General features: G+C 73.5%; 349 protein-coding genes, 2 tRNA genes, 9 pseudogenes and 1 riboswitch (1 of these 361 only partly in view). Of the genes and pseudogenes, 195 read left to right on the top strand and 165 right to left on the bottom strand.

The window, feature by feature from the left end; translation table 11 throughout:
* Positions 1 to 234: 234 nt before the first annotated feature.
* Positions 235 to 690 carry a hypothetical protein gene (locus tag IG86_RS0114115; RefSeq protein ID WP_030897046.1) on the bottom strand — a complete coding sequence of 152 codons (456 nt, stop codon included), beginning with the start codon at positions 688 to 690 and terminating at the stop codon, positions 235 to 237.
* 342 nt (positions 691 to 1,032) lie between these two features.
* Here IG86_RS0114115 and IG86_RS0114110 point away from each other — a divergent pair, with 342 nt between their 5' ends.
* The 5 genes from IG86_RS0114110 (at position 1,033) to IG86_RS0114090 (ending at position 9,215) form a co-directional block, all read left to right on the top strand.
* Positions 1,033 to 2,445, top strand: coding sequence for a family 2B encapsulin nanocompartment shell protein (locus tag IG86_RS0114110; protein WP_030820399.1), 1,413 nt, complete (start codon positions 1,033 to 1,035; stop codon positions 2,443 to 2,445).
* Between the two features lie 92 nt (positions 2,446 to 2,537).
* Positions 2,538 to 3,911, top strand: a complete 1,374-nt coding sequence (locus tag IG86_RS0114105) for a family 2 encapsulin nanocompartment cargo protein terpene cyclase (protein WP_030820397.1) — start codon at positions 2,538 to 2,540, stop codon at positions 3,909 to 3,911.
* Positions 3,912 to 3,925: 14 nt separating this feature from the next.
* Positions 3,926 to 4,810: a geranyl diphosphate 2-C-methyltransferase gene (locus tag IG86_RS0114100; protein ID WP_030820395.1), complete on the top strand. Its 885-nt coding sequence runs from the start codon at positions 3,926 to 3,928 to the stop codon at positions 4,808 to 4,810.
* Positions 4,811 to 4,926: 116 nt separating this feature from the next.
* Positions 4,927 to 5,868: an NAD-dependent epimerase/dehydratase family protein gene (locus IG86_RS0114095; protein ID WP_030897044.1), complete on the top strand. Its 942-nt coding sequence runs from the start codon at positions 4,927 to 4,929 to the stop codon at positions 5,866 to 5,868.
* Positions 5,869 to 5,927: 59 nt separating this feature from the next.
* Positions 5,928 to 9,215 carry an aminotransferase class I/II-fold pyridoxal phosphate-dependent enzyme gene (locus IG86_RS0114090; protein ID WP_037942443.1) on the top strand — a complete coding sequence of 1,096 codons (3,288 nt, stop codon included), beginning with the start codon at positions 5,928 to 5,930 and terminating at the stop codon, positions 9,213 to 9,215.
* A gap of 11 nt (positions 9,216 to 9,226) precedes the next feature.
* Here the strand turns inward: IG86_RS0114090 and IG86_RS0114085 are convergent, their stop codons facing one another.
* The 9 genes from IG86_RS0114085 to IG86_RS0114045 form a co-directional block, all read right to left on the bottom strand.
* Positions 9,227 to 9,805: a toxin gene (locus tag IG86_RS0114085; protein WP_030820389.1), complete on the bottom strand. Its 579-nt coding sequence runs from the start codon at positions 9,803 to 9,805 to the stop codon at positions 9,227 to 9,229.
* Positions 9,802 to 10,254: a helix-turn-helix domain-containing protein gene (locus IG86_RS0114080; protein ID WP_030662092.1), complete on the bottom strand. Its 453-nt coding sequence runs from the start codon at positions 10,252 to 10,254 to the stop codon at positions 9,802 to 9,804. Before IG86_RS0114080 ends, IG86_RS0114085 begins: the two co-directional genes overlap by 4 nt.
* A gap of 300 nt (positions 10,255 to 10,554) precedes the next feature.
* Positions 10,555 to 11,730 (bottom strand): MAB_1171c family putative transporter, encoded by a 1,176-nt coding sequence (locus IG86_RS0114075; RefSeq protein WP_030897040.1) that lies wholly within the window; start codon positions 11,728 to 11,730, stop codon positions 10,555 to 10,557.
* A 1-nt stretch (position 11,731) separates the two neighbouring features.
* Positions 11,732 to 12,460, bottom strand: a complete 729-nt coding sequence (locus IG86_RS0114070) for a TetR-like C-terminal domain-containing protein (protein ID WP_030897038.1) — start codon at positions 12,458 to 12,460, stop codon at positions 11,732 to 11,734.
* A gap of 149 nt (positions 12,461 to 12,609) precedes the next feature.
* Positions 12,610 to 15,162, bottom strand: a complete 2,553-nt coding sequence (locus tag IG86_RS0114065; protein ID WP_234350647.1) for a galactose oxidase family protein — start codon at positions 15,160 to 15,162, stop codon at positions 12,610 to 12,612.
* Positions 15,163 to 15,287: 125 nt separating this feature from the next.
* Entirely contained in the window at positions 15,288 to 16,940 is a 1,653-nt protein-coding gene (locus tag IG86_RS0114060; protein WP_030897034.1) for a carboxylesterase/lipase family protein, read from the bottom strand.
* A 107-nt stretch (positions 16,941 to 17,047) separates the two neighbouring features.
* A complete protein-coding gene (locus tag IG86_RS0114055) occupies positions 17,048 to 19,432 on the bottom strand; it encodes an ATP-binding cassette domain-containing protein (protein WP_030897032.1) in 2,385 nt (794 codons plus the stop codon).
* Positions 19,433 to 19,527: 95 nt separating this feature from the next.
* Complete coding sequence (locus tag IG86_RS0114050; protein WP_030662072.1) at positions 19,528 to 19,941, bottom strand: VOC family protein; 414 nt, start codon at positions 19,939 to 19,941, stop codon at positions 19,528 to 19,530.
* 10 nt (positions 19,942 to 19,951) lie between these two features.
* Positions 19,952 to 20,404, bottom strand: coding sequence for a helix-turn-helix domain-containing protein (locus tag IG86_RS0114045; RefSeq protein WP_030897030.1), 453 nt, complete (start codon positions 20,402 to 20,404; stop codon positions 19,952 to 19,954).
* 242 nt (positions 20,405 to 20,646) lie between these two features.
* Here IG86_RS0114045 and IG86_RS0114040 point away from each other — a divergent pair, with 242 nt between their 5' ends.
* The 3 genes from IG86_RS0114040 to IG86_RS0114030 are packed head-to-tail and all read left to right on the top strand — an operon-like array spanning position 20,647 to position 25,163.
* Positions 20,647 to 21,468, top strand: a complete 822-nt coding sequence (locus IG86_RS0114040) for an FAD binding domain-containing protein (protein ID WP_030820375.1) — start codon at positions 20,647 to 20,649, stop codon at positions 21,466 to 21,468.
* A gap of 1 nt (position 21,469) precedes the next feature.
* The gene (locus tag IG86_RS0114035) at positions 21,470 to 24,187 is read left to right on the top strand and encodes a molybdopterin-dependent oxidoreductase (RefSeq protein ID WP_030820373.1); all 2,718 of its coding nucleotides are present in this window, start codon (positions 21,470 to 21,472) and stop codon (positions 24,185 to 24,187) included.
* Positions 24,188 to 24,191: 4 nt separating this feature from the next.
* Positions 24,192 to 25,163, top strand: a complete 972-nt coding sequence (locus IG86_RS0114030; protein WP_030820371.1) for an antibiotic biosynthesis monooxygenase — start codon at positions 24,192 to 24,194, stop codon at positions 25,161 to 25,163.
* A 36-nt stretch (positions 25,164 to 25,199) separates the two neighbouring features.
* On the opposite strand, the gene IG86_RS0114025 is transcribed toward IG86_RS0114030, so the two are convergent.
* The 3 genes from IG86_RS0114025 to IG86_RS0114015 form a co-directional block, all read right to left on the bottom strand.
* Complete coding sequence (locus tag IG86_RS0114025; RefSeq protein ID WP_030897028.1) at positions 25,200 to 26,294, bottom strand: carboxylate-amine ligase; 1,095 nt, start codon at positions 26,292 to 26,294, stop codon at positions 25,200 to 25,202.
* A 98-nt stretch (positions 26,295 to 26,392) separates the two neighbouring features.
* The gene (locus IG86_RS0114020; RefSeq protein WP_030897026.1) at positions 26,393 to 26,641 is read right to left on the bottom strand and encodes a hypothetical protein; all 249 of its coding nucleotides are present in this window, start codon (positions 26,639 to 26,641) and stop codon (positions 26,393 to 26,395) included.
* A gap of 28 nt (positions 26,642 to 26,669) precedes the next feature.
* Positions 26,670 to 26,993: a hypothetical protein gene (locus IG86_RS0114015; protein ID WP_030820365.1), complete on the bottom strand. Its 324-nt coding sequence runs from the start codon at positions 26,991 to 26,993 to the stop codon at positions 26,670 to 26,672.
* A 163-nt stretch (positions 26,994 to 27,156) separates the two neighbouring features.
* Here IG86_RS0114015 and IG86_RS0114010 point away from each other — a divergent pair, with 163 nt between their 5' ends.
* Positions 27,157 to 27,399, top strand: coding sequence for a DUF6213 family protein (locus IG86_RS0114010; protein WP_045321909.1), 243 nt, complete (start codon positions 27,157 to 27,159; stop codon positions 27,397 to 27,399).
* Between the two features lie 20 nt (positions 27,400 to 27,419).
* Here the strand turns inward: IG86_RS0114010 and IG86_RS42255 are convergent, their stop codons facing one another.
* Positions 27,420 to 27,848, bottom strand: a complete 429-nt coding sequence (locus IG86_RS42255) for a DUF5133 domain-containing protein (protein ID WP_051785160.1) — start codon at positions 27,846 to 27,848, stop codon at positions 27,420 to 27,422.
* 336 nt (positions 27,849 to 28,184) lie between these two features.
* Here IG86_RS42255 and IG86_RS39930 point away from each other — a divergent pair, with 336 nt between their 5' ends.
* The 5 genes from IG86_RS39930 (at position 28,185) to IG86_RS0113980 (ending at position 33,450) form a co-directional block, all read left to right on the top strand.
* Positions 28,185 to 28,679 (top strand): hypothetical protein, encoded by a 495-nt coding sequence (locus IG86_RS39930; protein WP_244305845.1) that lies wholly within the window; start codon positions 28,185 to 28,187, stop codon positions 28,677 to 28,679.
* A 139-nt stretch (positions 28,680 to 28,818) separates the two neighbouring features.
* Positions 28,819 to 30,978 (top strand): CHAT domain-containing protein, encoded by a 2,160-nt coding sequence (locus tag IG86_RS0113995; protein ID WP_030820357.1) that lies wholly within the window; start codon positions 28,819 to 28,821, stop codon positions 30,976 to 30,978.
* A gap of 11 nt (positions 30,979 to 30,989) precedes the next feature.
* Positions 30,990 to 32,408 carry an alpha/beta hydrolase gene (locus tag IG86_RS0113990; protein ID WP_234316237.1) on the top strand — a complete coding sequence of 473 codons (1,419 nt, stop codon included), beginning with the start codon at positions 30,990 to 30,992 and terminating at the stop codon, positions 32,406 to 32,408.
* A 43-nt stretch (positions 32,409 to 32,451) separates the two neighbouring features.
* Complete coding sequence (locus IG86_RS0113985) at positions 32,452 to 32,955, top strand: GNAT family N-acetyltransferase (RefSeq protein ID WP_030820353.1); 504 nt, start codon at positions 32,452 to 32,454, stop codon at positions 32,953 to 32,955.
* Between the two features lie 69 nt (positions 32,956 to 33,024).
* Positions 33,025 to 33,450, top strand: a complete 426-nt coding sequence (locus IG86_RS0113980) for a secondary thiamine-phosphate synthase enzyme YjbQ (protein ID WP_030820351.1) — start codon at positions 33,025 to 33,027, stop codon at positions 33,448 to 33,450.
* Between the two features lie 19 nt (positions 33,451 to 33,469).
* Here the strand turns inward: IG86_RS0113980 and IG86_RS0113975 are convergent, their stop codons facing one another.
* Positions 33,470 to 33,928: a hypothetical protein gene (locus tag IG86_RS0113975; protein WP_030897021.1), complete on the bottom strand. Its 459-nt coding sequence runs from the start codon at positions 33,926 to 33,928 to the stop codon at positions 33,470 to 33,472.
* Between the two features lie 241 nt (positions 33,929 to 34,169).
* On the opposite strand from IG86_RS0113975, the gene IG86_RS0113970 reads away from it, so the two are divergent.
* The 7 genes from IG86_RS0113970 to IG86_RS0113940 all read left to right on the top strand — a co-directional run bounded on the left by IG86_RS0113970 (position 34,170) and on the right by IG86_RS0113940 (position 41,062).
* A complete protein-coding gene (locus IG86_RS0113970) occupies positions 34,170 to 35,093 on the top strand; it encodes a YhjD/YihY/BrkB family envelope integrity protein (protein WP_063761521.1) in 924 nt (307 codons plus the stop codon).
* Positions 35,094 to 35,134: 41 nt separating this feature from the next.
* Positions 35,135 to 37,816 (top strand): winged helix-turn-helix domain-containing protein, encoded by a 2,682-nt coding sequence (locus tag IG86_RS0113965; protein WP_051785158.1) that lies wholly within the window; start codon positions 35,135 to 35,137, stop codon positions 37,814 to 37,816.
* A 114-nt stretch (positions 37,817 to 37,930) separates the two neighbouring features.
* Complete coding sequence (locus IG86_RS0113960; protein ID WP_030662027.1) at positions 37,931 to 38,128, top strand: hypothetical protein; 198 nt, start codon at positions 37,931 to 37,933, stop codon at positions 38,126 to 38,128.
* A gap of 124 nt (positions 38,129 to 38,252) precedes the next feature.
* Complete coding sequence (locus IG86_RS0113955) at positions 38,253 to 38,711, top strand: DUF7144 family membrane protein (RefSeq protein ID WP_030662024.1); 459 nt, start codon at positions 38,253 to 38,255, stop codon at positions 38,709 to 38,711.
* A gap of 140 nt (positions 38,712 to 38,851) precedes the next feature.
* Entirely contained in the window at positions 38,852 to 39,463 is a 612-nt protein-coding gene (locus IG86_RS0113950) for a hypothetical protein (RefSeq protein WP_030820344.1), read from the top strand.
* A 98-nt stretch (positions 39,464 to 39,561) separates the two neighbouring features.
* A complete protein-coding gene (locus IG86_RS0113945) occupies positions 39,562 to 40,578 on the top strand; it encodes a hydroxyacid dehydrogenase (RefSeq protein ID WP_030897015.1) in 1,017 nt (338 codons plus the stop codon).
* 244 nt (positions 40,579 to 40,822) lie between these two features.
* The gene (locus IG86_RS0113940; RefSeq protein WP_030820342.1) at positions 40,823 to 41,062 is read left to right on the top strand and encodes a chaplin; all 240 of its coding nucleotides are present in this window, start codon (positions 40,823 to 40,825) and stop codon (positions 41,060 to 41,062) included.
* Positions 41,063 to 41,128: 66 nt separating this feature from the next.
* On the opposite strand, the gene IG86_RS0113935 is transcribed toward IG86_RS0113940, so the two are convergent.
* The gene (locus IG86_RS0113935; RefSeq protein WP_030897014.1) at positions 41,129 to 41,875 is read right to left on the bottom strand and encodes a carbonic anhydrase; all 747 of its coding nucleotides are present in this window, start codon (positions 41,873 to 41,875) and stop codon (positions 41,129 to 41,131) included.
* Positions 41,876 to 42,227: 352 nt separating this feature from the next.
* Between IG86_RS0113935 and IG86_RS39925 the strand changes: the two genes are divergently transcribed.
* A complete protein-coding gene (locus IG86_RS39925) occupies positions 42,228 to 42,875 on the top strand; it encodes a hypothetical protein (protein ID WP_051785157.1) in 648 nt (215 codons plus the stop codon).
* A gap of 47 nt (positions 42,876 to 42,922) precedes the next feature.
* On the opposite strand, the gene IG86_RS0113925 is transcribed toward IG86_RS39925, so the two are convergent.
* Complete coding sequence (locus tag IG86_RS0113925) at positions 42,923 to 44,407, bottom strand: glycoside hydrolase family 18 protein (protein ID WP_030897013.1); 1,485 nt, start codon at positions 44,405 to 44,407, stop codon at positions 42,923 to 42,925.
* 134 nt (positions 44,408 to 44,541) lie between these two features.
* Positions 44,542 to 44,892: an alpha-amylase gene (locus tag IG86_RS0113920; RefSeq protein WP_107056232.1), complete on the bottom strand. Its 351-nt coding sequence runs from the start codon at positions 44,890 to 44,892 to the stop codon at positions 44,542 to 44,544.
* 212 nt (positions 44,893 to 45,104) lie between these two features.
* On the opposite strand from IG86_RS0113920, the gene IG86_RS0113915 reads away from it, so the two are divergent.
* The 3 genes from IG86_RS0113915 (at position 45,105) to IG86_RS39920 (ending at position 47,869) form a co-directional block, all read left to right on the top strand.
* Positions 45,105 to 45,758 (top strand): CatB-related O-acetyltransferase, encoded by a 654-nt coding sequence (locus IG86_RS0113915; RefSeq protein ID WP_030897011.1) that lies wholly within the window; start codon positions 45,105 to 45,107, stop codon positions 45,756 to 45,758.
* Positions 45,759 to 45,816: 58 nt separating this feature from the next.
* Complete coding sequence (locus IG86_RS0113910; protein ID WP_030820333.1) at positions 45,817 to 46,092, top strand: hypothetical protein; 276 nt, start codon at positions 45,817 to 45,819, stop codon at positions 46,090 to 46,092.
* Between the two features lie 139 nt (positions 46,093 to 46,231).
* Complete coding sequence (locus IG86_RS39920) at positions 46,232 to 47,869, top strand: serine/threonine-protein kinase (RefSeq protein WP_051785155.1); 1,638 nt, start codon at positions 46,232 to 46,234, stop codon at positions 47,867 to 47,869.
* A 45-nt stretch (positions 47,870 to 47,914) separates the two neighbouring features.
* Here IG86_RS39920 and IG86_RS0113900 read toward each other — a convergent pair whose 3' ends face one another.
* From IG86_RS0113900 to IG86_RS0113890, 3 genes are all read right to left on the bottom strand, one after another.
* Complete coding sequence (locus IG86_RS0113900) at positions 47,915 to 48,286, bottom strand: VOC family protein (RefSeq protein WP_030661991.1); 372 nt, start codon at positions 48,284 to 48,286, stop codon at positions 47,915 to 47,917.
* Between the two features lie 38 nt (positions 48,287 to 48,324).
* Positions 48,325 to 49,428: a PP2C family protein-serine/threonine phosphatase gene (locus IG86_RS0113895; protein WP_051785154.1), complete on the bottom strand. Its 1,104-nt coding sequence runs from the start codon at positions 49,426 to 49,428 to the stop codon at positions 48,325 to 48,327.
* A gap of 199 nt (positions 49,429 to 49,627) precedes the next feature.
* Complete coding sequence (locus IG86_RS0113890) at positions 49,628 to 50,419, bottom strand: LysR substrate-binding domain-containing protein (RefSeq protein WP_030820326.1); 792 nt, start codon at positions 50,417 to 50,419, stop codon at positions 49,628 to 49,630.
* Between the two features lie 58 nt (positions 50,420 to 50,477).
* Here IG86_RS0113890 and IG86_RS0113885 point away from each other — a divergent pair, with 58 nt between their 5' ends.
* Positions 50,478 to 50,882 carry a DUF5997 family protein gene (locus IG86_RS0113885; RefSeq protein WP_030661982.1) on the top strand — a complete coding sequence of 135 codons (405 nt, stop codon included), beginning with the start codon at positions 50,478 to 50,480 and terminating at the stop codon, positions 50,880 to 50,882.
* A 113-nt stretch (positions 50,883 to 50,995) separates the two neighbouring features.
* Here the strand turns inward: IG86_RS0113885 and IG86_RS0113880 are convergent, their stop codons facing one another.
* Together IG86_RS0113880 and IG86_RS0113875 are read right to left on the bottom strand one after the other, a co-directional pair.
* Entirely contained in the window at positions 50,996 to 51,571 is a 576-nt protein-coding gene (locus IG86_RS0113880; protein WP_030820324.1) for a YdeI/OmpD-associated family protein, read from the bottom strand.
* Positions 51,572 to 51,671: 100 nt separating this feature from the next.
* On the bottom strand, positions 51,672 to 52,127 hold the full coding sequence (locus tag IG86_RS0113875; protein WP_030897004.1) for a DoxX family protein: 456 nt from the start codon (positions 52,125 to 52,127) through the stop codon (positions 51,672 to 51,674).
* Positions 52,128 to 52,622: 495 nt separating this feature from the next.
* Here IG86_RS0113875 and IG86_RS0113870 point away from each other — a divergent pair, with 495 nt between their 5' ends.
* From IG86_RS0113870 to IG86_RS0113845, 5 genes are all read left to right on the top strand, one after another.
* Positions 52,623 to 53,576 carry a tellurite resistance/C4-dicarboxylate transporter family protein gene (locus IG86_RS0113870; protein WP_037942356.1) on the top strand — a complete coding sequence of 318 codons (954 nt, stop codon included), beginning with the start codon at positions 52,623 to 52,625 and terminating at the stop codon, positions 53,574 to 53,576.
* Between the two features lie 102 nt (positions 53,577 to 53,678).
* Complete coding sequence (locus IG86_RS0113865; protein WP_030897001.1) at positions 53,679 to 54,113, top strand: VOC family protein; 435 nt, start codon at positions 53,679 to 53,681, stop codon at positions 54,111 to 54,113.
* 97 nt (positions 54,114 to 54,210) lie between these two features.
* On the top strand, positions 54,211 to 54,897 hold the full coding sequence (locus IG86_RS0113860) for a Rossmann-fold NAD(P)-binding domain-containing protein (RefSeq protein ID WP_030820316.1): 687 nt from the start codon (positions 54,211 to 54,213) through the stop codon (positions 54,895 to 54,897).
* Between the two features lie 57 nt (positions 54,898 to 54,954).
* On the top strand, positions 54,955 to 57,294 hold the full coding sequence (locus IG86_RS44325) for a phosphatase domain-containing protein (RefSeq protein ID WP_234349212.1): 2,340 nt from the start codon (positions 54,955 to 54,957) through the stop codon (positions 57,292 to 57,294).
* Positions 57,295 to 57,315: 21 nt separating this feature from the next.
* The gene (locus IG86_RS0113845) at positions 57,316 to 57,684 is read left to right on the top strand and encodes a PIN domain-containing protein (RefSeq protein WP_385871722.1); all 369 of its coding nucleotides are present in this window, start codon (positions 57,316 to 57,318) and stop codon (positions 57,682 to 57,684) included.
* 7 nt (positions 57,685 to 57,691) lie between these two features.
* Here IG86_RS0113845 and IG86_RS38705 read toward each other — a convergent pair whose 3' ends face one another.
* The gene (locus tag IG86_RS38705) at positions 57,692 to 58,162 is read right to left on the bottom strand and encodes an SH3 domain-containing protein (protein WP_037847819.1); all 471 of its coding nucleotides are present in this window, start codon (positions 58,160 to 58,162) and stop codon (positions 57,692 to 57,694) included.
* A gap of 580 nt (positions 58,163 to 58,742) precedes the next feature.
* Here IG86_RS38705 and IG86_RS0113830 point away from each other — a divergent pair.
* Positions 58,743 to 59,117 carry a YbjQ family protein gene (locus IG86_RS0113830; RefSeq protein ID WP_030820312.1) on the top strand — a complete coding sequence of 125 codons (375 nt, stop codon included), beginning with the start codon at positions 58,743 to 58,745 and terminating at the stop codon, positions 59,115 to 59,117.
* A gap of 46 nt (positions 59,118 to 59,163) precedes the next feature.
* Positions 59,164 to 59,793, top strand: coding sequence for a class I SAM-dependent methyltransferase (locus IG86_RS0113825; RefSeq protein ID WP_030897000.1), 630 nt, complete (start codon positions 59,164 to 59,166; stop codon positions 59,791 to 59,793).
* Positions 59,794 to 60,013: 220 nt separating this feature from the next.
* Here IG86_RS0113825 and IG86_RS0113820 read toward each other — a convergent pair whose 3' ends face one another.
* Both IG86_RS0113820 and IG86_RS0113815 read right to left on the bottom strand, forming a co-directional pair.
* On the bottom strand, positions 60,014 to 60,400 hold the full coding sequence (locus IG86_RS0113820; protein ID WP_030896999.1) for a hypothetical protein: 387 nt from the start codon (positions 60,398 to 60,400) through the stop codon (positions 60,014 to 60,016).
* A 247-nt stretch (positions 60,401 to 60,647) separates the two neighbouring features.
* Positions 60,648 to 61,286: a hypothetical protein gene (locus tag IG86_RS0113815; protein WP_030896998.1), complete on the bottom strand. Its 639-nt coding sequence runs from the start codon at positions 61,284 to 61,286 to the stop codon at positions 60,648 to 60,650.
* 240 nt (positions 61,287 to 61,526) lie between these two features.
* On the opposite strand from IG86_RS0113815, the gene IG86_RS41170 reads away from it, so the two are divergent.
* Genes IG86_RS41170 through IG86_RS42965 form a run of 3 tightly spaced genes read left to right on the top strand, consistent with a single transcriptional unit; the run spans position 61,527 to position 63,258 of the window.
* Positions 61,527 to 61,988, top strand: a complete 462-nt coding sequence (locus tag IG86_RS41170) for an LPXTG cell wall anchor domain-containing protein (RefSeq protein WP_030820307.1) — start codon at positions 61,527 to 61,529, stop codon at positions 61,986 to 61,988.
* An 8-nt stretch (positions 61,989 to 61,996) separates the two neighbouring features.
* Positions 61,997 to 62,692: an RNA polymerase sigma factor gene (locus IG86_RS41165; RefSeq protein ID WP_244305843.1), complete on the top strand. Its 696-nt coding sequence runs from the start codon at positions 61,997 to 61,999 to the stop codon at positions 62,690 to 62,692.
* Positions 62,689 to 63,258 carry a phospholipase D-like domain-containing protein gene (locus IG86_RS42965; RefSeq protein ID WP_157854822.1) on the top strand — a complete coding sequence of 190 codons (570 nt, stop codon included), beginning with the start codon at positions 62,689 to 62,691 and terminating at the stop codon, positions 63,256 to 63,258. Before IG86_RS41165 ends, IG86_RS42965 begins: the two co-directional genes overlap by 4 nt.
* Before the next feature lie 212 nt (positions 63,259 to 63,470).
* Here the strand turns inward: IG86_RS42965 and IG86_RS0113795 are convergent, their stop codons facing one another.
* Positions 63,471 to 63,926, bottom strand: a complete 456-nt coding sequence (locus IG86_RS0113795; protein ID WP_030820304.1) for a MarR family winged helix-turn-helix transcriptional regulator — start codon at positions 63,924 to 63,926, stop codon at positions 63,471 to 63,473.
* A gap of 184 nt (positions 63,927 to 64,110) precedes the next feature.
* Between IG86_RS0113795 and IG86_RS0113790 the strand changes: the two genes are divergently transcribed.
* Genes IG86_RS0113790 through IG86_RS0113780 form a run of 3 tightly spaced genes read left to right on the top strand, consistent with a single transcriptional unit; the run spans position 64,111 to position 67,506 of the window.
* A complete protein-coding gene (locus tag IG86_RS0113790; RefSeq protein ID WP_030896995.1) occupies positions 64,111 to 65,343 on the top strand; it encodes an MFS transporter in 1,233 nt (410 codons plus the stop codon).
* Between the two features lie 43 nt (positions 65,344 to 65,386).
* On the top strand, positions 65,387 to 65,824 hold the full coding sequence (locus tag IG86_RS0113785) for a GlcG/HbpS family heme-binding protein (RefSeq protein WP_030820300.1): 438 nt from the start codon (positions 65,387 to 65,389) through the stop codon (positions 65,822 to 65,824).
* Positions 65,825 to 65,883: 59 nt separating this feature from the next.
* Positions 65,884 to 67,506 carry a beta-N-acetylhexosaminidase gene (locus IG86_RS0113780; RefSeq protein WP_030820298.1) on the top strand — a complete coding sequence of 541 codons (1,623 nt, stop codon included), beginning with the start codon at positions 65,884 to 65,886 and terminating at the stop codon, positions 67,504 to 67,506.
* A 27-nt stretch (positions 67,507 to 67,533) separates the two neighbouring features.
* Here the strand turns inward: IG86_RS0113780 and IG86_RS0113775 are convergent, their stop codons facing one another.
* On the bottom strand, positions 67,534 to 67,839 hold the full coding sequence (locus IG86_RS0113775) for a DUF3040 domain-containing protein (protein ID WP_030820296.1): 306 nt from the start codon (positions 67,837 to 67,839) through the stop codon (positions 67,534 to 67,536).
* A 114-nt stretch (positions 67,840 to 67,953) separates the two neighbouring features.
* Positions 67,954 to 68,778 (bottom strand): endonuclease I family protein, encoded by an 825-nt coding sequence (locus IG86_RS0113770; protein WP_030820294.1) that lies wholly within the window; start codon positions 68,776 to 68,778, stop codon positions 67,954 to 67,956.
* A gap of 228 nt (positions 68,779 to 69,006) precedes the next feature.
* On the opposite strand from IG86_RS0113770, the gene IG86_RS0113765 reads away from it, so the two are divergent.
* Positions 69,007 to 69,573 carry a DJ-1/PfpI family protein gene (locus IG86_RS0113765; protein WP_030820292.1) on the top strand — a complete coding sequence of 189 codons (567 nt, stop codon included), beginning with the start codon at positions 69,007 to 69,009 and terminating at the stop codon, positions 69,571 to 69,573.
* Positions 69,574 to 69,663: 90 nt separating this feature from the next.
* Here IG86_RS0113765 and IG86_RS0113760 read toward each other — a convergent pair whose 3' ends face one another.
* The gene (locus IG86_RS0113760; protein WP_030820290.1) at positions 69,664 to 70,476 is read right to left on the bottom strand and encodes a glutamate ABC transporter substrate-binding protein; all 813 of its coding nucleotides are present in this window, start codon (positions 70,474 to 70,476) and stop codon (positions 69,664 to 69,666) included.
* A 217-nt stretch (positions 70,477 to 70,693) separates the two neighbouring features.
* Here IG86_RS0113760 and IG86_RS0113755 point away from each other — a divergent pair, with 217 nt between their 5' ends.
* Entirely contained in the window at positions 70,694 to 71,809 is a 1,116-nt protein-coding gene (locus IG86_RS0113755) for a hypothetical protein (protein ID WP_030896993.1), read from the top strand.
* Between the two features lie 125 nt (positions 71,810 to 71,934).
* Entirely contained in the window at positions 71,935 to 72,486 is a 552-nt protein-coding gene (locus IG86_RS0113750; RefSeq protein ID WP_030820287.1) for a TerD family protein, read from the top strand.
* A 151-nt stretch (positions 72,487 to 72,637) separates the two neighbouring features.
* On the opposite strand, the gene IG86_RS0113745 is transcribed toward IG86_RS0113750, so the two are convergent.
* On the bottom strand, positions 72,638 to 73,270 hold the full coding sequence (locus IG86_RS0113745; RefSeq protein WP_045937167.1) for a TetR/AcrR family transcriptional regulator: 633 nt from the start codon (positions 73,268 to 73,270) through the stop codon (positions 72,638 to 72,640).
* Between the two features lie 151 nt (positions 73,271 to 73,421).
* On the opposite strand from IG86_RS0113745, the gene IG86_RS0113740 reads away from it, so the two are divergent.
* From IG86_RS0113740 to IG86_RS0113710, 6 genes are all read left to right on the top strand, one after another.
* Positions 73,422 to 74,324: a phosphatase PAP2 family protein gene (locus tag IG86_RS0113740; protein WP_078848525.1), complete on the top strand. Its 903-nt coding sequence runs from the start codon at positions 73,422 to 73,424 to the stop codon at positions 74,322 to 74,324.
* Positions 74,321 to 75,253, top strand: a complete 933-nt coding sequence (locus IG86_RS0113735; RefSeq protein WP_051785153.1) for a DMT family transporter — start codon at positions 74,321 to 74,323, stop codon at positions 75,251 to 75,253. The genes IG86_RS0113740 and IG86_RS0113735 overlap by 4 nt, the downstream gene beginning before the upstream one ends.
* Positions 75,254 to 75,446: 193 nt before the next feature.
* Positions 75,447 to 75,926, top strand: a complete 480-nt coding sequence (rraA, locus tag IG86_RS0113730; RefSeq protein WP_030896989.1) for a ribonuclease E activity regulator RraA — start codon at positions 75,447 to 75,449, stop codon at positions 75,924 to 75,926.
* Positions 75,927 to 76,118: 192 nt separating this feature from the next.
* Positions 76,119 to 77,741 carry a peptide-N4-asparagine amidase gene (locus IG86_RS0113720; RefSeq protein ID WP_030820276.1) on the top strand — a complete coding sequence of 541 codons (1,623 nt, stop codon included), beginning with the start codon at positions 76,119 to 76,121 and terminating at the stop codon, positions 77,739 to 77,741.
* Between the two features lie 27 nt (positions 77,742 to 77,768).
* Positions 77,769 to 79,484 (top strand): serine/threonine-protein kinase, encoded by a 1,716-nt coding sequence (locus tag IG86_RS0113715; protein ID WP_030896987.1) that lies wholly within the window; start codon positions 77,769 to 77,771, stop codon positions 79,482 to 79,484.
* A gap of 82 nt (positions 79,485 to 79,566) precedes the next feature.
* Entirely contained in the window at positions 79,567 to 80,475 is a 909-nt protein-coding gene (locus tag IG86_RS0113710; RefSeq protein WP_051785152.1) for a phytoene/squalene synthase family protein, read from the top strand.
* On the opposite strand, the gene IG86_RS0113705 is transcribed toward IG86_RS0113710, so the two are convergent.
* Together IG86_RS0113705 and IG86_RS0113700 are read right to left on the bottom strand one after the other, a co-directional pair.
* Positions 80,472 to 81,236, bottom strand: coding sequence for a transglycosylase SLT domain-containing protein (locus IG86_RS0113705; RefSeq protein WP_030896983.1), 765 nt, complete (start codon positions 81,234 to 81,236; stop codon positions 80,472 to 80,474). The genes IG86_RS0113710 and IG86_RS0113705 overlap by 4 nt on opposite strands.
* A gap of 381 nt (positions 81,237 to 81,617) precedes the next feature.
* Complete coding sequence (locus tag IG86_RS0113700; RefSeq protein WP_078905895.1) at positions 81,618 to 82,607, bottom strand: dihydrodipicolinate synthase family protein; 990 nt, start codon at positions 82,605 to 82,607, stop codon at positions 81,618 to 81,620.
* Positions 82,608 to 82,678: 71 nt separating this feature from the next.
* Here IG86_RS0113700 and IG86_RS0113695 point away from each other — a divergent pair, with 71 nt between their 5' ends.
* The 3 genes from IG86_RS0113695 (at position 82,679) to IG86_RS0113685 (ending at position 86,324) form a co-directional block, all read left to right on the top strand.
* Positions 82,679 to 83,644: a LysR family transcriptional regulator gene (locus IG86_RS0113695; RefSeq protein ID WP_030896980.1), complete on the top strand. Its 966-nt coding sequence runs from the start codon at positions 82,679 to 82,681 to the stop codon at positions 83,642 to 83,644.
* A gap of 73 nt (positions 83,645 to 83,717) precedes the next feature.
* Entirely contained in the window at positions 83,718 to 84,803 is a 1,086-nt protein-coding gene (locus IG86_RS0113690) for an S-(hydroxymethyl)mycothiol dehydrogenase (RefSeq protein ID WP_030820264.1), read from the top strand.
* A 210-nt stretch (positions 84,804 to 85,013) separates the two neighbouring features.
* The gene (locus IG86_RS0113685) at positions 85,014 to 86,324 is read left to right on the top strand and encodes an alpha/beta fold hydrolase (RefSeq protein WP_030820262.1); all 1,311 of its coding nucleotides are present in this window, start codon (positions 85,014 to 85,016) and stop codon (positions 86,322 to 86,324) included.
* A 10-nt stretch (positions 86,325 to 86,334) separates the two neighbouring features.
* Here IG86_RS0113685 and IG86_RS0113680 read toward each other — a convergent pair whose 3' ends face one another.
* Positions 86,335 to 87,126, bottom strand: coding sequence for an MBL fold metallo-hydrolase (locus IG86_RS0113680; protein WP_030896977.1), 792 nt, complete (start codon positions 87,124 to 87,126; stop codon positions 86,335 to 86,337).
* A gap of 18 nt (positions 87,127 to 87,144) precedes the next feature.
* Here IG86_RS0113680 and IG86_RS0113675 point away from each other — a divergent pair, with 18 nt between their 5' ends.
* Together IG86_RS0113675 and IG86_RS0113670 are read left to right on the top strand one after the other, a co-directional pair.
* Entirely contained in the window at positions 87,145 to 87,909 is a 765-nt protein-coding gene (locus IG86_RS0113675; protein WP_030820258.1) for a PIG-L deacetylase family protein, read from the top strand.
* A gap of 66 nt (positions 87,910 to 87,975) precedes the next feature.
* Entirely contained in the window at positions 87,976 to 88,809 is an 834-nt protein-coding gene (locus IG86_RS0113670; protein ID WP_030820256.1) for an enoyl-CoA hydratase/isomerase family protein, read from the top strand.
* Positions 88,810 to 88,818: 9 nt separating this feature from the next.
* Here IG86_RS0113670 and IG86_RS0113665 read toward each other — a convergent pair whose 3' ends face one another.
* Together IG86_RS0113665 and IG86_RS0113660 are read right to left on the bottom strand one after the other, a co-directional pair.
* A complete protein-coding gene (locus IG86_RS0113665; protein WP_045937165.1) occupies positions 88,819 to 89,760 on the bottom strand; it encodes an SDR family oxidoreductase in 942 nt (313 codons plus the stop codon).
* 85 nt (positions 89,761 to 89,845) lie between these two features.
* Positions 89,846 to 90,961: a hypothetical protein gene (locus tag IG86_RS0113660; protein ID WP_157854821.1), complete on the bottom strand. Its 1,116-nt coding sequence runs from the start codon at positions 90,959 to 90,961 to the stop codon at positions 89,846 to 89,848.
* Between the two features lie 213 nt (positions 90,962 to 91,174).
* Here IG86_RS0113660 and IG86_RS0113655 point away from each other — a divergent pair, with 213 nt between their 5' ends.
* From IG86_RS0113655 to IG86_RS0113625, 7 genes are read left to right on the top strand one after another with little or no spacing between them, the layout of a single operon-like run.
* Positions 91,175 to 92,149, top strand: a complete 975-nt coding sequence (locus tag IG86_RS0113655; RefSeq protein WP_030896975.1) for an NADPH:quinone oxidoreductase family protein — start codon at positions 91,175 to 91,177, stop codon at positions 92,147 to 92,149.
* The gene (locus IG86_RS0113650; protein ID WP_045937164.1) at positions 92,146 to 93,369 is read left to right on the top strand and encodes an acyl-CoA dehydrogenase family protein; all 1,224 of its coding nucleotides are present in this window, start codon (positions 92,146 to 92,148) and stop codon (positions 93,367 to 93,369) included. Before IG86_RS0113655 ends, IG86_RS0113650 begins: the two co-directional genes overlap by 4 nt.
* Positions 93,366 to 94,490 (top strand): acyl-CoA dehydrogenase family protein, encoded by a 1,125-nt coding sequence (locus tag IG86_RS0113645; RefSeq protein WP_030820246.1) that lies wholly within the window; start codon positions 93,366 to 93,368, stop codon positions 94,488 to 94,490. The genes IG86_RS0113650 and IG86_RS0113645 overlap by 4 nt, the downstream gene beginning before the upstream one ends.
* Before the next feature lie 35 nt (positions 94,491 to 94,525).
* Entirely contained in the window at positions 94,526 to 95,617 is a 1,092-nt protein-coding gene (locus tag IG86_RS0113640; protein WP_051785150.1) for an alpha/beta fold hydrolase, read from the top strand.
* Positions 95,618 to 95,633: 16 nt separating this feature from the next.
* The gene (locus IG86_RS0113635; protein WP_030896972.1) at positions 95,634 to 96,173 is read left to right on the top strand and encodes a GNAT family N-acetyltransferase; all 540 of its coding nucleotides are present in this window, start codon (positions 95,634 to 95,636) and stop codon (positions 96,171 to 96,173) included.
* Positions 96,174 to 96,232: 59 nt separating this feature from the next.
* Positions 96,233 to 96,595: a tyrosinase family oxidase copper chaperone gene (locus IG86_RS0113630; protein WP_030820234.1), complete on the top strand. Its 363-nt coding sequence runs from the start codon at positions 96,233 to 96,235 to the stop codon at positions 96,593 to 96,595.
* A 30-nt stretch (positions 96,596 to 96,625) separates the two neighbouring features.
* On the top strand, positions 96,626 to 97,489 hold the full coding sequence (locus tag IG86_RS0113625) for a tyrosinase family protein (RefSeq protein ID WP_030896969.1): 864 nt from the start codon (positions 96,626 to 96,628) through the stop codon (positions 97,487 to 97,489).
* Positions 97,490 to 97,599: 110 nt separating this feature from the next.
* On the opposite strand, the gene IG86_RS0113620 is transcribed toward IG86_RS0113625, so the two are convergent.
* Entirely contained in the window at positions 97,600 to 97,887 is a 288-nt protein-coding gene (locus tag IG86_RS0113620; RefSeq protein WP_030030914.1) for a chaplin, read from the bottom strand.
* 95 nt (positions 97,888 to 97,982) lie between these two features.
* The gene (locus IG86_RS0113615; RefSeq protein ID WP_030896967.1) at positions 97,983 to 98,276 is read right to left on the bottom strand and encodes a hypothetical protein; all 294 of its coding nucleotides are present in this window, start codon (positions 98,274 to 98,276) and stop codon (positions 97,983 to 97,985) included.
* Between the two features lie 126 nt (positions 98,277 to 98,402).
* On the opposite strand from IG86_RS0113615, the gene IG86_RS0113610 reads away from it, so the two are divergent.
* On the top strand, positions 98,403 to 99,884 hold the full coding sequence (locus IG86_RS0113610) for a carboxylesterase/lipase family protein (RefSeq protein WP_045937163.1): 1,482 nt from the start codon (positions 98,403 to 98,405) through the stop codon (positions 99,882 to 99,884).
* Here the strand turns inward: IG86_RS0113610 and IG86_RS0113605 are convergent.
* Positions 99,862 to 101,160, bottom strand: a complete 1,299-nt coding sequence (locus IG86_RS0113605; protein WP_078905894.1) for an alpha/beta hydrolase-fold protein — start codon at positions 101,158 to 101,160, stop codon at positions 99,862 to 99,864. The two genes, IG86_RS0113610 and IG86_RS0113605, sit on opposite strands and share 23 nt — an antisense overlap.
* Before the next feature lie 266 nt (positions 101,161 to 101,426).
* Here IG86_RS0113605 and IG86_RS0113600 point away from each other — a divergent pair, with 266 nt between their 5' ends.
* Positions 101,427 to 102,455, top strand: a complete 1,029-nt coding sequence (locus IG86_RS0113600; RefSeq protein WP_030896963.1) for a TolB family protein — start codon at positions 101,427 to 101,429, stop codon at positions 102,453 to 102,455.
* Between the two features lie 64 nt (positions 102,456 to 102,519).
* Here IG86_RS0113600 and IG86_RS0113595 read toward each other — a convergent pair whose 3' ends face one another.
* Positions 102,520 to 103,206, bottom strand: a complete 687-nt coding sequence (locus tag IG86_RS0113595; protein ID WP_030820224.1) for a GNAT family N-acetyltransferase — start codon at positions 103,204 to 103,206, stop codon at positions 102,520 to 102,522.
* A 140-nt stretch (positions 103,207 to 103,346) separates the two neighbouring features.
* Here IG86_RS0113595 and IG86_RS0113590 point away from each other — a divergent pair, with 140 nt between their 5' ends.
* The 4 genes from IG86_RS0113590 to IG86_RS0113575 all read left to right on the top strand — a co-directional run bounded on the left by IG86_RS0113590 (position 103,347) and on the right by IG86_RS0113575 (position 106,871).
* Positions 103,347 to 104,147 carry an alpha/beta fold hydrolase gene (locus IG86_RS0113590; protein WP_030820222.1) on the top strand — a complete coding sequence of 267 codons (801 nt, stop codon included), beginning with the start codon at positions 103,347 to 103,349 and terminating at the stop codon, positions 104,145 to 104,147.
* 81 nt (positions 104,148 to 104,228) lie between these two features.
* The gene (locus IG86_RS0113585; RefSeq protein ID WP_030896962.1) at positions 104,229 to 104,639 is read left to right on the top strand and encodes a VOC family protein; all 411 of its coding nucleotides are present in this window, start codon (positions 104,229 to 104,231) and stop codon (positions 104,637 to 104,639) included.
* 78 nt (positions 104,640 to 104,717) lie between these two features.
* Complete coding sequence (locus IG86_RS0113580; RefSeq protein WP_030820218.1) at positions 104,718 to 105,395, top strand: (2Fe-2S)-binding protein; 678 nt, start codon at positions 104,718 to 104,720, stop codon at positions 105,393 to 105,395.
* Between the two features lie 84 nt (positions 105,396 to 105,479).
* Complete coding sequence (locus IG86_RS0113575) at positions 105,480 to 106,871, top strand: alpha/beta hydrolase family protein (RefSeq protein ID WP_030820216.1); 1,392 nt, start codon at positions 105,480 to 105,482, stop codon at positions 106,869 to 106,871.
* 18 nt (positions 106,872 to 106,889) lie between these two features.
* Here IG86_RS0113575 and IG86_RS0113570 read toward each other — a convergent pair whose 3' ends face one another.
* Positions 106,890 to 108,665, bottom strand: coding sequence for a S8 family peptidase (locus IG86_RS0113570; protein WP_030820215.1), 1,776 nt, complete (start codon positions 108,663 to 108,665; stop codon positions 106,890 to 106,892).
* 279 nt (positions 108,666 to 108,944) lie between these two features.
* On the bottom strand, positions 108,945 to 110,345 hold the full coding sequence (locus IG86_RS0113565; protein WP_051785148.1) for a cation:dicarboxylate symporter family transporter: 1,401 nt from the start codon (positions 110,343 to 110,345) through the stop codon (positions 108,945 to 108,947).
* Positions 110,346 to 110,450: 105 nt separating this feature from the next.
* Between IG86_RS0113565 and IG86_RS0113560 the strand changes: the two genes are divergently transcribed.
* Together IG86_RS0113560 and IG86_RS0113555 are read left to right on the top strand one after the other, a co-directional pair.
* Positions 110,451 to 112,079 (top strand): sensor histidine kinase, encoded by a 1,629-nt coding sequence (locus IG86_RS0113560; protein ID WP_030820211.1) that lies wholly within the window; start codon positions 110,451 to 110,453, stop codon positions 112,077 to 112,079.
* Positions 112,076 to 112,777, top strand: coding sequence for a response regulator (locus tag IG86_RS0113555; protein WP_030820209.1), 702 nt, complete (start codon positions 112,076 to 112,078; stop codon positions 112,775 to 112,777). Before IG86_RS0113560 ends, IG86_RS0113555 begins: the two co-directional genes overlap by 4 nt.
* Here the strand turns inward: IG86_RS0113555 and melC2 are convergent.
* The 3 genes from melC2 to IG86_RS0113540 form a co-directional block, all read right to left on the bottom strand.
* Positions 112,735 to 113,580: a tyrosinase MelC2 gene (melC2, locus tag IG86_RS0113550; RefSeq protein ID WP_030896961.1), complete on the bottom strand. Its 846-nt coding sequence runs from the start codon at positions 113,578 to 113,580 to the stop codon at positions 112,735 to 112,737. The two genes, IG86_RS0113555 and melC2, sit on opposite strands and share 43 nt — an antisense overlap.
* Entirely contained in the window at positions 113,577 to 113,966 is a 390-nt protein-coding gene (gene melC1, locus IG86_RS0113545) for an apotyrosinase chaperone MelC1 (protein WP_030820205.1), read from the bottom strand. Before melC1 ends, melC2 begins: the two co-directional genes overlap by 4 nt.
* A gap of 232 nt (positions 113,967 to 114,198) precedes the next feature.
* A complete protein-coding gene (locus IG86_RS0113540) occupies positions 114,199 to 115,416 on the bottom strand; it encodes an erythromycin esterase family protein (protein ID WP_030820203.1) in 1,218 nt (405 codons plus the stop codon).
* Between the two features lie 58 nt (positions 115,417 to 115,474).
* Between IG86_RS0113540 and IG86_RS0113535 the strand changes: the two genes are divergently transcribed.
* The 5 genes from IG86_RS0113535 (at position 115,475) to IG86_RS0113515 (ending at position 120,609) form a co-directional block, all read left to right on the top strand.
* Positions 115,475 to 116,191 (top strand): TioE family transcriptional regulator, encoded by a 717-nt coding sequence (locus tag IG86_RS0113535; RefSeq protein WP_030820201.1) that lies wholly within the window; start codon positions 115,475 to 115,477, stop codon positions 116,189 to 116,191.
* A 97-nt stretch (positions 116,192 to 116,288) separates the two neighbouring features.
* On the top strand, positions 116,289 to 116,960 hold the full coding sequence (locus tag IG86_RS0113530; protein WP_030896960.1) for an ArsR/SmtB family transcription factor: 672 nt from the start codon (positions 116,289 to 116,291) through the stop codon (positions 116,958 to 116,960).
* Entirely contained in the window at positions 116,957 to 118,315 is a 1,359-nt protein-coding gene (locus IG86_RS0113525) for an MFS transporter (protein WP_045937033.1), read from the top strand. Before IG86_RS0113530 ends, IG86_RS0113525 begins: the two co-directional genes overlap by 4 nt.
* 95 nt (positions 118,316 to 118,410) lie before the next feature.
* Positions 118,411 to 119,802: a glutamate decarboxylase gene (gad, locus tag IG86_RS0113520; protein ID WP_045937032.1), complete on the top strand. Its 1,392-nt coding sequence runs from the start codon at positions 118,411 to 118,413 to the stop codon at positions 119,800 to 119,802.
* 9 nt (positions 119,803 to 119,811) lie between these two features.
* Positions 119,812 to 120,609, top strand: coding sequence for a class I SAM-dependent methyltransferase (locus tag IG86_RS0113515; RefSeq protein ID WP_030896959.1), 798 nt, complete (start codon positions 119,812 to 119,814; stop codon positions 120,607 to 120,609).
* 192 nt (positions 120,610 to 120,801) lie between these two features.
* Here IG86_RS0113515 and IG86_RS0113510 read toward each other — a convergent pair whose 3' ends face one another.
* A complete protein-coding gene (locus tag IG86_RS0113510) occupies positions 120,802 to 122,460 on the bottom strand; it encodes a sigma-70 family RNA polymerase sigma factor (protein WP_030896958.1) in 1,659 nt (552 codons plus the stop codon).
* A 124-nt stretch (positions 122,461 to 122,584) separates the two neighbouring features.
* Complete coding sequence (locus IG86_RS0113505; protein ID WP_051785147.1) at positions 122,585 to 123,373, bottom strand: IclR family transcriptional regulator; 789 nt, start codon at positions 123,371 to 123,373, stop codon at positions 122,585 to 122,587.
* 89 nt (positions 123,374 to 123,462) lie between these two features.
* On the opposite strand from IG86_RS0113505, the gene IG86_RS0113500 reads away from it, so the two are divergent.
* Together IG86_RS0113500 and IG86_RS0113495 are read left to right on the top strand one after the other, a co-directional pair.
* On the top strand, positions 123,463 to 124,134 hold the full coding sequence (locus IG86_RS0113500) for a bifunctional 4-hydroxy-2-oxoglutarate aldolase/2-dehydro-3-deoxy-phosphogluconate aldolase (protein ID WP_063761520.1): 672 nt from the start codon (positions 123,463 to 123,465) through the stop codon (positions 124,132 to 124,134).
* Positions 124,131 to 125,171 (top strand): PfkB family carbohydrate kinase, encoded by a 1,041-nt coding sequence (locus tag IG86_RS0113495; RefSeq protein WP_199814479.1) that lies wholly within the window; start codon positions 124,131 to 124,133, stop codon positions 125,169 to 125,171. Before IG86_RS0113500 ends, IG86_RS0113495 begins: the two co-directional genes overlap by 4 nt.
* On the opposite strand, the gene IG86_RS0113490 is transcribed toward IG86_RS0113495, so the two are convergent.
* Both IG86_RS0113490 and IG86_RS0113485 read right to left on the bottom strand, forming a co-directional pair.
* Entirely contained in the window at positions 125,068 to 126,411 is a 1,344-nt protein-coding gene (locus IG86_RS0113490) for a serpin family protein (RefSeq protein WP_063761519.1), read from the bottom strand. The two genes, IG86_RS0113495 and IG86_RS0113490, sit on opposite strands and share 104 nt — an antisense overlap.
* A gap of 65 nt (positions 126,412 to 126,476) precedes the next feature.
* Positions 126,477 to 127,808 (bottom strand): glycoside hydrolase family 18 protein, encoded by a 1,332-nt coding sequence (locus IG86_RS0113485; protein ID WP_030896950.1) that lies wholly within the window; start codon positions 127,806 to 127,808, stop codon positions 126,477 to 126,479.
* Positions 127,809 to 127,967: 159 nt separating this feature from the next.
* Between IG86_RS0113485 and IG86_RS43565 the strand changes: the two genes are divergently transcribed.
* From IG86_RS43565 to IG86_RS38700, 4 genes are all read left to right on the top strand, one after another.
* On the top strand, positions 127,968 to 128,132 hold the full coding sequence (locus IG86_RS43565) for a hypothetical protein (RefSeq protein ID WP_234316218.1): 165 nt from the start codon (positions 127,968 to 127,970) through the stop codon (positions 128,130 to 128,132).
* A 9-nt stretch (positions 128,133 to 128,141) separates the two neighbouring features.
* Complete coding sequence (locus IG86_RS0113475; RefSeq protein ID WP_030820177.1) at positions 128,142 to 128,669, top strand: hypothetical protein; 528 nt, start codon at positions 128,142 to 128,144, stop codon at positions 128,667 to 128,669.
* Between the two features lie 62 nt (positions 128,670 to 128,731).
* Positions 128,732 to 128,808, top strand: a tRNA-Trp gene (locus IG86_RS0113470).
* Positions 128,809 to 128,934: 126 nt separating this feature from the next.
* Entirely contained in the window at positions 128,935 to 129,411 is a 477-nt protein-coding gene (locus IG86_RS38700; RefSeq protein ID WP_037942351.1) for a GNAT family N-acetyltransferase, read from the top strand.
* A gap of 19 nt (positions 129,412 to 129,430) precedes the next feature.
* Here IG86_RS38700 and IG86_RS0113460 read toward each other — a convergent pair whose 3' ends face one another.
* Positions 129,431 to 129,973 (bottom strand): hypothetical protein, encoded by a 543-nt coding sequence (locus IG86_RS0113460; RefSeq protein ID WP_063761518.1) that lies wholly within the window; start codon positions 129,971 to 129,973, stop codon positions 129,431 to 129,433.
* A 55-nt stretch (positions 129,974 to 130,028) separates the two neighbouring features.
* Here IG86_RS0113460 and IG86_RS41160 point away from each other — a divergent pair.
* The 4 genes and pseudogenes from IG86_RS41160 to IG86_RS0113440 all read left to right on the top strand — a co-directional run bounded on the left by IG86_RS41160 (position 130,029) and on the right by IG86_RS0113440 (position 133,650).
* Positions 130,029 to 130,594 (top strand): annotated as a pseudogene (locus IG86_RS41160) (SDR family oxidoreductase).
* A gap of 51 nt (positions 130,595 to 130,645) precedes the next feature.
* A riboswitch (cobalamin riboswitch) is annotated at positions 130,646 to 130,784 on the top strand.
* 42 nt (positions 130,785 to 130,826) lie between these two features.
* On the top strand, positions 130,827 to 131,822 hold the full coding sequence (locus IG86_RS0113450) for an ABC transporter substrate-binding protein (protein WP_030820172.1): 996 nt from the start codon (positions 130,827 to 130,829) through the stop codon (positions 131,820 to 131,822).
* Complete coding sequence (locus tag IG86_RS0113445; protein ID WP_030896947.1) at positions 131,819 to 132,847, top strand: FecCD family ABC transporter permease; 1,029 nt, start codon at positions 131,819 to 131,821, stop codon at positions 132,845 to 132,847. Before IG86_RS0113450 ends, IG86_RS0113445 begins: the two co-directional genes overlap by 4 nt.
* A complete protein-coding gene (locus IG86_RS0113440; RefSeq protein WP_051785143.1) occupies positions 132,844 to 133,650 on the top strand; it encodes an ABC transporter ATP-binding protein in 807 nt (268 codons plus the stop codon). The genes IG86_RS0113445 and IG86_RS0113440 overlap by 4 nt, the downstream gene beginning before the upstream one ends.
* On the opposite strand, the gene IG86_RS0113435 is transcribed toward IG86_RS0113440, so the two are convergent.
* The 3 genes from IG86_RS0113435 to IG86_RS0113425 all read right to left on the bottom strand — a co-directional run bounded on the left by IG86_RS0113435 (position 133,623) and on the right by IG86_RS0113425 (position 137,760).
* Positions 133,623 to 134,027, bottom strand: coding sequence for a VOC family protein (locus IG86_RS0113435; protein ID WP_030820166.1), 405 nt, complete (start codon positions 134,025 to 134,027; stop codon positions 133,623 to 133,625). The two genes, IG86_RS0113440 and IG86_RS0113435, sit on opposite strands and share 28 nt — an antisense overlap.
* 158 nt (positions 134,028 to 134,185) lie before the next feature.
* Positions 134,186 to 135,802, bottom strand: coding sequence for a N,N-dimethylformamidase beta subunit family domain-containing protein (locus IG86_RS0113430; RefSeq protein ID WP_030896943.1), 1,617 nt, complete (start codon positions 135,800 to 135,802; stop codon positions 134,186 to 134,188).
* Between the two features lie 137 nt (positions 135,803 to 135,939).
* On the bottom strand, positions 135,940 to 137,760 hold the full coding sequence (locus IG86_RS0113425; RefSeq protein WP_030820162.1) for an alpha/beta fold hydrolase: 1,821 nt from the start codon (positions 137,758 to 137,760) through the stop codon (positions 135,940 to 135,942).
* Between the two features lie 409 nt (positions 137,761 to 138,169).
* On the opposite strand from IG86_RS0113425, the gene IG86_RS0113420 reads away from it, so the two are divergent.
* Entirely contained in the window at positions 138,170 to 138,958 is a 789-nt protein-coding gene (locus IG86_RS0113420) for a sugar phosphate isomerase/epimerase family protein (protein ID WP_030896942.1), read from the top strand.
* Between the two features lie 107 nt (positions 138,959 to 139,065).
* A complete protein-coding gene (locus IG86_RS0113415; RefSeq protein WP_030896941.1) occupies positions 139,066 to 140,865 on the top strand; it encodes a glycoside hydrolase family 35 protein in 1,800 nt (599 codons plus the stop codon).
* Between the two features lie 23 nt (positions 140,866 to 140,888).
* Here the strand turns inward: IG86_RS0113415 and IG86_RS0113410 are convergent, their stop codons facing one another.
* From IG86_RS0113410 to IG86_RS0113370, 7 genes are all read right to left on the bottom strand, one after another.
* Positions 140,889 to 141,500, bottom strand: a complete 612-nt coding sequence (locus IG86_RS0113410; RefSeq protein WP_030896939.1) for a hypothetical protein — start codon at positions 141,498 to 141,500, stop codon at positions 140,889 to 140,891.
* Between the two features lie 109 nt (positions 141,501 to 141,609).
* Positions 141,610 to 142,059: a hypothetical protein gene (locus IG86_RS44315; protein ID WP_107051843.1), complete on the bottom strand. Its 450-nt coding sequence runs from the start codon at positions 142,057 to 142,059 to the stop codon at positions 141,610 to 141,612.
* A 331-nt stretch (positions 142,060 to 142,390) separates the two neighbouring features.
* Entirely contained in the window at positions 142,391 to 143,293 is a 903-nt protein-coding gene (locus IG86_RS0113400) for a hypothetical protein (protein ID WP_157854820.1), read from the bottom strand.
* Positions 143,294 to 145,266: 1,973 nt separating this feature from the next.
* A complete protein-coding gene (locus IG86_RS0113385; protein WP_030820145.1) occupies positions 145,267 to 145,587 on the bottom strand; it encodes a hypothetical protein in 321 nt (106 codons plus the stop codon).
* A gap of 192 nt (positions 145,588 to 145,779) precedes the next feature.
* Positions 145,780 to 146,016, bottom strand: a complete 237-nt coding sequence (locus tag IG86_RS0113380) for a helix-turn-helix domain-containing protein (protein WP_030820143.1) — start codon at positions 146,014 to 146,016, stop codon at positions 145,780 to 145,782.
* The gene (locus IG86_RS0113375; protein ID WP_030820136.1) at positions 146,016 to 146,501 is read right to left on the bottom strand and encodes a DUF2975 domain-containing protein; all 486 of its coding nucleotides are present in this window, start codon (positions 146,499 to 146,501) and stop codon (positions 146,016 to 146,018) included. The genes IG86_RS0113380 and IG86_RS0113375 overlap by 1 nt, the downstream gene beginning before the upstream one ends.
* Positions 146,502 to 146,666: 165 nt before the next feature.
* Entirely contained in the window at positions 146,667 to 147,116 is a 450-nt protein-coding gene (locus IG86_RS0113370) for an RICIN domain-containing protein (protein WP_030820134.1), read from the bottom strand.
* A 166-nt stretch (positions 147,117 to 147,282) separates the two neighbouring features.
* Here IG86_RS0113370 and IG86_RS0113365 point away from each other — a divergent pair, with 166 nt between their 5' ends.
* The 3 genes from IG86_RS0113365 to IG86_RS0113355 all read left to right on the top strand — a co-directional run bounded on the left by IG86_RS0113365 (position 147,283) and on the right by IG86_RS0113355 (position 155,230).
* Entirely contained in the window at positions 147,283 to 151,188 is a 3,906-nt protein-coding gene (locus IG86_RS0113365) for a WD40 repeat domain-containing protein (protein ID WP_051785142.1), read from the top strand.
* Between the two features lie 46 nt (positions 151,189 to 151,234).
* The gene (locus IG86_RS0113360) at positions 151,235 to 151,744 is read left to right on the top strand and encodes an allene oxide cyclase barrel-like domain-containing protein (RefSeq protein WP_030820130.1); all 510 of its coding nucleotides are present in this window, start codon (positions 151,235 to 151,237) and stop codon (positions 151,742 to 151,744) included.
* A 93-nt stretch (positions 151,745 to 151,837) separates the two neighbouring features.
* Positions 151,838 to 155,230, top strand: a complete 3,393-nt coding sequence (locus tag IG86_RS0113355; protein ID WP_030896933.1) for an ATP-binding protein — start codon at positions 151,838 to 151,840, stop codon at positions 155,228 to 155,230.
* A 197-nt stretch (positions 155,231 to 155,427) separates the two neighbouring features.
* Here the strand turns inward: IG86_RS0113355 and IG86_RS0113350 are convergent, their stop codons facing one another.
* The 4 genes from IG86_RS0113350 to IG86_RS38690 form a co-directional block, all read right to left on the bottom strand.
* On the bottom strand, positions 155,428 to 156,363 hold the full coding sequence (locus IG86_RS0113350; RefSeq protein WP_030896932.1) for a TIGR03619 family F420-dependent LLM class oxidoreductase: 936 nt from the start codon (positions 156,361 to 156,363) through the stop codon (positions 155,428 to 155,430).
* Positions 156,364 to 156,433: 70 nt separating this feature from the next.
* On the bottom strand, positions 156,434 to 157,117 hold the full coding sequence (locus IG86_RS0113345; RefSeq protein WP_037847809.1) for a hemerythrin domain-containing protein: 684 nt from the start codon (positions 157,115 to 157,117) through the stop codon (positions 156,434 to 156,436).
* Between the two features lie 192 nt (positions 157,118 to 157,309).
* On the bottom strand, positions 157,310 to 157,501 hold the full coding sequence (locus IG86_RS0113340; protein ID WP_030896931.1) for a hypothetical protein: 192 nt from the start codon (positions 157,499 to 157,501) through the stop codon (positions 157,310 to 157,312).
* Between the two features lie 166 nt (positions 157,502 to 157,667).
* The gene (locus IG86_RS38690) at positions 157,668 to 158,117 is read right to left on the bottom strand and encodes a PRC-barrel domain-containing protein (RefSeq protein ID WP_030820119.1); all 450 of its coding nucleotides are present in this window, start codon (positions 158,115 to 158,117) and stop codon (positions 157,668 to 157,670) included.
* A 195-nt stretch (positions 158,118 to 158,312) separates the two neighbouring features.
* On the opposite strand from IG86_RS38690, the gene IG86_RS0113330 reads away from it, so the two are divergent.
* Positions 158,313 to 158,570: a hypothetical protein gene (locus IG86_RS0113330; RefSeq protein WP_030820117.1), complete on the top strand. Its 258-nt coding sequence runs from the start codon at positions 158,313 to 158,315 to the stop codon at positions 158,568 to 158,570.
* A gap of 49 nt (positions 158,571 to 158,619) precedes the next feature.
* Here the strand turns inward: IG86_RS0113330 and IG86_RS0113325 are convergent, their stop codons facing one another.
* From IG86_RS0113325 to IG86_RS0113310, 4 genes are all read right to left on the bottom strand, one after another.
* Complete coding sequence (locus IG86_RS0113325) at positions 158,620 to 159,168, bottom strand: DUF1062 domain-containing protein (RefSeq protein ID WP_030896928.1); 549 nt, start codon at positions 159,166 to 159,168, stop codon at positions 158,620 to 158,622.
* Between the two features lie 248 nt (positions 159,169 to 159,416).
* Positions 159,417 to 159,812 carry a TraR/DksA family transcriptional regulator gene (locus IG86_RS0113320; RefSeq protein ID WP_030820113.1) on the bottom strand — a complete coding sequence of 132 codons (396 nt, stop codon included), beginning with the start codon at positions 159,810 to 159,812 and terminating at the stop codon, positions 159,417 to 159,419.
* Between the two features lie 169 nt (positions 159,813 to 159,981).
* Positions 159,982 to 160,977 (bottom strand): UDP-glucose 4-epimerase GalE, encoded by a 996-nt coding sequence (gene galE, locus IG86_RS0113315; protein WP_030820111.1) that lies wholly within the window; start codon positions 160,975 to 160,977, stop codon positions 159,982 to 159,984.
* A gap of 175 nt (positions 160,978 to 161,152) precedes the next feature.
* On the bottom strand, positions 161,153 to 161,431 hold the full coding sequence (locus IG86_RS0113310) for a GlsB/YeaQ/YmgE family stress response membrane protein (protein WP_030820109.1): 279 nt from the start codon (positions 161,429 to 161,431) through the stop codon (positions 161,153 to 161,155).
* Positions 161,432 to 161,656: 225 nt separating this feature from the next.
* On the opposite strand from IG86_RS0113310, the gene IG86_RS0113305 reads away from it, so the two are divergent.
* Positions 161,657 to 162,607 carry an aldo/keto reductase gene (locus IG86_RS0113305; protein WP_030896925.1) on the top strand — a complete coding sequence of 317 codons (951 nt, stop codon included), beginning with the start codon at positions 161,657 to 161,659 and terminating at the stop codon, positions 162,605 to 162,607.
* A gap of 86 nt (positions 162,608 to 162,693) precedes the next feature.
* Here IG86_RS0113305 and IG86_RS0113300 read toward each other — a convergent pair whose 3' ends face one another.
* A complete protein-coding gene (locus IG86_RS0113300) occupies positions 162,694 to 163,566 on the bottom strand; it encodes an ABC transporter permease (RefSeq protein WP_030896922.1) in 873 nt (290 codons plus the stop codon).
* Positions 163,563 to 166,388 (bottom strand): alpha/beta fold hydrolase, encoded by a 2,826-nt coding sequence (locus tag IG86_RS0113295; protein ID WP_030896920.1) that lies wholly within the window; start codon positions 166,386 to 166,388, stop codon positions 163,563 to 163,565. Before IG86_RS0113295 ends, IG86_RS0113300 begins: the two co-directional genes overlap by 4 nt.
* A gap of 186 nt (positions 166,389 to 166,574) precedes the next feature.
* Here IG86_RS0113295 and IG86_RS0113290 point away from each other — a divergent pair, with 186 nt between their 5' ends.
* The 6 genes from IG86_RS0113290 to IG86_RS0113265 all read left to right on the top strand — a co-directional run bounded on the left by IG86_RS0113290 (position 166,575) and on the right by IG86_RS0113265 (position 171,439).
* Positions 166,575 to 168,110 carry an ATP-dependent DNA ligase gene (locus IG86_RS0113290; RefSeq protein WP_030896918.1) on the top strand — a complete coding sequence of 512 codons (1,536 nt, stop codon included), beginning with the start codon at positions 166,575 to 166,577 and terminating at the stop codon, positions 168,108 to 168,110.
* 237 nt (positions 168,111 to 168,347) lie between these two features.
* Positions 168,348 to 168,914 carry an HPP family protein gene (locus IG86_RS0113285; protein ID WP_244305841.1) on the top strand — a complete coding sequence of 189 codons (567 nt, stop codon included), beginning with the start codon at positions 168,348 to 168,350 and terminating at the stop codon, positions 168,912 to 168,914.
* Positions 168,915 to 168,998: 84 nt separating this feature from the next.
* On the top strand, positions 168,999 to 169,631 hold the full coding sequence (locus IG86_RS0113280; protein ID WP_030820100.1) for a helix-turn-helix domain-containing protein: 633 nt from the start codon (positions 168,999 to 169,001) through the stop codon (positions 169,629 to 169,631).
* 14 nt (positions 169,632 to 169,645) lie between these two features.
* Complete coding sequence (locus IG86_RS43560; protein WP_167751146.1) at positions 169,646 to 169,810, top strand: DUF6126 family protein; 165 nt, start codon at positions 169,646 to 169,648, stop codon at positions 169,808 to 169,810.
* A 70-nt stretch (positions 169,811 to 169,880) separates the two neighbouring features.
* Positions 169,881 to 170,963, top strand: a complete 1,083-nt coding sequence (locus IG86_RS0113270) for an NAD(P)H-dependent amine dehydrogenase family protein (protein WP_030896915.1) — start codon at positions 169,881 to 169,883, stop codon at positions 170,961 to 170,963.
* Complete coding sequence (locus IG86_RS0113265) at positions 170,960 to 171,439, top strand: carboxymuconolactone decarboxylase family protein (RefSeq protein WP_030820096.1); 480 nt, start codon at positions 170,960 to 170,962, stop codon at positions 171,437 to 171,439. The genes IG86_RS0113270 and IG86_RS0113265 overlap by 4 nt, the downstream gene beginning before the upstream one ends.
* Before the next feature lie 83 nt (positions 171,440 to 171,522).
* On the opposite strand, the gene IG86_RS0113260 is transcribed toward IG86_RS0113265, so the two are convergent.
* The 3 genes and pseudogenes from IG86_RS0113260 to IG86_RS0113250 all read right to left on the bottom strand — a co-directional run bounded on the left by IG86_RS0113260 (position 171,523) and on the right by IG86_RS0113250 (position 175,247).
* A complete protein-coding gene (locus tag IG86_RS0113260) occupies positions 171,523 to 173,178 on the bottom strand; it encodes a GMC oxidoreductase (RefSeq protein ID WP_030896914.1) in 1,656 nt (551 codons plus the stop codon).
* Between the two features lie 91 nt (positions 173,179 to 173,269).
* Positions 173,270 to 173,733 (bottom strand): annotated as a pseudogene (locus IG86_RS45495) (DUF6629 family protein).
* A gap of 5 nt (positions 173,734 to 173,738) precedes the next feature.
* The gene (locus IG86_RS0113250) at positions 173,739 to 175,247 is read right to left on the bottom strand and encodes an MFS transporter (RefSeq protein WP_030896913.1); all 1,509 of its coding nucleotides are present in this window, start codon (positions 175,245 to 175,247) and stop codon (positions 173,739 to 173,741) included.
* A 212-nt stretch (positions 175,248 to 175,459) separates the two neighbouring features.
* On the opposite strand from IG86_RS0113250, the gene IG86_RS0113245 reads away from it, so the two are divergent.
* The 4 genes from IG86_RS0113245 to IG86_RS0113230 all read left to right on the top strand — a co-directional run bounded on the left by IG86_RS0113245 (position 175,460) and on the right by IG86_RS0113230 (position 182,814).
* Complete coding sequence (locus IG86_RS0113245; protein ID WP_030896911.1) at positions 175,460 to 179,068, top strand: S8 family serine peptidase; 3,609 nt, start codon at positions 175,460 to 175,462, stop codon at positions 179,066 to 179,068.
* Between the two features lie 125 nt (positions 179,069 to 179,193).
* The gene (locus IG86_RS0113240) at positions 179,194 to 180,033 is read left to right on the top strand and encodes a serine hydrolase domain-containing protein (RefSeq protein WP_030896909.1); all 840 of its coding nucleotides are present in this window, start codon (positions 179,194 to 179,196) and stop codon (positions 180,031 to 180,033) included.
* Positions 180,034 to 180,132: 99 nt separating this feature from the next.
* Positions 180,133 to 181,737, top strand: coding sequence for a cytochrome P450 (locus IG86_RS45035; RefSeq protein WP_030896907.1), 1,605 nt, complete (start codon positions 180,133 to 180,135; stop codon positions 181,735 to 181,737).
* Positions 181,738 to 181,851: 114 nt separating this feature from the next.
* Positions 181,852 to 182,814: a hypothetical protein gene (locus IG86_RS0113230; protein WP_051785139.1), complete on the top strand. Its 963-nt coding sequence runs from the start codon at positions 181,852 to 181,854 to the stop codon at positions 182,812 to 182,814.
* Between the two features lie 25 nt (positions 182,815 to 182,839).
* Here the strand turns inward: IG86_RS0113230 and IG86_RS0113225 are convergent, their stop codons facing one another.
* Both IG86_RS0113225 and IG86_RS0113220 read right to left on the bottom strand, forming a co-directional pair.
* Entirely contained in the window at positions 182,840 to 184,231 is a 1,392-nt protein-coding gene (locus IG86_RS0113225; protein ID WP_107056236.1) for a GntT/GntP/DsdX family permease, read from the bottom strand.
* Positions 184,232 to 184,242: 11 nt separating this feature from the next.
* Positions 184,243 to 184,779 (bottom strand): gluconokinase, encoded by a 537-nt coding sequence (locus IG86_RS0113220; protein ID WP_030896902.1) that lies wholly within the window; start codon positions 184,777 to 184,779, stop codon positions 184,243 to 184,245.
* A 131-nt stretch (positions 184,780 to 184,910) separates the two neighbouring features.
* On the opposite strand from IG86_RS0113220, the gene IG86_RS0113215 reads away from it, so the two are divergent.
* Entirely contained in the window at positions 184,911 to 185,633 is a 723-nt protein-coding gene (locus tag IG86_RS0113215; protein ID WP_030896900.1) for a FadR/GntR family transcriptional regulator, read from the top strand.
* Between the two features lie 142 nt (positions 185,634 to 185,775).
* Here IG86_RS0113215 and IG86_RS40535 read toward each other — a convergent pair whose 3' ends face one another.
* Positions 185,776 to 186,528: an ASCH domain-containing protein gene (locus IG86_RS40535; protein ID WP_037942346.1), complete on the bottom strand. Its 753-nt coding sequence runs from the start codon at positions 186,526 to 186,528 to the stop codon at positions 185,776 to 185,778.
* A gap of 118 nt (positions 186,529 to 186,646) precedes the next feature.
* On the opposite strand from IG86_RS40535, the pseudogene IG86_RS45330 reads away from it, so the two are divergent.
* Positions 186,647 to 187,099 (top strand): annotated as a pseudogene (locus IG86_RS45330) (IS630 family transposase); the annotation flags it as partial.
* Between the two features lie 46 nt (positions 187,100 to 187,145).
* On the opposite strand, the gene IG86_RS0113200 reads toward IG86_RS45330, so the two are convergent.
* The 4 genes and pseudogenes from IG86_RS0113200 to IG86_RS0113185 form a co-directional block, all read right to left on the bottom strand.
* Positions 187,146 to 187,715 (bottom strand): histidine phosphatase family protein, encoded by a 570-nt coding sequence (locus tag IG86_RS0113200; RefSeq protein WP_030820069.1) that lies wholly within the window; start codon positions 187,713 to 187,715, stop codon positions 187,146 to 187,148.
* A gap of 131 nt (positions 187,716 to 187,846) precedes the next feature.
* Positions 187,847 to 188,350 (bottom strand): NUDIX hydrolase, encoded by a 504-nt coding sequence (locus IG86_RS0113195; protein ID WP_030896897.1) that lies wholly within the window; start codon positions 188,348 to 188,350, stop codon positions 187,847 to 187,849.
* 275 nt (positions 188,351 to 188,625) lie between these two features.
* A pseudogene (locus IG86_RS44305) lies at positions 188,626 to 189,138 on the bottom strand (transposase); the annotation flags it as partial.
* A gap of 234 nt (positions 189,139 to 189,372) precedes the next feature.
* A complete protein-coding gene (locus tag IG86_RS0113185; protein ID WP_030896895.1) occupies positions 189,373 to 190,302 on the bottom strand; it encodes an AraC family transcriptional regulator in 930 nt (309 codons plus the stop codon).
* A gap of 110 nt (positions 190,303 to 190,412) precedes the next feature.
* Between IG86_RS0113185 and IG86_RS0113180 the strand changes: the two genes are divergently transcribed.
* On the top strand, positions 190,413 to 191,096 hold the full coding sequence (locus tag IG86_RS0113180; protein WP_030896893.1) for an NAD(P)H oxidoreductase: 684 nt from the start codon (positions 190,413 to 190,415) through the stop codon (positions 191,094 to 191,096).
* Positions 191,097 to 191,168: 72 nt separating this feature from the next.
* Here the strand turns inward: IG86_RS0113180 and IG86_RS0113175 are convergent, their stop codons facing one another.
* The 3 genes from IG86_RS0113175 to IG86_RS0113160 all read right to left on the bottom strand — a co-directional run bounded on the left by IG86_RS0113175 (position 191,169) and on the right by IG86_RS0113160 (position 193,533).
* On the bottom strand, positions 191,169 to 191,633 hold the full coding sequence (locus IG86_RS0113175) for a hypothetical protein (RefSeq protein WP_030896891.1): 465 nt from the start codon (positions 191,631 to 191,633) through the stop codon (positions 191,169 to 191,171).
* Positions 191,634 to 192,330: 697 nt separating this feature from the next.
* Positions 192,331 to 192,561 carry a hypothetical protein gene (locus tag IG86_RS0113165; protein ID WP_030820064.1) on the bottom strand — a complete coding sequence of 77 codons (231 nt, stop codon included), beginning with the start codon at positions 192,559 to 192,561 and terminating at the stop codon, positions 192,331 to 192,333.
* A gap of 81 nt (positions 192,562 to 192,642) precedes the next feature.
* A complete protein-coding gene (locus IG86_RS0113160; protein ID WP_037942389.1) occupies positions 192,643 to 193,533 on the bottom strand; it encodes a sigma-70 family RNA polymerase sigma factor in 891 nt (296 codons plus the stop codon).
* A 144-nt stretch (positions 193,534 to 193,677) separates the two neighbouring features.
* On the opposite strand from IG86_RS0113160, the gene IG86_RS0113155 reads away from it, so the two are divergent.
* Entirely contained in the window at positions 193,678 to 194,025 is a 348-nt protein-coding gene (locus IG86_RS0113155; protein WP_030820060.1) for a hypothetical protein, read from the top strand.
* An 89-nt stretch (positions 194,026 to 194,114) separates the two neighbouring features.
* Here the strand turns inward: IG86_RS0113155 and IG86_RS0113150 are convergent, their stop codons facing one another.
* Both IG86_RS0113150 and IG86_RS0113145 read right to left on the bottom strand, forming a co-directional pair.
* Positions 194,115 to 194,501: a VOC family protein gene (locus tag IG86_RS0113150; protein ID WP_030820058.1), complete on the bottom strand. Its 387-nt coding sequence runs from the start codon at positions 194,499 to 194,501 to the stop codon at positions 194,115 to 194,117.
* A 7-nt stretch (positions 194,502 to 194,508) separates the two neighbouring features.
* Complete coding sequence (locus tag IG86_RS0113145; RefSeq protein ID WP_030820055.1) at positions 194,509 to 196,422, bottom strand: ABC transporter ATP-binding protein; 1,914 nt, start codon at positions 196,420 to 196,422, stop codon at positions 194,509 to 194,511.
* A 185-nt stretch (positions 196,423 to 196,607) separates the two neighbouring features.
* Here IG86_RS0113145 and IG86_RS0113140 point away from each other — a divergent pair, with 185 nt between their 5' ends.
* Positions 196,608 to 198,662, top strand: coding sequence for an AMP-binding protein (locus tag IG86_RS0113140; protein ID WP_030820052.1), 2,055 nt, complete (start codon positions 196,608 to 196,610; stop codon positions 198,660 to 198,662).
* Positions 198,663 to 198,690: 28 nt separating this feature from the next.
* On the opposite strand, the gene IG86_RS44300 is transcribed toward IG86_RS0113140, so the two are convergent.
* Positions 198,691 to 200,523, bottom strand: coding sequence for a GNAT family N-acetyltransferase (locus tag IG86_RS44300; protein WP_063761517.1), 1,833 nt, complete (start codon positions 200,521 to 200,523; stop codon positions 198,691 to 198,693).
* A gap of 93 nt (positions 200,524 to 200,616) precedes the next feature.
* On the opposite strand from IG86_RS44300, the gene IG86_RS0113130 reads away from it, so the two are divergent.
* Positions 200,617 to 201,039, top strand: coding sequence for a DUF350 domain-containing protein (locus tag IG86_RS0113130; RefSeq protein WP_030820045.1), 423 nt, complete (start codon positions 200,617 to 200,619; stop codon positions 201,037 to 201,039).
* A 108-nt stretch (positions 201,040 to 201,147) separates the two neighbouring features.
* Here the strand turns inward: IG86_RS0113130 and IG86_RS0113125 are convergent, their stop codons facing one another.
* The 4 genes from IG86_RS0113125 to IG86_RS0113110 form a co-directional block, all read right to left on the bottom strand.
* The gene (locus IG86_RS0113125) at positions 201,148 to 202,377 is read right to left on the bottom strand and encodes an acyltransferase family protein (RefSeq protein ID WP_030820040.1); all 1,230 of its coding nucleotides are present in this window, start codon (positions 202,375 to 202,377) and stop codon (positions 201,148 to 201,150) included.
* Entirely contained in the window at positions 202,374 to 203,462 is a 1,089-nt protein-coding gene (locus tag IG86_RS0113120; protein WP_030820037.1) for an alpha/beta hydrolase, read from the bottom strand. Before IG86_RS0113120 ends, IG86_RS0113125 begins: the two co-directional genes overlap by 4 nt.
* A 152-nt stretch (positions 203,463 to 203,614) precedes the next feature.
* Positions 203,615 to 204,295, bottom strand: a complete 681-nt coding sequence (locus IG86_RS0113115) for a response regulator (protein WP_030820036.1) — start codon at positions 204,293 to 204,295, stop codon at positions 203,615 to 203,617.
* Positions 204,292 to 205,737, bottom strand: a complete 1,446-nt coding sequence (locus tag IG86_RS0113110; RefSeq protein WP_078905889.1) for a sensor histidine kinase — start codon at positions 205,735 to 205,737, stop codon at positions 204,292 to 204,294. Before IG86_RS0113110 ends, IG86_RS0113115 begins: the two co-directional genes overlap by 4 nt.
* Positions 205,738 to 205,820: 83 nt before the next feature.
* Between IG86_RS0113110 and IG86_RS0113105 the strand changes: the two genes are divergently transcribed.
* Both IG86_RS0113105 and IG86_RS42245 read left to right on the top strand, forming a co-directional pair.
* Positions 205,821 to 206,768: an AEC family transporter gene (locus IG86_RS0113105; protein ID WP_030820029.1), complete on the top strand. Its 948-nt coding sequence runs from the start codon at positions 205,821 to 205,823 to the stop codon at positions 206,766 to 206,768.
* Positions 206,769 to 206,869: 101 nt separating this feature from the next.
* Complete coding sequence (locus IG86_RS42245; protein ID WP_051785138.1) at positions 206,870 to 207,262, top strand: hypothetical protein; 393 nt, start codon at positions 206,870 to 206,872, stop codon at positions 207,260 to 207,262.
* On the opposite strand, the gene IG86_RS39885 is transcribed toward IG86_RS42245, so the two are convergent.
* Positions 207,216 to 208,397 (bottom strand): trypsin-like peptidase domain-containing protein, encoded by a 1,182-nt coding sequence (locus IG86_RS39885; RefSeq protein WP_157854818.1) that lies wholly within the window; start codon positions 208,395 to 208,397, stop codon positions 207,216 to 207,218. The genes IG86_RS42245 and IG86_RS39885 overlap by 47 nt on opposite strands.
* 12 nt (positions 208,398 to 208,409) lie before the next feature.
* Entirely contained in the window at positions 208,410 to 209,942 is a 1,533-nt protein-coding gene (locus IG86_RS0113090) for an FAD-binding oxidoreductase (protein ID WP_051785136.1), read from the bottom strand.
* Positions 209,943 to 210,130: 188 nt separating this feature from the next.
* Here IG86_RS0113090 and IG86_RS0113085 point away from each other — a divergent pair, with 188 nt between their 5' ends.
* Positions 210,131 to 211,330 carry a cytochrome P450 family protein gene (locus IG86_RS0113085; protein ID WP_030820020.1) on the top strand — a complete coding sequence of 400 codons (1,200 nt, stop codon included), beginning with the start codon at positions 210,131 to 210,133 and terminating at the stop codon, positions 211,328 to 211,330.
* Here the strand turns inward: IG86_RS0113085 and IG86_RS0113080 are convergent, their stop codons facing one another.
* Complete coding sequence (locus IG86_RS0113080) at positions 211,331 to 211,747, bottom strand: contact-dependent growth inhibition system immunity protein (protein WP_030820018.1); 417 nt, start codon at positions 211,745 to 211,747, stop codon at positions 211,331 to 211,333.
* 37 nt (positions 211,748 to 211,784) lie between these two features.
* A complete protein-coding gene (locus IG86_RS0113075; RefSeq protein WP_030820016.1) occupies positions 211,785 to 212,174 on the bottom strand; it encodes a VOC family protein in 390 nt (129 codons plus the stop codon).
* A gap of 315 nt (positions 212,175 to 212,489) precedes the next feature.
* On the opposite strand from IG86_RS0113075, the gene IG86_RS43925 reads away from it, so the two are divergent.
* Positions 212,490 to 212,711 (top strand): hypothetical protein, encoded by a 222-nt coding sequence (locus IG86_RS43925; RefSeq protein ID WP_051785135.1) that lies wholly within the window; start codon positions 212,490 to 212,492, stop codon positions 212,709 to 212,711.
* Positions 212,712 to 213,056: 345 nt separating this feature from the next.
* Here the strand turns inward: IG86_RS43925 and IG86_RS0113065 are convergent, their stop codons facing one another.
* A complete protein-coding gene (locus IG86_RS0113065; protein ID WP_030820014.1) occupies positions 213,057 to 213,710 on the bottom strand; it encodes a class I SAM-dependent methyltransferase in 654 nt (217 codons plus the stop codon).
* 33 nt (positions 213,711 to 213,743) lie between these two features.
* Positions 213,744 to 215,267 (bottom strand): IucA/IucC family protein, encoded by a 1,524-nt coding sequence (locus IG86_RS0113060; protein WP_030896882.1) that lies wholly within the window; start codon positions 215,265 to 215,267, stop codon positions 213,744 to 213,746.
* Positions 215,268 to 215,374: 107 nt separating this feature from the next.
* Between IG86_RS0113060 and IG86_RS0113055 the strand changes: the two genes are divergently transcribed.
* From IG86_RS0113055 to IG86_RS0113040, 4 genes are all read left to right on the top strand, one after another.
* Complete coding sequence (locus IG86_RS0113055; protein WP_030896881.1) at positions 215,375 to 216,940, top strand: IucA/IucC family protein; 1,566 nt, start codon at positions 215,375 to 215,377, stop codon at positions 216,938 to 216,940.
* Positions 216,941 to 217,084: 144 nt separating this feature from the next.
* On the top strand, positions 217,085 to 217,870 hold the full coding sequence (locus tag IG86_RS39875) for a GntR family transcriptional regulator (protein ID WP_051785134.1): 786 nt from the start codon (positions 217,085 to 217,087) through the stop codon (positions 217,868 to 217,870).
* 251 nt (positions 217,871 to 218,121) lie between these two features.
* Positions 218,122 to 219,183 carry a quaternary amine ABC transporter ATP-binding protein gene (locus IG86_RS0113045; RefSeq protein ID WP_037942341.1) on the top strand — a complete coding sequence of 354 codons (1,062 nt, stop codon included), beginning with the start codon at positions 218,122 to 218,124 and terminating at the stop codon, positions 219,181 to 219,183.
* On the top strand, positions 219,183 to 220,976 hold the full coding sequence (locus IG86_RS0113040) for an ABC transporter permease/substrate binding protein (RefSeq protein WP_030896877.1): 1,794 nt from the start codon (positions 219,183 to 219,185) through the stop codon (positions 220,974 to 220,976). The genes IG86_RS0113045 and IG86_RS0113040 overlap by 1 nt, the downstream gene beginning before the upstream one ends.
* A 97-nt stretch (positions 220,977 to 221,073) precedes the next feature.
* Here the strand turns inward: IG86_RS0113040 and IG86_RS0113035 are convergent, their stop codons facing one another.
* Positions 221,074 to 223,275, bottom strand: a complete 2,202-nt coding sequence (locus tag IG86_RS0113035) for an MMPL family transporter (RefSeq protein ID WP_037847799.1) — start codon at positions 223,273 to 223,275, stop codon at positions 221,074 to 221,076.
* A 272-nt stretch (positions 223,276 to 223,547) separates the two neighbouring features.
* Between IG86_RS0113035 and IG86_RS45030 the strand changes: the two genes are divergently transcribed.
* The 3 genes from IG86_RS45030 to IG86_RS0113020 all read left to right on the top strand — a co-directional run bounded on the left by IG86_RS45030 (position 223,548) and on the right by IG86_RS0113020 (position 225,765).
* A complete protein-coding gene (locus IG86_RS45030) occupies positions 223,548 to 224,717 on the top strand; it encodes a sensor histidine kinase (protein WP_051785133.1) in 1,170 nt (389 codons plus the stop codon).
* Positions 224,714 to 225,385: a response regulator transcription factor gene (locus tag IG86_RS0113025; protein WP_030819997.1), complete on the top strand. Its 672-nt coding sequence runs from the start codon at positions 224,714 to 224,716 to the stop codon at positions 225,383 to 225,385. Before IG86_RS45030 ends, IG86_RS0113025 begins: the two co-directional genes overlap by 4 nt.
* Before the next feature lie 143 nt (positions 225,386 to 225,528).
* The gene (locus IG86_RS0113020) at positions 225,529 to 225,765 is read left to right on the top strand and encodes a hypothetical protein (protein WP_030819995.1); all 237 of its coding nucleotides are present in this window, start codon (positions 225,529 to 225,531) and stop codon (positions 225,763 to 225,765) included.
* Positions 225,766 to 225,788: 23 nt separating this feature from the next.
* Here IG86_RS0113020 and IG86_RS38650 read toward each other — a convergent pair whose 3' ends face one another.
* From IG86_RS38650 to helR, 3 genes are all read right to left on the bottom strand, one after another.
* The gene (locus tag IG86_RS38650) at positions 225,789 to 226,286 is read right to left on the bottom strand and encodes a CAP domain-containing protein (RefSeq protein WP_051785132.1); all 498 of its coding nucleotides are present in this window, start codon (positions 226,284 to 226,286) and stop codon (positions 225,789 to 225,791) included.
* A 123-nt stretch (positions 226,287 to 226,409) separates the two neighbouring features.
* Positions 226,410 to 227,558, bottom strand: coding sequence for an FAD-dependent oxidoreductase (locus tag IG86_RS0113010; protein ID WP_051785131.1), 1,149 nt, complete (start codon positions 227,556 to 227,558; stop codon positions 226,410 to 226,412).
* A 10-nt stretch (positions 227,559 to 227,568) separates the two neighbouring features.
* A complete protein-coding gene (gene helR, locus IG86_RS0113005; protein WP_045936937.1) occupies positions 227,569 to 229,779 on the bottom strand; it encodes an RNA polymerase recycling motor ATPase HelR in 2,211 nt (736 codons plus the stop codon).
* 379 nt (positions 229,780 to 230,158) lie between these two features.
* Here helR and IG86_RS0113000 point away from each other — a divergent pair, with 379 nt between their 5' ends.
* Positions 230,159 to 233,041 (top strand): TIM-barrel domain-containing protein, encoded by a 2,883-nt coding sequence (locus IG86_RS0113000; RefSeq protein WP_078905887.1) that lies wholly within the window; start codon positions 230,159 to 230,161, stop codon positions 233,039 to 233,041.
* Here the strand turns inward: IG86_RS0113000 and IG86_RS0112995 are convergent.
* Complete coding sequence (locus IG86_RS0112995; RefSeq protein WP_030819986.1) at positions 233,038 to 233,574, bottom strand: DUF6817 domain-containing protein; 537 nt, start codon at positions 233,572 to 233,574, stop codon at positions 233,038 to 233,040. The genes IG86_RS0113000 and IG86_RS0112995 overlap by 4 nt on opposite strands.
* Before the next feature lie 183 nt (positions 233,575 to 233,757).
* Here IG86_RS0112995 and IG86_RS0112990 point away from each other — a divergent pair, with 183 nt between their 5' ends.
* The gene (locus IG86_RS0112990) at positions 233,758 to 234,666 is read left to right on the top strand and encodes a LysR family transcriptional regulator (RefSeq protein WP_030896868.1); all 909 of its coding nucleotides are present in this window, start codon (positions 233,758 to 233,760) and stop codon (positions 234,664 to 234,666) included.
* On the opposite strand, the pseudogene IG86_RS41140 reads toward IG86_RS0112990, so the two are convergent.
* Both IG86_RS41140 and IG86_RS0112980 read right to left on the bottom strand, forming a co-directional pair.
* Positions 234,631 to 235,890: pseudogene (locus tag IG86_RS41140) on the bottom strand (MFS transporter); the annotation flags it as partial. The gene IG86_RS0112990 and the pseudogene IG86_RS41140 overlap by 36 nt on opposite strands.
* 38 nt (positions 235,891 to 235,928) lie before the next feature.
* Complete coding sequence (locus IG86_RS0112980; protein ID WP_030819982.1) at positions 235,929 to 236,531, bottom strand: TetR/AcrR family transcriptional regulator; 603 nt, start codon at positions 236,529 to 236,531, stop codon at positions 235,929 to 235,931.
* Positions 236,532 to 236,664: 133 nt separating this feature from the next.
* Here IG86_RS0112980 and IG86_RS0112975 point away from each other — a divergent pair, with 133 nt between their 5' ends.
* The 3 genes from IG86_RS0112975 to IG86_RS0112965 all read left to right on the top strand — a co-directional run bounded on the left by IG86_RS0112975 (position 236,665) and on the right by IG86_RS0112965 (position 239,149).
* Positions 236,665 to 236,910 (top strand): DUF6158 family protein, encoded by a 246-nt coding sequence (locus IG86_RS0112975; RefSeq protein ID WP_030819980.1) that lies wholly within the window; start codon positions 236,665 to 236,667, stop codon positions 236,908 to 236,910.
* A 95-nt stretch (positions 236,911 to 237,005) separates the two neighbouring features.
* Positions 237,006 to 237,587 carry a TetR/AcrR family transcriptional regulator gene (locus IG86_RS0112970; protein ID WP_045936938.1) on the top strand — a complete coding sequence of 194 codons (582 nt, stop codon included), beginning with the start codon at positions 237,006 to 237,008 and terminating at the stop codon, positions 237,585 to 237,587.
* 38 nt (positions 237,588 to 237,625) lie between these two features.
* Positions 237,626 to 239,149: an MFS transporter gene (locus tag IG86_RS0112965; RefSeq protein WP_053631378.1), complete on the top strand. Its 1,524-nt coding sequence runs from the start codon at positions 237,626 to 237,628 to the stop codon at positions 239,147 to 239,149.
* On the opposite strand, the gene IG86_RS0112960 is transcribed toward IG86_RS0112965, so the two are convergent.
* Positions 239,112 to 240,488 (bottom strand): helix-turn-helix domain-containing protein, encoded by a 1,377-nt coding sequence (locus IG86_RS0112960; RefSeq protein WP_045936939.1) that lies wholly within the window; start codon positions 240,486 to 240,488, stop codon positions 239,112 to 239,114. The genes IG86_RS0112965 and IG86_RS0112960 overlap by 38 nt on opposite strands.
* A 140-nt stretch (positions 240,489 to 240,628) precedes the next feature.
* On the opposite strand from IG86_RS0112960, the gene IG86_RS0112955 reads away from it, so the two are divergent.
* A complete protein-coding gene (locus IG86_RS0112955; protein ID WP_078905886.1) occupies positions 240,629 to 242,005 on the top strand; it encodes a M64 family metallopeptidase in 1,377 nt (458 codons plus the stop codon).
* A gap of 402 nt (positions 242,006 to 242,407) precedes the next feature.
* Here IG86_RS0112955 and IG86_RS42960 read toward each other — a convergent pair whose 3' ends face one another.
* The gene (locus IG86_RS42960) at positions 242,408 to 242,686 is read right to left on the bottom strand and encodes a hypothetical protein (protein WP_157854817.1); all 279 of its coding nucleotides are present in this window, start codon (positions 242,684 to 242,686) and stop codon (positions 242,408 to 242,410) included.
* Between the two features lie 112 nt (positions 242,687 to 242,798).
* Between IG86_RS42960 and IG86_RS41135 the strand changes: the two are divergent.
* Positions 242,799 to 243,253 (top strand): annotated as a pseudogene (locus IG86_RS41135) (transposase family protein); the annotation flags it as partial.
* A 33-nt stretch (positions 243,254 to 243,286) separates the two neighbouring features.
* Here the strand turns inward: IG86_RS41135 and IG86_RS0112940 are convergent.
* A complete protein-coding gene (locus IG86_RS0112940) occupies positions 243,287 to 243,865 on the bottom strand; it encodes a TIGR03086 family metal-binding protein (RefSeq protein WP_030896858.1) in 579 nt (192 codons plus the stop codon).
* A gap of 150 nt (positions 243,866 to 244,015) precedes the next feature.
* Here IG86_RS0112940 and IG86_RS39865 point away from each other — a divergent pair, with 150 nt between their 5' ends.
* Positions 244,016 to 244,567, top strand: a complete 552-nt coding sequence (locus tag IG86_RS39865) for a hypothetical protein (protein ID WP_051785128.1) — start codon at positions 244,016 to 244,018, stop codon at positions 244,565 to 244,567.
* A 130-nt stretch (positions 244,568 to 244,697) separates the two neighbouring features.
* Here the strand turns inward: IG86_RS39865 and IG86_RS0112930 are convergent, their stop codons facing one another.
* Both IG86_RS0112930 and IG86_RS0112925 read right to left on the bottom strand, forming a co-directional pair.
* Positions 244,698 to 244,886 (bottom strand): DUF6381 family protein, encoded by a 189-nt coding sequence (locus IG86_RS0112930; RefSeq protein WP_030657858.1) that lies wholly within the window; start codon positions 244,884 to 244,886, stop codon positions 244,698 to 244,700.
* 211 nt (positions 244,887 to 245,097) lie between these two features.
* Positions 245,098 to 245,871, bottom strand: coding sequence for a VOC family protein (locus tag IG86_RS0112925; protein WP_030657856.1), 774 nt, complete (start codon positions 245,869 to 245,871; stop codon positions 245,098 to 245,100).
* A 240-nt stretch (positions 245,872 to 246,111) separates the two neighbouring features.
* Between IG86_RS0112925 and IG86_RS0112920 the strand changes: the two genes are divergently transcribed.
* Positions 246,112 to 247,098: an isopenicillin N synthase family dioxygenase gene (locus IG86_RS0112920; protein WP_030896856.1), complete on the top strand. Its 987-nt coding sequence runs from the start codon at positions 246,112 to 246,114 to the stop codon at positions 247,096 to 247,098.
* A gap of 89 nt (positions 247,099 to 247,187) precedes the next feature.
* Positions 247,188 to 248,348 carry an alpha/beta hydrolase family protein gene (locus IG86_RS0112915; protein ID WP_030896854.1) on the top strand — a complete coding sequence of 387 codons (1,161 nt, stop codon included), beginning with the start codon at positions 247,188 to 247,190 and terminating at the stop codon, positions 248,346 to 248,348.
* Positions 248,349 to 248,362: 14 nt separating this feature from the next.
* On the opposite strand, the gene IG86_RS0112910 is transcribed toward IG86_RS0112915, so the two are convergent.
* Positions 248,363 to 249,628 carry a sulfite oxidase gene (locus IG86_RS0112910; RefSeq protein WP_030896852.1) on the bottom strand — a complete coding sequence of 422 codons (1,266 nt, stop codon included), beginning with the start codon at positions 249,626 to 249,628 and terminating at the stop codon, positions 248,363 to 248,365.
* A gap of 152 nt (positions 249,629 to 249,780) precedes the next feature.
* Between IG86_RS0112910 and IG86_RS0112905 the strand changes: the two genes are divergently transcribed.
* The 3 genes from IG86_RS0112905 (at position 249,781) to IG86_RS0112895 (ending at position 252,262) form a co-directional block, all read left to right on the top strand.
* A complete protein-coding gene (locus IG86_RS0112905) occupies positions 249,781 to 250,314 on the top strand; it encodes a GNAT family N-acetyltransferase (protein ID WP_030819958.1) in 534 nt (177 codons plus the stop codon).
* 215 nt (positions 250,315 to 250,529) lie between these two features.
* Entirely contained in the window at positions 250,530 to 251,147 is a 618-nt protein-coding gene (locus tag IG86_RS0112900; RefSeq protein WP_030896850.1) for an ankyrin repeat domain-containing protein, read from the top strand.
* Positions 251,144 to 252,262 carry a YncE family protein gene (locus IG86_RS0112895; RefSeq protein ID WP_030896847.1) on the top strand — a complete coding sequence of 373 codons (1,119 nt, stop codon included), beginning with the start codon at positions 251,144 to 251,146 and terminating at the stop codon, positions 252,260 to 252,262. Before IG86_RS0112900 ends, IG86_RS0112895 begins: the two co-directional genes overlap by 4 nt.
* Before the next feature lie 85 nt (positions 252,263 to 252,347).
* On the opposite strand, the gene IG86_RS0112890 is transcribed toward IG86_RS0112895, so the two are convergent.
* The 4 genes from IG86_RS0112890 to IG86_RS0112875 all read right to left on the bottom strand — a co-directional run bounded on the left by IG86_RS0112890 (position 252,348) and on the right by IG86_RS0112875 (position 254,836).
* Positions 252,348 to 252,671, bottom strand: a complete 324-nt coding sequence (locus IG86_RS0112890) for a hypothetical protein (RefSeq protein ID WP_030819953.1) — start codon at positions 252,669 to 252,671, stop codon at positions 252,348 to 252,350.
* Positions 252,672 to 252,859: 188 nt separating this feature from the next.
* On the bottom strand, positions 252,860 to 253,768 hold the full coding sequence (locus IG86_RS0112885; RefSeq protein ID WP_051785127.1) for a helix-turn-helix domain-containing protein: 909 nt from the start codon (positions 253,766 to 253,768) through the stop codon (positions 252,860 to 252,862).
* 64 nt (positions 253,769 to 253,832) lie between these two features.
* Positions 253,833 to 254,114 (bottom strand): hypothetical protein, encoded by a 282-nt coding sequence (locus IG86_RS0112880; protein WP_030819950.1) that lies wholly within the window; start codon positions 254,112 to 254,114, stop codon positions 253,833 to 253,835.
* A complete protein-coding gene (locus IG86_RS0112875; RefSeq protein ID WP_051785126.1) occupies positions 254,111 to 254,836 on the bottom strand; it encodes a GmrSD restriction endonuclease domain-containing protein in 726 nt (241 codons plus the stop codon). The genes IG86_RS0112880 and IG86_RS0112875 overlap by 4 nt, the downstream gene beginning before the upstream one ends.
* Positions 254,837 to 255,039: 203 nt before the next feature.
* Here IG86_RS0112875 and IG86_RS0112870 point away from each other — a divergent pair, with 203 nt between their 5' ends.
* From IG86_RS0112870 to IG86_RS0112850, 5 genes are all read left to right on the top strand, one after another.
* Positions 255,040 to 255,912, top strand: a complete 873-nt coding sequence (locus tag IG86_RS0112870) for a DUF4132 domain-containing protein (protein ID WP_030896841.1) — start codon at positions 255,040 to 255,042, stop codon at positions 255,910 to 255,912.
* On the top strand, positions 255,909 to 260,825 hold the full coding sequence (locus IG86_RS0112865; protein ID WP_045936943.1) for a hypothetical protein: 4,917 nt from the start codon (positions 255,909 to 255,911) through the stop codon (positions 260,823 to 260,825). Before IG86_RS0112870 ends, IG86_RS0112865 begins: the two co-directional genes overlap by 4 nt.
* Positions 260,826 to 260,965: 140 nt before the next feature.
* Complete coding sequence (locus IG86_RS0112860) at positions 260,966 to 262,123, top strand: ATP-binding protein (protein WP_030819941.1); 1,158 nt, start codon at positions 260,966 to 260,968, stop codon at positions 262,121 to 262,123.
* Positions 262,120 to 266,358: a DUF5682 family protein gene (locus tag IG86_RS0112855; protein ID WP_030896839.1), complete on the top strand. Its 4,239-nt coding sequence runs from the start codon at positions 262,120 to 262,122 to the stop codon at positions 266,356 to 266,358. Before IG86_RS0112860 ends, IG86_RS0112855 begins: the two co-directional genes overlap by 4 nt.
* The gene (locus IG86_RS0112850; protein ID WP_030896837.1) at positions 266,355 to 268,250 is read left to right on the top strand and encodes an SWIM zinc finger family protein; all 1,896 of its coding nucleotides are present in this window, start codon (positions 266,355 to 266,357) and stop codon (positions 268,248 to 268,250) included. Before IG86_RS0112855 ends, IG86_RS0112850 begins: the two co-directional genes overlap by 4 nt.
* On the opposite strand, the gene IG86_RS0112845 is transcribed toward IG86_RS0112850, so the two are convergent.
* Entirely contained in the window at positions 268,216 to 268,698 is a 483-nt protein-coding gene (locus tag IG86_RS0112845; protein ID WP_030896835.1) for an HAD domain-containing protein, read from the bottom strand. The two genes, IG86_RS0112850 and IG86_RS0112845, sit on opposite strands and share 35 nt — an antisense overlap.
* Positions 268,699 to 268,756: 58 nt before the next feature.
* Here IG86_RS0112845 and IG86_RS0112840 point away from each other — a divergent pair, with 58 nt between their 5' ends.
* The gene (locus IG86_RS0112840; RefSeq protein WP_030896833.1) at positions 268,757 to 269,521 is read left to right on the top strand and encodes an MOSC domain-containing protein; all 765 of its coding nucleotides are present in this window, start codon (positions 268,757 to 268,759) and stop codon (positions 269,519 to 269,521) included.
* Between the two features lie 109 nt (positions 269,522 to 269,630).
* Complete coding sequence (locus tag IG86_RS0112835) at positions 269,631 to 270,326, top strand: hypothetical protein (RefSeq protein WP_157854816.1); 696 nt, start codon at positions 269,631 to 269,633, stop codon at positions 270,324 to 270,326.
* On the opposite strand, the gene IG86_RS0112830 is transcribed toward IG86_RS0112835, so the two are convergent.
* The gene (locus tag IG86_RS0112830) at positions 270,310 to 271,932 is read right to left on the bottom strand and encodes a carboxylesterase/lipase family protein (RefSeq protein WP_063761523.1); all 1,623 of its coding nucleotides are present in this window, start codon (positions 271,930 to 271,932) and stop codon (positions 270,310 to 270,312) included. The genes IG86_RS0112835 and IG86_RS0112830 overlap by 17 nt on opposite strands.
* 173 nt (positions 271,933 to 272,105) lie before the next feature.
* Between IG86_RS0112830 and IG86_RS0112825 the strand changes: the two genes are divergently transcribed.
* Positions 272,106 to 273,134: a hypothetical protein gene (locus IG86_RS0112825; protein WP_051785125.1), complete on the top strand. Its 1,029-nt coding sequence runs from the start codon at positions 272,106 to 272,108 to the stop codon at positions 273,132 to 273,134.
* Between the two features lie 79 nt (positions 273,135 to 273,213).
* Here IG86_RS0112825 and IG86_RS0112820 read toward each other — a convergent pair whose 3' ends face one another.
* The 3 genes from IG86_RS0112820 to IG86_RS0112810 all read right to left on the bottom strand — a co-directional run bounded on the left by IG86_RS0112820 (position 273,214) and on the right by IG86_RS0112810 (position 275,944).
* A complete protein-coding gene (locus IG86_RS0112820) occupies positions 273,214 to 274,239 on the bottom strand; it encodes an NAD(P)/FAD-dependent oxidoreductase (RefSeq protein ID WP_030896825.1) in 1,026 nt (341 codons plus the stop codon).
* Complete coding sequence (locus IG86_RS0112815; RefSeq protein ID WP_051785167.1) at positions 274,236 to 274,790, bottom strand: isoprenylcysteine carboxyl methyltransferase family protein; 555 nt, start codon at positions 274,788 to 274,790, stop codon at positions 274,236 to 274,238. Before IG86_RS0112815 ends, IG86_RS0112820 begins: the two co-directional genes overlap by 4 nt.
* A 95-nt stretch (positions 274,791 to 274,885) precedes the next feature.
* A complete protein-coding gene (locus IG86_RS0112810) occupies positions 274,886 to 275,944 on the bottom strand; it encodes a type III polyketide synthase (RefSeq protein WP_030896823.1) in 1,059 nt (352 codons plus the stop codon).
* A 76-nt stretch (positions 275,945 to 276,020) separates the two neighbouring features.
* Between IG86_RS0112810 and IG86_RS0112805 the strand changes: the two genes are divergently transcribed.
* A complete protein-coding gene (locus IG86_RS0112805; RefSeq protein WP_244305839.1) occupies positions 276,021 to 276,890 on the top strand; it encodes a UbiA family prenyltransferase in 870 nt (289 codons plus the stop codon).
* A gap of 15 nt (positions 276,891 to 276,905) precedes the next feature.
* Here the strand turns inward: IG86_RS0112805 and IG86_RS0112800 are convergent, their stop codons facing one another.
* Both IG86_RS0112800 and IG86_RS0112795 read right to left on the bottom strand, forming a co-directional pair.
* Positions 276,906 to 277,940, bottom strand: a complete 1,035-nt coding sequence (locus IG86_RS0112800; protein WP_030896821.1) for a PHP domain-containing protein — start codon at positions 277,938 to 277,940, stop codon at positions 276,906 to 276,908.
* A 62-nt stretch (positions 277,941 to 278,002) separates the two neighbouring features.
* The gene (locus tag IG86_RS0112795; RefSeq protein ID WP_030819913.1) at positions 278,003 to 278,500 is read right to left on the bottom strand and encodes a MarR family winged helix-turn-helix transcriptional regulator; all 498 of its coding nucleotides are present in this window, start codon (positions 278,498 to 278,500) and stop codon (positions 278,003 to 278,005) included.
* A 131-nt stretch (positions 278,501 to 278,631) separates the two neighbouring features.
* Between IG86_RS0112795 and IG86_RS0112790 the strand changes: the two genes are divergently transcribed.
* Together IG86_RS0112790 and IG86_RS0112785 are read left to right on the top strand one after the other, a co-directional pair.
* Positions 278,632 to 279,042: an organic hydroperoxide resistance protein gene (locus IG86_RS0112790; RefSeq protein ID WP_030819911.1), complete on the top strand. Its 411-nt coding sequence runs from the start codon at positions 278,632 to 278,634 to the stop codon at positions 279,040 to 279,042.
* A 112-nt stretch (positions 279,043 to 279,154) separates the two neighbouring features.
* Positions 279,155 to 280,795 carry an FAD-dependent monooxygenase gene (locus tag IG86_RS0112785; protein ID WP_030896820.1) on the top strand — a complete coding sequence of 547 codons (1,641 nt, stop codon included), beginning with the start codon at positions 279,155 to 279,157 and terminating at the stop codon, positions 280,793 to 280,795.
* A gap of 51 nt (positions 280,796 to 280,846) precedes the next feature.
* Here the strand turns inward: IG86_RS0112785 and IG86_RS0112780 are convergent, their stop codons facing one another.
* The gene (locus IG86_RS0112780) at positions 280,847 to 281,212 is read right to left on the bottom strand and encodes a DUF6204 family protein (RefSeq protein ID WP_030896819.1); all 366 of its coding nucleotides are present in this window, start codon (positions 281,210 to 281,212) and stop codon (positions 280,847 to 280,849) included.
* A gap of 103 nt (positions 281,213 to 281,315) precedes the next feature.
* Here IG86_RS0112780 and IG86_RS0112775 point away from each other — a divergent pair, with 103 nt between their 5' ends.
* From IG86_RS0112775 to IG86_RS0112765, 3 genes are all read left to right on the top strand, one after another.
* Positions 281,316 to 282,596 (top strand): VWA domain-containing protein, encoded by a 1,281-nt coding sequence (locus IG86_RS0112775; RefSeq protein WP_030819906.1) that lies wholly within the window; start codon positions 281,316 to 281,318, stop codon positions 282,594 to 282,596.
* Positions 282,596 to 283,402 carry a hypothetical protein gene (locus IG86_RS0112770; protein ID WP_030896818.1) on the top strand — a complete coding sequence of 269 codons (807 nt, stop codon included), beginning with the start codon at positions 282,596 to 282,598 and terminating at the stop codon, positions 283,400 to 283,402. The genes IG86_RS0112775 and IG86_RS0112770 overlap by 1 nt, the downstream gene beginning before the upstream one ends.
* Positions 283,403 to 283,620: 218 nt before the next feature.
* Complete coding sequence (locus IG86_RS0112765; protein ID WP_063761516.1) at positions 283,621 to 284,871, top strand: S8 family peptidase; 1,251 nt, start codon at positions 283,621 to 283,623, stop codon at positions 284,869 to 284,871.
* 4 nt (positions 284,872 to 284,875) lie between these two features.
* On the opposite strand, the gene IG86_RS44285 is transcribed toward IG86_RS0112765, so the two are convergent.
* Positions 284,876 to 287,425: a D-alanyl-D-alanine carboxypeptidase family protein gene (locus IG86_RS44285; RefSeq protein ID WP_244305837.1), complete on the bottom strand. Its 2,550-nt coding sequence runs from the start codon at positions 287,423 to 287,425 to the stop codon at positions 284,876 to 284,878.
* Positions 287,426 to 287,644: 219 nt separating this feature from the next.
* Here IG86_RS44285 and IG86_RS0112755 point away from each other — a divergent pair, with 219 nt between their 5' ends.
* On the top strand, positions 287,645 to 288,304 hold the full coding sequence (locus IG86_RS0112755; protein ID WP_030819897.1) for a lysophospholipid acyltransferase family protein: 660 nt from the start codon (positions 287,645 to 287,647) through the stop codon (positions 288,302 to 288,304).
* A gap of 7 nt (positions 288,305 to 288,311) precedes the next feature.
* On the opposite strand, the gene IG86_RS42955 is transcribed toward IG86_RS0112755, so the two are convergent.
* Together IG86_RS42955 and IG86_RS0112740 are read right to left on the bottom strand one after the other, a co-directional pair.
* Positions 288,312 to 289,016 (bottom strand): hypothetical protein, encoded by a 705-nt coding sequence (locus tag IG86_RS42955; protein ID WP_157854815.1) that lies wholly within the window; start codon positions 289,014 to 289,016, stop codon positions 288,312 to 288,314.
* 118 nt (positions 289,017 to 289,134) lie between these two features.
* Positions 289,135 to 289,566, bottom strand: a complete 432-nt coding sequence (locus tag IG86_RS0112740) for a GNAT family N-acetyltransferase (RefSeq protein WP_030819894.1) — start codon at positions 289,564 to 289,566, stop codon at positions 289,135 to 289,137.
* Positions 289,567 to 289,708: 142 nt separating this feature from the next.
* Here IG86_RS0112740 and IG86_RS0112735 point away from each other — a divergent pair, with 142 nt between their 5' ends.
* The 4 genes from IG86_RS0112735 to IG86_RS42235 all read left to right on the top strand — a co-directional run bounded on the left by IG86_RS0112735 (position 289,709) and on the right by IG86_RS42235 (position 292,313).
* Complete coding sequence (locus tag IG86_RS0112735; protein ID WP_030819893.1) at positions 289,709 to 290,125, top strand: YciI family protein; 417 nt, start codon at positions 289,709 to 289,711, stop codon at positions 290,123 to 290,125.
* A gap of 48 nt (positions 290,126 to 290,173) precedes the next feature.
* Positions 290,174 to 291,427: an RNA polymerase sigma factor gene (locus IG86_RS0112730; RefSeq protein ID WP_030819892.1), complete on the top strand. Its 1,254-nt coding sequence runs from the start codon at positions 290,174 to 290,176 to the stop codon at positions 291,425 to 291,427.
* A gap of 78 nt (positions 291,428 to 291,505) precedes the next feature.
* Complete coding sequence (locus IG86_RS0112725; protein ID WP_030896812.1) at positions 291,506 to 291,688, top strand: hypothetical protein; 183 nt, start codon at positions 291,506 to 291,508, stop codon at positions 291,686 to 291,688.
* An 82-nt stretch (positions 291,689 to 291,770) separates the two neighbouring features.
* The gene (locus IG86_RS42235) at positions 291,771 to 292,313 is read left to right on the top strand and encodes an SMI1/KNR4 family protein (protein ID WP_030896809.1); all 543 of its coding nucleotides are present in this window, start codon (positions 291,771 to 291,773) and stop codon (positions 292,311 to 292,313) included.
* Between the two features lie 56 nt (positions 292,314 to 292,369).
* On the opposite strand, the pseudogene IG86_RS0112715 reads toward IG86_RS42235, so the two are convergent.
* Positions 292,370 to 293,047: pseudogene (locus tag IG86_RS0112715) on the bottom strand (alpha/beta hydrolase fold domain-containing protein); the annotation flags it as partial.
* Between the two features lie 212 nt (positions 293,048 to 293,259).
* Here IG86_RS0112715 and IG86_RS0112710 point away from each other — a divergent pair.
* Positions 293,260 to 293,826: a hypothetical protein gene (locus IG86_RS0112710; protein WP_157854814.1), complete on the top strand. Its 567-nt coding sequence runs from the start codon at positions 293,260 to 293,262 to the stop codon at positions 293,824 to 293,826.
* A gap of 31 nt (positions 293,827 to 293,857) precedes the next feature.
* On the opposite strand, the gene IG86_RS0112705 is transcribed toward IG86_RS0112710, so the two are convergent.
* Positions 293,858 to 294,148 carry a hypothetical protein gene (locus IG86_RS0112705; RefSeq protein ID WP_030896805.1) on the bottom strand — a complete coding sequence of 97 codons (291 nt, stop codon included), beginning with the start codon at positions 294,146 to 294,148 and terminating at the stop codon, positions 293,858 to 293,860.
* Between the two features lie 76 nt (positions 294,149 to 294,224).
* On the bottom strand, positions 294,225 to 295,733 hold the full coding sequence (locus tag IG86_RS0112700; protein WP_157854813.1) for an AMP-binding protein: 1,509 nt from the start codon (positions 295,731 to 295,733) through the stop codon (positions 294,225 to 294,227).
* Positions 295,734 to 295,851: 118 nt separating this feature from the next.
* Here IG86_RS0112700 and IG86_RS0112695 point away from each other — a divergent pair, with 118 nt between their 5' ends.
* On the top strand, positions 295,852 to 296,589 hold the full coding sequence (locus tag IG86_RS0112695) for a class I SAM-dependent methyltransferase (RefSeq protein ID WP_030819880.1): 738 nt from the start codon (positions 295,852 to 295,854) through the stop codon (positions 296,587 to 296,589).
* Positions 296,590 to 296,693: 104 nt separating this feature from the next.
* Positions 296,694 to 297,066, top strand: a pseudogene (locus IG86_RS44280) (rodlin).
* Between the two features lie 202 nt (positions 297,067 to 297,268).
* Here the strand turns inward: IG86_RS44280 and cynS are convergent.
* The gene (gene cynS, locus IG86_RS0112685) at positions 297,269 to 297,739 is read right to left on the bottom strand and encodes a cyanase (protein ID WP_030896799.1); all 471 of its coding nucleotides are present in this window, start codon (positions 297,737 to 297,739) and stop codon (positions 297,269 to 297,271) included.
* Between the two features lie 46 nt (positions 297,740 to 297,785).
* Positions 297,786 to 298,370: a carbonic anhydrase gene (locus IG86_RS0112680; protein WP_030819876.1), complete on the bottom strand. Its 585-nt coding sequence runs from the start codon at positions 298,368 to 298,370 to the stop codon at positions 297,786 to 297,788.
* Between the two features lie 157 nt (positions 298,371 to 298,527).
* Here IG86_RS0112680 and cynR point away from each other — a divergent pair, with 157 nt between their 5' ends.
* Positions 298,528 to 299,445, top strand: a complete 918-nt coding sequence (gene cynR / locus IG86_RS0112675) for a transcriptional regulator CynR (RefSeq protein ID WP_030819874.1) — start codon at positions 298,528 to 298,530, stop codon at positions 299,443 to 299,445.
* A 78-nt stretch (positions 299,446 to 299,523) separates the two neighbouring features.
* Here the strand turns inward: cynR and IG86_RS0112670 are convergent, their stop codons facing one another.
* The 4 genes and pseudogenes from IG86_RS0112670 to IG86_RS45320 form a co-directional block, all read right to left on the bottom strand.
* Entirely contained in the window at positions 299,524 to 300,186 is a 663-nt protein-coding gene (locus IG86_RS0112670; RefSeq protein ID WP_030896797.1) for a response regulator, read from the bottom strand.
* Entirely contained in the window at positions 300,183 to 300,656 is a 474-nt protein-coding gene (locus IG86_RS43920; protein ID WP_051785123.1) for an ATP-binding protein, read from the bottom strand. The genes IG86_RS0112670 and IG86_RS43920 overlap by 4 nt, the downstream gene beginning before the upstream one ends.
* A gap of 61 nt (positions 300,657 to 300,717) precedes the next feature.
* Positions 300,718 to 300,801 (bottom strand): annotated as a pseudogene (locus IG86_RS45325) (hypothetical protein); the annotation flags it as partial.
* Between the two features lie 12 nt (positions 300,802 to 300,813).
* Entirely contained in the window at positions 300,814 to 301,197 is a 384-nt protein-coding gene (locus tag IG86_RS45320) for a hypothetical protein (RefSeq protein ID WP_338116743.1), read from the bottom strand.
* Positions 301,198 to 301,329: 132 nt separating this feature from the next.
* On the opposite strand from IG86_RS45320, the gene IG86_RS0112660 reads away from it, so the two are divergent.
* From IG86_RS0112660 to IG86_RS0112650, 3 genes are all read left to right on the top strand, one after another.
* Positions 301,330 to 301,692, top strand: coding sequence for a hypothetical protein (locus IG86_RS0112660; protein ID WP_051785121.1), 363 nt, complete (start codon positions 301,330 to 301,332; stop codon positions 301,690 to 301,692).
* 39 nt (positions 301,693 to 301,731) lie between these two features.
* Positions 301,732 to 302,019, top strand: a complete 288-nt coding sequence (locus IG86_RS0112655; RefSeq protein WP_037847789.1) for a hypothetical protein — start codon at positions 301,732 to 301,734, stop codon at positions 302,017 to 302,019.
* A 139-nt stretch (positions 302,020 to 302,158) separates the two neighbouring features.
* The gene (locus IG86_RS0112650) at positions 302,159 to 303,268 is read left to right on the top strand and encodes a serine hydrolase domain-containing protein (protein ID WP_051785120.1); all 1,110 of its coding nucleotides are present in this window, start codon (positions 302,159 to 302,161) and stop codon (positions 303,266 to 303,268) included.
* Positions 303,269 to 303,336: 68 nt separating this feature from the next.
* Here the strand turns inward: IG86_RS0112650 and IG86_RS0112645 are convergent, their stop codons facing one another.
* A complete protein-coding gene (locus tag IG86_RS0112645) occupies positions 303,337 to 306,810 on the bottom strand; it encodes a M28 family peptidase (RefSeq protein ID WP_037942335.1) in 3,474 nt (1,157 codons plus the stop codon).
* Between the two features lie 183 nt (positions 306,811 to 306,993).
* Between IG86_RS0112645 and IG86_RS0112640 the strand changes: the two genes are divergently transcribed.
* Positions 306,994 to 307,953 carry a LysR family transcriptional regulator gene (locus IG86_RS0112640; protein WP_030896794.1) on the top strand — a complete coding sequence of 320 codons (960 nt, stop codon included), beginning with the start codon at positions 306,994 to 306,996 and terminating at the stop codon, positions 307,951 to 307,953.
* Positions 307,954 to 307,982: 29 nt separating this feature from the next.
* Here the strand turns inward: IG86_RS0112640 and IG86_RS0112635 are convergent, their stop codons facing one another.
* From IG86_RS0112635 to IG86_RS0112610, 6 genes are all read right to left on the bottom strand, one after another.
* Positions 307,983 to 308,813: a class I SAM-dependent methyltransferase gene (locus IG86_RS0112635; protein ID WP_030819859.1), complete on the bottom strand. Its 831-nt coding sequence runs from the start codon at positions 308,811 to 308,813 to the stop codon at positions 307,983 to 307,985.
* A 135-nt stretch (positions 308,814 to 308,948) separates the two neighbouring features.
* On the bottom strand, positions 308,949 to 309,179 hold the full coding sequence (locus IG86_RS0112630) for a hypothetical protein (RefSeq protein ID WP_030896792.1): 231 nt from the start codon (positions 309,177 to 309,179) through the stop codon (positions 308,949 to 308,951).
* 92 nt (positions 309,180 to 309,271) lie between these two features.
* Positions 309,272 to 310,507 (bottom strand): mannosyltransferase family protein, encoded by a 1,236-nt coding sequence (locus tag IG86_RS0112625; RefSeq protein WP_078905881.1) that lies wholly within the window; start codon positions 310,505 to 310,507, stop codon positions 309,272 to 309,274.
* A gap of 127 nt (positions 310,508 to 310,634) precedes the next feature.
* The gene (locus IG86_RS39855) at positions 310,635 to 311,093 is read right to left on the bottom strand and encodes a hypothetical protein (RefSeq protein ID WP_051785119.1); all 459 of its coding nucleotides are present in this window, start codon (positions 311,091 to 311,093) and stop codon (positions 310,635 to 310,637) included.
* A complete protein-coding gene (locus IG86_RS0112615; RefSeq protein WP_030657916.1) occupies positions 311,086 to 311,583 on the bottom strand; it encodes a SigE family RNA polymerase sigma factor in 498 nt (165 codons plus the stop codon). Before IG86_RS0112615 ends, IG86_RS39855 begins: the two co-directional genes overlap by 8 nt.
* 290 nt (positions 311,584 to 311,873) lie before the next feature.
* A tRNA-Met gene (locus IG86_RS0112610) sits at positions 311,874 to 311,947 on the bottom strand.
* Positions 311,948 to 312,235: 288 nt separating this feature from the next.
* On the opposite strand from IG86_RS0112610, the gene IG86_RS0112605 reads away from it, so the two are divergent.
* The gene (locus tag IG86_RS0112605; protein ID WP_030036890.1) at positions 312,236 to 312,439 is read left to right on the top strand and encodes a cold-shock protein; all 204 of its coding nucleotides are present in this window, start codon (positions 312,236 to 312,238) and stop codon (positions 312,437 to 312,439) included.
* A 77-nt stretch (positions 312,440 to 312,516) separates the two neighbouring features.
* Here the strand turns inward: IG86_RS0112605 and IG86_RS0112600 are convergent, their stop codons facing one another.
* A complete protein-coding gene (locus IG86_RS0112600) occupies positions 312,517 to 313,884 on the bottom strand; it encodes an MFS transporter (RefSeq protein ID WP_051785118.1) in 1,368 nt (455 codons plus the stop codon).
* Between the two features lie 50 nt (positions 313,885 to 313,934).
* Here IG86_RS0112600 and IG86_RS0112595 point away from each other — a divergent pair, with 50 nt between their 5' ends.
* Together IG86_RS0112595 and IG86_RS0112590 are read left to right on the top strand one after the other, a co-directional pair.
* The gene (locus IG86_RS0112595; protein WP_030819846.1) at positions 313,935 to 314,342 is read left to right on the top strand and encodes a MerR family transcriptional regulator; all 408 of its coding nucleotides are present in this window, start codon (positions 313,935 to 313,937) and stop codon (positions 314,340 to 314,342) included.
* Positions 314,343 to 314,356: 14 nt separating this feature from the next.
* Positions 314,357 to 315,058: a ribonuclease H family protein gene (locus tag IG86_RS0112590; RefSeq protein ID WP_030896784.1), complete on the top strand. Its 702-nt coding sequence runs from the start codon at positions 314,357 to 314,359 to the stop codon at positions 315,056 to 315,058.
* Position 315,059: 1 nt separating this feature from the next.
* Here IG86_RS0112590 and IG86_RS0112585 read toward each other — a convergent pair whose 3' ends face one another.
* Positions 315,060 to 315,986 (bottom strand): SDR family NAD(P)-dependent oxidoreductase, encoded by a 927-nt coding sequence (locus IG86_RS0112585; protein ID WP_030896783.1) that lies wholly within the window; start codon positions 315,984 to 315,986, stop codon positions 315,060 to 315,062.
* Positions 315,987 to 316,111: 125 nt separating this feature from the next.
* Positions 316,112 to 316,879 (bottom strand): LamG domain-containing protein, encoded by a 768-nt coding sequence (locus IG86_RS0112580; protein ID WP_234316310.1) that lies wholly within the window; start codon positions 316,877 to 316,879, stop codon positions 316,112 to 316,114.
* Between the two features lie 203 nt (positions 316,880 to 317,082).
* Here IG86_RS0112580 and IG86_RS0112575 point away from each other — a divergent pair, with 203 nt between their 5' ends.
* From IG86_RS0112575 to IG86_RS0112560, 4 genes are all read left to right on the top strand, one after another.
* Positions 317,083 to 317,490 carry a GNAT family N-acetyltransferase gene (locus IG86_RS0112575; RefSeq protein ID WP_030819838.1) on the top strand — a complete coding sequence of 136 codons (408 nt, stop codon included), beginning with the start codon at positions 317,083 to 317,085 and terminating at the stop codon, positions 317,488 to 317,490.
* A gap of 87 nt (positions 317,491 to 317,577) precedes the next feature.
* On the top strand, positions 317,578 to 318,420 hold the full coding sequence (locus tag IG86_RS0112570) for a hypothetical protein (protein ID WP_157854811.1): 843 nt from the start codon (positions 317,578 to 317,580) through the stop codon (positions 318,418 to 318,420).
* Entirely contained in the window at positions 318,420 to 320,579 is a 2,160-nt protein-coding gene (locus tag IG86_RS0112565) for a bifunctional serine/threonine-protein kinase/ABC transporter substrate-binding protein (RefSeq protein WP_030896779.1), read from the top strand. The genes IG86_RS0112570 and IG86_RS0112565 overlap by 1 nt, the downstream gene beginning before the upstream one ends.
* 6 nt (positions 320,580 to 320,585) lie before the next feature.
* The gene (locus tag IG86_RS0112560) at positions 320,586 to 322,739 is read left to right on the top strand and encodes a bifunctional serine/threonine-protein kinase/ABC transporter substrate-binding protein (RefSeq protein WP_030896777.1); all 2,154 of its coding nucleotides are present in this window, start codon (positions 320,586 to 320,588) and stop codon (positions 322,737 to 322,739) included.
* A 5-nt stretch (positions 322,740 to 322,744) separates the two neighbouring features.
* On the opposite strand, the gene IG86_RS0112555 is transcribed toward IG86_RS0112560, so the two are convergent.
* Entirely contained in the window at positions 322,745 to 323,365 is a 621-nt protein-coding gene (locus IG86_RS0112555) for an L-threonylcarbamoyladenylate synthase (protein ID WP_030819830.1), read from the bottom strand.
* A gap of 186 nt (positions 323,366 to 323,551) precedes the next feature.
* Here IG86_RS0112555 and IG86_RS0112550 point away from each other — a divergent pair, with 186 nt between their 5' ends.
* The 7 genes from IG86_RS0112550 (at position 323,552) to IG86_RS0112520 (ending at position 330,952) form a co-directional block, all read left to right on the top strand.
* On the top strand, positions 323,552 to 325,684 hold the full coding sequence (locus IG86_RS0112550) for a SpoIIE family protein phosphatase (RefSeq protein ID WP_051785116.1): 2,133 nt from the start codon (positions 323,552 to 323,554) through the stop codon (positions 325,682 to 325,684).
* Between the two features lie 43 nt (positions 325,685 to 325,727).
* Positions 325,728 to 326,957, top strand: a complete 1,230-nt coding sequence (locus IG86_RS0112545; protein ID WP_078905880.1) for a serine hydrolase domain-containing protein — start codon at positions 325,728 to 325,730, stop codon at positions 326,955 to 326,957.
* A gap of 35 nt (positions 326,958 to 326,992) precedes the next feature.
* Positions 326,993 to 327,517: a GNAT family N-acetyltransferase gene (locus IG86_RS0112540; protein ID WP_030819823.1), complete on the top strand. Its 525-nt coding sequence runs from the start codon at positions 326,993 to 326,995 to the stop codon at positions 327,515 to 327,517.
* A gap of 61 nt (positions 327,518 to 327,578) precedes the next feature.
* Complete coding sequence (locus IG86_RS0112535) at positions 327,579 to 328,376, top strand: class I SAM-dependent methyltransferase (RefSeq protein ID WP_030896770.1); 798 nt, start codon at positions 327,579 to 327,581, stop codon at positions 328,374 to 328,376.
* On the top strand, positions 328,373 to 329,527 hold the full coding sequence (locus tag IG86_RS0112530; RefSeq protein WP_030896767.1) for a low temperature requirement protein A: 1,155 nt from the start codon (positions 328,373 to 328,375) through the stop codon (positions 329,525 to 329,527). The genes IG86_RS0112535 and IG86_RS0112530 overlap by 4 nt, the downstream gene beginning before the upstream one ends.
* A gap of 37 nt (positions 329,528 to 329,564) precedes the next feature.
* Positions 329,565 to 329,963 (top strand): Cif family virulence factor, encoded by a 399-nt coding sequence (locus tag IG86_RS0112525; protein ID WP_030819816.1) that lies wholly within the window; start codon positions 329,565 to 329,567, stop codon positions 329,961 to 329,963.
* Positions 329,964 to 330,061: 98 nt separating this feature from the next.
* Positions 330,062 to 330,952, top strand: a complete 891-nt coding sequence (locus IG86_RS0112520; protein ID WP_030819814.1) for an aminoglycoside phosphotransferase family protein — start codon at positions 330,062 to 330,064, stop codon at positions 330,950 to 330,952.
* Positions 330,953 to 331,027: 75 nt separating this feature from the next.
* On the opposite strand, the gene IG86_RS0112515 is transcribed toward IG86_RS0112520, so the two are convergent.
* Positions 331,028 to 331,633: a hypothetical protein gene (locus IG86_RS0112515; protein ID WP_037847783.1), complete on the bottom strand. Its 606-nt coding sequence runs from the start codon at positions 331,631 to 331,633 to the stop codon at positions 331,028 to 331,030.
* Between the two features lie 57 nt (positions 331,634 to 331,690).
* On the opposite strand from IG86_RS0112515, the gene IG86_RS0112510 reads away from it, so the two are divergent.
* A complete protein-coding gene (locus tag IG86_RS0112510; protein ID WP_385871578.1) occupies positions 331,691 to 332,545 on the top strand; it encodes an alpha/beta fold hydrolase in 855 nt (284 codons plus the stop codon).
* 168 nt (positions 332,546 to 332,713) lie between these two features.
* On the opposite strand, the gene IG86_RS0112500 is transcribed toward IG86_RS0112510, so the two are convergent.
* The 4 genes from IG86_RS0112500 to IG86_RS0112485 form a co-directional block, all read right to left on the bottom strand.
* Positions 332,714 to 333,898: a cytochrome P450 gene (locus IG86_RS0112500; protein WP_030819807.1), complete on the bottom strand. Its 1,185-nt coding sequence runs from the start codon at positions 333,896 to 333,898 to the stop codon at positions 332,714 to 332,716.
* The gene (locus IG86_RS0112495) at positions 333,888 to 334,595 is read right to left on the bottom strand and encodes a cyclodityrosine synthase (RefSeq protein ID WP_078658634.1); all 708 of its coding nucleotides are present in this window, start codon (positions 334,593 to 334,595) and stop codon (positions 333,888 to 333,890) included. Before IG86_RS0112495 ends, IG86_RS0112500 begins: the two co-directional genes overlap by 11 nt.
* Before the next feature lie 201 nt (positions 334,596 to 334,796).
* Positions 334,797 to 335,759: an endonuclease/exonuclease/phosphatase family protein gene (locus IG86_RS0112490; RefSeq protein WP_030896761.1), complete on the bottom strand. Its 963-nt coding sequence runs from the start codon at positions 335,757 to 335,759 to the stop codon at positions 334,797 to 334,799.
* Between the two features lie 142 nt (positions 335,760 to 335,901).
* Complete coding sequence (locus tag IG86_RS0112485; protein ID WP_030896759.1) at positions 335,902 to 336,774, bottom strand: PhzF family phenazine biosynthesis protein; 873 nt, start codon at positions 336,772 to 336,774, stop codon at positions 335,902 to 335,904.
* Between the two features lie 72 nt (positions 336,775 to 336,846).
* Here IG86_RS0112485 and IG86_RS0112480 point away from each other — a divergent pair, with 72 nt between their 5' ends.
* Complete coding sequence (locus IG86_RS0112480) at positions 336,847 to 337,791, top strand: TAXI family TRAP transporter solute-binding subunit (protein ID WP_030819802.1); 945 nt, start codon at positions 336,847 to 336,849, stop codon at positions 337,789 to 337,791.
* On the opposite strand, the gene IG86_RS0112475 is transcribed toward IG86_RS0112480, so the two are convergent.
* The 3 genes from IG86_RS0112475 to IG86_RS0112465 form a co-directional block, all read right to left on the bottom strand.
* Positions 337,788 to 339,170: a sensor histidine kinase gene (locus IG86_RS0112475; RefSeq protein ID WP_030896758.1), complete on the bottom strand. Its 1,383-nt coding sequence runs from the start codon at positions 339,168 to 339,170 to the stop codon at positions 337,788 to 337,790. The two genes, IG86_RS0112480 and IG86_RS0112475, sit on opposite strands and share 4 nt — an antisense overlap.
* Positions 339,167 to 339,841: a response regulator transcription factor gene (locus IG86_RS0112470; RefSeq protein WP_030819800.1), complete on the bottom strand. Its 675-nt coding sequence runs from the start codon at positions 339,839 to 339,841 to the stop codon at positions 339,167 to 339,169. Before IG86_RS0112470 ends, IG86_RS0112475 begins: the two co-directional genes overlap by 4 nt.
* Before the next feature lie 64 nt (positions 339,842 to 339,905).
* Complete coding sequence (locus IG86_RS0112465; RefSeq protein WP_208864257.1) at positions 339,906 to 341,327, bottom strand: MFS transporter; 1,422 nt, start codon at positions 341,325 to 341,327, stop codon at positions 339,906 to 339,908.
* Between the two features lie 296 nt (positions 341,328 to 341,623).
* On the opposite strand from IG86_RS0112465, the gene IG86_RS0112460 reads away from it, so the two are divergent.
* Both IG86_RS0112460 and IG86_RS0112455 read left to right on the top strand, forming a co-directional pair.
* Positions 341,624 to 342,964: a phytase gene (locus tag IG86_RS0112460; RefSeq protein ID WP_030896754.1), complete on the top strand. Its 1,341-nt coding sequence runs from the start codon at positions 341,624 to 341,626 to the stop codon at positions 342,962 to 342,964.
* Positions 342,965 to 343,040: 76 nt separating this feature from the next.
* On the top strand, positions 343,041 to 343,877 hold the full coding sequence (locus IG86_RS0112455) for a PaaX family transcriptional regulator (RefSeq protein ID WP_030819796.1): 837 nt from the start codon (positions 343,041 to 343,043) through the stop codon (positions 343,875 to 343,877).
* Positions 343,878 to 343,940: 63 nt separating this feature from the next.
* Here the strand turns inward: IG86_RS0112455 and katG are convergent, their stop codons facing one another.
* Positions 343,941 to 346,157, bottom strand: a complete 2,217-nt coding sequence (gene katG / locus IG86_RS0112450; RefSeq protein ID WP_030819795.1) for a catalase/peroxidase HPI — start codon at positions 346,155 to 346,157, stop codon at positions 343,941 to 343,943.
* Between the two features lie 215 nt (positions 346,158 to 346,372).
* Here katG and IG86_RS0112445 point away from each other — a divergent pair, with 215 nt between their 5' ends.
* The 3 genes from IG86_RS0112445 to IG86_RS0112435 all read left to right on the top strand — a co-directional run bounded on the left by IG86_RS0112445 (position 346,373) and on the right by IG86_RS0112435 (position 347,786).
* A complete protein-coding gene (locus IG86_RS0112445; RefSeq protein WP_030819794.1) occupies positions 346,373 to 346,783 on the top strand; it encodes a Fur family transcriptional regulator in 411 nt (136 codons plus the stop codon).
* 176 nt (positions 346,784 to 346,959) lie between these two features.
* Positions 346,960 to 347,328 carry an STAS domain-containing protein gene (locus IG86_RS0112440; protein ID WP_030819793.1) on the top strand — a complete coding sequence of 123 codons (369 nt, stop codon included), beginning with the start codon at positions 346,960 to 346,962 and terminating at the stop codon, positions 347,326 to 347,328.
* A 14-nt stretch (positions 347,329 to 347,342) separates the two neighbouring features.
* Positions 347,343 to 347,786 carry an ATP-binding protein gene (locus IG86_RS0112435; protein ID WP_051785115.1) on the top strand — a complete coding sequence of 148 codons (444 nt, stop codon included), beginning with the start codon at positions 347,343 to 347,345 and terminating at the stop codon, positions 347,784 to 347,786.
* Positions 347,787 to 347,821: 35 nt separating this feature from the next.
* Here IG86_RS0112435 and IG86_RS0112430 read toward each other — a convergent pair whose 3' ends face one another.
* The 4 genes from IG86_RS0112430 to IG86_RS0112415 form a co-directional block, all read right to left on the bottom strand.
* Positions 347,822 to 348,748, bottom strand: coding sequence for a SigB/SigF/SigG family RNA polymerase sigma factor (locus tag IG86_RS0112430; protein ID WP_063761515.1), 927 nt, complete (start codon positions 348,746 to 348,748; stop codon positions 347,822 to 347,824).
* Between the two features lie 108 nt (positions 348,749 to 348,856).
* A complete protein-coding gene (locus IG86_RS0112425) occupies positions 348,857 to 349,588 on the bottom strand; it encodes a metallophosphoesterase family protein (protein ID WP_030819789.1) in 732 nt (243 codons plus the stop codon).
* A complete protein-coding gene (locus tag IG86_RS0112420) occupies positions 349,585 to 349,839 on the bottom strand; it encodes a hypothetical protein (RefSeq protein ID WP_030819786.1) in 255 nt (84 codons plus the stop codon). Before IG86_RS0112420 ends, IG86_RS0112425 begins: the two co-directional genes overlap by 4 nt.
* Positions 349,836 to 350,423, bottom strand: a complete 588-nt coding sequence (locus IG86_RS0112415; protein ID WP_045937271.1) for a nucleotidyltransferase family protein — start codon at positions 350,421 to 350,423, stop codon at positions 349,836 to 349,838. The genes IG86_RS0112420 and IG86_RS0112415 overlap by 4 nt, the downstream gene beginning before the upstream one ends.
* 266 nt (positions 350,424 to 350,689) lie before the next feature.
* Between IG86_RS0112415 and IG86_RS0112410 the strand changes: the two genes are divergently transcribed.
* From IG86_RS0112410 to IG86_RS0112390, 5 genes are all read left to right on the top strand, one after another.
* Positions 350,690 to 351,370 (top strand): HAD family hydrolase, encoded by a 681-nt coding sequence (locus IG86_RS0112410; RefSeq protein ID WP_030819782.1) that lies wholly within the window; start codon positions 350,690 to 350,692, stop codon positions 351,368 to 351,370.
* Between the two features lie 61 nt (positions 351,371 to 351,431).
* Positions 351,432 to 351,914 carry a DUF6328 family protein gene (locus IG86_RS0112405; RefSeq protein ID WP_030819779.1) on the top strand — a complete coding sequence of 161 codons (483 nt, stop codon included), beginning with the start codon at positions 351,432 to 351,434 and terminating at the stop codon, positions 351,912 to 351,914.
* A gap of 194 nt (positions 351,915 to 352,108) precedes the next feature.
* A complete protein-coding gene (locus IG86_RS0112400) occupies positions 352,109 to 356,047 on the top strand; it encodes a Pls/PosA family non-ribosomal peptide synthetase (protein WP_030896751.1) in 3,939 nt (1,312 codons plus the stop codon).
* A 94-nt stretch (positions 356,048 to 356,141) separates the two neighbouring features.
* Positions 356,142 to 357,464 carry a M1 family metallopeptidase gene (locus tag IG86_RS0112395; RefSeq protein ID WP_030819775.1) on the top strand — a complete coding sequence of 441 codons (1,323 nt, stop codon included), beginning with the start codon at positions 356,142 to 356,144 and terminating at the stop codon, positions 357,462 to 357,464.
* Between the two features lie 231 nt (positions 357,465 to 357,695).
* Positions 357,696 to 358,166, top strand: a complete 471-nt coding sequence (locus IG86_RS0112390) for a hypothetical protein (RefSeq protein ID WP_030819772.1) — start codon at positions 357,696 to 357,698, stop codon at positions 358,164 to 358,166.
* Positions 358,167 to 358,212: 46 nt separating this feature from the next.
* On the opposite strand, the gene IG86_RS0112385 is transcribed toward IG86_RS0112390, so the two are convergent.
* Positions 358,213 to 358,716 (bottom strand): LPS-assembly lipoprotein LptE, encoded by a 504-nt coding sequence (locus IG86_RS0112385; protein ID WP_234316307.1) that lies wholly within the window; start codon positions 358,714 to 358,716, stop codon positions 358,213 to 358,215.
* A gap of 193 nt (positions 358,717 to 358,909) precedes the next feature.
* Positions 358,910 to 360,772, bottom strand: a complete 1,863-nt coding sequence (locus IG86_RS0112380) for a protein kinase domain-containing protein (RefSeq protein WP_030896750.1) — start codon at positions 360,770 to 360,772, stop codon at positions 358,910 to 358,912.
* Positions 360,773 to 361,103: 331 nt separating this feature from the next.
* Here IG86_RS0112380 and IG86_RS0112375 point away from each other — a divergent pair, with 331 nt between their 5' ends.
* The 4 genes from IG86_RS0112375 (at position 361,104) to IG86_RS39850 (ending at position 369,635) form a co-directional block, all read left to right on the top strand.
* Positions 361,104 to 362,927, top strand: coding sequence for a VanW family protein (locus tag IG86_RS0112375; protein ID WP_063761514.1), 1,824 nt, complete (start codon positions 361,104 to 361,106; stop codon positions 362,925 to 362,927).
* Between the two features lie 183 nt (positions 362,928 to 363,110).
* Entirely contained in the window at positions 363,111 to 365,744 is a 2,634-nt protein-coding gene (locus IG86_RS0112370) for a SpoIIE family protein phosphatase (RefSeq protein ID WP_385871563.1), read from the top strand.
* Positions 365,745 to 365,961: 217 nt separating this feature from the next.
* Entirely contained in the window at positions 365,962 to 368,478 is a 2,517-nt protein-coding gene (gene fxsT, locus IG86_RS0112365) for an FxSxx-COOH system tetratricopeptide repeat protein (RefSeq protein WP_338116742.1), read from the top strand.
* 158 nt (positions 368,479 to 368,636) lie between these two features.
* On the top strand, positions 368,637 to 369,635 hold the full coding sequence (locus tag IG86_RS39850) for an RNA ligase family protein (protein WP_051785112.1): 999 nt from the start codon (positions 368,637 to 368,639) through the stop codon (positions 369,633 to 369,635).
* A 36-nt stretch (positions 369,636 to 369,671) separates the two neighbouring features.
* Here IG86_RS39850 and IG86_RS0112355 read toward each other — a convergent pair whose 3' ends face one another.
* Entirely contained in the window at positions 369,672 to 371,756 is a 2,085-nt protein-coding gene (locus IG86_RS0112355; protein ID WP_030896744.1) for a SpoIIE family protein phosphatase, read from the bottom strand.
* A 311-nt stretch (positions 371,757 to 372,067) separates the two neighbouring features.
* On the opposite strand from IG86_RS0112355, the gene IG86_RS0112350 reads away from it, so the two are divergent.
* On the top strand, positions 372,068 to 372,421 hold the full coding sequence (locus IG86_RS0112350) for a hypothetical protein (protein WP_030819755.1): 354 nt from the start codon (positions 372,068 to 372,070) through the stop codon (positions 372,419 to 372,421).
* 50 nt (positions 372,422 to 372,471) lie between these two features.
* Here the strand turns inward: IG86_RS0112350 and IG86_RS0112345 are convergent, their stop codons facing one another.
* Both IG86_RS0112345 and IG86_RS0112340 read right to left on the bottom strand, forming a co-directional pair.
* On the bottom strand, positions 372,472 to 373,839 hold the full coding sequence (locus IG86_RS0112345; RefSeq protein ID WP_030896742.1) for a pyridoxal phosphate-dependent decarboxylase family protein: 1,368 nt from the start codon (positions 373,837 to 373,839) through the stop codon (positions 372,472 to 372,474).
* Between the two features lie 120 nt (positions 373,840 to 373,959).
* Entirely contained in the window at positions 373,960 to 374,484 is a 525-nt protein-coding gene (locus IG86_RS0112340) for a flavoprotein (RefSeq protein ID WP_037942331.1), read from the bottom strand.
* Between the two features lie 105 nt (positions 374,485 to 374,589).
* On the opposite strand from IG86_RS0112340, the gene IG86_RS0112335 reads away from it, so the two are divergent.
* Positions 374,590 to 375,426, top strand: a complete 837-nt coding sequence (locus IG86_RS0112335; protein WP_030896737.1) for a hypothetical protein — start codon at positions 374,590 to 374,592, stop codon at positions 375,424 to 375,426.
* A gap of 12 nt (positions 375,427 to 375,438) precedes the next feature.
* On the opposite strand, the gene IG86_RS0112330 is transcribed toward IG86_RS0112335, so the two are convergent.
* Positions 375,439 to 375,873 (bottom strand): hypothetical protein, encoded by a 435-nt coding sequence (locus IG86_RS0112330; protein WP_030819743.1) that lies wholly within the window; start codon positions 375,871 to 375,873, stop codon positions 375,439 to 375,441.
* Positions 375,874 to 375,915: 42 nt separating this feature from the next.
* Here IG86_RS0112330 and IG86_RS0112325 point away from each other — a divergent pair, with 42 nt between their 5' ends.
* The 3 genes from IG86_RS0112325 to IG86_RS0112315 all read left to right on the top strand — a co-directional run bounded on the left by IG86_RS0112325 (position 375,916) and on the right by IG86_RS0112315 (position 378,954).
* Positions 375,916 to 376,608 carry a DUF6882 domain-containing protein gene (locus IG86_RS0112325; RefSeq protein ID WP_324611351.1) on the top strand — a complete coding sequence of 231 codons (693 nt, stop codon included), beginning with the start codon at positions 375,916 to 375,918 and terminating at the stop codon, positions 376,606 to 376,608.
* A 945-nt stretch (positions 376,609 to 377,553) separates the two neighbouring features.
* A complete protein-coding gene (locus IG86_RS0112320) occupies positions 377,554 to 378,198 on the top strand; it encodes a DUF4360 domain-containing protein (RefSeq protein WP_030819737.1) in 645 nt (214 codons plus the stop codon).
* A gap of 48 nt (positions 378,199 to 378,246) precedes the next feature.
* A complete protein-coding gene (locus IG86_RS0112315; RefSeq protein WP_107051841.1) occupies positions 378,247 to 378,954 on the top strand; it encodes a DUF4360 domain-containing protein in 708 nt (235 codons plus the stop codon).
* A gap of 79 nt (positions 378,955 to 379,033) precedes the next feature.
* Here IG86_RS0112315 and IG86_RS39845 read toward each other — a convergent pair whose 3' ends face one another.
* Positions 379,034 to 379,498 (bottom strand): hypothetical protein, encoded by a 465-nt coding sequence (locus IG86_RS39845; protein WP_157854810.1) that lies wholly within the window; start codon positions 379,496 to 379,498, stop codon positions 379,034 to 379,036.
* A 107-nt stretch (positions 379,499 to 379,605) separates the two neighbouring features.
* On the opposite strand from IG86_RS39845, the gene IG86_RS0112305 reads away from it, so the two are divergent.
* From IG86_RS0112305 to IG86_RS0112295, 3 genes are all read left to right on the top strand, one after another.
* Positions 379,606 to 380,157, top strand: a complete 552-nt coding sequence (locus IG86_RS0112305; protein ID WP_030819731.1) for a GNAT family N-acetyltransferase — start codon at positions 379,606 to 379,608, stop codon at positions 380,155 to 380,157.
* Between the two features lie 163 nt (positions 380,158 to 380,320).
* Complete coding sequence (locus IG86_RS0112300) at positions 380,321 to 381,409, top strand: DUF7847 domain-containing protein (protein WP_030896732.1); 1,089 nt, start codon at positions 380,321 to 380,323, stop codon at positions 381,407 to 381,409.
* A 404-nt stretch (positions 381,410 to 381,813) separates the two neighbouring features.
* Positions 381,814 to 383,967 (top strand): discoidin domain-containing protein, encoded by a 2,154-nt coding sequence (locus IG86_RS0112295; RefSeq protein ID WP_030896730.1) that lies wholly within the window; start codon positions 381,814 to 381,816, stop codon positions 383,965 to 383,967.
* An 85-nt stretch (positions 383,968 to 384,052) separates the two neighbouring features.
* On the opposite strand, the gene IG86_RS0112290 is transcribed toward IG86_RS0112295, so the two are convergent.
* A protein-coding gene (locus IG86_RS0112290; protein WP_234316344.1) for a GH1 family beta-glucosidase crosses the window boundary here: on the bottom strand, positions 384,053 to 384,544 show its end. It continues 888 nt past the right edge of the window; the window shows 492 of its 1,380 coding nt (coding positions 889-1,380); the start codon falls outside the window, past its right edge; it ends in the stop codon at positions 384,053 to 384,055.

Here is a 384,544-nt window from a genome sequence, read left to right as displayed (position 1 = left end):
CCGGCCCGTTCCTTTGGGGGCTTCCCGGCTGTCCTCGTATGTCCGTGGCGGGACGGGCGGTCAAGGGTGGAGCGCAGCGACATCGCGAAGCGACGCGACGAAGGAGCGCCCTTGAGGGACCGGCCCGACACGGAGAGACGATGGGACTGACGGGAAACCCCCAAACCATCCCTGTTCCCGCCCCTGCGGTTCCCGCCCCTGCGGTTCCCGCCTCTGCGGTTCCCGCCCCGCCCGTCAGTGCGTCGGGGGAGGGGGGAGGCGGTGTGCCAGCAGGTCGGCCACCTGGTGGGCGGTCTTCTCGCCCGCCCGTTGCCTGATCAGGCCCTCCTTGGCGGCGCCGCGGACGCGGACGGCGGTGGCCTCCGGTCCGGTGCCCGTCAGCGTCACGGTGACCAGGACCGGGTTCATGTTCCCGAACCCGCCGCCGACGAGGGCCCGGACGACTCGCACGCCGCTCGGGGGCTCGGCACCGGCCGTGCGCACCGGGGTCCCCAGGCGCAGGAGGAGGTCGGCCGTGCGGGCGGCGGCCTCGGAGGGCGAGACACCCCCCAGGGTCAGCTCGACCTCGTGCACGTTCTTCTTCAGCCGTCGGGCCGCGAACTTCGCGCCGAACCGGCCGCCGGAGCCACCGCCGAGGGCTCCCACCGCGCCCAGCGCCTCCGCGAGTATCAGATCCTCGTCGTCCGTCACGGCGGTAGCGTACGCCGCCGCCGAGGCCGCCGCCGCTGGGGTCCCGGAACCGGCCGTACCTGCACGGCAATTGACCGTCCGACCCGGCCCTGGCGGAAAGCGCGCGGAGAGCGTGTCCGAAACCGCCGAGAGCATGACCAAACACGCCGCGGCTCAAGATCACTGGTTCGAGGTAATCCCCACCCCTTCCGATGGGTGACCCGGTTCACGGACGGTTACTGTGCTTCCGGATCTAGAGGGATTGCCCGGGTATTCACCCTATTTTTCTTCTTTCACTGGTGACGTGCACAGGCATGCGCTGATCACCGCCCGCACGAAGGACACGAAGGAAAGGCCTGCGCGATGACCGTGGACACCAGCCCAGAGGCCCAGCTGGAGCCGACCCAGCAGATGAGTCTGGGCACGGCGGCCGCCCGCAACCTTGCCACCACGACCAAGTCCGCCCCCCAGATGCAGGAGATCACCTCCCGGTGGCTCCTGAGGACGCTCCCCTGGGTGGAGACCAAGGGCGGCACCTACCGCGTCAACCGCCGCCTGACCTACACCGTCGGCGACGGCCGCATCGAGTTCGTCCAGGACGGGGCCACCGTCCGGGTGATCCCGCGCGAACTCGGCGAACTCGCCATGCTGCGCGGATTCGAGGACGAGCAGGTACTGACCACGCTCGCCGACCGCTGCGTCCAGCGCGACTTCCGCGCCGGTGAGGTGCTGGTCGAGCGGGGTGCCCCCGCCGAGCGCATCCACCTCATCGCGCACGGCCGCGTCAACCAGACCTCCGTCGGCAAGTACGGCGACGAAGTCGCCGTCGCCGTACTGGCCGACGGCGACCGGTTCGGCGAGAACGCGCTGCTGGACGCCGACGCGACCGCCGACTACACGGTCACCGCCGAGACCTCCGGCATCCTGCTCACCCTCTCCCGCGCCGACTTCGCCGCCGTCCTCGACGCGGCACCGAACCTCCGCGCCCACGTCGAGCGGTTCGGCTCGCTCCCGCACCAGCGGCAGAACAAGCACGGCGAAGCCGAGATCGCGATGTCCGCCGGCCACACCGGCGAGGCGGAGCTCCCCGGCACCTTCGTCGACTACGAACTCAAGCCGCGCGAGTACGAACTCTCCATCGCCCAGACCGTACTGCGCGTCCACACGCGCGTCGCCGACCTCTACAACGGGCCGCACAACCAGACCGAGGAACAGCTCAGGCTCACCATCGAGGCGCTGCGCGAGCGCCAGGAGTACGAACTCGTCAACAACCGGGAGTTCGGCCTGCTCCACAACGCCGACTTCAAGCAGCGCATCCAGACCCACTCCGGCCCGCCCACCCCGGACGACATGGACGAACTGCTCTGCCGGCGCCGCGGCACCAAGTTCTTCTTCGCCCACCCCAAGACCATCGCGGCGATCGGGCGCGAGTTCAACGCCCGCGGGCTCTACCCGGACCACGTCGACCTCGGCGGCCAGCAGGTCCCGGCCTGGCGCGGGGTCCCGATCCTCCCCTGCAGCAAGATCCCCATCAGCAAGGAGAACACCAGCTCCATCCTCGCCATGCGCACGGGCGAGGACAACCAGGGCGTCATCGGCCTGCACCAGACCGGGCTGCCCGAGGAGTACGAGCCGGGCCTGTCCGTGCGCTTCATGGGCATCAGCGAGCAGGCGATCATCTCGTACCTGGTCACCACCTACTACTCCGCCGCCATCCTGGTGCCCGACGCGCTCGGCGTGATGGAGAACGTCCAGATCGGCCGTCGGCGCGACTGACGGCCAGGCCGCCGTCAGCCCGGACCCTCCCGGATCCCGGCCGAACGTGCCCGGGATCCGGGACAGCCCACCCCCTCACCTAGGAGCCACGGATGCCCGTTCCCGGGCCTTCCCCTGCGCAGTCGAGCCTGCCTGCCGCCGCGGCCCGCTGCGGGGCCCACGGCCACGGCCGCGGGGCCGACGCCGTCACCGTAGGCAGTCGCGCGCTGCCGACCGGGCCCGCGCTGCCCTTCGGGCCGGCGGCCGCCCGGCCCTCCCACCTCACCCCCGAAGCATCGCCCGTACCGGGCGGAGGACCGGGCGGTGACCTGGTCGCGGAGCCGGCACGGGGGGCCGCCGCCGCGACGGTCACACCGAACCCCGCCCTGGAGCGGATCATGCGCGGCCCCAGTGGCGTGGGCACGGAGGGGCTGTTCTTCTTCACCCCCCACCGCGCGCAGCCCGCCGCCCCGGTACCCGAGGCGCCCGCACCCCCGCCCGCGGCGGAGGGCCGGCCGATCCCCGGCCTCTACCACCACCCGGTCCCGGAGCCCGACCCCGCCCGCGTGGCCGAGGTCAGCCGCCGGATCAAGCGCTGGGCGGTGGACGAGGTGGAGGCGTACCCGCCGGAGTGGGAGGACCAGTTCGACGGCTTCTCCGTCGGGCGCTACATGGTCGCCTGCCACCCGGACGCTCCGACCGTCGACCACCTGATGATCGCCACCAGGCTGATGGTCGCCGAGAACGTGGTCGACGACTGCTACTGCGAGGACCACGGCGGTTCGCCGGTCGGACTGGGCGGAAGGCTTCTGCTGGCGCACACCGCACTCGACCCCGTCCACACGACGGCGGAGTACGAGCCGGCGTGGGCGGAAACGCTCCTCTCGGACGCGCCCCGGCGTTCCTACCGCTCGGCCATGGAGTACTTCACGCGGGCGGCGACCCCGTCGCAGGCCGACCGGTTCCGGCACGACATGGCCCGGCTGCACATGGGGTACCTCGCCGAGGCCGCATGGGCCGAGACGAAGTACGTCCCGGAGGTGTCCGAGTACCTGGCGATGCGCCAGTTCAACAACTTCCGCCCCTGCCCCACCATCACCGACACCGTGGGCGGCTACGAACTCCCGGCCGAGCTGCACGCGATGCCCGCCATGCAACGGGTGATCGCGCTGGCGGGCAACGCCACCACCATCTCCAACGACCTGTACTCCTACACCAAGGAACTCGAAAGCCCCGGCATGCACCTGAACCTGCCGGTGGTCATCGCCGAACGGGAGGGCCTCTCCGACAAGGAGGCCTACCTGAAGGCCGTCGAGGTCCACAACGACCTCATGCACGCCTTCGAGGCCGCGGCCGCGGAACTGGCCGTGTCCTGCCCCGATCCACGCGTGGTGCGCTTCCTCCGGGGCGTGGCCGTCTGGGTCGACGGCAACCACTACTGGCACCAGACCAACACCTACCGCTACAGCCTGCCCGACTTCTGGTAAGGATGGATTTATTCGTGACCAGCACCGATCTCACCGTTGCAGCCCCCACTACGGCCTTCATTCCCGCCCCGGCGACGCCCTACCAGGGCGACATCGCCCGCTACTGGGACCACGAGGCACGGCCGGTGAACCTGCGCCTCGGCGATGTCGACGGCCTGTACCACCACCACTACGGCATCGGTGACATCGACCACGCCGCCCTCGGGGACACCGAGGATAGCGCATACGAGAAGAAGCTGATCGCCGAACTCCACCGCCTGGAGTCCGCGCAGGCGGACGTCCTGCTGAGCCACCTCGGCACCATCGGGCGCGACGACACGCTCGTGGACGCCGGCTGCGGCCGCGGCGGTTCGATGGTCATGGCCCACCAGCGGTTCGGTTGCAAGGTCGAGGGCGTCACCCTGTCGGCCAAGCAGGCCGACTTCGCGAACCAGCGCGCCCGCGAGCTGGGCATCGACGACTCCGTCCGGGCCCGCGTCTGCAACATGCTCAACACGCCGTTCGAGACAGGGCAGGCCGCCGCCTCGTGGAACAACGAGTCGAGCATGTACGTCGATCTGCACGACCTGTTCGCCGAGCACTCCCGCGTCCTCGCGGTCGGCGGCCGCTACGTGACCATCACCGGTTGCTGGAACCCGCGTTACGGCCAGCCTTCGAAGTGGGTCTCCCAGATCAACGCGCACTTCGAGTGCAACATCCACTCCCGCCGCGAATACATGCGCGCCATGGCCGACAACCGTCTCGTGCCGCAGGCCGTCATCGACCTGACCCCCGAGACCCTGCCCTACTGGGAGCTGCGTGCGACGTCGTCCCTGGTCACGGGCATCGAGGAGGCGTTCATCAACTCCTACAAGGACGGCTCCTTCCAGTACGTCCTGATCGCGGCCGACCGCGTCTGACGCCGGGCGGCGGCGGCCGGGCCCGTGCGTACGGGCCCGGCCGCCACACGTCAGAGGTTGTCTTGTACTGGCCAAACTCGTAAGAGATCGATCAGGTCTCGCGCTACTGTGCGCCCGTGAGTCTTCATGTCGTCATGGGTTTCGGGCCCGCGGGCGCCGCCACCGCCCGTTTGCTGGCCGAGCAGGGACATTCCGTACGCGTCGTCACCAGGTCGGGCAGAGACCCGGAACCGGGGATCGAGCACCTCGCGTTCGACGCGACCGACCGGGAGCGGCTGACGGCCGCCGCACGTGGCGCGGCGGCGATCCACCACTGTGCCGCGCCGCCCTACCACCGCTGGGTGCGCGACTGGCCGCCGCTCGTCGCCTCGGCCTCTGCTGCGGCCGAGGCCACCGGGGCCGTACTGGTCATGCTGGGCAACCTCTACGGCTACGGGCCGGTGGACGGACCCTTGACCGAAGGGCTGCCGCTCGCGGCGACCGGCCCCAAGGGCCGCGTACGCGCCGCCGCGTGGGAGCGGGCGCGGACCCTGCACGAGCGGGGCCGCATCAGGGTGGTCGAGGTGCGGGCCAGCGACTTCTTCGGCCCCGGCGTCACCGACGGCGGGCACCTCGCCGGACGGGTCGTGCCGGCGCTGCTGCGCGGCAGGCCGGTCTCCACGCTCGGTGACCCGGACGCCCCGCACAGCTGGACCTACCTCCCCGACGTGGCCGCGGCGATGGCCGAGGTCGCGGGCGAGGAGCGGGCATGGGGACGCCCCTGGCACGTCCCCACTCAACGCCCGCACTCGGTGCGGGAGATGGCCGACCTGCTCGCCGCCGGTGCGGGGACCGGGCCGGCGGTGGTGCGCAGGATCCCGCCGGCGGTATTCGGCCTCGCGGGGCTGTTCTCCCCGCTGATGCGTGAACTGCGGGAGATCCGCTACCAGTTCGACCGTCCCTTCGTCGTCGATTCCAGCGCCTACGAGGCCGCGTTCGCGGTGCGCGCCACCGGTGTCGACGAACAGGTCAAGGCCACGCTCGACTGGTGGCGCGCACACCCGACCACCACGCGATGACCTCCGTGACAGGGGCGCGGTCCCCGGTGGACGTGCGCGGGGCGATAGCGGTCGTGGGCATGGCCTGCCGGTTCCCGGGAGCCCGGAACCCGAACGAGTACTGGCGGCTCCTGACGGCCCCGCGGGCGCAGTTCACCACCGTCCCGGACTCGCGCTGGCGCAGCGCCGCCTTCCTCTCCGACGACTTCCGCGACACGTCGTCCACCTATACCGACACCATGGCGCTGCTCGAGGACGTGGGCCACTTCGACGCCGCGCACTACGGGATACCGCCGCGCCGGGCCGCCGCGATGGACCCCCAGCACCGGCTGCTCATCGACCTCGCCCGTGAGGCGATCCAGGACGCGGGGTGGGAGGCCGACGGCTTCGACCGCGAGGAGACCTCGGTGATCACGGCCCTCACCGAGAGCGGTTACCGCGAACTCAGCACCATGCGGATACGGATGCGCCAGCTGGCCGGCGGCGAGTTCGGCGCCCCTGCGGCGGACCCCGGGTGGCAGGAGACCGTACGCGCGGTGCCCGGCCTGCACGGCACGTCCGTCGCCGGCCTGCTCCTCAACATGGGGCCCAACACGATCAGTTCGGTTTTCGACCTGCACGGCGAGAGCTACGCCCTGGACTCCGCCTGCTCCGGAGGGCTCATGGCCGTCGCCAACGCGGTCCACGCGCTGCGCGCGGGCCGCTCCCGCATCGCGATCGCCGGTGGGGCCCAGCTGATCCTCGCCCCTGACCTGCTGGTGGGGCTGTGCCGGATAGGTGCCATCTCGCGCAGCGGCCGGTGCCTGCCCTTCGGCGCCGAGGCCGACGGCTTTGTACTGGGGGAGGGCGCCGGCGTCCTGGTGCTGCGGCCCCTGGCCGACGCCCGGGCGGCCGGCGACCGCGTCTACGCGGTGATCCGCGGCGTGGGCACGGCCAACGACGGGACCGTGCAGGGCGGACTGCACCCCCGGGCGGGCGGCCAGCTCAGGGCCCTGCGCCGGGCCTACCGCGACGCGGACCTGTCCCCGGGCGCGGTCGGCTACCTGGAGGCGCACGGCACCGGGACCACCGTCGGCGACCCCGTCGAGCTCGCGGTCCTGGCCGAACTGCGCGGTGCGGACGCCGCTCCCGCCCACCTCGGCGCGGTCAAGGCGGTCGTCGGGCACTCGCTCAACTCCGCGGGACTGGCCGGGCTCATCAAGACGGTCCTGGCCGTGCAGCGGGGGGTGATCCCGCCGCAGCCGGAGTTCGGCCTCGCCGGCACCGCCGCCCTCGACGCGGCGAGGCTGACCGTGGCGACGACACCGGTCCCGTGGTCCGGGAACGGCCTGCCCCGCCGTGCGGGCGTGAGTGCCTTCGGATTCGGCGGTACCGGCGTCCACCTGGTCGTGGAGGAGTGCCCCGAGCCGCCCGCGGCGCGGGCACCGGCCGAGGGGCCGTACGAGCTGGTCCTCACCGCCCGGGACCGGCCCGGACTGGCCCGGTACGCCAGGGACGTGGCGCGGACCATCGCCGAGGACGGGCCGCCGCTGGCCCGGGTGGCGGACACCCTGGCCCGTCGCGCGCCCCTGACGGAGCGCCTCGCCCTGGTGGCGCGGGACACCGCCGACGCCGCCGCCCGGCTGACCGCTGCGGCCTCGGCGCTGGAGGCCGGGCAGGCCGGGGAGGCCGAGCCGACGGCCGCCGAAGCCTGCGCGGCGGGACGCACACCGCCGTGCACCCTGCCGCCGAGCCCGCTCGCCCCGCGCCGCCACTGGGTCGTGGACGATGCGGCACGCCAGGGCGCGGAGCCTCCCGCACGCCCCGCGGCGGTGCGCGCGGACGCCGAGCCGACCGCACACCCCGCCCCCGCCGAATTCGCCGCACCCGCCGAGGACGCCGCGTCCCTCGTGCTGGCTGAGGTGTCGCGCACCGGGGTGTTCCCCCTCGCGGACCTCAGCGAGGACATGACGCTCGTGGCCGGCCTCGGGTTCGACTCCCTCATGCTCCAGGAGCTGGCCGTCAACATCGGCAAACGCGCGCCCGGTTTCCGCTCCGAGGACCTGTTCGCGCCCGAACTCACCGTGGGCGGGCTGATAGCGCTGCTCGATCCGCACCGCGCACGGCCCGCCGCCCCCGCCCGGCCGCCGTCCCACGGTGCACGGGCCGCCGAATGGCGCGCCGATGCCGCGAGCGTCGACGAATTCCCGGAGGTCGCCCTTTTCGAGCAACGCCTGCACACGGTCACCGCCGACGGCGCCGCCTTCCCGTACTTCCGCGTCCACGAGGGCACCATCCGCGACACCACCGTCATCGGCGACCGCTCGTACCTCTCCTTCGGCAGCTACAACTACCTGGGAATCTGCGGCCATCCGGCGGTCAACGAAGCCGTCCACCGGGCCGTGGAGCGGTACGGGACCTCGGTCTCCGCGAGCCGCGTCCTCTCGGGCGAGCGGGAACTCACGGTGCGGCTCGAACGCGCCCTGGCCGACTTCCTCGGCGTGGACGACTGCCTCACGCTGGTCAGCGGCCACGCCACCAACGTCACCGCGATCGGGCACCTCGTCGGCGCGGGGGACCTGGTGCTGCACGACGCACTGGCCCACGACAGCATCCTCCAGGGCTGCGCCCTGTCCGGGGCGGCGCGACGTCCGTTCGCCCACAACGACGCCGACGGTCTGGAACACCTGCTGCGCCTCAACCGGGCACGCTTCCGCCGGGTGTTGATCGTCGTCGAGGGCGCGTACAGCATGGACGGCGACCTGGCCGACCTGCCCGCCGTGATCGAGCTGAAGAAGCGGTACGGCGCCCTGCTGATGGTCGACGAGGCGCACAGCATCGGCACCGTGGGCGAACACGGCCGAGGGGTGGGCGAGTTCTTCGGCGTCGACCGGTCCGACGTGGACGTGTGGATGGGCACCCTCTCCAAGTCCTTCGCCAGTTGCGGGGGCTACCTCGGCGGCTCGGCCCGTATGGTCCGCTGGCTGCGGCACACCCTCCCGGGCTTCGTCTACAGCGTGGGACTCACCCCGGCCAACGCGGCCGCGGCCCTGGCCGCCACGGAGCTGATCGCCGCGGAACCCCACCGCGTCCGCGCGCTCAGACGCAACGCCGCACTGTTCCTCCGTCTGGCCGCGGCGGCCGGTCTGGCGACCGGCTCCAGTCGGGACACCCCGATCGTTCCGGTCGTCCTCGGTGACTCGGCGCGCACCCTGCACGTAGCCGACCGGCTGTTCGCCCGCGGGGTGATCGCCGATCCGATCTTCCATCCCGCCGTCGAGGAAGGCCTGTCGAGGCTGCGGTTCTTCCTCACGTGCGAACACCGCGAGGACGACATCCGCCGGGCGGTGGCCGCCGTGGCCGAGGAGGTGGCGGCGTCCGCCGGTTAGGTGTGCCATCGTCAGAACAGCGTTCGTTCGATCCGGCTGAGCATGGCGCTGGTCCCGGGGTCGCCGGTGGTTCCGGCCTCTCCCGAGGGGGAGGCGCCGTCCCGTCCCTCCGAGCCGCCCATCCGCTGGGAGAGCAGGTAGGCGATGATCTCCGCCTCCTGCTCCTGCACGTCGTCGTAGGCCGCGCGCAGGAGCATGTCGCGTACGAGTTCGGGGTCGAGGTTGGGGAAGAGCAGACGGGCGGCCGTCTCGTCCAGCCCGCCGGCCCCGCGATGGCAGCAGATGATGTGACCCAGCTCGTGCAAGATGATGTGCTCCTGATGCGCGCTGGTGGTGTTGGCGTCGTAGAAGATCAGGTCCTCGTCGCGGGCGGCGACCCACATGCCGCACGGATGCGACGAGGGCATCTGCATCGGAACCAGGATGATCGGGCGTCCCCGCGCCTCGCCGAGGTGGCGGCACAGTTCGGCCACGTCGGTCGCTTCCGGCAGGTCGAGTTCGGCGATCCGCTCCGCGCCGGCCTTCCGGAGCTTCTTGAGCTGACTGCGGCGGTCGTGATCCGCCGACCGCTCCTTCCTGGCGCCCCTCATTCGGGGCCGGAGGGGTCGTCGACGGGCGGGAGGCCCTGCAACTGCCGGTACTGGTCCATGATGGCCGTGATGGCCTGGAGGTTCTCCTTCTTCATCCCGGCCGCCCGCATCGCCACGGCGCGGACCCCGGACTGCCGAAGTGCCTCGATGGCGGCGATCTCGCTCAGAACCGACTGGGCGACCTTGTCGTCGAAGAAGTAGGCGACCGAGACGCCGAAGAAGCGGGCGAGGGCGGCGAGGAGGTCGGGGGAGGGATTGGAGCGTTTTCCGGTCCGCAGCTGCGACAGGTACACACCCCCGACCTTGAGTTCGGGGTTGGCCCGTTTCAGTTCATCCGCCACCTCGGCGTTGGTCCAGTGCTTGCCCTTGGGACGAACCGTCTTGAACAGGTCGTCGAGACGCACTGCGAGCAGGGGCCGGTCATCGCCCCCGGTCTCGGTCTCCGTCATGGTGAACCTTCCTCCCGTCACCTCCTCGGTATAGCCCTTGGCTATACGTCACTTTCCCAGAATAGCGGTCAGTTGACAATTGGCCGGGACTCCGCCAACGTTGGGTCTCGCCGATAGCTGTCAGCTAACGCGACTCACGGGGGAAACGGGGTCGGGTTGCTGCGGAAATCGGACTGGCCCGGCCCTCGGGGGATGGGCCGGGCCAGTCCGGGCGGAAGCCACCCGTCCGGCCCGATGGAACACGGGGGAACGGGAGAAGCCCGCCCGGTTTGACGGGGGATGCAAACCGGGCGGGAGCTCTCAACTCGCCTTGCTGAGCTTACTGTAGGCGGCGGCAACCTGGGTGAGCCAGGCGACTTCCGCTACGAAGTTGTCGGTGTCGCGGTCGTCGAAGTCACCCGCGTCCTTGCTGTGGTCGGGGACGATCCCGGTCCGCTTCGCCTTCAGGGCCTGCTTGATCTGCGCCGCTTCGGCGAAGGCCTGGCGCAGCTCCGCGCCCGCCTCCCCGCTCGCCCTCCCGGCCGGGTCCTTGACCAGCGCGCCGGCCGCGTTCGTCTCGCGGTCGATGTAGGGCCTCAAGTCCCGCCATCCGTCCCGGATTTCGACCACACGGCGGTGCAGCCGGTAGTTCAGGTCGGAGACCGATGCCCCCGGCGGCTCCAGCGCGATGTCCGGCGAGGCCTCGTACAGGTCCCGCCAGAGCGGATGCAGCGCCCGGTAGGACCGGTAGCTGCGGGCCCACTCCGTCAGTCGTGAAACGGGCGGTCCCCAGAGGGAGTTGATCAGGCTGAGGGAGAGGATCACGATCCCCGAGGCGCTGAAGACGTTCGAGGCGAGCTTCCACGCGCCGATGTCCACCCCGGCCGCCGCGCTCAGGATGTTGACCGTGCGGGCCGAGCAGTAGAGGAACAGCACCACGGCGGCGACCGACAGCATGCGCAGGGCCTGCCGCAGCGAGGCGTTGTCCGTCATCCGGGCGTACGGGCCGCACTGGCGGTAGATCGTCACGCACGGCACCGCCTGCGACACGATGAAGACCAGCAGGTAGGTCAGGAGCAGCGGCCTGCTGGTCCCGTCGAAGTCCGAGGTCGGCCGGCCGGGGCCGTCCGCGAGGAAGAACAGGGCCGTCAGCAGCACGTCCAGGACGATGCCGGTGATCAGCCAGTACCTGGTCCCGCGAGCCGCCGCCTCGTCCGTCGCCGCCCAGCGCAGCAGGATGATCTGCGCCGCGACGCAGAAGGCGACGGCGGCCAGGTGCATGATGAGGATGGCCAGGTTGCCGACACCCAGGAAGCTCCCGCCGCCCATGGCGACGGCCCCCATGGTGAAGGTGAGGCACTGGAGCAGCAGGGTGGCGATCAGCGCGCGGTAGGCGCCGTCCCGCCAGCTGCGGCGGGCCTGGGAGAGGCGGTAGAAGAGCGCGGCGTAGGAGGAGAGCGCGGCAATCGCGAAGCAGAGGGTCCGGATCGCGTTCACGTCAGTGGTCGCCCTCGGCCAGGGGGACCACGAGCCCGACGGTCTCCGCCGTCACGGCGACGGCGTAGTCGAAGTAGGCGGCCTCGTCCCGGACGCTGTCGTGCGTCCGGCTGAAGACCTGGAACACCAGCAGCCCGATCAGGCTGCTCCACAAGGCGATGCCGCGTTCGACGATGTCCGAGAACGGAGCCGGGGGAGTGCCGCCGAAGAGGTCCAGGGCCTCCGGCCGCAGCAGCGACGGGCCGGGCAACGTCCGTCGGGGCGGCGTCAGTTCGCCGCCCTCCAGTGCCGAGCGCAGAATGCCGGCGAGCACCGCGGGAGTGCGCGAGGCGGGCGGAACGGTGTCCTGCGGGGCGTGGTAGCCCGGCACGGGCGAGCCGTAGATCAGCGTGAACTCGGCGGGGTTGGCGAAAGACCACTGCCGCAGGGCGCGGGCCGCCGCGAGGAGCCGGGCGCCCGCCGGCGCACCGGCGTCCGCCGCGGCCCGGTCGGCCTGCTCCATCGCGGCAGCGGACGCGTCGTAGGCGTCGATGACCAGCGCCGTCAGCAGGTCGTCCCGGTGCGGGAAGACGGCTTCCACATCGGTGACGGCGAGACCGCTGCCGCGGGCCACGAGGTTCAAGGACAGCCCTGCCGCGCCCAGTTCCACCAGTTGCCGGCGGGCGGAGTCCTTGACCACCGCCGACCGGGCCACGTCGTCGTCACTCGATTGCATTGCGGAAACGTTCATGCGCGAACGGTACCCGCGGACGCCCGCACGGGGAGCCGAGTCGCCCGAACACCCGTGCCACCCGCCGTGATCCGGCCACGGCGGGTGGGGGTGTGCGCGGGGACCGGCGGAGGCCGCTCCGGGCCGCGGGCCCGGCCGGGGCCTCCCGGTCAGGAGACGGTGACGAACTGCCCGATGCTCGGCACTCCTTGGGAGTCGAGTGCGAAGAGCATGTACGTCCCCGGCAGCACCACACCGGTGTCGGAGGGGATCGACACCGTGTAGGCGCCCGCTCCCGCGGGAGTGGCGACGAGCGGGACCCGCCGCTGGTCGTTGTCGGTGGAGTGGGTCGCGGCCGCGGCCCGCATCAGGACGAACGACACCACGGACGACTCGGTGCTCACCGTCAGCGACGTGCCGGGAGCCGCCCTCGGGGGCACGCCCCCGGTGATGACCGGCCTCGGCCTGGGCGTCCCGTCCGCGTTGAGCAGGTAGGGCGGCGTGAAGACCGCCCCGTCGGGATGGTTCGTCGCGCAGTCGCCGCACAGGCCGCCGCCACCGGAGAAGATCCGTCCGTCCGGCAGGAGGTTGGCCACACTGTGGTAATTGCGCGGGACGGCCATGGTGGCGAGCGGGGTGAACCTGCCCGTCGCCGGGTCCCAGAGCTCGGGCGTCAGGACCGAAGTGGCGTCGCTGAACGGCACCGGATGGGCCTGGCCGCCGAATACGGCCACCTTGCCGTCCGGCAGGACGACGCTGTTGCTGAACGCGCGGGCGTACTCCATGTCCCCGGTACGGGCCGCCTGGACCTGGCTCCCCGCGATGCCCACGGTGTAGGCGCGCCGCGTGGCGGGGGAGTCCTGGTACGCCGGCGAGCCGCCCAGCGTGACCAGCTTGCCGATGTCGTACGGGACGGCGTTGCCGGTCATGGCGTCCTGGCTGTCGGCCCGGGTGCCGGCGGGCGTGATGGCGCCCTGGCCGCTGGTCGAGATCCAGTTCATCTGCTTGCTCGGGCCCAGCTGCAGGACCTTGCCGCCCGAAGTGGCGTGCAGCCACATGTGGTTGTCGGCGCGGTAGGGGCCGGCCGGATCGGCGGTCAGTGCTTGCGCCGCGGGGACGCCGGGCAGCTTGCGCCACGTACGCGTGTCCGGCGACCAGACCTCGCCGGCCTTGTCGGTGCTCGCGTTCCCGCTCCAGGAGCCGCCGAGGACGAAGGCCTCACCGGTGGAGAGCAGCGTCATGGCCTGGTAGCCGCGGGCGATGTTCATGCTGGTGGTCGCCGACCAGGAGTCGGTGGCCGGGTCGTAGATGCTGGCCTTCTGCGCGTTGCTGCCCCCGGTGACCAGCACCCGGCCGTCGGCCAGCATGGCTATGCCGGGGCAGAACATGTCGTGGCCGGTGTTGTCGATGCGGCGCTGGGTGACCTTGCCCGTCTTCAGGTCCAGGATCGCCGTCTGGGTGTAGCCGTTGCTGCCGCCGAAGCGGTCGACCGCGTACGCCGACCACGCGAGCAGTTTGTCGCCGGGCAGCGCGGCGGTGGCCACGGGCACCAGCGGGAAGCCGATGATCCGGCCCCAGGAGCCGTGCACGGCGGGGCTGGCCGGCCCGCTCAGGCGGATCTCGCCCGCCGAGGTCCACGGCCCGCGGCCGCCGGCCTCGCTGGTCACGGTGAGGCGTACGTACCGGGCGTGCTCGGCACGGGTGAAGGTGGCGGTCTTGGCGGTGTCGTCGTCCCGCCAGGTGCCGGAGGCCACCGCGGCGCCGAAGGCGATGCCGTCGGTGCTGGTCGCGACCGTGTACGCGCCCGCGCGCCCGTTGGGCCCGTCGCCGCGGGGATGGTAGACGAGGGCGGAGACGACCGCGGTGCGGTGCATGTCGATGGTGATGCTGTGCGGCAGCGGAGCGGGGGCGCCGGACCACTTGCTGTGCCAGATGGTGTTGGCGTTGCCGTCGAGGACGTTGGCGGCGCGGCCGTTCTCGCCGGTGGTCTCCTCGTCGCTCGCCGTCGCCGTCCACCCCGACCGGGGCAGGTCCACGGTAGCGGCGGGGGTCCCGGGGTCACCCAGCAGGTCGATCTCGGCGGCGGAGGTCCAGGGTCCGCGGTTGCCGGCCTCGGTCAGCGCCGTCAGCCGCACGAACCGGGCGCCCGTCGGGGCGAAGCCGAGGGTCTTGGCGGTGGCGTCGTCCGCGAGGGTTCCGGTGGCGAGGGGACTGCCCCAGTTCTGGCCGTCCGCGCTGACGTGGATCGCGTACTCGCCGACGCGCCCGTTGGGCCCGTTCGCGCGGGGGCGGTAGACGAGCGCGGAGACGACCGCGGTGCGGTGCATGTCGATGGTGATGCTGTGCGGCAGCGGGGCGGCCGTCGCGGTCCACTTGCTGTGCCAGATGGTGTTGTTGTCACCGTCGAGGACGTTGGCGGCCCGGCCGTTCTCGCCGGTGGTCTCCTCGTCGCTCGCCGTCGCCGTCCATCCGGCCCGGTCGAGAACGGGGGCCGCGGGTTCCATGGCGTTCGCCGGCGCGACGCCGTGGTGCGGTGACTGCACCGCCGCCTGCTGGTCGGTGGGCACGGGCGCGGCCCGCGGTCCCGGTGAGCGGCCGGCCGCGGTGCTCGTGACCGCGAGCCACGGCGTCAGGCCGATCAGCAGGGAGCCCAGGGCGAAGGCTATGAGCAGGTGGGAGCGGCGTAAGAGACGAGAAAGCGCGAGGGAGCGCCTGGACTGCAATCTGACCTCCTGGGGCGAACTGATGTGCCCCGTAGAAGATAGTCAGAGCGGTGACAACTCGTCAGAGAATGGGGAGAGTTGGCGGGATCCCGCGCGGGGCCGCCGGCGGGGGCGCCGGGACGGCATCAGGAAAGGCCCTCCCAGAAGTCGAGGCGGTGCTCCCGCCGGTAGTCGACGGGACCGATCCGCTGCGGCGCCAGGGACTGCGTGTACGGCCGGTCCACGCGGTGCGGCCGCCAGCCCGGCAGGCCGGCCCCCCGCGGCGCACCCGTACGGGCGAACGCCGCCCAGTAGCCGGTCATCGTGGCCGACAGCCGGCGCTGCGCCGGGGTGAAGCGCGGCTCGGCGGCCTCGTCCTCGAACAGGTACGGGACGTCACCGGCGTGGAAGGCCCCGAAGGCGAAGCCGCCCGGCAGCGGGAGGAACATCGGCGCGGCGCGGTCGGCGAACTCATAGGCGTACACGGGCACATGCGGGGCGAGCGCGTCGTGCTGGGCCTGCGTGCCGCGCGCCCACATCCGGTCGGTGACCACCGCGGCCCACGCCAGCGCGGGGGACGCGAAGGCGCCCGGCGGGTACGCGGCCCGCACCCGCGCCGCGGACGCAGCGCCGAACGCCGTGCGCAGCGCGCTGTCGTAGTCCGCCCCGGTGAAGGGCCGGCCGGCCGCGTCGTACGCCATCCCGACGAACGTGCGGTGCTCGTCGCGGGTGGCGCCCGACAGGACGGGCACCCGGTGGAAGCGTCCGGCCCGCAGGGCCGCGGGCGGCAGTTCGGGGAGGGTGGTGTTGCCGTACGCGAACGCCTGGAAGGCGTTCATGACGTACGGCACCTCCAGGATCCTGCGGACGGGCAGGGAGCGCAGGCAGGCGAGGGCGCGCTCCGGGCGGTTCTCACCGCAGCCCAGGGATGAGGTCATCGCCGTGGTGATGTCCTCCATCTCCCGCCCGGTCCGCCAGACGTACCACGGGTATCCCGGAACGCCCGGCCCCATCGCGCCCGCCGGCATGTCCATCGCGCCCTCGCCGCTCGCCATGACCGCCCGGTGGAACAGGCCCGCGGAGGCGGGCGAGGTCAGGTGCCCGGTGATGGCCGACGCCCCGAAGGACACACCCGCGACGGTGACGTTGCCCGGATCGCCGCCGAAGGCCCGCGCGTTCCTCCGTACCCAGGCCAGGGCCGCCCGCTGGTCCTGCAGGCCGAAGGTGCCGGAGCCCTCCAGCCCCGGCAGGGCCAGACCGCCGAAGACGCCGAGCCGGTAGTTGACGGTGACGACCACCAGGCCGCGCGCCGCCAGCCGGCGCCCGTCGAAGAAGGAGCCGCCGCCCACGGAGCCGTCCCCGTGGATCCAGACCAGTACGGGCGCGGCCCGCCGCCGGTCCGCCGCGGGCGGCGTGGTCACGTTCAGGACCAGGCAGTCCTCCTCGGTACTGGAGACGCGTGCGTACGGCGAGGGCACCTGCGGGCACAGCGGTCCCGGCGCGGTCGCGTCCAGCACGCCCTTCCACGGCGCCACGGGACGGGGCGGCGCCCACCGGTGCCGCCCCTCGGGGGCGCCCGCGTAGGGGATGCCCCGGAAGAGGAGGTGCGGGCCCGACCGGACACCGCGCACCGGTCCGGCGTCCGTGCGCACGGTCTCGCCGACCGGCGCCGGTCCCGGCCGCGCTGCGCAGCCCGGCGGCGACGACACCGCGGCGGCCAGCGCCAGGACGCACGCCGCCGCCGCGAGCGGCCGGCGGGCGAGGAACGGGCGGGCAGATCCGCGATGCGTCACCGTCACCCGGCAAGCCTTCCGCGCACCGCCCGGTTCCGCGCGCGGATCCACCGTAGGCGACCTGATCGGACGCGGGCCCCGCGGACGCCGGGGCCGCGGAGACCGCCCGCCGGTCAGGCGCCGACGTACGCGGCGAGGTGCTCCCCGGTGAGGGTCGAACGGTCGGCGACGAGATCGGCGGGCGTGCCCTCGAAGACGATCCGGCCGCCGTCGTGGCCGGCGCCGGGCCCGAGGTCGACGATCCAGTCGGCGTGCGCCATGACCGCCTGGTGGTGCTCGATGACGATGACCGACTTGCCCGAGTCGACGAGCCGGTCGAGCAGGCCGAGCAGCTGTTCGACATCGGCGAGGTGGAGACCCGTGGTCGGCTCGTCGAGGACGTACACACCGCCCTTGTCGGACATGTGCGTGGCCAGCTTCAGCCGCTGCCGCTCGCCGCCGGACAGCGTCGTCAGCGGCTGGCCGAGGCTGACGTAGCCCAGCCCGACATCGGCGAGCCGGTCGAGGATGCGGTGCGCGGCGGGCGTGGCCGCCTCACCGGACCCGAAGAACTCCAGCGCCTCGGTCACCGGCATCGCGAGCACCTCGCTGATGTCACGGCCCCCCAGGTGGTAGTCCAGCACGGACGCCTGGAAGCGCTTCCCCTCACAGTCCTCGCAGGTGGTCGCGACACCGGCCATCATCGCCAGGTCGGTGTAGACCACCCCCGCGCCGTTGCAAGTGGGGCAGGCGCCCTCGGAGTTGGCACTGAACAGCGCCGGCTTCACCCCGTGGACCTTCGCGAAGGCCTTGCGGATCGGGTCGAGCAGACCGGCGTACGTCGCCGGGTTGCTGCGCCGGGACCCGCGGATCGCGCCCTGGTCGATCGACACGACGCCCTCGCCCGCCGGGATCGAACCGTGGATCAGCGAGCTCTTGCCGGAGCCTGCGACTCCGGTGATGACGGTGAGAACGCCCAGCGGGATGTCCACGTCGACGTCACGCAGGTTGTGCTTCGCGGCGCCGCGGATCGGGAGCACGCCGGTCGGCTTGCGCACCGTCGCCTTCAGCGCCGCCCGGTCGTCGAAATGCCGGCCGGTGATGGTGCCGCCCTTGCGCAGCCCGTCGACGGTGCCCTCGAAGCAGACGGTGCCGCCGGCCGTCCCGGCGCCGGGACCGAGGTCGACGACGTGGTCGGCGATCGCGATCGTCTCCGGCTTGTGCTCCACGACGAGCACCGTGTTGCCCTTGTCCCGCAGCCGCATCAGCAGGCCGTTCATGCGCTGGATGTCGTGCGGGTGCAGCCCGGTGGTGGGCTCGTCGAAGACGTACGTGGTGTCGGTGAGCGAGGACCCGAGGTGGCGGATCATCTTCACGCGCTGCGCCTCGCCGCCGGAGAGCGTGCCCGCGGGACGGTCCAGGGAGAGGTAGCCGAGTCCGATCTCGACGAACGATTCGAGGGTGTGGTGGAGCGTGGCGAGCAGCGGTGCCACGGAGGGCTCGTCGAGGGAGTCGACCCAGGCGGCCAGGTCGCTGATCTGCATCGCGCACGCGTCCGCGATGCTGACCTTCCTGATCTTCGAGGACCGGGCCGCCTCGGTGAGCCGGGTGCCGTCGCAGTCGGGACAGGTGGTGAAGGTGACCGCCCGGTCCACGAACTCCCGGATGTGCGGCTGCATCGACTCGCGGTCCTTGGCGAGCATCGACTTCTGGATGCGGGGGATCAGGCCCTCGTAGGTCATGTTGATGCCCGCGATCTTCATCCTGACCGGCTCGCGGTGGAGGAAGTCGTACAGCTCCCTCTTGGTGTACTTGCGGATCGGCTTGTCGGCGTCGTAGAGGCCCGACTCGCTGTAGAGCCGGTAGCTCCAGCCGCCGGGCTTGTAGCCGGGGACGGTGAGGGCGCCGTCGTTCAGGGACTTGGAGTCGTCGTAGAGCTGGGTGAGGTCGAGATCGGTGACCGAGCCCCGGCCCTCGCAGCGCGGGCACATGCCGCCGGTGATGCTGAAGGAGCGGCGTTCCTTCACGGTCTGGCCGCCGCGCTCCACGGTGACCGCGCCCGCTCCGCTGATGGAGGCGACGTTGAAGGAGAACGCCTTGGGCGAGCCGATGTAGGGCTTGCCGAGCCGGCTGAACAGGATGCGCAGCATCGCGTTGGCGTCGGTGGCGGTGCCCACCGTGGAGCGGGGGTCGCCGCCCATCCGCTGCTGGTCGACGATGATCGCGGTGGTCAACCCGTCGAGCACGTCGACCTCGGGCCGCGCCAGCGTCGGCATGAAGCCCTGCACGAAGGCGCTGTACGTCTCGTTGATCAGCCGCTGCGACTCGGCGGCGATCGTGTCGAAGACCAGGGAACTCTTGCCCGAACCGGAGACGCCGGTGAACACCGTAAGCCGGCGCTTGGGGATCTCGATGCTCACGTCCTTGAGGTTGTTCACGCGGGCGCCGTGCACGCGGATCAGGTCGTGGCTGTCGGCAGCGTGCCGGGCGGGGGGCTGCGTGTTCTTCCTCGTGGCCATGCTTGACGTGTCTCCATCCATGGTGCGGGCCTCGGCCGCGGTCACGGGCGCGCCGGGTGGCGCGGCCGTGACCGCGGCCGTCACGGGCGGGGTTCCTACTGCTTGCGGGGCTGGTTGAAACGGAGCATGTTGCCTGCCGGGTCGCGGAAGGCGCAGTCGCGGACACCGTACGGCTGGTCGATCGGCTCCTGCATGACCTCCCCGCCGGCGGCCCGGATGCGCTCGAAGGTGGCGTCGACGTCGTCGGTGGTGAAGATGACGCCGCGCAGCATGCCCTTGGCCAGCAGTTCCGCCATCGCCTGCCGGTCCGCTGCGGGGGCGCCGGGGTCGGCGAGCGGCGGTTCGAGGACGATCTCGACGTCCTGCGAGGGTGAGCCGACGGTCACCCAGCGCATCCCTTCGAACCCGACGTCGTTGCGTACCTCCAGGCCGAGGACGTCGCGGTAGAAGGCGATCGCCTTGTCGTGGTCGTCGACTGCGATGAAGCACTGCGAGAGGTTGATGTTCATGGCTCCGACGCTACGAGGCGCCCGCCGATTCCGCTTCTCCATTCCTGACCGGTTCACGGCGGATCGGCTCACCACCCCTGACCGGGCGCGTCATGAACTTCGCGACGCACGCCGGGATGGCCTCGCCCGCCTCGTGCCGGCGGGCACGGTAGGCGCTGGGGCTCTCGCCGACCAGCTCCGTGAAGCGCGAGCTGAAGGACCCCAGCGACGTGCTCCCGACGGCGAAGCAGACATCGGTCACGCTCATGTCGCCCCGCCGCAGCAGAGCCTTCGCGCGCTCGACGCGCCGCGTCATCAGATAGCTGTACGGGGTCTCCCCGAAGGCGGCGCGGAAGCTGCGCGAGAAGTGCCCGGGGGACATCAGGGCGACCTTCGCGAGCGCCGGAACGTCCAGGGGCTGCGCATAGTCGCGGTCGATCACGTCCCGGGCACGGCGCAGCCTCACCAGGTCTTCCAGGGTCATACGTACCAGCATCGCACGGCACGGTCCGCTCGCCTCGGCATCGGCGGGATCCGGAGATATTCTTGATCCCTGAGATGAATTCCCGGGCCCGCGACTCTTCCCCGAGCCCTTCCCCGAGCGGTTCGACGCAGCGGCCGGGAGTCCCGCCGTCGCCCCGGACGCCGGTGGCGCCGAGCGTTGGCCGGCCGATTTCGGCAGGCGGTCCGTCCGCACGATCGTCATCGTGAGGGAGACCGGTTCCCATGGATCTCAACACCATCACCGAGGTCGTCCGGCAGCCGGGCGGCCGGCCGGGCGCGGACTGGCGCGAGGGCGATGCCTGGCTCGCCGGCGGGACATGGCTGTTCTCCACGGAACAGCCCAGCCTGCGCCGCCTGGTCGACCTGACGGCGCTGCGCTGGGACCCCCTGGTCCCGGACGGCACCGGCCTGGAGATCGGTGCCACGTGCACCGTCCGCGACCTGTACGCCTTCGCGCCACCGGACGACTGGAGGGCCGGCGGACTCCTCGCGGCGAGCTGTGAGGCGTTCCTGTCCTCCTTCAAGGTGTGGAACTCCGCCACCGTCGGCGGCAACATCTGCATGTCCCTGCCCGCCGGTCCGATGATCACCCTGACCGTCGCGCTCGAAGCCGAGTACGAGCTGTGGCCCCCCGACGGCTCCGTGCGCCGCGTCGACGCGCTCGACTTCGTCACGGGCGACCACCAGAACGTCCTCGCGCCCGGGGAGATCCTGCGCCGCGTCCGCATTCCTGGGCGCGCCCTGAAGAAGCACGCCGCGCACCGCCGGTTCACCCTGACCCACCTCGGTCGCTCCACGGTGTTCCTGATCGGCACGCGCACACCGGGGACGGACGACCTGCTCCTCACGGTCACCGCGGGCACCACGCGGCCCGTGCGCCTCGCCTTCGACACCATGCCGGACGCCCGCACCCTCCAGCAGAGCATCGACGCGATCCCCGCCCACCTCTGGTTCGCCGATCCCAACGGCACTCCCGAGCACCGTCACCACCTGACCACGTACTTCGCCGAAGAGATCCGCGGCGAACTCACCGCCGGGGTCTGACATGACGTACACCGTGAACGGCAAGAACTTCGACGAGGTACCGGCACCCGGCCAGTGCCTGCGCACCTTCCTGCGCGGCCTGGGCCACTTCGGCGTCAAGAAGGGCTGCGACGCGGGCGACTGCGGTGCCTGCACGGTATGGGTGGACGGCGATCCGGTGCACAGCTGCATCACCCCGGCCTTCCGGGCGGAGGGCCGCGAGGTGACGACCATCGAAGGCCTCGGATCACCCGGCGGCCTGCACCCCATGCAACGGCAGTTCCGCGACGCCCCCGGCTTCCAGTGCGGCTTCTGCACCGCAGGGATGATCATGACCTCGGCGACCTTCACCGAGTCCCAGAAGGCCGACCTGCCCCGCGCGCTGAAGGGCAACCTCTGCCGCTGCACCGGCTACCGCGGGATCGAGGACGCCGTGAAGGGCGTCGTCGGGATCGAGGACGCCGCGCCGGGCAGGGCCGTCGGTACCAGCGTCGGCGCACCGGCGGCCAACGACGTGGTCACCGGCCGCGCCGAGTTCACGATGGACACCCGCATGGAGGGCATGCTGCACCTGAAGGTGCTGCACTCGCCGCACGCGCACGCCCGCATCGTCTCCGTCGACAAGAGCGCCGCGCTCGCCGTCCCCGGCGTGCACCGCGTCTACACCTGGGAGGACGTGCCGCGCAGGCCCTACACCACCGCCATCCACACCGACCACCTCGTCGACCCGGACGACACCTTCATCCTCGACGACACCGTCCGCTTCGTCGGCCAGCGCGTCGCAGCCGTCCTCGCCGACACCGTCGCGGCCGCCGAGGAAGGCTGCCGGAAGGTCGTCGTCCGGTACGAGCCGCTGCCGGCGGTCTTCGACCCCGAGGCGGCCATGGCCGACGGAGCGCCGCAACTGCACGGCTCCGACGACCCGTTCGTGCGCGACCCCGTCCACAACGTCCTGCTGGAACTCCATTCCCACATCGGCGACGTCGACGCGGGGTTCGCCCGGGCCGACGTGATCCACGAGGGCACGTACTTCTCGCCGCGCGTCCAGCACGCGCACCTCGAGACCCACGGCTCCATCGCCTGGATGGAGGACGGCCGGCTGAACGTCCGCACCAGCTCGCAGTCGCCGTCGATCGCGAAGGTCAAACTCTCCTACCTCTTCGCGCTGCGCCCCGACCAGCTCCGCGTCTTCTGCGTGCGCATGGGCGGCGGCTTCGGCGGCAAGCAGGAGGTCATCTCGGAGGACCTGGCCGCCCTCGCCACCCTGGACACCGGCAGGCCGGTCTGCTTCGAGTACACCCGCGAGGAGGAGTTCACCACGGCCTCCCCGCGGCACCCGATGTCGCTGACGGTCAAGCTGGGCGCGAAGTCCGACGGAACGCTCACCGCCCTCCAGGTCCGCAACGTGTCGAACACGGGCGCCTACGGCAACCACGGCGGCGAGACCCTGTACGCGGGCGGCGCCGCGGTCATGATCTACCGCTGCCCCAACAAGAAGTACGACGCGTACTCCGTCTACACCAACACCATCCCCAGCGGTGCCCTGCGCGGCTACGGCATGACCCAGCCGGCCTTCGCCGTGGAGTCGGCCATGGACGAACTGGCACGCGCCCTGCACATCGACCCCCTCGAACTGCGCCGCCGCAACATCGTGCTGCCCGGTGACCCCCTCGTCGCCATGCACGACGGCCCCGACGACGTGATGTTCACCGAGAACGGGCTCGGCAAGTGCATCGACCTCGTGGACGCCGCCCTGGCCCGTACGGACGACCGGCCGCCCCCGGGACCCGACTGGCTCGTCGGGGTCGGCGTCGCCGCCTCGCTGCACGAGACCGCGCCCCCCACCGACCACGTCTCCGAGGCATGGGTCACCCTCGGCAACGACCTCATCTACGAAGTGGCCGTGGGAACGTCCGAGTTCGGCGAGGGAACGTCCACGGCACACGTCCAGATCGCCGCCACCCAGCTCGGCACCACCCCCTCCCGCATCCGCCTGGTGCAGTCGGACACCGACCGCACGGGCTTCGACACCGGCGCCTTCGCCAGCGCCGGACTCTTCGTCGCCGGCAACGCGGTCCTGCGGGCGGCCAACGCCGTGCGCGACCGGATCCTGGAATTCGCCGCCGCGCAGACCGGCGTACACGTCGTGATGTGCTCGATGGACGACGAAAGCGTCGTCTGTGGAGACCAGCGCATGTCCCTGGCCGAACTCGTGGCCCTCGCCCGCGCGCGCGGCATCCGGTTCACGGCCGCCAGAAAGGCCTACGGCTCGCCCCGGAGCGTCACCTCCAACACGCAGGGATTCCGCATCGCCGTCCACCGGGTGACCGGCGAGATCCGGATCCTGCAGAGCGTCCACGCGGCCGACGCGGGCGCCCTCATCAACCCGGCGCAGGTCCGCGGACAGGTCGAGGGCGGTGTCGCCCAGGGCATCGGCTTCGCGCTGACCGAGAACTACCAGGTCGACGCCGGCGGTGCCATGGTCAACCCGAACCTGCGCAACTACCGCATCCCCACCTACGCCGACGTCCCGCGCACCGAGCTGCTCCTGGTGGACTCCTCCGACTCCGTCGGCCCCATGCGGGCCAAGGGGATGGCGGAATGCTGCATCAACCCCGTGGCCCCGGCACTGGCGAACGCCCTGCACGACGCCACCGGCGTCCGCTTCCGCGCGCTGCCCCTCACCCCGGAGAGGATCTACAGCCGCCTGGGCGAACAGCAGTCCGTACAGAGGGCCTGAGCTCATGTACACCGAGAAGCCCCAGTCCGGCGCGGCGACCGTCATCATCGGCCACAAGGTGTTCCCCGGGCTGGAACGGGAGTACGAGGCATGGCAGGAGGGCGTCAACGCCGCTGCCGCCGGCTACCCGGGGCACCTGGGCGCCGAGATCTCCCCGCCGACGGCCCTGCAGCCCGACTGGGTCGTCGTCTACCGGTTCGACTCGGTCGCGCACCTGCAGGCCTGGCTCAACAGCGCGACCAGACAGAGCCTCCTCGACCTCGCCAGGGGGTACTTCGACGGTCCGGCGACCCAGCAGTACGTCAGCGGCGGCACCCAGCCCGCCGACCCGCTCGTGACCGTCGTGGTCACCCACCGCGTCCACCCCAGCAGCGTCGACGACTTCCTCGACTGGCAGCGCCGCATGACCCTGGAGGAGAGCAGGTTCGAGGGCTTCCGGGGGACGGAGGTCTTCCGCCCGATCGAGGGTCTCCAGGACGAATGGACCACCCTGTACCGCTTCGACAACGCGGCTCACCTCGACGCCTGGCTGACCTCGGACAGGCGGCAGGAGGTGCTCGCCGAAGGCAAGAAGTTCAGCGACTTCGAGCTGCGCACGATCGACAACTCGTTCGGCAGCTGGTTCGCCTTCGAGGAGAACGGCAGGGAGCTGCCGCCGCCCTCGGAGACGAAGACCGCCGTCGCGGTCTGGGTCGGCCTGTACCCGACCGTCGTGCTCCTCACGCTCGCCCTGCACCCGCTGGGCATGCCGCTGTGGCTGGGGCTCCTCGTGGGCAACCTCCTGTCGAGCTTCATCATGAGCTTCGTGACCATGCCCTACTACGTCAACAAGCTGCTCCGGCGGTGGCTGCGGCCCGACCCGGACGAGGCACGCGGCAGGTCCAACATGATCGGACTCGGCATCGTCGCCGCGGCGATGGTCCTCTGGGCCGCCTTCTTCTACGTGATCACCACCCAGATATGGACCCTGCCCTGACCCGGGACCGTGCAGGGCCCCGGTTCGGCCGGACGCTCAGCCGGACGGGGAGTCGCCGACGATCAGGCTCCTGAGGGCCGGCATACCGCCCTCCCGCAGGGCGCGGCGCTGCCGGTCGGCCGGCGTCCCCTCCTGGAGGAGCCGGTGGACGAGGGAAGACACCTCGCGCTCGTCACCCGTCTCCGCCAACCCCGGAGCGACATGCGCGAGCAGGGAGTACAGCACGTCACCGCTGCTGCGGCAGCGCCCGTCGGGATCGACCAGCGTGGAGTTCAGGCCGTGCCGGGCCGCGTGCCAGTTGGCGGCCTGCAACAGCTCCGGCCGGCACAGCACCGGAGCGGCTCCGGCCTTCTCCTCGGCGAGGGCGACCGCGACCAGCGCGCGCACCAGGCCCGCCAGCATCACCGCGTCGTCGGCCCGCAACTGCACGTCCAGGCACCGCACCTCGACGGTCGGGAAGCGGTCGGAGAGCCGCGCCTGCCAGTACAGCTGGCCCCGGTCGGCGATCACCCCGGAAGCGACCAGTGCGTCGATCCGCTGCTCGTAGTCGGCGAGCCCGTCGAAATACGGCGGCGGACCGCTCACCGGCCACCTGCCGAAGACGATCGTGCGCCAGCTCGCGAAGCCGGTGTCCTTGCCGTCCCACAGCGGAGAGTTCGCCGACATGGCCAGCAGCGTGGGGAGCCAGACCCGGATGCGGTTCAGCACCGCGACGCCGGTCTGCGGATCGGGCACGCCCACATGCACGTGCATGCCGTTGATCAGCTGCTCGTCCACCAGCTGCCGGGCCTGGCCCTCCATCCTGAGGTACCGCGGCTTGCGGGTGACCGGCACCGCCGACGTATCCCTGAGCGGCGCCGCCGCGGCCATGGCGACCCGGCAGCCGTGCTCCTCCGCGGCCGACGCGACCGCGTGCCGCAGCCGCAGCAGATGGCCGCCCACCTCCTCCAGCTCCGTGCAGACCGGCGTGGCGACCTCGACCTGCGCCTGGAGCAGCTCGTCCTGCACCTCGCCGTCCTCCGCGAGCGGACCGAGGCCCGCCGCCCTGCGCACGTACTCGGCCCCGGGGACCGGCAGCACCGTCACCGGATCCACCAGGAGGTATTCCTCTTCGACGCCGAATGTGATCACGCCGTGCGGTTACCCCGGGAGCGGCACGATCATCCGCCGAATGCGCCGACCGGCCTAGGCCGCGTCCCGCCGGTCACGGCCGGTACCCGCAAGGCCGCTCAGCGGTCGTCGTGCTCCGGCTCGGCGCGCTCGCCCCGCGGGGGGTGCGGGCGGACCTGTTCCTCCCGGCCGGTGCCCGGCCGCTGCCGCTTCGCGGCATGGGCACCGGCCTCCCCTTCGGCCCCGCCGTCCGAACCGCGCCGGACGGCCTCCTCCGCCTCCCTGCGGGCCTCCCGGTCACCGCTCTCGCCCGGCGCCTGCGACGGCGTGGTCCGCCGCCGGCCGTGGCTCTGCCCGTGTCCTGTCATGGTGTCCTCCTTCGTCGGCGGGCCGGGCTCAGTAGCCCAGCTCCCGCTTCAGCTCGGCCTTGTCCATGGACGACCGGCCATGGAGGTTCTTGCGCCTGGCCTCCTCGTAGAGCTGGTCGTAGGTCGGGCCCTGGGCACCTTTGTGGGAGTGCAGCCCGCCGCGCCTCGCGGACGACATGTCCTCCAGCGACGTCCTGCTCGCCGTCTCGGACTCACCGGCCCGGGCCCGTTCCTTGTTCACGGTCCGAGCGGCGATCTCCTTGGCCCGCTCCGGGCTCTCGCCGCGCTCCTCGGCGCTCTCCTTGATGTGCTCGTACTGGCGTTCCCGCTTGGGGCTGGAACCGCGAGGCATGATCACTCCTCGGCTGGTGTGCGGACGGTCAGGTACCTCCGGCGCCTACCCCCGGCGGGACGCCGCACACGGCCGGCCCCGGCCCGCGGCCCGGGGGCGGGTGGATTGGCCCGCCCCCGACCGGGTAGCCGCCGCGGACAAGGGTTCTCCGGGAGGGCTTGCCATGATCCACGTGTCGATACCGCTGATCCCCGCCACGGACGGCGTACTGCTGATCCCCGCCGACCACGTGACCACCCTGCTGCGCCGCCTCGCGGCGGACTGGGTGGAGTCGGCCGAATCCGGCGAGCTGCGCGGCGACCGGCAGACCGCCGGCGACCTCTCCGGTGTGCTGACGGAGCTCGCCGACCAGATCGACGTCGAGTGCATCGGGTTCGCCTCCGCACTCGACGACGACAACGCCTGAGGGGAGTCCCGCCGGCCCGGTCAGTCCGGTTCCGCCAGATGCAGTTCCGCTGCCATGACGGCCTCGTGGACGGTCGACCGGCCCATCAGCACGCACAGGGTGTAGGCGTCGTCGTCCATGGCGCTGCGGGCCGTCCCGTCGCCCGGGGCCGCAGCGAGTCGCTCCCGCGACGCCCGGAACCGGGCCAGGACCTCCCCGGTCCGGGCCCGGCTGGGCAGCAGCCCCACGCCCCGGACCCCCCGGCCGCCCTCCGGGCCGGGCCGGGGGCCCAGCAGGGCCCCGACCGCCCGGCGCAGCGCCCGGTCCCAGCGGGCCGGAACCGGTTCCCCGTGCGCGCCCGCGACCACCGCGGCCGCGAAGTCCGCCACCGGGACCTGCGCCAGCTCGGCGGCGGCCGCCAGTACCAGCCGTGCCTCACGGGTCCCGCAGGGCGCCAGGGCCATCACCATGCCCGTCGCCCACTCCACCGCCCGCTCGCCACGCAGGACCGGTACATGCCCTTCAGAGGACTGATGAATGCTTTGAGACGTCACCGAACATCCTTTCAACCGAAGGCTGCACGTGCGGTGGGGGGAAGTATGAAAGGTATTCCCGCTCCGGTTGCCTTCCCACACCCGAAGAACGCACCCCGGTCGCCGCCTTCTGGGTTCGGCCGCCCTGTTCCCGGGGCCGGCCGCCCATCGCGCGGCGGCGACCGGGCTGCACCCCCGCGCCGGAAACCCGGCGGCGCGGGACAGCCGCGTGGGAGGTCCGCTGCTGTGGCCGGCCGGCGAGCGGTGGCCGGTGTGCGACGAGCCGCGCTTTCACAGCGGTCCGCTGCTCGCGGTGGCCCAGCTCCGGAACGGGTCACCGAACACGAGCGCGTCGAGGAGCGGGAGGACGCGCGGGAGGAGGCCGCCTGCGAAGCCGCCTGCGAAGCCGCGTACGAGGACGGGTACGAAGCCGCGGACGGCACCGGGGAAGGGGCCCGGACCGTCCCGCCGAGCTACCAGGGCGACCCGTCCGTCGCGCCCGGCTGGAAGGCCGGCGGGCACGCGGCGTGGAACGTCACCGGGCCCGGGAGCACGGACTGTCCCGCCTGCGGCCGCGGAATGCGGCCGCTGCTGACCGTCGACTCCTCCGAGTGGCGCTCCGACAGCGAGAGTTGGCGCTCGCTGCCCGCCGGGGGCGGAGCCGGCGCGAACCGCCCGACCGGGGTGGCCGTGGGCAACTTCGGCAAGCTCAACGTCTTCGCCTGCCCCCAGGACCCCGCCCACCCCCACCGCTTCAGCGTGCAGTGAGGTTGAACGTCGAACGTTCGCCCCGTACTTCGCCCCCGCTTCGTCAGGGCCGGGCGTCGAATCGGTGGGATAATCCTGTGTGGGGAGACCGGCGCGACGCACCGGACTGTGAGGCTCGGGCGACTCGAAGGAGGACGCGATGAGCACCCCCGCCGCTGGCATCGCCGACCTGCTGGAGAACGCACCGACGGCCGCCAACCCGGCCACGCGGCCAACGCCCCCGCCCCCCGAGGAGGCACCGCGCGCCGACGCCCCGTCCCTGCGCATCACGGTGATGTGGGGCGACCTCGCGGAGGTCGCCGCCGACCTGCACGTCACGGGGCACTACCAGTCGGTGGTGCCCGCCGACGCGGAGCTCGCCCTGGACCGTGCGATATCCGTCGGGCCCCGCGGGCTCATCACGGCGCACACCAAGCTCGGCTGGATCGACGCCCAGCTGGGAGAGGTCACGTACTTCCCGTGCGGAGACGGAACGGTGCGGTCCGCCGCCGTCGTCGGCATGGGCCCGATGGGAACGCTGACGGAACGCCGCGCCGGCCAGCTGTACGCCTCCCTGCTCGGCGAAGCCGTCGCACTCGGCCACGTCGGGACCATGGCCACCGTGCTCATCGGATCGGGCACGGGCAACCTCAGCGTGAAACACGCGGCCCGCGCCCTCGTCCGGGGATTCGCCGGGGTCCTCGCCGCGCTGGCGACGTCACCGCCACCGCCCCGCCTCACCGAGGTGCTCCTCGTGGAGGTCGACCGACTGCGCGCCGAGCAGCTCCACCTCGCCCTGACCGAGGCCACCGCGAACCTGCCCCAGCTGAAGATCACCCCGGAGCTGCGCGAGGGCGCGGGCGGCCGGATGTCCAGGCCCTCCGCCGCCGTGTACGCCCTGGCCGCGCTCACGGGGCTCGGCGGACCGGACGACGAGAGCGCCCTGCGCTCCGTACTGAAGGACTTCGACGACAACATCCAGGCGCAGATCCGCGAGCAACTCACCGACCTGGCAACGGTGAAGCGCACCGACCTCTCCCTGACGGTCGGGCGGTCCGCGGAGGCCCCGGACGGCTCCGTGCCGGTCCGGATGTCCGTCCAGTCGGGCGTCGGCGGGCTGCGCTGGGCCGCGCTGACCGGGCGGGCGACCATACCGGAACGGCTCGCCCCCGTGGAGATGGGCCTGCTGCGCGAGCTCGTGGACCGGCTGACGGAGCCGAGCGTCGAGGACGCCCGCGAACTGCCCGACCTGCTCTCCCGGTTCGTGGTCCCGTCGGAGTTCCAGCGGCTGCTCACCGACGACGCCACCGTGCTGCTCGAACTCGACCGGGACACCGCCTCCGTACCGTGGGAGTTCCTCACCGAGATCCGGCAGGCGGGCGCCGAGCGGCGCGACCCGCTGGCGATCCGCACCCAGCTGTCCCGGCAACTGCGCACGCCCTACTCGCGCGTGATGACCGAGGGACTCTCGGACGGGCCGCTGCGCGCCCTGGTGATCGGCGACCCGGGCGACCCGGAGAAGGGCTTCAAGCTGCCGGGCGCCCGCCAGGAGGCCCTCGGCGTCGCCGCCCAGCTCAGGGAACTGGGCGTGGACGTGACCCTGTTCATCGGTGCGACCAACGCCTCCCGAGAGCAGGGCGTCGACCTCGCGCGGCGCCTCGACGTCCTGCGGGTCCTGCTCTGCGGGGGCAACCACATCGTCCACTACTGCGGCCACGGCGACTTCGACTTCTCCGGTACGGGGCGCCGCGCGGGCTGGGTCTTCGCGGACGGCCTGCTGACGTCCCAGGAACTGACCATGCTCGAACAGCCGCCCCTGATCGTCATGGCCAACGCCTGCTACTCGGCCCGCCTCGGCGGCCCGACCGGCCCCGGTACGGGGACCGGGACAGGGACCGGCGGCGGCGCCATCGCGGGCACCGGCGCCCAGCCCGTACCGGCCGCGGTCGCGGACCGGACGCCGTGGGGGAACCCGCAGGCCGCGATGGTGCCGAGCCTCGCCGACGAGTTCCTGCGCGCGGGTGTCGGGCACTACATCGGGGCGGCCTGGCGGATCCCCGACGACCAGGGAGTCACCTTCGCCAGGCAGTTCTACAAGAACCTGTTCCCCGACGGCACCGGCGACGGCCCGCCGACGGTGGGCGGCGCGGTCCGGGCGGCCCGCAAGGCGATCTACCGGCCGGACGCCGGGAGCGAACAGGACCCGGGCACCGTGACGAACGGGCAGCGGCAGAGCGCCTGGGCCGCCTACCAGCACTACGGGGACGCGGCCGAACCGTTCGCCCCGCCCGGCACGTCCGACCGGCCGGGGGGCAGTTAGGAGGTCCGCTCATGGCCAGGATCCCGATGGGTGACGTCGTCGTACTGCTCCCCGGCATCACCGGGAGCGTACTGACCAGGAACGGCAAGGACGTCTGGGCGCCCTCACCGTCCGCCGTACTGGGCGCGCTGGCCAGCCTGGGCGGCTCACTGGACTCCCTCGAACTGCGGGGGGACGACTGGCACGTGGACGACCTCGGCGACGGCGTCGTCGCCGACCGGCTGGTGCCCGACCTGCACACCCTGCCCGGCCTGTGGAAGATCGACGGCTACACGGCGGTCGAGAGGTTCCTGCTGGACCGCTTCGAGCTGGAGAAGGGCAGGAACTACTTCCCGTTCCCCTACGACTGGCGGCGCGACAACCGGGCCGCCGCCCGCAGGCTCGCCGAACGGAGCACCACCTGGCTGCGCGACTGGCGCGAGTCGAGCGGCAACTCCGCGGCCCGGCTCGTCCTGATCGGGCACTCGATGGGCGGACTCGTCGCCCGCTACTTCGTCGAGGCCCTGCAGGGATGGCGGGACACCCGGGCCGTCGTGACCTTCGGCACCCCCTACTACGGCTCCCTCAACGCCGTCGAGTTCCTGTGCAACGGCTTCCAGAAGCGGATCGGCCCGTTCGAACACGACCTCACCCGCCTCCTGCGCTCCCTCACCTCCCTGCACCAGCTCGTGCCCGTCTACAAGTGCGTCTACGGGCCGGACGGCCAGGCCGCGGTCCCCGCCAAGGCCGGACTGCCCGGCTGGCAGCCGCAATGGAGCAGCCACCTCACCGAGTTCTTCGACGAGATGGAGAGAGCCGCCGCCGAGAACCGCAAGAACGCCGCCTGGGAAGCCGACCCGGTGGTCTACCACCCCATCGTCGGCATGGACCAGCCCACCCTGCAGTCGGCCCGGATCACCGACCACAAGGCCGTCACCCTGAGGGCCCGCGACGCCTTCGACGAGGGCGGTGACGGCACCGTCCCCAAGCTGTCCGCCGCGCTCTCCGGCACCGAGGACGCCCGCACCTTCGTCCCGCAGAAACACGGGAGCCTGCAGAACCAGGAGGCGATGCTCGACCACCTGAAGGGCATCCTGCAGTCCCTGCACGACATCCGCATCGACGACCTGCGGTCCGCCGTGACCTCCTGGTTCAGCTACCTCGGCGACGACCTCTACCTCGCCGACGAGCCCTTCGTCTGCGAGATCGGAGCCAACAGCGCCCTGCGTGACAGGGACCTGCCCGAGATCGAGGCCAACCTCTCGGTGACCGACCGGTCCACCGGTCTGAGCGTCCGCAACGTGCCCGTCACCGTCCCCCGGGTGCGCCAGCAGTTCACCCTCGGCCTCCTGCCCCCCGGCACCTACGACCTGCTGATCAGGGCGAAGGCCGACACCGCGCCCCTGTCCGACGTCTTCGTCGTCGCCGACCCGAACGCCACGGAGCCCTGACCCGGCCACCGCTCCGCTCCGCCGGGGATGCCATGCTCCCGTCATGAGCGAGCACATCACGGCGACCGTCGTCCGCAGCCCCGGCCGCCTGGTCCGGGAACCGGACGCACTGGCGGCACTGCTGACCGCATATCACCTGTGCACCGAAGAGGAGAAGGGCAGCCCGGTCACGGACGCGACCCGGCTGCCCCCGCGCTACCGCGCCGAGATCGACGACCCGCGCGCCGCCTTCGCCGACGACACGGTGCTGATCGCCGTCGAGGGAGGCGCTGCGGCGGGCTGCCTCGTGGTGACCGCTCCGGCCGGAGGGAGCGCGGAGATCAAACGGCTGTGGACCGATCCGGCCCGGCGGGGGCGCGGCATCGCCTCCGTACTGCTGCGCGAGGCCGTCGCCCACTGCGCCGACGGCGGTGTCGCCACCGTCCGCCTCTCCGTCTGGAACTGGCGGACCTCCGCGATCGCCCTCTACGAACGGTCGGGCTTCCGGATCTGCGCATCGTGGGACCCGCGCGAGGACCTGGTCTGCATGGAACACCCGGTGGCGTGACGCACCGGCCACCCGCCGGCACCGGCCTGGTTGCGCCGTCGCGGAGCGGGGCGGCGGGAGGATGACGACATGGCCGACACCTTCGTATCGCGCACCATCGACGTGACGACCGGGGACCGGGAGACCGTCCACGACCTGACCTCCGCGTGTGCCGCCTTCCTCGGGGAGGTGGCGCGCGGCCGGAGCGGACTGCTCAACATCTTCACACCGCACGCGACCGCCGGGCTCGCCGTCATCGAAACGGGAGCGGGCAGCGACGACGACCTGCTGACCGCCCTGAAGTCGCTGCTGCCGGCCGACGACCGGTGGCGGCACCGGCACGGCTCCCCGGGCCACGGACGCGACCACGTCCTGCCGGCGATCGTCCCGCCCCACGCGACGCTTCCCGTGATCGACGGCACGCTGGAACTCGGAACCTGGCAGTCCGTCACCTTGGTGGACACCAATCGGGACAACCCCCGCCGTCAGGTCCGGCTCTCCTTCCTCGCCGGCTGACCCGGCCGCCGGGCGGGCGCTACCAGCGCCAGGTGAGGGAACCGCCCTCCGCCACCTCGGACCAGCGTCCGGCGGCGCGGTCGAGCGCCGCGCACGCCAGGGCGACCTGCCGGTCGTCGAGCGGGCTCCGGCCCACGCCCCTGCCCTCCGTGCTCAGCCCGGACCAGACGCGGTAGGCCCAGTTGACGCACAGCTCGGCCCGCATCACCGCGTCGCCGCCGCGCCGCAGGACCTTCATTCCCGACCGGCGGTGGCGGGTCGGTACCACCGGTTCGAACCCCTCGAAGGTCGCGCCCCGCGCCATGGCCCCCCAGAACCCGTCGGTGATCGAGAGCGCGCTCTCGACCGCCGCGTGCACGAGGTCGTGCGGCATGCTCGGACCGGTCGCCTGCCCCGGCAGCCGGACGTCCGGCCCCCGCCGGTCCCGCACCTCGAGATCGTGCCGGTTGTGTGGAAGCTTCCGGAAGATGATCTCCATCGGTCCTTCTCTCGACGCGCCGCCCGGTCCCGCCCGGTCCCGCCCGGTGAGGGTGGCGGCGGGCGGTGGCGGGGGGTCGATCGTAGGCGTGCGGACCCCGCGGCCGCGCGCCCTTTTCCAGCGGGCCCGTTTCCCGCGCGGACAGGCCTCCCGGCATGCCGGAGCTGCCGGGCTGCCCCATCCTGCTCTCATGGAGGGCCACCGCAGCTGACGGGCGCCGTCCGCGGAAGGAGCCGTCACCGTGTCCGGACCGCGCGACAAGCCGCCCCGCTTCACCGTGCCGGGCTGGATGCGCAAGTACACGCCGTTCCTGGGCCGGACCCTCGAACAGTTCGCCCGCGTCAACCTGCTGGACTGCGCGACCCGGCTGGCCGCGCAGGCCTTCCTCGGCGCCATCCCCGCCATCTTCGTCATCGGCGCCCTCGCACCCGACTGGATGCGCAAGCAGCTCGTCTCCACCATCAGCGGGACCCTGGGCCTCACGGGCCCGGCCCTGGACCAGATCCGCTCGGTGGTGCACAACAGCGGCGAAGACACGGCAACCATCGCGAGCACCGGGGCGGTGGGCGTCGTGGTCACGCTGCTGTCCGCCACCGCCTGCAGCCGCGCCCTCCAGCGGACCTGCGAGCGCGCGTGGCACCTGCCGAAGGCGGGCGCCCGGCTCGCGGCCTGGCGCTGGGTCGCCTGGCTGCTGGTCTGGCTGACGGCCCTGCTGTTCCAGGGGCCGATCCAGCAGGCGTTCGGGACCGGCCGGGTCCTCGGAGCGGTCGTCTCGCTCATCAGCGGGACCCTGCTGTGGTGGTGGACCCAGCACCTCCTGCTCGGCGGCCGCGTGGCGTGGCTGCCCCTGCTGCCGGGCGCGGTCCTGGTCGCGGTCGGCGAGAGCGTGGTCAGCTGGGGCTCCCGCTTCTACATGCCCCGCGCCATGAACCACAGCCTCCAGCAGTTCGGCGGCCTCGGACTGGTCTTCGTCATCCTGTCCTGGCTGATCATGTTCTTCGTCGTCGTCACCATGGGCATCTCCCTCGGATACACCCTGGCCCACGAGCCATGGACGGCACGCCGGCTGCACACCCCGGACGACCCGCCGGAGCCGTCCGCCACCGCGCAGCCCGCCCGCACCTCACCCGGTCCGGGTGACCCGAGTGGTGATCACCACCGATGACGGTTTGAGTGGAGGCTGTGGCCCGACCACAGTGCGACCCCATGCTCACGGCCAGATTCACCGCACCGGCCGTGCCGAAGACCCTCGTCCACCGGCCCGAGCTGCTCAGACGCCTGACGGCCGGGGTACGGGGCCCGCTCACCCTGATCAACGGTCCGGCCGGCTCCGGCAAGACGGTGCTCACCGCCCACTGGGCGGCGGCCGGCGGGTGCGCACCACGGGCGCCCCTGTGGCTGACCGTCGAGCCCGACGACGCCCCCGGCGTCTTCTGGGCGTACGTCCTGGAGGCCCTGCACCGGGGCGGGGTGGAGCTGCCCGCCGCCGTCGGCAGACCGACCCGCGCCGAAGGAGTGACCCAGTCGTTCCTGGTGCGCCTGGCGGCGGGCCTGGCCGATTCCGCGCAGCCCGTGGTCCTCGTGCTCGACCAGTTCGACACGGCCCAGCCGCCCGCCATGACCGAGGGCCTGGACTTCGTGCTCCGGCACGCCGCCGGGGGGCTGCGCATCGTACTCACCAGCAGGACGGACTCCCTGCTCCCACTGCACCGCTACCGGGCGGCCGGCGAGATCGCGGAGATCCGGCACGCCGACCTCAGGTTCACCCACGCGGACGCCGAGGCCCTGCTGGGCGAGCACCGGCTGGACATCTCCCAGGCAGGCATCCGGCTGCTGATGCGGCGGACCGAGGGATGGGCCGCCGGGGTGCGGCTGTGCGCCCTCGCGATGCAGCGAAGCCCCGACCCGGAGGCCTTCGTCCGCCAGTTCGCGGCCGACCGCACCACGATCGCCGACTACCTGCTCAAGGAGGTGCTCGACGCGCAGCCCCCGGACACCCAGGACCTGCTGCTGCGCGTCAGCGTCACCGACCGGGTCCACCCCGACCTCGCCGACGCGCTGACCGGCCGCGACGACGCCGCCCGGACACTCGCCGGGCTGGCCCGCGACAACGCGTTCCTGGAACAGGTCGACGCCTCGGCCTGGTACCGGCTGCACCCCCTGTTCGCCGAGGTCCTGCGCGCCCACCTGCGCCAGCGCCACCCCGGCCTGGAGCAGCAGCTGCACGGGCGGGCGGCGCGCTGGCTCGCCGGGACCGGCCGGCTCACGGAGGCCGTGGTCCAGGGGGCCGCCGCCGGCGACTGGCCCTTCGCCGCGGGGCAGCTCGTCGACGACCTCGCGATCGGCCGGCTGTTCACCGGCCTGGAGGCCGAGCAGCTGAACCGGGCCTTCGCGCCCCTGCCGGCCGAGGCGCCGGGCGCGGCACCCGCGCTGGTCGGCGCGGCCGCCCGGCTCGTCGTACAGGACCTCCCCGGATACGAGGACGCGGCGCGGCGCGCGGACTCCCGCCTGAGCCCCGGCTCCGGCGCGGCCGCCCGGCTCAGCCGGGCCTTCCTGGGCGTGCTCGCGGGGCGCACGACCGGCGACCTGGCGGCCACCGAGCGGGCGGCGGCCGACGCCGAACGCGTGCTCGGCGAGCTGCCGCCGCCGCGCGTCGCCGCCCACCCGGAGTTGCGCGCCCTGCTCCTGGCGGCCCTCGGCGCGGTGCGGCTCGGCGCCGGACGGCCCGACGCCGCGGAGAGCGCCCTCGCGGCGGCCGTCGAGGCCTGCGGAGGGCCGGGAACGGAGCCGGGAACGGAGCCGGGAACGGAGCCGGGTACGGATCGGCGAGCCGGCGCGGGCACCGATACGGGAACGCAGTACCCGCTCTGCGACGCGCTCGGCTCGCTGGCCCTCGCCGAGCTGATGAGGGGCCGGCTGCGGCGGGCCGCCGAGCACGCCCGCGCGTCCCTCGCGGTCGCCGAGCAGGCGGCGCTCCCGCCCGAGCGCCGGTCCGGCGCCGGACACCTCGTCCTGGCGGGCGTCGCCGTCGAGCACGACGACCTGCCCGCCGCCCGCTCCCACCTTGACCTGGCCACGGCGATCGCGGCCGCCGGGCCCCGCCCCGATGCCGTGGCCGCGGTCCTGGCCGCCGTCATCGGCGCCCGGATCGCGGCGTACGAGGGCGACGGCGGGGCCGCGCTCGCCGTACTCACCCGCCTGCGCCCGGCAGCCACGGCCACGCCCGCATCCGCGTGGGCGGTGGACGAGCTGGCCGTCGCCGAATCGGCCGCGCACCTGGCGCGCGGTGACGCCGCAGCGGCCCTCCGGGTGCTGGACGCAGCGCCCTGCGGGCGGCCCGAGCACGCCCTGGCCCGGGCCCGCGCCCTCCTGGCGGCCGGCCGCACCGGGCCCGCGGCGCGGGAGCTGGCGGGCCTGCCCGCGGACGACGGCCTCGCGGCACCGGCCCGGCTGGCGGCGTGCCTGCTCAGGGGGCGGCTCGCCGCCGCGCAGGGCGACACCGAGGAGGCCCGGCGCAGGCAGGCCGAGGCCGTGGACCTCGCCCGGCCGGAGGGACTGCGCCTGCCGTTCGCCGAGGGCGGGGCCCGCGTACGCCGGACCCTGCGGGAGGCCCCGCGGCCGGCAGCGCGCCAGGGCCGACCGGCCGACGGACCACCGCCCGCGGTCGCACCGCCCGTGGTGGCACCGCCCGTGGTGGAGTCGCTCAGCGCGCGGGAGACCGAGGTGCTGCGCCAGGCCGCGCGGATGCTGTCCACCGAGGAGATCGCGGCCGAGCTGTACGTGTCGGCCAACACGGTGAAGACCCACCTGAAGAGCATCTACCGCAAGCTCGGCGTCACCCGGCGCAGCGACGCAGTCCACCGGGCCCAGGCCCTCGGCCTGCTGTGAGGCCGCGCGGCGCACTCGCCCGTTACGGGCGATGCCCGAATGCCGGGGCGGGCCGACGATGGCAGGGCACCACCAGCACCTGAAGTCTTCCTACGGAGAGAAGTGAGTGCTCTCATGCGCTACGAGTTCCGCATCTCGGGCGTCGTGCCGGACACACTCGCCGCGAACTTCCCCGAGCTCGACCGGATCCCGGTCCGGGAGCAGACGCTCCTCCTCGGCATCGTGGCGGACGAGGCACACCTGTACGGGCTCCTCACACGCTTCCAGTCCCTGGGCCTGCGGGTGCTCGAAATGCGCCAGGTACCCGCCTGACGCCGCGCCCGCCAACCGACCCGGAAGGGAGGACCACCCGCTTCGGGTGATCACGAGAAGCCGTCGGCCGGACCACACTGCGATGTGTGTCCGGCGCGGTACCGCCAACTGTGAGGTGAGTTCGATGGGCCAGTCGACACCGACCGGGGGAACTTGGAACACCGGCCCCGCGCCGGGCACCACACCGCTGTCCAGCGGTGGCGACGGAACCGGAGGAGCGGTCGGCACGTTCTTCGCCGCGGTCCTCCTCGTCGTGACCGGATGCCTCGCGATCTTCCAGGGCATCGCGGCCATCGCCGAGGACGACGTGTACGCGCGCCTCGGCAGCTACGTCTTCGAATTCGACCTGACGGCGTGGGGCTGGATCCACCTCATCGTCGGACTCGTCGTCGTCCTGACCGGAGTGGGCCTGTTCTTCGGCTCCAACGTGGCCAGGGGCGCGGGCATCGCCCTCGCCAGCCTCAGCATCATCGTCAACTTCCTGTGGCTGCCCTACCAGCCGTGGTGGTCGATCATCATCATCGCGATCGACGTCTTCATCATCTGGTCCCTGTGCACGAGTTGGTCGCAGAAGCCCGCGTGACGTGATGCGGTGACCACGCGAGCACCCGGTCCGATCCCCCGGACCGGGTGCCGCCACGCCCGCTTGCGTGCCCGGACCGGCCCGGAAGCGTACCCGCCCCGCCCCGGGCGCTCCGTGCGTCGGCGACTAGGCTGCGGATCATGGCCTTACGACCTGACGAGTTCTACGACCACGCCCTCGCCGCCGCCGACGCCGAGCGGCGTCTCCCGCTGGCCCGCATGACGGGGTGGGACATCAGCCCCTTCGAGCCCGACGGGCTCCGCGTCGCGCCGCTGCGACCTCCGGTGCTGCCGGAGCCGGCGCGGCACGGCGAGGACCCGTCGGAGTGCGACGCGTGCCGCGGCCGGGACGACGGGATCTGGCTCCACGACCGCTGGCGGCTGACCCGGATCGCGGGCGTCGGCGTACCGCTTGTGCTCATGCTGCATCCGCGCGATCACCACGACCTGGCGGACCTCCCCGACGAGCTGGCGGCCGAACTGGGGGTGCTGACCGCCCACATCGCCCGCCACGTGCAGGCGCTGCCGAACATCGTGCGGGCCCACGTCCACCGGATCGGGGACGGCGGCGCGCATCTGCACGTCTGGTTCTTCGCCCGGCCCGAGGGAATGGCCCAGCTGTACGGGTCGTGGATGGTGGTCTGGGACGACCTCCTGCCGGAGTATCCGGGGGACGTGGCCGAGGCGGACGCGGCGGCCGTGGCGGACGCGTTGGTCGCCTCCTACGGAGGTCGTCGCCCGGCCGGCGGGTAACCGCGGGGCACCTGATCGGCTGTGGTCCGCGGTCCTTGACGGCCTCTTCCCGGCTCGGGGATTCTGGCGGCCTCCTCCCCGCCGCAAGGAGCACCCCCATGTCCCTTCGCCGCCCCCGCACCCTGCTGGCCATGGCCCCCGGGCTCCGCTCCCGTCTGCTGGACGACGCCGCCACCCGCCGGCTCCGCGAAGTGGCCGACGTGGAGCCTGAGTTGATCCTCGACGACTACGCGGAACCCGGCGCGGCGGCGTCGCTGGCGCGGGCGGAGGTCCTGCTCACCTGCTGGGGCGCGCCCGCCGTCGACGCGCGGGCCCTGGCTGCCGCACCCCGCCTCAGGGCCGTCGTCCACGCGGCCGGATCGGTCAAGCAGATCGTCACCGACGCCTGTTGGGAGCGGGGCATCGTGGTGTCCTCCGCCGCGCGGGCCAACTCCCTGCCGGTGGCCGAGTACACCGTCGCCATGGTCCTGCTCTCCAACAAACACGTACTGCGGCTGCGCGAGGACTACCGCGCAGCGCGCGGCCGGCGGCGCGACTGGCACCAGGACCACGGGCACATCGGCAACTACCACCGCCGCGTCGGCATCGTCGGCGCCTCCCGGATCGGTCGCCGCGTCATCGAACTCCTCGCCCCCTACGACCTCGAACTCGCCCTGTACGACCCGTACGTGAGCCAAGAGCAGGCGGCCGGCCTCGGCGCCCGCGCGGTCGGGCTCGACGAACTCTGCCGCACCTGCGACGTCGTCAGCCTGCACGCCCCCGAGCTGCCGGAGACCCGGGCGATGATCGACCGCCGCAGGCTCGCCCTGATGCGCGACGGCGCGACCCTGATCAACACGGCGCGCGGATCCCTGGTCGACGGCTCCGCCCTCACGGCCGAGCTGACCTCCGGCCGGCTCCACGCGGTCATCGACGTCACCGAGCCGGAGGTCCTGCCCGCCGACTCCCCGCTGTACGACCTGCCCAACGTCCTGCTCACGCCGCACATCGCCGGGTCCCTCGGCAACGAACTCCACCGCATGGCCGACTCCGCGATCGAGGAGATCGCCCGCTACGGCGCCGGCCTGCCCTTCGCCCACGCGGTGCGCCGCGAGGACCTCCACCGGACGGCCTGACGCGCGTCCAAGCGGCCCTGGTGACGGGGGAAGTTGAGGAAGGCGGGCCGGCCGTCCGCTCGAACAGGGCCTCGAACCCGCCTTCGCGCGGATACGTCCAAACGGAGGCCGCGCGACACCTCTTCGGGGGAACGGGGCCGTGCGGACTTCGGTCGGCGGTGGTCAGCTGCCGAAGAAGGAGGGGCGGCCCCCCTCGGGGCCGTGCGGTGCTCCGGCACCGCCCTGCACGACAAGGAGATTCCACGTGTCGCGTGTTTGGAAGAGTGCGGGCCTCGCCCTGGTGCTGGGTCTGGCGGTCATCGGCGGTGCGTCCTCGGCCTCCGCGGACTCCGTCGCGGAGGGCTTCGCGGTCGGCTCGCCGGGCATCCTCTCGGGCAACGTCGTCCAGATCCCGATCCACATTCCGATCAACGTCTGCGGGAACAGCATCAACGTGATCGGCGCGCTCAACCCGGCCGCCGGCAACACCTGCGTCAACGTCTGAACGACGTAGCACCGAGCCCGTCCCGGCCGGACCCCCGGCCGGGACGGGCCGTACGCGCGGTCCGGGTCAGGACAGGACGCGTACCTGCTGGTCGCGCAGGTCGTAGCGGGCGGCGACCACGGCCAGTTCACCCGCCGCCACCCTCCCCGCGAGGTCCGGCTCCGCCGCCAGGCGTCCGCGGACGCCGCGCGCGTGCGCGTTGATCGTCGCGTCGACCCGGGCGTCCCCGTGCTGACCCCGCTCTATGGACGGCCGTATCTGATCGGCCAGGTACTGGATGTGGGCGGGCAGCGGCTCGCCCGTCTCGTCCGCGTGGACGGCCGCCGCGACGGCTCCGCAGGACTGGTGGGCCAGTACGAGCACCAGCGGTACGCGCAGTTCCAGCACCCCGTACGCGACGCTCCCGAGCACGGCCTCGTCGAGCACCTCACCCGCGGAGCGCACGGTCAGCAGGTCTCCCAGCCCCTGGTCGAAAACCAGTTCGGGTGGCACGCGCGAGTCGACACAGCCCAGCACGACCGCGAACGGGTGCTGGCCCTGGACGAGCCGGCGGCGCAGCGCGCCGGACTCGTGCGGATGCTCCTGCTGCCGGGTCCGCCAGCGGTGGTTGCCGGCCGCCAGCCGGCGCAGCGCCTGTTCGGGCGTGGTGACGGGCCCGGTGCTCTCGGCATCCCGAGAGGCGGCGGAGGCGGGAGCGGCCGAGCCGAGCGCCAGGCCCGCGCCGACAGCGGCGGCGGTGCCGGCGACGGCGGTGCGCAGCAAGGCCCGTCGACTGCGCGGCAACGCTGCGGGAGTTCGCGGATTCGAAAACATGCGCGGACGGTAACCCGGTTCGTGCGCCGTGGAGTCGGCCCGGCGCGCACAATGGCGCGATCGCTCGGCAGAGGGGCCTGATGGGGCCGGGATCCTCTCACCATGTGGGCCGGGGCGGGTGCTGCTGCTGTCGTAGACCTCGCCCACGAGCCGGAGGAAATGGCGGGAAAGGGGGTGAAGCGGCCCTTCATGAGGGTCCCCGCGGGCGGGTCCGCCCGACCATCGGCAATTCGGCCGACCGGCAGCGGCCGAACGGACGGTGCACGGGATCACGCGGCCGGCGGCGGACCCCCTTCCGGCGCCCCGCCCGCGGCGTGCGAGGCTTGCCCGGCACCCGGAAGGAGATCACACGATGCACACGCCGAGCCGGCCCGAAGACCTCGACCACCCCGAGCAGTTGTGGGCCAGAGCCGCGATCATGGCCATGGTCGACGCCGCCTGCTCCACACGGACGGAGTTCGCCCTCGACGAGGACGGCCTCTGGTGCCACAGCACCGGCGGCGACGGCTGGTGGCGCCTGAGCGTGTTCGACGGGGGACGCGCCGTGTTCTGCGGCCAGGACCCCGACGGCAGCCACACCCACGTGGGCGACGAGCAGATCGACTTCCTCGCGGGCGGGCCCGACTGGCTGCCCTGGGACCTCCTGCGGGACGACGCCGAAGGCAACCTGTTCGGCTTCGTCTACTGGTGGGAGGACGGCGCATGGCACCGCATCCCGTACCCGGAGGAGGTGCGCGAGGACGGGCTGGAGGGGGCCGCGCCCTGGGTCGGCTCGCACGAGGAGTTCCTCGGGCTCACGGCGTCCTCCTTCGACGTTCCCCACGTGCACGAGCGGGCCCTCACCGGGGCCGTCGACCGGTTCGCGGCGCTCGTGCGGGAGGGCAGGGCCGACGCCGACGCGGTGACGGCCCTGCTGACCGTGCCCGGTGCGGAGGGCGGCCCCGCCCCACGTCTCGACGTGGCGCTCGACATCGCCACCCGCGCGGGCATCCTGGCCTGAGCCGGCCCGAGCTGGCCCGAGCCGGCCCGAGCCGGCCGGGGCGTGGGCTACTTGAGGGCGCCGAAGGCCCTGGTGAAGGCCAGCGGCTGCTGGAGGATCGAACTGCAGGTGGCGTCGGCGTGGTTGACGGCTCCGGCGGCGCACTGCTTGTCACGCGTCGAGGACCACATCGCCAGCCGGCCGATCCCCTTCGCCGCCGCGAACTCCACGAGCTGCGTGGCGTCCGCGACGGTGAAGACCTCGCTGGTCACGTCGTTGACACCGATCATCGGCGTGACGGCGACGGCCTTCCACGCCGCCGCGTCGGAGAGCCCGAGCACCCCCTTGATCTGGGCCTGCGTGGCCGTCGCGGCCTGGATCGCGTACTGCCCCATGTCGCCGCTGTACGCGGGACCGTAGTCCATCGCCATGATGTTGACGGCGTCGACGCGGACGCCGTTCTTGCGGGCGTCGGCCAGCAGGGCCACGCCCGGCTGGGTCAGGCCCTCGGGCATCACGGGCAGGGTGAAGGCCACGTCGAGACCCGGGTGGGACTTCTGGAGCTTGGCGATGGCCTGCGCGCGGCGCGCGTTGGCGGCGGTGTCCGGCAGGGCCGCGCCCTCGATGTCGAAGTCGACCTTGGTGAGCCGGTACTGGTCGACGACCTTCCCGTAGGCGGCGGCCAGGTCGTCCACGGTGGAGCAGTTCAGGGCGAGTTCGTGCCCGGCGGCCCCGCCGAAGGACACCCGGACGTCGCCGCCCTTGGCGCGCAGCGCACCGATCTGCGCGGCGACCTTGTCGTTCGCGAGATCGGTGACGCCGCCCCACAGCGGTGCGCAGCTGCCGCCGGAGGTGATGAAGGCGAGGTGGAACTCCTTCACACCGGTCTGGGCGGCGGTGTCGAGCAGGTCGTACGCGGGGTACAGCGAGGTGTCCACGTACGGGGCGAAGCGCGCGCCGCCGCCCGTGGGGGCCGGCGCGGTCGCCGTGGGGGAGGGCGAAGCGGTCCGGGTCGGTGCGGCGGAGGTGGCCGACGCCGTCGGGGCCGTGGTCGGCGCCGCGGTGGCGGTGGGACGGGCGGTGGGGCGCCCGCTCGGCTGGGCCGTCGCGCCCTGGTCCACGGAACACTTCACCCCGTTGATGCGGCAGCCCGTCGGGTCACCGGGGGCGCCGGAGCCGCTCGTCACGAAGCCGACGGTGACGGAGGCGCCGGCCGCCAACTGGCCGTTCCAGCTTGCGGGCTTCACGGTGACGCGCCGGTCGGCGACGGTGTGGGTGCCGTTCCAGAGCGAGTCGATCTTCGTGCCCGCCGGCAGGTCGAACTCCAGCGTCCAGCCCGACTGTGCCTGCCCGGTGCTGTTGGTGATGACGTACTGCCCGGTGTAACCACCGCTCCAGGAGCTGGACTTCGTGTAGACGGCGCCGACGGTACCGGCGTGGGCGGTTCCGGTGAGCGCGAAGGCCGCGCCGCCGATCACCGCCGCCGCCACGATCGCGCCCGTGACCCTGGCCGTACGACTCGTCCTGCGCCGGTGACCGACTGTGCTGCCCATCGCGTGCCTGCCTCTGTGTTACTGGGGAGTTGGGGTTGCGGCAGCACGCTAGCCGCACCGAAACGGACATTCGTTCGTTTCGGTGCGGCCCTGATGAGTCTTAGGTTCCGCTTAAGGAAGGGGAAAGCGGGACATCAGGAAGCGGGCCTGTCGGCGGTCGCCGGGGCGGGGTCGCACGTCCGTAGCCCCGTGACGTAGTTGCCGCCCGTCCCGTAGCCGGAAAACGTCGCCCGGCCGCCGGGTTCGAGGACGCGGCACGGGGCCCACTGGCCGTTCGTGTACTCGACCGTGACGGCCACGGTGTCACCGCAGCCGTTGTGGACGTCGGTGTAGCGCCAGCTCTGGACGTACTCCACGCACGCCGGGGCCGGCGATCCGGTGGCCGCCGCGGCCGACGGGGCGGTGGCCGGGGTCAGCAGGAGACCTGCCGCGGTCATGGCCATGAGGGCGACGGGGCGGACTGTGCGTGTCCTGTGGTTTGCCATGCCCCGAATCCTCGGGCGGCATGACGATGCTTGCAAGTTTCTGCAAGAATTTTCAGCCATGATCTCCTCAAGATGGCCAAAGAGCAGGTCAACCGCCCTTCCAAGGGCTGAAAGAGGAGTCGACGCCGCATCGGGCGATGTGGGGGACGGCCGCGCACGCCCCGGCACAATGGGGGGCATCCGCCACCCGTGCCGGACCGAAAGCGACTGCCATGAACCGCCTTCCTGCGGACCCGACGGTGCTTCACCCGTTCCCCGACCAGCCGCGCGTGGTCCTGCTGAAGCCGCTGGTGACCTCGCCGCTCATCGAGGTCGGGGAGTACTCCTACTACGACGACCCGGAGGATCCGACCGCGTTCGAGACCCGCAACGTGCTCTACCACTACGGGCCGGAGAAACTGATCATCGGTAAGTTCTGTGCGCTGGGCACCGGGGTGCGGTTCATCATGAACGGCGCCAACCACCGCATGGACGGCCCGTCCACGTTCCCCTTTCCCCTCATGGGCGGCTCCTGGGCCGAGCACTTCGACCTGCTCCGGGACCTGCCCGGCAGGGGCGACACCGTCGTCGGCAACGACGTCTGGTTCGGCTACGACACCATGGTCATGCCCGGAGTCCGCATCGGGCACGGCGCGATCATCGCGTCCGGAGCCGTGGTCGTGAACGACGTCCCCGACTACGGCATCGTCGGCGGCAACCCGGCCCGCCTCGTCCGCCGCCGCCATGACGACGACGCCATCGCCCGTCTCCTCGCCCTCGCCTGGTGGGACTGGCCCGCAGAGCACCTCACCGAACACATCCGGGCCCTCATGTCCGGCACCGTCAGCGACCTCGAACAGGTCGCACCGCCTCGTGGTGTGGGGTGATGCGGGCGGCCGTACGGTGGAAGGGGGCACGGAAACGACCGCGGGTGAGGTGTGCGCCATGCGAAGGTCCGTCCGAACCGCCGGGGTCCTCACCGGCCTGGTCCTCACGCTCGGCGGCATCGTCGCCGCCGCCCCGACCGCTCCGGCGGACATCCCGGCCTGCACGCAGACGGCGGCCCAGGCCGGCACGGAGACCACCGAGGCCGTCACCGCCGCGTGCCGCCGCGGCGTGGTCGGCGATCTCCAGGGCTGCGTGTCGGGCCTCACCGAAGCCGGAGTTCCGGGCGGCGCAGCCACCGGCGCCTGCCGCCTGGCCGCCCACGAACCCCGCTGACCGGCTCCCCGGCCGCCGCCAACGGGTCAAGTAGCCATTAGAAACCCGGCGTTGTGGCGTGCGCGCCCTGACAGGGCTGCTGCGGACCTATACTCCACCTCCTCGGTCGGCGGTGCCGCGGGGACAACTCGGGGGAGACATGGCGGAGTACGCGGACACGGCACTGAGCCTGGGTGTCCTGGCCGTGGCCGGTTCGGCGCTGCTGGTGCGGCTGGTGTCGCTGCCGCTGCTGCTGGGGGCCCAGCAGGCCGTGCGCGAGCGCGCAGCAGCGGTGCGGGAAGGACGTACGGGGCCCGTGAGGCGCTCCGCCGCGGCCGTCGGGGAAACGGTCGCGCAGCTCGTGGGCGGTGTCCTCCTGGTGGTGTTGCTACCGGCGCTGCGCGGGTCCGTCCCCGGCTTCGACCTGCTGGCGGAACCGCTCCTCTGGGGGCAGCCCTACGCCCTGGCGATCGAGTTCAGGCTGCCTCTCGACACCGCACGGACCCTGTTCCTCGCGGGCGGGTCCTGCCTGCTGGCGCTCTGGCTCCTCCTGTCGTTCCTGACACAGCGCAATCTGCACGCCGGCGGTGATCCGGCCGCCGGCTGGGCGCCGCCGGCGGTCCGCGTACGGGTGGTCGCGCTCCTCGCCGCCGGGCTGCTGGTCGGTGCGGTTGCCCCCGTCGGCCTGGCCCTCGGGGCCCTCGTCTGCCGGCTCGTCGCCCTCGTGTCCAGTACGCGGGCCCGGCCCCGACCCCAGCCCCGGCCCACCCCGTCGGCCGCGGCGCCCACCCCGTCGGCTCCGCCCGCGCACCCGGTCGCGTACGTACCGACGCAGGCCGACGCGGGCGCCGACGCAGGTGTCGCCGTCGTGACGGAGGCCCCGCAGATCGCGTGCCGGCCCCTGCACCCCGACGAGCCGCGCTCCATCGCCGGGTATCGGCTGCTCGGCCGGATCGGTGCGGGCGGCATGGGCACGGTGTACCTCGCCCGGCGCGAGGGGGCGGCGACCCAGGTGGCCCTGAAGACCATCCACCCCGAACTCCTCGACCACGCCGAGCTGCTGCTCCGTTTCGAACGCGAGGTGGAGGTGCTCTCCATGGTCTCCGGCGCGTACACCGCCAGGGTGCTCGACGCCGGGGTGGACGCCGGACGGCCCTACCTGGCCATGGAACTGCTGGACGGCCGGCCCCTCGACGTCCATCTGCGGGAGCAGGGTCCGATCGGCTCCCCGCAGGCGCTGCGCGCCCTCGCCCTGGCCCTGGCCGTCGCCCTGTCCGGAGTCCACCGGCTGGGCCTGGTCCACCGGGACCTCAAGCCGGCCAACATCATGCTGACCACCGCCGGTCCGCACCTGCTCGACTTCGGGATCGCGGCGCTCGTGGACGGCACCCGGCTGACCCGTGCCGGCGGCGGCCCGGGCACCCTCACCTACATGGCACCGGAACAGTTCGGCGACGAGCGCGTCGGCACGGCCGCCGACGTGTGGGCGTGGGCCTGCTGCGTGGTCTGCGCGGCCCATGGCACCAGCCCGTTCTCGGCGACCAGCACGGGCGCCGTGATCCGCCGGATCGTGGACACCGGACCCGAGCCGGCCGCGCTGGCCGCCGTACGCGCGCTCGACCCGGTCCTCGCCGCAACCGTCGAGCGGGCCCTGACCGCCGATCCGGCGGCGCGCCCGGCCGACGGGGCGGCCCTCGTCGAGCTCCTGACGGCGCGGCAAGGGACGCAGCCCCCGCTGCCCGACCCGCGCGCGGTCCGGGACCAGATCACCCGGGGCTGGCGCACACTCGCCCTCTGACCCGTGACATCGGGGTACGGGCCGGGCCGGTCCCGGCCGGGGGAGTCAGCCGTGGGTCGCGTCGATCACGCAGAACCGGTTGCCCTCGGGGTCCGCCAGCACCACGAAATCGGGGTCCTCCGGGTAGGAGTCCCAGTCCACGTGCCGCGCACCCAGCGCCACCAGGCGTGCCACCTCCGCCGCCTGCTCCGCCGCGTCCGCCGCGTACAGGTCGAGATGGACGCGGGGGCGCTCCTGAACGGGCGTGACGCTGCGCCCGAGCGCCAGTCCGGGTCCGCCGCCGTCGGCCGGGACCAAGACGGTCCAGCCGTCGTCCACCTCACCGTCGCGCGGTACGTAGCCCAGTGCCCCGGCCCAGAATTGCGCGGCCCGCCGCACGTCCGCGGCGCCCATGACGATCGTTCCGATGGTCAGCATGATCCGATTCTGGCAAACGCGGCCCGGCCGGGGCCGCCTCAGGGCTTCGCGGGCCGCTCGACCGCGACCATCGCCGCGTCGTCGCCCAGGGTGTTCCCGGCCGCGTGCGCGAGCAGGTCCCCGCACAGGTGGTCCAGCAGCGCCTGCGGGGGCGTGCCGGTGCTCGCGGCGACCCGTTCCGCGAGGGGATAGAAGGCGCCCGTCCGGTCGCGCGCCTCCAGGACGCCGTCCGTGTACAGCAGGAGCACGTCACCGGGCCCGAAGGGGAAGGTCTGCGCGGTGACCGTGGCCGCCACGAGCCCTGCGAGACCCAGCGGCGGCGCGGACAGGGCGACGTCGAGGCCCACGACCGCGCCGTCGCGGCGCAGGACCAGCGGCGGCGGATGCCCGCAGCTGACCAGGCGCACCACCGGCTCGTCGTCGGGGATCTCCAGCACCGCCGCCGTCACGAAGCTCTCGCCCTCGTCCCCGCCGTCCAGGTCCGCGGAGACCGCGGCCTCCAGGTAGTCCACCAGCCCGGTCAGTTCGGCCTCCTGGTGCGCGGAGGCCCGGAAGGCGCCGAGTACGAGCGCGGCGTCCCCGACCGCCTCCAGGCCCTTGCCGCGGACGTCGCCGATGATGAACCGCGTCCCCGTGGCCGTACGGGCGGCCGCGTACAGGTCGCCGCCGATCTGGGCCTCCGCCGCCGCGGCCAGGTACACCGAGGCGACGCCGAGCGGTCCGATCCGGTCGCGCAGCGGCCGCAGGACCACCTGCTGGGCGGTCTCGGCCACCGTGCGCAGCTGGACCACCTCCTTCTCGTGCACCTCCCGCAGGTGGGCGAAGAAGGTCACGAAGACCGAGATCATGACGAGCGCGATGATCTGGAAGGTGTGGTTCAGGTCGGTCAGGGTGGTGCGCGTCGCCGAGACGATCACCTGGGCCAGCACGGCCACCAGCCCCACGAAGCCCGTCATCCGGGGCCCCGCGAACGAAGCCGTCATGGCCGGTGCGGCGGCCAGGAACGGCCCGAGGTGCACCTCGGGCGGAGCGAGGATGTCGACCACCGTCACGACGGCGATGAGCGCGAACGGGGCCGCCAGCTGCGCGTGGCTCAGCTGCCGGGACCGGTGGTGACGCGTGAGCGACGGCCGGAGATCCATCCCTCCTGCATACACCGGGAGGCGATCGTGATCCCCGAAGCCAGGCCGTCGGTGGACCGGCCGGGCCACCGACGGTTCAGCCCGTTCGCGTCCGCCGGGGGCCGGTGCCGGTGGGCCGGATCAGAGCGCGGTGCCGGGCGCCGCGAGCCCGGACCGGCCGGCATGACGCCCGCCGGGGCCCGGGGGCACGGCCCCGGCCCTAAGGACGCCGCCGGGGCTTGCCGCCCTTGCCGCCCTTGGCTCCGCCGGAGCCACCGCGCGGATTCTTCCCCGCCGTCTTCCCGGACGCGGCCCCGCGCCGGGCGCCGCCGCCCTTGCCCGCACCCGTGGCCTTCTCCGCCGGCTTGCGCTTCGCCTTCGGCTGCGGAGGGGTCTGCGGACGGCCCCGCGTGCTGTTCACGGTGCGGCCGCGGACGATCCCGATGAACTCCTCCACCAGATCCGGCGTGGGTTCCGCCTGCGGCCACGACAGCGCGACCCGCGACGTCGGCGCGTCCGACACCGGCCGGTAGGTGAGGTCCCTGCGGTGGTGCAGACGGGCCAGGGACTGGGGTACGACGAGTACGCCCACGCCCGCCGCCACCAGCTCGATCGCGTCCGCCGTCGTGGCGGGCCGCTCGATCGCGGGCTGCCCCGGCAGCTTCTCCCAGTCCAGGGTGTCGTCGAGGGGCTGCCAGACGACTTCGTCGGCGAGGTCCTCGACCGTGACCTCCTCGGCGGCCGCCACGACGTGGTCCTTGGGGACGACGACCACGGTGGTCTCGGTGTAGAGGGGGATCGCGCTGAGGTCCGTACGGTCGACCGGGAGCCGGACGAAGCCCGCGTCGGCGTCACCGGAGCGCAGTACGCCGAACACCTCGGCGGAAGAGACCTGGGCGAGGGCCAGCGGGACGTCGGGCAGCCGCTCGTTCCAGATCCGCACCCACTTCGCAGGGGTCACGCCGGGGACATAAGCGAGCCGGAACGCATGGGGTACTTCCGAGCCTGTCACCCCGCAAGGTTACCGGGCGTGGTCGGAACCCGTGCACACGCTCGATACCCTTGACCTCATGACGTCGCACCAGAACACCCAGACGATGAAGCCCGCGACCGCGGCGAAGAAGCTGGGCGTGTACCTCGAGGCCACCCCCGCAGAGTTCCAGGAGGGTGTCGTCTCGCGCAGTGAATTGAGTGCGCTCCAGGCCGACCCGCCCCAGTGGCTCCAGGAGCTGCGCCGCAACGGCCCCCACCCCCGCCCGGTGGTCGCCTCCAAGCTGGGCGTCTCCATCGCGGGCCTCGCCCGTGGCGGAGTCACCGAGCCCCTCACCACCGAACAGATCGAGGCACTGAAGCAGGAAGCCCCCGAGTGGCTCCAGCGGGAGCGGGCCACCCAGGCCGATGTCCGCAAGGAAGCGGTGCGGATCAAGGAGCGGAACGCCGAGCGGGCCGAGAAGGCGCGCAACCAGGAGTCCTGACCCGCGGCCCGGACTTCCGTCAGGCCCGGCCCTCCCTCACGGGGAGGGCCGGGCCTGACGTCGTCCTCCGGGTGCGCCGGCCCACCGGCCCATCGGCCCACCGGCCCATCGGCTCATGGCGCAGGGTCGCCCGCCAGCAGGCGCACGGCCCGGTCGAGCCTGGCCCGCCTGGTCTCCGGCGTGAGCGCCTGCAGCAGGGGCAGGGCCACCAGATAGCGCCCGGTCCGGTCCAGCGCCTCGAAGGCCGCCCGGGCCTCGGGGCGCGCTTCGAGCGCCGCTTCGAGGTCTTCCGGCACCCCCGCGGTCCGCTGCGACGCGTAGGCGCCGCCCCAGCGGCCGTCCGCCTGGGCCCGGCGGACCTCGGCCAGCCCGGGCTCACGCATCCGGCCCGCGGCGGTCAGCACGGCGACCTTGTCCACGTTCACCTGCGACCACAGGCTCTTCGCCCGCCGCGGCACGTACTTCTGCAGGTAGTGGAGCTCGTCCAGGGAGCGTCGCTGCCCGGAGATCCAGCCGTAGCAGAGGCCGATGTCGACGAGCTCGTCGTCGGTGACCGACGGGATGCCGGACTTCTTCTTCGCGACCTTGATCCACACCCCCTCCTGGCGCGTGTGGTGCTCGGCGAGCCAGCTCTCGAACGCCCCGGCGTCCGCGAAGCCGACGATCTCCACCCCGTTGAGTTCGTCCATGCGCCACAGGTTATCGGCCGCCCTCCGGGGCCGGTCCGCGTGCCACGGCTGACGCAGAATCGATTCCTCGGGGCCGGTCCCAGAGGTCGGGTACTCGGGATCAGGCGGCCACGGTCTCCGGGCGGGTCTCGTCACGGTGCCCGGAGGCGGCCGAAGCGCGCGACGCGAACAGGGAGTCCAGTGCGAGGGCGCCGGGGCCGGTGAACACCAGCAGCAGGAAGGCCCAGCAGAACATCGCCGAGGCCTCGCCGCCGTTCTGCAGCGGCCAGAGCGCGCCGGGCTGATGCACCGTGAAGTACGCGTACGCCATCGAACCGGAGGCGACGAAGGCGGCCGCCCGGGTGCCCAGGCCGAGCAGGACCAGGGCGCCGGCGACCAGCTGGATGGCGGCCGCGTACCAGCCGGGCCAGGTGCCGGCCGCGACGGTACCGCCGCCGTGGGCGCCGCCGAGGACGCCGAACAGGGAGGCCGCGCCGTGCGAGGCGAAGAGCAGACCCGTGACGATCCGGAACAGGCCGACGGCGTAGGGCTGGGCAGGGGCGAGACGTGCGTTCATGGGGGGAGGCTCCTTCGGTCGGGGACGGGTCCCGAAGTCGTGCCGAACTGCTCGAAGCGCGAGCGAGCCATAGGTTAGGTAGACCTAACAGGTGTGACAAGCGCGAGTTCCGGCCACCCCACCGGACGCTACGCCCGCTCCCGCGGGCCGAGTCGGCGGCGCGCGCGGCCTTCCCCCGCCCGGCCCGCCGGGCTCGGCGGGGCCGGTGCGGCCGGTGCGTGCCGCGCGATGCCGGCGAGAGGGGGGTGAGGGCGAGGAGCCGGGGACGCGGGGCGGGGGAGACGCGGGGGCGGGGAGACGAGGGGACCCGCCGGTCCGTTCCCCTGTGACGGACCGGCAGGTCTTCGTCCCACCCGAGCCTAGGACCGGGCCACAGCCCGGCCTGTGCAGCGCGCGCACGTTCCGTTGATCTTCCGCGCAGGAGGTTTGGACGCCGGTCGGCGCAGTCGGCCCAGTCCGCTGGCGGTCCCCCTGCACGTGAGGTCCGCTGGAGGCGTGAGCATCCTCCCCGGCCCGGGCTGGTGGGCGGGTCTCCCGCCGGCGGCGGGAGCCGCCGTCATGGCCGCGGGCATCCTCTCCGTCGCGCTGCACATGACGGGACACGAGGCCCTGTCGCTGGTCGCCTTCGTCATCGCCGTCGCCCTGTGGCTCGTACTCGCCGTCGACTTCACGGCGCGGCTGCTGGGCGAGCGCGGGCGGTTCCGTGCCGAGGCCGACACCCCGGCGGCCCTGACGGCCGTCGCCGCCACCACCGTCCTCGGCACCCGGCTCTCCCAGTTCGGCTGGCAGACCCCGGCCGCCGCCCTGCTCGCGCTGGCCGCGCTCGTCTGGCCCGGCCTCCTGCTCAACGTCGTGCGGCACTGGCGCGGCCGCATGCCCGGGGGTGCCTTCCTCGGCTGCGTGGCCACGCAGGGTCTTGCCCTCCTGGCGGCGGTGCTCGCCGCCGTCGACCGCCAGGACTGGCTGGCCCGGGCGGCGCTGGCCGCCTTCTGCCTCGGGCTGCTGCTGTACGTGGCCGCCTTCTTCCGCTTCGACCTGCACGAGGTGGTGGGCGGGGCGGGCGACCACTGGGTGGCGGGCGGGGCGCTCTCCATCTCCGCGCTGGCCGGCTCCAAACTCACCGCGTCACCCGTCTGGTCGGGTTCGGCGCACACGGCCCTGCGCACCGTCACGCTCGTCGCGCTCGCGCTGTCCCTCGTCTGGTACGTAGTCCTCCTCACCGCCGAACTGCGCCACCCCCGGCCGCGCTACGACATCCGCCGCTGGGCCACCGTCTTCCCGCTCGGCATGACCTCCACCGCCTGCCTCTCCGTCGCGGACCCGGCCGGCATCGCCTGGCTGGTGCCCCTGGGCGAGGTCCTGCTCTGGATCGCCGTGGCCGCCTGGCTGTTCACCTTCTCCGTACTGCTCGCCTCCCACCTCACCGCCCGGCGCACCCCGGCCCCGTAGGGGGTGTCCTGCCGGTCAGGCCCGGGCAGGCCGGGTCCGCGGGCGGGCCCCCCGCGCGCCGCTCCTGTGGCGCGGCCGACGCCCGGTCAGTAGGGTCCCGGCATGGCGTACACGTTCCAGGTGACCATCGACTCGCCCGACCCGCACCCGCTCGCCGACTGGTGGGCCGACGCCCTCGGCTGGGAAGTGGAGCCCAGCGACGAGCCGTTCATCCGCGGCCTGATCGCCGCGGGGCACGCGACCGAGGACGACACCACCACCCACCGCGGCACCCTCGTCTGGAAGGCGGGCGCGGCGATCCGCCACCCGGAGGGGCTCGAACGCGCGCCCCGCATCCTCTTCCAGTTCGTCCCGGAGCCCAAGACCGTCAAGAACCGTGTGCACCTCGACGTGCGGACCGGCGAGGACGACCCGCAGGCGCTGGTCGAACGCCTCGTCGCCAAGGGCGCGAAGCACCTCCACGAGGGCCGTCAGGGCCCGAGCGCGTGGACGACCCTCGCCGACCCCCAGGGCAACGAACTCTGCGTCTCCCACTGAGGCGCACACCGGGCCCCGCCGCCCCCGCCCTCCTGCCCGTCCCGGCCGCCGCCCCGCCCCCGCGCGCGAACGCCCGGCACGGCCTACGCTTCCACGGGTGAACGTCATCCTCTTCGGCGCGACCGGGATGCTGGGCCGGGGCGTCCTGCGCGAATGCCTGCGCGACGACTCCGTCGACGCCGTCCTGGCCGTCGGACGCCGTCCGCTCGGCGTCACCCACCCCAAACTGCGCGAGCGGGTGCAGGACGACCCGTCCGACCTGACCGCCGCCGGTGTCGACCCGGCCGCGTACGACGCCTGCTTCTTCTGCCTCGGAGTCTCCTCCGTCGGCATGAAGGAGGAGGAATACCGGCGCGTCACCCACGACCTGACCCTCGCCGTGGCCCGGCCGCTGGCCGCCGCCAACCCCGGAATGACCTTCGTCTACGTCTCCGGAGAGGGCACCGACAGCACCGGACGGGGCCGTTCCATGTGGGCCCGCGTCAAGGGGCGGACCGAGAACGAGCTGCTGGAACTGCCCTTCCGCGCCTACATGTTCCGCCCGGGCATCGTCCAGCCGGTGCGCGGCGTACCGTCCAGGACCCGGCTCTACCGCGTCCTCTACGCCGTCACCGCGCCGCTGGTCCCGCTGCTGCGGCGGTTCGCACCCGACCTCGTCATCACCTCCGAGGCCTTCGGCCGCGCCATGATCGCCGTCGCCACTCCCGGCACCGAGGTCCCCGGCCACATCCTGCGGCCCGCGGACATCAACCGCCTGGGAGGTGCCCGGACCAGGGGTAATTGAGTACCGGGCACACCCTCCCGCAGGCGAGAATGAGCCATCTCAAACCGGGAGGACCCCATGAGCCAGGCGACCCTGACTCTGCACGACCTGCTGCCCGCCCAGGCGCTGGCCGACTCGATCGACGCCGGGTACGTGACCCGCAAGTCGCACCCAGAGCTGCCGCTGTCCATCTACACGTACACGCGGACGGCGCAGTACGAGCGCGTCTGGAACGAGGTCACCACGCGCTGCCGCGGACTCGTCGCGGACGACGAGACCGGCGCGGTCGTCGCCCTGCCGCTGCCGAAGTTCTTCAACGTCGGCGAGCACGAGTCGGGTCAGCCGTACGCCCCGGCCCTCCCCGACGAGCCCTTCGAGGTGTACGACAAGGTCGACGGCAGCCTCGCGATCGTCTTCCACTACGCGGGCCGCTGGCGGGTCGCGTCCAAGGGTTCCTTCATCAGCGCCCAGGCCGTCTGGGCGCAGCGCCGGCTCGACGGCGCGGACACCGCGGCCCTGCACCCGGGCACCACCTACCTCGCGGAGATCCTCTACCCGCAGAACCGCATCGTCGTCGACTACGGCGACCGCCGCGACCTCGTCCTCCTCGCCGCCTTCGGCCTGGACGGCACCGAGGTGCCGCTCGCCGAGGCCGCGGCCCACTGGGCCGGGATCGGCTCCGTCGTCACGGTGTGGCCCGCCATGCCCCTCGACGAGCTGCTCGCGCTGACCGAGTCCAACACCCTGCCCGGCGGTGCCCGCGCGAACGGAATGGACGCCGAGGGCTTCGTACTGCGCTTCGCCTCCGGCGTCCGCGCCAAGGCCAAGCTGTCCGAATACGTACGGCTCCACAAGGTGCTCACCGGCGTGACCGCGCGGGACGTCTGGCGCGGTCATGGCGTGCAGCGTTTCGCCGGCCTGCCCGCCAAGCAGCTCGCGCAGGGCCTGAACTGCACCGTCGCCGAGATCGAGGCCTCGGGCGGAAAGCCCCTGGACGCCCTGCTGGAGCAGGTGCCCGACGAGTTCGACCACTGGGTGCGCGAGGTCGTCGCCGGCCTGGAGGAGGCCGCCGCCCGCCACGAGCGCGCGATCGACGAGGCGTACGCGGGTCTGGCGCACCTGACCGCCGACCGGGGTGCCTTCGCCCGGGCGGTCGCGCAGCTGCCCGACCGCACCGTCCGGCCCGCGATGTTCATGCGGCTCGACGGCCGGTCGACCGAGCTCACGACCTGGCGCCAGGTTCGGCCGGAGACCGCCGACCCGTACATCACCGACGAGGAGAACAGCACGGGGTCCGAGGCGGCTCACCGGACCGGTTCCGTGGCCGAGAACCGGACCCTCTCCGAGGAGGGGGACCGGACCGCGTCCGCGCAGGAGCGTCCCCGCCCGCCCGCCGCCGCGCCCACCCGCACGCCCGGCGCGGCGCCGCGGATCCCGGCTCCGGCGGCGGACCGGACCGGCCGTCCCGCGCGGCGGGAGGCCCCGCTGCCCGTCGTCCACGTCATGACGGGCCTGCCCGCCTCGGGCAAGACGACGGCCGCGCGCGCCCTCCAGGCCGAGGCCGGCGGCCGTATGCGCCGGGTCAACCTCGACGACCTGCGGGCCATGCTCGACCTGCCGGACCCCGCGCGGGGGCGCAGCTTCGCGCACGAGCAGACCGTTCTGGCGGTCCAGGACGCGGCGGTCCGCGCGGCCGTCGACGGCGGCTTCGACGTGGTCGTCGACAACACCCACCTGACCAAGCACATCCCGAAGCGGCTGAAAGCGGCGGTCGGCGGTCTCGCGACCTTCGTCGTGCACGACTTCACCGACGTCCCGCTGGAGGAGTGCCTGCGCCGGGACGCCGCCCGTGAGCGCCAGGTCGGCGAGGAGATCATCCGCGTCCTGGCCGAGAAGCACCGCAACGCCCGCAAGGGCGGCTGGCGGCTGACGACGGAATGGATGAACGGCGGTTCCGGTGCGGTGGCCGCGCCGCCCGTCACGGAGTACGTCCCCGACCCGGCGCTGCCGACGGCGGTGATGTGCGACATCGACGGCACGCTCGCGCTCACCGGCGACCGGGGGCCGTACGACTTCACGCGCTGCGAGCTCGACCTGCTCAACGAGTCGGTACGGCACGCGCTGGACGCCTTCCGGCGCGCGGACGGCGACGTGATCGTCCTGCTCTCGGGCCGTGGCGAGGAGTACCGGCCGCAGACCGAGGCCTGGCTGCGCCGGCACGCGGTGCCGTACGACGAGCTGTGGATGCGCGCGGCGGGCGACACCCGCCGCGACGACGTGGTCAAGGCGGAGCTGTTCGACGCGCACGTCCGCCACCGGTACGCGGTGCGGGTGTCGCTCGACGACAGGGACCGAGTCGTCGCGGTCTGGCGCCGCATGGGCCTGCCCACCTGGCAGGTCAACTACGGCGACTTCTAGGACACGGCCTAGATTGTCCGGGTGAGGACAGTGCTGATCGTCGATGCCGCGAACGTCGTCGGGTCCGTGCCGGACGGCTGGTGGCGCGACCGGCGCGGCGCCGCCGAACAGCTGCGCGACATGCTGGCCGCCCGGGCCGTCGGCCGGGAGGACGACGAGGAGATCGTCCTCGTCGTCGAGGGCGCCGCCCGCGGCGTCGGGTCCGTGCCCGGCGTACGGGTCGAGGCGGCGACCGGCAGCGGTGACGACCTGATCGTGGAGCTGGCCGCGGCCCGTGCGGAGGACGGCTGCCCGGTGGTCGTGGTCACGGCCGACCGTGAACTGCGGACACGGGTCCGGGCGTACGGTGCGCGGTGCGTGGGACCGCGTGCCGTACGCCCGGTGGACTGACCACGGGTCAGCGGCAGTACTTCACCTCGGAGAGGTTCTTGACGTAGCGGGCGGAGACCCAGCGCTCCTTCTCGTAGGCCTTTGCGCGGTTGGGGTCCTGGCGCTCCTCGCGGTCCTCGCGGCCGGAGCCGTTCTCCCAGTTGTCGCGGTCCTCGTGCAGGCGGTACCAGATGCGGTTGCCGGCGACGTTCTCGCCGTACTTCTTGCACTCGATCTCGACCTTGCTGTTCGGCTGCACGTGGCCGACGGCGCGGGACTCGGTGGTCGGCTTGCTGCGGACCTTCAGCGGGCCCTTGGAGACGACCTTGCCGAAGGCGTACTTGTCGTACGGGTACTCGCCGGGCTGCGCGGACGCGGGCACCTCGCCGACGATGATCTCCCGCGGACCCTCGTCCGCGACGGCGGCGCCCACCCCGACCAGACCGAGAACCAGGCTTCCGGTGGCGAGAGCGAGGATGGTTCTGGTGGGCTTCAGCATGAGCCGACTCCTCTGTGAAGACGTCCGACCGGCCGCGGCGCGCGGCACGGGATGACAACCGACGGTTGCCAGGGACGACTATGACCAGGACCGGACCCGCAGCCCCGATGACTCACCGGCTTTTAGCCCGATATGACCAATCTGTCCACCGGAGTGTGGCGGCCGTGCCCGCCCCCGTACGGGCACGGCCGCGCAGCGGGCCCCGGGGGGACAGGGCCGTGCCGGCCGTGCGGCCGACAGACCAGCAATGTACGGGCGCGGCGCTCGCTGCCGCGCCCATCCAAGGGTTGAGACCGGCCTACCGCGTTGGGTGGTGTCCCCGTACAACCAGGGGAGTACGCAAGGGGGTTTGGCGTGCGCTTCGCCGGACATCCGGAGGCGGCCCGGGTCCGCGCCGCGACCGGGAGGGGGACGCGGATGCCGTCCGTACCCGTCGTCGACGGCCGGTTCCTGTTCGGCCTGGTGCCGTGACCGGCCGTTCACCGGGTCGCCCGCCCTGCCGCGGCGCCGGCCGCCCGAATGCGCTGATCGCCGGCCCTCCCGGATGCGGCTGCGGGCGGGGCGCGCCAGAGTGGGGCGCATGGGTATCGATGACTACGGCGGCGGAGCCGGCGCACACGAGAGCGGCGTCCTCGTCGTGACGACCAACGACGTCCCCGGCTACCGGGTCGAGCGGGTCATCGGCGAGGTCTTCGGCCTCACCGTGCGCTCCCGCCACCTGGGCAGCCAGATCGGCGCCGGACTCAAGTCGATGATCGGCGGTGAACTGAAGGGCCTCACCAAGACCCTGGTCCAGACCCGCAACCAGGCGATGGACCGGCTCATCGAACAGGCCAAGGCGCGCGGTGCGAACGCCGTGCTGATGATGCGCTTCGACGTCACCGACGCGGCCGACGTCGGGACCGAGGTGTGCGCCTACGGGACGGCCGTCGTGCTGGTCCCCGCCTCCACCTGACCGTCCTTGTACGGTGGTTGCCCTCCGGAGACGAAGGGGCGGGCCGATGGGTCGACGCAAGTCAGCGGCAGAGGTGTTCGACGCGCTGGGGGAGCGCTACGAGGAGGTGTTCGGGCAGGTGCCCGGCCAGATCGAGGCCCTCGACTGGCTCACGACCCGGCTGCCCGCGGGAGCCCGCGTACTGGACGTGGGAAGCGGCACCGGACGGCCCACCGCCGAGACGCTGGTCCGGGCCGGCTGCGACGTGACCGGCATCGACGTCTCGGCGGCCATGGTCGCCCTGGCCCGCGCCAGGGTCCCGGGAGCCCGCTTCGAACAGGCCGACGTACGCACCTACACGCCCCCGCCGGGCGGCTTCGACGCGGTGTGCTCCTTCTTCCCGCTGCTGGTCATGGACCAGCCGGAGGTGGCGGCGGCGCTGGACCGGATGGCCTCGTGGACCGCACCCGGCGGGTACTTCGTGATGGCCACGGTGCCGGGGGACATCCGGGGCCTGGACATCGAGTGGATGGGCCACGAGGTCACCGTCAGCAGCCTCTCCACGGAAGACCACCTGGCCCGGCTCGCCGACCGGGGCCTGGAGGTACTGCACCACCACACCGCGACGTTCCGGCCCGCCGACGACGGGGCGGTCCCGGAGGAACACCTGTTCTGCTACGCCCGCCGCATGCCCTGACCACCGGGCCCGGTCCGGATCGACCCCCTCGGGCACGGCCGGTCGGCCAAACCGGACGACCGCGGCTGCGGCCCGAGCCGGTGTCGGCGCTCGCGCTCGTCAACACGTGACGGCCCGGTCGCGGGTGCCGGCGGGCAAGGGCGTGAGCGCCCCTGCCCGCCGGCTCCCTCCGCGACCCCGGCCGCCCCCGTACGGCCCGCGGGTCATCCTGCGGCGGGCATCAGCAGGAGCGCCACTCCACCGATGCCGTGCCGTTGAAGTACTTGCCGTTGTCCGCCCACACTTCGATCCACTTGCTGGTGCCGGCCGGGCCGACGCTCGCGCTGGACTTGTGTCCGCCGCCCGCGTAGTAGAACTTGATGAACGGGCACCGGCCGTCGGCCTTCGCGTCGTAGATGGTTCCGGTGGCCCGCGCACCGTCACAGATGTCGCCGCTGCCGCCGCCTTCGCCGCGCCACTCCCGCCAGGGCGTGCACGCCAGCGCGGTGTCTTCGCCGTCCGTGGCGGCCGGTGCCGGAGCTGCCGCGATCGCGACCGCCGACAGTCCGAGGGCGAGTGTCGCCAGCGCACGGCCGGCGAGGCGGCCGTTGGTCCTCATGCTGTTCATCCCCATCAACGTGTCTCCTGGTGAGTGGATGGCAATCCGCCCGGGGCCGGGCGGCGGAGGCCGGATCCTCCTGAAGCAGGCACCACTCTGTCCGGCGGCCGCGTTGTCCGGACCGGGGACGAACCGTATCCGCAGGTCAACGCCCATGAGGGAGGCGGACAACCGGTGTTGTCCGCGGACAATCCGAAAGCGGGCCGGGTGCCGGGCCGGGATGCCGGCGCGGCACCCGTTCCGGCGGGGAGGCCGGTCAGCGGTTGCGGAGAAGGTCGACGATGTCCTTGCGGCCGGAGGCCGCGATGAGGGCCTTGTCGTCACGGGAGGCCTGGCCGAGGCTCACGCGTGCGGCCACCACGGCCACCACCACCGGGTTGTCCCGGCCGCCGGACTCCGCCTGCTCCGCCTGCTTCGCCGCGAACTTCTTCGGGTCCAGGTAGTCGTACTTGTCCTTGCGCTCCTGGCGGGTGGCGATCGCCTCCTCGACGCGGCGGACGTCGCGGGCGGCGACGTAGTCGAACTGGGGGATCTTCGCCCAGACGCCGTCGCCGCCCGTGACGAAGAAGTGGTTGGGCGAACCGTTGGGGTTCAGGGAGCTGTTGTCGACGAGGTAGGTGCGGCGCGAACCGACCGTGAGGGTCTTGCCGAAGAGCGAGGCCCACTTGCCGCCGGCCTTCAGCAGCAGCTCCTCGATCATTTCACCGACCTCGACGGCCTCCGCGACGAACGTGGCGTCGTCGACGGTCGAGTGGAAGAGGCTGTTGAGCGCTCCCGAGGCGCTGTTGGCGCAGTGCCGGTAGGAGTGGCGCTGCAGGGACATGGTCAGCTGGAGCGGTGTGGCGCCCTCGACGCCGAGATTGACGACGTTCCCGGTGATCGTTGCGGTGGCCATGGCGGATCCCCCTCGCGGTCAGGCGCCGGCCCTGCCCCGGTGGACCTGGCGGACCGGCGGCCTCGGCTTCACGACACGTCCACCGTGCCGGGAATCGGTGGACATTCCCTGAATGTCCGCTGAACGACGGCGGCTGCGGAAAGTTTTCCGGAAGTGGCGGCAACCTCCCGGCAGGTCGCGCGTCGTGCGGGGGTGAAGGGGCGCAGTCCCGCGTCCCCGACCCGACCGTGGAGAACCACCGTGAAGAACCTGAAGCGTGTCCCCCTGGCCGTCCGCCGCACGGCCGTCGCCGCAGCCGCCGCGGGGACGGCCGTCGCCCTCGCCGGACCGGCCCACGCCGCCGGCGGCGGCTCGGCCGCGCCCTCCCCGTCGGTGAGCGTCCCGGCCGGCGCTCACCCCAGCGCCTCGCCCAGCCACGTCGGCGGCCCCGCGCCCGCTCCCTCGATCAGCACCCCGCCGAGCAGCGGCAAGGACGCCGGCAGTGCGTCTCCCAGCGCCGCCCCCAGCGCCTCCCCGAGCGTCCCGGGGACCGGTGCCGTTCCCAGCGCGTCCCCCTCGGCCCCCGCCGCCGCGCCCGACGGGGCCGAGCTCGCGCATACTGGCTCCTCGGCGACGACCGTCGCGATGGGGGCAGGGGCGACCGGTCTGGTCCTCGCCGGCGCCGGAGCCCTCTACGCCGTGCGGCGCCGCGCGAACAGCTGAGGAACCCCGTGCTCCACCTCGCACCACCCGTCGGCCCCCTCACGCCCGGTTTCGGCCCGGCGTGGCGGGGCCTGTGGTCGTTGTTGCGCCGCGAGCGCTCCACCGCCCCGCACGTCGCCCCGCGGTCGTACGGTCCGGGGTACGCGATCCCGTACGAGGCCGGGCCCGCGTCCGGGCCTTCGCACGCGCGCGGCCGACCGGGCGACGGCGACCCAGGGCCGCCCACCGTCACCGAGCTCTACCACGCGCACCGGCTGGGCATGGTCCGGCTGGCGGTGCTGCTCGTCGACGACCTCGCCACCGCCGAGGACGTGGTCCAGGACGCCTTCACCGCCCTGTACCGGCGCCACGGCGAGCAGATCGCCGACGTCGACAACGCCCTCGGCTACCTGCGGACCTCGGTCGTCAACACCGCGCGCTCCGTCCTGCGCCGCAGGCGCACCGTACGGGCCTGGACCCCGCCGCCGACGGTCGACGAGCCGTCCGCCGAGGACCACGGCGTCCTGGACGAGGCGCACCGCGAGGTGCTCGCCGCGCTCGCCCGGCTCACGCCCCGCCGCCGACAGGTGCTCGTCCTGCGGTACTGGGCCGACCTCAGCGAGGCGGAGATCGCGACCACGCTGGGGATCAGCCGGGGAGCGGTGAAGTCCAACGCGAGCCGCGGCCTGGACGCGCTGGAACGGAATCTGGAGGGACGGATATGACGCCTGACGGCGAACGCCCCGGCGAGCACCCGGGGGACCGCCCGGGCGAGCACCCGGGCGAGCACCCGGGAGAGCGCCCCGTGGAGCGCAGGCTGCGCCAGGCGCTCGACGCGCGCGCGGACGGCGTCGACGTCCGCCTGCTGCGCCCGGCGAGCCCGCCGGGCGCGCGGGCCGGACGGCGGCCGGTGGGGAGGCTGCGGCGGTTCGCGCTGCCGCTCGCGGGTCTCGCGGCGGCCGCGGCAGCCGGGGTCGGCTACCTGCTCCTCGCCCCGGACACGGGGCCGGGGCCGCAGCTGCCCGCCACTCCGCCGGACGTCACGGCCCCCGGGCCGTCCACCGGCGCCCCGCCGTCGCCGTCGCCCTCGCCGAGCCGGCCGGGCCCGGAACCGAGCGGGGGCACTTCGTCGGGACCGTCCGGCTTCCCGACGCCCGGCCGGTCGGCGAGCCCGTCGGCGAGCCCGTCGGCGCAGGCCTCTCCCCAGCGCTCGGGATCGGTGATGCCGCCGTCGTACGGTTCGTCCGTCACGCCCGGCGCGGTGATCACCTCGTCCCCGCCCGGCCCCTAGGTAGTGTCGGCAAAGTCCCGCCTGCGCGGCGGGGTCCGGCCCGCCCGCCCTCCGGGCGGCCGACGCTACTTTGCACGATTTGCCCGGATTCTCGGCAGGCAAGCGCCGGGGGTAAACCTGCATATAGCGGACGGCGTATCGATCCAGACGACCTTGTGAAACAACCTTTAGGGCGTGTCTTTCGGATCGGGCCGGGCTGGCCGGGACACCCCCTACGGCGTGCGGAGGTTCTCCACCGCCACCACCAGGGGAGCCAGTTCCGGATTGCCCGCGGCCTCGTCCAGGGCCTCGCGCAGGGCGGTGTCGTTGGTGGGACGGGCCGCGGTCAGGAGCGCGAGGCCGGACTCGCTCACGTCGGTGTAGATGCCCCGACGGTCGGTGTCGCAGATGTAGCGGTTCAGCAGGCCGCGGTCCTCCAGCCTGCTGACCAGCCGGGTCGTCGCGCTCTGGCTGAGCACCACCGAGTCGGCGACCTGGTGCATGCGCAGGTGGCCGCCCGGCCCGTCGTGCTGGCGGCTGAGGACGTCGAGCAATGAGTACTCGCGGACGCTGAGGCCGTGGCCGGCCTGCAGGGCACGTTCGATGTGCGCCTCGATCCGGCCGTGCAGGAGCGAGAGGGCGCACCAGCCCTGGGAGAGGGCGGTGAGCGCGCTGTCCGTGGCCGTCATGAGCTCTCCTCCGTCGAAGCCGTGCGGGCGTGCGTGTGAACCCCAGGATATGCCACCCCTGCAATAGCCCGCGTTTGCAAATATCCCGCGTCTGCAATTAATGTGGACGCACGTAAGCGGCGGCAGCATCGATGAGCGCAGGCCGCACCCGCACCACCACCACCTCCCTGAAGGGCACCTCCCCATGCCTCTCGCACTTCTCGCCCTCGCCGTCGGGGCCTTCGGGATCGGCACCACCGAATTCGTGATCATGGGCCTGCTCCCCGAGGTCGCCTCCGACTACGGCGTCTCGATCCCCACCGCGGGCCTCCTGGTCACCGGCTACGCCCTCGGCGTCGTCCTGGGCGCACCCCTCATGACCGTGCTCGGCACCCGCATCCCCCGCAAGCGCATGCTGATGCTGCTCATGGGCCTCTTCATCGCGGGCAACGTGCTCTCCGCGCTCGCCCCCGCCTTCGGCGTCATGCTCACCGGCCGCGTCGTCGCCTCGCTCGCCCACGGCGCGTTCTTCGGCATCGGCGCGGTCGTCGCCGCCGAGCTCGTCGCCCCCGAGAAGAAGGCCGGCGCGATCGCCATGATGTTCACCGGGCTGACCGTGGCCAACGTCGTCGGCGTCCCGCTCGGCACCCTCGTCGGGCAGACCGCCGGCTGGCGCGTCACCTTCATGATCGTCGCCGCGCTCGGCGTCGCCGGCCTGCTCGGCATCGCCCGCCTGGTGCCCGACCTGCCCCGGCCCGAGGGCGGGGTGCGCATCCGCCGCGAGCTCGCCGCCTTCCGCAACGTCCAGGTGCTGCTCGCGATGGCCATGACCGTCCTCGGTTTCGGCGGTGTCTTCGCCGCGATCACCTACATCACGCCGATGATGACCGACGTCGCCGGCTTCGCGGACTCCTCCGTCACCTGGCTCCTCGTCCTCTTCGGCCTCGGCATGGTCGCCGGCAACCTCATCGGCGGCCGCTACGCCGACCGCGCCCTCATGCCCATGCTCTACGTGTCCCTGGGCGCCCTCGCCGTCACCCTCGCCGTCTTCACCCTCACCGCCCACTCCAAGGCCGGCGCCGCCGTCACCGTCGTACTGATCGGCGCCCTCGGCTTCGCGACCGTGCCCCCGCTCCAGAAGCGGGTCCTCGACCAGGCCGCCGGAGCGCCGACCCTGGCCTCCGCCGTCAACATCGGCGCCTTCAACCTCGGCAACGCCCTCGCCGCCTGGCTCGGCGGGCTCGTGATCGCCGCCGGGCTCGGCTGGACCGCCCCCAACTGGGTCGGCGCCGCCCTCGCCGCCTCCGCCCTGGTGCTGGCCCTCGTGTCCGGAGCGCTGGAGCGCCGTACGGCCGGACACGCGGCCCGCGCCGACGGCCGGGTGGTCGCGGCCGCCGCGGCCCCCGCGACGCCCGCCGCCGCAGCCGCCCACCACTGATCCCCCTTCCCCGTACCGTACGAACCCGCAAGGAGAAACCGGCATGTCCACCCCCACCGCCGCCACACGCACCGCCGTCACCCCCCTGACCACCGAGGACGCCGAGCTGCTCGTCGCCGTCGCCGCGTCCGCCGCCGAAGCGGCCGGGGCCACGGTCAGCGTCACCGTCCTCGACGCCGGCGGCCACCTGCTGGCCTTCCGCCGGGACGACCGGGCCGTACTGATCTCCGGCGAGACCAGCACGCGCAAGGCCTACACGGCCCTCCAGCTCGACGCGCCCACCGCCGGTCTCGTCGACGCGGTCCGCCCCGACGGCCCCTTCCACACGCTGCCCACGGCCCTCGACCGTCCCCTGCTCTTCATCGCGGGCGGGCTGCCCGTCCACCGCGACGGCCGGCTCATCGGCGCCGTGGGCGTCGGCGGCGGCGCCCCCGACCAGGACCACGCCTTCGCCGCCGCGGCGATCGACGCCCTGGTCTGAGACGGCCGGGTCGCGCGCCCGTGTCCCCCGTGCCACTTTGGTACGGGGGACACGGGCACATGATGCGGAAGACGAAGAGGCACAAGAGGATCCACGCCATCGCGACGGCAGGGGTCGCCGCGCTGGTCACCCTTGCCCTCCCGGGGTGCACGGCAGCCTCCGACGAGGTACGCGCCCCCAGCCCCACCGCCCCCGGGGCGGCCGGCACGACGACCGCCCCGGCCGCCGCCCCCACGCCGCCGGCCCCGTCCCCGACCTACGCCCTGTCCACGGCCCCGCGCACCATCCCGGCCGTACGGGAACACGAGCCGGCCCGCGGCCCCGGCTGGAAGCCCGCCCCCGGCGCCCGCGTGGTCGTCGCGCAGGACGACGCGGCCGCACTCGCCGACGAGGCCCGGCTGCTCGCCGGGGAACTGGGCCTCGCGTACGGCGAGGCGGCGGCGCCGCGCGCCGGCGACGTGGAGCTCTCGGTGGAGGGCTCGGGCAAGCCCGAGTCGTACACCCTCACCGTCAAGGACGGCCGCGTACGCATCAACGGCCCCGACGAAGCAGGGGTCTTCTACGGCACCCGCACCCTCAAGCAGGCCGTGCGCGCCGCAGGCACCGCCCCCGAGGGGACCGTACGGGACGGCCCGGCCAAACCCCAGCGCGGCCTCAACCTCGACATAGCGCGCAAGCACTTCACGCCCGACTGGATCAAGGGCCGGCTGCGCGAGATGGCCGATCTCAAACTCAACCAGCTCGGCCTGCACTTCTCCGACGACCAGGCCTTCCGGATCCAGTCCGACAGCCACCCCGAGATCGTCTCCACGCCGCACCTCACCAAGGCGCAGGTCCGCGACATCACGGCGCTCGCCTCCCGGCTGCACATCACGGTGGTCCCGGAGATCGACTCGCCCGGACACCTCGGCGCCGTGCTGCGCGCCCACCCCGACCTGCAACTGCGCGACGTGGGCGGCAAGGCCGTCAAGGGAGCGGTGGACATATCGAACCCGGCCTCGGCGAAGCTCATCGACGATCTGCTGCGCGAGTACCGGCCGCTCTTCCCCGGCGGCGCCTGGCACCTGGGCGCCGACGAGTACCAGGCACTGGTCGTCCGGGACCCGCAGGCCTCCTTCCCCCAGCTCGCACGCGCGGCGCAGCAGCGCTACGGGCCCTCGGCCCGCGTGCAGGACCTGGCCACGGGATGGCTGAACGACCGCGCCGCGGTGGTCCGCCCGTCGGGCAAGGCGCTCAAGGCGTGGAACGACGGCTTCTTCACCGGCGGGGTGACCAGCGCCGCCAAGGACATCCAGGTCGAGTACTGGACCGGCAAGGAGATCGGCGCACGCCCGCCGCTGGAGTACCTGCGCGAGGGCCGCAAGCTGGTGAACCTCAACGACGAGTACCTGTACTACGTGCTCGGCGAGCCGAACCAGTTCACCTACCCCACCGGCCGGCGGATCTACGAGCAGTGGACCCCGCTGGTCCTGCGCGGCACCACCCCGGTTCCGGCCTCCTACGACGGCCAGATCCTCGGCGGGCGCCTCGCCGTCTGGGCCGACCTGTCCGGCGCGCAGACCCAGGACCAGGTGGCGGCCGGCATCCGAATGCCGCTGGCCGCACTGTCACAGAAGGTGTGGGACGCGCGGACGCCGCAGCTGCCCTGGACGGACTTCCAGGCCCTCGCCGGCCGGCTCTGAGCGCCTCACACGTCCGCTGTGAGCGCCTCACACGTCCGCGCGCGGCCGGACCCGTCCGCGGCGGTGGCGGGCCCATTCGACGGCCGGCGGCAGGGCCGTCACCACCGTCAGGACCCAGGCTGCGGCGCAGCCCCAGAGCAGCGCCTCGGACACGGTCACCGAAGCCGCCACGAACAGCGCCGCCGTCACCGCGGCCCACACCCCGGCCCAGGCGGCGCGCCGCCGCCGGCGCCCCGACCGCAGCATCCGGTCGAGGGCGCGGTCGCCCTTGAGTTCTGCCTCGATCGCGGAGAGGGCGCGCTGCTCGCGATCGGAGAGGCCTGCTCCGTCCATCACGACGCACCTCCGCGGGCTGCCGCCGCCGGGCGCGGACCGCAGCCTGTGGGCTGCGGATACCCGGCCTGACGCGCGTCAACCCCCGGAGGCCGCCGCTACCGCCGAGCGACGTCACCAGATGGAGTTGACCCACTCCGGGTGGTCGATGAACGGGTTGCGGTTGTGCTGGTACACGTCGAATATCACCTGGTTGCGGCGCTGCTCGAAGGCGTCCGGCGGGTCCATCTGGTTCCACTGCTTCAGCAGGCTGATCCGGCCGAAGAGCGGGTCGGAGCCGTTGTTGACCTTGTCGTTCATCTCCAGGTTCGGGAAGCCGTCCCCGCCCTCGTAGCGGACGGCCATGTAGAGCAGCATGCGGGCCACGTCGCCCTTGACCGCGTCGCGGGGCTCGAAGGAGTCGGCGTCGGTCAGGCTGCCCGGTGCTTCGCCTACGGGGCTGCCGCCCTTGTCGAAATCCTTGTTGCCGCGGGTGCTGTTGACGGTGACGTCCTCGGGCCGCAGGTGGTGCAGGTCCGTTCCCGGGCCGGTGGCCGTGCCGAAGTCGCCGTGGCTCTTGGCCCAGACGTGCTCGCGGTTCCAGTCGTTGGCACCGCCGCCGTTCGTCGACTTGGACTGCGAGCGGCCGGAGTAGAGGAGGATGACGTTGTTCGGGTTCGCCGGGTCCTGGTCGGTCGCCTTCAGGGCGTTCCACACCCCGTCGTAGGTGACCTTGGACTGCGTCTTGATGATGTCGTGCAGGGCCGCCTTCAGGGCGGCACCGGTCTTGCCCTCGGCGGGCGCGTAGTACGAGTCGTACGAGGCGGCCGCGGCGGGGGCGGCCCCCGGGGTCCGGGGCGCCGCCGTGCCCCGCTGGCCGGCGGACGCGGCCGCCGGTACGGCGAACAGGGCGACGGCGGCGAGGCCGGCGGCCCAGGGGGTCAGGCGCGAGATTCTCATCGGGTGGGGGGTACCTCTCCGTACGCACCGTCCCCGCCCGGGGAATTGGCGGGGGATCAGGTGGCAGAGCGAGGATTACATTGTCATGTGCCCATCAGGCAAAAAACATGTGTCGGGGACGTGGAAGCCGGGGTGTGGGCCTCGATCGCCGCGGGCAGGGTAGCGATGGCCCCGGCGGGGCCGCCCGAACGTGAACCGCCTTGTCGACAGCCTCGTCTGGAGCAGCCCATGGCAGTGAAGATCCTCATCGTGACCGGCGACGCGGCCGAGTCGCTGGAGGTGCTGTATCCCTACCAGCGTCTGCGCGAGGAGGGGTACGAGGTCCACATCGCGGCCCCGCAGGTGAAGAAGCTGCGCTTCGTGGTCCACGACTTCGAGGACGGCTTCGACACCTACACCGAGAAGCCCGGCTACACCTGGCCCGCCGACCTGGCCTTCACCGACGTGGTGACCGAGGACTACGCGGCCCTGGTCGTCCCGGGCGGCCGGGCGCCCGAGTACCTGCGCAACGACCCCGAGGTGCGCCGGATCCTGGCCGCCTTCGCGGAAGCCGACAAGCCGATCGCGCAGATCTGCCACGGCCCGCTCATCACCGCCGCAGCCGGGGGCCTGACCGGCCGGAAGGTGACCGCGTACCCGGCGCTGGAGCTGGACATGAAGGCCGCGGGCGCCGATTTCGAGGACTCCGAGACGGTGGTCGACGGCACCCTGGTCTCGGCCAGGGCGTGGCCCGACCACTCGCGCTGGATGCGGGAGTTCCTGACCGTACTGCGCGGCAAGGCCCCGGTGGCCTGACCGGCGCGGCCGTCCCGGCCCCGCAGGACGCGCGGACGCACGGGTGGCGGTGACCCCGGCAAGGGGTCACCGCCACCCGTACGACGGGCGTCAGCTGCCCGTGGTGATCGCCGGAGCCGGCTCGTACTTGTAGTTCGAGCCGAAGTTCTTCTTCACGGCCGCTTCCCAGGACCCGTCCTGGACCATCTTCTTCAGCGCGTCGTTGATCTTGCGCTGGAGTTCCTTCTCGCCCTTCTTGACCCCGATGCCGTAGTTCTCGTTGCTGAGGTTCTGGCCCGTCAGCTTGAACTTGCCCTCGTTGCCCTTGCGGGCGGCGTACCCGGCCAGGATCGAGTTGTCCGTGGTCATCGCGTCGACGCGGCCCTCCTGCAGGGCGACGACGCAGTCCGAGTAGCCGCCGAGCTCCAGCAGGGCGGCCTTGGGGGCGAGGTTCTTCTTGAGGTTCTCGGCGGAGGTGGAACCCGTCACCGAGCACATCGTCTTGGAGTTGAGGTCCTCGGCCTTGGTGATGGAGGTGTCCTCGGCGCGGGTCAGCAGGTCCTGGTGGGCCACGAAGTACGGGCCCGCGAAGTCGACCTTCTCCTTGCGCTTCTCGTTGATCGAGTAGCTCGCGACGACGAATTCGACCTCGTTGTACTGGAGCAGCAGCTCGCGGTCGTTGCTGAGGACCTGCTTGAACTCGATCTGGTCCGGCTTGTAGCCGAGTTCCTTGGCCACGTAAGTGGCGACGTCCACGTCGAAACCGGTGAAGGTACCGCCGGTCTCCCGCATGCCGATGCCGGGCTGGTCGAACTTGATGCCGATGGACAGGGTCCCCTGGTCCTCTTCTCCGCCACCGCACCCGGAGGCGGTCAGGGCGAGGGCGATCACTGCGGCGACCGCGCCGGCCTGGGGAACCTTCATGCTTGCACTCTTTCCTGGGGGAACGCGGTACGCGTCACCGGGATCGCCGGGCGTGTGGAACCGCGGGGACGTACGACACGTCGAGACATGTGTACGAGGAAGCTAGGAAGAGGGCGGCCTTAGCGTCACTACATTTGAGCGAAACTTGAGGATAACGATCCGGCTCGACCGTAATTTCTTCGGTAAAACCGGGTCTCACCAGGAGAAAGGGGCGGGTGTGGGAACAGGTTCGGTACGGGTCGACGGGAATGCATTGGTTTTGGGAGAAGGGGTGCAGATCCGGTTCATACGGACCCTGCGCCTGCCCGAATCCGGAACGCACGCGCTGCCGCCGGGGCTGGGGGAATTCCCGCTGCGCCGGGTCGAGGACCACCCCGACACGGTCCCGCCGGAATGGCTGGCCAAGGGCGGCGTGATGCTGCCCGTCTACCTGCGCGAGGCGATGTGGCTGAGCTTCGGCGGCACCCGGACCCCCGCCGCCCTCCAGGTCGGCGTCGGCAAGGTGTGCGCCGTCTCCGGCGAGCGCTGGAGCGGCAGGCTGGCGCGCACCCCGCAGAACTACGTGGTGCTGCCCCGGCAGCCCTGGCTGGACGGCATCAACTCCGGGGACGGGACCGTGCGCCAGTTCGTCGCCGTGCCCCTGGGGCTCGGCGCGACGGTCGAGGGGCAGGTCACCGGTGAGGAGACCACCGGCGGCGTGCAGCTCCAGGCGTTCGAGCTGGGCCGCGAGGCGCTCGCGCAGTGGCACCGGGCCGAGCGGGCGCGACTGGCCCCGCCCCCGCCGTCCGGGGGCGAGGGGCTCTACGGAGCTCCGCCCGCGCAGGCCCCCGCGGGCGCGGGCTTCGGCGGCCCGGTCCCCGCGCCGATGATGGCCCCGCCCGCGCCGACGGGGGCTCCGGCGCCCCGTTCGGCGGCTCCCGGCGGCAGGTCGGGTCCGCCCGCCGCCCCCGCGATGGGGCTCGGCGTCGGCGGCAGCATGCAGCAGGAGGTCTACCGGGACGATCGCCCGCTCTCCGACTGGGCCGAGGAGCCGGCCGCGCGGGTCTTCGTGCACCTGGTGCCCCCGCCCGCATGGCGCGCGATCACCGGGGAGGAGGCGCCGCCCTCGCCGGTCGACCGGGCCGCCTACACCAAGGCGGGGCTGCCCTGGTTCGACTACTACGACGAATCGGCCACCGACCTGGCGCCGACCGACGCCCTGAGCGGGGTCAAGCCGGTGGGGGAGTGGCTCGGCGACGACCACGCCCCGTGGGCGGAGCCCGCCCCCGGCCAGGTCAAGCCGCTCGGGAACGCCCCGAGGCCGGGCAAACCCGTACAGGACGGCGACTGGTAGCCGCGGGGGCGCCGACGGCACGACCGGATCGGCCCGACTGGCCGGGAACGTACGGCCGTTCGGGCCGCGAAGGGGCGCCCGTGGGATCATGGGCGGGCAGTACCCGCAAACGAAGGGGGAGTTCGGTGACCGGTGTACGCAAGGGACTGGCGAAGGTGGAGGTCGCGCTGCGGTGGGACCCCAGCCCGGCCGGCACTCCCGCGAACGACCTCGACATCGTCGCGGCCGTGTACGCGGCCGCCGATCCGCACGGGACCCCCGTCCAGCTCGTGCACTTCGGCAGCCGGTCGCCGGACGGGACCATCAACCTCAACCGGGACAGCCACACCGGCCAGGGCTTCGGCTTCGACGAGGTCATGACGCTCGAACTGCACAGGATGGCCCCGGAGCTGGGCCGTGTGGTGATCGGAGTGGTCATCCAGGACACCGGCGCCGGAGCGGGCGGTGGCGAAGGCGGCGTGAAGACCTTCGCCGATGTCGCCGGCACGGGCTTCCGGATCCGGGAGGGGCACACCGACCTCGCCCAGGGCGATTTCGCGGGCGTGCCCGCCGCAACCGCCGCCACCGTCGCCGAGTTCACCCGGGACGCCTCGGGCGCCTGGTCGTTCGGCGTACGGCTGGCGGGCTTCGACACCGGCCCGGAGGAATTCACCCGGGCCATGGGCGGGGTCCGCTGAATGCGGCGGAGATCGTCGCCGAGCCGCTCAGAGCGGGCGGCGGCCACTCGGGTGAGTGGCCGCCGCCCGGTCCGGGTGGCGCGCTGCCGCCGTCCCCACGAGGCAGCGCGGGCGGGACGCCGTCCGGTCACCGGGACGACGGCCCGCCGGTTCAGGGGGCCTGGCCGGCCGCCGGCCGGGTGGGGCGGCCGGGCGCGAGACCCAGGGCCGGGAGCATGACCGCCTCCACGAACCGGACCAGGTAGTCGGCGTCGGCGTACCGTCCCTCCAGCACCGGCCGGATGCGCAGCACGCCCATCAGCTGGGCCGGCAGGAATTCCACGGCGGGATGGTCCGCGGCGATCTCGCCGCGCTCCACGGCCCGTCCCACCATCACGTCGAAGGCGGCCAGTTCGGGTTCGACCAGGGCCTCGCGCAGGGCGGCCTGGAGCGCCTCGTCACTGAGCACGGCGTGGCCGAGGGCCTGCGTCAGCCGGGTGTCCCGGCCGGAGGTGCCGGCCGCGATCCGGGCCGCCTCGCGCAGGTCGCCCGCCAGGGTCCCGGTGTCCACCGCGGCGAGGGTGCCCCGCCGGCCGGAGCGCAGGGCGGCGGCGACCAGCTGGGGCTTGGTCTTCCACTGCCGGTAGAGCGTGGACTTGCCACAGCTGGCCCGGGCGGCGATGCCCTCCATCGTCAGGGCCTCGTAGCCGTGCTCGCGCAGCTGTTCCAGGACGGCGTCGTAGAACTCCTGCTCCCGCTCCGGGGTGATCTTGGAGCGGCGCGCGGGGATCGGCGTCGACGTCATGGGTTGCGGCTCTCCTCGGGGCGCCTCGACTGCGGGTTCCGCTTCGAAGTGTACGGGAACGCGACCGTATCGGTACACCAGCGTATCGATACGCCAATGTATCGATACACTGGCGTGTCGCTGTGCGCGCAACAGGAAGAGAGACCGGGGGATGACCGCCCACACCACGCCTGCCGGGGCGCCGGCAGCCGGACCGAGAGCCGCTCGCCGACGCCTCATACGCGAGCTTCTGCTCGTCGCGGGCTTCTTCACCGTCTACAAGGCCGGCCGGCTGCTCTCGACCGACCGCACCGGCGAGGCCTTCCGCAACGCCGACTGGATCTGGGACGCCGAGCGCGCCCTGCGCCTGCCCGGCGAGGGCGCCGTGCAGCGGCTGCTGCTGCACGGCGACGCCCTCGTGACCACCGCGAACACCTACTACGCGGCCGTCCACTTCCCCGCCACCGCGCTCTTCCTGATCTGGCTCTACGTCCGGCGCCCCGCGCACTACCTGTGGACCCGCCGGGTGCTCGCCGTGCTCACCGCAGCCGCGCTCGTCCTGCACCTCGCCTACCCCCTCGCGCCCCCGCGGATGCTCCCCGCCGCCCGGCTCATCGACACCGGACAGGTCTACGGGCCCACCGTCTACCGGGCCGCTCCGGACGCCGACACGCTGGCCAACCAGTTCGCCGCGATGCCCTCCCTGCACTTCGGCTGGGCCCTGATGCTCGCGATCGGTGTGATCGCCGCGACCCGGGGCGGGAAGCGGTCGCGGTGGAGCCTGCTGTGGCTGCTGCACCCGCTGGTGACCCTGCTCGTGATAGTCGGCACGGCCAACCACTACTGGCTCGACGCGATCGTCGCAGCCGTCCTGCTCGGGATCGCCCTGCTGCTGGTCCCGCGGCCGCGCGCGGGCGCCCCGGACACCGACCCGGCGGACACCGGCGCCGCCGCCGGCGTGGACGCGCCGACCGCGGCCGGCCCCGCGGCGGATGCCGACACCGGGGCGCGGGACGCCGTACACGCACTGCCGCACCGCGAGAGCGCCGCCGAAACCGTGGGAGCGGGAAAGTGAACGACACCGCCCTCGCCGTCGGGCTCTGCCTCGCCTCGGCCGTGGCCTACGCGGCCGGAGCCGTCGCCCAGGAGCGGCTCGCCCGCGCCGGGGTCGCGCGCAGCGCCGGGGCGCTGCTGGGCTCCGGCGTCTGGTGGTGGTCGGCCGGACTGAACACGGCCGCCGCCCTGCTGCACGCCGCGGCCCTGCGCTACGGGCCCCTCACGCTGGTGCAGCCGCTCGGCGCGCTCACCCTGGTGGCCGCCGTCCCGATGGGTGCGCGCCGGGCCGGTCGCCGGGTGGCGGCCACCGAATGGCGCGGCACGCTCGCCACCGTCGCCGGCCTCGGCCTGCTGCTGCTCCCGGCCTCCGGGCCGGCCCCCGACGACACCCTCACGCTGGTGGAGGCGTCGGCGGTGTCCGGAGCCACCGTCGCCGTGATCCTGGCCCTGACCGCGGCGAAGGACCCGGGCTCGGGGCTGCGGCACGCCACCGCCTCCGGACTGGCGTCCGCTGTGGCCTCCGCGCTGACCCAGACCGTGGCCGTCGCCGGCGGCCGAGGAGGCTCCCTCTTCAGCGTCCGGGTCGTCGCCGTGGCCCTGCTCGTCGTCGTGTTCGCGGTCGGCGGGATGCTCCTTTCGCAGCGGGCCTACCGGGGCGGCGGCCTCGGCGCCCCGCTCGCCGTGGTGAACCTGGCCAACCCCCTCGCCGCGGCCGCCATCGGCGCGGTCCTGCTCGGCGAACGTCTCCAGGGCGGGGCGGTGGGCCTGCTGCTGGCGGCGGCCGGAGCGCTCGTGGCGGCGCGCGGCGTGGTGCTGCTGACCCGGGCGCCGGCCGCTCCGACGGGCGCCCCGGCTGCCCCGGCGGGAGCCCCGGCGGGAGCACCGGCGGCCCTGGTGCCGGCCGGCGCGGCCGAACTGGCCGTGCCACGGGGTCGGGTGCCGGTCTGATCCGGGCGGCCGCCCGACGTTGTACGGAAACGTTTCCCCTCATCGTGTCCCCCTGCGGCTCACGGCCGGGCCCATCGGGTTCCGGCCGTTGTCGTTCCGGCCGCACGCACCCCGCCGCCGCCGGAACGGGGCCCACTACCCTGGCCGCACCACGCGAAGTCACGAGAACGAGCAGCGAGGAACCGGCACCGAGATGAGCATCACCCCCGTCCCCACGGCCGACCTGTACGACGGGCACGGCGAAGCCCTCGACATCTGCACCACCGGCTTCCGCCAGTTCGGCGGCCGCCGGCTCTTCGCCGGCCCGGTGCGGACCGTCCGCTGCCACGAGGACAACGCCCTCCTGCGCGAACTCCTCCACACGCCGGGCGAGGGCGCCGTCCTCGTCGTGGACGGCGGCGGCTCCCCGCGCACCGCCCTGGTCGGCGACCTCATCGCCGGCGCGGCCGAACGCAACGGCTGGGCCGGCCTGATCATCAACGGCTCGGTCCGCGACAGCGTCGCCCTCGGCGGCCTCGACCTCGGCGTGAAGGCCCTGGGCACCGTCCCGCGCAAGAGCGGCAAGACCGGCGCCGGCGCCGTGGACGAGCCCGTCACCATCGGCGACGTCACCTTCCGCGCCGGGGACACCGTCCACGCCGACGACGACGGCGTGGTCGTCCTGCGCGGCTGACGTGGAGGGCTCCCGCCCGGCCGCGCACGCCAACTCGCGCCCGGCCACCCACGCCAACTCCCGGACGGCCACCCACGCCAACTCCCGGACGGCCGACGGCGGGAACTCCCGCCCGGCCGGCGACGAGAACCGGCCAGGGCCGGCCCGCCGGCCCTGGCAGCCGCCCGGCGCGCCGGGTTTCACTGCCGGTCCATGAGACGACACAGGATCACGGGCCTGCTCGGCGCGATCGCGCTGGCCGCCGGCACCCTGGCCGCCGCGGGACCCGCGCACGGCCTGCCCCGGACGGACCCGCCGCCCGCCGAGTTCGGCACCGACTGGCACGACCCCCTCACCGCCGCGCCGCCCGTCGCGCGCCCCTCGACCCGGTCCTGCCGGGTGACCCTCGCCGAGGCGCAGTTCCGCGACTTCACCCCCTACCGCGGCGACTACGCGCCACCCGCCGGCTGCGGCGCGGCCGACTGGGCGGCGGTGGTGCTCCGCCTCGATGGCAAGGTCAAGGGCCGCCAGTACGACCGGCTGGGCCACCTCTCCCTGGGCGGTGTGGAGATCCTGCGCACCTCCACGCCCCAGCCCTCGCCCGACGGCATCACCTGGTCCGTCGAGAAGGACGTCACCCGCTACCGCGACACCCTCACCCGCCCGCAGCCCGTCGAGATGCTCATCGGCAACGTCGTCGACGACACCTACACCGGCGTCATCGACGTCAAGGTGACCCTGACCTTCTACGCGGCCGAGGGACGCACCCGGGCACCCGACACCCCCGACCGCGTGCTGCCCCTCACCACCCCGGTGATCACCACCCCCCGCAACACCGAACGGCTGCTGGCCGAGGTGTACGCCACCGGCTCCGGCGGCGGCTGCGAGGAGTACTGGTACATGACCACCCCCGCCGGAGCCCCGTACTCCTGCACGGCGGACGGCGGCCCCCACCGCGAGGTCCGCGTCTCCGTCGACGGGCGGCTCGCCGGCATCGCCGCACCCTTCCCCACCGTCTGGACCGGCGGCTGGTCCAACCCGTTCCTCTGGTACGTCACCCCCGGCCCGCGCGCCTTCGACGTCCAGCCGATCCGCTACGACCTCACCCCCTACGCCGCCCTCCTCAACGACGGCCGCCCGCACCGCATCGAGGTGACCGTCGCCGGACTGCCCGCCGGACAGAGCGGCTGGAGCACCCCCACCAACCTGCTGCTGTGGCAGGACCAGGCGCGCCAGGTCGTCACCGGCGCCCTCACCCGGCACGAGGAGGGCGCCCCGTCGGGCCACTCCCGCTGGACGCCCGCCGGCCCCGGCGGACAGCACCGGGTGGACACCGAGGGCGCGCACCGCCTGACCGTCGCCGGGTACCTGAACACCTCCCGCGGGCGGGTGGACACCACCGTCACCCGCTCCGTGCACCACACCTCCGCCCACCGCTGGACCGAGGGCGAGAACCTCGACGCGCTCACCGCGACCTGGACCGACGAGGAGAGCGTGACCCACGGGCCGACGACCACCCGGACCGACCGCACCTACACGATGGACGGCGAGACCACCCTCGGCGCCGGCGACCGCCTGCGCACGGTCCTCTCCCTCGGCGACCGCGCGGACACCGTCACCCTGCGCGGCGGCCGGACCGTCGACGCCTCCCGCCTCGACGACCGGTACACGGGCGACGCCACCTACACCGCGAACGTCCCGCGGGACCAGCGCCACGCGGTCGCCACCACCTCCGCCCGCCACCGGCTGTACGGGTCGCAGGCGCCCGGCGGGTGCTACGACCGCACGGTGGGCACCACCCAGGGAACGGTCACGGTGGACCGGCGACGCTGCTGACGGTGGCGGCGCCTACGATGATCCGCCATGGACACGAGTGAGGCCGGCAGACAGCTGATCGACGGGCGCTTCGAATTGGTCGCGCCCCTGGGCAGCGGCGGCATGGGTACCGTTTGGCGGGCGCGCGACATCGCCCTGCACCGCGAGGTCGCGCTCAAGGAGGTCCGCCCGCCGGACCCGGCGACCGCCGCCGCCCAGCCCGGCCTCGCGGACCAGATGCGCGAACGCGCCGTCCGCGAGGCACGCGCCCTCGCCCGTCTCGCCCACCCCCACGTCGTGACCATCCACCACATCGTCGAGCCCGCGCAGGGCACCGACGGGCACCCGTGGATCGTCATGGAGATGGTCCGCGGCGGGTCCCTGCACGACCGCCTGGAGTCCGGCCCGATGCCGCCCGCGGAGGTGGTGCGGCTCGGCCTCGACGTGCTGTCGGCGCTGTGCGCCGCGCACGCCGAGGGGATCCTCCACCGCGACGTGAAGCCGGCCAACGTGCTGCTGCGTCCCGACGGTTCGGCCGTGCTGACCGACTTCGGCATCGCCGCGCTGCACGACTCCACGGGGCTCACCGCGACCGGCGTGCTGATCGGCTCGCCGGAGTACATCGCGCCCGAGCGGGTCCGCGGCGAGGAGGGGCTGGCCGCCTCCGACCTGTGGTCGCTCGGCATGCTGCTGTACGTGGCCGCCGAGGGGGCCAATCCGCTGCGCCGGGCCACCAGCCTGGCCACGGTCGTCGCCGTGCTCGACGAGCCGATCCCCGCGCCGGTGCGGTCGGGCCCGCTGGGGCCCGTGCTGGAGCGGCTGCTCGTACGGGACCCGGCCGCGCGGCCCGACGGCGCACGGCTGGAACAACTGCTCCGGGACGCGAGCGCTGCTCTGGGTGCCGGTGCCGGTGCCGGTGCCAGTGCCGGTGCCGCGCCCTTTGCCGCGCCGCCGGTCGCCTCCCCGGCCGTGCCGGGCCCGTACGGGCAGTTCGGTCCGTACGCGCCCACGCCCGCCGGCACCCCGCACGCCGCGCACACCCCGCCGCCGTACGGCTCGGGCGCCTCCCCGTACGCGACCCCCACCACGCCCGTCCCGGTGGCCTCCGGCCCGCGCCGGCGCCCGGCCCTGATCGGTGCCGCGCTCACCGCGGTGCTGGCGGCCGGCGTGTTCGGCATCGTCCAGCTGCTGCCCGACGGGAACTCCGGCGACGACAAGGCGAAGGGCGCCGCCACCGCCACCGCCTCCGCCACCCCGCCCGCGCGGGACGCCTCCTCGGCCCCCGCCCCGAAGGCGAGCGCGCAGAAGGCGGACGCGCCCCGCGGCAGCATGATGACGCCGGGGAACGTCCGCACCGCCCTGGAGGCGTTCAAGAAGCAGACGGGGACGACCACCTTCGTCGACATGACGCTCTACGACGGCTACATCCTCGCCTCCATCCCCACGGCCGCCGGCGCCGAGACCGTCGACTCCTGGCAGTACCGGGACGGCGTGGCCAGCCGCACGGGGCCGGACGGCACGGTCGAGGAGGGGGAGCCGCTGATCGACATGGCCGCGGTCAACTGGGACGCGCTGCCCGGCCTGCTGGAGCAGGCCAAGAAGGACCTGAAGGTCGAGAAGCCGACCTCGCGCCACGTCATCGTCGACCCCTGGATGATGGACCAGGCCCCCTCCATCCGCACCTACCTCAGCGACGAGTACGGGCGCGGCGGTTACGTCCTGTGGGGCATCGACGGCAGCCTCAGGAAGGTCTACGGCTCCTGAGCCGGCGTTCCCGTCACGTCCCCCGTCACGTCACCCCCGTACCGTCCCCCGCTCAGGCGTACACCGAGGAGCCCGACCCACCATGCCCAGCTGGCGCACCACCCTCACGACGGCCGGGATATCCGGCACCCGGCTGCGGGACGACTACACGCACGCCGCCCGCCGGGTGCTCCGTCGCGAGAGCGCGCCGTACCTGGCGCTGCGACTGCTCGCCGCGCCGCCCCTGGTACCGGCCCTCGCAGCCGGTCTCGCCTTCATGAACCTCGTCGACGACGTGGCCGAGACCGGAACCCCGCAGCAACGGGCCGCGGGCCTCACCGCCTTGACCGAGCGCGTCGAGGCCGCCCTCAAGACCGGGGACAGCCCCGACCCCGTGCTGCGGGCCTACGCCCACGCGGTGGAATCCCGGGGCCTGCCCGGGCACTGGGTGTCCCGCTTCCTCGCGGGCGCCGCCACCGCGGAGGCCGCCTTCGACGGCTTCGCCGACGAGGCGGACTTCCAGGCCTACCTCGACGCCTACGCCTGGCCCGGCGTGCTCGTCTTCACGGGACTGCAGTACCAGGGCGGCCCCGACCCCGAACAGGCCGCCGGCTGGCGCCGGTTCGTCGACGCAGCCCAGCGCGTCGACTTCCTCGCCGACCTCCACGGCGACCTCGCCGACGGCCGGCTCTGCCTCCCGCGCGCCCGCCTCGACGAGCACTCCGTGACCCGGGCCGACCTGGAGGCGGCCCGTGACACCCCTGCCGTACGGGCCCTCCTCGCCGACGAGACCCGCCGCGCCCGCGCGGCCCTCGACGCCACCCACGGCCTCCTCGACCTCGCGGAGCCCGGCCTGCGCCCCGTCATCGCCACCATGGCGGACCTCATGGCGCACCAACTGAGCGCCGTCGAGCGGGCCGGCGCAGGCGCCCTGCGCCGGGACGTCGGCTACGGGATCGTCGCACCCCTGCGGATCCTGCTGCGCGCCGCCCGGCGCCGCCCGGCCGTCTAGTAGGCGCCGTTGACGTTGTCGATGGAGCCGTAGCGGGCGGCCGCGTAGTTGCAGGCCGCGGTGATGTTGGCCACCGGGTCGTAGGAGTCCAGCGAAGTGCCGGGCACGTGATAGGCCTTGAAGGTCGGGTCGATGACCTGGAGCAGACCCTTCGAGGGGATTCCGTTCTGGGCGTTGATGTCCCAGAGGTTGATCGCCTTGGGGTTGCCCGAGGACTCCCGCATCACGTTGCGGTGAATTCCGTTGTAGCTTCCGGGAATACCGTGCTTGGCCATCACGTCGAGGGACTCGCGGATCCACCCGTCGAGATTGTTCGGGTAGGAGGACGCCGGCTTGGCGGCCGTCTTCACCGCGGTCTTGGCCGCGGTCTTGGCCGCGGTGGCGGCCTTCGCCTGGGCGCCGATGGTCAGTTTGATGCCGGGCCGGATGACCGACGGGTTGTCGCCGACGACCGCGCGGTTCGCCTCGTAGAGCTGCTTCCATCCGCCACTGACGGAGTGGTCCGCGGCGATCTCCGAAAGGGTGTCGCCGACGACCACGGAATACGTGGTGGGAGGGGCGTTCACCGTGGTGACCGCGTTCACCACGGTGGCCGCGGTGACGGTGGTCACCGTGGCTGCCGGTGCGCTCGTCCCGGCCGCGCCTGCGGTGGTCGCGCTGATCAGCGGGAGCGTGAGGGCCGCGCCACCCGTGCCGGCAAGGGCCAGCTTGCGGGTGATCGGGTTCTGCTTCGGCCGACGGTGCTTACCCTTTGCAGGCATGGCGGAATTCCTCACGTGGGGGGACGGGAGATCCGGGTCGGCAGCGCCGTATTCGGCTGCTCACCACCTGGAGTGAGGTGACCGTAGGTGAGCCCGCCGGGAGCGAACAAGCCCCGAATTCCACCCATAGATCGACATCCCGCTATCCGCCCCGGAAATGACCTTGTGGGCATGGCGACGAAAAGGCCGATTTCCTTTCCGGGAAAAGGGAATCGGCCTCTTGCGGGAAATGATGTTGACCTGGTCCGCGTGACTGACATCACGGGGTGGCGGCCCTGGGGTCAATCAGGGCAAGTCCGCTCTCTGTTGGCCTCATTCGGGCGACTCGCGCTTAGGGGTTAAAACGCCCATCCGAGACTCTTTCCGGCGTGTGCGTCCTCCTCACGCCTCCCCGGTCCGGGCCTTCGGGAGCGCGGCCAGCCGCTCCAGGGCGGCCGTCACCGCCGCCTGCGAGGCCGGCAGGAGGGGAAGCCGTACGTCGGGGGTCGGGATGCGGCCCTGGGCGTGGAGCACGCCCTTGACGACGCCCGGACTGGGCTCGGCGAAGGCGGCCGCGGACAGCCCGGCGAGCGCGTGGCCCAGCGTCCGGGCGTGTACCGCGTCCCCCGCCCGCCAGGCAGCGGCGAGCTCCGCGAACCGGTCCGTCGCCAGATGGGCCGAGGCGAGGATCCCGCCCGACGCGCCCAGCGCGAGCATCGCCGACACGTGCGCGTCGTCCCCGGCCAGCACGTGGAAACCGGCCGGCCGGTCGCCGAGCAGTTCCACCGCGTCCTGGTCGAGGGTGCCGACCGCGTACTTCACCCCGACGACCCCGGGGAGCGAGCCGAGGGCCCGCAGTGTGGCGGCGCCCAGCGGCTGCCCCGTGCGGTACGGGACGTGATAGACGACCAGCGGTACGGGGCTCACCGCGGCCAGCCGCTCGAAGTGCGCCAACACCCCGGCCGCCGAAGGCCGTACGAACGACGGAACCGTGACCAGCGCCGCCCCCGCCTGCGGCCACCGCGCCAGCCCGGCCAGCGAGGCCTCCGCGGCCCTGGTGCCGGACGCCCCCGCGCCGACGGTCAGCACGGCGCCGCGCCCGTCGCATACCCGGGCGCACACGCCCGTGACGAGGTCGCGCTCCTCCTCGTCGAGGGCGGCCGCCTCCCCGGTGGTGCCGAGGGCGACGATTCCGGTGGCCCCCGCGTCGAGCACCTCGTGGGCGAGCGCCTCCAGGGCCCCGGCGGCGACCTCCCCGCTGGGTGCGAAGGGGGTGACGAGCGGTACGTGGATCCCGTGGAGCGGGACCGCCCCGGCGATGCCCCGGGGGGCCGCACCCGCGATGCCCTGCGGGGTCTTCCTTGCGGTGTCCTGCGTCGTGTCCTGTGCCATGCCCACGAGCCTGACCCGCTCCGAGCGGCAAATCCAGTTCACGTTTCTTACCCAACCCGTAAGCTGAGCCGATGCTCGACGTACGACGTCTGCGCCTGCTGCGCGAACTCGCCCGCCGCGGCACCATCGCCGCCGTCGCCGAGGCGCTCTCCTTCAGCCCTTCGGCGGTGTCCCAGCAGCTCGGCGTGCTGGAGCGGGAGGCCGGCCTGCCCCTGCTGGAACGCACCGGACGGCGGGTCCGGCTCACCCCCGCCGGGCAGAACCTGGTCCGGCACGCCGAGGCGGTCCTGGAGCGGCTGGAACAGGCCGACGCCGACCTCGCCGAAGCCCGCGGCGGCCTCGCGGGAGCCCTGCGCATCGGAGCCTTCCCCACCGCCTCCCGCGCGATCGTCCCGGCCGCCCTGGTGGCCCTCGCCCGCCGCCATCCCGGGCTGGAGCCGATGGTCTGCGAGACCGATCCGGCGGCGGTCGCCCACGCCCTGCGGGCCGGGGACCTCGACGTCGCCCTCGTCCACGCCTACGACTTCGTACCCGCCGAGCGCGAGCCGGGACTGACCACCGAACCCCTGTACGGCGAGGCGATGTACCTGGCCGAGCCCGCCGCGGGAACACCCGGTACACCCGGTATGCCTGGCACGCCCGGGGCGCCCGGGGCGACCGCGCCCGACCAGGACGCGGTCCTGCGCGCACACGCGGGATCGCCCTGGATCACCGCCACCCCCGGCACCCTCTGCCACGCCATGACCGTGCGGGCCTGCCAGGCCGCCGGCTTCACGCCCCGGGTGCGCCACCAGGTGGACGAGTTCGCCACCGTGCTCGCGCTGGTCGCGGCGGGCCAGGGCGTGGCCGTCGTACCCCAGCTCGGGGTCACGGGCCCCGCCGACCCTTGCGTGCACCTCACCCGACTGGTCATGCAGCGGCGCACCAACCTCGCCTTCCGCAGCGGAGCCGCCGCCCACCCGGCCGTGGCTGCCTTCGGCGCGGCACTTCGCGCCGCCGTACCGCCGGATCTGGCCGGGTCGCGCGCCGAAGCGTGACACAACTCCCTTACCGGGTGCCGTCCGTGTACGTTCGTTGATCCAGACCGAACCGATCAGAACGGGGTACGACGTGACGCATCGCGTACGAGGGGTCATCGCCCGGAGCAAGGGCGCACCGGTGGAGACGACGACGATCCTCGTGCCCGACCCGGGACCGGGCGAGGCGCTCGTCCGGGTGCAGGCCTGCGGGGTCTGCCACACCGACCTGCACTACCGCGAAGGCGGGATCAACGACGAATTCCCCTTCCTGCTCGGCCACGAGGCCGCCGGAATCGTGGAGTCCGTCGGCCCGGACGTCACCTCCGTGGCCCCCGGCGACTTCGTCGTCCTCAACTGGCGTGCGGTGTGCGGCACCTGTCGGGCCTGCAAGCGCGGACGCCCCTGGTACTGCTTCGCCACGCACAACGCCACCCAGCCCATGACCCTGGAGGACGGCACCCCGCTCTCCCCGGCCCTCGGCATCGGCTCCTTCGCCGAGAAGACCCTGGTCGCGGCCGGCCAGTGCACCAAGGTGGACCCGGCCGCCTCCCCGGCCGCCGCCGGACTCCTCGGCTGCGGGGTGATGGCCGGTCTCGGCGCCGCCCTCAACACCGGCAACGTCGGACGGGGCGACTCCGTCGCCGTCATCGGCTGCGGGGGAGTGGGCAACGCCGCCGTGGCCGGTGCCCGGCTGGCCGGCGCCTCGCGGATCATCGCGGTGGACCTGGACGACCGGAAGCTGGAGTGGGCGCGCGGCCTCGGCGCCACGCACACCGTCAACGGCCGCACCGAGGACGTCGTCAAGGCCGTCCAGGCCCTCACCGGCGGCAACGGCGCCGACGTGGTCATCGACGCCGTGGGCCGCCCCGAGACCTACCAGCAGGCCTTCTACGCGCGCGACCTCGCCGGGACGGTGGTCCTGGTCGGAGTGCCGACCCCGGAGATGAAGCTCGAACTCCCGCTCCTGGACGTCTTCGGCCGCGGCGGCGCCCTGAAGTCCTCCTGGTACGGCGACTGCCTGCCCGAGCGCGACTTCCCCCTGCTGATCGACCTCTACCTGCAGGGGCGGCTCGACCTGGACGCCTTCGTCTCCGAGACCATCCCGCTCGACGGGGTCGAGGAGGCCTTCGCCCGGATGGAACGCGGCGAGGTGCTGCGCTCGGTCGTCGAGTTCTGACGCAGCCCCGGCGACCCGGCGGTCAGGCCGCCGGCCTTCCGCGCGCTCCGGCCCACCCCGGTCGCCGCGCGGAAGGCCGGGAGGGCCGGTAAGGCCCCCGGGGCCCCTGAGCCCCGGACAGGTCATAGACTCGGGCGGACCGCCGCGCCCGCCCGCGCCTGACCCGGCCGGGGCGCGGAAATCCGTACCTCGTATCCCTGGGGGCCGTCCGTGACCGTCGTCCACAGCTACCGCCAGCCCGGCACGGTCCTCACCGACCACCGGTTCTCCGTCCCCCTGGACCACGCCTGCCCGGACGGGGAGCGGATCGAGCTGTACGGCCGCGAGGTGGTCGCCACCGGCAAGGACCCGGAGTCCCTGCCCTGGCTGCTGTACCTGGAGGGCGGCCCGGGCTTCGGCGCCCGCCGCTTCGTCGGCCGGCAGGCCTGGCTGGAGCGGGCCCTGCAGGACTACCGGGTGCTGCTGCTGGACCAGCGCGGCACCGGCCGGTCCACCCCGGTGAACCGGCAGACGCTGCCCCTGCGCGGCACCCCCGCCCAGCAGGCGGACCACCTCGCCCACTTCCGCGCCGACTCCATCGTCCGTGACGCCGAGGCCATCCGCCCCGGTCTGACCGGCGGCGCGCCCTGGACCGTGCTCGGCCAGAGCTTCGGCGGCTTCTGCGCGGTCCGCTACCTCTCCAGCGCGCCCGAGGGCCTCACCGCGGCCCTGATCACCGGCGGCCTGCCGTCGCTGACCGCCACCGCGGACGAGGTGTACCGGGCCGCCTTCCCCCGCATCGAGAGCAAGAACCGGGCCCACTACGCCCGTTACCCGATGGACGCCGAGCGGGCCCGCCGGATCGCCGCCCACCTCGCGGAGCGGCCGGCCGAACTCCCCGGCGGCCACGTCCTGACCGTCGAGGCCTTCCAGTCCCTCGGCATCCTCCTCGGCGGCGGCGACGGCAGCCACCAGCTGCACTACCTGCTGGAGGACGCCTTCGTGCCGACCCCCGCGGGACCGGCGCTCTCCGACGCCTTCCTGGAAGGCGCCCGCGCCCTCCTCTCCTTCGCCGGACACCCCCTCTACGCGCTGGTCCACGAGGCGATCTACGCCCAGGACCCGGCCGCCCCCACGGCTTGGGCCGCCGAACGCGTCCGGGCGGACCACCCCCGCTTCGACGCCCGCAAGGCCCTCGCCGGCGACGAGCCCCTGCTCTTCACCGGCGAGACCATCCACCCCTGGCACTTCACCACAGACCCGGCCCTCGCCCCGCTGCGCGAGACCGCCGACCTGCTGGCCGCCCGTACGGGCTGGCAGCCCCTCTACGACCCGGAGCGGCTGGCGGCCAACGAGGTGCCGGTGGCCGCGGCGGTCTACCACGACGACATGTACGTGGACACGGCGGACTCCCTGCGCACGGCCCGCGCCGTCCGAGGCCTGCGCACCTGGGTGACGGACGAGTTCGAACACGACGGCCTCCGCGCGGGCGGCCCCCGCGTCCTGGACCGCCTGCTGGCCCTCGTGCACGACGACGCCTGAGCGGAAGGGCTCAGCAGGGGTCCACGAAGGGGCGGGTGAGGTGGGCCGTGGCCAGGAGGGCGCCGCGTCGCGCCGCCTGCGCCAGCAGGCGCTCGCGGGAGGCGCGGGCGGCGGGCCGGTCGCGTTCGTGCGAGTACGGGACCGCCGGATCGGCCAGCTGCACGGCGTGCACCAGGACGTCGCCGGTGATCAGTACGTCGCGGCCGGCCGGGCCCTGCTCCACCAGCACCGACTGGTGGCCGGGTGTGTGACCCGGCGTCGGCAGCAGGGTGATCCCCGTCCCCAGCCGGTGCGTGCCGTCCACCTCGTGGAGCTGTCCGGTGGCCCGCAGCGGGGCCACCGTCCACTCCCACACCGGGTCGGCCCGGTCGAGGGCGGCCACCTCCGCCCGCTGGACGACATGGCGCGCGGCGGGGAAGAAGGGTTCACCGCCGGGCCCCGAGGTCCAGCCCGCGTGGTCCTCGTGCAGATGGGTCAGCACCACCGTCTCCACGTCCGCCGGTGCGATACCTGCCTCCGCGAGGGCGGCCGGCAGCCGTCCGGGCACCGGCGCCCAGCCGGCGGCGGGCCCGTCCGCCGGTCCGACCCCCGCGTCCACCAGCACCCACCGGCCGCCCGGCCGCGCGACGGCGAAGCACCGGAAGTCCAGCCGCCAGGAACCGCCGGGACCGGCCGCGCCCGGATCCAGCAGCGCGGCGCGCGCCCAGTCGGCCCCGTCCGCGCCGGGGAAGGCCACCCCGGCGGGCTCGAAGAAGGTTCCCGTGGCGTCCAGGAGGGCCACTACCAGCCCGTGTCGGTCCATTCACCTATTGTGCGACGCATGACCGAACAACGTGATCTGCAGGCCCCCTTGGAACCCATGCCCACCGACTGGCAGCGCGCCCTCGCCGTCGTGGCCCACCCGGACGACCTGGAATACGGGTGCGCGGCCGCCATCGCGGACTGGACGGACGGCGGCCGCGAGGTCGTCTACCTCCTGGCCACCCGTGGCGAGGCGGGCATCGACTCCGTCGCCCCCGCCGAGTGCGCCCCGCTGCGCGAGGCCGAACAGCGTGCGAGCGCAGCCGTGGTCGGGGTGTCCGCGGTGGAGTTCCTCGACCACCGCGACGGCATCGTCGAGTACGGTCTCGGCCTGCGCCGGGACATCGCGGCCGCCATCCGCCGGCACCGCCCCGAGCTGGTCATCACCCTCAACCATCGCGACACGTGGGGCGGGGAGCAGGGCGGCGGTTACTGGAACACCCCCGACCACAAGGCCGTCGGCCGGGCCACCCTGGACGCGGCCGCCGACGCCGGCAACCGCTGGATCTTCCCCGAACTCATCTCCGAGCAGGGCCTGGAGCCGTGGGACGGGGTCCGCTGGGTCGCGGTCGCCGGTACCACCACGCCCACGCACGCCGCCGACGCGGGCCCCGGCCTGGAGCGTTCGATCCTGTCCCTGCTGGAGCACAAGGCCTACATCGCGGCGCTGACGGACCAGGACCCGGAGGAGTACGTCCGTACCTTCCTCACCGGCAACGCCGAACGGGTGGCGGCGCGGTACGAGGGACGCCCGGCGGTCGCGTTCGAGGTCTTCCCCCGCTGACCTCTCCACCCCTAGTCTGACGGTCCGTCAGGAAATGGGAGCTGTCGAGCCGGGGGTGCGGACAAGGTGATCGACACCATCTCCACGGAGATCGCGGAGGGCGAGGAGCGGATCCGCCTCGAGGTCGCGGAGGGCGTGGCCGTCCTCACCCTCTGCCGCCCCGACAAGCTCAACGGCTGGAGCTGGGAGTCCAGCCGCCAGCTGGGTCTGCTCGCCGACCGGATCCGCTTCGACCCCTCGGTGCGCGCCGTGCTGCTGCGGGCCGAGGGCCGGGCCTTCTGCGCCGGCATCGACGTGACCGCCCCGGGCGGTGGCATCGAGGGCGCAACGACCGCCGAACGCACCCGCAACTACTACGAGGGCATCCGCTGGGTCCACGAGCGCTTCACGGTCCTCGCCCGGCTCCCGCAGCCCGTCGTGGCCGCCGTCCAGGGCTACTGCCTGGGCTTCGGTTTCGAGTTGGCGCTGATGGCCGACGTCCGGGTGGCGGCGCGGGACGCCGTCTTCGCCCTGCCGGAGGCCCGGCTGGGCGTGGCGGTGGACGCGGGCGGCGACCTGCGCATCGCCCGCGAGGCGGGCGCGGGCTGGGCGAAGTTCCTGGCCCTGACCGGCCGCCGGATCGACGTGGCGACCGCCGAGCGTCTGGGCCTGGTCCAAGTCGTCGTCGAGAACGAGGACTTGGAGGCCGCCTCCCGCGCCCTGGCCGCGGAGATCGCGGCCAACGCGCCCCTCGCGGTCCAGGGCATCAAGCGGGCGGTCGACGCCTACGCCGACGCAGCCCTGCCCGCGGCCCTCGACCGGGTGGCGATGGCCGCGGCCCTCACGCTGGCCTCGGACGACGCCCGCGAGGGCTACACCGCCAAGGCGGAGCGCCGCCCGCCCCGCTTCACGGGGGGCTGACCCTCCGCGCTATCCCCGGCCCGGAGGCGGAGCCGACGGGCGGGGTCCGCCCGGGCGGGCGGTGAAGGGACCGCGCCCCAGCTGCTCACGTACCGGGACCACCTCCGGGCTGACCACCGTCCGGCGCTGCCAGTTGGCGCCGTCGACGACCAGGGTGTGGCCGGTGACGAACCGGGCGTACGGCGAGGCCAGGAAGGTCGCGGCCCAGCCCAGTTCACGCGGCACCCCGACCCGCAGCGCCGGCTGCCGGGCGTCCTTGGCGCCGGGCGCTGCGTGTTCGAGGCCGCCCCGGACGTCCGCGGTCATGTCGGCGTGCGGGAACAGGCCCGGGACGAGCCCGTTGACCTGGATGCCGTACGGCCCCCACTCCACGGCGAGGGTCTCCACGAGGTTCTTGACCCCGGCCTTGGCGGCGGCGCTGTGTGCGAAACCCGGCCCGCCCGTCCAGGCGTACGAGGCGCCGATGTTGACGATCGACCCGGGGGTGCCCGCCGCGAGGTGGCGGCGGCCGAACTCGCGGGTCATGAACCACGTGCCGGTCAGGGTGATGTCGACGACCGCCCGCCAGGCGTTGGGGGAGAGGTCCTCCGCCGGGGACGGGAAGTTGGCGGCCGCGTTGTTGACCAGTACGTCCGGCAGCCCGAGCGCCGCCTGCGCCGCGTCGAAGACCTCCGCGACCCGCTCCGGGTCCCGGATGTCGCAGACGGCGGCGCTCACCCGGCCCGCGCCCGGTACGGCCGCCAGCTCGTCCCGCGCCGCCTGGAGCTGCCCGAGGCGCCGGCCCGCGATCAGCAGGTCGGCGCCGAGCCGGGCGAACTCGGTGGCCACGGCCTTGCCCAGCCCGGTGCCGCCGCCGGTCACGAGGACCACCTGCCCGGCGTACGTACCGGAGGGCAGGGCGGCGGCGCCGAGGGGCGGAGGCGCGGGCAGGCCGTGCTGAGGGTTCTCCATGCGCCCATCGATAGCGTGTGGGCGCTCAGATCACCATGGCGCGGACGCCCCGGCCTTGAGGGCCAGGACACCGCGAAGACGCGCCCTAGCTGCCCGGGTTGTACGCCTGCTTGGTCGCGCAGGTCCAGATCACCGGCTTGAGCTTGCCCTTCGCGTTCACGGCGGCTCCGCCCACGCGGTCGCTGTCCGACACCGCGTCGGCCATGCTCGCCCCGCCCGCGGCCAGCCGCGGCAGGGCCTTGACCGGGCCGGAGCCGGCCCGCAGCAGCGCCTGGTCGGGCAGGGTCATCTCGTCCGGGTGGAACTTGGCCGTGCCGACGGTGACGTTCGTGTTCGGGCTGATCGCCTCGAAGGTGGCGTACGGGTGCGAGCTCAGGCCCCCGGGAGAGGTACCGGGGCCGCCGATCGGCGGCTCCCAGACCCACGTCCGGTACTCGTGCCACGGCCCGGACCAGTCGTAGCCGACGATCCGGCCGCTCTCGTCGAGGTCCTGGACGTAGCTCTCGTTCATCGTGGGAGCCAGCAGCCGGGCGGCGCTGCCGTCCCCGGGCCACAGCACCGGGTGGGTGCCCTCCAGGTGCGCGCCGGTCTCGGGGACCTCGTAGTCCTGCGTGGCCATGCCGAGGATGTCGCCGTGGTTGTTGATCCCGGTGACCATCGTGATCCGGGTGCCCGGGCCGGCGTCGGCGGGGACGGGCAGTTCGCGCACCTTCTGGCCGTCCTTCCAGACGGCACCGGGTCCGCTGTCCGAGCGGGCCACCACGTACCCGGCGTCGTTGACGTCGGCCTCGTCGTCGTAGGCGTAGCTGTCCGGCAGCGGGGTGATCGCCGCGGCGCCCGCGTGGTAGGTGAACAGGGTGTGGACGTCGAAGCCGTGGAGGACGCCCACCATCAGGCCGTGCGCGTTGACGGCGATCACCCGGCCCGAAACGTTCGGGTCGGTCAGCGGCACCTGGTGCACCGTGGTGCCGGTCCAGTAGACGGGCTTGTAGCCCGAGACGCCGACGGCGAGGTCGCCCGCGCCGAAGTCGTGGACGCCCTGGCTGCGCCCCATGTCACGCACGTACGACTCGTCCCCGATCGAGCCGAGCACCTGGATCTTCGGCGCACACTTCGCGTCGGCCGCCACGGCCGGCCCGGCCGCGGTGACGAGGCCGGCCAGAACGACGGCGGCTCCGGCCGCGGACATGCTTCTTCTCATGTGGTGGTCCCCCCTGGACAGGTGCAGTTCCCCGTTGAGTCATGACACGTGCACGCCACATATTGCCTGATGGCGGGGCTGATGTGACCTGAAATGACGCGTGTTGCTTCGGGCCGGCCGACGGTCCACCCCTCCCGGCGATTCACAGAAGGGCAAGCGACCGCTTAGTATGCGCCCGGAGCGTGATTCCTCGACGGCGGCTGGAGGCCCCGGATGCAGGCATGGCGAGTACATACCCCCGGCGAGCCCCGCGAGGCCATGCGCCTCGAAGAGGTTCCCGAACCGGTCCCCGGCGAGGGCGAGGTGAAACTCAGGGTGCTCGCCGCCAACGTCAACTTCCCCGACGCGCTGCTCGTCCGCGGGCAGTACCAGATCACACCGCCGCTGCCCTTCACCCCCGGCGTCGAGATCTGCGGCGAGACCGAGGACGGCCGCCGCGTCATCGCCAACCCGAGCCTGCCGCACGGCGGGTTCGCCGAGTACGTCACCGCACCGGCACGCGCCATGCTCCCGGCCCCGGACACCCTCGACGACGCCGAGGCGGCCGCCCTCCACATCGGCTACCAGACCGGCTGGTTCGGCCTGCACCGCCGCGCCGGCCTCCGGGCCGGCGAGACCCTCCTCGTGCACGCCGCCGCCGGCGGCGTCGGCAGCGCCGCCGTCCAGCTGGGCAAGGCCGCCGGGGCCACCGTCATCGGAGTCGTCGGAGGCAAGGACAAGGCCCGTACCGCCGAGGAACTCGGCTGCGACCTGGTGATCGACCGTACGGCGGAGGATATCGCCGCCCGCGTCAAGGAGTTCACCGCCGGACGCGGCGCCGACGTCGTCTACGACCCGGTCGGCGGCGACGCCTACACCGCGTCGGCCAAATGCGTCTCCTTCGAGGGCCGGATCGTCGTCGTCGGCTTCGCGAGCGGCACCGTCCCCGCCCCCGCCCTCAACCACGCCCTCGTGAAGAACTACTCCGTGCTCGGCCTGCACTGGGGCCTGTACGCCGCCAAGGACCCCGCCGCCATCCTCGCCTGCCACACCGAACTCACCCGGCTCGCCGCCGAGGGCGCCGTCAAACCGCTGGTCAGTGAACGCGTCCCGCTCGCGGACGCCGCCGACGCCGTGCAGCGCCTCGCCGACGGGACCACCACCGGCCGCCTCGTGGTCCTGCCGGGCCTGGACGGAGCCGCCCGATGACCACCGGCGCCACCCCCACCGGCCCCAGCACGCCGATCACCGCCGAGACGGTGCGCGCCCGCACCCGGGAGCTGCTCGCCGCGCAGCCGCCCGCCGGCACCGACCGCACCGCGTTCCTCCGCGCCCGCTTCGACGCCGGACTCGCCTGGGTGCACTACCCCGAGGGCCTCGGCGGACTCGGCGCGCCCCGTTCCCTCCAGGCCGTCGTCGACGCCGAACTGCAGGCCGCCGGCGCCCCCGACAACGACCCGCGCCGGATCGGCATCGGCCTCGGCATGGCCGCGCCCACGATCCTCGCGTACGGCACCGAGGAGCAGAAGCAGCGCTTCCTGCGCCCCCTCTGGGTGGGCGAGGAGGTCTGGTGCCAGCTCTTCAGCGAGCCCGGCGCCGGATCCGACCTCGCGGCGCTCGCCACCCGCGCCGTCCTCGACGAGGGCGCCGGCGAGTGGGTCGTCGACGGCCAGAAGGTCTGGACCTCCAGCGCCCACAACGCCCGCTGGGGCATCCTCGTCGCCCGCACCGACCCGGCACTGCCCAAGCACCAGGGCATCACCTACTTCCTCTGCGACATGCACGACCCCGGCGTCGAGGTCCGGCCGCTGCGTCAGATCACCGGCGAGGCCGAGTTCAACGAGGTCTTCCTCACCGGCGTGCGCATCCCCGACGCCCACCGCCTCGGCGCCGTCGGCGAGGGCTGGGCGGTCGCCCGCACCACCCTGATGAACGAACGCGTCTCCATCGGCGGCATGCGCATCCCGCGCGAGGGCGGCATGATCGCACCCGTCGCAGCGGCCTGGCGCGAACGCCCCGGACTGCGCACCCACGCCCTGCACCAGCGGCTGCTGGAACTGTGGGTCGAGGCCGAGGTCGCCCGGCTCACCGGGGAGCGGCTGCGCCAGCAGCTCGCCGCAGGCCAGCCCGGCCCCGAGGGCTCGGGCATGAAGCTGACCTTCGCCCGCCTCAACCAGGAGATCAGCGGCCTGGAGGTCGAACTCCTCGGCGAGGAGGGCCTCCTGTACGAGGACTGGACCATGCGCCGTCCCGAACTGGTCGACTTCACCGGCCGCGACGCCGGCTACCGCTACCTGCGCGCCAAGGGCAACAGCATCGAGGGCGGCACGAGCGAAATCCTCCTCAACATCGTCGCCGAACGCGTCCTCGGCCTGCCCCCCGAGCCGCGCGACGACAAGGACCTCGCATGGAAGGACCTGTCCCGATGACGGCACCGACAGCGCCGACGGCGCCGGCCGACCTGCTCTACTCCGAGGCCGAGGAGGAGCTGCGCGCCGCCGTACGCTCGCTCCTCGCCGCCCGCTGCGACGCCGGGGCGGTCCTCGCCCGCGCCGAGACGGGCCGGCCGCACGACCCCGCCCTGTGGCACACCCTCGCCGCCGAGATCGGCACGGCGGGGCTCCTCGTACCCGAGAAGCTCGGCGGGCAGGGCGCCGGGCACCGGGAGGCGGCCGTGGTGCTGGAGGAGCTGGGCCGGGCCGTGGCTCCCGTCCCCTACCTCACCAGCGCCGTGCTCGCCACGGAGATCCTGCTCGGCTGCGACACCGCCGAAGCCGCCCCGCTGCTGGCGGAGCTGGCCTCGGGACGCACGGTGTGCGCCCCGGCCGTTCCGCTGACCCTCGCCCCCGGCGCCCCCCTGCCCGCCCCCGTACGGGACTCCGGCGCAGGGACCCTCACCGGCACGGTCAACGCCGTGGCGGACGCGGTGGCCGCCGACGTCCTGCTCGTCCTGGCCGACACCGGGCTGTACGCGGTCCGGGCCGCGGACGCCGCCGTGACCCCGCTGGTTCCGCTGGACCTGACCCGCCCGCTCGCCACCGTCACCCTGGAGGCGGCCCCCGGCACCCGCCTCGCCGACCCCGCCACGGCCCGGGCCGCCGTCGCCGGAGCCCTGCTCTGCGCGGCGGGCCTGCTCGCGTCCGAGCAGGCCGGGCTCGCCGAGTGGTGCCTGACCGAGACCGTCGGACACGTCAAGGGCCGCTACCAGTTCAACCGGCCCGTCGGCTCCTTCCAGGCCCTCAAGCACCGCCTGGCGAGGCTCTGGCTCGACGTGGCCTCCGCCCGGGCGGCGGCCAGGGCCGCGGCCGACGCCCTCGCCACCGGAGCCCCCGACGCGCCCCTCACGGTCGCCGTCGCCCAGGCCTACTGCTCGGGGGTCGCCGTCCGCGCCGCCGAGGAATGCGTCCAGCTCCACGGAGGCATCGGCATGACGTGGGAGCACCCCGCCCACCTCTACCTCAAGCGGGCCAAGGCCGACTCCCTCGCCCTCGGCACGGCGGGCCACCACCGCGGCCTGGTCGCCGACTTCGCGGAACTCCCGGCGCCGTAGCTGCGGCTCCGGGGGGCCCTTGCCAGACTGGATCCATGCCCGCACGACGCGGGGCCCCGCCGTCGCGGGCCGCGGCGCGCCGTCCCGGTCGGCTCACCGCGGCCGTCGCGGCCGCGGTGGCCCTCTCGGCTCCCGCGGCCCTCGCCCCGGCCGGTCCGGCAGCGGCCCGGACCGTGGCCCGGGACGCCACGGACCCGCCCGCCGACCGCGGCCCCCGGGGGGACTTCGAGGGCACGGTCCCCCTTCCCGGAGGCCGCCGCATCCATGTCGAGTGCCGGGGGACCGGCACACCGACGGTGGTCCTCGTGTCCGGGGCGCGCGGCGCCGCGGACGAATGGACCCACGCGGCCGACCCGGCGCACCCCGGGGCAGCCCCGGTGCCGAGCGCCTCCGCGGTGCTCCCGGCGGTCGCCTCCTTCACGAGGGTGTGCGCCTACGACCGTCCCGGCACCACGCGCTTCGACGACACGCGGAGCCCCTCGACCGCGGTGCCCCAGCCCACCACCGCGGCCGACGGGGTCGCCGATCTGCGGGCCGTGCTCGCCGCAGCCGGGGAGCACGGCCCCTACGTGCTGGTCGGCGCCTCATGGGGCGCGATGATCACCGCCCTGGCCGCACGCGCCGGCGATCCCCGGGTAGCCGGCCTGGTCACCGTCGACGGCGCCTCGACCCACCTGCGCGACACGCTGACACCGGCCCAGTGGTCCGACTGGACGCGCAAGGTCGACGCGATGCGGGGCCCCGAGGGCCTCGAAGTACCCGACTACACGACGAGCGTCGCCCAGATCCGCGCCGCGCCCCCGCTCGCCCGCCCCCTGCCCGCGGTCGTGCTCAGCTCCGACGAGCCGTGGGACCTCCGGGTGGGCGACAGCGGTTCGACCTGGCCGGCCTGGACGGCCGCCCAGAACCGCCTCGCCGCCGAACTGCGCGCCCGGCACGTCAGCGACACCGACAGCGGACACGGCATCGCCGTCGAACAGCCCCGCACGGTGACGAACGCCGTGCGCGAGGTGGTCGACCGGGTACGCGACGGACAGCAGGGCCCGGGGCGTCGCGCCCACGCTCCGCCTGCGGACGGCCGCGATCCGCACCTGCGCCCGACCCGCCCGCGGGACGTTCCCGGCTGATCCCTATGCTCGCCGCATGACCGCCGTGATCACCGCCCTGTCCGCCGCCGGACTGCGCACCCACCGCGACGAACTCGCCGCCCTCCTGCACGCCGTGGTCCTGGACGGCGCCTCGCTCGGCTTCCTCGCGGGCCTCGACCACAGCGCCGCCGCGGCCTGGTGGGACTCCCTGCTGCCCGCCGTCGAGGACGGATCCCTCGCCCTGTGGGTCTCCCGCAGCGGCCCCGACGGCCCCATCGACGGCACCGTCAGCTGGTACCGGGAGTCCAAGCCCAACGGCCGCCACCGCGCCGAGCTGCGCAAGCTCATGGTCCACCCGGCCGCCCGGGGCCGGGGCACCGCCCACGCCCTCCTCGCGCACGCCGAGACCGAGGCCGCCCGCGCCGGGGTTCTGCTGCTGTTCCTGGACACCGAGACCGGCAGCGGCGCCGAGCACGCCTACCGCTCGGCGGGCTGGACGGAGGCCGGCACCATTCCCGACTACGCCACCGACCCGGAGGGCCGGCTGCACCCGACCACCCTCTTCTACAAGCAGCTGCACGGCGCCCACGGGTGACCTCGCCCGCCGCGCGGCGTTAGACCCGTAGCCGCCGGCCACCGAGCGAGGGAGACCGCATGTCCGCAACCGCCGCCGCACCCCTGACCCGACGCGCCCTCCTGCGCACGGCGTTCACCGCGGCCGTGCTCGCCGGTACGGGCGCGGCCCTGGCCCCCGTACTGCGCGCACGCCGGCCCCGGCAGACCCTCACCCCGGCACCGCTCGCCGAGGAGACGTACCGCGGCCGGCACATCGCCGTGGACGTCGCCGGGGTCCGCATCGACGGCCGCCCCCTGCACGTCATGCGCCGCGCCGACGGCAGCTACCTGAGCGGGATCAACCACTTCCAGTCCTATCCCACCCCACTGGAACTGGCCCGGGCCGCGGTCGACGAACTGGGCACCACCCAGCTGGCGTTCGCCGCCCCCCACCACGGCTGACAGACCCAAGGGAACGGGAGGACCCCCGCTTTGCACGTCCGGCAGAACCAGAAGAACCTCACCAGCGCCCAGAAGAAGCGGTTCACCGCGGCGGTCCTGGAGCTGAAGCGCAGCGGCGCCTACGACGCCCTGGTGCGCACCCACGACAAGTACTTTGTGCCCGACCGCGACCGCAAGCTGCGCGTCGGGCACATGTCCCCGTCCTTCTTCCCGTGGCACCGGCTCTACCTGCTGGAGTTCGAGAAGCAGTTGCGACAGATCGACCCGAACGTGTCCGTCCCGTACTGGGACTGGACCACCGACACCAGCCCGGTCTCCTCGCTCTGGGCGGACGACTTCCTCGGGGGCACCGGCCGCGCGTCCGACCGCAAGGTGATGACCGGGCCGTTCGCCTACGACAAGGGCAACTGGACGGTCACCGTGGGCATCACGGAGTCCGCGTTCCTCACCCGCAACCTGGGCAGGCCGCAGAACCCGATCACCCTGCCGACCCCGGCCGAACTGCAGTGGGCGATCGACGACCCGGTCTACGACGTCTCGCCCTGGGACTCCACGGCCACGGCCGGCGGCTTCCGCAACAAGCTGGAGGGCTGGGCGGCCCCCAGGAGCGAGCGCTGGCGCAACCACAACAAGGTCCACCAGTGGATCGGTGGCCACATGACGGGCGGTACGGCGCCCAACGACCCGGCGTTCTGGCTGCACCACGCCTTCGTGGACCTGATCTGGGACCGCTGGCAGCAGCGGCACCCCCGCTCCGGCTACCTGCCCGCGGCCCCTCTGGCCCTCGGCGACCTCCAGCGCGGCCGGGTGATCGCCCTCGACGAGCCGATGCCGCCGTGGAACGTCACGCCCCGCGAGGCCCTCGGCCACCAGGGCCTGTACCGCTACGAATGACCCGGTGCACCCGGATACGAAGGACCCGGTGCACCCGGACCGGGCCGGGACACCGGGCACAGGGGAAGGGCCCCCGCCGAGCGGCGGGGGCCCTCCGGTCGATCAGACGATCAGTGACCGTAGTCGCCACCCTCGGTGTGGTGGTCGGCGCCGCCGCCCGAGGCGTTGACGCAGGTGTTGCCGAACGCCGGGTTCAGCAGGGCGATCACGTTCACGGTGTTGCCGCAGACGTTGACCGGGACGTGCACCGGAACCTGGACCAGGTTGCCCGACAGGACACCGGGGGAGCCGACCGCCGCACCGTGCGCTCCGGCATCGGCGACAGCCAGGCCCGCACCGGCGACCACGGCGCTACCGGTGACAGCGGTGATGGCGAATGCCTTCGCGATACGCGACATCAAGATCTCCTCCTGAGATGTGGGGCGCCACAGAATCTGTGGCATTTGACATGGCATACAACGCGGGGAGGGCCGTGGGGTCACGGCCGCTGGGCCTACCCGGTGACGGGAAAGGCGACGGAGGCGAAGGACGGCCGCACCTGAGCCACCTCCCCGGGCCGCAGCGTCCCCAGGACGCGGCCCGTGCAGCGGGGGCCCTGGTAGAGGGTGGCCGAGCCGCGGGTCGTGTTGGTGACCGCCCTCCCGCCGCCGCCCTGTGCCGCCACGCAGCCCCGCGGCGCGGTGAGTCCGTGGACCCGGTCGTCCTGGCCCACGTACTGGAAGTCCGGCCCGGCGGCGTGGGCCGGACCGGTGACGCACGAGATGCCCGCCAGCAGGAGGACGGGCACAGTGTGGGGGATACGCAAGATTCGCATGCCCGTCCAACCGGGCCGGTCCCCGGCCCGGTCACGCCTTGTCACCCGTTGGACGGCTGTGCGACCGTGCGGGACCGGCACCAGCTGCAGGAGGACGGGATGAGCACAGAGGGCGTCGCCGCCGGCGTCGGCCGGCCGCGGGTCAGGACCGGGGCCGGCGTGGTCGAGGGCCGCACCGGGACCGACGGGATCGCGGTCTTCCGGGGCATCCCGTACGCGGCCCCACCCGTCGGCTCCCTCCGCTTCGCGCCACCCGCGCCCCCGGCCGCCTGGGACGGTGTGCGCCAGGCCGCGGCCTTCGGCCCGACCGCACCGAAGGTGCCCTACCCGGCCACCTTCGCGGCCCTGCTGACCGACCCGGAGATCCCCGGCGACGACTGCCTCAACGTGAACGTGTGGACCCCCGAGCCGGCCCCCGGGGCCGGGCTGCCGGTCATGGTGTGGATCCACGGCGGGGCACACACCCGGGGCTCCTCGGCCGTGCCCGTCTACGACGGCACGGCCTTCGCCCGCGACGGCGTCGTGATGGTGTCCTTCAACTTCCGCCTCGGCGTCCTCGGCTACGGGCTCTTCCCCGACGCCCCCGCCAACCGGGGCCTGCTGGACCAGATCGCCGCCCTCGAATGGGTCCGCGACAACATCGCGGCCTTCGGCGGGGACCCGGCCCGCGTCACCCTCTTCGGGGAATCCGCCGGAGCCATCAGCATCGGCGCCCTCCTGGCCGCTCCGCGCGCGGCCGGCCTCTTCCACCGGGCGGTCCTGCAGAGCGGAGCCCCCGAGGCCCTGCCGCGCCCCCGGGTGCGCGCCATGGTCCGGCGGATGGCCTCGCTGCTGAAGGTGGACGCCACCGCCGGGGCCTTCACCGCCACCTCGCTGCCCGACCTGATGGCCGCCCAGGCCGCCGTCCTGCGCAGATCGGGCCCCCTCCTCGGCGGACCCGCCTTCGGGCTGGTCGTCGACCCCGACACGCTCCCCGTCGACCCCCTCGACGCCCTGACCGCCGACGCGGACGCCGCCTCCGGCGCGGTGCCGCTGCTGTTCGGATGGACCACCGAGGAGTACCGGCTCTGGCTCGCCCCGACCGGCGGCATGCGGCTGCTGGACCGGATGGGTCCGCTCGCCGTGGCGCTGGCCCGCGCCCGTGCCGGCAAGGACCGGGCCGCGGTACGGGCGCTGCGCGCAGCCCAGCCGGGTGCGGGGCCGGCCGAACTCGCCGGGCAGCTGCTCACCGACCGGCTGCTGCGCGATCCGCTGCGCAGGCTCGCGGGGGCCCGCCGGGCTGCGCCGAGCCACCTGTACGAGTTCGCCTGGTGCTCGGGCATCCCGGGCCTCGGCGCCTGCCACGCCCTGGAGCTGGGCTTCGTGTTCGACACGCTGTCCGTGCCCGAGGCCGCGTGGCTGGCCGGGACCGAGGCCCCGCAGGCGCTGGCCGACGAGATGCACACCGCGTGGGTGCGGTTCGCGACGACGGGCGACCCGGGCTGGGCGCCCTGGAACGGCGACGGCCCGCCGAAGGTGTTCGGCGGGCCGGAGCGCGATCGGACGGAGGTGCCGGTGGCTATTCGACCGGTCCTTCCATGACCTTGCTGATGTACTGGATCGGCCCCTCGCCCATGTTCGGGACGTAGGTCTTGGCGTTGTGCTGGCCGCCGGGTATCACCCGCAGGCTGGTGTGCACGGGCCCCTTGTTGCCGAAGGTGGCGACGAACTTCTGCACGTCCGGCAGGGTCTTCTTGTTGCTCTCGTTGTCGCCGACCTGGAAGGCGATGTAGACGTCCGGACCCTTGGTGTCGATGAGCTGCTTGGCCAGCAGCTCCGGGTTGTTCTCGGCCTTCTCCTTGTCGTGGCCCTTCCACAGGGAGGAGTCCGGGACGATGTCCGGGCCGGAGGCGATCACGGCCTTGAACTTGTCCGGGTGCTTCAGCACGGCCTTCATGCCCGCGAAACCGCCGGTGGAGGAGCCCATGAAGGCCCAGCCGTCCCGCGACTTCACGGTGCGGAAGTTCGCCTTCATCAGGTCCGGGACGTCCTCGGTCAGCCAGGTGCCCATCTTCGGCTGGCCGGGGATGTCGGAGCCGTCCCAGTAGACGCCCTTGTCGTCCGGGCCCGGGTTGAGCACCGGCATGGCCAGCAGGAAGGGCTTGCTCTTCCCCTCCGCGTACCACTTGCTGATGCTGGTCTGGAGGCCGAGGTCCGCGCCCATCCAGTAGTTGTTCGGGTAGCCGGCGCCGCCCGGCAGGGCGATCAGGACCGGGAAGCCGCTCTTGGCGAACTTCGGGTCGTTGTACTCCTTGGGGGCCCAGACCCAGACCTTGCCCTTGAAGCCGGACTTCTTGCCGTCCAGGGTGGTCACGGCCACGTGCGTGCCGTCGGCCAGGGTCATCGAGTTCTTGAAGTCGGCGGCCGGCCCGGTCGGCATCAGCATCTTGGAGTTCGCCGGCTGGGCCGCCGCACCGCCCTTGTCGGGGCCCTTGCCGCCGCCGGGCTGCTGCCCGAAGGAGACCGCGGAGCCCTTGTCGGTGAACGGGGGTATCTCGTAGTGGTTCATCACGCCGGCGGCTATGCCCGCGAGCGCGAGCACGCTGACGCCGGCGATCAGCCAGCGCCTGCCCCGGCGGCGCGGGGGCTCGGGCCGCTCCTGCTCCCAGTGGCCCTGCGGCTGCTGCCCGTACGGCTCGCCGTGCCCGTCCTGCCGGGGGTACTGCTCCCCGTACGGCGCCGTGTACTGCTCTCCGTGCGGGGACTGTCCGTGCGGCTGCCCGTACGGACGGCCGTACTGGTCGCCGTAGGGCGGCCGCGGGCCTTGCCCTCCCGGCCCGTACGGCTGGTGCGGCTGCCCCTCGGGTGCGTACGACATGTGCGGTGGCTCTCCGGCTGGTGCTGCCCCAGAGGGGCGGGGTGGTCCGACGACTCGGTTCTTCCGTTCGGAAGATGAACGAAAGTACGTCAGGGTTCCGCACTTTTCCTTCTCTTGGGGTTCCCTAGGCCAGCGCATTGCCCGGTGGCCGCCCGCCGCCGGGGGTTCCCGATCCCGTGGCCGTCCGTGCCTGGTACCCGCACATGCCGCTGGGTAGGGTGCCCCCGCCCCGCTCCCGGAACGCCCACCCCGCCCGGAGTCAGCCGATGACCCTGCAGCGCCGGATCCTGATCTTCGCCGTCACCCTCGCCGTGCTCACGGCCGTGGGCCTGATCGCCGTCCTGCGGGCCTCCTCCGCGGCGGACGAGAAGGACCGGGCCCGCGCGGACGGCCCGCGCACCGCCCGGGGCGACGTCTCGCTCGCCCCGGACGCCGGGGGCCGGCGGATCGTCTTCCGGAACATGGCCTGGGGCCCGCACCGGGACGAGCTCGCCACCGTCGCGGCCGACGCGCCCGAGCGGGCCCGCACCGTGTCGGGGGTGACCTGCCTGCGCTTCCACGCGGCCGGCGGCACCGGGATCTGCCTCCAGGCCGACAGGAACGGGGTCCAGGACGGCTACCGGGCCGTCGTCCTCGACGCCCGCCTGAAGGAGGTCTCCGCCCGTCCGCTGGCGGGGATCCCCACCCGGGCCCGGGTGTCGCCCGGCGCGCACCTGGCCGCCTGGACCGTCTTCGTCGGCGGGGACTCCTACGCCGGTGCGGACTTCTCGACGCGGACCTCGGTGCTCGACCTGCGCACCGGCAGGTTCGACGCCTCCCTGGAGGACTTCACGGTCCACAAGGACGGCAAGCCGTACCGGAGCGCCGACGTGAACTTCTGGGGAGTCACCTTCGCCGCCGACGAGCGCACCTTCTACGCGACCATGGCCACCGGCGGCCGGACCCACCTGGTCCGCGGGGACCTGGCCGAGCGCACCGTGACCACGCTGCGCGAGAACGTCGAGTGCCCGTCGCTGTCGCCCGACGGGACCCGGGTGGTGTTCAAGAAGCGGGTGGCGGGCCTGCCGGCCGAGGCACCCTGGCGGCTGCACGTCCTGGACCTGGCCTCGGGAGCCGAGACCCCGCTCGCCGAGGAGCGCAGCGTGGACGACCAGGCGGTGTGGACCGACCGCGGGACGGTCGTCTACTCCCTGCCCGGTGACTTCGGGGCCGACCTGTACGCCGTACCGGCCGACGGGAGCGGCGCCCCCGCCCGGCTGATGGACTCGGCCCTGGCCCCGGCCTTCCTCGGGTGAGGGGGCCGGGACGCGGGCGGGGCAGGACCGTTTTTCCGTCCTGCCGTCCGGTCTGCCGTCCGGCCTAGGCCGGGATCAGGGTCTTGCGGCGGCGCTTGCGCTGCGCGCCCGCCGACAGCCTCAGCTCGATGATCGACCGTACGGCCGGCCACTCCTCGTCGAGGATCGAGTAGAAGGCGGTGCTGCGGACGGCGCCGTCCAGCCCCCGCGAATGGGCCCGGCGGACCCCTTCGCAGGTGAAGCCGAGACGTTCCATCGCGGCCCGCGACCGGCCGTTGCGCGCGTCGGCGCGCAGCGAGATGCGCCGGACACCCCAGGTCTCGAAGGCATGGCGGAGCATGAGCAGCTTCGCCTCGGTGTTGATGCCGGTGCCCTGGGCGGTCGGGGACAGCCAGGTGTTGCCGATCTCGGCGGCATCGGGGATCGCCGTCGCCGGATCGCCGAACGGGACGCCGGGCACGGCGGGCCACACCAGCGGCCCCTGCCAGTAGTCGAGTTCCAGGAACCGGGTCGAACCGACCACGCGCCCGTCAGTGGCTCTGACGATGGCGAACGGGAGAGATCGACCCGCTGCCTGATCGGCGAGGGCGCGGTCGATGTACTCGTGTGACGCCTGCACCCCATGGGGTACGGGGGTGAAGGCGTAAGTCGTACGATCCTCGGCCCCGGCCACGGCCAGGGCCTCGGTGTGGTGGGGGGCGAGGGGCTCGAGCCGCACGGTGCGGCCCGCGAGGTGTACGGGTACGGGCACGGAGCCTTCGGTCCTTCTGGGCGGTGGGGTGGTTGCACAGTCTGCGTCCATGACGTCGCCCCCCGTGCAAAACACGAGTGAAAGGCAACCGGCTGTCAGGTGAACGCGAGTGGCTCAATGTAGCCCCTTAAAGTCCTCTCATGAAGCCCCAATTTGGCAATGGTGTGACGCTTGTTTTCGACGACTTGGGTCCCCGCCCCGGAGCGCCCGTAATCCTGATCCACGGACATCCCTTCAACCGCACCATGTGGGCCCCCCAGACGGCCGCCCTCACGGCCGCCGGATACCGCGTGATCACCCCTGACCTGCGAGGATACGGAGACAGCCCGGTGCTGCCGGGCAAGGCCCTGCTCGCCGACCTCGCGGACGATCTCGCCGCCCTCCTCGCCGGACTGGGCCTCGAACAGGTGGTCGTCGGCGGTGTGTCCATGGGCGGTCAGATCGCGATGGAGTTGCGGCTGCGCCACCCGGGTCTGGTACGGGCCCTGGTGCTGTCCGACACCTCCCCGGCACCCGAGACGGAAGCCGGCGCGAAACTCCGCCGGGAGACCGCCGAACGACTGATCGCGGAGGGCATGCGGCCCTACGCCGAAGAGGTGATCGACAAGATGCTGGCGCCCTACAACGTGACCGGCATGCCCGAGACCGCCGCGCGGGTCACGGCCATGATGTGCGCGACCGACCCCGAGGGCGCGGCCGCCGCCCAGCGCGGCCGGGCAGAGCGCCCCGACTACCGGCCGCTGCTCGCCGGAGCCACCGAGCCCTGCCTGGTCGTGGTCGGCGCCGACGACGTCTACACCCCGGTCGCGGAGGCCCGGGCCCTGCACGCGCTGCTGCCGAACTCGGTGCTCACCGTCATCGAGGGGGCGGGCCACCTGCCGGGGGTGGAACGCCCCGAAGCCTTCAACCGGGCCCTGCTGGACTTCCTCGACGGCCTCTGAGCCGGGCGGGCCTCGCGGGAACCGTCCGGGCCCGCCGGGCCGCCGTAGAGTCGGGGCGAGATCACGTCGAGGAGGCTGCACATGCTGCGCGGATTTGCGACGATCAACTTCTGGGCCGACGACCTGGAGGCGGCGAAGGCCTGGTACACCGAGGTGCTCGGGACCGCGCCGTACTTCGAGCGGCCCGGCTACGCGGAGTTCCGCATCGGCGACTACCAGCACGAGATCGGCATCGTCGACCGCCGCCACGCCCCGCCCGGCGCCGCCGAGGGGCCGGGCGGCGCGGTGGCCTACTGGGCCGTCGACGACCTCCAGGAGGTCCACAGGCGGCTCCTGGAGCTGGGTGCCGAGGAGTACCAGCCCGTGACCGCGCACGGCGACGGCGGGTTCGTCACAGCGGCCGTCACCGACCCCTTCGGCAACGTGCTCGGGATCATGCGCAACCCGCACTACGTGGAGGTCCTCGAAGGAGCGACCCCGGACCCCGCCTGACCGGACCCCGACCGATCCGGGACTCGGGTGACGTGAGCACGTCCATGCGCAGGGCCCGGTACTGAGATCATTCCGGGTATGGACGACGTACTGCGGCGACTGGCCGCCGTGGGGCCCTTCTTCACCGTGCCGTACGGGCCGGAGCCGCCCGGGCCCGGCTTCCGGCCGCTCACCGCGCTGTACGGCGGGCACCTCGCGCCGTACGTGGCCGAGGTGGGCCGCCGGATCGGCAGCGGACCCGGCAGGGTGGCCGCCTCGACCGCCCAGTTCGGGATCGCCTCCCGGCTCTGGTCGATCGGGCTGGGGTGCGCGGCGCTGGCCGGGCGGGTGCCCGACCTGGCCGCCGACCGGGTGTGGTGGCGGCTGCCGGACGAGGGCTCGCTCCAGCTCTGGCTGCCCGAGCCCGCCGCACGGCCGGCCGAGGGCCTCGGGGAGTCGGTCCTGGGAAACCTGGCCCTGCTGGAGACCGGTCTGCGGGAGCGGTACGGGGTCTCCCCGACGGTCCTGCGGGGGAACGCCGCGTCCGGTCTGGTCGGCGCGCTGCGGGTGCTGGTCGACCGGGTCCCGGGCGGCGCGGCCGTCGACCTGGCACGCGCCCTGCTCGCCGAGGACGGCGCGCTCGCGGGCACCGGCACCTTCGTCCACGAGGACGGGCTCGGCGTGGCCTTCGTACGGCGCAGCTGCTGCCTCTACTACCGCGTCCCGGGCGGCGGCCTGTGCGGCGACTGCGTCCTGCGCACCCGGCGCAGCACCTGAAGCCGCCCGCGCGGGGAGCCCGTTCGGAGCAGGGGAGGGCGCGGCACACCCCCGCGCGCGGGGGTGCGTCGTAGCGTCCCCTGCATGACCGCAAGCACACCGCACCAGCCCGCTGCCCTCACCCGCCGCGCCGCCCTGACCGGCCTGGCCGCGGGAGCCGGCGCCCTCGCCGTCGGGAGCACCGCCTGCACCGCGGCGGCCGCGCCCACGCCGCCCGCGACGGCATCCGAACCGGCTCCGGGAGCGATGCGGCTCTTCGCCGATCCCGGCTTCAACTTCGCGGGACTGCTCGCGCTCGGAGCCGCGGGCATGCGCGCCTCCGAGGTCGGCGAGGTGCTGACCGCGGTCAACGCCATCAACGCGGCGGGCCTGTCGGAGCAGACCTACACCGACACCTTCCGGTCCTGGGGCGACAGGCTCGCCGCGCCCCCGGCCGCCGGCCGGGACGGCGGTACACCGTCGCAGACCCGCCGCTTCCGTTCGCTGCGCGCTGCCCAGTACTACGCCCAGGCGCTGTTCTACGTGCTGGGCACCGACAAGCCGGGTGACGAGGAGGCGGTGTACCGGGCCGGACGCAAGGCATGGGACACCTTCGCGAGGCTCTGCACACCGGCCGCCGTCACGGACCGGGTCCCGTGGGGCAAGACCCGTCTGCCGCTGTGGTTCTTCCGCCCGGACGGTCCCGCCGAGCGGCGCCCCACCGTCATCCTCACCAACGGCAGTGACGGGCAGAACCTCGACATGTGGACCTACGGGGTGTCCGCGGCCCTCGACCGGGGCTGGAACGCCCTCGTCTACGACGGCCCCGGCCAGGGGCAGTTGCTGTTCGTGGAGGAGATCCCCTTCACCACCCGCTGGGAGACGGTGGTCAGCCCGATCGTGGACTGGCTGCTCCGGCGCGAGGACGTGGACGGCGAGCGCATCGCCATCACCGGACTCAGCATGGGCGGCAACCTCGCCCCGCGCGCCGCCGCCTTCGAGCACCGGCTCGCCGCGGTCGTGGCCCAGCCCGGGTGCCTCAGCCCCTGGCTGGGCTTCGACAAGGAGCTGCGCGACATCGTCACGCCCGACAAGGCGGAGACCAACCGGATCTGGAACGAGGAGGTGGTCCCGGAGCTGACCCCGCAGCTGGCCTTCACCGTCAAGAAGCGCTTCGAGATCTTCGACCGGCAGGCGCTGCGCCAGGCGCGCGAGGGCAAGGTCCTCACCGACATCTGGACACCGGCACAGGTGGCCATGGGGCTCGACATCACCAAGGTGGTCGGGAGGATCAAGGCCCCGACGCTCGTACTGGACTACGACTTCGAGCAGTTCTACCCCGGCCAGCCGCGGCAGATGTACGACCTGCTGCGCACCCGCCGCGAGTACGTGAAACTGACGAAGGCCACCGGGGCGCAGTTGCACTGCTCCCCGATGGCCCCTCAGCAGCACTGCGACGTCGTCTTCGACTGGCTGGCCGACGTACTACAGCGCTGAGTGCTCCGGTGCGCGTCCTCAGAAGGTGAGGTTCCAGGAGTCGATCTTGCCGGTGTCGCCGCCGGCGTTGTCGTTGACCCGGAGCTTCCAGGTGCCGCCCGCGACCTCGGAGGAGGCGTTGACGGTGTAGACCTGGTTGATGTTGTCGGTGCCGCCGCCGGAGCGGTTGTGGACCGTGTAGACGGTGCCGTCCGGGGCGATCAGGTCGACCTTCAGGTCACCGATGTAGGTGTGCGCGATGTTCACGCCGACCTTGAGGGTGGCCGGGGCGTTGCCGGTCACGCCGCTGACGGTGATGGGGCTCTCCACGGTGGTGTTGTCACCGATGGCGAAGTCCGCGGTGTTCTCGAAGTACTTGCCGGGAGGCGGGGTGCTGCCGACCGCCTTGAGGGCGTCGACCTGGCCCTCGCCGAAGAAACCGTTCTTCGCCGTGGTGCCCTTGCAGCGGCTGTCCGACGGGCAGGCGACGTCGTTGGCCTGGGTGGCCAGCTTGTCGCGCAGCTGCGCCGGGGTGATGCCCGGGTTGGTGCTGGCCAGCAGCGCCGCCACGCCGGCGACGTGCGGCGAGGCCATCGAGGTACCGCTCATGGAGCCGTACTTGCCGCCCGGAAGGGTGCTGTAGATGCCGGTGGTGTCTCCGCCGGGGGCCGTGACGTCGACGACGTTCAGACCGTAGTTGGAGTACGAGGCCTTCGCGGTGGTGCCCATCGCCGAGACCGTGACCACGCCCGGGAGCTCGGTCGGGATGTCGAGGCAGGCGTTGGTGATGGTGCGGGTGACCGGCGTCGAGTCGTTCGGGCTCTCGGTGTCGGTCGTCTTGTTGGCGAGGTCGATGTTGGAGTTGCCGGCCGCCGCGACCTGCAGCGAGCCCTTGCCCTCCGCGTACTCCTGGGCGCGCTTGACGCCCTCGATGATCGCGGCCTGGTCGGCGTTGTCCGGGCAGTTGAACTGCCACGGGTCCGTGTAGTAGCTGTTGTTGGTGACCTTGAAGCCGTGGTCGCCGGCCCACATGAAGCCGCAGACGGTGTTCTCGGCGAAGAAGAGCGAGGAGTTCGGCTCGGCGATGCGCACCGAGGAGATCTTCACGCCCGGGGCGACGCCGATGACGCCCTTGCCGTTCTTGGCGGCGGCGACCGTACCGGCCACGTGCGTGCCGTGGGTGCCGACGTCGCGCCAGGCGCCCGAACGGGTGTCGGGCTTGCCGTAGGCGCAGGACGCGGAGTCCGCTGCGTTGAAGTTCGGCGCCAGGTCCTGGTGCTGGTCGTCCACACCGGTGTCCAGGATGCCGACCTTGACGGAGGCGGAGCCCGTGGTGACGGCCCAGGCCTGGTCGGCCTTGATCTGGGTCATGTCGGCGCGGACCGGCTCGCCCGAAGGGGTCGTGGACTGCGCCGGGTTGGCGGGCAGCGCCGGGTTGTAGGCGTCCGCCGGCACGTCCGAGGTGCGGGTGGCGCCGACCTGCTGGACCCCGCTCACGCCGCGCATGGTGGTGGCGAAGGAGGCGGACGCGGAGTGGGCGGTGATGACGCCGATCGCGTCGTAGTACTGGAACACCGTTCCGCCGTTGGCGGTCACCGCGTTGCGGACCGCCGTGGTGTCACCGGGGGCGGTGATCACGAGGTAGGCGCGGGTGCCGGCAACCCAGGTCGCACTCTGGGAAGCGGGGGCCGCGGCCTGGGGAGCCGCCGCCGCGGGGGCGGGGACGGCCGAGCCGGAGGGAGAGACGGGGGCGGTGCCGGCGAGCGCGGCGGGAGCCCCGAAGGTCAGCGCCGCGCCGAGCGTGGCGGCCAGCACGAGGGCACGTCGAGGTCGGCCGGATATGTGGGGTATCAATGCGTCCTCCGAAGACCCGGTGGTCAGGCCGGGTCGTACGAAACAAGTGGTGGACGCAAGATGTCATGCACGCGGCCGGTTACGGAAGTACCTTTTACAGCCCGGGGGTTCGTTTATCGGTGGCCGAATACCGACTATGGGTGCAAGTGGGGAGAATGCGGCGGCCGGCCGGGCTGGGCACCGTGGGGGCGAGCCCTGCCCGGCCGGCCCCTGTGCGGGCGGACCGGTTGAGGAGGAGTACTAGACCGGCACGCCGTCCTTGGGGTTGTGCGCCGCGACCGGCGCTGCGGTCGGGGCCGTGGCCGTGTCCGGGGTCGCGGTCGTGTCGGGCGCGGCCGGTTGCGTCCCGTGGGCGTCGTCGACCAGCGTCTGCTCGTCGAACGGCAGCCGCCCCGCGAGGACTTCCGCGGCCCGGTCGCGGTCGAACTCCTTCGTCCACGTTCCGATGAGCACCGTGGCGACCGCGTTCCCGGCGAAGTTGGTCAGAGCCCGCGCCTCGCTCATGAACCGGTCGATGCCCACGATCAGGCCGACGCCGTCGACCAGTTCCGGACGGTGCGACTGCAGACCGCCGGCGAGGGTCGCCAGCCCCGCGCCGGTCACCCCGGCCGCGCCCTTCGAGGCGATGATCATGAACAGCAGCAGGGAGATCTGCTCGCCCAGGGCCAGCGGCGTGCCCATGGCCTCGGCGACGAACAGCGAGGACATCGTCAGGTAGATCGCGGTCCCGTCCAGGTTGAAGGAGTACCCGGTCGGCACCGTGATGCCGGTGACCGGCCGCGAGACACCCAGGTGCTCCATCTTCGCGATCAGCCGCGGCAGCGCCGACTCCGACGAGGAGGTCGACAGGATCAGCAGGAACTCCCGGCCCAGATAGCGCAGCAGGGAGAAGACGCTGACCCCCGTGCACACGCGCAGCAGCGTGCCCAGCACCACGAAGACGAAGAGCAGACAGGTCGTGTAGAAGCCGATCATGATGACGGCGAGGGACTTCAGCGCGTCGATGCCGGTCGCCCCGACCACCGCCGCGATCGCCCCGAAGGCCCCGACGGGAGCCGCCCACATGATCATGGCGAGCACCCGGAACACCAGCTTCTGCACGTGCCCGATGCCCCGCAGCACCGGCTCGCCCGCCGTGCCCATGGCCTGCAGCGCGAACCCGCACAGCAGCGCCACCAGCAGCGTCTGGAGCACCTCCCCGCCGGTGAAGGCGGAGACCAGGGTGGTCGGGATGATCCCCAGCAGGAACTCGGGGGTGCTCTCGGCCCCGCCCGCCTTGGCCTGCGCCTCGCCGGCGCTGCGCGCCGCCTCGGTCAGCTGCAGCCCGCTGCCCGGCTCCAGGAGGTTGCCGACCAGCAGACCGATGGCCAGCGCCACCGTGGACATGACCATGAAGTAGCCGAGGGCCAGCCCGCCCACGGCGCCCACCTTGGCGGCCTTGCGCACGGAGCCGATGCCCAGCACGATCGTGCAGAAGATCACGGGCGAGATCATCATCTTGATGAGGTTCACGAAGCCCGTGCCGAGCGGTTTGAGCTCGACGGCCACGCCGGGTGCGGCGAAGCCGACCACGATGCCGAGCAGCACCGCGGCGATCACCGCGATGTAGAGATAGTGCGTTCTGTCGCGCCTGGCGGCCACGATGCCTCCTGGTGGTGAAGTCGTCCGGGGAGACCATCGCCCAGGGCTGTGACCCCGGTCACCCTTGCGTTCATTGAGTTCACGACCCGGTGCACACTGAGCGCCATGTTCCGCTTGCCTCGTCCGCCGCGCAGCCTCGCCGGCCAGCTCTTCGCCATGCAGGTACTGCTCGTCGCCGTGGTCGTCGCGGGCTGCGCCGTCTTCGCCTACGCCACCGCCCGGGGCCAGGCCGAGGAGGCCGCCAGGCGCCAGGCCGGGGCCGTGGCCCGCGCGGTCGCGGACTCACCCTCCGTGCGGGAGGCGGTACGGGGAGCGGCGCGCGGGAGCGACCCCTCGGCCGAGCTGCAGCCCTACGCGCAGAAGGTCCGCGTGGACTCGGGCGTCGACTTCGTGACGATCATGGCCCCGGACGGCAGGCGCTGGACCCACCCCGACCCCCGCCGGATCGGCGAGCCCTTCATGGGCAACACCGCCCCGGCCCTGCGCGGCGAGACCTTCAGCGAGACCTACACCGGCACGCTCGGCCCCTCGATCCGCGTGGTCACCCCGCTGGAGGACGAGGGCCGGATCGTCGGCCTGGTCAGCGCGGGGATCACCGTCCGCGCCATCAGCGACCGGCTCGGGGCGCAGCTCTCCGCCCTCGTCTGGGTCGCGGGAGGCGCGCTCGCCCTGGGCGGCGCGGGCACGTACGTCGTCAACGCGCGGCTGCGCCGCCACACTCATGGCATGAACGCGGCCGAGCTCAGCCGGATGTACGACTACCACCAGGCGGCCCTGCACGGGGTGCGCGAGGGGCTGCTGATGCTCGACGGGCAGCGCCGGATCACCCTGATCAACGACGCCGGACGCGAACTGCTGGGACTGCCGGGGGACGTCACCGGCACCGGGGCCGCCGATCTCGGGCTGCCCGCTCCCCTCACCGGCGTGCTGCTCGCCGACCGGCCCCGGGTGGACGAGGTGCACCTCACGGCGGACCGGGTACTGGTGGTCAACAGTTCGCCCGTCGCCGGCGGTGGCCGCCGCGGCACCGTGGTCACCCTGCGCGACCACACCGAACTGCAGGCGCTGACCGGCGAACTCGACCACGAGCGGGGCTTCACGCAGGCGCTGCGCTCCCAGGCCCACGAAGCGGCCAACCGGCTGCACACCGTGGTCTCCCTGATCGAACTCGGCCGTGCGCAGGAGGCGGTGGACTTCGCCACCGCCGAGCTGGAACTGGCCCAGGCCCTCACCGACGAGGTGGTCACCGCCGTCGGTGAGCCGGTACTGGTCGCGCTGCTGCTGGGCAAGGCGGCCCAGGCGCACGAGCGGGGCGTCGAACTCGTCGTCACCGCCGACAGCCGCAGCCTCGCCGACCTGGGCGGACTACCGCCGGCCCGGGACCTCGTCACGGTGCTCGGCAACCTCATCGACAACGCCGTCGACGCGGTGACGGCGGTACCGGGGGCCCGTATCGCGGTCACCCTGCGGCCCGAGCGCGAGGAGCTGCTGCTGCGCGTCGCGGACAACGGGCCCGGGCTGCCCGAGGGGGTGGACGTGTTCCGCCGGGGCTGGTCCGGCAAGGGGGAGGGCCGCGGCCTGGGCCTCGCACTCGTCCGTCAGGTCGCACAGCGCTACGGCGGCGCGGTGCTCGCCTCTCAGGGCCCGGGCGGCGGCGCGGAGTTCACCGTACGGCTGCCCACGGCCCCCGAGCGGGCGGCGGACCGGGACGCGGCCGCGGGAGGCGCGCGGTGAGCGGCGGCGAGGTACGCGTGCTGGTCGTCGAGGACGACCAGGTCGCCGCCGACGCGCACGCGCTCTACGTCGACCGGGTGCCCGGCTTCACCGCCGTCGGAGCCGTCCACTCGCTCGCCGAGGCCACCCGGGTGCTGGAGCGCACCCGGGTCGACCTGCTGCTGCTGGACCTCGGTCTGCCCGACGGGAACGGCCTGCGCTTCGCGCGCGGACTGCGGGCCGCCGGGCATCCGGTGGACGTGATCGTGGTGACCTCGGCCCGGGACCTGGCCGTGGTCCGCGAGAGCGTCTCGCTGGGCGTCGTCCAGTACGTCCTGAAGCCCTTCGCGTTCCCGACGCTGCGCGAACGGCTTCTGCGCTACGCCGAGTTCCGCCAGGCGGCGGGCGAGGCGGCCGGCCAGGACGACGTCGACCGGGCGATGGCCGCCCTGCGCGCGCCCCGCCCGGCCGAACTCCCCAAAGGGCTGAGCGCGCCGACCCTGGACCGGGTCGCCGCCCTGCTGCGAGCCGCCCCCGAGGGGCTGACCGCGGCGGGGGCGGCCGAGGCGGCCGGGATCTCCCGGATCACCGCCCGCCGCTACCTGGAGCACCTGGTGGACACCGGCCGTGCGGACCGGACGCCCCGGTACGGCCAGGTCGGCCGCCCCGAACTGCACTACCGCTGGCTGGCGGCGGCCGGTTCGGTGTCGAAGGTGTAGAACTTGCGGTGGTCGAGCATGTCCGCCGGGGTCACGTTGTTCCACGGCCGCATGGTGTCGTTCAGGTCGACCACGTTCGTCGTGCCCGCGGCCGGCAGGTACGTGGACTGCGGGTGCTTGGCCTGCCAGTCGGCCCACAGCTTGTCGATGAAGGCGTGGTGCATCCAGAACACCGGGTCGTTGGGGGAGACCCCGGTGGACATCTGCCCGCCGACCCACACGTGCACCCGGTTGTGCAGGTTGGCGCCGCGCCAACCCTCCAGGTGGTTGCGGAAGCCGTTGGAGGAGCTGTTCCAGGGGGCCATGTCGTAGACCGGCATGGCGAGGACGGAGTCGACCTCGGCCCGGGTCGGCAGCTGGGCGACGCCCGCGCCGAGCGCGCGCCGCAGGTAGGGGCGGCCGTCCACGCGCACGTCTACGTTCCACCGGCCCGTCGCGTAGGCGAAGGGTCCGTCGATGACCTGCCCGTCACGGGCCCGCCCGGTGCCACCGAGGAAGTCGGGGGCCCAGAGGGAGGAGCGGGTGGTGCGGTCGACGGTCCAGTCCCAGTACGGGAGCGCGACGCTCGCGTCCACTTTCTGCAGCGCCTCCTCGAACTCCAGCAGGAAGCGGCGGTGCCACGGCAGGAAGGAGGGGGAGCGGTGGCCGACGCGGTCGCCCGAGTCGGTGTCGCCCATGATGAAGCCGTTGTGGGTGGTGACGAAGCGGTCGTAGCTGCCGTTGCGCTTGAGCTCCAGCAGGGCCGAGGTGAAGGCGCGCTTCTCGTCGGGGGTCAGCGTGGCCTGGTTCTTGCGGACGGTCATGCCATGCCTCCGAAGGGGACGAGGGGCGCGCCCTGGAGGTCGCGGACGGCGGCGCGGGCGAGCAGCTTGGGCTCGGTGAACGTCTCGTAGTGGTTGATGACGCTGATCCAGCTGCCGTCGGCGTTGCGCATGATGTGGAGTTCTCTGCCGTCTATTCGGACGGTGGGTTGGTCGGGGGCGTGGTGGCCCCCGTGGTGGCCTCCGCCGCCCGTGGTGATCTGGATGCGGCGGCCCTGGTAGACCTCGTCGACCGTGCCCGGGGGTGTGGGCGCGGCGGGGGTCGCGGCGGCGCTCGTGGCGACGCTCGTTGCTGCAGCGGTCAGGCCGAGGACGGTGAGTGCACCGGCGGTTGTCCCCAGGGCCTGACGGCGGGTGATCTTGTTCATGCCCGAAGAGGTATCAGCGCTCGGGAAGGGGCTGGCCGGTATCCGGACATCGGCGGATAAGTTGCCGGTAGAACAAGTTGGATGATCTTCCCGTCCGGACCGGCTCCTGAGGTCCGAACGGGAAGATCTGCGGTGCTGAGTCTACTGGACGGTAATTTCTTCTGACCGACAGGGGTCGTATGAACGGTGTCACACTGCAGAGTCGGCCGGAAGCAGAGCGTCAACGGGGCCGTCAGGTGGACGCGGCCCGGCCCTGCGGGATGTCTTTGACGAACACGAGCCCGTCGGTCGCCGCCAAGTGGGCCGGGTCGAACGGGAAGTAGCCGAACCAGGCGGACGCGCGGGGCGCGGCGAGCGTGCCGGCGAGGGCTGCGCCGAGGCCGGGGGAGTCGACCACGCAGACGTCGTCCGGGAGTGCGTACAGCAGCCCCTCCAGGGTGCCCGGCCGAGGGGTGTCCACTCCCCGGTGCCGGATCGTGCCGAGGGCCGTCGCGAAGAAGGCGTAACGCTCGCCCAGGTGCGCGCTCGCGATCGAACCGGCGCTCCACCACTGCAGCGGCCGGTCACCCATCCGCATGGAGCTCCTGTCCCGCTGGAGGTGGCTGTTGTGGGCGTGGACCAGGGTGGGGCCGCGCTCGGCGAGGGCGAGGAGGTTGTCGGCCATCATCAGGTCCCGCTGGCCGACCAGCCGCGCCATGCGCCCGGGGGAGGTGTCGGCCATCCAGTAGTGGTAGCGCAGCAGGCCGGTCGCCGTGCGCCCGTACAGCCGGGCCCGCTCCCACGTCTCCCGCGAGGTCTGCGTGATCAGGTGCGGGGTCTGCGCGTCGAGCAGCGCCACGAGGTCGTCGGCGAGCAGCCGCAGTTCACCGGCCTCGGCGCAGCGGCCCGCCGACCGGGCCGGGTCGCTCATCGCGGCCGGTTCGGTCCACCGCTCGTCGGCCCCGAGCAGGCGGTCGAGCGTGTGCGCGGTGCAGGGGAGCAGGTCCGCGTCGACGTGGGGTGCGAGGTAGTCGTGGAGCGCGGTGAGGGCCTGCCGGGGGCTCGCGGCGCCGGTCATCTCCAGCGGGCCGTCGACGCCGGCGAAGCGGAGCCGCTCGGGCGCGGGCCGGCCGTCGTTGTACGCCCGCATCCAGGCTACGAGTTCACGGTTGGCCGCGGACCCCCCGAAGCCGTGGCTGAACCCGCGTTCCATGACCTCGTCGAGGCTGCCGGTGCCGGAGGTGACGTACGCGTCGACGGCCAGCCCCGCCATGCAGTCGCTCTCGATCGCGATCGTCCGGTAGCCCTCCTCCTCGACGAGCTGCCGGAAGAGCTCGTTGCGCACGTCGAGCAGTGCGTCCTCGCCGTGGGTGGGCTCGCCCAGCGCGAGCACCCGCGGCCGGGTCGCGAGGAGCCCCATGACGGCGGCGGCGTCGACGGCGTGGACGGTGTCCTTGATGTCAGTAGCCATGCCTTCAACGCTATCGTTGAAGCTCCGGTTGAGACTTTTCCGCGATATCGTCGCGCCTGTGGCGCAAAACCTTCAAAGCGGGATACAGCTGAGGCCGGTCGACCTGGCGCGGGGGCACGGTCTGTCCACGCAGGCCGTCAGGAACTACGAGGAGGCCGGAATCCTTCCGGCCGCAGGCCGCACGCTCCACGGCTACCGCACCTACACCCCGCTGCACGCGCGGGCCCTGGACGCCTTCCTCGCCCTCGTGCCGGGCCACGGCCACCGGACGGCGACGTCGATCATGCGGGCCGTGAACGAGGGCGCCGTCGAGGAGGCGTTCCGCCTCATCGACGAGAGCCACGCCCAGCTGCTCGACGACCGGCGAACCCTCCGCGCCGTGGAGAACGCCCTGCGCGACCTGGCGCCCGTCACGGAGGTGCCGGCGTCCGGCGAGTCGTTCATCGGGCCGCTCGCGCAAGAGCTGGGGATCAAGCCGGCGACCCTGCGCGCATGGGAGAGGGCCGGGCTCGTCCGCCCGCGCCGCGACCCGCTGACCGGCTACCGCGTCTACGACGGGGCCGCCGTACGGGACGCCCGCCTGGCCCGCCAACTCAGGCGCGGTGGCTACCTGCTGGAACAGATCGCCCCACTGCTCACCCAGGTCCGCTCGGCCGGCGGCCTGGAACCCCTGGAGGCGGCACTGCTCACCTGGCGCGAGCGCCTGGCGTCCCGCGGCCGTGCCCTGCTGGCGGGCGCCGCCGAGCTGGAGGCGTACCTCCGCGCCCACGACTGACGGCCCGGCGGGCCGCCGGCACCGGGCGGGCACTTTCCAAAAGAAGTTCTGCAAAAAGACTTTTGGGAACCGTGCGGGCCGCTCTACCCTCCTCTTCATGCCCAGCGAAGATCAAAAACGCGTACTCGATCCCGAACGGGACGCGGCGGCGCTCAAGGCCCTCACGCACCCCCTGCGCATCCGGCTGCTCGGGATGCTCCGGCAGGACGGCCCCGCCACCGCCAGTGAACTCGCGGTCAGGACGGCGGAGTCGTCCGCATCCACCAGCTACCACCTGCGCGTCCTGGCGAAGTACGCGTTCGTCGCCGAGGCCGAGCACCGTGACGGCCGGGAGCGCCGCTGGCGGGCCGTGCACGCCCTGACCTCCTGGAGCAACGAGGCCATGGAGGCCACCCCCGGCAGCCGCGCGTACGTCAACCTCTCCCGCAGGGCGCAGATCCAGCACCTGGCGGTGTCCCTCGCCCGGCACGAGGCCGACATCGCCGACGGCCGGCTGGGACGGGAATGGGTGGAGCCCTCCGGGATCAGCGACCTGATGCCCCGGCTGACCCCCGAGTCCCTCGCCGAACTCCGGGAGGCGTTCGACCGGCGACTGGAGGAACTGACCGCGCGGGACGCGGGCGATCCGCGCGCGGTGCAGGTCGTCCTGCTCACCGCAGGCCTGCCGCTGGCTCCGCGCGAACCGGGGGCCGGCCCCGGCGCCGCCGGGGACCCCGGGGGCGGGGACGCCGGGGACCCCGGGGCCGGGGACGCCGGGGGCGGGACGTGAGCCGGGCGGCGGACCTGCCCGCCGCGCGCCGGCGCTACGTCACCGTCTGCGTCCTGTACTGGCTGCCCCTGGGGCTGACCATCGCCCCCCTGATCCTGCTGCTCACCGAGCGCGGCCTGTCCCTGGCGGCCATCGCCGGCTGCCTGGCCGCGCACTCCCTCACCGCCGCCGCACTCGAACTGCCCACCGGGGGACTGTCCGACGTCGTCGGGCGCCGCGTCGTCCTGGCGGCCGCCGGTGTGTCGAACCTGGCCGCACTGGTCCTCGTGGCCCTGGGCACGGCCGCCTGGCAGCTCGCACTCGGCATGGCCCTGATCGGCGCGGGCCGCGCCCTGTCCAGCGGGCCGGCCGAGGCCTGGTACGTCGACACCGTCCACGCCCGCTCCGGCCCCGGCGCCGAACTGCGCACCGGTCTGGCCCGCGGCGCCGCCGCGACGTCGGCCGCGCTCGCGGGCGGCACCCTGCTCGGCGGCGCCCTTCCCTGGCTGCTCGGACTCGGGCCGGACCTCGGCGCCCGGCTGAGCGCGGCGACCTACGGGCTGGCCCTGCCGCTCTCCTGGCCGCTGCTGCTGGGTGCGGCGGTCGAGGTCGTCTTCGTCCTGTACGTCCTGACCGCCCTGCGCGAGCCGCCCCGGCCGGCGGCCACGCTGCGCGACGTACTGCGGGGCGTACCGGCCACGGTGGCGGGCGGGCTGCGCCTCGGCGGACGCGACGCGCTGGTCCGCCGGGTCCTTCTCAGCGCGGCGGGCGCCGGCAGCGCGCTGGCCGTGGTCGAACTGCTCACCCCGGGCCGTACCGCCGCCCTGACGGGTGCTCCGGAGTCGGGTGCGGTGCTCTTCGCCGCGCTCGCCTGCGCCGGATTCGCCTGCTCCGCCATCGGCAGCCACCTCGCGCCCCTCACCGCCAGGCTCGCGGGCGGCGGGCAGCGGGCGGTCGTGGTGGGCCTCGCCGCCAGTGCGGGCGGCCTGTTCCTGCTGGCCGCCACGGCGGCGTCCACCGGCATGGCTCCGGCGGTCCTCGGGGCCGCCGGTTTCGGGCTGGTCTACCTCGGCCGCGGTGCGGCGGGGCCGAGCGAGAACGAGCTGCTGCACCGGCGTGTCGAAGGGTCGGGTCGGGCCACCGCCCTGTCGGTCCAGTCCCTCGCCCTGCAGCTGTCGGCGGCCCTCACCGGTTCGGTCGCGGGCCTCCTGCCGCGAGGGCCGCTGCCCTGGCTGCTGGGCGGCGTCGCGATGCTGGCCGCGGCCCTCCTGTGGGTCGGCCGCGGCCGGTACGCAGCCGCTCCGTCCGCCGCCGGCAGCACCGCGCCGCCGGTCGGCGCGGTGACCGGCGACGGCCCCCCGCACGACGGCCCCTGACCCGGCGCGCGCCCGTCCGCCCGCGCCGCGAGCCCGCATCGCGTCGATGTCCGTTCTGTCGATGAATGATGCGGTTCGTCACATATAGTCCAGGCATGGCTCTGCATGAGACGAAGGACGTAACCCGCCAGGACGCCGATACGGACGTGTTCGCGTCCACGCTGAGCGGCCAGATCCTCCCCAAGTACCGCATTCCGGAGGACCACTCGCCCACCGAGGTCGTCTACGAACTGCTCCGCAACGAGCTCCTGCTCGACGGCAACGCCGCCCAGAACCTCGCGACCTTCTGCACCACCTGGTCGGACGAGGGCGTGCACCGCCTGATGAACGTCTGTCTCGACAAGAACATGATCGACAAGGACGAGTACCCGCAGACCGCCGAGATCGAGTCCCGGTGCGTCAACATCCTGGCCGACCTGTGGAACGCCCCCGCCGGCACCACCGCGACCGGATGTTCCACCACCGGCTCCAGCGAGGCCGCCATGCTCGGCGGGCTCGCCCTCAAATGGCGCTGGCGCGAACGCCGCCGGGCCGAGGGGCTGCCCACGGACCGCCCGAACCTCGTCTGCGGCCCGGTCCAGATCTGCTGGGACAAGTTCGCCCGCTACTTCGACGTCGAGCTGCGCCAGGTCCCGCTGGAGCCCGGCGCCACCGGTCTGCAGCCCCATCAGCTCGCCGAGTACGTCGACGAGAACACCATCGGCGTCGTCGCCATCCTCGGCGTCACCTACACCTGCGACTACGAGCCCGTCGCCGAGCTGGCCGCCGCGCTCGACCGGATCCAGGCCGAGCACGGCTGGGACGTCCCCATCCACGTCGACGGCGCGAGCGGCGGCTTCGTCGCGCCCTTCCTCCACCCCGACGTGGTGTGGGACTTCCGGCTGCCGCGCGTCGCCTCCGTCAACACCTCCGGCCACAAGTACGGGCTCGCGCCCCTAGGAGTGGGCTGGATCATCTGGCGCTCCGCCGACCTGCTCCCCGCGGACCTCGTCTTCAAGGTGGACTACCTCGGCGGCGACATGCCGACCTTCGCCCTCAACTTCTCCCGCCCCGGCGGTGAGATCGTCGCCCAGTACTACCTCTTCCTGCGCCTGGGCCGGGGCGGCTACCGCCGCGTCCAGCAGGCCTGCGCCGACACCGCCCAGTACCTGGCCGGGCAGATCGCCGACATGGGCCCCTTCACCCTCCTCTACGACGGCAAGGGCGCCCTGCCCGCCGTCTCCTACACCCTCACCGACCCGGCCGCCTCCCCCTTCACCCTCTACGACCTCTCCGACCGGCTGCGCATGCGGGGCTGGCAGGTGCCCTCGTACCCGCTGCCCGCCAACCGCGACGACACCGTCATCCAGCGCGTCCTGGTCCGCCACGGAGTGACCCGCGACCAGATCGCCCTGCTCGTCGAGGACATGCGCCGGGCCGTGGAACACCTGACGGCCACACCCCCGCCCGTACCGGCCACCGAGCCCCGGTCCGGCTTCCACCACTAGCCGCCCCGGATGGGACACGGGCCGTCCGACGTCTGGGCGGAAGGCGGCGCCTACGAGCGCTACATGGGCCGGTGGAGCCGCCGGGTCGCCGAGGTGTTCGTGGACCGGCTCGGCGTCCCCGCCGGGCTGCGCTGGCTCGACGTCGGCTGCGGAACCGGGGCGCTGACCGCCGTGGTCGCCGCCCGGTGCCGGCCGCGCGCCGTGCTGGGGCTGGACCGGTCCCCCGGATTCCTGCGCGCGGCCCGGGACGCCGCGCCCGCGCAGGCCCGGTTCGCCGTCGCCGACGCGTCGGCGCTGCCGGTCCGCGACGCCTCGTTCGACACCGTCGTCAGCGGGCTGGCCCTCAACTTCCTCGAACCACCCGGGACCGCGGTGGCCGAGGCCGCCCGGGCGGTCCGGCCGGGCGGGCTGGTCGCGGCGTACGTGTGGGACTACGCCGGCGGCATGGCCCTCCTGCGCCACTTCTGGGCCGCCGCGGCCGCCGTCGATCCGGCGGCCGCAGCACTGGACGAGGGCCGGCGGTTCGCGCTGTGCCGCCCCGGTCCGCTGCACGCGCTCTGGACCGCGGCGGGGCTGGACGAGGTGACGGTCGCCCCCGTCGAGGTGCCCACCGTCTTCGGCGGTTTCGAGGACCTGTGGGAGCCCTTCCTCTCCGGCCAGGGGCCGGCTCCCGGCTACGTCGCGACCCTCACCCCCGCCGCCCGGGACCGGCTGCGCACCCGGCTCGCCGCGACCCTCCCCACCGGCCCGGACGGCTCGGTCTCCCTCACCGCCCGCGCCTGGACGGTCCGGGGCGTGCGCCCGTGAACACCCACACCCCCGGGCAGACCCGTCGCGTCCGACGCGTCGTCTCGGCAGGGCGACGGCCGGCGGCGGCGCCTCGGACGGAGGGCGCCGCCGGTGTCCTGCACCGTCTCCTCCCGGACGCGCAGGACACCGGAGTCACCTCCGACACCGCTGCGGCCCTGCGGGAAGGACGGGCGGTGGCCGGAACGCCTCCTACTTGGCGCCGAAGTTCTGCGTCCACCAGGGGCCGCCCGCGCCCTGGTGGACGCCCACGCCGATGTCCTTGAAGGAGCAGTTGAGGATGTTCGCCCGGTGGCCCGGGCTCTTCATCCAGGAGTCCATGACCGACTGCGCCGTCTGCTGGCCCTTGGCGATGTTCTCGCCGTACGTCGACCAGCGGTAGCCGGACGCCGTCGTGCGCCGGCCGGGGTCCTCGCCGTCGGGGTTGGTGTGGTCGAAGAAGTTCCGCGCGGCCATGTCGTCGGAGTGCCCCTGCGCCGCGGCCCGCAGCTGCGGGTCCTCCTTGAGGGGACCGCAGCCGGCCGCCGCCCGCTCGGTGTTGACCAGCGCGACCACCTGGCCGGCGATGCCGGGCGGCGCGGGCGCCGGCTTGGGCGCCGAGGCGCGCGGGCTCGGCGAGCTGCTGCGGCTCTGCGTCGGGCTCGGGCTCGCCGACGGGCTCGCCGAGGCCGAGGCGGAGGCGGACGGGGAGGCCGACGCGGACGGTGACGGGGAGGCCGACTGCGAAGGGACCCCGGCGGACTCCGTGGCCGAGAGCGCGGCCAGCGGCGCGGCGGACGCGCCGCCCTCGTCCGTCGGGCTCCCGGAACCGGGGAGCCCGCCGAGGTAGGCCAGCCCGCCGCCCGCGACGCAGGCGGCGACCACCGCGCCGCCGACCACCCGCCGGCGGCTCTGCCGGCGCTTGCGCAGCGCGCCGCGGCCGCCGGTGCCCGTGCTCTCCACCGCGGTGAGCTGGGTCGCCGTGTCGGTGAAGGCGCCGTCGGCGCCGCTCTGGCCGCTCACCCCGCCGCTCGCGTCCGCGCCGTCCGCGTAGGCCGCCGTCACGGGGTCGAAGCCGGCCGCGCCGGCGCTGCGCATCCCGGCCAGCAGGGCCGCCGAGACCGGGACGAGGGCCAGGCCGGCCAGCAACCCCTCCGCCGGAACCAGTCCGCTCCACAGGCCGGAGCAGCGTACGCATTCACGCGCGTGACGGGCTATTCGCTTGCGCCACAGCGCAGAGGGCTGCCCGTCCCAGCCCGACAGCACCGTCCTCAGCTCCTCGCACGCCGGCTGGGCGTCGAGGGCGCGCTCCACCACCCGCGCCGCCTCCAGCTGCGCCTTCATTCGCTGCACGCGCACCGCCGTGTGCTGCGGGGACAGCTCCAGCGCCGAGGCCACCTCCGCCCGGGTCAGCTCCCCTGCGCACTCCAGCCACCACAGCGACAGCAGCGCGCGGTCCTCGGGATCCAGCCAGCGCGTCGCCCGGGCCGTCTCACGCCGCTGGCCCGCAAGGTTGAGGCGTACGACGGTCAGGTCGACGAAGTCCGCGCCCGGGTCGGCCACGTCCCAGGCCGACTCCAGGGTGCTCTCGCCGAAGCCGCTCTGCCGGGCCTGCCAGTGCGCCCGCACCCGGTTCATCGCGATGGCCACCAGCCAGGACCGGAAGGACTCGTCCGCACGCAGCCCGCCCAGCCCGTCCAGGGCCCGCAGCATCGTGTCCTGCACCACGTCGTCCACGTCGCAGGAGCCGCCCAGGGCCCGCCCCACGATGTTGTAGACGAGCGGGAGGTGGGCGCCGACGAGCTCGTCCTGTGCGCGGGGATCGCCCGCGCGAGCCGCTGCCACCAGCGCTGCGGTGTGCTGAGTAGTCATGTGAATGTCCCTGTCCGTACCGGCGGTCGATGATGCCCGATACATGGGAGACCGCCGACGGGGGCCTCGATAACAGTTAATCGGAAGAATTTTCCCGGAGGCCATTTCCGGGCACCCACCGGGGTCACAGCAGGGGCGCCAGCGCCTCCGCGGCGGCGCGCAGGGCGGGCGCGTACGACTCGATTTCCTCGCGGGAGACGAGGAAGGTCACGGTGGTGACGCTCACTCCGCCGACCGGGCGGCCCGACGGGCCGAGGACCGCCGCCCCGATGCAGCGGATGGTGGGCTCGTTCTCCTCGTCGTCGATCGCGTAGCCGAGGGAGCGGACCGCCGCCAACTGCGCGTACAGCGCCTGCGGGGTCGTGAGGGAGTTCGGTGTCCGGCCCGGCAGCCCGGCGGCGGCCACGAGGTCGCCCACCTCCCCGGCGGGCAGGTGGGCCAGCACGCCCTTGCCGATCGCCGTCGTGTGCAGCGGCATGCGCATCCCGACCCGGGAGGCCGTCCGGAAGGGCTGGTCGCCCTCCAGTTTGCGGATGTAGGTGATCGTCTCGCCGCTGTGCAGGGCGAGGTGGACCGTCTGGCCGGTGGTCCGCCGGAGTTCGCCGAGGACGCGCCCGATACCGGCCGGCTCCCCACCGTCGACCAGGGCGGACAGTGCGCGCAGCCGGGGCCCCACGACATAGCGGCTCCCGGGTGCCTGGCGTACGAACCCCTGGTCGATCAGCGAGGCCAGGATGCGGAAGGCGCTCGACTTGGGTACCGCGGCAACCGCCGCCACATCGGTCAGCCGGTGCGGGCCGCCCGGCGCCGCCACCGCCTCCAGGACGCGCAGGGACTTCTCCGCCGCCGAACCGGCTGCCGACGAGCGGCCCGTACGCGCGCTCCCGGAGGCTTCCTCGGCATTCGACGGCACGACAACTCCCGTTGTGTGTAAGGTCTGGACCACATCGTTCCGCCAGACGATACGCAGTTCCACTACGTGGAACAAACGGGGAGGGAACCATGTCCAGCCACCCGTACGCGGTGCTGGCAGCCCAGCGCCTCCTTCCGGTGCTGCGCAACGCCGACGCCGACGACGCGGTACGCGCCACCACCGCCCTGCTCGCCGCGGGCTGCCGCGCCGTCGAGCTGACCACCTCCACCCCCGGCTGGTCCGCGGCCGTCACCCGTACGGCCGCGCTCGCCGACGCGCACCGACGTCCCGCCCTGATCGGCGTGGGTACGGTGACCACCACCGTGCAGGCCGAGACCGCCCTGGACGCCGGCGCCGCCTTCCTGGTCTCCCCGTACCCGGCGCCCGAGGTCCGCGAGGTCGCCCGGCGGCGCGAAGCCGTCTTCATCGAAGGGGGGTTCACCCCCGCCGAGATCGCGTCCGCCGTCCGGGCGGCCGGGGCGGCCAAGGTCTTTCCGGCCCACGTGGGCGGTCCGCGGTTCCTCCGTTCCGTCCGGGCCGTCCTGCCGGACGCGGTGCTCATCCCGACCGGCGGCATCCGGCCCGGCGAGGTCCCCGAGTGGCTCGCCGCCGGCGCGACCGCCGTCGGCATCGGCGACGGCCTGCCCGCCGACCCGGCCGAACTCGCCGCCGTGTTCACCGGAGCGGCCCTTCCGGCCCGCGCCCACGAGGAGCGGAGCACCGCCGGTCACCGGGCCGCGGCCCCGGAGCCGCGGCCGTGACCGTGACGGCGCGGGCCGCCGCGGACTACGACGTCCTCGTACTCGGCGAGGTCCTGGTCGAGATCCACGCGGGCACCGCCCTGCGCGAAGCCGCCGACGGCACCGCGGCCCGCATCTCCTACTCCGGCGACGCCCTCAACGCGGCGGCCGCCGCGGCCGCCGCCGGAGCCCGCACCGCCCTGCTCGCCGTGGTCGGCGACGACGAGCTCAGCGTCCCGTTGCTGCGCCGGGCCGCCGAACTCGGCGTGGACGTCTCGCACGTGCGCCGCGCCCCGCACCCCAACGGTGCCTACCTGCTCTCCGCCGACCCCGACGGCGACCGCGAGTTCGTCTACTGGCGCACCCGCAGCGCCGGATCCACCCTCGCCCCCGGGCACGTCGGCTCCTGGCGCGACCTGCTGACCCGCTGCGGGGCGCTCGTCACCAGCGGCATCACGGGTGCCCTGTCACCGAGCAGCCGGGCCGCCGTACTGGCCGCCGCACGCCTCGTCCACGCCGCGGGCGGGCACCTCACCTACGACCCCAACTTCCGCCCCCGGCTCACCGGCCGGTCCGAGGCCAGGGAACTGCTCACCCGGATCGCCCCGCTGACCGGACTGCTCAAGACCTCCTGCCCGGCCGACGCGCAGGCCCTCGTCGGCACCACCGACCCGCGGCGGGCCGCCGCCCGCCTGCGCGCGCTCGGCGCCCGTACGGTCGCCGTCACCGCCGGCGCGGGCCGGCTCCTGCTCGACGACGGCAGCGGGGCGGACTACCACCCGGTGCCCGTCAATCCCGCGCCCGTCGACGCGACGGGCGCGGGCGACTGCTTCACGGGCACCGCCACCGCCCGCCTCGTCCTCGGCGACAGCCTCCAGGAGGCCGTGGCCCACGGCATCGCCGCCGCCTCCCTGTCGGTGTCCGGCCGCGGCGGCACCGGGCGGGTCCCGCCCTTCAGTGAGACGGCGGCGCTGGCGGCCGTGCACCGGAGCGGGGCGGCGGGGCGAGCGGGCCGGCCGCGCCGCGCCGATGCTCCGCCGCCGGATCCGGATCGGTGACCCAGCCCGCGGCGAGGACCAGCCCCGAGGCGCGGTGGACGGCCAGGAACCCGAACGGCCGGTCGAACCGGACCTCGGCGCGCCGGGCCCGGTGGCCCGGCTGCCGTGCGGCGCCGCCGGGCCGGGCGGCGATGGCGGTGACGGCCGCCGCCTCGAACCCCGCGGCGTGGAACCGGGCCATCGCCGACTGCCGCGCGGAGCTGATCGCCAGCGGGCTGGTGCTGATGCCCGGGAAGTGCCCGTAGTCGCTGTCCGTCGCGGTCAGGAGTCCGAACAGCGACGCGTCCTCCAGCAGATCGTGCTCCGCGGACAGGGAGAAGGCCACCGTGGTCACGCACAGCCGGGGCTGCGGGCTGAACGCGTCCACCGTCGCGATCCCCAGCCCGGGCCCCGGGCTTCCGTCCGGGAGGGCGTCGCCACCCACGGACGGGAGGGCTCCACGCGTGGCGGCGATGCCGGTCGCCAGCACCTCGGCGGCCGGCGCCGCCGGGCCGCCGAGGAGCAGGTGCACGTCCATGTCCATGTCCTCGGCGCCGGTGACCGCAAGGATCGTGACGGGCCCCGCGGGGCCCTCGGCGACCCGGACCGGCGCCAGCGAGGACGTGGTGTGCACCAGCTGCCGCAGGCTGCGGCCCGCCCACGGGCCGTCGGACACGTGGCCCGGGAATTCCCGGAAGGGTTCCGCCCACTTCAGCGTCAGCGCGAGCGCGGAGGCGAGGACGAGGCGGGTGTCCGGCCGGAGGGTGACGGGCATGCGTTCGATCAGGCCACCGGTCCGGTCCGACGCCCACCCGTCCAGGACCTTTCCGTCGCCCTCCAGGTCCCCGGTCAGCGTGCCCCGGCTGCCGGGCGGCAGCTTCGCCGACCAGCCCTCCTCCAGCGGCAGGTCGGCCGCCGCCCACAGGCCCGTCGCCGCTCTGAGTCCCCGTACGCCGTCCAGCGCGGCCAGCAGCTCCCGCGCTGCCGCGGCCGCGTCCTCGGCGGGTATGCCCAGCGCCTGCGCCAGCTCGTCGCGGGCCGGTCCGGCGGAGCCGTCCGCGAGCAGGGCGAGCAGCGGCCAGACCCCGGCCGCGGTGAGGACCGTGCCCCCGCCGCCGGACGCGGCCCGCGCGGCCCAGCGCGCGGTGAGGTGGTTGACCGCCCGTACCGTCGAATGCGTCTGCGTCTGCGTCTGCGTCTGCGTCTGCGTCTGCGTCTGAGCCTGAGCCTGAGCCTGAGCCTGAGTCTGCTTCTGCGTCATGCGGGGGAGCGTACGTGGAGGGACGCCGCCGGGCCGGACGGACGTCCACGGCCCGGCGGCGCCGGTCAGCGGCCGCGCAGGCCCCGGTCGACGGCCGTGATCAGCTCGCCGTCGGCCGTGTCCGCGTCGAGCGACCAGAACATCGCACCGCCCAGGCCGTGTTCGCGGACGTATCCGGTCTTGGCGCGCAGCACCTGCGGGTCGTCGTACGTCCACAGCGTGGTGCCGTCGAACAGCCAGGCGTGGCCGCCGCGCCGGTCGCGGTGGACCTGGTACGCGCCGGAGTCGGCCAGCTTCTTCAGCGCCTTGTAGTCCTCGTACCCGGCGGCCCAGGTGGCCGGCGCCGGCCCGGTGGCGGGCTGTCCCATGCCATTCCCGCCGCCGCTGACGCCGGTCCAGCCCTGCCCGTAGAACGGCATGCCCATCACGAGCTTGTGCGCGGGCGCGCCGCGCCGCTGCCAGGCCTCCACGGTGCCCTGGACGCTGAAGTCGCCGTGGGCGTACAGCGCGGACTGCTGCGCGGTCCTCGGTTCGCCGGAGACGTGGAAGTCGTAGCCCTGGAGGTTGACGAAGTCCAGGTCGCGCATGATGCGGCGGACGTCGAAGCCCGCGTCGATCTTGGCGGGTGCGGTCGGGACGAAGGCGGTCAGCTCGTACTTCGTGCCCCGCTTCTGGCTCCGCGCGTAGGCGTCGAGCTGCGTGCGGAACTCCTTGACGAGCTCGGTGAAGTTGCGCTTGTCCTCGGGGCGGTACGTGGTGTCGGTGTCGCCGGCGGAGCCGGGCCACTCCCAGTCGAGGTCGATCCCGTCGAACACCCCGGCGGCGGCTCCGGCGCCGCCGCGGGTGCCGTCCTGGGGGAGGTTGCCCTTGATGTAGAGGTCGATGCAGGACGCGACGAAGGCCCTGCGGGAGGCGGGGGTGAGCGCGGCGTCGGAGAAGTGGGTGGACCAGCTCCAGCCGCCCAGCGAGATCAGCACCTTGAGGCCGGGGTGCTTGGCCTTGAGCTCGCGCAGCTGGTTGAAGTTGCCGGCGAGCGGCTGGTCCCAGGTGTCGGCGACCCCGTCGACGGAGTTCGCGGCGTCGAGCGGGCGGGCGTAGTCGGCCCAGGCGTCGGCCTCGCCGGGTACGTTGCCGGTGAAGCACCTGCCTTCCGCGCTGACGTTGCCGAAGGCGTAGTTGATGTGGGTGAGCTTGCCGGCGGAGCCGTTCGCTTCGAGGTCCTGGACCTGGAAGTCCCGCCCGTAGACGCCCCATTGCGTGAAATAGCCGACCTTCTTGTACGAGCGGCCGGATCCGCCCGGGGCGCCTGCGTCGTCACCGCCGGCGGGGGCGAAGGCGGTCAGCAGGGAGAGGGAACAGGCGGCTACGGCCAGTCTGCCGAGCATGCTGCGGCGCATGGGCTTCCTTTGCGGATGCGAGGAGCGGGCGTGAGCGCGTGCGGCGGTGCATGCCGGAAACTATTGGTCTGGACCAGAGTGGTCAAGGGGGTGGCCGAAACTCGGCCGAGCCGGCCGGTGAGGGCGGCCCGGTGCTGCTCGATCCCGAGAAGACCCTCCATGGCCGACTGGTGCGCGAGCGCCGAACGCGCCGGTGGGGCGGTGGTCCTGTCCCTCGACGCGCTGCCCGACACGCTCGACCGGCCGCACCTGTTGCGCTCCGGCACCGCCCGCGGCGGCTTCCTCCCGGCCCTGGCCCGACGTGCGGCGGCGCCGCCTCGGTAGTGTGTGCGAGTGACGCTCACCGACGATCGACAGTTCCCCGCCGCGCTCGCGGCCGCGATGGCGGTTCCCCTCGACTACGCGGACGGCGCCGGCATCGACTTCGAGCCCTACGGGGCCTTCCTCTCCGCCGAGGACACCACCGACTGGTTCAGGGCGTGGACCGGGAACAACGAACTGGACGGGGACGCCTTCCGCGTCTTCGGCCAGGACGGCACGGGCGGCTACGCGGCGTTCTGGCTGGTCCGGCCGGGCCTGCCGACGGCCGAACAGCCCGTGGTGTTCCTCGGGTCCGAGGGGGAGACGGCCGTCGTGGCACGCGATCTGGGCGACTTCCTGTGGCTGCTGGCCGACGGCTGCGGCCCGTACGAGGCGGCCGCCCCGTACGGCGCCGAATGGACCTCGCGCCCGGACGACGCCCTGACGGCCGTGGCCGAGCGGTTCGCCCCGGACTCGCGCCGTTCGGCGGGCGCCGTGATCGAGCTGGCGGCCGAGGAGTTCCCCGACTTCGAGGGCACCGTCATGGACCTCTGCCGCTGACCCGAACGGCCCCCAATTCACTGGCGCCCCCGGCGTGACCGTGCCATCGTTGCTCTCACCGAAGGGGTGTAGCTCAGCTGGTCAGAGCAACGGTCTCCAAAACCGTAGGCCGCAGGTTCAAATCCTGCCGCCCCTGCCAACCGTTCAGATCACCGCCGTCGGGCCGGGTCCTGTCAGGACCCGGCCCGACGGCGTGCGGCCGCGACCGGTTAAAGTCCGTGCTGTATGCAGCGAGTTGGGGATCCCCCCAAGGAGGACACGGACCATGCAGCCCCGTACGGCGACCACCGCCGACATACCCGAGCTGATCCGGCTCCGGGCGACGGCACTCGACGCGCTCGGCGTCGATCCCGGACCGGCCGACGCGCCCTGGCGGGACATCGCCCGCGGCTGGTTCGCCGAACGCGTCTCGGGGGGCCGCGCCGACTGCACCTGCCTGGTCGTCGGCGGCGGACCGGGCGAGCCCCTGTGCGCCGCGGGCATGGCGTGGGTGACGTACCACCTGCCCGGCCCCCGGTGGCCGGACGGGCGGCGCGGCTACATCGACGGCATGGTCACGGACACGGCGGCCCGCGGGCAGGGGCACGCCGGCCGGATCGTCGCCGGACTGGTGGACTGGCTGAACGCGCTCGGCGTCCACTACGTCCAGCTGCACGCCAGCTCCGCGGGCGAACCCGTATACCGGACCGCGGGCTTCACCGCCGCCCAGTACCCCGGGATGGACCTGATCACCACCCCCTAGGGGGTGGAGCGCGGCGGAGCTACTTCTTGGGCGTCGTCTTGTCCGCCAGGTCTTCCTGGAAGGGCTTCTCGCACGCGGGCCCGGTGTCATCGGCGATGAAGCTGTCCAGGTCCGTCCCGTCCACCCGGCCCTGGGGCTGGTGGATGGTGATGAGGCGCCAACCGCTCTTGTCGAACGCCTTGGTGACCGACTGCCGTTCCTCGTAGCTCCCGCTCTCCTTCCAGCCCCCGTTGACCAGCGTGGCGACCGTGGTGTCGTAGGACTTCCTCGAGTCGGTGACCTTCGCGCCGTCCGACTGCCACCTGACCGTGCAGGACGCGAGGGCCGGCGGGATCTTGTCCGGGGTCCTCTCGGTGAACCCGGCCGCCGTGGCGGCGTCCGCTATCTCCTTCCTCACCACCGCGATGTCCAGGCTGCCGTCCGAAACCGCCTTCGCCGGGGCGGAGCCGCCGGCTGACGGTGCGTCACCGCCATGGCTCCGGGCCGAATCGACCTCACTGCCGCACCCCGCGATCAACAGCACCGCACCGGCGGCCGCGGCCGCCCACCTCACCCTGCGCACTTCGACGCATCCCCCTTCGCGTCCGCGGACCCGTGTCCGCGATCAAGGAAGCAGTCTGCCACCGACCCGCGCCGGCGCGCACTCGCCCCGTGATGCCTCACGGGCGACGTTGCCCGAGGGGGTCGAGGCCGTCGAGGGCGACTTCGCCGTGCCGGAGTCGCTGAAGCCCGCACCGGACGGGGTGCGCGCGACGTTCCTCGTGTCGCGGATGGGCCCGGACGCGGACGTCCTCACCGCAGCCCGGCGGTGGGGCGTGGAGCACGTGGTGCTGGTGTCGTCCCTCACCGTCCAGACCCATCCGCACTTGGGCGCCGCCGACGAGAACCTGACGGTCGAGCGGCTGCTCCAGGACAGCGGCATGGCCTGGACGATCCTGCGCCCGACGCAGTTCGCCTCGAACGCCATGATGTGGACGCCGTCGATGAGATCGGCCGGCAGCAGGCCCGTGCCCGGATGGCCGCGGTCTTCGGGGAGGAGGCCGCGGACGCGGTCCTCGATGTCTCGGGCGGCGACCTCAACGACGGGCTGCTGGCAGTGCGCGACACGGTGTCACGGGTCACCGGCGCCCCGGGCAGGTCGTTGCGGCAGTGGGCCGAGGAGAACGCCCACCTGTTCCGCTGAACCCGGGAGGGGCCGGAAGGTGTGCGGCCCCCACCCCACCTCACGTGCGCGTTCTGGCAGACTGGGGCGCGTAACCAGGCGGTGCAGGACAGGAAACCGGTGCGATTCCGGTGCGGTCCCGCCACTGTGACCGGCTCTCCCCGCGCGGGGAGGCCGGGAGTCAGACACTGACGCACCGCCTCTGCTCCTTCACGTCGACCAGGGGACGCGGATCCCCCGGAGAGGCCCCGCCATGTCGCGTACCCGCGCCGCCCTGCGCGCGTTCACCCCCGTCGCGCTCCTCATATCCCTGGCCGGCTGCGCCGGTTCACCCGGCGACGGGCAGGACGGGGCGGCCGGGGATCCCTCCGCCGCGCCCGGTTTCCCGTACACCGTCACCAACTGCGGTGTGAGCAGCACCTACCAGGCACCGCCCCGTCGCGCGGTCACCATGAACCAGCACGCCACCGAGCTGATGCTCGCACTCGGTCTGGGCGACCGGATCGCCGGCTCCGCCTACCTCGACGACGCCGTACTGCCCGCCTACCGGCCCGCCTACGACAAGATCAAGGTGCTGGCCGAGGAGTACCCCTCCAAGGAGATCCTGCTCGGCGCCGACCCGGACTTCGTCTACGGCGGCTATGCCAGCGCCTTCGACAAGACGCAGGGCCGCGACCGCGAGGGGCTCGCCAAGTCCGGCATCAACTCCCGCCTGAACGTGGAGTACTGCACCGAGGGGACCGTCGGCCTCGACCAGCTGAAGACCGAGATCACCGAAGTCGCGCGGACCTTCGGCGTGCCCGAACGCGGCGCGAAGCTCATCGAGGACGAGCAGCGCCGCATCGACGCCGTGACCACACGCGTCAAGGACCGGCCCCGGCCGACCGTCTTCGCCTACGACTCCGGTGAGGCCTCCGCCTCCACCTCCGGCGGCAACGGCATAGGCAACGAGATCATCTCCCTCTCCGGCGGCACGAACGTCTTCGCCGACCTCAAGGACACCTTCGGCGACGTCGCCTGGGAGAAGGTCATCGAGCGGGGGCCCGAGGTCGTCCTCATCTACGACTACGGCGGCACCACCGTCGAAGCCAAGAAGCAGCGCCTGCTGAACGACCCGGCCCTCGCCGAGGTGCCCGCCGTCAAGAACCGGCGGTTCGTCGTCCTGCCGCTCTCCTCCGTCGTCCTCGGCGTCCGGGTGGCGGACGCCGTGGAGGCACTGGGCGGCCAGCTCCACCCGAACCCCTCGTGAGGCTGCGGACCGGGGCGGTCCTCGCGGTCCTCGCCGCCGCGCTCGCCGTCTCGGCGATCGCGGGCCTGGCGCTGGGCCCCGTACGGATCGCCCCCGACCGGGTCTTCGACATCGTCCTCGGCGGTCTGACGGGCAACCGGCCCACCGGAGCCTTCGCCTCCATCGTGTGGGACGTGCGCATGCCGCGGATCCTGCTCGGCGCGGTCGTGGGGGCCGGGCTCGCCGTGGCGGGCACCGTGCTCCAGGCACTCGTACGCAACCAGCTCGCCGACCCCTTCCTGCTCGGAGCCTCCTCCGGGGCCTCCGCCGGAGCCGTCCTCGTGATCGTCTTCGGTACGGCCGCGGCCGGATTCGGCATGGGCGTGCCGCTGGCCGCCTTCGCAGGGTCCATGGCCGCGCTCGTCGCCGTCTACGCCATGGCCCGCCGCGGCGGCACCATGACCACCGGCCGGCTCATCCTGGCCGGAGTGGCCGTCCAGTACATCCTGTCCGCCTTCACCAGCCTCGTCCTCGTGCTCGCCGCGCACCCCGACCAGATCCGCTCCGTGCTCTTCTGGACCCTCGGCGGCCTCGGCGGGGCACGCTGGGACGAACTGGCCCTGCCCGCCGTCGCGCTGCTCGCCGGCGGCGCCCTGCTCCTCGCCCTCGCCCGGCCGCTCGACCTGCTCCTCGCCGGAGAGGAGGGCGCGCACACCCTGGGCCTGGACACCGGACGCTTCCGCGCCGCCGTGTTCGTCCTCACCTCCCTCGTCATCGGCGTGCTCGTCGCCTGCAGCGGGGCGATCGGCTTCGTCGGACTGATGGTCCCGCACGCCGCACGGATGGTCGTGGGCGCCGGACACCGGGCCCTGCTGCCCGTCGCCGCGCTGGGCGGTGCGGTGTTCCTGATCCTGGCCGACCTGATCGCCCGCACGGCCGCCGCCCCCGAGGAGATACCGGTGGGCGTGGTCACCGCCCTCGTCGGCGGGCCCTTCTTCCTCTGGATGCTGCGCCGCTCCAGCCGTACCGAAGGGGTGACCGGATGACGGGCGGGACCGGACCGGCCCGGCCGGTGGAACTCGCCGTCGAGGGCCTGCGCTACGACACCGACGGGCACACCCTGCTCCACGGGATCGACCTCACCGCCCGGCCCGGCGAGACGGTGGGAGTCGTCGGCCCCAACGGCAGCGGCAAGACCACCCTGCTGCGCTGCGTCTACGGCGCCCTGCGGGCGACCGCCGGCCGGGTGCTGCTGGACGGCGCGGACGCGGCCGCGCTCACCGTCAAGGAACGGGCGCGGCGCGTGGCGGTGGTGCCGCAGGACGCGACCGGCACCTTCGGGCTGACCGTCCGCGAGGTCGTCGCCATGGGCCGCAGCCCGCACAAGCGCTTCTGGGAGCAGGACGGCCCGGACGACGTACGGCGCGTCACCGACGCCCTGGAAACGCTGGGCACCGGCCCCTTCGCGGCCCGCCGCTTCGACGAGCTGTCCGGAGGCGAACGGCAACGCGTCCTGGTGGCCCGCGCCCTCGTCCAGGACCCGGGGCTGCTCGCCCTCGACGAGCCGACCAACCACCTGGACATCCGCTACCAGCTGGAGGTCCTCGGCCTGGTCAGGGCGCTGCCCGCCACCGGTCTGCTCGTCCTGCACGACCTCAACCTGGCCGCCGCCTTCTGCGACCGGCTGTACGTCCTGTCGGGCGGCCGCGCCGTGGCCTCGGGGCCGCCGCGGGAGGTGCTCACCGAGGAGCTGCTGGCCGAGGTGTACGGGGTGCGCGCCCGGGTCGGGATCCACCCCGACACGGGCGCGCCCAACGTCGTCTACCTGCCGGTCGCGGCGGGCTCCTGATAGCCGTAGGGACGCGTGATGATCTCCATCCCGTGCCCCGCTGGGTCCGTGAAGTAGACGCCGCGGCCCCCGTCGTTGTGGTTGATCTCGCCGGGGAGCCTGCCGTGCGGGTCGGCGAAGTACGGCACCCCGGCCGAGCGGATCTTCGCGAACGCCACGTCGAACTCCTCCTCGGAGAGGAGGAAGGCGTAGTGCTGCGGGGTGATGGACCCGGCCGGGACGGTGGCGAAGTCCAGGGTGACGCCGTTGGCGGTGTCGACGGGGATGAAGGGCCCCCACTCGGCCCCGACCTCCAGGCCGAGGACGTGCGCCAGGAACTCGGCGGACTCCCGGTTGTCACGGGAGTGGATGATCGTGTGGTTCAGCTGTACGGACATGGGTGAATGCCTCCGGAAGGCACATCACGGGCACCTCCATGCCTCACCCGGTCGGTGACCGGCACGCGATGCCGTGATCGTGATCCTAGGCAGCCGACCGGGGCGGAGCCAAGCGCTTTGCGCGTGCACGCCGCCCCGGACGCCGTCCGGCCCCGATGTCAGGAACTCCCGTACACCGTCTTGACGTTGTCCTGCGCCGGATGCGACCGGCCGGCCGGGCCCGCCGCGAACACCCGCAGGAGGTTCTCCGTCACCCGGGTGGTCAGTGCCCCGGACCGCGCGTCGAGCCCGTGGTTGCGTCCGCTGCGGCCGTCGCCCGTCGCGTCCAGGGCCTCCACCCACCGCATCGTGCCGGTCGCGAAGACCCCCGCCCCGCTCGGCACCGTGTAGTAGGCGGTGTCCTGGTGACTGGGGCGGCCCTCGCACACCACGGGGGAGTGGGCCAGGATCTCGATCGGCCGGGGCGTCGTGAAACCGGTGTTGACCTTGTCGTACTCCACGCCCACGAGGTGTTCGAAGCGGTCGCCCGCCTTCGCGCCGGTGCCCTCGAACAGCCAGTGGCCGGGGTTGGTCACCACGTACGGGGCGTCCACCGGATAGCCGTCGTAGATCACGCCGAGCAGGGAGCTCTCCGGGTCGGCACCGGGAGCCGAGCGGAAGTCCACCGTCGCGGGATGGCCCCGCTTGAAGCCCGGGTCCTGGCCGTAGGAGGACTTGTAGCAGACCAGCGTACGGTCCGGCCCCAGCTCGGAGGCCTCCAGCCGGATCCGGCGGAAGCAGCAGTTCGCGCCCAGGATCGCGATGTTCGTGCCGGCGTCGCGGGCGGCCGTGAAGTGGGCGCGCTGCTCCGGCGACCAGTACTCGTCGTGCCCGAGCGAGAGCACCGCGGCGGCTCCCTCCAGCAGCCGCTTCTCCCGCGCCACGTCCGTGGTGGTCGCGTAGGCGAGGGGTGTGCCGAGCCGTTCGGCCAGGGCGATCAGAGGGGCCTCGTACACCAGGAACAGGCCCGCGCCGTCGTCGTACTCGTACGGCCGGTCGAAGGAGACGGAGAGGGAGCGCGAGGCGAAGCCGCCGCCGGGTCCGTCGTAACTGCCGTAGCCGCCCCAGCGATTGTAGGCCTGCCAGGTGGCGACGGCGTTGACCACGACCGTACGTCCGGTCGTCGCCGCCGACCGGACGGTGACCGGCACGAAACGCTGGCCGCCCTCGCCGCCCTGCGCGTCGAGGCGCAGCAGGTAGCTGCCCTCCGGCCAGTCCTTCGTCTCGACCGTGGTGGTGCGGGCCCACCGGGTGCGGACCATCCGGGTGTCGGAGTCGACGGTGTGCTCCGGCTGTCGTACCCCGGGCAGGGCCTCCGAACGCCACACCAGCCGGGCGCGGGCACCGCCGTACCAGCCCATCCGGTAGGCGGAGACGGTGAACCGGGGCGCGGTCGTCGACACGTACAGCCCGAAGGACTCGCCGGGGAGCACGCTGACCTTGTCGGCGAAACCCTCGACGGCGCGGGCCGGACCGGCCTTCGTCACGGCCCAGTCGGCATGGCCCGGGCGGGCGTTCTCGGCCTTGACGTCGAGGCCGTGGCCTCCGGCCGCCGGCGCCGGGGACCCGTTCGTCCCGTCGGCGCGGCGGTCGCCGTCGTCCCCGTCCCCCTGCGCGCAGCCGGCCACCGCCCCGAGTCCCGCGGCCGTCGCGGCGCCCGTGGCCATCGCGAGGAACCGCCGCCTGCCCGCGCCGTCGCCGTCCCCGGGCGGCCCGGCTATGTGCTCCTGATCCATGAGGGGCACGCTATGTCACGCTTCGAGCCCGGCTTCCACCGCCCCGACCCCCTGCTGACCTGGGGATGTGCTGCCGGCTGGGGCCGGGGCGGCGGAGCGGGGCGCCGGTGCCGGGCCGGCCCGACACCCGCCCGGGACTACCCGAGGGGCAGTACCAGGTGGGCCGCGGCGTCGTCGGCCGAGGTGATCGTGGTGGTGCTGCCGTCGGTGTTGGCGTCGGAGTAGAGCCGGTCCTGGCTGTTCACGACCAGCATGAGCCGGTGGTTCGGGGCGAGGTCGTAGCCGGCGGCCTGGAGCGGCCAGATGACCACGCGGTCCTCACCGGGGGAGAGCTCCCGCACGGTGAAGGGCTCGTGCGTGATGATGCGGGCCGTGTCGTCGGGGCCGACGTCGAACAGGTAGGCCACGAGGGTCGTGGCGGCGGCGGAGCTGCGGACGCTCAGGGTGAGCCGGGGCACGCCCCGGATGCGGCGGGCCGTCTGGAGCGGGCCGCTCGTCCACACGGCGAGGTGCCCGCGGTCGAAGGTGCCGGTGGAGTACGACTTGGGGTTGCCGTTCCATTCCGCCTGGCCCGTCGTGATGACGGCGTCCACCGCGGTGGCGGAGGTGAGCTGCCCCGCGGTGAACTCCCTCTTCCAGCCCGTCTCCGGCGCGGTGCCGAGGCCGCCGTCGCGGCGGTCCGTCGCGCCTGCGGTGAGGTACCAGCGTTCGGTGGAGGTGGTGACGTCCGCCCAGGACTGCGCTCCCTCGCGGACCGCCGGTTCGGTGATGACGTCCTGCCCGGCCTCGGGGTCGGGCTTGGTCTTGTACGTGAACATGATCTGGCTACTGACCGGCTTCCACCCGGGAACGTCGTTCTGGGCCCCGAGGACGTGGTGGTCGAGCCAGGCGAAGGCCTCCTCGACGGGCAGGTTCGGCCCGCTGAAGGGGATGGTGAGGCCGGCGCCCTCCGGCGCGGCGTGGTCGCCGATCCAGAGGTTGAGCCGCTTGGGGACCGACAGCCGCTCGAAGTGGTCGATGGTCTGGTTGGCCGGGAACAGCGTCTCGTGCCAGGTGTTGGAGAAGAACGTGGGAACGCCGCGTGCGTCGGTCCGGTCGGCGTACGACGAAGGAGAGCGCTCCTTGCCCCACTCCACCACCTTGTCGAGGTTCTCGCCGGCCATGAAGTCCTTCAGGATCTGCTGGGTGGCCGGATCGAACTTCCGCTCGATCGGGCCTCCGGTGAAGTCGATCAGCTTCTGGACCGCCTCCAGGTGCCTGGTGTCGTGCTGGTAGAGGCTGTCGGCCAGGTCGCCCCACGTGCTCAGGGCGACGACCGCCGCCACGCGGTTCGCCGGGTCGTGCGCCGCGACCAGCTGGCTGATGCCCGACCCGTAGGACTCGCCGAGGAAGGCGACCTTGCTCGGGTTGAAGTGCGCTTGCGCGTAGTCGATGACGGTGGAGCCGTCGGCCCGGTCCAGGGGGCCGGCCACGTCGATCGTGCCCCCGGAGGTCCAGGGCGCGTCGATGAAGGCGCCGCCCTGGACGGGGAAGGTGAGGCCGATGCCGCGAGGGGTGTAGGCGAGTACGTGGTACCCGCGCAGCGCCAGCTGGAGGTACGCGTACTCGAAGATGATCCAGCCGAAGGGCGTCCAGCCCGCCGGCACGATCACCACGGGGCGGGGCTCCGAGGTGGTGAGCTTGATCGTGTGCGCCGACAGCTTCACCCCGTCGTCGGCGGTGATGCGGGGGAAGCCGAAGGTCGCCTTCTGCCGGACCTGTTCCGTGAGCTCCTGGAGTTCGGGGGTGAGCAGCGGCGTCTCGGCCGTGCCGTTCAGCGTGGCGACCAGGGCCTCGGCGACGTTGACGGCGGCGGGGTCGATGGCGGTGGCCGAGCTGTAGATGCCGTGTCCGGCGATCCGGTTCAACTGTGTCGCGGTGACGGGGATGATCGGGTTGTCGTCCTGCGAGTGGCTCACGGAGCGGTCCTCTCGAAATCGCCGACCGGGCGTGCCGGCCGGTGCCGTGGGGGGCACCCGTTCTAGCCCGGCCGGATCACCCCATGGCGCATATCAGGACATTCATGCTGTTGGCGCCATTCGGTGGGCTTCACCCGTCCAGACGGTTTGAACGCGCCAGGCCCTCCCGGGCCGCAGGGAATGATCAATGTCCGCCGTCGGGTGGTCGGACGCGGTCCCCGAGGGGCCGGGAGTGATCGACTTGATCCGGCCCCAGTTGTGCCGCAGAACGGGGGAGAGGGCCTGCCGCGGCGCACTCGGGCGTTCTAGGCTGACCCTTTGTCGTTTCCGAACATCAACCGGTCACGGTGGAGCGCGAGATGGCGCACTGCGGCGTAGATGAACGATTCCGCACAGGCGGGCCGACTCAGTGAAGTACGCCTTCTCCACGCTCGGTCTGCCCGGCGCACCACTCGCCCGCAGCGCCGCCCTGGCGGCGGCGCACGGCTTCCACGGCCTCGAAGTCCGCGCCCACCCCGAGGAACCCCTGCACCCCGGCAGCACCGCCGCCGAGCGCGCCGCCGCCCGGCGGACCCTCGCCTCGGCGGGTGTCGCCGTCCTCGGCGTCGCCGGCTACACGAGGGTCGCGGCCGCGGGTGCGGACGAGCCGGTCCTCGCCGAACTCCGCGCCCTGGTACGGCTCGCCGCGGACCTGGAGGCGCCCTGCGTGCGGGTCTTCCCGGGCGGCGCAGGCCTGCCCGCGGCGGCCGCCGACGCCCACGCCGTACGCCGGCTGTCGGCCGGGGCCGCGTTCGCCGGGCGGCACGGTGTGCGCATCCTGCTGGAGACCCACGACTCCCACCGCACCGGCGCCGCGGTCGCCCGGGTCCTCGACCGGGTCGCGCATCCCGCCGCCGGCGCGCTCTGGGACGTACTGCACACCTGGCTGGGCGGGGAGCCCCCGGTCGCGTCACGGCACGCGCTGGCCCCGCACCTGGGCTATGTACAGGTGAAGGACGTGCCGTCCGCGCGCGAGCTCACGCCGGTCGGACTGGGCGCCGGAGTGCTGCCCCTCGCCGAGGCCGTGGCGGCGGCCCCGCAGGACGGCTGGCTCTGCTGGGAGTACGAGAAGCGCTGGTATCCCGCCGCCGCCGAGCTGCCGGGCGGGCTCGCACGGGGCCGGGCGTACCTGGAGCGGCTGGTGGCGACGGTCCGTTGACGGCCCGCTCGACACCTTCCTATATTCGGCGGCGTCCGGCGTCCGGCGTCCGGCGTTTGGCGTTCCGCCCCGCCCCACGGCACCACGACCCGTCCGGGAGTCAGCGCATGCTCACCTACGACCAGGACGGCTTCCGGCGCGCGGACCGCCCCCACCGGATCGTCTCGGGGGCCCTGCACTACTTCCGCGTCCACCCCGACCTGTGGGAGGACCGGCTCACCCGCCTGCGGGCCCTGGGCGCGAACACCGTGGACACCTACGTCCCCTGGAACTTCCACGAAACCGCTCCCGGCAAGGCCGACTTCACCGGCTGGCGCGACCTCGGCCGCTTCCTGCGCACCGCCCGGGACCTCGGCCTCGACGCCATCGTCCGCCCCGGACCGTACATCTGCGCCGAATGGGACTTCGGCGGTCTGCCCGCCCGCCTCCTCGCCGTCGACGGCCTCCACCTGCGCTGCTCCGATCCGCGGTTCCAGGCCGAGGTCGACGGCTGGTTCGACCTGGTCGTCCCCGAGCTGCTGCCGCTGCTCGCGAGCCGCGGCGGGCCCGTCGTCGCCGTGCAGGTGGAGAACGAGTACGGCTCGTACGGGAACGACACCCGCTACCGCGCCCACGTGGAGCGCGCCCTCGCCGAACGCGGCGTGGACTGCATGCTGTTCACCGCCGACGGACCCGAGGACGCCATGCTCCAGGGCGGCACGGTCCCCGGCAGGCTCGCGACCGCCACCTTCGGCGCCCGGCCCGCCGAGCGCCTCGAGACCCTGCGCCGCTACCAGCCGACCGGCCCGCTGGCCGCCATGGAGTTCTGGATCGGCTGGTTCGACCACTGGGGCGAGGACCACCACCTCCGCGCCGTCGACGAGGCCGCCGCGTCACTGGACGAACTCCTCGCCACCGGCGCCTCCGTCAACCTCTACATGGCCCACGGCGGTACCAACTTCGGCTTCTGGGCCGGAGCCAACCACTCCGGGACGCGCCCCGCGGACCCCGGCTACCAGCCCACCGTCACCAGCTACGACTACGACGCACCCATCGGCGAGGCCGGCGAACTCACCCCCAAGTTCCACGCCTTCCGCGAGGTCATCGGCAGGTACGTGCCGCTGCCCGACGCACCCCCGCCCGGGCCGCTGCCCCGGATCACCCCCGCCCTCGCCACCCCCGCGGGCAGCGCCGACCTGCTCGACCACCTCGACCTGCTCTGCGGCGGCCCCGCCGTGCTGCGCCCCGCCCCCGAGCCCATGGAGCGGCTCGGACAGAGCCACGGCCTGATCCACTACCGCACCACCGTCACCGGCCCGCGGCCCGCCATGCCCGTCCGCATCGACGGACTCGGCGACCGCGCCTACGTCTTCGCCGACGGCGTGCCCCTCGGCGTCCTCGACCGCAACGCCCCCGACGAGGGCCTCGACCTGCCGGTCGGCGATGCGGGAGTCGTCCTCGACGTACTCGTCCGGGCCCAGGGCCGGGTGAACTACGGACCGCTCCTCGACGACCGCAAGGGCATCTGGCGCGGCGTCCGCCACGGCCACCAGCAGCTCTTCGAGTGGGAGATCCGACCGCTGCCGCTCACCGACCTGAGCGGACTCGACTGGTCCGTGCGCCCCCACCCGACGGGGCCCGGCGGGCGGCCCGCCTTCCACCGCTTCACCCACACGGCCGCGCACGGCCCGGCCGACGGCTTCGTCGACATGTCCGGATGGGGGACCGGTCTGCTCTGGCTGAACGGCTTCCTCCTCGGCCACTACGACACCCCGCGCGGCCCCCAGCGCACCCTCTACGCCCCCGGACCCCTGTGGCGGGAGGGCGAGAACGAGATCGTGGTCCTCGAACTGGAGCGCCCCGGCAGCCGGCTCCCCCTGCGCGACCACCCGGACCTGGGCCGCACCACGGTCGTCACCCTCCGGTGAACGGTCCGGAGGACCGCGGCCGGTCAGGGAACGGTGCGCTCGACGGTGGAGAACACCCTCACCAGGGCGGGTGACGCGGGGGCCGACGCGAAGCCGAAGCGGACGGGCGGGACGACGGGAGCCGGCGCGCCGAGGTCGGTCCCGTCGAAGGAGGCCCGGGCGGCGGTGATCGGCCACAGGCCGACTGCCGCGTACCACTGGCGGCATCCGGGGCGGGAGCTGCCCCGGGTCCGTACGCCGGCCATCAGACGGGCGGGCACGTCGGTCACGGCCGCCCACAAGGGCCGTCGGGCGAGCGGCCGGGGGACGGCCCGCAGGACCAGACCGAGGACTCCCTGCCGCCCGACCCGGAAGCGCAGGTCCACAGGGCCCGCCGTGACGTTCCACGTGCCGCCGCCGATCCGTACGCTCACCGGCTCCGTCCGGACCTCGTCGAAGTGATAGACGCCGGCGATGTACCGGGCCGTGCGGGCGGTGGGTGCGATCAGCGTGCGCCGGCCGTCGGCGCGCTCCAGCATCACGTCACTGAAGGGTCCGAAGGGCGAGCGCGGCCAGTGGCCCACGACCACGCGCGTGCCCGAGCCCGTGCCCACGGCGGCGATCCAGCCGTCGAACGTCAGCCGTTCGCATCCCACGCCCCACGCGTACCCCGCGACACGGCCCCGCACACCGGAGCTGCTGCATACGGTGTGCGCGGTGGTTCACAGCCGGCCGCGAAGCCAGGACCCGTCAGCTCGCGGGCCCTCAGTGGGCCCGCGTCGCCCTCCGGTCCTCGCAGGCTGGATGCCCGGTGGTGTCGCGCACGGCAAAGATGAACGCGGCGACGGGGTCCGGTACGGCCGGGACTCCGGAGCGCTGGATCCGGTAACCGTCGGCTTCGACGCCGTGGACGGTGAGCTGTCGCTGCAGCCCTTCCTGAGGCTGGTCCACCGTGCCGGCCCTCCGCCGATACCGCAGCGCGTCGGCCCCCGCGGCGATGACTTCGGCGAGCTGGTTGGCGAAGGCCGCGTTGCACCCTCCGAGCCGGACGAAGCCGTGGCCTGCCACCGGCCCGTCGTTGCTGAGGGAAGGGAGGGTCAGGTCTGCGAGCGCGAGCGCCGCCTGGAGGTTGGTGACGGCATCCACGCCGGCCTGGTAGGCGGTGTCCTGGCGCCGCTTGTACTGGACTCGCTCTGCGTGGGTCAATTCGTACATGTTGCTGACCTTTCGTGATGGGAGTGGCGTGGAGTGGTGCGGAGGGGAGGCGCCGGAGCGCGTTGTGCCTTCGGTTCAGCGGGGTGCGGCCTTCCGCCCGGCGCGCCGGCCCCGGACGGGCTCGCGAGGGGGCACGGGCGGGTAGACCGTCGGACTGAGTCTGCGTGCGGCCCGTGACCATCGCTTTCGATCTTCGTTTCAAAGGTGCAGGCGAACACCCCTTTGATGCGTGGGAAGGACCGGGTTGGCAAGGGAGTTGGCGGCTGCTACCGCCTTGGCTCTTCGCGGTCGCCCCTGCGTCGCAGTTGACACCGCCGCACGCGTGGGGCCGTCATGCGCCGTACCTGAATCTGTGACCGCCGGACGGGGAGCGGGCAGCCCTCTTTCCTGCCATGAGGTAGCCGGGTGGGACGCCGGCCGGGCCGCGCCCGCCGGTGGTCGTCCGGCCGAGCACGGAGGCGGGCGGGTTCCGGTGCCGTGGCGAGGCATGGCGCGGGGGCCGTGTGAGGGTGATCTGGCGGACCAGCTGCTGGAAGCAGGCCAGCGCGGCGACGGCGGGAAGGGCCGACGACGTTCCGGCAGCGAGCGTTCTGGGTGCCTGGGCAACGCACAGAAGGGTGGCCAGGGTGGAGAACAGCAGGACGATGGCCCAGGAATGCAGGGCGCGGCGCTGGTGCAGTGCGGATCTGAGGATGGAGAGGGAAGCGACCATCCAAGGGCCGTAGATCAGCAGCGGCCACCAGCCGACCACTTCGCGGGCCGTGTGGAGTCCGGCGCTGTGGCGCAGGGTTTCGCAGATGGCCAGGCCGCTGAGGATGCTCACCACGGCGGCGATGACGGCGACCAGCACGGCGGTGAACAGGCTGCCCGTGCGCAGCAGGGTCACGACCGGCCGCTTGGACTGGTTCCGGCGGTGCCCCCTGGAGGTCTGCCCGGACGGCCGGTCGACGGGGCTGTGCTTCAGCCCGGCGACGAGGCCCATGGCGCTGACCGTGTCGGCCGCGGTGTCGAAGCCGACGCCTGCGAAGGGCTCCGGTTGCCGGGGCGCAGCGCTCTCCTGGAGGAGGACGGCGAGTTCTTCCACCGGATCCCACGGCCGGTCCGGCTCTCCGGGCCCGCCGAACGCCTGTCCTGGGGAGTGGCGCTGCACATGGTCCGGCTGACGCCAGAAGGCGGTGTCGTCCGGGTGGGGGTGGGGGGCGTGGACGTCCGGCGGTCCGTACGGCTCAAACACAGGAGCTGCCGCCTGCACGCCGGTCGCCGGGCATCGTGAACCGGTCGATGTTCCCCGACCGCCGGTCAAAGTCGATCTGGATCATGCTCATCGTATGGAGGAAGTCCTCAAAGACCGAGGACGAGTAACTCAGGTCGACCGCCAGGCTCTCGTGTTCCAGCGTGGCGTTCCCGGTCCCGCTGCAATCGGATGGACGCGGAGTGAAAGTCCACTTTCCGATCTGAGTGGGCCCGTCCTGGGAGCTGCCTCCCTGTCCGTCTCCTTCCCCAGGCCCGCGGAAGGAGATGGAAGGCTTTGCTTTTGTCATATGCCGTAAACGCCGTTGATGTTGGTCCGGGTATGGGCCAATCGGGTGGTGATGGCGGATGAATGGGTGTTCCCTGCCGCTTATCGTTTCTGCAAATAGAGCAAGGGGAGCGGTTATGCCCTGCCGCGCCCCGGTTCAAGGGGTCGGGGAACAGCGGGCCGAAGCGGATCCGGATGTGGCGACCCCCCGCCGCCGCGTGAGCGCGATGGTCGGCCCCGGGGGCTGCTGAGGCGGCAGTCGTCCACCGCTTGCGCCACCCCGGCATCGACCGACCATCATCAAAGAAGCTGAGATGCCAAAGCCTGCGGATTGCTGCGCATGGCTGCAATCAGAGGTGGGGGCGCAACTCTGCATATGCCTCTGCGTTATGCCCGGCGATCGCGGGGCTCTGATCGTGTGGGCCCTGCAACCGTCAGCCTTCGAAAGGACCGGCTATGGGGAACGTTCTCCTGTGGATCGTGCTGATCTCGACCGCACTGGGCACAGGTTGCACCGCCTTGACGTCATCAGGGACTGGCCGCCTGTGGCGCGTGGACGCACTTGAGCTGCGGCGCCAGCAACGCTTCAAGCACGTCCTGTCCTGCCACGTGGACGCTGTCCGGCTGTCTCCCCGGCGGGCTTCGGCGCCGGTGCGACGGGGAGAGAGGAGTGCCGGCGCCGCGCCCTTCCTGGCGGCTGACCCGCTCCGGGACGGCGAGGAGGCGGTCGGCCACTCTTCGCGGAAGGCCTCCACGCCGACGTCCCTCCACACCGTCGGCTGACACCACTCGCTCCACGACTTCGTCATTGCGGCGCCCGGCGCCCGGGATGCGGGCGGGTGTCGCTGAATTCCTTAAAAACCCCGGCAATCCACACGCGGCGGCCCGTCGTCTAAAAACCCCGGCAATCTGTACATTGCTGGCTTTCGTCGCGATATTGAGTTCGTGTCAATGTGCTGCGGCTTGCCCAGTTTCTGTTCGACAGATCTCAGTTCTGCATGCCCGGGCGAATTCGAGAAGCGTCAAGAATAAAAAAAGTATCATCTGTGCGGAGATCTCTGGTCCGAAATTCGCAAGGGGCTGCCACCCTTCCCCGGAGCGCCTCCCTGGCGGCAGGGTCGGCACTTGCGCCCCGCCCGATCGGGGAGGGGAGCGTTTCGCAACGGCCGACGATGCCGGAGGTCATGGGGTCATATGAATTTTCCACGAGAAAGGGGCGCGTGAGCATGGCGCCTTACGGTGACCGATCCGGTCCCGGGCCGAAGTCGACCGCCCTGCGCGGTGTCCTGCCTGCAGCGGTACGGGTCGGGAACACGGTGAGGGCGGCGCTGATGCGGGTGGTACGCCGCTTCGCCCAAGGGGGCGGGGCTGGGCGCACCGCCTCGATCCGGACGAAAATATGCTCGGAGCGGGTGCGTGCGGATGAATACAGGGCGGGTTTCTCCCTGCCCTCGCCGCGTGAAGCGAGCGCCGCGAGCGACCTCCACGAATGTCCGTGGTGCCTCTCCCTCGGAAATCCCGGTGTCGACGGCCGGGCCGACCTGGACGGGCCCTGACGGTGACGGTGCCCGAGGGGGGCCTTGTGGTGCACCGGGTCGAGTACGAGGCGCTGCCGACGTTCGCGGGCCGGCCCGCTCGAAGGCGAACTCCGCCTTCGAGCGGGCCGGCAGGCAGGCCGACCGGCGCGCCTACTCCTCCCAGGTGACCCTGACCACGGTGTCGTTGGAGTCCGACGGCTCCTCGAGCTTCTCGCCGGCCTTCAGGACCCGCTCGGTCCGGCCGATCAGGATCGCGTCGCTGTCCGTCCGGTTCCACCATGCCGAGACGTTCTTGGCCATGCTGCCCCCACCGGGAAGCGGCAGCAGCGCCAGGTCCACGTCGAAGCCGGCGCCGATTCCGTAGCCCGGTCCCTTGCGGTTGTAGTCGCGGTACAGGCCGAGCGTCTTGGGCGGACACTCCGCACCGTCAGGGGTGATCGCGACGACGCCGGCAGGCAGCTGAGTGCTCATGGCTCTCTCCGTTCCTCAAGCCGGCCGGTGTCTCCGGCCGGGCAGGTGGCGACAACGTTCCACAGCCCGACTGCAGCGGCGGCATCCATCCGGAGCCTGATCGTTCCTGCAATGAACATGACCACCCGCACGGCCCAGTCGTCAGCCCGACACGGCGGGACGCGGGCCCGCCGGGCCGGCGCCGGCGGCTGTTCAGAGGTCCGCCGCCTCCTCCATCGCGGCGTCCTCCGCCTCCCAGCGCAGCAGGTCGCCCGGCTGGCACTCCAGTACCTCGCAGAGCGCGGCGAGCGTCGCGAAGCGCACCGCCTTGGCCCGGCCGTTCTTGAGGACCGCCAGGTTGGCCGGGGTGATCCCCACCCGGTCCGCGAGCTCGCCCACGGACATCTTCCGCCTGGCCAGCATCACGTCGATGTCGACGGCGATGGGCATCAGATCACCTCGTCCAGCTCGGCCCGCATCTGCGCCGCTTCGCCGTCGCGCGCTACGGCCTGGGTGAGCAGCATCCGCAGCACCAGCACGATGAGCGCAACGCCCAGGACGGCAAGGCCGATCCCGCCCATGATCACGGTGACGCCCGGGTCCTCCCGCTGGCCGGGGGCGTTGACGGCCGTGACCGCGAACCACAGCAGGGCGGCCGCCACGATCGCCCAGATCACGCCGTCCACGTACCGGAACGCGGCGGGCGAGAACACGGTTCCGCGTCGCACCATCGTCACCAGCCGCCACACGCAGACCAGGGCGACCTGGGCCGACACCATGCCCAGGATCGTGATCACGCGCATCGGGGTCAGGGGCAGCGACCCGTCCTCCGGGTCGTGCCCCAACGCCCACACCATCGACGCCTGTACGAACACGGTGCCGGTGAGCACCACCGTGAGAACGGCGCGCAGTGCACGCACTGGCAGTTTTCCCATGACCCATCCTTCCATCGACTCGCGATGGAAATCTATCGAATCTCGATAGGTCGAGCAAGGGGTCAGGGCGAGGGGGTGCGATACGGGCCCCGCCCGGCCCGGCGCGCGACGCACCGGGCCGGGCAGGGCAGGGCCGGACAGGCCGGGCCGTGGTGGGGCCGGTGTTCAGAAGTCCCAGCTCTGGCTCCGCGCGCCGTTGCAGCTCCAGCTCACCAGGAGCTGGCCGTTCTCGGGCCGCCCGGCCAGGATGTCGAGGCACTTGCCGTTCACCCGGTTACGGATCTCGCTGCCGTTGCGGTACCACTTCTGGTGCAGACCGCCGTGGCAGTCCCACATGGCGACCGAGCCCTGGTCGCCCAGGTGGGGGCCGTAGATCTCCAGGCACTTCCCGTTGAGGTTGGAGCGGATCTGCTCGCCGTCCCAGTACCACTGCTGGTTGGTACCGCCGTGGCAGTCCCACGTCACGGTGGAGGCGCCGTTCTCCTGATGGAACATGAAGACGTCGGCGCACCTTCCGTTCAGGTTGGACTTGAGCAGCGGCGCCGCGGCATACGCCGGCGAGCCCGTCACGGTCACTCCGGCCAGCAGTCCCGTGACCGCCGCCAGCAGCACCATTCGTCGCACGGACCTCATGATTTCCCCTTCCCGTCGTCGTTGCGCGGTTGCGCTGGCCCATGTCTAGCCCCGGGTTGATGTCCGGCGCCGGAACGTGGGTTCCGGACATCAAAAGCTGGACAAACACCACCCATCACGGCCGCGGAAAGCCGCAGGAAGGAAGGCAATGCCACGCCCCGAACGCCCGCTCGACCTGGACTCCGGTCCGCAGACACGGTTCGCAGCCGACCTCCGCAAACTGCGTGAGGCGGCGGGACGGCCCCCCTACCGGGCACTGGCGAAAAGGGCGCACTACTCGTCCACGACACTGTCGGACGCGGCGGGCGGCCACACGTTCCCGAGCCTCGCCGTCACGCTCGCGTACGTCGAGGCCTGCCAGGGCGACCGCCGCGCGTGGGAGTCCCGGTGGCACGCGGTCGCCGCCGAGATCGCCGCGAGCGCGACCGCACATGCCGACGAGCCCGCCGGGGCCGGCCGGGCCAGCGCGCCGTACGCGGGCCTGTCGGCCTTCCAACCGGAGGACGCCGACCGCTTCTTCGGGCGCGAGCAGCTGACCGGCGAGCTCCTCGCGAAGGTCCGCGGCCACCGCTTCCTGACGGTCTTCGGGCCGTCCGGATCAGGAAAGTCCTCGCTGCTCCGGGCCGGTCTCATCGCCCGCACACGGGCGACGGGCCAGCCGGTGATCCTGCTGACGCCCGGCCCGCACCCCGTACAGGAGTGCGCGATCCACCTCGCCGCCGCAACGGGAGAGGCCCCCGGTCCCCTGGCGAGCGAACTGCTGGGCGATCCCACGGCATTGCACCTGCGGATCCGCCAGTCCCTGATCGACCACCCGTCGGACGCCGACGCGCTGCTCGTGGTCGACCAGTTCGAGGAGGTCTTCACCCTCTGCGCCGACAAGGACGAACGGGACGCGTTCATCGCCCTGCTGGTCGCGGCCGCCACGGCGGCGACCAGCCGGACCCGGGTGGTGCTCGGCGTGCGCGCCGACTTCTACGGCCGCTGCGTCCAGGACCCCCGGCTCGTCGAGGCGATGCGTGACGCGCAGATCGCGGTCGGACCGATGAGCAGCCAGGAACTGCGCGAGGCCATCACCCGGCCGGCCGTACTCGCCGACTGCACGGTGACCGGCCCGCTGCTCGCGGCCGTGGTCGCGGACGCGACCGGCCGGCCGGGCGCGCTCCCCCTGGTCTCCCACGCCATGGTCGAAACCTGGCGGCGACGCAGCGGCAGCCGCCTCACCCTGGAGGGATACCTGGCGGCCGGCGGAATCGAGCACGCCCTGGCCCACACCGCGGAGGCGACGTACGCATCCCTGTCGCCGGCACAGCAGGACCTCGCCAAGTCCCTGTTCCTCCGGCTCACCGCCCTCGGCGAGGGCACCGAGGACACCAGGCGCCGGATCACCGACGACGAACTCGACCCGAGCCCCGACACCGCGCACGTGCTCGAATCCCTCGCCCGCCAAAGGCTCGTGACGCTGTACGACGGGTGCGTCGAGATCACCCATGAGGCGATCATCCGCTGCTGGCCGAGGCTGCGCGGCTGGCTGACCGAAGACCGCGACCGGCTGCTCCTGCACCGCCGGCTCACCGAGGCGACCGCCGGCTGGGAGGCGCACGACCACGACCCGCACGCCTTGTACCGGGGTGCCCGGCTGGCCGCGGCACTGGACCTGGCCGCCGCCGACGACAGCCGCCTCACCTCCAGGGAACGCCGGTTCCTCGATGCGAGCCGCGAGGCGCAGGCCGGCGAGATGGCGGCGGTCCGGCGACGCACCGTCCGCCTGCGACAGCTGGTCACGCTGCTCACCGTGCTGGTGGTCACCGCGGCGACCGCGGGCGGGCTGGCCGTCGATTCGCGCGACTCGGCCATCCGCCAGCGCAACGTGGCCATCGCCCGGAAGGCCGCCGCGGACGCGGCAGAGGTGCGCCGCCACGACCCCGCGCTCGCCGCGCAACTGAACCTGGCCGCCTACCGGCTGGCCGCCACCCGCGACGTCCGCGACCAGCTCATGAGCACCTTCGCCACCCCGTACACGAGCCGGCTCACCGGCCACACCTCCGACGTGGTCTCGATCTCCGTCGCCCCGAACAGCACCGTCCTGGCCACCGCGAGCTGGGACCGCACGGCCCGGCTGTGGGACATCGGCGACGCCCACCACCCCGTGCAACTGGCCGTCGTCGACCAGCCCGACCGCCTGGCGTCGGTGGCCTTCGACGCGGACGGCCGCGTCCTGGCCACGGCCGGCGACCGCGCGGTGCGGCTGTGGGACGTGACCGACCCGCGCGCGCCCGCCGGGCTGAGCACCCTGCCCGACCAGCGGGCCGCGCCGACGTGGGTGGCGTACCGGCCGGCCGGCGGTGTCCTGGCCACCGGCCACACCGACGGCACGGCGCGGCTGTGGAACGCGAGCGACCCCCGCAACCCGCGGCTGCTGGCCGCCTTGCCCGGCCACTCGGGCACGGTCACCTCGGTGACGTTCGGCCCGGACGGCCGCACGGTGGCGACCACCGGAGACACCACCACCCGGCTGTGGGACGTCGGCGACCCGGCGAACCCGGTCCTCCTCGACGTCCTGCGGGGGCACACCGACACCGTGACCTCGGCCGCCTTCAGCCCCGACGGCAAGACCCTTGCGACCGGCGGCTGGGACCGCACCGCACGGGTCTGGGACATCACCGCCGGATCGCCGACACGCCCGCGGACGCCGGTCGTCCTGACGGGCCATCCCGCGATCGTCTGGTCGGTGACCTTCAGCCCGGACGGCGGCACCCTGGTCTCGGTGGGCGGGTCCACCCAGTTCTGGGACGTCACCACCCCGGGAGCGCCGAAGCGCACCAGCACGATCCAGGGCGGCTTCTACCAGGCCGCGTTCAGCCCGGACGGCCGGGTGCTCGCCAACTCCGACCTGCTCCTGGACCTGCGGGACCTCACCCTCGCGACCCACGACGACGTGGTCACCTCCCTGGCGTTCGCCCCCGGCGGCCGGCTGCTCGCCAGCGCCAGCTGGGACGGCACCGCACGGCTGTGGCAGGTCACCGGCGGCCGCGCCCTGTGGCCGCTGTCGGCCCTGCACGGACACACCCGGTTCGTCCGCTGCGTGACGTTCAGCCCGGACGGGCGCACCCTCGTCACCGCCGCCGAGGACGGCACCGCCCGCGTCTGGAACGTCACCGATCCGCGCAAGCCCCGCCTGACATCGGTCCTCGCCCCCGGCGGCGGCGAAATCGCCGGCACCGCCTTCGCCCCGGACGGCCGCCTCCTCGCCGTCTGGGACCAGCGGACGGCCGGCCTGTGGGACCTGACCGACCCCGGCGCTCCCCGCCTGCTGAGCCGTATCTCCGAGGGCGGCCCGCACGTCACGACGGCCTCGTTCCGGCCGGACGGCCGCACGCTGGTGACGAGCACCGGCGAGTCCGGTTCGCTGAGGTTCTGGGACATCGGCGAACCGCGCAGCCCCCGGGAGCTGCCGTCCCCCTTCCGGTCCGACCCGCTGACCGGCGGCGTGTTCAGCCCCGACAACCGGCGACTGGCCGCATTCCACCGGACGGACAAGACGGTCTGGCTGATCGACGTCGGCGACATCCACCACCCCGCGAAGACGACACAGCTGACAGCCTCCGGCTCCTGGCTCTACACGATCGTCTTCGACGCGGAAGGCCACCGGCTGGCAGCCGGCGCCGCGGACAGCAAGGCCCTCCTGTGGGACCTGAGCGGCGGCCCCGCCACCCCCACCGTCCTCACCGGCCACACGAACCCCGTACCGGCCGTCGCCTTCGGCCCGGGCGGCGACACCCTGGCCACCGGCGGCAACGACTTCACCGTCCGGCTTCGCGACACCCGCCTGGACCGGGTCACCGCCCGCGTCTGCGACAGCGCGTACCCCAGGATCAGCCGAGCCCAATGGGCGCAGCACTTCCCGGCGGTGGACTTCGGCCCACCCTGCCCGGCCACCCGCGCGGAGCCGGCCGGACGCGATCCGGGCCGGGGCGCCGGCTGGTCCGATCGGTCGGATCTGCCGGTGGTTCGCGCCGGGACGCTCCGGGCGGCCGCGGACCCGAGGCTATGAATGGGTCGCCTGACCGTCCACGAGCGTCAATCTCAGGAGCCACTCGATGCGCCCCATCAGAGCAGCCTCTCTCGGCACGGCCACCGCGCTGGTCGCCCTCCTCGCCTGCGCCCCCGTCGTGTCCGCCACCGCGGCGGACGCCGACCCCGCCCCCAAGAAGGACCGGGGCCAGGTCATCGTCCTCACCGGCCGCCTCGCCGAGCAGTCCCGCTTCCCCGTCAACCCCGGCGGCGCCCCCGCCCAGGGTGACCGGACCGTCTTCCGCTCCGTCCTCTTCGACCAGGACGGCAACGAGGTCGGCGAGACCGGCGGTACGTGCACCACCACCCGGGTCGCCAACGGGGGAGCGGAGGAGTGCGTCGTGACGTACGTCCTGCCGGGCGGGCAGCTCACCGTGCAGGGAATGGTCTTCGGCCACCTCGTCCCGGGCCCTCCGCCGTCGTTCGACAACGCGATCACCGGCGGCACCGGCAAGTACGACCGGGCCCGCGGCTCGGTCCACGCGGACACGATCGCCACGGGTACGCGGCGCTTCACGATCGACCTCCAGCGCTGAAAGACCCCAGCTCCCGCCGCTGAGCGGGCCCTCGGCGCGGGCCCGCTCACCGGTGCGTGACGATCGCGATGATCCGCTTAGCATGTTCTCGTCATGGTCAACGTGAGGGTGCTCGGCCCGTTCCGGGTCGAAGTCGACGGCCGCGCGGTCGGCACGGGCGGCCGGCTCGCCCGGATGGTCCTGGTCCAACTCCTGCTCGCCCGTGGGACGGTCGTCCCCACCGAGCGGATCGTCGAGCGGCTGTGGCCGACGGGTGCCCCGGCGAGCGCGCAGGCATCGCTCCACGCCTACGTCGCGCGCCTGCGCCGCGTCCTCGAACCGGGGCGGCCGCCGCGCACGCCCCCGCGCCTGCTGGTCAGCGCCCCCTACGGCTACGCCCTCCACCTGGAGCAGGACGCGGTGGACGCCTGGCTCTTCGAGCGCCGGGTCGCGGCCGCCTCGACGCCGGAGTCGCCCGCCGGCGCGGCCGCCGAGGGGCTCGCCGCGGCGCTCGACGCGTGGGGCGGGCAACCGTACGCGGAGTTCTCCGACGAGCCGTGGACCGCGGGCGAGCGCACCCGCCTGGAGGAGGTGTACCGCACCGCCCGCGAACGTCTCGCCGCCGCGCGGCTGGCCTGCGGGCAGGCCGCGCAGGCCCTCGCCGACGCCGGGGCCCTCACCCGGGAGCAGCCGTTGCACGAGGAGGGCTGGCGGCTGCTGGCCCTGGCGCTGTGGGCCCGCGACCGCCAGGGGGACGCCCTGGCCGCGCTGCGCCGGGCCCGGCACGTCCTCGACGAGGAACTCGGCGTGGAACCCGGGCCCGCTCTCCTGGAGTTGGAGCACGCCCTGCTGCACCAGCGCCTGGACGTGCTCCGCGGGGCGACCGGGATGCGGACGCCGGCACCGTCAGCAGCCCCGCTGCCGGGACCGGCCCTGCCGACCGAAGGCGGGACGGCGCCGGCCACCGTGCTGGCGGCGGACCGGCTCCTGGGCCGTGACGAGGAGTTGGCGGAGCTGGCCGCCGCGGCCGACCGGGCGCTGCAGGGCCGGGCGCAGGTGGTCGTGGTCAGCGGTGAGGCCGGCATCGGCAAGTCGAGCCTCCTGGAGGCCGCCGTCGGCCAACTGCCCGGACAGGGCTGGCTGGTCGGGTCGGGGCACTGCCCCGAAACCGACGGAGCCCCGCCCGGCCGCGCCTGGTTCGACATGCTGCCGGGCCTGGCGGAGGCCGCGCCGCCCGGCCCCTACGCCGCCGAGCTCGCTCCCCTCCTGGCTCCGGGCACCGCCGGCGACTCCGGGCAGCGGGACGGCAGTCCGGCCGGGCGCTTCCGCCTGCACAGGGCGCTGCTCGGCTGGCTCCGTGACACGGCCCTGCGCCGGCCGCTCGCGATCGTGCTCGACGACCTGCACCGGGGTGACCAGGAGAGCGTGGAGCTGTTCCTGCTCTGCGCCGAGCAACTGCGCGACGTACCCCTGCTGCTGGTCGGCTCGTACCGCACCGGTGAGGGCGATCTGACCGGGGCCCTGGCACGGCTCGCCGCCTGCTCGCCCGTACGGCTGGCACTGGGCGGGCTGTCGGCCGCCCAGGCGAAGGAGCTGCTGCGGCGCGGCGCGGCCGACATGAGTGATCACGCCGCGGTGGCCTTGGCCGAACGCGCCGGAGGCAACCCCTTCTACCTGCGGGAGAGTTCGCTCCTGCTGGCCGGCGAGGGCGAGCAGCAGGCGCTCGCGCGCGTCCCGCAGGGGGTCCAGGACGTGCTGCGGCGACGCCTGGCCCTGCTCGCGCCGGGCGTCACGGCCGGCCTGCGTCTGGCAGCCGTCGCCGGACGCGAGGCTCCGGTGGCCCTCCTCGCCCACGCCGCCGACGCCGACGCCGAACAGCTCCTCGACGCGCTGGACGCGGGGGTCACCGCCGGGCTGCTCACCGAGCCGCGTCCGGGCACGGTCCGCTTCACCCACGCCCTGGTACGCGACGCGCTGGAGGGCGACCTCACGCGGCTGCGGCTGGCCCGGATGCACTCCCGCCTGGGCCGGGGCCTGATCGCCCTCGGCTCCGACGACGTCGCGGCCACGGCACACCACCTGCTGAGGGCGGCGGCGGTCGTGACCGCCGATGCCGGACCCGCGGTCCACCACGCCCGGCTGGCGTGCGAGCAGGCGGTGCGCCGCTACGCCCCGCAGAACGCCGAGGCCCTCCTCAACGCGGCCCTCGGCCTCCTCACCGACCATCCGGCCGCGTTCGCCGACCAGGACGCCGCTCTGTTGCGGGTGATGCTGCTGGGGCAGCTGGTGGAGTGCCGGATCCGGATGGGCGCCGTGGTGCCCGCCCGAGAAGCACAGGACCGGGCCGTACGGGTGGCCCGTGCGGAAGGCCGGGCCGACCTGCTGACCGCCGCCTACACCACCTGGACCGAGCCGACGCCCTGGCGCGTCCGACCGTACGCGGAGTCCGACCCGGAGGCCGTCGAGGAACTCGGGCGACTGCTGGAGGCCCCGGACCTGTCCGACCGGCAGCGGTGCCTGCTGCTCGACCAGCTGTCGGACGCGCTCGACGACACCGATCCCCGTGCCGTGGCCGTGGCGCGCCGCGCCGTGGAACTCGCCCGGAGCACGGGCGAGCCCCGGCTGCTGGGCCTGACCCTCACGTCGCTGCTGCGCAAGGTCGACTGCGAACTGGAACCCGCCCTCTACCTGGAGCTCCACCGGGAACTCGCCGAGGTGGCCGACGCCCAGGACAGCCCCGAGTACTCCTGGATGAGCTCCTACATCGCGGCCCGGCTGGCCGCCGGCCGCAACGACCCTGCGGAGATGGAGCGGTGCCTGGTGCGCGCGGACGAGATCGCCCGTACCTACGAGCTCCAGGGCGCGTTCGCGGTCGCCAGGCTGCGCCGTCCCATGCTCGCGATGGCCCAGGGGCGTTTCGAAGAGGCCGAACAGGCCCTGGGGACGACGGTGGCCGAGCTGCGGGAACGCGGAGCGGTGGACCTCAGCGGGCTGGCCGCCCTCAGCATCGGGTGCATCCGCCTGCAGCAGGGCCGACTCGCCGAAATGCTGCCTGTGCTGCTCACGGTGTGGGAGCGCTACCAGCCGTACAACGAAGCCCTCGCGGCGCTCGCGCTGCTGGCTGCCGGGCGCTCCGAAGAGGCCCGGCAGGTCTTCGCCATGCGCGTGGCGCACCGGCGCGACTTCGCCTACCCCATCCTGGCCGGACTGCGCGGCGTGGCCGCCGTCGTCTTCCGCGACCGGGAGGCCGCCGCCGAGGTGTACGAGGACCTGCTGCCCCTGCGGGGGCTGGCGGGTGGGGCGAGCAGTCTCAGCGTCGTCTACCGGCCCGTCGCGCAGACCCTGGGCGAACTCGCCCGCTTCCTGGACCGCCCCGAAGAGGCCCGCCGGCACTTCCTGGAGGCCGAACGGGTGGCGGCCGCGTGGAACTCGCCCCACTGGGCGGGCGCCGCGGCCGCCGCCCTGGCCGAACTGCCGCCCGCGCCCCAGGTCGTGCCCGCTCCCTAAAGGTTGTTTCACAAGGTGACCGAGCCCTGAGCGTCAGGCTCGGACCGACTCGACTAAGGGCGATTTGCCTGAATTCTCGGCAGGCAAGCGCCGGGGGTAAACCTGCATATAGCGGACGGCGTATCGATCCAGACGACCTTTTGAAACAACCTTGAGGTCGTGTCCGCAAAGTCCCGCCTGCCCGGCGGGTGCAGGCGCTACTTCGCGGACACTCGCCAGGGGGTCAGTTCGGCCATGAACGCCGCGGCCAGATCGAGGTACTCCTCGGGCGAGTCCGTCGCCAGCTGGAGGTCCACGAGCACCTCGTCGGTACCGGTACCCGTCTCGCACACCGCCCTGAGGTGGTCGCAGAGCTGGCGCACGGTCCCGCGGTGGTGCGTCTGCGCGGGGTCGGTTTCGGCGGTGGTGACCTCCGGGTTGACGCGGAACACCCGGCGCAGCCCCGCCGGGTCACGCCCGGCGCGTTCGGCGGCCTCGACGGCGACCGCCCAGAGACCGTGGAGGTGGGGCAGCGGCATCGAGGCCCCCAGCCAGCCGTCCGCGCGCCGGCCGACGCGCTCCAGCGCGGGCGGGGTGAAGCCGCCGAGCAGGACCGGGGGCCTCGGGCCCTGGAGGGGCTTGGGCAGGACGGTCGACTCGGGGATCGTCCACAGGGGGCCGGTGTGGACCACCGGGTCGCACCGCCATACGGCGTCGAGGACGTCGAGGGTCTCCTCCAGCCGTGCTCCACGCCCCTGCCAGGGCACCCCGGCGGCCTCGTACTCCTCGCGCATCCAGCCCAGCCCGATGCCGACGTCCAGTCGCCCGTGGCTGATCAGGTCGAGGGTGGTCAGCGCCCGGGCCAGTACGAGGGGCGGCTGCCAGAGGGCGTTGAGCGTGCTGCTGCCGAGACGGACCCGTTCGGTGGCCGAGGCCGCCACGGCCAGGGCGAGCAGCGGGTCGAGATGGGTCCCGTACCGGACGGGCATCGGCTGCCCGCCGGGGTAGCCCTCGGCGGGAGTGAGAGGTGCCAGCAGCCGGTCGGCCGCCCAGAGGCTGTCGCAGCCCAGCGCCTCCAGGGCGGTGCACATCGCGGCGGTGCGGTCGGGGTCGGCGAACGGGCCGAACTGGGGGACGGAGAATCCGATGCGCATCGGTGGGACTTCCTCGGGGGGCAGGGGGCGGGCGGCCACGACGCGGGGCCGGGAGGGGGAGTACGGCACGTCAGACGGCAGAGCGTCGGCCACGGACCCGGTCGGTCTCACGGCGGTACTGCCGCTGTCCGAGCAGCCTCCACATCACCCGGGCCGGCAGCGGCAGCCGCGCCAGGAACTCCCGGCGCTCCTCGGGCGAGGTGTCCTCCAGGATGGCGCCCAGCGCGATCAGCAGCCGGTTGCGGGGCGTTTCCGCCAGGCCCCGCTCACCCACCGCATGCCACTGCTTCTCGTCCACGTGGAGCGCGACCAGCGGCATGACCTCCCGTTCCTCCTCGTCGAGGTGGGCGCACAGCTGCCGGTGGTGCCGGCGCAGCGCCTCGGCGAGCTCGTCGCGGTCCTCGCGAAAGGCCCGCGCCTGCCACCGGTCCATGTGCCGCTGGACCTCGGCGATCCCCTCGTCGAGCTCGCGGTGCTGCGCCTCCATCGCCAGGACCTGCTCGGCATCGAGGTCCAGGTGGGGCAGCAGCACCGGCCAGAGCATCTCGTCCTCACCGGTGTGGTGGGCGTGCAGCCCGATGGAGTAAAGCCGCCAGTGCTCGGCGAGGATCCCGGCGCGGGCGGTGTCACCGGGAGGCGCGTCCTGGACGAGTTCGGTCAGCAGCCGCGATTCCCGGCGGAACACCTGGTGGATCATCGCCATCTCGCGGGTGTAGGGGTGGACGGGGGAGTCGGAAGTGTTGCGCGAAGTCATGACTCCCAGTCTTCGGACCCCCCTTGCAGGCCTCTTGCAGACGACTTGCCGCGCGGGCCGTGACGGCACAGGGCGCCCCGTCGCCCCGACCGACCTGCTGCGCTGCGACGGCGGCGGCGACGGCGAACGGACCGTGCGGCATCAGCGCGGGAGGTGACGGGGAACGGGGCGCCCTGGGGCGGCGTCGGGGTGTCAGTTGTCGGAGCCGACGGTGTTGTCGTGGCCGGCGCTGAAGGTGTCGTCCCCGGCGACCTGGGACCAGTCCCCGAAGACGAAGGTGAACGACGGCTGCGGCTGGTAGTTCACGGTCACGTCGGCGCCGGCGACACCTGCGGTACCGAAGACGACGGCGCCGGCGGCAAGGGCGGTCAGAAGGAAACGCATGCTGCACCTCTCTGGGGAAGGGCAATGGCACGCCCAAGCTGAGGACCCCGGACCGCCTGACGGTTCTGACCTGCCGGTGCCGTCCCCGGTCTCATCCGATCGGCGGCCGCACCAGCACCCGAGCCGCACGGAACGGCCGGCACCGAGCAGCGGATCGGTCCGCGGGTCACCGCCCCGGTTGCACCTGCTGCAGGCGGGACACCGCGTGCTCCTGGCCGGTCGTGCCCTCGCGAATGGTCTGCGCCCGGTCCATGACCGCCCAGCCCGCCCGGCCATCCGCGTTGACCTCGTCGCGCGCGTCACGCACGCCGTAGTGCCTGTAGAGCTGCGCCTCCTCCGCCACGGACAGGACGCTCCCACAGTCCAGGGCCGCGCAGGGAGCCCGTTCGATCACCGTCACGGGATACGGGACGACCAGGCGTCCGTTGTCCAGGTCCGCTCGGCGCAACGGGACGAACACCCCGCCCAGTCCGGACGCCCGATCGATGATCCGCACCCACTCGGGCCTGCCGGTGGTGTCGTCCACCAGGATGTACTCCACCAGCCCCAGGCGCTGCCCCTGGTCCGTGAACGCCGTGCATCCTTCCATGGCCGCGATCTGCTCCTGTGTGATCACTGATGCTCCTCACCACTGCCGCGCGCTCTGTCGTCCCTCGGCTACCCAGCCGGGCCGGGGCGAAGCACCGGGGCGGCGGCGCGCGGTGGTGACCGGCGTCCGGACGGGCTACTCCGCCGGGTGTGGTCGGCCGCCGGCTTCGATACTGGCCGGCAGGCCCCCGACGGCGGGGCGCGACGACGAAGGAGTACGGACATGAACGCACCGATGGCCGCGGAGACCGGTTGCCAGCTGATGAAGCGCCTCGCGAAGGACCTCAAGGAGAGCATCACCAAGGGCGAGAAGCACGCGGACGAGGTCAAGAGCAGGATCGCCCAGCTGGAGGCGCAGGCGAATCCGGACCAGAGCCAGATCAGCGCCTTGAAGGCGACGCTGGAAGTCATCAGGAAGAAGATCGAGGACGAGCGCACGTCGCTGTCGGAGCTGGAGGACGTGATCACAGAGAACTGCTAGGGCCTGTCCGGCGGATCCCGCCGGACAGGCCCTGGGCCCCGGGGAGGGGTCAGCGCTTGAGCGTGAAGGTGAAGTCCCCGGAGAGCCTGCCGCTCAGCCGGACCGCCGAGACGAGCTTCCCGTCCTTGATCAGTCTCTCGACCTCGGCGCGTGAAAGACCGCACCCCTCAGAGATCAATCGCACCGGCCGGACCGGGATCCGCGCCGCGAAGCGGACCGAGACGTCGATCACCTCGCTGTCCGGATGGTCCGATCCGCCGGTGTCGAGGCGCCAGGCGCCGTCCCAGTCGAGGGCGATGTGATTGCGGCGCCGCACGACCGGATCCTGGAGCAGTTCGGCTGCCAGGCCGGGGTCGTTGTCGTGCAGTCGGTCCAGCAGCTCGGGTCGTACGGAGCGCACGTGCACCCGCTCCAGGACGGTGAGTTTCGCCGTGGCCCCGCAAGCGGTGCAGAGCACGAGGAGCCAGGCGTCGAGGAGCTTGTGGTTGGCGTTGACGCGAAATTTGCCGTTCGCCCGGAAGCGCCCGGACGCGCACGTGTGGCATCGGCGGAGAACGAGCGGCAGGCAGGTGGGAGCGACCACCCAGGTATTGAGCACAGAAGTACACCGGTTCCAGTGAGAAGACCGCAGCAGAAGGGAGCGCGGCGCACATGCGCGACGCGCGACGAATCAGCACTCGGGGGGTCTCACACGGTGTACAACGGAACGTCCTTGCCCAGACGACTAGTTCGGCAGCACGGTAACGGCGCGCAGCGGTCCGGTTCCACTGGTTTTGCGGCGCCCCGTGCGGACGGGCCCGTCGCACGTGATGCGCGACGGGCCCGTCTCGTCAGCCGTCCTCCCGATCACCGGGTCGGCCGGCCCGCGCAGCGGACGCAGGTGGTGGCCGCCGGACGGATCTCCAGGCGTTCGGGCGCAATGGTGCCGCCGCAGCCTTCGCAGCGTCCGTACTGTCCTCGTTCGAGCCGTCGCAGGGCCTCGTCCAGTTCTTCCAGGTGTTCGCGCGCCTGCGCCATCAGGGCGGCCACGTGAGCACGCTCGAAGGCGGTGGTGCCCCCCTCGGGGTCGTGCTCGTCATCGACCGCGACCAGGGCGTTGGCCGCGACGATCCCGTCGAAGTCGCGCCGCAGTGCGGCCGCCCGCGCGAGGGTGTCGGCGCGGTCGGCCGCGAGGCGTGCGCGGACGTCCGAGAACGCGCACGGCTCGGGCTCGTCCTGGCCGTACCGGGGTGCGTCGCCCATGCCGCGACAACGCCGATCCGCTGCCCCCCATTCCCCCCCTCGCCGGCCGGACCCGCGGTTCCCGCCCCCGCGACCCTGCCCGGAAAACGCCGCGTGCGCCGACCTTCCCCTTTCGGCACAAGCGCGATGGCCGCCGAAGCGGAGTCCGCCCCTGGCGGCGGGGAGGGGGTCAGTCCTCCAGCAGGTCGTCGCGCACCGGGATCCAGTCCAGGGCGGATCGGATGCCTTCCTCCAGGGACAGCTTCGGGGTCCATCCCAGCAGCTCGGCCGCCCGGTCGCTCTTGGTGTAGCCCCCCGCCACGTCACCCGGGCGCGGATCGGCGTCCACGGTGGCCAGCGGCGTGCTGACGACGTTGTTGAACGCGGCGCACAGCTCCCGGACGGTGGTGCCGGAACCGGTGCCCAGGTTGATCGCGATCGAGCGCCGCGACTCCATGAGGATGGAGTCGAAGCGCTCGATCGCCGCGACGTGGGCCGCGGCCAGGTCCCAGACGTGCACGTAGTCCCGGATGCCCGTGCCGTCGCGCGTCGGGTACGTCGTCCCGGTGATCGGGAACGGGCGGCCCTCCTGGTGCGCCTGGATGAGCACGCCCAGGGCGTGGCTGGGCCGCTTGAGCTGCAGACCGGTCCGCAGTTCGGGGTCGGCGCCGACGGGGTTGAAGTACCGCAGCGACAGCACGCGCGGCCCGGCCACGGCGATGTCGGCGAACATCTCCTCGCACACGGCCTTGGTCCGCGCGTAGGGGCTCTGCGGCGCCAGCGGCGAGTCCTCGTTGACCGACGACCCGTCCTCGGCCCGGTAGATCGAGGCCGAGGAGCTGAAGATGATGCGGTCGCAGCCGTTGCGGTGCAGGTGGCCGACGAAGGCGAGGCTCTTGGCGACGTTCGCCTCGTAGTAGCCGATCGGGTCCGCGACCGACTCCGGCACCACGATCAGGGCCGCGCAGTGCACCACGGCGGAGATGTCCGGGTGCTCCGAGAAGATGCGGTCGACCAGCGCGCCGTCCGCGATGTCGCCCTCGTAGAAGGCGCGGCCCGAGGTGAACTCCCTGCGCCCGCGTACGAGGTTGTCGAGGATCACGGGGGTGATGCCCGCATCCGTGCAGGCCGACGCGACGGTGCTGCCGATGTAGCCGGCACCCCCGGCGATGAGGACGGTGGTCACGATGATCTCTTTCCGGTCGTTCGAGCCCAGCAGTCAAACGCCGGCCAGGCTAGCCGAGAAGCGATCACCGGCAGCGCCGCGGCGGGGCCACGGCGTTCAGGCTGTGGCCCCGCCGTGCGGCCGGGTTGCTGCCGGTCCCGAGCGGTGCGGCGACGGCGGGAAGCCGGGGCGTCGCTCAGGCGTGGCGATGGTGGTGCTTGTTGCCGGTGACCAGGCGGTAGACGGCGAGAAGGATGACGGAGCCGACGATGGCCGCGATCCAGGTGGAGAGGTCGAAGAATCCGTCGATGGAGTCGACGCCGAAGACGACCTTGCCGAGCCAGCCGCCGAGGAGGCCGCCCGCGATGCCGATCAGCATCGTGATGATGATTCCGCCCGGGTCTTTGCCCGGCATGAGTACCTTGGCGATGAAGCCGGCGAGCAGTCCGATCAGGATCCAGGCAATGATGCCCATGCGCTTCTCCAACCTCGTGAAATGAGCCGGTGTTGACGCTCGTCTTCACCGTTGCGAGGTTTCCAAACGTCGGTTTCCGGATGTCGGATCCACTGGCCGACGGCGCTGCGGCGGCGGGGACCGGTCATCCGTACGGCCGCGGGGACGCGGCCCGGGCTGGCAGTATGCGGTGGGGGCCGTGACTCCCTTGATCGTGTACCCGTCGAGTCGGAGGAACGAAAACGCATGCGCTATCTCCCCCTGGGCAGTTCAGGTCTGCAGGTGTCCGCCGTGGGCCTCGGCTGCAACAACTTCGGCGGCCGGCTCGACGCCCAGGCCACCCGGGCCGTCGTGGACGCCGCCCTGGAGGCGGGCGTCACCCTGCTCGACACCGCCGACATCTACGGCGGCGGGGGCGGTTCCGAGCGGCACCTCGGGCAGGCCCTGAAGGGCCGGCGCGACCAGGTCGTCCTCGCCACCAAGTTCGGCTACGACGGCGTCGACATGAAGTACGGTCCCGCGGCCGGCTCCCGCGGCAGCCGCGCCTACATCCGGCGCGCCGTCGAGGAGTCCCTGCGCCGTCTCGAAACCGACCACATCGACCTGCTCCAGCTGCACAGCCCCGACCCGGCCACCCCCATCGCCGAGACGCTGGCCGCGCTCACGGAACTCGTCGCCGAGGGCAAGGTCCGCTACATCGGTCACTCCAACCTCAGCGGCTGGCAGCTCGCCGAAGCCGCACACGTCGCCCGCGAGACGGGCTCCGTCCCCTTCGTGTCCGCGCAGAACGAGTGGTCGCTGCTGGAGCGGTCGGCTGAGCGCGAGCTGGTCCCGGCGGCCCGGCACTACGGCGTCGGCGTACTCCCGTACTTCCCGCTCGCCAACGGCCTGCTGACCGGCAAGATCCGCCGGGGCGCTCCCGTCCCGGCCGGCTCCCGTCTCGAAGGCAGGAGCTCCTACCTCACCGAGGAGCGCCTCGACGTGGTCGAGGCGCTGGCCGTGATCGCCGACAAGCACGACCGCACGATCCTGGAACTGGCCATCGGCTGGCTCTCCGCCCGGCCCGGCTGCGCCTCCGTCATCGCAGGCGCCACCTCCGCCGGGCAGATCCGCGCGAACGCGGCCGCCGGCGAACGCCCGCTGGACGCGGACCTGCTCGCCGAGATCGACGCGATCGCACCGGGCGTCCCCGCGTAAGGCCCCCGAACGCCGACGAGCGCTCCCCGCGCCCCCGCGAGGGCATGAGGAGCGCTCGTCGCGCAGCGGCCGGCCGGCCCGCCGGGTCAGGACACGATGTCCTTGCGGGAGAAGCCGCGGAAGGCCAGGGCGAACAGCACCAGCGCGTACGACACCGACACCACCGCCCCCTTCACCATCCCGCCCCACTCCAGCTGCGGCTGCAAGGCGTCCGCCCACGCGAACTGCCAGTGCGCCGGCAGGAACTCGCGCCACGAGCCGAGCGCCGTCACCGCGTCCAGGACGTTGCCGACGATCGTCAGCCCGACCGCGCCGCCCACCGCGCCCAGCGGCGCGTCCGTGCGCGTGGACAGCCAGAACGCCAGCCCCGCCGTCACCAGCTGCGACACGAACACGAAGGCCACCGCCAGCGCGAGCCGCGGCACCGTGTCCCCGGCCGCCAGCGCGCCGCCCGCCGGGAGTTTCAGCGGCCCCCACCCGTAGGCGACGGTGCCCGCCGCCAGCGCCACCACCGGCAGCAGCACCATCGCCGCCAGGCTGAAGGCCAGCGCCACCACCAGCTTGCTCCACAGCAGCCGCGCCCGCGGCACCGGTGACGCCAGCAGATAGCGCAGCGAGGACCAGCTCGCCTCCGAGGCCACCGTGTCCCCGCAGAACAGCGCCACCGGCACCACCAGCAGGAAACCGGCAGACACGAACAGACAGGTCGCGGCGAAGTTCGCGCCCGAGGCCGTGGCCGTGTCGATCAGGGTGATCCGGCCGTTCCCACCACCCCTGCGGTCCGGGCCGCCGCCCACCGCGAACGCGATGATCATGATGAAGGGCAGTGCGGCAAGCACCCCGCCCATCACCAGCGTCCGCCGCCGGCGCCACTGCCGCAGCGCCTCCACGCGCAGCGGCAGCGTACGGCTCGCCCGGTAGCCCGGCGCCACCTCCCGTGCCGTCGTCGCCGTACTCACGCCGCACCTCCGATCAGGGTGAGGAACGCGTCCTCCAGTCTCCGGTGCGGCCCCACTCCGCTCACCGGCACCTCCAGCCGTACGAGTTCGGCGATCAGCCCGGCCGCCGTCGCGCCTTCGAGCCGTACGAGCAGCCCGTCGTCCGCGGCCACCACCGACCCCACCCCTTCCAGCGCCGCCACCTTCTCGACGGCCACCCCGTCCACCGGCTCGGCCAGGGTCACCAGCAGGGTGTCCCCGCCACCGGTGATCTCGGCGACCTCGCCCGCCGCCACCCGCTGCCCGCGGTCCATGACCACCAGGTGCGTGCAGGACTGCTCCACCTCCGACAGCAGGTGGCTGGAGACGATGACGGTCCGCCCGCCGGCCGCGTAGCGGATCATCACGTCCCGCATCTCGCGGATCTGCGGCGGGTCCAGACCGTTCGTCGGCTCGTCCAGGATCAGCAGGTCCGGCATCCCGAGCATCGCCTGAGCGATCGCCAGCCGCTGCCGCATGCCCTGCGAGTACGTGCGCACCGCGCGCTCCAGCGCGTCGCCGAGCCCCGCGATCTCCAGGGCCTCCGCCATGTGCGAGTCCTCCGCCGGCCGGCCTGTGGCCTGCCAGTACAGCTCCAGATTGGCGCGGCCCGTCAGGTGCGGCAGGAAGCCCGCACCCTCCACGAAGGCTCCGACCCGCGACAGGACCGGCGCCCCGGCCCGCACGGCGTGCCCGAACACCCGGATCTCCCCGGCATCCGGCGAGATCAGCCCCATCAGCATGCGCAGCGTGGTGGTCTTTCCGGCCCCGTTGGGTCCGAGCAGCCCCAGCACCTGCCCCTTCTCCACCCGGAACGACAGGTCCCGCACCGCGTACCGGTCCTGTGCCTTCGCGTACCGCTTCGTCAGTCCCGTGATCTCCAGCGGTACGTCGGCCAGCGCCGGGTCCGGCTGCGGTACGCCGGCCCGTGCGCCTGCGGCGCCCCCGCCGGTCCGGCGGAACCCGAGCAGTGCCGCGGCCAGTGCCAGCGCGCCCAGCGGCAGCCCCCAGGTCCAGGCGGGGAGCCCCGCCGTGGCGGTCCGCACCCGCGGAGCGACGGGCACGGCCAGCGGGCCCTCCACCGCGACCGTGTAGGCGGCCGGCGCGGCCGGGCTCGCGTAGCCGAGGTCCGTGGCGGCGACCACGAGCCGCAGGCGGTGTCCGGCCGCGACGGAGTGGTCGATCGCGGGCAGCCGCAGCCGCACGGTCGCACCCTGCTGCGCGTCCTCCACCCGCAGCGGGGCGACCAGCTGGGAGGGCAGCACCTGCTGCCGCCCGTCGGGCCCGACGTCGTACACCTTGCCGAACAGCACGGCCGAACCGTCCGCCGCTGTCGACCTCACCTTCAGGGTTACGGTCGGGGTTCCGGTGATCTGGAGGTCCTCGGTCAGCGGCGCCGACTCGAAGCGGGCGTTCTGCCCGGGGAAGTCCAGCGAGAGGCCGGCCCCGAAGGAGGCCAGCTGCCCGCCGATGCCGGGCAGTGAGGACAGCGCGGGAGGTGCGCCGCCCGCCGGGTTGGTGAAGGTCTGCTCGCGCCCCGTCAGGGCGAACTCCCGCGGGCCGGAGACCAGCCCGGGGTAGCGTTCGCCGCTCGCGCCGCGCAGTATCACCTCGCCGTCGGTGGAGTCGATGCCGCCGGAGCGCGAGACCCGGAAGGCCGGGCCGCTGTCGGCGCCCTCGTCGCCCTTGAGGTGGCGGTCGAACCAGGCGGCCACGCGGGCCTCCACCCGGTCCGCCTCGCGCATGCCGCCGTCGTGCCCGCCGGCCGCCCAGTCCACCGACACGGGCGCGCCGTTGGCCGCGACGGCCGCGGCCATGGCATCGGCCTGGTCCAGCGGGAAGAGGGAGTCGTCCTGGCCCTGCACGATGAGGGCCGGCACCTCGATCCGGTCGGCGACCGCCGACGGACTGCGCTGTTCCAGCAGCGTGCGGGCCTCGGCGTCGGGCTTCCCGGCCACGGCGACGCGTTCGTACATCGCGCACAGCTCGGGGGTGAACCTCCCGCAGCCGGGACCGGCCGGGGCGGCGTCCTGCGGACCGGACCCGGAACCGGTCGCCGACCCGGTCGCGGCTCCGGACCCGGTCTCAGGGCGTCCGCCCCCGGCCTCCGGCCGCCCGGCCCCGGCGTCCTGCGGGGTGTCCTGCGGTGCGGTCCCGGCCTGCTGCATCCCGCCCGCCGAGCCGGTGGTGAAGAAGATCCCGGACCACAGCTTCTTGAAGACGCCGCCCGGGAAGAGGGAGTCCGCGAGGTTCCAGTAGGTGATCTCCGGGGCGATCGCGTCGACGCGCCGGTCGTGACCGGCCGCCAGCAGCGAGACCGCCCCGCCGTAGGAGGCTCCGGACACGCCCACGCGCGGGTCGCCGTCCGCGTCGAGGCGCACCTCGGGCCGGGCCGCGAGCCAGTCGATGAGCCGGGAGACGTCCTTGACCTCGTGCTCGGGGTCGTTCAGCCCGATCCGGCCGCCGGAGCGGCCGAAGCCGCGCGCCGACCAGGTCATGACGGCGTAGCCGTCGCGCGCCAGACGTTCGGCCTGCTCACGGACGTCGTCCTTGCTGCCCCCGAAGCCGTGCCCGAGGAGCACGGCTGGACGTTTCGCCCCACCGTCCTTCCCGTCGTCCGCGACGAAGTAGGAGGTGTCGATGTCGGCACCCGGCATGGTCAGGACCTGGTCCCGGCGGTGCACGGCGGGCGCGTCGCCGGACGCGGACGAGGCCGTCCACGTACCGGCCCCCGCCACGACGGCCAGCGCGGCGGCGCCCGCGAGCAGGCGGTCTCGGCGGCGCCTGGGCATACGGAGCTTCATACGGGCACCCTAAGGGCCCGGTAGCCGGCCTCCGAGCACCCACAGGCGGAACTCCCGACCTTCTCAGGTACCAGGCCGCCGCCCGCGCGTACCGCGCCTGCGGTACGCGCGCCCCGTCCGTCCGCCCACCCCTGCGGTACGGGCGCCCGACCTGCACATCGCGCCGCCCGGCGGGAGGATGGCCGCATGCTCCTGGCCGAGGTCGCCCGTGTGTCCCGGGAAGTCGCCGCCACTTCCGCCCGGTCCCGCAAGACCGCGCTGCTCGCGGAACTGTTCGCCGCGGCACCCCCCGAGGAGGCCGGCCTCGTCATCTCCTACCTCTCCGGACGCCTCCCGCAGGGCCGTCCCGGCGTCGGCTGGCGCACCCTGGGCCAGGACGCCGCACCGGCTTCCGAGCCCACCCTCACCGTCCACGACGTCGACGCGGCGGTGAGCGGACTCGTCGCGGAGGCCGGCGCCGGGTCCGCCGCCCGGCGCAGCGGGATCGTCGCCGGGCTGCTCGGCGCGGCCACCGAGGCCGAGCAGGCCTTCCTGCGGAGCCTGCTGTCCGGCGAGGTGCGCCAGGGCGCGCTCGACGCGGTGGCCCTGGACGGCGTGGCCGCGGCTGCCGGAGTACCCGCCGCCGACCTGCGCCGGGCGGTGATGCTGGACGGCTCCCTGCCACGGGTGGCCGAGGCGGTGCTGGCCGACGGCCCCGAGGCGCTGCGCTCCGTGACGCTGCGGGTGGGGCGCCCCGTACAGCCGATGCTGGCGGGCACGGCCGCGTCGGTCACCGAGGCACTGGCCGCGCTCGGCCCGTGCGCGGTGGAGGAGAAGCTCGACGGGATCCGCGTACAGGTCCACCGCGAGGGGGACGACGTACGGGTCTACACGCGCTCCCTCGACGAGATCACCGGGCGGCTGCCGGAAGTGGCGGACCTGGCCCGGTCGCTGCCGGGGGAGCGCTTCATCCTCGACGGGGAGGTCATCGGGCAGACGGCGGACGGCCGCCCCGTCCCCTTCCAGGAGATCGCGAGCCGGGTCGGCTCCCGGGTGGACGTGGACGCCGCCCGGCGGACGCTCCCGGTGGTCCCCTACTTCTTCGACGTCCTGGCCGTCGGCGACGACGTCCTCCTCGACCTCCCGGTCCGCGAGCGGTACGCGGCCCTCGCCGGCCTCGTGCCCGAAAGCGCCCGGGTCGGCCGCCTGGAGGTGCGGGACCCGGCGGGGCAGGAGGCCGAGGCCGTGGAGTTCTGGGCCGAGACCCTGCGCCGCGGTCACGAGGGCGTGGTGGTCAAGGCCCTGGAATCGGCCTACGCGGCGGGCCGGCGCGGCAAGCACTGGCTGAAGGTGAAACCGGTGCACACCCTGGACCTGGTCGTGCTCGCCGCGGAATGGGGCCACGGGCGGCGCACCGGACTGCTCTCGAACCTGCACCTGGGAGCGCGGGCCGCCGACGGCACGTACGCCATGCTCGGCAAGACCTTCAAGGGCCTCACGGACGAGATGCTGCGCTGGCAGACGCAGGCGCTGGGCGCGCTCTCCACCTCGGACGACGGGTTCACCGTACGGGTCCGGCCCGAACTGGTGGTGGAGATCGCCTACGACGGCCTGCAGCGCTCGACGCGCTACCCGGCCGGAGTGGCCCTGCGCTTCGCGCGGGTGGTGCGGCACCGCCCGGACAAGACGGCGGAGCAGGCCGACACCGTCGAGACGGTCCTGGGCCGGGGGAACGCCACCTGAGGGCACGGCCCGGCACGCCCGAAGCCCCGCACCCCGGCGGGCGGCCGGAGCCCCGGCCGGCCGCGTCATCGGAGCGTCATAGGACGGCCGTAGACGGGCGGGCCACCGTGGCTGTCCAGGTGCCGGCCCCTGACGGCGGGCGCGCACCACGACGGGCCCGTCCCGTCATCCGCTCGACCGTGACCGTGACCGTGACCGTGACCGTGCCCGTGACCCGCCGTGCCAGGAGCCGCCATCGTGGACCTCGACTCCGTGCCGACCCGCCGGTCCTTAACCGGCCCTGAGGCGCCCCGCGACGACACACCGCCCCCGAAGGGGTCCGGGCGCCTGCACCGTGCCCGGGCCGCCGTCGCCGCGGCCCTCCCCGGCACCGGCGCGGTCGCGGGCGTCCTCCTCGCCCTCGCCGCCCTCGGCGCGATGATCGGCGAACCGGTCCTCATACCGTCCCTGGCCGCGAGCGCAGCCGTCCTCCACCACACCCCCACCCTGCCCACGGCACAGCCCCGGACCGTCGTCGTCGCCCACCTCCTCGGCGCCGCGGCCGGCTACGCGGTCCTCGCCGCGGCGCCGAGCAGCCCCTGGAGCGCGGCGCTCGCCGGTGGGCTCACCTTCGCCGCCACCAGCCTCGCCCGGACCCCGCACTCGCCCGCCTGCGCCACCGCCGTCGTCGTCGTGCTGCAGACCCCGGCCCCCGCGCGGTTCGTCCCCCTGCTGTTCGCAGCCACGGTGATGCTCGTCCTCGGCGCTCTCGCCGTCTCCCGCCTGCACCCGGCCGCGCCGCGGTATCCCGTGCGGTGGTGGTAGCGGCAGAGGCCACGCAACCACCGTGATTTGCCTCAGAGGCAAGAAGGTTTGCCAGCAGGGCAAGATTCTGGCTCAATCGGGGGCATGAACCCCGGTCCCGCACCCGGCTGCGAAGACGCCGCCGACGAGCTGCCCGCCGTGGCGCCGCAGCTGCGCGAGCTGCGCCGTCGCGCCGGCCTCACCCTGGAGGCCGCCGCCGCCCGGGCCAGGCTCTCGCCCGCCCACCTGTCCCGGCTGGAGACCGGTCGGCGCCAGCCTTCGCTGCCGCTCCTGCTGGGGCTCGCCCGCACCTACGGTACGACGGTCTCCGAGCTGCTCGGCGAGACCTCCGCCGTCGCCGATCCCATCGTACGGGCCGGCGGTCCGGGCGCCCGCGAGGCCGACGGCTGGACGTACTGGCAGGCGGGCGGCGCCGGGCGCGGCATGCAGGCGCTGCGGGTGCACGTCCCGCACGGCCGCGGTCCGGACGACCTGGTCCGCGTCCATCCCGGCGAGGAATGGCTGTACGTCCTGGACGGGCGGCTGCGCCTGCACCTGGGCGAGGCCGAGCACCTGCTGGAGCCGGGGGACAGCGCCCACTTCGACTCCCTCACCCCGCACCGGATCGGCGCGGCCTCCTCCGGCGGGGCCGACCTGCTGTTCGTCCACACCCTGCTCCAGAGCAGCCTCGCCGGGCTGTGCCTCGGCGGGGCAACGACCACCACGCACCACCGATAGGCGAGGAGCCCACCATGACCCCCGTGCCCCCTGCGGACGAGCCCGTCGGCGTACGCGCGCGTTTCGAGGCCAAGTTCCCGCGCGGCCTGATCATCCGGCTGATCGCCTACCTCTTCGTGGGCCACCTCTTCGCCTTCTTCGTCTACCTCCTCTTCGTCCTGGGTGGCCAGAACCAGTAACCGCCCGGAGCGCGCGAGTCGGGGCCGCGCGGCTATGGAAAGGTGCGGGGGCGGTGGCTACCCTCCGCGCATGATTCCCACGGTTGTCTGGGGTACCGGCAACGTCGGCCGTCTGGCCATCCGCGCCGTCGCGGCCCATCCCGCGCTGAAACTGTCCGCAGTCATCGTCCACAATCCAGCCAAGGTCGGCCGCGACGCGGGCGAACTCGGCGGGCTCGACCACCTGTTGGGGGTCGAGGCCACCGACGACGTCGAAGCCGTACTGGCCGCCCGTCCCCGGGCCGTGGTGTACGCCGCGTCCGGTGACGTCCGGCCCGACGAGGCCCTCGCCGACATCACCCGTGCGATCCGGGCGGGCGCGGTCGTCGTCAGCCCGGCCCTCTACCCGCTGTACGACCACCGCAGCGCCCCGCCGGAGTTCCGCGACCCGGTGCTGGCGGCCGTCGCGGAGGGCGGCGGCTCGCTCTTCGCCTCCGGCGTCGACCCCGGCTGGGGAAACGACGTGCTCCCGCTCCTGATCAGCGGACTCGGCACCACGATCGACGCCATCCGCTGCCAGGAGATCTTCGACTACTCCACCTACGACCAGCCGGACTCCGTCCGCAACCTCGTCGGCATGGGCCGTCCCATGGACTTCGAGCCGATGATGCTCATGCCCTCGGTCCCGACGATGGTCTGGGGCGGCCAGATCCGGATGATGGCCCGGGCGCTCGGCGTCGAACTCGACGAGATCCGCGAGACGTCGGAGCGCCGCGCCCTCGACACCACCGTGACCACCCGCACCATGGGCGACTTCGAGGCGGGCACCCAGGGCGCCATCCGCTTCGAGGTCCAGGGCATCGTCGCCGGCGAGCCGCGCATCGTCATCGAGCACGTCACCCGTATCCACGCCTCGTGCGCACCGGACTGGCCCGCGCCGCCGGACGGCGGCGACGGCGCCCACCGCGTCGTCATCGAGGGCCGCCCCCGCATCGAGGTCACCATCGAGGCCACCGACGAGGGCGAGAACCGCTCCGCGGGCGGCAACGCCACCGCCGTCGGGCGTCTCGTCGGCGCCATCGACTGGCTCACCGAGGCGGAGCCCGGACTCTACGACGCCCTCGACGTCCCGCTGCGCCCCGCCACCGGCAGACTCGGAAGGAAACCGTCATGAGGATCGACATCCCCGAAGGGCAGCACCCGATCGAGTACGTGTGGGGCGACATGGTCCCCGGGATCGGCATGGCCGCCGCGAACTTCTCCCTGTCGGTGTACGCCCACACCACGCTGGGGCTGCGCGAGTTCGAGGCGGCCCGGCTGCGCGTCGCCCAGATCAACGGATGCGTGTTCTGCCTGGACTGGCGCACCGAACGGGACGGGCAGAAGGTCGAGGAGGAGTTCGCCGACGCGGTCACCGAGTGGCGCACCACCGACGCGTTCGACGAGCGCACCCGGCTGGCGGCGGAGTACGCCGAGCGGTACACCCTCGACCACCACGGGCTCGACGACGAGTTCTGGGAGCGGATGACCGCGCACTACAGCCAGCTGGAGATCGTGGAACTCACGATGAGCATCGGGTCCTGGCTGGCGTTCGGCCGGCTCAACCACGTGCTCGGCCTCGACAGCGTCTGCGTGCTGCCCGGGCACTGAACCGGGCGGGGCGCGGCGGAACGTGAAGAAGGGGCCGTTCGGCGCATCCGAACGGCCCCGGCCGCTGGGGGGAGGACGCGGCCCTACGAGAGGTCTGTGGCGATGATCTTCTCGATGTTGCGCTCGGCGAGCGCGGTGATGGTGACGAACGGGTTCACGCTGGCGTTTCCGGGGATCAGCGCGCCGTCGATCACGTACAGACCGGTGTAGCCGTGCAGACGGCCGTAGTTGTCGGTGGCCCGGTCCAGGACGGCGCCGCCGAGGGGGTGGTAGGTGAGGGTGTCGTTCCAGATCTTGTTGCCGCCGAACAGGTCGGTCCGGTAGATCGTCCCCTCCTTCGAGTTGATCTTGTCGAAGATGGTCTTGGCCATGGTGATGGACGGCTGCTTCCAGGCCGTCTGCCAGCTCAGGTCGGCCCTGCCCGTCGCGGCGTTCCAGGTGAACTCGGCCCGGTTGGGGTTCTTCGTGATCGACAGGTAGAAGGAGGCGTAGGTCTCGATCCCGGTGGGCAGCGGGGCGACCTCGGCGAACGCGCCGCCGGCGTCCCAGTTGTCGATGCCGGAGCAGGGGATGGTCGACTGGAGCTTGCCGGTCGGGTCCCACATGTGGTTGGCGCGGCCGCACATGACGTTGCCGTTCTCGCCCCAGCCCTTGCCGACCTCGCCGTTGAGGTTCGGCAGTGCTCCGGTGGCCTTCAGCTTGACCAGGAGCTTGCTGGTGCCGACGCTGCCGGCGGCGAAGAACACCCGGTCGGCGGTCACGGTCTTGGTGGCCACGGTGTCGCCGGTGGTGTTGAGCTGGTCGATGGCGACCGTGTAGCCGCCGCCCGCGGCGGGGGAGACCGTGGAGACCCTGTGCAGCGGCGAGATGGTGACCCTGCCCGTCGCCCTGGCCTGTGCGAGGTAGGTCTGGACGAGCGACTTCTTTCCGGCGTTGTTGCCGTAGAGGATCTCGCCGGCCAGGGCGGACTTGGTGGCGGTGCCCGCGGCCTCCCGCTTCATGTGGTCCCAGTCGTACACGTCGGGCACGAAGGTCCAGGCGAAGCCGGACCGCTGGGCGTGCTTGCGGCCGACCCGGGAGAACTGGTAGCAGTCGGCGGTGTCGAACCAGGCCGGGTCGATCATCCCGACGCCGAGGCCGGCGTTGGCCCTCGGGTAGTAGGTGTCGTACATCTCGTCGGCGTTCACCGAGGGGAGGACGGCGGCGAAGTTCGCGCGCTTGGGCGTGACCGCCATGCCGCCGTTGACCAGCGAACCGCCGCCGACGCCGCGGCCCTGGTAGACCGTGATGCCGGCGAAGTCCTCGGCGTCCAGGATCCCCGTGTACTTGGGGACGTCCTTGTCGATGGGGAAGCCGAGGAAGTTGCTGAGCGGCGCCTTGGTCCGTGTGCGGAGCCAGAACGAGCGGTAGTCCGGACTGGTCACCTTCGGGAAGACCTTGCCGTCCGGGCCCGGGGTGTCCCAGTTCATGCCCATCTCGATCATCTGCACGTCCACTCCGGCCTGTGCCAGCCGCAGGGCCGCGACCGACCCGCCGTAGCCGGTGCCGATGACCAGGACCGGTACCCGGGCCCCGTCCCCGATCGGTCCCGGCGCGGCGGCGGCCGCGGCCGCCTGCGCCGCCGGGGGAGCGAGGTGACCGGCCAGGGCCACGGCCCCGACTATGGAACCTGTTCTACCTAGGAATCCGCGACGTGAAATTCCATTGGAGCCTCTTTTGGGCAGGGCGTTGTCACCCATGTGACGTTCCTCACTCTCGATGGAATGGGAACGAGTTCTACTGCTGCCCGCGTGTGAAGTCACTACATACGTCTAGGTAACTTTCGGTCGATCAGCGGTCCCCGGCGGCCGGTTCCCGGCCCCCGACCCAGCCCAGGACCAGCAGCGAGGCGACCGCGGCGACGGCGCACCAGGTGGAGGCGAATTCCAGCCGCCACAGCGCTGAGCAGGCCAGGGCTCCCGCGGTCGGCACCACCCCGAGGGTCCGCAGCCGCCGGTCCCCGGCGAGCAGCAGCGAGCCCAGAGTGGCGAGCAGGTAGCCCGTCAGGACCAGCGGCGTCCACGGAACCTTCACGCCGTAGCCGATGGTGCGGCCCCGGATCTCGGCCGTCACCGGCCCCGTCGCGAGGGCGTGCGCGAATCCCGGACCGCGGCCTCCATCAGCTGGTGCACGCCCAGCAGCGGCAGCGTCGCCACGAGCAGGTCGCGGGCCCGTCGTACGCGCGCCACGCACACGAGTCCGACGGCGGCGACGGCCGTGCCCGCGACCAGGTCGGCCGTCGCGCTCCAGCACACGGGGATCAGCCCGGCGCGGTACGGTCACCCCGCTCGCGGGGTTCGAGTGGCGGGGAGGACAGTGCGCAGTGCGTGTGGCACTGCGGGTGGCACGCGTCGGGCGCGGGGGAGCGGACGGTCGCCCAGGCCACGACGGATCCGGCCACGAGGGCGCCCGCGCACCACGGCATGGCCCGCCCGAACGCCGCGTCGAACTGCGTCGCCGAGAGGTACGACTCCGGGCCCATTCCTGCCAGCAGGGGCAGCGCCGCCACGGCGAGCAGCCCGGCCGCGCGCGCGGCGGCGTTGTTGATGCCGCTGGCCAGGCCCGCCCGCCCCGGGTCCACCGAGGACAGCACGGTCGCCGTCAGCGGAGCCACCAGGGTCACCATCCCCAGTCCCATCACCACCATGGCCGGCAGCACGTCCGCCACGTACGAGGCCCCCGGGCCCACCCGCAGCGTCAGCAGGATCCCGGCCGCGCACAGCAGCGGCCCCACGGTGAGCGGGATGCGCGGCCCGATCCGCTCGCCGATCTCGCCCGAGCGGGCCGACAGCAGCAGCATCAGCAGCGTCGTCGGCAGCAGCGCCGCACCGGCGCCCAGGGCCGAGTACCCGGCCACCACCTGGAGCTGCAGCACGACGAGGAAGAAGAAGCCGCTGAAGGCCGCGTACACGCACAGGGTGACCAGGTTGACGGCCGTGAACTGCCGCGACCTGAAGATGTCCGGCGGCACCATCGGATCGGCCCGGTGCCGCTCCACCCAGACGAAGGCGGCGCCCAGCAGCACGCCCCCCACCGCCGCGGCGACGACCGGGGCGGTGTCCGACGAGGCCTCGATCAGCGCGTAGGTGACCAGACCCAGTGCGCCCGCGCCGAGCACCGCCCCGGCCACGTCGAAGCGGCCGTGCGCCTGGGGGTCCCGCGACTCCGGTACGTGCCGCAGCGCCACCGGCACGCACAGCGCGGCCACCGGCACGTTCAGCAGGAACACCCACCGCCAGCCCGGCCCGTCCACCAGCCAGCCGCCGAGGAACGGACCCACCGCCGCGCCCACACCGCCCAGCCCCGACCACAGGCCCACCGCGCGGCCCCGGTCCCCGGCCCGGATCGAGCCCTGGATCAGGGCGAGGGAGCCGGGCGTCAGCAGCGCCCCGCCGACGCCCTGCAGGGCCCGGGCGGCCACCAGCACTCCGGCGTTCGGGGCGATCCCGCACAGCAGGGAACCCACCGCGAACCACACCGTGCCCAGCACGAAGATCCGCCGCCGGCCGAAGCGGTCGCCCAGGGCCCCGCCGACCAGGATCAGCCCGGCCAGGGTGAGCAGATAGGCGTTCACCGTCCACTGGAGCACCGCCAGATCGGCGTCGAGGTCCTCCCCGATGCGCGGGAGCGCCACGTTCACCACGGTCGAGTCCAGCATGGCCATGGTCGACCCGAGCACCGTGGCCAGCAGGATCCACCGGCCGCGCGCCGACGCCAGCGCTACGGCGGGCTCGGGCGGCACCTCGGGCGACTCGGCGGGCACGGTCATGCCTTCAGGCTGGCGCGCCCGGCGCGGAAGGGCCACCGGGGCACGCCGCCGGTCCGCGCGGCCCGGGGGTGTCGTGCCGATCCGCAAGACAGCCCCGGGGACGGCTCATAAGGCCCTCTTGTAATGAGCATGACGTCTACTTCACCATGACCCGCGCACGTCACGCGCACCCTTCCCGCACATCCCGCACACGGCGTACGAGGAGACAACACGTGGCCCAACGCGACAAGCGGTCCTCACGAGCCTTACGGCCCACGAGGCCGGCCCGGCCCGCACGGTCCTTACGCACGGCGCTCGCCGCCCTCACCTCGGTCCTGCTGCTCCCGCTCGGCGCGGGCGTCGCCGCGGCCGCACCGGATCCCGGCCCCGGCGTGCCGAGCGCGGCCGAGCGCAAGATCGAACCCAAGCTCCGCGCCCAGCTCGACGGCTCGGCCAAGGCCGTCTTCTGGGTCTACCTCGACAGCGCCGCCGACCTCACCGCCGCGGGGAAGCAGCAGACCCGCGCCGCCAAGGCCGAGACCGTGCTGAGGACGAAGAAGGACCACGCCGCGCGCAGCCAGGCCGACGTCATCAAGGCCCTGGAAGGCGCCGGGGCCGAGTACACCTCGTACTGGATCGTGAACGCCGTGCGCGTCGTCGGCAGCGAGAAACTCGCCGGAACCCTCGCCCAGCGCCCCGAGGTGGCCCGGATCGACGCCGACGACAAGGTCGACCTCCCCAAGCCCGCCGAGGGCAAGCGCGAGAAGGCCGTCGCGGACGCCGTCGAGTGGAACATCGACCGGATCAAGGCCCCGCAGGTGTGGGACCGGATCGGTGTCCGCGGCGAGGGCGTCGTCGTCGCCAACATCGACAGCGGGGTCGACTTCACGCACCCGGCCGTGGCCAACCAGTACCGCGGCAAGAACGCCGACGGCAGCTACTCCCACGCCTACAACTGGTTCGACCCGGCGGGCGTCTGCGCCGGCGCCGCACCCTGCGACAACAACGACCACGGCACCCACACCATGGGCACGATGGTCGGCGACGACGGCGGCGCCAACAAGATCGGCGTCGCCCCCGGTGCCAAGTGGATCGCCGCCAAGGGCTGCGAGTCCAACTCCTGCTCCGAGGCCTCGCTGCTCGCCTCCGGACAGTGGATCGTCGCCCCGACCGACCTGAACGGGCAGAACCCGCGACCCGACCTGGCCCCGCACATCGTCAACAACTCCTGGGGCGGAGCGGGCGGCGACACCTGGTACCAGCAGATCGTCGACACCTGGCGGGCCGCCGGCATCTTCCCGGCCTTCTCCAACGGCAACGCCGGACCCGGCTGCTCCACCAGCGGCTCGCCCGGTGACTACGCCAGCTCCTACAGCTCCGGCGCCTTCGACATCAACAACACGATCGCGTCCTTCTCCTCGCGCGGCGCCGGCCCCGGCGGCATCGTCAAGCCGAACATCTCCGCTCCGGGCGTGAACGTCCGCTCCTCCGTCCCCGGCGGCGCGTACGAGGCCTTCTCCGGCACCTCCATGGCCTCACCGCACACCGCGGCCGCCGTGGCCCTGCTGTGGTCCGCCGCCCCGTCCCTGGAAGGCGACATCGCGCAGACCGAGTCGCTCCTGGACGGCACCGCCCTGGACACCGACAGCAGCCAGTGCGGTGGCAACGCCGCCGACAACAACGTCTTCGGCGAGGGCCGCCTCGACGTCCTCGCCGCCGTCAACGCCGCCCCGCGCGGCGCGCTCGGCGCCCTGGGCGGCACCGTCCGCTCCGGCGGCCAGCCCCTCGCGGGCGTGAAGGTCACCGCTGACGGCCCGATCGACCGTACGGCCACCACGGCGGCCGACGGCAGCTACTCCTTCCCGGCCCTCTCGGTCGGCGAGTACACCCTGACCGCGGCCAAGTTCGGCTACGGGCAGCAGACCGCGACCGCCACCGTGACCGAGAACGGCACCGCCACCGGCGACTTCACCCTCACCCAGGCGGCCTCCGGCAAGGTCACCGGCACCGTCGCCTCGGCCTCCGGGCCGACCGCGGGAGCCGCCGTCACCATCGCCGACACCCCGGTGACCGCGACCACCGACGCACAGGGCCGCTTCGAGGTCACCCTGCCCCACGGCACCTACCGGGTGAACGCCACCCACGCCTCCCGCTGCCTCAGCGGCGGTACGGCCGAGGTCACCGTCGGCGGCGACACCACCGTCACCGTGAACCTGCCCGAGCGCACCGACGGCTACGGCTACGCCTGCGCCACCGCCGGCGACCGGCCCTACGCGGCGGGCAGCCGGCAGCTCGCGCTCACCGGCGACAACACCACCGAACGGGTCGACCTGCCCTTCCCGCTGCCGCTGTACGGCAAGACGTACGCCCAGGCCTGGATCGGCACGAACGGCACGGTCAGCTTCGGCGGCAACAACACCGGCGACATCAACGGAGACCTTCCGAGCACGGCCACGCCCAACGCCGCCCTCTACCCCTTCTGGGACGACCTGGTCGTCGGCGCGGCGGGCAGCGGCTCGGGCGTCTTCACCGCGGTCACCGGTACCGCCCCGCACCGCGCCTACGTGATCGAGTGGCGCGAGGTGGCCCACTGGTCGGCGCAGGCCGAGAAGTTCTCCTTCTCCGCGGCGATCGGCGAGGACGGCACCGTCACCTACTCCTACAAGGGCACCGGCGGCACCGGCATCAAGGGCGGCTCCACGGCCACGGTCGGCGTGGAGAACGCCACCGGAACCGACGCCTTCAAGTACTCCTTCAACACCCCGGTCATCACCGACGGCCTGTCCATCGCCTTCCGCACCACCAAGAGCGGCGTGGTGGCCGGCCGGGTCCTCGACGCCAACGACGGCAACGGCGTCGCCGGGGCCACGGTGACCGTCGGCACGGGCGACACCGCGGTGTCGGCGACCACGGCCGCGGACGGCGCGTACGTCGTCCAGAGCCCCTCCGGCTCGCGGACCGTCTCCCTCGCGGCGGCGCAGTACGAGCCCGCCACGGCCACGGTGGACGTCAAGGCCGCCGACGTCACGACGGTGACGCAGTCCCTGCGCACCGGCAGGGTCACGGCCTCCAAGCCGGCGCTGGAGGTCGTGCTCCCGGCCGACCAGCAGCGGACCCGGACCCTGGACCTCACCAACCCGGGCCTCGGCACGGCGTTCACGGTGTCCGAGGACGCGGCCTGGCTGACGGCCACACCCGCGAGCGGCGACCTTCCGACGGGCGGGAAGGCCCCGCTCACCCTCTCGGTCGACACGACGGGACTGGCCCCCGGCACGGTCCTGACCGCCGACCTGAAGATCGCCTCGGCGAGCGGCCGCACCCCGGTCCTCACCGTCCCGGTCAAGGTCGTCGTCCCGCGCTACCAGGTCGGCCTGGACGCGGGCTCCGGCTACGGCTCCACCGACGCCCTCGGCGACGCCTGGTCCCCGGACCGCAAGTACACCGCGGGCTCGTACGGGTACCAGGGCAACGGCACCGTCCAGTCCACCGGCCGCACCATCGCCGGCACGGACGAGCAGCGGCTCTTCCGCAACGCCCGTGAGGGCATGTACGAGTACCGCTTCGACAACGTGCCGAACGGCACCTACACGGTGGAGCTCGGCTTCGCGGAACTCTCCTCCACCAAGGCGAACAAGCGCGTCTTCGACGTCCTCGCCGAGGGCACGCAGGTCCTGCCCTCCCTCGACATCGCCCTGGAGGCGGGCACCTACAAGGCCCTGACCCGCACGTACACGGTCACGGTCACGGACGGGGTGCTCAACGTCCGCTTCGTGACGCACTCCGGATTCGGCAAGCCCCTGCTGAACACCCTGCGGGTGACCGACCGGCCCGACAAGAACTGACCCGGTGAGGGGGCGGGGGCCGGCCGGTCCCCGCCCCCCTCCTTCCGGCCCATTCGGGTGGCGGGAGCGGCCGATTCGCGCGACCTGCCACGGGCCCGCGGCCCGGGTCGTTAGCGTGAGCGACCATGACGCTCCTGAGCGACCAGGCAGACGCCGTCCGGGCCCTCGTGGAGTCCGCCGATCCCGGGGCGGTGTGGGCCGTCGGCGGACCGGACGGCCCGCACGCGTGTTCGGGCGGGGCGGACGAGGTCCTCGACGTCGGCGGCCTCACCGCCGTCCTCGCCCTGTGGCCGACGGTCGGGACCCTCGTCGACGAGGGCGCGCTGCGCCTGCACACCCCGCTGGCCGCGTACGGGGACGAGGCCGCGGCGGGCACCTCCGCCGGGACCACCGCCCACCAGCTCCTCACCCACCCGGGCGGCACGGCCGCCCTCACCCGCCTCGTCGAACACCTCTGCGGCAGCACCCTCGCCCAGGCCGCGGCCACACGCGTGTGGAACCCGCTGGGCATGACCCGCACCCGCATCACCGACGGAGCCCTCCGTACGCCCCTCGCCGACCTCGTCCTCTTCCTGAGGCACCTCCTTCACCCGAGTGCACCGAGCGCACCGAGTCCCGCGAGTGCACCGAGTGCACCGAGTCCCGCGAACGGGTCGAACGACCCGGGCGACGCGTCCGGCCCCGCGCCCCTCACCCGCGCCTGGACGGCCGAGTCCCTCCGCATCCGCACGGGCGAACTCACCCCCGCCCGCGGGCTCCTGTGGCAGCCCGCCCCGCACGGCGTCTGGACCCACCACGCCTCGGCCGACCCGGGCCCCGCCGTCTGGATCTCCCCCCGCCACCACCGCTGGGCGGTCCTCCTCCCGGCCGCCTCCGGCCCGCTGCGCACCACCTTCCGCGAGGCCGTCTTCGCCCCGGACGGATCCCCCCGGAGCACCAGGTCGGACGGGGTCCCCCGCGCGTAGGCCGGGTCCGGCGCTCGGAGCGCGCGCTCCGCGGACGGGACGTACGGTGATGCCGATGTCACCGACCGTTGTCGTCTTTCCCGCCGCGGAGGTACACGGATGCGTACGGTCCAAGGGGCCGCCCTCGACGGGCTCAAGGCCCGGGTACGGGCTCTCGCCGAACGGACCGGGCTGCCGGTGCGGTCCGCGTGGGGCGAGCCCCGTCCGCGCGCCACGGAGCGGGCCGGACGGGCACCCCGGGGCGGAGCACCGCTCGCGGACACCGGGTCGGCCGTGCCGCCGCTCGGCGCGGACGACCCCGGCCGGCGGACATCCGTGAAGGAACCGGCCCGGCGGACGTCCGCCGGCCGGCCGGCCGGTCCCGCCGCGGCCCTCGCGCCCGCCGGGTCCCCCGCGGCCACGCCCACCGTCCTCGCCTCCCTCGGCGCCCTGCTCACCGCCGCCGGCCGGCCGCGCCCCCGCCGGCGGCCGGGCGGGGTCCGCGCCTCCGCCGCCGAGCTCCGCGCCCTGCGCGCACGCCACGGGGACGCGCCCGCGCTCGTACGCACCCGGTCCGGCCAGACGCTCCTCGTCCTCCTCGATCCGCAGGACCTGCGCCGCTTCTACGCCGAACCCGTCAGCGTCCTCGCCGCCGACCCGCCCCAGAAGTGCCGGGGCCTGAGCACCCACGAGCCCGGCCGGGACGGCGACGGGCCCGGCTGCGCCCGCGGTGAACAGCGCCCGGAACGGCGGCGGATGAGCGCCGACGTGCTGGCCGCGGGGCTGCCCGTGCACCCCGCCGCGGGCCCGATCCTCACGGTCGTCGCCGAGGAGGCCCGGCACCTGACCGCCACCGGAACCCTCGAACTCGCCCGCGTCCGGCGCGCCGTGAACCGGGCCGCCCGGCGGATCGTCCTCGGCGACCCTGCCGCCGAGGACGACGAACTCGCCGGATGGCTCACCCAGTTGCGCGCCGAGGACGGGCGCCCTCGCGGCGGCCGGACACGCGCCGCGCGTTCGGTGCAGGACAAGGCCCGCGCACGCGTCCGGGAGTACGTCCGCCACGCCGGCGACGACACCCTCGCCGGACGCGCCGCCCGCCACGCCGGCCCCGTCGACACCACCGACCCCGACGGCGCCGTCGACCCCGCGGACGAGGCCCGGCTCTGGCTCCTGGCGATGGACGCGGTTCCCGACACCCTGCTGCGCACGCTGCTCCTGCTGGGCGCGCACCCCTGCGAACAGGACGCGGCCGCCGCCGAAGCGTCCGCCGAGGTCGCCGCCGGCGGGGCCCGGGGCGAACTGCCCAGGCTGCGGGCCTGCGTCCGGGAGTCGCTGCGCCTGTACCCGGTGGTGCCGGACCTGATCCGCGTCACCCGCGGCGAGACCGAATGGCGGGGTGTGCGCCACCCGGCCGGCACCGCCGTGCTCCTGCCCGCCGCGTTCCACCAGCGAGACCCCGAACGGGTCCCGGCCGCCCATGTCTTCGTACCGGGCCGGTGGAAGAACCCGGCCGCCGACCGGGACATCCGGATGGCGCCCTTCAGCCACGGCGGCGGCCGCTGCCCCGGCGACCAGCTCGGGCTGATGATCACGGCCGCCTTCTGCGCCGAGGTCCTGCGCGGCCACCGGATCACGGGCACCCGGCCGGTCCTGGACCCGGTCGGACCGCTGCCCGTCACCCTCGACCCGCGCGGCGTCCGGCTCACGCTCACCCGCCGCTGACGAGGTCCGCGCGCCGGCGCCGCCACACCGGGACGCCGCCGCACCTGCCCCGCCCTGCCGTCCCCGCCCTGCCGTCCACGCCCTCAGATCCCTGCCGAACCCCACGAGGAACCCATGTCCGACGCCGTGACCTCCGCGTCCACCGCCCCGGACGTCGACCAGCTCGACGCCCCGTGCCGCGCCCTTGCCGAGGCCGCCGACGCGGTCGGTGAGGCCGCCCGCTACGCCTCCGGCCTGGCCTTCGGCACCCGCCTGCCCGCGGCGGCGCTGGCCAGAGGAGGCCGCAGCAGGCGCGGCTGGCGCACCCTGGTGCGTACCCTGACCGACCCGGCGGGCCTCGGATGGGCCGCGCGCGGCCGGGGCGCGGCCCGCGCCGGCCGCCTCGCGGGGGTCCTGGCCGGCCGGGAGAGCCTCGCCGTCAGCATCGCCGTCTGCGGACTCAGGGCCAGGATCCGGGCGGCGAGCGCGGACCGTCCCGAACTCCTGGAGGACGCCGGCACCGCGGCGGTCCTGCGGGCCGTCGAAGCCGGCCGGCAGGCCGAGGCCGTCCGCCTGTTCCGCGGCATCATGCGCGAGCGGGGCGCCGAGCACGCGTTCTCCCTGCTGGCGCCTTCGTTCGCCGACATCCTCGCCTGGCACGCCCTCACCGACGCGAACCCCTTCAACGACCACGCCGGATGGCAGGTCGCCACCGGCCGGGCCGAGACGGCCCGGCCGCTCCTCGGACTCGGCGCGGCCCTGTGGGCCTTCTGCGACCGCGGCTCCGGTCTGCCCGTACGGCCCCCGACGGGGCCGGCCCCGGAGCGCGGGCCGGTCCGGCGCCGGGTCGCGGACCGGCCGCCCCGCACTCCCCGGCCGCTCCGCCCGGCGGCGCGGCCCCCCGGCGGGAGCCTGCGCGACCACGCCGCCGCGCTGGGCGCGCACGCGGTCCGGCTGCGGGGGGCCGCGGCCTGGTCGCCGGGATGGCAGGGCCGGGAGACCGAAGCCCTGCGCGCCGAGGTCGAGAACCTCGCGGCCCGCTGTGCGACGGCGGCGGGCGGTCTCGCCCTCGCCGCCGCCCAACTGCGGGACCCGTGACGGCCGGGGAACGGGAACGACAGGACTACAGGACCAGGGACAGCAGGAGGACGCAGCCCAGCCCGACCACCGAGATGACCGTCTCCATCACCGACCACGTCTTCACGGTCTGACCGACGGTCATCCCGAAGTACTCCTTGACCAGCCAGAAACCGGCGTCGTTGACATGGCTGAAGAAGAGCGACCCGGTGCCGATGGCGAGGACCAGCAGCGCCGTCCCGGTGGTGGACATGTCCGCCGCGAGCGGGGCCACCAGACCGGCGGCCGAGATGGTGGCCACGGTCGCAGAGCCCGTCGCCAGCCGGATGGCGACGGCGATCAGCCACGCCAGCAGCAGGGCCGGGACGGCCCAGTTCTGCGACAGGTCCAGGACCATCTGCCCCACGCCCACGTCGATGAGGGTCTGCTTGAAGCCGCCGCCGGCGCCCACGATCAGCAGGATGCCCGCGATGGGGGCGAAGGACCTCTCCACCGTGACCGAGATCCGCGCCCTGGTGAAGCCCGCCGCCCGGCCGAGGGTGAACATGCCCACCAGCACCGCCGTGAGCAGCGCGATCAGCGGGGAGCCGACGACGTCGGCGACGCGCTGCACCGGGTTCGCGGGATCGTCCACCACGATGTCGACGAGGGCCTTGAGCAGCATCAGGGCCACGGGCAGCAGCACGGTGAACACCGTCGCCCCGAACCGCGGGCGGTGCTCCGCACCGGCCGACGGGCGGGCCCGGACGATCATGTCCTCCGGCACCGGGACGTCCACGCACCGGGCCGCGTACCGGGAGAACAGCGGCCCGGCGATGATCACGGTCGGGATCGCGACGACCACACCGAGGGCGAGGGTGACACCCAGGTTCGCGTGGAGCGCGTCGATGGCGACGAGGGGCCCGGGGTGCGGAGGTATCAGCCCGTGCATCACGGACAGGCCGGCCAGCGCCGGGATGCCGATCCGCATCAGGGAGTAGTTCCCCCGCTCGGCCACGAGCAGCACCACCGGGATCAGCAGCACGATGCCGACCTCGAAGAAGAGCGGCAGCCCGATCACCGACGCGATGAGCACCATCGCCCAGGGCATGGCCCGGCCCCTGGCCCGGGCCAGGATGGTGTCCACGATCTCGTCCGCGCCGCCCGAGTCCGCCAGCAGCTTGCCGAGGATCGCGCCCAGCGCGATCAGTACGCCGACGCCGGCGACCGTGGCGCCGAGTCCGGCGGTGAAGCTCGCGACGGTCTTGGCCAGGGGCGCGCCCGCGAGGACGCCGAGGGCCAGCGAGCCGACCGTCAGGGCCAGGAAAGCGTGGAGTTTGAGGCGGGTGATGAGCAGGACGATGAGTGCGATGGCTGCGAGGACCGCTATCCCGAGCCGGGTGTTGCCGGCCGAGGTGATCGGCGCGGCACCCGCGGCGGCGGTCGTCAGGCTTGCGATGCCGAGACCGGTCACGAGCACGTCCCCTTGCTCTCGGGGGCGCACAGCGGGCGCAGCGCGGCCAGGGCCCGTTCGGTGACTTCCTCCGGGGAGCCGGACACGTCGACCGCGACGCCGAGTTCGTCGTCCTGGAGCCGCTCCAGCGTGGCGAACTGCGATTCCAGCAGGGTGGTGGGCATGAAGTGGCCCCTGCGCGCCGCCATCCGCTCCTCGATCAGCGGGCGTTCACCGGTGAGGTGCACGAAGACGGCCCGGGGGGCCGCGGCGCGCAGCCGGTCGCGGTAGGCGCGCTTGAGCGAGGACGCGGCGATCACACCGCCGCAACGGCCGGCGCGGTTGCGGATCCACTCGCCCACGGCGTCGAGCCAGGGCCAGCGGTCCGCGTCGTCCAGCGGGTGGCCGGCCGCCATCTTGGCGACGTTGGCCGCCGGGTGGAAGGCGTCGCCCTCCGCGTAGGGAAGGCCGAGCCGTTCCGCGAGCAGCCGGCCCACGGTCGTCTTGCCCGTGCCGGCCACGCCCATCACCACAATGACGCGCTGGGTGCTCACGTCCACCTCGCTGTCCTCGTCGACATCGGTTCGTGCGGCACCACTGAAGCGCATTAAGTAGTACGTATTCAAGCCTCGCGTCGAAAACATCACATCTTTTGCCCGAGGGGGTGTCACCGTACGCTTGCGCCATGACCACCGAAGGCGCCGAAAGCGGTCCAGGACCGGGCCTCCACTCCCACGTGCTGGACACCATCGGCCTCGCGATCGCCGCGGGCGAGTACCCGCCCGGCAGCGTCCTGCGCACGGACGAGATCGCCGAACGCTTCGACGCCTCCCGCACCGTGGTGCGCGAAGTCGTCCGCGTCCTGGAGTCGATGCACCTGGTCGAGTCCCGCCGCCGGGTCGGCGTCACCGTGCGCCCGGCGGACGCGTGGAACGTCTACGACCCGCGGGTGATCCGCTGGCGGCTCGCCGGCCCCGACCGGCCCCGGCAGCTGCGCTCCCTCACCGTGCTGCGCTCCGCGATCGAGCCGGTGGCCGCCGGGCTCGCCGCGACGCTGGCCACGCCCCAGCACTGCGCCGACCTCACCGCGGCGGCCCTCGGCATGGTCCGCACCTCGCGCGGCCACCAGCTCGAGGACTATCTGCGCTACGACATCTCCTTCCACCGAGTGGTGCTCAACGCCTCCGGGAACGAGATGTTCGCCCGGCTCGGGGACGTCGTCGCGGAGGTCCTGACGGGGCGTACCGAACACGAGGTGATGTTCCACGACCCCGACCCCGCCGCCGTCACCCTGCACGTCCAGGTGGCCGAAGCGGTCCGCGAGGGCGACGCCGCCCGGGCCGAGGCACTGACCCGGCGGATCGCGGTGGGCGCACTGGAGGAACTGGACGTCCTGCTCGCCCGCTAGGGGGTGTCCGGCGGATCAGGGTCGGACACCCCCCAGGACCGTGCTCCGGAGGATTGCCGGTGGGCGCGGACTACGGTGGAGTCGACCGGACGGTCCAGCCGAAGTCGTCACCGGCGTCCGCGGCCGCCGGTGCCCCCGCGGTTCAGGCGGCGCCCGTCGTGTCGTTGATCTGGAAGGTGACTACGTCGACTTCGTCGGTTCCCGACAGATCCGGGTAGTGGCCCTTGAGACCTTCACGGAGTTCGGCAGCGGTCGTCAGCCCCTCGGCCTGGGCGTCCTGGTCGGTGAGTTCGCTGACCAGGCAGTGCCTGACGCCGGTCACCTCTGCCGGCAGGACGACTTCGGGATCGCTTTCGAACACCAGCCGTGCCGGCCCGAGCCGGGCCGGGTCCCGGAAGCGGGTGGTTTTGGTCTTGGCGCCGGAGCGGACGCCTTCCAGGTAGCGGGGGTTGAAGCGGATGATCGGGGGACCGGCCGTCTCGGGGTCCTGGTAGAGCGACGGGTCGAGACTGCTCATGCCTTCCGGGGTCCATCGCTGCGTCAGCGGCATCAGGTCGGCGGCGAGAACGGACCTCGGCCCCGCCGGCGTGGGCACGATGACGCGCATGGTGGGGTAGTAGTCCACGAAGACCTGCCTGTCGCGCCCGCACGGGCCGATGATGCCGCGCCCGTGGTTTCCCACGGCAACGATGCAGCGCATCTGGCGGGCGCCCTGGGCTCGTGCGGCTCCCAGAGCCACGAGTTCGGCGCAGGGTCCGCCGGTGAAGTGGTAGAGGTTCACGCCGGCGAACATCCGGTAGTCGGCGGCCATGACCGCGGCGCCCATCGTGTGGACGCCGTCTTCGTCGGGCCCGGCGTCGGTATGCGCGTCGATGGTGCGGCGCGCCAGCTCCACGAGCTCACGCTCGTCATCATCGAGAGCCCGTGCAGATGGCGGTACGTACACGTTTCAGCCTTCCCGTTCGTCATCATTCGCCGAAGATCATTTCACGCGACGCAGCTGGGCTCCACGGGATTTCGGCCTGCCCGGTCCCGTGGGCAGGGACGACGATCCCGGGCCGTGGACCATCGCGCCCGGTCGCGGGCGTCGTGTCGGCGGCCGATCCGGAATCCTCACGCAGGGCCGCACCGGCGATCAGCTGTCTGCGGAAAGGACCCCGACCGCGAACCCCGCCGCAGGCGGCGGGCGACCTACGACCGCTACGGCGGAGTACGGCACCTGTTCGCCGCCCTGGACCTGGCCAAGGACAAGCTCCACGGCCACATCAAGCCGATGAAGAAACGGCTCCTGGCTCAACCGCGTAGAAGCCCAGTTCACCGCCCTGCGCTACTTCACCCTCGACGGCACCGACCACGCCGACCACAAGGAACAGGGCAGCATGATCCGCCGCTACATCATCTGGCGAAATCGCCACGCCGACGACCGGCGCCTACGCTCCGTCGTCGACAGGGCCAACACCGCCTAAAAGCACGGCAGTAGCTACATCTTGAACGGGATAGGGACAGCCGCCATTACGGCACGTTCCACCCCAGCACGACTGGCAGCTTGTGCTCGTACCCCAGCGTGTTGATCGTCCCCGGATGCGGGTGCCCGAACTGCCGCGCGGCCGACGCGTCGAGCCCGAGCCAGCGCGCGGTGAGTATGCGTGACAGGTGGCCGTGCGCAACGACGGCCACGTCGCCCTTGTCCAGCAGCGGCCGGACCCGGCCGAGGAAGGCGTCGACCCGCACCGTCACGTGCCCGAGGTCCTCGCCGGCGTCGACGCCGTCGCGCCACAGCTCCCAGCCGGGCTTGAGCTCCTGGATTTGCTCGGCGGTCAGCCCCTCGTAGCGACCGTAGTCCCACTCGATCAGGTCGGTGTCGGGCTCCGCGCCGCTCAACCCCGCCAGTTCGGCGGTCCGCACGGCGCGAGTCAGCGGGCTGCTGTAGACGGCGGCGAACTCCCGTTCGGCCAACCGAGGTGCGAGCGCACGCGCCGCGTCCTCCCCCGCCGCGGTCAGCGGCAGGTCGGTGCGGCCAGCGTGCTGGCCGGTCCGGCTCCATGCGGTCTCGCCGTGCCTGATCAACACCAGTTCGCCCATGGCTGAGGACCATATCGCACCCCGAACACAGGGCGAACGTTGCCTGATACGGCACTAGTTGTCGTCAACCCGGCACCCTGACCAGGGAGTCTCTGGGCCGCTCACTTGTTGCAAGTAAAGGCGGGCAAGGGTCAGGATTGCGTGGTCCGGAACGTGAGATACCGGCTGAAGGCTTCGTGACTGTCTGGGGTGAAGCACCACTCCAGCAGGGCCGACCGCAGCTCCAGCTCGGTCAGCCAGCCGTGCCAGGCGATCTCATCGGGATCGGGGACAACGGCATCCGGCACCACGGCTTCGTGCACACCGAGCCAGTGAGGGCTCAATCCGCTGCGGTTGAGGAACGTGAACAGCAAGCGCGGCAGCACACGAATGCCCAGCTCTTCTGCCAGCTCCCGCGCAGCGGCCTGCTCATAGGACTCACCGACATTCGCGGCGCCACCGACCTGGACCTCGTAGAGCCCGGGGGAGCGCGACAACTGCTCCGACCGTCGGTGGACGAGGATCCGCCCACTCTCGTCGCGACACACCGTCACGGCGATCCGGTGCAGCCACCCCTCCCGGACGGCCTGCCGACGACTGACCACCACCCCCAGCACACGATCTTGATCGTCGACACGCTCCACCAGTTCATTCACGACGCCACCCTGGCAGAGCCCACCGACAACGCCGCTTCCCGGCGTCCCGGGGAGAGCGTCCCGAGAGCACCTGCACCAGGAGGTCGGACGAGGAAGGAAGGGTCGGCGCGGACTCCCTCGGGCTGCGGGTCCAGTCGGTCATGTCGCCGATCTCGGGCAGCGCGGAGGGCGTCCTCCCGGGAGGGGAAGGCGGCGAGGCCGCGGCCGGAGACTTGGCCCAGCCGCCCGACGACACGGTGAAGGTGAGGCGGGATCCATGGAAGCGCATCTCCTACTCGCTCCCTGGCAGTGCCGGCGTCGAAGACGGGCGGCCGGCCTCCGGCGCGGCCTCGCCGCAGACGATGGCCGATCTGGTCGGACGGCTGGGGGATGTCAGCGGGGATTCCCCGTCGACGGAGGGGAATTCGGATGGCGCGGGATGAGTACGCGCGGTCCGCGAGCACGGTACCGGGGGCGGGTTCTCGGTCTTCCGGGCCCGCATCGCGGCACACGGATCGCGGCCATGACGGTTTGAAGGCCGGGGCGTCGCCCGCCCGGCCTGCGCTGGCGCGAAGGCCAGTGGTCGTGCACGGTGTCGCCGGCGAGGTGGACCTTCGTGCTCAGGCCGTCTCGGGAGCGCCCGAGGGCGGGTTCGTCGGGATCGGCCCGGCCTGGAGTCTCCTCTTCCCGGCTCGGGCGGCATGCTGGTGGGCCCGGCAGACGGTGGGGTCCGCCGATACGGTCCGGTCGACGTCGTCGCTTCCGTCCGTCGCTGGCTGGACGGCCGCAAGGATCCGTTCCCAGGTGCCGTACCCATCCGCACGGGCACCGATCCCGAGTGCGTGGCCCCGTCCCTGCCCACCCCGGATCCACTCAGGCTCGCGCAAGCCGCCCGGTTCTGCGCTGCGCAGCGCTCGCCGGGCCTCTCGTGACCGCCACCGAGCGAACACCGGCCCCTGAGCGGATGGCGACAGCCGTCTCGCTTGCCTCAACCGCCGGCCGCCCTGCTGCACCCCGCTGGTCCATGCAAGGCGTGCCGTGACTCAGGCCGCCGTGGTGCGGAACGTGCTGGGGCTCAGGCCCTTGTGGCGTTTGAAGGCGGCGCTGAAGCCGAAGGCGTCGGCGTAGCCGACGGTCTTGGCGATCTGGCCGATGCTGAGGTCGGTGTCGGCCAGGAGTGCCTCGGCGTCGTCCATGCGGCACTCGGTGAGGTAGGTCAGGGGCGGGCGCCCCATCAGCTCGGTGAAGCGCCGGGCGAACAGGGCGCGGGAGACGCCCGCTTGAGCGGCCAGCGACGCGACCGTCCAGCTCTCGGCGGGCCGCCCGTGGAACGCGTGCAGGGCGGGGGCGAGGACCGGGTCGGCGAGGCCGCGGTACCAGCCGGGCGCGTCGGCGCCCGCCCGGTCGAACCAGGTGCGCAGCGTGCAGACCAGCGCCCAGTCGAGGAGCCGGTCCATCAGCGCCTGCGAACCGGCTGAGAGACGGGCGGCGTCGGCGGCGGCGTTCTCCAGCCAGGCGCAGACCTCGGCGTCCTCGGAGATGACCAGGACGGGCGGCAGGGCGCGCAGGAGCCGTTCGTGGCGGTGTCCCGAGGCGCGGTAGGCGCCCACGATCAGCGCGGTCGCTCCCTCCGGGCAGGTGCCCCAGTGGATGCCGTCGAGTTCCTCGCCGGTGCACGCGGCGTCCGCGGTGAAGCAGTTGATCTCGTACGCGGTGTGGGGGCGGTGGACCGTGGCCGGCTCGTCCGCGAGGCGGAACCGTGCGGGGCCCCGGACGATGGCCGTGTCGCCGGCCCCGATCGCCCGCTCGGTGCCGTCGGACAGCAGCAGCGTGCCGCCCCCGCGCAGCACGCTGACCATGGTGAGCGGAGCGGCGTCGGCGAAGGTGATGCTCCAGGGCGCCGTCAGGACGGCGTGGCTGACGACCGAGCCCTCGGCCCGGATGCCGCTCAGCAGGCAACTCAGAGGATCCACAGCGCAATCGTAGACGATCTCCTATGTCGTGGAGATTTTCACCCATGGATCATCTACGGCGCCGCGGTTGTACTGGACCCACTGCACAGATCGAGCCCTCGGGAGACACCGTGCCGCCGCAGCACAGCAGTGACACCAGGACAGCCCTTGTCGTCGTCGCGCACCACCGCAGCGATTCCCTCACCGCTCACACCGCCCGTCGCGCCGCTGCCCAGCTCGAGGCCGCCGGATACCGCGTCGACCTGCTCGACCTGCACGCCGAGGGGTTCGACCCGCGGATGAACGTGGAGGACCAGCCGGACTGGGGCAACCGGGAGAAGACGTACTCGGACGAGACACACCGCCACATGCGGCGGATCCTCGACGCCGATGTCGTCGTCGCCGTTTTCCCGGTGTACTGGCAGAGCGTGCCCGCCGTCCTCAAGGGATGGATCGACCGCGTATGGAACTACGGGTTCGCCTACGGCCGCAGCAAGCCCCGCCTGGCGGGCAAGCGCATCCTGTGGCTGGCGCTGGCCGGCGCCACCGCCGACGACCCCGTCGCGGAGTCGATGCAGTCCGTCCTCGAGGCCAACCTGAGCGACGGCATCGCCTACTACTGCGGCTTCTCCCGCTCCGCCGTGGGCCTGCTCCTGGACGCGGAGGAGCGACCGCAGCGCGTCGACGCCGAGGGCAACCTGCTGGTCGGCGAAGCGGTCGCCGGCGCCGAGCGGGAGGCGCAGTACGCCGATTTCGACCGTCGGGCACGGAAGCTCGTCGAGGAGTTCCTCGCGGACGGGCTCGTCGCTGTCTGACCGCGCCGACCAGGCCCGGCGGTGGCTGACCACGCCCGCAGAGCCGGTGCCTGCTGCAGGCACCGGCTCTTGTCAGCGACCGTGGGGGCCGAGCAGTGTGGCGGCCGCGGCGATGAAGGCGGCGGCGGCTTCCTTGGCGGCGTGCCGCCGGTCGTCCAGGTCGGCCCGGTCGGTCGCCCTGCGCAGCGCGTAGGTGGCGTCTGCGGCTTGCTGGGCGGGGACGGCCAGTTCGGGGACCAGAATCTGCAGGCGGATGTGGGGCGCGGTGATCGCGGCGCGGGTGTCGTGGGACCGCGTCTGCGCCTCCAGCTCCGGGTCGGATCCGGCCCCGGCCAGGGTGAGGCGCTCGCGGTGGAACATGGCCGACCGGTGTGCGTCCAGCGCGGCCGCGAACTCGGTGACGGCGGCAAGCTGGTCCTGACGGTGGCCGTCGGCGCGCTGCTCGGCCCGCGCGGTGCGGGCCGAGCGGTGCTGGAGGAGCCCGGCGGTCAGGGCTCCGGCGAGGGTGCCGAGGACGGCGACGATCGACGCCCACATCAGGCGGTCCGCCGCTCGCAGCAGAACCCGCGGACGGAGCAGTGGGCGGTGCCGTTCTCGGCGTCGGCGCCCGCGGCGGTGGTGGAGGTCCTGCTGCGCTTCTCGACCGCGTTTCCCATGCCTGTCTCCCCGTCATCCGGCGCCGTTCCTCCGGCTCTCGACAAGGCAACTTAACAAGAGCCGGAGAGGGAGCGCGTCGCCGCCGTAGCGCGGCCACCGAGGCCGAGGAAGCGGGCCGTCGGCAGTGGCAGTCGGCAGAGTCCAGCCCGGATACTGCCCCGCCGGCGTCCGCAGGCCGGGCAGCAGGTCCGGCGACGCGCGAGCCCGCCCGGCCTGGGCGCCGCGATCGCCGCCAAAGCCAGGCGGACGGTGACATTCCGTCTCCCACCGCGCCAGGAGCAGAGTAAGGGCTGCTTCGACAGCCTGGCCGTACGATGCGCGCCCCCGTCGGCGAACCCGGCGCCGAGGGCTGATCCGATCCAGTGGACGGTCGGACGAAGCTGTCGCGGGCCACCGCGCAGGACACGTGACCAAGTCGCACTTCGACGACATCGGATCCGCTTGATCAGCCGCTGCGGGGCGAGGGATGCTGCCGCAGGATTTCGATCCTGCATGCAGCACCATGCGCACCGCACTTCCGAAAGGCAGGCTCCAGGGCGTGTCCTTCGGATCCTGCCGGCCCCTGGGGGCGCGCCCGTCAGCCGCAGCCTCCGCAACCGCCGCAGCCTCCACCACAGCCGCCGCCGCAGCCGGCCGCCGCGGTGTCGGAGCCGCGCGACTCCTCGCGCTCCCGGTCCCGCTCCCGTACGGGTGCGAAGGCGGCCGGGACCCGCACGCGCAGCCAGCGCCGGGCGTCGTCGACGTCCCAGAAGCGGACCGCGCCCTCGGGTACGGACGCCCCGGGCAGGTGCTTGACGAAGTCGGTCACGGCGCCAGTATGGGAGCGCCGTGCCGGGCCCATAAGGTGCGGCCCCGGCACGGAATCGCTACAACCGCTTCGGGGGCGGACTCAGTCGAGCACTGCCAGTTCCAGCTCGGCGAGGCGCTCCGGTTCCGCCACGACGTCGATCTCGGTGATCAGGCCGTCCTCGATCGTGAACCGGAGGACGAGGAACAGCCGTCCCAGCGGGGCCATCGCGAGGCCGACCGTGCCGCCCACCAGCGCGGGCTGCGTGGCCCGCGCCCGCTGCATGGCGGCCATCGCGCCCGTGGCGACGGGGACCGCCCCGGTGACCACGAGGGGGCGGGGGGTGGGGCCGACGGCCTTGTCGGCCCGGAGCACCACGTCGGGGTGGAGCAGCGAGACGAGGTCGTCGAAATGCCCGCCACGGGTGGCGGCGAGGAAGGCCTCCACCACCCGGCGCCGGCGGGCCAGGTCCGCCTCGGCCACCAGCGGGGCCCCCTTGACGCGGCGGCGGGCGCGGCTGGCGAGCTGGCGGGTCGCCGCCGAGGACTTCCCGAGCAGCGGTGCGATCTCGTCGAAGGACACGGCGAACAGGTCGTGCAGCACGAACGCGAGGCGTTCGGCGGGCGTCAGCGTGTCGAGCACCACCAGCAGCGCCAGCCCGACCGAGTCGGCCATCACCGCCTCCTGCTCGGGGTCGACGGTGTCCTCGCGGCCGACGGCGGGGTCGGCGGGGTAGGCGGGGTAGGCGTCCATGGAGTCCTCGCGCCGGGTCTCGCGCGAGCGCAGCATGTTCAGGCACACCCGCGACACGACCGTGGTCAGCCACCCGCCGAGGTTCTCGACCTCGCTGACGTCGGAGCGCCTCAGGCGCAGCCACGCCTCCTGGACGGCGTCGTCGGCCTCGGCGAGCGAGCCGAGCATCCGGTAGGACACCGCCCTCAGATGAGAGCGGTGCTCTTCGAACCGCTCGGTCAACAAGGAAGCCCCGTCCACCCGTACCACGTCCCCTCCTCGCAGTGGATCTTCAAAATAGACCACCGGAAGTCGCTCCGGGGATTCGGGGATAATGTCCGCGAACGGCAGCAAGCAGTGGAGACGCCGGGTCACATGGTGGTCCGGCAGGAGAGGGAGCCCCCGATGGACGTGCAGCACTTCGAGCGGATCACCGCTTTCATCGAGGCGCGGCTCACCCCGCTGTTCGACGCGGAGACGGGAAGCGAGCGCGGCTTCTCGATGGACGACACCTCCCGCGCCCTGCGCGCGCTGCGCAACTCCGTCCTGGAGGCCTCCGCCATCAAGGGCCTCATCGAGAAGCGGGAAGCCGCCGAGCCGGCCATGCGCCGCGTGATCGACCAGTCCGTCGAGCACAACTGGGACGTGCTGCGCGGCATCGCCCGCCAGTGGGAGGACCACGCCGACTTCCGCCACGAGTTCAAGCACCACGCCTGGGAGCTCGACCACCACCACGCCGCCGCGCAGGGCTGATCCCGCCGGACGCCGTCGCACGGTGCTCCCCGCACCGTGCGAAGCGGCGTCCCGCCCGGCGCCGGCCGCGGCCGGCGGACACTACGCCATCACGCCCCGGGTTCCGCCGACTTGCGCGGCGTGGTCTGCTGGACCGCCCAGCCGTTGCCGTCCGGGTCCGAGAAGTAGACGAACGAGCCCCACGGCAGGTCCTGGATCTCCGTCACCTCGACTCCCCGGCCGCGCAGGTCCTCGTAGGCCTCCTCGATGTCGGTGACGACGACCTGCATGTTGTCGAGGGATCCCGGGGCCATCCGGGTCAGGCCCCTGCCGATCGCGATCGAGCAGGCCGACCCCGGCGGGGTCAGCTGCACGAAGCGGATGTCCTCGCTGACGGTGACGTCGTGGTCGGCATTGAAGCCGATCTTCTCGTAGAAGGCCTTGGCCCGGTCGACATCGGTGACGGGGACGGCGACGAGCTCCAGTTTGATGTCCATCACAGCATCATGCGCCCCGGACCGGTGCCGCGCCGTCGGATTCCATGCCGGCGGGCGTGTCCGCCGCGGCGAACTGCGTGCGGTACAGCTCCTCGTACCGGCCGCCCGCGGCCAGCAGCTCGGTGTGCGTGCCCCGTTCCACGATCCGGCCGTCCTCGACCACGAGGATCAGGTCGGCCGCCTGCACGGTCGACAGCCGGTGGGCGATGACCACGGCGGTCCGGCCCGCCAGGGCCTCGCCCAGGGCTTCCTGCACCGCCGCCTCCGAGGTGGAGTCCAGGTGCGCGGTGGCTTCGTCGAGGACCACGACCCGCTGCCGGGCCAGCAGCAGCCGGGCGATCGTCAGCCGCTGCCGCTCACCGCCCGACAGCCGGTAACCGCGCTCCCCGACCACCGTGTCCAGCCCGTCCGGCAGTGAGGCGACCAGGCCGTCCAGCCGGGACCTGCGCAGGGCCTCCCAGATGTCCTCCTCGGTGGCGTCCGGGCGGGCCAGCAGCAGGTTGGCCCGTACCGACTCGTGGAAGAGGTGCCCGTCCTGGGTGACCATGCCGAGCGTCTCGCGGATCGAGTCGGCCGTCAGGTCCCGTACGTCGACCCCGCCGAGCCGGACCGCGCCCGCGTCGGCGTCGTACAGCCGGGGCAGCAGCTGCGCGATGGTCGACTTGCCGGCGCCCGACGAGCCCACCAGGGCGACCATCTGGCCGGGCTCGGCACGGAAGGACACCTCGTGCAGGACCGGCGTACCGCCCCGGGCGTCGAGCACGGCGACCTCCTCCAGGGACGCGAGGGAGACCTTGTCGGCGGCCGGGTAGCCGAAGGACACCCGGTCGAACTCGACGGTCACGGGCCCCTCCGGCACCCGGCGGGCGTCCGGCTTCTGCGCGATCAGGGGCTTCAGGTCGAGGATCTCGAAGACCCGCTCGAAGCTCACCATCGCGCTCATCACCTCGACACGGGCCCCGGCGAGAGCGGTCAGCGGGGCGTACAGCCGGGTCAGGAGCAGCGCGAGCGCGACGACGGAACCGGCGTCCAGGGTCCCGCGCAGGGCGTAGTACCCGCCGAGTCCGTAGACGAGCGCGAGGGCCAGGGCCGAGACCAGGGTGAGGGCCGTGATGAACGCCGACTGGGCCATCGCCGTACGGATCCCGATGTCCCGTACCCGCGCCGCCCGGACCGCGAACTCCGCGGACTCGTCGGCGGGCCGCCCGAACAGCTTGACCAGCGTCGCGCCGGGCGCCGAGAACCGTTCGGTCATCTGGGTGCCCATCGCGGCGTTCAGCGCCGAAGCCTCCCGCTGCATCGCCGCCATCCGCGCCCCCATCCGGCGGGCCGGCAGGACGAACACGGGCAGCAGCACCAGCGCCAGCAGGGTGATCTGCCAGGAGATGCTCAGCATCACGGCGAGGGTCAGCAACAGGGTCACGGTGTTGGCGACCACGCCCGACAGGGTGTTGCTGAACGCCCGCTGGGCGCCGATGACGTCGTTGTTGAGGCGGCTGACGAGGGCGCCGGTCCGGGTCCGGGTGAAGAAGGCGACCGGCATCCGCTGCACGTGGTCGAAGACCGCCGTCCGCAGATCCAGGATCAGCCCCTCCCCGAGGGTGGCGGAGAGCCGGCGGGCCAGCAGCCCGAGTCCGGCCTCCGCGACCGCGATCAACGCGATGAGCACGGCGAGCCGCGTCACCGTGGCGCCGTCCCGGCCGTCCACGATGGCGGTGACGACCCTGCTGGCGAGCACCGGGGTGGCCACCGCCAGCAGGGCGGTCACCACGCTCAGCAGGAGGAAGAGAACGAGCCCGCGGCGGTGCGGGCGGGCGAACGCGGCCACGCGGCGCAGACCGGCCCGGGAGAGGGGGCGACGGTCCTGCTGGGCGTTGATCGCGCTGTGCAGCGAGGTCCAAGCGGTGACTTCCATGTCCATGACCCGAACGCTAGGACCTCAACCAAAGTAGAGGTCAAGGGTTCGGCTCCGGACCCTCCACCGGGGGACCAGCGGGGGACCGCCGGGGCCGTGGCGGGGCTGCCGGGGCCGCCGGGCAACTTCGTTGAACAGCAAGCGATTTCGAAGGCTCCTCCGTTGTCGGTGCACGGTGGCATCATCGGTCCATGACGCAGGGATCCGAGTCCGTCCGCTCCACCCAGGGCACCACCGACACCGTCCTGCACCACTTCGAACGCTGGGCGCGCGACACCCCCGAGGCCCCCGCCCTCATCGCCGGTTCGAAGAACCTGCTCCCGTACGGGGTGCTGGACGCCCGCGCCAACCGGCTGGCGCACCATCTGCTCGCCTGTGGGCTGCCGCCCGGCGGCCTCGTCGCCATCGGCACCACCCGGCCCGCCGAGATCGTCGTGGGCATCCTCGCCGTCCTGAAGGCCGGCGGGGTCTACGCCGTCCTCGACGCCGAAGCGCCCCGCACCGGCCGCCGGCAGCTGGCCGCACTCCAGCCCATGGCGCCCTTCGCGCTGCTCACCCACGCGCCCCACCGGGCCGCCCTCGACACCGCCTTGGGCCTGCGCGCGATCCGGACCGACGACGGCGCCGCCGAGATCGCCGCCCGGCCCGGCTACGCACCCGACCTCGCGGAGACGGCCGGCGGATCGGCCGCGACGGCCGGCGCGGCCGTCCTGTTCACCGCGAGCGCCGAACCGCGCCCCGTGCCCGTCGGCCACGCCCTGCTGCTCGCCGCCCACTCGGGCTGGACCGAACTGGCCCGGCCGACCCCGCAGGACCGCCACCTCATCACCGCCCGGCCGGACGTCACCGGCTTCGCCGCCGGCTGGACCCGGGCCCTGTGCACGGGCGGTGGCCTCGTCCTGCCCCCCGGGCCCTCCTGGCCGTCCGGGAACCCGCAGCAGGTCCGCACGGCGGTCGACGTCCGGAAGGTCACCGTCGTGCACACGGATCCGGCCGGCATCGCCGCGCTGGTGGTCGCCGGCCCCAGGCCCACCGCCGCGGACCGCAGGACCGGCCCCCGGCCGCTGCGCTCGCTACGGCTGGCCAGCGTCACCGGTGACCGCCTCCACCTCGACGAACTGGACGCCCTGCACGTCCGGTTGCGCCCCGGCGTGCGGATCCTCAACGTCTACGGGCTCACCGAGACCGCCGGCGTGGGCACCTGTTTCGAACTCCCGCAGCTGCCGGCCCCCGTCAGCGAACCGGAACGGCTCTCCCTGCTGGGCACCCCCTTCGCGGGATGCCAGGTCCACCTGCGCGGCGGGGAGATACACCTCACCCCGCCCGACGGGGGAGACGCGATACCCACCGGCGACCTCGGCGTGTCCCGCCCCGACGGCCTGCTGGAGTACGCCGGCCGGATCCGGGACCGGATCCCCCTCCACGGAGGCTCCTTCGACCCCCATGAGGTCGAGGCGGCGATCCGTACCCATCCGGGCATCGGCGCGGCCCTCGTCGCCGGCGTCGACAAGGACGGGCAGCGGCGGCTCGTCGCCTACGTGTCCCCGCCGCCCGGCGACCCGGCCTGGGACGCCTCCGCGCCCCTCCCCGAGATCCACGGCCTGCGCAACCACCTGGCGGGCGTCGTCCTCAAGGAGGTGTCCCCGACCGTCCTCATCCGGCTCCGGGCCCTCCCGCGCAACCGGGGCGGCCAGGAGGACCGCTCGGCCCTGCCGCTGCCGACACAGCCCGCCTCCGAACGGCCCGCCGTCCACGGGAGCAAGTTCAGCCGGGCGTCCGCCACCGTCACGGACCCCGACGGCGGCCGTTTCGTCGCCGCCGGCTGCCTCACGTTCGTCCTCGCCTTCTTCACCCTGGTGTTCACCCCCGTCGTGTGGTCCGGCTCCACCGACCTCTCGGCGGTGCCCTACCCCTGGGCGGCCCTGTTCTTCCTCCTGTACGTGGCGGAGAGCCTGGCCTTCGGCGCGGGGCTCGCCTTCCTGTTCACCGGTTACCGCCTGATCGAACGCCGCGAACGCGGCCGGCCCCCGGGCCGTATCAGGACCGTCCACCTCGCGGCGAGCTACCTGCTGCTGGCCTGGTGGCCGCAGGACAACGCCTACCGACTGGCGGCCAAACAGGACTGGCCCCTCCAGGCCCTCCTCGTCTACGCCTTCAACATCCCCCTGATGGTCGCCGGCCTCGTCCTGGCCCTCCACGTGGCCCGCAAACCGGACTCGCCCTTCGACTTCGAAGACAAGGACTGACCGACAGCCGGCACCGCCGAGCGGTCCGTCAAGGCCGTCCCCCGGCCCCCCGAGCAGGGCCCGGGGGCCGGTCGGCCGGCTCGAAGGCATCGAACATGGCGCCGACGGCCGCCGCCTCGGAGCGGACCAGCGCCTCGGCCGCGTCCAGCGTCTCCAGGCTGCGCGCGGCCACCAGCACACCCATCCAGGGTGCCGGATCGAAGGCGCCCGTCGGGATCGCGGGGACGAACACCGCCCCGAGTTCCGCGCACCCGCGGGCCAGGTCCGCGCACAGTTCGTCCAGTTGCGCCTCGGGCAGCCGTGCACCGAGCTCCACCCGGTCGGCGATCCGTACGAGGTGCCCCGCGCCCCGCAGCGCGTCGAGCCGGGCCGCCACCATGAAGGCGATCGACGGCCCGGTCAGCCGCAGGTTCGTCTCGGTCGGCGCGAGCCGCCCTTCGGCGTCCACGACGAAGTCCACGTCGAACCAGCCCCGGTAGCCGGACGCCGCCAGCCCCCGGCCCACCGCGGCGCCGAAGGCGAGCAGCGGCTTCTCCGCCCAGTCCGGCACGGCGCCGGGGCCCACCGTCGCCCCGCGGTAGGCACCCGCGGTCACGTCCATCAGCGCGGCGCCGACCTCGTGGACCCGGCCGGCCGGGTCCACGAAACCGTCGTACGTCAGGTCGCGGGCCGCGCCCGGATCCGCCGGCCCGTCGACGAACTCCTCCACCAGCAGCGGTCCGCGCGGCAGCCGCCGCAGGAGGGCGCGGGCGCCGCCCGCGGCCCGGACCTGCCCGGCGGTGACCACGGTCGTACCCGAACCCCCGACACCGTGCTCCGATTTCAGAACGGTGCTCTCGCCGGCCCGAGCCCGGGCGGCCAGCAGCCGGGCCGCCGCCCACCGGCCGGCGGCCCGCACCTGTGCGGGGAGCACGATCCCGGGATGCCCGCCCTCCGCCAGGATCCGCCCGAACAGGCCGTGCGCCGCGGCCTTCGACTCGTAGCGCAGCTCCCCGGCCCGCCACGGCCGCCCCGCGAGCAGCCCGAACGGCCGGGTGAGCCCCCACGGTACGAGCGGCTCCCCGGCCCCGGTCAGCCGCGCGGCCAGCGCCGGCCGGGCCCGTACCGCCTCGACCAGCCCGGGCCCGCGCTCCACCAGGCCGTCGTACACCTCGACCCCGGTCCAGCCGAGCTGCCGGCAGACCAGCTCGGTCCAGCCGGCGGGCACCGCCCGGGGCAGCACCAGCGCCGACGGGTAGGGGCTGTAGAAGGCGGCCAGGCAGGAGTAGTGGTGCGCGGCCGACTGCTCCCGGTCCAGGGAGGAGTCGCCGAACTGCGCGTTGAACTCCGCGACGTTGCCGACGTGCACGGCCCGCCCGCCTCCGGTCCAGGCCCGTGCCCAGTCGGCGAGCGGGGCCGGGGCCGCCTCGAACCGCACCAGAGCGCCCGGCAGCCCGGCCGGTGAGGCCGACGCGGTCGACGCCGTCGACGCCGCGACCGCGCCCATCGCCCGGTAGAAGCCGGCCGCATGCGGATCCGAGTCGATGACCAGCCTGCGCACCCCCTGCTGCACGGCCCGGCGCAGCACGTCGCGGTACAGGATCCGCCCCACGCCCTGCCCGATGGCGGAGGGTTCCACGAAGAGCAGGCCGAGCGTCGCCAGCGGGGCGCCGCCCTCCAGGGATGCGAGCCCGAGGACCGTCCCCTCCGGGTCCTCGGCCACCACGATCCGGCGTGCCGTCACCTCGTCCGGCCGGATCCGCAGTTCCGCGGCGCAAGACGCCAGGAAAGCGGCGTCGTACCCCCAGTGCGCCTTGGACCGCATGACCAGCCCGGTCAGGGCCTCCGCCTCGGCCGGCCGCGCGGCCCTGACCTTTACCATTCGCTGACCTCCCCATGGTCTGCGGGAAGGCCGTGCGATAGATTCGGCCTCCCCACGGCACATATTTTCCCACCACCGGAGACAGGCTTCTCAATGAGCGACATCATCAACGGACTTGGCCGCACCAGCGCCTACGGCGCCCTGGGCCTGGTCCTGCTGATCCTCGGCATCGTCCTCGTGGACGTGCTGACGCCCGGGAAGCTCCCGAAGCAGATCTGGGAGGAGCGCAACCGCAACGCGGCCCTCTTCCTCAGCTCCGCGCTCCTCGGCATCGGCGGCATCGTCTTCACCTCGATCTGGACCACCTACGACGACTTCGGCAAGGGCCTGGCGTCGACCGCCGCCTTCGGTCTCCTCGGCCTGGTCCTGATGGCGTTGGCCTTCCTGGTGCTCGACCTGGTGACCCCGGGCAAGCTCGGCGCCATCGTCGTCGACCCGGAGCCCCACCCGGCCGTCTGGGTCTCCGCCGCCTGCAACCTCGCCGTCGCCGCGATCGTCGCCGCCTCGATCGCCTGACGCGGGAGCACCCGTACGCGTGGAGAGCGCCGCTCCGTCAGGGGAGCGGCGCTCTTTTCGTACCCGGGCTCCGAACGCCCGCAGTCACCGTCCACCGTCCGGGCTTCGTCACGCCAGGCCCAGCGCGAACAGCCCGAAGCCCACCGCAAGCAAGCCCGCCACCGCACGCCGCAGCGCGCTCGTCGGCCGGCCCGCCGCCGCCGGTGCCTCGAACCGCCGCGCGTACCGGGCGATCGCGACCAGCAGCCCCGCGAACACCGGCATCCATGCCAGCCGCGCCACGATCCAGCCCAGGCTGTCCGGCGCCGTCGTCAGCCCGGCCAGCCCACCCGCGAACGAAGCGGGAACGGCCGCGGCCAGCATGGCCGTCTGGTGCCAGCACAGGATCGTCATCGCGCACAGGTTGACCACCACCACCGGGGCCCACAGGACCGGCCGGGCCAGCAGCCGGGCCAGCCGGTCGCGCAACAGGATCGCCGCACCCGACTGCGCCGAGGCCAGCGCGAGCACCAGCAGCGACGGCGGGTGCGAGTTGGTCCGCGCCGCACCCGGCACCCCCACCATCGACGCCGGATAGTGGAACACCGCCAGCAGCGCCGCGAACAGCAGCGCCCCGCCGGCCAGCAGCAGCCAGCCCCCGCGCCGCCCGATCCGCCGCTCGCCCCAGGACACGCCCAGCTGGTACGCGAACAGCCAGCCCGGCAGGATGTTCAGCAGCGACAGCCAGGACGGCACGGACGGTGCGAGCGGCCCGTACCGCAGGAGGTCCACCACCGCGACGGAGGCGAGCAGCGGGGCCGCCGCCCAGCCGCCGAGCCGGCCCGCCGCCCGCACGCAGTACGGGGTCAGCGCGGTGACCACCACGTACACCCCGACGAACCACAGCGGCTGGACGACCAGCTTCGCGCCGGTCCGCAGTGATGCCTCCGGCACGCCTGCCGCGTACAGCACGGGCGCGGCCAGCGCCCACACCGCCGTCACCCCGAGCACGGGCCGCCCCAGACGGACGATCCGGCCCTTCAACCATGCAGCTGCCGACCCCGGGCGGCGCCGGTAGGAGAGCGCCGAGGCGTACCCGCCGACGAGGAAGAAGACGCCCAGCATCTGGAGCACCCAGCTGGCCGGCGCGAGCCCGCCGAAGGCGGACAGGGGACTGGCGTTGTGCAGAGCGCCGTCCGCGTCGAGCGTGAAGCCGCCGAGCAGCCAGTGGCCGGTCGGTACGGCCAGCAGCGCCAGGGCGCGCAGCCCGTCGACCGCCCGGTCGCGGTGGGCGGGGGTCCGCCGGTCGATCCGCTCGGCTGCCTCGCGCAGCGGTGCCAGGACGGTGGAGGCGCTCATCGGGCCTCTCCCTTCGCGATGGCGGCGAACGCCGCGAGGGACTGCGTGCCGGGTGTGAAGTAGCCCGCGTGGCCGCGTACGTCGGCGGCGGGCACCCGGCGGGCGCCGAAGGCCGCAGAGGTGGGGTCGGCGCCGTGGCCGATCCCGGCGAAGCTGACGTTCGGGACGTCCGCGATCCAGTCCGAGGGGCCCCGGCCCGCCCACACGCGCGCTTTGGTGCGCAGGTCGTCGGCGGTGTCCGCCCGCATGCCGGGAGATCCGAGGGCCACGATGTCGGCGGCGTCGGTGTGCCGGGCCGCCAGCCCGCAGACCACCGAGCCGTAGCTGTGGCAGAACAGCACCGGGTCGGGCGCACCGACCGCGTCGAGGCCGGCGGTGAAACGGGCCAGCCGCGGTGCCCCCGCGGCGGCCAGCCGCCCGTCGGCCGCGTCGAGGCCCACGCCGACCGGGGTGGTGTACCCGGTCCACGCGATGACGGCCACCGACCCGCCGGCCACCGAGCCAGTGGCCACCGACCCGCCGGCCGCCGGCGTTTCGGTCGCCGTGCGCAGCGCCCGGGCCATGCCGGCCGGGCCGGTGTGCGGCGCGCGCCGCGCGTCGTGGGAGGTGGCGTCGTTGTCGGAGCCGGGCACGATCACCGACACGTGCGCGGCGTGCTCCAGGTCCCCGAAGACCTCGGCCACCTGGCCCCGGCCGCGCGGGTCGAAGGCCAGGATCCGCCGGCCCGGCGCGGACAGGGACGCGTACCGCGCCTCGCCCGTGGCGACGACGGCGAGCCGGTTGGCCTCGTACCGCAGGGGGACCGGAGCCCCGTCGAGGTTGCCCACCACCAGAGGGTGGTTGCGTACGAGTGCGGAGCGCGCCGCGTCGTCCAGCCCGGCGAAGAACCGGGCCACCTCGTGCGGTGTCGCCGTCGCCGGATCGGGCAGCGCCCGGCCGTACGCCGTGTCGGCCCGCCAGGCGGCGGTGCCCGGCGGCGGCCCGGTGACCGCCGACTGGCTCTCGCCCGAGGCCCATCCTGCGGTCCCCCCGACGACGGTCACCGCCAGCGCGGCCGTGACCAGCGTCCTTCCGAAGCGGCGCATGCCCCTTCTCCTCTCCTCGTGACGAGGGGGAAGGTAGGAAGAGGGCACCGGCGTGCACGTCGGACCGTGGAGCCAAGTCGGATGTCATACCCCGGTAGGGGGTGGAGGAGACGGACCGCGCACGACGGGATCCGCCACCGGATCCGGTGGGGTCAGGCCGAGTCGCCCGGGCGCACCAGGCCCGCCTCGTAGGCGAAGATCACGGCCTGGGCCCGGTCCCGCAGGTCGAGCTTGGCCAGGACCCGCCCGATGTGCGTCTTCACCGTCTGCTCCGCCAGCACCAGGTGACCGGCGATCTCCTGGTTCGACAGCCCTCGCGCGATCAGCTCCAGCACCTCGGTCTCGCGCGGCGTCAGACCGTTCAGCCGCAGCGCCGGGTCCTTGCGCGGCGCCGGCCGCTGCTGGACGAAGTCCGCGATCAGCCGCCGCGTCACCGACGGCGCGAGCAGCGCCTCGCCCGAGGCGACGACCCGTACCGCCGCGATCAGGTCGGCCGGCGGGGCGTCCTTGAGGAGGAAGCCCGAGGCCCCGGCGCGCAGCGCCTCGTACACGTAGTCGTCGATGTCGAAGGTGGTCAGCATCAGCACCTTCGGCCGGTGCACCACCCCGGGCGGCGGGTCGAGGATCTCCCGGGCCGCCGTCAGGCCGTCCATCTCCGGCATCCGTACGTCCATCAGCACCACGTCGGGATGGGTGGAGCGGGACACCTGCACCCCCTGGCGCCCGTCGGGGGCCTCGCCCACCACGTCGATGTCGGCCTGCGCCGACAGCAGCGCGGCGAACCCCGCGCGCACCATGGCCTGGTCGTCGACGATGACCACGCGGATGGTCAACTGCGCTCCTCGTTCGTGTCGTCGGTGCCGTCCGTGCCGGCGGTCCCGCTACCGGCGTGCAGCGGCAGGCGCGCGGCGACCCGGAAACCCCCGTCGGGCAGCGGCCCGGTGTCCAGCGTCCCGCCGGTCAACCGTACGCGCTCCCGCATGCCCACGAGACCGTGACCCGTGCCCGGACCGTCCGGCTCCAGCGCCGCGTCCCGGGCCGCGGGACCGTTGACGACGAGCACGAGGACCTCGTCGTCGTCGACCGTCACCGACACCCGGGTGGGCGCGCCCGGCGCGTGCCGCACCACGTTGGCGAGGGCCTCCTGCACGATCCGGTACGCCGACAGGTCCACCGCGGGCGGCGCGGCCCGCGCCGCGCCGGCCGCCAGCGACAGCTCCACCGGCTGGCCCGCCCGTACGGTCGCCTCCACCAGCTGCTGGAGCCGGCCGATCCCCGGCTGCGGAGCCCGCCCGCCGTCGGCGCCGCCCCCGGGGCCGCCCGCGCCACCCGCCCCGTCGGGGGCCCGCAGCACGGTCAGCAGCCGCCGCATCTCGCCGAGGGACTCCCGCGCGCTGGCCGCGATCGCCGCGAACTCCTCCTGCACCGGCTCCGGCATGCCCGGCAGCCGGTAGGGCGCCGAGTCGGCCTGCACGGTGATCACCGACATGTGGTGGGCCACCACGTCGTGCAACTCGCGCGCGATCCGGGCGCGTTCCTCCAGCAGGGTGCGCCGGGACCGCTCGGCCTCACTGATGCTCTCCTGCTCGGCGATCCGCTGGCGCGCGTCGCCCAGACCGCGCAGCGCGCCCGTCAGGGCCAGCACGACACCACCGAGGACGAAGAGCAGCGCGGCGGTGTTCATGGTGTCCGCGGGCTGGAAGAAGCCGAGCACCGCACCGAGCGCACCGGTCACCAGCCACACCCCGACCAGGGTCCGGACGGACTCGCGCAGCCCCAGGCAGGCCATCAGCACCAGGTAGCCGATGACGGCCATCGGCGTCCACGGCCAGGAGTGCCCGGCGACCTTGTCGGCCTGGGTCAGCAGGACCGCACCGAAGGTGTCCGCGACCAGGACGAGGAGCCAGGCCTGCAGGGGCCGGGTCACCGCGAGGAGCAGGGGAACGGTCTGCGCCACCCCGAGCGCGCCCGCCCAACCGCCGTCCATCCCGTAGTCGTTGGTCAGCACGGCGATCGTCGTCGGCAGCAGCGAGACCACGACGGTGGCGACCAGGAGGTACGGAAGTGCCCGCTGCCAGGCCTTGGGAGCCTGGGCGAACAAGGGCTGGGCCGCCCCGGCCGGGGTGCGCAGGGCCGCGGCGAGCTGCGCCAGGGCGCCGGGCTCCCGGGCCCCGGCCGCACGGGCGGAGGCCCCTTCCCGGGTCCGGCCGCCGGGCCGCCCGGCCGGTCGGCTGCCGAGTCTGCTTCCGGTCCGTTCGCGCGGTTTGTCGCTCATGATCGCACCAGCCTATGCGCCGCCGGGCCCGGAAGGGCGCAGGGGTAGGGTGCACAGCAGTCGATCATGGGGGAGATGTTCGCATGGGCGGGGCGGCCGCGCTGGAGAAGCTGGTGCCGGTGCTGCTGGCCTTCGGCGGCGGAGTCCTCCTGGCGCGCCGCAAGGTCGTTCCGGCCGAGGCGTCCAAGGTCTTCTCCGACTACGCCTTCCTCTTCGCCATGCCCTGCTACCTCTTCGGGAACATCTACGCCAGCGACCTCGCCGCCCTGTTCAACTGGCGGGCGATAGGCGGGTACGCGGCCGCCGCGGCGGCCGCCGTGACGGTCGTGGCCGTGGCGGCGGTCGCCCGCGGCCGGCGGGAGCCGCGCGCCGTGGCCCTGCGCGTGATGGCCGGAGTCCAGGTGAACACCGCCTACTTCGCCGTCCCCGTGTTCATCACCGTCTTCGGGACGGCCGCGCCGATCTTCCCGATCCTGCTCTTCCAGGTCTGCGTACTGTCCCTGGTCGTCATCGCCCTCATGGAACTGGGCCGCGCCGGACCCGCAGAGGGCGGCCCGGGCCGCCGCCTGTCCCGGGCCGTCGGCGCCTCGCTCGCCACCCCGCTGGTCCTCGCCTGCAACGCGGGCATCCTGCTCAACCTGCTGTCGGTGCGGGTCCCGGCCGTGGCCCTGGAGGGAGCCGCCTTCGTCGGGAACAGCGCCTCGCCGGTCGCCCTGTTCGCCCTCGGCCTGCACCTCGGCGGTGTCGGCCTCCACCTGCGGGGCACGACGCGCGAGGAACTGGCCCTGATCGGGTTCAAGTGCCTGGCGTTCCCACTGCTGGCGTGGGCGGTGTGCGGGCTGCTGTTCGGGGTGCGGGGCGACTGGCTGGCGTACCTCGTGCTGATCGCGGCGATGCCGACCCCGCAGAACCTGTTCATCTTCGCCCAGCGCTACGACGTGGGCGTGGACCTCTCCGCCTCGGTCGTGATCAAGACCTCGCTCGTGTCGCTGGTGCTGCTGCCCCTCTGGCTGCAGACGGTCGCCGCCTGAGCGCGCGCCGCCCGATCGCCGCCGGTCGTCTGCCGCGCGGGCGGCGCGAGCCGGCGCCGTCGGGTACGTACCCCGGGGCGGGACCGGCTCGTTGAACCGGCATGGAACTGCCGACCATCGCGGCGCCGGGCGTCGGGGAACGGGCCGACGCCGCGGCCGATGCCGCCTGCCACCTCTACGACACCGTCGCGCCCTGGGGGCCCGGGGCGCCGGGAGGGTGGAGCCGGACCGCCGCCGAGGACGCCGCCGAGGCGATCGAGACCACCGCGTACGCCCTCGCCTCCGCCGCCCCGGGCGCCGAGGTGGTCCTCGCGCCCGTCCACGCGGCCCTGGCCGACCTGCGCCGCCGGCTCGGCCTCGCGCCCGCCGAGCTGCTGACCGGCGACGGGCTCCCGGCGGTCCCGCGCACGGTCGGCAACCCCCGCAGGACCCGGTGGGTACGGGCCCTCACGACGCCTTCGCCCCGGCAACCGCCTTCTCGTACAACTTCCTGATGTCCGTGCCGAAGTAGGAGCTGTACGAGACGTCGGGCTTGTCCCCGCCCGTCTTCCAGCCGCCGATCACGCCCACCACGTCGCCGGTCCCGGTGCGGCCGTCGAGCCGCAGCAGGAACGGGCCGCCACTGGTGCCGCCCGGGTAGCCGGTGCAGGCGATGCGCAGGAACGAGCCCGGGATCCGGCTGTCGGTGCTGGTGTACTTCGTCGTCCGGTTGACGCACAGGCGCGGCCGGGCGGCGGTCGACGGGTGCCCGATCAGCGTGGCCCGGGCGTGCGCGTAACCGGCGCCGGTGACCAGCCGGTTGCCGCCGACCACGTCCTGCACCCGGAGCCCCTTCGCTCCGGGGCCGACCTGGGCGAAGGCCACGTCGAGGGCGGCCGCGCGGTTGACGCCCTGGGTGCGGTAGCGCTGGTCGATCCAGATCTTGGAGCGTCCGGCCGCCGTCCGCACCACCGGGAACATGCCGAACGGCCGCGGTTTGGCCCGCGTGTACTGAGGTACGAAGGCCACCTGCTGGGTGTCGGCGCCGAGCAGGCAGTGCGCTGCGCTGATGACGAGGTTGCGGCCGGGGGACGCGACCACGCTCGCGGTGCAGAAGTAGGAGCCGCCGCCCTTGACGAGGAACATCCGGCCGACGACCGGGAGGCCGCCGAAGTCCTGCCCGACGCCGGGGCCGGCGGCCGGGATGCGGGGGAGGGCCGGACGTACGGGCGCGGGCGCGGGAAGGATGCTCGGCGTCCCAGCGGGCTCGGGCGCGGGCGCGGGAAGGATGCTCGGCGTCCCAGCGGGCTCGGGCTCGGGCGCGGCCACGGTGGGGGTCCCGGACGGTGAGGGCGTGGCCACCGGGGCCGGCTCCGGCGGCTCGACCGGGGGGACAGGGGGTTCGACGGGTGGGATCTGCACCGGGTCGGCGGGGGTCTGCGGTTCCTCGCCCGGCAGCGGGGGAACGGGTGGCAGGGGGCGGGCCGACGCCATCCGCTCGGGCGTCCACCAGGACTCCGCCTCGTGCGCGCCCCACCGGCCCGCGGCCGCCGGAGCGGCCGCGGCGCTCCCCGCCCCGGCCGCGGGCAGCGGCCCCGCGGACACCAGCAGGGCGGCCGCCGCCGCGGCCACCGTCAACGTACGTCGCATGCCGGACACTCCCTAAACGGCCTGGGGGAAACGGAAGAGCCGGTCCGGATCGTGGGCACGCCGGACCTCCTCCAGCCGGGCGAGGTTCGGGCCGTAGTAGGCCTCGCGCCAGCCGCTGAGCTTCGGGTCGATGTAGTTCTGGTACGCCCGGCCGCTCGACCAGGGGCGCAGGTCCCGCCACAGCCCGTCGAGCCAGGCCTCGTGCCGGGCCACGTCGGCGGCGGGCGCGGATTCGGGCCAGTAGACGAGGTACTGCGCCAGGAAGGCGGCGTCCCGGTGCGCGAAGGCGGTGGCGCCGACCGGGACCCGGTTCACGGCGCCGCCGCAGACCCCGTCGAACTGCACCACGCCGAGGCCGCCGCGCGGAGCGTCGGCCCCGTACCGCCGGACGGCGTCCAGGACCGCGCCGATCGCCGCGTCCGGCAGCCCCGCCCCCGCCCAGAAGTCGGAGCGGGCGGCGTAGGAATCCCTGCCGAGCCGCCCCCGCGGGTCCCGGCCGGGCAGCGTGCCCGGCAGCCGGCACTCCGCGGCGCTCAGGTCCAGGCATCCGGACATGGCCCGCACGGTGTCCCCGTGACTGCGCACGACGCCCCAGCTGTCCCGCGGCGCTGCCCCGACCAGGTCGGACAGCCGCGTCAACTGGCGTTCCAGCTCCTGGCGTCCGTCGAGGCACACCACCCGGACCGAGGGCACCACGGCGGCCGCAGCCCCCGGCCCGGCTCCGGTGCCGGCCTCGACCGTGAACTCCACCTGGCTCCAGAACGGGTCCGGCAGGCCGGCCAGCCAGCGCTGCCAGCCGCGCAGGACACCCGCGGAAGCGCCGTCCGGCCAGTGGAGTTCGGCGAAGGCGCAGTCGCCGACCGGGTGGGTACGGAAGCGGAACTCCGTCACCACGCCGAAGTTGCCGCCGCCACCGCCGCGCAGGGCCCAGAAGAGATCCGGGTCCCGGTCGGCCGAGACCTCGCGGACGGTCCCGTCGGCGGTGACCACCCGCGCCCCGGTCAGCCGGTCCGCGGTGGTGCCGTACGCCCGCGAGGCCAGACCGAGTCCGCCGCCGAGGGTGAGCCCGGCGATGCCGACGGAGGGGCACAGCCCGGTCGGGACGGACAGGCCCCGCCCGGCGAGGGCCGTGTGCACGTCACCGAGCCGGGCGCCCGCGCCGATCCGTACGCCGTCCCCCTCGACCGCCACCGCGGCCATGGCCCCGGCGTCGAGGACCAGGGCGCCGGTCCGGGTGGACCAGCCGGCGTAGCTGTGCCCGCCGCCGCGCGGCACCACCGGTACGGCCGCGCGGCGGGCGAAGTCCAGGCAGACGGCGACGTCCTGCGCGTGCGCGGGATAGGCGACCGCGGCCGGCGCCACGGCGTCGTAGCGGGGCTGGAACAGCCGCCGCGCCTCGGGGTAGTCCCGGTCCCCGGGAAGCACCAGCCGCCCGTCGATCCCGCGGGCCAGCGCGCCGTAGTCCGGGCCCCCGGCGGCCGCGCCGACGGTGGCGAGGACGGCCGCGGCCGCACCGCCGAGGACCTGGCGCCGATGGAGGCTCATACCTCTTTCCTGCCACCGTCCGTCCGGATCGCCGTGCAGGCGGGTCCCACGCGCACCGCGTTGACCCCCGAACGGCTCATCGCTGAAACGGTTCGACTCGTCATATGTGCGGACCGGGGCGGCAGGGGGATCCGGCGCTCCCCGACGACCACCCCTCGCGCCCTGAACCGCCGCCGTACGCTGCACCCATGAGTCTTGTGGACCTCACCGCGCACGCAGATGAGTTCAACGCCGACCCGTACCCCTTCTACGAGGCCCTGCGCGCCGCCGGCCCCGTCCACCGGCTGGTGCTGGGCGGCGAACGCGCTTGGCTGGTCGTCGGCCACGAGGAGGCCAGGGAGGCCCTGAGCCACCCGGCCCTTTCGAAGAACTGGCTCGGCTCCGAGCTGTTCGAGGTCGCACAGGTCCACGCCGTCGCCACCAACATGCTGGACTCGGACCCGCCGCACCACACCCGGCTGCGGCGCCTGGTGGCCCGCGAGTTCACCTCCCGCCGGGTCGAGTCGCTGCGCCCCCGCGTCCAGCAGATCACCGACGGACTGCTGGACGCGATGGATGCCGTGCCCGAACGCCGGGGCGACCTGATCCGGTCCTTCGCCGTGCCGCTGCCGATGACCCTGATCTGCGAGCTGCTGGGCGTCCCCAACCTGGACCGGGCCCGGTTCCGCTACTGGTCGGGCGAGATCGTCGCCCCGCTCGACGGCGTCGGCGCGCACCCCCGGGTCCTGGAGGAGATGACCTCGTACCTCTGCGAACTCGTCGCGGCCAAGGCCCGGGAACCGGGCGACGATCTGCTCAGCGCCCTGATCCGGACCCGCGACGAGGACGGTGACCAGCTCTCCCCGGACGAACTGATCGGCATGGCCTTCCTGCTGCTGGTCGCCGGCCACGAGACCACCGTCAACCTGATCGGCAACGGGGTACGGGCCCTGCTCGACCACCCCGAGCAGCTCGCCGCGCTGCGCGCCGACCCGGACGGGCTGATCGACGGCGCGGTGGAGGAGATGCTGCGCTACGACGGGCCCGTGCAGCACGCCACGTACCGCTTCGCCGGCGCCGATCTTGAGCTGGGCGGCGTGCCGATCGCGACCGGATCCTCGGTCCTGGTGGCCCTCGCGGCGGCCGACCGGGATCCGGCGCGGTTCACCGGGCCGGGGCCCGGGCCCGAGGCGTTCGACATCCGCCGCGCCGGCCCGGGCCACCTGGCCTTCGGCCACGGCATCCACTACTGCCTCGGCGCGCCACTCGCCCGCATGGAGGGGCGGATCGCGATCCGCTCACTGCTGGAACGTTTCCCCGGACTGGCCGGGGACCCGGACGCGGGCCCGCTCGACTGGCTCCCGGGCACGCTGATGCGGGGCGTGACACGGCTTCCGCTGCGCTGGTGATCAGGCCTTCCCGGCGAACCGGGCCAGCGCCTCGGCACCGCCGCGGGGCAGCTCGTCCACGGCCGCCCCGGGCAGCTCCGCGATGACGGCCCGCAGCCGCGCTTCGAGCTCGGGGAGCGCGGCCCACGCCCCGGCGGGCACCGACACGGTCGCGAGCAGCAGGTCCCCCTCGTGGAAGTGGGCGTCGAGCAGCGGTTCGTCGGCCAGCAGCCGCACGGCGAGGGGCAGTACGAAGGGGAGCGCCACCTGCTGCGTGACGAGGGTGAGCAGATCCGCCGGACGCAGGTCGCCCAGGGGTACGGACCGCAGCCCGTGCACCTTGCGGACCAGGCGGGTCGCCCCGTCGGCCGGATCACCCCAGCGCGGCGGATCCAGCTCGTCGAGCGTACGGCCGAGATGCAGCAGCAGATTCCCCATGGCCCTCATTCTCGGCCGGTGATCCGCCCGCAGTCGCTCAAGGTGCCAGGGGCGGGAGGCGGCGGTGGAGGAGGCAGAACTCGTTGCCCTCCGGGTCGGCCAGGACGTGCCAGGTCTCCGTGCCGTCCTGTCCGATGTCGACGGGTCTGGCGCCGAGGGCGAGGAGGCGTTCCAGCTCGGCGGGCTGGTCGCGGTCGGTGGCGTTGACGTCGATGTGCAGCCGGAGCTTGCCGGTCCGCGGGTCGGCGCTCGGGCTGAGGACGAGCGTGGGCTGCGGGCCGCCGAAGCCGGCGTCGGGCGGGCCGATCTCGATGCCGCCGTCGTCCTCGCGGCCGAGTTCGACGTAGCCGAGGACCCTGCTCCAGAACTCGGCGAGCCGCTCCGGCTCGGCGCAGTCCAGGACCAGCTCACTGATGCGGCATGCCATGCCCGTCAGTCTACGCGGCCGACCTGGCTCGGACGCCCTTCGCCCCGGCGGGGATCGCCGCAGACCGGACACCCCTTTCGCCCTTCACCGCCGAGGTCCGAGGAGATCCACGGCCGACACCGTCGACTCACTGGTCGCCCGTGTTCACGAACTGCTGGTGGGCCACACGACGCACGGCGCAGCCTCACAGGGGGTGAGGTCACCGCGGGCCTCCACGACGTCGTCGCGCGTGCCACCGCGCTCGGCCCGGAGGGCACCTGGCTCGTCGCCGCGGGCCACGCGGGCCTCGCCGGCACGGGCATCGCGCGCGGTGAGGTGGAGCGGACCCCCTTCCACCTCGACGCCGCCGTGGCCGCCGGCTTCAACGACTGCGTGGCGCTCCACGTCGCCCCCGTACGTCCGCTGCGCGACGATCCCCGCTTCCGCGCCCTGTACACGGCCGCGAGCGTCGACAACGTCGGCCGCCTCGACACCGGGGTGTCGCTGCTCCCGCAGGCTCCCTGCCGACCCGCGAACCGAACACCGTCGGCGTCCTGATCACCCGCCTCGATCTCGCCGCCGCCCAGACCGCCGTCCAACAGGCTTTCCTGAAGGCGGAGTTCCAGCGAAGCTCCGGCAACACCGGTCTCAGCCTCATCGACGGCGCGTGGGACGACCACCGGACCACGCGCGACGCCCTGTACGCCGACGAGCGGGAGACGCGGCGCCGGCGGGCCGCGGAGGCCAGGGCCGTCGAACGCCCCGGCACCGGCGCCACGCTCGTTCCCTGCCCGCCACTGGGCTCGATCACCTACCCCGCCTGAGCGGGACCCCTGGGACCCCTGGGACCCCTGGGACCCCTGGGACCCCCGGGACCCCCGGGCCCGCCGGGTCCGTGCGCCGTCAGCCCTTGCGGGCCAGCAGGAAGCCCTGCGGGCAGCTCTCCCCGGGGGCCGGTTCGCGGAGCAGGCGGGCCACCTCGGCCAGTCCGGCCCCGGCCAGCAGGGCGGCTGTCCGGCCGGGCGGCATCCGGTACACGTCGAGGTCGACGGGGTGCCCGTACGCGTGCTCCAGCCGGACCCGCCCGTCGCCCGCCTCGAAGGCGATCAGGGCGTGACCGCCCGGCGCCAGCACGCGGGCGAACTCCGCGAACACCGCGGGCAGTTCCGCGGGCGGCGTGTGCAGGGTGGAATACCAGCCGAGGACCCCGCCCAGCACCCCGTCGGCCACGTCCAGCGCGGACATCGACCCCACCTCGAACCGCAGCCCCGGATACGTCCGGCGGGCCACCGCCACCATCGCCGGGGACAGGTCCACACCGAAGGCCCGTACGCCCAGACCGTCCAGATGCGCCGTCACCCGGCCCGGCCCGCAGCCCAGGTCGGCGACGGCCCGGCCGGCGCCGCCCCCCTCCGCGCGCACACACTCCGCGAAGGCGGCCAGCATGGCCCGGTCCAGCGGCTTCCCGGCCAGTTCCGTGCCCAGCAGCCGCGCGCAGTCGACGGCGACGGCGTCGTAGGACGCCCGTACGGAGTGCAGGTACGAGGAAGCTGTCATGCCCCTGAACAGTAGCCCGCCCGGCGCCCCGGATCATCCTCCAATAAGCGGATTGGGCAGTTCCGCCCACTGGTCTCCGGGGACCCCCGGACTCAGTCTCATGAGGGTGAGCGCCTTCGTCGGCAGCCGCTCCGTCAGCAGCGCCCCGGTGTCGGCGGTGGCCGGCAGGGCGGCCGCCACCGCGAGCGCCTCGGCGAAGGCTGCGGCCGAGCCCGCCGTGGCACCGAGCGCCCCCGTCAGCAGGGACCCGAAGAGCTTGCGGCGCAGGACGGTCACGTCGTCCGTGACCAGCCTGCCCGACAGCGGCGGCACCGCGAGCCCGTGCGCCCGCAGCCGGGCCGGGCTGATCCGGATGTCGGCCAGGTCGCGGTAGACCAGCCGCAGGGGCTCGCCGTCGGGGGAGAGGACGACGAGGAGGTTCTGCCCGTGGGCCTCCAGGGCCACCCCCAGCTCCAGCACCCGCAGGCACACCGACAGCGCGAGGCGGGCGAACCGCGCCCGCCAGGCCGCCGAACGGGCCGGCGGGTAGCAGCCCAGCGCCGCCACCGGCAGCACCCGCTCACCGGCGGCGGCGTCCGCGTACGCCTCCGGCGGCTCGCGCAGCACGGCCGCGAGGTCGGGGCTGTGCGCGGTCGCCGCACCCAGGGTGCGGGTGATGTGCAGCCGCCCGTCGAGCCGCTCGGCCAGACCCTGGGCGAAGGCGGACACCGCCGCCGCCGTCTCGATGGAGTAGACCGAGATGTCCCGGACCGAGGAGGTCAGCCGGGCGCTCAGCGCGGTCTTCACGTGCGGGCCGCCCTCGGCGGGCGCCAGCGTGCGCAGGGCCATCAGCGGATGCGCCGCGAAACCGGGCCGCACCCGCTCGTGCTTCAGCACGTGCGCCGCCTGCCACGGGTGCACGGGGACCAGGATCCGCCCGCCGTCGCGCAGCCGCGCCGGCCAGTCCCCGGTGACCAGGCACTCCTCGGCCCGTACGGAGACCAGGCCCAGCTCCACCACCGGCCGGTGCTCGGGCGCGTACGCCAGCTGCTCGGCCACCGAGAAGCCCGGTCGGGAGCGGCAGTTGGGATGGTACGGATGGCCGTCGACCACCCGCTGTTCCCACTCCCAGGTGGCGCGCGCCGCGTGGTCCCCGTGGTCGTCCCCGGCGGGCGGCTGTCCGGCGCGGGAGAGCGCGAGGGAGGCCGTACTGGCGTCCAGCTCGGCGGCGAACTCCTCCCCGTGCGGGACCCCGAGCGCCCTGACGAGCCGCCCGGCCCGATCGTGGGACCCGCCGTCGAGCAGCAGCTCGTCCACGTACGGCCGGGTCGCGTACGGGTCCGGCGTCGGGCCCTCCAGCCGGCGGCCCCCCGCCAGCAGCAGCGCCAGGCCGGCCGGCGTCGCCTCCCGGCCCACGACCCACGGCAGCGGCTCGAAGGCCAGGGCCCGCCACAGCCGGGTGAGCACGGCCGCCCGGGCGACGCCGAGCGCGGCGGCGTACGGGGGCCCGAGTGCGGGCCGTACGGTGGCCAGTTCGGCGGCGACGGCTTCTTCGGCCGCGGAGGAGGGAATGGGCATGCTGGACTCCGCCTTCGGAATGTCGCTTCACGGGATGATCAAGTAATCATTGCGGATACCGACGATCATGGCCGGTGGTTCCGCTTCGCGGGCCACCGGCCCACCGGATGGACCGAATGGAACCAGTGGACCTCAACGCCGCCGCCGACGCTTACGCCGCCGCCCCGCTCCTGAACTGCCTGCTCCGGGAGGCGGCCGAGCCCACGGGGCCCGCCGGGTCCGGGCCGGCCGGAGCGGCCGTGCACCGGCTGCGGGGCAGCGGCCGGCTGCTCCGCGTGCGCGGCGGCCGCCGTCCCGTACACCCCGAACTGCGGACGGCGAACGGCTGGCACCCGCTCAGCCACACCGAACTGGTCAAACTCGTCTCCGACGAACTCGGCCGGTTCACCGGCGTCACCAACGACGAACTCCCGGTCGAGATCGCCGACAGCCGCGACGCGCTCCTCGCGCTGCTGGCCGCCCGCGCCGGCGCCGAGCCCCCGGCGGACCCGTACGTGCTCTCCGAGCAGTCCCTGGTGACGGGTCACCCGCACCATCCCGCCCCCAAGGCCCGCGGCGGGGCGCCGGCCGGGAGCTGGCTGCCGTACGCGCCCGAGGCGCACGCCCGTTTCCCGCTGGTCTTCCTGGGGGTGCGCGAGGACCAGTGCGTCGAAGAGGGCGGACGGGCCGCCTCCGAGGCCGTCGACTCCCTCGCCGGCCTCCTCGACGGGCCGGCCGCCCCCGCCGGCTACCGGCTCCTGCCCGCGCATCCCTGGCAGCTCGACCTGGTCGAGGACCGGCCCGCGGTGCGCGAGGCCTTCGCCGACGGGCGGCTGCTGCGGCTCGGCGTGAGCCGCCGCCCGGCCTGGCCCACCGCGTCCATCCGGACCCTCCACGTTCCGGATCCCGAGGTCGACCTCTTCGTGAAGTTCAGCCTCGACGTGCGGATCACCAACGACGTGCGCCGGCTGTGGCGGCACGACCTGCTGAAGCTGCGCCGCACCGACGCGGCCGTCGGGGCCGGTTTCGCCGCACTGCGCCGGACCGGCTCGGACGCGGCCTGGCTCGCCGACCGCGGCTACCGCACCGCGGCCTTCGCCTTCGAGGAACTCGCCGTCCTGGTCCGTGACGGCCTGCGCGCCCACACCGTGCCCGGGGCGACGCCGCTGCTGGCCGCCGCGCTCGCCGAGGGATATCCCGGGAGCCCGCCGGCCGGGGTGGCCGACCCCGCCGCCTGGTGGCGGGCGTACCTGCGCCAGGTCGTGCCGCCGGTGCTCGAACTCTTCGCCCGGCACGGCGTCGTCCTGGAGGCCCACCTGCAGAACACCCTGGTCGCGGTCGACGTGTCGGGCATGCCCGTGCAGGCCCTCTTCCGGGACGCGGAGGGGGTCAAGCTCCTGCCGGACCTGCCGCGGGCGGACGCCTGGCAGCGCCTGGTGTACTGCCTGGTGGTCAACAACCTGTCGGAGGTCGCGGGCGCGCTGGCCGATCGGTATCCGGACATCTCGCCGCTCCTCTGGCCCGCCGTGCGGGAGGAGTTGCTGCGCTACGACTCCCTGCGCGGGCTCCCCGAGATCGCCGGACTCCTCGCCGCACCCGCCCTGCCCGCCAAGACCAACCTGCTGCTGCGCTGGACCCGCGCCGACGGCGCGGACGCCCGTTACCGGCCCCTGGCGAACCCGCTGCGCGAGTAGGGAGGGCGGCCCCCGCCCGGGACGGGGGTCGGGAACCGGCCAAGGCGGGCGGCGTACCGCGATGCCCTCTCACCCAAAGGTATAGACCAATGCTAGGTTGGTCGGGCACCGCGCAGTCCGTGACCACCCGTCAGAGGAGAAGCCATGCCCTCCCCTTCGCGGGGCGGCGGCCCGGCCGCCATGCCCAAGTACCAGCGGATCGCCGCAGCGCTGCGCCGCGATCTCGACCGCGCCGCGCGCACCCCCGGCGGAAGACTGCCCTCCGAACGCAGCCTGGCCGCCCGGTACCAAGTGAACCGGCAGACCGTCAGGGCTGCCCTCCAGTACCTGCGCGAGGACGGCCTCGTCGTGACCGGGCGCCGCGGCTCACGCCCCGCCGTCTCGGCCGAGGTCGTCCCCGCGGCGGCCGATCCGGTGGCCTTCGCGCCCGCGTCCCCCGCGCCCGCCCTCAGCCGGAGCTGGGTGACGGTGGTCACCGTCCCGCCCTCGCTCGCCGTGCTGCTCGGGATGTCGGGCGGGGACCGCACCCTGGTCCACCACCACCGCGAGCGGGGGCGGACCGGGGAGACGCTCCGCCACGCCGTCACCTACTTCAGCCCGGACGTCGTCGCGCGCAGCCCCGAGCTGGCCGCCTGCCGCGGCCGCGCCGGGCACGCCGGCGAGCGGGACCTGGCCTCCCTCCGGGGCTGGCTGGAGCGGGCCGCGGCGGCCGGCCGGGTCGCCGAGACCATCACCATGACCCGCACCACGCACCCGCCGGCCTCGGCCCCCTCCTCCGCCCCCGCCTGCGGGCTGACCGTGCGCCGCACCGTGCACGCCCCGTCCGGTCCGCTCCTGGCCGTGACCGACCTGGCCTTCCCCACCTGGGACCATCTGACGATCCATCGTGACCGCCGTCACCCCGCCGCCGCCGGCTTCCGCGTCGTCTAGGAGTGTCCGGCGGGTCAGGGCCGGACAGCCCCCGGGCCGCTCCTGGCCGGCTCCGCGCACCCCGCACGTGAGGTGGATCACTCGTGCGTTTGCCGAAGTGAATGCCGGGCATCGGCACAGCTGGAGCGGAGCCTCGCCCTCCGGTGCCCTGCGCCGGGGGGCGACGCGCATGCGGGCGGATCCCGTCCCGCTCCACGGCCGCGCCGGACCGATCCGCGCGAGCCGTACCCGGTACGACCCGCGAGGTGTATGTGTCCACGCTCCAGGCCGAGCACGTCTACAAGGTGTTCGGCAACCGGCCCGACGACGCCGTGCGCGCACTCGAAGGCGGCGGCGACCGCAGCGAGCTGCGCGCCGACGGAGCCACGGCCGCGGTCATCGACGTCTCCTTCGACGTCGAGCCCGGCCAGATCTTCGTCGTGATGGGCCTGTCGGGATCCGGCAAGTCCACCCTGCTGCGCATGCTGAACGGCCTGCTCGAGCCCACCGCGGGACGCATCCTCTTCGGCGGCCAGGACCTCACCGCCCTCAGCGCGCGCGAGCTGCGCCGGGTACGGTCCACGAAGATATCCATGGTCTTCCAGCACTTCGCTCTCTTCCCGCACCGGAACGTTCTGGAGAACGCCGGCTACGGGCTGGAGGTACAGGGCGTGCCCCGCGCCGACCGGGACCGCCGGGCCGCGGAGGCGCTGGCCCTGTGCGGCCTCGAAGGCTGGGAGATGGCCTGGCCCGACGAGCTGTCCGGCGGCATGCAGCAGAGGGTCGGCCTCGCCCGGGCCCTGGCCACCGACGCCGAGCTGCTGCTGATGGACGAGTCCTTCAGCGCGCTGGACCCGCTGATCCGCCGCGACATGCAGGACCAGCTCCTCGAACTGCAGCGCACCCTGAAGAAGACCATCGTCTTCATCACCCACGACCTCAACGAGGCCATGCGCCTCGGCGACGGCATCGCCGTCATGCGCGACGGCCGCGTCGTCCAGCAGGGCACCGCCGAGGACATCCTCACCCGCCCCGCCGACGACTACGTCGCCTCCTTCGTCCAGGACGTGGACCGCTCCCGGGTGCTGACCGCGGACGCGGTGATGACGACGACCCGGCCGCACCGCCCCGGCGCGGACTCCTGCGGCTGTCCCACCGTCACCGCCGACACCCCGCTGGCCGAGCTGTGCGCCGTCAGCGCGCGGGTCCCGCACCCGGTCACCGTCACCGGCACCGACGGCGCCGTCGTCGGCTCCGTACCCCAGGACCGCCTCGTCGCCTTCATCGGCGACGAGCAGCGGGCCCCGGTCCGCTGCTCGGAGGTGGCCGCCTGATGCCCCGCCTGCCCCTCGGCGCCTGGGTCGACAGCGGAGTCGACTTCCTCCAGAGCCGCCTGTCCTGGCTGTTCGACGCCATCAGCGCACTCGTCACCGGCCTCTACGACGGCCTCGTCGCCGTCCTCTCCGCCCCCGCCCCGCTGCTGTTCGCGGGCATCCTCGCCATCGCCGCCTGGTGGCTGCGCGGTCTGCTCGCGGGCCTGCTCGCCTTCGCCGGTTTCGCGCTCGTCGACTCCGTCGGGCTCTGGCCCGACGCCATGTCCACGCTGTCGCTGGTCCTGGTCGCCACCCTCGTCACCCTGGTCTTCGCGATCCCGCTCGGCATCTGGGCGGCCCGCTCCGACCGGGTCAGCGCCGTCCTGCGGCCGCTCCTGGACTTCATGCAGACCATGCCCGCCATGGTCTACCTCATTCCCGGCATCATCTTCTTCGGGGTCGGCGTGGTGCCCGGCATCATCGCGACCATCGTCTTCTCGCTGCCGCCGGGCGTACGGATGACCGAACTCGGCATCCGCCAGGTCGACGCCGAACTGGTCGAGGCCGCCGAAGCGTTCGGCACCACCCCGCGCGACACCCTCGTCCGCGTCCAGCTGCCCCTGGCCCTGCCCACCCTCATGGCGGGCGTCAACCAGGTCATCATGCTCGGCCTGTCCATGGTCGTCATCGCCGGGATGGTCGGCGGCGGCGGCCTCGGCGGCGCCGTCTACCGGGCCATCGGCAACGTCGACATCGGCCTCGGCTTCGAAGCCGGCCTGTCCATCGTCATCCTCGCCATGTACCTCGACCGGATGACCGGCGCGCTCGGCCGCCAGGTCTCCCCGCTGGGCCGGCGCACCCTCGCCCGGGCCCGGTCGGCCGCCACCGGCGCCGCCCGCGTGTGGAACCACCGCCCCCAGCCCGCCTACGCCGCCACCGGAGCCGTCGTACTGGCCCTGGTCGCGGGCGGCCTGAGCACCTTCGGCGGCTCCGGCGGCGAGGACGGACCGGAGGGCGCCGACAACATCGGCAAGGGCCGCACCGTCTCCATCGGCTACATCCCGTGGGACGAGGGCATCGCCTCCACCTACCTCTGGAAGGAGCTCCTGGAACGGCGCGGCTTCAAGGTCGACACCCGCCAGCTGGAGGCCGGCGCGCTCTACACCGGCCTGGCCGGCGGCGGCCTCGACTTCCAGACCGACGCCTGGCTGCCCGTCACCCACGCCCAGTACTGGGAGAAGTACGGCGACAAGCTGGAGGACCTCGGCTCCTGGTACGGCCCGACCTCCATCGAGCTCGCCGTGCCCTCCTACATGAAGGACGTCCGCTCGCTCGCCGACCTCAAGGGCAAGTCCGGGCAGTTCAAGGGCCGGATCATCGGCATCGAGCCCAGCGCCGGCGCCATGGCCCTGCTGAAGGACAAGGTCATGAAGGAGTACGGCCTGGAGGGCGAGTACCAGGTCGTCGACGGCTCCACCCCCGGCATGCTCGCCGAACTCAAGCGCGCCTACGACAAGAAGGAGCCGGTGGTCACCGTGCTGTGGTCGCCGCACTGGGCGTACTCCTCGTACGAGCTGACCAAGCTGGAGGACCCGAAGGCCGTCTGGGGCAAGGGCGACGGCATCCACACCCTCGCCCGCGAGGGCTTCGCCGCCGATGAACCCGAAGTGGCCGCCTGGCTCCGCTCCTTCAAGCTCACCGAGGAGCAGCTCACCGGGCTGGAGGCGAAGATCCAGCAGACCGGCAAGGGCAAGGAGCAGCAGGCCGTCCGCGCCTGGCTCCAGGACCACCCCGACGTCGCCGCGCTGTCCTGACACGAGGCACACCGGAAGGGCCTCCACAGGCGCCGGTGTGCGCGGACCCCGTACGGGAATCCGCGCACACCGGCGCCTGCGCGCGTACGGGCCCCGCTCAGGGCACCGGCACCCGCTCCGGTGCCTGCGCCCCGGCGCCGGGCAGCGGCGCCGCCGGCCGCGGCCGCGCCGGCCACCACAGGGACCGGCCGAGCAGCACCGCGCACGCCGGGACCAGGACGATCGACAGGACGAAGGCGGAGAGCAGGATCCCGAGCCCCGTCGCGAAGCCGATCTGCTGCGTGGCCGCGACCGGGTTGACCGCGAGGCTGCCGAAGGAGGCGGCCAGCACCAGCCCGGCCGTCGCCACGGCCGGCGCGGTGTGCCGCACCGCCCGGGCCACCGCTTCCCGGGCCGGACCGGGCCGCTCCATCTCCTCCCGGATCCGGTCGGTCACCAGGATGTTGTAATCGGTGCCCAGCGCCACCACGAACAGGAACAGCACCAGCGGCAGCGTGAAGGCCACGCCCGGCTGGTCCAGCCCGTGCTGGAAGACGAGCGTCGCGGCGCCCAGCGTGGCGGCGAACCCCAGCCCCACCGCCAGCATCAGGATCAGCGGGGCGAGCAGGCTCCGCAGCAGCAGGAAGAGGATGAGCGCGATCAGGACCGCCGCGACCGGGAACACCAGCCGCAGGTCCTCGTCCACGGCCGTCGAGACGTCGGCGAACACCGCCGCGGTACCGCCCACATGGGCCTCGGTGCCGTCCGGCCGGTGCGCGGACACCGCGTCACGGACCGCGCCGGAGGCCAGGTCGCGGGCCTCCTGGCCGTGCGGATCGGCGTTCGGGAACAGGTCGATGCGCGCCGCCCGACGGTCCTCGCTCAGCACCGTCGGGGCGACCTGCCCCACCCCCTCCACCCGGGAGAGCGTCCCGGACAGGGCGTCGACCCGGCCGGTGGTGAGCTGTGCGCCGTCCGACGCGGTGACGTAGACGCTGATCGGGTCCGACACGCCCGCCGGCATCGCCCGGGAGATCTCGGCCGCGGTGGCCGCGGCGGCCGTCCGCTCACCGCCCGCGCCACCCGACCCGTAGTCCATCCGCATGCCGGCCATGCCCGCGGCGAGGGCGCCCAGCAGCACCACGGAGCCCAGGGCCGCCGTCAGGGGCCGCTTGACCAGCCAGGTGCCCAGCCGGCCGGCCGAGCCGCCGCGGGCTTCGCGCCGGTGGGCCCGCGAGGGCCAGAACATCCTGCGCCCGGTGACGGCGAGCAGGGCCGGCATGAAGGTGAGGCTGCCGAACAGCATCACCAGCACGGACACGGCGATGGCCGGACCGAGCACCCGGAACTGCCCGAAGGAGGCCACCCCGAGCGTGGCGAACGCCGCGACGATCGTCAGCGCGGCCGAGGTCACCGCCGTACCCACCCGCCCGGAGACCTCGGCGGCCGCGGCACGCCCCGGCTGTTCGGGGCGGCGGCGCAGCTGCTCGCGGAAGCGGAACAGCAGGAAGAGGAAGTAGTCGATGCCGATGCCGACCAGTACCACGCCGATCAGCTGCGGGGTGGACGGGTCCAGGGTGACGCCGGTCAGCATCGCGACGCCGACCACCGTGCCCGTCGCGGCGCCGCCGATGACGGTCACCACGATCAGCGGCAGCAGTGCGGCGAGCACGCTGCGGAAGACCAGCACGTGCAGCAGCACGATGACACCGAGCATCACGATGCCGACCACCCGGGACCGGGTCTCCTCGGCGTCGACGCCGTCGACGGTGGAGGCGAGCCCGCCCGTGTAGCCGGTCCGGAACCCGGCCTCGGCGAACCCGGCCCGGGCGTGCTCGCGGAACGCCCGGTAGGTGTCGTGCAGTCCGGGGTCCTGGGGGTTGCCCTGCAGTTCCACGGACAGCAGCCGGAAGCCCCGCTCGGGGGCCGTCATGACCGGGGCGACCTTCGGAGTCTGCGAGTGGTCCCGGGCGAACGGCGTCTCCTGCTCGGGCTTCGGCATGGCCACCCGGTGGCGGCCCAGCTGCGCGGCCTCCTCGTCGATGCGCCGTTCGTCGGCCCCGCTCAGCGGCGCGCCGTCCGGCCGGGCCACCAGCACGGTCAGCGTGTTGGCGTCCGGTTTCACCCCGAACCGCTCCTCGGCGACCTTCAGGGCCGCCGCCGAGTCGTAGGTCGAGGGCAGGAAATCGCCGGTGTTGCTCTGGGTGGCGCGGAAGACGAGCGCCTGCCCCAGGATCGTCAGGGCGATGCCGAGCACGGCCCACAGGGCGATCACCTTCCACGGATTCCTCGTCGAGAACCCGGTCAGGGCGCGGATCACGTGACTCCTCAGGTCAGTGGGGCGGACCGGGGGTTCCCGGCCCGACTCCAGACCATCAGCCGGGGGCCGCGGAAACGTCGACGTACGGGAGGAACCGCACCCCGGGACCCGGGTCCGGGCGACGCCCCCGACCAGGACCCTGGTCCTGGTCGGCAACCGGCCCACGGGACGGCGGCACCGGTCGGCCGGGCTGCCAGAATGGATCGAGAGGAACCGGCACGAACCGCCCCCGCACCGGCGGGGAGCAGGCCGGCGGGGGAGGGCCGGCACGGATGAACAAGGGCGCCGACAGGCTGCGCTGGACACGCAACGACGCACTGGTGGCCATCGGGGCCGCCGCGGTGGACCTGCTGGGCTTCTCGGTCGGCGCCCAGTCCGAGGACATGCCCCTCACCCTCTCGGCCGTCTGCGCACTCGTGGCGGCCGGCATGTGCCTGCTCGCCCGCCGCCGGCGACCGGTCCCGGTGCTCGCGGTGGTGCTGCTCCTCGGGATCGTGCCCAACGTCGTCATCCCGGACGTCACGCCGCACTTCCCGCTCGGCCTGGCCGTCGCCCTCTACTCGGTGGTCCGGTTCAGCCGGCCCGCGGTCGCCGCGGCGGCCGTCGCCCTGACCGTGCCACTGGCCTCGGCGGGCCAGGGCGGCATGCTGGTCGCCTCCGGCTGGTCCCTCGTCGCCAACGCGGCCGCCGCGGCCCTGGTCGCCGGCGCCGCACTGGTCATCAACCGCTGGCAGCGGGAGGTCGCGGCCAACCAGGCCCTCCAGGCCGAGCGCGCGGTCGCCGAGGAGCGCCGCCGGATCGCCCGGGAACTGCACGACATCGTCGCCCACCACATCACCGCCATGCAGCTGATGGCGGGCGGCGCGCGGGCCAACCTGGCGCACGACACCGAGGCGGCCCGCGAGGCCCTCGTCTCCCTGGAGGACTCGGGCCGCATGGCGCTGCGCGAGATGCGCCAACTCCTCGACGTCCTGCGGGCGGGCGAGGAGGCGGACGAAGCCCCGCCGGCGCCCCAGCCCGGCGCCGCGGACCTGGAGCGGATCGTCACCGAGTCGCGGCTGGCCGGAACGGAGACGGAGTTCACCGTCGAGGGCCCCGTCCGCCCGCTGCCGCCCAGCGTCGGCCTCACCCTCTTCCGCATCGTGCAGGAGGCGTTGACCAACACCCGCAAGCACGCGGGGGAGGCGCGGGCCCAGGTACGGCTGACGTACCGCTCGGACGAGGTCGCCGTAGAGGTGTGCGACGACGGGGCCGGTGCACCGCCGCCGGCCGCCCGGCCCGCCGCGGGCAGCGGGTACGGTCTGATCGGAATGCACGAACGCGTGGCCCTCCAGGGCGGCACCCTGGAGGCGGCCGCACGCGCCGGCGGCGGATTCCGGGTGGCGGCACGCCTCCCGGTCCCGGCGGGGCGGGGCGGCGAGGGAGGGGAACGACACCGATGATCCGTGTGCTCATAGCCGACGACCAGCCGCTGGTACGGCGGGGCCTCGCCCTGATCCTCGGCCCGGACCCGGAGTTCGAGGTGGTGGGCGAGGCCGAGGACGGCGCCCGCGCCGTCGCCCTGGCCCGGGAACTGCGGCCCGACGTGGTCGTCATGGACATCCGGATGCCCGTCCTGGACGGCGTCCGGGCCACCGCGGAACTGGCGCGCAGCCTCCCCGGCGTCCGCGTCCTGGCGCTCAGCACCTTCGACATGGACGAGTACGTGGTCGCGGCCCTGCGCGCGGGAGCGTACGGCTTCCTCCCGAAGGACGTCTCCCCGGAGGAACTCGGCGCCGCGGTCCGCATCGTGCACGGCGGCGAGGCGGCCGTCGCACCCCGGCTGCTCACCCGGCTGCTCTCCGCCTACGTGACGACCCCCGCGCCCGCCCGCCCGGCCGCGGCGGCCGCGGTCCCGCCCGACATGACCCCGCGCGAGCGGGAGATCTGGCAGCTCCTGGCCTCCGGCCTGGACAACGCGGAGATCGCCGCGGAGCTGGACATCAGCGTCTCCACGGTCAAGAACCACATCACGGGCATCTTCGGCAAGCTGGGCGTCCGGGACCGCGCCCAGGCGGTGATCGCGGCCTACGAATCGGGGCTGGTGGAGGCGGGCAGCGGGAGCGGTTGATCACAAAGTGCCCGCAAGAGGACCGGAATCCTCCTGGTGACCGTACCTCTGACCAGCCAGAACACTGGATGATTCGCCCGTGCGCAGGGGGCCTCCTCCATGGCACAGTGCGAGCAGCCCAACCGCACGAGCAGGGAGCCTCCATGCGCGATCCGCACGTCACGCCGCTCGCGGCCGCCCCCGTGCGCCCGCCGGAGCCGGGCCCGTTGCCCTGCTGTCCGGTGTGCGGCGGCGTGCCGCAACGCATCTCCTGGCGCCAGCGTCCGGGAGATCCGGTGCTGCTGGTCTTCGACCCCTGCGGCCACCGCTGGAGCACCCCCGCCCCGCCCGTCCTCGCGGTCACCCCGCCACGGGCACACGGTCACGCCGACGCCGGCTGAGCCGGCGCCGGCGCGAGGTCCGGTCAGCTGGTGAACACCTGCACGATCCGGTCGCCGTTGACCGCGACGCCCGTCTTCGTGAAGCTGCAGTTCTTGATGTTGCCCGCGTGGCCCGCGCTGTTGAGCCAACCGTCGACGTGCACCTTCTCGTCGCCCGAACCCCAGGCGATGTTCTCGGCGTACCCGTTGAACGTGGCTCCGGCCTTCTTCAGCCGGTCCGGGATGGAGGAGCCGTCGGAGCCCGTGTGGCTGGTGGTCGTGTCGTTGGCGTATTCCTGGGCCGCGGCCTGGACCTTGGGGTCGACCGTGAGAGGCTGGCAACCTGCGGCCGTACGGGCCTCGTTGACGAGCTGGAGGACCTTGTTGGGGTCGGCCTGAAGCGGAACTGCGGCGCGCGTGCCCACCGTTGCGGGCTCCGCGGCGGCGGCTGCCCCGGCGCCGATGGCGCCTCCGAGCACCAGCAGTGAGGACGCACACACGGCGGTGCACCCGCGCCGTACCCGGCCGGATCCGAAAGCCATGGGATTACCTTCCTTCTCGACGAGAAGCGGCAGACGCGGCGGACGCCGCCGCCGGTCCCCCCATCCCTGCCGATTCTCCGCCGCACCCCACCCAGCCGCATCTCCCGGCGGTAAATACCCAGCTCAGACGGGTCGAGCGGCAGGGCGGGGGCCGGCGACCGCCTCGGCGAGGAGGCGCCGGCCCGCCGATGTGGTGAGCGCACCGCGCAAGGCCGTGTCGCGGACCGCCCGGGCGGGCGCCGCACGCAGGGTCCAGGCGCGCGTGGCGAGGTCCGTACGGGCCAGGACGCGCAGGGCGTCGGCGCGGCGGCCGCGGCGCCAGGCCGCGAGGCCGTCGGGGCCCGCACCCGGCAGGGCCGAGGCCAGGGACACCGCGTCCCGGAGCCCGAGGTTGAGGCCCTGTCCGCCGATCGGGCTGCACACGTGGGCGGCGTCCCCGATCAGCAGCACCCGCCGGCTCTCCGCACGGCCGGCCAGCCGCCGCTCGGTGCGGAAGGTGCTCGTCCAGCGGCACGCGCGGACACTCGCCGTCCAGCCCCGGACCGCAGCCTCGGCGACGAGCGCCTCCGGGTCCTGCGCGGCGCCCGGCGGGAGCCCGTCCGGCCGGTGCAGCACCACCCGTGCCCAGCCGTCCAGGTGCATCGGCAGTACGACGAGCAGTCCGCGCGGACCGCCGACCATGTGCACCCGCGCCGGATCCAGGGAAGGCCCGTCGACCTGGAGGTCGGCGAGCTGCCAGGTGCCCCCGTACGTCCGGCCGCGGAACGCCGTCCCGGCGAGGGCGCGCAGGGTGCTCGACGCGCCGTCGGCCCCCACCACCCAGCGTGCGCGCAGCGGTTCGAGCGCGTCGCACCGCACGGTGACGCCGTCGGCGTCCTCCTCCACCGACGTGACGGACGTCGAACGGTGCACGCGCACGCCCGCGCGCCCGGCCTGCGCCGCGAGCAGTCCCTCGGTGGCGCACTGCGGGACGGTCAGGATGTACGGGTAGGGGGTGGGAAGCCGCGCCAGGTCGAAGCCGCCCAGCCTGCGCCGCCCGGACCACATGTCGACCGTGTCCACGCGCCGCCCCAGCGGGTGCAGCGACTCGGCCAGCCCGCTCGGGGCCAGGGCCTCCAGGGTCCGCGCGTGCAGGTCCGTCGCCCGCGACTCGGTGACCGGGCCGGGACGGCGTTCCAGGACGGCGACGCCCAGGCCGGCCCGGGCGAGCAGCAGCGCGCTGCTCAGCCCGACCGGCCCCGCCCCCACCACCGCGACGTCCACGTCAACCATGCCGGGAACTCTAGGGGGTCGTGAGGACGACGAGCTGCCGGGTCGCTCGGGTCATCGCGACATAGCGGTCGACCGCCCCCTCGACGCCCTCGCCGAACCGGTCGGGGTCGACGAGGACGACCAGGTCGAACTCCAGCCCCTTCGACAGCGCCGGCGTCAGCGACCGGACACGGGACGTCGGCCGGAACGCGGGGTCGCCGATGACGCAGGCGGTGCCTTCGGGGTGTTCGGCCAGCCAGTCTTCGAGCACCGGCTCCAGGTCGGTGACGCAGCCGTGGACGACGGGGATGCCGCTGCTGCGGATGGACGTCGGCACGTTGGCGTCGGGGAGCGCGGCGCGGATGGCCGGCTCGGCCGCCGCCATGACCTCTTCCGGGGTGCGGTAGTTGATGCTCAGGGAGGCCACCGTGATCCGGTCGACACCGACGCGTTCGAGCCGTTCCCGCCAGGACTCCGTGAACCCGTGGCGGGCTTGGGCCCGGTCGCCGACGACGGTGAAGCTCCGCGACGGGCAGCGGGCCAGCAGCATCTGCCATTCGGCGTCGGTCAGTTCCTGGGCCTCGTCCACGATGACGTGGGCGAACGGGCCGGCCAGGAGGTCCGGTTCGGCGGTGGCCAGCGCGCTCTCGTCGATCAGGGTGTCCTGGAGGTCCCGGCCGCGCAGCATCCCCATCGCGCCCTCGCTCTCGTCGATCACGACGTTCTGCAGCAGGCTTTCGACGGCGTCGGCCCGGCGGGCGCGTTCCGCGGCGACGGCGGCCTCGTTGCGGCGCTTGCGGACCGCGGCCCCGGCGTCGCCGAGCCGCTGCCGGGCGGCGTCCAGGAGCGGCAGGTCGGACACCGTCCAGGCCCGGGCGTCCGCCCGCTGCAGCCTGCTCACCTCGTCGGGGGCCAGCCAGGGCGCGCACTTGCGCAGGTAGGCGGGCACCGACCACAGGTCCGAGACGAGGTCGGTCGCCTCCAGCATCGGCCACGCCCGGTTGAGGGTCCGGATCAGCTCCCGGTCCTGCAGCAGGGACCGCCGCAGCAGCTCGGGCGGGACGTCGTGCCCTTCGCCGCCGTCCTCGTGCTTGTCCATGAGGAGGGTGAGCAGCTCCTCCCGGATCTGCTCGCGGGCCTCGTTGTGCGGGGTGCCCGGCTCCACCGCTTCGAACGCCGCGGCCCAGTCGTCGGGGCTCAGCCAGACGTCGGACCAGTGGCTGGATACGGTCATCCCCCGGGTGGGCGGCTCCTCGTAGATGCGGACGGCCGCGTCGACCGCCTTCACCAGGTCCGCGGAGGACTTGAGCAGGGCCACGCGCGGGTCGCGTTCCTCGGCCGCCCCGGCGCCCTCGGCGACGAGGTCGCGCAGCGTGCAGGTCTGCACGCCCTCCTCGCCGAGGCTGGGCAGGACGTCGGCGACGTAGGCCAGATAGGGCTGGTGCGGGCCGACGAACAGGACGCCGCCGCGACGGTGGCCGAGCCGGGGGTCGGCGTAGAGGAGGTGGGCGGCGCGGTGCAGTGCGACCACGGTCTTGCCCGTGCCCGGGCCGCCGTCGACGACGAGGGCGCCGCGGGACCCGGCGCGGATGACGGCGTCCTGGTCGGCCTGGATGGTGGAGAGCACGTCGCGCATCCGGGCGGACCGGTTGCCGCCCAGGCTGGCGATGAACGCGGACTGGTCGTCGAGGGCCGCGTGTCCTTCGAGCGCGTCGGTGCTGAACACCTCGTCCCAGTAGTCGCTGATCCGGCCGCCGGTCCAGCGGTACCGGCGGCGGCTCGCGAGCCCCAGCGGGTTGGCGTGGGTCGCCGCGAAGAACGGCTCGGCGGCGGGGGAGCGCCAGTCGAGCAGCAGCCTGCGCCCGGTGCTGTCGGTGAGGCCGAGGCGTCCCACGTACACGGGTTCGCCGCCGTCGGCGGGGACGATGCGCCCCAGGCACAGGTCCAGGCCGAAGCGGCGCAGGGTGCGCAGGCGGGCGGTCAGGCGGTGGATCTCGGCGTCCCGGTCCATGGCCTCCCGGCCGATACCGCCGGGCGCCCTGCGCGCCGCCTCCAGGCGGTCGGAGAGTTCGCCGATCGACTGCGCGAGGCTTTCCGAGATGGCCGCGAAGTGCCGCTCGTCGCCGTCGATCAGGGCCGGGTCGGCCTTGGGGGAGAGGTGGTCGGGAAGGTCGAACGCGCTGCTGTCCCGCGGAGCGTCCGCGACCGGCTCGACGTCACCGCGCGATTCGTGAACCGGCAAAAACGCATGCACTTCGTGAATCTCCCATTTCTGCAGCTTCTGGCTTCGGTCCGCGATTTTGCCCCAGCACCAGGGCCTTGCCGCAAGCCCCCTGGTGCGCTATAAGTTGAGAGTGGCAAGGAGTGGGTTCACCTCCTTGCTTTTCTCGTCCGTTCCGGACAGCTTCCTTCCGCACCCCGGCCCAGCCCTCGCTCGTCCGCGCCCACCGTGGCCGGCCGTGGCTTCCGCGTGCCCGGCTGAGGCCTGAAAGTTGTTCAAAGATGCTTGATGGAAGGTGACTTCGAGCAGCATCCTTCAAAGGAGGCCGCCGGAGCGCTATCTTGCCGGGAGCATGCCAAAGAGCTGTGTCCGTTTTCCGGACCGCACGAGGAGCTGCCCCATGAGACTGCCGAGCATCCGCAGGAGCCGACGGGTCCCCTTATCCGGCCGGCCGCGCTCACCACGCCGGCGAGCAGGGCGGCGGCTGCGAGCCCCGGGCGCCGCCCTGCTCGCCGCCGCCCTCACCGTCGCGGGCCTGGCCGCCGCCGGACCGCTCGTCGCACCCGCCACCGCGGCCCCCTCCGGGACCACGGCCACCGCGGGCGACGTCACCGGCCTCACCCGGTCCGGGAACACCTTCACCGTCACGGCCTCCAGCGGCGCCAAGGCCCGGGTGGTCGTCGCCCGCGCCGACATCTTCCGCCTCTGGCTCTCACCCGACGGCACCTTCACCGACGATCCGGCCGGCTCCGACCTCGCCGTCACCACCGACTTCGGGTCCGTCCCCGTGAACCACACCGACGCCGGCGCGTACCACCGGATCAGCACGGGCTCCCTCGCCATCCGGGTCTACAAGTCGCCGCTGCGGTTCGCCGTCTACCGCGCCGACGACACGACCCCCGTCTGGCAGGAGACCCGGCCCACCAGCTGGACCGGCGGCCGCACCACGCAGTACCTCGCCCGCGGCGCGGACGAGCAGTTCTACGGCACCGGCCTGCGCCTGGGCGAATGGGCGCTGCGCGACAAGAGCGTCCCCATCGCCGTCGACAACAAGTGGCGCGAGAACGGCAACGCCAGCCCCGCCCCCTTCTACATGTCCACCAACGGTTACGGCGTGATGCGCAACACCTGGGCCCCGGGCTCCTACGGATTCAACGCCCCCACCACCCTCACCCACGACGAGAAGCGCTTCGACGCCTGGTACTTCACCGGCGATTCGCTGAAATCCGTGCTCGACGCCTACACCGACGTCAGCGGAAAGCCGTTCATGGCCCCCATGTGGGGCTTCGAGCTCGGCAACGCCGACTGCTTCAACGCCTCCAATCCCGAGTACCAGGGCGACCACGCCCGTCCCCGCCACCAGACCACGCCCGATGTCGTCGGCTACGCGGCCGACGCGCGGGCCGCCGACATGCCCTCGGGCTGGTTCCTCCCCAACGACGGCTACGGCTGCGGCTACACCGCACCCCTGAAATCGACCGTCGACGCCCTCCGGGCCAAGGGCTTCCAGACCGGCCTGTGGACCTCGACCGGCCTCGGCTCCATCGCCGACGAGGTCGCCGCCGCGGGCAGCCGCGGCGTGAAGACCGACGTGGCCTGGATCGGCAGCGGCTACAAGTACGCCTTCGACGGCGTGCAACAGGCCGTCGACGGGATCGAGAAGAACTCCGACGCCCGCCGCTTCGTCTGGACCGTCGACGGCTGGGCGGGCACCCAGCGCAACGCCGTCGTCTGGACCGGCGACACCCACGGCACCTGGGACGACATGCGCTGGCACGTCCCCGCCATCACCGGCGCCGGACTCTCCGGCCTCAACTACGCCGCCGGCGACATCGACGGGATCTTCGGCGGCAGCCCGCAGACCTACACCCGCGACCTGCAGTGGAAGGCGTTCACCCCCGCCTTCATGACCATGTCCGGGTGGGGCGCCACCAATCCCTCCACCGGCTACCACGACAAGCAGCCCTGGCGCTTCGCCGAACCGTACCTGTCCATCAACCGCAAGTACCTCCAGCTGAAGATGCGGCTGATGCCCTACCTGTACACGATGAGCCGCGTCGCGCACGAGACGGGCGTCCCCAGCACCCGCGCCATGGTCCTGGAGTACCCCGACGACCCGGTGGCGCGTTCCAACGCCACCAGCGGCCAGTTCATGGCCGGCGACTCCCTCCTCGTCGCGCCCGTCGTCTCCGACACCACGGTCCGCGACGGCATCCACCTGCCCGCAGGTACCTGGACGGACTACTGGACGGGCCGGACGTACCAGGGCCCCGGCCGGCTCGACGGGTACCGGGCGCCCCTCGACACCCTCCCGCTGTTCGTCAAGGGCGGCGGCATCGTGCCGATGTGGCCGCAGATGAACCACACGGGGGAGAAGCCGGTCTCCACCCTCACCTACGACATCCACCCGCGCGGCGCCTCCTCCTTCAGCCTCTACGAGGACGACGGCCGCACCCGCGCCCACGAGTCGGGCGCCTACGCCCGCCAGCGGGTCGACGTCACCGCCCCCGCGTCGGGCACCGGCACGGTCACCGTCTCCGTGGGCGCCCCCACCGGCAGCTACGCCGGCAAACCGGCCTCCCGGGGCTACGAGTTCACCCTCCACGTGGCCTCCGCGCCCACCGCCCTCACGGTGGACGCGGCCGCCCTGCCGCGCCTGGCCTCCAAGGCCGCCTACGACGCCGCCGCGACCGGCTGGTTCTTCGACCCGGCGGACCACGCCGGGATCCTCCGGGTCAAAACCGGTACCAAGGCGGAGGCGTTCACCGTCAAGGCCACCGGCACCACCCTGCCCGCAGCCGAATCCCTGCCCGCCTCCGCGCCGATCGACCGGACGGGCTGGTCCCTGGTGCACGCCGACAGCCAGGAGACCGCCGCCGAGAACGGCGCGGCCGCAGGCGCCTTCGACGGCAACCCCGCCACGATGTGGCACACCGCCTGGTCCTCCCCGAAGCCCGCCCCGCTGCCGCACGAGATCCAGATCGATCTCGGCGCCCGCCACACCGTCGACGGCCTCGGCTACCTCCCCCGCCAGGACGGCGGTGTCAACGGCCGGATCGGCGGCTACGAGATCCACCTCTCCGACACCACCACGGACTGGGGTCCGCCGGTGGCGAGCGGCACCTTCGCCGACACCGCCGCCGCCAAGACCACGGCCCTGACCCCGAAGACCGGCCGCTACCTGCGCCTCAGAGCCCTGAGCGAAGCCGGCGGACGCGGCCCCTGGACCAGTGCCGCCGAGATCACCCTCACCGGCCGCCCCGCACCGGTGAACACCGCCTAGGTCGTGTCCGCGAGCACGGCCTGGCACTCCCGCCAGGCCGGCTCGCTCAGCAGCCCCCGCAACCGGCCGAACAGCGAGAGGAGTTCGCCGCCCCGCGCCTCCCGGAAGGCGGGATCGATCCGCGCCAGGTCGAGTTCGTTCGCCGCCGACAGCTCGGCCAGGTCCCGCCGCGACTGCAGGGCGGGGGAGTGGACGGCGCCCGTGAACCGGTCCCGGAAGGCCGCCTGCGCACGGTCGAGCGTCGGATACGAAGCCGCCCGGTCGCAGGCGGCGTACAGGTAGACGATCGACTCGGCCTCCTCGCCGATCACCGCGGCCAGCTCCGCCCGCCGGGCGAGCGGCAGCAGAGCGGTGGGAAACCCGTCGGTTCCGTAGAACGCGTGGCACAGGCCCGCCGTTCGCAGGGCGGGCCGGGCACCCCAGGACGCGAGCAGCCCCCGGACGCGCTCCAGATGCGCCGACAGGGTCCCGCCCGGGTGGGCGACGTCCTGCGCACCGAGTTCCCGCAGCCAAGCGACGGCACGTTCCGACACGGAAGCCTCCCCGGGACCGTGGTGGTGGGTCGGCACCCGTCCACACCTTTCGCCGGGGGTCCGGACCCCGTGGCGAAGGCGGGGACGGGTTGCCGCCCGGGCCCTGCATCGATCTTGATCCACCCCAACACCCAAGTCAATCCTCCTGTTCGCTGCCCACATCCAAGGAATATCTTGGGTCTCATGACCCTCGACGACCTCCGCGTGTTCGTGGCCGTCTGCCGCGTCGGCAGCCTCAGTGCCGTCGCACGCGACCTCGGCTGCACCCAGTCCGCCGTCAGCCAGCACGTCCGCCGCCTGGAGAAGCAGACCGGCACCAGCCTCCTGGAGCGGCACGCCCGCGGCGTCGTACCCACCGAGGCCGGCCGCATCGTCCAGGCGGCCGCCGCCGACGGCATCGCGGGCCTCGACGGCGCGCTGCGCCGCGTGGACGACCTCGTACGGGGCGGCGGCGGCACCGTGCGCATCACCACCGGCGCCACGACCGTGCGGCACTTCATGTCCGAGGCCGTCGTCTCCTTCCGCCGCGACCACCCCGAGGTGAGCCTGGAGTTCCAGACCGAGAACTCCAGCCGCAGCTGCTTCGACGCCCTCGCGGCGGGCGACCTCGACCTCGCCTGGATCACCATCGGCGCCCCCGTGCGCGGCATCGAGCAGCGCCCCGTCATGGAACTGCCCTGGGTGCTCGCGGTCGGCGCCGACGACCCCCTCGCCGGCCGGGCCGGCCTCACCCCGGCCGACCTCGCCGGCATCCGCCACATCCGGCTCCCGGAGAACTCCGCCTCCCGCTCCCACCTCGACGCCGCCCTCGCCGAGTCCGGCATCCACGTACGCTCCGACACCAGCGTCGCCGACTGGGACACCGCCCTGCTGCTCGCCGAACTAGGCCTGGGACACGCCGTCGTGCCCGCGCTGCCCGGCTGGCAGGTCCCCGGTCGCGACGGGCCGCTGCGCCTCGTGCCGATCCCCGCCCTGCCGCCGCTCGCCGTCGGCTGGGCCGTCCGCCGCTGGGCCGCCCTCGCCCCGCCGGCCCTCGTCTTCGCCGACGAGGTCGCCCGCAGCTGCCGGGCGCGCGCCGCCGGGCAGCAGTGACGCCGCGACCAGACCGACCGCGGCCAGCGCGGCCAGCGCCACCAGCGACGGCCCCTCCACCCCGGCGCTCGCGGCGACCGCGATGCCCAGGGCCGGACCGACGTTCATCGCCGTCTGCTTGAGCCCGCCGACCACCCCGGCGTACCCGGCCGGGGCCTCGCCGACCACCGCCCCGGTGGCGGTGACCATGACGGTCGTGAAGCCGGCGCCGAGCACCGCGAAGGCCGGCCCGGACGCGGAGCCGAGCCCGGCGATCCCGGCGACGACCAGGGCCGTACCGGTCAGCGCGGTCCGGCGCGCCCCGAACCGGCGCAGTGCCATCCCGGCCACCGGAGCGCCCGCGACCATCACCGCCGTCAGCGGCAGCACCCGCAGTCCCGTCTCGAGCGCGTCCAGCCCCTGGACGTCCTGGAGCCGGAACGTCGCCGTGAACAGCGCCCCGAACATGCCCGCGGACACCACCAGCAGCAGGGCCATCGAGGCCGTCACCGCCCTGGCCCGGGCCACGGCGGGCGGCACGAGCGGCCGCGCGGAACGCCGTTCCCGCCGTACGAACCAGGCGGCGAGCACGGCGGCGCCCGCGAACCCGAGCAGCGTCGCCGCGCCGCTCCACCCGTGCTCCGGTACGCCGACCAGCGCGTGCACGAACACCGCGACGGCCGTCGCCAGCAGGGCCGCACCGCCGAGCTCCAGCCGCCCCGCCTCCTCGCGCGGCGGCGCGGGCGCCCGTACCGCGAGCGTCAGCGCGGCGATCACCACGGCCACGGGCACGTTGACGACGAACACCGCCCGCCAGTCCCACTGGGCGACCAGCAGACCGCCCAGCAGCGGACCGGCCGCCGCGGCCACCCCGATCGCGCTGGTCCGCACGGCCACCGGCGTGGCCAGCCGGTCGGGCGGATACGCGAGTCTCAGCAGCGCCAGCGTGGCCGGCTGGAGCAGCGCGCCGAACACGCCCTGCACGGCGCGCAGTGCGATCACCCAGCCCACGCCGGGCGCGAAGACGATGCCCGCCGAGGCCGCGGCGAAGCCGAGCACGCCGACGAACAGCAGCCGGGAGTGCCCGTACCGGTCGCCCAGCCGACCGGCGACGACCAGGAACGCGGCCACCGCCAGCATGTAGGCGGTACTGGTCCACTGGACCTGCGTCACGCTCGCCCCGAGGTCGTGGCTCAGGCTCGGCTGCGCCACCGTCAGCACGGTGCCGTCGAGCGCGACGAGCATGGCGCCCGCCACACTGACGAGCAGTGAGATCCGCTGCCTCACGCCGGGACACCCCCGAGGTGCGCGCCGACGGCGGCGTCCACCAGCCGCTCGACACCCGCGGCCCGGTCCTCGCCGAGGACCAGAGGCAGGCTGCCCCAGCGCCACAGCTGCGCCACACCGTGCAGGTTGGCCCACAGGGCGGCGGCGGTGACGGAGGGCTCCCTCGCCCCGCACCGGCCGACGAGCGCTACGAGCAGGGCGAACAGGGGGAGGGTCGACTCCCGCAGCCGCGGCTCGTCCGAGGGGTCCTGCCCCGCGCTGTCCAGCAGGTCGTGCCGGAACATCAGCTCGAACATCCCGGGGTGCTCCAGCGCGTAGCCCACGTAGGCGCAGCCGATGGCCCGCACCCGCTCCCGCGGAGTGGACTCCCTCGCTCCGGCGGCCACCTCCGCGAACCGCTCGCCGAGATCGGCGAAGCCGCGCCGGGCGATCGCCGACAGCAGGGAGTGGTGGGTGGGGAAGTACCGGCGCGGCGCGCCGTGCGAGACGCCCGCCCGGCGGGCGATCTCCCGCAGCCCGAGGGCGCCGGTGCCCTCGCTCATGACGAGTTCCGCACCGACGTCGATCAGCCGTTCCCGAAGGGGTCTCTCCTGGTCCATGGACCTTTGTCTACCAGCGCGCGTAGACACTGTCTACTCACGCTGCCCGGGGCCGCGGCGGCTGGCGAGGACGCGCGGCGCGGTGCGGAGGATGATGGACTGGGCGGGGGCCCGAGGAGGAGGTGCACGTGCCATGACGGAGCACGACGGCGGTCCGTCGGCGCAGGACCTTGAGGAAGGCCGGCTGCTCAAGGAGCTGGAGGCCATCCACCGCACGCGCCACGAGACCCTGTTGCACGGGTCCGACGACGCCCTGGTCACCCATACCAAGCGGATGAACGAGCTGGAGCACGAGTACGTGCGCCGTCACCCGCAGCGGGCCAAGACCGCCTCCCGCACCCGATCGGGCGCCCGCGCCCGCACCAACGGCGAGCACTGACACCACACGCGCCGGCTCCCGCCGTCGACGGCGGGTGGGCTTTCTTTGCCTCGAATGAGACAATCTTGTATCGTTCGAGGCGAAGGAGGCTCAAGATGGTGCATGAAGAAGAACTGCTCGACGGCGCCGCCCGCGTCCTCGCCGGAGACCACAGCGCCTCGATGGTGCAGATCGCCGCCGGAATCGGGACGAGCCGCGCCACGCTGAGCCGTCGCTACGCGACCCGAGAGGCCCTGCTGAAAGCCGTAGCGGTCCGGGCGATCGAGGTGGTCGACGGCTGCCTGGCCCCGCTCGACCTGGCGCAGAACGCCGACGCCGCCGCCTTCGACGCCGCCCTGGAGGAACTGGTCGTCGCGCTGCTGCCCGCCGCCCACCTCTACGGCTTCACCTCACGCGACGCCACCGTGCTCGCGGACCCCGCGTTCCGGGCCGGCGTGGACCGGCAGGACCAGCGGGCCCTCGCCTTCCTCGCCCTCGGCCAGCGGCTGGGGCGGCTGCGCGCCGACCTCCCGCCGTACTGGATCTGGTACTCCCTCTGGGGACTCCTCGACGCCGCGGCCGAAGGAGTCCGGGACGGGCACCTCGCCCCCCGGCAGATCGGCCACCTGGTCCTGACCTCCTTCCTCAGCGGGACGCGGCCCTCCGCGCCGCCCCCCGCCGGCTCCCCCGCACCCTGATCCGCCCGTCACCGCGCACACACCCCGAACGGAACCCCATGCACACCCCCACGCCGGACCCTCGCAGGTGGATCGTCCTGGCGATCCTCTCCGGCAGCCTCCTGCTCATCTCCATGGACACCACGATCCTCAACGTGGCCTTCCCCTCGCTCGTCGGCGACCTCCAGCCCGGCGCCGTACAGCAGCTGTGGATCATCGACGTCTATGCGCTGGCCCTGTCCGGCCTCCTGGTCACCGCGGGCGCGCTCGGTGACCGGTGGGGCCGCAAGCGGCTGCTCATGGCGGGCTTCGGCATCTTCTCGGCGGCCTCGCTCATGGCCGTGTTCGCCACCGAGGCCTGGCACCTGATCGCCGCCCGCGCCCTGCTCGGCATCGGCGGCGCGGCCATCATGCCGGCCACGGTGTCCATCCTGCGCACCGTCTTCACCGACGCCAAGGAGCGCGCCTTCGCGCTCGCCGTCTGGGCGGCCGTCTTCGGCGGCGGCATGGCCTTCGGGCCCGTCGTCGGCGGCCTCCTGGTCCAGGACTACGGCTGGCACTCCGCCTTCCTCCTCAACCTGCCCGTCGCCGCCGTCATCGTGGCGGCCGGCCTGCGCTACCTGCCCGAATCACGCTCCCCGCGCAGCGGCGGCCGGTGGGACTGGTGGGGCGTCGGACAGTCCGTCGTCGGCATGCTCGCCCTCGCGGGCGGCATCAAGCAGCTCGGCAAGAGCGGTGTCGCCGACCCGCTGCCCTGGACCCTGCTCCTCGTCGCGGCCGTGGCGCTGACCGTCTTCGTCCGCCGCCAGACGAGGCTGGACAACCCCCTGCTCCAGGTACGGCTGTTCGCCAAGCCCGCCTTCAGCGTCGCGGCCACCGCGATCTTCCTCCCCATGGTGGGCATGGGCGCCATCCTCTTCCTGGTCACCCAGTGGTTCCAGTACGGCGAGGGCTACACCCCGCTGCAGGCCGGACTGCGCCTGCTGCCGGCCCCGCTCGCGCTGATCGCCGCCTCGATGGTCGCCCCCTCGCTGATGCAGCGCTTCGCGATCCGCCACGTGCTGGGCGCCGGACTCGTCGTCCTGGCCGCGGGCATGGCACTGCCGTGGACCCTCCAGCAGTTCACCGACCTCGGCTACCCGGCCTTCGCGGCCGCCCTCGCCGTGATGGGCCTGGGCGCCGGCACCGCGACCACCGTCGCCTCGGTGACCCTGGTCTCCGCCGCCCCCGCCGCCGAGGTCTCCAGCGCCGCCGCCATCGAGGAGACCTGCTACGAACTCGGCTCGGCCATGGGCGTCGCCGTCCTCGGCTCCACCGCCGCCGCGCTCTACCGGGGCAACCTGCCCGACCTCGAACTGGACGGCCCCACCGCGGCCGCCGCACGGGACTCCGTCGGAGAGGCCGCGCACATCGCCGAACGCCTGGGCGGCGCCGTCGGCCAGGCCCTGCTCGACACCGCCTCGCACGCCTACACCCTCGCCATCACCCCGGCGTTCCTCATGGCCGGCGGCCTCGCCGTCGCCGCGGCGGCCACGAGCTGGGCGCTCATTCCGCGCGATCTGCGTCCCACCGAGAACCACTGACCCGGGCGGGCCGGAACGCGCCGGCCGGCGCCGGCCCCAGGGTGGTGGTGCCCGGCGCCGCCCGGTGTCCCAGACCCGTGCGGTACGCGTCCATCGCGGCCTCGACCCGGCCGGTGCGCCGCAACAGGTCCCCCAGCAGCCGGCACAGGTCGGCGAGGTCGCCCGTCGCCCCGCTGCGCTCCAGCAGGGCCAGCGCCTGTACGTAGTGCTCCTCGGCGGACTCCGACTCGCCGCGCTCCTCGGCCATCAGGCCGAGGAGCCGGTGCGCGCCGCCGGCGTGCACGGCGCCGTGGCTGTTGCCGAGGTCCAGCAGCGCCGCGAGCAGCCCCGCGGCCTCGTCCTGCCGGCCCAGCCGGCGCAGTACGTCCGCGAGCTCCACCTCCACCTGGGCCGTGTACAGGCCGGCCCGCCGGGCCGACAGCATGTCCCGGGCCGTGCGCAGCTCCCGCTCCGCCGGTTCGAGTTCGCCGTTCTGGGCCAGTACGTAGCCCCGCATCCAGTGGCAGTGCGCCAGATCGGTGCTCAGCTGCAGCCGGCCGTAGATCGCCTGCGCCTTGGCCAGGGAGGCGTCGGCCTCGGCCATCCGCCCCTCGGCGAGGAAGGTCCGCGCCACCTGCCGGTGCATGCCCGCCACCAGCGCCGGATCGCCGACCTGCGGCGCCAGGGCGAGCGCGATCTCCGCCGAGTGGGCGGCGCGGGCGTGGGCGCCCATGTCCATGTACGGCCCGATCACCGCGGCGTGCAGCAGGACCAGCGCGTCGGGGTCGGCCAGCCCGCTCGCGCCCAGCTCGTCGATGGCGGACTCCAGCAGGTAGCAGGCGTAGCGCAGTTCGCCCGCGAGCAGGTGCGCCACGGCCCGGCCGCGCACGGGCCGGGCCCGCAGCGGTAGCGGCTCGTCGGCCAGCAGGCGTTCGGCCTCCTCGAAGTGGCCGATCGCGGCGGGCAGTTCACCGGACTCCAGCGCGCACTCGCCGAGCCCGAGGCGGGCCTGCGCCTGCTCGGGGGCGAGCCCGAGCTCCTCCGCCTCGGCGAGCAGCCGGCGGTAGCGCACGGCGGCCTCGTCGGCCGCGCCGGTGGCGAGCGTGCGCTGCGCGTCGGTGAGGGCGAGCCGCAGCTCGGTGGCCAGATGGGCGGGGCGGCCGGTGGCCAGCTCCTCGTACGAGGTGCCCAGGCGGGCGGCGAGGAAGCGCAGTGCGGTCTCGGAGGGGCGCACCTTGCCCGACTCCAGTGTGGAGACGTAGGCCGAGGTGTAGGAGGGGTGCGCCAACTGCTTCTGGGTCAGCCCGCGTTCGACACGCATGCGCTGGACCCTGCGGCCGATCTGGCCCGGTTCGTCCATGGAAATTCCCCTGGTTGCTCGAACTCCCCAGTATTCAACCGGAGTACGCCATTGCGCACCTCCTGTGCGCCGCCTAGTTTAAGCAGCCGATTCAGTGCGTTTATCAGCCTGCTTAACTTCCTTTCCCGGGGGAGGACTTCATGGATCCGGTCAGAGGTGCGATCAGACGACGGACGCGGCGTCCGGCACTGCGCGCGGCGCTCGCGATGGTCTGCGCGACCGCCGCGCTGGTGGCCGCCGGCCCGGCGGACGCGGTGGAAGCGGCGGTCGGTCCGGCCGGGCCCCGGGTGGAGGTCGAGATCCCCGGGCCCGAACAGGGCGGCGACGCCGGATCCGGGCATGCCCTGGTGCCGTCGGCCGGCAGCCCCGCCAAGAGCGCGGGCCGGCTCACCGAGGCCGAGCGGTCGGCCGACGGCGAGGTCACCAAGATCATCGACAACGGCTCGACCGCCGACCGGCTCGACGTCGTCGTCATCGGCGACGGTTACACCGCCGCCGAACTGCCCCGGTTCCACGCGGACGCCGAGCAGAAGTGGGCCGAGGTGGCGGCCGTCGAGCCGTACACCACCTACCGCGGCCTCTTCAACGTCTGGACGGTCGACGCGGTCTCCCGGGAATCGGGCGTCTCCGGCGACCCGGACCCGGCCGCCGTCCGCGACACCGCCCTCGGCTCCTACTTCTGGTGCGACGCCATCGAGCGGCTGCTGTGCATCGACCAGCCCAAGGTAGACGCGTACGTGGCGAAGGCGCCGGCGGCCGACCTGGTGATCGTCCTGGCCAACAGTGCCAAGTACGGGGGCGCCGGCTACAACGAGCCCAGCGCGACCCTCGGCTACGAGGGGATATCGACCGCCTCGGCCGGCCACCCGAAGTCCGGCCAGGTCGCCATCCACGAGACCGGCCACTCGCTGGGCAAGCTCGCCGACGAGTACTTCTACCCGGGCGTGCCGGAGTACGAGAAGTACACCGGCCCCGAACCCGTCGAATCCAACAGCTCCGGCCTGCCCGCCGACCGGATGGCCGCGCAGCGGGCCAAGTGGTACCGCTGGCTCGGCGAGGAGTCGCCGGACGGCGGCACGGTCGGGGCGTACGAGGGCGGCAACTACTACGTGACGGGGCTGTACCGGCCCACCGACAACTCCCTCATGCGGGTCCTGGGCAAGCCCTTCAACCTGCCCGGCGTCGAGTCGATGATCGCGGGGTTCTACCAGCACGCGAAGATCGCCACCGCGCTCACCCCGACGGACCGCACCCTGCGGCTGCGCGACACCGCGAAGGTCGCCGTCCCGAAGCTGGCCGGAGCGGACGGCAGGCAGCTCGCGGTCCGCTGGTACCTGGACGGCAGGGAACTGAGGCGGTTCGAGGGGCGCACCGAGGTGTCCGTGGCCGAGCTGTGGCTCTTCGACCTGCGGACCCACCGCCTGTCGGTGACGGCCGAGGACCGCACGCCGTCGGTCCGCGACCCGAAGACCGCCCGCACGCTCCGCTCCTCGGTGGAGTGGAAGGTCCGGCTCTAGGGGGGTCCGCGAAGTGGCGCCGGCCGCCCGGAGGGCGGGCGTGCCGGCCCCGCCGGGTGGCCCGTGGACATGCATGCTGCCTGCGCCAAGGCGGGCTTTGCGTCCCTCGAGAAGCTGGCGAAGAGATGACGCTCGCCGGACGATGGAGGCCGGAGCTGGTGCTGCTCGTCCCGGGCCGCTCACGGCAGCTGCCGAATCCCTCCCCGGGGCTTCAACTCAGCTGGTCGCGCACGAGATCGAGGAATGCCTGTCGGCTCGGACGGATGTGCGCCCAGACCTTCTCGTCCTGTGGCTCTCCCGGGTCTTCGGGGCCCTTCCTGATCACCTCCTGTACTGCTCACGCGAGGCTGCGTGCCGCTTCGCTGACCTCGGACGCGCACAGTACGTGGATCGTCTTCTGCGTCACCCACACCCTGTCGAGGACCTGACTGCCCGGGCCTGCCACTGCTCGTCAGCCAGGTTGTGGTGATACCGATCCACCGCGACTCGTTCTGCTTCCTGCACCGCAGACAGAAATGCGATGAGGTGCGTGAGACGCTCGTTGCGGCGCGCCTCGGCGAGTTCACGGACACTGCGGCGCGCCTCGCCGCGTTCCACGGCGCGTCCTGCCGAGCGTTGGGCCAGCATCGACATGAGCCCGCCGAGCAGGACGCCGATGAGCGGCGCAAGCGTTGTCCACACAACGTCCGATTATGACATCGATGGCATGAACACGGCACGGGGTTCGGGCAATGTCGGGCCGGGACCGGGACGCGCAGACGGCCAGGTTGTCGCAGCCTTCGACAACCACTGGATCATCGACTCCACCCCGGTCGAGTGCGGCCGGTCACGCCCCACCGTGAAGCGGTCGGACCTGGCCGGCTGGGCCGGATACGGGTACTGCGCCAGCCATTCCCGATTCTTCCGGGCCTGCGGCTGTACCTGGTGTGCACGCCAACCGGGATGCCGATCTTGTGGTCCCTTGCGAACCCGAATCTGGCCATGCGCGGGGCAGAGCTGCTGCGGCCCTCGTTCAAGCGGGAGAAGCGCCGCAAGGGCGAGTCACTGCTGAAATCGGTGCGGCAACTGATCGAGTCGGTGAAGGACACCCTCAAAGGCCGGCTCGACCTGGAACAACACGGCGGCCGGACCTTTGAGGGCGTCGCCTTCCGCGTCGCCCAACGCGTCCTCGCGCTGGCCGCAGCAATCTGGCACAACCACAAGACCGGACAAGCAATCACACGGTCCCCGATCGCCTACGGCCACTGATCACTTAGGAATGGCTCATCCAGAGGGGTGAGGTCAGCGGGACCAGTGCGGATCACGCCCGGTGAAGGCGAGGAGCCGCTCCGCGCGGCCCGCCCCCTCCGCCACGGTCCGCGCCGGCGCGTACTTGCCGAACGAGTCGCGGACGAAGTCGACGGGCCTCGACGCGATGTCCTCGAGGGCCTCGGCCATCTCCTCGGTCAGCGGCAGGTCCTGGCCGGTGGCCCTCGCGATGTCCCAGGCGTGGATCCCGGCATCGAGCGCCGCCGCGGCGGCGCCGACGCCGGCCGGCATCGGTCCCATCGGGGTGGGCACGCTCTCGTCGTCTCTCCTCGACTCCCACGCCGCGGCAGCCGCCTCCAGCACCGCCGCCAGTTCCGCGACCGGGTCGCCGCCCGTGGCGTCCGCCGGTTCGAACGGGTCACTCGCGGGTGCGACGCCCGTGATCTGCATGACCAGCGCCTGCTGGTCCAGGCGTGCGTGGTTCAATACCTGACGCACCGTCCACTGCGAGCACGGCGTCGGATCCCCCCACGCCCCGTCGGGGACGCCGCGCACGGCGGCGAGCAAGAAGTCGTGTGCGTCAGCGAGCAGTTCGAAACCGTCGACAGTCATCTGTCGCCCTCCCGTGGCCCCGTCATCGGTCCGTCACCATAGAGCGGCCCCGCCCCGCCCGTCCCTCCTTTTCCCGGCGGCCGGTGTCGGCGCGGAGGGCCGCGTACGCCCCGCCGCGCGGGCCGGGGCGGCAGGGCCGATGCTGGACGCATGGACACCATCCACCGTCCGAGAGCGCACCGCGCGGGCAGGCGTCTGACCGTCTACGTGGCTGTCGCGAGCATGCTCACGCTCGGGTCCGCGGCGACGGCCGGGGCCGTGCAGCACGTTGCCGACCGGCCCACCCTCACCTGGGGCGAGACCAGAACCTACGGCGATGGCCTGGAGGTCACCGTCGCCAGGCCCACCGCCTTCACTCCGAGCGCCACCTCCGCGGGCCACCGGTCGGGCAACCGGGCGGTGGCCTGGAAGATCACTCTGAGGAACCCGGCCGGCGAGGCCTTCGAGACGGCGTTGGTCGCCGTGTACGCGAAGTACGGGAAGGCGGGAGAGCAGGCCGAGCGGGTCTTCGACAGCGCGAAGGCCATCGGGTCCGGCTTCGAGGGCAGCGTCAGCCCCGGACGGTCCGCGACCGCGACGTACGTGTTCGACATCCCCAAGGCCGGCACCGACCTGCTCGACCTGGAGGTCGTACCCCACGTCGTCACGCACGACGGAACCCACTGGACCGGCCCGCTGAGTCCGAAGACAGGACGAGGCTGACCCACGCATCCGGCGCCGCCGGCCCGCACGCCGGAGCCGGACCCGCTACGACACGGCGGCCGGTGGCCGCTGCGACGGCGGTCGCGGCGGACACCGGCCGCGGCGCGGTGAGTGCGGTGGGGCGCGCAGGCTACATCGGGTCCATGCCCCGGTCGTCCATACGGCTCTCCTGCTCGCTCTGCTCCTGCAGTCGGCGGGCCTTCTCCTTCAGCCGGCGGCGCTCCTCGGGATCGGTGGACCGCTCGGCTGCCTCGTTCAGCTCCTTGGCCTTGGTGCGCATCTGCTGGGACCGGCCGCGGGACTCGCCTGAAACGCTCATGATCGCTCCTTGCGTGTGGGGAAGAGCAGGCGGATTCAGCGAACCAGCACTGCCGTACACCCGCATCTCGAACCGTCACCCAAGGTGATCCGCCGCGAACGCCCCCCGTCGTCCGAGGGGCTTTCGAGGTCCGCCGACACCACACGGTCGGCGCATCGCGAGACCGGCGGCGCCGGCCGCCCTCGGCGGGCCGCCACCGCCGCACGTCCGGTCAGTACAGGCCCGGCCGGGCGAGGTCCTCGTCCGAGTCCGCCCCGAGCTCGGTCGTGAGGGTGAAGAGCGCCCCGTCGGGGTCGCGGAGCGTCACCCACCGCTCCACCGCGTTCGAGGTGATGTCCGAGACCATGCGCCCCCCGAGCATGACGGCCGCCTCGATCGCCGGCCGGAGCCTGGGGACACGGAAATGCACGTGCCAGCGCGGCCGGGTGTGCGGCGAGTACGAGGCGAGCTCGACGGGACCGCTGTTCAGGCGGGCCACCGGCTCGCCGTTCTGCCGCAGGACGACCTGGTCCTCCTCGTAGGAGACCGCGCAGCAGCCCGGGCGGTCGGTGGCCCATTCCAGGACCGCGCCGTAGAACATGGCCGCGTCCAGGGCGTTCCTGGTACGCAGTTCCAGCCAGGCCGGGAGCGGGCCCTTGCCGGCCCGCCAGTCCGCGGCGACGTCGCCCTCCCAGATCCCGAAGACCGCGCCGTCCGGGTCGGCGACGAGCGCCGCGCGGCCGCCGGACTCGAAGGAGACCGGACCGACCGCGATGGTGCCCGTCCGCTCACGGATGCGGTCCACCGCCACGTCCGCGTCGTCGACGGCGAAGTACGGGGTCCAGGCCGCCGCGACCCCCAGATCCGCCGCCAGCGCCCCGATGCCCGCCACCGGGACGCGATTGAGGAACGCCACCGAGAAGGCCTCGCCGAGGCGGGCCGGCCGGAACCGCCACCCGGCCACCGCTCGGTAGAAGCGCTGGGCCGTCCCGAGATCGCGCGTCATCAGGCTCACCCAGCACGGCGCCCCGAAGACCTCCCGTGTCGAAATCTCCACCGCACGCTCCGTCCCTGAGGCACCCGTCGTTCCATTCTGGTCCTTATCGTGACGATCCTCGCGGTCGGCGGCCGCGGATGCGCACACAAAGTGGCCGAGAATCACTTTCCGTGTCGATCCCGTCCGGTCGCGCGCGGCGATAGCCTCGGTCGCGGACACCACCGCGCAGCGTCGGAAGGCAGGTCTCCCATGACCGGATCCCAGGTTCCCGTGATCGATCTCGGGCCGTGGCGGTCCGGCGGACCTGAGGAGCGGGCCCGTACGGCCGCCCGCGTCGACGAGGCCCTGCGCGCGGCCGGATTCCTGCTCGTGACCGGCCACGGCGTCGACCCCGCGCTCCCCGCCCGGATCCGGGACACGGCCCGCACGTTCTTCCGGCTGCCGGCCGCCCTGAAGGAGCCGTACGCCGTCACGGTCGGCGGCCGGGGCTGGCTCGGCCCCGGGGCCGAGGCCAACAGCTACGCGGAGGGCGCGGCCTCGCCGCCCGACCTCAAGGAGTCCTGGTCCTTCGCCGCCGACGAACCGACCGGCAACGCGGCCGTGGACGCCGAGTGGTTCCGGCCCAACACCTGGCCGGCGGAGGTCCCCGAGCTGCGGGCGCTGGTCACGCAGTACCTGGCGCGGATGCGGGCCCTCTCCGACGAACTGCTGGAACTCCTCGCCACCGCCCTCGGACTCGACCAGGACCACTTCACGCGCCACACCGGACACCCCACCTGGGGGCTCAACCTCAACTGGTACCCCGGCACGGAGACCGTCGGCACACCCCTGCCCGGACAGTTCCGCATCGGCGCCCACACCGACTTCGGCACGGTCACCGTCCTCGACCGGCAGCTCGGCTCGGGCGGGCTGCAGATCCACACCGACGCCGAAGGCTGGCAGGACGCGCCCTACGACCCGGCCGCGCTCACCGTCAACATCGGCGACCTGATGGCCCGCTGGACCGGCGACCGGTGGCGGGCCGGCCGCCACCGCGTCCTGCCCCCGCCCGCCGACGCCCCGGCCGAGGAGCTGATCTCCCTCGTCTACTTCTACGAGTGCGACGCGCACACCCGGGTGGAATCCCTCCCCGCCCCCATCGGCCGGGTGGTGCACGACCCCGTCGACTCCCACACCTACCTGCGGGAAAAGCTCCGGGCCATCAGCGTTCCGGCAGGCACCGATACTTCGGAGTGACAAGCGGCGCGTAGCCCTCCCCAAGGGCTACGCCCGGATCAACCGGCAAGGTGACGACCGGCCCGGCCGCGGTGCATAACGTCCCTTCCATGACACGACGCCGAACAGCCGCAGCCGCCGCCTTACTCGCCCTGATCCTGCCGCTCCCGCTCGCCGCCGCCGGCACCGCCGCCGCGGCAGGCACCCCGTCCGCCACCGAGCGCAGCCGCCCCGCGGTCGAACTCCCGCGCCCCACCGGCCCGTTCGCGGTCGGCCGGGAGGACCTGCACCTGGTGGACCGCAGCCGCACCGACCCCTGGGCCGGCTCCGGACCGCGCGAACTGATGGTCACCATGCGCTACCCGGCCCGGCGCGACACCGGCGGCACCGCGCGCTACCTCACCCGCGAAGAGGCCCGGCTGCTGCTCGTCGACAAGGGCCTGGACCAGGCCGTCCCCGTCGAGACCCTGGCCGGCACCGCGAGCGCCTCCCGGACCGGTGCCCGCCCCCTCGCCGGCCGCCACCCGCTGGTCGTCCTCTCGCCGGGCTTCACCGTCCACCGCGCCACACTCACCGCGCTCGCCGAGGACCTGGCCTCCCGCGGCTACGTCGTCGCCGCGGTCGACCACGCGTACGAGAGCGTCGGCACCGCCTTCCCCGGCGGCCGCGTCCTCACCTGCCTGGCCTGCGACAAGGCCCAGCAGACCGGTATGCAGGCGGTCAGCGACAACCGTGCCCGGGACGTGTCCTTCCTGCTGGACCGGCTCACCGGACCCCACCCCGCCTGGCGCCACGCCGGCATCGTCGACCGCGGCCGCATCGCCATGGCCGGCCACTCCATCGGCGGCGCCTCGGCGATCGCCGCGATGGCGACCGACCCCAGGATCCGCGCCGGGGTGAACATGGACGGCGGCAACGCCACGCCCGTACCCGCCGCCGGCCTCGGCGGCCGCCCCTTCCTGCTCCTCGGCGCCCAGGGCCGGGGCCCCGGCGGCAACGCGAGCTGGGACCGGGACTGGCCGCAGCTCGACGGCTGGAAGCGCTGGATCACCTTCGACGGCTCGGGCCACTTCACCTTCAGCGACTTCCCGTCGATCGGCCAGCAGCTGGGCCTCGACGACCCCGAGGCCCCGCTGCCCGGCGACCGCTCCGTCGAACTGACCCGCCGCTACGTCGGCGCCTTCCTCGACCGGCACCTGCGCGGCGAGCCCCGGCCCGTCCTGGACGGCCCCTCCGCCGACGCCCCGGAGGTCCGCTTCCACGCTCCGTAGGCCGCCCCCGTGGCTCAGACGACCGTGACCGGGTGGCGCACCACTGCGTCGAAGAGGTAGCCCTGCGTGTTGTGGACCGCCGTCTCCGGCTGGGTGCGCCCGGTCCCGTCGCTCGCGCGGGCCAGCAGCGCGGTCGGACCCGTCGTCCGCGGGGTCCACGGCACCGACCAGCGCACCCAGCCGCCCCGCTGCGGGGTGTCGTGCATCCGGGCGCGCCGCCAGTGGCCGCCGCCGTCCGTACTGACCTCGACCCGGGTCACGGGGGCGGCGGCGGACCACGAACGCCCCGTCAGCAGCCGCGTCCGGTGCACCGGAACGGTGGCGCCCAGCGCCAGCTCGAAGGCGCTCTTGAGGGTCTGCCGGGTGAGCGGCGCACTGCCCTCCGCCGGCTGCCCCGGCCCGAACAGCCGGTACATGTCCGTGTTCCACGGCGAGTACAGCGCCTCGTCGCTCACCTCGATGTCACCGACCCACTTGATCGACGAGATCCCCACCCAGTCGGGGACCACCAGGCGGACGGGACCGCCGTGGTCGGGCGGCAGCGGACGCCCGTTCATCTCGTAGGCCAGCAGTACGTCGTCCAGCGCCTTCGTCACCGGCAGCGGACGCCGCACCCGGCCCAGGTTCACCCCGTTCGCCACCACCTCGTCGTCCAGCCCGCGCGGCAGGACGTCGACCGCACCCCGGGTCACTCCCGCCAGCCGCAACACGTCCGACAGCCGCGCCCCCCGCCAGTGGGCGACACCGATCGCGCCCAGGGTCCAGGCGGTGCCGGTCACCGCCTGGCCCTGCTGGGTGGAGTAGAAGCTCCGGCCGTTGCCCGCGCACTCGATGAACAGCGTCCGCTCGACCGCCCGCAGGGCCCGCAGCCGCGCGTACGAGAACTCCACCGGGCCGCCCGCGAGCCCGTCGCCCCACACCTTCAGCCGCCACGCGTCGGCGTCGATGCGCGGGGTCGAGGTGTGGTTGCGGACGAAGAAGCGGTCGATCGGAGTGAGCCGGCCCGTGCCCCGCAGCGCGGCGAAGTTCGTCTCCGCGTTCGTCCCGCGGATCGTGAACAGCTCCGGCGGCAGCGGCTTGACGATCCCCGGCGCGGCGTCCGCCCCCGCCGCGGAAGCCGTACCCGCCCCGGCCACCCCCAGCGATCCGGCCGCGGCCCCGACCGCGAACAGCTTCAGCAGATCGCGGCGGTCCACCCCGGCGGAGCGGGCGCGGCCGCGGGCCCACTGCCGCAGGCGCGTCCGGTCGTAGCGGCTCTCGTCCGACAGGTCGATGGGCATGGCGGGGACACTCCTCGGTCGCGGTTTCCCGACGGACCGTAAGGGCCCGGGGCGAACCGCGGAAAGCTTCCCCGGCGGATGGCCACGAACCCGCAACACCGCCGCAACGGCCGATTACCGCTGGTCCGGCGAATTTCGGCAGGATGTGGGGCATGACCGAGATCCGTACCCCCCGACTCCTCCTCCGCCTCTGGACCGACGACGACCTCGTCCCCCTCTCCGAGATCCACGCCGACCCCGAGGTGATGCGCTGGATCGGCGACGGCTCCACCCTCGGTCTGGACGAGACGGCCGAGGCGATCGAACGCTGGGAGGAGGAGTGGGACGAGGAGGGCTTCGGGCTCTTCGCCGTCGAGCTCCTCGGCTCCGGAGAGCTCATCGGGGCCGTCGGCCTCTCGGTCCTCGAAGACCTGCCCGACGCGCGGGCGGACGTACAGATCAGCTGGCTCCTCGGCCGCCAGTACTGGGGCCAGGGCTACGCCTCCGAAGCCGCCCACGCCACCTTGGAATTCGCCCTCCAGGACCGCGGCCTGGACCGCGTCGTCGCCGTCAGCCGGCTCGGCGACACCGCCTCCGAGAACGTGATCCGCAAGCTGGACATGGTGCGCGAACGCGAGACGACCGACCCCCGCCACGGCCACGCCGTGGAGATCCACGGCATCGACCTCACGGAGTACGAGGGCTAGGGCGAGTCGTTCGGATCGTGCCGGGCTCGCGGCGACCGGAAAGACACGGCCCGGAGCCCCCGCATCAGCCGATCGGACGACCCCGGGGTCGTCCGGTCCGCCCGGCGGGTCCGTCCGCCGGGCGGACCGGCCGCGGGCCGCGGCGCGGCGAGCATGGACCGGGGGAGCGGGAGGGCGTACGCGGCCCTCCCCGCCCCGGAGCCGAGAGGGACACCATGAACGCGCACGACCGACTCCTCCTCGACGCGGCCCGCCGCGGCGACGCGGCCGCGGTGGGTGCGGCGCTCGCCGCCGGCGCCGCCGTGGAGGCCCGCGACGAGCAGCTGCGCACACCGTTGCTGCTCGCCGCGCTCGGCGACCACCTGGCCGCGGCCGGACTGCTGGTCGCCGCCGGAGCCGACCCGAACGCCCCGGACCACCGCGAGGACAGCCCCTGGCTGGTCACCGGCGTCACCGGCAGCGTGCGGATGATGCGCCTGCTGCTGCCCGCCGGACCCGACCTGAAGCAGCTCAACCGCTTCGGCGGGATCTCCCTCATCCCGGCCGCCGAGCGCGGCCACACCGCCTACGTTCGCGCCGTCCTCGCGGAGACCGGCACCGACGTCGACCACGTCAACCGGCTCGGCTGGACCGCCCTGCTGGAAGCGGTGATCCTCGGGGAAGGCGGCCCGCGCCACGAGGAGGTCGTCGCCGTCCTCCTCGCTGCGGGCGCCGATCCGCTGCTCGCCGACCGCGACGGCGTGACCCCGTACGAGCACGCCTCACGCCGCGGCTTCGAGGGCATGGCGCGGATCCTGCGGGCGGCCGGGGCACGGCCCGGGGCGGACCGGTGAGCCGCAGGGCACCGCGCACCCGTGCCGCCTTCGTGGCGCTCGCCGCCGCGACCCTCCTCGCGGGGTGCACGCAGGACGCGACGCCGTCCACACCGGGCCCGGCGCCGTCCGCGGCCGCGCCGCTGCCCGCCGGTGCGCCGACCCCGCAGGGCATGCTCCTGACGGCCGACTTCGGCGGGGACACGGTCACCTTCGTGGACCCGGAGCGCGGCGCGGTCGCCTCCGTCCCCGTGGGCCGGGCCCCCTACGCCCTGGCCGTCGGCGCGGACGGCCTCGCTTGGGTGGCCACGGCCGAGGACGTCGCCGTCGTCGACACCCGCGCCCGCGTCCGGGTGGCCCGCATCCCGTACCGCACCGCCACCGGCCCGGTCACCGACGGCGAGTACCGGGGCGGTGGCATGGGCATCGCCCTCTCGCCGGACGGCGCACGCGCGTACGTCGGGGTCAACGTCCCCGGCACCACCGGCGTCCTGGAGGTCCTCGACACGGCGACCCGCGAGGTCACCGCCGTCGTACCGGTGGGCAGGCGCCCCTTCGACGTGGACGTGTCGCGGGACGGGGCCGAGGTCTACGTCACCGGGCACGACTCCTTCGACGTCACCGTCGTGGCGGCCGGACCGCTGGGCACCCGCCGCATCGAGGTGGCGCCCTACGGCACCGAGGGCGGCCTCGGCTCATGGCTGAAGCCGCACTACACGGCCGTCCGCCCGTCCGACGGGAAGCTGCTGCTGCCCTTCGAGGGCGAACGGCTGGCGGTGGTCGACCCGCGCACCGGACGCACCACGGTCGAGCCGATGACCGCCGACACCCACCAGCACGGCGCCGCGCTCACGGCCGACGGTCGGCTCCTGGTGGTCGGTACGGGAGCCGTGCGGCCGGGAGGCGGCAGGGGGCCGTCGCTGACGGTCCGGTCCCCGGACGGCACCGAGCGGGTCCACCCGCTGGAGGGCCCGCACGAGGACGTGGCCGTCTCCCGGGACGGCCGGACCGCCTACGTCACGGGCGGCCACACCAGGGACGGGTACTGGAACGGCATCACGGTCGTCGACCTCGACACGGGCGCGACCCGCCGCCTGCCCGCGGGCACCCGGCCCCTGGGCATCGCCGTGCTGTGACGCGCCGGCGCGGGCCGCCGCGTCGCGGCCCGCACGGGACCGGACGGCCCGCGCGGGCCGCAGCGCGCCGGCTGCGGCGAGTACGTCAGATCCAGACGATCTCCACGTCGTTGACGTTGCCCCAACTGCAGTACGCGTAGGTCTTGCCGGCGCCGGACACGGTGCTGCTCTCACCACTGCCGCCGAAGGTGCACCAGACCCGCACCTTCCACAGATAGCTGCCCGAACCCCGGCACTGGCCCCATCCGTTGGTCTGGTTCTTGCCCTTCGAGCAGGTGGGTGCCGCGACGGACGCGTCGGATCGGGCGGAGGCCGCCGAGGCCGTGCCCGCGGGGACGACCGAGAGGCCTCCCAGCAGGGCGGCGGCCGACAGGGCGAGAGCGGCCTTGCGAACGGACTTCGATGCCATGGCTGTTTCCTTTCCGGAGAGGTGTGGAGGTCGACGGGGGCTCACGATGGGGAACGGGCCGCCCGTCGGCCCCAAAGTCTTCGACCCCGCCGCGATCGCCGGCAAGAGCGGGCGGCAGTCCTGGACTGTCCTGCGCCGTCGTACCTGGTCGCCGCCCTGTCCTGGACACCGTGGCGCCTCCGGCCCGGTCAGGTCCTCGCCTTGCGCAGGCGCTGGCAGCCCCGCAGCTGTGCGCGGCCGTCGGAGTCGCAGACCTCGAACCACACGTTCTTCAGGCCGTACCGGATGTCGTCCTTGCCGGCGTCGGGTTCGCCGTCCGGGTTGTCGGTGAGGTCGACGGTGTGGGCTCCGAAGCGGTCCTCGTAGTGCATCCGCAGCTTGCCGCCCCAGCCGTCCTGGTGGGCGTCCGGTTCGTCGCGGGAGTACGGCGTCACGTACTCGATCCCGAACCAGCCGTCCCCGGTGTCCCAGAACCGGTAACCGACGCTCGCCGCCGTCATGCCCTTCTGCGACCGCCCCTCGAAGAGCGTGAATCCGGTGGCGGGCCGCTTCGCCGGTGTCGCGGACGGCGCGACGTCCCCGGAGGAAAGGCTCGTGGCGGCGCCCGGGACCCCTTTCACCAGCCAGTGGCCGAGGCCCAGCGCGGCCACCACGGCGCCGATCACCAGCAGGAGCCGGTGCTGCCGTAATCGGCCGCCGGGGACGGCCTTCGGCGCAGGCCGGGGCGCCGGTTCGGGCGTCGGTTCGGGCGTCGGCCGGGGCGCCGGAGGGCCGGTGGCCGCCGCCGGGGACCCGGCCTCCCGGGAACCGCTCTCCGGCCCGGCGGTGAGCCGCTCCAGGGCGTCGAGCCAGGCCGCCGTCTCGCGTTCGTGGCCGCACGCCGCGACGAAGGCGGCCAGCATCTCGGGGCGCGGCAAGGACGGGCGGGTGAGGACGTACGAGATCGTGCTGCGCGTCAGGACCCGGCCCTGCTCAGCGGCCCGGCGCTCCAGCCGGCGATAGCTCAGACCGGACCGGCCGTGGAGGCCGCGCATGAGGGCCACCAGCTCGGCGGCGTTGCGTGCGCTGCTCGGGTCGATGTCTTCGTGGAGTCCCATGCACGGCATCCTCGATGACGAGCCGGGGCGGGGAAAGCGCCGCACCGGACACCCTCGGCCCGCCTCAGACGGGCCCGTCGCCGGGGGCCACGGCCCCGCCTCCCGCACGGACCGCGGCGACGGCCGCGGCGTGCAGGGCGGCCGGGGCGCCGTGATGGGGCCGGGGGCTGCCCGTGAGGGTGTACCACTCGTCGGCGTCCTTGTACTGGACGTCGAACCGGACCAGCCCTGCGCCGGTCACGGTGGTGCGCACGGTCAGCGGGCCGGTGATGACCCCGACCTCGTCGGTCATGGCGCCGCCCGGCCCGGCGAGCACCTCGTCCTGCCACTGGTCCGCCCCGGTCATGAGGCGCAGGTGTCCAGCATCGTGGTGAGCATCTTCTTCTCCGGCTCGGTGACGGTCAGCTCGTACACGGATTTCACGGTGGTCCAGGCCCGTCCGTACTGGCACCAGCTCGAACGGTCCGGCGGCTGCCACAGGTCGGGGCTCTGGTCGCCCTTCGACCGGTTGGAGGCGGCGGTGACCGCCAGCAGCTGAGGGTGGGTCAGGTCGTTGGCGAAGGCCTTGCGGCGGGCGGCGTCCCAGCCGGACGCGCCGGAGCGCCAGCCCTCGGCGAGGGGCACGATGTGGTCGATGTCCAGTTTGCCCGCGTCGGTGACGACCACCCCGTCGTACAGGCTCTTCCACCTACCCGACACGGCCCGGCACTCGCCGTCCCGCTTCACCTCGGAGCCGTCCCGTTCGAGGACGGTCTCGCGGGTGTCGCACTTGTCGCCCTGCTCCGTCCAGTGCGTGAACCTGGCCCGGCTGTAGCCGGCCATCGTGCCCACCGGAGCCACCTTCAGCGCGGCCAGCTGCGTGCGGGCCACGGCGGTGGTGACCATGCCGGGCAGCACGTCCCCGCCGGCCGGCGCCCCGCCCGCATTCCCCCCGGCCGGCGGTGCGGCCCGGGAGCCGGACGGCTTCGGCTTCGCGTCCCCGCCGCCCGGCGCGTCCGGACCGGAGCACCCGGCCGCCAGCAGCAGGGCGGCCAGCAGCACACCCGGTACACGTATCTGACGTCCCATAACCCCACCCCGAGCCCGAACCGCTCCGCCACTGTCCGGGAAAGCCTACCCAGAACCGGACAATCAACCTATGGAGGCCCCTCCGGCGGGCGTTGTCAGTGGCCCTCGCTAGTCTCCCGACATACCGCAGCTCAGGGGGGTTTGCTCCCCCCTGTCAGGGCTGCGCGCAAACACGTACGGGACAGGCGGAGGGGCACAGTCTGATGGCATGGCTGGCGGCGGGCGAGGGGTACGAGATCGCCCTGGTGGAGGGGCGGGTGGCGGCGAGGTCCGTCACCGGCCGGGCGGCGGGACGGCAGTTGAAGACGCTGCCCAAGGCGCTGAAGGACCATCCCGAGGTGGACCGGCTGCGGCGGCTCGCCGAATGGCTCGACCGGCACGCGGCGGCCTGCGTCGCGCAGGTCGACGGCTGGATGGTGTCCTCGCTGCCCGTCCCGACCGAACTGCTCGCCCGGGTCTGGCCCGACGAGGCCTGGCAGAACGCCCTGCGCGACCTGGCCGTCGTCGGCGACGACCCCGACGAGGTGGGCTTCCTGCGGGACGCCACCGCGTCGGGTGAGCTCAAGGTGGTCAACCTCGACGGCGAGACCGTACGGCTCTCCCCGCGCACGGTGACCCTGCCCCACCCGGTACTGCTGCCCGACCTGGACGACGTACGCGAGTTCGCGGCCGAGCTGGGCATCGTGCAGCAGGTCGAGCAGATCCACCGCGCGACCTGGCGCAAGCCCGACGAGGTCTCCGTCACCGCCACCGAGGTCCGCGACTACGCGGGCGGGGTCTTCCCCACCCGCTTCAGCCTCGCCGCCCGCGCGACCGCCCTCGGCTACCGGGTCTCCGGCGGCTACGCCACCTGCAAGGTCCGCGACGCGGGAGCCGGCTCCGGCACGGAGGCGGCGGTGTGGATCGGCGAGCCCTACTACGACGACGAGACCACCACCGGCGCCCTGAGCTGGCACGACGAGGACGGCCGGGCGGTACCGCTGACGAAGGTCGGACCGGTCGCCTGGTCCGAGGGAATGCGAATGGCCGCGGCACTGTACGCCGGGCGCAAGATCGAGGAGGGCGGGGACGCATGAGCAGGAACCTGAGAAACACGGCGGCGACCGAGACCGAACTGCTGCTGCAGGCCGGCGCCGTCCTCCCCAACGGCACCACCGGGGCCGGAGCCGACGCCGTCGACCTGACCGCCCGCACCTACCGCCACCCCGGCCTCGACGAGGACCGCGTCGTCGTCCGGCTCGCCGCCGCCGAACTCGGCGCGGCCGAGGACCTCGCCGCCGGCTTCCTGGGCCTCGTACGCGACGAGGGCGAGCCGCCCGTCGTCGGCATGAGCCGGCGCCAGGCGCTCGGCTTCCCCGAATGGGTCCTCGTGCACCACCCCGAGGACGGCCACCACGCCCTCGCCGTCGTCCCCGAACTCGACCGGATCGCCCGCCAGGCCAAGACCAAGCCGAAGGCCGCGCTCGACGCGTGCACCGAACTGGCCGACCGCCTCGCCGCCTCCGTGCCGCACTTCCTGCCCCTCTTCCACGAGCAGGCCGCGCGCATCTTCCTCGCCGTCGAGAACACCACCTACGCCGCCCAGCTGTTCGGCCGCGCCCGCACCGCCGAGGCCCAGCACGGCCTGCCCGTCGACGAGGACCGCCTCGACTCCGTCTTCCTGGAATTCGCACTGGCCGGCGCCCTGCCGGTGAAGGTGCTCGCCGGCTACGGCAAGGCCCTGGCCGTCCGCGTCAGCCCCGCCGAGGCCTACGAGCGCTTCCGCCGCCTGTGCGTACGCCGCACCGCGGGCGGCCTGCCGCCCTCCGCGCAGGCCGCCGTCGAACTGCGCCGCCTCGCCCGCACCGCGGGCCTGACCGGCACCGAACCCGAGCAGGACTACCTCGCCGAACTGCTGCCCCTGCCCGCCACCCTGCGCGCCGCGCTCGGCTGGTGGAAGGCCCACCGCGGCGCCCTCGTCGCGCTCGCCCGCCGCGTCCCCGCCGTACGCGGCACCCTCCTCGGCCTGACCCCGCCCGGCGGCGACGTCGACCTGATCGACCTGTGGCTGGACGTCCTGGAGGAGTCCGGCGCCACCGCCGGACTCGCGGACGGCAACCTGCCCGAGGAGGAGCGCTGCTCCGACGGCACCGCCGGCTGGCTCGAGCGCTTCGCCGCCGCCCGCCGCTCCGGCTGGGGCCGCCGCCCCACGAACCCGGTCCTCCTCGACGTCGTCGAGCGCTGCGCCCCGCAGCTGCGCGCCGAACTCGACCGGCCCGGGCGGGAGGCCGGCCTGCAGGTCGGCGTCCAGGACGCCGACCTCCTCGACCTGCTGCTCACCCTCGAAGTCCCGGTCGCCTCCCCCCAGGAGCACGAGACCCGCCACCGGCACGACACGCTGAACCTGTCCGACTGGGCGGGCCGCGACGAGCGGCGCGACCTGTCCGCGGTCGCCGCGGACACCCGCTTCCAGCCCGCCTTCCGCCGGGCGCTGAACGGCATCGGCAGCGGCGGGGCCGACATCGTCCGGCACGTCGCCGCCTCGCCGGGCGCACGCCCGCTGCTGACCGAGTGGATGGTCGAAGTGGCCCGCGCCTCCGTCGCCGCCGGCCTCCCCGGAGTCCCCGACGCCATCGAGCGGCTGACCTGGCTGCCCGTCGAGGCGCTGGCGCTCGCCCCCGAGGAGGTCGCCGCCGCGGCCGCCGCCGACCTCGGCGAAACCCTCGCCCGCACCCTGCGCGGCGGCCTCTTCGAGGAACTGGCCTGGCCCGCCTGGGAGAGCGCCGTCACCGAACTGACCCCTGGCAAGGACCGGGGCGGCCTCGTCGTCGTCGAGGCCTGGCCGTACCTGATCGTCGCCAACACGGCCCAGGTCCGCGTCATCGACGCCGACTCCACCGTCCTCACGCACGACCTGCGCGTGCCGGCCGGCTCCACACGCCGCATGGGCTTCCACTACGTCGACGGCGAACTCCTCGTCTTCTGGGCCGACTGGAGCGCCAACCGCGTCGAGGGCTACTGGCACTCCTCGCCCGGCACCGTCTTCACCCTCGACACCGACCGCAACTACTGGTCCCTGCGCAGCGACCACCTCTCCCTGCAGCTGCCCGGCGGCGGGCGCACCACCGGCGGCGGCGTCCTGCACCGCGGCGACACCCGGCTGCCCGACGAGCGGCCGGTCCTGTCCGACGGCACCTCGTACTGGGTGTGGCGCCAGCGCGACCAGGACAACGACAGCGGCTGGCTCGAATACGACCCGGCGAGCGGCGCCCACGGACGCTCCTCCATGCCCGCGTTCTTCGCCGACACCATGAGGGCGTACAACGGCAAGGCCTCCTCCGGGTACTCCAGCCGGCTGCTGCCCACGCCCACCGTGGAAGGCTCGGTGCTCGGCGCACCCGTCGACGGCCTCCTCGGCTGGCACGCCGTACGCCTCCCCGAAAACGGCTGGGCCGGCACCGACACCGGCGGACGCACCGTCACCGTCCCCGAAGGCGGGGACAAGCCGGTCGCGGCCCTCACCTTCCCCGGCGACGACCGCCCGCGCGCGCTCTCGCACAGCTGGCGCGAACTGTCCCTCACCGATCCCGAGGGCGTCGTCACCGCCCAGACCCGCAACGACCGCCACGACACCCCCTTCAGCACCGGCAGCGTCGACCTCCCGCCGCTCTCCCACTGGTACGCGCTGCGCCCGCGCGACCCGCAGGGCTCGGTGGCGCTGCGCACGGCCGACCGCGAGACCGTCGGGGCCCTCCTCAAGGCGGCGGCCGCCGCACCGAAGGTCACCGACCTGCCGGACGTGGTGAGCGCGGCCCTGCCGCACGTCACCGACCCGAAGCTGATCGGCGGCGTCGTCGAGGTCCTGCGGTTCGCCCTCACCCAGCAGAAGGCCCTGGACGGGATCTCGGCCCGCCTCGACGCGGACACCGCCCCCGAGGAGGAGCGCGAGCTCGGACCCGCCGACCAGCTCCTCGGCGCGGCCCTGAACGGCCTCCTCGACTACGGCCACTACCGCTACAACGACGACAGCGACGGGGCGCACCGCACCCTGACCCTCCTCGGCGCCGCCCGCGCCGAGACCGACACCGCCGGGGTGCCCGGGCTGCTCCACTTCGACACCCCCGCCCTGCCGTACTTCACCTTCACCTGGACGCCGCTGCTGGAGCAGCCCGCGGCCGCCGCCTACCGGGCCGTCGCCGCCACGACCACCGACGAACAGCGGGCGGCCCTCCTCACCGTGCTCGGCGAGGTGGACACCCTCGGCATGGCCTCGGCGCAGGGCTCGGCCGGCAGCTGGCGCCAGGTCCGGGTCCACCTCGGCCACTCCCACCTGACCGGCCCCGACGGCCGCGACCGCAACGTCTACCACCGCAGCCTGCTCCCGCTGGGCGGCGGAGCCGTCCTCGCCATGACCGAGCACGGCGACTCCGTGCCCGACGGCCACGAGTTCGGCGCCCTCCTCCACGACCCCACCGGCCGCTTCACCGTCCCCGGCCCCTACACCGTGCGCCACGCGACACCCATCGGCGACCCCGAGCGGGAACCCGGCTGGCTGACCGCCTTCCTCGGCGCCGCCGCCGAGCACGGCCCGCTGCCCTTCCGCCCGGAGGCCGCGGAGGAGTTCTCCCGGCTCACCGGGGTGTCCGGCACCCTCGCCCGCCTGGTGATCGCCGGACTCCCGCACCTCGACAGCTACGACCGCAACTTCCTGCCCGCGGAGGTGCGCACCGCCCTCGGCGTCAAGGCCACCGACGCCGCCTACGCCCGTGACGAGCTCAAGGGCCTCGGCGCGGAACTCCGGCGCGCCCTGGTCGCGGCCCTGCTGCCCGCCGATCCGGTACGCCTGTGGAACGAAGGCCCCGACGTGGCGGCCGCCGCCGAGCTGTGGAACCGGCGCGTGGGCCGCCGTACCCCCGTACCCGACTGGCTGGCCACGGAGGCCGCGCGCGCCGTCCGCGGCGGATGGGCAGCCCACCGCGTACTGGCCGCACTGCTCGACCCGGCCGCCTCGCGCGAACTCTCCGTCGACGTTCCGTGGACCGTCAAGGGCGACCACGTGGAACCCGCCGTGGCCACCCCCGACGCCTTCAACGCACAGGTCCTGAACTCGACCCTCGCCATGAGCGCATGGCTGGCCCACCGGCTGCCGGCCGGCGACCCCGTACGAGCGGCCCTCCCGCCCGCACTGACCGCCGTACGGCAGCGCCTCGCCGGGCCCGAACTGCTCCTGGAGCTCGCCCACTACACCAGCCTCCCGGACTTCCGGAAGGTCGCCGGCACACCGACCGAGACCGGCGAGGGCTACGAGCGCTACGGCGCCGTCGTCATGGCCACCCACGACAACCAGCCCAAGCCCGCGGTGCGCCCGGCCCTGCTGGACTCCACCGGCTCCGACCCCTACCTGCCGGCGCTGCGCGGCGACGACCAGCAGCCCCTGGCGACCGAGAGGGCCCTGCGGACCGCCCACGACCCGCGTTTCGCCGCACTGCTCGCCGACCCGGGCGCACCCGCGGCCGGCACGGTCGGCGCGGACGGCACGTGGTGGCCGCAGGACCCGAGCCGATCGGTACCCGAGCTGGTGCAGGAGGTCGCCGCCGAGTACGGGCTGGGCGCCGACGCGGCCGCCCTGTACCTGGCACTGCTCGCCATGCCCGACCCCACCGACCGCAACACCGCCCGGTGGACGGGCTGGAAGCCGGCCCGGCTCAAGGCCGCCCGCGCCGAACTGGCCGCCACCGACCTGGTGGTGTCGGCCGACCGCAGCCGGGCCGGACGCTCGCTGTTCCTGCCCGGCGCGTGGGCCGACATGGCCTCCCCGGCGCTGCCGGTGGAGCAGTGGAAGCTGCCGATGTACGGCCTCACCACCGGCGCCCGGCCGCTGCTGGGCGTCCTGGCACCGGCCGAACCGGCCGCGGAGCTCTACCGCCGCGCCTGGCAGCGGATCCGGGAGGGCGACGTCCCGCGCTTCCAGGAACTCAAGGTGAAGCGCACCCGCGCCCGCCGCCGCTGAGCCGGCCGCCACCCCGACGCGGAGCCGGTGCGGCCCACCTGCCACGGTGGGCCGCACCGCCCCGCGCCCCCGGCCACCACTTCGCACACCGCGCACCCCTCGCGCCCCCCGTACACCGCGCACACCCGCAGAGGAACACGATGACCGTCACCGCACCATCCGCCCCCGCCGACCGGCAGGTGCTGCCCGCCGAGGAGCGGCACGCCGCCGAGCTGGCCTTCCTCGCCGCCCACGACACCGGCCCCCGGCCGCCCGGCTGGGCGCTGACCCCGCGCGCCGTCGTCACCTTCGTCTGCGGCAGCGACGGCACCGAACTGGCCCTGCCCAAGCGCCGCGCCGGCCTCCCGGCCAAGCTGGCCATCGCCCCCAAGTTCGTCGGCGAACGCGCCCTGGTGGAGCGGTGCGTCGTCACCCTCGCGGGAGAACGCGGACTGCTCCTCACCGGCGAGCCCGGAACCGCCAAGTCGATGCTGTCCGAACTGCTGGCCGCCGCCGTCTGCGGTACGAGCGCCCTCACCGTCCAGGGCACCGCGGGCACCACCGAGGACGCCTTCCGCTACGGCTGGAACTACGCCCTGCTGCTCGCGCAAGGCCCCACCCCGCAGGCTCTGGTCGACTCCCCGGTGCTGTCGGCCATGCGCACCGGGCGGGTCGTCCGCGTGGAGGAGATCACCCGCTGCCTGCCCGAGGTGCAGGACGCGCTCGTCTCGATCCTCTCGGACCGCCGGGTCAGCGTGCCCGAACTGACCGCCACCGAGGACGCGGTGGTCTCCGCGGCCCCCGGCTTCACCGTCATCGCCACCGCCAACCTGCGCGACCGCGGCGTCTCGGAGATGTCCGCCGCCCTCAAGCGGCGCTTCAACTTCGAGACCGTCGCCCCGATCGCCGACGCGGACGCGGAGGCCACGCTGATCCGCCGCCAGGCCGTCGCCGCCGTCCAGCGGGCCGGCGCCGCCTTCGGCGTGGACGACGCCGTGCTCGACGCGCTCGTCACCGTCTTCCGCGACCTGCGCTCGGGGCGTTCCGCCGAGGGCTGGGACGTGGAACGCCCGGGTACGGTCATGTCCACCGCCGAGGCGGTACAGGTGGCGGCCTCGCTGGGAGTCGCCGCCGCGTACCTGCCGGACGGGGACGTGCTGGACCTGCTGCCGGGGCACCTGCTGGGCGTCGTGCGCAAGGACGACCCCGCCGACCACGCAAGGCTGCTGGGGTACTGGGACGGCCCCGTCCGGCGCCGCGCCGAGGACGGCTCGGCGATGTGGCGCCGCCTCTGGGACCTGCGCGGGAGCCTGCGTTGACGCACACCGACCCGCGGGCCGCCGTCGACGCGCTCGCCGCGGCCCGCGAGCCCTACCTGATCGGGGTACGGCACCACAGCCCGGCTCTGGCCGTGGTGGTGCCGGACCTGCTGGACGCCTCCGGCGCGGACGTCGTCTGCGTCGAGCTCCCGGCGGACTTCCAGCCGTGGCTGGAGCACCTGGCCGACCCGGAGACCGTCGCCCCCGTCGCCCTGGCGGGCACCGGCGAGGACGGCCGCCTGGCGTTCTACCCGTTCGCGGACTTCTCCCCCGAGCTGGCGGCCATCCGCTGGGCCCGCCGATCGGGCGCGGCCGTCCTGTGCTGCGACCTCCCCCTGTCCGATCCCGGCTGGACCCCCCACCGGGCCGTCCCGCACCCGTCCCCACCCACGGACGGCCCCGCCGCCCCGCCGCGGGCCGTGGACACCACGCCGAACTCCGACTCAGGCACGGGTTCGGGTGCCGCAAACCTCCCGGCTCGGGACACGGCCGGTCTGCCGGACGCCGCCGACCGGGCCCCGGTGAGCGGCGTCGGTACGGCCGGGGCTGCTCACACGGGTACGGACCCGGGTGCCGGCAGCGCCTCGACGCGGGACACCGCCGACGTGCGACAGACCGCCGCGGGCCCGGTGCCCGCGACGGGAGCGGCCGGGGCGCCCTGCGGGGGCGCGGACGCCGCGTCGAGCACGGCCTCCCGCACGGTTTCGCTGCGGGCCACGGGCACGACCACCCTGACGGACACCGCCCCGGAAGCGGCCGGCGGCCCGCGGCGCGCGGGCGGTTTCGCCGACGCCCTCACCGCCGCCGGCACCGGCCGTGACGGCGACGACATGTGGGACCGCGCCGTCGAGGTCCTCGCACCGGGCTGCTCCCCGGAGGCCGTGCGCCGGGCCGCGCTCGGCGTCGGCTGGGCGCTGCGCACGGACGGCCCCGTGCCGGACCGGGACCTCGCCCGCGAGGCACACATGCGCGCCGTGATCGCGGGCGCCGCCGCCGACGGCCACCGAGTGGCCGCCGTCATCGGCTCTTTCCACGCCCCGGCCCTCCTCGCCCCCGAGGCGAGCGGCGCGGCCGTCGCGGGGACGGACGCACCCAACGGGCGTGCGCCGCAAGCGGACTCCGCGACCGCACCGGAAGGCACCCCCGGGCCCGCGCCGGACGGCGCCTGCGGCACCGGGCCCGACGCGCTCCATGAGCCTTCCGCGGCCACGGGTTCCTCCGCGGGAGCGGAAGCAGCTTCCGCGACCGGTACCGATGGCACGTACGGCCCGGGGGCCGCGCCGAACGGCAGCGCCGGTGCGGGTTCCGGCGCTGAAGCGGGCGCCGGGTCCGAAGGCGCCTCCGGCGGCGTCGCGCCCGGCGTGACCCCCGCGACGGGCGAGCGCCCCGCACCCGGCCGCGGCCCGGCCGGCAAGGCCTCCGGGCGGGGGAGCGGCGCAGGCGGGGACACCGCCGTCACCTCCTTCGTGCCGTACTCCTTCGACCTGCTCGACTCCCGCTCCGGGTACCCCGCCGGCATCCGCGACCCGCTCTGGCAGCAGGCCGTCCTGGAGGCCGGCGGTGACCCCGAGCGGGTCCGGGAGGCCGCGTCCGTCGCCGTCACCGGGATCTGCCGGGAGCTGCGCCGGGCCGGACACACCGCCGGCACCGGCGAAGCCGCCGAGACGCTGCGGCTGGCCTGCGACCTCGCCGTCCTGCGCGGGCTGCCCGCGCCCGGCCGCGGCGAGCTCCTGGAGGCCGTCGCCACCGTCCTCGGCCAGGGTGAACCCCTCGGCCGGGGGCGGGCGCTGGCCCACGCCCTCGAAGCGGTGCTCGTCGGCACCGCCCGGGGGCGGACCACCCCGCACGCCCCCCGCTCCGGCCTCGGCCCCTCCGTCGAGGCCGAACTCGCCGAGCTGCGCCTGCCGTGCCCCGAGGACCCCGCACCCCGCGAGGTCCGCCTCGACCCGCTCCGCTCCGCCCTCGACGGCCGCCGCGAGGTCCTCCTGCAGCGCCTCCTCGTCTGCGGCGCCTCCTACGGTGAGCCCCTCACCGTCGCCGCCACCGGCGACGGCACCGCCCTCGGCACCAAGTGGCGGCTGTCCTGGACGCCTTCCGTCCCGGCCCGGCTCGACCTCACCGGCGTGCGCGGCGTCACCGCCGCCCAGGCGGCCGCCGGCACGCTCGGCGAAACCGCCCGCCGCGCCGCCGCCGACGGCGGCCCGACCCCGGCCCAGATCCTCGCCGGGCTGGCCGCCGCCGCACGGTGCGACCTGCCCGAACTGGTCGACGTACGCCTCCACGAGGCGGCCACCGCCCTGCCGCGGACGGCGACCCTGCCCGAACTCCTCGACGCCCTCGACCTCCTGGAGGCACTGCACCGCGGCCACCTCCCCGGCACCTCCGCCGCGTCCCGCGCCGCTTGCGCCGCGCTCACCGACGACCTCCTCGAAGCCGCCGTACGCTCCCTGCCCGGCCTCGCCGGCAGCGAAGACCCGGCCGACGCCGCCGCCCTCGTGGCCCTCGCCGACCGGGCCGCCGCCCACCACCTGGGCCTGCGCACGGACGACGCGCTCGCCGTCCTCGCGGCCTCCGCGTCCCCCCTGATGCAGGGCGCGGCCCTGGCCGTACGGGTCCTCCTCGACCTCGACCCGGCCGACGCGCTCGGCGACCGCGCAGCCGGCTGGATCGACAGCGCCGGCACCCCCGACAGCCGGCGCGCCCTGACCCGCCGGCTCGCCGGACTCCTCACCGCCGCCGGCCCGTTGCTGCAGTCCTCCCCGGCCGCCCTCACCCCGCTCCTCGACCGCGTCGACCACCTCGCCGACCAGGACTTCCTCGACCGCCTCCCCGCCCTGCGCGGCGGCTTCGACGCCCTCGCGCCGGCCGCCCGCGACCGGCTCCTGGACACCGTCACCGAACGCCTCGGTGACCGCATCGACCTCGCGCTCGACGCCCCGCCCACCCTGCTCGCCCTCTGGGCCGCCGCCGACGCCGCCGGTCTCGCCGCACTCAAGGCCCTTCCGCTGCCCCGGCCGCAGGAACGGGCCGAGGACCCGGCCCCGGCAGGGGACCCGGCCCCGGACGTCCCCGACGCGCCGCCCGCCCCCACGCCCCGGCCGGAGGAGCACCGGCTGGCCCCCGCCGACCGCTGGCGGCTGCTGCTCGGCCGTGAACGCGACCGGCTCCCCGCCGGCGCCCGCCGCTACGCCCACGCACTGGACGAGCTGTACGGCTCCGGACACGGCGAAGGGGCCGGTGACCTCGGCACCGGCCAGGGACCGGGCCGCAGCGGAGGCCAGGAGGCATCCTTCCCCACCGCCCGCGAATGGTCGCAGGAACTCGAAGCGCTGTTCGGCTCCGACGTACGGGAGGAGGTGCTGGCCGGCGCCGCCGAAGCGGGCCGCACCGACGTGCTCGCCCAGCTCGACCCGGCGGCCGTGCGGCCCTCCGTGGAGCTGCTGAGCTCCGTACTGTCCCTCGCCGGAGGACTGCCGGAGGCCCAACTCGCCCGGCTGCGACCCCTGGTGAAGCGACTGGTCGACGAGCTGTCCAAGGAGCTGGCCACCAAGCTGCGCCCGTCCTTGTCCGGCCTCACCACACCCCGGCCCACCCGCCGCCCGGGCGGCGCGCTCGACCTGGCCCGCACCCTGCGCGCCAACCTCGCGCACGCCCGCCGGCGGCCCGACGGCACGGTGGTCGTCGTACCGGAGCGGCCCGTCTTCAGCACCCGGGCGAGCCGCGAGGCCGACTGGCGGCTCGTCCTCGTCGTCGACGTGTCCGGCTCCATGGAGGCTTCCGTCATCTGGTCGGCCCTGACCGCGGCCGTACTGGGCGGCGTGCCCACCCTCTCCACCCACTTCCTCGCCTTCTCCACGCAGGTCGTGGACCTCACCGACCGGGTCGACGACCCGCTCTCGCTGCTGCTGGAGGTGCGCGTCGGCGGCGGCACGCACATCGCGGCCGGCCTCGCCCACGCCCGCTCCCTGATCAGCGTCCCGAGCCGCACCCTCGTCGTCGTGGTCAGCGACTTCGAGGAGGGCGGCCCGATCGGCGGACTGCTCGGGGAGGTCCGCGCACTGGCCGCCTCCGGCGCCCACCTGATGGGCTGCGCCGCACTGGACGACACGGGCAACCCCCGGTACTCGGTCCCGGTCGCGCGGCAACTCGTCGCGGCCGGCATGCCCGTGGCCGCCCTCAGTCCTCTCGCCCTCGCCCGCTGGGTGGGCGACCGCCTCCGTGGAGAGTCCCGTTGAGCACCGAACTGCCGCCCGTCGCACCCGAGGTGCTCGCCGAAGCGGTCGAAAGCCTCACCGCACGGCTGCGCAAGAAGCTGGACGACGCCACCGCGGGCTGCGCGGACGCCGCCACCCGCGAGACCGACGGGAGCGTCACCTTCCGTTTCGGTGAGGACGCCGTCGTCACGCTGCGGCCCGGCCCGGCGGGGACGGTCACCGAGGCCGGGCAGGCCACCTGCACCTGCCTGCTCGCGCCCCGGTGCCTGCACCGGGCCGCCGCCCTGGGCGCCGCCCCGCTCGCCGACGCGGCGCCGCCGGAGCCGGAGCCGGTGCCCGAGTCGGCCGGGTCCGCGGCCGACGGGACGGAGCGGGCACCGGCAGCCGCATCAGCCGAAGCCGAAGCCGAAGGCGCATCAGACGAGCCCGCCGAGTCCGTCCCGGCCCTCACCGCGGCCCAGCTCGGCGCCGCCGCCGCGCTCTGGCACGCCGCCGCCGAAGCCCTGGCGGCCGGCGTGACCGCCGGGGGAGCCGTCGTCCAGGCCGAGCTGCTGCGCGCCGCGCACACCGCCCGCCTCGCCGGCCTGCCCCGCGCGGAAGCGGCCGCCCTCCGGGTCGTACGCGGTCTGCGCGCGGCCCGGGAACGCCGCACCGCGCACCGCCTGGGCGACCTCACCGGATCCTTCCGCGAACTCCTGCACACCGCCGGGGTGCTGGCCTCCGGCACGGCCGGCCCGGCACTGACCGGTACCTCCCGGCGCGCCTACACGCCGGGCGGCAGCCTGCGGGTGCAGGGCCTGTGCCGGGAACCGGTGCTCTCGGCCACCGGCTACGGCGGGGTCGTCACCCACCTGCTGGCCCCGGACGGCTCCCGCTACTCGATCTCGGACGTCCGCCCGGGAGGCCTGGCCCGCGCCCGCGGGGCCGGACGGGCCTCCGTCGCCCTCGGCGGCGCCACCCTCGACCACGCCGGCCTGGCCCGGGGAGGCCTGCGCATCGTCGGCGCGACGGTCTCCCCGGAGGGCCGGCTCGGCGCCGGACGCGGGGTCAAGGCGACCCCGCTGCCCGGCGCCGCGTGGACCGACGGGCCCGCGGCCCCGCTGTTCGCCCGCCCCGCGGCCGAGGCCGTCGCCGAGCTGCTGGCGGCCCCGGCCGAGGCGGCCGAGACGGAAACCGCCCTGATCGGCTGCGACGTCACGGTCGTCGGCGCGGCCGGCGACCACCTCCTGGTCCGCGAGGCAGTACCGCACGCACCCCTGCTGAGGCTGCTGCCCGCGCACCCGCACCCGGAGCTGCCGCACACCGAGAACCTGCGGCGCATCGCCTCGTACCCCGGACTCCGGCTGCGCGTCCTGGGCCGCCCCGACCTCGACCGTGCCGCCACCCTGCGCCCGGTGGCCGTCGGCCCGGTGCCCGGCGCGCAGTACACGCTGCGGCTGCCCGAGGACTGGCTGGGCCGGGCCGATCTCGGCTACGACCGCCTCCAGGGCGAGCACTTCCCGGCGCCGGCCGCCGCCACGGAGGCAGCCGGTGAGGCCGGCCCCGTACCGGCGGCCGACGCCCCGGACCCGCTGGCCGACGCGCCACTGTGGCGGGTGCGCCGCCTCCTCGAGACGGGTGTCGCCGGCGGCCGCCGCGCGGTCGCCGAGGCGGCCCGCGGTACGGCGGCGCAGGCCGCTTACGGTCCGCTGCGCCGGGCCGGACTGACCGCCGCGGCGGACCTGGCCACCGCCCTCGCGGCCGAGGCCGACCGGCGCCCGCGCGACGCCTTCGGCCGGCTCGCCGACCCCTCGCCCGACGGTTACGCCTGGGCCTGGCTGGCCGCGGCCACCCACCTGGCGGCGGCGGAACGCTCCCTGGTCGCCGCGTCGTGGACGGCTACACCGAACGGAGCCACGCCCGCAGCGTCGTGAAGTCCCCGGCGGTCAGGCCGATGCCCGGGTCGACGCGGTGCAACAGGGCCGGGCCCGGGTGGTGATCGGCCACCCGGGCCCGGTCGGCGCCGGTGATCTCGTCGTCGATCCACACGAAGGGCCGCCCGGCCGCGTGGGCGAGGAGGGCGGGCGTCTTCCAGTGGACGCCGCCGCGCCCGTCCTCGTCGGAGGGCTCCGGCCAGGCCACCACCGGCAGCTCCGGCAGCCCGAGCCGCGGGGCGACGCACTCGTTCGCCTCCGCCATCCAGGTCGTGGCCCACCACAGTTCGCACGGCAGCCCCGCCAACAGCGGCCCGAGGGCCGCGTCGACACGGACGAGCAGGGGGTGGGGGCCGCCGTCCCCGGGCGGGTACGGGCCCGCCCCGAAGGGGATGAGCGGTCCGTCGACATCGAGGTAGAGGAGAGGAAGGGGCGTTGAGCTGCTCATGACCCCACGGTAGCCCGGCCCGACGGGCTGCCGGGGCCGGTGCACTACCGTCACAGCGGTGGCGGACGACGTGGGCGTGATAGAGCGGTTGTGGCGGTACCCGATCAAGTCGACCGGCGGTGAACCGCTGCGCAGCGCGGAGGTCGACCTGCGGGGTCTGGTGGGCGACCGGCTGTACGCGGTGCGGGACGGCGCGGGGAAGTTCGGCTCGGGCAAGAACACCCGGCGCTTCCGGCGCATGGACGGACTGCTGCACCTTCGTTCCCGCTACGCGCGGGCTACGGGGGAGCCGGGCCCGCCGGCAGGGCCCGGACCGTCCGGATCACCGGAACCGTCCGGACCGCCTGAGCTGGTCGACCCCCACGGGCGTGTGGTGGCCGACCCCACGGCTTTCCTCCGCACCTACCTCGGCCGCGACGATGTCGAACTGGCCCGCGAAGGCGAGGTGTCGCACTTCGACCAGTTGCCCGTCAGCGTCCTCACCACCGCCACCCTCGACTGGATCCGCAGGGAGGTGCCCGACGTGCCCGTCGACGAGCGCCGGTTCCGGCCGAACCTCCTGGTGCGCACACCGCCCGGTACGCCGCCCTTCGTCGAGGACGAGTGGATCGGCCGCGAGGCGAGCCTGGGCGACACCCTGCGCCTGGACTTCCGGCGCTCCAGCGAGCGCTGCGTGATGACCAATCAGGCCCAGCAGGACCTCCCGCACTCACCGCTGGTCCTGAAGGCGATCGCCGCCGCCCACGACAACCGGCTCGACGTGCTCGCCACGGTCCGCACCCCGGGGACGGTCCGGGTGGGCGACCCGCTCGTCCTCGGCTGAGCCGCCCCCCGGCGCCGTCAGTGGGCGGGGAACAGACGGAAGCACGAGTCGGCGCCGGATGGAACCGCGGCCGCCGTGACGGCCTCTTGCAGGCCGAAGGGGGATGGTCATGACGAAGACAGCGGTGTCCGTGACCGGGCGCGTGGTGGTGGCGGGGCTCCTGTGCGCCGTTCTCGCGGGGTGCGGGACCACCCGGGCGGGGCAGGCCGCCCCGCGGGCCGGGGCACCCACGCTCGCGCCGGCCGACTGCGGTGCGGACCTGACGACGGACGAGGGTGCGGGCGGCCACGCCGGTCCGCCGACCGACGAGGAGACGGGCGGCTACGCGGGCCCGCCCACGGACGAGGAGACGGGCGGCTACGCGGGTCCGCCGACCGACGAGGAGACGGGCGGCTACGCGGGCCCGCCGACCGACGAGGAGACGGGCGCCCACGCCGGTCCGCCCACCGACCAGGAGAGCGGGGCCTCCGCCGGGCCCCCGACCGACGGCGACATGACCAACGGCGGCGGCCCCTGCGGTCCGGCCGACTGGTTCGACATGACCCGCGAGTTCAGCGCCTACCACCGGGGGCACCGCACCGAACGGGACGAGAAGGTGTCGGTCACGGAGACCCGGGTCCGCAAGGTCCGGTCGGTCGGTGAGGCACGGATCACCTTCTCCACCTGGCAGGTGGGCAAGGGCGCGGCGGAGGACGCCCGCCGCATCGCCGAGGTGTTCACCTCCTGGCGCCGCGAGGTGTACGGCGACCACGGCACCCTGACCCTGCGTACGGCCGAATACGAGGTCATCACCCAGCAGTGGTGACCCCGGGCCACCGCTCGTCCCAGAGCGCGCAGTGGTGTTCGGCCCGCCCGTCCACCGTACGGATTCCGTCCGCCCCCGGAGCCAGCGACAGCACCCGCGCCGACGCCCCCAGCCGAGGCCACTGCGGGGCACCGGGCGCGGCCGGAACACCCGTCCGCGCGAAGCCGGTCCAGTAGCCGGTCATCCGGTCCGCGAGCCCCTGTTGCGCTTCGTTCAGCGGGGCGATCGTGAACAGGTAGGGCAGCTCGAAGCCGTGGGCCGCGCCGAGCGGCAGCTCCGGCACCGGCGGCAGCCCGGTGAAGTCGGGCGCGTCCCGGTCACTGAACCGGTAGGCGTACGTCGGCACGTGGCGCCGCAGCGCCTCCGCGTCCCGCAGCGTCGGGCAGATGAACGAGGCGTCGGTCAGCAGTGTCGCCCAGGCGATCGCCGGGGTCGGGTACGCCGACACCGGATAGGCGGTCTCCAGGGCCCGGGCCGTCTCCACGCCGAACGACCGCTCCATCCGGGCCCGGTAGGCGTTCCCGTCGCCGATCGGGTACGCCGCCAGTGTCTGGGCCAGGAAGAGGCGGATCTCGTCCCGGGTGGTGCCCTGCACCACCGGCACCCGGTGGAACCGCCCGGCCCGCAAGGCCCGCCGCGGCTCCATCGGCAGGGTGCTGTCCCCGTAGGAGACCAGGGAGAAGCGCTGCATCAGGTCGGCGGTCGCGAGGGTACGGGCGTCCAGCGCGCGCAGGCAGTCCAGCGCGCCCGAGGGCCGGCCGCAGCCGAGCCGGGCGGCCGCGAGGGCTCCCTCCTCGACGGTGCGCCGCGCGGGCACGAAGGGCTCGTACGTACCGAGGCCCGGCAGCAGCGCCGACGGCGGCGTCGTGGTCGAGCACGATCCGCTCTGCACGACGGCCCTGTGGAACAGGCCGGCGGAGGCGGGCGAGGTGAGGTGCGCGCAGACGCTCAGGGCACCCGCCGATTCGCCGAAGACGGTGACGTTGCCGGGGTCCCCGCCGAACCGGTGCGCGTTCGTCCGTACCCAGCGCAACGCCGCCCGCTGGTCCGCGAGGGCGAAGCCGGGGGCGCCGCCCAGCTCCGGATGGCCGAACAGGCCGAAGACGCCCAGCCGGTAGTTGACCGTCACGACCACCGCACCGCCCTGTACCGCCGGCCTGTGCGGTCGGTAGACGTCGCCGGAGCCGCTGAAGAAGCCGCCGCCGTGGAACCAGACCATGACCGGTCGAGGCCGTGGTCGTGGCCGCGCACCGGCCGCCGGGCCGCTCGGACCGGCCGGGACGGTCACGTTGAGGTACAGGCAGTCCTCCGATCCGACCGGCCCGCCGCCCCCGAGCGCGGGCAGCTGCACACAGCGCGAACCGGGCGCCCCGGCGTCCCGTACCCCCTGCCACCGGCGCGCCGGCTCCGGCAGCCGCCAGCGGCGCGGGCCGGTCGGGGGAGCCGCGAAGGGAATGCCCTCGAACGTGCTGTACGCCCCGTGCGTCCGCCCGCGCACCGGACCGCGGTCGGTGTCCACGACGGGGCCCTCCGGACCGGCCGCCGCGCCCATCAGCAGAAGGACGGCGGGCAGCAGCAGCGCGCACCGGCGCCGGACCCCTCGCATGTCGGGCACGGGCTTCGCCTTTCCCTCGGGCCCGGGCGGGCCCCCCGTTTGCCCGCCCCGAATGGCGCAGTGGGCGGAAGTGGCACTCAATGTAACAAAGCGTGCGCTTCCCATGACGCACGATGACCGGCGCGCGATTGCGTAGACCCGCGCGTCGGCGAACGGAGCTTTCCATGAATGACCCCATCACTCTCGCGGCGACGCAACACGAAGACCGCCACGGGAATCCCGACACCACGGTCCCGGACACCCCGGCCACCACCGAGGTCCCGGACACCCCCGACATCCCCGACGGCCCGGACGGGCCCGACGCCTCCGACGCGCAGACCACCCAGCGCATGCGGACCCTCCTGGAGACCGCCGCCACCTGTCGTCCGGTGGAGGAGGTCACCGCGCTGGTGAGCCTCCTCAAGGAGGACGGCCCCCTGCCCGACGCCGGACACGACGCGCTGCGCGCGGCCGCCGTGACCCGGCCCGTGCAGGACGTGCAGCGGATGGTCACCCTGCTGGGCGAGGCCCCGCACGAGGTGGGCGAAGCGGACCTCACGCTGCGCGCCGCCGCCGTCGGGCGGTCCATCGAGGACGTCGCCCTGCTGGTGAACATCCTCGGCAAGGACGCGCCGGGCGAACCGGAGCAGCAGCCCCGTAGCGGGCCCGCCGGAGCCGCCCGGGCGGCCGCACCGCCCGCGCCGGCCGCGGCGCCGCCCCCGGGGCGGCCCGAGGAGCCGTACGCAGTCCCGTACCCGGCCCTGTACGACGCGCCCCAGCCGGTGCGGTCCCGGCGGCCCGCCCCCGCCCCCGCCGGGGAGGCGGCCCGCACCCCGGCGCTGCGGCACGTGCTGCGCTGGCCGGTGGCGATCGCCCTGCTGGTCAGCGGCGCCCTCCACCTGCCGCAGGACCTGATGGCCCTGCCGTCGGTGAGCCCGCTCGGCCTCCTGCCCCTCCTGGTCACCGTGGCGTGCCTGGGCGTCGGTGCGCTGGTGGCGCTGCGCGACACCACGGCCGTGTGGAGGGCCGGCGCGGCCACGGCGGTGGGCGTGGTCGCCCTGCACGTGATCGGCGGCTCGCTGGCCTTCGACCCGCTGGCCGGCACCGTGGGCGGCTCGCAGGCCTGGGCCGGAGCCGCCGTCATGCTGAGCGCGGCGGCCGGCGCGGTCCTCGCGGGTCTGGCGCTGAGGAACCGTCAGGAGACCTCGGCCTGACCGGCAGCCGCAACGGCAACGCCAGCAGCGGCACCCCGCGCGACCGTGCGCGGGGTGCCGCTGCGTCGGCGCCTCCGCCTCAGGCGAGCAGGTTGACCGCCCCCGTGAACACGCGCGGCAGCCGGGCGGCCAGCGGGACGATCCGGGGCGCGAGGCGCGGCCGCCGACGGGCCCACAGCAGCGACTCGGTGAGGGCGCGGTAGCTGCGCGACAGGTCCCGCCAGGCCTGCTCGTAGGCCTGCGGCCGGCCCGCCCGTACGCAGCGCACCAGCTCGCCTGCGGCCGTCACGGCCAGGGTGAGGCCCTCACCGGTCAGGGCGTCCACGTACCCGGCGGCGTCCCCGACGAACAGCACCCGCCCCGAGACGCGTACGCGTGCGCCCTGGCGCAGCGGCCCGGCGCCGCGCACCGGTGTGTCGGCGGGACCGGAGATCCGGGCCGCCAGTCGCGGGAAGCGCGCGAGCTGTTCGTCGAAGGGCGCCTGGTCGGTGGTGAGGACCGCGACCCCGATCCGGTCGGGCGCCAGAGGGGTGACGTAGGCCTCGGACCGTGCCGACCAGTGCACTTCGACGAGGTCGCTCCAGGGCTCGACGGCGTAGTGGCGGCGCAGACCGTAGCGGGCCGGCCGGCGGGGGGTGGCCGGCGCCGAGAGGCCCAGTCCGCGCCGGACGGGGGAGTGCAGGCCGTCCGCCGCGACGAGGTAGCGGGCGGTGAGCCCGGCCGCGGTGACGTGGTCGACGCCCTGGCGCACCTGGTCGACGCGTTGCGCCAGGACCCGTACGCCGAGCCGCGCCGCTCGTTCCGCGAGCGCGGCCTGGAGATCGGTACGGCGGGCGCCGAGGCCCGGCCCGGACCGGAAGAGCCCCTCCGCCCGCAGGCCGCTCGCGTCGTCGACGTAGCGGATGCCGCGGAACGGCTGCCCGGCCACGGACACGCCCAGCTCTTCGAGGCGGCGCACCGCCCCGGGCATCAGGCCTTCGCCGCAGGCCTTGTCGATGGGGGTGGGCCGCGGCTCCACCACCACGACCTCCAGGCCGGCGAGGGCCCCGTGGATGGCGGTCGCCAGCCCGGCGGGACCGCCTCCGGCGATCAGCAGGTCGATCATGACGGCGTGCCCGCCGACGGGACGGAGGCGGGGGCGCGCAGCCGTCCGCCGTCCGTCAGGGCCGCGTCCTCGCAGCCGATCCGTACGCGCAGCAGCACCAGGTTGAGCACGGTGAAGCCGAGGGCGGTCACCCAGGCGGAGTGCACCAGCGGCAGCGCGGCCCCTTCCGCGACCACCGCCACGTAGTTGGGGTGGCGCAGCACCCGGTACGGGCCCCGCTCCACCAGGGGCAGCCCGGGAACGACGAGCACCCGGGTGTTCCAGCGCGGACCGAGGGCGGCGATGCACCACCAGCGCAGGCCCTGGGCCGCGACGACGACGGCGAGGGCCGACCAGCCGAGCAGGGGGACGAACGGCCGTCCGGCCGCCAGTGGTTCGACCAGGCAGCCCACCAGCAGCGCGGTGTGCAGGGCGACCATGGCCGGGTAGTGGCCGCGGCCGTACTCGCGGCCGCCGCGCGCCAGGCTCCACGCGGTGTGGCGGCGGGCGGTGACCAGCTCGGCCAGCCGCTCGGCGGCGACGAGGCAGATGAGGAGCAGGTACAGGCTCATCGAGGTCAGCGAGGTCAGTGAGGTCAGTGAGGTGGGAGGGGTCAGAGCGGTCGGAGAGGTCGTTGACGTCAGGAAGTTCATGGAGTTCACCGGGGTCACCAGCGCAGGAGGACGAGTTCGGAGGCGAAGCCGGGGCCGAAGCCGAGCATCAGCCCGATGGACCCGGGCGGCGGTCCGGCACTGCGGACGCCTTCCAGGATGTGCAGGACCGAGGCGGAGGAGAGGTTGCCCACGGCGGCCAGCGAACGCCGGCTCGCCGCGAACGCCGACTCCGGCAGCGCCAGCGCGTCCGAGAGCGCGTCGAGGATCTTCGGGCCGCCGGGATGGCAGATCCAGGCGTCGACGTCCGCGGGTTTGAGGTCGTGGGCGGCGAGGAAGCTCTCCACCTCCTCGGCCACGTGCAGCCGTGCCAGGTCGGGGAGTTCACGGCCGAGCACCATGCGCATGCCCCAGTGGCCGATGTCCCAGCCGAGGAGGTGTTCGGTGCCCGGGTAGAGGCGGCTGCGGGTGGCGACGACCTCGGGGCCGGTGCCCGTCGCGTGCAGGGGATGGTCGCGGCCCACCGCCACCAGGGCGGCCGCACCGTCGCCGAAGAGGGCGCCCGCCACCAGGTTCGCCATCGAGGAGTCGGTGGACTGGAGGGTGAGCGAACACAGCTCGGTGGACAGCAGGACGGCCGCGTCACCGGGCCGGCCGGCGAGGAGGTCGTGGAGATGGCCCACCCCGGCGGCTCCGGCGGCGCACCCGAGGCCGAAGAGCGGCAGCCGCCGTACGTCGGGACGCAGACCGGCCCGGGTGGCGAGCCGGGCCTCCAGCGAGGGCGTGGCGAGCCCGGTCACGGTGGTCGACATGACCAGGTCGACCGCGGAGGCCGTCAGGCCGGCGTCGGCGAGGGCGAGTTCGAGCCCCCGGGGCCCCAGTTCGAGGGCCGTCTCCACGAACAGCGCGTTCGTCGTGCCGAAGTCGTTCGAGGGCCCGTAGCGGTCCAGGGGGAGCGCGAGATGGCGGCCTTCCACGCGCACCGAGGCGTGGACCCGGCGCAGCAGGGCGGTGTCGGAGCCGGGCGGCAGGAAGCGGGCGAGCGCCTCCGTGATCTCGGCCTGCGGATGGCGGTGGGGCGGGAACACGCTGCGCACTGCCAGGACACGTGTCATTGAGTCACCATAGGAAACAACTGACACTTCGTGATGAATCACCTGATTCGGGCGCGGCGCCGCATAGCGTGTCGCCGTGCCCGCGCGAACCACGCAGATCACCGAGAGCGGCGGCAGCGGCCCGGTCGCCCGCGCCGGACGTGCCCTGTCGGGCCTGCCGGCGGCATGCCACCCGCTGCCCGCGCTGGCCGTGACCCTCTTCACCGCCGTGCTGGCGGTCGCGGCGGGGCACGGCCCGTCGGGGGTGGCCCTCACCACCGGGGCGGTGGCCGCCGGACAGCTGTCGGTGGGCTGGTGCAACGACCGGGCCGACCTGCGGCGCGACCTGGTCGCGGGCCGACGGGACAAGCCCCTGGTCGCCGGTACGGCGTCACCCGCCGCGGTGGCCCGGGCGGCAGCGGTGGCGCTCCTGGTCTGCGTGCCGCTGTCGCTGGCGGCCGGGGCGCTCGCCGGCGCCGTGCACCTGGCCGGTGTGGCGGCCGCCTGGGGCTACAACCTGCGGCTGAAGGGCACGGTCGTCTCCTGGGCCCCGTACGCCCTGGCCTTCGGCCTGCTGCCGGCCTTCGTCACCCTCGGGCTGCCCGGTGCGCCCTGGCCGCCGCCGTGGCTGACGGCGGCCGCGGCCCTGCTCGGCGCGGGCGCCCACTTCGCGAACGTCCTGCCCGACATCGACGACGACCTGGCCACCGGCGTGGTGGGTCTGCCCCAGCGGCTCGGGGCCCGGCGCTCGGCCGCCCTGGCCGGGCTGCTCGTCCTGGGGTCGGCCGCGGCCCTCGTGGCGGGACCGCCGGGGCGGGTGTCGGCGTACGGCTGGGCGCTGCTGGCCGCGACGGCCGGGGCCCTGCTCCTGGCGTCCCGCAGCCCGGCGGGCAGGTTCCCGTTCCGCACGGTGATGGCGGTGGCCGGAGCCGATGTGGTCCTTCTGGTGGCCGAACTCCGCCCCTGAGCGCCGCGCGGCCGCTCAGGGCGCGTTCCGGGTGCGGGTCCAGGTCAGGAGGTCATCCGCGGGCCAGGTGTTGACGACGCGGTCCGTCGGGACACCGCATTCCACGGCCCGCTCGCAGCCGAGGACCTGCCAGTCCAGCTGGCCCGGGGCGTGCGCGTCCGTGTCGATCGCGAAGAAGGTTCCGGCGGCCACGGCCAGTCGCAGCAGCCGCCGCGGCGGGTCCAGCCGTTCGGGCCGGCTGTTGATCTCCACGGCGGTGCCGGCCTCCGCGCAGGCCGCGAAGACCGCCTCGGCGTCGAACTGCGACTGCGGACGGCCGCGGCCGGTGACCAGCCGGCCCGTGCAGTGGCCCAGGACGTCCATCAGCGGATTGCCCACCGCCGCGACCATGCGCCGGGTCATCGCGGGCGCGTCCATCCGCAGCTTCGAGTGGACCGAGCCGACGACGAGGTCGAGGCGTTCCAGCAGCTCCGGTTCCTGGTCGAGCGCCCCGTCGTCGAGGATGTCGCACTCGATGCCGGTCAGCAGCCGGAAGGGCGCCCAGCCGGCGTTGAGCTCGGCCACCACGTCGAGCTGTTCGCGCAGCCGGTCCGGGGAGAGGCCCCGCGCGACGGTCAGCCGCGGCGAGTGGTCGGTCAGTACCGCCCACTCGTGGCCCAGTCCGGCCGCCGCCCGGCCCATCGCCTCGATCGGGCTGCCGCCGTCCGACCAGTCCGAGTGCACGTGGCAGTCCCCGCGCAGCGCCGCCCGCAGCGCGGCGGCGGCGGGCGAGGCCGGGGGGCCCTCCGGGAGCGCGGCGGCCTCGTCCTCCAGGGCCTGCAGGTAGGACGGCACCGCGCCGGCGAGGGCCTCCCGTACGACCTTCGCCGTCTTGGGGCCGAGGCCCTTGACGGCCTCCAGGGAGCCGGCGGCGGCCCGCTCGGCCACCTCCTCCCCGCCCATCCGCGCGACGACCGCGGACGCGGTCCGGAAGGCCCGTACCCGGTAGGTGGGTGCCAGTGCGCGCTCCAGCAGGAACGCGATCCGGTCCAGCGCCGCAACCGGGTCCATCGGCCACCTCCTGCCGCACGCCGCACGGGTCGGGTGGCCCCAGTGTCCGCCGCGGACGGCGGCTACGCCTCCTGTGCCTCCCGTGCCTCCTCCATCGGCACGGCGGCGTCCAGCGCGGCGGTGAGACGGCTCAGACGGGCCTGGAGGTCGACGACCTCGGTCAGGTCGAATCCGGTGGCCGCCGCGATCCGCCGCGGCACCTCCACCGCGCGGGCGCGCAGCGCCGCGCCCTCCCCGGTCAGGCGGGCGCGCACGGAGCGCTCGTCCTGCGTGCTGCGCTCGCGGCTGATCAGCCCGGCCGCCTCCAGCCGCTTGAGCAGGGGCGACAGGGTGCCCGAGTCCAGCCGCAGGTGCCGGCCGATCTCCTTGACCGGCATCTCGCCGTGCTCCCACAGCACCAGCATCACCAGGTACTGCGGGTACGTGAGCCCCAGGTCCTTGAGGACCACGCGGTAGAGGCCGCCGAAGGCGCGGCTCGCGGCGTTCAGCGCGAAGCAGATCTGGCCGTCGAGGCGCAGGAAGTCCTGGTCGGCGTGGGTCGCGGTGGGCTGCTCGGTCATGTCGGCCAGTGTACCCGGGCAGAACTTGAACGGCATTGAATTGTGCACAACTGAATTGCGTGCTCTACTGGTGGAGCGCGGTCGGGGAACACCGGCCGCAGCCACGGTTCATTTCTGCGAGAGGAACTCTCATGGACGCGCTCTACACCGCTGTCGCCACCGCCAACGGCCGCGAGGGCCGCACCGTCAGCTCCGACGGCCAGATCGACCTCGCCCTGGCCATGCCCCCGGCGCTGGGCGGCAACGGGCAGGGCACCAACCCCGAGCAGCTCTTCGCCGCCGGCTACGCCGCCTGCTTCGCCAGCGCCCTCGGCCTGGTCGGCCGCCAGGCCAAGGCGGACACCAGCGAGGTCTCGGTCACCGCGGAGGTCTCCATCGGCAAGGACGGCGCCGGCTTCGGCCTCGGCGTCACCCTGCGCGTCGAGCTCCCGGACTCCCTGGCCGGCGAGACGGGCGCCCTGCTGGTGAAGCAGGCCCACGAGGTCTGCCCGTACTCCCGCGCCACCCGCGGCAACATCGACGTCGACCTCGTCGTCGAGTAACCGAGACCGCACGAGGACCGCGCGAAGACCGCACGGATATGCCGAACGCCCGGCGGGCGGCCACCATGGAGTCAGACCGACTCCGACGGGGGCCGCACGCCGGGAGACGCCTGTGGGGCACAGCAGCACGACGGACGTACTGGTTGTAGGCGCCGGCCCCATCGGGCTGACCGCCGCCGCGGAGCTCCGCCGCCGCGGCGTCTCCTGCCGCATCGTCGACCGGCTCCCCGCCCCGCTGCCGTTCGCGAAGGCCGTGGGCATCCAGCCGCGCACCCTGGAGATCTGGGACCGCATGGGGACGGTCCGCGCCGTCCTGGACGCGGCCGTCCCCATGCGCGGACAGATCACGTACGTCAACGGCGCCGAGCAGCCCCGGATCGACCTCGTCCTGCCGCCCGAAGTGCCCTACCGCTTCGCGGCGCTGCCGCAGTACGAGACCGAGCGCATCCTCGGCGAACACCTGGGCCGCTGGGGGACCGCCGTCGAACGCGGCACCGAACTGGTGTCCTTCAGCCAGGACGCCGACGGCGTCACCAGTCGGCTGCACACCCCCTCCGGCGCCGAGGAGGAGCTGCGCACCCGGTACCTCGTGGGCTGCGACGGCGCACACAGCATCGTCCGCAAGGGACTCGGGCTCTCCTTCGAGGGCGGCGCCTTCCCCGAGGAGTACATGCTCGCCGACGTCGAGGCCGACTGGGACCTGCCCCACGGGTACTCCCTGCGCGCCCTGCACCTCGACGGCGCCGGCGCCGTCGACGACGTCCTCGTGTGCATCCCACTGCCGGGCCGCGGCCGTTACCGGATGTCCATGAAGGTGCCCCCCGAACTGTCCACCGCCCAGCAGGCCGCCGCCGCCGCCGACGGTGTCGCGCACGGCCTCCAGGGCGGACGGGCCCCGCAACTCGCGGACATCCAGACCGTCCTGGACCGGCTCTCACCGACCCCCGCCACCGCCTCGAACATCCGCTGGTCGTCGGTCTTCCGCATCAGCCACCGGATCGTCGACCGGTACGGCCACGGCCGGGTCTTCATCGCCGGGGACGCCGCGCACATCCACCCGCCGACCGGCGCCCAGGGCATGAACACCGGCATCCAGGACGCCTGGAACCTGGCATGGAAGCTCGCCCTGGCCGTCGAAGGAGCCGCCCACCCCGGCCTCCTGCCCAGCTACGACGCCGAACGCCGGCCGGTCGGCGAGGAGGTCGTCGGCCGCACCGTGCGCCACGCCTCCGCCCAGGGCGTCCAGTCCGACCCCGAGGACGCCGACACCCTGATGCTGCGCGAGGCCCAACTGCTCGTCGGCTACCGCGGAAGCCCCGTCGTCGACCCGCCCGGCGAGGGCCCCGGACCCCGCCCCGGCGACCGGGCCCCCGACTGCGGCGGCCTCACCTCACCGATCGCCGCCGCCCCGCTGCGCCTCGCCGACCTCCTGCGCGAACGCGAACACGTCCTGCTGCTCTACGGGACCGGCCTCGACGAACTCGCCCGGACGGCCCGCGAATCCTCCGGCGGCCGCGTCGGGACGTGCGTCGTCCTGCCGGCCGGCACCCCGCCCGACGCCCCGGCGGGCCCGGCCGTACTGCCGGCCTACCACGACACCGGCGGCGAGTTCGCCCGCGTCTACGCGGCCGAACAGCCGACCGCGTTCCTCGTCCGCCCGGACGGATACCTCGGCGCCCGGCTCTCCCCACCGACCCCGCAGCAACTGGCCGCACACCTCGCGACCGTCTTCGCCCCGACCGCCCGGCACTGACCCCGGCACTGACCGCCCGGTACTCACCGCTCCGGCCGGGTCACCTCCCGCTCACGCCTGCGCGTCGCCGCGCGCGGCCTCCCGGCGCTGCCGCTTGCCCAGCGGAGCCAGCGACAGGTCCTGAGTCTGCGACCGCAACTGCTTGAAGCCGTACCCGCGTTCCGTCAGCCATTCCTCCGCGGCCAGCTCCGCGCGCGCCGTCGCGTCGAGGATGTCCTCCTCCGCCTCGCCCGAATCCAGGAAACGGAAGGTGAAGAACGGACGGGCCGCGAGGTCGTACGTCAGATGCCCCTCGGCGGTGAACTCCGCGCGCAGCATGTCGTGCTCGGGCGCGGCCGCGAGCAGCTCGGCCCGCTGGCCCTCGGTCAGGCCGTCGAACGCGCCGCGGACGGTGATGCGGAAGGTACGGGTACTCATCTCGGCAGCCTAGGCCGGGCACCGCGTCCCGCGCATCCGGATATCGACCGGTCCGCCCGGGCCCGTTTTTGGATTGCCGGACGATCCTCAATACGATCCGGCGATGATCACTAGAAAACGGCTTGCGGCCAGGGCGTGCGGCCTGTTCGCCGCACTGGCCGTCGGGCTCTTCCCGGCGAGCGCCACAGCCGCCGACGGACCGACGGCGAAGGAACCCCCCAAGGTCGACCTCGTCCTGGACGTCAGCGGCTCCATGCGGGCCAACGACATCGACGGCGGGTCCCGCATGGCCGCTGCGAAGCAGGCTTTCAACGAGGTCATCGACGCCGTGCCCGCCGAAGTCCAGCTCGGCATACGGACCCTGGGGGCCGACTACGCGGGTGACGACCGGACACTCGGCTGCAAGGACACCAAGCAGCTCTACAAGGTGGGACCGCTCGACCGGACCGAGGCCAAGACCGCCGTCGCGACCCTCGCCCCGACCGGCTGGACACCGATCGGACCGGCCCTGCTCGGCGCGGCCCAGGACCTGGAAGGGGGCAAGGCCACCAAGCGGATCGTGCTCATCACGGACGGCGAGGACACCTGCGCCCCGCTCGACCCGTGCGAGGTGGCCCGCGACATCGCGGCCAAGGGCATCCACCTGGTCATCGACACCCTGGGCCTGGTCCCGGACGCCAAGACCCGGGCCCAGCTGACCTGCATCGCCGAGGCCACCGGCGGCACGTACACCTCCGTCCAGCACAAGGCCGAACTGTCCGGCAGGGTCCGCCAACTCGTCGACCGGGCCGCGGACCCGGTCGTCAACCCCGTGGCGACCGAGGGCGCGAAGCAGTGCGAGGGCGCCCCGCAGCTGAAGGCCGGCCTCTACAGCGACCGCGAGACCTTCGGCGAGCACCGCTGGTACCGGGTGGACGTCCTGCCCGGCCAGGAACTCCGCGCCTCCGTGAGCATCGGCGCCGACAGAGCCGTCAACAACGACTACGGCGTCCTGCTGCGCGCCACGACCGTCCACGGGCGGGAGATCGTACGCGGCTCGGAGGCGGGCGACGGCCGTACCGACGTCCTCTCCACCGGCCTGCGCTACCCCAAGGCCGAGACCGACGACGACTCGGGCTCGGACGCGAAGCCCGCGGCGGAGACCGTCTGCCTCCAGGTCAGCAACTCCTTCTCCGCTCCCGCGTCCGTCAAGACCACCCCCGGCATGCCCGTCGAACTGACCATCGACCTGGTGGACGGTCCCGACAGTGCCTCCGACGCCGCCGCCTTCGGCCTCGGGCGCGGCTGGTGGACGCTGGCCGTGCTGGTGCTGGCCGGACTGCTGGCCGGTCTGGTGTGGGGATGGATCTCGCGCTGGCGCATCTCCGTCTGGAGGACCAACTGATGCGTACCGTACGCACACTGACCGCGGGCCTGCTCGCGGCGGCCGCCGCCCTCGCGGTGGCCGGTACGGCGGCGGGCGCGGCCTTCGCGGACACCCCGTCGCCGAGCGCCACCACCGGTAAGGGCGGGGCCGGCGCCGAGTCCGCCCCGACCGAGGCGGGCACGGGCTTCCGTACCGCCACGCCGTTCCGGCCCGGCCAGAAGGCCACGGCCGGCGCCTCCAGCGGCGACTACCTGTACTGGGTCCTCCCGGTCGACGCGCAGCAACGCGTCACCGTGAAGGCCAACGTCACCCTGCCCGAGTCCGCCGCCCGGCACGGCGCCTCGACCTGGCAGCTCGACGTGTACGACGGCCTGCGCCGCCGCCAGGCCTGCACGTACGGCACGCAGAGCCGGGCGGCGGCCAAGGAGGCCACCTCGGTCGAACTGTCCTGCACCCTGCGCACGGTCCGCGCCGGAGCGGAGCCGTGGGCCAACGACCCGCTGCCCGGCAGCTACTACGTCCGGCTGACGGTCGTGGACCTGCCCGATGAGGACCTGGGCCTGCCGGTGCGCGCGGCCGTCGAGGCCGACGTACACGAGGAGGGAGGCGCCTACGCGGTGGACGGGGCCCTCTCCACCCCACTGGTCGCCGGCACCGTGACCGGTTCCCTGCGCGAGCCGGAGGACGGCTGGTCCGGCGGCTGGTGGTCGGACCGCTGGCTCTGGACCGCGGCCGGCGGAGTGCTCGGAGCCCTCGCGGGCATCTTCGGGTACTCCCTGACGCGCGGCGCGGGCCGCCCGTCCCGGGTGCCGCCCGGCGCCTGACCCGGCGCACCGGCCGGGCAGGGCGGTCACGGCACAGGCCGTGACCGCCCTGCCCGCTGCCGCGGCGGAGGACGTGTCCGGCGGCGGGCACTGGGCCATGTGAGGACGGGCCCCTCAAGCCCTCCCGGACCCCGTCCGAAGGAGAGGGAGGCCGCGACCGAGCACCGGCGAGGACACGGCCGTCTCTGACGAACGCCGACCTCCCGGGGAGTGCCTCCATGCGCCTGCTCGCACGTCTGACCACCGCGGCCCTGATCGCGGCGGCCCCCGCACTCGCCGGCGCCGCGGCCGCGGACGTCCCGGAACCCGTGCGGGCTCCGCTCCTGGTGTCCGGCGCCGCCGTCCCCGGCAAGTTCATCGTCAGCCTTGAAGAGGGCGTGGACGCCGGCGGGCTCGCCGAACGGCTGGGGCTGGAGCCCACCTTCGTGTACGGGTCCGCGATGAACGGCTTCGCGGTACCGCTGACCCCGCAGCAGCTCGACGACGTCCGCACGACCCCCGGCGTCCGCTCGGTGGAGGCGGACGCGGAGGTCTCCGCCCCGCCGACCCCGGCCGGCCCCGCGGCCCTCTCCGCCGGGCTGCCCGCCCCGACCTGGGGCCTGGACCGCATCGACCAGCGGACCCTCCCGCTCGACGGCGACTTCACCACGGCCGGCGACGGCGCCGGGGTGACCGCGTACATCCTCGACACCGGGATCGACTACGACCACGCCGAGTTCGAGGGCCGCGCCGAGCCCGGATTCGACGCCGTCGGGGACGGCGGCGACGGCCGGGACTGCGAGGGCCACGGCACGCACGTCGCGGGCACCGTCGGCGGCCGGACGCACGGCGTCGCACGCGCCGCCCGCCTGGTCAGCGTCCGCGTACTCGGCTGCGACGGGCGCGGCGAGTACTCGGCGGTCGTCGCCGGACTGGACTGGGTGGCGCAGAACGCCAGGCAGCCGGCCGTCCTGAACGTCTCCCTCGGCGGGAGCCGCTCCGACGCCGTGAACAGGGCCGCCACCGCCGTGGCCGAGTCGGGCACCCTGCCGGTCATCGCCGCGGGCAACTCCGCGGCCGACGCCTGCACGGTCTCTCCGGCCTCCGCCGACCGGGTGATGACGGTGGCCGCGAGCAACCGGGCCGACGAACAGTCCGGCTTCTCCAACCGCGGTGAGTGCGTCGAGATCCACGCCCCCGGCGAGCAGATCGACTCGGCGATGCTCGGCGGCGGCAGCGTCGCCCTGGACGGAACCTCCATGGCCGCCCCGCACGTCACCGGAACGGCCGCCCTCTACAAGGCCGCGCACCCGGCGGCGACGCCCGAGGAGGTCGCCGGCTGGCTCGTCGAGAAGTCCACCAAGGACCTCCTGACCGGAACCGGGCCGATGCTCCGCATCGGCTCCCTCCTCCGCCTTGCAATCGCACGCACCGGACCCCGCCGCGCCCGCCCTCCGGGCGGCCGACGCTACTTTGCGGACACTCCCTAGGGCCCTAGCCGATACGGGTGAGCCTGGTGCCGAACGAGGGCTCGGCCAGGGCTCCCTGAACGGCCACCGGAACGCTCTTGGCCCCCTCGCCCTCACCCGCGGTCAGCACGGCGACCTCCGTGCCGGCCTTCGCGGTGTGCGGCAACGCCGAGTCGCCGGCCTTCAGGGACAGCTTGAAGCGCTGCCCGGGCACGCTGATCACGTTCAGGTCCTTGACGGCCACCAGCGGAGTACGGCCGCCGAGCCCGTCGTCCACGTAGCCGACCGTGTCGCCCTTGCGGACCAGCGGGGCCGACGCGAGGCCCGTCCGCACCGACTCGATGATCTTCTTGCTGTTCGTCTTCACCAGGGCCAGGCTCTGGAGGGCGTCCTGGTCGGGGGCGGGAGCGCGCTGCTCCATCAACGAGCCGATGATCAGCCGGGTCTCGTCCCCGACCGTCTTGTACGCCGCCCACACGAAGGTCCCGCCGGCCGGCGTACTGGAGCCGGTCTTGATGCCGCGGATGCTCAGGTTCGACTCCGTGAGCAGGTGGTTGTTGTTGACGAGCTTCTCGCCCAGGCCCTTGATGGGGGCCTCGGGCAGGGCGACGATCGAGCGGAACGTCTCGTCCTTCATCACCGCCTCGGCGAGGTTCAGCTGATCGGTGGCGGTGCTGACGGTGCCCGCGTCCAGCCCGCTCGGATCGGTGTAGGTGGTGTCCTTCATCCCGAGTTCCCTGGCAGCGGCGTTCATCTTCTCCACGAACGCGGCCTCGGAATCGGTGCCCGTGTCCCAGCGCGCCAGCAGCCGGGCGACGTTGTTGCCCGAGGGGATCATGAGCATCTTGAGCATGTCCTGCTGGCTGAACTTCGAGCCGGCGGTGAGGCCCGTGATCCGGGACTCGTGCTCGGAGTTGCCGTCCGCCACGGTCTTCGCGTCGACCGTGATGTCGGGACCCGGCTCGCCCTTGCGCAGCGGGTGGCCCTTGAGGATCACGTAGGCCGTCATGATCTTGGCGACGCTGGCCGTCGGGACGGGCTTCTGCTCACCGAAGGTGCCGATGTCGCCGGAGCCGACGACGCGGACCGCGCCCTGGCCCTTGCCGGGCCACGGTATGGAGAACTGCCCGTCGACGGTGTGCTCGGTCTCGGCGGCGACGAGCCGGGGGTCGGGCAGGGGCCGCAGCATCTGGCCGCCGATGCAGGCACCGGCGAGCAGCAGCAGGATCGGCGTCCACACCCTGACGCGACGCAGCGCGGTCCGCCGGGGGGTCTCCGGCGGGGCCGGGGTGTTGGTGAGCTCCGCCAGCAGGTCGAGCGGGGGCAGGGGCGGGGGAGTGGCCGCCTGCGCGGCCGACTGCGGCTGGGGGCGGGCGGGAACGGGCGGCGGGACGTCGAGGTCCTTGAGCGCGACGAACTGGCTCGTCCGCTCGGAATCCGTGTCGTCGGCCTTGGCCCATCCGGGCACCCGCGGCCCGCCGGCCGACGCCTTGGCGCCGTCCGTCCTGTTCGCGGCGGGGCGCGGCCCGGCTCCGCCGGCGCTGCCCTTGTCGTCCTTCTCCGCGGCGCGCGCGCCGGGCTTGTCGTCGGCCTCTGCCCCGGCTTCCGTGCGCCCGGTCCCGCCCTTGGGATCGTCCTTCGCCTCGGAAGCCCTCGGCTCGGACACCTTCGGCTTGGCAGGGCTGGGCGCGGGCATCTTGAGCACGCGCGTGACGTCGGAAGCTTCCGGAGCCTCGTCCTCGTCGGCCTGGGCCGGGGTCTTTTCTGCGGCGTCGTCGGGCCCTGCCGGCGCCTTGGCTGTCTTGGTGTCGTCGGGGGTGGTGGTGGCGCGTGCGGGCATTTTGAGCGCGCGGGTGGCGTCGTCCCGCTTCGGGGCTTCGTCTTCCGCGTCGGTGCCCTCGGTTTCGTCGGCCTGGGCCGGGGTCTTTTCTGCGGCGTCGTCGGGCCCTGCCGGCGCCTTGGCTGTCTTGGTGTCGTCGGGGGTGGCGGTGGCGCGCGCGGGCATCTTGAGCACGCGCGTGGCGTCGGAAGCTACCGGGGCCTCGTCCTCGTCGGCCCCGGCCGAAGTCTCTTCTTCCGCGTCGTCAGCCCCTGTCAGCGCCTCGGCGGACACGGATGTGGCGTCGGAGGCCTCCGGGGCGTCGTCCTCCGCGGCGGTGGGGTCGGGCTCGTCTTCTGACTCGGTGCGGCTCCGGGCCGTGGCCTTGGTGGGGCTTTCCGGCCCGGCCGAGGTCTCCTCTTCCGCGTCGTCGGGCCCTGCGCCGGGGGCTTCAGGCCCTGCCGGGGCCTCGTCCTCCGTGTCCGTGCCGCTCGGGGCGTCGGTCGTGGACCCGGCCTCGGGCGCGGTGCCGGTCCGCTCGTCGACCTCGACCTCGACCTCGACCTCGACGTCGACCTTGACCTCGGCCTCCGGCTCGCCGCTCGCGGGTTCGGGCCGCCCTGCCCGGCCTTCCGGCACGGCACCGGCACCCGCACCCGCACCGGCAGACGTGTCATCAGGGTCCGCCCCCGCGACGGTGGTTCCCTCGATCTCCGGGTCGTCCGAGGAACCGCCCGCCACCGTTACCGCCTTCATCCCAGCCCCGCCTTGCCGCTCACACTGTGCAGATACCGTTCGGCGGCGCCCGAAGAGGGCCCCGCCGCACTTCTAGATGCGGGCCGTGCACCACGCGTTCCCCGAGCCCGATCTTGTGACCGTTCGGTCATATTCGGTGAGTACGGCTACTCATGACCGCGCAGTCACCCCCGCCGACGATGGACCGCAACACCACCGCACCGCCGAACGGGGCCGTCCATGCTCAGCCGAATCGCCTCCGCCCTGGTCCCCGCCTTCGGGCGGCTGACCGTCACCGCCGACCCCGGTGCCCGACCCGCCACCGGATCCATCCTCGTGGCCAACCACACCTCGCTCGCCGACCCCGCCGTCGTGGTCGCGGCACTGCGCCGGCACGGGATCGAGCCGGTCATCCTGGCCACCGCCGGACTGTGGCGCGTACCGCTGCTCGGGCCGGCGCTGCGCCGCGAGGGGCACATCGCCGTCCACCGCGGTACCGCCCGGGCCGCGGACTCCCTGGACGCCGCTGCCGTGGCCCTCGCCTCGGGCCGCAGCGTGCTGCTCTACGGCGAAGGCGGCCTGCCCGCGCGCCGCGACGCGGGGGAGTCCGCCCCGGGCCCCTTCCGCAGCGGCCTGGCCCGCCTCGCCGCCGCCACCGGAGCCCCCGTCGTGCCCGTGGGCCAGGCCGGCTCCCGCCGACTGTGCTCCGGAAGCCGCACCAAGCAGCTCGCGGGGGTCTTCACGGCGCCGCTGCGCAGGCCCTGCCTCCACGTGCACATCGGGTCGCCGCTGCAGCTCCCCACCCGGGTGCCGGAGGCGACGGACCGGGCCCGCGAGGCCGTCACCGCGGCCTGGCGCACCGCCGCCTCCGCCGTCGGGGAGACCTGCGCGGCCGCGTGACGACGGCTCAGCCGGTGCTGTGCCCGAGCAGGACATGGGCCGCGGCCTCCCGGTCGGCGTCGGTGTCGATGAAGGACACGACCACCGGGCTGCTGCCCGTCGGACCGCCGGCCGTCGCGCGCAGCCGGTAACGCTCGACACGGACCGCCCCGCGGGCGAGCGGCCCGCCGCCCGTGAACAGCGGCAGGGGCCTGGCGTCGTTCGCGACGCGCAGCTCGGCCGGCCGCCAGGTGCCGGATGCCTGGTCGAACCGCTCCAGCAGGAATCCAGGCCCGCTGCCCGGCGCGTGTCCGGGTTCGCCGACGAGGAGCTCCATCTGGAGGGCGACCAGCAGATGCCGGTAGTCGGCGGAGTTCCCGTTCCGGAGGGTGACGGTGAACTCCTGCGCGGCGCCGCCCCGTACGAGGGCGAGCCGGCCGCCACGGGTGTCCACCGCGACGTTCAGCCGGGTCGGAGCCGGAGGCGGCGTCGTGGCGGCCCGGGTCGTGGGCGCGGCCGATGCCGGCGCGGTACCGGGCACGGAGGCAGCAGTCGAGGGAGCCCCGGAAGCCGTGGCCGTGGCGTTGGCCGTGGTCGAAGTCGTGGCCGGTACCTGAGCGGAGACCGAGGACTCCCCGTCGTCCGCCGTCCCGCATCCGGAGGACCCGGCGAGCAGGACGGCGGCCACGGCAGCGGCGCACAGGCCGCTGCGGGGCACTCGGGCTACGGGCATGGGATCGGTTCCCCCGGGGTCGACGACGCCAGGAACCTAACAAGCGGGTGCCGGGCCGACGAGCCCGATCGGGACTCGGGGCGGCGACGGTTCGGTCACGGAAGACAGGGCCGTACCTTCAGCGGAGCGGCTTTTCGAAGCTGAAGGCGGTCACGGCCATCCGCTCGCGGAAGTAGAAGCGGTGCGCGTCGGTCCGCTGGGTGCCGGAGTCCAGGGCGAGGACGGTGCACCGGGCTTCCAGGGCGTGCTGCTCCAGGTGCGCGAGCAGCGCGTGGCCCACACCGGTGGAACGGGCGGTGGCGGACGTGACGAGATCGTCGACGTAGAGCTTGCGGACCACGGACGTGGTGGCGACGATCCGCCAGCCCGCCGCGCCCACGCACGCCCCGTCCGCGTCGTAGGCCGCTGTGAAGCGCAGCCCCTGGCCCCGCCCCTCCGCGAGGACCGCGAGGAAGAGCTCCTCGGTGAGGTGGGGACGCAGTTCGAGCAGCACGGGAAGCAGGTCGGTGGTGAGCCGGGCGTCGCCGGGCTCCAGGTCGATGATCTTCATGGCGGCAGGGTACGGGCTCCCCGGCGCGGCGTTCTCGCGCGGTTGCGGCCCACATGTCGAAATGGGAGGGACGGCTCCGACGTCCCGTGCGAGAGGCTCCCCACCCGGGAGCCCGCGACCAGAACAGAAGGAGTGGCACCCCATGAAGTACATGCTGATGGTCCTCGGGAGTCAGGCGGACTACGACGCCATGGGCGGCCGGGCGAGCGCCGGCAACCCCGCATGGTCGGAGGCGGAGCTGAAGGCGATGTTCGACCACATGGCCGCACTCAACGACGACCTCGCCGAATCCGGCGAATGGGTCGACGGACAGGGCCTCACCGAACCCCGCCTCGCCCGGCTGGTGACCGCGGGCGCCGACGGCTCACCGGTGATCTCCGACGGACCGTACGGCGAGGCCAAGGAGGTGCTCGCCGGCTACTGGATCGTCGACGTGCCCGACTTCGCCCGGGCCGCCGAGATCGCCGCCCGCGCCCACGCCTGCCCGGTGCCCGAGGGGGCACCGAACTACCCGGTCGTCGTCCGGCCCATCGACTCCGCCTCGGGCACCGAAATGTGACGACGCCGAGACGCACCCTGATCCCGGACCTCTGATGACGCGCCCCTGATGACGCACTCCGCCCCCGAACCCGCGAGTGAGGACCTGCTGCGCCGGCTGGCGCCGCAGGTCCTCGGCGCGCTCGTCCGCCGCTACGGACACTTCGACGCCGCGGAGGACGCGGTGCAGGAGGCCCTGCTCGCCGCGGCCCGGCAGTGGCCCGAGGAGGGCCGCCCCCGCAACCCGCGCGGCTGGCTGATCCGCGTCGCCTCCCGCCGGCTCACCGACCAGCTGCGCAGCGAGGACGCGCGCAGGCGGCGCGAGGAGACGGCCGCGGCGCTGACCCCCCGCGACGAGTTCGTCGCGCCGCCACCCGGCGAGGGCCGCGCCCCCGCCGAGGACGACACCCTCACCCTGCTCTTCCTCTGCTGCAGCACCGACCTGCCCGCCGCCGGCCGGATCGCCCTCACCCTGCGGGCCGTGGGCGGCCTCACCACGGCCGAGATCGCCCGTGCCCTCCTCGTACCCGAAGCCACGATGGCGCAGCGCATCAGCCGCGCGAAACGACGTGTCAAAGCCTCCGCGTCGCCGTTCGGCACCCCCGACGGGCAGGAGAACGCGGCACGGCTCGCCGACGTGCTCCACGTCCTCTACCTGATCTTCAACGAGGGCTACACCGCCAGCTCCGGCCGACAGCTCCAACGCGCCGACCTCGCCACCGAGGCGATCCGCCTCACCCGGGCCGTCCACGCACTGCTGCCGGACGACGGCGAGGTGGCCGGCCTGCTCGCCCTGATGCTGCTCACCGACGCCCGGCGCGCCGCCCGCACCGGGCCGGACGGCAGCCTGATCCCCCTCGCGGAGCAGGACCGCACCCGCTGGGACCGCGCCGCCGTCGCCGAAGGGGTCACCCTCGTCAGCGACGCCCTCACCCGCACCCCGCTCGGCCCGTACCAGCTGCGCGCCGCGATCGCCGCCGTCCACGACGAGGCGGCGAACGACGAGGACACCGACTGGGCGGAGATCCTCGCCCTCTACGAGGTGCTCGTCCGGCTGGTCCCCGGGCCCGCGGAACGCCTGGGCCACGCCGTCGCCGTGGCCATGGTGCACGGCCCGCACCGGGCCCTGGACCTGCTCGCCGCCCTGGACGACGAGGACCACCCCGCCGGCAGCCACCGCCTGGAAGCCGTACGGGCCCACCTGCTGGAGATGGCGGGCGACCGCGCGGCGGCCCGAGCCGCCTACGCGAAGGCCGCCGGCCTCACCCTCAGCACCCCGGAACGCCGCTACCTCCGGTCCAGGGCCGCCCGTATCGCCGACTGAGTCCACCACGGCGGGACGCGCCGTCCGCATGCCGGACACCGGCCACGGTTGTCGGACCCCGGCCCTACTCTTGATCACGTGAGCCCGACGCCTGACGACCACCCGGCCCCCGAACGCTCCCTCGCCGAGATCAACGCCGACATCCGCTGCCTCTTCGCGCGCGCCGAAGGCCGCCTCTCCGACGCGGAGCGGATCCGCCACGCCGCACTGCTCCAGGAATGGGCCGCGGCGATGCGCGCCTGCGTGGTCCCGGCCGCGTAGCCGAGCAGGCGGCGGCACCCTGGGCACTACGCCGGGCCCTCCCTCGAAAAATCGGCTGCACGGCAGCTGTCATCATGGCGCCGTGACGAGAACACCTCACGCACGCCCCGACGAAGCCACCCTCGAAGACCTGCGGTCCGCGTTCCCGGCCGAGTGGCGCGAGCCGGCCCTGGGACACCCGGCGGTCGAGGCGTGGGAGGCGGCGAACGGCGTGACGCTGCCGGAGCCCTACCGGTCGTTCGTCGCCGAGATCGGCAACGGTGTCCGGCCGGGCCCGCTCGGCGTCGGGCTGCAGCCCCTGGGGCAGTTGCCCGGCTGCTGGGCCCGTGTGGAGCCGAGGCGACCTGGCGCGTTGTTCCCCCTGGAGGCGGAGTGGATCTGGGAGGACGACGAGTGCGTCGAGGGCGATGAGGACGCACGGATCGGCGCGGTGTTCACCCACGGCTCGATCGTGCTCCGCGCCCAGGACGCCCAGGCGTTCTGGCTGCTGGTGACCACCGGACCGCAGCGCGGCCGGGTGTGGCTGGTCACGGACGTAGGCGCCAGCCCGGCCCCCGACGGCGAACCCGCGGATTTCGCGCAGTGGGTGAGGCGCGGACGAACCGGGGACGGCGTCTGGCCCTAGGTCGTGTCCGCAAAGTCCCGCCTGCGCGGCGGGGCCCGCCCTCCGGGCGGCCGACGCTACTTTGCGGACACGCCCTGACGGCTGAGGAGGCGCCGGAGCCGGCGGATGCGGGCCTCACGGGCGTCCCGGGTCAGGGCCGCGGCCGGCGCGGAGGAGTCGAAGCCGTGGAACGCCCCCGGCCGTACGTGCAGTTCGGCTTCGCCGCCCGACCGCCAGATCGCGTCGGCGAACGCCACGTCCTCGTCACTGAACGTCTCGGCCGACCCGACGTCGATGTAGGCCGGGGGCAGCCCGGACAGATCGGTCGCCCGCGCGGGAGCCGCGTACGGCGGCACGTCCGCGGTGCCGTACAGGTCGCCCAACAGGGCCTGCCACGCAATCGCGTTGGAGGTCCGGTCCCAGATGCCGACGCCGGCCATCCAGTGGCTGGAGACGCTGTCGCCGCGGTCGTCGAGCATCGGGCACAGGAGCAGTTGCCCGATGGGTGTGGGCCGAGTGGGCCCGCCCCGGTCGCGGATGAGCAGGGCGAGCGCCGCGGCGAGGCCGCCGCCCGCGCTCTTCCCGCCGATCACGATGCGTTCCGGGTCGATGCCCGGCTCGTCGGCGTGCGCGGCAGCCCAGACGAAACCGGCGTAGCAGTCCTCCACCGGTCGGGGATGGCGCACCCGGGGCGCCATCCGGTACTCGACGGAGATGACGGCCAACCCCAGGGGGAGGGCCCACTCGCGGAGCAACAGAGTGAAGGGCTCCCACATGCCGGTGAACGTCGTCCCGGAGGGACGCATTGGCCGTCTGTTGTCGCGTGGGGAGTCTGTTGAGGGGTCAATTGAACAGTCCACATCCTCGACTTGCAAGCCGCCCAGCCAATGACAAGCTGTAAGCGAACCGCGTGTGTGGGCTCGACAGGTCGAGCGAAACAATGACTCTTCACCTTGGGATCCACCTCATGGAAAACAAACTGTCGCGCATTGATGACGTCGCCGTGAATGGGGACTGTGTGGTCTCCGCAAGTCGTGATTCGGCCGTTGAGCTTGTGAAACAGGCGGTCGAGGGCGGAATCTCGGCGTCGTTCTACGTTCCCCGCAACATCGCCGAAGCTGTTTTGGCCTGGTACTGGACCGCCGAAAGAATTCGGGAAGTCGGAGTGGAGGTCGTGTCGAACGAGGAGCAGCGAAGTATTGAGAAGGAGTTCGGACTCGAGGACGTCATCCACTTCGCGAATCGCATCGAATGCGAGAACTGCGGTCACGTGTACGGGGCCTTCGAGTTCGTGGAGCAGGGCATTCGGACGCATGGGAAGGAAGCGGTCGAAGCGGTCCTGGACCTCAAGAGCGCCGTCCTGATCCGCGTCAACCCCACCGAGGTCTCCATCTGCCCCAACTGTGAACAGCGGATCACGCAGGGTGGCCTCAAGCTCGGGGAAAGAATCGTCGGCGGGACCGAAGTCCCTCATTACTACGGCGGGACGTCTGCGTATGCGGGCTGCTGCAGAGGAGGGCAGCTTCAGAGGTAGCGCTCGTTGCGTCGCCCGGCCGACGGGTCTGTCAGTCCTCGTCCGGCGTCGGGACGCTGCCCGCAGCCTTCTGCACCATGGCCGCCAGCTCGTCCCGGTCCAGACCGGTCGTCTCCGCGTAGTGGTCGAGGGCCGTATCCAGCAACCACCAGGGTTCGCGGGCGTCTTCCCACGCGTCCCGCCAGGTCACGTGCTGCTCGTCGGTCCATTGAGCCGCTTCGCCGAGCTTCTCCTGAAGCTGCGTCAACTCGGCGTGCGCCGCGTCGGACGCCTCCTGCAGTTCCACCAGTTCGTCCAGTGCTTCGGCCAGTTCGATTTCCACCCCGGGATCTTAAGCGTCAAGAGGACGCACGGACAGCACGGCCGGACGGTCAGGTGGTATGGGTTACTTCCTCCCGTTATGCGCGCCCGCCATCGGTGGCCGACGCCGCGCGGGCGCGCAGGCGGCGCTTGTCCGGTTTGCCGCGGGGAGTCAGGGGGATTTCCCGGAGCCAGAACACCGCAGTGGGGCGGTGTGCGCGGGCCAGCTCCCGTTCCACCAGCTCGCAGGCCCCGTCGGCTGCGCCCGGACCGGGCGCGTGCCCTGCCGTCGGGACGAGGAAGGCGCACACCTCCTCCCCGGTGAGGTCGCTGTGCCGGCCCACCACCACGGCCTGTGCCACGGCGGGGTGCCGGGCGAGCGCCGCCTCGACCGGCAGGCAGTACACGTTGTCCCCGTCGACCATCACCACGTCCGCGGCCCGGTCGTCGAGGTACAGATAACCGTCCGCGTCGAAGTGGCCGAGGTCCCCGGTCCGCAGCCAGCCGTCCCGCAGTACCTCGGCCGTCAGCGCGGGCCTGCCCCAGTAGCCGGACATCGCGGCCTCCGACCGGGTCCACACCTCACCCGTGTGCCCTGCCGCCACCGCCCCGCCCCGCTCGTCGCGGACCTCGGCCTCCACACCGTCGACGGGCCTCCCGACCGACGCCAGCAGTTCCGGCCGCCCACCCACCGCCGCGTCGTGGTCGGCCGGGTTCAGCCGGCAGATCACCCCCGCCTCGTTCGTGCCGTAGCCCTGCCGCCACTGCCCGCCCCAGCGCGTCACCGCCTCCCGCAGCCGTTGCGGATGGACCGGCGAGTCCCCGTAGGAGATCGCCTCCAGCCCCGGCAGTCCATGGGCGGTCACGGGGTCGTCCAGCAGCCGGTACACCATCGACGTGGTCAGGTACGTGGACACCGGCCCCAGACGCAGGCAGGCAGCTGCGAACTCCCGCGTCCCGAACGGCTCGACGATCTCCACCCGCCCGCCGGCCCGGAACTGCTCCAGGCACCGGCCCCCGGACCGCTGCGCGAGCGAGGTGACCGACAGGTAGTCCGTCTTGGCCCAGCCCGTCGGCCGTACGGAGTTCCGCGCGGCCATCGCACCGAAGGTCGAGGCCACCCCCTTGGGCCGCCCCGTCGTCCCGCCGGTGTACGTCACCCTTGCCACGTCCTCGTCCCGCGCCCCTACGGACACCGGCCCGGCAGCCGTGCGTCCGCGAGCCTCCCGGACCGCTTCGTCCAGATCCAGCCGCCGCGCTCCCGTACCCGGCACCGGTACGTCGTGCACCACCAGGTCCGGCCGGCAGTCCCGCAGGATGAAGTCCAGCCCGTACAGCGCGGGTCCGGCGAGGACCTGCGTCAGCCGCGCACCCAGCAGGTGCGCGGCGATCCGCACCAGCAGCACCTCCGGCCGGTTCGAGCCCGCGACACAGGCCAGCCCCGAGCCGCGCCCGATCCCCGTATCGGCCAGCACTCCGGCGAGCCGCCACGACGCGTCGAGCACGTCCTGGAACTCCAGCACGACCGGTCCGGTCCCGAGCGCGGGCCGCCCCGCGTGGCGCTCGAACGCCCCCACCAGCTCCGTGACATACCGCGCGGCCACCATCCGCGATCCGCCTCTCCACGTACCGTGGGCGATCGTACGGGCCGTCCCGGCCACACCGGCCCCCACCACACCGGCGGCCCACTCCACGGAAGGGCGGCCCGGCGGCATCATGGGCGGCATGACGACCGAATCCCGTGCTCGTTCATTCAGCTCCGCGGCCGCGCGCTACGCCGCGAACCGCCCCTCGTATCCGCCCGAGCTCTTCGACACGCTGGAGCAACTGGCCGGGTTTCCCCTGGCCGGCGCCCGCGTCGCCGACGTGGGGGCGGGTACGGGAATCGCCACCTCCCTGCTGGAGGCCCGCGGCGCCCGCGTCGTCGGGGTGGAACCGGGCGAGGGCATGGCCTCCGAGTTCCGGCGCCGCAACCCCCGCACTCCGCTGGTCCGCGCGGACGGCAACAGGCTGCCGCTGTCGTCCGGATGCCTGGACCTGCTGACGTACGCGCAGTCCTGGCACTGGACCGATCCGGACCGCGCGGTCCCCGAGGCGCTGCGGGTGCTGCGGCCCGGCGGGGCGCTCGCGATCTGGCACAACGACCCCGACGTCACGGTCGGATGGATCGCGGAGCAGCAGGCACGCATCGAGGCCCGGTTCGGGCCCGGCTGGTACATCAACGAACGCGCCCGTTCCCAGGACGGGCTGCGGTTCACCGACCGTCACCTGTCGTGGTCGCGCCGGGTACCGGTCGACACGCACCTGGCCAAACTGTCCACGCATTCCCTCTTCCTCGTCGGTGAGCCGGGCACGGACTCGTTCCTGTCCGACGAACGCGCCCTCCTCATGGGCCGCTTCCCCGACGGATGGGTGGAGGAGCACTACGTGGTCGAGGTGAACGTGGCCGTCCGAGGAGCGTGACGAGGAGCATGCGGCCGATCGGGTGAAGCACCGGAACCCGACGTCGCCCCGGCCGTTGATCAAGGCGCTCACCCCCATGCACTCGTGTGACATAAGGACCCCTGATGCTCAAGAAGATCATGGCCACCGCCGCAGCCACCGCATCCATCGTCGGCGCGGGCGCCGCGGTCGCCGCCCCGGCCATGGCCGTCGGCAACGACAACGGGATCAACACCGTCAACGGCAACGGTGCCCAGCAGATCTACGGCAACCAGAAGACCCACGGCGACCAGAGCCCGCAGCTCGGCCTGGTCCAGGGCACCCTGAACAAGCCCTGCATCGGTCTGCCCGTGAAGGTCAACGCCCAGTCCGTGCTGGCGCTACCCGCAGAACCAGCAGTGCACCGAGAACTCCACCCAGGCCAAGGGCGACGAGCCGCTCTCCCACATCCTGGACAACATCCCGGTCCTGTCCGGCAACGTCTCGGCCGGCAGCTGACGCAGTCCCCTTGTACGAGCCGGGGCCTCCGACGCCTGCGCGAGTGCCCACGGGGCCCCGGCTTGTTCCACCCGGATCCGCCGATCCGGCGCTCCGAACGGCGCGCGCCGGCCCGACGGCCGTCGACGTGGGCACCGAACCTCACGCCACAGAGCCTCCCGCCCGACCGGGCCGGAGGCTCTGTCGCGTTCCGAAAGCCGCGTCAGAAGGGCCTGGTCGGCAGGTACTTGCCGTCCAGCGTGATGACGGCCCGCTCGCCGCCCTCGGGGTCGGCGACCTTCCGGACGTCGAGCCTGAAGTTGATCGCGCTGATGATGCCGTCCCCGAACTGTTCGTGGACCAGGGCCTTCAGGGTGGTGCCGTAGACCTGGAGCATCTCGTGGAAGCGGTAGATCGTCGGATCGGTCGGGATGCCGCCGGGGACGGATCCGCGGGTCGGGACGGTCCGCAGCAGGCGCACCGCGTCCTCGTCCAGGTCCAGCAGCGCGGCGACCGCCGTCGCGGCGGACAGCGGCAGGGCGTGCTGGCCCAGCAGGGCGGCGGTGACGAAGGCCACCGACAGGCCGGCGGCGTCGGCGAGTTGCTGCCAGGTGAGGTCCCCCCGGGTCTTGGCGTCGACGACGGCGACGGCCAGCTCCTGGCGGGCGGTGGCGTCGAACTGGGCGTGCAGCATGAGCGGTTCCTTCGCGTTGTTCGAGAGGCAGGTGGTGGGGGAGCGGTCAGAGGGCCGCTGCGGGGCCGACGTCCGAGACGCCGCCGGAGGGGATGTCGTAGACCCAGCCGTGCAGGGTGAGGGTGCCCGCGGCCCGCGCCCGGGCGACCGCCGGATGCGTGGCCAGGTTCGCGAGCTGGGCGCGGACGTTCTCGCGGATCAGCGCGGGCAGCCGGCCCGGTCCCGTCTCCGTGGTGCGGGCCACCGAGGCGTCGGCGTGCCGCAGCCAGCGGGCCACGGATCCGGCGGCGCTCAGGTCCGCGCCCTCGGCCAGGGCGGTCATCGCCCCGCACCCGGAGTGCCCGCACACGACGACCGAGGTGACCCCGAGGACCGAGACGGCGTACTCGATGCTGGCCGTCACCCCGTCCGGATCCGGCATGTGGGCGGGGACCAGGTTCCCCGCGGTGCGGACGACGAACAGCTCGCCCGGCTCGCTCTGGGTGATCAGCTCGGGCACCACGCGGGCGTCCGAGCAGCCGATGAACAGGGCCGTCGGACGGTGTGTACCGGCCAGCCGGGCGAAGAGCTCCGCCTTGGCCGGAAACACCTCGCGCTGGAAACGCGCGACGCCGTCCGAGAGATCGTGCAGGGGGCCGAGGCCGAGGGTCTGCATGGCGTGCACAGCCACCCCTTCCGGTGGGATGCGCCCCGTGGGGCTTGACGTGTTCCACCATGCATGAGCTGCATCTATTGTGTCCAAGACGCAATATCCATGTCTCCTATCGATGCCATCTATAGTCGAGTGCATGGCCCTGGAACTGCGTCACCTGCGCTACCTCATCGCCGTAGCCGAGCACGGCAGCTTCACGCGCGCCGCCGAGGCGCTGCGGATCTCGCAGCCCACCCTGTCCCAGCAGGTGAAGCAGCTCGAACGCGCCGTGGGCGCCCAGCTGCTGGACCGCACCGGGCGCGCCGTACGGCTCACCGACGCCGGCGCGACGTACGTCCACCACGCGCGCGGCGCCCTACGGGACCTCGCCGCCGCCGAGCGGGCCGTCAAGGACCTCGCGGACCTCTCCCGGGGCCACCTGCGCCTCGCGCTGACCCCGACCTTCACCGCCTACCTCGTCGGCCCGCTCGTCGCCGGCCTCCACGAAGCCCACCCCGGCGTCACGCTGGAGCTCCTGGAGATGCCGCAGGACGACATCGAGGCGGGCCTGCTCGCCGACCACCACGACCTCGGCCTCGCCTTCGACCGGCCGCACCTGCCCGGCATCACCGCGACCCCCCTGTACACGGAGACCCTCGGTCTGGTCGTCGCCGCCGCCGAACACGACGGCCCGGATCCGGGGACCGGGCCGCTGCCCGTACGCGACCTCGCCGCGCGCCGACTGGCCCTGCTCAGCGGGGACTTCGCCACCCGCGGCCACGTCGACGACTACCTGGCCACCCACGGCGTCCGGCCGCACATCGCGGTCGAGGCGAACTCCGTCCAGGCGCTCACCGAGATCGTCCGGCGCACCTCGCTGGCCACCGTCCTGCCCGACGCCGTCACCCACGACCACCCCCACCTCCGCCAGGTCGCCCTCGACCCCGCCCTGCCCGCCCGCACCGTGACCCTGCTGCGCCGGGAGAGCGCGTACGAGAGCGCCGCGTCCCGCGCCTTCACCGAGCTGACCGCCCGCCTGATCCGCACCCGCGGCTATCCGCGGTCGGCGGGCTGACCGGTCGGCGGGCTGAGCGGGCGGCCGGCCGAGCGGGCGGCCGGCCGAGCGGGCCGACCGGGGCGTGGCGCTGCGTGCTCAGCGGGGCGGCGTGACCAGCCCCATGTCATAGGCGGTGATCACGAGCTGGATCCGGTCGCGGGCCCCGAGTTTCGTGAGCAGGCGTGACACGTGCGACGTGGCGGTCGCGACCGTGATGAAGAGGTCCCGCGCGATCTCGGTGTTCGAGTGGCCGCGCCCCACCAGGGTCAGCACCTCCCCCTCCCGGTCGGTGATGCCCTCGACCGGCCGTGGCGCGCGCTCCGGGCCGGCGGCGGGACGTCCGACGAAGTCCGCGATCAGACGGCGCGTCACGCCCGGTGAGATCAGGGCGTCGCCGGCGGCGACCACGCGGACCGCGGTGAGGAGGTCGTCCAGGGCCATGTCCTTGACCACGAAGCCGCTCGCGCCCGCCCGGAGCGCGCCGTGGACGTGCTCGTCCTCGTCGAAGGTGGTCAGGACCAGGACGCGGGCCGTCCCCGGACCGGTGGTGATCAGGCGGGTGGCCTCGATCCCGTCCATACCGGGCATCCGGATGTCCATCACGACCACATCGGGGCGGACCTCTTCGGCCAGCCGGACCGCCTCGGCGCCGTCGCATGCCTCGCCCACGACCTCCAGGTCGGGCTGATCGGCCATGAGGACGCGCAGACCGGACCGCACCAGCGGCTGGTCGTCGGCGAGCACCACCCGTACGGTCATCGCCCCTCCACCGCGGCCGCGACGGGTGCGGGCAGCGGCAGCCTGGCCGCCACCCGGAAGCCGCCCCCGGGCCGCGGCCCCGCGCTGAGGTGGCCGCGCAGCAGCCCCACCCGTTCCCGCATGCCGACGATGCCGAAGCCGTGGCCGGCCGGTGCGCCCGCGGCGGCGCCCGGGCCGTCGTCGACGACCTCCACGCACAGCTCCTCCCGCTCGAAGCCGATGGCCACCCGGCAATGCCCGGTATCCGCGTGACGGACCACGTTCGTCAGCGCCTCCTGCACGATCCGGTACGCGGAAAGCCCGATGTCTGCCGGCACGGGACGCTCCTCCCCGCTGCGCCGCACCTCGACGCGCACCCCCGCGTCCGCCGTGGCGGCCGCCAGCCGTTCGATGTCCGCCAGCCCCGGCGAGGGGGCGAGGGAGGACCGCTGCGCGGCGGCCGGGCCGCCGTCCGCCTGACGGAGCGCCACCAGTGCGCCGCAGCCCGGCCAGCGTCTCCCTGCTGGTGGCTTCGATGGCGCGCAGCGCCTCGTGGGCCTGGGCCGGCTGGGTCTCGATCACCCGGCTCCCCACTCCGGCCTGGATGGCGACGATCCCGATGCTGTGGGCCACCATGTCGTGCAACTCCTATGCGATCCTGAGCCGTTCGGCGGTCACCGCCTCCGCCACCTCCTGCGTTCGCAGGGCCACCGCATGCTCGCGGCGCTCCCTGCTCAGCAGCCCGGCCATACAGCACGCGGCCATCGCCAGCAGGGCGATCACCGCGTTGACAGCCAGAGCGTCCCCGCCCGCCAGGTACGCCAGGAACTGGCCCTGGTACGCGGCCTCCGCACTCCCGTACAGGGTGTCCGGGGTGCCCACCACGACCACGGTGGAACCGAACAGGGCCGTGCCCAGCGCGACCAGGGGCGCGCGCCGGACGAGGCCGACGAGCAGGCCGGCCGCCAGCAGCGACCCGACGGCGTGGACCGTGCCCGATGCCCGGGGGGCGCCGCCCACCAGCAGACCCACCGCGAGGAGGTAGGCGGCGGCGCCCGCCCGGGCGCCGGCGCGCCCCGGCCCCGTGCAACACGGCCTGGGAGACGAGGAAGGAACCGGCTGAGGCGAGCGCGCCCACCGCGGCCCACAGCGCGGGACGCCGCCGTGCCGGTCACCCATCCCGGCGTGCCGCGGGCGCTGGTGGCGTCCGCGCTGGTGGCCCCCGTGTCCGCACTGGTCGGTCTGGGCCTGGGCGTACTGCTCAGGCACGTGGCCGCGACCATGCTCACCGGCGTCTTCACGCTGCTGATGCTGCCCACGATGTTCTCGGAGAGCGCCCTCTGGTCGGCGGACGTCAACCACGCGATGGTCCCGGCGGCCTGGCGACGGCTCGTCCAGAGCTGGGAGGCGGACCCCGGATCGCTCGGGTACGCCGCCACGGTGCCCGGGTCCTGGGCCGTGTACGCGCTCTGGCCGCTGACCGCCGTGGCCCTCGCGGTGATCGTGGTGCGGCGCCGCGACGTGTGAAACCGGCTCCGCGGTGCCCCATCCGGTAGCTTCGGTTCCATGACCACTGAGCCGCAGAGCTTCGAGATCCTGGTGGTGCCCGAGCACATCGAGAACCTCCGTGGCGCCTCCCCGGCGGACCGCGCTCTGAGGTCGGCCGTGGTCGAGGCGACCGGCGAGCAGGGGGCCTCCGGATACCCGCGCTACCGGGGGCAGGGCATGGAGGCCGACATCGACCCCGGCACCCGCACCATCGAGGCCCTGCTCGTGGACGGCGCGGAGCTGGACTACGGGCTGATCGCCATGATCGCCCCCGAGGGCAGGGGCCGGGGCGGCCGCCCGAAGTAGCGGCGCACGGATGGGTGAACCGGGGCGTTTCGGTCGTATTGATGTTGGCCGGGAGCGGGCCAGCGCGGGCCGGGTGCGGCGCCGTAGCGTCTTTCCCACAGGGAAGAACGTGACTGGCGCGCATCGAGGAGACCGACGGATGACCAAGCCCGTTCCCCAGCAGACGAGTTCGCGCGGCGCCGTGCAGGAGGTCCTGGACCGCGCGGTGAGCGGGGCCGGCCTCCCCGGCATGGTCGTCGAGGTCCAGGACCGCCGGGGCCGGTGGTTCGGCGCGGCGGGGGTGGCCGACACGGCGACCGGACGTGAGCGGCTGCCCGAGGAGCAGTACCGCATCGGGAGCACCACCAAGACCTTCACGGCCACCCTCGCCCTCCTGCTCGCCGCCGAACGCAGGCTCTCCCTGGACGACACCGTCGAGCGATGGCTCCCGGGCCTGGTCAAGGGCAACGGCAACGACGCGGGCGCGATCACCGTCAGGCACCTGCTCGGCATGACCAGCGGGCTCTTCAACTACTCCGTGGACGAGGGGCTGCTTTCCCGGCACTACGGCCCGGCCTTCCTGGAGCACCGCTTCGACCGCTTCAGCCCCGAGCAGCTGGTGGAGATCGCGACCGCCCACGCCCCGGACTTCGCACCGGGCGACGGCTGGACGTACAGCAACACCGGCTACATCCTGGCCGGCCTGATCATCGAGCGGGCGTCCGGCCGGACCTTCGCCCACCAGGTGGAGCAGCGCATCGCCCGCCCGTTGGAGCTGACCGGCACCTACGTCCCGGGCGGCGACGAGCACGGGCTGCGCGGACCGCACGCCCGGCTCTACAGCAAGAACTTCCTCACCGCGCCCGACGCCGAGGTCCACGACGTGACCGAGCTGGACGCCAGCTTCGCCTGGTCGGCCGGCGGCATGGTCTCCACGGCCGGCGACCTGAACCGCTTCTTCGCCGAGCTGCTGGGCGGCCGGCTGCTGCCGCCGGCCCAGCAGGAGGAGATGTTCGCGGCCCGACCGACTCCCGAGGGCAAGTGGATCCCCGGTGCCTCCTACGGCCTGGGCATGTCGTCGATGACGGTGTCCTCGGGCGCGAAGGTCTGGGGCATGGGCGGCGCCATCAACGGCTCGTTCTGCTACACCTACGGCACGCGCGACGGCGAGCACCTCGTGGCCCAGAGCGTCAACGGCGACTGGAACGACCCGATCGGCCTCTTCACGCAGGTCCTCGAAGCGGAGTTCGCCGACGAACGCCCCGCGTGAGGGGCAGGCGTCCGGCCCGGACCCCGTCGGACGGGGCCCGGGCCGGACTTCGGCGGGTCAGGCGGGCATCAGCTCACCTGGAGGGTGACGTCGTCCACGACGAAGGAGGTCTGCAGGGACTGGTCCTCCACGCCGTTGAACTTCAGGGTGACGGTCTGGCCGGCGTATGCCGACAGGTCGTAGGACTTCTCCACGTAGCCGGAGTTCGCGTCCAGGTTGGAGAAGGACGCCAGCGTCTGGCCGGCCACGGACACGGTGAACCGGTCGTAGACGACGTTCTCGTCCTCGTCCGTGTCGATGTGCAGGAAGAAGCCGAGCCGGTACGAGGCGCAGCCCGAGGGGACGGCCAGCGACTGCGAGGCGCTGTCCGTGTGGGTGGACCCGTACCCGTTGAGCCAGGCCTTGTAGCTGCCGCCGTGCGGGGCCTGACCGGACTGGTTGGTGATGACGCCCGCGGTCGCGCTCCACGGACCGGAGCCGGTCTCGAAGCCGCCGTTGACCACGAGCTGGCGCGGGGTGCAGGAGCCGCCGCCGGTGACGGTGAGGGTGTAGGTGGTGGTGTGGCTGACGGTGCCGGAGCCGGTGACCGTCAGGGTGTAGGTGCCCGGGGCGGTGCTCGCGCCGACCTGCACGGACAGGGCGGAGGAGCTGCCGGACTGGACGGAGGACGGGCTCAGCGTCGCGGTCACGCCGTTCGGCGCGCCGGAGACGGAGAGCGCGACGGTCTGCGCCGCGCCGCTGACGGTCGCGGTGTTCACCGTCGCCGAGGTGGAACCGCCGGGAGCCGCGCTGCCCGCGGACGGGCTGACGGCGACGGAGAAGTCCTGCGCCGGCGTCTCACCGCCGACGGCCTGCTTCCAGACGGCGTAGGCGACACCGTCGGCGCTGCGGTTCAGCACCGTGGCGTTGATGTTGTTCGTCGTGTCGCAGGAGCTGTGGTAGCAGGGGTCGTAGGCGGCGTTCGCGGTGCCGCCCCACTTCGAGGCCTGGGCCGAGGTCTTGCGGGCGCTGGCTCCGGCCGCGTAGCCGGAGGTGGGGATGCCGCCCTGCTGGAAGGAGTAGTCGTCGCTGCGGCCCTGTCCCTCGGTGTTCTCCTCCGGCGCGAGGTTCAGCGAGGTCCAGTACGCCTTGAGCGGCGCGGCGGTGGCGGAGTTCAGGTTGTTGATGAAGTAGCCGCCGTTGGTGGAGCCGACCATGTCGAAGTTGTAGTAGCCCTTGATGGCCGCGCGCTGGGCGCTGCTGAGCTGGTTGACGTAGAACTCGGAGCCGTTGAGGCCCTGCTCCTCGTCGGTCCACCAGGCGAAGCGCACGTGCTTGGTCATCGTCGGGTTCTTCTGGGCGAGGACGAGGGCGTTCTCCAGCAGGGTCGCGGAGCCCGAGCCGTTGTCGTTGATGCCGGGCCCGGCCGAGACGCCGTCCAGGTGGGCGCCGAACATGACGGTCTGGTCGGCGGGGCCGCCGGGCCAGTCGGCGATCAGGTTGTTGGAGGGGTAGGTGCAGGAGGAGCAGTTCTGCTCGGTGACGGTGTACCCGGCGGCCTGCAGCTTGCCCTTCACGTAGGCCAGCGACTGGGTGTAGCCGGCGCTGCCCGCACGGCGGTGGCCGCCGTTCTGGGTGGCGATGGTGTTGAACTGCGCCAGGTGCGCCTGCACGTTGGCGACATTGATGTCCGGCGGGTCGTTGCCGGGCTGGGTCCCGCCGACGTTCAGCGTGTAGTCGACGGTGTGGGACAGCGTGGTGCCCTGGCCCTTGACGACGATCGTGGACGTGCCGGGCGCGGCGTTGGCGGTGGCGGTCAGGGTCAGCACGGAGGACTGGCCGGACTGCACGGTCGCCGGGTCGAAGGAGGCGCTCACCCCGGCCGGCAGGCCGGAGGCGGTCAGCGTCACGGACTGGGCGGTGCCGGTGGTGACGGTGGTGCCGACCGTGGTGGTGACCGTACCGCCCTGCTGGACGGTGCCCGAGGACGGGTTCAGCGCCATCGAGAAGTCGTTGTTCTGGCCGCTCGGGGTGCAGGTCGGGTCGGCGGACTGGGCGGGCACGGTGATGCCGTCCCAGGCGGCCTTGGTCTTGTTGAAGAGGTCGCAGGTGGCGTCCAGCGACTTCGCCGAGTTCAGCGTCGCCGTACGGTACTTCTTGTAGGACATGCCGCTGGTCTTGAGCAGCATGCCGCCGTAGAAGATCTTGCCGGCGTTCTGCACGCCCACGCCGGTCAGGGCGGACCCGTTGCAGGTGCTGCTGCTGGGCTTGCCGCCGCCCGGGCTGGTGCCCTCGGCCAGCAGGTAGAACCAGTGGTTCAGGGGACCGGCGGCCGCGTGCACCTCGGTGCCGGGTATCGCGGAGCTGTAGCAGGCGGGGTCGTTGTTGACGGCCGGCGGGTTGTACATGTTGCGGATCGGGCCCCGGCCCTGGAGGTTGATCACCTCGCCGACCGTGTAGTCCGGCGTGTCGTACGGCGCCGGTTCGTTGGCGAAGGCCTCGGTCAGCGCGCCGAAGATGTCGCCGGTGGCCTCGCCGAGCCCGGACTCCTGGCCGCTGGTGCCGCCGGGGGTGTTGGAGTCGATGGCGTGCCCGTACTCGTGGGCCACCACGTCGATGCCCGCGATCCACTCGTTGGCACTGTTGCGCCCGATGGTGACCGAGCTGCCGTCCCAGTAGGCGTTGAGGTCGCTCAGGCCGACCTTGGCGGGGAAGCTGCGGCCGTTGCCGCTGACGCCGTTGCGGCCCAGCCACTGGCTGAGCATGTCCCACTGCTTCTGCGCGGCGAACATCAGGTCGACGCAGCCGGTCTCCTTGCTCGTGGGGTTGCCGGTGCCCCAGGAGTCGGAGGACTTCGTGAAGACCGTGCCCGTGCTGTAGTCGGCGCAGCTCAGACCGGTCCGGTTCGGGTCGCGCAGGGTGTAGGTGGAGCCCGAGTTGGTGGTGTCGATGGTGACCGGGCCGGGCCCGTTCCACTTGCTGTTGCCGGTGCCCGCCACCACGTCGTCGTAGCTGTCGACGAAGGCGCCGGTGCGCGCGTCGACGAAGACGTGGAGCTTGCTGGGCGCGGTCCTGGTACGGCCGCTCAGCACGGTCTCCCAGGCCAGCACGGGCTTGTCGTCCTTGAGCCGGACGACGAGCCGGCTGCTCTCGACCTTGTCGACCGCGGCGAGCTTCGCCCGCGAGGTGGCCTCGGCGTCCTTCGCGGACACCGAGGGCCGGGTGGCGACGTCGATGCGTACGGAGGAGGCGGACTGGAGGGCGCGGACCTTGCCGGCGCCGTCCGCGAGGACGACCGCGTCGCCGCCGACGACCGGCAGGCCGCGGTAGCTGCGCTCGTACGACACCGAATAGAGGTCCTTCACCCAGGGGGTGACGAGTCGTCGCTCGTACTGCTCCTGCGCGGAGTTGACCAGGGAGTCGAGACCGCTGTCGACGGCCTGGTCGGCGGCCGCGACCGCACGTGCGGCGGGTGTGTCCTTCTGGGACGGTGCGGGCTGCGCCTGCTGCGCTGCCGATGCCGTCCCGGCCAGGGCGCCGGCGAGGCTCGCGGTCAGCGCCATCGCTGCCACGGCCGCCGTCCATCTGGTGGGCTGCAACGTCCACTCCGATCGTGGGGGGTGCGGGGATGAGTGGGTGTTCGTTCGCGGCCGAGTATGAGCGTGGACATGACGAGAATGGGACATCTCGGCAGGCATAAGGTCCGCGTTATGGTGCGGTCGCGGCGCCCTGCGTACGCTGCCCGGATGCAGCTGGAGTTGAGGCATCTGCAAGCCGTCCTCCGGATAGCGGAGGCGGGCAGCCTGGGGGGCGCGGCGCGACGGCTGGGAGTCTCGCAGCCGGCCCTGTCCGCCCAGCTGAGGCGCATCGAACGGGTCACCGGAGGCGACCTGTTCGTACGGGGACGCGGCGGCGTGGAGCCCACGGCGCTGGGGCAGTTCGTCCTGGCGAAGGCACGGCGCGTGCTGAGCGAGATGGACGCACTGGGGGCGGAGGCGCGCGCCATCTCGACCGGCGGCCCGCTGCGGCTCGGCTGCATCCTGCTCGTACTGCTCGACGGCCTCCTGGCTCAGACCGACCTGTCGATGTCGGGCCGGGAGATCGCCGTGGACCTGGAGGACTCGGTCACCGCGCTGGCCCGGATGCTCGGCGCCGGACGCTACGACGCGATCGTCTACGGCGAGGTCAACGACCACGAAGTGCCGCTGCCGGAAGGGGCCTTGGCCAGGACGCTGATCCCGAAGGAGCCCTTCGGGATCCGGCTGTCCGCGCGGCACCCACTGGCCGGCCTGGACCGCATCGACCTGGCCGACCTCGCGGGGGAGTCGTGGATGACTCCCGTGGAGGACGACGACGGCGGCCCCGAGGCACTCGTCGCGGCCTGCGCGGAGGCCGGGTTCAGCCCGTCACTGCGCTACCGGATCACCGACCGCAAGATGCACTACGACCTGGTCGCGGCCGGCCGCGCGGTCTCGCTCTGCCAGCCGACGGCCCCGACGGCCGAGGGCACGGTGATGCGCCCGCTCGTCGGCAGCCCCATCACCGGACGCATCCGTCTCGCCTGGAACCGCTCGGCGCTCTCGGCCGGGCAGGCGCGGCTGCTCTACGGGGCGGCGGCCCGCGCCTACCTGGCCAACGTCGACAACAACCGCTTCCACCGGGAGTGGTGGGACGCGCACCCGGAGGTGCACCCGGTCATCGACTGACCGGCCGTGTGCCCCGGGGCGGGGTGTCGTCAGCCGCGGCGGTGGGCGGTCAGCAGCAGGTACTCCCACTCCATGACGCCGTCCGTGGTGTGCTCGGCGGCGAGGGCGTCGAGCGCCGCGTCCAGCGCCGCGACCTTCTCCGGATCGTCGCCCACCGCGCGGTACACGGCGATGGTCGGCCCGTAGCAGGCCTTGAAGAACTCCCGGAAGTCCGACGGGTTCTTGAAGAGGGTCACGGGGACCTTCCGGCGGCGGGCGACCACGTCGGTCACCGCGTCGCCGAGCAGCTCGTGGACGTACTCCTCGCTGCCCCACAACGGCGGCGGCTGCACACCGGGCGGGGGCGGCGGGGCGTACGGCTTCATCGTGGCGAAGAGCCGGCCGACGAAACCCTCGGGGGTCCAGCTGAGCAGCCCGACCGTCCCGCCGGCCCGGCACACGCGGAGCATCTCGTCGGCGGCGGTGCGGTGGTGGGGGGCGAACATGATGCCGATGCAGGACATGACGACGTCGAACTCGCCGTCCGCGAAGGGCAGGTCCTCGGCGTCCGCCTCCCGCCACTCCAGCTGCGCGCCCTGCACGGCGGCCAGGTGCCGCCCGACCTCCAGCAGTTCGGGGGTCAGGTCGGACGCCACGACGTCCGCCCCGGCCAGCGCGGCCGGGATGGCGGCGTTGCCGGAGCCCGCCGCGATGTCGAGGACCCGGTCGCCGATCTGGATCCCGCACTCCTTCACCAGCAGCGGCCCCAGTGGGGCGACGACATGGGATGCGACGGACGGGTAGTCGCCCAGCGCCCACATCGCCCGGTGCTTGGCCTTCAGGGTGCGGTCGGCCTGCCCCGCCTCGCTCGCATCGGTCATGACAGCCGTCCTCCAGCGCTCGAAGCGGTCCTTCCCCGAGCCTAGGGACGATCGGGCGGACCGGCCCGTCGGCGGAGCCACCCGGGTGGCGGGCCCGCCGAGACCGGGCCGGTAGCGGGCCGTCAGCCGTGGCCGTCAGTCACGGGCCGCGAGGCCCCCGAAATCGCGGGCGAAGCCCTCGCGGAAGCCGGGGCGGTCCAGGGCGCTCTCGAAGGCCAGGGCGGCGCGTGCGAGAGCGGTCGCGTTCTCCTGGGCGGCGGTGAGTTCGGCGAGGTACGCGCGCAGGCTCAGTCCGCGGTCGGCGGCGAGCACGGCGAGCCGGTCGCGCACGTCGGTGTCGACCTCGACGGTGGTGGTGTCGGCCATCCTCCGAGTATGCGCGCCCGACGCCCTCCCGGGGGCCCGTTCGCCCCCGCCGGCCCCCACCCGCCAGGGGGGTGTCCCGCCGAGCAGGCCCGCTACCCCGCCCAGCGTCCGGTGAGGAAGGTGATGGCCACCGTGGTGCACAGCGGCCCCGCGACGTACAGGTAGGCGCTGCGCACCCAGGGGCGGCGCATGCTCCAGCCCGCCAGGGCGATCCACAGCGGCCACCACAGCAGGGTGGAACGGGGCACGGAGGTGTACCAGTAGGACGTGCCCAGGGCCCACAGGGTGAGGGCGATGTAGAGGGCCTCCGGCCAGCGGCGACCCCGTACCAGCACGCCCAGGAGGACGACGCCGGTCACCATGGCCAGGAGCTCGGCCTGCGACATCAGTGCGTAGCCCGTGGGCTGGGTGTGCTCGAAGGCGGCGGTCCAGGTGTTGGACCAGGCCTCCCACGGCAGGTGGAAATCCCGGTACCAGCCCCGCTCCTGGGAGTGCTTCCAGGCCATCCAGTCGCCGGTCCACGAGTGCAGGTACCAGCTGTGCAGCACCGGCGCGAGGGCCGGCAGGAACAGCCAGGGGGCGGACCGCCGGGCGGCGCGGGTCCGGGCGGTCAGGAGGAAGTGCAGGGCGAGCGCGGCCGCGAGGAAGAGCCCGGTGACGCGCACCGAACAGGCCAGGCAGGCGAGGACCGAGGCGGCGGCCCAGTTCCGGCGCTGCGCCGCCAGCCAGGCGGGCAGGGCCAGCGCGAGGAAGAGGGACTCGGTGTAGCCGGCGGCGAGGAACACCGCGCAGGGCGAGACCAGCAGGAAGGTCACCGCCCGCCGGCCGGCCTCGTGGTCGCCCAGCAGACCGCGGGCGATGCGGGCGAGGGCCACGACGGCGACGCCCCCCGCGACGAAGGAGATCAGTGCTCCGGACGCCGCCCAGGAGGGGACGACCGTGTGCACGGCGCGCAGGGCGAGGGGGAAGCCGGGCAGGAAGGCCTCCCTGTTGTCCCAGCCGATCGTCCAGGGTCCGGCCCCGTCGGGGAAGTAGCCGTCCTTGGCTATGTGGAAGTAGAACGACCAGTCCCATCGCTGCCAGGGCGAGAGCAGCGACATGGGCCGGCGGCTCTCGCCGTCGGAGGGGAAGAGCCGGCCGACGGCGGCCGCGGTGGCCCAGATGCCGACGCGGGTCACCAGGTAGAGCCACAGCACCTCCCGGTCGGCCCGCCCGAGCCACCGCAGGGTGGGGATCGGGCGGCGGGGGCGGGGGATCGCGGGACGACGCGCGGGGGCGGGCCGCGAGCGGGGCGTCCCGGACGGCCGAGGCGGGGCTGATACGGACATGAGGGATCTCCTGGGCCGTCTGAGGACGTGCGGAACCGCCGGCCCGGGATTCCGGGCCGGTGTCCGCGGGCGGCGGTGCGGGCTGGGGTGAAGGCGGGGCGGGCCGGCTGCGGTCGGCGGGACGCCGCTACGGCGGCGGCTGCGTGGTGGCGGTGGGGGTGCCGGGGTACCTCGACCCCTGGGGCGGGCGGGCGCTCATCGTCCAGGTCGGGTCGGGGTCACCACCCACGCCCGCGGTCGCGGAGGGCGGCGGGTTCAGCGCTGTCGTGGTGCTCTGCGCGGAGGGCGGAGCGGAGGGGGGAGGGGACGTGGGGACGGAGGTCGGCAGGTCGGACGGGGCGACCGGAGAGGGGGTGGTCGCCGGGAGCGTCGGCCGGCCGGAGTCCTGCGGGAGGAACGCGGCCAGCGCCGCGCCCGATCCGCCGAGGAGCAGGCAGCAGGCGGCGGCGATGCCCACGATCCGGCGCCGCCGGACCAGTTCGCCGCGATGCTCGATGGCGGAGACGGGCGGGAGCGAGGTCGCGGCCTGCCCGGCGGAGGCCGCGGCGCGGAAGGCCGACCGCAGCGGGTCGTGGGACTCAGGCATCGGGAGCCTCCTCGGTGCGCGGATCCTGCAGATGACGTGAGAGGGCGGCGCGGCCGCGGGAGAGGTGCGTCTTGACCGTGCTCGCGGACAGCGAGGTCTCGGCGGCGATCTGTTCGACGGTCAGGTCGCACAGGTAGTGCAGCGCCATCGTGCGGCGCTGCTTCAGGGGGAGCAGCCGCAGCGCCTCGACGAGGGCGACCGCCTCGGGGCCCGGCCCCTCCACGTGCGGCGCGGGAGCGGTGCGCCGCCAGGCCTCGGCGCTGCGCCGGCGCACCCGCCAGCGGCTGACCGCGAGCCGCCACGCGACGGTACGGATCCACGCTTCCGGGCGGCCGTCACGGTCCAGCTGGCGCCGGCGACCCCACCCGCGGACGAAGGCCTCCTGGACCACGTCCTGTGCCTCGTGATGATCACCGAGCATCACGTACAGCTGTCCTGTGAGCCTTCCCGCCGCTTGTGCGTAGAACGCTTCGAACTCCTCGACGGTCAAAAATCGCTCCCGAATCCATGTGTCCCTCTCACCGGGCATACGCCCGGCGCACCGCATCCGGTCGACAACGGACGACAGGATTCTCTGTGACTGCGGTCACATGGCATGCGGCCGGTTCATCGTCGCGTCGGCCGCCTCGGGGGCGGCGGCGCCACGAGTCCGGACAGGGCCCGCCGGGTGGGGCGGATCGGGACCCGAAGGGAGTGCGGGGCTCGGCGCGGCCGGACGCCGCAGCCGCCGGAAACGACGGAAGGGCCCGGATCCACAAGGATCCGGGCCCTTCCGGGCAGTAGCGGGGACAGGATTTGAACCTGCGACCTCTGGGTTATGAGCCCAGCGAGCTACCGAGCTGCTCCACCCCGCGTCGGTGAACCTCACCCTACGGCATCCGGGGGACGCCCTTCGACGCATTTTCGGGCGGCGCCGCCCGGCAAGTCCGTACAAGGGCGAATTCCCGCCGCGCAGGCGTGATCATTCCCCCTGGTGACAGTGCGTGCAGGCGTGTACCTTCTCCGGTAGCTGTCGTGGTTCCAAGTGCCTTGCCCACGCCTTCTGGTGTGGGCAGTTTTGCTGTGTTGTGCCGTAGGACCAGGGCGATCACCTCCGTCCTCCACGCCGTGTGGAGGACGTACGTCAACGGGAAGGCATGAACATGGCTACGGGAACCGTGAAGTGGTTCAACTCTGAGAAGGGCTTCGGCTTCATCGCCCAGGACGGTGGCGGCCCGGACGTCTTCGCCCACTACTCGGCGATCAACGCCACGGGCTACCGTGAGCTCCAGGAGGGTCAGGCCGTGACCTTCGACATCACGCAGGGCCAGAAGGGCCCGCAGGCGGAGAACATCACCCCCGCCTGATCCCCGGCCGGCCCGGGCTGTGGCCCGGGCTCCGGAGAACCGTTTCCTCCCCTGGTGTGAACCGGGGGAGTGGACGATCAGGGCCGTGCGGCATCGCCGCACGGCCCTGATCCGTGCACGGGCCGGGACGCCGGCCGGCGCGTGCTCCGGATCCGGACCGCCGCCCCGACGGCGGCGAGAGCGACCGTCGCGATCCCGGACGCCGCCAGCACCCCCCGGGGGCCCATCAGCGCGATCAGGGGCCCGCCGAGTGCCGTGCCCACCGGGCCGGCGGTCAGCAGGGCCGCGCTACGCGCCGCGAGGACCGTCGTCAGCCAGGCGGCCGGGGTGCGTTCCTGGAACAGCGTGTACGAAAGCGCCGTGAACGGACCGTAGATCAGGCCGCCCAGGGTGAAGCAGGCCAGCGTGACGGGTGCGGACGCGCCCAGGCCGAAGGGGACGAGAGCGAACCCCCAGCCCGCGACGATCCCCAGCGTCACCGGCCAGAGCGGGAACCTCCGCAGCGCGCCCGCGGCCAGCCCGCCCAGCACGGCGCCCGCGCCGAACAGCGCCCAGTACAGCCCGAGAAGACCCGCCCCGGCATGCAGGTCGTCGGTGACGTGCAACGGCAGCGCGACCTCCGCCGGCCCGTACAGGAAGTTGAAGAACCAGGTCAGGGCCAGGACGCCGAGGAGTTCGGGCTGCTTGCGCAACAACTGCAGGCCGGCGGTCGGCCGGTCTGAGCCGGTCACGGCGCCCCCCTGCCCGTTCGCCCCGGCCTCGGCCCCCGCCTCCACCTCCGACCCCGTCCGCCACTGCGACTTCGTCTCCGGCTCCGGCTCACCGCCCGGGGCCCGGACCCTGCCCACCTGCACGGCGAGCACGGCGAAGGACAACGCGTCGAGGCCGATGAGCCAGGCGGGGCCGACCACCGCGGCCAGGAACCCGGCCAGGGCCGGGCCGATGACGATCGAGGCCGAGACGCTGGAGGACAGGAGGGCGTTGGCGGCCAGCCGCTGCTCCGGCGGGAGCATCTGCGCGACCAGCGAGTACCGGCCCGCGTTGCCCCAGGCGTGCAGTACGGACGAACCCGCGAGCAGTGCCACGTACAGCACGGGATGCAGCAACCCGGTGGCCCAGGCCAGGGGTACGCAGCCCAGGAGGACCGCGCGGATCCGGCTGTCGGCCGCCAGCAGCCGCGCCGCGGGAAGGCGGCGCAGGAGGCGCCCGAAGAGCAGCGCGCCGAGGGCGCCGGGAAGCGCGTACGCGGCGAGCGCGGCCCCCAGGAGCAGGCCCGAACGGCCGGGAGGCGCGATCTCGATGGCCAGCCACGCCACCGCCACCACGCTCATCCCGTCACCGAGATCGGAGGCCGCCAGGGCGGGCAGCAGCCGTTTGAACCCGGCGTGGGCGAAGAGCGGACGGTAGGCCTGCGGCAGGAGGCGAGTTGTCTGTGCGGGAGTCACCGGGTCAGACTCCTGGTTCAAGCGCACTTGAGGTCAAGGGGGAGTGATCGGTGCGACAGCTCGGCATAGGTGAGCTCGCGCGACGGGTCGGCATGCGGCCCTCGGGGCTGCGCTACTACGAGAGCGTCGGCCTGCTGCCGTCCGCCGAGCGGGCGGCGGGCCGACGGGTCTACCCGGTCGCCACCGTGCGCCGGATCGCCCTGATCAAGATGGCGCAGCGGGCCGGCTTCACCCTGGCCGAGATCCGCGCCCTGCTGGACACCGACGGGGACCGCGGCACCACCCGGCAGTGGCGCGCCCTCGCCGAGAGCAAGCTCCCCGAGCTGGACCTGTTCATCCGGCAGACGCAGATGCTGCGCGACGCCGTCGCGGACTGCCTCGCCTGTGGATGCATGAACTTCGACACGTGCGGGCTGCTCGCCGAGGACGGACCGGGGGCCGCGCAGCCCCGGGGATGAGGCATGATCGGGGGATGTCTGATCGCATCATTGCCGCCTGTGACGGAGCGGCGAAGGGTAATCCCGGGCCCGCCGGCTGGGGATGGGTCATCGCCGACGCCGAAGGACGCCCGGAGCGCTGGGAGGCCGGTCCGCTGGGACGGGCCACCAACAACATCGGAGAGCTCACCGCGCTCCAGCGGCTGCTGGAGGCGCTGGCGCCCGGTACCTCCGTCGAGGTGCGGATGGATTCGCAGTACGCGATGAAGGCCGTCACGCAGTGGCTGCCCGGCTGGAAGCGCAACGGGTGGAAGACCTCCTCCGGCCAACCCGTCGCCAACCGTGAACTCGTCGAGGAGATCGACCGGTTGCTGGCCGACCGCGACGTGACGTTCCGGTACGTTCCCGCGCACCGCGAGGACGGCGACCACCTCAACGCGATCGCCGACCAGGCCGCCAGCGACGCGGCGCTGCGGCAGGAGGCCGCGGGCACGGCCCTCGGGAACGCCGACCTGCCCGTTCCGGCGCCCGCCGCGCCCGCGCGGAGCAAGTCCGCCACGGCGAAGAAGCGAGCGGCCGCCGGCTCCGCCACGGGCCGCGGGAGCCGGGCGATCAAGGCGAAGTTCCCCGGCAGCTGCCCCTGCGGGAAGCCGTACGCCGTGGGCGACATGATCGCCAAGAACGGCAGCCGCTGGGGCCACGAGAACTGCGCGGCCCCAGCGGCCGACACGGCCTAGCCTAGGTGGTCAGGTCGCGGCTCATGTCCCACAACCGGGCTGCGACGTGGGGGTCGGCGAGGTGGTTCCACACCGGTTCGCGCCGGGGCTCGCCCCGCAGGCCGAACACCCGCGGTCCCCACAGCTCGCCGCCGCGCACGGCGGGGTCGAGCACCGCCCGGACCGCGGGCCAGGCGCCGGCGTGCTTGCCCTGGAGCACCAGGGCCGCCGGTGCCGTGGCCCATCGTGCGCCGGCGCCGCGCACGTGGAACGGCGGCCGCGACGGGGTGAGGGAGTCCAGTGCGCCGCCGGGATGGACCACCACGCTCGCCACCGTGCTCCCGGCAGCGCGCAGGCGGCGGTCGAGTTCGACGCCGAAGTACATCTGGGCCAGCTTGGAGCGTCCGTAGGCGCGCTGGGGCCGGTAGTCCGTACGGGACTGCAGGTCGTCCAGGTCGAGCCGCTCGGACTTGGCCGCGAAGCTGCCCATGGTCACGACGCGGGCCGCCGGCGCGGCCGACAGGAGCGGCATCAGCGACCGGCTCAGGGCGAAGTGCCCGAGGTGGTTCGTGCCGAACATGAGCTCGTGACCGTCCCCGGTCACCCGGCGGGGCGGGTCGTCGAGCGCGACACCGGCATTGTGGACCACCGCGTCGAGGCGGTCCTCGGCCAGCGACTCCACGGCCGCGTCGAGCGAGGCGAGGTCGGCGAGGTCCAGCCGTACGGCCCGGACCCGCGCGCCCGGGACCCGCGTACGGATCGACGCCGTGGCGGCCTCGGCCCGGCCGGGGTCCCGGCAGCCGAGCACGACGGTGGCCCCGGTCGCCGACAACTGCTCCGCGACGAAGTACCCGATGCCGGCATTGCCTCCGGTGACGAGGAAGACCCGCCCGTCGGCAGCGGGCAGCCGGTGGATGTTCCAGGGCGGGGTGCAAGAGGTGGACGGCATCAGGGCGGGCTCCCATGCGGTGGCGGCCGGCCGCCCCCACGGGCGGCCCGGCCCCCACGCTCCCGCCCCCCACCGACACACCGCCGACGGACCACCGACACCGTCGTGCTCCCCGCGGACACTCCCTAGGGGCGGATCACGCGGAGGTAGGCCACCTCGAACGACATCTCGGACACGGCCCGGTCGGGGGCGGGGTGGTAGCGGCCCGCGCAGACCGAGAGGTTGACGATGAGGTACGCGCGCCAGCGGCGTCCCACCCCGCGCCGGTCGGCGAAGACCTGCTTGCCGTTGACCCACCACACGACCGAACGGGACCCGAACTCGACCTTGAGGTCCACCCAGCGGCCGGGGCCCACCGACGGGTCGCGGTGGTAACGGGAGCCGCCCTTGACGTGGTTGGACAGTTCGAGGAGGTCGGGGTTGTCCGGGTGGTACTCGAAGACGTCGATCTCGTTGTCGCCGTCCAGCCAGGTCCAGATCGCGGGCCAGGCCCCGAGCTCGGCGGGGAGTCGTACGCGGGACTCCAGCACGTCCCCGGTCCGCACCATGAAGCCTTCTTCACTGCCCTCGGTGGTCAACAGGCCCGTGTTCCAGTTGCCGTCGGGGCGGCGGACGGCCCGGAAGGTGCCGCTGCGGCTGAAGGAGGGGTCCGCGACGAGGTGGTCGAGCTTGTTGTCGCCGGGGTTGGTCGGGCCGCCGTTCGGATAGGCCCAGGAACGGCCGGCGACCCATTGGCGGGTCGAGCCGAAGTCCGCCGTGAAGACCGGGGCACGGGCGCTCGCCGGGCCGGCGCTGTCACGTTCGGGAGTGGGGGCGGAGGTCGAGGCCGAGGTCGAGGCGGAGGTGGAGCGTCCGAGGAGCCGTCGGATCCGGTCGAGAACCTGAGTGAGCACATCGCTCCTTCCCGAGAACGCGAGCCCTTGCAGCATGCCCGCCTCCCGGGCAATACATACCGGTCCACCGGTTTGTATGTCAGCCGCCCCGACGTGTAATAATCCCAATGCATTTTCAGCTATTACTTGCGAGAGTGGGTCCCCTGGCGGCGGCACGCGTCCGGGACGCCGACTCGAAGAGCCGAGCAGGGAGTTGCACCGGTATGTGGAAGTGTGAGCGGGTCATCGGCGCCGACCTCGACGTCGAGGAGGTGCTCGGCGTCTACCGCGCCTCCACCCTCGCCGAGCGGCGCCCCGTGCACGACGTGGAGCGGTTCGCCCGCATGCTGGCCGGAGCCAACCTGGTCGTCGTCGCCCGCGACGAGGACGGCCGTCTCATCGGCATCGCCCGCTCGATCACCGACGGCGCCTACTCGACCTACCTCGGCGACCTGGCCGTCGACGTCGCCCACCAGGGCAGGGGTGTGGGCCGCGACCTCGTCCGGGTCACCCGGGAAGCGGTGCCCGAGGCGAAGGTGGTCCTGCTCTCCGCGCCCGCCGCGGTCGACTACTACCCGCACATCGGCTTCACCCGCCACGAATCCGCCTGGACGATGGACCGCCTGTTCTAACGTCGCATTTCGTGCGCCAACAACGGTTGTGCATAAGCCAGTTGCGCGCGCCCACGGCGGGGTACGATCCGTGCCGTGGGGGGAAATGTGACACGACGTGATGTCGCGCTGCGCGCCTGCGGCTGCGCGGCGACAGGCTTGTTCATCATGGTCATGGCCGGCTGTACGGTCGGCGGAACGGCGGAAGGCGAGGCGACGAGCCGCGCCCCGGCCGCGTCAGCGGCCTCATCCGCACCGCCCGCGACCACCGCTGCGCCCTCACCCGGGGCCTCGGCCGTCTCCCTCGTACCGGAGCTGGACGAGTCCAAGCAGCCGAAGACGGCCGCCGAGGCCCGGGCGCTGCTCGACCGGATCGTCATCGTCGAGGACGCCTTCGGCCCGGACGTCGTGCGCCGCACCCCGTTCGAGAGCCGGCCCGGTCGCTGGCCCGTGCTCGACGAGAAGTGCGTGTGGCAGACCAGCGACCTGCCGCAGGACGTACTCGCCACCAACACCCGCTACTTCGAGGTCCCGGCCGGGAACGGCCACGGCCGCGTCCGGATCAACGCCACGGTGACCGTCCACCACAACCGGGCGGAATCGGGCTGGGAGACCGCCCGCGCCATGGAGGAGGTCGTGCGCTGCCCCGACCAGAAGCTGCGCGAGGGCGAGGACCTCAAGGGACTCCTGGGCACCGCGAACCACCAGGGCGAACAGATGAACAACTGGAGCGAGGACGCCTTCAGCGAGTTCGGCACGTACGTCGGCCCCCAGGGCGGCGAACCCCAGCGCTACTTCTGGTACCAGGCGCAGTTCGGCCCCGTCACGGTGGCCATCGCCGGCAAGGGTGCCGAGGGCTTCAAGCAGGAGACCCTCACCCAGCTCGTCGTGCAGGGCAACAGCCGCATGATCGCGCAGGCCAAGCAGGCGCTCGGAAAGGCGGCCGGCTGATGGAACAGCTGCACCCCTCGGACCCGTCCCGGATCGGCGGCCACCGCCTCCTCGGACGGCTCGGTGCCGGCGGCATGGGCGTCGTCTACCTCGGCCGCACCGACGACGGCGCGCTCGCCGCCGTCAAGGTCATCCGCGCCGAGTACGCCGAAGAGGCCGACTTCCGGGCCCGTTTCCGCCGCGAGGCCGAGATCGCCGCCGAGGTCGACACCCCGTGGGCCGTACGGATCACCGGCGCCGACCCCGACGCCCGCGAACCGTGGCTGGCCACCTCCTTCGTCGCCGGCCCCTCCCTGGCCGAGGCCGTCTCCGCCCACGGGCCGCTCCCGCTGCGCGCCGTACGGATCCTCGGCAAGGCCTTGGCCAAAGCCCTTCAGGTGATGCACGCGCAGGGCCTGGTCCACCGCGACGTCAAACCCGGCAACGTACTCCTCGGCATGGACCGGCCCCGGCTCATCGACTTCGGCATCGCCCGCGGCGGCGAGCACACCGCCCTGACCTCAGCGGACGCCGTCCTCGGCACCCCCGGCTTCATCCCGCCCGAGCAGGCGGAGGGCCGCCCCGCCGAACCGTCCGGCGACGTCTTCTCCCTCGGCTGCCTCCTCGCGTACGCCGCCACCGGCCGGCTGCCCTTCGGCGCCGGTACCGTGGAGGCCGTGCTCTACCGCACCGTCCACGACGAGCCCGACCTCGGCCCGGAACTCCTCGCCGACCCCGAACTCACCGGCCTGCTGCGGACCTGCCTGGCCAAGCACCCCGACGTCCGCCCCACCGCGGCCGGGCTCGACGAGGCCCTCACCGAGGACACCCCGGGCGAGGGCACCGACTGGCTGCCCGACCCGGTCGTCGCCACGATCGCCGAACGGGCCGCCGCCCTGCTGGCCCTGCCCGGCATCGAGGAGACCGTCGCCGACCCCAAGGCCGCCCCCGCACCCGGCAGCACCGGCGCGGCGCCGTCCCGCAGGCGTTTCCTCGGCTTCGCCGCCGGCGCCGTACTCGCCATCGGCGGCGGCACCGCCACCTGGCTGGCCCTGCGCGAGGACGACGACCCCGGGGGCACACCGGCCGCCGCACCCCGGGCGTGGGTGATCGGCGTACAGGCCGACCTCTCCGGCCCGCAGAAGGCCGCCGGACTGGCACAGGAACGCGGGGTGCGGCTCGCCGTCGACGCCTTCAACTCCCGCAAGGACAAACCCTTCACGCTCACCGTCGCCACCGCCGACGACGCGGGCGCGGCCGACCGCGCCCCGGCCGCCGCCACCGGCCTCATCTCGAACCCGGACGTGCTCGCCGTGATCGGCCCGACCGGCAACGCCACGGTCACCCCCTGCCTGGAACTGTACGGAGAGGCGGCCCTGCCCCTGCTCACCGTCTCGGCCCTGGCGAGCGCCTTCAGCGTCGCCGACCGCCGCAGCTTCTTCCAGCTCGGCCCCATCTCCTTCATCCAGGGCTCGGCCCTCAACAAGGCGCTGGCCCGCCAGCAGGGGGTGAGCAGGCTGGGCGTCCTGTGCGACCGGGACGGCGACGGAGAGGGCTGGCAGGCGATCCTGAACGCGAGCCGCACCATCGCCGGCTTCGTCCCCGGAGCCACCGTCTACCCGCGGGTCGTCCCGCGCGGCACCCAGGACCTCTCGCCGGTCGTCACCGACATGCTCGCGCACGGCGTCGACGCCTTCTTCTACTCCGGCACCCCGCAGGGCGCGGCCAGGACCGCCACCGTGCTGGCCGCCGCCGGCTACCGGGGGCACCGGGCCGCCGACTACGTCTCCATGGGCCCGGACTTCCTCGCCGCGGCGGGCCCGGCCGCAGAGGGCTGGCAGTTCGTCGCCCCGTACACCGGCCCGGAAGCCCCCGAGACCGCCGAGCTGGCCCGCGCGCACCAGGCGGCGTACGGCACCGCGCCCGACGTGTGGACGGCGGAGGCCTACGACGCGGCCGGCCTGGTCATCGACCGGCTCGTCACGGCGGCCCGCGGCGGCGGCCGCCCGGCCCGCGCCGAACTGCTGACCGCCCTCGCGCAGGGCACCTTCCGCGGCCTGACCAAGGAGTACGCCTTCGGCGAGGACCGAACGGTCAAGGGCAACACCTACTTCCTCCACCGGGTGGAAGGCGGCCGGATCCGCTACGTGGGCCCGGCCGCCGACCCCGCGGCGGGATAGCGGCCGATGCGCCCCCTCCTCCCCGCCGATCCGGCCGCGATCGGCGGGAACCGGCTGCTGGGCCGCCTGGGATCGGGCGGCATGGGCACCGTCTACCTGGGCCGTTCCCCCGAAGGCGTCCTCGTCGCCGTCAAGGTGATCCGCGCCGACCACGCCGCGGACCCCGCCTTCCGGGCCCGGTTCCGCCGCGAGGCGCAGGCCGCGGGCGGGCTGACCGGACGCTGGGTGGTCCCGGTGATCGCCGCCGACCCCGAGGCCCGCGAACCGTGGCTGGCCACCCCGTTCGTCCCCGGCCCCTCACTGGCCGAGGCGGTGGGAGGGTACGGTCCGCTGCCCGCCCGGACCGTACGGATCCTGGGCGCACGCCTCGCCGAGGCCCTGGCCGAGGTGCACGGGGCCGGGCTGATCCACCGCGACGTCAAGCCCGGCAACGTCCTGCTGGCCCCGGACGGGCCCCGTCTGATCGACTTCGGGATCGCGCGGGCGGCCGGCGCGACCACGCTCACGGCCGCGGACGCCGTCGTCGGCACTCCCGGCTACCTGGCCCCCGAGCTGGCCCGCGCGGGCGGTCCCGTCGCGGGACCGGCCGGCGACGTGTTCTCCCTCGGCTGCGTGCTGGCGTACGCGGCGACCGGGACCGGCCCGTTCGGCGGCGGGCACGCGGCCGCGGTGGTCTTCCGCACCGTCCACGAGGAGCCGGAACTCGGCTCGCTGCCCGAGGAGTTGCGGGAGGCGGTCGGCGGCTGCCTGCTGAAGGAACCAGGCGACCGGCCGACGCTCGGCGAGCTCACCGCCCTCCTGGGGCCCGAGGAGGGCGGCGCGGGCCCCGCGGCGGCCGCGGACTGGCTGCCCGCCCCGCTGCCCCGGATCATCGCCGAACGCTCCACCCGGGCCCTGGACCTGCCCGCTCCCGAACCCACCCGGATCGACGCCCCGGAGCCCGCCCGGCAGTTCACCCGCAGGAGGCTGCTCGCGGCCGGCGGAGCCCTGGTCGCCGCCGCCGCGCCGATCGCCTGGTTCACCACCCGGGGGCCGGGCGGCCGCGGCGCCCCGCCCGCCGACGCCGGCCGGGACCTGCCGGTCCTGACCCTCGGCCTGCAGGCCGACCTGACCGGGCCCGGCAGGGCGACCGGCCAGGCGCACGAGCGGGGCATGCGGCTGGCCGTGGACCGGCACAACACCCGGGCCGACGCAGCCTTCCGGCTGGCCCTGCGGGTCGCCGACGACGGCGGGGACCCGCAGCGCGCCGCGCAGGCCGTCAAGGAGCTGGTCGCCGATCCGGCCGTGCTCGCCCTCGTCGGCCCCACCTGGGACGCGGCCCTGCCGGAGGTGGCCGGCGCCTGCCTGGCCGCGGACCTCGCCCTGGTGCTGGTGTCGGTGAACAGCCCGGAGAACGCCACGACGCTCTGGCGCACGGTGTGCGCCACCCGCCCGAGCGACGAGGGCCTCGGCCTCCCGGCCCTGCACTACCTGTCCCAGGTGCGGATCTCGCGCCGCACGGCGGTCGTGGAGGACGCGGCCGACGGATCACCGGCGTGGCAGGTCACCAGGGTGTTCCAGCAGAGCCCCCCGGCCCGGGGCACGGTGAGCGTCCACCGCGTCCCCGAGGGCGGGTCCGACTTCGCGGACACCGTGCGCGCCCTGACCGAAGCCCGCGCCGAGGGGGTCGTGTACGTCGGCGCCTCGCCGCAGCGCGCGGCCGAGCTGGCCCGCACGCTGACCGACGCGGGCTTCCCGGGACCGCGCGTGGGCCTCCAGCACGCCATGGAACCGGCCTTCCTCACCGCGGCCGGTCCGGCGGCCGAGGGCTGGGTGTTCAGCGCCCTCTACACCGACCCCCTGGTCACCCCGGCCGCCGAAGAGTTCGTCGCGGCCCACCGGAGCGCGTACGGCGAACCGCCCGCCCGCTGGGCCACCGAGGCGTACGACGCGGTGGGCCTGCTGGCCACCGCCCTGACCGGGCTGGAGGGGGAGGGGCGCGGCCGGGCGGGACTGTCCCGCCGGATCTTCCGCACGACGTACCAGGGCCTCGCCAAGACGGTCGCCTTCGACACCGGGACCCGGGCCCTGAGCGGAGACTCCCTCGCCCATCTCTACCGGGCCGAGAAGGGCGCGTTCCGGTACCTGGGCCCCTACGCGGACGTACGCACCGACCCGTGAACGGCCTACTCGAACCGTGAGGTGTCCCCGGCCCCCCGGCGCACGATCTCGACGTCACCGCCGGAGAAGTCGATCACCGTGGTCGGCTCGGTGCCGCAGTCACCCGAATCCAGTACGGCGTCCACCTCGTGGTCGAGCCGCTCCTTGATCTCCCAGCCCTGCGTCATCGGCTCGGCCTCGTCCGGCAGCAGCAGCGTGCTGGACAGCAGCGGCTCGCCCAGCTCCGCGAGCAGGGCCTGGGTGACCACGTGGTCGGGGATGCGGACGCCGACGGTCTTCTTCTTCGGGTGCAGCAGCTGGCGCGGCACCTCCGAGGTCGCCGGGAGGATGAAGGTGTAGCTGCCGGGCGTGGCCGCCTTGATGGCGCGGAACACGTTGTTGTCGATCTGCACGAACTGCCCCAGCTGGGCGAAGTTCTGGCACACCAGGGTGAAGTGGTGGCGGTCGTCGAGATTGCGGATGGACCGGATCCGGTTGATGCCGTCCCGGTTGCCCAGCTGGCATCCCAGCGCGAAGCAGGAGTCCGTCGGGTACGCGACGAGCTTGCCCGAGCGGATCATGTCGACCACGTTGTCGATGGTGCGCCGCTGGGGGTTCTCGGGGTGCACGTCGAAGTATTTCGCCATCCGCCGAGCCTACGCGGTCGTGGCGGGGCCCGGTCACGCCCGCTCGGGACGCTTCCCGGCGGTTTCGGGGGGACGATGAGAGGTAACCGTGCGCCTCGGACCGGCCCGGACCGCCCCGAACGGGGGGCCGGAACGGCCCGGGGCGGGTGGCCGCCGGGCCGACGGTGCCGGAAGGGAGCATCGCCGATGGGTGCGATCGACGGGTCGGGGGGCAGTGGGAGGCGGCCCGCCACGGCCGGCCTCGCCCCGCCGAGCGGGCTGCTCGACGTCCTGAACGTGGCGGCCGTCGTCCTCGACGCCGAAGGCCGGGTCGCCCTGTGGAGCCCGCAGGCCGAGCAGTTGTTCGGCTGGACGGCGGCCGAGGCCCTGGGCCAGCCCGCCGCCCGGCTGCTCGCCGCCCCCCAGCACGTGGGCCTGGTGACGGAGCTGTTCGCCCGGGTCATGGGCGGTGCCGGCGACTGGGCGGGCGCCTTCCCGGTGCGGCACAAGGACGGCAGCACACGCCTCGTGGAGTTCCGCAACATGCGGCTGCTCGACGAACGCGGCGACCTGTACGCCCTGGGCATCGCCACCGACCGCACCACGCTGCGCCAGCTGGAGCGGGACCTCGCCCTGTCCGCCCGCCTGGTGGCCCAGTCCCCGATCGGGCTCGCGGTCCTGGACACCGAGCTGCGCTACGTCCTGGTCAACCCCACGCTGGAGCGGATCAACGGGCTGCCCGCCTCCGAGCACATCGGCCGGGGCGTCCGGGAGGCGCTGTCCTTCCTCGACGACACGGAGGCCGCCGAATCGGCGATGCGCCAGGTCCTCGCCACCGGCACGCCGCTCCTGGAGCAGTTCACGGCCGGCCGCACCCACGGCGGGCACCGCGCCGAACACGCCTGGTCGGTGTCCTACTACCGGCTGGAGGACGCCACCGGCCGGGTCCTGGGCCTGGCCACCTCCGTGGTGGACGTCACCCAGAGTCACCAGGCGGCCCTGGAGATCGCCCGCAGCCGCCGCCGCCTCGCCCTGATCGCGGACGCCACCGTCCGTATCGGCACCACCCTCGACCTGGACCAGACCGCACGCGAGCTCGCCGACGTCGTCGTGCCGGAGCTCGCGGACATCGCCGCCGTCGACATCCTCGACTCGGTCCTCGAAGGCCGGCCCACCCTCAGGTCCTCGGCCCACGAGCCCGCGGTGTTCCGCGCCCTCGCCGTCGCGGCCGCCTACCCGAGCGAGGCCGTCCGCGCCGCGGACCCCCCGGGGGACATCGCCCGCTACGCCGCCGACCGGCTGGTCACCCAGTCCGTGACGACCGGCCATCCCGTCCTCGTCGCCCACGTACAGGCCAGGGACATCTCCCGGATCGCCCGTGACAGCAACGCCGCCTCCCTGCTGACGCGCGCCGGCCTGCGCTCGTACCTGGCCGTGCCGCTCATCGCCCGCGGCGAGGTGCTCGGCGCCCTCGACCTCAAACGCACCCGCAACCCGCTGCCCTTCAACGACGACGACATCGTGCTCGCCGGCGAACTGGCCGCACGGGCCGCCGTGTGCATCGACAACGCCCGCTGGTACCGCAACGCGCACCACACCGCCCTCGCGCTCCAGCACCACCTCCTGCCCCACCACCCGCCGGCGACCCCCGGCCTGGAAGTCGCCTCGCGCTACCGCCCCGCCGCCGCCAGCAGCGAGATCGGCGGCGACTGGTTCGACGCCATCGCGGGACCGGACGACACCACCGTCCTCGTCATCGGAGACGTCATGGGCAGCGGCATCAACGCCGCCGCCAGCATGGGACAGTTGCGCACCGCGACGCGCACCCTCGCCGAACTCGCCCTCGACCCGCCCCAGGTGCTCCAGCAACTGGACCGCACCACGGCCGCCCTCGAGGAGACCATCGCCACCTGCGTCTACGTCGTCCACGACCCGCACCGGGCACAGTGCCGCATCGCCGTCGCCGGCCACCTCCCTCCCGTACTCATCCGCTCCGGCCAGGCACCCCGGCTGCTCGACCTGCCCACCGGCGCACCGCTGGGCGTGGGCGGCATCCCCTTCGAGGCCACCACCGTCGCCATGGCACCGGGAGACCAACTGGTCCTCTACACCGACGGCCTGGTGGAGACCCGGAACCAGCCCATCGACGAACGGCTCGACCTCCTCCTGGACCTGCTCGCCGACACCGGACGCCCGCTGGAGGAGACCTGCGACCGGCTCCTGGACTCCCTGCGCCGCCCCGACGACCACGACGACGTCGCCCTGGTCATCGCCCGCGCCAGGTCACTGACCCCGGGCGACGGCTCGCCTCGCGGCCCCACCGGTACGGGCCTACGCTGACCGTGCATGCCTTGCCCTGGTCCTCGTACCGCAGGAGGCATTGGTGAAAACGACGCACACACGGCTTCGCCGGGCCTGCGCGGCCACCGCCGCGGCGGGCCTGCTCCTCACCGGGGCCGTCACGGCCACCGCGTACGGGGCGCCGACCCCCGGACCGTCCGTTTCCGCCACCCCCTCTCCCGACACGGGCGGGGAGTTCAAGCAGCTCACCCCGGCCGTGGCGCTCCAACTCGACGCCGCCGTCCGGCAGGTCATGCGCGAGGCCGGGGTGCCGGGCGTGATCGTGGGGCTGTGGGCGCCCGGCAAGGGCAGCTACGTGAAGGCCTTCGGCGTCGCCGACAAGGCGACCGGCGCGCCCATGCGGACCGACTTCAACACGCGCATCGGCAGCCAGACCAAGACGTTCACGGTCACCGCCCTCCTGCAGCTGGTCGACCAGGGCAAGGTCGGCCTGGACGACCCCATCGGCGACTACATCTCCGGCGTGCCGAACGGCGACCGCATCACCCTGCGCGAACTGGCCGGAATGCGCAGCGGGCTGTTCAACTACAGCGAGGACCCGGCCTTCGACAAGGCGCTCACCACCGACCCCGACCGCCGTTTCACCCCGCAGGAGTTGCTCGACTACTCCTTCAAGCACCCGGTGCAGTTCGCGCCGAACGCACAGTTCCAGTACTCGAACACCAACCTGGTCCTGCTCGGCCTGGTGATCGAGAAGGTCACCGGCCGGCCGCTCGCCGAGGTCATCGACAAGGACGTCGTGGAGCCGGCCGGACTGAACCGCACCTTCTTCCCGACCGGCGCCGAGTTCCCCCGGCCGCACGCGCAGGGCTACACCGACCAGACCGCCACCGGCAAGGTCGAGGTTTCGACCGACTGGGACCCGTCCTGGGCCTGGGCGGCCGGGGCGATGATCTCCGACCTGCAGAACCTGCGCAGCTGGGCGCGGACCCTCGCCACCGGCACGCTGCTGACGCCCGCGACCCAGGCCCAGCGCCTGAAGACCACCTCGGTCGGCATTCCCGGTGCCGGCTACGGCCTGGGCCTCTTCGACGTCCAGGGCTGGATCGGCCACAACGGCTCGCTGCCGGGCTACGAGAGCCTCGGCGTCTACCTCCCGCAGGCGCAGGCGACCATGGTCGTCATCCTCAACACCGACATCCTGCACGACGGCCAGGAACCCAGCACGCTCTTCGGTGAGGCGATCACCAGCATCGTGACCCCGGGCAACGTGTACCCCGGCCACAAGCCGTCCGAGCCGAAGTCCGGCTGACCGGGTCGGATGATCCGACTGTTAGGGTCCGAGGTATGCCCGAGCTCATCGCCCCCACCCCCCGCCTGCACGGATCCTGGACCGCCGCGCAGGAGGAATGGGGGGCCGACGCCCACATGGACGGCGCGGGGCTCGGCTCCGACGACGACGTCGACAGCCCGGAGGGCTTCGCCGCCTGGACGGAGAAGCTGCGCCGGTACGAGGACCGCTCGGCGCCGGTCGACCACGGGCGCGTCCACGCGACGTACTGGTGGATCGCCGAGGGCGACACCTACCTGGGCGCCATAGACCTGCGCCACTACCTCAACGGCTTCCTCCTCGACGCCGGCGGCCACATCGGTTACAGCATCCGCCCCTCCGCCCGCAGGCGGGGCCTCGCCACCTGGGCCCTGTCCGCGGTCCTCCACGAGGCCCGTGTCATGGGAATGGACCGCGTCCTGCTGACCTGCGACCCCGGCAACGAGGGGTCGGTCCGCACCATCGAACGCGGCGGCGGCGTACTGGAGGACGTGCGCGAGACCCTGATCGGCCCCAAGCGGCGCTACTGGATCACCCTCTGACGATTTCCCGCACCCGTGTCGTGAGGGTGCCGTACGGCCCTGGTGGGCCGATAGTGGGGCTGTGAGCGACTGGTCGCAGGGAACCGGGCCGAGCGGTGGCGCCCCCGAGGGCACCGCCTGGTCCGGCCATGAGGGCGCGCGGGCTTTCGCCGCCGTTGAGGCGGCCACGGACTGGCTCCTCGGCTACCCGTTCGTCCTGCGGGCACTGGCCGGACACATCGGCGCCGGACAGGTCCTGGTGGACTACGGCTGCGGACCGGGCAAGGTGGCCGACCACGCGGCCCGCGTCCTGGGCGCCCGGGTCCTCGGCGCGGACACCTCCCCGGAGATGCTGGACCTTGCCCGCGCCTCGGCGACCGCGGTGGCGGAGTACCACCTGGTCGAGAACGGGCGCGTGACGGACCTGCCCGACGGCTGCGCGGACGCCGTGATGTGCAACCACGTGCTGGCGTCCCTGCCGACCGAGGACGCCCTGCTCGGCGTGTTCACCGAGATCCGCCGGCTCCTGCGGCCGGCCGCCCCGCTGGTCCTGCTGACCACCGATCCCGCCTGCAGCGGCACCGAATACGCCTCGCTGCGGATCGGCGAGCCGGGCGAGACCTACGCGCCGGGCGACCCGGTGACCGTACGGCTCCGGCGCACCGACGGATCCTGGCAGGAGATGCGCAACCACGCCTGGCCCGTCGGCCTCTACCCGGCGCTGCTGGAGCGCGCCCGCTTCCGCGACGTCGCCCAGCACCGGCCCACCGTGGACGAGGCGGTCGCCGTCGCCGACCCGGACCTCGTCGCCGCCCGGCCATGGCCGGCGGAGCGGGCCGGGCCGCCCCTGGTGATCACCACGGCACTGGCGGCCCGATGAGCGCACAGACCGTACGGCAACCGCACGCGGACCGCCATGCCAGCTGGCTCGAACTGTTCTTCGACCTCGTCTTCGTCGCGTTCGCCGCCCAGCTCTCCCATTCGCTCCACGGGGATCCCGGGCCACGGGACTTCGCCGTCTTCCTGGCCCTCTACTTCCCGCCCTGGTGGATGTGGATCAACCTGACGGTCTCGGCCAACCTCTTCGAGGACGACAGCCCGCGCCGCCGCCTGCTGATGCTCTCCGCGATGTTCTGCCTCGCCGCCATGGCCGCCGCGGTTCCCGAGGCGGCCGGTGACGCCGGCCGGGCCGCGGTCTACGCGCTCGGCTACGCGGGGACCCGGCTGGTGCTGCTCGGACTGTGGTGGCCCGCCACCCGCCTCCCCGCCGCCCTGCGCGTCCCGCGCTGGCGGCCCCTGAGCTACTGCCTGGTCTCCGCCCTGCTGTGGGCGGCCTCGGCCGCCGTGTCCCTGCCCTGGCGGTACGCCGTCTGGGCCGTGCTGCTCACCGCCGAGATGGTGCTGCTCCTGACCGCCCGGGGCCGCGGCGTCACCGGCCGGCTGCACACCGGGCACCTGGTCGAACGCGTCGGCCTGTTCGTCATCATCGTGCTCGGCGAGTCGGTCATCGCCCTGGTCACCTCCACCGACCACGCGTGGACGGCGCAGGCCGGCGCGGTGGCGACCCTGGGCTTCGTCCTGCTCGCCGCCCTGTGGTGGTCGTACTTCGACTTCGGCTCGACCTCGGCCGAGCTGATGCTCGGCTCGGCGGAGGGAAGCCGCGCCTACCTGCTCGCCCGCGACGTGAGCGGCTTCCTGCACTTCTTCGTCACCGCCGCCGTCATCAGCATGGCCGCCGGACTGGCCACCGCCGTCGAGGAGGCCGGCCACGCCCACCTGCCCCGCGGCGCGGTCTGGGCGCTGGCCGGCGGCCTCGCCCTCTACCACCTCGCCCACGCCGGCATCGCCGTGCGCTTCGGCCGCCCCCTGCGCGCCGTCGCCGTGTGGGCCGTCCCCGGAATCGCCGTTCCGCTGCTCGTCGTCCTCGGCGCCGGCACGCTCGCGCCCTGGCTCGTCGTCCTGCTGCTCGCCGCCGAGGCCGTCGGCCACCTCCTGTACGCCCGTGCGCTCGCCCGGCGCCGCTCCCGGTGATTGCGGACGGCGGACCCGGCGAATTAGTGTCGCGTCCATGTCCAAGGCCGAGATCGACAAGGTGACCGCCGAGTTCTTCGGCTCCTTCGACAACCGGGGCGGCAAGGCCGCCGACGTGGCCCGGATCCGCAGGCTCGCCCTGCCCGGCGCGGTGATCGTCATGACCGGCCCGCGGTTCACGGTCTACACCGTGGACGAGTTCGTCGAACCCCGCCGGGAACTGCTCGCCGGGGGCCGGCTGGTGGAGTTCTCCGAGTGGGAGACCTCCGAACGCACCGACATCGCGGGCGACATCGCCTCGCGGTTCGGCGAGTACCGCAAGTCGGGGGTGCTGGACGGCGAACCGTTCGAGGGCGGCGGTACCAAGACCATCCAGTTCGTCCGCACCGCGGAAGGCTGGCGGATCGCGGCGTTCTCCTGGTACGACCGGCCCTGACCGGGCGGCCCGCCACGCGACGGGCGTGACCGGCCGGGGAAACCGTTTGACCCCGGCCGGTCCCGACGGGTCGGATGACTGTCGTGAGCACAGGACAGATGCACCCCGGGCAGCACCCCGTCGACGAAGACCTCGTACGGCGGCTGCTGGCCGGGCAGTTCCCGCAGTGGGCGGGGATGAAGGTGGAGAGGTTCCCGTCCGGCGGCACGGTCAACGCCATGTACCGGCTCGGCGAGGACATGGCCGTACGGCTGCCCCTGTGCGAGGGCGGGGCCGAGGACGTGGTGACGGAAGGGTACTGGCTGCCGCGCCTCGCTCCCCGGCTGCCGACGGCCGTCCCGCAGGTGCTGGGGGAGGGCGCGCCCGCGGAGGGGTATCCCTGGCGGTGGTCGGTCTGCCGGTGGCTGGCGGGGGAGAACCCGGAGGCGGGGGCCCTGGGCGGGCCCGTCGCCCAGGCGCTGGCCCGTGATCTGGCCGCCTTCGTCACGGCGATGCGGAGCATCACCCTTCGCGGGGCGCCGCGGGCCCACCGCGGCGGGCCGCTCGCCTCGCTGGACGCGGCGACCCGGGCGGCGATCGGGGAGCTGAGGCTGATCCCGCAGGAGGGCGTCGACTGCGACGCCGTGACGGCCGTGTGGGAGGACGCGCTGCGGGTCCCGGAGTGGGACGGGCCGCCGGTGTGGCTGCACGGCGACCTGATGCCGGGCAACGTCCTGGTGGACGGCGGCCGGCTGACCTCGGTCATCGACTTCGGGTGTACGGGCGTGGGTGACCCGGCGTGCGACCTGTTCCCGGCGTGGAACCTGCTGCCCGCCGCCGTGAGAGGGGACTTCCGCGCAGCGCTCGGCGTGGACGACGCGACCTGGATCCGCGGCCGGGGACGGACGCTCTCGCAGGCCGTGATCGCGCTGCCCTACTACCGGACGACGAATCCGGCGATGGCGCGCAACGCCCGTCACGTCATCCGGGAGGTACTGGCGGAGGGCTGACGGTACCTGGGGTGGTGTGGGCCGGGCGGGGGCGTGACCCGCACGCCCCCGCCCGGCCCCGCCCCGCCGCGTCGCTCATGCGTCGCCCCTGAGGCGGTCGCGCTGGAGCTGGCGGGCGACGGCCCGGCGCACCGACGCCGGGGCCGACCCGGCGACAGCCGGCTTCGGGCCCACGTCGAGGCCGCGGCTGATCTCGTCGTACGCGGCCCGGAAGGCGGCGGGCAGCCCGGCGGCGCCCCGCCGCAGGTCCTCTTCGAGGAGGCGTCGCAGTTCGTCGGAGCTCTCCGGCGTGAACCGCTTGCGCCCCCTGGCGAGGGCGCCGACGAAGCGCGTGCAGCGCGCCGCGTCCAGGGTCTCGGAGACCTCTTCCGCGAGCGCCCACAGGCGCCCTTCGAGCCATGCCGCGTCGGGCTGGTCGAGGGCGAGTCCCAGGAGCGGCGTCGGTTCGCCGGCCGCGCACCGCGCGATCTGCTTGGACACCGCGGGCTGGCTCATGTCGGTGATCCGCGCGATCGTGTCCTGCGTCCAGCCGAAACCGGCGAACAGTCTGATCATCTCGGTGCGCAGCCTGCGCATCTCCTCGCCCGCGCGGATGACCTCGTTCATCCCGGCGAGCATCCGCGCCGCCTCGTCCTCGGTCAGCGCCTCCGGCCCGTGCCGTCTTCCGTCTTCCTCTTCCACAACCCGGTTATACACCCCGAGCGCCCTCTCGTCATAACCAGGTTGTACAACCTGGTTATGACTGTCAGGATCCGCGTCATGGCACCCTCCACCTTCACCGCACGCGACGGAACCCTCCTCGCCTACCGCACTCACGGCCGCGGCGAGCCGGTCCTGTGCATCCCCGGCGGACCCGCGGACTCCACCTACCTCGGCGACCTCGGCGGCCTGTCCGCCCACCGCCGCCTGGTCGTCATGGACCTGCGCGGCACCGGCCGCTCCGCGGTCCCGCGGGACACCTCGTCCTACCGCAGCGACCGTCTCGTCGACGACATCGAGGCCCTGCGCGAGCGTCTCGGCCTCGGCCGGATCGATCTGCTCGCCCACTCCGCCGGGGCCAACCCCGCGACGCAGTACGCGGCCCGGTACCCGGACCGCATCGGCCGGCTCGCCCTGATCGCACCCGGCACCCGGGCCGTCGGCACGGTGATCACCGGGGACACCCGGCGGGAAGTCGCCCGGCTGCGCGCGCACGAACCGTGGTTCCCGGCGGCGTTCGCCGCGCTGGAGGACCTCATCGAGGGAGCCGGCGGCGACCGCGACGCCATCGCCCCCTTCTTCTACGGCCGTTGGGACGCCGAGGCGCGGCGCCACCACACGGCGGGCCGTCCGGACAATCCTGCGGCCGTCGCCCACTTCGGAGCCGAGGGCGCATTCGACCCCGAGGCCACCCGCACCGCTCTCGCGGCGCTCCGCGCCCCGGCCCTCCTGCTCGCCGGGGAGTTCGACCTGAACAGCCCGCCCCGCGCGGTCGCCGAGTGCGCGGAACTGTTCCCCGACGCCACGCTCGTCGTACAGCCGGGAGCGGGCCACTACCCCTGGCTCGACGACGCCGGCCGCTTCGTGGCGGCCACCGCGGCGTTCCTGCGCTGAGCCCCCAGCCCCAGCCCCAGCCCCAGCCCCAGCCGCAGCCGCAGCCGCAGCAGCCGCCCGCGCGCTGCCGCCCGTACGCCCCCCGTACGCACGGCGACGGCCCCGGCCGGATTCCCCCCGGCCGGGGCCGTCTTCAACGTGCGGGCGCGCCGCCGCGCGCCGGCGCCGTCACCAGAGGACGGGGAGCCGCTCCGGCAGACGCTTCATGAAACGGGTGCGCCACACGAGCTGGTCGAACGGCACGGCCAGCTGCAGGTTGGGCATCTTCTCCAGCAGCACCTCGATGGCGATCTCCGTGTGCCGCTTGCCGAGCGCCGTGGCCGGGCAGTAGTGCGGTCCGCCGCCGAAGGACAGGTGCGTACCGGCGTTCGCGCGGTCGATGTCGAAGACGTGCGGGTCGGAGTAGACGGCCGGGTCGGTGTTGGCGGCCTCGACCAGGACGAGCAGCAGCTCGCCCTTCTTGACCTCGACGTCGCCGAGGGTGACGTCCTCCAGTGCGAGCCGCGGCAGGCCGTCGGCGATCGACAGGTTGACGCGCAGGAGCTCGTCCACGGCGGAGGGGATCTTCTCCGGGGACTTGCGCAGCTGCTCCCACACGTCGGGGTTCTGCAGGAGCGAGACGATCGCCATGGTCAGGAAGCCCATGGTCGAGATGACTCCGGCGCCGAACAGCGTGACGCCGACGGTCGCCAGCATCTCGTCCGTCAGGTGCGCGTAGTCGGGGTCCTCGCGCAGCGCGGCGAGTTCGGCCATCAGCCCGACGGTGGCCGGGTCGTCGAGGCGCTCCACCATGTAGGCCATGTCGCGGTCCCAGTTGAGCTTGGCGCCCGTGACGGGGCAGGCCGAGTTCATGAACGCGATGTCCAGGCTGGCGGCCAGGCGCGGGGCGTCGGCCTCCGGGATGCCGAGGATGCGGCAGTGGAGGTTCTCCGCGTACGGGTTGGTGAACTCTCCGCGCAGGTCGACCGGCGCACCGCTGCGCAGGATGCTGTCGACGAGGGTGTTCGCCTGGTCGCGCATCCAGCCCGTGAGGTTGTCGGTCTTCGGGTTGATCGCCTTGAGCACGGCCTTGCGCAGGCCGGCTCCGGTGATGTTGCCCATGTTGTTGACGACCTCGGGCGGGATCGTCAGGGCGTACTGGCGGGGCACGCCGGGGGCGGAGGTGTCCTTCAGGCTGAACCGCGGGTCTTCGAGGACCTGCTTGCAGAGCGAATAGGACGAGACGAGCCATGCCTCGTCGCCGGCTATCGTACGGACGCGCTTGACCGGCTCGTCCCGCAACTGCTCGACCTCTGCGGGGAGTTGGTCGCCGCGCGCGGAGAACGGGAAGTCGAGGAGGGTGTCAGCGGTCATCGGAGTCTCCTTCGGCGGGGGTGATGATGGCGTGGCCCTGGTTGCGTGAGGCACGAAGCCCCGAGCCGCGCGAGTAGAGCAGTTCCGCCATGGGCAGGAGCTGGTGGTAGCAGTTGAGGGAGGAGGGCACGCCCAGGATGGCGGGCGTGTCCAGGAACAGCGGCGCCTCGGCGCAGACGTATTCCAGGCAGACCTCGCGCTGACGGGTGGTGGCCGTCTTCCCGCCCAGCACCTTCGAGGAAAGGAACGCGTCGACAAGGGAGTTGCAGGTCTCGCGGAACTCCGGGTCGATGTCGAGCAGGTTGTTCAGGTGGTTGTGGAGCGTGCGGTACGCCGGGATGTCGGTGAGGGACGACATCGGGCGGGCCCGGAGGCGGGCGCCGGTGGGGTCGGCTTCGGCGGCGGCGTTGTTGACCTTGGCGCGGACGCCGCGCAGGTTCTTCACCGCCTTGCGGCGTGCTTCGTCCTCGCCGTATCCGAGGGCCTCGTACATCTCCGCGACGTGCATGTCGGTGTAAATGAGGTCGACCTGGGCGAAGTTGCGCAGGCCCCACTGGGCGAGGTCGTTGACCCGCTGGGCCGAGAAGTAGCTGTTGCCCGGCGAGATGCCGATGACGGCGTGATCACCTTCATCGGTGATCACCTGGCAGTGCGGGGTGTACGGACGGACTGTGAAGACTTCGGTTGCTGTCGTCAACAGGGGTCGGGTCCTTTGCGCCGCAAGTCCCGTGGGGCCCTGTGCCCCGGGTGTGGCGGCGACGTGATGGAAGGTACCCGAACTCTGAGCGACGTTCCATGTCTTCTGGGTAGTAACTCATCTGGCGGACAATGCAGTTGACCAGGGCATCTTTCCTCGGCCCGGAGGGGCGGCAGTGTTCATCAGCGCTTAACGCGGGAATCAGTAGACGAGCTCCGCGAGGACCGGTGCGTGGTCCGACGGACTGTCGTGCGCGGCGGCCGGACGCGCCTCTTCCACGGTCGGCAGCCGCTCGTGTCCCGTGAAGACCTTCTCCACGCGGTCCAACACGCCCCGGCTCACGAGGATGTGGTCGATGAGTTCCTTCTGGCCCTCGAAGACCCGGGAGAACCCGCCCTTCTCGAGCACGTGCGGAGCGAGGTTCCACAGCCGTCTCGGGTCCCCGAGGTCGGTGTCCCTGAAGCCCCCGGTCCCGATCTGGGAGCCGGGCGGCCCGTACAGGATCTGCGTGGTGGCGGCCTCGAACTCGTCGTTGAGGTCACCCATCACGATCACCTCGTGGGCGGCGCCGTCGCCCTGGAGCAGCCGGTCGGCCATGGCGCGGAGGGTGACGGCCTCCGCGGCCCGCCGGTACAGGGCGTACGCGCCGTAGCGGGCGCGCAGTTCCTCGTCGTCGGTGCTGTGCCGGTTGCCGGGGAAGGTCAGCAGCTTCGACTTCAGGTGGCAGACGACCACGTCGACGCTGTGCCCGGCCACCGGACTCCACCGCACGGCCAGCGCCCCGCGGCCCATCCGCTTGATGGTGGTCCCGTCGTCCTCGACTTGGACCCGGGGCAGGTGCTCCGGGAAGGCGGTGCGGTCCTCGGTGACGGTCAGCGGCCGGCGGCTGAGGAAGCCGACCCGGATGCCGCGGCGGTCGGCGTGCTTCGACAGGGCGGTGTGCCAGTCGCCGTCCAGCCGTTCCACCAGGTCGGCCAGCGCCTCGGGGCCGCCCACCTCCTGCACGCCGAGCAGATCGGGCGCGAGGCGGTCGACGGTGGCGGCAAGCCCCTCCAGCTTCGCCTCGTACGCGGCCCGGTCCTTGGCGGCGCACCTGCCGGAGGGCGGGCTGCCCGGGGCGAGGGGGCGGCAGAGGTTCTCCACGTTCCACGTACCGATGACCACGCCCACAGCGGCTCCCGCGTCCTCGACCAGGTCCCCGTCCCCCGCCAGTGTTCCGGCCGCCCCCGCGGCGGGCGGGCAGGCGGCCGGGACTCGCTCATCTGTTCACCCGATCGGGGCGGCGACGCGTCCGGGCGGCCGTCGCCTACGCGGGCGGTGGCAGCTCGCGCAGCCGGCCCTCGGCCACGAAGGCGACCTCGCCGCCGACCCGTACGGCACGGACGTCCGGGTCCCGGCCCACCGCGCTCACACGCATGGCGCCGGAGCGCCCGGTGAAGCGGCCCTGGCGCAGGATCCACTCCTCGCCGTCGCCGGTACTACGGCCGTGCCGGCGCAGGTACGCCGCGGCGCAGCCGGCGCCGCTGCCGGTGGCCACGTCCTCGACCAGCCCGTCGTTGGTCCAGTGCCGCCCCTCGCGCTCCGCCGCGTCCAGGACGTACGCGAACTCGGCGCCGAGACGGGCCAGCGGCACGTCGAGCGGCGCGGCCACACGGGCGCGGGCCAGGGCGTCGCCGCGCACGGGCAGCACCAGGTAGCGCAGGCCCGTGGAGAGGACCTCCGGGGGCAGGGCGGGGTCCAGGTCGCCGGGTTCGAGGCCGAACAGGGCCGGGAGGCCGCGCGGGTCCGGGCGGCCGAGGAACACGGCCGGACCCTGGTCGAGGAGGCTCGCGTACCGGCCCGGCCCGCGGCGCCGGGTGGCGACCTCCACCGTCCGGGCCGGCAGCCGCAGCGTCCACACCCCGGTGTCGGCGGCGCCGTGGAGGTCGTGCAGGACCGCGGCGGCGCCGACGAGCGGGTGCCCGGCGAAGTCCAGCTCGCCCGCGAGGTCGAAGACGCGTGCCCGCCAGGTCCCTCCGGCCGCCCCGTCGCGGATCAGGAACACGGACTCGAAGTGCCGCAGCTCCCGGGTGACGGCCTGCATCTGCGCGCCGGTGAGCGCGCTCGCCTCGGGGAACACCGCGAGGCTGTTGCCGCTGTAGGGGCGGTCCGTGAAGACGTCGACGTGGTGAAAACGCATGGCCCGACCCTAGGGCGCGCACGTGCCGCATCATGGTGTGCCACCCCCCGACGAGACCTCCGGAGGCCGGCAGTGAACCGACCGTCGCGCCGCGCCGTGCTGGGCGCCGGGTTCGGCGCCGTCGCGGCGTCGCTCGCCGGATGCTCGGGAGCCTCCGGCCCCGTCCGGCGGCTGCGGCTGGCGACGGGCCCCGAGGGCGGCCCGTACAACGCCTTCGGGAAGGCCCTGGCGCTCGCCGTCGGCGCGAGCGATCTGCCGCTGGAGATCGTCCCCGTCAGCACCTCGGCGAGCGTGAACAACCTGCGCGGCCTCGACGAGGGCTCCGCGGAGCTGGCCCTGGCCATGGCGGACAGCGCCGAGGACGCGGTGCTGGGGCGCGACACCTTCACCAGGCCCGCCGCCGTGACGGCACTGGCCCGCGTCTACGTCAACTACACGCACCTCGTCGTCCCGGCCGACGGGCCGGTGCGCGCGGTGACGGACCTCGCCGGACGTCCGGTCGCGGCCGGTGCGACGGGATCGGGCGTACGGGTGGTGGCCCAGCGGGTCCTGCGGGCGGCCGGACCGGCCGACGAACGGCCGCTGGGCCTCGCCGCGTCGGTGACGGCGCTGCGCGAGGGCACGGTCGACGCGCTGTTCTGGTCCGGCGGCGTGCCCACACCGGCGCTGGCCGCACTGGCCCGCGAGCTGCCCCTGCGGTTCCTGCCGCTGGACGCGTACGTGGCCCCGCTGCGGGAACGCCACGCCCCCGTCTACACGGCGGTGACCCTGCCCGCCGGGGTCTACGGGCTGAGGGAACCGGTGGGCACCATCGGCGTCGGCAACTACCTGCTGGCCCGCGCCGATGTGGATGCGGACGTCGTGCGGGGTCTGCTGCGGGTCGTCTTCGACCAGTGGCGCGACCTGCTGCGGGAGGTGACGGCGGGCGCCCGCCTGGAGCCCCGCTTCGCCATCTCGACCGGACAGGTCCCCCTCCACCCCGGCGCGGTCGCGTACTACCGCTCGGTGTACGGCTAGGGCGTGTCGTCCGGCGGAGGCGGGAGGCGCAGTCGTGCGACCAGGCCGTGCGGGGTGTTGGCTGCGATGTCGAGGCCGCCGCCGCTGATGCGGGCGATCTCGTCGGCGATGGCCAGGCCCAGACCGCTGCCGGGGACGTTCTGGTGTCCGGGCGAGCGGGTGAACCGCCGCAGCAGGGTACCGAGCTGCTCCCGCGGCACGCCCGGGCCGTCGTCCGCGACCCGGACGGCCGTGCTCCCGTCCGGCCGGCGCCAGGCGCCGACCTCGACCCGGCCGCCGCGCGGTACGAACTTGACCGCGTTGTCCAGGAGCGCGTCCAGGATCCGGCCGGCCGCGTCGGGCAGGGCGTGTGCCCACAGGCCCTCCGGGACGCCGTCGGCCGCCAGTTCCAGCCCGGCCGCGTGGAAGACGGGGGCCCAGGCCGTCACCCGGTCCCGCACCGCCCGTGCCACGTCCTGCCGGGTCGGTTCGGCCGTGCCGGATTCGACGCGCGCCAGGGCCAGGAGACCGTCGAGCAGCTCCTCCAGGCGTTCCGCCTCGTCCAGGGCGCGGGCGTGCTCGGCGAGGCCGGGCCCGGGGGCGACGTGCGGCTCGACGTTCTCCAGCTGCAGCACCAGGGTGGCCAGGGGATTGCGCAGCTGGTGGGAGGCGTCGGCGACGAAGTCGCGCTGGCGGCCGATGGAGTCGGCCACGGCCTCCGCCATGGTGTTGAAGTGCTGCCGCAGCCGGCGCAGTTCGGGCGGGCCGGTGTCCGAGCCGGCCCGGGCCCGGAGGCTGCCGGCCGCCAGCCGTTCCACGGCCCGGTCCAGATCGAGGACCGGCCGCATCAGCCAGCGGGCGATCCCCGCGGCGACCAGCGCGGCCGCCGCGAAGGAGGTGAGCGCCCCGGCGGCGATGAGCGACCAGCGGACCGTGACGTCCCGGCGTGCGGCGTCGGTGGGGACCGCCAGCAGGACCGCCCCGCTGACCCGCTCGTCGCGGCCCACCGGCTCGGCGAGCACGACACGGCCCGGCCCCCAGGGGCGCAGGGTCGGCAGCCGGTCGGTGGAGCGGCCGGTGAGGGCGCGGCCCCGGGCCTCCGCCGCTCCCGCGCCGGGCCCGGTCCCGGCGCGCAGCAGCGTCGCGCCGGCCGTGTCGACGACGACCACGCCCGCCCCGTACAGATCGGCGTACCGGCCGATCTCGGCCGCCAGCTCGGCCCGGTCGGCCTCGGTGCGCATCCGCTCCGCGAGATCGGCGAAGCGCACGGCCTCCGAACGCCGCTGCAGCAGCAGGTGCTCGGTCCGCCCGCGCGCGTACCCCTCGGCCAGCGGAAGGCACAGGAGCAGCGCCGCCACCCCCATGAGCACCGTCAGCACGGCGAGGAGCCTGCGCCTCACCGCTCCCCGCCGAGCTGGTAGCCGTACCCGCGCACGGTGCGCACGAGTGCGGAGCGGCCGGTCTTGGCGCGGATGCCCGCCACGTGGACGTCCAGCGACCGCGAGGCGGCGAGGAAGGCGTCGCCCCAGATCCGGTCCAGGATCTCCTCGCGGGAGTGCACCTCCTCCGGCCGGGCGGCCAGGAAGGCGAGGACGTCGAACTCCCGCCGGGTAAGCCGTACTTCGACACCCGCGACGGTGACCGTACGGCCTGCCGGGTCCACCTCGACGTCCCCGCGGCGCACCGCCGCCGCGCCCGGGGCGGCCCGGTCGGCGTGTGCGTCCGTACGACGCCGCACGGTGTCGATCCGGGCCATCAGCTCGGCCATCCGGAACGGTTTGACGACGTAGTCGTCGGCGCCCGCCCGCAGTCCCTGCACGATGTCGCGCTCCTCGCAGCGCGCGGTCACCACGATCAGCGGCACGCCGCACACGGTCCGCAGCCGCCGCAGCAGCTCTATCCCGTCCAGGTCGGGCAGCCCCAGGTCGAGCAGCACGAACTCCGCCTCGCGGGTGTGGCGCAATGCGTCCTGGGCCCGCGCGACCCGGCGGACGGTGTGCCCGCGCTGGGCGAGGGCGGTGCCGAGCGCCTGGGCCATCCTGTCGTCGTCCTCGACGAGGAGCGCGTGCATGGGGAGCCTCCTCGCGGCGGGGCGTGCGGCCCGCGCGGCCGCCGACCCAGGCTACCGTCGCCGCTCAGCGGACGGCCCCGGCGGGAGCCGCTGCCGCGTCCCCCCGCTCCGCGCCGCGATCGGCGTCCGCACCGGCCTCCGCGCGGCTGAGGGCCGCATCGCGGGTGTCCGGCATCAGCACGTAGGTCACGAGGGAGATCAGCGCGCAGCCGGAGACGTACCAGAAGAACATGGTCTCGTGACCACTGTTCTTGAACCAGAGGGCCACGTACTCGGCCGTGCCGCCGAAGAGCGCGTTGGCGATGGCGTACGGCAGTGCCACGCCCAGGGCGCGCACCCGGGTGGGGAACAGTTCGGCCTTGACCGCCGCGTTGATGGACGTGTAGCCGGTGATGATCACCAGGGCGAGCAGGGACAGGCCGAGCGCGGACCAGTACGAGGACGCCGAGCCCAGGGCGGTCATGATCGGGTACGTGCCGAGGGTGCAGCCCACCGCGAAGGTGATCAGCAGCGGGCGGCGGCCGATGCGGTCGGACAGCATGCCGGCGAACGGCTGGAGCACGGCGAAGAGCGTCAGCGCGGTGAAGCTGACCAGGGTGGCGGTCGTCTTCGGCATGCCCGCGCTGCCGACCAGGTACTTGGTCAGGTAGGTGGTGTAGGTGTAGTAGGCCACGGTGCCGCCGAGGGTGAGGGCCATGACGAGGCCGGCCTGCCGCCGGTACTGCCACAGGGCCTTCAGCGTGCCGCGCGTGCTGTCGTCGTGCGCGTCCTCGCCGGACGCCGCCTCCTCCTGGAAGGCGTCGGTCTCCTGGAGCCGGCGCCGCAGCCAGAAGACGACCACCGCGAACAACGCGCCGAGCACGAAGGGGATCCGCCAGCCCCAGCTCTCCAACTGCGCGGTGGTGAGGGTGTGCTGCATCGTGATCAGGATGCCCAGGCCCAGCAGCTGGCCGCAGGTCATCGAGACGTACTGGAAGGACGAGCCGAGGCCCCGCCGGTTGCGGGCGGATGCCTCGGTCAGGTAGGTGGCGCTTGCGGCGTACTCGCCGCCGATGCTCATCCCCTGGAGCAGGCGGGCCAGCAGCAGCACCAGCGCGCCGAAGTAGCCGGCCTGGCCGTAGGTCGGGGCCACGGCGATGAGCAGCGCGGCGACCGACATCATGGTGACGGTGAGCGTGAGCGCGCTCTTGCGTCCGTGCCGGTCGGCGGCGCGGCCGAGGATCCAGCCGCCCACGGGGCGCATCAGGAAGCCGACGGCGAAGATCCCCGCGGTGTTCATCAGCTGCGTGGTCGGGTTGTCGCCGGGGAAGAAGGAGTCGGCGAAGTAGATCGCGAAGCTGGCGTAGACGAACCAGTCGTACCACTCGACGAGGTTGCCGAGCGAGCCGCCGACCAGGGCGAGACGGCGCCTCTTGCGCTCGTCGCCGGGCGGCGGGGCGGGGGTGCTTCCGGGCTCGGACCCGGGCGTGACGGCGGACGGGGACATGGCGGCTCCGATGAGAAGTCCCTGATGGGAGAGGGGAGAACGGCCCCGGTGGCGGGGGAGTGTCCAGAGCATGCGGCCGTCGTCGGACCCGGACAAGCTCCGCCGCGCAGATCTAACGTTCCGCTAAGGAAGCGGGGCGGGTACGGGATTTCACGATGGGGTCATGTCCACGTCATGTCTGCTCCATGGTGCTCACCCGCGGATGGCCCACGGTGGGGGCGGCCCGGCCGCGGAGCACCCGAGGGACCCGACTGCGCGGCCGGCCGCACCCCGTGACCCCGTGACCAGGAGGCAAGATGACCGCGATCTCGAGAAGGCGGACGACGGCCGTCGGCGTGGCCGCGGCCGTGGCCCTGGGCGTGATCGCCGTGCCGGCGCACGCCCGCGGGGACCGCGGAGCCCCGCCGTCACTGCCCCCGGTGCCCGCCTCCGTCGAGACGCCCTCCCTCTTCGACGACGAGGCCGGCGGCAACGCCAACGCGGACGACCCCGCGATCTGGCGCAACGCCGAGGACCCCGACCGCAGCCTGGTCATCGCCACCGCCAAGGAGGGCGGGCTGCGCGTGTACGACCTGGACGGCCGCCAGGTGCAGTCGCTGCCGGCCCCGCCGCCGCCCCGGGAGGGGGACGCCCCCGGCCGGTTCAACAACGTCGACCTGATCGCCGGCCTCCGCTTCCCCGACGGCCCCCACGACGTGGCCGTGGTCTCCGACCGCGGCCGCGACCAGCTGCGCGTCTACCGGATCGACGCCCGCCGGACCGGCGCGCCCCTGGTCGACGTCACGGACGAGAGCGCGGCCCCGCTCGTCTTCTCGACCGGCCCGGACGAGGTCGCCGACCAGCGGACCGCCTACGGCCTGGCCGCCTACACCGACCGCCGCAGCGGCCGCTCGTTCGCGGTGACCAGCCGGCGCCACGACACCGCGCTCGCCCTGGCCGAACTCCTGCCCACCGCGCAGGGGAAGGTCGGCTACCGCACCGTCCGCACCACCTCGCTGCCCGCCGCCTTCCCGCTGCCCGACGGCAGGACCTGGACGCCCTGCGGCGAACCGGGCGAGCTGCCCCAGGTCGAGGGCATGGTCGTCGACCCCGACACCGGAGACCTGTACGCGGGCCAGGAGGACGTCGGCATCTGGAAGCTCGACGCCGACCTGCGTTCTCCCGCCCGGCTGATCGAGAAGGTGCGCTCCTTCGGAGTGCCCGGTACCTGGAACCCGCGGACCGAGGAGTGCGACGCGGGCGCCGACCCCGGCTACGGCGGCCGGCACCTCAGCGCCGACGTGGAGGGCCTGACCATCTGGCGCGATCCCGAACACCCGCGCCGCGGCGGCTACCTGCTCGCCTCCAGCCAGGGCGACGACACCTTCGCCGTCTTCGACCGCGAGCGCGGCGACCGTTACGTCCGCGGCTTCCGCGTCACCGCGGGCGGCGGGGCCGGAGCGCTCGACGGCTCGCAGGAGTGCGACGGCGCCGCCGTCACGAGCGCCCCGCTGGGCAGGAAGTTCCCGGGCGGCCTCCTCGTCGTCCAGGACGGGGCCAACACCCCCGCCACCACCGGCCCCGACGGGGAGGCCCGTACCGACACCGACTTCAAGTTCGTGGACCTGGGCCGACTCCGGCGCGCCGTACGCCTGTGACCGGGGCCGGGCGGCCGCACGGAGCCGTGGCCGCCCGGCTCGGTAGGATCGCCACCGCACACGACGGAAGGCGATCATGGCGGACAGTCCCCTCAGGCCCAGCTCGTTGATCAACACGGTCTACGGGGCGTTCCTGCGACGCCTCGGCGGCTGGATCTCCGTCGCCGACCTGCTGACCCTGATGGCGGAACTGGACGTCGACGGACCGGCCGCCCGCTCGGCGATCTCGCGCCTCAAGAAGAAGGGCGTGCTCGAACCGGAGCGCCGCGGCGCCACCGGCTACCGGCTCAGCCCGGGAGCCCACCCCGTCTTCGACGAGGGCGACCGGCGCATCTTCGGCAGCCTGGAGCCGGCGAAGCTCAGCGACGGCTGGGCGATGGCCGTCTTCTCGGTGCCGGAATCCGAGCGCTCGTACCGCTACCAGCTGCGCACCCGCCTGACGTGGCTCGGCTTCGGCAACATCGCCCCCGGCGTGTGGCTGGCGCCCGCCCGGCTCCTCGACGACGCCCGCGACATGCTCGTACGGCTCGGGCTCAGCGAGTACGTCCACCTGTTCGCCGCCGACTACGCCGCCTTCAGCGACCTGCCCGCCACCGTCAGCTCCTGGTGGGACTTCCCCGCGATCGAGGAGCAGTACGCCGGGTTCACCGACGCGTACGGCCCCCCCGCCGCGGCCCTGACCCGGCGGAGCGGCATCGAGGGCGCCGAGGCGTTCCGCCACTACGTCCCGATGCTCACGCAGTGGCGCCGACTGCCCTACCTCGACCCCGGCCTGCCCGCCGAACTGCTCCCGGCCGACTGGAACGCGGTGGCCGCGCGCCAGATCTTCCAGCAGCTCAACGACGTACTCGCCGCTCCCGCACTGCGGCACGTACAGGACCTCACCGGCCTCCAGGAGGAGACGGGGCGGTAGTCCCCGCGAACGCGGCCGGGCCGGCCGGCACCGTATGGCGCCGACCGGCCCGGACCGACGGGATCAGACCAGGTCGAACCGGTCCAGGTTCATCACCTTGTCCCACGCGGCGACGAAGTCCCTGGCGAACTTCTCCTTCGCGTCGTCGCTCGCGTAGACCTCCGCCAGCGCCCGCAGCTCGGAGTTGGAGCCGAAGACCAGGTCGGCACGGGTGCCGGTCCACTTGACCTCGCCGGTGGCGGCGTCACGGCCCTCGAAGGTGTTCGCGTCCCCGCCCGCCGACGTCCAGGTCGTGCCCAGGTCGAGGAGGTTGACGAAGAAGTCGTTCGTCAGCGTGCCCGGGCGCTCCGTGAGGACGCCGTGCGCGGTGTCGGCGTGATTGGCGCCGAGGACGCGCAGACCGCCGACGAGGACGGTCAGCTCGGGCGCGCTCAGGCCCAGCAGGTTCGCCCGGTCGAGCAGCAGGTACTCGGCCGGCAGGCGGTTGCCCTTGCCGAGGTAGTTGCGGAAGCCGTCGGCGGTGGGCTCCAGGGCGGCGAAGGACTCGGCGTCGGTGTGCTCCTCGGTGGCGTCCACCCGGCCCGGGGTGAAGGGCACCGCGATGTCGTGACCGGCGTCCCGGGCGGCCTTCTCCACCGCGGCGACGCCGCCGAGGACGATCAGGTCGGCCAGGGACACCTGCTTGGCGCCGGAGTTGAACTGCGACCGGACGCCCTCCAGGACCCGCAGGACCTGCGCCAGCTCGTCGGGCTCGTTGACCTCCCAGCCGGCCTGCGGCTGGAGGCGCACGCGCGCGCCGTTGGCGCCGCCGCGCTTGTCGCTGCCGCGGAAGGTGGAGGCCGACGCCCACGCGGTGGAGACCAGCTGGGAGACGGTGAGGCCGGAGGCGAGCACCGCGTCCTTGAGGGCGGCGGTGTCGGCGGCGTCCAGGGGCTCGCCCTGGGCCTGGGGCAGCGGGTCCTGCCACAGCAGGGTCTCCGCCGGGACCTCGGGGCCGAGGTAGAGCGACTTCGGGCCCATGTCACGGTGGGTCAGCTTGTACCAGGCGCGTGCGAAGGCATCGGCGAACTCCGCGGGGTTCTCGTAGAACCGGCGCGAGATCTGCTCGTAGACCGGGTCGAAGCGCAGCGACAGGTCGGTGGTGAGCATGGTCGGAAGGTGCTTCTTCGACGCGTCGTAGGCGTCGGGGATGATCGCCTCCGCGTTCTTCGCCACCCACTGGTGGGCGCCGGCGGGGCTCGCCGTCAGCTCGTACTCGTACTCGAAGAGGTTCTTGAAGAAGCCGTTGCCCCACTGCGTGGGCGTGGTGGTCCAGGTGACCTCCAGACCGCTGGTGATCGCGTCGGCACCCTTGCCGGTGCCGAAGGAGTTGGCCCAGCCCAGACCCTGCGCCTCGATCGGCGCGGCCTCGGGGTCGTCACCGACATGGTCCGCCGGGCCGGCGCCGTGGGTCTTGCCGAAGGTGTGGCCACCCGCGATCAGGGCCACCGTCTCCTCGTCGTTCATCGCCATCCGGCGGAACGTCTCGCGGATGTCGCGGGCCGCGGCGATCGGGTCCGGGTTGCCGTTGGGGCCCTCCGGGTTGACGTAGATCAGACCCATCTGGACGGCGCCGAGCGGATTCTCCAGCTCGCGGTCACCGGTGTAGCGCTGGTCGTCGAGCCAGGTGGTCTCGGGACCCCAGTACACGTCCTCGTCCGGCTCCCAGACGTCGGCGCGGCCGCCGGCGAAGCCGAAGGTCTCGAAGCCCATCTGCTCCAGCGCCACGTTGCCGGTGAGGATCATCAGGTCGGCCCACGACAGGCTCTGGCCGTACTTCTTCTTGACCGGCCACAGCAGGCGGCGGGCCTTGTCCAGGTTGCCGTTGTCCGGCCAGCTGTTGAGGGGCGCGAAGCGCTGCTGGCCGGCGCCGGCGCCGCCGCGTCCGTCACTGATCCGGTAGGTGCCGGCGCTGTGCCACGCCATGCGGACCATGAACGGGCCGTAGTGGCCGAAGTCGGCGGGCCACCAGTCCTGGGAGGTCGTCAGGACCTCCGCGATGTCCTGCTTCACCGCGGGCAGGTCAAGGGCCTGGAACGCCGCGGCGTAGTCGAACTCCTCGCCCAGCGGGTTGGCCACCGCGGGGTTCTTGGCCAGGATCTTCAGGTTCAGCCGTTCGGGCCACCACTGGCGGTTTCCGCCGCCCTGGGTGGGGTGCGCGGCCCGCTCGTGCGCGACGGGACAGCCGCCCCCGCCCTGCGCCTTGTCGTCCGTGACGATCGCGTCGTGGTTCTCAGACATGGAAATCCTTCCGTACCAGGGAGATCGCGGTGCTCAGATCGCCGTCCCGTACTCCCGTCGCCCGGGAGTCTTCCTGCCTCTTGGTTATCAACGGAACCGATCCTACGATGGACCCAGTCCAAGTCAAGATGAGCACCAAGCCCATATTCGATCGGATCCGGGCAGCCCGCCGACGCACGCTGCGGGCAGCCCGGAACCTGACGGGGGGAGCCGGTATGAGTGACCTGCTGGAGCGGCTGCGGGGGCGTGGCTGGCGGCTGACGTCCCAGCGGCGGGTCGTCGCCGAGGTCCTCGACGGTGATCACGTGCACCTGACCGCCGACGAGGTGCACGCCCGCGCGGTCCGGCGGCTCCCGGAGATATCCCGGGCCACGGTCTACAACGCCCTGGGTGAACTCGTGGCCCTCGGAGAGGTCGTGGAGGTCACCACCGACGGCCGCGCGAAGCGCTACGACCCCAACGCGCACCACCCGCACCAGCACCTGGTGTGCTCCGGCTGCGGCCTCATCCGCGACGTTCACCCGGACGGCGACCCGCTGGCGGTGCTGCCCGCGGCGCAACGCTTCGGTTTCGCCGTCGCAGGCGCCGACATCACCTACCGGGGGCTGTGCCCGGACTGCGCCTGACGCGGGGCCGCCGGCCCTGGATTGACGTCCCGTATGCCGGGGTAGGCGCCGTGCAGAACCTGGCGAAGCGACGCCGGAACGACCTCGGCGAACGCGGCCACCACCGGTCGCGATGCGCGGAGGGCAGCAGGACGATGGCCTTCACGTACCTGCGCACTGGGAAGAGGTGGTTCCCGATGGCCCCGCCGGCGGACGGTGAGCGATTCGCCTTGGAGGTGCGGTCCGAGGGCGACGTGCTCGTCTTCACCCTGACCGGAGAGCTGGACCACGACACGGCCGAACCCCTGCGCGAGGCACTCGCCGCGGCCGTCGACGGCGGCGCCCGCAGGCTGCTGGTGGACTTCTCCGGGCTGCGGTTCTGCGATTCCACGGGTCTGAACGTGCTCCTGCACAGCCGGCTCTCGCTGCGGGAGGAGGGCGGCAGCATCGCGCTGGCCGGGCTGCGCCCACCCGTCGCCCGAATGTTCCGCATCACCGGTGCGGACGGGATCTTCCCCGTACACCCCGACGTGGCGCACGCTCTGGCCGAGCCGCGGCACGCGTGAGGGAGGAACGCGCCATGGAGCCACGGCCACTCGACCGGAGGCGGAGCCTCCGGCTGACGGGCATGACGGACGTCGTCACCCGCTGCCGTGACTTCACCCGTGCCGCCCTGATCGACTGGAAGTGGATGCCGGGCGCCCGCGACGACGCGGAGGACGTCCTGCTGCTGGTCTCCGAGGTGGTGGCCAACGCCTGCCTGCACGCGGGCGGGCCGCACACGCTGCTGCTGGAGTGCACGGACGACCGGCTGCGCGTCGAGGTCACCGACGGCAACCCCGCCGCCCCCACCCCGCGCTCACGTCCGGATCCGGCCCGCCCGGGCGGCTACGGACTGCTCATCGTGGAGCGGATCGCCCGGCGCTGGGGCACCATGCCCCTCGCGGGCGGAAAGTGCGTGTGGGCCGAGATCGACTCGCCACTGCGGTCCCCGGACGTCCGGGGACCGCAGCCCGTTTCCTGACACACCCCACGAGGGCCCGTGCCGCTCGGCGGCCCTCAGTGCGCGGCGTCGTCCTCCTGCCCCCGGGCATGCGCATGCGTCTGCCCCTGCGTCTCCTCCTCGCCCTCCTGGGCGTCCTCCAGCATCCCGGCGCGCAGCTTCGCCATGATCCGGCTCAGGAGCCTGGACACGTGCATCTGCGAGATGCCGAGGCGCTCGCCGATCTGCGACTGCGTGAGCTCGTCGCCGAAGCGCAGCTGGAGGACCAGCCGGTCGCGTTCGCCGAGCGCGCCGAGGAGGGGCTTGAGCGTCTCCAGGTCCTCGATGCGCTGGTACGCCTCCTCCTCCGTGCCCAGAGAACGCGGCAGGGAGCCGCCGTCCGAGTCCTGGCCGACGGAGGTGCTGAGGGATTCGGCGACGTAGCAGTTGGCGGCCTGCCGGCCTTCGGCGAGGGCGTCGTCGCTGACGCCGAGGTGCTCCGCGAGCTCGTGGTCGGTCGGCCGTCTGCCCAGGTCCTGTTCCATCGCGTCGCAGGACTTCGCCATGTCCAGGCGCAGCTCCTGAAGGCGTCGAGGTACCTTCACCGACCAGCTGGTGTCCCGGAAGAAGCGCTTCATCTCGCCCGTGATCGTCGGCACGGCGAAGGTGGCGAACTCGACCCCTCGCTCGACGTCGTACCGGTTGATGGCCTTGATCAGGCCGATGGTGCCGACCTGGACGATGTCCTCGAAGGGCTCGCTGCGGTTGCGGAAGCGCCGGGCCGCGTACTTGACCAGGCTGAGGTTCAGCTCCACCAGCGTGTTGCGGACGTAGGAGTACTCGGGAGTGCCCTCGGCCAGGGAGCGCAGACGGTGGAAGAGCGCGACGGACAGGCTCCGGGCGTCGTCCGTGCTGACGGCCAGCGGGTTCTCGGGAATCTCGATGCTGTCCACCCGGAGTCCGGTAGGGACGGGGTCCGCCGTGTCGCGGGGCAGGGGGGTCATCAGTTTCCTCCGACGGGTCGGGGGGCTGCGCGGGGCGCAGCGGGGCCGTCGTGGGTTTCCCGTTCGGTTATATACCCGATCGCGGCGCCCTGACCCTTTCCGCGCCACTCAGCCGGATGTCGGGGAGAGGTGGTACACGGCGAAGGCGCGGTCGATGACGGGCATGGCGACGTTGCGTACGCGCACCCCGCCGCCCGTCATTCCGTGTTCCGTGCCGAGGTGCGCGTGCCCGTGGACCGCGAGGTCCGCCCCGGCCCCGTCGATGGCCTCCGCCAGCAGGTAGCTGCCGAGGAAGGGGTAGATCTCCAGCGGTTCACCTGCCAGGGTGTCCGGTACGGGCGAGAAGTGGGTGAGGGCCACGCGCAGTCCGCTGCCCCGGGCGTCCAGCTCGCGCAGCGTGCGGCCCAGCCCGTCCGCGCACGCCCGGGAGTACCGGATGAAGGCCTTCATCTCCGGTTCCCCGAACTCCGTGGCGCTGCGGCCCGCGAAACCCCCGCCGAAGCCCTTCGTCCCCGCGATCCCCACGGTGACGCCCCGGATGTCGAAGGTGACGCAGTCACCCTCCAGGACGTGGACGCCTTCCTCCGCCAGTTCACGGGCCACGAGGTCCGGCGTGTCGCTCTGGTAGTCGTGGTTGCCGAGGACGGCGACCACGGGCACGGGCAGTCCGGCGACCTCGGCGGCCACCACCCGGGCCTCCTCGCGGGTGCCGTGCCGGGTGAGGTCACCGGCCAGCAGCAGCATGTCCGCGCAGTCACCGAGCGTGTCGAAGGCCGGCCGCAGGGAGCCGGCGCTGTCCGGTCCGAGGTGGATGTCCCCGACGGCCGCGATGCGGATCACGACAGCACCTCCGCCGCTCCGGGCGGCCCGACCCGGTGCACGGTCAGGTCCTCGTGCCAGGGCACGCCCTGCAGTTCCTCCGCGACGATCCGCAGCACGGCCGCCCGGGAAGCGGCGTCGTTGACGACGCCCCAGACCATCACCCACGCGCCGCGCGCCTCCACGCGTACGCCCAGCTCGGCGATGTCCTCGCGCGCCAGGCGGTCGCGCAGGTGCTCCACGCGGTAGTCGAAGTTCTCGACGGAAGTCATGAGGTCCCCTTCCCCCGGTCGATGACCCGGAGCCGGTCGAGGAGGTACAGGAAGGCGTCGGGCAGCGGGGAGTCCCGGTGTACGCCGTCCAGCCGGCCCCAGTCGATCTGCTCGCGCAGCATCCGGGCCATCGGCAGCAGGTCTCCGAAGTCGCAGTAGTGCTCGGACAGGGCGGCGAGGAGGCTGTCCATCAGGTCGGTGGGGGAGAGGACCGGCATCCACACCGAGTCCACCGACTTCACCGGTGCCCGCTCCAGCAGCTCCGTACTGACCGGCCGCCGGGCGAGCTCGAAGATCAGGTCGATCTCCTCCCCGCCCGTACGGCCTTTGACCAGCCAGTCCTCCGCGGCCCGGCGCATCTCGATGCCGCCGGCCTCCAGTGCCTCGATCGCCGCGTCGGCGTCCTCGCGGCGCATGCAGAAGTCCGTGTCGTGCTGGAACCGGGCCGGGACGCCGTGGGCGAAGGCGGCCACGCTGCCGGCGAGCGCGAACGGCTGCCCCGACTGCTTCAGCAGCGCCGCGACACGTTTGGTGACCTGCAGGATCGCCTGGGTGTGGTCCTCGGGGAGCCGGCCGTCGGTCATGGTGGGCGGACTCAGGGCCTCCGCGGGAGGGACCCCGCCGGAGGCGTCGGCCGGAGGCTTGTTCACGGAGGACCTCGCTCGTTCGATCCGGCAGGACGGGCCGGGATCCGCGCGCTGACGGCAGGCACCTAACCCGTCCGACGCCGCCGAAACCCCGGCGCGGGGCCCGGGCGAGTGGCCGGGGACGCCTGGGGTAGGCGCCGTACGAGGCGGGGGCACCGACGTCCCCGCACGGTCCCGGCCACCGATCCGTAGGGAGGCGGAAGATGAACCGCGCCGCTCTGTTCGATGTCGACGGGACCCTCGCCGACACCAACCACCTGCACGTCACGTGCTGGTGGGAGGCACTCCGGCAGGCGGGCCACGACGTGGCGATGCACGACATCCACCGCGCCATCGGCCTGCCGGGCGAGGACCTCCTCGCCCACCTGCTGGGGGACGACCGCGACCGCGGCGGGGACGAGCGGCTCACCGCGGCCCACGACACGCTGTACGCCACCTGGTTCGACCGGCTGCCCGGTCTCGACCGCGCCGCCGACCTGTTGCGCGAGCTCGACCGCCGGGGCTGGCGGGTCGTCCTGGTCACGTCCGCGAGCGAGGCCGAACTCACCGCGCTGAGGGGCGCCATCGGCGCCGACGACGCCATCACCGCGACCGCAAGTTCCGACGACGTCAGCCGGGGCAAGCCGGCGCCCGATCCGGTGCACCATGCCCTCGAACTCGCCGGCGCGGCCGCGCGGGACGCCGTGTTCGTGGGCGACACCGTCTGGGACATGAAGGCCGCGACACGGGCCGACGTGGTCTGCGTGGGACTGCTCAGCGGCGGGATCCCCCGGCGGGACCTGGAGGAGGCCGGGGCGCGCGCCGTCTACCGGCACCCGGCGGACCTGCTGGCCGGCCTCGACGACAGCCCCTTCGCCGACGGGTCGGGCGAAGGTGGGAAGTAGTGACTCCGGCCGGTGCGCCGGGGCGGGGCGCCCCGGGCCACACGAAAACAAGGGAGAAAGCATGACGGGCACCACCGAGGGACGCGACGAGAGCACGCAGGAGCGCGCCGACCGGCAGTGGCAGGAGCTGATCCAGGAGATCCGCGTCGCCCAGACGGGCGTGCAGATCCTCTTCGGTTTCCTCCTCACCGTGGTCTTCACGCCCCTCTTCCACGAGCTCCCCCAGACGGACCAGACCATCTACATCGTCACCATCGTCCTCGGCTCCCTGGCAACCGGCGCGCTCATCGGACCCGTCGCCTTCCACCGCATAGTCTCCGGCCGGCAGATCAAGCCCGAGGCCGTGGCCTGGGCCTCGCGCCTGACCTTCACCGGCCTGGTCCTGCTGCTGGCCACGTGCACGGCGGCGCTCTTCCTCGTCCTGCGGGTGGCCACCCACGACGCCCTCGTTCCGTGGCTGGTGGCGGGGGTGCTGGCCTGGTACCTCCTGTGCTGGTTCGCCCTGCCGCTGTGGGCTCGGATCCGCTACACGGTCGAGAACTGAACCGAGAACCGGACGCCCCCGGTCCAGGGCGGCCCGCGAAACGTCGCCAACCGGCCACACCCGAAGCTTCAACGAGAAAATCCTTGACCGCGCACTAGGCTGGTGGGTTGTTCGGCTACAGACCGGAACAAACGGGGTGAATCAGGTCTCAGCCGATGAACCGGACCATTTGCCGGAACGACACGCGAGGGCCGATGCCAGCCACACCCGAACGCACTGAACTCGCTCTCCTCGACGACCGAGGCACCTACAAGGCCACCGACGGAGCAACGGCAACGCACGAGGAGACCGGCAAGGCCGCCCGTTTCACCGCCGGGCCCGCAGCCCCGCCCCGCACCCTCGTCGACATCCTCGAAGCCTCCGTACGGGCCCACCCCGACGAACCCGCCCTCGACGACGGCACCACCCGCCTCACCTACCGCGCCCTGGCCGCCGAGGTCGACCGCGGCCGCCGCGCCCTCGCCGCCGCCGGGATCGGCGCCGGCGACCGGGTCGGCGTACGCGTCCCCTCCGGCACCAACGAGCTGTACGTGGCGATCCTCGCCGTCCTCGCCGCGGGCGCCGCCTACGTGCCCGTCGACGCCGAGGACCCGGACGAACGCGCCGACCTCGTCTTCGGCGAGGCCGGAGTACGGGCCGTGGTCGGCGCCGGACCGCACATCGACGTCAGGGGCGCCATCGGCCCCGGCGGCGACCGCTCCGCCCGCCCCACCCCCGACCACGACGCGTGGATCATCTTCACCTCCGGCTCCACCGGCAAGCCCAAGGGCGTCGCCGTCACCCACCGCAGCGCCGCCGCCTTCGTCGACGCCGAAGCCGCGCTCTTCCTCGCCGAGGAACCGATCGGACCCGGCGACCGGGTCATGGCCGGCCTGTCCGTCGCCTTCGACGCCTCCTGCGAAGAGATGTGGCTGGCCTGGCGCTACGGCGCCTGCCTCGTGCCCGTCCCGCGCAGCCAGGTCCGCAGCGGCGCCGACCTCGGCCCCTGGCTGGTCGAACAGGAGATCACCGTCGTCTCCACGGTCCCCACCCTGGCCGCCCTGTGGGAGCCCGAAGCCCTCGGCGAGGTCCGGCTGCTCATCTTCGGCGGCGAGGCCTGCCCGCCCGAACTGACCCAGCGGCTGGTCACCGAGGGCCGCGAGGTCTGGAACACCTACGGCCCCACCGAAGCCACCGTCGTCGCCTGCGCCGCACTACTGACCGGCGGAGAACCCGTCCGCATCGGCCTCCCGCTGGGCGGCTGGGAACTCGCCGTCGTCGACGGGGCCGGCGACCCGGTCCCGATGGGCGGCAGCGGCGAACTCGTCATCGGCGGCGTCGGCCTGGCCCGCTACCTCGACCCCGACAAGGACGCCGAGAAGTACGCCCCCCTCGCCTCCCTCGGCTGGCAGCGCGCCTACCGCAGCGGCGACCTCGTCCGCGCGGAGCCGGAAGGACTCGTCTTCCTCGGCCGCGCCGACGAGCAGATCAAACTCGGCGGCCGCCGCATCGAACTGGGCGAGGTCGACGCCGCCCTCCAGGCCCTCCCGCACGTGGCGGGCGCCGCCGCCGCCGTCCGCACCGCACGCAGCGGCAACCAGCTGCTCGTCGGCTACCTCGTCACCCAGGACGGCTGGGACCGGGCCGCGGCCGTCGAACGCCTGCGCGCCGAACTGCCCGCGGCCCTCGTACCCCTCCTCGCCCCCGTCACCGAACTGCCCACCCGCACCTCCGGCAAGGTGGACCGCGACGCCCTGCCCTGGCCGCTGCCCGGCCTGGAGACCGCAGGCCCCTCCGAAGAGCTCCACGGCACCGAGGCCTGGCTCGCCGAGCAGTGGCGGGAGATCCTCGGCGCGGCCGTCACCAGCGCCTCCGACGACTTCTTCGCGATCGGCGGCAACAGCCTCGCCGCCGCCCAGCTCACCACCCGGCTGCGCACCCGCTACCCGAGCGCGGCCGTGCTCGACATCTACCAGCAGCCCACCCTGCGCAAGCTGGCCCGCCGCCTGGAGAAGTCCGTACCGGACGCGGGCACGGCACGCCCCGTCGCACCGGTGCCCCTGCGCTCCCAAGCCGTCCAGTCCCTCCTGCTGCTGCCCCTGCTCACCGTGCTCGGCCTGCGCTGGACGGTCGCGCTGCTGGCGCTCGGCAACGTACTGCACTGGTTCGGGCCGTACCCGTGGGCGCCGTCCGCGTCCTGGTGGCTCGTCGCCTCGGGCGCCGTCATGCTCTTCAGCCCCCCGGGGCGCCTCGCCATCGCCGCCGGCGGCGCCCGCCTGCTCCTGCGCGGGGTCCAGGCCGGACGACACCCGCGCGGCGGCAGCGTGCACCTCAGGCTCTGGACCGCCGAGCGACTGGCCGAGTACGCGGGCGCGACCTCCCTGACCGGATCCTGGCTGGAACGCTACGCCCGGGCGCTCGGCGCCAAGGTCGGCCCCGAGGTGGACCTCTACGCGCTGCCCCCGGTCACCGGCATGCTCAAGCTCGGCCGCGGCTGCGCCGTGGAGGCCGAGGTCGACCTCTCCGGACACTGGCTGGACGGGGACCAGCTCGAGATCGGGCCCGTCAGGATCGGCGCGGGAGCCGTGGTCGGCACCCGCAGCGTGCTCTTCCCCGGCGCGCGGATCGGCAAGCGGGCCGAGGTCGCCCCCGGCTCCGCCGTGGTCGGGACCGTCCCGACCGGCCAGCGCTGGGCCGGCGCTCCCGCCCGCAAACTCGGCAAGGCGAAACGCAACTGGCCCGGCGAACGCCCCCCGCGCGCGGTCCACTGGCGCGCCATGTACGGGACCACCGGCTTCTGCCTCACGGTGCTGCCCGTCCTCGCCACCGTGCCCGCCCTGCTCGTGCTCAGCCGGTTCGTGCCCGCGGACGCCGGGCTCGTCGACGCCCTGCGCGGAGCCCTGGTCGCCGTGGTGCCCGCGGCGCTCGCCTTCGGCCTCGCCTACGCGCTGTTGCTGCTGGTCTCCGTACGCCTGCTGAGCCTCGGCCTGCGCGCCGGGAACCATCCCACGCACAGCCGGACCGGTTGGCAGGCCTGGACGGTCACCCAGCTCATGGACCTCGCCCGGGAGACCCTCTTCCCGCTCTACGCCGGGCTGATCACACCGGTCTGGCTGCGCCTGCTCGGCATGAAGATCGGCCGCGGGGCCGAGGTGTCCACCGTACTGGCGCTGCCGAGCCTCACCACGGTGGGCGAAGGCGCGTTCCTCGCCGACGACACCCTTACCGCCCCCTTCGAACTGGGCGGCGGCTGGGTACGGATCGGGCACTCCGCGATCGGCCGCCGAGCCTTCCTCGGCAACTCCGGCATGGCCGCTCCCGGCCGCACCGTGCCGGACGACGGGCTGGTCGGCGTGCTGTCCGCCGCCCCGAAGAAGGCCAAGAAGGGCAGCTCCTACCTGGGCCTGCCCCCGGTCAAACTGCCCCGGTCGGCCGCCGACGCCGACCACAGCCGGACCTACGACCCGCCCGCGCACCTGCTGTGGGCCCGCGGCCTGGTGGAGCTGTGCCGGCTCCTGCCCGTGTTCTGCTCGGCGGCGCTGGCCGTGCTCGCCGTGGCGGCCCTGTGCGCGCTGACCGCGTGGAGCGGCCTGGGCGTCTGGGGCGCGGCGCTGCTGTCCGGAGCCGTCCTGCTGGCTGCCGGAACGGCCGCCTGCTGTGCTGCGGTCACCGCGAAGTGGCTGCTGGTGGGCCGGCACCGGCCCGGCGAGCACCCGCTGTGGAGCGGCTTCGTCTGGCGCAACGAGCTCGCCGACACCTTCGTCGAGGTACTGGCCGTGCCCTGGCTGGCCGGATCGGTGCCCGGGACACCGCTGATGGCCCTGTGGCTGCGCGGGCTCGGCGCCCGGATCGGCCGCGGCGTGTGGTGCGAGAGCTACTGGCTGCCCGAGACCGACCTGGTCACACTGGGCGACGGGGTCAGCGTGAACCGCGGCTGTGTGTTGCAGACACACCTCTTCCACGACCGGATCTTGAGGACGGATACTGTGATCCTCCGCGAGGGCGCCACCCTGGGCCCGGGCGGAATCGTCCTGCCCGGCAGCACGGTCGGGGCGCGCAGCACCCTGGGCCCCGCCTCCCTCGTGATGGCCGGGGAGTCCGTCCCCGCCGACACCCGCTGGCTGGGCAATCCGATCGAGGCGTGGCGGTCCTGAGAGGCGGTGGCGCCGGCCGGACGGAAGCGGCAGCAGGCACGGCAGGGGCACACCAGCACGTCGTACGAGCACGGCGCAGGGAGCGGAAGCGGCAGTGAGCGGCCAGACCACAGCGGTATCGGACCCGTATTTTCCGGCCAACGGGGACGCCCGATACCGCGTGCACCGGTACGAGATCGCCCTGGACTACCGTCCCGCCCCCAACCGGCTGGCCGGAACGGGCCGCCTCAGCGCGATCGCCGGCCGGGCACCGCTCACCGAGTTCCACCTGAACCTGGCCGATTTCAAGCTGGGCCGAGTCCTCGTCAACGGGCGGGCGCCGCAGTACACGCACCGCGGCGGCAGGCTCCGCATCCGGCCGGCCAAACCGCTGCCGGCCGGAGCCGCCTTCACCGTCGACGTGCAGTGGTCGGGCAACCCCAAGCCGGTGCGCAGCCCCTGGGGCGGCCTCGGCTGGGAGGAACTGACCGACGGCGCCCTCGTGGCCAGCCAGCCGGTCGGCGCTCCCTCCTGGTACCCCTGCAACGACCGCCCCGCCGACAAGGCCTCCTACCAGATCTCCGTCAACACGCCGTCCGCCTACACGGTCGTGGCCGGCGGCCGGCTGCTCACCCGGACCACCCGCGCCAGCACCACCACCTGGGTGTACGAGCAGCCCGCGCCGACCTCCAGCTACCTGGTCGGCCTGGCCATCGGCATGTACCAGACGGTGCTCCTGGGCGACCCGGGGCTCGGCGGCGTGACGCAGAGCGCCCACGTGCCCGCCCACCTGCTCCCGCGGTTCGCCCGGGACTTCGCCCGGCAGCCCGCCATGATGCAGCTCTTCGAGGAACTCTTCGGCCCCTACCCCTTCGGCGAGTACGCGGTCGTCGTCGCCGACGAGGAACTGGACGTGCCGGTGGAGGCGCAGGGGCTCTCCCTCTTCGGGGCCAACCACGTGGACGGCGTACGCGGCTCGGAGCGCCTCATCGCCCACGAACTCGCGCACCAGTGGTTCGGCAACAGCGTGACCATCGCCGACTGGCGCCACATCTGGCTCAACGAAGGCTTCGCGAAGTACGCCGAATGGCTCTGGTCGGAGCGCTCCGGCGGCCGCACCGCACACGAGCAGGCGGCAGCCGCGCACCGGTCGCTGAACGCCCGGCCGCAGGACCTGCGGCTGGTCGACCCCGGCCGGAAGCTGATGTTCGACGACCGCCTCTACCAGCGCGGCGGCCTCGCCGTCCACGCGATCCGCCGCGCCCTCGGTGACGAGGCCTTCTTCCGCATGCTGCGCGACTGGGCCACCGTGCACCGTCACGGCGTGGTGAGCACCGCCGCCTTCACCGCCCACGCCGCACGCTACGCTGCCGATCCGCTGGACGACCTGTACTCGGCCTGGCTGTACGAGGCGCCCCTCCCGCCCCTGCCCGTGTAGTTTCCGGTCGCGTTGCGCTCCCGCCCGCCACCTCACCTCGGCGATCGTGCAGGTCACAGGCTCGTCCGAGGCGGCCGGAAGTCGGTGGGGAGGGGCCGGGCCGCCCTTGCCCGGGGACTATGCGGCTGCCAGCATTCAGCGCGCGCCCCGCGGAGGTCCGGAGCGGAGCAGATCCCGGCACCTCCCGTCGCACGGTTCCGTCCGGTGAACAACGAGCCAGGAGTGCATCCCGTGATCCGATCGAAACTGCGTACGCTGCTGCTCTGTGGCGGCAGCGCGGCCGTCCTGCTGGCCACCGCCCTCGCCCCCGCCACCGCGTCCGCCTCACCGGCGCCCGGGGCCACGGCCGCGGCTGCCGGGTTCTGGTCCTGTACCGTCCCGCCCGGCTACACCTTCACCTCCACCCAGCAAACCCTCAACTGCGGGGACAGCGGCTTCCGCACCTACTACTTCGTCCAGCCGCCCGCCGACGGGCTGTGGGCCTGCACCCTGGGCGACGGGTTCACCTACTCCTCCACCCAGAACACCCTCGACTGCTCGACGGGCGGCGGCTTCCGCACCAAGTACTTACTGCGCACCCCGAAGACCGGTCTGTGGGCGTGCACCGTCCCCTCGGGCTTCACCTACACGAGCACGCAGAGCACCCTCGACTGCTCCACCAGCGGCGGCTTCCGCACCAAGTACCTCCTGCGGGCCTTCTGACGCCGCGTCCGGGGCGCCTTTCCGGAGCGGCCCGCACCGGCGCCCCCTACGTGCCCGGGGTGGGGGCGAGCGTCGGGGTGGGGGTGGAGCCGCCCGCGTCCAGGCAGGTCAGGGACATCACCACCATGGCCTGGATGCCCTGCGCCGGCTCCGGGGCCGGGAAGCTCGCCAGAACGGTCCAGTTGCCCTTCGTGAGGGTGAGCGTGCCGCTGCCGAGGTCGGGGCCGGCCTGCCAGCCGTAGTCGGAACGGGCCCGCGCGAAGGCGGCCTTGAGGGCGGAGTCCACCGTCGCGGGGGCATGCCGGCCCGACAACTGCTCGGTGCACCGGCCCGGGGCGCCCGAGGGCTGCCGCGTCACCGTGACGCCCTCCGCCGCGAGGGCCGACGTCATCTCCGAGACCACCGTGTCCGCCGGCAGCGGCGGACCCGAGAAGCGCGGGGGCAGCGGCCCGAGGTCCTGCAGCGCGGTGCCGCAGGCGGAGACCGTCGCCGTCATCAGCGCCGCCATGACCAGGGACGCCAGGGCTGCGCGCCCCCGATGCCTTCGCACGATGGTGTCCGCCCTCTCGGTTCGCCGTCCGGTCGGCCAGTGTGCCATCCCGTCGATCTTGACGAACCATCGGCCACGGCCCCGGGCGCGTCGGCCGGGCAGCCGGCGGTGCCCGCCCTTAGGGAGTGTCCGCAAGGTAGCGTCGGCCGCCCGGAGGGCGGGCGCCGCGCAGGCGGGACTTTGCGGACACGACCTAGGACTGCTTCGTCCAGCGCTGGGACGCCTCCCCGCCGCAGGTCTTCGTCACCAGGCCGCTGCTCATGCCGAGGTCGAGGCAGCCGCCGCCGAGGTCGCTGCGCAGGGCGCCGCCCGAGCCCGTGCGCCACACACGGCCGATGTCCTGGGCGCAGTCGCCGACGAAGACGGCCTGGCCGAGACCGTTGGAGTAGAGGCAGCTTCCACTCTGCTGGTTGACGAGCTTGAAGCTCCCGTCCGACCTGCTCTGTACGGTCCAGCGGGCGGAACCGTTCGCGCAGTCGCCGAAGTCCGAGGATCCGAAGACCTGGGTGATGCACTTGCCGTTGTTGCCGTTGCGGTAGCGGTAGGTGCCGGAGTCGGGGGGCGAGGGGGGCTGCGCCGGGGCCTTGGTGGGGGCCGTCGAGGTCCCCCCGGCGGACGGGCGGGATCCGCCGTCGTTGCCGCCGCCGCCCGCGTTCGCCGAGCTTCCGGAGCCGCCCGGGCCCGGTGGGGCGCCGCCGCCGGGCCCCGGGCCCGCGCTGGGACCGTTGCCGCCCACCGCCGTGACCGGGGCGCCGCCCGTGGCGCCCTGCGCCTGCCCGGGGTCCTGGGCCGGCGGCTGTACGGCCGCAGACGTACCGGACGGGCTGCCGCCGGCCACCGACGCCGGGTCGGCCGGGGCCGTCACGGGAGCCGTCGGGGTGTGCTGTGCCTCGGCCCGCGGCGAGGAGGAGTGCGGCAGGTGCTGGATGGCGAGTGTCGTGCCGCCGGACACGACGACGACGGGGAGGACCGCGAGGAGGACACGGGTCCGGCGGCGCCGCTCGCGCCGTTCGGGTCCGTCCGGGAGGGACCCGACGGCCGGCGCGGGCTCGGGCCCGCGAGCCGCGGCCTCCCCCTTCCCCGCTTCTTCCGCCCCTGCCTTCTCGCCGGCGAGCGGGAGCGTGGGCACGTCGATGTCCTGCACATCGGCGGCGAAGGCGGCCCGTTCGGTCAGGCGCTCGTCGATGGCCGCCGGCCACAGCGGCTGCGTGAAGGGGCCCTGCCGGGAGGCGCGCTCAAGGAGTTCCGGCGCCGTGGGGCGGTCGTCCGGATCCTTGGCGAGGCAGGCCTCGACGAGCGCGGCCAGCTCAGGCTCCAGCTCCCGCAGCGGCTCCAGGTCGGGTTCCTCGTGGACGATGCGGTACAGCACGCCATGCCCCGACTCGTCCCCGAAGGGCGGCCGGCCGCACGCCGCGTACGCCAGGACCGACCCCAGCGCGAAGACGTCGGTGGCGCCGCTCAGCCGCCGCTTCCCCGAGGCCTGCTCGGGGGCCATGTAGGCGGGAGTGCCCACGACCATGCCGGTCCTGGTCAGCTGGCTCTGTTCGGCGGCCCGGGCGACACCGAAGTCGATGAGCGTCAGCCCGTCCAGGGTCAGCATCACGTTCGAGGGCTTGAGGTCGCGGTGCACCATGTCCAGCGCGTGCACCGCGGCCAGGCTCGACGCCGCCTCCCGCAGCAGCAGCCACAGCGCGTCCCCGGGCAGCGGACCCCCGTGCAGCGTGATGGCCTCCCGCAGGGTGATCCCGGGGATGTAGGCGGTGGCGAACCACGGCGGCTTCGCCCCGCGGTCGCTGGCCAGCAGCGGCGCGGTGGCGTCGGCGGGCAGCCGGGCGAGGTTGTCCAGCTCGTGCCCGAAGCGGCGCAGGAAGTCCGCGTCCTCGGCGACGACGGAGGACAGGAGCTGCTTGACGGCGACGTACCGGCCGTCCTGGACTCCGAGGTACACCCGCCCCATGCCGCCGGCCCCGAGCCGCCCCGCCAGGGGGATCGGTCCGATCCGAAGCGGATCCTCCGCCTCCAGCGGCTCGGCCCCGCTCCCCGCCAGCTCTGACACGTAGCCTTCCCCGCCTGCATCGGAAACAGTTTCCGGAAATCTATCCCGATGATCCGAAGAGGGCAACGAGCCTGGTGGGCAGCTGAGTTGGCGCTCCATACCGGGTGGCGGACCACCCTGCGCCACGGGGTGGGCAGCCCCCGGCCGTCCCGGCCGCGCCGACAGGGGGCGGCCCTCCGGGACCCGGCGCGGCTGCATCGTGAGAATCGTTACATTCATCCCTCAATTGCCCCTTTTGGGGGAATCATGATTCGCGGTAACTGTCGTCTATGTGCCGCGCGAGCGCGCGGCACAGCGCCGTCCGGGGACGGTCGGCGCCACTGGGAGTGACATGGGACGCGTGCGCGGCTGGACGGGAAACCGGCGGATGGCCCTGCCGATGGTGGCGGGCGGAGCCGTCGTCCTCGGGCTGGGCGGCCTCTACGTCACCGGACTGGTGGCCGGCGGTGACGTCGACCAGGGCACCCGCGTGCGCGGCGTGGACATCGGCGGAATGACCGTGGCGCAGGCCCGCCAGGCGCTGGACCGGGAGCTCGGCCCCACCGCCGCGGCGCCCGTCGCCATGAAGATCGGCGACCGCGTCGAGAAGGCCGATCCCGCCGCCCTCGGGCTGTCGCTCGACACGGAGGCGACCGCCGACCGCGCCGTACGCAAGGGCTACGACCCCGTGACCGTCATCGGCGGCCTCTTCGCCTCCGGCGAGCGCGACGTCGAACCCGTGATCCGCGCGGACGAGGACAAGGGCCGGGCCGAGGTCGACCGCATAGCCGAGACCACCGCCCGCGCGCCCCGCGACGGGGCCATCGCCTTCGAGAAGGGCGCGGCGAAGGCCGTCACCCCCCTCCCCGGCGTCACCCTCGTCGAGGACCGGGCCCTCACCACCCTCCGTGACTCCTACCTGCGCACCGACACCTCCCCGGTCGTGCTGCCGGTCGAGCGGACCGAGCCGGCCGTCGGCGCCGAGGAGACCGGCCGCGCCATGAAGCAGTTCGCGCAGCCCGCCATGTCGGGCCCCGTCGCGCTCACCGTCGCCGGCAAGAGCATGTCCATCACCCCCGCCGTGCTCGGCGAGCACCTGAAGATGCGGGCCGACGCCCAGGGCCGTCTCGTGCCCGCCCTCGACTCCAAGGGCCTGCTCGCCGACCCCGCCGTGGCCCGCCCGATCGAGGAGGTCAGCCGTCCGCCGCTGGACGCCGCACCCCACGTCGGCCCGGACGGCACCGTGGTCCTGGCCCAGCAGAGCCGTGCGGGACGCAAGGTCACCGAGGACGCCCTCGGCAAGGCCGTGCTGCCGCTCCTGACCCGCACGGGCCCCGCCCGCAGCGGTGAGGTCGCCACGGTAGCCGTCCAGCCGGAACTCACGAGCGAGGCGGCCCGGCTCGGCATCAAGGAGAAGATGTCCTCCTTCACCGTGGAGTTCCCGGCCGCCCCCTACCGCAGCACCAACATCGGCCGCGCAGTGGAACTGATCAACGGCTCCGTGGTCCAGCCGGGCAAGGAGTGGAGCTTCAACCGCACGGTCGGTGAGCGCACCAAGGAGAACGGCTTCGTCGACGGCATCATGATCAATGACGGCCAGTACGTGAAGTCGCCCGGCGGCGGCGTCTCCGCGGTCGCCACGACCATGTACAACGCCATGTTCTTCGCGGGCCTCAAGCCCGTCGAGCACGGCGCCCACTCCTTCTACATCGAGCGCTACCCCGAGGGGCGCGAGGCCACCGTCGCCTGGGGCACCCTCGACCTGCGCTGGATCAACGACTCCGGCCACCCCGTCTACATACAGGCGCAGTCCACCGACACCTCGCTGACCATCACCCTCCTGGGCACCAAGAAGTACGACGAGATACGTGCGACCAAGGGGCCGCGCAGCAACATCACGCCGCCTGCGAAGCGCACCGGGACCGGACCGACCTGCGAGGTCCAGACCCCCCTCGAAGGCTTCGACGTGACCGTCGGCCGTGTCTTCGTACAGGGCGGCAAGGAAGTCCGCAGCGAAGAGTTCAAGACCCACTACACCCCGCGTGACGAGGTCGTCTGCACCCCGGAAACCCCCGGGGCGACGCAGAGCCCGGCCCCGACGGGGCAAGCCGCGCCCGCCCCGTCCGGCACCCCCGCCGGCCACCTCAGCGCGGCGGGCGCACCCGGCTCGTCCTGAGCGACGGCGGGGAACGGGGCGTGACACTCCCGGCGCGAATTGTGCATGCCGGGAGCCATGGAGGCCCGGAAGTGCTACAACTGGGTTCGTGACCATTCCTCGCCACCCGTGCCGGGCACGTCGGTGCGGTCACCTCTAGGCAACCGCTTCAGGAGCGTCGCCGGCCAGGTATTCGTCCTCCAGGTGGCGATCGTGGTGTTGCTCGCCGCCGGAGCGCTCCTGGCCCTCGTGCTCCAGTCGCGGCACGACATCGACCGCGAGGCACGCAACCGGTCGGTGTCCGTCGCCGAGACCTTCGCGCACTCCCTGGGCCTCCAGCCCGCGCTGAAGACCTCCGACCCCTCCGCGGTCCTGCAACCCCTCGCGGAGGAGACGCGCAAGGCCGCCGGCGTCGACTTCATCGTGGTGATGGACACCAACGGCATCCGTTACACCCACCCCCAGCCGGACCGCATCGGGAAACGCTTCGTCGGCACGATCAAACCCTCCCTCGCCGGGAACGTCCTCACCGAGAGCGTCCAGGGCCCGCTCGGCAAGGAGATCCAGGCGGTCGTCCCGGTCAAGGACCCCGACGGCAAGGTCGTCGCCCTCGTCTCGGCGGGCCTCACCGTCAAGAACGTCACCGGCGTCGTCGACCGCCAGCTCCCCGTCATCCTCCTGGCCATCGCCACCGGCATGGCCCTCGCCACGGTGGGCACCTGGCTGATCAGCAGGCGCCTGCGCCGCCAGACCCACGGGCTGGGCACGCAGGAGATGACCCGCATGTACGAGCACCACGACGCGGTGCTCCACGCGGTCCGCGAAGGCGTCCTGATCACCGACGGTGAAGGGAAGCTACTGCTCGCCAACGACGAGGCCAAGCGCCTCCTCGGCCTGCCCGACGACGCGGACGGCCGCCACATCGGCGACGTCCCCGGCCTGGAGCGCCGGATGGCCGACCTGCTGCTCTCCGGCCGCGAGGCCACCGACGAGGTGATCGGCTCCGGCGACCGCCTGCTCGTCGTCAACCAGCGGCCCACCCACCCCCGCGGCCGGCCCGAGGGCGCGGCGGTCACCATCCGCGACTCCACCGAGATGCAGATCCTCACCACGCGGGCCGAGACCGCCCGCAGGCGCCTCAAGCTGCTGTACGACGCCGGCGGCGACATCGGCACCACCCTCGACGTGGTCCGCACCGCCGAGGAGCTCGCCGCCGTCGCCGTACCCCGCTTCGCGGACTTCGTCACCGTCGACCTCGCCGACCAGGTCATCGACGGCGACGAGCCCGCCCCGGGCGCCGACATGCGGCGCACCGCGATCAGCGGCATCCGCTCCGACCACCCGCTCTACCCCGTCGGCCGGCTGATCGACTTCCTGCCGTCCACCCCGCAGGCCCGCGGCTACGGCACCGGCCGGGCCGAACTCGTACCCGACCTGTCCCAGGCACCCGGCTGGCAGGCCCAGGACCCGCCGCGCGCCCGCGCCATCGTCGACTACGGCATCCACTCGCTCATCGCGGCCCCCCTCATGGCCCGGGGCGTCGTCCTCGGCGTGGTCAACTTCTGGCGGTCGCAGAAACACGAGCCCTTCGACGAGGACGAGCTGTCCCTCGCCGAGGAACTCGTCGCCCGCGCGGCGGTCAGCATGGACAACGCCCGCCGCTACACCCGCGAACACGCCCTCGCCGTCACGCTCCAGCGCAGCCTGCTGCCGCGCGCCCTGCCCGAGCAGAGCGCCATGGACGTCGCGCACTTCTACCTGCCCGCCCAGTCGGGAGTCGGCGGCGACTGGTTCGACGTGATCCCGCTCCCCGGCAGCCGCGTCGCCCTGGTCGTCGGCGACGTCGTCGGACACGGCCTGCACGCCGCCGCCACCATGGGCCGGCTGCGCACCGCGGTCCACAACTTCTCCTCCCTCGACCTGCCGCCCGACGAGATCCTCGCCCGCCTGGACGACCTCGTACAGCGCATCGACCACGACCACAACGGGGACGCCGACGACGCGGACGGCGGCGGTGTCCTGGGCGCCACCTGCCTGTACGCCGTCTACGACCCGGTGTCCCAGCGCTGCACCATGGCCCGGGCCGGGCACCTGCCCCCGCTCGTGGTCGCCCCCGACGGCAGCACCGAGATCGTCGAGCTGCCCGCAGGACCGCCGCTGGGCCTGGGAGGCATGCCGTTCGAGACCGCGGAACTGGAGCTGGCCGAAGGCAGCCAGCTGGTCCTCTACACCGACGGGCTGGTGGAGGAACGCACCCGGGACATCGGCGAGGGCCTGGAACTGCTCCGGGCGGCGCTGAGCCACCCCGACCGCGACCCCCACGACAGCTGCCGGGCCGTCCTCGACATGATGCTCCCCGCCCGGCCGACCGACGACGTGGCCCTGCTCATCGCCCGGACCCGGACCCTCGGCCCGGACCGGGTCGCCCAGTGGGACGTGCCCTTCGAACCGAGCGCGGTCGGCGCCATGCGCAGCGTCGCCGCCAAGAAGCTCGACGAATGGGACCTGACGGAACTCGGCTTCGCCGCGGAACTGATCCTCAGCGAACTGATCACGAACGCCCTGCGGCACGGAAGCGAGCCGGTGCGGGTACGGCTCCTGCGCGACCACAACCTGACCTGCGAGGTGTGGGACGGCAGCAGCACCGCCCCCCACCTGCGGTACGCCGCCACCACGGACGAGGGCGGGCGCGGACTGTTCCTGGTCGCGCAGCTCAGCGAGCACTGGGGCACCCGCTACACGCCCGACGGCAAGGTCATCTGGGCGGAACTGGCCCTGCCGGGCACCCCCGGCGGCGAGGCCGTCCTCTCGGCCTTCCTGGACGTCGACCCCCTGTGACGGCGCACCCTCAGGGGGTGCCCGTTCGGAGAGCAGGTCGTCGACCCCTGGTGCCCGGGCCGCGCCGCGCGGCGGATGACGGCGTTCAAGCAGCAGGCTCGGCATCCGGCCGCTGAACCGGAGCAACACCGCTGCCCGCGCCGTGACCACCCGCACCCTTCCACGGACGTGATCCAGGCGGGAACATCCTGGTGACGGTGGACGGGGGTGGCAGACCGTGGGGCGTGGACGGGGTGCGGGGGCCGGGTCGGCGGTAACGGGAGGGGCCGCATTGGTGGCGGCCCTGCTGGGGCCCGTGACCAACTACGCCAGTGACGCGGTGCCTGGCTGGGCGGCGCAGGCGTGGGTGATCTGGCCGGTGTTCGCCGTGCTGGTGGTGGTCAGCATCGGGCTGTTGCTGTGGAGCCGGCATCTGGATGCCGCACCAAGGCCCCCGGCGCGGCCGGCACCGGTGAGCCGACTGGCCCGAGGCCGTCACGCTTCGTTACGTCCCCCGCATGTGCAGCGCGTGCGGGGGCGTGAGGGAGAACTCGCCGTGCTGGCAGGCATGCTTCGGCGGCCACAAGGCCGGTTCGCGGTGCTGTGCGCGGTCGGCGGGATGGGCAAGACGACGGTGGCCGCGCAACTGGCCGCCCAGGCCGAGGCGGCGGGCTGGCGAGTGTTCTGGGTGCGCTGGCGCGACGGTGCCGAGCTGGCGCAGCAGATGGTGGAGACGGCGCTGGCCTGCGGCCTGCCAGAGGCAGAGCTGGAGGCCGCGCGAGCGGGGCGGGCGAGCCTGCCGGATGTGGTCTGGCGACAGTTGGGCCGGGTGCGGCGGTGGCTGCTGGTGGTGGACAACGCCGACGAGCCGCACGAGATCGGCCCGGCAGGGGAACCGGTGGCCGAGTATCGCGGCTGGATCCGTCCTCACGGCCGGGGCCTGCTGGTGGTGACCAGCCGGGACGGCAGCGAGCAGACCTGGGGTCCGTGCGCACAGCTGCTGCCACTGGAGCCGCTTCCGGCGCGACCCGCGGGGCAGGTCCTGCTGGACGCTGCTCCCGTGGCCGGCACCGCCGAGCAGGCCCGGGAGCTGGCGGCGCGACTGGGCGGGCTGCCACTGGCGTTGCACGCGGCCGGCACCTATCTGGCCGGACCCACCAGCCGCTACCGCACCTTTGCCGCCTACCGCCAGGCCCTGGACCAGGAACTGCGGTCCTTGTTGGGAGCCGCGCACCCTCATGCCTCCCATCCGCAGGTCGCCCGCGCCGTGGTGCGGCACACCTGGGAGGTGTCCTTGGACCAGCTCGCCGGGGAGGGCGACGCTTTGGCCCGCCCCTTGTTGCGACTGCTGGCCCTGCTGGCTCAAGCCCCCGTCCCACTGTCGCTGATCACCCCGGACCTGCTGTCCGTCGTCACCGGACACGACGTCACCGCGGCGGCCCTGGAGGCCGCGTTCGCCGGCCTGCACCGCTACGGTCTCCTCGGCCTGCCCCACTCTCCCGGCAGCACCGGCCCGGCGCCGGGCAGCAGTGAGGGGGCGCAGGTGGTGCTGCACCCCCTGATCCGAGAGATCAACGCTGTCGCCCTCACGGCCGAGACCTCCGATCTCGCCGTGTGGCACCGGGCTCTTGCCGAGCGGCTGACCACGGCTGTGCACGAGGCCAACCAGCGCGGGCGCGCTGGTTGGCCCGCAGCCGTGCTCCTCGCCCCCCACCTGCCGCTGCTGCTCGACTACGCGGACCCGAGCACCGCCACGCACCACCGCACCACTCTCAACACCCTGGCGCAGGTGCTGCAGGAGGCCGGCGCTTTCGGTGCGGCGCGCCTGCTGCACGAACGGGTCCTCGACGTCGAGACCCGCCTGCTGGGCCCCGAGCACCCCGACACCTTGACCAGCCGCAACAACCTGGGCAATGCCCTGTTCGGAATGGGAGAGCCGGCCGAGGCAATACGTCTGCTCAGGCAGACCCTGGAGGACCGCGCCCGCGTCCTGGGCCCCGTGCACCCCGATACCTTGACCAGCCGCAACGACCTCGCATGCGCCGTGGACGGGACGGGTGGGCATGCCGAGGCGGTGGGCCTGCTGCGGCAGACCCTCAACGACCGAACCCGTGTCCTGGGCCCCCAGCATCCGCACACCCTGGCCAGCCGGGACAGCCTCGGTCTCGCGCTCGACGGGACGGGCGAGCACGCACAAGCAGCGCGCATCCACCGGAGCACCCTGGAGGACCGCATCCGGGTACTGGGCCCCGAGCACCACCTCACCCTGCTCAGCCGCCACAACCTCGCCAGCGCCCTGACCAGGGCGGGGCAGCAGACGGAAGCGATACGGCTGCTGCGGCAGGCGCTCAACGACCACGCCCGCATTCTGGGCGACGGGCATCCGCACACACTGGCCAGCCGGGACAGCCTCGGTCTCGCGCTGGACGGGCTGGGCGAACACGCACAAGCAGTGCGCATGCACCGGCAGACTCTGGAGGACCGCACTCGCGTCCTGGGCCCCGAACACCCGGATACCCTTGCCAGTCGCCACAACCTCGCTCTCGCTTTGACCAGTGCAGGTGAGCAGGGCGAGGCGATAGACCTGCTGCGCCGAACCCTCGATGACCTCGTCCGCATCCTGGGCGCCGAGCACACGCACACCTTGAGCACCCGCAACGCGCTGGAGACAGCGCTGGCCATGTCCACCCAACGGCCCCAGAGCCGGTGGTGGCACCGGCTGCGGCGCAGGAACGTCGCAGCCGGTGGCGGTTGAGGAGGCCCCTTGTATCCCCGAGCCGCCGCCAAGGGACAAGCAACACTCTCTAATCAGCGTTGCATTGCGTGAGCGCAGCGGTGGTGGGGTCCACGGCTGCGAGTGTCGTGCCCGTAAAAGGCCTGCTCGGCGCGGGGCGTGATCGCTACCATCGCCCGGTGCACCGTGAACCCGGCTGGTCCCCCTATCCCAAGATCCCCGCGAACACCCGGCTGGGCGAGGCCCGCGGCCGGACCTGGGTGGCCCACGAGAAGATCCACGGCGCGAACTTCGCCGTCGTCTGCGACGCGGCGGGCGCCCACCCCGCCAAGCGGCGCGAGCTGCTCGGCGACGGCGGACTCGACGACTTCTTCGGCGTCGGCCGGATATGGCCCGCCCTGGCCGTCGCGGCGACCCGCTGCGCACAGGCCCTGCGGGAGGCCACCGGCGCGCCGCAGACGGCGGTCGTGACCGTGTACGGCGAACTGGCCGGCGGCCGCTACCCCCACCCCGACGTCCCGGCCGTGCCGGGCGCGGCGGCCGTACAGACCGGCGTCTGGTACGCCCCCGATCTGATCTGGCTGCCCTTCGACGCGACCGTCACCGACGAGGACGGCCCGTGCTGGGTCGCCGACCGTGCCCTGCGCGCGGCGGCGCAGTCGGCGGGCCTGCTCTGCGTGCCGCTGCTCGCCGAGGGGCCGCTCGCACGGCTCCAGGAGCTGCCCGCGCTCTTCCCGACCCGGCTGCCCGGCCTGCTCGGTCTGCCGGTCCTGCCCGAGAACCTCGCCGAGGGCCTCGTCGTCAAACCCGCGGGGGAGTCCCGGGGGCACGCCCGGCCCATGGCCAAGGCCAAGCAGCCCGCCTTCGCCGAGGACGAACGGTTCGACGGCGCGCGCCCCTACCAGGCACCGGCCGAAGGCGCCGCGGGCGTCCCCGGCTGGCTGCTCGCCCACGGCACCGGCCTGCTCACCCCGGCCCGCGCCGCGTCGGCGGTCAGCAAGCTGGGACCCCGGACCCCGCCGGGGGACGTGGCGGCCGAGATCGCACGGGACGCCACCGAGGAGGTCGCCCAGGCGCTGGGCGGCCTGGACGGGGCCGTGCAGCGCGCCCTGGAGGACTCCCTCCACGCCGGCGCCCTCGCCCTGGCCCGCTTCGACGCATCCGACCGCAGGGCCTGACGCCACAGCCGCCGGAATCCGCATCCGGCGCACGACTCAGCGGCCGCTGCGGTGGTTCGTGCCGATGCGGGCCGTCAGCAGGGCGATGTCGTCGTCGGCGGACGCCGGGACGAGGTGGGCGATCAGCGAGTCGCACAGGTGGTCGAGAGGCTGGAGGGGCTCCGTGAGGAGGCCGGTCAGCTCGCCCAGGCGCTCGTCGATGTCACGGTTGCGGGCCTCGATCAGCCCGTCGGTGTACAGGACGAGCAGGCTGCCCTGCGGCAGGGTGATGTCGGTGGTGGTGAAGGTGACCCCGCCGACACCCAGCGGCGCACCGGGCGGCGTCTTGACCAGGTAGACGGTGCCGTCGGGCTCGGCCACGGCGGGCGGCGGGTGACCGGCGCGCGTGACCGTGCAGTGGCCGGTCGCCGGGTCGCACACCACGTACAGGAACGTGGCGAGCATCGGCTCCGCGAGGTCCGCGAGGGTCGCCTCCAGCTGGTGGAGCAGCGCGGCCGGCGGCATGTCGAGCCGTGCCAGGGCGCGGACGGTCGCGGAGAGGCGCCCCATGACCGCGGCGGCCGCGATGCCGTGCCCCATCACGTCGCCCATGAGCAGGCCGGCCCTGCCTCCGGTGAGGGGGACCACGTCGTACCAGTCCCCGCCGACCTCGTTGACGTCGCTGGCCGGCAGGTACCGGTGGGCGATCTCGATGCCCGGGGGCGGTGTGACGTGCTGCGGCAGCATGCTGCGCTGCAGTACGACCGCGGTCTCGTGCTCGTGGTGGTAGAGGCGGGCGTTGTCGATGCTGATGGCGGCCCGGGCGGCGAGCTCGCCGGCGAGGGTGACGTCGTCGGAACCGAACGGCTCGAAGGGCCGGGTGCGGAAGAAGGAGGCCACACCGAGGACGAGACCCCGCGCGATGAGCGGGACCATCAGGAACGAGTGCACGCCCGCCTCTATGAGCTGCGCGGGCCGGGGCGTGTGCCGGGAGGCCGAGGCGACCGTCATGGCGTCGAGGTGGGCGACCAGGTAGGGCTGACGGGCCGCGAGGGCCTGGGTGTACGGGGCGGTCGCGGGGAAGGTGAGGGTCCTGCCCAGCGGCGCCAGGATCTGCGTGATCGCCGTGCCGGCCAGCGGGGCCTTGCCCAGACGGCGCAGCGCGACGCCCCCGGTCAGCCCCATCCCCGGTTCGTTCCCGCACGCGAGCGAGTCCAGGACGTCCACGGTGACGGCACTCGCCAGGTGCGGGACGGACAGGTCGGCCAGCTCCTGCGCGGTGCGTTCGAGGTCGAGGCTGGCGCCGATGCGGGAGCTGGCCTCCGTGAGCAGGGCGAGCCGGCGCCGCCCCGCCTCGGCCTCGGAGTGGTCGCGCTGCTGCGTGGTGATGTCGAGCAGGGAGGCGATCACACCGATCGGCTGACCGCCGGGGTCCTCGGCCCGTACGTACGAGCACGCCCACACGTGGTCGTGGTCCGGGTCGGCGGGGGTCCGGCCGGTGCGCAGGCGGTTGAGGACCGGCTCGCCGGTCTCCAGCACCTGCCGCATGGCCTCCTCCATCTCGCCCGCGTTCACCTCCGGCAGCACCTCCGCCAGACGCCTGCCGACATGGGCCGACTCCGTCAGACCGTTCATCGCCTCCAGCGCCGGATTGACCTGCAGGAACCGCAGCTGCGTGTCCAGGACGGCGATCCCGACGGGCGAGCGGGCGAACAGGCCGTCCCACACCGCCGAGGCCCCCCGGATCCGGCGAGCCGCGTGCGCGTCCGCGGCGAACACCAGCACGGCCGACGCGCCGTGCCGGCGATCGGGTACCGGGCAGGCCCAGATCTCCAGTTCCAGCGGATGACCGTTGCGGTGCCAGGCGGTGACCGTACCCATCACCCCGCGGCCGGTCGCGGCCGTCTCCCACAGGGAACGGCCCAGACTGCGATCGGCGCCGGGGTGGAGGAGGTCGGCGATGTGCCGTCCGATCACCTGGGGCGGGTCGTAGCCCAGCAGCTCCTGCGCGCCGTGGTTCCACCGCACGATCATCCCGTCGCCGCTCGTGGCCACGAGCGCCACCGGCAGGGCGCCCAGCCACCCGCCGGCGTCCTGGGCGGCGCTGCTGATCAGGTCCTGCAGCGGCATCTCCTCATGCATCCCGCACCCGCTCCTTCCGGGCGGACCCGGCCCCGCCGCACGGCCGGCCCGTGTCGCGGCGCAGCTCCCGGCGGCCGCTCGCCGAGTGCGGTCCGCGGCTGCGTCTGTTCCCCTTCATCACCTTCATCCTCGCTCCGGGCGACGGGCGGCGCCCCCCGGCCGCCGCACTCGGGTGCGGCGGACACCCGTGTGCGCGGGCCGGCCCGTCCGGTGGAGTTCATCCGGTCGGCCGAGCACAGCAAGCCACCCGCGCCACGCCGGGCCACGCTGTGGGCAAGGACCGCCACCACCGCACAGACGAGGACCGCACCATGTCCCACAGGCGTCGTATCGGCATCATCGCGGGGGCCGCAGCGCTGCTGCTCAGCGCCACCGCTTGCTCGGGTCTGGGTCGGACCACGGTCGGCCAGCTCAGCTTCCGCGGCCATGACTCGCCGGTCGAGATCAGCTACTCCAACAGCCTCGTCACGGGCTGCCACCGGATCGCCATCCCCGACGGGGCAACGCACGTCGAGAACAACACCCTCGTCGACGTCATCCTGTACCAGAACTTCGACTGCAAGCAGACCGACGAGCCGAACAACGGGATCTACGTGGCGACGACCCTCTCGAACGTGACGGCGCCCAGGACCCGACCCTGGCGGAGCTTCAGCGTGGTCCACTGACGCCGGCGAGACGCTGACCGGCCTCCTCGTCCCACGCGGCCGGGATCCGGTCAGGGGCCGGCGGCGGCGCGCCGGATCGAGTCCAGGGCGCGCGCCACGTCGTCGTCGTTCGTCGACCAGTTGCTCACCGAGATGCGCATGACGCGCCGGCCGTGCCAGGTGGAACCGCTGATCCACGTCGTACCGTCGTCGAGCAGCCGGGTGAGTACCCGCTCGGTGCGCTCGTCGTCGCCGAACCCGGCGCACACCTGCGTGAACACCACCTCGTTGAGCACCCGGGCGCCGTCGATCGCGGCGATGCCGTCGGCGAACGCGCACGCGTGCCGGCACAGTCGGTCCACGAGTTCGGCGACCCCCGAGCGGCCGAGCGACCGCAACGCCGCCCAGACCGTGAACGCCCGCCCGCGGCGGGAGAGTTCGGGGACCTTGTCGACCGGGTCCCCGTGTTCGTGCTGGATGAGGTAGTCGCCGCGCAGACCCATCGCGGCCCGGAGCGCGGACGGGTCACGCACGACGGCGAGACCGCAGTCGTAGGGGACGTTCAGGGTCTTGTGCGCGTCCGTCGCCCACGAATCGGCGTACCCGCAGCCCTCGGTCAGGTGCGCGTGGCGCGGCGACGCGGCCGCCCACAGCCCGAAGGCCCCGTCCACGTGCACCCAGGCGTCCGCCTCGCGGGCGGCGCGTACGGTCTCGGTGAAGGGGTCGAAAGCGCCGGAGTGGATGTCTCCGGCCTGGAGGATCACGACGGTGGGACCGGGCCCGCCCGCGGCCAGGACGCGCCGCAGGGCCTCGGGATCCATGCGCCCCTGCTCGTCGGCCTCCACCAGCGCGGGGGCGCCGAGCCCCAGGTAACGCAGCGCCAGGTCCACGGCCATGTGCCGGTCCTGGCCGGCGACGGCCCGCACGGGCGGACCCCCGACGAGGCCGTCGTGGGCGACGCTCCAGCCGGCGCGCCGCAGCACCTCGTCGCGCGCGGCGGCGAGGCAGGTGAAGTTCGCCATGGTGGCACCGGTGGTGAAGCCGACTCCGCTGTCCCTCGGCAGCCCCAGCAGATCGAGCAGCCACGCTGCGGCCACCTCTTCCACCGCCGCGTACGCGGGCGAGGCGGCCCGCATCACGGAGTTCTGGTCCCAGGCGCTGACCAGCCAGTCCGCGGCGAGGGCGGCAGGCTCCGTACCGCCGACCACGAAACCGTAGAACCGGCCGCTCGGGAACGCGGTCAGTCCCGGCTCGCAAGCCGTCGCCAGCAGGTCGACGACGTCGGCCGGAACACCGGGGGCGTCGGGCAGTTCGGTGCCGAGCGCGCGCACGATCTCGTCGACCGAAGCGCGTGCGGGAACCCGCCGCTCGGACAGGCTCGTCAGCCACCGGACGGCATGCTCGTGCGCCCGCCGGAGCGCGGCCTCGCGCGCGTCCATACCTCGGACTATGGGACAGGAGCCGCCGCCCCGCAAGCCGCGACTCGTACGTACGTTCTCCCTCGGTGGTCCGGGCGGTCCGGGCGGTCCGGGCGGGTCCGGGCGGTCGGTCCGCGCCGGTCAGTGCTGGAGGGCGGTGTGGTCGAGGCCGGCCAGGGCGGCGGCCCAGGGGAAGGGGGCTGCGTCGGCGGCGGTGTTGTCGTACGGGAGGAGCTGGACCCCGGCGCTCCGCAGCGTGGTGAGGGAGATCTCGTACTGCGGGTGCGCGGCGAGGGCGCTGTTGGTGCAGGAGATCGCGGTGACGGGGGTGGTGTTGCCGAGGGCTTCGGCGGCGAGACCGACGGTCAGCCGGTCGGTGAGACCGAGGGCCCAGGCGTTGACGGTGTTGAAGGTGGCGGGGGCGTAGAGGAGCGCGTCCGGGGCCGGCCACTGCTCCGGTTCGCCCGGCAGCTGGTACTGCCAGAGGACCGGGTGGCCGGTGAGGGCGGCGAGTCCGTCGAGGCTCTCCGCGAGCCAGTGTGCGGCGGTGGGGGTGAGCCCGAGGCACACGTTCCAGCCGCGGGCCTGGGCGTCTTCGATGACGTGGGCGACGTCGAACACGGGTGGGGCGGCGGAGCAGAGCAGGTAGAGGGTCTTCGTGGTCATGCGGCATTATGATCATATCGCGCAACCTCAAGTGTGGTTGAGGGAGCAAGATCGAGCCCAGGTTCCCCTGTCGCCGCGCAACCGCCGGTGGGGGACAGTGGAGCTGTGGTCGATGCCGACGCGGTGGCAGCCGAGCTGTACGGGCTCAGGCCGGAGGAGTTCACGGCCGCCCGGGACGCTCACGCGGCCGCCGCCCGCAAGGCGGGGCAGCGGGCCGAGGCGAAACGCATCGCCGCCCTGCACAAGCCCACGCTCGCGGTGTGGGCCGCGAACCGGCTCGCCCGCGCCGACGCGGACCAGGCCCAGCATCTGCTGGAACTCGGCCGGGGGCTGCGCGAGGCGCACCGGACCCTGTCGGGAGAGGACTTGCGCAAGCTGTCCCACCAGCAGCACGTGGTCATCGCGGCGATGGCCGGCGAGGCCCGGCGCCTGGCCGGCGAAGCGGGGCAGGACCTCTCCGCCGGGGTGCAGCGGGAGGTGGAGCAGATCCTGCGCAGCGTCCTCGCCGACCCCGAGGCGGCCAGCACCTGGGCGCGCGGGGTACTGGAGAAGGCGCCGCCCCCGGCCGTCGGCTTCGCCGAGGTGGCACCCGCACCGGGTACGGCCCCGCGACCGCAGCAACCCGAGCGGCGGATGGAGCCCGAGCCCGAGCCTGAACCGGAGTCGGAGCCGGACGACACGCAGGAGGCCGAGCGGACGAGCCGGGAGGCCGAGCTGGCCGAGGAGGCCCTGGCGCTGGCGGAGACGGAGCGGGAAGAGGCACGCGCCGGCCTCGGCGCGCTCGACGAGCAGATCGCGGGGCTCGAGGAGCGGCTGGGCCGTGCCCGAGAGGAGCGCGAGCGCCTCGCGGCCGTCGCGGAGGCCGCCGAACGCAGCCACAAGGACGCCGTACGGGAGGCGAAGAGGGCTCGGACGGCGGCCCGGAAAGGCCGGCGTCGCTGACCGGAACACGCATCAGTACAGGTGTACCGCCACTGCGCACAGGCCGAGCCCGTTCCGAGCGGCGTGCCGCCACATCCGCAGCGGGCCGTCGAGGCCCCGCTCCTCGCCCGGGGTGCAGGAGAGCCAGTCCTGGGCGTCCGCGGCGGCGCGTTCGGCCGGACCGGAGGACAGTGCGCGCTCCACGGCCCCCAGGTACTGCCGGACCTGAGCGGAGGTCAGCAGGAAGTTTCCGCACAGCCCGGACGCGACCGGGTACTCCTTGGAGTGCACGGAGACGAACACGTCCTCCTGCGCCTGCTCCGCCCACACGTCGTCGACCGCGTGGAAGGGCGGGTCGGCGGTGCCGTCGCGGACGGCGTCGGTCCCCGGCGGCGCGTACCGGGTGGCGCGGTCCGGCAGCGGCGCCCGCTGCCGGCGCCTCCAGTGCTCCCGCGCGCCCGACGCCACCGCCCCGCACCGACGTCGGTGTCACCCCCTAGTGTCATAGGCATGATCATGAAGACTGAGTTCAGCGACGCGTTCCTGCTGGAAGCCGAACGGCATGCGGCCTGGGGCGCCGCGCAACTGGAGACCCTCACCGAGTTCATGCCGACGGGACCCTGGACGGCGGACCTGGAGGCGTGTCTGTACCGGCAGGGCGATCTGGAGCTCCGGGTCGCCGTGCTGGGCACGTACGACCTCCGGGAGCGGTCCTGGATGTGGGGCTGGGCCAACCCCGGGCTCCGCGGCAGCGAGGTCGTCGCCCTGACCGGCGGGATCGAGCGCTACGGACGGGCCCACGCCATCGCCGAGTTCACCGAGGAGGTCCTGGACCTGTCCGGCTTCGAGGACCCCCGGCGGGCCGCCGAGACGCTGGCCTTCGCGGGCATGGGCGTCGCCGAGGCGCCCGGCTACCTGGGCCTCCCGGCGGGACCGGACAGCCAGGTCTACTTCCTGCCGGACGATCCGCAGGTCCCGCGGGCCGGCCTCGACGCGGTGTCGCTGCCGCGCCAACTCGTGACCGGCACGGGCCTGATCGGCCGTTCGGCCCGGCGGGTCGTCACCGGCTACCTGGATCACCACGGCCTGCCGTCCCGGGAGGACGGGAACCTGATCCGGACCGACCTTCCCGGCGGCAGCGCGGCGGAGATCGAGTTCGACGACGCGGGCCGCATCGCCGCCGTACGCTTGACCGCGGTCTGACCGCGGTCTGACCGCGGTCTGACCGCCGGGCCGGCACGCCGGACGCACCGACGTCGCGCTGACCGGCGCGGGCGAGGCCGCGGCCGGCGCTCTGGCTCCGAGGCCGGCCCACCGCCGTCCGGTGGCCCCCACCACCGCGGCGAGACGCCCGCGCCGGTGGCCGTACGCACGGCGACCGCGCGCTCGTGCTCACCGTGCGCCGGCTCCGCCTCGACGCATCCGCGAGCCGTTTCCCGGCCGCCCGCATCCGGCACTCTCCGCTTCCGGGCCGGCGAGGACGGGCAACCGCCCCCTCCGCCTGGAACGTCCCCCAGCGGGTGGCTTGCCGATCAGGCCGGGCTCGGGGCGCCCGGCACCGCTCCCGCATCCGACCTTGAAGACGAGACACCCCCCGGGGCAAGGCGGCGCCGTCGGCATCCCGTCACGGTCGCGGACCACCGACCCCGACGGGGCGACCTCCAGGGCGTCGCCGGGCCTGCGTACCCGCTTTCCGGACCGCGCCGACCGGCCCGCATGCCTCGCCGCCCGCCACGGCGGCACGTCATCCCGTCCGGTCCGGCCAAGTTGCCACCGCCTGCCTCGCGGTCCGCCCGTCCGGGCCGGTCCGCCGGCCCGCCGTCCCACCTGCGCCGCGACGGATCGCCGCCCGACCCCGCAGGCATGAAACGCCAGGGGCCGCTGCGCCTGCTGGGGCCGGCGTGGTCGCAGCCCGCCCACCGAACCGGGCCTTTCCGGTCCATCGTGGGCATCGCCACCGGACGGGGGACAGGCCACCGGCCGTCGCGGCCGGACGGGCACCGCCGAAGCGGAATTCGGCCAATGGGCGGGTGCGCGCACCGCCTCGGGGCGGTTGTCCATATCCCGTCCTGTCACCGCACCCGCCCCCGTGGTGGCATGTCCATGCCGAAATCGGATCGGCGGCCCCCGATGAATGGAGAAACAAGGATGTTGCTCCGCAGGCTTACCGTCGGCGCGGCAGTGGTGGCGTTGTCCACCCTGGCGATGCCGGCACAGGCCCACAACGTCACGTATCCACCCGGGAGAATCACGGTCGACGTCGTCGGCGTGAACGGTTCAGGGTGTCCCCAGGGAACGGCGAGCGTCGCCGCCGCCTCCGACAACACCTCCTTCACGGTCACGTACAGCGACTACCTCGCGCAGGCCGGCGCAGGCTCCGGCGGCACCGATTTCCGCAAGAACTGCCAGCTGGCCCTCCAGATCCACGTACCGCAGGGCTTCACGTACGCCATCGCCCGGGCGGACTACCGCGGCTTCGCCCACCTCCAGCGCGGGGCCTACGGCCAGGAGCGCGCCAACTACTACTTCCAGGGCATGGCCCAGACGACCCGCAGGACCCACCAGTTCAACGGCCCCTACTCCGACAACTGGCAGGCGAGCGACCAGACGGAGTACGCCGACCTGGTCTGGGCGCCGTGCGGCGAGGAGCGCAACCTCAACGTCAACAGCGAACTGCGCGTGTACGCCGGAACATCGAGCCCGCAGACCCTGAGCTTCATGAGCATGGACTCCACGGACGGCAGCGTCAGCACGGTCTACCACTTCGCGTGGAAGGAATGTCCCGCGGTCTGACACGGCGTGAGCCTCGGAACCAGCACATCACGGTCAGGAGTGACAACGATGTCCCACCCCCTGCCCCGCACTCTGTTCACCGGCGCCGCGGCCGCGGCACTGATCGCCACGGCAACTCCGGCCGGGGCCGCCGGGCCCACCCCGCAGATCACCGCACCGCCCGACAAGATCGTGATCGAACTCGCCACGGTGAACGGGTCCGGCTGTCGGGAGGGCACCGCGGAAGTGGCCGTCGCACCCGACAACACGGCCTTCACCGTCACCTACAGTGACTACCTGGCCCAGGTCGGGCCCGGCTCCCCGCCGACCGGATTCCGCAAGAACTGCCAGCTCAATCTGCGGGTCCACGTTCCCTCGGGATTCACCTACGCCATTGTCCAGGCGGACTACCGCGGATTCGCATTCCTCCAACCGGGCGCATGGGGGCAGGAGAAGGCGAACTACTACTTCCAGGGAATGCCGCAGACCACCCAGCGCACCCATCAGTTCAATGGCCCGCTCAATGACAACTGGCAGGCGACCGACAGGACGGAGTACGCGGATCTCGTCTGGGCGCCGTGCGGTGAGAAACGCAATTTCAACATCAACACCGAACTGCGCGTCAACGCGGGCACGTCCAACCCGCAGTCGGCCACCAGCTTCATGACCATGGACTCCACCGACGCGAGCGTCAGCACGCTCTACCACCTCGCCTGGCAGGCCTGCCCGGCCCCCCGGCCCCGTCCGGGCCAGGCCCCGTCCGGGGCGGCATCCTGAACGGTCTCACGACCGGGTGAGGCAGCACGGCGGTACGGGCTCCACGGGCCAAGGGCCCGTACCGCCGTGCGCGGGCCGCTCAGGCGGTGCGCCGGGGCGCCGACGGGAAATGGGCTCGGGCCCCGGGCAGGTGCATGGGGACGACGGCGGCCGCCGCCAGCACATCGGGCAGGGCGTTGACCACGGCCCACCAGGCGGGGTCGATCCCGTCCATGCCGAGGCCGCCGACCCGGAAGAGCAGGAACACCGCACCCACGACCGTCAGCACCGCCCGGGCCCAGCCCCGCCCGGCCCGCATCCGTGCCGCCACGAACAGCCACGCGCCCAGGAGCACGGCCAGCACACCGGCGGACCGCACGAGTTGGGTGACCGCGGCGCTCCGCCCGGCGAACTCGGTCAGCTCGTCCAAACCGGTGGGCGCTACCACGAACACCCCCAGCACCCAGACCAGGACCTCCGCCGCGACGGCCGCCAGGGTGAGCGCCCACGCCGCCTCCGTCTGCTTCGGGCGCTCTGGGCCCGCACTGCCGGTACCTGTCCTCATGACGGTCTCCTTCCGGGGTACGCCCCGTGAGAGTGCGAACGGGACCCCGAGGTTCCCCTCGTCCGCCGTGGGCGTGCGCCGCACCGGTGATCGGTTAGGTTGGCGCGATGTCCGAACTGCGAACCGAACGCCTTGTCCTGCGCGAGTGGCGGGAGTCCGACCTGCGACCCTGGGCGGCGATGAACGCCGACCCCGAGGTCCGCGAACACTTCGACGGAGTGCTCACCCGTGAACAGAGCGAGGCCTCCGCGGCCCGCTTCCAGGCCGCCATCGAGCAGCGGGGCTGGGGCTGGTGGGCCGTCGAGGTGCTGGACACCGGCGAGTTCATCGGTTTCACGGGACTGGACCCGGTGGACGAGGACATGCCGTTCACCGGGGTGGAGGTCGGCTGGCGGCTGGCCCGCTCCGCCTGGGGACACGGCTACGCCACCGAGGCCGCCCTCGCCGCCGTGGCCTTCGGATTCGACACCCTCGCGCTGCCCGAGGTCCTCGCGGTGACCACGGCCACCAACCTCCGTTCCCAGGCGGTGATGCGCCGCATCGGGATGACCCGCGACCCGGCCGACGACTTCGACGACCTCACCGTGCCCGACGGGCCGCTGCGTCCGAACGTGGTGTACCGGCTCCCGGCGGAGGGCCGCCACCCCGTCGGGAGGTGACCGTAGGCGCAGTCCAAGCCGGTTGACCTGCGCGGGAGACGGCGGCACCGGGCCGGGGCCGTGTACGGCCCCGGCCCCGCGGCGGGTTACCGTGTCCCTTCATTCGAGGGGGAAACCACAGATGTCGCACAACACGGGGTGGGCACAACACCCGGGACAGCCCATGCCACAGTGGGGAGGCGGCTGGGTGCCGCCGTCGGCCCCGAAACCGGGCGTCATACCCCTCCAGCCGCTCAGCCTGGGCGACATACTCGGCGGCGCCTTCTCGGCCTTCCGCCGGAACTGGAAGGCCCTGGTCGGCGTCATCCTCGCCGTGCAGGGGATCGCGATCCTGCTCGTGACCCTCGCGGTCGGCATCGCCGTCGCGGTCGTCTTCGACAGGTTCTCCGCCGTCTTCGACCTCGGCCCGGGAGAAACCGCCGCCGACGAGGACGTGATGGCCCTGCTCCTGGCCTTCGTACCGGCCGCAGTGCTCCTCATGGTCACGCTGACGGTCGGCGCGGCGATGATCAGCGCGCTGGGTCCGGCCGTGATCCAGGAGGCCGTCGTCGGCCGCACGACGACGTTCGGTGCGATGTGGCGCCGCTGCTGGTCCCGGCTGCCGGCGGTGCTCGGCACCGTGCTGCTCGCGGGGCTGATCGCGGGCGGGCCGATGCTGCTCGTCTACGCGGTCTGCCTGCCGCTGGTCATCATGTCCGCCGACGGATCCGGGCCGCCGGCCGCGCTGATCGTGCTGATCCTGGGCGTCCTGGTCTGCGTGCCCGTCTCGGTCTGGCTGGCGACGCGGTTCAGCCTGGCGCCCGCCGTCGCCGTGTGCGAGGGGCTCGGCACCGTCGCGGCCCTGCGGCGCTCCGCCCAGCTGGTCAAGGACGACTGGTGGCGCGTGTTCGGCATCTCCACGCTGGGCTACTTCGTGGCGATGGCCGTGGGCTACGTCATCCAGATGCCGTTCACCTTCGTCGGCATGGCGGCGTTCCTGCCGAGCATGCTGGAGGCGGGCGACGCGAGCGCGGACCCGGAAATGGTCATCGCCGGACTCGGCGTGTACGTGATCTGCATCCTGATCGGCGGTCTGGCCAGCGGGCTCTTCCAGTTCGGCTTCCCGCCGCTGGTCCTGGCCCTGCTCTACGTCGACCTGCGGATCCGCAAGGAGAACCTCGCGGAGTCCCTGATCGCGGCGACCACCCCGACCGACGCCCGGACCGACGCCCCGACCCCGCCCCCGGCGACTCCGGCACCCGATCAGTCCTGACCCTGCCCGCCGCGCCCGCTCCTGCGCGACGCGCGTGACCGAGGGGGAGGGCGTCGGCCGAGCGCAACGGGTCCCACCCGTATCGGTGTCAAACATCGAACGCACAACGGCCTTCGCCCTTCCCGTAGGGCCATTTCCTGAAGTGGTGGCGGTGATCGCCCGCGCTGTCGAGGCGACGGGGTCGGCCGAGCGGATCGGCCGGCTTCGCCAGTACAGCTAGGCCGACTTTTTTCGTCAACACTTTTCACAAGGATTGAAGAAACTCCGAGTTCACAGCCCTGCCCCGCATATGACGTCCCATCCGGCCTTCGCTTCGTGAACGCTCAAGCCCTTGACGGTCTCCCCGGCGGGCAGTTCACTCACGCTTCGATCCCCCCGGATCCACGACGTCAGGAGCACCCCACATGCCTCCACGCCCCAGGCCGTCCCTCGCGGCGGCCCTCGCCGCCGCGCTGGTCGCCGCCCTCCTCGTGCTGCTGCCCGGCAGTACGACCGCCCAGGCGGCGCCCGTTCTGCTCTCGCAGGGCAGGCCGGCCACCGCCTCCAGCACCGAAGGCGCCGGCACCCCCGCCTCTGCCGCCGTCGACGGCGACAACGGCACCCGCTGGTCGAGCCAGTTCGCCGACCCGCAGTGGATACAGGTCGACCTCGGCGCCGCCGCCCGGCTCAGCCAGGTGGTGCTGCGCTGGGAGACCGCCCATGCCAGGGCCTACCGGATCGAACTGTCCACGGACGGATCGAACTGGACCACGGCCCACTCCACCACCGCCGGAACCGGAGGCGTACAGACCCTCGACATCACCGGCACCGCCCGCCACGTGCGGGTGTACGGGACCGAGCGCGCCACCGCCTGGGGCTACTCGCTCTGGGAGTTCCAGGTCTACGGGACCACCGGTACCGGCCCCACCCTCCCCGGCGGCGGCGACCTCGGCCCGAACGTGATCGTCTTCGACCCCTCCACCCCCGGCATACAGGCCAGGCTCGACCAGGTATTCCAGCAGCAGGAGTCCGCGCAGTTCGGCTCCGGCCGCTACCAGTTCCTGTTCAAGCCCGGGACCTACAACGGCCTCAACGCCCAGATCGGCTTCTACACGTCGATCTCCGGCCTCGGCCTCAGCCCCGACGACACCACCATCAACGGCGACGTGACCGTCGACGCCGGCTGGTTCAACGGCAACGCCACCCAGAACTTCTGGCGCTCCGCCGAGAACCTGGCCCTCAACCCGGTCAACGGCACCGACCGCTGGGCCGTCTCCCAGGCCGCGCCGTTCCGCCGGATGCACGTCAAGGGCGGCCTCAACCTCGCCCCGAACGGCTACGGCTGGGCCTCCGGCGGCTACATCGCCGACTCGAAGATCGACGGCCAGGTGGGCAACTACTCGCAGCAGCAGTGGTACACCCGCGACAGCTCGATCGGCGGCTGGTCCAACGGCGTCTGGAACCAGGTCTTCTCCGGTACCCAGGGCGCACCCGCGCAGGGCTTCCCGAACCCGCCGTACACCACCCTGGACACCACGCCGGTCTCGCGCGAGAAGCCCTTCCTGTACCTCGACGGAAACGAGTACAAGGTGTTCGTGCCCGCCAAGAGGGTCGATGCGCGTGGCACCTCATGGGGCAACGGAACCGCTCCGCAAGGCAGTTCGATCCCGCTCAGCCAGTTCTACGTGGTCAGGCCCGGCGCGAGCGCCGAGACGATCAACCAGGCGGTCACCCAGGGCCTGCACCTGCTGTTCACCCCGGGCGTCTACCACGTCGACCGGACCATCCAGGTCAACCGGCCCGGCACCGTGGTCCTGGGCCTCGGCCTCGCCACCATCGTCCCGGACAACGGGGTGACCGCCATGAAGGTCGGCGACGTCGACGGGGTGCGCCTGGCCGGCTTCCTCATCGACGCGGGCCCCGTCAACTCGCCCTCGCTGCTGGAGATCGGCCCCGCCGGCACCACCACCGACCACGCGGCCGACCCGACCACCGTGCAGGACGTGTTCATCCGCGTGGGCGGCGCCGGTCCCGGCAGGGCCACCGTCGGCATGGTCGTCAACAACCACGACACGATCGTCGACCACACCTGGATCTGGCGGGCCGACCACGGCGACGGAGTCGGCTGGGAGACCAACCGCTCCGACTACGGCCTCCGCGTCAACGGCGACGACGTACTCGCCACCGGGCTGTTCGTGGAGCACTTCAACAAGTACGACGTGCAGTGGAACGGCGAGCGCGGCCGGACGATCTTCTTCCAGAACGAGAAGGCGTACGACGCCCCCAATCAGGCGGCGATCCAGAACGGCTCGATCAAGGGCTACGCCGCCTACCAGGTGGCCGACTCCGTCGCCGTCCACGAGGGCTGGGGGCTGGGCAGCTACTGCTACTACAACGTCGACCCGACGATCCGTCAGGAGCACGGCTTCCAGGCGCCGGTCAAGCCGGGCGTCAGGTTCCACGACCTGCTGGTGGTCTCGCTCGGCGGCAACGGCCAGTACGAGCACGTGATCAACGGAACGGGCGCCCCGACCTCGGGCACCTCCACCGTCCCGTCCACGATCGTCTCCTTCCCCTGACCCCCTGACCCCCTGACCCCCTGACCCCGTGACGGCGCTGCGGGGCGGCCGGAGCCGCCCCGCCGCGCATTGCCCGCAGCCGCCGTCACCCGGTCCGGTGGGCGGCGATGATCCCGGCGTAGTGGCGGCCGCTCGACTTGATGGTGCGCCGCTGGGTGGCGTAGTCGACGTGGACCAGGCCGAAGCGCTTGTCGTAGCCGTAGGCCCACTCGAAGTTGTCCAGCAGCGACCAGGCGTAGTAGCCCGCCACCGGCGCGCCCCGGCGAGCGGCACGGGCGCAGGCGGCGAGATGGGCGGTGAGGTAGGCGGCCCGTTCCGGATCGTGCACGGTGCCGTCCGGGGCGACGGTGTCGGGGTAGGCCGAGCCGTTCTCGGTGATGTGGACGGGCCCGGCGCCGTACTCCAGGTGCAGGCGCATGATCAGGGCTTCGAGGCCGCCGGCGTCGACCTCCCAGTCCATGCCGGTGCGGTGGACGCCGGGACGCACGACCTGCCGGGCGTACGGGGCGGGCCCGTCCGGGTCGGCGGTGACGACCTGCGGGAAGTAGTAGTTGAGCCCGATCCAGTCCAGCGCGGT

This window comes from Streptomyces virginiae (assembly GCF_000720455.1).
GTDB classification, from domain to species: Bacteria; Actinomycetota; Actinomycetes; order Streptomycetales; family Streptomycetaceae; genus Streptomyces; species Streptomyces virginiae.
This window is presented reverse-complemented; position numbering and strand designations above follow the sequence as displayed.

Coding starts and splice junctions, on each gene's coding strand:
- IG86_RS0113980 (WP_030820351.1), top strand. CDS start 33,025: ATGGCCGACACCTTCGTATCGCGCACCATCGACGTGACGACCGGGGAC.
- IG86_RS0113900 (WP_030661991.1), bottom strand. CDS start 48,286: ATGCTGACCATCGGAACGATCGTCATGGGCGCCGCGGACGTGCGGCGG.
- IG86_RS0113375 (WP_030820136.1), bottom strand. CDS start 146,501: ATGGGAAAACTGCCAGTGCGTGCACTGCGCGCCGTTCTCACGGTGGTG.
- IG86_RS0113655 (WP_030896975.1), top strand. CDS start 91,175: ATGCAGGCATGGCGAGTACATACCCCCGGCGAGCCCCGCGAGGCCATG.
- IG86_RS0112445 (WP_030819794.1), top strand. CDS start 346,373: ATGAGTGACCTGCTGGAGCGGCTGCGGGGGCGTGGCTGGCGGCTGACG.
- IG86_RS0113955 (WP_030662024.1), top strand. CDS start 38,253: ATGGGCCAGTCGACACCGACCGGGGGAACTTGGAACACCGGCCCCGCG.
- IG86_RS0113650 (WP_045937164.1), top strand. CDS start 92,146: ATGACCACCGGCGCCACCCCCACCGGCCCCAGCACGCCGATCACCGCC.
- IG86_RS0112970 (WP_045936938.1), top strand. CDS start 237,006: ATGGTGCATGAAGAAGAACTGCTCGACGGCGCCGCCCGCGTCCTCGCC.
- IG86_RS39925 (WP_051785157.1), top strand. CDS start 42,228: ATGCACACGCCGAGCCGGCCCGAAGACCTCGACCACCCCGAGCAGTTG.
- IG86_RS0112510 (WP_385871578.1), top strand. CDS start 331,691: ATGACTGTCAGGATCCGCGTCATGGCACCCTCCACCTTCACCGCACGC.
- IG86_RS0113500 (WP_063761520.1), top strand. CDS start 123,463: ATGTCCAGCCACCCGTACGCGGTGCTGGCAGCCCAGCGCCTCCTTCCG.
- IG86_RS0113745 (WP_045937167.1), bottom strand. CDS start 73,270: ATGACGTCGACGCCGATCCCCGCGCGCCGCTCCAAGATCACCCCGGAG.
- IG86_RS0112730 (WP_030819892.1), top strand. CDS start 290,174: ATGACGCACTCCGCCCCCGAACCCGCGAGTGAGGACCTGCTGCGCCGG.
- IG86_RS0112740 (WP_030819894.1), bottom strand. CDS start 289,566: ATGAAGATCATCGACCTGGAGCCCGGCGACGCCCGGCTCACCACCGAC.
- IG86_RS45030 (WP_051785133.1), top strand. CDS start 223,548: ATGAACAAGGGCGCCGACAGGCTGCGCTGGACACGCAACGACGCACTG.
- IG86_RS0113665 (WP_045937165.1), bottom strand. CDS start 89,760: ATGGAGAACCCTCAGCACGGCCTGCCCGCGCCTCCGCCCCTCGGCGCC.
- IG86_RS0113230 (WP_051785139.1), top strand. CDS start 181,852: ATGTCCGACGCCGTGACCTCCGCGTCCACCGCCCCGGACGTCGACCAG.
- IG86_RS0113215 (WP_030896900.1), top strand. CDS start 184,911: ATGACCACCGAAGGCGCCGAAAGCGGTCCAGGACCGGGCCTCCACTCC.
- IG86_RS0112825 (WP_051785125.1), top strand. CDS start 272,106: ATGAATGACCCCATCACTCTCGCGGCGACGCAACACGAAGACCGCCAC.
- IG86_RS0112780 (WP_030896819.1), bottom strand. CDS start 281,212: ATGAGTACCCGTACCTTCCGCATCACCGTCCGCGGCGCGTTCGACGGC.
- IG86_RS0113885 (WP_030661982.1), top strand. CDS start 50,478: ATGACGTCGCACCAGAACACCCAGACGATGAAGCCCGCGACCGCGGCG.
- IG86_RS0112775 (WP_030819906.1), top strand. CDS start 281,316: ATGATCACTAGAAAACGGCTTGCGGCCAGGGCGTGCGGCCTGTTCGCC.
- IG86_RS0114035 (WP_030820373.1), top strand. CDS start 21,470: ATGACGTACACCGTGAACGGCAAGAACTTCGACGAGGTACCGGCACCC.
- IG86_RS0112920 (WP_030896856.1), top strand. CDS start 246,112: ATGACCGGATCCCAGGTTCCCGTGATCGATCTCGGGCCGTGGCGGTCC.
- IG86_RS0112865 (WP_045936943.1), top strand. CDS start 255,909: ATGAGCAGGAACCTGAGAAACACGGCGGCGACCGAGACCGAACTGCTG.
- IG86_RS0112820 (WP_030896825.1), bottom strand. CDS start 274,239: ATGATCGACCTGCTGATCGCCGGAGGCGGTCCCGCCGGGCTGGCGACC.
- IG86_RS39920 (WP_051785155.1), top strand. CDS start 46,232: ATGGCGGAGTACGCGGACACGGCACTGAGCCTGGGTGTCCTGGCCGTG.
- IG86_RS0113110 (WP_078905889.1), bottom strand. CDS start 205,737: ATGAGCGACAAACCGCGCGAACGGACCGGAAGCAGACTCGGCAGCCGA.
- IG86_RS0113675 (WP_030820258.1), top strand. CDS start 87,145: ATGACCGAACAACGTGATCTGCAGGCCCCCTTGGAACCCATGCCCACC.
- IG86_RS0112325 (WP_324611351.1), top strand. CDS start 375,916: ATGATCATGAAGACTGAGTTCAGCGACGCGTTCCTGCTGGAAGCCGAA.
- IG86_RS0113265 (WP_030820096.1), top strand. CDS start 170,960: ATGAGGATCGACATCCCCGAAGGGCAGCACCCGATCGAGTACGTGTGG.
- IG86_RS0114030 (WP_030820371.1), top strand. CDS start 24,192: ATGTACACCGAGAAGCCCCAGTCCGGCGCGGCGACCGTCATCATCGGC.
- IG86_RS0112295 (WP_030896730.1), top strand. CDS start 381,814: ATGCCTCCACGCCCCAGGCCGTCCCTCGCGGCGGCCCTCGCCGCCGCG.
- IG86_RS0113330 (WP_030820117.1), top strand. CDS start 158,313: ATGAACGCACCGATGGCCGCGGAGACCGGTTGCCAGCTGATGAAGCGC.
- IG86_RS0114055 (WP_030897032.1), bottom strand. CDS start 19,432: ATGGCCACGAGGAAGAACACGCAGCCCCCCGCCCGGCACGCTGCCGAC.
- IG86_RS0112930 (WP_030657858.1), bottom strand. CDS start 244,886: ATGAGCGTTTCAGGCGAGTCCCGCGGCCGGTCCCAGCAGATGCGCACC.
- IG86_RS0113065 (WP_030820014.1), bottom strand. CDS start 213,710: ATGACAGCTTCCTCGTACCTGCACTCCGTACGGGCGTCCTACGACGCC.
- IG86_RS0112965 (WP_053631378.1), top strand. CDS start 237,626: ATGCACACCCCCACGCCGGACCCTCGCAGGTGGATCGTCCTGGCGATC.
- IG86_RS0113700 (WP_078905895.1), bottom strand. CDS start 82,607: ATGGCACAGGACACGACGCAGGACACCGCAAGGAAGACCCCGCAGGGC.
- IG86_RS42955 (WP_157854815.1), bottom strand. CDS start 289,016: ATGCCCGTAGCCCGAGTGCCCCGCAGCGGCCTGTGCGCCGCTGCCGTG.
- IG86_RS0112900 (WP_030896850.1), top strand. CDS start 250,530: ATGAACGCGCACGACCGACTCCTCCTCGACGCGGCCCGCCGCGGCGAC.
- IG86_RS0112770 (WP_030896818.1), top strand. CDS start 282,596: ATGCGTACCGTACGCACACTGACCGCGGGCCTGCTCGCGGCGGCCGCC.
- IG86_RS0113710 (WP_051785152.1), top strand. CDS start 79,567: ATGCCCAGCTGGCGCACCACCCTCACGACGGCCGGGATATCCGGCACC.
- IG86_RS0113370 (WP_030820134.1), bottom strand. CDS start 147,116: ATGGTGCTGCTGGCGGCGGTCACGGGACTGCTGGCCGGAGTGACCGTG.
- IG86_RS45035 (WP_030896907.1), top strand. CDS start 180,133: ATGCGTACGGTCCAAGGGGCCGCCCTCGACGGGCTCAAGGCCCGGGTA.
- IG86_RS0113360 (WP_030820130.1), top strand. CDS start 151,235: ATGCGCCCCATCAGAGCAGCCTCTCTCGGCACGGCCACCGCGCTGGTC.
- IG86_RS0112650 (WP_051785120.1), top strand. CDS start 302,159: ATGACCAAGCCCGTTCCCCAGCAGACGAGTTCGCGCGGCGCCGTGCAG.
- IG86_RS0113880 (WP_030820324.1), bottom strand. CDS start 51,571: ATGGACGAACTCAACGGGGTGGAGATCGTCGGCTTCGCGGACGCCGGG.
- IG86_RS0113305 (WP_030896925.1), top strand. CDS start 161,657: ATGCGCTATCTCCCCCTGGGCAGTTCAGGTCTGCAGGTGTCCGCCGTG.
- IG86_RS0112460 (WP_030896754.1), top strand. CDS start 341,624: ATGACCGCGATCTCGAGAAGGCGGACGACGGCCGTCGGCGTGGCCGCG.
- IG86_RS0112530 (WP_030896767.1), top strand. CDS start 328,373: ATGAGCGCACAGACCGTACGGCAACCGCACGCGGACCGCCATGCCAGC.
- IG86_RS39845 (WP_157854810.1), bottom strand. CDS start 379,498: ATGAGGACAGGTACCGGCAGTGCGGGCCCAGAGCGCCCGAAGCAGACG.
- IG86_RS0113450 (WP_030820172.1), top strand. CDS start 130,827: ATGTCGCGTACCCGCGCCGCCCTGCGCGCGTTCACCCCCGTCGCGCTC.
- IG86_RS0112640 (WP_030896794.1), top strand. CDS start 306,994: ATGCAGCTGGAGTTGAGGCATCTGCAAGCCGTCCTCCGGATAGCGGAG.
- IG86_RS0112885 (WP_051785127.1), bottom strand. CDS start 253,768: ATGGGACTCCACGAAGACATCGACCCGAGCAGCGCACGCAACGCCGCC.
- IG86_RS0113530 (WP_030896960.1), top strand. CDS start 116,289: ATGCCCAGCGAAGATCAAAAACGCGTACTCGATCCCGAACGGGACGCG.
- IG86_RS0113105 (WP_030820029.1), top strand. CDS start 205,821: ATGGGCGGGGCGGCCGCGCTGGAGAAGCTGGTGCCGGTGCTGCTGGCC.
- IG86_RS0112710 (WP_157854814.1), top strand. CDS start 293,260: ATGGAAAACAAACTGTCGCGCATTGATGACGTCGCCGTGAATGGGGAC.
- IG86_RS0113540 (WP_030820203.1), bottom strand. CDS start 115,416: ATGGCTACTGACATCAAGGACACCGTCCACGCCGTCGACGCCGCCGCC.
- IG86_RS0113780 (WP_030820298.1), top strand. CDS start 65,884: ATGATGCGGAAGACGAAGAGGCACAAGAGGATCCACGCCATCGCGACG.
- IG86_RS0113660 (WP_157854821.1), bottom strand. CDS start 90,961: ATGAGAAGAAGCATGTCCGCGGCCGGAGCCGCCGTCGTTCTGGCCGGC.
- IG86_RS0112350 (WP_030819755.1), top strand. CDS start 372,068: ATGTCCCACAGGCGTCGTATCGGCATCATCGCGGGGGCCGCAGCGCTG.
- IG86_RS0112485 (WP_030896759.1), bottom strand. CDS start 336,774: ATGCGTTTTCACCACGTCGACGTCTTCACGGACCGCCCCTACAGCGGC.
- IG86_RS0113060 (WP_030896882.1), bottom strand. CDS start 215,267: ATGCCCATTCCCTCCTCCGCGGCCGAAGAAGCCGTCGCCGCCGAACTG.
- cynR (WP_030819874.1), top strand. CDS start 298,528: ATGGCCCTGGAACTGCGTCACCTGCGCTACCTCATCGCCGTAGCCGAG.
- IG86_RS0113415 (WP_030896941.1), top strand. CDS start 139,066: ATGCTCACCTACGACCAGGACGGCTTCCGGCGCGCGGACCGCCCCCAC.
- IG86_RS0113915 (WP_030897011.1), top strand. CDS start 45,105: ATGAACCGCCTTCCTGCGGACCCGACGGTGCTTCACCCGTTCCCCGAC.
- IG86_RS0112455 (WP_030819796.1), top strand. CDS start 343,041: ATGGCGGACAGTCCCCTCAGGCCCAGCTCGTTGATCAACACGGTCTAC.
- IG86_RS0113240 (WP_030896909.1), top strand. CDS start 179,194: ATGACGCTCCTGAGCGACCAGGCAGACGCCGTCCGGGCCCTCGTGGAG.
- IG86_RS0112890 (WP_030819953.1), bottom strand. CDS start 252,671: ATGGCATCGAAGTCCGTTCGCAAGGCCGCTCTCGCCCTGTCGGCCGCC.
- IG86_RS0113895 (WP_051785154.1), bottom strand. CDS start 49,428: ATGGATCTCCGGCCGTCGCTCACGCGTCACCACCGGTCCCGGCAGCTG.
- IG86_RS0112940 (WP_030896858.1), bottom strand. CDS start 243,865: ATGACTGTCGACGGTTTCGAACTGCTCGCTGACGCACACGACTTCTTG.
- IG86_RS0113785 (WP_030820300.1), top strand. CDS start 65,387: ATGTCCACCCCCACCGCCGCCACACGCACCGCCGTCACCCCCCTGACC.
- rraA (WP_030896989.1), top strand. CDS start 75,447: ATGAGCATCACCCCCGTCCCCACGGCCGACCTGTACGACGGGCACGGC.
- IG86_RS0113790 (WP_030896995.1), top strand. CDS start 64,111: ATGCCTCTCGCACTTCTCGCCCTCGCCGTCGGGGCCTTCGGGATCGGC.
- cynS (WP_030896799.1), bottom strand. CDS start 297,739: ATGCTGCACGCCCAGTTCGACGCCACCGCCCGCCAGGAGCTGGCCGTC.
- IG86_RS0112700 (WP_157854813.1), bottom strand. CDS start 295,733: ATGGTGGCCGCGCGGTATGTCACGGAGCTGGTGGGGGCGTTCGAGCGC.
- IG86_RS39875 (WP_051785134.1), top strand. CDS start 217,085: ATGCCCTCCCCTTCGCGGGGCGGCGGCCCGGCCGCCATGCCCAAGTAC.
- IG86_RS0113580 (WP_030820218.1), top strand. CDS start 104,718: ATGGACGACGTACTGCGGCGACTGGCCGCCGTGGGGCCCTTCTTCACC.
- IG86_RS0113560 (WP_030820211.1), top strand. CDS start 110,451: ATGTTCCGCTTGCCTCGTCCGCCGCGCAGCCTCGCCGGCCAGCTCTTC.
- IG86_RS0113125 (WP_030820040.1), bottom strand. CDS start 202,377: ATGAGCGCCTCCACCGTCCTGGCACCGCTGCGCGAGGCAGCCGAGCGG.
- IG86_RS0113600 (WP_030896963.1), top strand. CDS start 101,427: ATGACCCTGCAGCGCCGGATCCTGATCTTCGCCGTCACCCTCGCCGTG.
- IG86_RS0114045 (WP_030897030.1), bottom strand. CDS start 20,404: ATGACCCTGGAAGACCTGGTGAGGCTGCGCCGTGCCCGGGACGTGATC.
- IG86_RS0113350 (WP_030896932.1), bottom strand. CDS start 156,363: ATGCGCATCGGATTCTCCGTCCCCCAGTTCGGCCCGTTCGCCGACCCC.
- IG86_RS0113260 (WP_030896914.1), bottom strand. CDS start 173,178: ATGGGTGACAACGCCCTGCCCAAAAGAGGCTCCAATGGAATTTCACGT.
- IG86_RS0113590 (WP_030820222.1), top strand. CDS start 103,347: ATGAAGCCCCAATTTGGCAATGGTGTGACGCTTGTTTTCGACGACTTG.
- IG86_RS0114090 (WP_037942443.1), top strand. CDS start 5,928: ATGGCCTGCCGGTTCCCGGGAGCCCGGAACCCGAACGAGTACTGGCGG.
- IG86_RS0113760 (WP_030820290.1), bottom strand. CDS start 70,476: ATGAAGGTTCCCCAGGCCGGCGCGGTCGCCGCAGTGATCGCCCTCGCC.
- IG86_RS0112345 (WP_030896742.1), bottom strand. CDS start 373,839: ATGGACGCGCGCGAGGCCGCGCTCCGGCGGGCGCACGAGCATGCCGTC.
- IG86_RS0112830 (WP_063761523.1), bottom strand. CDS start 271,932: ATGCGAGGGGTCCGGCGCCGGTGCGCGCTGCTGCTGCCCGCCGTCCTT.
- IG86_RS0112585 (WP_030896783.1), bottom strand. CDS start 315,986: ATGCCGTCCACCTCTTGCACCCCGCCCTGGAACATCCACCGGCTGCCC.
- IG86_RS0113960 (WP_030662027.1), top strand. CDS start 37,931: ATGCGCTACGAGTTCCGCATCTCGGGCGTCGTGCCGGACACACTCGCC.
- IG86_RS44325 (WP_234349212.1), top strand. CDS start 54,955: ATGAGCCAGGCGACCCTGACTCTGCACGACCTGCTGCCCGCCCAGGCG.
- IG86_RS0112795 (WP_030819913.1), bottom strand. CDS start 278,500: ATGACCGAGCAGCCCACCGCGACCCACGCCGACCAGGACTTCCTGCGC.
- IG86_RS0113145 (WP_030820055.1), bottom strand. CDS start 196,422: ATGGACATGGAAGTCACCGCTTGGACCTCGCTGCACAGCGCGATCAAC.
- IG86_RS0112405 (WP_030819779.1), top strand. CDS start 351,432: ATGACGGGCACCACCGAGGGACGCGACGAGAGCACGCAGGAGCGCGCC.
- IG86_RS42965 (WP_157854822.1), top strand. CDS start 62,689: ATGACGCCTGACGGCGAACGCCCCGGCGAGCACCCGGGGGACCGCCCG.
- IG86_RS0113435 (WP_030820166.1), bottom strand. CDS start 134,027: ATGTCCGTACAGCTGAACCACACGATCATCCACTCCCGTGACAACCGG.
- IG86_RS0113290 (WP_030896918.1), top strand. CDS start 166,575: ATGCTCCTGGCCGAGGTCGCCCGTGTGTCCCGGGAAGTCGCCGCCACT.
- IG86_RS0113695 (WP_030896980.1), top strand. CDS start 82,679: ATGCTCGACGTACGACGTCTGCGCCTGCTGCGCGAACTCGCCCGCCGC.
- IG86_RS0113055 (WP_030896881.1), top strand. CDS start 215,375: ATGGACCGAATGGAACCAGTGGACCTCAACGCCGCCGCCGACGCTTAC.
- IG86_RS39885 (WP_157854818.1), bottom strand. CDS start 208,397: ATGCGACGTACGTTGACGGTGGCCGCGGCGGCGGCCGCCCTGCTGGTG.
- IG86_RS0112590 (WP_030896784.1), top strand. CDS start 314,357: ATGTCTGATCGCATCATTGCCGCCTGTGACGGAGCGGCGAAGGGTAAT.
- IG86_RS0112655 (WP_037847789.1), top strand. CDS start 301,732: ATGACCACTGAGCCGCAGAGCTTCGAGATCCTGGTGGTGCCCGAGCAC.
- IG86_RS0112410 (WP_030819782.1), top strand. CDS start 350,690: ATGAACCGCGCCGCTCTGTTCGATGTCGACGGGACCCTCGCCGACACC.
- IG86_RS0113365 (WP_051785142.1), top strand. CDS start 147,283: ATGCCACGCCCCGAACGCCCGCTCGACCTGGACTCCGGTCCGCAGACA.
- IG86_RS0113610 (WP_045937163.1), top strand. CDS start 98,403: ATGAGCACAGAGGGCGTCGCCGCCGGCGTCGGCCGGCCGCGGGTCAGG.
- IG86_RS0112955 (WP_078905886.1), top strand. CDS start 240,629: ATGGATCCGGTCAGAGGTGCGATCAGACGACGGACGCGGCGTCCGGCA.
- IG86_RS0112810 (WP_030896823.1), bottom strand. CDS start 275,944: ATGACACGTGTCCTGGCAGTGCGCAGCGTGTTCCCGCCCCACCGCCAT.
- IG86_RS0113485 (WP_030896950.1), bottom strand. CDS start 127,808: ATGCGCCGCAGCATGCTCGGCAGACTGGCCGTAGCCGCCTGTTCCCTC.
- IG86_RS0113175 (WP_030896891.1), bottom strand. CDS start 191,633: ATGTGGGCGTCGATCGTCGCCGTCCTCGGCACCCTCGCCGGAGCCCTG.
- IG86_RS0114015 (WP_030820365.1), bottom strand. CDS start 26,993: ATGCCTCGCGGTTCCAGCCCCAAGCGGGAACGCCAGTACGAGCACATC.
- IG86_RS0112765 (WP_063761516.1), top strand. CDS start 283,621: ATGCGCCTGCTCGCACGTCTGACCACCGCGGCCCTGATCGCGGCGGCC.
- IG86_RS0112800 (WP_030896821.1), bottom strand. CDS start 277,940: ATGGACCCGGTTGCGGCGCTGGACCGGATCGCGTTCCTGCTGGAGCGC.
- IG86_RS0112300 (WP_030896732.1), top strand. CDS start 380,321: ATGCCACAGTGGGGAGGCGGCTGGGTGCCGCCGTCGGCCCCGAAACCG.
- IG86_RS0114050 (WP_030662072.1), bottom strand. CDS start 19,941: ATGAACATCAACCTCTCGCAGTGCTTCATCGCAGTCGACGACCACGAC.
- IG86_RS0114105 (WP_030820397.1), top strand. CDS start 2,538: ATGCCCGTTCCCGGGCCTTCCCCTGCGCAGTCGAGCCTGCCTGCCGCC.
- IG86_RS0113795 (WP_030820304.1), bottom strand. CDS start 63,926: ATGACGGCCACGGACAGCGCGCTCACCGCCCTCTCCCAGGGCTGGTGC.
- IG86_RS0112575 (WP_030819838.1), top strand. CDS start 317,083: ATGTGGAAGTGTGAGCGGGTCATCGGCGCCGACCTCGACGTCGAGGAG.
- IG86_RS0112525 (WP_030819816.1), top strand. CDS start 329,565: ATGTCCAAGGCCGAGATCGACAAGGTGACCGCCGAGTTCTTCGGCTCC.
- IG86_RS0113705 (WP_030896983.1), bottom strand. CDS start 81,236: ATGCCTGCAAAGGGTAAGCACCGTCGGCCGAAGCAGAACCCGATCACC.
- IG86_RS0112375 (WP_063761514.1), top strand. CDS start 361,104: ATGGGACGCGTGCGCGGCTGGACGGGAAACCGGCGGATGGCCCTGCCG.
- IG86_RS0113345 (WP_037847809.1), bottom strand. CDS start 157,117: ATGACTTCGCGCAACACTTCCGACTCCCCCGTCCACCCCTACACCCGC.
- IG86_RS0114010 (WP_045321909.1), top strand. CDS start 27,157: ATGATCCACGTGTCGATACCGCTGATCCCCGCCACGGACGGCGTACTG.
- IG86_RS0113715 (WP_030896987.1), top strand. CDS start 77,769: ATGGACACGAGTGAGGCCGGCAGACAGCTGATCGACGGGCGCTTCGAA.
- IG86_RS0113140 (WP_030820052.1), top strand. CDS start 196,608: ATGACGCAGGGATCCGAGTCCGTCCGCTCCACCCAGGGCACCACCGAC.
- IG86_RS0113620 (WP_030030914.1), bottom strand. CDS start 97,887: ATGTCGCGTATCGCGAAGGCATTCGCCATCACCGCTGTCACCGGTAGC.
- IG86_RS0113935 (WP_030897014.1), bottom strand. CDS start 41,875: ATGTTTTCGAATCCGCGAACTCCCGCAGCGTTGCCGCGCAGTCGACGG.
- IG86_RS0113995 (WP_030820357.1), top strand. CDS start 28,819: ATGAGCACCCCCGCCGCTGGCATCGCCGACCTGCTGGAGAACGCACCG.
- IG86_RS0113155 (WP_030820060.1), top strand. CDS start 193,678: ATGGACGTGCAGCACTTCGAGCGGATCACCGCTTTCATCGAGGCGCGG.
- IG86_RS0113645 (WP_030820246.1), top strand. CDS start 93,366: ATGACGGCACCGACAGCGCCGACGGCGCCGGCCGACCTGCTCTACTCC.
- melC2 (WP_030896961.1), bottom strand. CDS start 113,580: ATGACCGTCCGCAAGAACCAGGCCACGCTGACCCCCGACGAGAAGCGC.
- IG86_RS43560 (WP_167751146.1), top strand. CDS start 169,646: ATGACCCCCGTGCCCCCTGCGGACGAGCCCGTCGGCGTACGCGCGCGT.
- IG86_RS0113820 (WP_030896999.1), bottom strand. CDS start 60,400: ATGAACAGCATGAGGACCAACGGCCGCCTCGCCGGCCGTGCGCTGGCG.
- IG86_RS0113320 (WP_030820113.1), bottom strand. CDS start 159,812: ATGGGCGACGCACCCCGGTACGGCCAGGACGAGCCCGAGCCGTGCGCG.
- IG86_RS0113150 (WP_030820058.1), bottom strand. CDS start 194,501: ATGGACATCAAACTGGAGCTCGTCGCCGTCCCCGTCACCGATGTCGAC.
- IG86_RS0113515 (WP_030896959.1), top strand. CDS start 119,812: ATGGGACACGGGCCGTCCGACGTCTGGGCGGAAGGCGGCGCCTACGAG.
- IG86_RS44315 (WP_107051843.1), bottom strand. CDS start 142,059: ATGTACGAATTGACCCACGCAGAGCGAGTCCAGTACAAGCGGCGCCAG.
- IG86_RS0113965 (WP_051785158.1), top strand. CDS start 35,135: ATGCTCACGGCCAGATTCACCGCACCGGCCGTGCCGAAGACCCTCGTC.
- IG86_RS0113120 (WP_030820037.1), bottom strand. CDS start 203,462: ATGCGCCGCTTCGGAAGGACGCTGGTCACGGCCGCGCTGGCGGTGACC.
- gad (WP_045937032.1), top strand. CDS start 118,411: ATGGCTCTGCATGAGACGAAGGACGTAACCCGCCAGGACGCCGATACG.
- IG86_RS0112520 (WP_030819814.1), top strand. CDS start 330,062: ATGCACCCCGGGCAGCACCCCGTCGACGAAGACCTCGTACGGCGGCTG.
- IG86_RS0112990 (WP_030896868.1), top strand. CDS start 233,758: ATGACCCTCGACGACCTCCGCGTGTTCGTGGCCGTCTGCCGCGTCGGC.
- IG86_RS0112880 (WP_030819950.1), bottom strand. CDS start 254,114: ATGACCGGGGCGGACCAGTGGCAGGACGAGGTGCTCGCCGGGCCGGGC.
- IG86_RS43565 (WP_234316218.1), top strand. CDS start 127,968: ATGGCCGACTGGTGCGCGAGCGCCGAACGCGCCGGTGGGGCGGTGGTC.
- IG86_RS39855 (WP_051785119.1), bottom strand. CDS start 311,093: ATGCCTGAGTCCCACGACCCGCTGCGGTCGGCCTTCCGCGCCGCGGCC.
- IG86_RS0113010 (WP_051785131.1), bottom strand. CDS start 227,558: ATGGTTGACGTGGACGTCGCGGTGGTGGGGGCGGGGCCGGTCGGGCTG.
- IG86_RS0114085 (WP_030820389.1), bottom strand. CDS start 9,805: ATGAGGGGCGCCAGGAAGGAGCGGTCGGCGGATCACGACCGCCGCAGT.
- IG86_RS0113585 (WP_030896962.1), top strand. CDS start 104,229: ATGCTGCGCGGATTTGCGACGATCAACTTCTGGGCCGACGACCTGGAG.
- IG86_RS0113975 (WP_030897021.1), bottom strand. CDS start 33,928: ATGGAGATCATCTTCCGGAAGCTTCCACACAACCGGCACGATCTCGAG.
- katG (WP_030819795.1), bottom strand. CDS start 346,157: ATGTCTGAGAACCACGACGCGATCGTCACGGACGACAAGGCGCAGGGC.
- IG86_RS0112845 (WP_030896835.1), bottom strand. CDS start 268,698: ATGAGCAGCTCAACGCCCCTTCCTCTCCTCTACCTCGATGTCGACGGA.
- IG86_RS38705 (WP_037847819.1), bottom strand. CDS start 58,162: ATGCTGAAGCCCACCAGAACCATCCTCGCTCTCGCCACCGGAAGCCTG.
- IG86_RS0112550 (WP_051785116.1), top strand. CDS start 323,552: ATGGGTGCGATCGACGGGTCGGGGGGCAGTGGGAGGCGGCCCGCCACG.
- IG86_RS0113830 (WP_030820312.1), top strand. CDS start 58,743: ATGGGTATCGATGACTACGGCGGCGGAGCCGGCGCACACGAGAGCGGC.
- IG86_RS0112960 (WP_045936939.1), bottom strand. CDS start 240,488: ATGGACGAACCGGGCCAGATCGGCCGCAGGGTCCAGCGCATGCGTGTC.
- IG86_RS0112540 (WP_030819823.1), top strand. CDS start 326,993: ATGCCCGAGCTCATCGCCCCCACCCCCCGCCTGCACGGATCCTGGACC.
- IG86_RS0113040 (WP_030896877.1), top strand. CDS start 219,183: ATGCCCCGCCTGCCCCTCGGCGCCTGGGTCGACAGCGGAGTCGACTTC.
- IG86_RS0112875 (WP_051785126.1), bottom strand. CDS start 254,836: ATGGGACGTCAGATACGTGTACCGGGTGTGCTGCTGGCCGCCCTGCTG.
- IG86_RS0112315 (WP_107051841.1), top strand. CDS start 378,247: ATGTCCCACCCCCTGCCCCGCACTCTGTTCACCGGCGCCGCGGCCGCG.
- IG86_RS0112355 (WP_030896744.1), bottom strand. CDS start 371,756: ATGCATGAGGAGATGCCGCTGCAGGACCTGATCAGCAGCGCCGCCCAG.
- IG86_RS0112415 (WP_045937271.1), bottom strand. CDS start 350,423: ATGACCGACGGCCGGCTCCCCGAGGACCACACCCAGGCGATCCTGCAG.
- IG86_RS0113355 (WP_030896933.1), top strand. CDS start 151,838: ATGGTCAACGTGAGGGTGCTCGGCCCGTTCCGGGTCGAAGTCGACGGC.
- IG86_RS0113950 (WP_030820344.1), top strand. CDS start 38,852: ATGGCCTTACGACCTGACGAGTTCTACGACCACGCCCTCGCCGCCGCC.
- IG86_RS0112860 (WP_030819941.1), top strand. CDS start 260,966: ATGACCGTCACCGCACCATCCGCCCCCGCCGACCGGCAGGTGCTGCCC.
- IG86_RS44285 (WP_244305837.1), bottom strand. CDS start 287,425: ATGAAGGCGGTAACGGTGGCGGGCGGTTCCTCGGACGACCCGGAGATC.
- IG86_RS0112670 (WP_030896797.1), bottom strand. CDS start 300,186: ATGACCGTACGGGTGGTGCTCGCCGACGACCAGCCGCTGGTGCGGTCC.
- IG86_RS0113440 (WP_051785143.1), top strand. CDS start 132,844: ATGACGGGCGGGACCGGACCGGCCCGGCCGGTGGAACTCGCCGTCGAG.
- IG86_RS0113430 (WP_030896943.1), bottom strand. CDS start 135,802: ATGGATCAGGAGCACATAGCCGGGCCGCCCGGGGACGGCGACGGCGCG.
- IG86_RS42255 (WP_051785160.1), bottom strand. CDS start 27,848: ATGGTGATGGCCCTGGCGCCCTGCGGGACCCGTGAGGCACGGCTGGTA.
- IG86_RS0112975 (WP_030819980.1), top strand. CDS start 236,665: ATGACGGAGCACGACGGCGGTCCGTCGGCGCAGGACCTTGAGGAAGGC.
- IG86_RS0113925 (WP_030897013.1), bottom strand. CDS start 44,407: ATGGGCAGCACAGTCGGTCACCGGCGCAGGACGAGTCGTACGGCCAGG.
- IG86_RS0113310 (WP_030820109.1), bottom strand. CDS start 161,431: ATGGGCATCATTGCCTGGATCCTGATCGGACTGCTCGCCGGCTTCATC.
- IG86_RS0113635 (WP_030896972.1), top strand. CDS start 95,634: ATGACCGCCGTGATCACCGCCCTGTCCGCCGCCGGACTGCGCACCCAC.
- IG86_RS0112465 (WP_208864257.1), bottom strand. CDS start 341,327: ATGTCCCCGTCCGCCGTCACGCCCGGGTCCGAGCCCGGAAGCACCCCC.
- IG86_RS0113000 (WP_078905887.1), top strand. CDS start 230,159: ATGAGACTGCCGAGCATCCGCAGGAGCCGACGGGTCCCCTTATCCGGC.
- IG86_RS0113090 (WP_051785136.1), bottom strand. CDS start 209,942: ATGAGCCTCCATCGGCGCCAGGTCCTCGGCGGTGCGGCCGCGGCCGTC.
- IG86_RS0113985 (WP_030820353.1), top strand. CDS start 32,452: ATGAGCGAGCACATCACGGCGACCGTCGTCCGCAGCCCCGGCCGCCTG.
- IG86_RS0112910 (WP_030896852.1), bottom strand. CDS start 249,628: ATGCCCATCGACCTGTCGGACGAGAGCCGCTACGACCGGACGCGCCTG.
- IG86_RS0113630 (WP_030820234.1), top strand. CDS start 96,233: ATGTCCGCAACCGCCGCCGCACCCCTGACCCGACGCGCCCTCCTGCGC.
- IG86_RS0112630 (WP_030896792.1), bottom strand. CDS start 309,179: ATGGCCGACACCACCACCGTCGAGGTCGACACCGACGTGCGCGACCGG.
- IG86_RS0114020 (WP_030897026.1), bottom strand. CDS start 26,641: ATGACAGGACACGGGCAGAGCCACGGCCGGCGGCGGACCACGCCGTCG.
- IG86_RS0113770 (WP_030820294.1), bottom strand. CDS start 68,778: ATGAGAATCTCGCGCCTGACCCCCTGGGCCGCCGGCCTCGCCGCCGTC.
- IG86_RS0112925 (WP_030657856.1), bottom strand. CDS start 245,871: ATGACGCGCGATCTCGGGACGGCCCAGCGCTTCTACCGAGCGGTGGCC.
- IG86_RS0113200 (WP_030820069.1), bottom strand. CDS start 187,715: ATGGGCGAACTGGTGTTGATCAGGCACGGCGAGACCGCATGGAGCCGG.
- IG86_RS0112835 (WP_157854816.1), top strand. CDS start 269,631: ATGACGAAGACAGCGGTGTCCGTGACCGGGCGCGTGGTGGTGGCGGGG.
- IG86_RS0112430 (WP_063761515.1), bottom strand. CDS start 348,748: ATGACCCCCCTGCCCCGCGACACGGCGGACCCCGTCCCTACCGGACTC.
- IG86_RS0112755 (WP_030819897.1), top strand. CDS start 287,645: ATGCTCAGCCGAATCGCCTCCGCCCTGGTCCCCGCCTTCGGGCGGCTG.
- IG86_RS0112815 (WP_051785167.1), bottom strand. CDS start 274,790: ATGAGCCTGTACCTGCTCCTCATCTGCCTCGTCGCCGCCGAGCGGCTG.
- IG86_RS44300 (WP_063761517.1), bottom strand. CDS start 200,523: ATGGTAAAGGTCAGGGCCGCGCGGCCGGCCGAGGCGGAGGCCCTGACC.
- IG86_RS39865 (WP_051785128.1), top strand. CDS start 244,016: ATGGACACCATCCACCGTCCGAGAGCGCACCGCGCGGGCAGGCGTCTG.
- IG86_RS0112470 (WP_030819800.1), bottom strand. CDS start 339,841: ATGCACGCGCTCCTCGTCGAGGACGACGACAGGATGGCCCAGGCGCTC.
- IG86_RS0112400 (WP_030896751.1), top strand. CDS start 352,109: ATGCCAGCCACACCCGAACGCACTGAACTCGCTCTCCTCGACGACCGA.
- IG86_RS0113910 (WP_030820333.1), top strand. CDS start 45,817: ATGCGAAGGTCCGTCCGAACCGCCGGGGTCCTCACCGGCCTGGTCCTC.
- IG86_RS0112420 (WP_030819786.1), bottom strand. CDS start 349,839: ATGACTTCCGTCGAGAACTTCGACTACCGCGTGGAGCACCTGCGCGAC.
- IG86_RS0112645 (WP_037942335.1), bottom strand. CDS start 306,810: ATGGCGCTGACCGCGAGCCTCGCCGGCGCCCTGGCCGGGACGGCATCG.
- IG86_RS0113765 (WP_030820292.1), top strand. CDS start 69,007: ATGGCAGTGAAGATCCTCATCGTGACCGGCGACGCGGCCGAGTCGCTG.
- IG86_RS38700 (WP_037942351.1), top strand. CDS start 128,935: ATGCAGCCCCGTACGGCGACCACCGCCGACATACCCGAGCTGATCCGG.
- IG86_RS0112500 (WP_030819807.1), bottom strand. CDS start 333,898: ATGACCGCTGACACCCTCCTCGACTTCCCGTTCTCCGCGCGCGGCGAC.
- IG86_RS0112915 (WP_030896854.1), top strand. CDS start 247,188: ATGACACGACGCCGAACAGCCGCAGCCGCCGCCTTACTCGCCCTGATC.
- IG86_RS0113815 (WP_030896998.1), bottom strand. CDS start 61,286: ATGGCCACCGCAACGATCACCGGGAACGTCGTCAATCTCGGCGTCGAG.
- IG86_RS0112555 (WP_030819830.1), bottom strand. CDS start 323,365: ATGGCGAAATACTTCGACGTGCACCCCGAGAACCCCCAGCGGCGCACC.
- IG86_RS0114040 (WP_030820375.1), top strand. CDS start 20,647: ATGGATCTCAACACCATCACCGAGGTCGTCCGGCAGCCGGGCGGCCGG.
- IG86_RS0112695 (WP_030819880.1), top strand. CDS start 295,852: ATGACGACCGAATCCCGTGCTCGTTCATTCAGCTCCGCGGCCGCGCGC.
- IG86_RS0112320 (WP_030819737.1), top strand. CDS start 377,554: ATGTTGCTCCGCAGGCTTACCGTCGGCGCGGCAGTGGTGGCGTTGTCC.
- IG86_RS0113920 (WP_107056232.1), bottom strand. CDS start 44,892: ATGGCAAACCACAGGACACGCACAGTCCGCCCCGTCGCCCTCATGGCC.
- IG86_RS0113875 (WP_030897004.1), bottom strand. CDS start 52,127: ATGAACGCACGTCTCGCCCCTGCCCAGCCCTACGCCGTCGGCCTGTTC.
- IG86_RS0113680 (WP_030896977.1), bottom strand. CDS start 87,126: ATGGACCGACACGGGCTGGTAGTGGCCCTCCTGGACGCCACGGGAACC.
- IG86_RS0112560 (WP_030896777.1), top strand. CDS start 320,586: ATGCGCCCCCTCCTCCCCGCCGATCCGGCCGCGATCGGCGGGAACCGG.
- IG86_RS0112735 (WP_030819893.1), top strand. CDS start 289,709: ATGAAGTACATGCTGATGGTCCTCGGGAGTCAGGCGGACTACGACGCC.
- IG86_RS0112980 (WP_030819982.1), bottom strand. CDS start 236,531: ATGGACCAGGAGAGACCCCTTCGGGAACGGCTGATCGACGTCGGTGCG.
- IG86_RS0112635 (WP_030819859.1), bottom strand. CDS start 308,813: ATGACCGATGCGAGCGAGGCGGGGCAGGCCGACCGCACCCTGAAGGCC.
- IG86_RS0112905 (WP_030819958.1), top strand. CDS start 249,781: ATGACCGAGATCCGTACCCCCCGACTCCTCCTCCGCCTCTGGACCGAC.
- IG86_RS0112625 (WP_078905881.1), bottom strand. CDS start 310,507: ATGTCCGTATCAGCCCCGCCTCGGCCGTCCGGGACGCCCCGCTCGCGG.
- IG86_RS0113575 (WP_030820216.1), top strand. CDS start 105,480: ATGACCGCAAGCACACCGCACCAGCCCGCTGCCCTCACCCGCCGCGCC.
- IG86_RS0113295 (WP_030896920.1), bottom strand. CDS start 166,388: ATGAAGCTCCGTATGCCCAGGCGCCGCCGAGACCGCCTGCTCGCGGGC.
- IG86_RS0112790 (WP_030819911.1), top strand. CDS start 278,632: ATGGACGCGCTCTACACCGCTGTCGCCACCGCCAACGGCCGCGAGGGC.
- IG86_RS38650 (WP_051785132.1), bottom strand. CDS start 226,286: ATGGCTTTCGGATCCGGCCGGGTACGGCGCGGGTGCACCGCCGTGTGT.
- IG86_RS0113025 (WP_030819997.1), top strand. CDS start 224,714: ATGATCCGTGTGCTCATAGCCGACGACCAGCCGCTGGTACGGCGGGGC.
- IG86_RS0113490 (WP_063761519.1), bottom strand. CDS start 126,411: ATGACGCAGAAGCAGACTCAGGCTCAGGCTCAGGCTCAGGCTCAGACG.
- IG86_RS0113720 (WP_030820276.1), top strand. CDS start 76,119: ATGAGACGACACAGGATCACGGGCCTGCTCGGCGCGATCGCGCTGGCC.
- IG86_RS0113990 (WP_234316237.1), top strand. CDS start 30,990: ATGGCCAGGATCCCGATGGGTGACGTCGTCGTACTGCTCCCCGGCATC.
- IG86_RS0113130 (WP_030820045.1), top strand. CDS start 200,617: ATGAGCGACATCATCAACGGACTTGGCCGCACCAGCGCCTACGGCGCC.
- IG86_RS0112565 (WP_030896779.1), top strand. CDS start 318,420: ATGGAACAGCTGCACCCCTCGGACCCGTCCCGGATCGGCGGCCACCGC.
- IG86_RS0113075 (WP_030820016.1), bottom strand. CDS start 212,174: ATGGCATGCCGCATCAGTGAGCTGGTCCTGGACTGCGCCGAGCCGGAG.
- IG86_RS0113385 (WP_030820145.1), bottom strand. CDS start 145,587: ATGAGCACTCAGCTGCCTGCCGGCGTCGTCGCGATCACCCCTGACGGT.
- IG86_RS0113020 (WP_030819995.1), top strand. CDS start 225,529: ATGCGCGATCCGCACGTCACGCCGCTCGCGGCCGCCCCCGTGCGCCCG.
- IG86_RS0112870 (WP_030896841.1), top strand. CDS start 255,040: ATGGCATGGCTGGCGGCGGGCGAGGGGTACGAGATCGCCCTGGTGGAG.
- IG86_RS0112440 (WP_030819793.1), top strand. CDS start 346,960: ATGGCCCCGCCGGCGGACGGTGAGCGATTCGCCTTGGAGGTGCGGTCC.
- IG86_RS0113080 (WP_030820018.1), bottom strand. CDS start 211,747: ATGGGGAATCTGCTGCTGCATCTCGGCCGTACGCTCGACGAGCTGGAT.
- IG86_RS0113510 (WP_030896958.1), bottom strand. CDS start 122,460: ATGACTACTCAGCACACCGCAGCGCTGGTGGCAGCGGCTCGCGCGGGC.
- melC1 (WP_030820205.1), bottom strand. CDS start 113,966: ATGAACAAGATCACCCGCCGTCAGGCCCTGGGGACAACCGCCGGTGCA.
- IG86_RS0113945 (WP_030897015.1), top strand. CDS start 39,562: ATGTCCCTTCGCCGCCCCCGCACCCTGCTGGCCATGGCCCCCGGGCTC.
- IG86_RS42245 (WP_051785138.1), top strand. CDS start 206,870: ATGGAACTGCCGACCATCGCGGCGCCGGGCGTCGGGGAACGGGCCGAC.
- IG86_RS0113825 (WP_030897000.1), top strand. CDS start 59,164: ATGGGTCGACGCAAGTCAGCGGCAGAGGTGTTCGACGCGCTGGGGGAG.
- IG86_RS0112435 (WP_051785115.1), top strand. CDS start 347,343: ATGGAGCCACGGCCACTCGACCGGAGGCGGAGCCTCCGGCTGACGGGC.
- IG86_RS0113380 (WP_030820143.1), bottom strand. CDS start 146,016: ATGCCCATCGCCGTCGACATCGACGTGATGCTGGCCAGGCGGAAGATG.
- IG86_RS0112605 (WP_030036890.1), top strand. CDS start 312,236: ATGGCTACGGGAACCGTGAAGTGGTTCAACTCTGAGAAGGGCTTCGGC.
- IG86_RS0113250 (WP_030896913.1), bottom strand. CDS start 175,247: ATGACCGTGCCCGCCGAGTCGCCCGAGGTGCCGCCCGAGCCCGCCGTA.
- IG86_RS0113605 (WP_078905894.1), bottom strand. CDS start 101,160: ATGTCGTACGCACCCGAGGGGCAGCCGCACCAGCCGTACGGGCCGGGA.
- IG86_RS0113270 (WP_030896915.1), top strand. CDS start 169,881: ATGATTCCCACGGTTGTCTGGGGTACCGGCAACGTCGGCCGTCTGGCC.
- IG86_RS0113640 (WP_051785150.1), top strand. CDS start 94,526: ATGCCCGCACGACGCGGGGCCCCGCCGTCGCGGGCCGCGGCGCGCCGT.
- IG86_RS0113085 (WP_030820020.1), top strand. CDS start 210,131: ATGAGTCTTGTGGACCTCACCGCGCACGCAGATGAGTTCAACGCCGAC.
- IG86_RS0112305 (WP_030819731.1), top strand. CDS start 379,606: ATGTCCGAACTGCGAACCGAACGCCTTGTCCTGCGCGAGTGGCGGGAG.
- IG86_RS0112340 (WP_037942331.1), bottom strand. CDS start 374,484: ATGACCACGAAGACCCTCTACCTGCTCTGCTCCGCCGCCCCACCCGTG.
- IG86_RS0113280 (WP_030820100.1), top strand. CDS start 168,999: ATGAACCCCGGTCCCGCACCCGGCTGCGAAGACGCCGCCGACGAGCTG.
- IG86_RS0114110 (WP_030820399.1), top strand. CDS start 1,033: ATGACCGTGGACACCAGCCCAGAGGCCCAGCTGGAGCCGACCCAGCAG.
- IG86_RS0113775 (WP_030820296.1), bottom strand. CDS start 67,839: ATGGACGGAGCAGGCCTCTCCGATCGCGAGCAGCGCGCCCTCTCCGCG.
- IG86_RS0113340 (WP_030896931.1), bottom strand. CDS start 157,501: ATGCGTTTCCTTCTGACCGCCCTTGCCGCCGGCGCCGTCGTCTTCGGT.
- IG86_RS0114080 (WP_030662092.1), bottom strand. CDS start 10,254: ATGACGGAGACCGAGACCGGGGGCGATGACCGGCCCCTGCTCGCAGTG.
- IG86_RS0113740 (WP_078848525.1), top strand. CDS start 73,422: ATGACCGCCCACACCACGCCTGCCGGGGCGCCGGCAGCCGGACCGAGA.
- IG86_RS0114070 (WP_030897038.1), bottom strand. CDS start 12,460: ATGAACGTTTCCGCAATGCAATCGAGTGACGACGACGTGGCCCGGTCG.
- IG86_RS0113865 (WP_030897001.1), top strand. CDS start 53,679: ATGGCGTACACGTTCCAGGTGACCATCGACTCGCCCGACCCGCACCCG.